Annotated in this window: 398 protein-coding genes and 8 pseudogenes; 204 read left to right on the top strand and 202 right to left on the bottom strand. The window is 60.1% G+C overall.

Annotation, left to right across the window (positions count from 1 at the left end; translation table 11 throughout):
• The first annotated feature begins 11 nt into the window (after positions 1 to 11).
• The 6 genes from AC3I65_RS14240 (at position 12) to AC3I65_RS14215 (ending at position 7737) form a co-directional block, all read left to right on the top strand.
• Entirely contained in the window at positions 12 to 656 is a 645-nt protein-coding gene (locus tag AC3I65_RS14240; RefSeq protein WP_487777020.1) for a cytochrome b/b6 domain-containing protein, read from the top strand.
• Complete coding sequence (locus AC3I65_RS14235; RefSeq protein WP_419417082.1) at positions 649 to 1419, top strand: molybdopterin-dependent oxidoreductase; 771 nt, start codon at positions 649 to 651, stop codon at positions 1417 to 1419. The genes AC3I65_RS14240 and AC3I65_RS14235 overlap by 8 nt, the downstream gene beginning before the upstream one ends.
• Before the next feature lie 1188 nt (positions 1420 to 2607).
• Positions 2608 to 3090, top strand: a complete 483-nt coding sequence (locus AC3I65_RS14230; RefSeq protein ID WP_047225711.1) for a formate dehydrogenase subunit gamma — start codon at positions 2608 to 2610, stop codon at positions 3088 to 3090.
• The gene (locus AC3I65_RS14225; RefSeq protein ID WP_173406895.1) at positions 3084 to 4643 is read left to right on the top strand and encodes a formate dehydrogenase beta subunit; all 1560 of its coding nucleotides are present in this window, start codon (positions 3084 to 3086) and stop codon (positions 4641 to 4643) included. The genes AC3I65_RS14230 and AC3I65_RS14225 overlap by 7 nt, the downstream gene beginning before the upstream one ends.
• The gene (gene fdhF / locus AC3I65_RS14220) at positions 4640 to 7516 is read left to right on the top strand and encodes a formate dehydrogenase subunit alpha (protein WP_488523899.1); all 2877 of its coding nucleotides are present in this window, start codon (positions 4640 to 4642) and stop codon (positions 7514 to 7516) included. Before AC3I65_RS14225 ends, fdhF begins: the two co-directional genes overlap by 4 nt.
• Positions 7513 to 7737: a formate dehydrogenase subunit delta gene (locus AC3I65_RS14215; protein ID WP_274090131.1), complete on the top strand. Its 225-nt coding sequence runs from the start codon at positions 7513 to 7515 to the stop codon at positions 7735 to 7737. Before fdhF ends, AC3I65_RS14215 begins: the two co-directional genes overlap by 4 nt.
• A 98-nt stretch (positions 7738 to 7835) precedes the next feature.
• On the opposite strand, the gene AC3I65_RS14210 is transcribed toward AC3I65_RS14215, so the two are convergent.
• From AC3I65_RS14210 to AC3I65_RS14175, 8 genes are all read right to left on the bottom strand, one after another.
• A complete protein-coding gene (locus AC3I65_RS14210) occupies positions 7836 to 8354 on the bottom strand; it encodes an AidA/PixA family protein (RefSeq protein WP_047225715.1) in 519 nt (172 codons plus the stop codon).
• Between the two features lie 303 nt (positions 8355 to 8657).
• Entirely contained in the window at positions 8658 to 9020 is a 363-nt protein-coding gene (locus AC3I65_RS14205) for a Na+/H+ antiporter subunit G (protein WP_047225716.1), read from the bottom strand.
• Entirely contained in the window at positions 9017 to 9295 is a 279-nt protein-coding gene (locus AC3I65_RS14200) for a K+/H+ antiporter subunit F (RefSeq protein WP_047225717.1), read from the bottom strand. Before AC3I65_RS14200 ends, AC3I65_RS14205 begins: the two co-directional genes overlap by 4 nt.
• Positions 9292 to 9780 carry a Na+/H+ antiporter subunit E gene (locus tag AC3I65_RS14195; protein ID WP_139049914.1) on the bottom strand — a complete coding sequence of 163 codons (489 nt, stop codon included), beginning with the start codon at positions 9778 to 9780 and terminating at the stop codon, positions 9292 to 9294. The genes AC3I65_RS14200 and AC3I65_RS14195 overlap by 4 nt, the downstream gene beginning before the upstream one ends.
• Positions 9777 to 11459, bottom strand: coding sequence for a monovalent cation/H+ antiporter subunit D (locus AC3I65_RS14190; RefSeq protein ID WP_488523898.1), 1683 nt, complete (start codon positions 11457 to 11459; stop codon positions 9777 to 9779). The genes AC3I65_RS14195 and AC3I65_RS14190 overlap by 4 nt, the downstream gene beginning before the upstream one ends.
• Entirely contained in the window at positions 11456 to 11800 is a 345-nt protein-coding gene (locus AC3I65_RS14185) for a Na+/H+ antiporter subunit C (protein ID WP_047225720.1), read from the bottom strand. Before AC3I65_RS14185 ends, AC3I65_RS14190 begins: the two co-directional genes overlap by 4 nt.
• Entirely contained in the window at positions 11800 to 14727 is a 2928-nt protein-coding gene (locus tag AC3I65_RS14180) for a monovalent cation/H+ antiporter subunit A (protein WP_322833942.1), read from the bottom strand. Before AC3I65_RS14180 ends, AC3I65_RS14185 begins: the two co-directional genes overlap by 1 nt.
• 181 nt (positions 14728 to 14908) lie before the next feature.
• Entirely contained in the window at positions 14909 to 15934 is a 1026-nt protein-coding gene (locus AC3I65_RS14175; RefSeq protein WP_488523897.1) for a DMT family transporter, read from the bottom strand.
• On the opposite strand from AC3I65_RS14175, the gene AC3I65_RS14170 reads away from it, so the two are divergent.
• Both AC3I65_RS14170 and AC3I65_RS14165 read left to right on the top strand, forming a co-directional pair.
• A complete protein-coding gene (locus AC3I65_RS14170; RefSeq protein WP_419417079.1) occupies positions 15929 to 16492 on the top strand; it encodes a helix-turn-helix domain-containing protein in 564 nt (187 codons plus the stop codon). The two genes, AC3I65_RS14175 and AC3I65_RS14170, sit on opposite strands and share 6 nt — an antisense overlap.
• A 15-nt stretch (positions 16493 to 16507) precedes the next feature.
• A complete protein-coding gene (locus tag AC3I65_RS14165; RefSeq protein WP_487777018.1) occupies positions 16508 to 17947 on the top strand; it encodes an FAD/NAD(P)-binding protein in 1440 nt (479 codons plus the stop codon).
• A 157-nt stretch (positions 17948 to 18104) separates the two neighbouring features.
• Here AC3I65_RS14165 and AC3I65_RS14160 read toward each other — a convergent pair whose 3' ends face one another.
• The 3 genes from AC3I65_RS14160 to AC3I65_RS14150 form a co-directional block, all read right to left on the bottom strand.
• On the bottom strand, positions 18105 to 19217 hold the full coding sequence (locus AC3I65_RS14160; RefSeq protein ID WP_188250792.1) for a Gfo/Idh/MocA family protein: 1113 nt from the start codon (positions 19215 to 19217) through the stop codon (positions 18105 to 18107).
• A 216-nt stretch (positions 19218 to 19433) separates the two neighbouring features.
• The gene (locus AC3I65_RS14155; protein ID WP_047225726.1) at positions 19434 to 20201 is read right to left on the bottom strand and encodes an SDR family oxidoreductase; all 768 of its coding nucleotides are present in this window, start codon (positions 20199 to 20201) and stop codon (positions 19434 to 19436) included.
• 24 nt (positions 20202 to 20225) lie between these two features.
• Complete coding sequence (locus tag AC3I65_RS14150; protein WP_488523896.1) at positions 20226 to 21293, bottom strand: phosphotransferase family protein; 1068 nt, start codon at positions 21291 to 21293, stop codon at positions 20226 to 20228.
• 180 nt (positions 21294 to 21473) lie between these two features.
• Between AC3I65_RS14150 and AC3I65_RS14145 the strand changes: the two genes are divergently transcribed.
• On the top strand, positions 21474 to 21869 hold the full coding sequence (locus tag AC3I65_RS14145; RefSeq protein WP_047225728.1) for a DUF4280 domain-containing protein: 396 nt from the start codon (positions 21474 to 21476) through the stop codon (positions 21867 to 21869).
• A 150-nt stretch (positions 21870 to 22019) separates the two neighbouring features.
• Here the strand turns inward: AC3I65_RS14145 and AC3I65_RS14140 are convergent, their stop codons facing one another.
• The 10 genes from AC3I65_RS14140 to tssB form a co-directional block, all read right to left on the bottom strand.
• The gene (locus AC3I65_RS14140) at positions 22020 to 22556 is read right to left on the bottom strand and encodes a toxin-antitoxin system YwqK family antitoxin (protein ID WP_488523895.1); all 537 of its coding nucleotides are present in this window, start codon (positions 22554 to 22556) and stop codon (positions 22020 to 22022) included.
• A 13-nt stretch (positions 22557 to 22569) separates the two neighbouring features.
• Positions 22570 to 24579, bottom strand: coding sequence for a type VI secretion system tip protein TssI/VgrG (gene tssI / locus AC3I65_RS14135; protein WP_488523894.1), 2010 nt, complete (start codon positions 24577 to 24579; stop codon positions 22570 to 22572).
• Positions 24580 to 24597: 18 nt separating this feature from the next.
• On the bottom strand, positions 24598 to 25041 hold the full coding sequence (locus AC3I65_RS14130; protein WP_047225731.1) for a hypothetical protein: 444 nt from the start codon (positions 25039 to 25041) through the stop codon (positions 24598 to 24600).
• A gap of 55 nt (positions 25042 to 25096) precedes the next feature.
• Positions 25097 to 27640, bottom strand: a complete 2544-nt coding sequence (gene tssH / locus AC3I65_RS14125) for a type VI secretion system ATPase TssH (RefSeq protein ID WP_454864674.1) — start codon at positions 27638 to 27640, stop codon at positions 25097 to 25099.
• Position 27641: 1 nt separating this feature from the next.
• A complete protein-coding gene (gene tssG, locus AC3I65_RS14120; protein ID WP_188250795.1) occupies positions 27642 to 28667 on the bottom strand; it encodes a type VI secretion system baseplate subunit TssG in 1026 nt (341 codons plus the stop codon).
• Entirely contained in the window at positions 28631 to 30421 is a 1791-nt protein-coding gene (gene tssF / locus AC3I65_RS14115; protein WP_488523893.1) for a type VI secretion system baseplate subunit TssF, read from the bottom strand. The genes tssG and tssF overlap by 37 nt, the downstream gene beginning before the upstream one ends.
• Positions 30405 to 30848, bottom strand: coding sequence for a type VI secretion system baseplate subunit TssE (gene tssE, locus AC3I65_RS14110; protein ID WP_047225735.1), 444 nt, complete (start codon positions 30846 to 30848; stop codon positions 30405 to 30407). The genes tssF and tssE overlap by 17 nt, the downstream gene beginning before the upstream one ends.
• A 13-nt stretch (positions 30849 to 30861) precedes the next feature.
• A complete protein-coding gene (locus AC3I65_RS14105; RefSeq protein WP_047225736.1) occupies positions 30862 to 31359 on the bottom strand; it encodes an Hcp family type VI secretion system effector in 498 nt (165 codons plus the stop codon).
• Between the two features lie 207 nt (positions 31360 to 31566).
• Positions 31567 to 33048, bottom strand: a complete 1482-nt coding sequence (gene tssC, locus AC3I65_RS14100) for a type VI secretion system contractile sheath large subunit (RefSeq protein ID WP_047225737.1) — start codon at positions 33046 to 33048, stop codon at positions 31567 to 31569.
• 30 nt (positions 33049 to 33078) lie between these two features.
• Positions 33079 to 33636 (bottom strand): type VI secretion system contractile sheath small subunit, encoded by a 558-nt coding sequence (tssB, locus tag AC3I65_RS14095; protein ID WP_047225738.1) that lies wholly within the window; start codon positions 33634 to 33636, stop codon positions 33079 to 33081.
• Between the two features lie 223 nt (positions 33637 to 33859).
• On the opposite strand from tssB, the gene AC3I65_RS14090 reads away from it, so the two are divergent.
• From AC3I65_RS14090 to tssA, 5 genes are read left to right on the top strand one after another with little or no spacing between them, the layout of a single operon-like run.
• Positions 33860 to 34321 carry a hypothetical protein gene (locus AC3I65_RS14090; protein ID WP_047225739.1) on the top strand — a complete coding sequence of 154 codons (462 nt, stop codon included), beginning with the start codon at positions 33860 to 33862 and terminating at the stop codon, positions 34319 to 34321.
• Positions 34322 to 34373: 52 nt separating this feature from the next.
• Positions 34374 to 35705, top strand: a complete 1332-nt coding sequence (gene tssK, locus AC3I65_RS14085) for a type VI secretion system baseplate subunit TssK (RefSeq protein WP_454864676.1) — start codon at positions 34374 to 34376, stop codon at positions 35703 to 35705.
• A gap of 18 nt (positions 35706 to 35723) precedes the next feature.
• Positions 35724 to 36485 carry a DotU family type IV/VI secretion system protein gene (locus AC3I65_RS14080; RefSeq protein ID WP_107322346.1) on the top strand — a complete coding sequence of 254 codons (762 nt, stop codon included), beginning with the start codon at positions 35724 to 35726 and terminating at the stop codon, positions 36483 to 36485.
• Entirely contained in the window at positions 36482 to 40303 is a 3822-nt protein-coding gene (locus tag AC3I65_RS14075; RefSeq protein WP_454864677.1) for a type VI secretion system protein, read from the top strand. The genes AC3I65_RS14080 and AC3I65_RS14075 overlap by 4 nt, the downstream gene beginning before the upstream one ends.
• A complete protein-coding gene (gene tssA / locus AC3I65_RS14070) occupies positions 40300 to 41388 on the top strand; it encodes a type VI secretion system protein TssA (RefSeq protein ID WP_160892242.1) in 1089 nt (362 codons plus the stop codon). Before AC3I65_RS14075 ends, tssA begins: the two co-directional genes overlap by 4 nt.
• Here tssA and AC3I65_RS14065 read toward each other — a convergent pair.
• Positions 41385 to 42338 (bottom strand): 2-hydroxyacid dehydrogenase, encoded by a 954-nt coding sequence (locus AC3I65_RS14065; protein WP_107322349.1) that lies wholly within the window; start codon positions 42336 to 42338, stop codon positions 41385 to 41387. The genes tssA and AC3I65_RS14065 overlap by 4 nt on opposite strands.
• A 402-nt stretch (positions 42339 to 42740) precedes the next feature.
• Between AC3I65_RS14065 and AC3I65_RS14060 the strand changes: the two genes are divergently transcribed.
• A complete protein-coding gene (locus tag AC3I65_RS14060) occupies positions 42741 to 44021 on the top strand; it encodes a serine/threonine transporter (protein WP_139049956.1) in 1281 nt (426 codons plus the stop codon).
• Between the two features lie 262 nt (positions 44022 to 44283).
• Here the strand turns inward: AC3I65_RS14060 and acnB are convergent, their stop codons facing one another.
• A complete protein-coding gene (acnB, locus tag AC3I65_RS14055; RefSeq protein ID WP_092396851.1) occupies positions 44284 to 46884 on the bottom strand; it encodes a bifunctional aconitate hydratase 2/2-methylisocitrate dehydratase in 2601 nt (866 codons plus the stop codon).
• Positions 46885 to 47292: 408 nt separating this feature from the next.
• Between acnB and AC3I65_RS14050 the strand changes: the two genes are divergently transcribed.
• Entirely contained in the window at positions 47293 to 47763 is a 471-nt protein-coding gene (locus AC3I65_RS14050; protein ID WP_281459163.1) for a DUF1289 domain-containing protein, read from the top strand.
• Positions 47764 to 47790: 27 nt separating this feature from the next.
• On the opposite strand, the gene AC3I65_RS14045 is transcribed toward AC3I65_RS14050, so the two are convergent.
• Complete coding sequence (locus AC3I65_RS14045; RefSeq protein ID WP_274090122.1) at positions 47791 to 48654, bottom strand: universal stress protein; 864 nt, start codon at positions 48652 to 48654, stop codon at positions 47791 to 47793.
• A 159-nt stretch (positions 48655 to 48813) separates the two neighbouring features.
• Here AC3I65_RS14045 and AC3I65_RS14040 point away from each other — a divergent pair, with 159 nt between their 5' ends.
• Positions 48814 to 49419 carry a MiaE family protein gene (locus AC3I65_RS14040; protein WP_076384407.1) on the top strand — a complete coding sequence of 202 codons (606 nt, stop codon included), beginning with the start codon at positions 48814 to 48816 and terminating at the stop codon, positions 49417 to 49419.
• Positions 49420 to 49554: 135 nt separating this feature from the next.
• On the opposite strand, the gene AC3I65_RS14035 is transcribed toward AC3I65_RS14040, so the two are convergent.
• From AC3I65_RS14035 to AC3I65_RS14025, 3 genes are all read right to left on the bottom strand, one after another.
• A complete protein-coding gene (locus tag AC3I65_RS14035) occupies positions 49555 to 50043 on the bottom strand; it encodes a GFA family protein (protein WP_488523892.1) in 489 nt (162 codons plus the stop codon).
• A 191-nt stretch (positions 50044 to 50234) separates the two neighbouring features.
• A complete protein-coding gene (locus tag AC3I65_RS14030; RefSeq protein WP_488523891.1) occupies positions 50235 to 50852 on the bottom strand; it encodes a DNA-3-methyladenine glycosylase family protein in 618 nt (205 codons plus the stop codon).
• A gap of 23 nt (positions 50853 to 50875) precedes the next feature.
• Complete coding sequence (locus tag AC3I65_RS14025; RefSeq protein ID WP_419417072.1) at positions 50876 to 51958, bottom strand: methylated-DNA--[protein]-cysteine S-methyltransferase; 1083 nt, start codon at positions 51956 to 51958, stop codon at positions 50876 to 50878.
• Positions 51959 to 52102: 144 nt separating this feature from the next.
• Between AC3I65_RS14025 and AC3I65_RS14020 the strand changes: the two genes are divergently transcribed.
• Positions 52103 to 52567: a hypothetical protein gene (locus AC3I65_RS14020; RefSeq protein WP_047225753.1), complete on the top strand. Its 465-nt coding sequence runs from the start codon at positions 52103 to 52105 to the stop codon at positions 52565 to 52567.
• Between the two features lie 79 nt (positions 52568 to 52646).
• Here the strand turns inward: AC3I65_RS14020 and AC3I65_RS14015 are convergent, their stop codons facing one another.
• Complete coding sequence (locus tag AC3I65_RS14015; RefSeq protein WP_107322352.1) at positions 52647 to 54101, bottom strand: TrkH family potassium uptake protein; 1455 nt, start codon at positions 54099 to 54101, stop codon at positions 52647 to 52649.
• A gap of 202 nt (positions 54102 to 54303) precedes the next feature.
• On the opposite strand from AC3I65_RS14015, the gene AC3I65_RS14010 reads away from it, so the two are divergent.
• Positions 54304 to 54891: a LysE family transporter gene (locus AC3I65_RS14010; RefSeq protein ID WP_419417071.1), complete on the top strand. Its 588-nt coding sequence runs from the start codon at positions 54304 to 54306 to the stop codon at positions 54889 to 54891.
• Positions 54892 to 54919: 28 nt separating this feature from the next.
• Here AC3I65_RS14010 and AC3I65_RS14005 read toward each other — a convergent pair whose 3' ends face one another.
• Complete coding sequence (locus AC3I65_RS14005; RefSeq protein WP_419417070.1) at positions 54920 to 55744, bottom strand: helix-turn-helix domain-containing protein; 825 nt, start codon at positions 55742 to 55744, stop codon at positions 54920 to 54922.
• 137 nt (positions 55745 to 55881) lie between these two features.
• On the opposite strand from AC3I65_RS14005, the gene AC3I65_RS14000 reads away from it, so the two are divergent.
• Positions 55882 to 56844 carry a sensor domain-containing diguanylate cyclase gene (locus tag AC3I65_RS14000; protein WP_047225757.1) on the top strand — a complete coding sequence of 321 codons (963 nt, stop codon included), beginning with the start codon at positions 55882 to 55884 and terminating at the stop codon, positions 56842 to 56844.
• 254 nt (positions 56845 to 57098) lie between these two features.
• On the opposite strand, the gene fabI is transcribed toward AC3I65_RS14000, so the two are convergent.
• From fabI to gloB, 8 genes are all read right to left on the bottom strand, one after another.
• The gene (fabI, locus tag AC3I65_RS13995) at positions 57099 to 57893 is read right to left on the bottom strand and encodes an enoyl-ACP reductase FabI (RefSeq protein ID WP_003202751.1); all 795 of its coding nucleotides are present in this window, start codon (positions 57891 to 57893) and stop codon (positions 57099 to 57101) included.
• 19 nt (positions 57894 to 57912) lie between these two features.
• Complete coding sequence (locus tag AC3I65_RS13990; protein ID WP_076384417.1) at positions 57913 to 59523, bottom strand: ABC transporter ATP-binding protein; 1611 nt, start codon at positions 59521 to 59523, stop codon at positions 57913 to 57915.
• Position 59524: 1 nt separating this feature from the next.
• Positions 59525 to 60544 carry an ABC transporter permease gene (locus tag AC3I65_RS13985; protein ID WP_047225759.1) on the bottom strand — a complete coding sequence of 340 codons (1020 nt, stop codon included), beginning with the start codon at positions 60542 to 60544 and terminating at the stop codon, positions 59525 to 59527.
• A gap of 1 nt (position 60545) precedes the next feature.
• Positions 60546 to 61619 carry a microcin C ABC transporter permease YejB gene (locus AC3I65_RS13980; protein WP_047225760.1) on the bottom strand — a complete coding sequence of 358 codons (1074 nt, stop codon included), beginning with the start codon at positions 61617 to 61619 and terminating at the stop codon, positions 60546 to 60548.
• A 3-nt stretch (positions 61620 to 61622) separates the two neighbouring features.
• Complete coding sequence (locus tag AC3I65_RS13975) at positions 61623 to 63476, bottom strand: extracellular solute-binding protein (RefSeq protein ID WP_107322355.1); 1854 nt, start codon at positions 63474 to 63476, stop codon at positions 61623 to 61625.
• Positions 63473 to 65305, bottom strand: a complete 1833-nt coding sequence (locus AC3I65_RS13970; RefSeq protein WP_047225762.1) for an extracellular solute-binding protein — start codon at positions 65303 to 65305, stop codon at positions 63473 to 63475. The genes AC3I65_RS13975 and AC3I65_RS13970 overlap by 4 nt, the downstream gene beginning before the upstream one ends.
• A gap of 162 nt (positions 65306 to 65467) precedes the next feature.
• The gene (locus AC3I65_RS13965; RefSeq protein WP_076384421.1) at positions 65468 to 66898 is read right to left on the bottom strand and encodes a transglycosylase SLT domain-containing protein; all 1431 of its coding nucleotides are present in this window, start codon (positions 66896 to 66898) and stop codon (positions 65468 to 65470) included.
• Between the two features lie 99 nt (positions 66899 to 66997).
• Positions 66998 to 67765 (bottom strand): hydroxyacylglutathione hydrolase, encoded by a 768-nt coding sequence (gene gloB, locus AC3I65_RS13960; protein WP_139049963.1) that lies wholly within the window; start codon positions 67763 to 67765, stop codon positions 66998 to 67000.
• Positions 67766 to 67830: 65 nt separating this feature from the next.
• Between gloB and AC3I65_RS13955 the strand changes: the two genes are divergently transcribed.
• From AC3I65_RS13955 to AC3I65_RS13940, 4 genes are all read left to right on the top strand, one after another.
• Entirely contained in the window at positions 67831 to 68589 is a 759-nt protein-coding gene (locus tag AC3I65_RS13955; RefSeq protein ID WP_047225765.1) for a class I SAM-dependent methyltransferase, read from the top strand.
• 89 nt (positions 68590 to 68678) lie between these two features.
• Complete coding sequence (rnhA, locus tag AC3I65_RS13950) at positions 68679 to 69131, top strand: ribonuclease HI (RefSeq protein ID WP_047225766.1); 453 nt, start codon at positions 68679 to 68681, stop codon at positions 69129 to 69131.
• Positions 69132 to 69370: 239 nt separating this feature from the next.
• Positions 69371 to 70132: a DNA polymerase III subunit epsilon gene (gene dnaQ, locus AC3I65_RS13945; RefSeq protein ID WP_047225767.1), complete on the top strand. Its 762-nt coding sequence runs from the start codon at positions 69371 to 69373 to the stop codon at positions 70130 to 70132.
• 272 nt (positions 70133 to 70404) lie between these two features.
• Positions 70405 to 71019: a GNAT family N-acetyltransferase gene (locus AC3I65_RS13940; RefSeq protein WP_047225768.1), complete on the top strand. Its 615-nt coding sequence runs from the start codon at positions 70405 to 70407 to the stop codon at positions 71017 to 71019.
• Here AC3I65_RS13940 and AC3I65_RS13935 read toward each other — a convergent pair.
• Both AC3I65_RS13935 and AC3I65_RS13930 read right to left on the bottom strand, forming a co-directional pair.
• The gene (locus AC3I65_RS13935) at positions 70985 to 71878 is read right to left on the bottom strand and encodes a LysR substrate-binding domain-containing protein (RefSeq protein ID WP_047225769.1); all 894 of its coding nucleotides are present in this window, start codon (positions 71876 to 71878) and stop codon (positions 70985 to 70987) included. The two genes, AC3I65_RS13940 and AC3I65_RS13935, sit on opposite strands and share 35 nt — an antisense overlap.
• Positions 71879 to 71964: 86 nt before the next feature.
• A complete protein-coding gene (locus AC3I65_RS13930; protein WP_047225770.1) occupies positions 71965 to 72228 on the bottom strand; it encodes a hypothetical protein in 264 nt (87 codons plus the stop codon).
• A gap of 184 nt (positions 72229 to 72412) precedes the next feature.
• Here AC3I65_RS13930 and AC3I65_RS13925 point away from each other — a divergent pair, with 184 nt between their 5' ends.
• Positions 72413 to 72970 carry an NADPH-dependent FMN reductase gene (locus tag AC3I65_RS13925; RefSeq protein WP_139049964.1) on the top strand — a complete coding sequence of 186 codons (558 nt, stop codon included), beginning with the start codon at positions 72413 to 72415 and terminating at the stop codon, positions 72968 to 72970.
• A gap of 105 nt (positions 72971 to 73075) precedes the next feature.
• Positions 73076 to 74359 carry an arsenic transporter gene (locus AC3I65_RS13920; RefSeq protein WP_107322357.1) on the top strand — a complete coding sequence of 428 codons (1284 nt, stop codon included), beginning with the start codon at positions 73076 to 73078 and terminating at the stop codon, positions 74357 to 74359.
• A gap of 134 nt (positions 74360 to 74493) precedes the next feature.
• Here the strand turns inward: AC3I65_RS13920 and AC3I65_RS13915 are convergent, their stop codons facing one another.
• Complete coding sequence (locus AC3I65_RS13915; RefSeq protein WP_047225773.1) at positions 74494 to 75459, bottom strand: DUF1853 family protein; 966 nt, start codon at positions 75457 to 75459, stop codon at positions 74494 to 74496.
• Between the two features lie 103 nt (positions 75460 to 75562).
• On the opposite strand from AC3I65_RS13915, the gene AC3I65_RS13910 reads away from it, so the two are divergent.
• The 8 genes from AC3I65_RS13910 to AC3I65_RS13875 all read left to right on the top strand — a co-directional run bounded on the left by AC3I65_RS13910 (position 75563) and on the right by AC3I65_RS13875 (position 85980).
• Positions 75563 to 76453, top strand: coding sequence for an NAD(+) kinase (locus tag AC3I65_RS13910; protein ID WP_003202709.1), 891 nt, complete (start codon positions 75563 to 75565; stop codon positions 76451 to 76453).
• On the top strand, positions 76450 to 77424 hold the full coding sequence (locus tag AC3I65_RS13905; RefSeq protein WP_171061363.1) for a metallophosphoesterase: 975 nt from the start codon (positions 76450 to 76452) through the stop codon (positions 77422 to 77424). The genes AC3I65_RS13910 and AC3I65_RS13905 overlap by 4 nt, the downstream gene beginning before the upstream one ends.
• Positions 77421 to 78293 carry a rhomboid family intramembrane serine protease gene (locus tag AC3I65_RS13900; RefSeq protein ID WP_047225775.1) on the top strand — a complete coding sequence of 291 codons (873 nt, stop codon included), beginning with the start codon at positions 77421 to 77423 and terminating at the stop codon, positions 78291 to 78293. Before AC3I65_RS13905 ends, AC3I65_RS13900 begins: the two co-directional genes overlap by 4 nt.
• Before the next feature lie 44 nt (positions 78294 to 78337).
• The gene (locus tag AC3I65_RS13895) at positions 78338 to 78598 is read left to right on the top strand and encodes a YeaC family protein (RefSeq protein WP_047225776.1); all 261 of its coding nucleotides are present in this window, start codon (positions 78338 to 78340) and stop codon (positions 78596 to 78598) included.
• The gene (locus AC3I65_RS13890) at positions 78595 to 79425 is read left to right on the top strand and encodes a DUF2797 domain-containing protein (protein WP_076384435.1); all 831 of its coding nucleotides are present in this window, start codon (positions 78595 to 78597) and stop codon (positions 79423 to 79425) included. Before AC3I65_RS13895 ends, AC3I65_RS13890 begins: the two co-directional genes overlap by 4 nt.
• A 13-nt stretch (positions 79426 to 79438) precedes the next feature.
• Entirely contained in the window at positions 79439 to 82096 is a 2658-nt protein-coding gene (pepN, locus tag AC3I65_RS13885) for an aminopeptidase N (protein ID WP_488523890.1), read from the top strand.
• 412 nt (positions 82097 to 82508) lie between these two features.
• Positions 82509 to 83561: a WD40/YVTN/BNR-like repeat-containing protein gene (locus AC3I65_RS13880; RefSeq protein ID WP_047225779.1), complete on the top strand. Its 1053-nt coding sequence runs from the start codon at positions 82509 to 82511 to the stop codon at positions 83559 to 83561.
• Between the two features lie 43 nt (positions 83562 to 83604).
• Positions 83605 to 85980, top strand: coding sequence for an efflux RND transporter permease subunit (locus AC3I65_RS13875; RefSeq protein WP_047225780.1), 2376 nt, complete (start codon positions 83605 to 83607; stop codon positions 85978 to 85980).
• A 61-nt stretch (positions 85981 to 86041) separates the two neighbouring features.
• Here the strand turns inward: AC3I65_RS13875 and AC3I65_RS13870 are convergent, their stop codons facing one another.
• The 3 genes from AC3I65_RS13870 to AC3I65_RS13860 form a co-directional block, all read right to left on the bottom strand.
• Positions 86042 to 90739, bottom strand: coding sequence for a dermonecrotic toxin domain-containing protein (locus AC3I65_RS13870; protein ID WP_488523889.1), 4698 nt, complete (start codon positions 90737 to 90739; stop codon positions 86042 to 86044).
• 136 nt (positions 90740 to 90875) lie between these two features.
• Entirely contained in the window at positions 90876 to 91595 is a 720-nt protein-coding gene (locus tag AC3I65_RS13865; RefSeq protein ID WP_047225782.1) for a FadR/GntR family transcriptional regulator, read from the bottom strand.
• A 239-nt stretch (positions 91596 to 91834) separates the two neighbouring features.
• The gene (locus AC3I65_RS13860) at positions 91835 to 93571 is read right to left on the bottom strand and encodes an IlvD/Edd family dehydratase (RefSeq protein ID WP_310662638.1); all 1737 of its coding nucleotides are present in this window, start codon (positions 93569 to 93571) and stop codon (positions 91835 to 91837) included.
• A 193-nt stretch (positions 93572 to 93764) separates the two neighbouring features.
• Here AC3I65_RS13860 and AC3I65_RS13855 point away from each other — a divergent pair, with 193 nt between their 5' ends.
• From AC3I65_RS13855 to AC3I65_RS13815, 9 genes are all read left to right on the top strand, one after another.
• Positions 93765 to 95087 carry an MFS transporter gene (locus AC3I65_RS13855; RefSeq protein WP_488523888.1) on the top strand — a complete coding sequence of 441 codons (1323 nt, stop codon included), beginning with the start codon at positions 93765 to 93767 and terminating at the stop codon, positions 95085 to 95087.
• Positions 95088 to 95234: 147 nt separating this feature from the next.
• Positions 95235 to 96227: an AraD1 family protein gene (gene araD1, locus AC3I65_RS13850; protein ID WP_076384445.1), complete on the top strand. Its 993-nt coding sequence runs from the start codon at positions 95235 to 95237 to the stop codon at positions 96225 to 96227.
• 12 nt (positions 96228 to 96239) lie between these two features.
• On the top strand, positions 96240 to 97820 hold the full coding sequence (locus AC3I65_RS13845; protein ID WP_305465974.1) for an aldehyde dehydrogenase (NADP(+)): 1581 nt from the start codon (positions 96240 to 96242) through the stop codon (positions 97818 to 97820).
• A 235-nt stretch (positions 97821 to 98055) separates the two neighbouring features.
• A complete protein-coding gene (locus AC3I65_RS13840) occupies positions 98056 to 98352 on the top strand; it encodes a DUF5629 family protein (protein WP_173406906.1) in 297 nt (98 codons plus the stop codon).
• Complete coding sequence (locus AC3I65_RS13835) at positions 98339 to 99514, top strand: lactonase family protein (protein WP_487777005.1); 1176 nt, start codon at positions 98339 to 98341, stop codon at positions 99512 to 99514. The genes AC3I65_RS13840 and AC3I65_RS13835 overlap by 14 nt, the downstream gene beginning before the upstream one ends.
• 155 nt (positions 99515 to 99669) lie before the next feature.
• Complete coding sequence (locus AC3I65_RS13830; protein ID WP_047225788.1) at positions 99670 to 99849, top strand: hypothetical protein; 180 nt, start codon at positions 99670 to 99672, stop codon at positions 99847 to 99849.
• Positions 99850 to 100011: 162 nt separating this feature from the next.
• Positions 100012 to 100137 carry a hypothetical protein gene (locus AC3I65_RS13825; protein WP_256676792.1) on the top strand — a complete coding sequence of 42 codons (126 nt, stop codon included), beginning with the start codon at positions 100012 to 100014 and terminating at the stop codon, positions 100135 to 100137.
• Positions 100138 to 100251: 114 nt separating this feature from the next.
• Positions 100252 to 100464, top strand: a complete 213-nt coding sequence (locus AC3I65_RS13820; protein ID WP_487777004.1) for a hypothetical protein — start codon at positions 100252 to 100254, stop codon at positions 100462 to 100464.
• Complete coding sequence (locus tag AC3I65_RS13815; protein WP_160892259.1) at positions 100461 to 100718, top strand: hypothetical protein; 258 nt, start codon at positions 100461 to 100463, stop codon at positions 100716 to 100718. The genes AC3I65_RS13820 and AC3I65_RS13815 overlap by 4 nt, the downstream gene beginning before the upstream one ends.
• 19 nt (positions 100719 to 100737) lie before the next feature.
• Here AC3I65_RS13815 and AC3I65_RS13810 read toward each other — a convergent pair whose 3' ends face one another.
• The 10 genes from AC3I65_RS13810 to AC3I65_RS13765 form a co-directional block, all read right to left on the bottom strand.
• On the bottom strand, positions 100738 to 101355 hold the full coding sequence (locus AC3I65_RS13810; protein ID WP_160892261.1) for a glutathione S-transferase: 618 nt from the start codon (positions 101353 to 101355) through the stop codon (positions 100738 to 100740).
• Positions 101352 to 104993, bottom strand: a complete 3642-nt coding sequence (locus AC3I65_RS13805) for an AAA family ATPase (RefSeq protein ID WP_488523887.1) — start codon at positions 104991 to 104993, stop codon at positions 101352 to 101354. Before AC3I65_RS13805 ends, AC3I65_RS13810 begins: the two co-directional genes overlap by 4 nt.
• Entirely contained in the window at positions 104990 to 106234 is a 1245-nt protein-coding gene (locus tag AC3I65_RS13800) for an exonuclease SbcCD subunit D C-terminal domain-containing protein (RefSeq protein WP_047225793.1), read from the bottom strand. The genes AC3I65_RS13805 and AC3I65_RS13800 overlap by 4 nt, the downstream gene beginning before the upstream one ends.
• A 157-nt stretch (positions 106235 to 106391) precedes the next feature.
• Positions 106392 to 108029, bottom strand: coding sequence for a BatD family protein (locus AC3I65_RS13795; RefSeq protein WP_076384457.1), 1638 nt, complete (start codon positions 108027 to 108029; stop codon positions 106392 to 106394).
• Positions 108026 to 109762, bottom strand: coding sequence for a vWA domain-containing protein (locus tag AC3I65_RS13790; RefSeq protein WP_322833957.1), 1737 nt, complete (start codon positions 109760 to 109762; stop codon positions 108026 to 108028). Before AC3I65_RS13790 ends, AC3I65_RS13795 begins: the two co-directional genes overlap by 4 nt.
• Positions 109759 to 110838 carry a vWA domain-containing protein gene (locus tag AC3I65_RS13785; protein ID WP_173406910.1) on the bottom strand — a complete coding sequence of 360 codons (1080 nt, stop codon included), beginning with the start codon at positions 110836 to 110838 and terminating at the stop codon, positions 109759 to 109761. The genes AC3I65_RS13790 and AC3I65_RS13785 overlap by 4 nt, the downstream gene beginning before the upstream one ends.
• A complete protein-coding gene (locus tag AC3I65_RS13780; RefSeq protein WP_173406911.1) occupies positions 110831 to 111325 on the bottom strand; it encodes a DUF4381 domain-containing protein in 495 nt (164 codons plus the stop codon). The genes AC3I65_RS13785 and AC3I65_RS13780 overlap by 8 nt, the downstream gene beginning before the upstream one ends.
• On the bottom strand, positions 111322 to 112266 hold the full coding sequence (locus AC3I65_RS13775) for a DUF58 domain-containing protein (RefSeq protein WP_047225798.1): 945 nt from the start codon (positions 112264 to 112266) through the stop codon (positions 111322 to 111324). Before AC3I65_RS13775 ends, AC3I65_RS13780 begins: the two co-directional genes overlap by 4 nt.
• 10 nt (positions 112267 to 112276) lie before the next feature.
• Positions 112277 to 113236: an AAA family ATPase gene (locus tag AC3I65_RS13770; protein WP_047225799.1), complete on the bottom strand. Its 960-nt coding sequence runs from the start codon at positions 113234 to 113236 to the stop codon at positions 112277 to 112279.
• 384 nt (positions 113237 to 113620) lie between these two features.
• The gene (locus AC3I65_RS13765; RefSeq protein WP_305465965.1) at positions 113621 to 113974 is read right to left on the bottom strand and encodes a hypothetical protein; all 354 of its coding nucleotides are present in this window, start codon (positions 113972 to 113974) and stop codon (positions 113621 to 113623) included.
• A 467-nt stretch (positions 113975 to 114441) separates the two neighbouring features.
• On the opposite strand from AC3I65_RS13765, the gene AC3I65_RS13760 reads away from it, so the two are divergent.
• A complete protein-coding gene (locus AC3I65_RS13760; protein WP_488523886.1) occupies positions 114442 to 119310 on the top strand; it encodes an NAD-glutamate dehydrogenase in 4869 nt (1622 codons plus the stop codon).
• Between the two features lie 191 nt (positions 119311 to 119501).
• Here the strand turns inward: AC3I65_RS13760 and AC3I65_RS13755 are convergent, their stop codons facing one another.
• The 3 genes from AC3I65_RS13755 to pdxR all read right to left on the bottom strand — a co-directional run bounded on the left by AC3I65_RS13755 (position 119502) and on the right by pdxR (position 121884).
• On the bottom strand, positions 119502 to 119906 hold the full coding sequence (locus tag AC3I65_RS13755; protein ID WP_047225808.1) for a cupin domain-containing protein: 405 nt from the start codon (positions 119904 to 119906) through the stop codon (positions 119502 to 119504).
• Between the two features lie 139 nt (positions 119907 to 120045).
• Positions 120046 to 120327 (bottom strand): antibiotic biosynthesis monooxygenase family protein, encoded by a 282-nt coding sequence (locus tag AC3I65_RS13750; protein ID WP_047225809.1) that lies wholly within the window; start codon positions 120325 to 120327, stop codon positions 120046 to 120048.
• Between the two features lie 123 nt (positions 120328 to 120450).
• On the bottom strand, positions 120451 to 121884 hold the full coding sequence (gene pdxR, locus AC3I65_RS13745) for a MocR-like pyridoxine biosynthesis transcription factor PdxR (protein WP_107322374.1): 1434 nt from the start codon (positions 121882 to 121884) through the stop codon (positions 120451 to 120453).
• Positions 121885 to 122089: 205 nt separating this feature from the next.
• Here pdxR and AC3I65_RS13740 point away from each other — a divergent pair, with 205 nt between their 5' ends.
• Positions 122090 to 122530, top strand: a complete 441-nt coding sequence (locus tag AC3I65_RS13740; RefSeq protein ID WP_076384471.1) for a carboxymuconolactone decarboxylase family protein — start codon at positions 122090 to 122092, stop codon at positions 122528 to 122530.
• Positions 122531 to 122555: 25 nt separating this feature from the next.
• On the opposite strand, the gene AC3I65_RS13735 is transcribed toward AC3I65_RS13740, so the two are convergent.
• Positions 122556 to 128168 (bottom strand): putative Ig domain-containing protein, encoded by a 5613-nt coding sequence (locus tag AC3I65_RS13735; protein ID WP_488523885.1) that lies wholly within the window; start codon positions 128166 to 128168, stop codon positions 122556 to 122558.
• Positions 128169 to 128561: 393 nt separating this feature from the next.
• Here AC3I65_RS13735 and AC3I65_RS13730 point away from each other — a divergent pair, with 393 nt between their 5' ends.
• From AC3I65_RS13730 to hemN, 3 genes are all read left to right on the top strand, one after another.
• On the top strand, positions 128562 to 129005 hold the full coding sequence (locus AC3I65_RS13730) for a CopD family copper resistance protein (protein WP_047225813.1): 444 nt from the start codon (positions 128562 to 128564) through the stop codon (positions 129003 to 129005).
• Between the two features lie 96 nt (positions 129006 to 129101).
• On the top strand, positions 129102 to 130481 hold the full coding sequence (locus AC3I65_RS13725; protein ID WP_488523884.1) for an oxygen-independent coproporphyrinogen III oxidase: 1380 nt from the start codon (positions 129102 to 129104) through the stop codon (positions 130479 to 130481).
• Complete coding sequence (gene hemN / locus AC3I65_RS13720) at positions 130478 to 131866, top strand: oxygen-independent coproporphyrinogen III oxidase (protein WP_488523883.1); 1389 nt, start codon at positions 130478 to 130480, stop codon at positions 131864 to 131866. Before AC3I65_RS13725 ends, hemN begins: the two co-directional genes overlap by 4 nt.
• Positions 131867 to 131956: 90 nt before the next feature.
• Here the strand turns inward: hemN and AC3I65_RS13715 are convergent.
• The 7 genes and pseudogenes from AC3I65_RS13715 to AC3I65_RS13685 all read right to left on the bottom strand — a co-directional run.
• Positions 131957 to 134599, bottom strand: a pseudogene (locus AC3I65_RS13715) (excinuclease ABC subunit UvrA); the annotation flags it as partial.
• Positions 134600 to 134894: 295 nt separating this feature from the next.
• On the bottom strand, positions 134895 to 135860 hold the full coding sequence (locus AC3I65_RS13710) for a phosphoribosyltransferase (protein WP_160892423.1): 966 nt from the start codon (positions 135858 to 135860) through the stop codon (positions 134895 to 134897).
• Between the two features lie 88 nt (positions 135861 to 135948).
• A complete protein-coding gene (locus AC3I65_RS13705) occupies positions 135949 to 137202 on the bottom strand; it encodes a hypothetical protein (protein WP_488523882.1) in 1254 nt (417 codons plus the stop codon).
• Positions 137203 to 137345: 143 nt separating this feature from the next.
• Positions 137346 to 138722 (bottom strand): anthrax toxin-like adenylyl cyclase domain-containing protein, encoded by a 1377-nt coding sequence (locus AC3I65_RS13700; RefSeq protein WP_488523881.1) that lies wholly within the window; start codon positions 138720 to 138722, stop codon positions 137346 to 137348.
• A 338-nt stretch (positions 138723 to 139060) separates the two neighbouring features.
• On the bottom strand, positions 139061 to 139474 hold the full coding sequence (locus AC3I65_RS13695; RefSeq protein WP_107322379.1) for a DoxX family protein: 414 nt from the start codon (positions 139472 to 139474) through the stop codon (positions 139061 to 139063).
• A 150-nt stretch (positions 139475 to 139624) separates the two neighbouring features.
• On the bottom strand, positions 139625 to 141184 hold the full coding sequence (locus AC3I65_RS13690; RefSeq protein ID WP_281459182.1) for a GMC family oxidoreductase: 1560 nt from the start codon (positions 141182 to 141184) through the stop codon (positions 139625 to 139627).
• 369 nt (positions 141185 to 141553) lie between these two features.
• Positions 141554 to 142315 carry an alpha/beta hydrolase gene (locus tag AC3I65_RS13685; protein ID WP_047225817.1) on the bottom strand — a complete coding sequence of 254 codons (762 nt, stop codon included), beginning with the start codon at positions 142313 to 142315 and terminating at the stop codon, positions 141554 to 141556.
• Between the two features lie 810 nt (positions 142316 to 143125).
• Between AC3I65_RS13685 and AC3I65_RS13680 the strand changes: the two are divergent.
• Positions 143126 to 143329, top strand: a pseudogene (locus tag AC3I65_RS13680) (response regulator transcription factor); the annotation flags it as partial.
• A 39-nt stretch (positions 143330 to 143368) separates the two neighbouring features.
• Here the strand turns inward: AC3I65_RS13680 and AC3I65_RS13675 are convergent.
• Positions 143369 to 143563, bottom strand: a pseudogene (locus AC3I65_RS13675) (Lrp/AsnC family transcriptional regulator); the annotation flags it as partial.
• A gap of 132 nt (positions 143564 to 143695) precedes the next feature.
• Between AC3I65_RS13675 and AC3I65_RS13670 the strand changes: the two are divergent.
• From AC3I65_RS13670 to mdeB, 3 genes and pseudogenes are all read left to right on the top strand, one after another.
• A pseudogene (locus tag AC3I65_RS13670) lies at positions 143696 to 143834 on the top strand (1-aminocyclopropane-1-carboxylate deaminase); the annotation flags it as partial.
• 101 nt (positions 143835 to 143935) lie between these two features.
• Positions 143936 to 144400, top strand: a complete 465-nt coding sequence (locus AC3I65_RS13665) for a transketolase (protein ID WP_107322381.1) — start codon at positions 143936 to 143938, stop codon at positions 144398 to 144400.
• A 57-nt stretch (positions 144401 to 144457) separates the two neighbouring features.
• A complete protein-coding gene (mdeB, locus tag AC3I65_RS13660) occupies positions 144458 to 147163 on the top strand; it encodes an alpha-ketoglutarate dehydrogenase (protein WP_488523880.1) in 2706 nt (901 codons plus the stop codon).
• 89 nt (positions 147164 to 147252) lie between these two features.
• Here mdeB and AC3I65_RS13655 read toward each other — a convergent pair whose 3' ends face one another.
• On the bottom strand, positions 147253 to 149121 hold the full coding sequence (locus AC3I65_RS13655) for a hypothetical protein (RefSeq protein WP_488523879.1): 1869 nt from the start codon (positions 149119 to 149121) through the stop codon (positions 147253 to 147255).
• Positions 149122 to 149303: 182 nt separating this feature from the next.
• Entirely contained in the window at positions 149304 to 149747 is a 444-nt protein-coding gene (locus AC3I65_RS13650; RefSeq protein ID WP_305465946.1) for a CesT family type III secretion system chaperone, read from the bottom strand.
• 600 nt (positions 149748 to 150347) lie between these two features.
• Here AC3I65_RS13650 and AC3I65_RS13645 point away from each other — a divergent pair.
• From AC3I65_RS13645 to AC3I65_RS13590, 12 genes are all read left to right on the top strand, one after another.
• Positions 150348 to 151325, top strand: a complete 978-nt coding sequence (locus tag AC3I65_RS13645) for a sigma 54-interacting transcriptional regulator (RefSeq protein ID WP_107322385.1) — start codon at positions 150348 to 150350, stop codon at positions 151323 to 151325.
• Between the two features lie 29 nt (positions 151326 to 151354).
• Positions 151355 to 151711, top strand: a complete 357-nt coding sequence (locus AC3I65_RS13640; protein ID WP_107322386.1) for a type III secretion system major pilin HrpA — start codon at positions 151355 to 151357, stop codon at positions 151709 to 151711.
• A 104-nt stretch (positions 151712 to 151815) separates the two neighbouring features.
• On the top strand, positions 151816 to 152682 hold the full coding sequence (locus tag AC3I65_RS13635; protein WP_160892289.1) for a hypothetical protein: 867 nt from the start codon (positions 151816 to 151818) through the stop codon (positions 152680 to 152682).
• Positions 152683 to 152728: 46 nt separating this feature from the next.
• Complete coding sequence (gene sctI, locus AC3I65_RS13630) at positions 152729 to 153085, top strand: type III secretion system inner rod subunit SctI (RefSeq protein ID WP_107322388.1); 357 nt, start codon at positions 152729 to 152731, stop codon at positions 153083 to 153085.
• 7 nt (positions 153086 to 153092) lie between these two features.
• Positions 153093 to 153896: a type III secretion system inner membrane ring lipoprotein SctJ gene (gene sctJ / locus AC3I65_RS13625; RefSeq protein WP_488523878.1), complete on the top strand. Its 804-nt coding sequence runs from the start codon at positions 153093 to 153095 to the stop codon at positions 153894 to 153896.
• Positions 153893 to 154414, top strand: coding sequence for a type III secretion protein (locus AC3I65_RS13620; RefSeq protein ID WP_488523877.1), 522 nt, complete (start codon positions 153893 to 153895; stop codon positions 154412 to 154414). The genes sctJ and AC3I65_RS13620 overlap by 4 nt, the downstream gene beginning before the upstream one ends.
• Positions 154415 to 154439: 25 nt before the next feature.
• The gene (sctL, locus tag AC3I65_RS13615; protein ID WP_107322390.1) at positions 154440 to 155018 is read left to right on the top strand and encodes a type III secretion system stator protein SctL; all 579 of its coding nucleotides are present in this window, start codon (positions 154440 to 154442) and stop codon (positions 155016 to 155018) included.
• Positions 155019 to 155119: 101 nt separating this feature from the next.
• The gene (locus tag AC3I65_RS13610) at positions 155120 to 155344 is read left to right on the top strand and encodes a type III secretion protein (RefSeq protein ID WP_107322391.1); all 225 of its coding nucleotides are present in this window, start codon (positions 155120 to 155122) and stop codon (positions 155342 to 155344) included.
• On the top strand, positions 155331 to 155759 hold the full coding sequence (locus AC3I65_RS13605; protein ID WP_107322392.1) for a type III secretion protein: 429 nt from the start codon (positions 155331 to 155333) through the stop codon (positions 155757 to 155759). Before AC3I65_RS13610 ends, AC3I65_RS13605 begins: the two co-directional genes overlap by 14 nt.
• Before the next feature lies 1 nt (position 155760).
• A complete protein-coding gene (sctC, locus tag AC3I65_RS13600; RefSeq protein ID WP_488523876.1) occupies positions 155761 to 157836 on the top strand; it encodes a type III secretion system outer membrane ring subunit SctC in 2076 nt (691 codons plus the stop codon).
• Positions 157833 to 158042, top strand: a complete 210-nt coding sequence (hrpT, locus tag AC3I65_RS13595) for an HrpT family type III secretion system protein (RefSeq protein ID WP_488523875.1) — start codon at positions 157833 to 157835, stop codon at positions 158040 to 158042. The genes sctC and hrpT overlap by 4 nt, the downstream gene beginning before the upstream one ends.
• 5 nt (positions 158043 to 158047) lie before the next feature.
• On the top strand, positions 158048 to 158395 hold the full coding sequence (locus AC3I65_RS13590) for a type III secretion protein HrpV (RefSeq protein WP_488523874.1): 348 nt from the start codon (positions 158048 to 158050) through the stop codon (positions 158393 to 158395).
• A gap of 93 nt (positions 158396 to 158488) precedes the next feature.
• On the opposite strand, the gene AC3I65_RS13585 is transcribed toward AC3I65_RS13590, so the two are convergent.
• The 14 genes from AC3I65_RS13585 to sctW form a co-directional block, all read right to left on the bottom strand.
• Positions 158489 to 159976, bottom strand: a complete 1488-nt coding sequence (locus AC3I65_RS13585) for a hypothetical protein (RefSeq protein WP_488523873.1) — start codon at positions 159974 to 159976, stop codon at positions 158489 to 158491.
• Positions 159889 to 160767 (bottom strand): hypothetical protein, encoded by an 879-nt coding sequence (locus AC3I65_RS13580; RefSeq protein ID WP_488523872.1) that lies wholly within the window; start codon positions 160765 to 160767, stop codon positions 159889 to 159891. The genes AC3I65_RS13585 and AC3I65_RS13580 overlap by 88 nt, the downstream gene beginning before the upstream one ends.
• Positions 160768 to 160909: 142 nt before the next feature.
• Positions 160910 to 161986 carry a type III secretion system export apparatus subunit SctU gene (gene sctU / locus AC3I65_RS13575; RefSeq protein WP_488523871.1) on the bottom strand — a complete coding sequence of 359 codons (1077 nt, stop codon included), beginning with the start codon at positions 161984 to 161986 and terminating at the stop codon, positions 160910 to 160912.
• Positions 161983 to 162777 carry a type III secretion system export apparatus subunit SctT gene (gene sctT / locus AC3I65_RS13570; protein ID WP_488523870.1) on the bottom strand — a complete coding sequence of 265 codons (795 nt, stop codon included), beginning with the start codon at positions 162775 to 162777 and terminating at the stop codon, positions 161983 to 161985. The genes sctU and sctT overlap by 4 nt, the downstream gene beginning before the upstream one ends.
• On the bottom strand, positions 162777 to 163043 hold the full coding sequence (gene sctS / locus AC3I65_RS13565; protein WP_107322398.1) for a type III secretion system export apparatus subunit SctS: 267 nt from the start codon (positions 163041 to 163043) through the stop codon (positions 162777 to 162779). Before sctS ends, sctT begins: the two co-directional genes overlap by 1 nt.
• A gap of 7 nt (positions 163044 to 163050) precedes the next feature.
• Positions 163051 to 163704 carry a type III secretion system export apparatus subunit SctR gene (sctR, locus tag AC3I65_RS13560; protein ID WP_107322399.1) on the bottom strand — a complete coding sequence of 218 codons (654 nt, stop codon included), beginning with the start codon at positions 163702 to 163704 and terminating at the stop codon, positions 163051 to 163053.
• Complete coding sequence (locus AC3I65_RS13555) at positions 163701 to 164081, bottom strand: FliM/FliN family flagellar motor switch protein (RefSeq protein ID WP_107322400.1); 381 nt, start codon at positions 164079 to 164081, stop codon at positions 163701 to 163703. Before AC3I65_RS13555 ends, sctR begins: the two co-directional genes overlap by 4 nt.
• Positions 164071 to 164793: a type III secretion system protein gene (locus AC3I65_RS13550; protein ID WP_160892295.1), complete on the bottom strand. Its 723-nt coding sequence runs from the start codon at positions 164791 to 164793 to the stop codon at positions 164071 to 164073. Before AC3I65_RS13550 ends, AC3I65_RS13555 begins: the two co-directional genes overlap by 11 nt.
• On the bottom strand, positions 164790 to 165350 hold the full coding sequence (locus tag AC3I65_RS13545) for a type III secretion system HrpP C-terminal domain-containing protein (protein ID WP_160892297.1): 561 nt from the start codon (positions 165348 to 165350) through the stop codon (positions 164790 to 164792). Before AC3I65_RS13545 ends, AC3I65_RS13550 begins: the two co-directional genes overlap by 4 nt.
• A 7-nt stretch (positions 165351 to 165357) precedes the next feature.
• On the bottom strand, positions 165358 to 165801 hold the full coding sequence (locus AC3I65_RS13540; protein WP_107322403.1) for a type III secretion protein: 444 nt from the start codon (positions 165799 to 165801) through the stop codon (positions 165358 to 165360).
• Positions 165802 to 165803: 2 nt separating this feature from the next.
• Positions 165804 to 167153 carry a FliI/YscN family ATPase gene (locus AC3I65_RS13535; protein ID WP_305465935.1) on the bottom strand — a complete coding sequence of 450 codons (1350 nt, stop codon included), beginning with the start codon at positions 167151 to 167153 and terminating at the stop codon, positions 165804 to 165806.
• A complete protein-coding gene (locus AC3I65_RS13530) occupies positions 167150 to 168109 on the bottom strand; it encodes an FHA domain-containing protein (protein WP_488523869.1) in 960 nt (319 codons plus the stop codon). Before AC3I65_RS13530 ends, AC3I65_RS13535 begins: the two co-directional genes overlap by 4 nt.
• A 17-nt stretch (positions 168110 to 168126) precedes the next feature.
• Positions 168127 to 170226, bottom strand: a complete 2100-nt coding sequence (gene sctV / locus AC3I65_RS13525; RefSeq protein ID WP_488523868.1) for a type III secretion system export apparatus subunit SctV — start codon at positions 170224 to 170226, stop codon at positions 168127 to 168129.
• Complete coding sequence (sctW, locus tag AC3I65_RS13520; RefSeq protein WP_488523867.1) at positions 170226 to 171338, bottom strand: type III secretion system gatekeeper subunit SctW; 1113 nt, start codon at positions 171336 to 171338, stop codon at positions 170226 to 170228. Before sctW ends, sctV begins: the two co-directional genes overlap by 1 nt.
• 246 nt (positions 171339 to 171584) lie before the next feature.
• Between sctW and AC3I65_RS13515 the strand changes: the two genes are divergently transcribed.
• The 4 genes from AC3I65_RS13515 (at position 171585) to AC3I65_RS13500 (ending at position 174884) form a co-directional block, all read left to right on the top strand.
• Complete coding sequence (locus AC3I65_RS13515; protein WP_025213859.1) at positions 171585 to 172121, top strand: RNA polymerase sigma factor; 537 nt, start codon at positions 171585 to 171587, stop codon at positions 172119 to 172121.
• A 97-nt stretch (positions 172122 to 172218) separates the two neighbouring features.
• A complete protein-coding gene (locus tag AC3I65_RS13510) occupies positions 172219 to 172578 on the top strand; it encodes a hypothetical protein (RefSeq protein WP_107322407.1) in 360 nt (119 codons plus the stop codon).
• 119 nt (positions 172579 to 172697) lie between these two features.
• Positions 172698 to 173492 carry a lytic transglycosylase domain-containing protein gene (locus tag AC3I65_RS13505; protein ID WP_107322408.1) on the top strand — a complete coding sequence of 265 codons (795 nt, stop codon included), beginning with the start codon at positions 172698 to 172700 and terminating at the stop codon, positions 173490 to 173492.
• Positions 173493 to 173546: 54 nt separating this feature from the next.
• Positions 173547 to 174884, top strand: coding sequence for a hypothetical protein (locus AC3I65_RS13500; RefSeq protein WP_160892305.1), 1338 nt, complete (start codon positions 173547 to 173549; stop codon positions 174882 to 174884).
• 544 nt (positions 174885 to 175428) lie between these two features.
• On the opposite strand, the gene AC3I65_RS13495 is transcribed toward AC3I65_RS13500, so the two are convergent.
• Positions 175429 to 176427, bottom strand: a complete 999-nt coding sequence (locus AC3I65_RS13495) for an F-box protein (RefSeq protein ID WP_488523866.1) — start codon at positions 176425 to 176427, stop codon at positions 175429 to 175431.
• A 1388-nt stretch (positions 176428 to 177815) separates the two neighbouring features.
• Positions 177816 to 178928: an FAD-dependent monooxygenase gene (locus tag AC3I65_RS13490; RefSeq protein ID WP_488523865.1), complete on the bottom strand. Its 1113-nt coding sequence runs from the start codon at positions 178926 to 178928 to the stop codon at positions 177816 to 177818.
• A gap of 400 nt (positions 178929 to 179328) precedes the next feature.
• Between AC3I65_RS13490 and nosR the strand changes: the two genes are divergently transcribed.
• Genes nosR through AC3I65_RS13460 form a run of 6 tightly spaced genes read left to right on the top strand, consistent with a single transcriptional unit; the run spans position 179329 to position 187116 of the window.
• A complete protein-coding gene (nosR, locus tag AC3I65_RS13485) occupies positions 179329 to 181497 on the top strand; it encodes a transcriptional regulator NosR (RefSeq protein ID WP_240539541.1) in 2169 nt (722 codons plus the stop codon).
• 53 nt (positions 181498 to 181550) lie between these two features.
• Positions 181551 to 183470, top strand: coding sequence for a TAT-dependent nitrous-oxide reductase (gene nosZ, locus AC3I65_RS13480; RefSeq protein ID WP_488523864.1), 1920 nt, complete (start codon positions 181551 to 181553; stop codon positions 183468 to 183470).
• Between the two features lie 26 nt (positions 183471 to 183496).
• Positions 183497 to 184816, top strand: a complete 1320-nt coding sequence (locus tag AC3I65_RS13475) for a nitrous oxide reductase family maturation protein NosD (protein ID WP_188250814.1) — start codon at positions 183497 to 183499, stop codon at positions 184814 to 184816.
• On the top strand, positions 184813 to 185730 hold the full coding sequence (locus tag AC3I65_RS13470) for an ABC transporter ATP-binding protein (protein WP_322833964.1): 918 nt from the start codon (positions 184813 to 184815) through the stop codon (positions 185728 to 185730). The genes AC3I65_RS13475 and AC3I65_RS13470 overlap by 4 nt, the downstream gene beginning before the upstream one ends.
• Positions 185727 to 186557: an ABC transporter permease gene (locus AC3I65_RS13465; protein WP_076384487.1), complete on the top strand. Its 831-nt coding sequence runs from the start codon at positions 185727 to 185729 to the stop codon at positions 186555 to 186557. Before AC3I65_RS13470 ends, AC3I65_RS13465 begins: the two co-directional genes overlap by 4 nt.
• A 31-nt stretch (positions 186558 to 186588) precedes the next feature.
• Positions 186589 to 187116, top strand: a complete 528-nt coding sequence (locus tag AC3I65_RS13460; protein WP_047225823.1) for a nitrous oxide reductase accessory protein NosL — start codon at positions 186589 to 186591, stop codon at positions 187114 to 187116.
• A 50-nt stretch (positions 187117 to 187166) separates the two neighbouring features.
• Here the strand turns inward: AC3I65_RS13460 and AC3I65_RS13455 are convergent, their stop codons facing one another.
• From AC3I65_RS13455 to AC3I65_RS13405, 11 genes are all read right to left on the bottom strand, one after another.
• Positions 187167 to 188660: a cytochrome D1 domain-containing protein gene (locus tag AC3I65_RS13455; protein ID WP_488523863.1), complete on the bottom strand. Its 1494-nt coding sequence runs from the start codon at positions 188658 to 188660 to the stop codon at positions 187167 to 187169.
• The gene (cobA, locus tag AC3I65_RS13450) at positions 188657 to 189487 is read right to left on the bottom strand and encodes a uroporphyrinogen-III C-methyltransferase (protein WP_107322417.1); all 831 of its coding nucleotides are present in this window, start codon (positions 189485 to 189487) and stop codon (positions 188657 to 188659) included. Before cobA ends, AC3I65_RS13455 begins: the two co-directional genes overlap by 4 nt.
• A gap of 37 nt (positions 189488 to 189524) precedes the next feature.
• The gene (gene nirJ / locus AC3I65_RS13445; RefSeq protein ID WP_488523862.1) at positions 189525 to 190721 is read right to left on the bottom strand and encodes a heme d1 biosynthesis radical SAM protein NirJ; all 1197 of its coding nucleotides are present in this window, start codon (positions 190719 to 190721) and stop codon (positions 189525 to 189527) included.
• A gap of 23 nt (positions 190722 to 190744) precedes the next feature.
• Positions 190745 to 191347 carry a siroheme decarboxylase subunit beta gene (gene ahbB / locus AC3I65_RS13440; protein WP_047225826.1) on the bottom strand — a complete coding sequence of 201 codons (603 nt, stop codon included), beginning with the start codon at positions 191345 to 191347 and terminating at the stop codon, positions 190745 to 190747.
• On the bottom strand, positions 191322 to 191765 hold the full coding sequence (locus tag AC3I65_RS13435) for an Lrp/AsnC family transcriptional regulator (protein WP_488523861.1): 444 nt from the start codon (positions 191763 to 191765) through the stop codon (positions 191322 to 191324). Before AC3I65_RS13435 ends, ahbB (AC3I65_RS13440) begins: the two co-directional genes overlap by 26 nt.
• Positions 191758 to 192270, bottom strand: a complete 513-nt coding sequence (ahbB, locus tag AC3I65_RS13430; RefSeq protein WP_488523860.1) for a siroheme decarboxylase subunit beta — start codon at positions 192268 to 192270, stop codon at positions 191758 to 191760. Before ahbB (AC3I65_RS13430) ends, AC3I65_RS13435 begins: the two co-directional genes overlap by 8 nt.
• On the bottom strand, positions 192267 to 192725 hold the full coding sequence (locus tag AC3I65_RS13425; protein ID WP_488523859.1) for an Lrp/AsnC family transcriptional regulator: 459 nt from the start codon (positions 192723 to 192725) through the stop codon (positions 192267 to 192269). Before AC3I65_RS13425 ends, ahbB (AC3I65_RS13430) begins: the two co-directional genes overlap by 4 nt.
• Positions 192726 to 192727: 2 nt before the next feature.
• Positions 192728 to 193906, bottom strand: coding sequence for a cytochrome D1 domain-containing protein (locus tag AC3I65_RS13420; protein WP_488523858.1), 1179 nt, complete (start codon positions 193904 to 193906; stop codon positions 192728 to 192730).
• Positions 193903 to 194232, bottom strand: a complete 330-nt coding sequence (locus AC3I65_RS13415) for a c-type cytochrome (RefSeq protein ID WP_488523857.1) — start codon at positions 194230 to 194232, stop codon at positions 193903 to 193905. The genes AC3I65_RS13420 and AC3I65_RS13415 overlap by 4 nt, the downstream gene beginning before the upstream one ends.
• A gap of 181 nt (positions 194233 to 194413) precedes the next feature.
• Positions 194414 to 194725 carry a c-type cytochrome gene (locus AC3I65_RS13410; RefSeq protein ID WP_047225832.1) on the bottom strand — a complete coding sequence of 104 codons (312 nt, stop codon included), beginning with the start codon at positions 194723 to 194725 and terminating at the stop codon, positions 194414 to 194416.
• Between the two features lie 24 nt (positions 194726 to 194749).
• On the bottom strand, positions 194750 to 196429 hold the full coding sequence (locus AC3I65_RS13405) for a cytochrome D1 domain-containing protein (RefSeq protein ID WP_047225833.1): 1680 nt from the start codon (positions 196427 to 196429) through the stop codon (positions 194750 to 194752).
• 199 nt (positions 196430 to 196628) lie between these two features.
• Between AC3I65_RS13405 and AC3I65_RS13400 the strand changes: the two genes are divergently transcribed.
• The 6 genes from AC3I65_RS13400 to AC3I65_RS13375 all read left to right on the top strand — a co-directional run bounded on the left by AC3I65_RS13400 (position 196629) and on the right by AC3I65_RS13375 (position 202486).
• Complete coding sequence (locus tag AC3I65_RS13400) at positions 196629 to 197432, top strand: CbbQ/NirQ/NorQ/GpvN family protein (protein ID WP_047225834.1); 804 nt, start codon at positions 196629 to 196631, stop codon at positions 197430 to 197432.
• Positions 197416 to 198003 (top strand): cytochrome c oxidase subunit 3 family protein, encoded by a 588-nt coding sequence (locus tag AC3I65_RS13395; protein WP_076384506.1) that lies wholly within the window; start codon positions 197416 to 197418, stop codon positions 198001 to 198003. The genes AC3I65_RS13400 and AC3I65_RS13395 overlap by 17 nt, the downstream gene beginning before the upstream one ends.
• A gap of 12 nt (positions 198004 to 198015) precedes the next feature.
• Entirely contained in the window at positions 198016 to 198273 is a 258-nt protein-coding gene (locus tag AC3I65_RS13390) for a cytochrome C oxidase subunit IV family protein (protein ID WP_107322423.1), read from the top strand.
• Between the two features lie 341 nt (positions 198274 to 198614).
• Positions 198615 to 199055 (top strand): c-type cytochrome, encoded by a 441-nt coding sequence (locus tag AC3I65_RS13385; RefSeq protein ID WP_047225837.1) that lies wholly within the window; start codon positions 198615 to 198617, stop codon positions 199053 to 199055.
• A gap of 3 nt (positions 199056 to 199058) precedes the next feature.
• Complete coding sequence (locus tag AC3I65_RS13380) at positions 199059 to 200486, top strand: cbb3-type cytochrome c oxidase subunit I (RefSeq protein WP_047225838.1); 1428 nt, start codon at positions 199059 to 199061, stop codon at positions 200484 to 200486.
• A gap of 161 nt (positions 200487 to 200647) precedes the next feature.
• Complete coding sequence (locus AC3I65_RS13375; protein WP_488523856.1) at positions 200648 to 202486, top strand: nitric oxide reductase activation protein NorD; 1839 nt, start codon at positions 200648 to 200650, stop codon at positions 202484 to 202486.
• A 4-nt stretch (positions 202487 to 202490) separates the two neighbouring features.
• Here the strand turns inward: AC3I65_RS13375 and AC3I65_RS13370 are convergent, their stop codons facing one another.
• Both AC3I65_RS13370 and AC3I65_RS13365 read right to left on the bottom strand, forming a co-directional pair.
• Positions 202491 to 202691 carry a protein DnrP gene (locus AC3I65_RS13370; RefSeq protein WP_107322424.1) on the bottom strand — a complete coding sequence of 67 codons (201 nt, stop codon included), beginning with the start codon at positions 202689 to 202691 and terminating at the stop codon, positions 202491 to 202493.
• On the bottom strand, positions 202688 to 203371 hold the full coding sequence (locus AC3I65_RS13365) for a Crp/Fnr family transcriptional regulator (RefSeq protein ID WP_047225841.1): 684 nt from the start codon (positions 203369 to 203371) through the stop codon (positions 202688 to 202690). Before AC3I65_RS13365 ends, AC3I65_RS13370 begins: the two co-directional genes overlap by 4 nt.
• Positions 203372 to 203948: 577 nt before the next feature.
• Between AC3I65_RS13365 and AC3I65_RS13360 the strand changes: the two genes are divergently transcribed.
• Positions 203949 to 205139 (top strand): NnrS family protein, encoded by a 1191-nt coding sequence (locus AC3I65_RS13360; RefSeq protein ID WP_488523855.1) that lies wholly within the window; start codon positions 203949 to 203951, stop codon positions 205137 to 205139.
• Between the two features lie 13 nt (positions 205140 to 205152).
• Positions 205153 to 205593: a hypothetical protein gene (locus tag AC3I65_RS13355; RefSeq protein ID WP_173406919.1), complete on the top strand. Its 441-nt coding sequence runs from the start codon at positions 205153 to 205155 to the stop codon at positions 205591 to 205593.
• Positions 205594 to 205732: 139 nt separating this feature from the next.
• On the opposite strand, the gene ytfE is transcribed toward AC3I65_RS13355, so the two are convergent.
• A complete protein-coding gene (ytfE, locus tag AC3I65_RS13350) occupies positions 205733 to 206407 on the bottom strand; it encodes an iron-sulfur cluster repair protein YtfE (protein ID WP_047225844.1) in 675 nt (224 codons plus the stop codon).
• 159 nt (positions 206408 to 206566) lie between these two features.
• Between ytfE and norR the strand changes: the two genes are divergently transcribed.
• The 10 genes from norR (at position 206567) to AC3I65_RS13300 (ending at position 214910) form a co-directional block, all read left to right on the top strand.
• On the top strand, positions 206567 to 208099 hold the full coding sequence (norR, locus tag AC3I65_RS13345; protein WP_160892323.1) for a nitric oxide reductase transcriptional regulator NorR: 1533 nt from the start codon (positions 206567 to 206569) through the stop codon (positions 208097 to 208099).
• A gap of 113 nt (positions 208100 to 208212) precedes the next feature.
• Entirely contained in the window at positions 208213 to 208515 is a 303-nt protein-coding gene (locus AC3I65_RS13340; RefSeq protein WP_047230570.1) for an IS3 family transposase, read from the top strand.
• Positions 208512 to 209348 (top strand): IS3 family transposase, encoded by an 837-nt coding sequence (locus AC3I65_RS13335; protein ID WP_047230569.1) that lies wholly within the window; start codon positions 208512 to 208514, stop codon positions 209346 to 209348. Before AC3I65_RS13340 ends, AC3I65_RS13335 begins: the two co-directional genes overlap by 4 nt.
• A 196-nt stretch (positions 209349 to 209544) precedes the next feature.
• Positions 209545 to 210192 (top strand): pyridoxamine 5'-phosphate oxidase, encoded by a 648-nt coding sequence (gene pdxH / locus AC3I65_RS13330; RefSeq protein WP_419417051.1) that lies wholly within the window; start codon positions 209545 to 209547, stop codon positions 210190 to 210192.
• A gap of 88 nt (positions 210193 to 210280) precedes the next feature.
• Positions 210281 to 210835, top strand: coding sequence for a molybdenum cofactor biosynthesis protein B (gene moaB, locus AC3I65_RS13325; protein WP_160892327.1), 555 nt, complete (start codon positions 210281 to 210283; stop codon positions 210833 to 210835).
• Positions 210832 to 212079, top strand: a complete 1248-nt coding sequence (locus AC3I65_RS13320; protein WP_281459194.1) for a molybdopterin molybdotransferase MoeA — start codon at positions 210832 to 210834, stop codon at positions 212077 to 212079. Before moaB ends, AC3I65_RS13320 begins: the two co-directional genes overlap by 4 nt.
• Positions 212080 to 212160: 81 nt before the next feature.
• Positions 212161 to 213156: a ubiquinone anaerobic biosynthesis protein UbiU gene (ubiU, locus tag AC3I65_RS13315; RefSeq protein WP_047225848.1), complete on the top strand. Its 996-nt coding sequence runs from the start codon at positions 212161 to 212163 to the stop codon at positions 213154 to 213156.
• 10 nt (positions 213157 to 213166) lie between these two features.
• A complete protein-coding gene (locus AC3I65_RS13310) occupies positions 213167 to 214057 on the top strand; it encodes a U32 family peptidase (RefSeq protein ID WP_310662613.1) in 891 nt (296 codons plus the stop codon).
• Positions 214051 to 214521, top strand: coding sequence for a ubiquinone anaerobic biosynthesis accessory factor UbiT (ubiT, locus tag AC3I65_RS13305; RefSeq protein ID WP_488523854.1), 471 nt, complete (start codon positions 214051 to 214053; stop codon positions 214519 to 214521). Before AC3I65_RS13310 ends, ubiT begins: the two co-directional genes overlap by 7 nt.
• A complete protein-coding gene (locus AC3I65_RS13300; protein WP_488523853.1) occupies positions 214521 to 214910 on the top strand; it encodes a putative zinc-binding protein in 390 nt (129 codons plus the stop codon). The genes ubiT and AC3I65_RS13300 overlap by 1 nt, the downstream gene beginning before the upstream one ends.
• A gap of 137 nt (positions 214911 to 215047) precedes the next feature.
• Here AC3I65_RS13300 and AC3I65_RS13295 read toward each other — a convergent pair whose 3' ends face one another.
• The 3 genes from AC3I65_RS13295 to AC3I65_RS13285 all read right to left on the bottom strand — a co-directional run bounded on the left by AC3I65_RS13295 (position 215048) and on the right by AC3I65_RS13285 (position 218386).
• The gene (locus AC3I65_RS13295) at positions 215048 to 215725 is read right to left on the bottom strand and encodes a Crp/Fnr family transcriptional regulator (protein ID WP_047225852.1); all 678 of its coding nucleotides are present in this window, start codon (positions 215723 to 215725) and stop codon (positions 215048 to 215050) included.
• A 217-nt stretch (positions 215726 to 215942) separates the two neighbouring features.
• The gene (gene narL / locus AC3I65_RS13290; protein ID WP_047229176.1) at positions 215943 to 216590 is read right to left on the bottom strand and encodes a two-component system response regulator NarL; all 648 of its coding nucleotides are present in this window, start codon (positions 216588 to 216590) and stop codon (positions 215943 to 215945) included.
• Positions 216587 to 218386, bottom strand: a complete 1800-nt coding sequence (locus AC3I65_RS13285; protein ID WP_076384511.1) for a HAMP domain-containing protein — start codon at positions 218384 to 218386, stop codon at positions 216587 to 216589. The genes narL and AC3I65_RS13285 overlap by 4 nt, the downstream gene beginning before the upstream one ends.
• 310 nt (positions 218387 to 218696) lie before the next feature.
• On the opposite strand from AC3I65_RS13285, the gene AC3I65_RS13280 reads away from it, so the two are divergent.
• From AC3I65_RS13280 to AC3I65_RS13225, 12 genes are all read left to right on the top strand, one after another.
• Entirely contained in the window at positions 218697 to 219998 is a 1302-nt protein-coding gene (locus tag AC3I65_RS13280) for an MFS transporter (protein ID WP_047229174.1), read from the top strand.
• On the top strand, positions 219976 to 221373 hold the full coding sequence (locus tag AC3I65_RS13275; protein ID WP_047229173.1) for a NarK family nitrate/nitrite MFS transporter: 1398 nt from the start codon (positions 219976 to 219978) through the stop codon (positions 221371 to 221373). Before AC3I65_RS13280 ends, AC3I65_RS13275 begins: the two co-directional genes overlap by 23 nt.
• A 64-nt stretch (positions 221374 to 221437) precedes the next feature.
• Positions 221438 to 225211 carry a nitrate reductase subunit alpha gene (locus AC3I65_RS13270; protein WP_488523852.1) on the top strand — a complete coding sequence of 1258 codons (3774 nt, stop codon included), beginning with the start codon at positions 221438 to 221440 and terminating at the stop codon, positions 225209 to 225211.
• 1 nt (position 225212) lies between these two features.
• Complete coding sequence (gene narH / locus AC3I65_RS13265) at positions 225213 to 226751, top strand: nitrate reductase subunit beta (protein ID WP_047229171.1); 1539 nt, start codon at positions 225213 to 225215, stop codon at positions 226749 to 226751.
• Positions 226752 to 226753: 2 nt separating this feature from the next.
• Positions 226754 to 227509, top strand: a complete 756-nt coding sequence (gene narJ / locus AC3I65_RS13260; RefSeq protein WP_047229170.1) for a nitrate reductase molybdenum cofactor assembly chaperone — start codon at positions 226754 to 226756, stop codon at positions 227507 to 227509.
• Positions 227502 to 228182 (top strand): respiratory nitrate reductase subunit gamma, encoded by a 681-nt coding sequence (narI, locus tag AC3I65_RS13255; protein ID WP_047229169.1) that lies wholly within the window; start codon positions 227502 to 227504, stop codon positions 228180 to 228182. Before narJ ends, narI begins: the two co-directional genes overlap by 8 nt.
• A gap of 10 nt (positions 228183 to 228192) precedes the next feature.
• Positions 228193 to 229164 carry a peptidylprolyl isomerase gene (locus tag AC3I65_RS13250; protein ID WP_488523851.1) on the top strand — a complete coding sequence of 324 codons (972 nt, stop codon included), beginning with the start codon at positions 228193 to 228195 and terminating at the stop codon, positions 229162 to 229164.
• A gap of 25 nt (positions 229165 to 229189) precedes the next feature.
• A complete protein-coding gene (gene moaA, locus AC3I65_RS13245; protein ID WP_107322430.1) occupies positions 229190 to 230182 on the top strand; it encodes a GTP 3',8-cyclase MoaA in 993 nt (330 codons plus the stop codon).
• 270 nt (positions 230183 to 230452) lie between these two features.
• Positions 230453 to 232468, top strand: a complete 2016-nt coding sequence (locus AC3I65_RS13240; RefSeq protein ID WP_047229166.1) for a ribonucleoside triphosphate reductase — start codon at positions 230453 to 230455, stop codon at positions 232466 to 232468.
• 31 nt (positions 232469 to 232499) lie between these two features.
• Complete coding sequence (gene nrdD, locus AC3I65_RS13235; protein ID WP_003182303.1) at positions 232500 to 232661, top strand: anaerobic ribonucleoside-triphosphate reductase; 162 nt, start codon at positions 232500 to 232502, stop codon at positions 232659 to 232661.
• Entirely contained in the window at positions 232658 to 233353 is a 696-nt protein-coding gene (locus tag AC3I65_RS13230; protein WP_047229165.1) for an anaerobic ribonucleoside-triphosphate reductase activating protein, read from the top strand. The genes nrdD and AC3I65_RS13230 overlap by 4 nt, the downstream gene beginning before the upstream one ends.
• Before the next feature lie 123 nt (positions 233354 to 233476).
• Positions 233477 to 235099 (top strand): methyl-accepting chemotaxis protein, encoded by a 1623-nt coding sequence (locus AC3I65_RS13225; protein ID WP_076384523.1) that lies wholly within the window; start codon positions 233477 to 233479, stop codon positions 235097 to 235099.
• A 201-nt stretch (positions 235100 to 235300) separates the two neighbouring features.
• Here AC3I65_RS13225 and AC3I65_RS13220 read toward each other — a convergent pair whose 3' ends face one another.
• Genes AC3I65_RS13220 through AC3I65_RS13205 form a run of 4 tightly spaced genes read right to left on the bottom strand, consistent with a single transcriptional unit; the run spans position 235301 to position 238404 of the window.
• The gene (locus AC3I65_RS13220; RefSeq protein WP_173406923.1) at positions 235301 to 236656 is read right to left on the bottom strand and encodes a 4Fe-4S binding protein; all 1356 of its coding nucleotides are present in this window, start codon (positions 236654 to 236656) and stop codon (positions 235301 to 235303) included.
• Complete coding sequence (locus tag AC3I65_RS13215; RefSeq protein ID WP_488523850.1) at positions 236644 to 237498, bottom strand: FTR1 family iron permease; 855 nt, start codon at positions 237496 to 237498, stop codon at positions 236644 to 236646. Before AC3I65_RS13215 ends, AC3I65_RS13220 begins: the two co-directional genes overlap by 13 nt.
• A gap of 22 nt (positions 237499 to 237520) precedes the next feature.
• Positions 237521 to 237871: a cupredoxin domain-containing protein gene (locus tag AC3I65_RS13210; protein ID WP_160892341.1), complete on the bottom strand. Its 351-nt coding sequence runs from the start codon at positions 237869 to 237871 to the stop codon at positions 237521 to 237523.
• Positions 237872 to 237873: 2 nt separating this feature from the next.
• Entirely contained in the window at positions 237874 to 238404 is a 531-nt protein-coding gene (locus AC3I65_RS13205; RefSeq protein WP_047229160.1) for an iron transporter, read from the bottom strand.
• Between the two features lie 201 nt (positions 238405 to 238605).
• Between AC3I65_RS13205 and AC3I65_RS13200 the strand changes: the two genes are divergently transcribed.
• On the top strand, positions 238606 to 238833 hold the full coding sequence (locus AC3I65_RS13200; RefSeq protein ID WP_047229159.1) for a DUF3079 domain-containing protein: 228 nt from the start codon (positions 238606 to 238608) through the stop codon (positions 238831 to 238833).
• A 128-nt stretch (positions 238834 to 238961) separates the two neighbouring features.
• Here the strand turns inward: AC3I65_RS13200 and AC3I65_RS13195 are convergent, their stop codons facing one another.
• The 3 genes from AC3I65_RS13195 to AC3I65_RS13185 all read right to left on the bottom strand — a co-directional run bounded on the left by AC3I65_RS13195 (position 238962) and on the right by AC3I65_RS13185 (position 244616).
• Complete coding sequence (locus AC3I65_RS13195; protein WP_488523849.1) at positions 238962 to 240701, bottom strand: dipeptidase; 1740 nt, start codon at positions 240699 to 240701, stop codon at positions 238962 to 238964.
• 228 nt (positions 240702 to 240929) lie between these two features.
• Positions 240930 to 242930 (bottom strand): peptidase U32 family protein, encoded by a 2001-nt coding sequence (locus AC3I65_RS13190; RefSeq protein WP_076384537.1) that lies wholly within the window; start codon positions 242928 to 242930, stop codon positions 240930 to 240932.
• Between the two features lie 117 nt (positions 242931 to 243047).
• A complete protein-coding gene (locus tag AC3I65_RS13185; RefSeq protein ID WP_139050017.1) occupies positions 243048 to 244616 on the bottom strand; it encodes a sensor domain-containing diguanylate cyclase in 1569 nt (522 codons plus the stop codon).
• Positions 244617 to 244879: 263 nt separating this feature from the next.
• Between AC3I65_RS13185 and AC3I65_RS13180 the strand changes: the two genes are divergently transcribed.
• Genes AC3I65_RS13180 through AC3I65_RS13170 form a run of 3 tightly spaced genes read left to right on the top strand, consistent with a single transcriptional unit; the run spans position 244880 to position 246242 of the window.
• Positions 244880 to 245404 carry a chalcone isomerase family protein gene (locus AC3I65_RS13180; protein ID WP_488523848.1) on the top strand — a complete coding sequence of 175 codons (525 nt, stop codon included), beginning with the start codon at positions 244880 to 244882 and terminating at the stop codon, positions 245402 to 245404.
• Entirely contained in the window at positions 245401 to 245940 is a 540-nt protein-coding gene (locus AC3I65_RS13175; protein ID WP_047229155.1) for a DUF3833 domain-containing protein, read from the top strand. The genes AC3I65_RS13180 and AC3I65_RS13175 overlap by 4 nt, the downstream gene beginning before the upstream one ends.
• Complete coding sequence (locus AC3I65_RS13170; protein WP_047229154.1) at positions 245937 to 246242, top strand: DUF6482 family protein; 306 nt, start codon at positions 245937 to 245939, stop codon at positions 246240 to 246242. Before AC3I65_RS13175 ends, AC3I65_RS13170 begins: the two co-directional genes overlap by 4 nt.
• 28 nt (positions 246243 to 246270) lie before the next feature.
• Here the strand turns inward: AC3I65_RS13170 and AC3I65_RS13165 are convergent, their stop codons facing one another.
• The 6 genes from AC3I65_RS13165 to AC3I65_RS13140 are packed head-to-tail and all read right to left on the bottom strand — an operon-like array spanning position 246271 to position 251236.
• A complete protein-coding gene (locus AC3I65_RS13165; protein ID WP_488523847.1) occupies positions 246271 to 246759 on the bottom strand; it encodes a DUF2878 domain-containing protein in 489 nt (162 codons plus the stop codon).
• Entirely contained in the window at positions 246759 to 248027 is a 1269-nt protein-coding gene (locus tag AC3I65_RS13160; protein WP_139050018.1) for an SAM-dependent methyltransferase, read from the bottom strand. The genes AC3I65_RS13165 and AC3I65_RS13160 overlap by 1 nt, the downstream gene beginning before the upstream one ends.
• On the bottom strand, positions 247999 to 248814 hold the full coding sequence (locus AC3I65_RS13155) for a DUF1365 domain-containing protein (protein WP_047229186.1): 816 nt from the start codon (positions 248812 to 248814) through the stop codon (positions 247999 to 248001). The genes AC3I65_RS13160 and AC3I65_RS13155 overlap by 29 nt, the downstream gene beginning before the upstream one ends.
• Positions 248811 to 250058 (bottom strand): NAD(P)/FAD-dependent oxidoreductase, encoded by a 1248-nt coding sequence (locus AC3I65_RS13150; RefSeq protein WP_488523846.1) that lies wholly within the window; start codon positions 250056 to 250058, stop codon positions 248811 to 248813. The genes AC3I65_RS13155 and AC3I65_RS13150 overlap by 4 nt, the downstream gene beginning before the upstream one ends.
• 3 nt (positions 250059 to 250061) lie before the next feature.
• Complete coding sequence (locus AC3I65_RS13145) at positions 250062 to 250817, bottom strand: SDR family NAD(P)-dependent oxidoreductase (RefSeq protein ID WP_047229150.1); 756 nt, start codon at positions 250815 to 250817, stop codon at positions 250062 to 250064.
• Positions 250814 to 251236, bottom strand: coding sequence for a nuclear transport factor 2 family protein (locus AC3I65_RS13140; RefSeq protein ID WP_047229149.1), 423 nt, complete (start codon positions 251234 to 251236; stop codon positions 250814 to 250816). Before AC3I65_RS13140 ends, AC3I65_RS13145 begins: the two co-directional genes overlap by 4 nt.
• A gap of 429 nt (positions 251237 to 251665) precedes the next feature.
• Between AC3I65_RS13140 and AC3I65_RS13135 the strand changes: the two genes are divergently transcribed.
• The 6 genes and pseudogenes from AC3I65_RS13135 (at position 251666) to AC3I65_RS13110 (ending at position 256581) form a co-directional block, all read left to right on the top strand.
• Positions 251666 to 253006, top strand: coding sequence for a flavin-containing monooxygenase (locus AC3I65_RS13135; RefSeq protein WP_107322439.1), 1341 nt, complete (start codon positions 251666 to 251668; stop codon positions 253004 to 253006).
• Positions 253006 to 253416, top strand: coding sequence for a RidA family protein (locus tag AC3I65_RS13130; RefSeq protein WP_003201555.1), 411 nt, complete (start codon positions 253006 to 253008; stop codon positions 253414 to 253416). The genes AC3I65_RS13135 and AC3I65_RS13130 overlap by 1 nt, the downstream gene beginning before the upstream one ends.
• A 12-nt stretch (positions 253417 to 253428) precedes the next feature.
• Positions 253429 to 254103: a DUF1028 domain-containing protein gene (locus tag AC3I65_RS13125; protein WP_310662601.1), complete on the top strand. Its 675-nt coding sequence runs from the start codon at positions 253429 to 253431 to the stop codon at positions 254101 to 254103.
• Complete coding sequence (gene argE / locus AC3I65_RS13120; protein ID WP_488523845.1) at positions 254096 to 255265, top strand: acetylornithine deacetylase; 1170 nt, start codon at positions 254096 to 254098, stop codon at positions 255263 to 255265. The genes AC3I65_RS13125 and argE overlap by 8 nt, the downstream gene beginning before the upstream one ends.
• Before the next feature lie 102 nt (positions 255266 to 255367).
• Positions 255368 to 255490 (top strand): annotated as a pseudogene (locus AC3I65_RS13115) (hypothetical protein); the annotation flags it as partial.
• Between the two features lie 50 nt (positions 255491 to 255540).
• Positions 255541 to 256581: an ABC transporter substrate-binding protein gene (locus tag AC3I65_RS13110; RefSeq protein ID WP_139050023.1), complete on the top strand. Its 1041-nt coding sequence runs from the start codon at positions 255541 to 255543 to the stop codon at positions 256579 to 256581.
• Between the two features lie 27 nt (positions 256582 to 256608).
• Here AC3I65_RS13110 and AC3I65_RS13105 read toward each other — a convergent pair whose 3' ends face one another.
• The 5 genes from AC3I65_RS13105 to AC3I65_RS13085 form a co-directional block, all read right to left on the bottom strand.
• Positions 256609 to 257520, bottom strand: coding sequence for a LysR substrate-binding domain-containing protein (locus tag AC3I65_RS13105; protein ID WP_076384559.1), 912 nt, complete (start codon positions 257518 to 257520; stop codon positions 256609 to 256611).
• Positions 257521 to 257731: 211 nt separating this feature from the next.
• The gene (locus AC3I65_RS13100; RefSeq protein WP_488523844.1) at positions 257732 to 258934 is read right to left on the bottom strand and encodes an NAD(P)/FAD-dependent oxidoreductase; all 1203 of its coding nucleotides are present in this window, start codon (positions 258932 to 258934) and stop codon (positions 257732 to 257734) included.
• 244 nt (positions 258935 to 259178) lie between these two features.
• A complete protein-coding gene (locus tag AC3I65_RS13095) occupies positions 259179 to 259553 on the bottom strand; it encodes a response regulator transcription factor (RefSeq protein ID WP_139050024.1) in 375 nt (124 codons plus the stop codon).
• 100 nt (positions 259554 to 259653) lie between these two features.
• Positions 259654 to 260304 (bottom strand): response regulator transcription factor, encoded by a 651-nt coding sequence (locus AC3I65_RS13090; RefSeq protein ID WP_107322445.1) that lies wholly within the window; start codon positions 260302 to 260304, stop codon positions 259654 to 259656.
• The gene (locus AC3I65_RS13085) at positions 260301 to 261752 is read right to left on the bottom strand and encodes a sensor histidine kinase (RefSeq protein WP_488524310.1); all 1452 of its coding nucleotides are present in this window, start codon (positions 261750 to 261752) and stop codon (positions 260301 to 260303) included. Before AC3I65_RS13085 ends, AC3I65_RS13090 begins: the two co-directional genes overlap by 4 nt.
• Before the next feature lie 562 nt (positions 261753 to 262314).
• On the opposite strand from AC3I65_RS13085, the gene AC3I65_RS13080 reads away from it, so the two are divergent.
• On the top strand, positions 262315 to 263256 hold the full coding sequence (locus tag AC3I65_RS13080; RefSeq protein WP_439124969.1) for a LysR substrate-binding domain-containing protein: 942 nt from the start codon (positions 262315 to 262317) through the stop codon (positions 263254 to 263256).
• A 25-nt stretch (positions 263257 to 263281) separates the two neighbouring features.
• Here AC3I65_RS13080 and AC3I65_RS13075 read toward each other — a convergent pair whose 3' ends face one another.
• Positions 263282 to 264292, bottom strand: a complete 1011-nt coding sequence (locus AC3I65_RS13075) for a GlxA family transcriptional regulator (protein ID WP_047229184.1) — start codon at positions 264290 to 264292, stop codon at positions 263282 to 263284.
• A gap of 151 nt (positions 264293 to 264443) precedes the next feature.
• On the opposite strand from AC3I65_RS13075, the gene AC3I65_RS13070 reads away from it, so the two are divergent.
• From AC3I65_RS13070 to AC3I65_RS13055, 4 genes are all read left to right on the top strand, one after another.
• Positions 264444 to 265436, top strand: a complete 993-nt coding sequence (locus tag AC3I65_RS13070) for a helix-turn-helix domain-containing protein (RefSeq protein ID WP_076384565.1) — start codon at positions 264444 to 264446, stop codon at positions 265434 to 265436.
• A gap of 69 nt (positions 265437 to 265505) precedes the next feature.
• Positions 265506 to 266438, top strand: coding sequence for a SphA family protein (locus AC3I65_RS13065; RefSeq protein ID WP_076384567.1), 933 nt, complete (start codon positions 265506 to 265508; stop codon positions 266436 to 266438).
• A 10-nt stretch (positions 266439 to 266448) separates the two neighbouring features.
• A complete protein-coding gene (locus AC3I65_RS13060) occupies positions 266449 to 267708 on the top strand; it encodes an MFS transporter (protein WP_305465860.1) in 1260 nt (419 codons plus the stop codon).
• 17 nt (positions 267709 to 267725) lie between these two features.
• Complete coding sequence (locus tag AC3I65_RS13055) at positions 267726 to 269183, top strand: amidase (protein WP_173406932.1); 1458 nt, start codon at positions 267726 to 267728, stop codon at positions 269181 to 269183.
• 106 nt (positions 269184 to 269289) lie between these two features.
• Here the strand turns inward: AC3I65_RS13055 and AC3I65_RS13050 are convergent, their stop codons facing one another.
• Complete coding sequence (locus AC3I65_RS13050) at positions 269290 to 269724, bottom strand: Rrf2 family transcriptional regulator (RefSeq protein ID WP_047229136.1); 435 nt, start codon at positions 269722 to 269724, stop codon at positions 269290 to 269292.
• Positions 269725 to 269871: 147 nt separating this feature from the next.
• Between AC3I65_RS13050 and AC3I65_RS13045 the strand changes: the two genes are divergently transcribed.
• On the top strand, positions 269872 to 270765 hold the full coding sequence (locus AC3I65_RS13045) for an NAD(P)/FAD-dependent oxidoreductase (protein WP_173406933.1): 894 nt from the start codon (positions 269872 to 269874) through the stop codon (positions 270763 to 270765).
• Between the two features lie 23 nt (positions 270766 to 270788).
• On the opposite strand, the gene AC3I65_RS13040 is transcribed toward AC3I65_RS13045, so the two are convergent.
• The 3 genes from AC3I65_RS13040 to AC3I65_RS13030 are packed head-to-tail and all read right to left on the bottom strand — an operon-like array spanning position 270789 to position 273816.
• Positions 270789 to 272096 carry a CitMHS family transporter gene (locus AC3I65_RS13040; protein WP_488523843.1) on the bottom strand — a complete coding sequence of 436 codons (1308 nt, stop codon included), beginning with the start codon at positions 272094 to 272096 and terminating at the stop codon, positions 270789 to 270791.
• Between the two features lie 50 nt (positions 272097 to 272146).
• A complete protein-coding gene (locus AC3I65_RS13035) occupies positions 272147 to 272470 on the bottom strand; it encodes an AtuA-related protein (protein ID WP_171061361.1) in 324 nt (107 codons plus the stop codon).
• On the bottom strand, positions 272470 to 273816 hold the full coding sequence (locus tag AC3I65_RS13030; RefSeq protein WP_160892355.1) for an acyclic terpene utilization AtuA family protein: 1347 nt from the start codon (positions 273814 to 273816) through the stop codon (positions 272470 to 272472). The genes AC3I65_RS13035 and AC3I65_RS13030 overlap by 1 nt, the downstream gene beginning before the upstream one ends.
• A gap of 101 nt (positions 273817 to 273917) precedes the next feature.
• Between AC3I65_RS13030 and AC3I65_RS13025 the strand changes: the two genes are divergently transcribed.
• A complete protein-coding gene (locus tag AC3I65_RS13025) occupies positions 273918 to 274796 on the top strand; it encodes a LysR family transcriptional regulator (protein WP_047229131.1) in 879 nt (292 codons plus the stop codon).
• A 114-nt stretch (positions 274797 to 274910) separates the two neighbouring features.
• Here AC3I65_RS13025 and AC3I65_RS13020 read toward each other — a convergent pair whose 3' ends face one another.
• Both AC3I65_RS13020 and AC3I65_RS13015 read right to left on the bottom strand, forming a co-directional pair.
• Positions 274911 to 275762 (bottom strand): CAP domain-containing protein, encoded by an 852-nt coding sequence (locus AC3I65_RS13020; protein WP_047229130.1) that lies wholly within the window; start codon positions 275760 to 275762, stop codon positions 274911 to 274913.
• A gap of 193 nt (positions 275763 to 275955) precedes the next feature.
• The gene (locus AC3I65_RS13015) at positions 275956 to 276729 is read right to left on the bottom strand and encodes an L-iditol 2-dehydrogenase (RefSeq protein ID WP_047229129.1); all 774 of its coding nucleotides are present in this window, start codon (positions 276727 to 276729) and stop codon (positions 275956 to 275958) included.
• 248 nt (positions 276730 to 276977) lie between these two features.
• Here AC3I65_RS13015 and AC3I65_RS13010 point away from each other — a divergent pair, with 248 nt between their 5' ends.
• Positions 276978 to 277871 carry an AraC family transcriptional regulator gene (locus AC3I65_RS13010; RefSeq protein WP_047229128.1) on the top strand — a complete coding sequence of 298 codons (894 nt, stop codon included), beginning with the start codon at positions 276978 to 276980 and terminating at the stop codon, positions 277869 to 277871.
• Here AC3I65_RS13010 and AC3I65_RS13005 read toward each other — a convergent pair.
• Positions 277861 to 279495, bottom strand: coding sequence for a methyl-accepting chemotaxis protein (locus AC3I65_RS13005; protein WP_047229127.1), 1635 nt, complete (start codon positions 279493 to 279495; stop codon positions 277861 to 277863). The two genes, AC3I65_RS13010 and AC3I65_RS13005, sit on opposite strands and share 11 nt — an antisense overlap.
• 270 nt (positions 279496 to 279765) lie before the next feature.
• Between AC3I65_RS13005 and AC3I65_RS13000 the strand changes: the two genes are divergently transcribed.
• Positions 279766 to 280596, top strand: coding sequence for an undecaprenyl-diphosphate phosphatase (locus AC3I65_RS13000; protein ID WP_047229126.1), 831 nt, complete (start codon positions 279766 to 279768; stop codon positions 280594 to 280596).
• The gene (locus tag AC3I65_RS12995; protein ID WP_076384581.1) at positions 280593 to 281003 is read left to right on the top strand and encodes a DUF1294 domain-containing protein; all 411 of its coding nucleotides are present in this window, start codon (positions 280593 to 280595) and stop codon (positions 281001 to 281003) included. Before AC3I65_RS13000 ends, AC3I65_RS12995 begins: the two co-directional genes overlap by 4 nt.
• A gap of 3 nt (positions 281004 to 281006) precedes the next feature.
• Here AC3I65_RS12995 and AC3I65_RS12990 read toward each other — a convergent pair whose 3' ends face one another.
• Both AC3I65_RS12990 and AC3I65_RS12985 read right to left on the bottom strand, forming a co-directional pair.
• Positions 281007 to 281360, bottom strand: a complete 354-nt coding sequence (locus tag AC3I65_RS12990) for an MmcQ/YjbR family DNA-binding protein (protein WP_047229124.1) — start codon at positions 281358 to 281360, stop codon at positions 281007 to 281009.
• On the bottom strand, positions 281357 to 282265 hold the full coding sequence (locus AC3I65_RS12985) for a LysR substrate-binding domain-containing protein (protein ID WP_047229123.1): 909 nt from the start codon (positions 282263 to 282265) through the stop codon (positions 281357 to 281359). Before AC3I65_RS12985 ends, AC3I65_RS12990 begins: the two co-directional genes overlap by 4 nt.
• Positions 282266 to 282394: 129 nt before the next feature.
• On the opposite strand from AC3I65_RS12985, the gene AC3I65_RS12980 reads away from it, so the two are divergent.
• Entirely contained in the window at positions 282395 to 283003 is a 609-nt protein-coding gene (locus tag AC3I65_RS12980) for an FMN-dependent NADH-azoreductase (RefSeq protein ID WP_139050035.1), read from the top strand.
• A 61-nt stretch (positions 283004 to 283064) separates the two neighbouring features.
• Here the strand turns inward: AC3I65_RS12980 and AC3I65_RS12975 are convergent, their stop codons facing one another.
• Both AC3I65_RS12975 and AC3I65_RS12970 read right to left on the bottom strand, forming a co-directional pair.
• Complete coding sequence (locus AC3I65_RS12975; RefSeq protein WP_047229121.1) at positions 283065 to 284258, bottom strand: MFS transporter; 1194 nt, start codon at positions 284256 to 284258, stop codon at positions 283065 to 283067.
• 338 nt (positions 284259 to 284596) lie between these two features.
• Entirely contained in the window at positions 284597 to 286186 is a 1590-nt protein-coding gene (locus AC3I65_RS12970) for an ABC-F family ATPase (protein WP_076384583.1), read from the bottom strand.
• Positions 286187 to 286589: 403 nt separating this feature from the next.
• Between AC3I65_RS12970 and lpxO the strand changes: the two genes are divergently transcribed.
• Complete coding sequence (gene lpxO / locus AC3I65_RS12965) at positions 286590 to 287489, top strand: lipid A hydroxylase LpxO (protein WP_076386642.1); 900 nt, start codon at positions 286590 to 286592, stop codon at positions 287487 to 287489.
• A gap of 23 nt (positions 287490 to 287512) precedes the next feature.
• Here the strand turns inward: lpxO and ligD (AC3I65_RS12960) are convergent, their stop codons facing one another.
• Both ligD (AC3I65_RS12960) and ku read right to left on the bottom strand, forming a co-directional pair.
• On the bottom strand, positions 287513 to 289498 hold the full coding sequence (ligD, locus tag AC3I65_RS12960) for a DNA ligase D (protein WP_488523842.1): 1986 nt from the start codon (positions 289496 to 289498) through the stop codon (positions 287513 to 287515).
• A 33-nt stretch (positions 289499 to 289531) separates the two neighbouring features.
• Positions 289532 to 290422 carry a non-homologous end joining protein Ku gene (gene ku, locus AC3I65_RS12955; RefSeq protein WP_076384587.1) on the bottom strand — a complete coding sequence of 297 codons (891 nt, stop codon included), beginning with the start codon at positions 290420 to 290422 and terminating at the stop codon, positions 289532 to 289534.
• 198 nt (positions 290423 to 290620) lie between these two features.
• On the opposite strand from ku, the gene AC3I65_RS12950 reads away from it, so the two are divergent.
• The 4 genes from AC3I65_RS12950 to AC3I65_RS12935 all read left to right on the top strand — a co-directional run bounded on the left by AC3I65_RS12950 (position 290621) and on the right by AC3I65_RS12935 (position 294024).
• The gene (locus AC3I65_RS12950) at positions 290621 to 290962 is read left to right on the top strand and encodes a hypothetical protein (protein ID WP_188250837.1); all 342 of its coding nucleotides are present in this window, start codon (positions 290621 to 290623) and stop codon (positions 290960 to 290962) included.
• Positions 290963 to 291009: 47 nt separating this feature from the next.
• Positions 291010 to 292158, top strand: coding sequence for a PQQ-dependent sugar dehydrogenase (locus AC3I65_RS12945; protein ID WP_488523841.1), 1149 nt, complete (start codon positions 291010 to 291012; stop codon positions 292156 to 292158).
• A gap of 198 nt (positions 292159 to 292356) precedes the next feature.
• A complete protein-coding gene (gene ilvA / locus AC3I65_RS12940; protein WP_339487871.1) occupies positions 292357 to 293364 on the top strand; it encodes a threonine ammonia-lyase, biosynthetic in 1008 nt (335 codons plus the stop codon).
• 381 nt (positions 293365 to 293745) lie between these two features.
• Positions 293746 to 294024, top strand: coding sequence for a DUF1652 domain-containing protein (locus AC3I65_RS12935; protein WP_188250840.1), 279 nt, complete (start codon positions 293746 to 293748; stop codon positions 294022 to 294024).
• A gap of 79 nt (positions 294025 to 294103) precedes the next feature.
• Here the strand turns inward: AC3I65_RS12935 and AC3I65_RS12930 are convergent, their stop codons facing one another.
• The 10 genes from AC3I65_RS12930 to AC3I65_RS12885 all read right to left on the bottom strand — a co-directional run bounded on the left by AC3I65_RS12930 (position 294104) and on the right by AC3I65_RS12885 (position 305672).
• Positions 294104 to 295042 carry a carbohydrate kinase family protein gene (locus AC3I65_RS12930; RefSeq protein WP_488523840.1) on the bottom strand — a complete coding sequence of 313 codons (939 nt, stop codon included), beginning with the start codon at positions 295040 to 295042 and terminating at the stop codon, positions 294104 to 294106.
• A 12-nt stretch (positions 295043 to 295054) separates the two neighbouring features.
• Complete coding sequence (xylB, locus tag AC3I65_RS12925) at positions 295055 to 296542, bottom strand: xylulokinase (protein WP_488523839.1); 1488 nt, start codon at positions 296540 to 296542, stop codon at positions 295055 to 295057.
• 210 nt (positions 296543 to 296752) lie between these two features.
• Positions 296753 to 298234 carry a mannitol dehydrogenase family protein gene (locus AC3I65_RS12920; protein WP_439124958.1) on the bottom strand — a complete coding sequence of 494 codons (1482 nt, stop codon included), beginning with the start codon at positions 298232 to 298234 and terminating at the stop codon, positions 296753 to 296755.
• 15 nt (positions 298235 to 298249) lie between these two features.
• The gene (locus AC3I65_RS12915; protein WP_047229112.1) at positions 298250 to 299353 is read right to left on the bottom strand and encodes an ABC transporter ATP-binding protein; all 1104 of its coding nucleotides are present in this window, start codon (positions 299351 to 299353) and stop codon (positions 298250 to 298252) included.
• A 39-nt stretch (positions 299354 to 299392) separates the two neighbouring features.
• Complete coding sequence (locus AC3I65_RS12910) at positions 299393 to 300223, bottom strand: carbohydrate ABC transporter permease (protein WP_047229111.1); 831 nt, start codon at positions 300221 to 300223, stop codon at positions 299393 to 299395.
• 10 nt (positions 300224 to 300233) lie between these two features.
• Positions 300234 to 301166, bottom strand: a complete 933-nt coding sequence (locus AC3I65_RS12905; protein WP_188250845.1) for a carbohydrate ABC transporter permease — start codon at positions 301164 to 301166, stop codon at positions 300234 to 300236.
• A 140-nt stretch (positions 301167 to 301306) separates the two neighbouring features.
• The gene (locus AC3I65_RS12900; RefSeq protein ID WP_160892369.1) at positions 301307 to 302617 is read right to left on the bottom strand and encodes an ABC transporter substrate-binding protein; all 1311 of its coding nucleotides are present in this window, start codon (positions 302615 to 302617) and stop codon (positions 301307 to 301309) included.
• Positions 302618 to 302943: 326 nt separating this feature from the next.
• The gene (locus tag AC3I65_RS12895) at positions 302944 to 303849 is read right to left on the bottom strand and encodes an AraC family transcriptional regulator (protein WP_047229108.1); all 906 of its coding nucleotides are present in this window, start codon (positions 303847 to 303849) and stop codon (positions 302944 to 302946) included.
• A 57-nt stretch (positions 303850 to 303906) separates the two neighbouring features.
• Positions 303907 to 305220: a glycosyltransferase gene (locus AC3I65_RS12890; RefSeq protein ID WP_047229107.1), complete on the bottom strand. Its 1314-nt coding sequence runs from the start codon at positions 305218 to 305220 to the stop codon at positions 303907 to 303909.
• Between the two features lie 80 nt (positions 305221 to 305300).
• Positions 305301 to 305672 (bottom strand): response regulator, encoded by a 372-nt coding sequence (locus AC3I65_RS12885; protein ID WP_047229106.1) that lies wholly within the window; start codon positions 305670 to 305672, stop codon positions 305301 to 305303.
• 247 nt (positions 305673 to 305919) lie between these two features.
• Here AC3I65_RS12885 and AC3I65_RS12880 point away from each other — a divergent pair, with 247 nt between their 5' ends.
• From AC3I65_RS12880 to AC3I65_RS12860, 5 genes are read left to right on the top strand one after another with little or no spacing between them, the layout of a single operon-like run.
• Entirely contained in the window at positions 305920 to 309405 is a 3486-nt protein-coding gene (locus AC3I65_RS12880; protein ID WP_047229179.1) for a response regulator, read from the top strand.
• The gene (locus AC3I65_RS12875; protein WP_047229105.1) at positions 309405 to 310220 is read left to right on the top strand and encodes a CheR family methyltransferase; all 816 of its coding nucleotides are present in this window, start codon (positions 309405 to 309407) and stop codon (positions 310218 to 310220) included. The genes AC3I65_RS12880 and AC3I65_RS12875 overlap by 1 nt, the downstream gene beginning before the upstream one ends.
• Positions 310217 to 310804 carry a chemotaxis protein CheB gene (locus AC3I65_RS12870; protein WP_047229104.1) on the top strand — a complete coding sequence of 196 codons (588 nt, stop codon included), beginning with the start codon at positions 310217 to 310219 and terminating at the stop codon, positions 310802 to 310804. Before AC3I65_RS12875 ends, AC3I65_RS12870 begins: the two co-directional genes overlap by 4 nt.
• Before the next feature lie 5 nt (positions 310805 to 310809).
• On the top strand, positions 310810 to 312090 hold the full coding sequence (locus AC3I65_RS12865) for a hybrid sensor histidine kinase/response regulator (protein ID WP_047229103.1): 1281 nt from the start codon (positions 310810 to 310812) through the stop codon (positions 312088 to 312090).
• The gene (locus AC3I65_RS12860; RefSeq protein ID WP_047229102.1) at positions 312083 to 312460 is read left to right on the top strand and encodes a response regulator; all 378 of its coding nucleotides are present in this window, start codon (positions 312083 to 312085) and stop codon (positions 312458 to 312460) included. The genes AC3I65_RS12865 and AC3I65_RS12860 overlap by 8 nt, the downstream gene beginning before the upstream one ends.
• 103 nt (positions 312461 to 312563) lie before the next feature.
• Here the strand turns inward: AC3I65_RS12860 and AC3I65_RS12855 are convergent, their stop codons facing one another.
• The 8 genes from AC3I65_RS12855 to AC3I65_RS12820 all read right to left on the bottom strand — a co-directional run bounded on the left by AC3I65_RS12855 (position 312564) and on the right by AC3I65_RS12820 (position 325108).
• Positions 312564 to 314234 carry an ATP-binding protein gene (locus tag AC3I65_RS12855; protein WP_047229101.1) on the bottom strand — a complete coding sequence of 557 codons (1671 nt, stop codon included), beginning with the start codon at positions 314232 to 314234 and terminating at the stop codon, positions 312564 to 312566.
• Entirely contained in the window at positions 314231 to 315733 is a 1503-nt protein-coding gene (locus AC3I65_RS12850; RefSeq protein ID WP_160892396.1) for an ATPase domain-containing protein, read from the bottom strand. The genes AC3I65_RS12855 and AC3I65_RS12850 overlap by 4 nt, the downstream gene beginning before the upstream one ends.
• A gap of 153 nt (positions 315734 to 315886) precedes the next feature.
• Positions 315887 to 316942, bottom strand: coding sequence for a HEAT repeat domain-containing protein (locus AC3I65_RS12845; protein ID WP_076384605.1), 1056 nt, complete (start codon positions 316940 to 316942; stop codon positions 315887 to 315889).
• A 286-nt stretch (positions 316943 to 317228) separates the two neighbouring features.
• Positions 317229 to 318650: an efflux transporter outer membrane subunit gene (locus tag AC3I65_RS12840; RefSeq protein ID WP_488523838.1), complete on the bottom strand. Its 1422-nt coding sequence runs from the start codon at positions 318648 to 318650 to the stop codon at positions 317229 to 317231.
• Complete coding sequence (locus AC3I65_RS12835; RefSeq protein ID WP_047229097.1) at positions 318647 to 321826, bottom strand: efflux RND transporter permease subunit; 3180 nt, start codon at positions 321824 to 321826, stop codon at positions 318647 to 318649. Before AC3I65_RS12835 ends, AC3I65_RS12840 begins: the two co-directional genes overlap by 4 nt.
• A gap of 15 nt (positions 321827 to 321841) precedes the next feature.
• On the bottom strand, positions 321842 to 323095 hold the full coding sequence (gene mexE, locus AC3I65_RS12830) for a multidrug efflux RND transporter periplasmic adaptor subunit MexE (RefSeq protein WP_047229096.1): 1254 nt from the start codon (positions 323093 to 323095) through the stop codon (positions 321842 to 321844).
• A gap of 208 nt (positions 323096 to 323303) precedes the next feature.
• Positions 323304 to 324068, bottom strand: coding sequence for a substrate-binding periplasmic protein (locus tag AC3I65_RS12825; RefSeq protein WP_488523837.1), 765 nt, complete (start codon positions 324066 to 324068; stop codon positions 323304 to 323306).
• Between the two features lie 164 nt (positions 324069 to 324232).
• Entirely contained in the window at positions 324233 to 325108 is an 876-nt protein-coding gene (locus AC3I65_RS12820) for a LysR family transcriptional regulator (RefSeq protein ID WP_047229095.1), read from the bottom strand.
• A 102-nt stretch (positions 325109 to 325210) separates the two neighbouring features.
• Here AC3I65_RS12820 and AC3I65_RS12815 point away from each other — a divergent pair, with 102 nt between their 5' ends.
• The 5 genes from AC3I65_RS12815 (at position 325211) to AC3I65_RS12795 (ending at position 333838) form a co-directional block, all read left to right on the top strand.
• On the top strand, positions 325211 to 325636 hold the full coding sequence (locus AC3I65_RS12815) for a VOC family protein (RefSeq protein WP_076384613.1): 426 nt from the start codon (positions 325211 to 325213) through the stop codon (positions 325634 to 325636).
• Between the two features lie 232 nt (positions 325637 to 325868).
• On the top strand, positions 325869 to 327584 hold the full coding sequence (locus tag AC3I65_RS12810; RefSeq protein WP_047229093.1) for a type I secretion system permease/ATPase: 1716 nt from the start codon (positions 325869 to 325871) through the stop codon (positions 327582 to 327584).
• An 18-nt stretch (positions 327585 to 327602) separates the two neighbouring features.
• The gene (locus AC3I65_RS12805) at positions 327603 to 328922 is read left to right on the top strand and encodes an HlyD family type I secretion periplasmic adaptor subunit (RefSeq protein ID WP_305468454.1); all 1320 of its coding nucleotides are present in this window, start codon (positions 327603 to 327605) and stop codon (positions 328920 to 328922) included.
• 1 nt (position 328923) lies between these two features.
• On the top strand, positions 328924 to 330252 hold the full coding sequence (locus AC3I65_RS12800; protein ID WP_047229091.1) for a TolC family outer membrane protein: 1329 nt from the start codon (positions 328924 to 328926) through the stop codon (positions 330250 to 330252).
• Between the two features lie 109 nt (positions 330253 to 330361).
• Positions 330362 to 333838 (top strand): M10 family metallopeptidase C-terminal domain-containing protein, encoded by a 3477-nt coding sequence (locus AC3I65_RS12795; RefSeq protein WP_488523836.1) that lies wholly within the window; start codon positions 330362 to 330364, stop codon positions 333836 to 333838.
• A 57-nt stretch (positions 333839 to 333895) separates the two neighbouring features.
• On the opposite strand, the gene AC3I65_RS12790 is transcribed toward AC3I65_RS12795, so the two are convergent.
• The 6 genes from AC3I65_RS12790 to AC3I65_RS12765 form a co-directional block, all read right to left on the bottom strand.
• The gene (locus AC3I65_RS12790; RefSeq protein WP_305468451.1) at positions 333896 to 334888 is read right to left on the bottom strand and encodes a LacI family DNA-binding transcriptional regulator; all 993 of its coding nucleotides are present in this window, start codon (positions 334886 to 334888) and stop codon (positions 333896 to 333898) included.
• A 75-nt stretch (positions 334889 to 334963) separates the two neighbouring features.
• Complete coding sequence (locus AC3I65_RS12785; protein WP_419417031.1) at positions 334964 to 336466, bottom strand: sucrose-6-phosphate hydrolase; 1503 nt, start codon at positions 336464 to 336466, stop codon at positions 334964 to 334966.
• The gene (locus tag AC3I65_RS12780) at positions 336463 to 337608 is read right to left on the bottom strand and encodes an ABC transporter ATP-binding protein (protein ID WP_173406945.1); all 1146 of its coding nucleotides are present in this window, start codon (positions 337606 to 337608) and stop codon (positions 336463 to 336465) included. The genes AC3I65_RS12785 and AC3I65_RS12780 overlap by 4 nt, the downstream gene beginning before the upstream one ends.
• A 27-nt stretch (positions 337609 to 337635) precedes the next feature.
• Complete coding sequence (locus tag AC3I65_RS12775; RefSeq protein ID WP_488523835.1) at positions 337636 to 338478, bottom strand: carbohydrate ABC transporter permease; 843 nt, start codon at positions 338476 to 338478, stop codon at positions 337636 to 337638.
• The gene (locus AC3I65_RS12770; protein WP_139050078.1) at positions 338475 to 339437 is read right to left on the bottom strand and encodes a carbohydrate ABC transporter permease; all 963 of its coding nucleotides are present in this window, start codon (positions 339435 to 339437) and stop codon (positions 338475 to 338477) included. The genes AC3I65_RS12775 and AC3I65_RS12770 overlap by 4 nt, the downstream gene beginning before the upstream one ends.
• A gap of 22 nt (positions 339438 to 339459) precedes the next feature.
• Positions 339460 to 340734, bottom strand: a complete 1275-nt coding sequence (locus AC3I65_RS12765; protein WP_047226427.1) for an ABC transporter substrate-binding protein — start codon at positions 340732 to 340734, stop codon at positions 339460 to 339462.
• Between the two features lie 168 nt (positions 340735 to 340902).
• Between AC3I65_RS12765 and AC3I65_RS12760 the strand changes: the two genes are divergently transcribed.
• Both AC3I65_RS12760 and acuI read left to right on the top strand, forming a co-directional pair.
• A complete protein-coding gene (locus tag AC3I65_RS12760; protein ID WP_160892798.1) occupies positions 340903 to 342465 on the top strand; it encodes a carbohydrate porin in 1563 nt (520 codons plus the stop codon).
• A 217-nt stretch (positions 342466 to 342682) separates the two neighbouring features.
• Positions 342683 to 343669: an acrylyl-CoA reductase (NADPH) gene (gene acuI, locus AC3I65_RS12755; RefSeq protein ID WP_160892796.1), complete on the top strand. Its 987-nt coding sequence runs from the start codon at positions 342683 to 342685 to the stop codon at positions 343667 to 343669.
• 110 nt (positions 343670 to 343779) lie between these two features.
• On the opposite strand, the gene AC3I65_RS12750 is transcribed toward acuI, so the two are convergent.
• From AC3I65_RS12750 to AC3I65_RS12740, 3 genes are read right to left on the bottom strand one after another with little or no spacing between them, the layout of a single operon-like run.
• Positions 343780 to 344490: a hypothetical protein gene (locus AC3I65_RS12750; protein ID WP_196304593.1), complete on the bottom strand. Its 711-nt coding sequence runs from the start codon at positions 344488 to 344490 to the stop codon at positions 343780 to 343782.
• 58 nt (positions 344491 to 344548) lie between these two features.
• The gene (locus AC3I65_RS12745) at positions 344549 to 345511 is read right to left on the bottom strand and encodes an aldo/keto reductase (RefSeq protein WP_488523834.1); all 963 of its coding nucleotides are present in this window, start codon (positions 345509 to 345511) and stop codon (positions 344549 to 344551) included.
• Positions 345512 to 345520: 9 nt separating this feature from the next.
• The gene (locus AC3I65_RS12740; protein WP_488523833.1) at positions 345521 to 345733 is read right to left on the bottom strand and encodes a twin-arginine translocation signal domain-containing protein; all 213 of its coding nucleotides are present in this window, start codon (positions 345731 to 345733) and stop codon (positions 345521 to 345523) included.
• Between the two features lie 188 nt (positions 345734 to 345921).
• Between AC3I65_RS12740 and AC3I65_RS12735 the strand changes: the two genes are divergently transcribed.
• Positions 345922 to 346902: an AraC family transcriptional regulator gene (locus tag AC3I65_RS12735; RefSeq protein ID WP_160892792.1), complete on the top strand. Its 981-nt coding sequence runs from the start codon at positions 345922 to 345924 to the stop codon at positions 346900 to 346902.
• Positions 346903 to 346965: 63 nt separating this feature from the next.
• Here AC3I65_RS12735 and AC3I65_RS12730 read toward each other — a convergent pair whose 3' ends face one another.
• A complete protein-coding gene (locus AC3I65_RS12730) occupies positions 346966 to 347355 on the bottom strand; it encodes a winged helix-turn-helix transcriptional regulator (protein ID WP_445577876.1) in 390 nt (129 codons plus the stop codon).
• Positions 347356 to 347457: 102 nt separating this feature from the next.
• Here AC3I65_RS12730 and AC3I65_RS12725 point away from each other — a divergent pair, with 102 nt between their 5' ends.
• From AC3I65_RS12725 to AC3I65_RS12680, 10 genes are all read left to right on the top strand, one after another.
• Positions 347458 to 348576 (top strand): NADH:flavin oxidoreductase, encoded by a 1119-nt coding sequence (locus tag AC3I65_RS12725; RefSeq protein ID WP_281459218.1) that lies wholly within the window; start codon positions 347458 to 347460, stop codon positions 348574 to 348576.
• 760 nt (positions 348577 to 349336) lie between these two features.
• Entirely contained in the window at positions 349337 to 350137 is an 801-nt protein-coding gene (locus tag AC3I65_RS12720; RefSeq protein WP_488523832.1) for a Hachiman antiphage defense system protein HamA, read from the top strand.
• A 1-nt stretch (position 350138) separates the two neighbouring features.
• Positions 350139 to 352604 carry a DEAD/DEAH box helicase gene (locus AC3I65_RS12715; protein WP_488523831.1) on the top strand — a complete coding sequence of 822 codons (2466 nt, stop codon included), beginning with the start codon at positions 350139 to 350141 and terminating at the stop codon, positions 352602 to 352604.
• A 56-nt stretch (positions 352605 to 352660) separates the two neighbouring features.
• On the top strand, positions 352661 to 353275 hold the full coding sequence (locus AC3I65_RS12710) for a hypothetical protein (protein ID WP_488523830.1): 615 nt from the start codon (positions 352661 to 352663) through the stop codon (positions 353273 to 353275).
• Between the two features lie 1024 nt (positions 353276 to 354299).
• Entirely contained in the window at positions 354300 to 355436 is a 1137-nt protein-coding gene (locus tag AC3I65_RS12705; RefSeq protein ID WP_488523829.1) for a radical SAM protein, read from the top strand.
• On the top strand, positions 355436 to 356050 hold the full coding sequence (locus AC3I65_RS12700; RefSeq protein WP_488523828.1) for a 3'-5' exonuclease: 615 nt from the start codon (positions 355436 to 355438) through the stop codon (positions 356048 to 356050). Before AC3I65_RS12705 ends, AC3I65_RS12700 begins: the two co-directional genes overlap by 1 nt.
• On the top strand, positions 356047 to 356628 hold the full coding sequence (locus AC3I65_RS12695; protein WP_488523827.1) for an AAA family ATPase: 582 nt from the start codon (positions 356047 to 356049) through the stop codon (positions 356626 to 356628). Before AC3I65_RS12700 ends, AC3I65_RS12695 begins: the two co-directional genes overlap by 4 nt.
• Complete coding sequence (locus AC3I65_RS12690) at positions 356625 to 357410, top strand: aldo/keto reductase (protein ID WP_488523826.1); 786 nt, start codon at positions 356625 to 356627, stop codon at positions 357408 to 357410. The genes AC3I65_RS12695 and AC3I65_RS12690 overlap by 4 nt, the downstream gene beginning before the upstream one ends.
• 95 nt (positions 357411 to 357505) lie before the next feature.
• Positions 357506 to 358315, top strand: coding sequence for a TIGR02391 family protein (locus AC3I65_RS12685; RefSeq protein WP_310362514.1), 810 nt, complete (start codon positions 357506 to 357508; stop codon positions 358313 to 358315).
• A gap of 84 nt (positions 358316 to 358399) precedes the next feature.
• The gene (locus AC3I65_RS12680) at positions 358400 to 358882 is read left to right on the top strand and encodes a GIY-YIG nuclease family protein (RefSeq protein WP_488524309.1); all 483 of its coding nucleotides are present in this window, start codon (positions 358400 to 358402) and stop codon (positions 358880 to 358882) included.
• A 543-nt stretch (positions 358883 to 359425) separates the two neighbouring features.
• Here the strand turns inward: AC3I65_RS12680 and AC3I65_RS12675 are convergent.
• Positions 359426 to 360340, bottom strand: a complete 915-nt coding sequence (locus AC3I65_RS12675) for a LysR family transcriptional regulator (protein ID WP_160892762.1) — start codon at positions 360338 to 360340, stop codon at positions 359426 to 359428.
• A 258-nt stretch (positions 360341 to 360598) separates the two neighbouring features.
• Between AC3I65_RS12675 and AC3I65_RS12670 the strand changes: the two genes are divergently transcribed.
• The 5 genes from AC3I65_RS12670 (at position 360599) to AC3I65_RS12650 (ending at position 369674) form a co-directional block, all read left to right on the top strand.
• The gene (locus AC3I65_RS12670) at positions 360599 to 361624 is read left to right on the top strand and encodes a zinc-dependent alcohol dehydrogenase family protein (protein ID WP_047226435.1); all 1026 of its coding nucleotides are present in this window, start codon (positions 360599 to 360601) and stop codon (positions 361622 to 361624) included.
• Between the two features lie 684 nt (positions 361625 to 362308).
• Complete coding sequence (locus tag AC3I65_RS12665; RefSeq protein WP_107322468.1) at positions 362309 to 363796, top strand: hypothetical protein; 1488 nt, start codon at positions 362309 to 362311, stop codon at positions 363794 to 363796.
• Between the two features lie 48 nt (positions 363797 to 363844).
• Entirely contained in the window at positions 363845 to 365242 is a 1398-nt protein-coding gene (locus AC3I65_RS12660) for an aminotransferase-like domain-containing protein (protein WP_047226437.1), read from the top strand.
• A gap of 91 nt (positions 365243 to 365333) precedes the next feature.
• On the top strand, positions 365334 to 366980 hold the full coding sequence (gene pgm, locus AC3I65_RS12655) for a phosphoglucomutase (alpha-D-glucose-1,6-bisphosphate-dependent) (protein WP_107322469.1): 1647 nt from the start codon (positions 365334 to 365336) through the stop codon (positions 366978 to 366980).
• 225 nt (positions 366981 to 367205) lie between these two features.
• On the top strand, positions 367206 to 369674 hold the full coding sequence (locus tag AC3I65_RS12650; protein ID WP_488523825.1) for a UvrD-helicase domain-containing protein: 2469 nt from the start codon (positions 367206 to 367208) through the stop codon (positions 369672 to 369674).
• Positions 369675 to 369737: 63 nt separating this feature from the next.
• Here AC3I65_RS12650 and AC3I65_RS12645 read toward each other — a convergent pair whose 3' ends face one another.
• Both AC3I65_RS12645 and AC3I65_RS12640 read right to left on the bottom strand, forming a co-directional pair.
• Positions 369738 to 370016 (bottom strand): DUF1652 domain-containing protein, encoded by a 279-nt coding sequence (locus tag AC3I65_RS12645; protein ID WP_047226440.1) that lies wholly within the window; start codon positions 370014 to 370016, stop codon positions 369738 to 369740.
• 190 nt (positions 370017 to 370206) lie between these two features.
• Positions 370207 to 371673, bottom strand: coding sequence for an MFS transporter (locus AC3I65_RS12640; RefSeq protein WP_488524308.1), 1467 nt, complete (start codon positions 371671 to 371673; stop codon positions 370207 to 370209).
• Positions 371674 to 371805: 132 nt separating this feature from the next.
• Between AC3I65_RS12640 and AC3I65_RS12635 the strand changes: the two genes are divergently transcribed.
• From AC3I65_RS12635 to AC3I65_RS12600, 8 genes are all read left to right on the top strand, one after another.
• A complete protein-coding gene (locus AC3I65_RS12635; RefSeq protein WP_310662577.1) occupies positions 371806 to 372711 on the top strand; it encodes a LysR family transcriptional regulator in 906 nt (301 codons plus the stop codon).
• Between the two features lie 334 nt (positions 372712 to 373045).
• Entirely contained in the window at positions 373046 to 374503 is a 1458-nt protein-coding gene (locus AC3I65_RS12630; protein ID WP_488523824.1) for a serralysin family metalloprotease, read from the top strand.
• Between the two features lie 112 nt (positions 374504 to 374615).
• Complete coding sequence (locus AC3I65_RS12625; protein WP_231990575.1) at positions 374616 to 374984, top strand: AprI/Inh family metalloprotease inhibitor; 369 nt, start codon at positions 374616 to 374618, stop codon at positions 374982 to 374984.
• Positions 374985 to 375117: 133 nt separating this feature from the next.
• Positions 375118 to 376893, top strand: a complete 1776-nt coding sequence (locus AC3I65_RS12620; RefSeq protein ID WP_488523823.1) for a type I secretion system permease/ATPase — start codon at positions 375118 to 375120, stop codon at positions 376891 to 376893.
• Entirely contained in the window at positions 376890 to 378224 is a 1335-nt protein-coding gene (locus AC3I65_RS12615) for an HlyD family type I secretion periplasmic adaptor subunit (RefSeq protein WP_488523822.1), read from the top strand. The genes AC3I65_RS12620 and AC3I65_RS12615 overlap by 4 nt, the downstream gene beginning before the upstream one ends.
• Positions 378225 to 378238: 14 nt before the next feature.
• A complete protein-coding gene (locus AC3I65_RS12610) occupies positions 378239 to 379588 on the top strand; it encodes a TolC family outer membrane protein (protein ID WP_047226629.1) in 1350 nt (449 codons plus the stop codon).
• Positions 379589 to 379655: 67 nt separating this feature from the next.
• Positions 379656 to 381506 (top strand): polyurethane esterase, encoded by a 1851-nt coding sequence (locus AC3I65_RS12605; protein ID WP_488523821.1) that lies wholly within the window; start codon positions 379656 to 379658, stop codon positions 381504 to 381506.
• A gap of 71 nt (positions 381507 to 381577) precedes the next feature.
• Complete coding sequence (locus tag AC3I65_RS12600) at positions 381578 to 381964, top strand: hypothetical protein (protein WP_313959874.1); 387 nt, start codon at positions 381578 to 381580, stop codon at positions 381962 to 381964.
• A 42-nt stretch (positions 381965 to 382006) separates the two neighbouring features.
• Here the strand turns inward: AC3I65_RS12600 and AC3I65_RS12595 are convergent, their stop codons facing one another.
• Positions 382007 to 382231 (bottom strand): YgdI/YgdR family lipoprotein, encoded by a 225-nt coding sequence (locus AC3I65_RS12595; protein ID WP_173406954.1) that lies wholly within the window; start codon positions 382229 to 382231, stop codon positions 382007 to 382009.
• Between the two features lie 208 nt (positions 382232 to 382439).
• Between AC3I65_RS12595 and AC3I65_RS12590 the strand changes: the two genes are divergently transcribed.
• The 3 genes from AC3I65_RS12590 to AC3I65_RS12580 all read left to right on the top strand — a co-directional run bounded on the left by AC3I65_RS12590 (position 382440) and on the right by AC3I65_RS12580 (position 388467).
• Positions 382440 to 384107, top strand: a complete 1668-nt coding sequence (locus AC3I65_RS12590; protein WP_281459226.1) for a VRR-NUC domain-containing protein — start codon at positions 382440 to 382442, stop codon at positions 384105 to 384107.
• Positions 384104 to 386425 carry an ATP-dependent DNA helicase gene (locus AC3I65_RS12585; RefSeq protein WP_322834002.1) on the top strand — a complete coding sequence of 774 codons (2322 nt, stop codon included), beginning with the start codon at positions 384104 to 384106 and terminating at the stop codon, positions 386423 to 386425. Before AC3I65_RS12590 ends, AC3I65_RS12585 begins: the two co-directional genes overlap by 4 nt.
• Positions 386426 to 386535: 110 nt before the next feature.
• Positions 386536 to 388467, top strand: a complete 1932-nt coding sequence (locus tag AC3I65_RS12580; RefSeq protein WP_047226631.1) for a hybrid sensor histidine kinase/response regulator — start codon at positions 386536 to 386538, stop codon at positions 388465 to 388467.
• A gap of 25 nt (positions 388468 to 388492) precedes the next feature.
• Here the strand turns inward: AC3I65_RS12580 and AC3I65_RS12575 are convergent, their stop codons facing one another.
• Entirely contained in the window at positions 388493 to 388723 is a 231-nt protein-coding gene (locus AC3I65_RS12575) for a hypothetical protein (protein WP_047226450.1), read from the bottom strand.
• 156 nt (positions 388724 to 388879) lie between these two features.
• On the opposite strand from AC3I65_RS12575, the gene AC3I65_RS12570 reads away from it, so the two are divergent.
• A complete protein-coding gene (locus AC3I65_RS12570) occupies positions 388880 to 389416 on the top strand; it encodes a hypothetical protein (RefSeq protein WP_047226451.1) in 537 nt (178 codons plus the stop codon).
• A gap of 4 nt (positions 389417 to 389420) precedes the next feature.
• Here AC3I65_RS12570 and AC3I65_RS12565 read toward each other — a convergent pair whose 3' ends face one another.
• Positions 389421 to 390758: a cation:proton antiporter gene (locus AC3I65_RS12565; RefSeq protein ID WP_173406956.1), complete on the bottom strand. Its 1338-nt coding sequence runs from the start codon at positions 390756 to 390758 to the stop codon at positions 389421 to 389423.
• A gap of 249 nt (positions 390759 to 391007) precedes the next feature.
• Here AC3I65_RS12565 and AC3I65_RS12560 point away from each other — a divergent pair, with 249 nt between their 5' ends.
• The 4 genes from AC3I65_RS12560 to ligD (AC3I65_RS12545) are packed head-to-tail and all read left to right on the top strand — an operon-like array spanning position 391008 to position 397117.
• Positions 391008 to 392393 carry an iron-containing redox enzyme family protein gene (locus AC3I65_RS12560; protein ID WP_488523820.1) on the top strand — a complete coding sequence of 462 codons (1386 nt, stop codon included), beginning with the start codon at positions 391008 to 391010 and terminating at the stop codon, positions 392391 to 392393.
• 8 nt (positions 392394 to 392401) lie between these two features.
• On the top strand, positions 392402 to 393403 hold the full coding sequence (locus AC3I65_RS12555) for a methyltransferase (protein WP_288910828.1): 1002 nt from the start codon (positions 392402 to 392404) through the stop codon (positions 393401 to 393403).
• Positions 393375 to 394538 carry a carboxylate-amine ligase gene (locus tag AC3I65_RS12550; protein ID WP_047226455.1) on the top strand — a complete coding sequence of 388 codons (1164 nt, stop codon included), beginning with the start codon at positions 393375 to 393377 and terminating at the stop codon, positions 394536 to 394538. Before AC3I65_RS12555 ends, AC3I65_RS12550 begins: the two co-directional genes overlap by 29 nt.
• On the top strand, positions 394535 to 397117 hold the full coding sequence (gene ligD / locus AC3I65_RS12545; protein WP_488523819.1) for a DNA ligase D: 2583 nt from the start codon (positions 394535 to 394537) through the stop codon (positions 397115 to 397117). Before AC3I65_RS12550 ends, ligD (AC3I65_RS12545) begins: the two co-directional genes overlap by 4 nt.
• Before the next feature lie 22 nt (positions 397118 to 397139).
• On the opposite strand, the gene AC3I65_RS12540 is transcribed toward ligD (AC3I65_RS12545), so the two are convergent.
• On the bottom strand, positions 397140 to 397754 hold the full coding sequence (locus AC3I65_RS12540; protein ID WP_160892738.1) for a Yip1 family protein: 615 nt from the start codon (positions 397752 to 397754) through the stop codon (positions 397140 to 397142).
• Between the two features lie 166 nt (positions 397755 to 397920).
• Here AC3I65_RS12540 and AC3I65_RS12535 point away from each other — a divergent pair, with 166 nt between their 5' ends.
• From AC3I65_RS12535 to AC3I65_RS12525, 3 genes are read left to right on the top strand one after another with little or no spacing between them, the layout of a single operon-like run.
• Complete coding sequence (locus tag AC3I65_RS12535; protein ID WP_274090452.1) at positions 397921 to 398421, top strand: CinA family protein; 501 nt, start codon at positions 397921 to 397923, stop codon at positions 398419 to 398421.
• A 9-nt stretch (positions 398422 to 398430) separates the two neighbouring features.
• Positions 398431 to 398949, top strand: a complete 519-nt coding sequence (locus AC3I65_RS12530) for a hypothetical protein (RefSeq protein ID WP_047226458.1) — start codon at positions 398431 to 398433, stop codon at positions 398947 to 398949.
• 7 nt (positions 398950 to 398956) lie between these two features.
• Positions 398957 to 399403, top strand: coding sequence for a DUF421 domain-containing protein (locus tag AC3I65_RS12525; protein WP_047226459.1), 447 nt, complete (start codon positions 398957 to 398959; stop codon positions 399401 to 399403).
• Positions 399404 to 399471: 68 nt separating this feature from the next.
• Here the strand turns inward: AC3I65_RS12525 and AC3I65_RS12520 are convergent, their stop codons facing one another.
• Positions 399472 to 400329, bottom strand: a complete 858-nt coding sequence (locus AC3I65_RS12520) for an SDR family oxidoreductase (RefSeq protein WP_160892734.1) — start codon at positions 400327 to 400329, stop codon at positions 399472 to 399474.
• Between the two features lie 165 nt (positions 400330 to 400494).
• Between AC3I65_RS12520 and AC3I65_RS12515 the strand changes: the two genes are divergently transcribed.
• Positions 400495 to 400899, top strand: coding sequence for a VOC family protein (locus AC3I65_RS12515; protein ID WP_139050310.1), 405 nt, complete (start codon positions 400495 to 400497; stop codon positions 400897 to 400899).
• 188 nt (positions 400900 to 401087) lie between these two features.
• On the opposite strand, the gene AC3I65_RS12510 is transcribed toward AC3I65_RS12515, so the two are convergent.
• Entirely contained in the window at positions 401088 to 402236 is a 1149-nt protein-coding gene (locus AC3I65_RS12510; RefSeq protein WP_488523818.1) for a MalY/PatB family protein, read from the bottom strand.
• A gap of 185 nt (positions 402237 to 402421) precedes the next feature.
• Here AC3I65_RS12510 and AC3I65_RS12505 point away from each other — a divergent pair, with 185 nt between their 5' ends.
• The 4 genes from AC3I65_RS12505 (at position 402422) to AC3I65_RS12490 (ending at position 407159) form a co-directional block, all read left to right on the top strand.
• Positions 402422 to 403933: a methyl-accepting chemotaxis protein gene (locus tag AC3I65_RS12505; RefSeq protein ID WP_310662568.1), complete on the top strand. Its 1512-nt coding sequence runs from the start codon at positions 402422 to 402424 to the stop codon at positions 403931 to 403933.
• Positions 403934 to 404194: 261 nt separating this feature from the next.
• On the top strand, positions 404195 to 405028 hold the full coding sequence (locus AC3I65_RS12500; RefSeq protein ID WP_488523817.1) for a hypothetical protein: 834 nt from the start codon (positions 404195 to 404197) through the stop codon (positions 405026 to 405028).
• Between the two features lie 224 nt (positions 405029 to 405252).
• Positions 405253 to 405999, top strand: a complete 747-nt coding sequence (locus AC3I65_RS12495; RefSeq protein ID WP_160892728.1) for a YkgJ family cysteine cluster protein — start codon at positions 405253 to 405255, stop codon at positions 405997 to 405999.
• A gap of 251 nt (positions 406000 to 406250) precedes the next feature.
• On the top strand, positions 406251 to 407159 hold the full coding sequence (locus tag AC3I65_RS12490) for an AraC family transcriptional regulator (protein ID WP_488523816.1): 909 nt from the start codon (positions 406251 to 406253) through the stop codon (positions 407157 to 407159).
• Positions 407160 to 407209: 50 nt separating this feature from the next.
• On the opposite strand, the gene AC3I65_RS12485 is transcribed toward AC3I65_RS12490, so the two are convergent.
• From AC3I65_RS12485 to AC3I65_RS12440, 10 genes are all read right to left on the bottom strand, one after another.
• Positions 407210 to 409450, bottom strand: a complete 2241-nt coding sequence (locus AC3I65_RS12485) for a molybdopterin cofactor-binding domain-containing protein (protein WP_419417017.1) — start codon at positions 409448 to 409450, stop codon at positions 407210 to 407212.
• Between the two features lie 12 nt (positions 409451 to 409462).
• A complete protein-coding gene (locus AC3I65_RS12480) occupies positions 409463 to 409936 on the bottom strand; it encodes a (2Fe-2S)-binding protein (protein WP_047226466.1) in 474 nt (157 codons plus the stop codon).
• A gap of 185 nt (positions 409937 to 410121) precedes the next feature.
• Positions 410122 to 411441, bottom strand: coding sequence for an OprD family porin (locus AC3I65_RS12475; protein WP_076384677.1), 1320 nt, complete (start codon positions 411439 to 411441; stop codon positions 410122 to 410124).
• Between the two features lie 178 nt (positions 411442 to 411619).
• On the bottom strand, positions 411620 to 412450 hold the full coding sequence (locus AC3I65_RS12470; protein WP_047226468.1) for a phosphodiesterase: 831 nt from the start codon (positions 412448 to 412450) through the stop codon (positions 411620 to 411622).
• A 25-nt stretch (positions 412451 to 412475) separates the two neighbouring features.
• Positions 412476 to 413507 (bottom strand): ABC transporter ATP-binding protein, encoded by a 1032-nt coding sequence (locus AC3I65_RS12465; RefSeq protein WP_274090447.1) that lies wholly within the window; start codon positions 413505 to 413507, stop codon positions 412476 to 412478.
• Positions 413504 to 414298 carry an ABC transporter permease gene (locus AC3I65_RS12460; protein WP_047226470.1) on the bottom strand — a complete coding sequence of 265 codons (795 nt, stop codon included), beginning with the start codon at positions 414296 to 414298 and terminating at the stop codon, positions 413504 to 413506. The genes AC3I65_RS12465 and AC3I65_RS12460 overlap by 4 nt, the downstream gene beginning before the upstream one ends.
• Positions 414295 to 415116: an ABC transporter permease gene (locus tag AC3I65_RS12455; protein ID WP_047226471.1), complete on the bottom strand. Its 822-nt coding sequence runs from the start codon at positions 415114 to 415116 to the stop codon at positions 414295 to 414297. The genes AC3I65_RS12460 and AC3I65_RS12455 overlap by 4 nt, the downstream gene beginning before the upstream one ends.
• A gap of 48 nt (positions 415117 to 415164) precedes the next feature.
• Entirely contained in the window at positions 415165 to 416169 is a 1005-nt protein-coding gene (locus AC3I65_RS12450; protein WP_047226472.1) for an ABC transporter substrate-binding protein, read from the bottom strand.
• The gene (locus AC3I65_RS12445; protein WP_047226473.1) at positions 416153 to 417172 is read right to left on the bottom strand and encodes a LacI family DNA-binding transcriptional regulator; all 1020 of its coding nucleotides are present in this window, start codon (positions 417170 to 417172) and stop codon (positions 416153 to 416155) included. Before AC3I65_RS12445 ends, AC3I65_RS12450 begins: the two co-directional genes overlap by 17 nt.
• A 100-nt stretch (positions 417173 to 417272) precedes the next feature.
• The gene (locus tag AC3I65_RS12440) at positions 417273 to 418484 is read right to left on the bottom strand and encodes an MFS transporter (RefSeq protein ID WP_160892716.1); all 1212 of its coding nucleotides are present in this window, start codon (positions 418482 to 418484) and stop codon (positions 417273 to 417275) included.
• Between the two features lie 152 nt (positions 418485 to 418636).
• Here AC3I65_RS12440 and AC3I65_RS12435 point away from each other — a divergent pair, with 152 nt between their 5' ends.
• Positions 418637 to 419518, top strand: a complete 882-nt coding sequence (locus tag AC3I65_RS12435; RefSeq protein ID WP_173406961.1) for a LysR family transcriptional regulator — start codon at positions 418637 to 418639, stop codon at positions 419516 to 419518.
• A 41-nt stretch (positions 419519 to 419559) separates the two neighbouring features.
• Here the strand turns inward: AC3I65_RS12435 and AC3I65_RS12430 are convergent, their stop codons facing one another.
• From AC3I65_RS12430 to AC3I65_RS12385, 10 genes and pseudogenes are all read right to left on the bottom strand, one after another.
• Complete coding sequence (locus AC3I65_RS12430) at positions 419560 to 420339, bottom strand: SDR family NAD(P)-dependent oxidoreductase (protein WP_322834008.1); 780 nt, start codon at positions 420337 to 420339, stop codon at positions 419560 to 419562.
• Between the two features lie 75 nt (positions 420340 to 420414).
• Complete coding sequence (locus AC3I65_RS12425) at positions 420415 to 421674, bottom strand: TIGR02270 family protein (RefSeq protein WP_488523815.1); 1260 nt, start codon at positions 421672 to 421674, stop codon at positions 420415 to 420417.
• Between the two features lie 15 nt (positions 421675 to 421689).
• Positions 421690 to 422556, bottom strand: coding sequence for a hypothetical protein (locus AC3I65_RS12420; RefSeq protein ID WP_419417014.1), 867 nt, complete (start codon positions 422554 to 422556; stop codon positions 421690 to 421692).
• On the bottom strand, positions 422556 to 423473 hold the full coding sequence (locus tag AC3I65_RS12415) for a DUF4150 domain-containing protein (protein ID WP_047226479.1): 918 nt from the start codon (positions 423471 to 423473) through the stop codon (positions 422556 to 422558). Before AC3I65_RS12415 ends, AC3I65_RS12420 begins: the two co-directional genes overlap by 1 nt.
• Positions 423470 to 424522, bottom strand: a complete 1053-nt coding sequence (locus AC3I65_RS12410; protein ID WP_047226480.1) for a beta-ketoacyl synthase N-terminal-like domain-containing protein — start codon at positions 424520 to 424522, stop codon at positions 423470 to 423472. Before AC3I65_RS12410 ends, AC3I65_RS12415 begins: the two co-directional genes overlap by 4 nt.
• The gene (locus AC3I65_RS12405) at positions 424519 to 425661 is read right to left on the bottom strand and encodes a DUF2169 family type VI secretion system accessory protein (protein ID WP_487776924.1); all 1143 of its coding nucleotides are present in this window, start codon (positions 425659 to 425661) and stop codon (positions 424519 to 424521) included. The genes AC3I65_RS12410 and AC3I65_RS12405 overlap by 4 nt, the downstream gene beginning before the upstream one ends.
• A 12-nt stretch (positions 425662 to 425673) precedes the next feature.
• Positions 425674 to 426126 carry a DUF6484 domain-containing protein gene (locus AC3I65_RS12400; protein WP_047226482.1) on the bottom strand — a complete coding sequence of 151 codons (453 nt, stop codon included), beginning with the start codon at positions 426124 to 426126 and terminating at the stop codon, positions 425674 to 425676.
• 16 nt (positions 426127 to 426142) lie between these two features.
• The gene (locus tag AC3I65_RS12395) at positions 426143 to 428368 is read right to left on the bottom strand and encodes a type VI secretion system Vgr family protein (protein ID WP_488523814.1); all 2226 of its coding nucleotides are present in this window, start codon (positions 428366 to 428368) and stop codon (positions 426143 to 426145) included.
• A 228-nt stretch (positions 428369 to 428596) separates the two neighbouring features.
• Positions 428597 to 429745 (bottom strand): alpha/beta hydrolase, encoded by a 1149-nt coding sequence (locus AC3I65_RS12390; protein ID WP_488524307.1) that lies wholly within the window; start codon positions 429743 to 429745, stop codon positions 428597 to 428599.
• A 223-nt stretch (positions 429746 to 429968) separates the two neighbouring features.
• A pseudogene (locus tag AC3I65_RS12385) lies at positions 429969 to 430182 on the bottom strand (response regulator); the annotation flags it as partial.
• Between the two features lie 207 nt (positions 430183 to 430389).
• Between AC3I65_RS12385 and AC3I65_RS12380 the strand changes: the two are divergent.
• The 6 genes from AC3I65_RS12380 to AC3I65_RS12355 all read left to right on the top strand — a co-directional run bounded on the left by AC3I65_RS12380 (position 430390) and on the right by AC3I65_RS12355 (position 436531).
• A complete protein-coding gene (locus AC3I65_RS12380) occupies positions 430390 to 430749 on the top strand; it encodes a co-regulatory protein PtrA N-terminal domain-containing protein (protein ID WP_274090442.1) in 360 nt (119 codons plus the stop codon).
• Positions 430750 to 430917: 168 nt separating this feature from the next.
• Positions 430918 to 431121, top strand: a complete 204-nt coding sequence (locus AC3I65_RS12375) for a hypothetical protein (protein WP_274090441.1) — start codon at positions 430918 to 430920, stop codon at positions 431119 to 431121.
• Positions 431122 to 431286: 165 nt separating this feature from the next.
• A complete protein-coding gene (locus tag AC3I65_RS12370) occupies positions 431287 to 431535 on the top strand; it encodes a DUF2933 domain-containing protein (protein WP_076384697.1) in 249 nt (82 codons plus the stop codon).
• Positions 431536 to 431540: 5 nt separating this feature from the next.
• Complete coding sequence (locus AC3I65_RS12365; RefSeq protein ID WP_274090439.1) at positions 431541 to 433898, top strand: heavy metal translocating P-type ATPase; 2358 nt, start codon at positions 431541 to 431543, stop codon at positions 433896 to 433898.
• 33 nt (positions 433899 to 433931) lie between these two features.
• Positions 433932 to 434099 carry a heavy-metal-associated domain-containing protein gene (locus AC3I65_RS12360; protein WP_076384701.1) on the top strand — a complete coding sequence of 56 codons (168 nt, stop codon included), beginning with the start codon at positions 433932 to 433934 and terminating at the stop codon, positions 434097 to 434099.
• Between the two features lie 1376 nt (positions 434100 to 435475).
• Positions 435476 to 436531, top strand: coding sequence for a hypothetical protein (locus tag AC3I65_RS12355; RefSeq protein WP_488523813.1), 1056 nt, complete (start codon positions 435476 to 435478; stop codon positions 436529 to 436531).
• 131 nt (positions 436532 to 436662) lie between these two features.
• Here AC3I65_RS12355 and AC3I65_RS12350 read toward each other — a convergent pair whose 3' ends face one another.
• Complete coding sequence (locus AC3I65_RS12350) at positions 436663 to 438297, bottom strand: RNA repair transcriptional activator RtcR family protein (protein WP_488523812.1); 1635 nt, start codon at positions 438295 to 438297, stop codon at positions 436663 to 436665.
• A 184-nt stretch (positions 438298 to 438481) separates the two neighbouring features.
• Between AC3I65_RS12350 and AC3I65_RS12345 the strand changes: the two genes are divergently transcribed.
• A complete protein-coding gene (locus AC3I65_RS12345; RefSeq protein WP_488523811.1) occupies positions 438482 to 438703 on the top strand; it encodes a hypothetical protein in 222 nt (73 codons plus the stop codon).
• A gap of 168 nt (positions 438704 to 438871) precedes the next feature.
• On the opposite strand, the gene AC3I65_RS12340 is transcribed toward AC3I65_RS12345, so the two are convergent.
• A complete protein-coding gene (locus AC3I65_RS12340) occupies positions 438872 to 440875 on the bottom strand; it encodes a UvrD-helicase domain-containing protein (RefSeq protein ID WP_488523810.1) in 2004 nt (667 codons plus the stop codon).
• Entirely contained in the window at positions 440872 to 442938 is a 2067-nt protein-coding gene (locus AC3I65_RS12335; RefSeq protein ID WP_488523809.1) for an ATP-dependent nuclease, read from the bottom strand. Before AC3I65_RS12335 ends, AC3I65_RS12340 begins: the two co-directional genes overlap by 4 nt.
• 310 nt (positions 442939 to 443248) lie before the next feature.
• Here AC3I65_RS12335 and AC3I65_RS12330 point away from each other — a divergent pair, with 310 nt between their 5' ends.
• Complete coding sequence (locus tag AC3I65_RS12330; RefSeq protein WP_488523808.1) at positions 443249 to 443563, top strand: DUF7693 family protein; 315 nt, start codon at positions 443249 to 443251, stop codon at positions 443561 to 443563.
• A gap of 184 nt (positions 443564 to 443747) precedes the next feature.
• On the opposite strand, the gene AC3I65_RS12325 is transcribed toward AC3I65_RS12330, so the two are convergent.
• Complete coding sequence (locus tag AC3I65_RS12325; protein ID WP_488523807.1) at positions 443748 to 443966, bottom strand: antitoxin Xre/MbcA/ParS toxin-binding domain-containing protein; 219 nt, start codon at positions 443964 to 443966, stop codon at positions 443748 to 443750.
• Between the two features lie 332 nt (positions 443967 to 444298).
• Positions 444299 to 445006 (bottom strand): hypothetical protein, encoded by a 708-nt coding sequence (locus AC3I65_RS12320; protein ID WP_488523806.1) that lies wholly within the window; start codon positions 445004 to 445006, stop codon positions 444299 to 444301.
• Between the two features lie 926 nt (positions 445007 to 445932).
• Between AC3I65_RS12320 and AC3I65_RS12315 the strand changes: the two genes are divergently transcribed.
• Positions 445933 to 446151 carry a hypothetical protein gene (locus tag AC3I65_RS12315; protein ID WP_163858604.1) on the top strand — a complete coding sequence of 73 codons (219 nt, stop codon included), beginning with the start codon at positions 445933 to 445935 and terminating at the stop codon, positions 446149 to 446151.
• Between the two features lie 36 nt (positions 446152 to 446187).
• Here AC3I65_RS12315 and AC3I65_RS12310 read toward each other — a convergent pair whose 3' ends face one another.
• Positions 446188 to 446505 (bottom strand): hypothetical protein, encoded by a 318-nt coding sequence (locus AC3I65_RS12310; protein WP_488523805.1) that lies wholly within the window; start codon positions 446503 to 446505, stop codon positions 446188 to 446190.
• Positions 446506 to 447011: 506 nt separating this feature from the next.
• On the opposite strand from AC3I65_RS12310, the gene AC3I65_RS12305 reads away from it, so the two are divergent.
• The 8 genes from AC3I65_RS12305 (at position 447012) to AC3I65_RS12270 (ending at position 451593) form a co-directional block, all read left to right on the top strand.
• On the top strand, positions 447012 to 447431 hold the full coding sequence (locus AC3I65_RS12305) for a hypothetical protein (protein ID WP_488523804.1): 420 nt from the start codon (positions 447012 to 447014) through the stop codon (positions 447429 to 447431).
• Positions 447432 to 447923: 492 nt separating this feature from the next.
• The gene (locus tag AC3I65_RS12300; RefSeq protein WP_488523803.1) at positions 447924 to 448193 is read left to right on the top strand and encodes a hypothetical protein; all 270 of its coding nucleotides are present in this window, start codon (positions 447924 to 447926) and stop codon (positions 448191 to 448193) included.
• A gap of 98 nt (positions 448194 to 448291) precedes the next feature.
• Positions 448292 to 448417: a hypothetical protein gene (locus AC3I65_RS12295; protein ID WP_488523802.1), complete on the top strand. Its 126-nt coding sequence runs from the start codon at positions 448292 to 448294 to the stop codon at positions 448415 to 448417.
• Between the two features lie 475 nt (positions 448418 to 448892).
• Positions 448893 to 449714 carry a DUF5677 domain-containing protein gene (locus AC3I65_RS12290; RefSeq protein ID WP_488523801.1) on the top strand — a complete coding sequence of 274 codons (822 nt, stop codon included), beginning with the start codon at positions 448893 to 448895 and terminating at the stop codon, positions 449712 to 449714.
• A 134-nt stretch (positions 449715 to 449848) separates the two neighbouring features.
• Entirely contained in the window at positions 449849 to 450175 is a 327-nt protein-coding gene (tnpA, locus tag AC3I65_RS12285; RefSeq protein WP_488523800.1) for an IS66-like element accessory protein TnpA, read from the top strand.
• Positions 450172 to 450354, top strand: a complete 183-nt coding sequence (tnpB, locus tag AC3I65_RS12280) for an IS66 family insertion sequence element accessory protein TnpB (RefSeq protein ID WP_488523799.1) — start codon at positions 450172 to 450174, stop codon at positions 450352 to 450354. The genes tnpA (AC3I65_RS12285) and tnpB (AC3I65_RS12280) overlap by 4 nt, the downstream gene beginning before the upstream one ends.
• Positions 450355 to 450475: 121 nt before the next feature.
• A complete protein-coding gene (locus AC3I65_RS12275; RefSeq protein WP_488523798.1) occupies positions 450476 to 451213 on the top strand; it encodes a hypothetical protein in 738 nt (245 codons plus the stop codon).
• A 20-nt stretch (positions 451214 to 451233) separates the two neighbouring features.
• The gene (locus tag AC3I65_RS12270) at positions 451234 to 451593 is read left to right on the top strand and encodes a hypothetical protein (protein ID WP_488523797.1); all 360 of its coding nucleotides are present in this window, start codon (positions 451234 to 451236) and stop codon (positions 451591 to 451593) included.
• Positions 451594 to 452050: 457 nt separating this feature from the next.
• Here AC3I65_RS12270 and AC3I65_RS12265 read toward each other — a convergent pair whose 3' ends face one another.
• The 3 genes and pseudogenes from AC3I65_RS12265 to AC3I65_RS12255 all read right to left on the bottom strand — a co-directional run bounded on the left by AC3I65_RS12265 (position 452051) and on the right by AC3I65_RS12255 (position 453142).
• Positions 452051 to 452479: a GFA family protein gene (locus tag AC3I65_RS12265; protein WP_165887427.1), complete on the bottom strand. Its 429-nt coding sequence runs from the start codon at positions 452477 to 452479 to the stop codon at positions 452051 to 452053.
• A gap of 85 nt (positions 452480 to 452564) precedes the next feature.
• A pseudogene (locus AC3I65_RS12260) lies at positions 452565 to 452673 on the bottom strand (DUF1289 domain-containing protein); the annotation flags it as partial.
• Between the two features lie 124 nt (positions 452674 to 452797).
• Entirely contained in the window at positions 452798 to 453142 is a 345-nt protein-coding gene (locus AC3I65_RS12255; protein ID WP_488523796.1) for a hypothetical protein, read from the bottom strand.
• Positions 453143 to 453254: 112 nt separating this feature from the next.
• Here AC3I65_RS12255 and AC3I65_RS12250 point away from each other — a divergent pair, with 112 nt between their 5' ends.
• The 3 genes and pseudogenes from AC3I65_RS12250 (at position 453255) to AC3I65_RS12240 (ending at position 456633) form a co-directional block, all read left to right on the top strand.
• A complete protein-coding gene (locus AC3I65_RS12250; protein ID WP_488523795.1) occupies positions 453255 to 454820 on the top strand; it encodes a recombinase family protein in 1566 nt (521 codons plus the stop codon).
• Positions 454817 to 455728: pseudogene (locus AC3I65_RS12245) on the top strand (ParB/RepB/Spo0J family partition protein). The gene AC3I65_RS12250 and the pseudogene AC3I65_RS12245 overlap by 4 nt, the downstream one beginning before the upstream one ends.
• On the top strand, positions 455728 to 456633 hold the full coding sequence (locus AC3I65_RS12240) for a plasmid partitioning protein RepB C-terminal domain-containing protein (protein WP_488523794.1): 906 nt from the start codon (positions 455728 to 455730) through the stop codon (positions 456631 to 456633). The pseudogene AC3I65_RS12245 and the gene AC3I65_RS12240 overlap by 1 nt, the downstream one beginning before the upstream one ends.
• Before the next feature lie 475 nt (positions 456634 to 457108).
• Here AC3I65_RS12240 and AC3I65_RS12235 read toward each other — a convergent pair whose 3' ends face one another.
• Positions 457109 to 458056: an aromatic alcohol reductase gene (locus tag AC3I65_RS12235; RefSeq protein ID WP_488523793.1), complete on the bottom strand. Its 948-nt coding sequence runs from the start codon at positions 458054 to 458056 to the stop codon at positions 457109 to 457111.
• 96 nt (positions 458057 to 458152) lie between these two features.
• Here AC3I65_RS12235 and AC3I65_RS12230 point away from each other — a divergent pair, with 96 nt between their 5' ends.
• Positions 458153 to 458611: a winged helix-turn-helix transcriptional regulator gene (locus AC3I65_RS12230; RefSeq protein WP_488523792.1), complete on the top strand. Its 459-nt coding sequence runs from the start codon at positions 458153 to 458155 to the stop codon at positions 458609 to 458611.
• 17 nt (positions 458612 to 458628) lie between these two features.
• On the opposite strand, the gene tnpC is transcribed toward AC3I65_RS12230, so the two are convergent.
• From tnpC to tnpA (AC3I65_RS12215), 3 genes are all read right to left on the bottom strand, one after another.
• Positions 458629 to 460158: an IS66 family transposase gene (gene tnpC / locus AC3I65_RS12225; RefSeq protein ID WP_488523791.1), complete on the bottom strand. Its 1530-nt coding sequence runs from the start codon at positions 460156 to 460158 to the stop codon at positions 458629 to 458631.
• Positions 460159 to 460365: 207 nt separating this feature from the next.
• Positions 460366 to 460575, bottom strand: a complete 210-nt coding sequence (tnpB, locus tag AC3I65_RS12220; RefSeq protein ID WP_488523790.1) for an IS66 family insertion sequence element accessory protein TnpB — start codon at positions 460573 to 460575, stop codon at positions 460366 to 460368.
• Positions 460572 to 460904 (bottom strand): IS66-like element accessory protein TnpA, encoded by a 333-nt coding sequence (tnpA, locus tag AC3I65_RS12215; protein WP_488523789.1) that lies wholly within the window; start codon positions 460902 to 460904, stop codon positions 460572 to 460574. The genes tnpB (AC3I65_RS12220) and tnpA (AC3I65_RS12215) overlap by 4 nt, the downstream gene beginning before the upstream one ends.
• Between the last annotated feature and the right edge of the window lie 469 nt (positions 460905 to 461373).

The following is a 461373-nucleotide window of genomic DNA, read 5'->3' as shown; positions in this document are numbered from 1 at the left end:
CCTCTACATGGATGGTTCGCAAGGGGAAACACGTGAGACAGAAAAAGCTTCATCCCTGGCCGGTTCGCCTCACCCACTGGCTCAACGCCGCCTGCATGGTCTGCATGTTCATGAGCGGTTGGGCCATTTACAACGCCTCGCCACTGTTCGACTTCAGGTTTCCGGTGGCGGTGACCGTGGGTGGATGGCTGGGTGGGGCGCTGGCCTGGCATTTCGCATTCATGTGGCTGCTACTGATCAACGGCTCAATTTATATGCTGTATGGGTTCGCCAGTCGGCATTTCCAACGCCAGTTGCTGCCCATCGGGCTTGCCGCGTTGAAGCATGATTTGACGGATGCATTGTGCTTTCGGCTGGTGCATGAAAAGGGTGTCTATAACGCAGTACAGCGCCTGATGTACTGGATGGTACTGGCGGCAGGCGTGCTCGTCGTCATCTCGGGCGTGGCGATCTGGAAACCCATTCAACTGCAAGAGTTGGTCGCGCTGCTGGGCGGCTATGACGTTGCTCGTTATGTACATTTCGGGGCGATGGCGATGATTGCTGCATTCGTCGTGATTCATCTGGCCTTGGTGATTTTGGTACCGAAAACCCTGCTGCCAATGATTACGGGTGGAGTGCGGTCTCTTGATACCGGGAAAAATGGCCATGACTGAATCCAGAAAAAGAACTGTTCAGCGCGTCAGGCTTGAGCCTGCGCAACAACTTGAACTGGAGAACATTCAACGCCGCCATTTCCTTCGTGCCGGTTTGACCGTGGGCGCGATGTCGATGCTGACCGGTTGCAACCTGCAGGACGGCGATCAGGTCGACAAAGTTCTTTGGGCCATGTCGCGCTGGAACGATCGAGTCCAGGCCTGGCTGTTCAGCGGACAGAAACTGGCGCCGACCTTCACCGGCGCGCAGATCACTACGCCATTTCCGTTCAACGCATTCTATAGCCAGGACGATATCCCTGAAGTCGACTTGGCAAGTTACTCGCTCGCCGTCTCCGGCCGGGTCAGGGACAAGGCGCCATGGACACTCGAAAGCTTGCGCAGACTGCCGCAACGTAGCGACATCACCCGGCTGATCTGTGTTGAGGGATGGAGCGCGATCGGGCAATGGGGAGGCGTACCGCTCAAAACCTTCCTGGAACACATCGGGGCCGACACCACAGCGAAATTTGTCGGTTTCAAATGTGCTGATCGTTATTACTCCAGTCTGGACATGCCAACGGCCTTGCACCCGCAGACACTACTGGCACTGGATTACGCTGACGTCGCGTTGCCGCCCGAGTACGGCTATCCCCTCAGGGTTCGAGTACCCACCAAGTTGGGCTTCAAAAACCCCAAGCATGTTGTCGAGATTTTCGTGAGCAACGACAACCCGGGCGGATATTGGGAAGACCAGGGATACAACTGGTTCAGCGGGATCTGATGACGAACAAACCGGAACACTAAACATCAGGCTTACATAAGGCGTTCCTATGACCGGTATATCTGCTGTACCACCAGCTACATCAATCCTGCCGACTTCAGAAAACAAGACGCAGGCAACGACCAACGGAGCGGACTTCCACTCCCAATTGCAGGCTCAGTCCAAGTCAGTCGTGCAACAACCGGACATGACCAGCGCCCAACAGTTATCGGATTCGGCCACCAACGGGTCACTCCGGCCGGAGATGGAAGCAATTCGTCAATTATTAGCATGGCGCAAGAACACCGACAGCGCCCCGAGCAGACCAGGCCGATCAGTGCCAGGTACGCGAGCCAGTGGCTTGGATAGTGTGGACTTGAACTTTCCCGATCGAGACGTTTTGGCTAGCAGTGAGGTTATCAAACAGGCCTGCGCAAATGTGGAGGGTAGACGGCTCTACTTGAAGTCCTTTGATGAGCGGAGCGTGTGTACTTTCAATGGCGAACAAAGCGAACTCTCCTCTGATGAAATCTGCGAAGGGGGGGTGAATGCGTTCGCCACTGCGGTGGCTCTTTCCCCGATAACCCTCACCTGGTTACCGATTGAGATTGTTAGAGCACCACTACGGTCGCCTGGTATAGGGATTTTTCGCCGTCGCAAGCCCTCTTCAGTCGAGAGCCACGTTGTCGCCCCGTCAATTTCAGAGGAAAGGGGAAGGGGGTTCGAAACAGACGAATCTCGATAACTCTTTCGCCGTGGGCAAGTATCTCTATGGAGAAAGCAGCTACGCCAATCAAACCAATGCAGGTACCGGAAACCAGGTAGCGATCAATTCCGTCTTTCGACATACATCAGCGTTGCAAGACTTCGCGAACGACAGCGTTTTTACTGGCAGAGACGTGTAGAGCCCCAACCACCACCGGTAGCATCGGCTGGCCAATACCCAATAGTGAATTAAGCTATGAGGGCTGACCGCCTCCCGGCTCAAGTCGCTTTCAGGACACGTTAAGTCGTCTGTGTGCAATCGCCGCCCCCCGGGAGTGGCAAGCTGTAACGATGCCCCGGACCTGGTGCGCCTAGACACTTGGCCGGAGAGCGAGAATGGTGACTGGATCAGCCACGCGTCCGTGACGTGGCCCGGCACCGCAGCCAAGACTCCGGACGGTCGTCGCGTTGCGGCGGTATCGTTCGAGATGCCGAGGTACGTTTATGCCTGATGAGACGCTTCACCTGCCTCTGATTCATAGCGTGTTGCAGCGCGAAAAGGACACTCCCGGTGCCTTGCTGCCGATTCTCCACGCCATCCAGGAAGGCTGCGGGTACGTTCCCGACGCCGCCGTCCCGGAGATTGCCCATGCCTTGAACCTCAGCCAGGCTGAAGTGCGCGGCGTAATCAGCTTCTACCACGACTTCCGTACCTCGCCGCCGGCGCGCCACACGCTACGTCTGTGCCGGGCCGAGTCCTGCCAGAGCATGGGGGCCGAAGGTCTGGCTGCGCAGTTGCGTGAGCAATTGGCGCTGGATGACCATGGCACCAGTGCCGATGGCAGCATCAGCCTGCGTCCCGTCTATTGCCTGGGTGCCTGCGTCTGTTCACCTGCTCTGGAACTGGACGGCGAGCTGCATGCACGGTTAACCCCCGAGCGCTTGCGCGAGCTGGTGAAGGGTTGTCTGGAGGAGGGCGCATGCTGAAGCTCTGTATCCCCCGTGATTCAGTGGCCCGCGCCGTGGGGGCGGACAAGGTCGCCGTGGCGCTGGTGAGTGAGGCCGAGCGTCGACAACTGCCGCTTGAACTGCGCCGCACCAGCTCCCGTGGGCTCTATTGGTTGGAGCCGATGCTGGAGCTTGAAACCGCCGAGGGCCGACTGGGCTTTGGCCCGATCACGCCGCAAGACGTGCCGAGCCTGCTTGATGCCCTGGCGGGAGATCCCGCCAGTCATCCGTTGGCCTTGGGGCTGGTCGAGGAAATTCCGTACCTCAAAAGCCAGCAGCGTCTGCTGTTTGCGCGTGCCGGCATCACTCAACCGCTGTCCCTGGACGATTACCGTGCCCAAGGTGGCTTTCTCGGGCTTGCGCGGGCGATCCAGATGGACGGCGCCGACGTGGTCGCCAGCGTGCTCGATTCCGGCCTGCGTGGCCGCGGTGGCGCGGCGTTCCCGGCGGGCATCAAGTGGCGCACCGTTCGCGACGCGGTAGGCGCACAGAAGTATGTGGTGTGTAACGCCGATGAGGGCGACTCCGGCACGTTTGCCGACCGCATGCTGATGGAAGGCGATCCGTTCCTTTTGATCGAAGGCATGATTATCGCGGGCATCGCCGTCGGCGCGACCATGGGCTACATCTACGTGCGTTCGGAATACCCGGACGCGGTAGCCACCCTCAATGCCGCCCTGGGCATCGCTCGCCAGGCAGGTTATCTGGGGACGAACGTGGGCGGCAGCGGTCGCGCGTTCGAGCTGGAAGTCCGGGTGGGCGCGGGGGCCTACATCTGTGGTGAGGAAACCGCCTTGCTGGAATCGCTGGAGGGCAAGCGCGGCACCGTTCGCGCCAAACCGCCATTGCCGGCGCTGCAAGGTTTGTTCGGGCTACCGACACTGGTCCACAACGTGCTGACCCTGGCCTCGGTGCCCGTGATCCTGGAGAAGGGCGCACAGTTTTACCGTGATTTCGGCATGGGCCGTTCCTTGGGCACGATGCCTTTTCAACTGGCGGGCAACATCCGTCACGGCGGCCTGGTAGAGCGCGCCTTCGGTTTGAGCCTGCGTGAGCTGGTGGAAGGTTATGGGGGCGGTACCGCCAGTGGGCGGCCGCTCAAGGCCGCGCAAGTGGGCGGGCCGTTGGGTGCCTGGGTGCCGCCTTCGCAGTTCGACACGCCGCTGGACTACGAGGCATTCGCCGCCATGGGCGCCATGCTCGGCCACGGTGGTGTGGTGGTTGCCGACGACAGCCTGGACATGGCCCGGATGGCCCGTTTTGCCTTGCAGTTCTGCGCCGAGGAATCCTGCGGCAAGTGCACGCCGTGCCGGATCGGTTCCACCCGTGGCGTGGAAGTGGTGGACCGCTTGATCGCCAGCACCGATGCCGCTGCGCGCCAGGAGCAGGCACGGCTGCTGCAAGACCTTTGCGACACCATGCAGTACGGCTCGCTCTGCGCCCTGGGTGGGATGACTTCCTTTCCCGTCGGCAGCGCCCTCAAGCATTTTCCCGCCGACTTCGGTCTGGCGACCACGGAGGCCGACCAATGATCAATATCTTCGACCCAAGCAGCGATATCGACCTCGGCACCCCGGCGCGTGAAAGCGACGTGCAGGTCAGCCTGACCATTGATGGCCGCGAAATCAGCGTCGCCTCTGGCACCTCGGTGATGCGCGCGGCGGCCATGCTCGGCACCACCATTCCAAAACTCTGCGCCACCGACAGCCTGGAAGCCTTCGGCTCCTGCCGCATGTGCCTGGTGGAGATCGACGGTATGCGTGGCTACCCGGCCTCCTGCACCACGCCGGTGACACAAGGCATGGTGGTGCGCACCCAAACGTCCAGACTGGCCGATCTGCGGCGCAACGTGATGGAAATGTACATTTCCGATCACCCGCTGGACTGCCTGACGTGCGCCGCCAACGGCAACTGTGAATTGCAGACGGTGGCGGGGCAGGTGGGCCTGCGCGAGGTGCGCTACGGCTACGAGGGTGCCAATCACCTGGCCGAAGCCAAGGACGTCTCCAACCCTTATTTCGAGTATGACCCGAGCAAATGCATCGTCTGTAACCGTTGTGTGCGCGCCTGTGAGGAAATCCAGGGCACGTTTGCCCTGACCATCACCGGACGCGGCTTCGATTCCCGCGTGGCGGCGGCCGGCGGTGACAACTTCCTCGACTCCGAATGCGTCTCCTGCGGCGCCTGTGTCCAGGCCTGTCCGACGGCGACCCTGATCGACAAGAGCGTTGTGGAGGTCGGCCAGCCGGAGCGCAGCGTCATCACCACCTGTGCCTATTGCGGTGTAGGCTGCTCCTTCCGCGCCGAAATGAAAGGCGAGCAACTGGTGCGCATGGTCCCGGACAAGAACGGCCAGGCCAACCATGGGCACTCCTGCGTCAAGGGCCGTTTCGCCTGGGGTTACGCCACCCACCCAGACCGCATCACCAAACCGATGATCCGCAAGCACATCAGCGACCCGTGGCAGGAAGTCAGCTGGGAAGAGGCGGTCAACTACGCGGCCAGCGAATTACGGCGTATCCAGCTCAAATACGGGCGCGACTCCATCGGTGGCATCACCTCCAGCCGCTGCACCAACGAAGAAACCTACCTGGTGCAGAAACTGGTGCGCACCGCTTTCGGCAACAACAACGTCGACACGTGCGCCAGGGTCTGCCATTCGCCCACCGGTTATGGCCTCAAGCAGACCTTGGGCGAATCCGCCGGCACCCAGAATTTCGACTCGGTGATGAAGGCCGACGTGATCCTGGTGATGGGCGCCAACCCCACCGACGCACACCCGGTGTTCGGCTCCCAGCTCAAGCGTCGCTTGCGCCAGGGCGCGCGGCTGATCGTCATCGACCCGCGTCGTATCGATCTGGTGGACTCACCCCATGCCCGTGCCGAACTGCACTTGCAACTGCGTCCGGGGACCAACGTGGCCATGCTCAATGCGCTGGCCCATGTGATTGTCACTGAGGGGCTGGTCAACCAGCCTTTTGTCGAGGAGCGCTGCGAGGCGGCGGACTTCGCCCGGTGGCGCGACTTCGTCAGCCAGCCGGAAAACTCGCCCGAAGTCCTCGGACCGGTGTGTGGCGTGCCCGCCGAGCAGATCCGCGCCGCCGCGCGGCTTTACGCCAGCGTTGACAATGCCGCTATCTACTACGGCCTCGGTGTCACCGAACACAGTCAGGGCAGCACCTCGGTGATGGGTATCGCCAACCTAGCCATGGTCACCGGCAATATTGGCCGCGAAGGGGTCGGGGTGAATCCGCTGCGCGGGCAGAACAACGTCCAGGGTTCCTGCGACATGGGTTCTTTCCCCCACGAGCTGCCGGGCTATCGGCACATTTCCAACGAGACGGTACGTGCCCAGTTCGAACAGGCCTGGAACGTGACCCTGCAACCTGATCCAGGGCTGCGCATTCCCAATATGTTCGAAGCGGCCCTGGACGGGACCTTCAAGGCGCTTTACTGCCAGGGCGAGGATATCGCCCAGAGTGACCCGAACACCCAGCACGTGACCGCGGCCCTGTCGGCCATGGAATGCGTGGTGGTGCAGGATATCTTCCTCAACGAGACGGCCAAGTTCGCCCATGTGTTCCTGCCGGGCAGCTCGTTCCTTGAGAAGGACGGCACCTTCACCAACGCCGAGCGCCGCATTTCCCGGGTGCGCAAGGTGATGGAACCGCTGGCCGGTAAGGCCGACTGGGAAGCCACCGTGGCCCTGGCCGATGCCTTGGGCTACAAGATGCACTACAACCATCCTTCGCAGATCATGGACGAGATCGCTCGCCTGACCCCTACCTTCAGCCGCGTCAGCTACGCCGAACTGGATCGTCACGGCAGCCTGCAATGGCCGTGCAACGACGCCGCGCCCGACGGCACGCCGACCATGCACATCGAGCAGTTCGTGCGTGGCAAGGGACGCTTCATGCTCACCGGCTATGTACCCACCGAGGAGAAGGTCAACAGCCGTTATCCGTTGCTACTGACCACCGGGCGGATCCTTAGCCAGTACAACGTCGGCGCCCAGACCCGACGCACCGACAACGTGGCCTGGCACGAGGAAGACCGGCTGGAAATTCATCCGACTGACGCCGAAAACCGCGGCATCGTCGAGGGTGACTGGGTCGGTATCGGCAGTCGCGCCGGGCAGACCGTGCTGCGTGCGAAAGTCACCGAGCGGGTGGCGCCAGGGGTGGTCTACACCACCTTCCACTTCCCCGAATCGGGCGCCAACGTCATCACCACCGACAACTCCGACTGGGCCACCAACTGCCCGGAATACAAAGTGACGGCGGTCGAGATCGTGCGGGTCAGCCAGCCTTCCGAATGGCAGAAGCGCTACCAGGCCTTCAGTGATGAACAGGGACGTCTGCTCAGAGAGCGTCGCCATGCCGAGAAAGCCGAGGTACGGCGATGAGTTCCGAAAGCCTGATCAAGATGGCCAACCAGATCGCGCAGTACTTCGCCAGTGAACCGGATCACGAGCAGGCGGTGAACGGTGTGCGCCAACACATGAAGAACTTCTGGACGCCGGCCATGCGTCGCCAGTTGAGTGCTTGGCAAACCGAGCATCCGGGCGCAGTACTGCATCCTTTGGTGCTGGCGGCACTGACGGAAACGACCGAGGGGGCGGTCTAGCAGGGCCTGCGATGGCGGGAACGGGCAAAGCCCTGGCCGGTTCATCGTCGAAGACGTATGACAAAACCGGTCAGGGCTGTGGTCAACTCAGGGATCTGTCAGTTGACAGTGATGTAGGGGTCCCAGCTGTAGTTCGGACCAATCTGGTTCAGGTTTCGGTCCAGCAGCACGAAGGTAACGGTGTACCAGAGTTTTCCTGCGTTCAGGGCCGTGGACTGCCAGAAGGTGTAGGTCACGTCAGTTTTGGCGATGCCGTGGGGGGCGCCCTTGTCCAGGTACGGCACCGGGATATTCGGGATGTTGTAGGAGATCGGGGTCGACATGGAACCTGGGTAATCACCGCCCTGGTGAGGGTTGCCTTGCTGGACGTTGGTGATCAGTGCGACGCGGTCGAAGTTGCGCGACAGGGTCGTTGCGCGCCAGCGGATGTTGTCGCCGGGGTTCACGTCGATCCACAACTCGTCGCCACCTTCGCCGGTGTTGCCGCTGGCTTGCTTGTCGACCGCATCGCGGCTCACCAGCATGGCCACTGCGCCACCGACATCGCCAGGATGGGCGATCAGGTAATCGGCATCAATCGTGACAAGCACATCAATTGTTTGGGTCGCTCCAGACATTTTGTTGCTCCTTGATCGTAGTGACATCGACGACCGCGCCCTCAAAGGGCGTCCGGGCCACCCGGTCCCTGGGTGCGGTCTCGGGGGGAACGATAGAAGACGGCTTTATGGAGTCAAATTTCGATTTCTTGACGCTGAAAAAGCGCAGCGAAGCGCGACGGCGGCATGTCCTTGATTCGGTTCCGAACCGGACATTTTCGTAAGATGCATCGGGTGAAATTCTGGCGGCATGCGTAGGTGAAGGCGCACAGCGCATGTCTGTCTTTGCCTTCAATGCCGCCACGGACACGCCGCAGGAATTGGTCAGCCGCCGTGCTCGGTCCTGCGGCTGCTGACTTCCGCCGGTACGTCATCCCCGGCCATGCGTTTGCGAAACAACGCGGCGCGGGCCAGCAACAGGGTGGTCACCGGTACCGTGATGGACAGCAGGATCGGTATCAGCCAGGCATGCAGAACCGGCGCGGACTTGAGCGCTGAAAAATAGATGATCGAGGCCAGCGCCACGCACCAGGCGCCCAATGTCGAAGCCAGGGCCGGCGGGTGCATGCGCTGGAAATAATCCTTCAAACGCACCAGGCCGATCGCTCCGGCCAGGGCGAACAGGCTGCTGAGCACCAGCAGGATCGCCACGGGAATTTCGACCCACATCGACAGTTCGCCGCTCATTCAATCACCTCGCCGCGCAACAGGAACTTGGCCAGGGCGAACGAGCCGACAAAGCCGAACAGGGCGATCATCAGCGCCGCCTCGAAATAGGTGTCACTGGCGTAACGAATGCCCAGCACCAGCATCATCAGCATCGCCACGATGTACAGATAGTCCAGGGCCAGTACCCGGTCTTGCGCTGACGGTCCCTTGAACAGACGCAGCAAGGTCAGCACCATCGTCAGGGAGAACAGGAACAGGCTCAACAGGATCGCGTTGGACAGCAATGGGCTCATTCGAAAATCTCCATCAGCGGCCGCTCGAAGGTGGTCTTGAAGTGCGTAATGAATGCCGCTTCGTCTTCCAGATCGAACACGTGCAGCAGCAGGACGCTGCGATCCAGGGCCAGTTCCGACCAGACCGTGCCGGGAATCACTGTGGTGATCATCGACAGCGCCGCCAGGCCATTGGCATCGTGCAGGTCCAGCGGCACCTTGATGAACCGCGAGCGAGGTGGGCGGTGTCCAGCGTTGATCACACTCCAGGCCACGGCCAGATTGGACACCAGCACTTCGCGACCCACCAGCAGGAACAACCGCAGCACTGCCCAGGGCCGCCGAATATGGATGGGCCTGGGGCGCAACGGGCGCATCATTAAAGGTGCCAGCACGCCCAGTGCCGCTCCCAGCAGCAGATGCCCTGCGCTGAGGGACAGGTTCAACAGCAGCCAGAGCAACCAGAGTGCCAGGGACAACCACGGAGCAGGAAACAGACGTTTCATGGTTGCACCTCCGTCAGCGCGCTGTCCGCTTTCGGGCCGGGGACGGGGCGGGTAGCGAGCACCGACATCACGTAATGGTCGGGGGTGTTCAGCCCGGCGGCCGCCTCCTGGGTGTAGCGCAGCAGTGGCTCGGCCTTGAAGGTCAGCGCGATGCCCAACCCCAGCAGCACGATGATCGGCAGGCACTCGGAAGGTCGCAACAAGGGTGACGGTCGTTCTTGCGGCGTCCAGAAGCGCTGGATACCCAGGCGCGAGAAAGCGATCAACGACGCCAGCCCCGACAGGATCAACAGCGCCAACAAGCCCCACGCCTGGTTCGACACCGGTTCCACACTGTCCCCAAGCCCCTGAGGATTGAGCAATGCGCTCATGAGCCCCAGCTTGCCGATGAACCCCGAAAGTGGCGGCATGCCCACCACCAACAGCGTGCAGGCGATGAAACTCAAGCCGAGGAAGGCCATGGTCCAGGGAATGACTTGCCCGATGACGGCTTTCTGTTCGTCATCGAGGTTGATGCCCTTGGGCGGTTGCAAGGATTCCAGTGGCCGAGGCAGAACATCGAGATCGTCCTCCAGCGACGGCTCATTGGCCGAGCGCGAGCGTTCGATCAGCTCGGCCAGCAAGAACAACGCACAGAGTGCCAGGGTCGAACTCACCAGATAAAACAGCGCCGCACCTACCAGGTTTGGCTGGGCAAAGCCGATGGCCGACAACAGGATTCCGGCGGACACCAGGATACTCAGGCTGGCCATGCGCTCCAGGCGCTGGGCCGCAAGAATGGCGATGGCGGCACAGATGATCGTCGCCATGCCGCCGTAGATCAGCCAGTCGCCGCCGAAATATGCCGAGGCACCGGCCTGGCCGGAGAACAGCAACGTCCACAGGCGCAGGATCGTGTAGACGCCCACCTTGGTCATGATCGCGAACAGGGCCGCCACCGGCGCACTGGCGGCGCTGTAGGCCGGCACCAGCCAGAAGTTCAGCGGCCACATGCCGGCCTTGGCCAGGAACGCCACCGCCAGGATGCCCGCCCCGGCGTGCAGCAAGCCCCGGTCGGCTTCCGGCACCAGGGGCACCTTCAACGCCAGGTCAGCCATGTTCAATGTGCCGGTGACGCCATAGATCAGCGCCGCGCCGATCAGGAACAGCGAGGAGGCCAGCAGGTTGATGGAAATGTAGTGCAACCCCGACGACACCCGCGCCCGGCCCGAGCCGTGCAGCATCAAACCGTACGAAGCTGCCAGCAGCACCTCGAAGAACACAAACAGATTGAACAGATCCGCGGTCAAGAAGGCCCCATAGAGGCCCATCAACTGGATCTGGAACAGCGCATGGAAACTCGCGCCGGCGCGATCCCAACGGGCTGTGGCGAACAGCAAGGCACTGACGCCGATGATGCCGGTCAACACCAGCATCAACGCCGACAGACGATCGACCACCAATACGATGCCGAACGGCGCCTGCCAGTTGCCCGGCAGGTACACGCCGATGGAGGCGGGCAGGGCCTGGTCCTGGGTCCAATGTAACAACAGCATGGCGATGCCCAGGCCCAGCAGGCTGGAAAACAGATTGATCCGCGCTTTGAGCGGGCGATGCTTCTCGCCCAGCATGAGCATCAGCGCAGCGGTCAGCAGCGGCAGCAGGATCGGCGCGGCGATCAAATGAGGCGTCAACATCATTCCTTGGGCTCCCGACCGTCCACATGGTCCGTGCCGGTCAAGCCCCGGGAAGCCAGCAGGACCACCAGGAACAGCGCGGTCATGGCGAAGCTGATCACAATCGCAGTGAGGACCAGCGCTTGGGGCAGTGGGTCGGTGTAATGCAGCAGGTCCTGGGGTATGCCGTCCTTGATGATCGGCTCCTTGCCGATGAACAGGCTGCCCATGCTGAAGATAAACAGATTGACGCCATAGGACAGCAGGCACAGGCCCATGACCACTTGGAACGTCCGTGGCCGCAGCACCAGCCAGACCCCGGAGGCGGCCAGCACGCCGATTGCTATTGCGATGACTTCTTCCATCAGGCCGCGCCTCCCGCTACCGGTTGTGCAATGGGTTTTGGATGCAGGCCAGGCTTGTGGGCCCGCACCGACTGGTGAGCCAGAGCGGTGAGAATCAACAGGGTCGAACCGACCACCACGGCGTAGACGCCGATGTCGAAGAACAGCGCGCTAGCCAAATGAATATCACCCAGCACCGGCAACTCGAAATGCCAGGTGTGGGTGGTCAGGAATGGATAACCCACGGCCATAGCTCCAAGCCCCGTGACCGTGGCGAACAACAGCCCCGTGCCCATCCAGCGCAGCGGACGCAGGCTCATTTGCGCTTCGACCCATTGGGTGCCGGCGACCATGTATTGCAGGATGAACGCCACCGACATCACCAGCCCGGCCACGAAACCGCCACCGGGTTGGTTGTGTCCGCGCATGAACAGGTAGAACGACACCACCAGGGAGATCGGCAGCAGCAAACGCACCAGCACCGACGGCACCATCATGAACCCCAGCGCGGTATCACTGGCGTGGCGCGGGTTGACCAGATCGGTGACCACGTCGGGCGCCAGCAGACGCTGTTGGGCCGGTAGCTGCATGCTTTCCTTGGGTGGCCGGAAACGTCGCAGCAGGGCGAAGACCGCCAGGGCCACCGCCACCAGCACCGTGACCTCGCCAAGGGTGTCGAAGCCACGGAAATCCACCAGCATCACGTTCACCACGTTGCTGCCGCCGCCCTCGGGCAAGGCCCGGCTCAGGTAAAACGATGAAATATCGTTGGGTGTCTGACGGGTCAGCATTGCGTAGGACAGCAGCGCCATGCCGCCACCCACGGCGATGGACAGCAGTAAGTCCCGCAGGCGGCGGATGCGCGCGCGTCGTTCGCTGTTAGGTCGCGGCGCTGCATCCTCGATCCGCCGGGGCAACCAGCGCAGGCCCAGCAGGATCAGCACGGTGGTGACCACTTCCACGGCCAGTTGCGTCAGGGCCAGATCGGGCGCCGAGAACCAGACGAAGGTCACGCAGGTCATCAGGCCGCAGACGCTGACCATGGTCAGGGCCGCGAGCCGGTGATACTTGGCTTGCCAGGCCGCGCCCAGGGCACAGGCAATTGCCAGCAGCCACAGGGTCACGAATACGATGGAGCCAGGGATCTTCGGCCGGTCACCCCACACCAGCGTGCTGTTGAGCATCGGGATCAGCCCGGCCAGTACGGCGGCCAGCACCAGCCAGAACAGCTGCGCTTGCAGGCGCCGGGTGCTGATCTTGCGCTCCAGCCGTCGGCCCTGGCGCATCATCAGCACCAAGCAGCGCTCGAACAGCCGCTTGCCGCTGAATCGGCCGATGAACGGTGGATGCTTGATGTGGCCCAGTTTGAACTGATTGCGCAGCAGCAGATAAAGCACGATGCCGCCGGACATCGCCACCAGGCTCATGATCATCGGCGCGTTCAGGCCATGCCAGATCGCCAGGCTGTACTCGGGCAACGGGCCGCCCACCACCGGCAATGCGGCGGCGGCCAGCAACGAGCCGACCACCTGGGCCGGGAAAATGCCCACCAGCAGACAGGCGAACACCAGCAACTCCACCGGTGCTCGCATCCAGCGTGGCGGTTCATGGGGGGTATGGGGCAGGTCGGTGGCCGGGGGGCCGAAGAACACGTCCACGGTAAAGCGCAGGGAGTAGGCGACGCTGAAAGTCCCGGCAATGGTGGCGATGATGGGTAGCGCCAGCTCGACCCAGGCCGTGGCGGAGATAAACACGGTTTCGGCGAAGAACATTTCCTTGGACAGGAACCCGTTGAGCAGCGGCACCCCGGCCATCGCCGCGCTGGCGACCATGGCCAGGGTGGCGGTGAACGGAATCAGCCGCACCAGGCCGCTGAGCCTTCGAATATCGCGGGTGCCGCTTTCGTGGTCGATGATCCCGGCGGCCATGAACAGCGAGGCTTTGAAGGTGGCGTGGTTAAGAATATGAAACACCGCCGCCACCGCAGCCAGCGGACTGTTGAGGCCCAGCAGCAGGGTGATCAACCCCAGATGGCTGATGGTGGAGTAGGCCAGCAGGCCCTTGAGATCGTTCTGAAACATCGCGCAGTAGGCGCCCAGCAACAACGTACAGGCCCCGGCGCCGCCGACGATGTAGAACCATTGTTCACTGCCCGACAGCGACGGCCACAACCGCGCCAGCAGGAATACGCCGGCCTTGACCATGGTGGCCGAATGCAGATACGCCGATACCGGAGTGGGCGCGGCCATGGCATGGGGAAGCCAGAAGTGGAAAGGGAACTGCGCGCTTTTGCTCAGCGCGCCGATCAGGATCAGCGGCAGCAGGATGGGGTAGAGAGCGTGGTCACGGATCAGGTTGCCGGCAGCCAGGACCTTGTCCAGGTCATAGCTGCCCACCACATGGCCGAGGATCATCACGCCGGCCAACAGGCACAGCCCGCCGGCCCCGGTCACCATCAAGGCCATGTAGGCACCGCGTCGGGCATCGGCGCGGTGATGCCAATAGCCGATCAGCAGGAATGAGAACAGGCTGGTCAGTTCCCAGAAAAACACCATCTGGATCAGGTTGCCGGAAATCACCAGGCCAAGCATGGCGCCCATGAAGGCCAGGAAAAACGCAAAGAAACGCGGCACCGGATCGTCCGGCGACATGTAGTAGCGGGCATACAGCGACACCAGCGTGCCGATGCCCAGCACCAGCATCGCGAACAGCCAGGCGAAACCGTCCAGGCGCAGCACGACATTCAGGCCCAGGCTCGGTAGCCAGAAATACTCCTCACGAATCACACCGCCGTCGGCGATCTGCGGGTACAGCAAAGCCACCTGAACGGTGCCGACCAAGGCCACGAGGCCTGCCAGCAAGGATTCGGCGTTACGGGCGTTATGCGGCAGCAGCGCCGCGACACAGCTGCCGATGAAGGGCAAAAGCAATAGAACTATCAGTGACATAGGCTTCTATTCGGCGGGAGTTTGTCAGGGATCATACGTGGCGAGCGTCCGATCACCAACCGCCAGCCTGTCGCAGAATCCTACAAGGCCGGTGGAGTTTTCCTATTTTGCGTGGGGTAGGAGCCGCCGAAGACGGCGATCTTCCTAGAGACAAAACTTCTCGAAAGGTTTTTCGATTGCCTCAGCGTTCGCGCTCGAGCACCTCATCCGCCTCGTTGACAATTTTGCCGCGGGTTTTCAGTTCACTGACGATCACCGCCGCCACGATCAACACCGCACCTACCAGCGCAATCGCCGGCAACCGCTCGCCGGCCAGGCGCCCGGCAATACCGGCCCACACCGGCTCGCCGGCATAGATCAGCGTGGCGCGGGTGGGCGAGACGCTTTTCTGCGCCCAGTTCATCGCCACCTGGATCGCCGCGCTGGCCGCCCCCAGGCCCACGGCGCTGATCAGCAACAGCCAGGAAAAGTCCGGAATTCTTTCCTGGGTGGGCACCACCATCAAAAATGCCAGCACCGCCGTGCTTGCCAGTTGCACCACGGTTACCCGGCGCACATCGACCTGACCGGCGTAGGCACTGATCAGGATGATTTCGGCGGCAATGGCGATGGCGCTGATCAGCGTGGCGATTTCACCGGGGCTGAAATTCAACGATGCCCCGGCCGGGCCCGACACCAGCATCAACCCGGTGAAGGCCAGCATGATGCCCAGGCTCGGCATCAAGCCGGGCCGACGGCCCAGCACCAGCCACTGCAACAGCGGCACGAACGGCACGTAAAGTGCGGTGATGAACGCCGATTGACTGCTGGGAATGGTCTGCAGGCCGACGGTCTGCAAGCCATAGCCGAGCATGATCGCCACGCCGATGAAGCTCCCAGCCTTGAGTTCGAACAAGGTCAGGTCCCGCAGATGCCGCCACGAAAACAGCGCGACAAAGGCAGCAGCGGCGGCAAACCGCAGGCCCACGAAAAACATCGGCCCGCTGAGCGTCATAGCGTGTTGCACCAGCAAGAAAGTCCCGCCCCAGATCATGGTGATCAGCACCAGCACGCATTCGGCCTTGCTGAACCTTGAGAAACGGGAGGAAGCTTGAGGGGAGTTCACCGATGCCATGACCTTGCGCGCCACTTGAGGCGGACGCACAATGCGCCCGAAGAAGGTGGGCAGTATAATGCGCAACCCCAGCAGATGAGCAATATAGTGCACAAAGAAAACGGCCAGCGGGCATCCGTCCTGCAACACGTCAGCCAGAACGTCCGCCGCCTGCGGCACGCCGCGCAGCTCAGTCAGACAACCCTGGCCGAACTGTCAGGGGTCAGCCGGCGCATGTTGGTGGCCATCGAGGCCGGCGAAAAGAACGTCAGCCTGACCACCCTTGACCGTGTCGCCGAAGCCCTCGACGTGGCCTTTAGCGACTTGATTCAGGCCCCCGATGCCCGCGACCCGAGTCGCATCAACGAACTGGCCTGGGCCGGTACCATCCCCGGCAGCAAAGCCGTGCTGCTGGCCAAGGCCACCGCCAGTCGCGAAGTCGAACTTTGGGAATGGCGCCTGGAGCCCGGTGAGCATTACCCATCCGAACCTGATGCCGATGGCTGGAGCGAGCAGCTCTATGTGTTCGAAGGCTGCCTGACCCTGACGCTGGGCAGCGCAGAGCACCAGATAGGCACCGGTGAGTTTTTCATGTTTGCCAGCAACCAGCCCCATGCCTATCGCAATGAGGGTCCGGTGGCGACAAGATTCGTACGCAACGTGGTGATTTGATTCCTGGAGAGCGACATGCATACAGCGCTGGATCGACCTGGCAGCAGCATCACCCGCGAGGCCGATGTCCTGATCATCGGCGGTGGTCTGAGCGGAGCCATGCTGGCGGCGCAGCTACTGCGCCTGCCTGGCCGGCGCAACGTGCTGATCGTTGAGCCGCGCAGCGAGTTGGGCCGGGGCGAGGCCTACAGCGCCGTGGAGCTGGGCCACACCTTGAACGGCAACGCCGCGCGGATGAGCGTCGATCCAGACAACGCCGATGACTTGACTCAATGGCTCGCCGAATTCATCGAAGCCGGTGGTTGGCCCGAGTCGGATCAACAGCATGTGCCGGTCAGCGAGCTGTTCCCGCCCCGGGGAATCTTTGGTTTATATGTGCAGCAGCGCCTGGCGGAAGCCCGGGCGCTGGGGGCCCGTAATGGCTCTGTGGCGGAGCATGTGCGCGGGGAGGCCGTGGATCTGCAGGTCGCCGGTGATGCCGTGCTGCTTACGCTTGACGATGGCCAGACGTTGCGCGGACGTTTCGCGGTGCTCGCCACCGGCATGTTCCCGGCGGCGCGGACCCCGCAGACCGAATCCAGCGGCTTGAATGCCGCCGCGCTGGACCCTTGGGATGTAGCGGCGATGCGTCGGCTCGATCCGCAATCCATGGTGTTGATCATTGGCTCAGGGCTGACGATGGTGGATGCCGTGGTGTCCCTCGAGCAGGCCGGGCATCGCGGACCTATCGAAGTGTTTTCCCGCCATGGCCTGCTGCCCCATGTGCGTCGACAACCGCCTGAGTGGGTGGACTTTCTCGCCGCCGATCACAGCCTCCGCTCGCCACGCCAATTAATGCGCGCTCTGCGTGAGCAATGCCGTCAGGCCCAGGCCGAAGGCATCGACTGGCAGGCCCCTCTGGACACGGTGCGTGCGCACATCGGGCGCTTGTGGAGCCAGGCCAGCGATGTGCAGCGCCGGCAATTCGTGCGGCATGTACGACCCTGGTGGGAGAGCCATCATCATCGTTCGCCGCCTTTGAGCGCTGAGCTGGTGGCGCGGTTGCACGAGGAAGGGCGGTTGCGGATCCAGGCAGCGTCGTTCAAGGGGCTGGCGCCGTCTGCCGAGGGAGCGGTGAACATCCGCATTCGCCGAAGGGGCGAGGCAGACCTGACGGTGGTGCAGGGGGCTGCGCTGATCAACTCCAGTGGCATTGAATACGATTGGCGCCGGGTTGCGCGACCGTTGCCCCAACAACTGCTGGCTCGCGGATTGGTCCAGCCCGGCCCGCTGACCCTGGGCATCGCCGCCCGTCCCGATGGCGCGGTGCTGGATGCCCAGGGCGAGCCTGCCAGTCGTCTGTTCGCCATGGGGCCACCGTTGCGCGGGATGTGGTGGGAAAGCACCGCCGTGACCGATGTGGCGAGCCAGGCCAAGGCGCTGGCGGCGCGGTTGGTTCAGTTGCAATCAACCTGAATATTGTCCCCCGTGGCGAGGGGATTTATCCCCGCTGGGGTGCGAAGCGCCCCTAAAGCTGACGCCTCGGTGTATCAGGCAGATTTTTTGGGGCCGCTGCGCGACCCAGCGGGGATAAATCCCCTCGCCACAAAGGGCGGCACAAATCGGCAGTGTGTCAGCCAGTCACGGTCACCCAGCGCTGTTCCCTCGCCGCCAGGCGAATCGCCGCCGCCAGCCGCTCCACTTCCCAGGCTTCTGCAAAATCGGTCCCGTCGCCGCCTTGGCCGGCGAGGGCCATGATCAGTTCCTGGACTTCCAGGGTCTTCAATTCGTTGTACCCCAACTGATGCCCGGCCGCTGGGCTGAACGCGGCATAGCCCGGCAGATCCGGGCCGGCCAGCAGACATTGGAAGCCCCCTTGGCCGACGCGGCACAGGCGCAGTTCATTCAGCCGTTCCTGATCGAACACCAGGGTGCCGAGCGTACCGCTGATCTCGAAGCTCAAGTGGTTTTTGTAGCCGTGCTTGAGCCAACTGCTGCTGACCGTGCCTCGGGCGCCGCTGGTGAAGCGCAGCAGGGCGTGGACTTGGTCATCCACGGCGATGGTGCGCTGCTCAGTGTTGCCGGCACTGGCGGGGCGTTGGCTGTGTACGGTCTGGCTGTCGGCACACACGGCCTCGACATCGCCCAATAAATGACGGGCCATGGCCAGCAAGTGACTGCCCAGGTCCGCCAATGCGCCGCCAGCGTGGGCGGCTTCGCAGCGCCATGACCATGGTGAGGTCGGATCGGCCATGAAGTCTTCGCTGAACTCGCCCTGGAAACTGATGATCTGCCCCAGTTCCCCGCGCCGGATCATGTCACGCGCCCGTTGAATGACTGGATTGTGCTGGTAGTTGTAGCCGACCCGCGTGACCACGCCGGCCGCCTTGGCTGCCCGTTGCATCTGGTCGGCCTGTTCCAGGGACACGGCCAGGGGCTTTTCACAATAAACCGGCTTGCCCGCTGCCAGCGCAGCCATGGCCATCGGGAAGTGCAAATGGTTGGGCGTGGTGATGGCGATCAGGCCGACCTTCGGGTCGTCGATCAGTTGTTGCCAGTCGCTGTGGGCCGTCTCGAACCCCCAGCTCTGGGCGCACTGCCGGGCACGCTGGGGATCGGCATCGGCCAGCGCCGCCAGTTTCAGGTTCAGGGGGAGGTCGAACACCGCTTTGGCATTGTGAAACGCCAAGGCATGGGCACGGCCCATGAAGCCAGTGCCAATCAGACCGATGCCGAGTTCGCGCATGAGAAAGAGCCCTTTGAATTTTTATTTTCAGAAGGGCTCTTTATGGAATAAATATTCGCACATTGCAAATGTTGGAATAAATATTCTCTTGTTGGCGCTCACTGCACCAACCCCCTGTGGGAGCGAGCCTGCTCGCGATAGCGGTGGAACAGTGACATCAATGCTGGCTGATCCAACGTCATCGCGAGCAGGCTCGCTCCCACAGGGGAAGCATCATCAGGAGAGGAAACCCCCATCCACATTCAACGCCACACCCGTGGTATAGCTGGACGCATCACTGGCCAGGTACAGCACCGCGCCGGCCATCTCGCTTGGATCGGCCACGCGCTTGAGCGGGATCTGCGCCAGGGCGGTTTTCAGAATCGCGTCGTTCTTGACCAGTGCCGAGGCGAACTTGGTGTCGGTCAGGCCCGGCAGCAAGGCATTGCAGCGGATGCCGAATTGCGCGCATTCCTTGGCGAACACCTTGGTCATGTTGATGACCGCGGCCTTGGTCACCGAGTAGATGCCCTGGAAGATCCCCGGCGAGATGCCATTGATCGACGCCACGTTGATGATGCTGCCGCCACCGTTTTCGCGCATCAGCTTGCCGGCTTCGACCGACATGAAGAAATAGCCGCGAATGTTCACGTCGACGGTTTTCTGGAATGCCCCCAGGTCAGTGTCCAGCACGTTGCAGAACTGCGGGTTGGTGGCGGCGTTGTTCACCAGGATGTCCAGGCGCCCGAACTGCTCCCGGATACCGGCAAATACCTGGCTGATCTGTTCCATTTCACCGATGTGGCAGGCGATGGCGGTCGCTTTGCCGCCAGCGGCGATGATGGCATCGGCCACGTGCTGGCAACCCTCGAGTTTGCGGCTCGAGACGATCACATGGGCGCCTTGCTGGGCCAGCAGTTTGGCGATGGCCTCGCCGATGCCGCGGCTGGCGCCGGAAACGAAAGCGATTTTACCGTCGAGGTCGAACAACTGAGTCTTGGACATGCTGTTTCCTTGTTATAGATGCGCTCAGAGCGTGGATTTGCTGATGACCTGCAGGCTCATCTGCTCCAGCAGTTTGTTCATCTGAACGAACTGCGCGAAGCGTTTGTCCTGGGTCTGGCCATGGAAGAAGCGGTAGTAGATCTGTTGGACGATGCCGGCCAGACGGAACAGGCCGTAGGTGTAATAGAAGTCGAAATTGTCGATGCGGATCCCGGAGCGTTCGGCGTAGTAATCGACGAACTCGCGACGGGTCAGCATGCCCGGTGCATGACTGGGCTGGCGGCGCATCAGTTGTACCGGGGCCGGGTCGCCGGCTTCGATCCAGTAGGCGAGGCTGTTGCCCAGGTCCATCAGCGGGTCGCCAATGGTGGTCAGTTCCCAATCCAGCACGCCGATGATCTGCATCGGGTTCTCTGGGTCGAGGATCACGTTGTCGAAGCGGTAGTCGTTGTGCACGATGCTGGAGGTGGGGTGGTCGGCAGGCATCTTCTCGTTGAGCCAAGCCTTGACCGCCTCCCATTTCGGCGCGTCCGGGGTCAGGGCTTTTTCGTAACGGTCGCTCCAGCCACGGATCTGCCGGGCCACGTAGCCTTCGGGCTTGCCCAGGTCGGCCAGGCCGCAGGCCTTGTAGTCAACCTGATGCAGTTCGACGAGGCGGTCGATGAAGCTCTTGCACAGGGCTTCGGTACGGGCAGCGTCAAAACCCAGTTCCGGCGGCAGGTCGGAGCGCAGGATGATGCCCTTGACCCGCTCCATCACGTAGAACTCGGCGCCCATCACCGACTCGTCGGTGCAGTGCACGTAGGCTTTCGGGCAATAGGGGAAACCTTCGCGCAACTGATTGAGGATGCGGAACTCACGGCGCATGTCGTGGGCGGACTTGGCTTTATGGCCGAACGGCGGGCGCCGCAGGACGAATTCCTGTTCAGGGTATTCCAGCAGGTAAGTCAGGTTCGAAGCGCCACCGGGAAACTGGCTGATCTGCGGCGTACCGGTCAGGCCTGGAATGTGGGCCTTGAGGTACGGGTCGATCAGACTGGCATCGAGTTCTTCACCGTCGCGGACACGGGTGGACTGATCAGTAAACGCCATGCTTATCCCTTCTGCTTATTTTGGAGGCCATCGATCATTGGCTAATCTAATGGCAGGTGAGAGGCGTCACAAGCACGCCAGGGTCTTATAGGTTAGCGTGTTGCAGGATAATCAGCGGGCCTGATGCCGGGTGGATGAGCTATGGTTTCAGCGTCTGTCGCTTTTCAGGGAGCCATCGCGATGGGATGCCCGCAAGTCTGTGGCACCGCAACCTTGCAATGCAGTTTCGGCGCCGCCCCGGCGGTGCTCAATGTGCTGCCGGTCAATCGGTTGCTGACCGGCGGGATGCCGGCGGCGAATATCATGGATCACATTCCTCTGGTGAACATCACCACCTTCGGCATGTGTCAAAGCCTGGCTAACCCGACCGTCGCCGCTGCGACTGCCGCGGCATTGGGCGTGCTGACACCCATGCCGTGCATTCCTGCCACCGCAACGCCCTGGATCCCCGGCGGCCCACCGACCTTGCTGCTGGGCAACATGCCGGCCATCGATGCCAACAGCACCTTGATGTGTACCTGGGCCGGGGTGATCAAGATCGTCGTGCCGGGGCAGGTGCAGATGCTCATTCCCTGATTGGTGCGGACCTACAGGTAGGGATGATTTCCTGTGGGAGCGAGCCTGCTCGCGATAGCGGCGGTTCAGTTGGTGGAGATGTTGGCTGTGCCACCGTCATCGCGAGCAGGCTCGCTCCCACAAGGGTAAGGGGAAAGATAATAATTATGCTTATGCCGGATCACTCCAGCGCCTGAACCACCAGCGCACCCTGGAAATCGGCTTGCCCTCGGCGTCCAGTGGTCGGCCGTCTTCGGCATAAGCGTGTGCCGGTTCCAGCAGTTGGCCGTTGAGGTAGCGGGCGTCGACGGCGGGGTTGCCATTGGGGTGCATGCGTCGATAACGACCGTCACGCACACCGTCACGATAGAACTCGGACTCGGCCAGTTGCCCATCGGGGAAATAGTTGTTCGCTTCACCGTGCAGCAACCCCCGCCGATAAGTGGCCTGGCGCTGCAGCCCGCCTTCGGCGGCGTAGAAGCTTGCCACGCCCTGCAGTTTGCCTTTGACGAAGGGCAACACCGCCGAGACTTTACCGTTGGGGTGATACAGCGTGCTGGTGCCTTGCAGCTCACCGTGCTGATAGTTGAGTTTCGCTTGCGGGCGCTGGGCCTCCTCAATCTGCAGCGGGCCGTCGAGGTGGCCGTCGACCAGTTGCCCGCTCAGGTGACTGTCGCCACGCTCCACGTCGAGTTTTTTCGAGGTCATCGGCGCGCTCCCGTCAGTTGATCTTCACCAGGCCGCCCTTGATGGTCAGCATGCCGCCGCCGTCCACGGTCTGTTCGGCGGCGGCCTTGTTCACCAGGCTGATGCCGGCGTCGTTGGTCAGGGTGGTGCCGGCCTTGTTTTCCAATGACGTACCGGCCTGGTTGCTCAGGGCGGTTCCAGCCTTTTGGCTGATGGACGTGCTGGCCTGGGCCGCCAGGTCGGCACCGCTCTTGATCGCGAAACTGCCGCCGCTTTGCAGGGTCAGGGTGCCACTGACCTTGATGGTCAGGTTGCCGTCCACCGTCAGTTCATAGTTACCGGTGACCTTGTGCGCGTAGTTGCCCCCGGTGCTGTGGTTCTGGTCCGAACCCACGGTCACGGTGCGAGTGTCCTTCACATCGAGGCTGTCGCTGCCGGTCTGGATGGTCACGCTGCGTTTGCCCTTTTCCAGGGTGACGGTTTCGTCGCCTTCCTTGACCGTGCGGGTGCGCGCGTTCTGCACCGTGAGGGTTTCATCGTGACCGACCGTGGCGGTGGTGTCGTTGAGCACGTTGATGTTGAAGTCTTTCTGGGCCTGGAGAAAAACCTCCTCGGCGTCCTTCTTGTCCTCGAAGCGCAATTCGTTGAAACCGCCGCCGCCCTTGGACGAGTTGGTCTTGATCCCGGACTGGGTCTGGTTGGCCGGCAGCGCGTAGGGCAGGGCGTTGTCGCCGTTGTAGACACAACCGGTCACCAGCGGCCGGTCGGGGTCGCCGTCGATGAAGGTGACGATGACCTCCTGGCCGATGCGCGGCACGAACTGCATGCCAAACCCCTTGCCGCTCCAGGGCAAAACCACACGAACCCAGCAGGATGAACTCTCGTCGTTCTTGCCGGTGCGGTCCCAAGGGAACTGCAACTTGATCCGCCCGTATTCGTCGGTCCAGATTTCTTCACCGGCCTTGCCCACCACCAGTGCCGTCTGGGTGTGCATGCGTGGTTTTTGCGTGGTGCGGGGCGGTCGATAAGTCGTGGCCTTGGGAATCGCCTCGAAGCGGTTTCGGTAGCTATCGTGGCTGGCTTCGTGGCTGACCGAGGTCACCACCCAATCGATATTCAGCGTCGAGTCTTCATGGCCGGCGAGGGTGAACCAATACCCCGGCACCAGCCAACGGCAGTCGCTTTCGCCGACAAACCGCTTCTCCTGACTGCGCAGGCCATCCACCCGTTGTTTGGTCAACGCATCGCCCTGGCCCTTGGCGTCATAGCCGCCCGGATGCTCGTATATCGAACTCGGCCCGGCGACGGCTTCGGCCTGGCTGTAGAGCGAAGTCGTTGGCGTGGTGAATTGGTAGTCGGTTGCCTGGTAGACCCCGGCCACCGCTTGCAGGCACACCTGGCCTGAGCGGATGCCATGCAGTTCCCGATCACCTATTTTCTGCCCGAGATAATTCACCGTCGGGCCATTGGGGATCGGCAAGAACGCATCATTGTTGTCAGCCAGCACCAGCGTGTGCGTGCCTTGTTCGTGGCTGAAAAACCAGAAAATCCCGTCTTCTTCCATCAAGCGCGAAACAAAGGCCAGATCGGTTTCGCCGTATTGCACACAGTATTCGCGTGGTGTGTAGCTGCCGGTGAGTTTGAGCTGGAAATCGGTGAAACCATGGGCCTTGAAAATCGTGGTGACGATGTCCGAGGTGGCGAGGTTCTGAAACACCCGATTGTTGCTCGCCAGGGTCAGCCACCAAAGCCACGGGCGCAATAAAAGTTGATAGCGTTCGGCGGTGGCGTCGGCGGGGAGCTGGCGGATCTCCGCGACCAGAAAATCCAGCGGGCGCAACAAGGCGTCCTTGTGCAGCGTCATGGTGACATGGCTGGCGACAGCGCTGGTGAGGGGCAGCGAAGGGCCGTCGTTGATGCCGTTGAGGATGTGCGAGCCCAACGCATTGAGGCTCTCTTCGCCGGACAGCGATTCCGGATACAGCGCCGACAGCGTGGCCGCGGTGAGGGAGAGGGTGGTGTTGCTGTCGGTGGAGCGGGGCATTGATTGTCCTCAGCGCCTTTAAATATCGTCAGGAAATCCTTCGACCGGGCCTGCCCATAAACACGACTCAACCGGGAAAGGAACATTGTCCAGTTGATTGGTATTGACCCCAATGCGTTGAGCGCAAATTTTGTCAGGCTCGCCAACTTTTTTAATCTTGATGAATCCGCTATTTACGTAATCATCCACTTTCTTCATCTGTTTTGGTTTTATCCATGCGAGGTTGAAATACAAAACATAGACTTCTGACAGTTTGCTAATGCCGAGTTTCTCTTTTTTCTCTCGTATTTCAGACGGTGGTATGGTCGTTAAATAGAAACCTTCTTCATGCTGCTTTTTGAACCAGGCCCACTTTTGAGGTTGATTCATCGTGCATTTCCACTCCCGGACGGCGGGGGTGCCGATTTGATTATCAGTGATGGATTTGGCCGCTGACTGGGTGGTGTAGTGATAGAACTTCATAAGGGCTCCGGTCCAACTCAGAAAGTCTTAACAGGCGATGAACCACGACGGTTTGTCACTCCAACACCCACTCCGCCAACTTCCCCGTCACCTGGGTCATCAACACATTCTCCACATCCCTTGCTCCTGCCGCGCTGCACTTGGCCAACACGGCCTTGACGATCCCTGCGTCGAACTCGAACTGCTTGCCGGTCGCGGCCTTATACCGCCCACGCAGTTTCTCCAGCTTGGCCAGGACAATGGCTTCCAGCGTCGCCTCATCCAGCGGCCGATACGCCACCACCGTCATGCGCGCCAGGAATGCGGGGCGAAACGCTTGCAGCAAGACTTTATGCAAGGCTTCGTTGAACGCGTCGCTGCCCAGTTGCGCGGCTGGCGTGTCCAGTAGCAGTTCGGCGCCGACGTTGCTGGTGGCGAGCATCACCGTGTTCTTGAAGTCCACCACCAGGCCGGTGCCGTCTTCCATCAGGCCTTTGTCGAAGACGTTGTAGAAGGCCTCGAGCACATCCGGGTGGGCCTTTTCGATTTCATCCAGCAACACCACCGAGTAGGGTTTGCGCCGCACCGCTTCGGTGAGCACACCGCCGCTGCCGTAGCCGATATAGCCGGGCGGGGCGCCCTTGAGCTGGCTGACGGTGTGGGCTTCCTGGTATTCCGAAAGGTTGATGCTGATCAGGTTACGTTCGCCGCCATAAAGGGCATCGGCCAGGGCGTAGGCGGTTTCGGTCTTGCCCACGCCGGTGGGGCCCACCAGCAGGAATACGCCGACCGGTTTCTGTGGATCGGTCAGGCCGGCGCGGTAGGCTTGCAGGCGCTGGGCGATGGTGTTCAACGCGGTGTCCTGGCCCATCACCCGCAGGCCCATGCGCTGACCGAGGGTGCGCACGGCGTGGGCTTCGTCGGCGAGCATCTTGCCTACCGGGATGCCGGTCCAGCCGGCGATCACGGCGGCGACGGTCTTGCTGTCCACCTGTTCGGGTACCAGCGGATCGTCCTGGCGAATGGCATCCAGGCCGGCCTCCAGACGCAGCAGTTCGGCAGCCAGGTGGTCGATGCGGTTATCGATCTCGGTGTCGGGCTTTTCACCGTCGGCGCGCTCGCTCAAGGCCAGCAGTTCGCGGCGGGTGTCGAGCAGTTCGCGCACCGCTTCACGCTCTTCGCCCCAGCGGGTCTCCAGCTCGCGGATGGCTTGCACGTTGCCGCTCGACTCGGTTTCCAGCAGGGTGATGCGCTCGCGGTGATCCAGCCCGGTGGCCTGCTCACGGCGCAAGCGTTCGACTTCGTCCTTGAGGCTGTTCTGGCGATGGCGCAGGCTTTCCAGGGGCGGTGGCACATCGTGTTGGCCGAGGGCGACCCGTGCGCAGGCGGTGTCGAGCACGCTGATGGCTTTGTCCGGCAACTGTCGCCCGGAAATGTAGCGGTGGGACAGTTTCACCGCCTCCTGAATGGCCGCATCCAGCACGTGTACGCCGTGATGTTGTTCCAGTTTGGTCGCTACGCCACGGAGCATTTCCACGGCGGTGAGTTCGTCCGGTTCTTCGACCTGCACCAGTTGGAAGCGACGGGCGAGGGCCGGGTCTTTCTCGAAGTATTTTTTGTATTCCAGCCAGGTGGTGGCGGCCAGGGTGCGCAGTTCACCCCGGGCCAGGGCCGGTTTGAGCAGGTTGGCCGCGTCGCTGCCACCTTCAGCGCCGCCGGCACCGATCAGGGTATGGGCTTCGTCGATAAACAGAATGATCGGTTTTTCAGCGCTGCGTACAGCGTCAATCACGCCTTTGAGACGCTGTTCGAACTCGCCCTTGACGCCCGCGCCGGCCTGCAACAGGCCCAGATCCAGCACGCGCAACGTGACCTCCTGCAACGACGGTGGCACGTCGCCTGCGGCAATGCGCAGGGCCAGCCCTTCCACCACGGCGGTTTTGCCGACGCCCGGCGCGCCCACCAGGATCGGGTTGTTCTGCCGACGTCTGAGCAGGATATCGATGCACTGACGAATCTCACCGTCGCGTCCGACGATGGGATCGATGCGTCCGTCCCGAGCGTCGGCGGTCAGGTCCTGGGTATATTGGTCGAGCACCGGGTCCTGTTTCGGTGGTGCCTCACCGGGTTTTACCGGGCGTACGCCGCCGACATGTTCCCGCGAGCTTTCGGTCCATTCCAACAGATGGGCGCGCAAGGCCTCCCGGGGAATGCGCAGCAGCGACGAGGCACTGTTGAGCAACAGGCTGCGACGCTCATCACGGTCCAGCAGTGCCAGCAACAACAAGCCGGAACGAATGCTGTCCAGGCCCAGCACGCTGGCCTGCACCACGGCGTCTTCCAGCAGGCCGATGGTTTGCGTCGACAGGGCCGGCGTGCGGGTACTGCCGGATTTGAACAGCTCCAGGGCCTTGTTGATTTCTGCCGCCACCGCGTCGCGCTCCAGGCCAAAGCGCGGCAACAGACAGGCAAAGTCACCGCCTTCGATGTCCAGCAGTTCCAGCAGCAGGTGCTCGATTTCCACATAGTGATGGCTGCGTTGCAGGCAGCGTTGCGCGGCGCGTTCCAGGGCGCGACGGTTGTCCGGGTTGAGGCGTCCGATCAGGCTGGCCAGTTCCATTTCAGGCGATCTCCGGCTGACGAAGGCGAGTTTCGATCCGTTGTACGGCAAGGTTCGGCTGGCGTTGCAGGCCACCGTTCCAGCTCAATCGCGGCGGCGCCTGGCGAACCAGTTGCAGTGGCCCGGCGCCACGGATCAGCAGCACCAGACTGCAATCCAGATCGGGACCGAAGTACAAGGCGTAAAGGCTGGCGAGTAACGGATGGGTCTCGCCGGTGGGCAGCAATGCACTGGCCTGAACCGCGGTCAGCGGGCCGAGGGTCAGGCGCACGCCGGCATGTTCGTCCCAGACCCGAGTGCCGGCGACCGCGCTGTGGCCCAAGCGCAAGTTGCGCCCGCCGGGCTGCAAGCGGCTGCGGCTGGCGGGAGGGATTTCGCGCCAGCCACCTTTGTAGGCGGTCAGTTCCACCGGCAGCCCGAACTGTTCGCGCACGATGGCCGCAAACCCGGCCAGGGAGCGCCGGCCATCGGCGTACAGTGCGGTACACGCCAGCACGCCCGCATCGGGTGCGGCCTGGCGTTCTTGCAACGCCTTGGGCAGCAGGCCGGTCAATGCACGCAATTGCGCCTGCACGGCAGACGCCGCCGGTGCGGTAAAACCCAGGGCGATGCGGTGTTTGCGCATCACTTTGTAGAGCAGGCTGAGCAGACGATGCTGGAACAGGTCGAGAAACTCCGCCGGCGCATGATCGCGCGCCCGTGCCCGTTGTTGCAGCCATTCCTGATAGGCGTAGGGCAAGGGGCCGTCGGGGCCGCCGAGGCCAAAGATCGGCGTGGTCAGGATGGGGGCCGTGCCGGGCTCTTGCTTCAGGCTTTCGACTTCACTGGCGGCGAACAGCGGTGTCAGCGGTCCCCGCAGGCGCAGGGCTTCGGCGTGGGGCGCGGTGCCGCTGCCCAGGGTTTCGGCCTGGGGCTGTTCGCGCTCCAGCACCAGCAATGCCTGAAGCCATTCGAAACGATGCGGGTCGCGCCGCAAACGTTCGCTCAGGTTCAGAGCGTCAGGGGTTTGCCGGCTTGGGGTTGCCATGTTTTCACCTCCCTGTCCGACTGAACGAGTACGGTGCGCACGAAACGATTGGCGGTGGCATAGAGGGAAAAGAACTGCGCCAGCACCCCGGAGAACAGCACGGCACTGCTGCCGACGAAGTGTTGCGGGTCCAGTTGCAGGCTTACTTGCAACCCGTTGCGCCACCCGCGCCAGGCGTCTTCGCCGACATGGGCGATGACCCGGTCACAAGCCAGTTCCAGCACCCCGGCGATCTGTCGCCGGGCGCTGGCCTCGTCCCGCAGATTGTGCAATTCGAGAATTTCCCGCAGCGCGTCGAGAGCCTGGGGACCTTCCACCAGCGACAGGTGGTTGAGGGTCAATTGCGACACCAGTCTCCAGCGCGATTCGCCATCCAGGCGTGGCAGGCTCTGCGGGCTGGGCGGGTTGCGCAGGCGAGCCCAGGCCACCGGCCCGGGACGCTCAAAACCCAGCGCGGTGCCGGACGGCAGGCTCTGGGCCAGATGGCGGTTGGTGCACAGCAACTCGGCGGTGAGGCTGTAGTCCCGCGTGTCAGCCAGCGGGTCGAACTGAGTGTCCACCAGGCTGACCATCAAATCGGTGCCCAGGCGATTGGGGCTCATGCCGCTGACTCGCCGCGCATGCCAGTAACAGGCCTGGTCGTTGCCGTGCTGGCTGCCATAATAGGCCGGTACTTTGCGCACCCCCTGGCTCGACGTCGCGCGCATGCCGCGGATGCTGTGGATCTCGACGCTGTTTTCTCGATGACTGTCAGCCACCAGGCGGTATTCGCTGCGGGTGCCGTCCGGGCGCAGCGGTTCGGACGTCCTGGGGAACAGGTTGATCACTGGCGCGCAGCCCAGGGCGATGTCGCTGGCCTGGAGCGGCAGGCGGCTGACGGGCGCGCGGTCGAACACGATGTACAGGTACAAGGCCTGGCTGTCGCTGGTCGCCCCGGCCAGTGGCAGGTCGAAAAAGCCGAATTTGTCGGGGAAGGCAAAGTACTCCGCCAGCAGACGCATGCCGGGATGCACCCCGTCTTCGTCCGGCAGCAAGGCTTGGTCACTGGCGAAACCGACGATCTCAGGCAGGCCGGTCAGGGGTTCCGGTACGCTGCCCGGTGGGCCGGCCAGGACCTTCACGGCATGGGCGCCGAGCAGGTCATACAGCCAGGCGTTGATCATTGGTGAGGCTGCCAGGTGTACCCGCAGAGAATCGATCCCCAGCGTCGACCATTGGCTTTCCCCCAGGCAACGCAGGTTCAGGCGCAAGGCGGAACGCGCCTGCACCACCCCCGTCAGCGCCTGAGCCTCATCGCTGCCCAGCAGCAACGCTTCACTGACTTCGACCGGCCACAGGCGCACGGCGGCCGTGGTGCGAAAATGAATGCTCTGCCCCTTGTCGGTGGTGACGAACAAGGGCGTGTCCCGGGGCAGGGGGTAGCCTTCATTGAGGTTGCCTTTGCTCGGGTCGGGCTCGAACTGCACGATGGCGCAGGACGGCAGAGGACGTAGGGCCAGAGGGTAAAGCTGTTCGAGCAAGGCATCGCTGAACTCGGCGTAGTCGTCGTCCAGTCTTCGCTGCAAGCGGGCGGCCAGCAGTGCGAAGCCCTCCAGCAGTCGCTCGACATGCGGGTCCGGGCATTCGCCGGGAGACAGCTCCAGACGCCTGGCGACCTTAGGGTAACGTTCGGCGAACAGGCTTCCGGCATGCCGCAGCCAGGTCAGTTCACGCTGGTAATAATCCAGCAGTTGCGGGTCAATCGAGTCGCTCATGTCGTACCTCAAGGCCGTCGCCGGCGGGCTCGATGACAAATGCCACGGGCCATGAGTGCTGGTCGCCGCGCAACTCGCCCAATAGCCGTATGTTCAGTTGCTGGGGATGACCCGGCACAGGGTTGACCTGGACCTCGCCCAATCGCAGGCGTGGTTCGAAGTGGTTGATGGCTTGACGGATCTCGCGGGTCAGTTGGCGACGGTCATCGCTGCGCTGCTGTTGTAGCGCCGTCCAGTCAGCGATGCCGTAATCCAGGATGCTCGGCGGTTCGGTCAGCGCCTTCGGGCCGCGTCGGGTGTTGAACAGGCGCAGCAGTTCGGCATGAACCGAGTCCTGCAGCGCCTGCCGGTCGAACGCCCGCTCAGGGTCTTGCGCCGGGCTGGCCAGGCGTTCGAACAGAGGAGGGCGAAGCCCGAAACCAGCCATGGGCGCGGCTTCCTTACTTGGTCATCTTGTTGGCCGCCAGGTCCCACGTTGTGCCCGCCGTGCCTTCCTTGGTGCCGTCGTCTTTCTGCGCGGTGAGTTCCCATTTGATCTTGGTGAAGTTCAGCGACAGGGTTTCCACCGGTTTGCCGCCCGTACCGCCACTGACGCTGACGTTGGACAGCACGACGTTGGTCAGGGTGTAGACGATGAACGGCATGATCTGGCCGCTGCCTTCGGCGGCGTTGCGACCGATGGTGATGATGGCTTCGGGGATCGGTTTACCGGCGCAGCAATATTCGTTGAGGGTGGGGGTAGAACTGTCGACGAATTTGGTCAGGGTGAATTCGCCGATGTGGGGCCTGCCGGACGTACGTTCCGAGTTGCTGACGTCATTGGTGACTTGCATCGCCACGTTGTGGCTGTAGGACATGACTTCGATTTTGTCCGTGAAACCCTCAAGCAGGCTGTCGCCCTTGATGTCGCCGCCGAGGTCGAGAATGATCGCATCCATTGTGTGGAACTCCTGAATAAGACGAGATTGGGGGTGCCCAATACCGTTAAAAACGAACGCCGAACCTGTGGCGAGGGGATTTATCCCCGCTGGAGCGCGAAGCGGCCCTAAATCTGACCACCCTAAGTGAACCGCTTAGGGGGCTGCTGCGCAGCCCAGCGGGGATAAATCCCCTCGCCACAAGCTCCTCGCCAGAGGTTTCGGCCGTCAGGCCGCTACCGGCGGCGGCAGGGTCGCCACCAGGCGGATCGAAGCAGTCAGCTCCTCCAACTGGAAGTGCGGCCGCAGGAACACCGTGGCCTTGTAGGCCCCTGGCTTGCCCGCCACTTCCGTGACGTCCACCCGCGCTTCGCGCAACGGGTACTGCGCCTTGATCTCTTGCGGCGCGTTGTCGTTGATCAGCACGTAATCGGCGATCCAGTTATTGAGGTAGGTCTGCACGTTGTCGCGGGTCATGAAGCTGCCGACCTTGTCGCGCATGATGACCTTCAGGTAATGGGCGAAACGCGAGGCAGCGAGCACATACGGCAACATCGCCGAGATTCGCGCGTTGGCGTTGGCCTCGTTGGTGTTGTAGAGCTTGGCCTTGTTGGTGGTCTGGCCGCCGAAGAACACTGCCACGTCACTGTTTTTCTTGTGGCACAGGGAAATGAAGCCCAGGTCGTTGAGTTCTTTTTCGCGCCGGTCGGTGATCGCCACTTCGGTCGGGCATTTGAGTGACAGGTCCCCGGAGCTGGTGCGGAAGGTATGGGCCGGCAGGCCTGCTACCGCGCCACCGCCTTCGGCCCCGCGAATCGCTGCGCACCAGCCATATTTGGCGAAGGCTTCGGTGATGCGTTGCGACAGCGCCCAGGCGGCGTTGCCCCACAGGTATTTACTGTGGTCGGTGCCGTTGACGTCCTCGACGTAGTTGATGCCTTCCACCGGCAGTGTGTCCGGGCCGTAGGGCAGGCGCAGCAGAAAGTGCGGCAGCACCAGGGACACGTAGCGCGAATCTTCGCTTTCGCGGAACGAGCGCCACTTGATCAGCTCCTGGCTTTCGAAAATCTTCGACAGGTCACGGGGCACGGCCAGCTCGGTGAAGCTGGTCATGTCGAACAACCGGGGGCTGGCGGCGGCAATGAACGGCGCGTGCGCGGCGGCGGCGACGTTCGACAGTTTTTCCAGCAGGCCGATGTCCTGGGGGTGGCGTCCAAACGTGTAGTCGCCCACCAGCAGGCTGAACGGATGCCCGCCGAAGGTGCCGTATTCTTCCTCGTAGATCTTCTTGAACAGCGCGCTCTGGTCGAACTCGACGGCTTTTTCCAGATCGTTCTGCAGTTCTTTCTGGGTCACGTTGAGCAAGCGCAGTTTAAGCCGCGTGCTGGTTTCAGTGTTTTGCACCAGCAGATGCAGGCCGCGCCAGGAGGCTTCGAGTTTTTGCAGTTCGGGGTGGTGCAGCACTTCGTTGAGCTGGGCGCTGATCAACTGATCGATCTGGCTGATGCGGTCGTTGATCATGGCCACGGTGTCCTTGTCGATGGCCATGCCTTCGTCGAGGACCTGGGTGGCGAATTCGGCCAGCATGTCGCGGGCGTAGTCCTGCTGGCTGTCGTCGTGGGCCATGCGGCCTTCGGCGATGATCTTGTCCAGCAGGGACAGGGTCTGGGTCGTGCTCTCGCTGGTTTGAGCGCTGGATGAAGCAGGCATGGCTTTATCTCCCTTGAGTAATGAGCGCGATCAGGCCTGTGGTTCGGCCGGGGCTGGGTCATCGTTGGCGGCTTCGGTCGGCAGGTCTTGCGCATCCTGAGGGCGGGCTGACTTGATCTCTTGCAGGCCTTCGGTGTTGGCGATCACGTCGCGCAGCAGCTTGTCCAGGTCGTCGTTGCCATCAAGCTTGGTCAGCAGGTCCCGCAGCCGCTGGCGGGCTTCGAACAGCCGGCGCAGGGGCGTGACCTGCTCCACAACCTTGACCGGGTCGAAGTCGTCGATGTGGCGGAAGTTGAGTTCGATGTTGAGCTTGCTGTCGTCACCGCTGAGGGTGTTATTCACCTGGAGCGTGGCGCGAGGGGAGATGGAGGCCAGTACCTCGTTGAAATTGTCGCGATCGATTTCGGTGAAGCGCCGCTCGTTGAGCTTGGGCAGCGGGTCCAGTGGTTTGCCCGAGAGGTCGGCCAGAATGCCGACCACCAGTGGCAATTCTTTCTTTTCGATGGCATTGCCGATTTCCACGTCATAGGTGATCTGGACGCGGGGAGGACGAACTCTGTCGAGCTTGTGCTGGGTACTTTCTGCCATGGCGGCCGACTCCGATGCATGTAGGGAGCAATGCATCGGGGGGCCCGCTCATCGCATTCCCTTGCTGATCCGCAGGTTGCAAATGGAGGGCAGTAGACCTGTCATTCCCTTGACGAACCTGGTGCATTCGACTGTGTGGGTCGAACTACCCAAGACGCTAGAACAGGTCTATAAAAATGCAAGCAAAAACAATTTTTGACCGCTGAGAAAAGGAAGATTCATTTTGCGTGTTCTTTTTTCCGGATTTTTTTTGAGCGTCGCGCTCACCGGTTGTTCGCTGTTTGCTCCCAGTGTCGACCTCGACAGCCTGACCCTGGACGTCGCGCCCCGAGCCAATGACGACACACCCATCGCAGTGGATTTTGTCGCCGTGAACGACCCGGATCTGCTCAAGCAGCTTTCGGGAATCAGCGCACGCCAGTGGTTTGCCGAGCGCGAACAGTTCCAGCGCGACTATCGTCAACTCATGTCGGTGTGGGGGCTGGAGCTGGTGCCGGGGCAATTCATCGACCGCCAACCCTTCCCTCTGGAGGGCAGGCGCGCCGCTGGACTTTTGGTCTTCGCCAGCTATAACACTCCCGGAGCCCACCGGCTTCGGCTGGACGATCAGCGCCAGGCTTGGCTGAAGTTCGAAAGTCGTGAGATGACCCTGGTGAACGATGGCCAGCTTGCCAGTCAGCCTTGAGTGACCGCGGGCCGCCCAGGGGCGGCGTCATTGGGATGTAGAAGGGAGTCGTATGAGTCTGTTACCTGACGCGGTTTGCTGGCACGAGGGCATGCAGTTGCTGCCCCAGCACTTCCAATTGCAAGGCCTGCGCGCCGAAGCCCTGGCCGCGCATTTTGCCGGCGCCTGCAACCCCTGGTTCTGGGGTGTCAGCCAGTTGGAGGTCGACCCTTCGGCCCTCAGCGCCGGCCAGGTCCGGCTGTTGCAGCTGCAGGGCACCTTGCCGGACGGGTTGCCGGTCAACGTGCAGGCCGGGGTCGGGCCGACCCTGGAGCTGGACATCACCGAAGCGGTGAACAAGACCGACGACGCGACGGTGACCGTGTACCTGGCCATCAGTCCGCTCTGGCGCGCCGGGCAATTGCTGCCGCTCAAGGGTCGGCTGCAATCGGTAGTGGGTGACGCCTTGCCGGACCTCACCAGCGGTGAGTTTCCCGAGTCCATCACGGTGTGGCGGCCGAACCCTCGGCTGTGCACACAACTGAGCAAGGCCGACTCGATCTGCCTGCCGCTGTTGCGCATCCGCAAGGAGGGCGGCGGCTTCCTGCGGGTGGCCTACACACCGCCGACGCCGATCCTGCTGCCGGAATCGATTCTTGGTCGGCGAGTGGCCGGGTTGTGTGCCAGGGCCCGGGAAAAATGCCTGTTCCTGGCCGGGCGCCTGCGTCAGGCCCAGGCGGCCGGTAACCAGGACGATGCCATGGAGATTCGCCGTCAATTGACTGCGTTGTGGGCGCGTTTGCCGGAAGTCGAAGGCGCGCTGAACACTCGGGTGGCGACGCCCCTGGCCTTGCATGGTCTGCTGTTGGGGCTGGCCGGTAGCTGGTCGGCGCTCGATCCGCTGGCCGGTGTCCCGGCCTTTGCGCCATTGGATTTTCTTGAGTTGCAACACGGCTATGAACCGCTGCTGGACTGGCTGGAAAATACCCTGGAGCTGGTCCGCGCCGGTTATCGCAGCCTGGCCTTCGAGCGCGATGATCAGGTGTTCTCGATCCAGTTGCCCGACGACCAGCCGAACCAGCGCCTGGTGATCGGCCTGCGTATGCCCAACGGCGCCAGTGAGCAAGCCGCGGCCGAGTGGTTGCGCGGGGCGATCATCGCGTCGGCGCCGCACATCCCGTTGTTGAGTCGCCAACGCATGAGCGGTCTGCCCCATCAGGCCATGAGCCGCAACGAACAGGTGGCCTACAGCGTGGGTGACGACACCCGGTTGTTCGTGGTGGCCGCCAGCGGGCAATGGTTCGATGGGCAATTGCCGTTGCACATCGTAGCGCCGGCCTCGCATCAGGCCAGCAGTCCGTGGCAAGTGGTGTTGTTTGTGGCGCAAGCCGGTGAAAGCGCCTGATCGTAAAAGGGGAGTCGTATGCCTGACGGAAGTGGCGGGGCGGTTCGGAGTCTGCATGAGGCACCGCTGAGCAGTGCGTTTCGTCAGGCTTGGCTGAAGTGGTCCCAGGACTGGCAGGACTTGCCCAAGGACAGCGACCCCGCGGTATTGGTCAGCCGGGTGGTGGAGTTTTCCGGTCGAAGCGCCCAGCGGTTGTGGCGGGTTGCCTTTGCCACCGTGGGCGATGCGGCCACCGAGCAGGTCAAGGCATTGGTCTACGCCTTCGTGGCGCTGGTGGACGAGACCTTGCTGTTCACCCCATGGCCGGGACAACTGGCCTGGCAGCAGCATCCCCTCGAATCGCGCATGTACTCCAGCCGTCAGGCTGGCGAACGGTTGCCGGCTGCCATCAAGAAACTGCTCGATGAGCAGATGCCCGGCACCCGGGACCTGGCCAACGTGTACCTGCAGTGTCTGATTCTCGGTTTTCAGGGCCGATTGCGGGGCGAGCCCGGTCAGGTCCAGCACGAAAAATGGCGGGTGGCGCTGTTCACGTTCGCCTGGCAGCACGAGCCCGATTATGTCGATGTCAGCCAGCGCCTGGCGATGTCTGCGGCGGCCACACCTATACGTGTCCCCGTTCAACAGTCGTTGCCGGACGGTTTGCGCCTGGGCCTGGTGATCCTGGCGATGGTGTTGCTGCTGACCGGGTTGGGGCAGGTGTTCTGGCGTGACATCCAATCAGAGCTTGAACCGGTGCTGCAACTGAACGAGTCGGTGGTTCAGGAGCAGGACTCATGAGCCTCTTGAGCATCGTCGCCCTGGTGTTGCTCGCCATTGTCGCGGTGCTGCTGATTGCGGCCGCGATCTGGTGGCTGCGCACCCAGGGCGGCGCGGCCATTCGCAGCTTCTATGGCGCGGTGCGCCACATGGAGCAGGAGCAAGGCACTCGGGACCGCTATCAGATGCCCTGGTTGTTGATGCTGGGCAACGAGGCCGATGGCGCGCAGTTGTGCGCCCAGTGGCGTTTGCAGCCGACAGACAAGGCGGCGTGGTTCGGCCGCTGGTGGTCGGATGCCGAAGGCGCGGTGCTGGTGGTGCCCCAGGCGCTGTTTTTGCCCGATGAGGGCATGAACATGCAGCGGGGCAACTGGTGGCGCCTGTTGGGATTGATTCTGCGCCTGCGCAGCAGACGGCCGCTGGATGCGGTGATCTGGACTGTGCCGTTCGGCAAGCTCGATGACATCGAGCAGACGACCGAGCTGAGTCTCAAGGTCCGGCGCTGTTTCATCGACCTCTTGCAACGGTTCGGTCTGAGCTTGCCGGTGTACGTGGTGATCACCGGGATGGAAGAACTGCCGGGGTTCCAGGAACTGGTCAGCGCCTTGCCCGCCCAGGCGCGGGAATCGACGCTGGGCTGGTCGTCGCCATATTCGCCCGAGGCGGCGTGGCAATCGCAATGGAGCGATCAGGCGCTGGATCAGGTCAACGCCGCATTGTCCCAGTCGATCATCGAAATCGGCGCGCTGTCGGGGCAGTTGAGCAGCGATCTGTATGGGTTGCCGGAGCGTTTCGAAGGGTTGCGGCGCGCCATGCAGCTGCTGCTGGAACCGGTTTTCCAGGGCAACGCGCAAGGCGAGGCACCGCGCTTTCGTGGCGTGTATTTCACCGCCAGCCAGGCGCCGGCCGTCACCGGCGATGGGTTGACCGCCAGCGACAGCGTTTTGCGCCAGACGGTGTTCGCTCGACAATTGTGGTCGCGCCGGCTGGTGGCCGAGCGGGGCCTGGCCCAGCCGGTGCCACGCCTGCTGCGCTTGCGCCAGCGTTGGCATCGGCTGGGCGGTGGGGTGGCGCTGGTGGTCGGCGTGGTCTGGCTGGGGAGCATGGTCTGGGTCTGGCACGATTCGGTCGAGCAAGCCGAGGGCTTGTCGCGGTTGGTCCTCAGCGCGCACAAAAACCATGTCGTGGTCGACCCCGACAAGCCGCAACTGGAGCCGACTCGGCACAACGTGCAGAACTACTGGAACGTGCTGGAAAAAGCCCCGCGCTGGCGTTTCGTCTCGGTGGTGTTTCCGACTTCCTGGTTCTCCGCCGTGGACGTTCAACTGGACAACGGCTTGCGCATGACCGCCCGCCATCATTGGATATTGCCGCTGCGTGACCTGCTGGTCTCGGACCTCGAACAACTCAAGGGCATCCGCAATACCGAGCGGCGCGGCAACGTGGAAAGCGAAGATCCGGCGCAATGGCAAAGTTACGTGAAAGCCAAGGACCTGGTTGAGCGTGCGGTGCGCCTGGAACAGCACAACCAGATGTTCAGCCAGGCGGTGAACAACCCCAAGGCACCGTTGGACGAGCTGGTGCAACTGAGCAACAGCGCCCTGTCGTTGAACCTCAACACCGGGACCTTGAGCCGGGCGCGTTTTTACAATCGGGTGCTGTTCGATGCCCAGAATAGCGATTTGAAAGGCCTGGACCTGAACGCCGCGCGCCCGGTGATTGCCGATAACTTCATGGGCCTGATGCAGCGCTGGCTGGATCATTACTTTCTGGCGGACAACTTCGTGCGTCAGGCCGGTTACCTGAAGCTGCATCTACAACGGCTTGAGGCCGGCGGCGGCAACTCCTTGAGCGAACTCGAAGAGCTGATGGCGTTGGTCGATGACCTGCAAAGGCTCGTCAGCCTGACCAACTCGGCCTGGGGCCGCGGTAAGGGGCAGGACCTGGTGCCCGGTTACACCCAGTTGATGGACAAGGTGGGCCACAGCACGCTGCTGGGGCCGGATCTTGAGCAGGATCTGCAGAGCCAGGCGGCAAAATTGCAGCAGAGCTTTCGCGACCAGTGGATCGTCCAGACCGGTTCCAGGGACAATCTGTTGGTCCAGCAGGGCAGCGGTTTGCTGGTGTTGCAGGAGCATGTCACGGCGCTGGACGGCGCGGTACAAGCGCTGTTCAAGCGTGACTTCGTGGCATTGGCCATGCAGAAGGCGCCGTCGGACAGTAACGCCGACTCGATGGGCCGGGGTGACAGCGACGATTTCAGCGTTGCCTTGAACTACTTCGCCAGCTACCAGAGCTACGCCAATGAAGAACTGCCGCGCATCCCGCCGGATTATCGTGGGGCGCTGATGGAGGCTGCTGAAAGCGCGGCGGCGCGGGCCATGTGGCTGAGTCTGGATGACAGCGAGCAACCGCTACCGGGCATGAGTTTCAATGTGCAGACCTCCCAGGCCGTTGCCCTGCAAAAAGCTTTCATGGATGTGAAGCGCAGCGATCTGGCGATTCGTTTTCAGCGCCTGCTCAACCGCCGCGCGTTGGCGCAGATCCAGAGCGGCCTGAACGAAATCGACGCCCAGCCACTGTTCACTCAACGTGCCGATGTCCAACGCTGGGACGGCTCGAAGAACTTCGGCTTGCAGTTGTACGGCGCCACTGATCCTCAGGACTTGAAGCTGAACCTCAACCAGCAGTTCGGCGCCATGCTACAGATCGCCGAGCAACGCATGCCCGCGCTGGAATGGCTGATTGTCCAGCAGGACAACCTGTCGGCCCTGGAGCACGATCAGGTCGCCCGGTTCATGGCGCTCAACGACGAACTGCTCAAATACAAAAACCAGAACCCGGCCAGTGCGGCTGCCCAACTGGAGCAATTGGTAAGTCGCGATTTCATCGAAATGGACACCACGTCCTGCGCGCAGATTCTGCAAACGTCCAGCCTGCCCGGCGGACGTGGCGACCTGGCCGTGCGCACCGTTACGCTGCAACAGAGTGCCTTGCAGCGCTGCCTGTATCTGCAACAGAACCAGGCGGCGACCGCCTGGAATGACCTGGCCAATTATTTCAATCAGTACCTGGCCGGGCGCTTTCCGTTTTCCCAGGATGTGCGGGCCAGCGATGCCGACCCGGCGCGGGTCCAGCGCCTGCTGGAGCTGATCGACACGCGGCTGCCTCAGGCACAGGCCGGACTGGCGTTGAGCCGGACGCCGGAGCGATTGGCGGCGGAGGATTTTCTCAACCGTTTGAAACAGGCCGGTGCCTGGCTCGGGCCGCTGTTCGTGCGGGACAAGAGTGGCTTGCTCGGCGTGGAAATGGACGTGCGCTGGCGAACCGATCGCGAGCAGGAACGCGGCGCGGATCAGGTGATCGCCTGGGGGCTGAACGCCGGCAACCAACAAATCAGTTACCCAGGTGAAACCGGGCAGAACCTGCGCTGGATGGTCGGCCAGCCGGTGAGTTTGACCCTGCGCTGGGCCCGTAACGGTTACCAGCGTCCGGCCAACGACCCCTTGCAACCCGACCTGGTGGTGCGCGATCTGGAAGCCGGCTGGGAGTACCAGGGGCCGTGGGCGTTGCTGCGTCTGATGCGCTCACTGGTGTCGAGCCAGCGCCAGCCGAATGCCGACTACACCGACTTCCCGCTGACCCTGCAACTGCCCGTGACGGCCCAGACCCAGGCGACCACGGCGCAACAGACCCAGATGTTCCTGCGTTTGTCGTTGATGAGCCAGGGTTCGAAGCTGCCGCTGTCGATTGCTCCGCTGCCGACCCAGGCCCCCCGTTCACCTTTCATGGCGACCTCATCGAACACCGCCATCGCAACCCGCGAGGAGGGCTTGTGAGCTTGCCGATATCCCCTTTGCCCGAACTCATCCCCCGGTTGCTTGAGCCGATCAGCGCCGAATCGCCCTGTGGCCAGGATCTGCGCTACGAGCCGGAGTTCGACCAGTTGCGCGAGTTGCGCCGGGAGGACGACACCAGCCTGCCCACGGGTGTGTGGCAATCGTCGATCAAGCGCGCCCAATGGCCGGAACTGGAAAGACTCGCCACTGCGTTGCTGCTCGAGCGCAGCAAGGATTTGATGATCAGCGCCTGGCTGGGGGAGGCCTGGTTACACCTGACCGGGCTGGAAGGACTGCCGGGCAGCCTGGCGTTGGTGGCGGGTCTGTGTGAGCGCTACCCCGAGCAGCTGTATCCCCGGGCCGATGACGGTGACCCGTCGTGGCGGGTCATTCCGCTGGAGTGGCTGGCCCGTCGCTACAGCGAAGTGTTACTGACACGGGTGCCCTTGTTCGATGGCCGGGACCCTGATTTCGACGGTTTCTGCCTGGCCGACTGGCAACGCTTGCAGCGCCAGCAGGTGTTGGTCAACGACAGTAAAAACGCCAAGGCCTCGGCGGAAGCGGCGCGCAACGACCAGAAAAAACTCAGCGAACTGATTCGCACCACGCCATTGTCGTTCTGGTTGCATCGCCAGGGCAGCCTGATGCTGAGCCTGCAGCACCTGCAACGGCTCGAAGCCTGGAGTGATGCCTACCTGGGCGATCAGGCCCCAGGCTATTCCTCCCTGCAGGACGTGATACAGGCCTTGCTGACATTGATAGAGGAGTTCATTGCGATGAACCCACAGCAACCCACCGTCGTGCCGGCGCAAGCACCACCGCCGGTGACGCCGCAAACCGCCCCAGCGCAGGTGGGCGCCGCGGCAACCCTGGCTTTTCAGGAGCCGGCCAGCCGCGAGGAAGCCTATCGCCAGTTGCTGGTCATCGCCGGCTACCTGGCTCGCACCGAACCCCACAGTCCGGTGCCCTATTTGATCCGGCGCGGCGTGGAGTGGGGCAACAAACCGTTGAACGAGCTGCTGGGCGAACTGATCAGTGCCGATGCCGAATCCCGGCGCGTGTGGACGCTATTGGGCGTTCTCTAACGCTCCTCGTCGGGCAAGCGCACCGGCGTCAGTACCGGTTTGCCGGAAAAAAACGCGGTCAGGTTCTGGCCCACCAACTCCACCATAGCGCGGGTGGCTTCCGGCGACAGGCCTGCCACGTGGGGTGTGAGGACGACGTTGGGCAGGTTCTTCAGCGCCTGCGGCACCTCGGGCTCGTGATCGAACACATCCAGGGCCGCTCCGGCAATTCGCCGTTGTTCCAGGGCGCTGATCAGGTCGGCGGTGGCAACCACGCTGGCCCTGGCGACGTTCACCAGAAATCCTTTTGGACCGAGCGCATCCAGGCTCTGCTTGTTTATCAACTGCCGGGTATCCAGGCCGCCTGGTGTGGCGACGATCAGGAAGTCCGAGACCCGCGCCAGTTCCGTGGGCGTGGCACAGAAGGTGTAGGGCACGTCGTTGCGTACCCGGCGATTGTGATAGCTGACACTCATGTCAAAGCCCAGGGCGGCCCGTTTGGCGATCGCCATGCCCACCGCGCCAAGGCCCAACACGCCCAGCCGCTTACCGGCCAGGGAAGGGCGCGCGCTCCTCGGCCATTCGCCCCGTCGCAGGGCGGCATCGCAATGGGGGATGTCGCGCACCAGCGCCAGCAACAGCGCCATGGCATGGTCGGCAACCGACGACGCGTTGACCCCGGCGCCATTGGTCACGACGATGCCGCGCTGATGGGCGGCCTGCAGGTCCACCTGCTCGTAGCCGGCGCCGATCACGCAGATGATTTTCAGGTTGGGCAGGGCGGCAATTTCCTCGGCCGTCAAACCCAGGGGACCGCGGGTCAGTACCGCGCTGAACCGTTCTCCATGTTCGTGAATCGCCGTCTTGCGCTCGGCAGGCGTTGGCGCCAACTCCAAGTGATAGCCCTGACGCTCAAGAATCGGCAGGTATTCGTTGACGGTTTCAACCAGTACAAGAACGGTTGCGGTCATGCTGTGCTCCTGTGGGCAATAGGACTGACGAAAAACCTGTGGGAGCGAGCCTGCTCGCGATAGCGGTGTCTCAGGAAATACCATGGCTGGCTGTTCCATCGCTATCGCGAGCAGGCTCGCTCCCACAGGGTTTTGTGCATTGTGGCTTATCCTGCGCTGGCAATTGTTTCATCTGTTCTGAGTGTAGGAGTTGGCGCAAAAAGGCGATAGGTCGGCGGCTTCATTCCCCGGCGTTATTTGCCGCAGATGCACCGTCCTCACAACCGCTCCTCAGCTAAGTCTTTGCTTCTGCTCGTTAATCCCGGACAATCGCGCCCCTGTTTCGGCCAGGGCGCTGCCTGTCGGGGTTTTCCGACTCGTCCTGGTCGGGTGCATGTGACCGGAATGCGGAGATCCGACCGGATGAATGATCAGGCCACTAGCGTCGAAGAACGCTTTGAAACGACAGCCCCAGCTACGCTCAGCCAGTGGGGGCGGCATGACACTACTTGGATGTTGGGCCTGTTTGGCACCGCCATCGGTGCAGGTACTTTGTTTTTGCCCATCAACGCCGGCCTCGGCGGTTTCTGGCCGTTGTTGATCCTGGCGTTGCTAGCCTTTCCCATGACGTTCTACGCCCACCGGGGGCTGACCCGTTTCGTGTTGTCCGGCCGTGAAGGCGCGGACATCACTGACGTGGTGGAGGAGCATTTCGGTATCAAGGCCGGTGCACTGATCACGTTGCTGTACTTCTTTGCAATTTTCCCGATTCTGCTGATCTACAGCGTGGCGCTGACCAATACGGTGGGCAGCTTCCTGGAGCATCAACTGCATATCCAGCCGCCACCTCGGGTGGTGCTGTCGCTGGTGTTGATCCTGGGTTTGCTGGCAGTGGTGCGATGCGGGGAGCAGGCGATCGTCAAGGCCATGAGCCTGATGGTCTATCCGTTTATCGTAGCGTTGCTGTTCCTGGCGGTGTTTCTGATCCCGCACTGGAACGGTGGCATCCTGACCACAGCGTCCACGCTGCCTGAACCTTCGGCGCTGCTGCATACCTTGTGGCTGGCGATTCCGGTGATGGTGTTCTCGTTCAACCACTCGCCGATCATCTCGGCGTTTGCGGTGGATCAGAAGCGTCGCCATGGCGATAACGCCGAAGTGCGCAGCTCGCAGATCCTCTCGCGCGCCCATGTGCTGATGGTGGTGATGGTGCTGTTCTTTGTGTTCAGTTGTGTTTTGACGCTTTCCCCGTCGCAACTGGCCGAGGCCAAGGCGCAGAATCTGTCGATCCTGTCGTACCTGGCCAACCACTTCAGCAATCCGACCATCGCTTTTGCCGCGCCATTGATTGCGTTCGTGGCGATCTCCAAGTCCTTCCTGGGGCATTACATTGGCGCCAGCGAAGGCCTCAAGGGCCTGATCGTCAAGAGCGGTCGACGTCCGGCGGCAAAGACCCTGGACCGTCTGACCGCAGCGTTCATGTTGGTGGTGTGCTGGATCGTCGCCACCCTTAACCCGAGCATCCTGGGCATGATCGAAACCCTGGGCGGCCCGGTAATCGCGGCGATCCTGTTCCTGATGCCGATGTACGCCATCCAAAAGGTCCCAGCCATGGCCCGTTACCGCGGCCAGGCGTCCAATGTATTTGTCGCGCTGGTGGGGTTGGTGGCGATTACTGCGTTGGTCTACTCCCTAATGGCCTGATAACACAGCCCCCTTGTGGAAGCGGGCTTGCTCGCGAAAGCGGTGGTTCAGTTGGCATGGATGCTGGCTATACGGTCGCCATCGCGAGCAAGCTCGCTCCCACAGTGTGTCCGAGGTGTTCATAGGCATCGCATCCACCGAAAGTCCCCTGTGGGAGCGAGCTTGCTCGCGATAGCGGCCTGCCAGCTTGCATCGAAATCCCAGGCATAAAAAAACGCCGCCCCTCGCAAGAAGGGCGGCGTTTTAGTCGAGCGTTGAAGCCTTAGGCTTGAACGACCGGGATGTTGGCATTGGCAGCCGCTTCACGGAACTCGGCGATCTGGTCGAAGCTCAGGTAGCGGTACACGTCCGCTGCCATGCTGTCGATCTTGCCGGCGTATTCCATGTACTCCTCGACGGTCGGCAGGCGACCCAGGATAGACGCCACGGATGCCAGTTCGGCCGAAGCCAGGTAGACATTCGCGCCGTCGCCCAGACGGTTCGGGAAGTTACGGGTCGAAGTCGACACCACGGTGGAGTTCGGTTCCACGCGTGCCTGGTTACCCATGCACAGCGAGCAGCCTGGCATTTCCATCCGTGCACCGGCCTTGCCGTAGATGCCGTAGTAGCCTTCTTCGGTGAGCTGGTGAGCGTCCATCTTGGTCGGCGGCGAGAGCCACAGACGGGTTGGCAACTGACCCTTGACCTGTTCCAGCAACTTACCGGCAGCGCGGAAGTGGCCGATGTTGGTCATGCACGAACCGATGAACACTTCGTCGATCTTCTGCCCAGCGACGCTGGAGAGCAGGCGGGCATCGTCCGGGTCGTTCGGCGCGCAGAGCACAGGCTCCTTGACGTCGGCCAGGTCGATCTCGATGACTTCGGCGTATTCGGCGTCCTTGTCGGCTTCCAGCAGTTCCGGGTTGGCCAGCCAGGCTTCCATCGCCTGGGCACGACGCTCCAGGGTGCGGGCATCGCCGTAGCCTTCGCCGATCATCCAGCGCAGCAGGGTGATGTTCGATTGCAGGTATTCGGCAATCGATTCCTTGGACAGCTTGATGGTGCAACCGGCAGCCGAACGTTCGGCCGAGGCGTCGGACAGTTCGAACGCTTGCTCGACGGTCAGGGTTTCAAGGCCTTCGATTTCCAGGATGCGGCCGGAGAAGGCGTTCTTCTTGCCTTTCTTCTCGACGGTCAACAGACCTTTCTGGATCGCGTAGTAAGGGATGGCGTGTACCAGGTCACGCAGGGTGACGCCTGGTTGCAGTTTGCCCTTGAAGCGAACCAGGATCGATTCCGGCATGTCCAGCGGCATGACGCCAGTGGCGGCGGCGAACGCCACCAGGCCAGAACCGGCCGGGAACGAGATACCGATCGGGAAGCGGGTGTGGGAGTCACCACCGGTGCCGACGGTGTCCGGCAGCAGCATGCGGTTCAGCCAGCTGTGGATGATGCCGTCGCCCGGACGCAGGGATACGCCGCCACGGGTCATGATGAAGTCAGGCAGGGTGTGGTGGGTGGTCACGTCGATCGGCTTTGGATAGGCCGCGGTGTGGCAGAAGGACTGCATCACCAGATCGGTCGAGAAGCCCAGGCACGCCAGGTCTTTCAATTCGTCACGGGTCATCGGGCCAGTGGTGTCCTGGGAACCGACGGTGGTCATCTTCGGCTCGCAGTAGGTGCCCGGACGAACGCCGGTCACGCCGCAGGCCTTGCCGACCATTTTCTGCGCCAGGGTGAAACCCTTGGTGCTTTCGGCCGGGGCTTCCGGCTTCTTGAACAGGTCCGAAGCGGGCAGGCCCAGCTCGGCACGTGCCTTCTCGGTCAGGCCGCGACCGATGATCAGCGGGATACGGCCGCCGGCACGCACTTCGTCCAACAGGACCGGGGTCTTCATTTCGAAGGTGGTCAGGACTTCATCAGTGCCGTGCTTGCAGACTTTGCCAGCATGCGGGTACAGGTCGATCACGTCGCCCATGTGCATGTTGGACACATCGAATTCGATCGGCAGGGCGCCGGCGTCTTCCATGGTGTTGTAGAAGATCGGGGCGATCTTGCTGCCGAAGCAGAAACCACCGGCGCGCTTGTTCGGCACGTAAGGCACGTCGTCACCGAAGAACCACAGCACCGAGTTGGTGGCTGATTTACGCGACGAACCGGTACCGACCACGTCACCGACGTAGGCGATCGGGAAGCCCTGGCCGCGCATCTCTTCGATCTGCTTCATCGGGCCGGTCTTGCCTTGTTCATCCGGCACGATACCGTCACGGGCCATTTTCAGCATGGCCAGGGCGTGCAGTGGGATGTCCGGGCGGGACCAGGCGTCAGGAGCCGGGGAGAGGTCGTCGGTGTTGGTTTCGCCGGTAACCTTGAACACCCGAAGGCTGATCTTGTCGGCCAGCACGGGGCGGTTCTTGAACCACTCGCCGTCGGCCCAGGATTGCAGCACGCCCTTGGCGTGAACGTTGCCATTGCGGGCTTTTTCAGCCACGTCGTGGAAGGCATCGAACATCAGCAGTGTGTGCTTGAGTTCTTCGGCGGCTACGGGCGCCAGTTCGGCGTCGTCCAGCAGGTCCACCAGGGTCACGATGTTGTAGCCGCCCTGCATGGTGCCGAGCAGTTCAACGGCGCGCTTCTTGTCCAGCAGAGGGGATTGGGCTTCGCCTTTGGCCAGGGCGGACAGGAAACCGGCCTTCACGTAGGCGGCTTCGTCGACTCCAGGCGGAACGCGATTGGTGATCAGGTCAACGAGGAAAGCTTCTTCGCCAGCCGGAGGATTCTTCAGCAGCTCGATCAGGCCTGCGGTTTGTTCGGCGTTAAGCGGCTGGGGAACGATACCCAGTGCTGCACGCTCTTCGATATGTTTGCGGTAGGCTTCAAGCACAGTTATTACCCTCATCAGTGGTCCCAAATGGGTGTCCGGGACGCTCATCCAGAAACCCACGGTACTCATGCGCGTCGGAGGCTTTTTGAGCCACCACGCCAGAGTTTCCGCGAGTTCCTCACAGAAGCTGCTTTCAAAGTTTTACGCCTGCAGAACGGGGAGCTGATGAGGGTTGGCGTTGGGCTTTCCCCGCTGGAAAGACCCTCGGCCAACACCGCTCTGAAGGAACGACTGTGCTCGTGACGCTTTGAAAACAGCTTCTAACGGACATTGGCGCCTTAAAAGGCTGGCTGATTCTACGGCAAAAAAAAAATAAACGTAAGTTGGCCCCTGAAGTTTGAGGGGTGATCAATCTTAGACAAAGGGCTAACATGCCGGCCTGTCCTGCTTTTGCGTGTGTTTTTCCTTATGCCCAACCAGCTCATCAAGACCCCCTGCGTCGGCCTTTGCTCCACTGTCTATGGTGACCTGGTGTGCCGTGGCTGCAAGCGGTTCCACCATGAAGTGATTCATTGGAACGGCTATGGCGAGGACGAAAAACGCGCGGTGTGGATGCGGCTTGAGCAGTTGCTGGTCCAGGTGATGGTGGCCAAGCTGGAGGTTTTTGATCCTGCGCTCCTGCGCCAGCAACTGGAAACACGCAAGATTCGTTTTGTGCCGCACCAGTCGGAATATTGCTGGGCTTATCAATTGATCGCCCGTGGCGCGCGGGTGATCAACAACCTGGAAGCCTACGGCATGGTGCTGATGCCCGAATTTCGCGACTGGGACCTGCCGGACCTGCGCGACGCCATTGATCGGGAATTCTTCCTGCTGTCCGAAGCCCATTACCAGCGCTACATCGCGCCGGGGTTCCTGAAGGATGCCATTGGCGGCTGAAGGAGATGGCTTTTGTGGCGAGGGGTGTCAGTCCTTGACCGCCAGCTCCACCAGATGATCCTCGACCTCCTGCGGTTTGAGCACCAGCACGTCGCTTTCCAGCGTGTCGAGCACCGCTTCGGCGGTATTGCCGATCAAGACCCCTGACAACCCGGAACGCGCCACGGTGCCGATCACTGTCACCGCTGCCTGCAGCTTGCGCGCCATGTATGGAATCAGGACGTCCGCCGGACCTTCTTCGATATGCAGGTGTTGGTCGTCGATGTCGAACTCAGCCTGGAACGCCCGGCATTGTTCGCGGTATTTGGCCTCGATGGTTTCCTTGAGCTGGAACGTCGGATCGGCGGAGGACAGCATCGGTGTGGGATGGGCGCTGATCACGTGCAGGTGCGCCTTGGCCAGGATGGCAATGTCGTAGCCGTGATCGATGATGGTGGAGTGCAGGTGGCGGTGCTCGCCGTCGGCATTGCCCACGTCGACGGCGGCCAAGATCACTTTGTCTTTCCAGGAACCGGCGGTTTTCACCAGCAGCACTGGAGACGGGCAATGGCGCAGCAATTTCCAGTCCGCCGGGGTGAGCAGGGCTTTTTTCAGCGGGCTGTCGGGAAAATGTTGCTTGATCACCAGGCCGCAACCTTCGGCCTGCTGTACGTCGATGATGGTTTCGTACAGGCTTTCGTTCCAGGCCTGTTCGGTGGTGACACTGTAGCCGTCGGCCAGCAACGCGGCCTTCAGCACGCTGAGCATGCCGGCATGGTCATGCTTCTTGTCACACACCAGCAGATGCAGGTGGGCCTGGGTGACACCGGCAATCAGCTTGGCGCGCTTGAGCGCGAGGCTTTCCGAATGTTCGGGGTCGATGACCACCAGAATGCTGCGAATGGCTTGCATGATCGGCGTCTCCAGCAATAAAAAGGCATGGCGTTGCTCAACTATAGTTGTTGTATGGCAGTCGTCGACTTGATGCATATCAACGGCGGTGGCTGGTGGTCTGGAGGCAGGCCGGTATAATCGGCGCCCTTCGCTCGACTCTCTTTTTCCGTGAGCCCCATGATCCTTCCCGAAATTCATGAATTCCTTGGTTGCCGCACTCCCGATGCCTGGGTCCAGGCGGCGCTGGCCGACCAGGAGACGCTGCTGATCGACCACAAGAACTGCGAATTCAAGGCCGCCAGCACCGCCCTGAGCCTGATCGCCAAGTACCACTCCCACGTTGACCTGATCAACCTGATGTCACGTCTGGCCCGGGAAGAACTGGTGCATCACGAACAGGTGATGCGCCTGATGAAAAAACGCAAGGTCGGCTTACGCCAGCTCTCTGCCGGGCGTTACGCCTCGGGGCTGCGCAAAGTGGTCCGCAGCCACGAACCGGTCAAACTGGTGGACACTTTGGTGGTCGGCGCTTTCATCGAGGCCCGCAGTTGCGAGCGTTTCGAGGCCCTGGTGCCGCACCTGGACGAAGAATTGGGCAAGTTCTATTTCGGCTTGCTCAAAAGCGAAGCGCGGCATTTCCAGGGCTACCTGAAACTGGCCTACCAGTATGGCGACGCCAAGGACATCGCCCAGGTGATCGACAAGGTTCGTGACGCCGAGCAGGCGCTGATTGAATCGCCGGATGTGGAGTTTCGCTTCCACAGTGGTGTGCCTGCGGTATAGGGCTGTTTGCCCTGACGCCATCGCGAGCAGGCTCGCTCCCACATTTGATCTTCAGTGAACACAAGTAATGAGTACACCGAAAATCCCTGTGGGAGCGAGCCCGCTCGCGATGAGGCCTCACGCAGCTCTGCATCCTTAATCGCTCAAACCCAGGCGTTCATGCCATTGGGCAATGGACTCCTGGGGATAGACCTCGAACTGCTGATCGCCGGCGTGCGCCTCGACTTCCACCCACGGCGCCTTGGAGCCCAGCATCAGATGGGTGTGCTCAGGCGGTACCGGCAACGGCGTGTCGATGGCAGAGGCGAACGGGTGGATCAGCTCAGGCCATTCGGGGCTGAACAGCCACAAGCCTGAACCGCAAAGGGAACAGAAATGCCGTTCGGCGCTGCTGCGGTGGGCGCGTTTATCCCCGTCATTCTTGAGCCGCGCATGATAGATCGAGATGTGCTTGCGACCGCGTACCTTCAAGCTCCGGGCATTGCCCCCAAGGTTTATCGCAAAGCCGCCTCCACCCTGGGTCTTGCGACAGATCGAGCAGTAGCAGCGCTGATAAGGGTAGGGGTGGGCGCTGTCGAGGCTGAACGACACCGCGCCGCAATGGCAGGATCCTTCGAGCTGCATGAGAACCTCCGGTTGGCAATTGGGAAGTGGCTCAGGACAGCCTAGACGGTCGGCATTTTTTGACAGCTGAATTCAGGCCGGCCATGCGGCAGCCATCGCGAGCAGGCTCGCTCCCACATTTGATCTTCAGTGAACACAAACACCGAAATCCCTGTGGGAGCGAGCCTGCTCGCGATGAACGATGACGCGCTCTAGCGACCGGGCACCCGCCACAAATACCACGCCGCCACCGTCCGATGCGGGCTCCACGCCTGTCCAATCCCAACCATCTGTTTGCGCGTCGGTTGGACGTCCAAGCCCTTGAGCCGCCGATACCCCTCACGCACCCCAAAGTCATCCGCCGGCAGGATGTCGGGTCGCTCCAGGCTGTAGATCAGCAGCATCTCCACGGTCCAGCGTCCGACGCCGCGCAGGGTGATCAAGCGTTCGATCAAGGACTCATCATCCATGGCCAGCGCCGCGGGGTAGTCCGGCACCACCTCGTCCCGCGTCGCTTGAGCGATGCCCTGTATGGTCGCGATCTTGCTGGCGGAAAATCCGCAGTCGCGCATCTGTTGGAAGTCAGTCGCCAGGATCTGCTCAGGCCTGGGGAATATCGCCCCCGGAAACAGCCGCAGAAAACGACCGAGAATCGCATCGCCGGCTTTAGCATGCAGTTGTTGATAGGCAATCGCCCGGACGAGTGCTTCATACGGGTCGCGGGCCGGTTTGGGTTGCAGCAGACAAGGGCCGATCATCTCGACATGACGGCACCAGTCTTCGTCGAGGCTTGCCAGAAAGGTGCTGGCATCGTGGTACGGGACAGGCATCAGGTGTTCACTCGGCAGGCTGGTCAGAATGCCAGTGGCAGGGACACCTGCACCGCGGCCTTTTCCAGCCGCAACAGAAAAGCCTTGCGTGGCTGCCCGCCACCATAACCGGTCAACGAGCCATCCGCACCGATCACCCGGTGGCAGGGGATGACGATGGCCAGGCGATTCTGGCCGTTGGCCAGTCCCACCGCACGGCTGGCTCCAGGGCTGCCGAGGGCAGTAGCGATGTTGCCGTAGCTACGGGTTTCGCCATAGGGGATTTTTTCCAGTTCAGCCCAGACCCGGACGGCGAAGGCGCTGCCGGGCATGTGCAGCGGCACGCTGAACGAGGTGAGCTTCCCAGCGAAATAGTCGGCCAGTTCGGTTTCGATCTGTTGCAAGTGGGGATTGTGCCCCGGGACGACGGTATAGCCGTAGCGTTGTTGCAACTCTTCGATTTCCCGGGTCAGGGCCGGGCGGTCGAGGAACTCCAGCAACACCAGGCCGCGCCGTTCGGCCATGGCCAGCATCGGCCCCAGTGGCGTTGTCAGGCGGGTGAACAGCAGGGGTTCGCTGTGGGAGGCGCGGCCCGGTGTGATGTGGAAAGACTTCACGAAGGCGTCACGAAATCCGCTCAGGGACTCGTAGCCTGAGTCAAAGGCCGCATTGTCGATGGAAATCCCTTCTTTGATGCCCCCCAGGGCGATGCCCAGCCGTCGGGTGCGCAGGTAGGCATGGAAAGTCATGCCGAAATGCTGCTTGAACCAGCGCCGCAGCTTCAGCGGTTCAATGCCTTGTTCCAGCAACAAAGCATCGGTCCAGCGCAGGTCGGGTTCGGCGTCCACGGCCTTGAGCAGCGCCTGGATCCAGGCGGGCGCGATGGCGGCGGCATCCAGCGGCTTGCAACGCAGACAGGCTCGATAGCCGGCCGACATGGCTTCGTCAGCGTGGGCGAAGAATTCGACGTTTTCCGGCTTCGGCTTGCGCGCCGTACAGCTGGGGCGACAGAAGATGCCGGTGGTCTTGACCGCCGTGAAGAACACCCCCTCGTAGGCGGTGTCTCGTTCGAGCATGGCGCGGACCATCTCGGCATGGGGTGGGAGCAGCGAGTCGTGTAGGTTCATGGGAGGAGCATAGAGCCAGGCCCGGGATGGCTCCACCGGAAAATCGACAGTGAATTTCCATTCACTTGGTCGGCTGCTTACGAACAAAAGTTGAACCCCTGAGTCTTAAAGGTTCAACCGTTGTTTTTGTCTTTCGGAGACATCATGTCCAAACATAAGAAATCCCTGATCGCCGTCGCTGTGTGTGCCTTGATGCTGAGTGCCTCAGCCTTGTTGCCCGCCGACCTGTCGCCTATTGGCGCGAGCTACGCTGCCGGTGGTGGGAATGGCGGGGGTGGCGGTAAGGGCGGTGGAAACGGCGGCGGCCACGGTGGTGGTGTCGGCGGTGGCCAGGGCAGTGGCAAGTCCAGCGCTTCCAGCGGCCTTGGTAAAGGATTGACCAGCGACCACACCGGCACCCGGACTCGCGATCATGGCCTGAGCGGCAAACACACCGGTACCACCCGCACCGACCGGACCAGCAAGGCTTCGCTCACGTCGAACATCGCCAAGGACCGTGACACGCGCGGCTTGACCAAGGCGTCGGCCATTTCCACCACTACGCCAGGCACCCACAACACCAAGGGACTGACCAACGCGACCAGCTCTTCGATCAAGAACGACCGCTGATCGCTTGAAAAAAAGCCGCGACGTTATGGATTGGCGTCGCGGCTTTTTTCGTTTATCGGCTTCGCATTACCCGAAGTGTTCAATACTTCCAGAACACCGGCGTGAACAACACCAGCACGGTCAGAATCTCCAGACGACCCAGCAGCATGCCAATGGTCAGCAGCCATTTGGCCGCATCCGGCAAGGTGGAGAAGTTGCCGGCCGGTCCGATGATTGAGCCCAGTCCTGGCCCGACGTTGCACACGGCCGTGGCGGCACCGGTGAGGGCCGTCGTCCAGTCCAGGCCGATCAGCGCAAGCCCAAGGGCGATAGCGCCGATGGTAATGGTGAAGAAAAAAGAAAACGTCAGCAGCGAACGGACGATCTCTTCGTCGATGGGGTGCTTGTTGTATTTTTTCTGAATCACCGCCCGCGGATGGATCAGTTGTTTCAAACTGCCCATCAGTAAGGCGCCGGCCACCTGAAAACGAAAAATCTTTAGCCCGCCGGAGGTGGATCCCGAACAACCGCCGACAAACGTCAGGTAGAAAAATAGCAGCAGGGCAAAGCTGCCCCATAGCGAGTAGTCACCCAGCGCCACACCGGTGGTGGTGACCACCGAAGTCACGTTGACGGCTACGATGCGCACCGCGTCCAGCCAGGCGTAGTCGCTGTTCAGGCTCAGCCAGGTGCCCACCACGAGCCAGGTAATGACCAGGAATCCGAGGAATCCACGGACCTGATGATCCCTGAGCAACGCTCGTTTGTTCCCGCGCAACGTGGCGACATACAAGGTGAAGGGCAGTGCACCGGCGATCATGATAATCACCGAGATCCAGTGGATGGCCGGTTGAGACCAGTTGGCCAGGGACGAATCCGAAGTGGAGAACCCTCCGGTGGAAATCATGGTCATCGCATGGTTGATCGCTTCGAAAGGTGTCATGCCCGCCAGCCACAAGGCCAGGGCGGCCAGGGCACTCAAGCCTAAGTAGAGCCACAGGATGTAGGTCGCCGCCACATGGGAGCGCGGTGTGACTTTCTCCGACCAGTCCGATGATTCGGTCTGGAACAGTCGCATGCCGCCGACCCGCAGCAGCGGCAGGATGGCCACTGCCATGCCGATGAAGCCGATCCCTCCGAGCCACTGCAACATCGAGCGCCAGATCAGCAGGCCCGGGGAGGCATTGTCCAAGCCGGTGAGGATGGTCGAGCCGGTGGTGGTGATGCCGGACATCGTCTCGAAGAATGCGTCGGTGTAGCTGATGTGCTGGATAAACACCATCGGCAAGGCGGCGAAGGTGCAGACAACCACCCAACTGGCAGTGGTCAGCAGGTACATGTCCCGCGGACGCAGTTGTATGTGCTCTGGCCGACCACGTGCTACCAGCAAGATGCCGCAGACAAAGGTGATCAGGCTCGACCACAAGAACGCCGAGAGGTCATCGTTTCGCTCGTACACCATCAGCGTGAGAAGCGGGATTGCCATGCTCGCGGCCAGGGTGATCAGGAAAATGCCGAGGATGAATCCGATAAACCGCACAGCCGCAAGGGACATAAAACACGCCTGAAAGAATGAGCCGCCCAGTATCGATTTCGTTGACCGGACGCTGCGTAAAGTTTGCGTAAAAAAAAGCCCGAAACAGCACCTGTTCGCACGGCGCGCGGTGAGTCGTCGTCATTGGGCAGTTTTGTTCAATACCGCCAGTGGCGTGCAATTTACCTTGAACGCCACCTCACGGACATGAAGAAGGTATGCAATGAGTCTGATTATTTCCATGGCGGCGTTTGCACTGGTGGCGTCCATCACTCCCGGGCCGGTGAATATTGTAGCCCTCAGTTCCGGGGCGCGATTCGGCTTTCGTGCCACCTTGCGTCACGTGGCCGGGGCCACCCTGGGGTTTGTCTTGCTGCTGGTGTTGATGGGGCTGGGGTTGCACGAAGTGCTGCAGCGCTGGCCCGGCCTCACGCGAGTGGTGCAACTGGGGGGCGTGGGTTTTCTGTTGTTCATGGCCTGGAAACTGGCGATGGACAACGGGCAGTTGGGCGCCGGAGACGAGGAGCGGGCGCCGTCGATGTTTTACGGCGCGTTGATGCAGTGGCTCAACCCCAAGGCGTGGCTGGCCTGTGTGGCCGGGATGGGAGCGTTCGTGGCCGATGGTGAGGCGCGGTTGGTGTGGCAGTTTGCAGCTATCTACCTGGTGATCTGTTATCTCTCGGTGGGCTGCTGGGCCTATGCCGGCAGTTTTCTGCGGGTCTGGCTGGGCAACCCGGCGACCATGCGCCTGTTCAATCGGACGATGGCGACGTTGCTGGTGATCAGTGCGGTGTATTTGTTGTTGCCTTGAGCCATCCCCGCAAAAGCAGGGTCGGGTATCAACCGCGATATTGGCCCGGGGTGGCGGCCAGGTGTTGTTTGAAGGCACGCTGGAAATGCGCCTGGTCGGCAAACCCGCTGTTCAGTGCGACATCGGCGATCAGCTTGCCTTCGCGTAACTGTCGACGGGCGAACTGGATCCGACGATTGACCAGGAACGCATGGGGCGTCATGCCGTAATGGCGCTTGAAGGCCCGACTCAGGTACGACGGCGAAAGTTGTGCGGCGGCGCAGATGTCTTCGAGTTTCAAGGCCTCGCTGCAATGGTCATGGATAAACTGTGCCGCTCGCATCAACCCCGGGTGGCTGCCGCGGTCCGGGCGTCCGGCTGGGTTGAGCCGGTGTTGCAGGTCGATGAAAAACGCTTCGGCGGCGGCGTGTTTGTGGGCGATGTCGATCCGCTCATCCACCAGTTGGCCGTACAAACCCTGTAGGGCGGCAAACAGCTCGATGTCGCGACTGTGGGTGGTGGCGAAGCCCTGAAAACCCAGGGTCTCGTCAAAGCCGATTCGGCGCTGCAAGTCCGTCAGCCACTGGGTGTCGACGTACAGCATTACATACGACCATGGCTGATCATTGATCGGGTTGCACGCATGGACATCGCCGGGGTTCATCAATACGACCGTACCGCTCTCTACCTGGAAATTCGATTGCTCATGCAGGTAGGTGCTGCGCCCGGCCGTGATCGCCCCGATGGAAAAGTGGTCATGGGAATGACGCGAATAGCAGACCTTGCGTCCATCGGCGATGCCCCGGGCTTCGATGAAGGGCAGCGCTGCATCACGCCAGAAACGTGGGGCGGCATCATGGGGGGCGGGCTTCATCGGTCGGCGTCCTCGTCTTGAACCTGTGTCGCAGTGTATTCGGCCCCGTCGAGAAATGCCTGTCTGGTTTGGCCGTTCGGTTTGAAGAGGAGAGGGCCTGGGCTAGACTTCAACAAGCCCTCTCTATGGAGTTTCCGATGCTTGCGCCTGGTAAACCGGATAACGAAGCCGTTCGCCTCAAGAATTTGCACTCGCTCAAATTGCTCGACACTGCGCCCGAGGAGCGCTTCGACCGCCTGACTCGCCTTGCCCGGCGTTTGTTCGATGTGCCCATTGCGCTGGTGTCGCTGGTGGATGCCAACCGTCAGTGGTTCAAGTCCAACGCGGGCCTGGACGCCAGTGAGTCCGGACGCGACGTTTCATTTTGTGCACACGCCATTTTGCAGGATCAGATTCTGGAGGTTTGCGACGCGGAGCAGGACGAGCGGTTTCGCGACAACCCGTTTGTCACCGATAAACCCGGCATTCGTTTCTACGCCGGGCAGCCGTTGGCACTGGATGACGGCAGCAAGCTTGGAACCCTGTGCTTGCTGGACACCAAGCCGCGCAAGCTCAATGACGAAGAGCGCGAACTGCTGCGCGACTTGGCCAGCATGGCCGAGCAGGAAATGATTGCTGTGCAGATGGCGAGCATGGACGAACTGACCTTGCTGTCCAATCGACGTGGTTTCAAGACGTTGGCCCAGCATGCGCTGAGCGTTTGCGAGCGCCTGTCGCGTCCGGCAACACTGCTGTTCTTCGACCTCAACGACTTCAAGCTCATCAACGACCGCTTCGGACACGCCGAGGGCGATACGGCACTAAAAACGTTTGCCGACGTGCTACGCATCGCCTTTCGCGAAAGTGATGTGATCGGTCGTTTGGGTGGCGATGAGTTCGTGGCGCTGCTCACCGGCTCTGCCCATGTCGAAACCTCGGCGATCATGGCGCGACTCAGGGAAATCCTTGATGAGCGCAATGCGATGTTGCAGCGTGGCTATGACATCCGTTTCAGCGTGGGCCAGATCGACTATGACCCGAAGCGTCATCAGTCCATCGACAGCCTTTTGGCGGATGCTGATGAGGCGATGTACATTCAAAAACAGGCTGGCTCGCGCTGACGGCGTCACATCAAGCCCTTATGTGTGCAGGTCCATCGTCATCGCGAGCAGGCTCGCTCCCACAGGGGATTTGTGGTTTGCCCGAAGTTTATGAGCAACTCGGAAAATGTGGGAGCGAGCCTGCTCGCGATAGCGGTGGCCCATTCAACACGAATGCAAGCTGACCCGCCGCCATGACCAGAGCGGAATAAAAAACGCCGCTTGTCCCTTTTCAGGACAAGCGGCGTTTTTACGCAGCGGATGTGACGTGAAGATTACTCTTCGATGTTACCCATGGCGGTGGTGTTGAAGCCGCCGTCCACGTACATGATTTCACCGCTGATGCCCGAGGCCAGGTCCGAGCACAGGAAGGCGCCGGCGTTGCCGACTTCCTCGATGGTGACGTTGCGACGCAGCGGAGTCTGCGCTTCGTTGGCGGCCAGCATTTTGCGGAAGTTCTTGATGCCGGAAGCGGCGAGGGTACGGATTGGACCGGCCGATACGCAGTTGACGCGGGTGCCATCCGGGCCCAGGGAGCCGGCCAGGTAACGCACGCCTGCTTCCAGGGAAGCCTTTGCCATGCCCATCACGTTGTAGTTCGGCATGGTGCGCTCGGCGCCCAGGTACGACAGGGTCAGCAAGCTGCCGTTGCGGCCTTTCATCATTTCACGACCGGCTTTGGCCAGGGCCACGAAGCTGTAGGCGCTGATGTCGTGGGCAATGCGGAAGCCTTCGCGGGTGGTGGCTTCGGTGAAGTCGCCGTCCAGTTGATCGCCCGGGGCGAAGCCCACGGAGTGCACGATGCAGTCCAGGCCGTCCCACTTCTTGCTCAGTTCTTCGAAAACCTTGGCGATTTCTTCATCGCTGGCCACGTCGCACGGGAAGCACAGCTCAGGGCTCGAACCCCAGCCTTGTGCGAACTCTTCGACGCGACCCTTGAGTTTGTCGTTCTGATAAGTGAAGGCAAGCTCAGCGCCCTCGCGATGCATGGCGGCGGCGATGCCGGATGCGATGGACAGCTTGCTGGCGACACCGACGATCAGTACGCGCTTACCGGCGAGAAAACCCATGTGTTGCTCCTCTTTCAGGTTATTCGGCAGTTGTTGGGGCCAGGAAAGCGGCCTCCAGCAACTGCTGTGTATAGGGGTGTTGCGGCGCGGCAAATATGCTGCGGGCATCACCTTGTTCGACCACTTGGCCATGCTTGACCACCATCAACTGGTGGCTTAGCGCTTTGACGACAGCCAGGTCATGGCTGATAAACAGGTACGTCAGGTTGTACTTGGTTTGCAGCGACCGCAACAGCTCCACCACCTGGCGTTGCACGGTACGGTCCAGGGCCGACGTCGGTTCATCCAGCAGAATCAACGCCGGCTTGAGCACCAGGGCCCGGGCAATGGCGATACGCTGCCGCTGCCCTCCGGAAAATTCATGGGGGTAGCGGTTCCGGGTCTCCGGATCCAGGCCTACCTCCTTCAATGCCGCGATTATCGCTTGTTCCTGCTCGGCTGCGGTGCCGATCTTGTGGATCCGCAGGCCTTCGCCGACGATCTGGCTTACACACATCCGTGGGCTCAGGCTGCCGAACGGGTCCTGAAACACCACTTGCATCTCCCGGCGCAGTGGCCGGACCTGTTGCTGCGACAGGCAGTCCAGCTGCTTGCCTTCAAAGCGGATCCCCCCCTGGCTGCCGATCAACCGCAAGATCGCCAGCCCCAGGGTGGACTTGCCGGAGCCGCTTTCGCCAACGATACCCAGGGTCTGGCCCTGGGGCAGGCTGAAGCGGATACCGTCCACGGCCTTGATGTAGTCCACCGTGCGTTTGAACAGGCCTTTCTTGATCGGGAACCAGACTTTCAGGTCCTCGACCTGCAACAGCGGCGGGCCGACCACGTTGGTCGCCGGGTTGCCGCTGGGCTCGGCGGCCAGCAGTTCCCGAGTGTACGGATGCTGCGGCGCGCGGAACAGCTCTTCGCACGATGCCTGTTCGACGATGCAACCGCGCTGCATGACACATACGCGATGAGCAATTCTTCGCACCAGGTTCAAATCGTGGCTGATCAACAGCAGCGACATGCCCAGCCGCGCCTGCAAATCCTTGAGTAATTCGAGGATTTTCAGCTGGACGGTGACGTCCAGTGCCGTGGTCGGTTCGTCGGCAATCAGCAGCTCTGGTTCGTTGGCCAGGGCCATGGCGATCATCACTCGCTGGCGCTGGCCACCGGACAGTTCGTGGGGCAGGGCCTTGAGGCGCTTGTGCGGCTCGGGGATGCCCACCAGTTCCAGCAACTCCAAGGTGCGACGGGTAGCGACCTTACCGGACAGCCCCTTGTGAATGCCCAGCACTTCATTGATCTGCTTCTCGATGCAATGCAGCGGATTGAGGGACGTCATCGGCTCCTGAAAGATCATCGCGATCCGGTTACCCCGGATGTGGCGGATAGTCTTTTCTTTCAACCCGAGCAAATCCTGGCCGGCGTACTGGATGGTCCCGCTTGGATGGTGGGCCAGCGGGTAGGGCAGCAACCGCAGGATCGAGTGGGCGGTCACCGACTTGCCTGAGCCGCTTTCGCCGACCAGGGCCATGGTTTCGCCACGCTTGATGTCAAAACTGACGCCTTCGACCACCCGTTGGCGACGTTCGCCGACGATGAACTCCACGGCCAAGTCGCGCACTTCGATCAGATTGTCCTGATTCATTTCACTTCCTCGGATCGAAGGCATCGCGAGCGGACTCGCCGATGAACACCAGCAGGCTCAGCATGATCGCCAGCACGGCGAACGCGCTGATGCCCAGCCAAGGCGCCTGCAGGTTGGATTTGCCTTGGGCCACCAGTTCACCCAGGGACGGAGCGCCCGGAGGCAAGCCAAACCCGAGGAAATCCAGGGCCGTGAGGGTGCCGATGGCCCCGGTGAGAATGAACGGCATGAACGTCATGGTCGAGACCATGGCGTTGGGCAGGATGTGGCGGAACATGATCGCGCCGTTCTGCATGCCTAATGCCCGCGCGGCACGCACGTATTCCAGGTTGCGCCCGCGCAGGAACTCGGCGCGGACCACGTCCACCAGGCTCATCCAGGAGAACAGCAGCATGATGCCCAGCAACCACCAGAAGTTCGGCTGCACGAAGCTGGCCAGGATGATCAACAGGTAAAGCACCGGTAGCCCCGACCAGATCTCCAGGAAACGCTGTCCGGCCAGGTCGACCCATCCGCCGTAAAAGCCCTGCAAGGCGCCGGCGATCACGCCGATGATCGAGCTGAGGAGGGTCAGTGTCAGAGCGAACAGCACCGAAACACGGAAACCATAGATCACCCGGGCCAGCACATCACGGCCCTGGTCGTCGGTGCCCAGCCAGTTGACCGAGGAGGGCGGTGCCGGGGCGGGGACCTTCAGGTCGTAATTGATGCTCTGGTAGCTGAACGGGATCGGTGCCCACAGCACCCACGCGTCCTTGGCGGCCAGCAGTTCGCGGATGTACGGGCTCTTGTAGTTGGCTTCCAGCGGAAATTCGCCGCCGAACGTGGTTTCCGGGTAGCGCTTGAGTGCCGGGAAGTACCAGCCGTCGTCGTAGTGCACCACCAGCGGCTTGTCATTGGCGATCAACTCGGCGCCCAGGCTGAGCCCGAACAGGATCAGGAACAGCCACAGCGACCACCAGCCACGCTTGTTGGCCTTGAACAGTTCGAAACGGCGGCGATTGAGGGGGGACAGGTTCATCTCAATGCTCCCGGCTTTCGAAGTCGATGCGTGGATCGACAAAGGTGTAGGTCAGGTCACCGATCAGTTTCACCACCAGCCCCAGCAGGGTGAAGATGAACAGGGTGCCGAAGACCACCGGGTAGTCACGGTTGATTGCCGCCTCGAAACTCATCAAGCCGAGGCCATCAAGGGAAAAAATAACCTCTACCAGCAACGAGCCGGTGAAGAAGATTCCGATGAACGCCGAAGGGAAGCCGGCAATCACCAGCAGCATGGCGTTGCGGAACACATGACCATAGAGCACCCGATTGCGGGTCAGGCCCTTGGCCTTGGCGGTGACCACGTACTGCTTGTTGATTTCATCGAGGAAGCTGTTCTTGGTCAGCAGGGTCATGGTGGCAAAGTTGCCGATCACCAGGGCCGTCACGGGCAAGGCCAGGTGCCAGAAATAGTCGAGGATCTTGCCGCCCATGCTCAGTTCATCGAAATCGTTGGACGTCAGCCCCCGTAGCGGGAACCAGTTGAAATAGCTGCCGCCGGCAAACACCACGATCAGCAGGATGGCGAACAGGAACGCCGGGATGGCATAGCCGACGATGATCGCCGAACTCGTCCAGACGTCGAAATGACTGCCATGCCGCGTCGCCTTGGCGATCCCCAGCGGGATCGACACCAGGTACATGATCAGCGTACTCCACAGCCCTAGCGAGATGGAGACCGGCATTTTTTCCTTGATCAGGTCGATGACCTTGGCGTCTCGGAAAAAACTGTCACCGAAATCCAGGCGAGCGTAATTCTTGATCATGATCCACAGGCGTTCCGGCGCCGACTTGTCGAAGCCGTACATGCGCTCGATTTCCTTGACCAGCGCCGGGTCCAGCCCCTGGGCGCCGCGATAGGCGGAGCCGGCCACCGACACTTCGGCACCGCCACCGGCAATGCGGCTGGTGGCGCCTTCGAAACCTTCGAGTTTGGCGATCATCTGCTCCACCGGCCCGCCGGGCGCGGCCTGGATGATCACGAAGTTGATCAGCAGGATGCCAAACAGGGTCGGGATGATGAGCAATAGACGCCGAAAGATATAAGCCAGCATCGGTTACTCCACACTCGCCGGGGCGACGATTTTTTGCTCGATGACCTGTTTTTCCACCTCGATGGAAGGCTTGACGTCTGGCTTGACCCACCATGTGGTGGTGCCGATGTCGTAGGTCGGGGTGATTTTTGGATGGCCGATGTGGTTCCAGTAGGCTACGCGCCAGGTCTTGATGTGCCAGTTGGGGATCACGTAGTAGCCCCATTGCAACACCCGGTCCAGCGCCCGGGCGTGGGCCACCAGGCTCTTGCGTGAGTCGGCGTTGATCAGTTGCTCCACCAGTTGGTCGACGGCGGGGTCCTTCAGGCCCATGGTGTTGCGGCTGCCGGGATTATCGGCGGCGGCCGACATCCAGAACTCGCGCTGTTCGTTACCCGGCGAGCTGGACTGCGGGAAACTGCCCACGATCAGGTCGAAATCCCGCGAGCGCACGCGATTGATGTATTGGGACACGTCGACCCGGCGGATCACCAGTTCGATGCCCAGGTCACTGAGGTTACGCTTGAACGGCAGCAGCACCCGCTCGAATTCGGTCTGGGCCAGCAGGAACTCCAGCACCACGGGTTTGCCCTGGGCATCGACCATCTTGTCGTCGACGATGCGCCAGCCGGCCTCTTGCAGCAATTGATAGGCCTTGCGCTGCTGGTCACGAATCATGCCGCTGCCGTCGCATACCGAAGGCTGGAAGGCCTGGGTGAACACCTGCTCGGGGATCTTGCCACGCAACGGCTCGAGGATCTTCAGCTCGTCTTCGCCGGGCAGGCCGGTGGCGGCCATCTCCGAGTTTTCGAAATAACTGCGGGTGCGGGCGTAGGCACCGTGGAACAGTTGTTTGTTGGTCCATTCGAAGTCCAGCAGCAGGCTCAAGGCCTTGCGCACCCGCACGTCCTGGAAGACCGGGCGGCGCAAGTTGTAGACAAAGCCCTGCATGCCGGTGGGGTTGCCGTTGGGGATCTGTTCCTTGATCAGCCGGCCTTCGGTCACGGCCGGGATGTTGTAGGCGTTGGCCCAGTTCTTGGCAGCCATTTCCAGCCAGAAATCGAACTGCCCGGCCTTCAGTGCCTCGACCGCCACGGTGTTGTCGCGATAGTAGTCGGTGGTCAGCACGTCAAAGTTGTAGAAGCCGCGGTTGACCGGCAGGTCCTTGCCCCAATAGTCCTTCACGCGTTCATAGCGAATCGAACGGCCAGCCTTCACTTCGGCGACCTTATACGGACCGCTGCCGAGGGGGATCTCCAGGTTGCCCTTGTTGAATTCGCGCCCGGCCCACCAATGCTTGGGCAATACCGGCAGTTGGCCGAGGATCAGCGGCAATTCGCGGTTATTGGTGTGCTTGAACTTGAACAGCACCTTGAGCGGTTCTTCGGCGATGACTTCAGCCACGTCGTTGTAATAACCGCGGAACATCGGAGCGCCGTCCTTGGTCAAGGTCTGGAAGCTGAACACCACGTCCTCGGCGCGTACGGGATGGCCGTCGTTGAAGCGGGCTTCGGGCCGCAGGTAGAAGCGCACCCAGGCATTGTCCGGGGCCTTCTCGATTTTTTCGGCGATCAGGCCATATTCGGTGAACGGTTCGTCCAGGCCTTGTTTGGCCAGGGTGTCGTAGATCAGGCCGATGTCATCGGCGGGGACGCCCTTGCTGATAAAAGGGTTGAGGCTGTCGAAGCCACCAAACCCGCCCTGACGAAAAATCCCGCCCTTGGGGGCGTCAGGGTTCACATAATCGAAATGCTTGAAGTCGGCCGGGTATTTCGGCGGCTCGTTGTACAAGGTCAAGGCGTGCTGCGGTGCGGCACAGGCCAGTCCGGCGAACAACAGGCCGCTGGCCTGCAGGAGCAGGGCGCGTAAAGGCTTCATTGATCTTTCTCCGAAGATTTCAGCCACCATGCGCTCAAACCCAGGGTGTAGGGCGGCGTAGTGACAAAGGCAAACCGGTTACGGTAGGCCAGGCGATGATAATTGAGATACCAGTTAGGGATGCAGTAGTGCTGCCACAGCAGCACACGGTCCAGGGCTTTGCCGGCGGCGACCTGTTCGTCACGGGTGCGGGCAGACAGGAGCTTTTCCAGCAGGTGATCGACCACCGGGTTGTTGATGCCGGCGTAGTTCTTGCTGCCCTTGACCCCCGCCTGGCTGGAATGGAAGTACTGCCATTGCTCAAGACCCGGGCTGAGGGTTTGCCCCAGGGTCAGCAGGATCATGTCGAAGTCGAACTGGTCCAGACGCTGCTTGTATTGAGCGCGATCCACCGTACGCAGGCGGGCCTGGATGCCGATGCTGGCGAGGTTTTCCACGTAGGGCTGCAGGATGCGCTCCAGGTTCGGGTTCACCAGCAGGATCTCGAAGCGCAGGGGCTGGCTGTCGGCGTTGAGCAGGCGCTGGCCGTGGATGGTCCACCCGGCTTCCTTCAGCAATCCCAGGGCTTTGCGCAGGGTTTCCCGGGGGATGCCCCGCCCGTCGGTCTGGGGCAGGCTGAAGGGTTGGGTGAACAATGCGGGCGGTAGTTGTTCCCGATACGGCTTGAGCAGCAGCCATTCGTGGCCCACCGGAAGACCGCTGGCGGAGAATTCACTGTTGGGGTAGTAGCTGAGGGTGCGCTTGTAGGCGCCGCTGAAGAGCGTGCGGTTGGTCCACTCGAAGTCGAACATCAGCCCCAGGGCTTCACGAACCTTGACCTGGGCGAACGTGCTGCGCCGGGTATTCATGAACAGACCCTGGGTCTGGGTCGGGATCTGGTGAGCAATCTGCGCCTTGATCACCTCGCCGCGATTGACCGCCGGGAACCGGTAGCCGTTGGCCCAGTTTTTGGCCTGGTGTTCAATGTAGATGTCGAATTCCCCGGCCTTGAAGGCTTCGAAAGCCACTTCACTGTCGCGGTAGAACTCCACGTCCATCCGGTCATAGTTGTATTTGCCGCGATTGACCGGCAGGTCCTTGCCCCAGTAATTCTTGACCCGCTCAAACACCAACTGGCGACCAGGCTGCACTTTGGTAATCCGGTAAGGGCCGCTGCCCAAGGGCGGTTCGAAGGTGGTGGCCTTGAAGTCGCGGTCTTTCCAGTAATGCTGGGGCAGCACCGGCAACTCACCCAGGCGCAGGATCAGCAGCGGGTTGCCCGTACGCTTGAACACAAAGCGGATTTTCAGCGGGTTGAGGATGTCGACCCGTAGCACTTCCTGAAGGTTGGTGCGGTACTGCGGATGACCTTCCTTGAGCAGCGTTCTGTAGGAGAACGCCACGTCATAGGCGGTAATCGGCACGCCGTCGTGAAAACGGGCTTCGGGTCTGAGGTTGAACACCACCCAACTGCGGTCTTCGCTGTATTCCACCGAACGGGCGATCAGGCCATAGCTCGACGTCGGCTCGTCGCCGGACGGCGCATACTGACCGGTGCCAACCATCAGCGGTTCGTTCAGCTCGTTGATGCCGTATTGCAAGAAGTTGGGCGTCGAAACTGGGCTGCTGCCCTTGAAAGTGTAGGGATTGAGCGTATCGAAGGTGCCAAATGCCATGACCCGCAAGATACCGCCCTTGGGCGCTTGCGGGTTGACCCAGTCGAAGTGGGTGAATCTGGCCGGGTACTTGAGCGTGCCGAACTGCGCATAACCATGGCTTTCGCTAATGGTTGCGCCGGCGGGAGAGCTCAAGGCCAGGCTGATCAGGAGCAGGAGGAGGGGACGTATCAAGTCTGAGATCCGATCCAGGCGGCTTGGGCTTTATGGCCCGTACAGTAACAGCTTGTATCGGCAGGAAAAAGGCGGGAGCCGAAAGCTTCAGGGATTACCCGAAACCGTGGCGAGGGAGCTTGCTCCCGCTGGGCTGCGAAGCAGCCCTCTCTTCAGTCAGGCTTAGTGCGGAGAGTAAACCGTCAGCATCTGCCCAGGCTTCAGTGCCTTGCCTACCCGTGGATTCCAGCGCTTGAGGTGCTGCATTTCCACGTTGAAGCGTTTGGCGACCACGTACAGCGAGTCGCCTTGCTTGACCTTGTACTGGGTTTGTTTCTTTTTATTCTTGCTGCTGGCAGCGACTACCGTGTTGACGCGTTTGCGGGTGTCTTGCATGACCAGGGTCTGGCCGATCTTGAGTTTGTTGCCGCTCAATCTGTTCCAGCGTTGCAAGTCTTTGATCTGAACGTTGTTGGCCTTGGCGATCAGCCCCAGGTTATCGCCACGCTTGACGCGATAGGTGCGCTTGGCGCCCGCCACCGTGCTTTCTTCGGCTGAGTCAAAAACCGGTTGGAGCGATCGTTTGCTGATCAGTTCTTCCGGACGCATGGTGGACAGGCTGGCGGTCAACAACTGGGCCTTGGACGTGGGTACCAGCAGGTGCTGCGGGCCATCGATGGTGGTGCGCTGCTTGAAAGCCGGGTTGAGCTGGAACAGCTCGTCTTCGTCGATGTCAGCCACCGCCGCGACTTTGGACAGGTCCATGCGCTGGTTGATCTCGACGACCTGGAAGTACGGTTCGTTGGCGATCGGGTTGAGGTTGACGCCGTAGGCCTCGGGAGAAAGTACGACCTGGGACAATGCCAGCAACTTCGGCACATAGGCCTGGGTTTCGCTGGGCAGCGGCAGGTTCCAGTAATCGGTGGGCAGGCCAAGTTTTTCGTTGCGCTCGATGGCGCGGCTGACCGTTCCCTCGCCTGCGTTGTAGGCAGCCAGCGCCAACAGCCAGTCGCCGTTGAACATGTCGTGCAGGCGCGTCAGGTAATCCATCGCGGCCGTGGTAGAGGCCGTGATGTCGCGACGCCCATCATAGAAGCGGGTCTGGCGCAGGTTGAAGTAGCGCCCCGTGGACGGGATGAACTGCCACAGGCCCACCGCATGGGCCCGGGAATAAGCCATGGGGTTGTAGGCGCTTTCGATCACCGGCAGCAGCGCCAGCTCCAGGGGCATGTTGCGTTCTTCAAGGCGTTCGACGATGTAATGAATGTACAGGCTGCCGCGTTCGCCGGCGTTTTCCAGAAAGGATGGATTGCTGGCGAACCACAGGCGTTGCTGCTCGATACGCGGGTTGACGCCGGCGGTTTCCTGCAGCTGGAAGCCCTGGCGCATACGCTCCCAGACGTCCTGAGGCACTTGAGGGACGGGTTTTTCAGTGAGCCAGATGGGCTTCTGTTTGGCGCGAGCGGCGATGTTCGGCGTGTGCGCCACATCGCTCTGCGGCACCTGGCTCGTGCTCTGGCAGCCCGCCAGGGTGGCGGACACAGCCACTGCGACAGCTTGAGCCAAGCGGGTCAATGTGTCTGACTGGACGGACTTACGTATAGATGACGACATTGGCTGGAAGTAAGTTCCGGGCAAAAATGTCGGCCGATTCTAGGAAGCGCACCCCAACAGGTCAACCTTTCAGAATTTTTGTATCAAACGCCAGCGGCCTTAGAACTTATCTTTCCACGCCCTCAAGGCCGCAAAAACCTCACTCGGCGTCTGGTTACGCTGGCCGTTCCGTTCGTCTGCTTTTTGTTTAACGGATGTTTCAGCGGTACGCAGGAACGGATTGGTGAGCTTTTCAAGTGCCAGGGTCGAGGGCAGGGTCATGACGCCGGCGTTGCGTTGCTGGCTGACTTTTTCCAGGCGGGCGGCAATGTCCGGGTTGCCCGGCTCTACCGCAGCGGCGAATCTAAGATTGCTGAGGGTGTATTCATGGGTACAGTAGACCAGCGTATCCTCAGGCAGAGAGGCCAGGCGGCTGAGGGACTGATGCATTTGTGCAGGCGTGCCTTCGAAGAGTCGCCCACAACCGGCGGCAAACAGGGTGTCGCCACAGAACAGCAAGCCATGATGGTAATACGCGATATGCCCCAGGGTGTGGCCGGGTACGGCGTAGACATCGAAGTCCCAGTCGAGGACGCTGAGCCGGTCGTTGTCCTGCAGCGCCACGTCCCGCGCCGGGATGTTTTCACTGGCCGGGCCGTAGACGGTGGCGTGTGTCGCGTTTTTCAGTGCCTGGACGCCGCCGACATGGTCGTGATGATGGTGGGTGATCAGGATGTCGCTCAGGACCCAGCCAGGATGGGCGTCGAGCCAGGCCTGCACCGGCGTGGCGTCGCCGGGGTCGACGACGGCGCAGCGTTGAGTGGCGTGGTCCTGTAACAACCAGATGTAGTTATCGGTGAACGCGGGCAGGGCACTGATCTGTATCATCGCGGAATTCGCCAAGCAGAAAACAAAGGCGCATCTTAGAACTTCCTGACGCGTTGGAGAATGCAATGACCGATGAAGCGTTCGCTCAGGCTGATCCCGACTGGCTTGCGTTGATCAGCGCCGCTCGTGAGTGGCTGTCCGGCCCTGTCGGGCAATTTTTGCTGGAAGAGGAGCGGCGCATGCTCGAAGACGAGCTGGGCCGGTTCTTTGGTGGCTATCTGGTGCACTACGGGCCTTCGGCGCAGACCCCGCCGTCGGCGCCGCAGGTTCAGCGTAATGTACGCCTGGGGGCACCATTGCCTGGCGTGGAGATCGTTTGCGAAGAGCAGGCCTGGCCGTTGAGCGAGCATGCCGCCGATGTGGTGGTGATGCAGCACGGGCTGGATTTCTGTCTCTCCCCGCACGGGCTGCTGCGCGAAGCCGCCAGCAGCGTCCGTCCTGGCGGGCATCTGTTGATCATTGGCATCAATCCCTGGAGCAGTTGGGGGTTGCGTCACGTGTTCGCTCACGATGCTTTGCGTCAGGCTCGCTGCATCTCGGCGTCAAGGGTCGGTGACTGGCTCAACCTGCTGGGCTTCGCGCTGGAGAAACGTCGCTTCGGATGCTATCGTCCGCCGCTTGCGTCGCCCAAGTGGCAGGCCCGTCTGGCCGGCTGGGAGCGCAAGGCCGGTGAGTGGCAACTGTCCGGCGGCGGCTTCTATTTATTGGTGGCGCGCAAGATTGCGGTCGGGCTGCGCCCGGTTCGTCAGGCGCGACGCGAGCCGATGGGCAAGCTGATTCCCTTGCCGATGGCCAAGGTCAATCGTCGCCACATCGAGCCTTAACCCTTTTCTGATGGTCTGGCGGCATTTCGGTTGCGGGCATTGTCGTTCCCGTCCGGCAGGCCTTTGCATTTTTTTCTGGATGGATTGGCATGAGCGATAGCGTAGAACTCTTCACTGACGGCGCCTGCAAGGGCAATCCCGGCCCGGGTGGCTGGGGGGCGCTGCTGGTATGCAAGGGTGTCGAGAAGGAACTCTGGGGCGGTGAAACCAATACCACCAACAACCGTATGGAGCTGATGGGCGCTATTCGGGGGCTGGAAGAGCTTAAGCGGCCTTGCGACGTATTGCTGGTGACCGACTCGCAATATGTGATGAAAGGCATCAATGAGTGGATGGCCAACTGGAAGAAGCGTGGCTGGAAAACCGCTGCGAAAGAGCCGGTGAAGAACGCCGATCTGTGGAAACTGCTCGACGAGCAGGTCAACCGTCACAACGTTACCTGGAAATGGGTGCGCGGCCATATCGGCCATCACGGTAACGAACGGGCCGACCAGTTGGCCAACCGTGGGGTGGATGAGGTGCGGGGTTTCAAGCAGGCCTGATACGAGTGGTGTCGGGGCCTGAACAGGATGATCTGTGGCGAGTGGGCTTGTGTGGGAGCAAAGCTTGCTCGCGACACAGGCGCCCTGGTTTTCCTGAAAGACCGCATTATCTTCATCGCGAGCAAGCTTTGCTCCCACAGCTTCGCTCCCATAAGCCAGGTTTCAGGTAAGTCCCCTCGTTACCGGAGCGTGTTAACATCGCCGCTTTTGCAAGCATGCCCGTTGAGAGCTGAACACTGATGGCCAACAGATCTGTTGTACTGGATACCGAAACCACCGGCATGCCGGTGACCGATGGTCACCGGATTATCGAAATCGGCTGTGTCGAGCTGATCGGCCGACGCCTGACCGGTCGCCATTTCCATGTTTACCTGCAACCGGACCGCGAAAGTGATGAAGGCGCCATCGGCGTCCACGGCATCACCAACGAGTTCCTGGTGGGCAAGCCGCGCTTCGCTGAAGTGGCCGATGAGTTCTTCGAGTTCATCCAGGGTGCGCAGCTGATCATCCATAACGCGGCGTTCGACGTTGGCTTCATCAACAACGAATTTGCCCTGATGGGGCAGCACGACCGGGCCGATATCACCCGGCACTGCACCATCCTCGATACCTTGATGATGGCTCGGGAACGGCACCCGGGGCAGCGCAACAGCCTCGATGCCTTGTGCAAGCGCTACGGCGTCGACAACTCCGGTCGTGAACTGCACGGCGCCTTGCTCGACTCGGAGATTCTCGCCGACGTCTACCTGACCATGACGGGTGGCCAGACCAGCCTGTCCCTGGCCGGCAACGCCTCCGATGGCAATGGCACGGGTGAGGGTTCAGGTAACCAGGCAACGGAAATCCGTCGTTTGCCCGCTGACCGCACGCCAGGCCGGATCCTTCGCGCCAGCGAAAACGACCTGGCCGAACATGCCGCGCGTCTGGAAGCTATCGCCAAATCTGCCGGTGCTCCGGCACTGTGGACGCAACTGGTCGAATCCCAGGCCGCGGCGAACTGATCTTGCGCCACGGTCGTACCCTTTGTGGGAGCGAGCCTGCTCGCGATGCAGGCGGCTCGGTCTGTCTGTTGGACCATGGAGATCCCATCGCGAGCAGGCTCGCTCCCACAAGGGCAGTCTTCATTCATTTCTCGCCACAATCGCCAGTACCTTCTAACCTGAGGTAACGGGCAGGCTACGGATACCCGCTTGATGTATGAAGTTTCGAGAGGCAAGGGCAATGGATGGCAGAGCGCCGTTGGTTGTCTCAAGGAATGAGGACTTTTCCCAGTATGCAGCCGGTCATGAATCCCAAGCACCCCGGCCTGTCGGTGCGTGTCGTCGATGACGGCTTTGCCGCCTACATCTGGGGCAGCGACTTCAGTTTCGAGGTCAGCGCCTATGGGACGGCGCAGGTGGGTCGGCCGGTGAGCCAATGGCCAGTGACGCCCATTGCCCCTTATCGTAAATGCTATGGCATCGATCCTGAGGAATTCAGCAGTTTCCGGGACGCTCCGGACAGCGAGATCTTCATGGCTTACCTCGATGACCAACCGGTAGGGCATCTGGTGGTAAGTACCAACTGGAACGGTTTTGCCCACATCGATGAGCTTGCCGTGCATGCCCCGGCCCGTCGCCACGGTGTGGCCAGGGCATTGCTGGACGTCGCTCATTTCTGGAGCCGCAAGAAAAAACTGCCGGGCATCATGCTCGAAACCCAGAACAACAATCTGGGCGCGTGCCGGCTCTATGAGCGTTGCGGTTACGTGCTGGGCGGGATCGATCACCTGCGCTATCGCGGCATTGACCGTCATACCGCCGAGGTGGCGTTGTTCTGGTACCGGTTGTTCGACGATCCACTGGGCATGGCGATCAGTGGCCCAACAGCGCCTCGGCTTGTTCCGTAATCAGTTCCAGCAGCGACTGGAGGGTGGGAGAGGTCGCCGTGCCATTCAGACTCAGCGCATACAGGCAGATGGGAATGGCGGGCGATACCGGGCATACGTCCAGCCCGCCGTCCTTGGCACCTGAAGCGGTGAAGGGGTCGACGATGGCAAGCCCTTCACCAGCCTCGACCATGGCGCGCATCATCTGATGGGTCTGTACGCGGATCTGGATGACCGGCGCGGGGCGTAGCGCCGCCAGCTTATGGTCGAACGCAGGGCTCAGCGGGTCGTGGCCATCCAGGCCCACCAGCGACTGGCCGGCCAGATCCTGAACCGAAATGTATTTTTGCCGCGGTTGCAGCCAGCCGTGGGGCGCCAGCAATTGCAGTTTGCCCTGGGCGATCATCTGGCACTGGATGTCGGAGTGTTCGGGGTCGTGCAGACTAAGGCCCAAGTCACTGTCGCGCAGCAGAAGGCTCTGAACAATGTCTCGGGTCGGTTGGCTGAGTAGGGTGCAAGGGGCGTCCGGATGGCGTCGACGCAGGGCAGCGATACTTTGAGGCAGTAACTGCTGGGCCAGCGGTGGGGTGCAAATGATGCGCAGGGGCGGCGCCTGATAGTGTTTCAGGCTGCTGGCCAGGCGTTGCACCGGTTCGAGGGTGTCATACACGCGGGTGATGCCGTCGCGCAACTCAAGGGCTTCGCGAGTCGCCTGCAATCGCCCGCGCACACTGGCAAACAGCATGAAACCCAACTGCAGCTCGGCATCGCGCAGCGTCGCCTCCACCTCTGCCACCGGTAATTGCAGCCATTCAGCCGCCGTGCCGAGGTGGCCGGTCTGCAACAGCGCCTGGATCACTTCGATGTGGCGTAAACGCATGCAAGCAGTCCATGTTGGGCGGGAGAGCCATTGAGTGGCTGAATCCTAACCCAAGTCCGGGCATGACTTCTGCTCATAACAACAGGTTATGAGGCAATTAGCGTTTCAGCGGGCGTTTGAGCGGGCGGTAGCGTTTCCGGTTCGCGGGTTAATTCAATCTGGGACTGCACCAGCATGAATTTGCCGTCTTCGAGTTGGTTGACGCGATCTCCGATCGCCAGCTTGAAAGTCGTCACAGGCTCCTTGCCGTTACCGTCGGGCGACGGGGTCGATTCTTGGTATTCATGCACTGAATAGACGCGACCTTCGGCGTCCCGCGCATGAAATTGTCCGACAAGTACTGCTGCCATTGCTTAGAACCTCTGGAAATAAATCACTCGATTTGCGGTTCTGTAGACCTTGGTCAAGCGCGGTAAGTTTTCCTACATGAAAAAAATAGTCCAGTCGGAAGGTTTTCGGTTCTCCGCTGGTCCAATTGTTCGCCCGATCATCTATAAATGGGGCTCCCTTGAACCCATCGTCGAGAAGTGTCCAATGAGTAATGTCTACACCGTGGCCGTTTTAGTGGGGAGCCTGCGCAAGGCTTCGATCAATCGCAAGCTGGCTCTGGCCCTGGCGGATCTGGCGCCGAGCAACCTGAAGCTGGAAATCATCGAGATAGGCGACCTGCCGCTCTACAACGAAGATATTGACGTCACACCCCCACAAGCCTACAGCACTTTCCGTGAGCAGGTTGGCGCGGCCGACGCATTGCTGTTTGTCACGCCTGAATACAACCGCTCGGTTCCGGCCCCGATGAAAAATGCCATTGACGTCGGCTCGCGGCCTTACGGCAAGAGCTGCCTGAGCGGTAAACCGGGTGCGGTGATCAGTGCCTCGCCGGGAGCCATGGGTGGTTTCGGTGCCAATCATCATTTGCGCCAGTCCCTGGTTTTCCTCGATGTGCCTTGCATGCAACAGCCGGAGGCTTATCTGGCCGGTGCGGGGAGCGCGTTCGATGAGCAGGGCGAGCTGTCTGAGTCGGTGAGGCCGTTTCTGCAGAAATTCATTGATGCCTATGGCAAGTGGGTTGAACAGCACAAAAAGGCCTGATGCCCGGCATTTTCAGGCATGCATAGCGGGTGAGGGGGTTATCCCCTCGCCACAAGGCGACCCTTCTTTTCCCCTACTAAATCCCTTCTTTCAAGGCTGTTGCGCATGCTCCTCGCGTCGTTGATTTTTCTGCTGACCATTACACTGGTGATCTGGCAACCCAAGGGCCTCGGTGTTGGCTGGAGTGCAACGCTCGGCGCGCTGCTGGCGTTGTTGAGCGGGGTGGTGCAGGTCGGTGACATTGCTCTGGTGTGGCAGATCATCTGGAACGCCACCGGTACGTTTATCGCGCTGATCATCATCAGCCTGTTGCTGGACGAGGCTGGGTTCTTCGCCTGGGCCGCCTTGCATGTGGCCCGCTGGGGTCGAGGCAGCGGGCGCAAGCTGTTTGCGTTCATGGTGCTGCTGGGCGCACTGGTGTCGGCTTTGTTCGCCAATGACGGCGCGGCGTTGATCCTGACGCCCATCGTAATTTCGATGCTGCTGGCCTTGCGTTTTTCTCCGGCGGCAACCCTGGCATTCGTGATGGGCGCCGGCTTCATTGCCGATAGCGCGAGCCTGCCGCTGGTGGTGTCGAACCTGGTGAACATCGTCTCAGCCGACTTCTTCGGCATTGGCTTCAACCGTTACGCGGCGGTCATGGTGCCGGTGAACCTGGTCAGCGTCGCGGCCAGCCTGGCGATATTGCTGTGGTTCTTTCGCCGCGACATCCCGCGCGACTATGACCCGCATCAACTGGATGCCCCGGCGAGTGCCATCCACGACAGGGCCACCTTCTTCGCGGGCTGGGCGGTGTTGGCGATTCTGCTGCTTGGTTGCTTCGCCCTCGAGCCGTTGGGCATTCCCATCAGCGCGATTTCGGCGGTCTGCGCCGCGTTATTGCTGGCCGTCGCGGCCCGCGGTCACAAAATCTCCACTCGCAGGGTCATGAAGGAGGCGCCGTGGCAGATCGTGATCTTCTCCCTGGGCATGTATCTGGTGGTCTATGGCCTGCGCAATGCGGGGCTGACTGGCTACCTGGCGCAATGGCTCGATGGTTTCGCCGCCTATGGTGTGTGGGGGGCGGCGATGGGCACCGGGCTGTTGACGGCTTTGCTCTCGTCGATCATGAACAACCTGCCGACGGTGCTGATCGGTGCCTTGTCCATCGATGCCAGTCAGGCCACCGGGGTGGTGAAGGAGGCGATGATCTACGCCAACGTCATCGGCAGCGACCTGGGCCCGAAAATCACTCCGATCGGCAGCCTGGCGACTTTGCTTTGGCTGCACGTGCTGGCGCGCAAGGACATCCGGATTGGCTGGGGGTACTACTTCAAGGTTGGGATTGTGCTGACCGTGCCGGTGTTGTTGGTGACGTTGGCGGCGTTGGCGTTGCGGTTGTCCATTTAGACTAGACCGCGTTGGCTTTATCGCGAGCAGGCTCGCTCCCACATCGATGCATTGTTGCCATTGAGACTGCAAACGCCGCGGTCACTGTGGGAGCGAGCCTGCTCGCGATGAGGTCCGTACAGACGCCGTCCATCTCACCCATTCCCCGGCACATCCGGCCAAAGATCCGCCACCAGGAACGCTCGCTCGGTTTCTTCCCACTCACCCTCGGCATTTTCACTCAGGCGCACCATCAATTGTGCGGGGGCCATGGGGTCGAGGGCCATTCGCCAGGCATCCAGTTGCCCGGCGCTCCAGGTCTGGTCCGCCGGATAATGGGCCGGGGCCAGCCAGCCAGCGCGGGGCAGGGGTTGCCAGCGCCCCGGCGGACGCTGGGCAACGAACGCCGGCCAATCCCGCTGATGCAGCCACCTTCCGCGCAGATGCCTGGGATGGGCGCCGGTTGGGGGTTCGGCATGGCCGGGCCACGGGTAAAGCAGATAGCCGCCTAGCCAGAGTTCCGAGCGAAACAGCTCGATGCCCGAGGGTTCGATGCCCAGCGTTGCCAGGGCCTCTCGGCTTTCCGGGCGAGCGGAGATTGGTAGCTGGTGTTCGCGCAAATGCGCCAGTTTAAGGTCGAGCCGGTCATGACAGCCCGGGCCGAGCCATTGTGCGGTGTCCTGCCCGTGGCCGTTTTGCGGCCCGAGGTACAACTTGATCGCCAGTTCCAGGTGGTGGATGCCGTCGCCATCGCGCAGCAGCAGGTCCAGTTCACCCAGGGTCTGGCCCTGGTGGCGGATCGGCAGGTTGGCGGCGATCAGCTCAATGCCCGGCGCGTGCTGCACCGCAAACTGCCACAACCGTTCGTAATACAGACCCAGGCGCCGGGTTCTGCCCTGGGACAGGCAATGCAGTAACGGATAGCTGTCGCGGTCCAGTTGTCGCAGCCAGTGTTCCAGTTGATGAGGCTGTTGCACCCAGTCGCTGCCGGTCAGGGGATGGCGTTGGGGCCAGGGCGTGTCGATCAGCATCGGCGGGGCAAGGATCGCCCACGCCAGGTCGCGCACTTCGGGATGGCGCAGGCGGCGGGGCAAGTCGAGCAGTTCGGGGAACAGGATCATTTTGCGAGCATAGCCTGCGTCGAAGGCTTAAAGAATTTTGTCTATGGGCGGCTTTCGCCCATAATCGTGTTTTTCGCCCGACGCAGACCCTCGCAGGAGCCCCATGGAGCAATTTCGCAATATCGGCATCATCGGTCGCCTGGGCAGTTCGCAGGTGCTGGACACTGTTCGCCGACTCAAACGTTTCCTCCTGGAGCGGCACCTGCATGTGATCCTCGAAGATACCATCGCCGAAGTCTTGCCCGGTCACGGCCTGCAGACCTCGTCGCGCAAGATGCTCGGCGAAGTCTGTGACATGGTGATCGTGGTCGGCGGCGATGGCAGTCTGCTGGGGGCCGCCCGAGCCCTGGCGCGGCACAACATTCCGGTACTGGGCATCAACCGGGGCAGCCTGGGGTTTCTGACCGATATCCGCCCCGACGAGCTGGAAACCAAAGTGGCCGAGGTATTGGACGGTCACTATCTGGTGGAGAATCGCTTCCTGCTGCAAGCCGAGGTGCGCCGTCACGCCGAAGCCATCGGCCAGGGCGATGCCCTCAACGATGTGGTGCTGCACCCCGGCAAATCCACGCGGATGATCGAATTCGAGCTGTATATCGACGGTCAGTTCGTCTGCAGCCAGAAGGCCGACGGCCTGATCGTCGCCACGCCCACCGGCTCCACGGCCTATGCGCTTTCCGCCGGTGGCCCGATCATGCATCCCAAGCTCGACGCTATTGTGATTGTGCCCATGTACCCCCATACCTTGTCTGGGCGACCCATTGTGGTCGATGGCAACAGTGAGCTGAAAATCGTCGTGTCCAAGGATATGCAGATCTACCCGCAAGTGTCCTGTGACGGCCAGAACCATTTCACCTGCGCGCCGGGTGACACCATCACCGTCAGCAAAAAAGCGCAGAAGCTGCGCCTGATCCACCCGCTGGATCACAATTACTACGAAGTCTGCCGGACCAAGCTCGGCTGGGGCAGTCGGTTGGGGGGTGGAGGCGACTGATGCTCGATCCTGCGCGCAGTTACGACCTGATCGGCGACGTGCACGGATGCGCCCTGACCCTGGAACGCCTGCTGGACCGCCTCGGTTATCACAAGCAGGGCGGCGTCTGGCGGCACCCGTCGCGCATGGCCGTGTTCCTGGGGGACATCATCGACCGTGGTCCGCGGATCCGCGAAGCCCTGCACATCGTCCACGACATGGTGGTGGCCGGTCAGGCGCTGTGCATCATGGGCAACCACGAGTTCAACGCCCTGGGTTGGAGCACGCCGGCGTTGCCGGGCAGCGGCCAGCGCTACGTGCGCGAACACACCCCGCGCCATGCCCGTCTGCTCAACGAAACCCTGACCCAGTTCGAGCAGCATCCGGGCGACTGGCATGACTTTCTCAAGTGGTTTTACGAGTTGCCGCTGTTTGTCGATGCCCAGCGCTTCCGGGTGGTCCACGCCTGCTGGGACAACGGTCTGATCGAGCCGCTGCGAGGCTTGTTCCCGGACGGCTGTATCGACGAGCATTTCCTCCAGGCCTCGGCGGAGCCGGGCAGTTTCGCCTGCACGGTGTTTGATCGCCTGCTGCGCGGTACCGACATGCGCTTGCCCCATGGCCTGACCCTCACCGGCGGCGACGGCCTGACCCGTTCGTTCTTTCGCACCAAGTTCTGGGAAGACGATCCTCAGACCTATGGAGACATCGTGTTCCAACCCGACGCCTTGCCCGAACCGGTGGCTCGCACGCCGCTGTCGCCCGACGAAAAGAATAATCTGCTGCGCTATGGCGTGCATGAACCCATGCTGTTCGTCGGTCATTACTGGCGCAGCGGCAAACCCGCGCCGATCCGCTCGAACCTGGCCTGCCTGGATTACAGCGCGGTGCTTTACGGAAAACTGGTGGCCTATCGTCTCGACGCAGAAACCCGACTGGACCCGCATAAATTTGTCTGGGTCGATGTCGAACGGCCGGAGGAACTGCGATGAGCGTCGTGGCGGTCTTGCGCTTGCCCTTGGCCGAGGATCTGAGCGGCTTCGTCAAATTGCTGCAACGCATGCAGGTGCCCCATCGGGTCAGCGAGGAGGCGGGCGAGCAGGTGCTCTGGGTGCCCGATGAAATCAGCGAAGACGTGCGCTCGTTGTATGCACGCTTCCCGAGCGGCGATCCCGAGCACCAGTTGGAGTTGCCGGGCACCGGCAGCACGTCGCGACGGCCTGGTTTCGTCCAGCAACTGACCCGCAGCCCGGTTACAGCACTGGTGTTGCTGCTGAGCCTGATCGTCGGCGCCGTGACGTTGCTGGGGGAAAATCTCGAGACCTTGCGCTGGCTGACATTCCTGGAGTTTCGCGTCGTCGGCGACTATATCCATTTCACGCCCCTGGCCGACAGCCTGGCGGCAGGGCAGTGGTGGCGCCTGGTGACGCCGATGCTGATCCATTTCGGTTTCCTGCACATCGCCATGAATGGCATGTGGTACTGGGAACTGGGACGGCGGATCGAAGCGCGCCAGGGCGGCATCAACCTGCTGGGGCTGACACTGCTGTTCAGCCTCGTGTCCAACTTCGCTCAATATTTCTTCAGCGGCCCGACCTTGTTCGGCGGCTTGTCCGGCGTGCTCTATGGTCTGTTGGGGCACTGCTGGATCTTTCAACTGCTGGCGCCGAACCCGGCCTATCACTTGCCCCGTGGGGTGCTGGTGATGATGCTGGTGTGGCTGGTGCTGTGCCTGTCCGGGCTGATCTCGCTGATCGGTTTCGGCGAAATCGCCAACGCGGCCCACGTCGGCGGGCTGCTCATCGGTTGCTTCACGGGTTTGTTGGGCGGGCTGTTCGCTCGTCGTAAAATGGCCCTCTGACGGCGCCTGTAATATTTGAATATGCGCGATTGCGCGGAGAACCCATGTCCTCGTTCAACGAAATGATCAAAAACATCACCCCCGAGATCTATCAGAGCCTGAAGCTGGCGGTGGAAATCGGTAAATGGGCCGATGGCAACAAGCTCACCGCCGAACAGCGCGAATTGTCGCTGCAGGCGATGATCGCCTGGGAGATGCAGAATCTGCCCGAAGAGGAACGCACCGGCTACATGGGCCCGCAGGAGTGCCAGTCGAAGGCCACAGAAGTGCCGAACATCCTGTTCAAGTCGGATGCCATCCATTGATCGAGATTGGCCGCGGTGCAATCAGCAAGATGTCGGCACGCCTTGACGGGCCGACCGTTCAATACGCCTTTCGCCTGGGCGATACCGAGGTGCCAGTCAACCCGTTGATTGGCAGCACGGTGCGCCTGGAGTTTCTCGGTGCGATCCACTGCAGCCATTGCGGACGCAGGACCAAGACCAGCTTCAGCCAGGGTTATTGCTACCCCTGCATGACTAAACTGGCCCAGTGCGACCTGTGCATCATGAGCCCTGAGCGCTGCCACTTCGATGCGGGCACCTGCCGCGAGCCGGCCTGGGGCGAACAGTTCTGCATGACCGATCATGTGGTGTACCTGGCCAATTCCTCGGGCGTGAAAGTCGGCATCACCCGCGCCACGCAGCTGCCGACCCGCTGGCTGGACCAGGGCGCCAGCCAGGCGCTGCCGATCCTGCGGGTCGCCACTCGCCAGCAATCGGGCTTTGTCGAAGACCTGTTCCGCAGCCAGGTGGCGGACAAGACCAACTGGCGCGCATTGCTCAAGGGCGACGCCGTGGCGGTGGACCTGCCGCAGATCCGCGATTCGCTGTTCGAGAGCTGCGCCGAAGGTCTGCAAGGCTTGCAGGAACGATTCGGCCTGCAAGCGATCCAGACCATAGCGGACGTCGAGCCGATCGAGATCCGTTATCCGGTGGAGCAATACCCGGCCAAGATCGTCAGTTTCAACCTGGACAAGAACCCGATTGCCGAAGGCACGCTGCTGGGGATCAAGGGCCAATACCTGATTTTCGACACTGGCGTGATCAATATTCGTAAATACACGGCTTATCAGCTCGCCGTGCATCAGTAGAAGGATTTGCCCCATGCGCACCGAACAACCGAAGATGATTTACCTGAAGGACTATCAGGCGCCCGAGTACCTGATCGACGAGACGCACCTGACCTTCGAGTTGTTCGAGGACCACAGCCTGGTCCATGCGCAACTGGTGATGCGCCGTAACCCCGAGCGCGGTGCCGGCCTGCCGCCCCTGGTGCTCGATGGCCAGCAGCTGGAACTGCTCTCGATCAAGCTCGATGACACCGACCTCAATCCGCTGGACTATCAGCTGGACGCCAGCCACCTGACCCTGCAACCCAAGGCCCCGGCCTTCACGGTGGACACCACTGTCAGGATCCACCCGGAAACCAACACCGCCCTGGAAGGCTTGTACAAGTCCGGCAGCATGTTCTGCACCCAGTGCGAGGCCGAAGGTTTCCGCAAGATCACCTATTACCTCGACCGCCCGGATGTGATGAGTACGTTCACCACCACGGTGGTGGCCGAGCAGCACAGCTATCCGGTGTTGCTGTCCAACGGCAACCCGATCGCCAGCGGTCCCGGCGAAGATGGCCGGCACTGGGCGACCTGGGAAGACCCGTTCAAGAAACCCGCCTACCTGTTTGCCCTGGTGGCCGGCGACCTGTGGTGCGTCGAAGACACCTTCACCACCATGACCGAGCGCACCGTGGCGCTGCGCATCTATGTCGAGCCGGAAAACATCGACAAGTGCCAGCACGCCATGACCAGCCTCAAGAAGTCGATGCGCTGGGATGAAGAGGTCTATGGCCGTGAGTATGACCTGGACATCTTCATGATCGTCGCGGTCAACGACTTCAACATGGGCGCCATGGAAAACAAGGGCCTGAACATCTTCAACTCCAGCGCAGTGCTGGCCCGCGCTGAAACCGCCACCGATGCCGCGCACCAGCGGGTCGAAGCGATCGTTGCCCACGAGTATTTCCATAACTGGTCGGGTAACCGCGTGACGTGCCGTGACTGGTTCCAGTTGTCCCTCAAGGAAGGCTTCACTGTGTTCCGCGACGCCGGTTTTTCGGCCGACATGAACTCGGCCACGGTCAAGCGTATCCAGGACGTGGCGTACCTGCGCACTCACCAGTTTGCCGAAGACGCTGGTCCCATGGCCCACCCGGTGCGCCCGGACAGCTTCATCGAGATTTCCAACTTCTACACCCTGACCGTGTACGAAAAGGGGTCGGAAGTGGTCGGCATGATCCACACCCTGCTGGGGGCCGAGGGCTTTCGCAAGGGTAGCGACCTGTACTTCGAGCGCCACGACGGCCAGGCCGTGACCTGCGATGACTTCATCAAGGCCATGGAGGATGCCAACGGCGTCGACCTGAGTCAGTTCAAGCGCTGGTACAGCCAGGCGGGTACGCCACGGCTGGCGGTCAGCGAGTCCTACGACGCTGCTGCCCGAACCTACAGCCTGACCTTCAGCCAGAGCTGCCCACCGACCCCGGACAAAATGGAAAAACTGCCATTTGTGATTCCCGTGGAGCTGGGTTTGCTGGACAGCAAGGGCAATGAAATCCCTCTGCGCCTGGCCGGCGAAGCGGCGGCAACTGGCACGTCCCGGGTGATCTCGGTGACCGAAGCCGAGCAGACCTTCACCTTTGTCGACATCGCCGAAAAGCCGTTGCCTTCGTTGTTGCGCGGCTTCTCGGCCCCGGTGAAGCTTAGCTTCCCGTACGATCGGGACCACTTGATGTTCCTGATGCAGCACGACAGCGACGGCTTCAACCGCTGGGATGCCGGCCAGCAGTTGTCGGTGCAGGTGCTGCAGGAACTGATCGCCCAGCATCAGAAAGGCGAAAATCTGGTGCTGGACCCGCGTCTGGTCAGCGCGTTGCGTAGCGTGCTGTCGGACGAATCCCTGGATCAGGCCATGGTCGCGGAAATGCTCTCGCTGCCAAGCGAGGCTTATCTGACGGAAATCAGCGAAGTGGCCGACGTGGAGGCGATCCATGCCGCGCGGGAATTCGCCCGTCAGCAACTGGCGGACAATCTGTTCGAAGCCCTGTGGCTGCGCTATGAGGCCAACCGTGACCTGTCCAAGCGCACGCCGTACGTGGCCGAGGCCGAGCATTTCGCCCGCCGTGCCTTGCAGAACATCGCGCTGTCGTACCTGATGCTGACCGACAAGCCGGAAGTGCTCAGTGCCACCCTGGAGCAGTTCGACACCGCCGACAATATGACCGAGCGTCTCACGGCCCTGGCGGTGCTGGTCAATTCCCCGTTCAAAGCCGAGAAGGCCAAGGCGCTGGAAGTGTTCGCGGAGAACTTCAAAGGCAATCCGCTGGTCATGGACCAATGGTTCAGCGTCCAGGCCGGCAGCCCGTTGCCGGGCGGCCTGGCGCGGGTCAAGGCCTTGATGGAACATCCGGCGTTCAATATCAAGAACCCGAACAAGGTACGCGCTTTGGTGGGGGCGTTTGCCGGGCAGAACCTGATCAACTTCCACGCGGCTGACGGTTCAGGTTATCGCTTCCTGGCGGATCTGGTGATCCAGCTCAATGGCTTCAACCCGCAGATCGCCGCACGGCAACTGGCGCCACTGACCCGCTGGCGCAAATACGACAGTGCCCGCCAGGCGCTGATGAAAGCCGAGCTGGAGCGCATCCTGGCGTCCGGCGGGCTGTCGGCCGATGTGTTCGAAGTGGTAAGCAAGAGCCTGGCGTGACCTTGGCACCGCGGTCTGCCTGGCAGGCCGCGGTGTTCCCATCGCGAGCAGGCTCGCTCCCACAGGTGATCTTCAGTGAGCATATATCTTGTGTTCAACATTGATCCCTTGTGGGAGCGAGCCTGCTCGCGATGGCGTCAGACCTGTCTACACAACAACCGCCTCGATAGCCTGCCATAACCTCCCCGAATACCCCTTCATTCACCCCCGACCGCACTGCGCCACGGTTAACAAAAGATAACGCGGCGTCGATTGTCAGACCTTTCCAAAGCCCGATAGGATAGGTCAGCTTCCGAAGTGGCTCTAGATTGCAGGTTTCAGGACTATGCTCCAGAACAGTCAATCACGATGAGCCCGCTTACGGCGCCCTGAAGGGTTGAATGACCTAACAATAATAATGGGGGAAAGGTCTATGAATGAGCCTGTCATGGCTGTGGGCCGCTGCCGGCCGCCGGTACTGCGCAGAGTCGCGTTGCTGGTCTCGGCGCTCTCGCTGCTGGGCTCTGCCGTGTTGTCTGCACCGGTGATGGCCGTAGCGGCTTCGACATCCGATGTCATCTATTCCGTCGAGTCGGCCAAGGCCAGCAAAACCCTGATGCTCGATGTGGTCCATGCCGGCAAACGCCTGGTGGCGGTCGGTGATCGCGGGCACATTGTCTATTCGGACGATCAGGGCGGTTCCTGGACTCAGGCCAAGGTGCCGACCCGCCAGTTGCTCACCGCAGTATTTTTCGTCGATGACAAACACGGCTGGGCCGTGGGGCACGACGCGCAGATACTGGCCAGCGAAGACGGTGGCAGCACCTGGACCAAGCAATTCGAAGACCTGACCCGTGAATCGCCGCTGCTGGACGTCTGGTTCAAGGACGCGAGCAACGGTTTTGCCGTGGGCGCTTACGGGGCGCTGTTCGAAACCACCGACGGCGGCAAGCACTGGGAAGAGGTCGGGGATCGTCTCGACAACGAAGACCAGTTCCACCTCAACGCGATAGCTGCGGTGAAAGACGCCGGGCTGTTCATCGTTGGTGAGGCCGGCAGCATGTTCCGCTCCAGCGATTGGGGCCAGACCTGGGAAAAGATCGAAGGCCCATACGAAGGTTCGCTGTTCGGCGTCATCGGCACCGCTCAGCCTTCAACGCTGTTGGCCTACGGCCTGCGCGGCAACCTCTATCGCTCCACCGATTTTGGTAGCACCTGGGAGCAGGTCGAACTCAAGGCCACCCGCGGTGCCCTGGAATTCGGCCTGTCCGGGGCCACGCTCTTGCCAGATGGCTCCATCGTAATTGTCGGCAACGGCGGCAGTGTGGTGCGCAGCAGTGATGACGGCGTGACCTTCAGCGTGTTCAACCGCCCGGATCGGATTTCCGTGGCGGCTGTCACGGCGGCGGGCAACGGCAATCTGATCCTGGCAGGACAGGGTGGCGTTCATGCCACCACCCCCACCGGCGCTGAATTGAGCAAATGAGCCGCAAACATCCGGCGGGCACAATAACAAGAAGGCGGACCCCATGAGCAGTCATCACCAAGACAAGGCGACGTTCCTCGAACGCCTGATTTTCAACAACCGCCCGGCAGTGATCGTCATTTGCCTGTTGGTCAGTATTTTCCTGTTCTGGCAGGCCACGCTGATCCGGCCGTCCACCAGTTTCGAAAAGATGATCCCCCTCGAGCACCCCTTCATCGAGAAGATGCTCGAACACCGCAATGACTTGGCGAACCTGGGCAACACGGTGCGGATTTCCGTGGAGGCCACCAACGGTGACATTTTCTCCAAGGATTACATGGAGACCTTGCGCCAGATTCATGACGAGGTGTTCTACATTTCCGGCGTCGACCGCTCCGGCCTCAAGTCGTTGTGGAGCCCGAGCGTGCGCTGGACCGAAGTGACGGAGGAGGGCTTTGCCGGTGGTGAGGTGATTCCCCAGAGCTATGACGGCTCGGCAGACAGCCTCGACCTGTTACGCAACAACGTGCTCAAGTCCGGCCAGGTCGGACGCCTGGTAGCCAACGATTTCAAATCGAGCATCATCGATATCCCGCTGTTGGAGTCCTATCCGGACCCGCAGGACCAGGGCAAGCTGCTGGCCCTGGATTATCAGAAGTTCTCCCACGAACTCGAAGACAAGATCCGCAACAAGTTTGAAGCCCAGAACCCCAACGTAAAGATCCATATCGTGGGCTTCGCCAAGAAGGTCGGTGACTTGATCGACGGCCTGACCATGGTGGTGATGTTCTTCGGCGTGGCCTTCATCATTACCCTGGTGCTGCTGTACTGGTTCACGAACTGCATGCGCAGCACCATTGCAGTGCTGAGCACGACCCTGGTGGCCGTGGTCTGGCAGTTGGGGCTGATGCACGCCGTCGGTTTCGGGCTCGATCCTTATTCGATGCTGGTGCCGTTTCTGATCTTCGCCATTGGTATCTCCCACGGCGTGCAGAAAATCAACGGTATCGCTTTGCAATCCAGTGAAGCGGACAACGCCCTGACCGCGGCGCGGCGCACATTCCGCCAGTTGTTCCTGCCGGGGATGATCGCAATCCTGGCGGATGCCGTCGGCTTCATCACCTTGCTGATCATCGATATCGGCGTGATCCGGGAACTGGCCTTCGGTGCGTCCATCGGCGTGGCGGTGATTGTGTTCACCAACCTGATCCTGTTGCCGGTGGCGATTTCCTATGTTGGCATCAGCAAGCGTGCCATCGAGCGCAGCAAAAAGGATGCGACGCGGGAGCATCCGTTCTGGCGCCTGCTGTCGAAGTTTGCCAGCGCCAAAGTCGCGCCGGTGTCGATCATCCTGGCCTTGATCGCCTTTGGTGGCGGCCTCTGGTACAGCCAGAACCTGAAGATCGGTGACCTGGACCAGGGCGCGCCGGAGTTGCGTCCAGACTCGCGCTACAACCAGGACAACAACTTCATCATCAGCAACTATTCCACCAGCTCCGATGTCCTGGTGGTGATGGTCAAGACCAAGGCTGAAGGCTGCTCACGCTATGAAGCCATGGCTCCCATCGACGAGCTGATGTGGAAAATGCAGAACACCGAGGGGGTGCAGTCGGCGATCTCCCTGGTCACCGTGTCCAAGCAAATGATCAAGGGCATGAACGAGGGCAACCTGAAATGGGAAACCCTGTCGCGTAACCCAGACGTGTTGAACAACTCCATTGCCCGGGCCGATGGCCTGTACAACAACAACTGTTCCGTGGCCCCGGTGTTGGTTTTCCTCAACGACCACAAGGCCGAGACCCTGGACCGCGCCGTGAAGGTGGTGCAGGAGTTTGCCAAGGAAAATAATCGCGACGGCCTGGAGTTCATCCTCGCCGCCGGCAACGCTGGCATTGAGGCTGCAACCAACGAAGTGATCAAGGAATCGGAACTGACCATCCTGGTCCTGGTGTACATCTGTGTGGCAACCATGTGCATGATCACTTTCCGTTCCTGGGCGGCGACGCTGTGCATCGTGCTGCCGCTGGTGCTGACCTCGGTGTTGGGGAACGCCCTGATGGCCTTCATGGGTATCGGTGTGAAGGTCGCGACGCTGCCAGTGGTGGCGCTTGGCGTGGGGATAGGCGTGGACTACGGCATCTATATCTACAGTCGCCTGGAAAGCTTCCTGCGGGCCGGCTTGCCGTTGCAAGAGGCGTACTACCAGACGCTGAAGTCCACCGGTAAGGCCGTGTTGTTCACAGGCCTGTGCCTGGCTATCGGTGTGTGCACCTGGATCTTCTCGGCCATCAAGTTCCAGGCCGACATGGGGCTGATGCTGACGTTCATGTTGTTGTGGAACATGTTCGGGGCACTGTGGCTGCTGCCGGCGCTGGCGCGGTTCCTGATCAAACCTGAGAAAATGGCAGGGCAGAAGAGTAAGTCGTTGTTTGCCCATTAATACATGTGGCGAGGGAGCTTGCTCCCTCGCCACATGTATTACGCCAGCCTTTGAACAGAGATCAAGGCGCCAACGGCAAGAACTTGCTCTGCGCCAACGGCCTGCCGATCTGTCCTCGATGCACATTCACCACCGCATAAGGGCTTTTCGCCTTGGCCAGCATCGAGTGATAGTGCTCCCGGCGTTGCTCCTTGGTTTTCAGATGCGCGACGCTGAAATCCGCTTTCGGCGTATCGGCCGCTTCGTAGTGAAAATGCGCATACCACAGCGGCCAACCGTCGCGGTCATTGATGGCGTATTCCTGAAGGAAATCCTTGCGCTCGCTTTTCAAGGCTTTGCGTTCGCCGAGCCGGGCAACCTGTATCAGATTCTTTTCGAACAGGTAGCGCAGGTTGCTGTCGGTGGGCGGCAATTTGAAACTCAGTTCGGTGCGCAGGGCGCTGCCCCGAGTGGCCAGGCGGGAAGCTGCGTTTGACAGTTCATCGATCAATGTTTGATCTGCTGGTGTGCGCGGTTTTGTCGAGGCGGTGAAGGCCCTTTCCAGTTCTTCGCAGCGTTTGCGGTAGCGACTCGCCTCATTGTTCATGATCTCCTCGATTTCCTGAGGAAAGCGGCACTGGGTTTTATACCGCTCTGCGCTCAGTAAACTGTTTTCCAATTGATCCAGCAGCTTGCGCGCTTCGCTCTTGATCGTTTTGATCGCTCTGGTGCGCGGTGGTGGCGGAACCGGTCGTTGTACTTCGACGATGTCCCAGACGTCATCGTGCTGTGAATACGTGGCGAGTAACTCGTCATCGACTTCGGAGCGTAACTCGACGACTTCAATCGGCAGGGAGGTGCCGGCGGGTTTCAGATCACCAATCAACACGCCGCCCTTACGGGTTTTGATCACCTTTTTTTGCGGACGCCCGCTCGCCGTTTTGGTGCGTTTTTGCGGACGCTTGCGCGGTTGCGGCGCCGGTTTTAGCTCGGCGGACAATGTCTTGGAGGCGTCGTCATAGAGCTGTTCGATCAGCTTGAACAGCCTGTCGAAATAGGATGGGTCAATGTCGCTGGCATTGAGTGCCTTGATGCCCTGCATGGCATCAAGGGACGCACCATAGTTTTCGGTCAGACTTTCCAGCACTTCAAGCCGCTCCGAAGGGGGCAGGTCATATGTTCCCAGGTCGGAGTGGGAGCGCACCTGTTCCAGCAAGAACTTGATGAGGTTATGCAGACTGGCGGGAAGGTCGGAGTCGGGGTTTTTGACCAGCAGGGCCCCGAGTATGGGTAACTGCACGGCCTTGGTGGCCAGCGCCGTTCTTTCTTCCTCGGGACGGTCCTTGGTCAGCCGCTCGAATATCTGCGCGCCTTCGGCATCCAGGTTCAATAGCGCGTCCAGGTGTCGATCTTTGAGTTCCAGCCAATAGATGGAACGATCGTTGATGACGCTCATTGCGTCGAGGTACGCAAAGTAGCCTGCGGGGTTGTCGGCGACAGCCTCCTTCAACGCCGGTCCGTTTTTTATGAATTGGATATTGGCGGCATCCAGGGCCAATAAATCCAACTCGACGACAAGAAAGGCTTTACGGGCATTGTTGACCACGTTTTCCATCAGGGCGCGAAGCATTTCCGGGGGCAATGTCATGTCAAGGCCGGCATATTCGGTTGCTTTGTTCAGCAGCCGCAGATAGTCGTCAGTCTGGTCCTGGAGCAATTCATAAAACTGCGTACGTTTTGCCGCACGTTGCTCCTCGGTAAAGGCGCCTTCCTGAGTTCTGCTCATGACTTCCTGGGCAACTTGCACGGCCTTTAGCTTATCGGCTTCCTGTGCATGATAATTCGCCAGCTCCCGGCTCAGTTCCATCCCCCGCTGGGCCCTGAGCTTGCGCAGTTCGGCCACCCGCTTTGGGGGCATACCCCCGCGCAGACGCAGGCGTAGATCCATGGACCAGTTGCCTTGGGTATCCGATTTCAACACCGGACCATTTTTTGCCGAGTCTCGTGGAGCCTGCGGGTCGACGATCACCGTATTGCCGTCCGGCTCCGGACTGATCCGATAGAGTAGGTCTTCCACCAGTGCGTGCCATTTGTTCTGGATGACGTACAAGCCTGTGTAGGGGCCATATTTGATCGGTTCAGGCATTGAAGTGGGACGTGGCACCTGTAGCCGCTGCAGCCGGTTACGTTGTTCCGCTGTCAGGCGCTGGCGGGCACTGGCGAAACTGAGGTCCAGGTGCCTGCTGGCGCCCTGCAAGTGTTCGCCGGGCAAGCCCACCGGCCCTTCGAGAATGCGAGGCGACGCAGGCGCAGGCCATTGCTCAGGGATGACGCGCGGTGCTGGGGGACGCATCGCCTGTTCCTTCAGCGCATCGGGCAACGGTGCATGGGACAAGGCGCTGATGGCGGGAAACTGGTGCACCAGCATGCCGAGGTTGAGCAGCAGATCGACAGCGGCGAGCTCCCGGGTCACCGGGTCTTCGCTGCTCAGTGCCGGGATATCCTGGCTGGCGCTAGCCATCAGGCTCCACAGCCAGAAGGTGGCCATGACCGGGCCACGCAGCAAGGGCATCAGCAACGTATTGAACAGCAGGCTGCCGCCCTTGAGGAGCATGGCCCAGCGGCTCTCGCTGTTGGAGACTGAATCACGGTCGGCCTGGGAGATCAGGGCGCGGGCATTGCTGCCGTAAAGATACAGCATCAGCTCGCCGTTGCGCAGGAACTGCCGCAGTTCGTCGTTCGCACCGTCGATGGCCAGCGTCGCAGGGGCGGGCTTTTGTGGAAGATTGAATTCGTCGCCTTGGAAAAACCGCACGATGTGCGGCTCCTGGAAGCCGCCATTGGCATAGATCGGCCGTGCGGCATCAGTCATCCAGGTCAGGATGCTTTTTTGCAGGTCCCCTGGGGTGACGACGGCCTTCAGCAGTGCCTCGCGCGTCGGGAACTCTTGCAACGAGGGCGCGTAAAGTGGGCGATACAGCAGGTGCGGTCCGGTTTGGACATCCTCCGGCTCGATAATGAACATATTGTTCACGATGTCGGGGTGGGCCTCGGGTTTGCGCAGGAAGGCCAGGTGGCGGATGACCACCGACTGGCCGCTGACCTGTTGGCTATCTGCGTCGGGATTGAGGAGCGCTTCAACCAGGCCCAGTCCTTGGCGGGTCACACCGTTTTCGTTGTTGAGCATTTGCTGGAAGGCTTCAAGCGGCAACTGTGCCGCGATCTGTTCGGCAAACATCCGCTGGCGTTCCTGGGCTTGAGGTACATCGTCCAACAGCCGTTGTTGCAGGTAGCGGGGATAGGCCGAACCAATGTCGACCTGTTCGATCAGCCCGTTCTTGCGGGTAATGAAGTCCGGCGTCAGCCACCGGGGCAGCGTCAGGCCCAAGCGATGGCTGAGGATCAGGTTTGCACTCGGTCGGGCGATGAGGTTGTTGATGGCCAGCTCGGTCAGGCTCATCGTTCTTTTTTCGATGATCCCGCTAGTTCCGGGATAACCTGCGGCGACGGTGAAGGTCAGTTCTATATCATCAGGCTGGTATTGGATGGGTTGAGCCTTGTCCGGGTGGCTGTCGTTGGTTAGCCGCATCTGCTTGAACAGGGCGTCGGCGGTAAAGGCCTTGATGTCTTCAATGTCGCTGAGAAAGGTGCAGCCCTGGCGGCGTTTTTTCGCGCTGGCCAATGTCAGGCTGTAGTGCTGGAATTTCGTTTGATCGACGATGGAAGCTTTTTTCAACCAGTCGGGCAACAGCGGCTCGATCCGTGCCGACGTTTCCGGCGTCAGGCGCGGCGCGTCAAGCAGATAACGGGCAGGGTCGCTCAGCTCCTGGTAAAGCGTCGACAGGTCTTGCAGGCCAATCCGCGAGGGCAACTGCACTGCGTTCAGGTCGGCCAGTTGCTGCTCCAGCACCATAGCCGCCTGGGTGTCGAAGACATTGCCACTGATCTCGTTGCGTTGACAGGTGAGCGTGTCGACCACGTACCGGCTGGCGATCAGTGCGCCCCAATGGTGATTGAAGGCTTCCAGGGATGCAAACGACTGCACGGCGCCGCCAGGGCTGCATAGCAGGAAGGTGGTCGCGCCTTTTGTGGCGTGAGTAAGGAGGATTTCGTTGCCGATCAGCACGCTGCTGGAGCCGTCTCGGATGAGCTTGGTTTCCAGGCTGTAGGCGTAGACGGGGGACGGGTTGTTGCGGCGAAAGCGCTGCTCGCGCTCCGGCCAGCGGACGATCTGGTCAAGGGCTTCGCGCGCCTGGTCAGTGAGGCCGGGTTGTCGCAGCCTGCGGATAGACAGCGTGTTCTTCAGTGCATCGCTGAGCCAGCGCCAGCGGCTGAGGTTATTGCTTGTGTCGATTCCGGCGTTCCAATAGCGGGTCAGCGCATCCTCCAGCCCGATCGGTACGGTCCAAGGCAGTTCAAGCAGCAGTTTTTCGATGACCTTGATGTCCAGCTTCCCGTCGTCTGGTGAGAGCTCGCGGGGCGGGGTGTCGGTAAGAAAACATCGACGCCCACCGCGCTCCGTGAAATCCACGGGCGTGCCGAGGGCCAGGTATTCGAGGACGCGGGGCATGAACGGTTGGAGCGTAAAGCCGCGAGAGGCTGGGTCCGGTGTGGCCAATCGGGTCTTGGACAGGTCGAAGGTCAGCGAGGGGTATTTTTCCTTGATGGCTTGCTCGAGCATGCGTTGCGCGATTTCTTCGAAGGTCGGGCGGCCGGCAAATAGCAGGCTGACCCTTTGTGCCAACGCGGGGAGCGTATTGGCCGGAGCGGGTGCGGTCATATGAAATCCTTTTCATAAATTCATGGCCGCCGGGAGTGACGACGAGGGAAGTATCGACATCCCGCTCCTGCGAGGGCGGTAAATAAATACCACCCTGGCGAATGCGGGTTATGCCTGGCCTCGTCGGGAGGGAAGATCAGGAAGGATCTGCGCCCAGCACCACATTCAGTGCGCTGCGGGCATCGTCAAGCTGCACCAGCGTGGCATGGCGGGCGCCGAGGGCGTCGCGGTTCTCGATGGCGGTGAGGATCGCCTTGTGGCGCGGCATCGCCAGTTCATGCAGGTTGGGCCGCTGGTTGGAGTGCTTGAGGGCTTCGGCGATGGCCACCGACAACATGTTGCACAGGTTGGCGAGCAGGTCGTTGTGGGTGGCATCGGCGATGCGGCTGTGGAAGTCTAGGTCCGGTTGCAGCACCGCTTCGGGGGTCGGTGCCGCCTCCATGCGCTGGTAGGCCTCGCGGATGGCAGCGATGTCGGTATCGTTGGCGAACTGTGCGGCGAGGGCCGCGGCGGCCGGCTCGATGATGCTGCGCACGCTGGTCAGCAGATTGAAGAACTCATTCTGCGGGCTGCTTTGCATCAACCAGTGCAGAACATCGGGGTCGAGCATGTGCCATTCCCGACGCGCCTTGACCACCGTGCCAACCCGTGGCCGCGAATACACCAGACCCTTGGCTACCAGCACGCGCGTGGCCTCGCGCAACACCGGACGGCTGACGGCATACTCCTCGCACAACAAAGCTTCGGCGGGCAGTTTATCGTCGGGTTTGAACCGCCCGGAAACGATCTGCATGCCCAGTTCCTGGACGATGCGCGCGTGCATGCTTTTGCGGTCGGAGGGTTTACGGTAGTCCATGGGGGGTGGCGCGATCCTGTGCGAAGGGGATGCTGCGCATGATAGCAGGCGCGGCGAAGGCGGGTCGCTAGTGCGATTTTGATGTACACCCGAACCCATTGTGGGAGCGAGCCTTTGTGGGAGCTGAGCTTGCTCGCGATGAGGCCCTGCCAGTCAATATCTCTGTTGTCTGTTACACCGCTATCGCGAGCAAGCTCAGCTCCCACAAAAAGCTTGCTCGCGCAAGGGGATGAGTGGGGTCAGTGGGAGTGACGCGGCACCTCGGCGCCGCGGCAACCGACCAGGAAGTCGAAGTCACAACCCTGGTCCGCTTGCAGCACATGGTCGATGTACAGCTGGCGGTAGCCGCCCACCAACAGGTTCTGCGCTGGCGGGAGGTCGGCCAGGCGGGCGGCCAGTTCGGCGTCGGAAATGTCCAGGTGCAGACGCCCGCCGGCGCAGTCCAGTTCGATCCAGTCACCTTCCTTCACGGCCGCCAGTGGTCCGCCGGCTGCGGCTTCCGGAGCCACATGCAGCACCACGGTGCCGTAGGCGGTGCCGCTCATGCGCGCATCGGAAATCCGCACCATGTCGGTCACTCCCTGGGCCAGCAACTTGGCCGGCAAGCCCATGTTGCCCACTTCGGCCATGCCTGGATAACCCTTGGGCCCGCAGTTCTTCATCACCAGAATCGAGCTGGCATCGACATCCAGCTCCGGATCATTGATCCGCGCCTTGTACTCGTCGAAGTTCTCGAACACCACCGCGCGACCACGATGTTGCATCAGCTCGGGCGTGGCGGCGGAGGGTTTGAGTACCGCGCCCAGGGGCGCGAGGTTACCGCGCAGCACGCAGATACCGCCGTCGGCCCGGATCGGGTTGTCCAGGGTACGAATGACTTCGTCCTGGCCATAGATCGGTGCGTCCTTGGTGTTCTCGCCAAGGCTCTTGCCGTTGACGGTCAGCGCGTCGGGGTTAGGGATCAGGTTGGCTTCGCCGAGACGGCGCAGCACGGCGGGCAAACCACCGGCGTAATAGAACTCCTCCATCAGGAAGCGCCCGGACGGCTGCAGGTCGACGATGGTCGGCATGCCTCGACCGATGCGGGTCCAGTCGTCCAGGTCCAGTTGCACGCCGATGCGTCCGGCAATGGCCTTGAGGTGGATCACCGCGTTGGTCGAGCCGCCGATGGCTGCGTTGACCCGGATGGCGTTCTCGAAAGCCTCCTTGGTCAGGATCTTCGACAGCTTCAAGTCTTCACGGACCATTTCCACCGCACGCATGCCGGACATGTGGGCCAGCACATAACGGCGCGCGTCCACCGCCGGAATCGCGGCGTTGTGCGGCAGCGACGTGCCGAGGGCTTCGGCCATGCAGGCCATGGTCGAGGCGGTGCCCATGGTGTTGCAGGTCCCGGCCGAGCGGGACATGCCGCCCTCGGCCGCAAGGAAATCATCGATCGTGATGGTGCCGGCCTTGACCTGTTCGCTCAACTGCCAGACCACTGTGCCCGACCCGATGTCCTGGCCCTTGTGCTTGCCGTTGAGCATCGGTCCGCCGGTAACGACAATGGCCGGCAGGTCGCAACTGGCTGCCCCCATCAGCAAGGCTGGGGTGGTCTTGTCGCAACCGGTGAGCAGCACCACGCCGTCAATCGGATTGCCGCGAATGGCTTCCTCCACGTCCATGCTCGCCAGGTTGCGCGTCAGCATGGCGGTGGGGCGCAGGTTCGATTCGCCGTTGGAGAACACCGGAAACTCCACCGGGAAGCCCCCGGCCTCGATCACGCCGCGCTTGACGTGTTCGGCGATCTGCCGGAAGTGCGCGTTGCATGGCGTCAGCTCCGACCAGGTGTTGCAGATGCCGATGATTGGCTTGCCATGAAACTGATGGTCGGCGATGCCCTGATTTTTCATCCAACTGCGGTACATGAAGCCGTTTTTGTCGGCGGTGCCAAACCATTGGGCCGAGCGCAGGGAGGGTTTCTTATCAGACATGATCGATTCTCTTATTGTATGACTATATGGTTTTAGCTTGCGCCTAACATAAGCGCAATTTGCTCCGTTTGGAAGTGTTGTTGGGTAAATAGTATTACTATATAGTCCGATTCAACGGAGGGATTGTCCTGGCGCTCATTGGTCAGAGAAATCCCCCAGGGTTCTATAACAACAACAATCGGAGACCGGTCCCATGAGCCAGGAATTGCGGCTTATTCGCCGCATCACGCTGAAACTGATTCCTTTCCTGATCCTGCTATACCTGATCGCCTACGTGGATCGCTCCGCCGTGGGTTTCGCCAAGCTGCACATGGGCGCCGACATCGGCATCGGCGACGCCGCCTACGGCCTGGGCGCGGGGTTGTTTTTCATTGGCTACTTCCTGCTTGAGATCCCCAGCAACCTGATGCTGGAGCGCTTCGGTGCCAGGCGCTGGTTCGCGCGGATCATGATCACCTGGGGCGCCATCACCATCGGCATGGCGTTCGTGCAAGGGCCTTACAGCTTCTATGTGATGCGCTTTCTGCTCGGCGCGGCGGAAGCCGGATTCTTCCCCGGCGTGCTGTACTACATCACCCAATGGTTCCCGGTCCGCCATCGCGGCAAGATCCTGGGCCTGTTCATTTTGTCTCAGCCCATCGCCATGATGATCACCGGCCCCGTCTCCGGCGGCTTGCTGGGCATGGACGGCATCCTGGGCTTGCACGGCTGGCAGTGGTTGTTCATTGTCATCGGCCTGCCGGCGGTCTTGCTGACCTGGCCGGTGCTGCGTTATCTGCCGGATGGTCCGCAACAGGTGAAGTGGATGGACCAGACTGAAAAGGACTGGCTGACCGGTGAACTGAAAAAAGACCTTGAGGAATACGGCCAGACCCGGCACGGCAATCCGCTGCACGCCTTGAAGGACAAGCGTGTCCTGCTGCTGGCGCTGTTCTATCTGCCGGTGACCCTGAGCATCTACGGGCTGGGCCTGTGGCTGCCCACGTTGATCAAGCAATTTGGCGGCACTGACCTGGTGACCGGTTTCGTGTCCTCGGTGCCCTACATCTTCGGCATCATCGGTTTGCTGATCATTCCTCGCAGTTCCGACCGCTTGAACGATCGCTACGGTCATCTGGCGGTGCTCTATGTGCTGGGCGCCATCGGTCTGTTCCTCAGTGCCTGGCTGACGGTGCCGGTGTTGCAACTGGCGGCGCTGTGCCTGGTGGCGTTCGCGCTGTTTTCCTGCACCGCGGTGTTCTGGACCTTGCCGGGGCGTTTCTTTGCCGGCGCCAGTGCGGCGGCGGGTATCGCGCTGATCAACTCGGTGGGCAACCTGGGTGGCTACATCGGGCCGTTCGTGATCGGTGCGCTGAAGGAATACACCGGCAACCTGGCGTCGGGGCTGTACTTCCTGTCCTGCGTGATGGTGTTCGGCCTGGTGTTGACCGGCGTGGTGTATCGCCTGCTGGAGCGCAAGCATGTGCTGCCGGCGGAGCAGTTCGCGGCCAGCGCCCGGGGGGCGACGCGGACCTGAGGTGATTGAAATCCCCTGTGGGAGCGAGCTTGCTCGCGATTGCGATCTGTCAGTCGCATCAATGTTGCTGACCCAACGCTATCGCGAGCAGGCTCGCTCCCACAGGGATCAGCGTGTTATTCAAGCTTTGTTTGCAGGGAGAAAAATATGCGTTTAGTTCAGTTCGAATTGAATAACGGCGAACGCCGCGTCGGCGTGGTCGATGGCGAGAAAGTGCGCGAAGTGCAGGGCGCCCGGACTGTGCGCGACCTGGCTCTGGCGGCCATCGAGGCGGGTGTGAAGCTTGAGCAGCAGGTCAACAGCCTGGGCCTGGGAACCGCCCATGATTACCCGCAGTTACTCAGTGAACTGCGCATTCTGCCTCCGCTGGACCACCCGGACCCGGCGCACCTGCTGGTCAGCGGCACCGGCCTGACCCATCTGGGCAGTGCTTCGGCCCGGGACAAGATGCATCAGCAGGCCGGCGACGAAACAGCCATGACCGACACCATGCGCATCTTCAAGTGGGGCGTGGAGGGCGGTAAGCCTGAGAGCGGACAGGCCGGTGTGCAACCGGAGTGGTTCTACAAGGGCGACGGCAGCATCGTGGTCCGTCCGGGCCATCCGTTCCCGCTGCCGCCGTTTGCCGAAGATGCCGGCGAAGAGCCGGAAATCAGCGGACTGTATGTCATCGGCCACGACGCTAAGCCATACAGACTGGGCTTTGCGGTGGGTAACGAGTTTTCCGATCATGTGATGGAGCGCAAGAATTACCTGTACCTGGCCCATTCGAAATTGCGCAGCTGCAGCTTTGGCCCGGAACTTCGCCTGGGTGAACTGCCTCAACATCTTTCCGGGACCAGTCGTATCCTGCGCAATGGCCAGGTGCTGTGGCAGAACGAGTTTCTCAGTGGCGAGGCGAACATGTGTCACAGCCTCGAAAACCTTGAGTTCCACCATTTCAAGTACAGTCAGTTCCTGCGTCCGGGTGACGTGCACGTGCATTTTTTCGGCACCGCGACCCTGTCGTTCGCCGACGGCATCCGCACGCAACCGGGGGATGTGTTCGAAATCAGCCAGACCGAATTCGGCGCACCGCTGGTCAACGGCATTGCCCCGGTGGACGCGGTGTTCAACCCGGGTACTATCGGCACACTTTAAAGGAGACTTTCGATGAACCAGATCCTTGGCCACAACTACATTGGTGGCGCGCGCAGCGCGGCCGGCCAGACACGCTTGCAGAGCCTTGACGCCAGCAGCGGCGAAGCCTTGCCCCATGAGTTCGTCCAGGCGACGGCCGAAGAAGTTGACGCTGCCGCCAAGGCTGCGGCTGCCGCTTATCCGGCCTACCGCAGCTTGAGCGCAGTGCGCCGGGCCGAGTTCCTCGAAGCCATTGCCGATGAGCTGGATGGCTTGGGCGATGAGTTCGTGGCCGTGGTCTGCCGGGAAACCGCCTTGCCGGCGGCGCGGATCCAGGGTGAGCGCGGTCGCACCAGCGGCCAGATGCGTCTGTTCGCCAAGGTCCTGCGTCGCGGCGATTTCTACGGCGCGCGCATCGACCGGGCCTTACCGGAACGCACGCCGTTGCCGCGTCCGGACTTGCGTCAGTACCGCATCGGCCTGGGGCCGGTTGCGGTGTTTGGCGCCAGTAACTTTCCTCTGGCATTTTCTACAGCGGGTGGCGACACCGCGTCGGCCCTGGCCGCGGGTTGCCCGGTGGTGTTCAAGGCCCACAGCGGCCACATGGCAACGGCCGAATGGGTGGCTGATGCGATTATCCGCGCGGCTGAAAAAACCTCGATGCCCGCCGGCGTATTCAACATGATCTACGGCGGTGGTGTTGGCGAATGGCTGGTCAAGCATCCGGCGATCCAGGCGGTAGGCTTCACCGGTTCCCTCAAGGGCGGCCGCGCCCTGTGCGACATGGCCGCCGCGCGGCCCCAGCCGATCCCGGTATTCGCCGAGATGTCGAGCATCAACCCGGTGATCGTGTTGCCGCAAGCGTTGGAAAAGCGTGCCGACAGCGTCGCCCGCGATTTGACCGCCTCGGTGGTACAGGGCTGTGGTCAGTTCTGCACCAATCCCGGCCTGGTGATCGGCATCCGCTCGCCGCAATTCAGCGCCTTCACCCAACAAGTGGCCGCGCTGATCGGCGATCAGGCCCCGCAAACCATGCTCAACGCCGGCACGCTGCAAAGCTACGGCAAGGGCCTGCAGAAGTTGTTGGCTCACCCGGGCATCGAACATCTGGCCGGACGTGCGCAACAGGGCAACCAGGCCCAGCCGCAGTTGTTCAAGGCTGACGCCAGCTTGTTGATCAACGGTGACGAGGCGCTGCAAGAAGAGGTGTTCGGCCCGACCACGGTGTTTGTCGAAGTGGCGGACCCAGCCGAGCTCACTGCCGCGCTGAACGGCCTGCACGGTCAGTTGACTGCAACCATGATCGGGGAGCCAGCGGATTTCGAGCAGTTCAGAGAATTGACTCCGTTGCTGGAGCAAAAAGTCGGTCGCATCCTGCTCAACGGTTATCCAACCGGCGTCGAGGTTTGCGACTCGATGGTCCATGGCGGGCCTTACCCGGCGACGTCCGATGCCCGTGGGACTTCGGTGGGTACGCTGGCGATCGATCGTTTCCTGCGCCCGGTGTGCTTCCAGAACTACCCCGACAGCCTGTTGCCCGAGCCTTTGAAAAACGCCAATCCGCTGGGCATCCAGCGATTGGTCGATGGGGTGCCGGGGCGCGAGGCGCTCTGATCGCAGTCAGGCAGTTGCATTGAAGTTCAATGGGCTGCCGCTATCGCGAGCGGGCCCGCTCCCACAGTGGATGGATGGTGAATACAAGATGTGTGTTCGCTGCAAATCCAATTGTGGGAGCGAGCCTGCTCGCGATGGCGATCTGGCAGTTGACCGTGCTTTCGAACCTTTTGGCCCAAGGCCCACTCCCACATTGGGTTATCATGAGCACTTTCCCAACGACCGACTGATCGCCATGACTGCCTTGACCGACACCCTGCTGCACGCCCTCGAAACCTGCGACATGCTGATCATCGACGGGCTGCACGCATTCGATTTTTCCCTCGACGAACAAGACCAGTTGCACGTCGAGTGCATGAACGGTCGCACTCTCGAGCATTGGCGCTTCACGCCTGCGCAGATGGAGGCCGCGACGTTCGACGTGGTCAAGAAACACTGGATCATCACCAGCGATTCGGGCGACCACCACTTGGAGTGCGTGGAAGCGACCAGCGGCCACGACGATGAGGAAGACACACATGAGGATGCGTAGTTTCTGGCCCTTGTTGATGGCCGGTAGCGTGGGTGCCATGGGCGTCCAGGCAGAGACCGATGAGCGCCATCAACTGTTGGTGGGTTCCTATACCGCCGGCCAGAGCCAGGGCATCTACCGCCTGCAATTCGACAGCCGCAGCGGCCAGCTCGATGCCCAGCCGTTGCAAGTGATCAAGACCGACAACCCATCGTGGCTGACCCTTTCCAAGGACATGAGCCGGCTGTTCGTGGTGAATGAAAACGGACCGGGGCAAAAAGACCCGGTGGGCAAGGTCAGCAGCTACGCCATTGACCCGAAGACCCATGAGCTGAGCCTGATCAGTCAGGTGCAGTCATTGGGCAACGAACCGACTCATTCGAGCCTCAGTGGCGATGGTCGACATTTGCTGGTCAGCAACTATTCGGTGGTGGAAGACCCGGGAGGCACCCTGGCGGTGTTGCCGGTGGGAACCGACGGTAAGCTGTCGCCGGTGGTGCAAGTGAGCAGCCATCAGCCGAGTCGGATCAATCCCGAGCGGCAGATGTCCGCCCATGTGCACTCGGCCGTGTCTTCGCCCGATGGCAAGTACGTGTTCGCCAGCGACCTGGGGGCGGACAAGGTGTTCATCTACCGCTACGACCCCAAGGCCAACCCCGAACTGCCACTGACCGCCGCCGATCCGGCCTTCGTGCAGTTGCCGCCCGGCAGCGGCCCGCGTCATCTGCTGTTCAGCGCCGACGGCAAGCATGCGTGGCTGACCATGGAAATGAGCGCCCAGGTGGCGGTGTTCGATTATCAGGACGGGCGTTTGACCCAGCGGCAACTGGTCGACCTGGCAGCGGGCAAACCACAGCCCGGTAGGGCGGCGGCAGCGCTGCATGCCTCCAAGGATGGCAAGTTCCTGTACGTCAGCAATCGTGGCACCACCAACGAAGTGCTGGTGTTCGCCATCGACCCGACTGCCGGCACGCTGACAGAGCTTCAGCGCCGCTCTGTGGAGGGGGATCATCCGCGGGAATTCAGCCTCGATCCGAGCGGGAAATTCCTGCTGATCGCCAATCAGAAGAGCAACCAGATCGTGGTTCTCGAGCGTGACCCCAAGACCGGCCTGCTGGGTAAAACCGTGCAAAAGCTGGCGATGGATGCGCCGAGCGACTTGAAATTCATGCTCCCTCAGTAAAGCGCAGGCCCCGATTTTCGGGGCCTGCGTCGCTGTATCAACAAGACTGATATTCGCTAGTGTTGCAAAGCATTTCAAAGCGAGACGCCTCGGCGCGTAAGTTTGCTTCACGGCCCAACCGGGCAGGCAAGCCAACTCATCCGAGGACTATCGACATGAATCTGAATCTCTTCTCCGTGATCGCTGCTTCCGCTATCTCCGCCACCGTAGCGCTGCCAGCCAGTGCCAACATTGAAATCAGCGACAAGAAAAATCGCACCCAGAGCTATACCGAAAAATACCTGCAACAGAGCGCCAACTTCTACGCCGCCCTGGACCACAAGACCCAACACTGAACCGCGCTGAAGACTGAAGCCTGCGATCTTTTCATCTTTGAAAAAGAGAAAAAATCGCAGGCTTTGCCTGCTCCTACGAAAAACCCGCTGTAATATCACATGGCCATGTGTTTAAATTTGACGCTAGTAAATTGACTCCTTCTCCAACAAGAGATCGACACTATGGCGATGCGTCTGGCAATGATGCTGCTGTTCCTCTATTCCACCCCCATTGTTTCGGCCGCCCAGCCGACCCCCGGCGAGCCGGACGCTGCTCGTGAGCGATTATTGAGCCTGCTTAGGGACTGATCTGTTTGGATTAGTAATCAATAAAACTGATAGACACTATGCGTATTTGTCGCTATTAAAATCGGTTTAGTTGATTGATTCTGTGGGCACTGAAACATGCCCACGGAGAACCCCATGGCCAGCGCAATCCTATCTTCTGCCAGACACGGCGCGTACATCGCCATCGGCCTGTACGTGGCGATGGTGTTGGTGGTTAGCCTCGGTGCCCAATACCAAGGCTCTGCCGAAACCTCTCTCCAGGCTGCCCGGCCTTCTGTTCATTATGGTCCCCCGGTTGCCCGCGCGGCGCTCGAGCATGGCGCCGCAAAAGGGGCGGTCGGCGCATGAACAGAAGCAAGTTTTGGGTGATCGCATTCCTGGCGTTCATCACCAATGGTTTTTCATTGCTGGGTCTGGGGCAAGCCTCGGCGGGATCTCTGGCGCGGACCATCGAGTGCAACCACAACATCGCGCACAACATTCTGACCGCCAAGGCTTTGGGGGCGTTGGTGGGGAATCCGCCGGTCAAGCCCAGGGTTGCCGTCTTCGGGCCTTTTCAGGTCGATTGTGCAGTGGTGCGCATGTGCAGCGTGGCTGCCTGAAGCAAGCCACGAAAGCTGTTCACCGGGTGGGTGATTGCTTGGCCATGATCGCCACGAACAACTCGGAATCCAGCAAGCCTTGCAGCCAACGCTGTAGGCGAGGGTAGGGCGCTGCGGCAAACCATTCCCGGTCGACATGAGCAAACTGCCGTACGAACGGCATCACCGCCACGTCGGCCTGGCTCTGGTGAGCCGCTGCCAGAAATGCTCGGGTTTCAAGCAACGCTTCCAGCCTGCGCAAGAAGACCTCGCCCTCGGCCCGATAATGTTCCAATGGATACTCGGGATGGCGCTCGGGGTATTTGTAGCGGTTCAGATGAAGCTTGAAGACCTGGTCGTTTTCCTCGATCAACGCGGCCGTCAACGCCTGGCCTTCGAGGTCGCCAAGCAATCTCCAATTATCCGGATCATGCTGCGCCAGAGCCCAGTGCATGATCTCCAGGCTTTCATCAATCACCTTGCCATCGACCTGCAGCACCGGCACCGTACCCTTGCTGGAAAGCGCCAGCATTTCGGGCGGCTTGGCCTTGAGGCTGACTTCGACAATGTTCAAATCGACCGCGCTGTAGCGCAACGCCATGCGCGCTCGCATCGCGTAGGGACAACGCCGGAACGAGTAGAGCGTGGCGCGGCTCATTTCACCTCCACGGTACTCAAGCCATTCCCTTGACGACGAACCTGGATCTGCACCGGGATCCGCTCATGCATTTCCTGCACGTGGGAAATCACCGCAACCTTGCGTCCCTGGGCTTGCAAACCGTCGAGAGCATCCATGGCCAGTTGCAGCGATTCGGGGTCCAGGCTGCCAAAGCCTTCGTCAATGAACAGCGATTCGATTTTCAGCGTGCTGGACGCCATCGAGGCCAGGCCCAGCGCCAAGGCCAGGGAAACCAGGAAGGTTTCACCGCCGGACAACGAATGCACCGAGCGCAGCTCATCGCCCATCTCTGTGTCCATCACCAGAAGCCCCAACATGCTGCCACCGCGTTTGAGCCGGTAGCGGCGCACCAATTGTCGTAGCTGCACGTTGGCGTGATGCACCAGCAAATCGAGGTTGTACGCCTGCGCCAGCTTGCGGAAGCGGTCGCCGGTGGCCGAACCGATCAGCGCATCGAGCCGTGCCCAGCGCTGGTACTCGGTATAAGCCTGTTCGATCTGCTGGGCCAGGGCCTGGTTGGCGTTCTGCCTGCGCTGGTCCTCGGCCTGTTCGGCGCGTAGTTCGGCGCAGCGCTGCTCGCTGGCGGTAAATTGGCTTTGAAGTTCGGTGAGGGCCTGGGCCAGTTGTTCAGATTCCAGATTGCCGTTGTGCTGGGCCTGATGCTGTTGCAGGCGCTGCTCGCGTTCAGTAAGCAACACGCGGGCTTGCTCAATGGCTTTTTCGCTGTTGAGCAGTTGTTGGCGCAGTTGGCCGACGCTTTGCTCGTCCAGGTCAAGCAAGGCGGCCAGAGAGGCATCATCCAGTTCCGGGTGGCTGGCGCGCCATTGTGCGATGCCGGCGGCCAGGGCTGTGTGTTCAGTGTCCAGCGCTTGGGCCTGTTCCTGGCGGGCCTTGAGTTCGGCGGCCAGTTCCACCCGGTTGTGGCGTAGCGCTTGCAGTTGTTGATTGGCCGCTGTTTCGGCACTGTGGGCCTGTTCCAGGGCTTGGTCGAGTTGCTGCTGCCACTGTTCGGCGCTGGTGTGTTCGCCCAGCAATTGCTTGAGCCGCTGCTGGCAGGCCTGCTGTTGTTCCGTCAGGGCGCTCAGTTGCCGTTGCGCCAACTCCAACTGCTGGAGGCGGGTTTGCTGGCGATCCTGCTCTTTCTCCAGGGCCTGCTGACGCTGAAGCTGCTCGCTGAGTTCGTCGCGTTGCTGTTCCAGGTGCGCCAGGCGTTGAGCAATCTGCTGGTCAAGCTGCATGAAGGTCGCGGCCGGCTCGGTGCGCAGGGCCTGTAGTGTGTCTGCCGGCAACAACGTACTGAAGTGGCTCAGTTCCTCGTCCAGGCGCTGGCGATCCCGGGCCAGCTCCTGCTGTTGGTTGTTCAGGTGCAGTGATGCCTGCTGATGCGCAGTTTCAGCCTCGCGCAAGTGCTGCGCCAGGCGCGCGGCGTCCTGTTGCAGCGTCAGCAGGGCGGCCTGGCGTTGTTCGTCCTGACTGATACGCAGGTTGAGCTGACTGCTTTGCTGGTCCAGCCAGGCGTCGCGTTTGGCCGCATCCTGGGCCAGCAGTTGCGCCGAGAGCGGATGGCCTTCAAGGCTGGGCGCCAGACTTTGATGCTGGCTGGCGAGCTGTTCCTGTTGCTGCTTGAGTTCTTTGAGCTGGGCGATGACGCCGCTGTATTGCGCGCGCAGGTCGATGACTTTTTCATGGAGCGACTCGACGGCTTTGCGTGCATTGGCCTCTTCGGTTTCATCAAAACGCCCCAGGCTTTGCAGCAAGGCTTCGGGCTGATGGTAAGGATGCTCGACGCTGCCACACACCGGGCATGGCTGGTCATCCTTGAGCTGTTCACGCAGTTGTTCGACGCTTTCGCTGCGGGCCAGGCGCTGACGCTCCAGCAGTTGGCGGGTGACGCTCAGGGTCTGTTCGGCAATCGCCAGTTCGGCCTTGGCTTCGCTGCCTTCGCGTACCAATCGGTCGCGTTCCTGCAACGCCTGTTGCTGGCGCTGTTCAAGCTCGGCACCTCGCTTGTCCAGCTCTTGCTGGCTGGCCCAGAGCCGCGTCAGATCCTCGAATGCACGCAGTTGCTTGCGATTGTCTTGCAGCAGATTAGCGAGCAACTGGATCTGCTCGGCCACCGCTTGCGGTTCGGCGTCGGCTTCCTTGTAGAGCACTTCGAGGTTTTGCCGGTGGGTTGCCAGGTGCTCGGCGGCGTGAGCGGCATTTTGCTCCAGGGTGGCGAGTTCAACCTGACCCTGGTTCAGGCGATTGCCAATCAGCATCAGCTGTTGGAGGCGATCACGATAGGCCTGCCAGGCGTCGCTCAACGGCGCCAGGTGAGTGCTTTGTTCTAGCTCCCCGGCGATTCGCTGCAAGCGCTCGGCCACCTGTTTTTGCTGCTCAAGCAGCGTGTCGATGGTGCGCTGGCCTTCGCTACAGGCGTGTTGTGCCTGCTCCTGGCGTTCGGCGCTTTGGCGATCCTCCTTATCGAGGCGGGCGAGGGTGCCTTGTTCTTCAAAGGCCTGGCGCAGCAAGGGGGCGCTGTCGGTGCTTTGTTGTCGGGCTGCGGTCAGGGCCAGTTGCGTAACGCCCAGGCCTTTCTCCAGCTCGGCCTGGCGTTCATGCAGATCGATCTGTTGCTGGGTGAGCTGCTGAACCTGTACCGCCAGGGGTTCGAGCTGCCGGGTCAGTTCCGTCTGGCGGATGAACTGATGCCGTTGCGGCGCGAGTTGTTCCAGGCGGGTCAGCTTCAGGCGTTCGTCGGCCTGGGCGTCCCAGTCGGCCTGGGCCTGTTGCAGTTGCTCGGCGGCGCTGGCCCGTTGCTCTTGCAACTGGCGCAGTTCCTTGAGCCAGGTGTGTTGCTGCTCCAGTTGCTTGAGTTGCGCCTGTTGGGTCTTGAGCTGTTGCTGGGCTTCGTTGAAGCGCTGGTCCAGTTCGGCGCGGGCCTCTGGGGCCAGTGGTGTGACGCCGGTGGCCTGGTCCTGCAATTGCTTGTGGGACTCTTTGGCTTGCTTGGCCTTGTCGAAGGCGCGCCGGCCCAATTGGGTATACAGGGCCGTATCAGTGAGCTTTTCCAGCAGCTCGCTGCGGTCGTTGTCGTCGGCCTTGAGGAATGCACTGAACTCGCTCTGGGCCAGCAACACGGCACGGGTGAACTGTTCAAAGTTCAAGCCCAGGGCGGCTTCGAGCTGGGCCTTGTATTCGCCTTTCTGACTCGCCAGCAACTGATCGTTGTCTAGATCCCGCAGGCTCTGGCGGCTGGCTTGCAGCTTGCCAGCGGCCTTTTCCCGGGCGCGATTGGCTTCCCAGCGCGCCCGGTAGCGACGACCGTCGATGCCGCGAAAATCCACTTCGGCGTAACCATCGCCAGTACCACGGCGCAACAGCGTACGCGGATCGCCCGTAGCGATTTCGCCGTCGGCGTCCGGCACCTTGGCGTCGCGCCCGGTGTTGTTGAGGCGCGGCACGGCGCCGAACAGCGCCAGGCACAACGCGTCGAGCAGGGTGCTTTTACCGGCGCCTGTGGGGCCGGTGATGGCGAACAGGCCTGCACTGGCAAGCGGTTCGGCGGTGAAGTCTATTTCGAAGGGCCCGGCCAGGGACGCGAGGTTCTTGAGACGGATCGCGAGAATTTTCATGGCTGCTCGCCCTCCATCTGCACGTCTTGCAACAGCACGGCAAAATCCTTGAGAGTCTGTTCGTCCACTTCGTTGCCGTAGGTGTCCTGCCAGGCGCGGCTGAACAATTCCTGCGGGCTCAACTGATCCAGTTCCACCAACGCGGCGCCGTCATCGACGTTTGTGCTGCCGCCGTTGCCGGCGTATTCGGCGGCGATCCGCACCAGGCGCACGGCTTTGCCTTGCAGGGCGGTTTCCACTTGATGGCGCAGGTCAGGCTGCGGCTCATCGAGGCGCACCCGCACCTCCAGCCAGGGCTGGCGCTGGACATCGGCCAACAGGTCGATGTCCGGCAGGTCCTTGAGTTGCACCAGAATATCGGCCAGGGGTGCCGGGCCCAGGCGCTGCAGATTGACGGCCCGGGGAATCAGCCGTGGCTCGACTTTGACCAGGGTTTCGCCTTCCAGGGTGATATCGAGAATCTGATGCTGATAACCGATTTCCGAAAATGACAATGGAATCGGCGAGCCGCTGTAGCGGATGCGCTCTTCGCCGTTGACCTTTTGTGGTTTGTGCAAATGGCCGAGGGCGACGTAGCTGATGCTCGGGCCGAACAGGCTGGCGGGCAGGGCCTCGGCGTTGCCAATGATCAGGCTGCGCTCGGAATCCTCGGACACCGAGCCGCCGGCCATGTGAGCGTGGCTGATGGCGATCAGCGCCTGGCCCTTCTTGCGTTTGTCGTTGGCGGCGGCGATCAGCCATTCATGGACCTGACCGATGCCCCGCAGGTAATCGTCACCCAGTTGTGCGCCGGTCACCTCGGCAGGCCGCAGGAATGGCAGGGCCAGGCACCAGGCCTTGACCTTGCCCTTGGCGTCGGGCAGCGGCAGCAGCAAGCGCTCGACGTCCAATTGCCCGTCGTCCAGCCACAACACCCGGCCCAGGGCATGGGTGCGCAACCGACGCATCAGCGGCGCCGGTAGTTCGATACGCGAACCGGAGTCGTGGTTGCCGGCGATCATCACAATGGTCAGATTGGCGTTTTGTTCATGGGCACTGACGATGAAGTCGTACAGCCGCTCCTGGGCTTTGACCGGCGGGTTCACCGTGTCGAAGATATCCCCGGCAATCAGCAGCACGTCGGGCTTTTCACTGGTCAACTGACGCAGCAGCCAGTCAAGGAAACAGGCGTGTTCGAAGTCGCGTTCCTGACCGTGCAGGTTTTGCCCAAGGTGCCAGTCGGAGGTGTGGAACAGACGCAAGATGAACTCCAGAAAACAGATGATGGCCGCGGGAAGAGAGGCGGCTAAAAGATGGAGAGTTTACTGGGAAACAGAGGAGAGAAACCGGGCAACTTCTCCAAATGAGTTGGCACCACTCCTGTGGCGAGCCACAGAAGCGCTATGTCCCGCAAAGGGATCACTTGGGGTAGAGCGGTGGCAAGCCACTGTCGCCGGCCGGGTCCTGGAAGCCTTCCGCAGCGGGAATGGTACGAATGGCTCGCCACAGATCTTCGCCCTGCCAATATTGACCCGTTTCGCTGTAGAGCGCGCCGTTGAGGCCGTCCAGGGCGTCGGACAGTGGCACGAAGCGCGCAGCCATGTCGGCCAGGGTTTCCGGTTGCTGGCGAGCCCAGGCGTCCAGCGCCTGGCGTGTAGCGTGGGAGTCGTTGGCCAGGCAGGCACGCTTGAGGTCGTCCAGCAAGGTCCGCGGGCTCGGCCCGGCCTGGGTCGCGCGCAGGATCGCCGGCTGCGAACGGGCGCGCCACCACAGGCCCAAGCCCAGCAGCGTGGTGCAGGCCAGGATGAAAGTGCTCAATTGCCAATACCGCAAGGTGTCGCTGTCGACGATCGTCACAATCTGAGGTGTGCTTGTTGGCGTGTCCACCATCAGGCTCGGGTTGTTCGCCACTTGCAGGGTCCGCGCTGGAAGGCTGGTGCGGTCCAGGTGGTCTTCCCGGGTGTTCCACCAAACCACTTCCACCGGCGGCAATTCAATGGTGCCGCTGCGGTTGGGCACCAGGGCCTCGCGGTCTTCACGGCTGCCCACCAAACCGCGCTCGCTGCTGCGACTGCTGAGTACCGGTTGGTCGGGGTAGCGCCGCAGGCCGCTGATTTCAGTGGCTGGCAGGGGCGGTAACTGGGCGCTGGCCAGGCCCTCGGCTTCCAGGGTCAGGCTGCGGGTCAGGGAGTCACCCACCTGGCTGTGGGTTGGTTCCGGGCTCCAGCTCTCGCTCAAGGAAAGGCTGCGCGCCGGCAGCCAGGGCACATCTGCCGGGTAGCTGGCGGGCTTGGGGTTGACGGTCAGGCGCAGTTGCTCGGAACTGACCCGCATCAACTGACCGGGCTTGGGTCCCGACGGCGTGGCCCCCTGGGCCACCGGCTCGACCAGGGTGGCGCTGAAGGTCTGGGCCGGGATCATCAGTTCGCCGCTGCGTTGGGGGTAGATGCCGTAGCGCAGCTCGATCACGCCGTGGCGTACGTTGTTGATGACCTTTTCGTAGGTGCGCGATTCGCCCAGTTGTTCGGTACGGGCATCGGGAATGTGCAGCGGTGTCAGGCTGCTGTCGTCGTACAGCGACACCGAATGGTAGATGCGCAAGGTCAGGATCGCCTGTGCTTGCACATAGACGTCGGTCTGGTCGAGGCTGGCCTCGATGAACACCGGGGCCAGTTTGCCCGGCTCATTGCGCGTTTCGCTTTCGATCACTTGCAGGGTGATCGGCTGGCTGGTCACTTCGCCCAATTGCAGGGGCGGAATGACCACGGTGCCACTTTGGCGCGGCAGCAGGGTGACAATCCAGCGGGTGGTTGCGCGATTCTCGCCATCAAGAGTTGTGAGTTGGTTGACCTGGCGGGTGCCGCGCACTTCGAACAGCGCCTGGAGCGGGCTCAGGTCGGGTTTGCCGAACAGTGTGGCGTCATTGGACTCCAGGGTCAGTTCCACGGTCTCCCCGGAATTCAGGCGCCCGCGATCCACACTGGCAGTCAACTGTACGGCCTGGGTTCCAGATGCCCAGAGCAGCAACACGAGGAGGTAGGCGGTGAAGCGGGTCATGGGGTTTTTCCCTGGGCCTGATGGCTTTGCTGTTCATACCAGAATTTACGTCTGAGCAGTTCGCCCGGATTATCCGGGATCTGGCGCAGCCATTGTTCCAGTGCCTGGCGCTGTTCTTCGTCGTTGCGCTGGCCGGCCGCGGGGCGCAGTGGTGGGGTCGTGGTCCGCTCATCAGGCAACTCGCTGCCCGGCACATCCTGGGCACCAGGCGGTTGCGCTGCCTGGGGGCCCTGGGATTGTTCCGGTGTCGCGGTCGCTTCGGAGGAGGGCTGTCCCGGCGCAGAACTTTGTGCCTGGGCATTGGCGTTCGGTGCTTGCTCGGCGGGCCCTGGCTGCTCACTTTCACTGGGCTCAGGTTCGGCAGGTTTTGCCGTCTGCTCTTTGAGCAGGCTCTGCACCAGCGCTTTGTTGGTTTGGGCCGGACGCAGGTCCGGTTGCAATTCCAGGGCTTGCTCGTACGCATCCAGCGCGGCGTCCAGTTCGCCGCTTTTGGCCAGGGCGTTGCCGCGATTGTAGTGGGCGCGGGCGTCGTTGCCCTCGGCAAAGCGGCGAGCGGCTTCGCTGTAGGCACCGGCTTCATACAGGGCCACACCTTGCCATTGGTGGTCCTCGAAGTGGGCGGCGGCCTCGGCCGGACGCTTCTGCTTGAGCAGGTGCTGGCCCTGTTGATCGGGGCGCAGCCACAGGTCCTGGAGTTCGAAGGCATGACCGGTTTGCGGCACCATGAACACCCACGGCAGGCAGAACAGCCAGCCGCGCCGTCCGGCGCAGGCGGCCAGCAACAACAGCGGCAGGAGCAGCCAGTAGCCATGGTCCGCCCAGGTATCCAGGCGCAACGTCTGACCGTCGCTGCGCAAATGGCGAGGGCCGTCCAGCAGCCCCAGGCCACGCAGGTCGCTATCGTCCAGGCGCGCCGGACGATAGCGGCCGTCCAGCTCATTGAGGAAGGACTTGAGGCTCGGGCTGTCCAGGCGCGGTACCAGAATCGCGCCCTGGGCATCCTTGAGGTAACTGCCATCTTCCTGGGTTACCGGGGCGCCTTCGCGTGTTCCGATGCCCAGCATCAGCAATTGCGTGGCAGATCCATCGAGGATCTGGCGGATATGCTCGCGTTCCTGTTCGTTCAACGATGAACCTATCAGCAGGATCCGACCGTGACCAAGTCCGCTCTGATCCAGCAGGGCCATGGCCTTGTTGACCGCCAGGTCGGCGCGATGGCCGTTCTGGGGCATGATCGAGGGGGTGAGTGCTTCCAGGAGGTTGGCGCTGGTGGACAGGTCGTCGGACAGCGGCACCAGCGTATGGGCACTGCCGGAATAGACGATGATTGCGGTCTGGGCGTCGCTGCGGCTATGAAGCAAGTCCAGCACCTTGCGCCGGGCTTGCTCCAGACGCGTGGGCGGGACGTCGGCGGCGAGCATTTGCGGCGTCAATTCCAGCACCACCACCAGCGGATCGGCAGGTTTTTGGCTGGTCTGTTCGACCCGTGCCCAACTGGGGCCCAGCAGCGCAAGCACCACCAACAGCCAGCCCAGGCCAAGGGCAACCCACGGGAGTTTGCTTTCGCGGCCGTTGCCGCCACTGAGCAGCACGGCATGAAACGCCGGCGGCAGGATCATTTGCCAGCGGCCCACGCGTTTCTGCCGGTGCCACAGGTGCCACAGCAGCCACCCCAACAAAGGCAGCAGCAATAGGAACCAGGGACGCAACCAGTGTGGCCAGAGAGCGATCATCGGCGTTTCCCCAGGCGCATGCGCTTGAGTCGACGGCGCCACTCGGAATGCTCTGCCGGTTGGAACAATGGCTGGGTGAACAGCCGCTGCAGAGGGTTGTCCGGCCAGCGTTCCCGGGCTACCAGCAAAACGCTCAGCAGCAGCGCAACGGCCAGGGGCCATTGGTAAAGTGCCTGGGCGGGGCGCGCCTGGGTCGGTTGTTGGGTCACCGGTTCGAGCTGGTCGAGGGTGGTCTTGATCGCCAGCAGCTGTTGGCCGTCCTGGGCGCGGAAATACTGGCCGCCCGTGGCTTGGGCAATTTCCCTGAGTGTCGCTTCGTCGAGGTCCAGGCTCGGGTTGACCCCGACAAACCCTGCTGTGCCACTTTCTTCCGGATCGGCGCCAATGCCGATCGGGTAGATCTTCACGCCTTCTTCAGCGGCCAGCCGGGCGGCGGTCAGCGGGTCGATTTCCCCGCCGTTGTTGGCGCCATCGGTCACCAGGATCAGCACGCGGCTGTTTGCCGGACGTTGACGCAGGCGCTTGAGCGCCAGGCCGATGGCGTCGCCGATAGCGGTGTTCTTGCCGGCGATGCCGATGCGCGCTTCATCCAGCCACAGCCGCACGGTGCGACGATCGAAGGTCAGCGGTGCCTGGAGGTAGGCCTGGCTGCCGAACAGGATCAGGCCGACCCGATCACCTTCGCGGCTTTCGAGAAAGTCTCCCAGTAGGTGCTGGACCAGCGCGAGGCGACTGATTTCCTCGTCTTGCCAGCGCATATCGGGAAAGTCCATGGACCCCGAGACATCCACCGCCACCAACAGGTCCCGGCCGCTGGCAGCGATGGGCAACGGCTCACCCAACCATTGCGGGCGGGCAGCGGCAATCAGCAACAGCAGCCAGAGCAGGATGAAGGGTGCCTGCTGACGCCAGGTCGGCAGATTGCTTCGGGCCCGGCGCCCCACGAGACCTTCGAGGTCGCCCAGGAAACTGACCCTGAGGGCCGGCTCGCCACTGTCGGCCGCCGGCAGCACCAGGCGCATCAGCCAGGGCAGCGGCAACAGCGCGAAAATCCACGGCCAGGCGAACTCAAACATGTTTGCGAATCCAGATCTCGACGGCTTGGGTCAGGCCGGCAATGGCTTTGTCATCGAGCTTGCATTCGGGCTTGTAGGCGCCTTCCACCAGCACCATCCAGCGGGTCAGGCCTGCCGCCGGGCAGCGGTTATCCAGGAAAGCCAGCCATTTACGTCCGTTGAGGGTGTGGCTCTGGCTGTACGGGTAGTGGTTGCGACACAGGCGCTTGAGCAGCCCGTTGAGCTGTTGCAGCCAGGCGCCGGCAGGGGCGCCATCGTAGGGTTTGGGCAGTTGGGCGAGTTCCGCCAGCGCGGCCAGGCGCGCCGGGTCCAGGGGTTGCTCGGCGCGCACAGTGGAGCGCTTGGCGGGAAGGAACCGGCGCAATTGCCACAGTCCAAACCCCAGCAACGGCAACACCACCAGCAGCAGCCACCAGCCCGGCGCGGGAGGCCAGAAGCCGATGGGTGGCGGCGTGATCAGTGGCTGCAGTTGATCGAGACTGCTCATCGGCTTTTCCCCGACCGCTTGGGGTTCAGGTATTCGCGTAGCTGTTCGACCATGTCGCCCTGGGTGCTCAGGGGCATGAGCAGAATCCGCAGCTTCTGGGCCAGCAATTCCCAGCGCTCCTGGCGCGCCTCGGCCTGGGCGCGATAGGTCTGGCGCAGTTCGAAATTCAGGGTGTCGAGTTCCAACTGCGCGCCGCGCTGGGCGAAACGCAGCAATCCGGCGGCGGGCAGGGCGTGATCCAGCGGATCCGAAAGCGGCAACAGCAACAGGTCGCAATGGCGTGACAGCAGGCTCAACTGTTGCTCGGCGCTGTCGGACAGCGCGCGCTCATCGCAAATCACGATCACCAGGCTGCCAGGGCGCAATACTTCCCGGGCCCGGCGCAAGGCGTTGCCGAACGAATCGCGGTCCGCTTCGCCCTCGGTATGCAGCGATTGATTGACCCGCACCAGGCGGTTCAGCAGTTGCAGAAGGCTCTGTTTGCTGCGCCGGGGCTTGACCTCGTAATGGGTGTTATCTCCGAACACCAGCCCGCCGACCCGGTCGTTGTGCCCCAGGGCGGCCCAGCCGATCAGGCTGGCGGCCTGGGCCGCGAGCACCGACTTGAACATCAGCCCCGAGCCGAAGAACAGCCGATGGCTTTGCTCGATCATGATGAAGATCGGCCGCTCCCGCTCCTCATGAAACAGCTTGGTGTGAGGCTCCTGAGTACGAGCGGTCACGCGCCAGTCAATGGTGCGTACGTCGTCGCCGGCCTGATAGACCCGCACCTGATCGAAATCCACGCCGCGCCCGCGCAGTTTGGAGTGGTGCAGGCCGATCAGTGGGCTACGCTGGCCTGGCGTCGAGAACAACTGCACTTCACGCACGCGATGGCGCATCTCGATCAGCTCCGAAAGGCTGACGCGGATGCCCGGTACGGGCGCCAGTGGGTTGTTCATGGCTGGCTACTCAAGCGACGGCGACGACGTCGAGAATCCGCTGCACGACGCGGTCCTGGTCAATACCGGCAGCTTCGGCTTCGAACGACAGGATGATGCGATGGCGCAGCACGTCGAACAGCACGGCCTGGATGTCTTCGGGGCTGACGAAGTCGCGGCCGGCGAGCCAGGCGTGGGCACGGGCGCAGCGGTCCAGGGCAATGGAGCCTCGCGGGCTGGCGCCGTAGGCGATCCATTCGGCCATTTCCGGGTCGAACTTGGCCGGCGTACGGGTGGCCATGACCAGTTGCACCAGGTATTCCTCCACGGCGTCGGCCATGTACAACCCGAGGATCTCCTTGCGAGCGGAGAAAATAGCCTGCTGGCTCACGCGGCGCTCGGGCTTGGTTTCGCCGTGCAGCGCTTCACCTCGGGCCTGCTGCAGAATACGACGCTCCACCGCAGCATCCGGGAAGCCGATCTTGACGTGCATCAGGAAGCGGTCGAGCTGGGCCTCGGGCAGCGGGTAGGTGCCTTCCTGCTCGATCGGGTTTTGCGTGGCCATCACCAAAAACAGGGGCGACAGCTCGTACGTGCTGCGCCCGACGCTGACCTGGCGCTCGGCCATTGCTTCGAGCAAGGCCGACTGGACCTTGGCCGGGGCACGGTTGATTTCGTCCGCCAGCACCAGGTTGTGGAAGATCGGCCCCTGCTGGAACACGAAACTGCCGGTTTCCGGGCGGTAGATTTCCGTGCCGGTAATGTCGGCGGGCAGCAGATCGGGGGTGAACTGAATACGATGGAACTGCGCTTCAATGCCCTCGGCCAGCTCTTTGATGGCCTTGGTCTTGGCCAGCCCCGGCGCGCCTTCCACCAGCATGTGGCCGTCAGCGAGCAGGGCGATGAGCAGACGCTCGATGAGTTTTTCCTGGCCGAGGATCTGCGTTGAAAGAAAGGTTCGCAGCGCCAGCAGCGCTTCACGATGTTCCATCGGTGACTGTTCCTGGAAAGGGTGGCCCAGGCGTTCGGATAACGTCGGGGCTGGGGGCGTTACTTTAATGCATGGCGGGGGGTGGCGACTAACGGGATTTTGTTTGGTGTGCGGATTTGTGATCGGTTTTGAGTCTGTGTGGGAACTGAGCTTGTTCGCGATGACAGCGGTACATTCAACTTTCAATGCGGCCTGATCCACCGCCATCGCGAGCAAGCTTGCTCCCACAGGGAATTGGCGGTGGACGCAGGAACAAGGAACACCACGGATCCATTGTGGGAGCGAGCCTGCTCGCGAAGAGACCGGCACATCCAGCATTTTCGTTTCAGACATGCCGCCATCGCGAGCAGGCTCGCTCCCACAGGGGGGCGGTCGCCTTTGGAATCAGAGCTGGCTTATATAGGTGCCCGTCCCCTTGAGGATGTTCTGCAACGTCAATTCCACTTCCGCCAGGTCCGCTGCATCGGTGTCGTGGCTGATCTCCAGCACATCATCGCCGTTCAGCACATCGGCGTCCGATGCGGCAATTTCGATTTTCAGCAGGGTCGGGCTGAGGGTCACTTTGACGCCTTCCAGTGTCGAAGGCTCACCCTCCAGGGCGATTTCCAGTTCGTCTTCGTCGGGGTAGCGGGTCATCAGGAACATTTCGCCCTGGGTGCTGTGGCAGCACAGCATGGCCATGTTGTCTTCTTCCTCGTCGCATGGATTGGCGATCAGAAGGGCGGTGGTCATTTGCATGGTGATGGCTCCTGGCTCGATGAGCCTTGCTGGGCGCAAATAAAGTGGATTTTGCCAGCCCGAACGACTTTCTGCTGGATTACTGCAGTCACACGCAGAATATGCGCGCAATTTCACAGCGCAAGGTGCCGTTTTGCTCGCTGGGCTGCTACGGTTGTTCGATGCAAACCGGCTGTTTAGCTTGCCGTTGACCGAATATGTCGCAGCGCTGCAAGCAGGCACATTGTCGCACTCGTTAAGCTGCACGGCGGATGTACACCTGCAAAGGGCACCACGAGGGCTTTTTGCAGGTGTCCATTACATGGAAATTACATGGAAAAGGATGTGACCTGCCGGTCTTGTCCAGCTTCACCCACCTGTCGTCCTGTTTCCTCTGCCCGAGAATCAGGAACAGGATGGCCGACAGCCCTGAAAAAGGGCTGCACGCGACGCTTCCATCAATAACAAGCCCAAGCGGAGTACCACAGATGGCGTTCTTCACCGCAGCCAGCAAAGCCGACTTCCAGCACCAACTGCAAGCGGCACTGGCGCAGCACATCAGTGAACAGGCACTGCCACAAGTGGCGCTGTTCGCTGAACAATTCTTCGGCATCATTTCCCTCGATGAACTTACCCAGCGCCGGTTGTCCGACCTCGCCGGCTGCACCCTGTCTGCCTGGCGCCTGCTTGAGCGCTTCGATCATGCGCAGCCGCTGGTCCGCGTCTACAACCCGGATTACGAACGCCACGGTTGGCAGTCGACCCATACGGCAGTGGAAGTGTTGCACCACGACCTGCCATTTCTGGTGGATTCGGTCCGCACCGAACTGAACCGTCGCGGTTACAGCATCCATACTCTGCAAACCACTGTGTTGAGCGTGCGTCGCGGCAACAAGGGCGAGTTGCTGGAGATCCTGCCCAAAGGCACCCAGGGCGATGGCATTCTCCAAGAATCCCTGATGTATCTTGAAATCGACCGCTGCGCCAACGCCGCCGAACTCAACGTCCTGAGCAAGGAACTTGAGCAGGTGCTGGGCGAAGTGCGCGTGGCGGTGGCTGATTTCGAGCCGATGAAAGCCAAGGTCCAGGATATTCTGTCCAGCCTGGACAACAGCGCCTATGCCATCGATGCCGACGAAAAAGGTGAAATCAAGAGTTTCCTGGAATGGCTGGTGGGTAACCACTTCACCTTCCTTGGCTACGAAGAGTTCGTGGTTCGTGATGACGCCGATGGCGGCCATATCGAATACGACGCCGATTCGTTCCTCGGCCTGACCAAACTGTTGCGTGCCGGCCTCACGGTCGATGACCTGCGCATTGAAGACTACGCCGTCAATTACCTGCGTGAACCGACCCCGCTGTCGTTCGCCAAGGCCGCACACCCGAGCCGTGTACACCGTCCGGCTTACCCGGACTACGTATCGATCCGTGAGATCGACGCCGATGGCAAGGTCATCAAGGAATGCCGCTTCATGGGCCTGTACACCTCGTCGGTGTATGGCGAAAGCGTGCGCGTCATCCCGTATATCCGTCGCAAGGTCGAGGAAATAGAACGTCGCTCGGGCTTCCAGGCCAAGGCGCACCTGGGCAAGGAACTGGCCCAGGTGGTCGAAGTGCTGCCTCGTGACGATCTGTTCCAGACCCCGGTGGACGAGCTGTTCAGCACCGTGATGTCCATCGTGCAGATCCAGGAACGCAACAAGATCCGCGTATTCCTGCGCAAAGACCCGTATGGCCGTTTCTGCTACTGCCTGGCCTACGTGCCGCGCGACATCTATTCCACCGAAGTGCGCCAGAAGATCCAGCAAGTGTTGATGGAGCGTCTGAAGGCCTCGGACTGCGAGTTCTGGACCTTCTTCTCCGAATCCGTGCTGGCCCGTGTACAGCTGATCCTGCGGGTAGACCCGAAGAACCGTCTCGACATCGACCCGGTCTTGCTGGAAAAGGAAGTGGTGCAGGCCTGCCGCAGCTGGAAGGACGACTACGCCAGCCTGGTGATCGAAAGCTTCGGCGAAGCCCATGGCACCAACGTGCTGTCCGATTTCCCGAAAGGCTTCCCGGCCGGCTACCGCGAGCGTTTTGCCGCGCACTCGGCCGTGGTCGACATGCAGCACCTGCTGAGCCTGAACGAAAAAAATCCGCTGGTCATGAGCTTCTACCAGCCGCTGGGCCAGGTGTCCGGCCAGCGCGAGCTGCACTGCAAGCTGTATCACGCCGACACGCCGCTGGCGCTGTCCGACGTGCTGCCGATCCTGGAAAACCTCGGCCTGCGCGTGCTGGGCGAATTCCCGTACCGCCTACGCCATACCAATGGCCGCGAATTCTGGATTCATGACTTCGCGTTCACCGCCGCCGAAGGCCTGGACCTGGACATCCAACAGCTCAACGACACCTTGCAGGACGCCTTCGTCCACATCGTGCGTGGCGATGCCGAGAACGATGCATTCAACCGCCTGGTGCTGACCGCCGGCCTGCCATGGCGCGACGTGGCGCTGCTGCGTGCCTACGCCCGTTACCTGAAGCAGATCCGCCTGGGCTTCGACCTGGGTTACATCGCCAGTACCCTGAACAACCACACCGACATCGCTCGTGAACTGACCCGGTTGTTCAAGACCCGCTTCTACCTGGCGCGCAAGCTCAGCGGCGACGATCTGGAAGACAAGCAGTTGCGTCTGGAACAGGCGATCCTCACGGCACTGGACGACGTTCAGGTGCTCAACGAAGACCGCATCCTGCGTCGCTACCTGGACCTGATCAAGGCCACCCTGCGGACCAACTTCTACCAGACCGACGCCAACGGCCAGAACAAGTCCTACTTCAGCTTCAAGTTCAACCCGCACCTGATCCCGGAACTGCCGAAACCGGTGCCCAAGTTCGAGATCTTCGTGTATTCGCCTCGGGTCGAGGGCGTGCACCTGCGCTTCGGTAACGTTGCTCGCGGTGGTTTGCGCTGGTCCGACCGTGAAGAAGACTACCGCACCGAAGTGCTGGGTCTGGTCAAGGCCCAGCAAGTGAAGAACTCGGTGATCGTGCCAGTCGGCGCCAAAGGTGGTTTCCTGCCGCGACGTCTGCCGCTGGGCGGTGGCCGGGACGAGATCGCCGCCGAAGGCGTGGCGTGCTATCGCATCTTCATTTCCGGCCTGTTGGACATCACCGACAACCTCAAGGAAGGCGCACTGGTTCCGCCGACCAATGTTGTGCGTCATGACGACGATGACCCGTACCTGGTAGTGGCTGCGGACAAAGGCACTGCAACCTTCTCCGACATCGCCAACGGCATCGCCATCGACTACGGCTTCTGGCTCGGCGATGCGTTCGCTTCCGGCGGTTCTGCCGGCTACGACCACAAGAAAATGGGCATTACCGCCAAGGGCGCGTGGGTCGGCGTACAGCGTCACTTCCGTGAGCGCGGTATCAATGTCCAGGAAGACAGCATCACCGTGGTGGGCGTTGGCGACATGGCCGGCGACGTGTTCGGTAACGGTCTGTTGATGTCTGACAAGTTGCAACTGGTGGCAGCCTTCAACCACCTGCACATCTTCATCGACCCGAACCCGGAGCCTGCCAGCAGCTTCGCCGAGCGCAAGCGTCTGTTCGACCTGCCGCGTTCGGCCTGGACCGACTACGACACCAGCATCATGTCCGAAGGCGGCGGTATCTTCTCGCGTAGCGCCAAGAGCATCGCCATCTCGCCACAGATGAAAGAACGCTTCGACATCAAGGCCGACAAACTGACCCCGACCGAGCTGCTCAACGCCTTGCTCAAGGCGCCGGTGGATCTGTTGTGGAACGGCGGTATCGGCACTTACGTCAAGGCCAGCAGCGAAAGCCACGCCGATGTGGGCGACAAGGCCAACGATGCGCTGCGCGTGAACGGCAACGAACTGCGCTGCAAAGTGGTGGGCGAGGGTGGCAACCTGGGCATGACTCAACTGGGTCGTGTCGAGTTCGGCCTGCATGGCGGTGCCACCAACACCGACTTCATCGACAACGCCGGTGGTGTGGACTGCTCCGACCACGAAGTGAACATCAAGATCCTGCTCAACGAAGTGGTGCAGGCCGGCGACATGACCGAGAAGCAACGTAACCAGTTGCTTGGCAGCATGACCGACGAAGTCGGTGGCCTGGTGTTGGGCAACAACTACAAGCAGACCCAGGCCCTGTCCCTGGCGGCACGCCGGGCATTCGTGCGCATTGCCGAATACAAGCGCCTGATGAACGATCTGGAGGCACGAGGCAAGCTGGATCGCGCCATCGAGTTCCTGCCGGCCGAAGAGCAACTGGCTGAACGCGTCGCGGCGGGCCAAGGCCTGACCCGTGCCGAACTGTCGGTGCTGATCTCCTACAGCAAGATCGACCTCAAGGAAGCGCTGCTCAACTCCCAGGTGCCGGATGACGACTACCTGACCCGTGACATGGAGACCGCGTTCCCGCCGACACTGGTGAGCAAGTTCTCCGAAGCCATGCGTCGCCATCGCCTCAAGCGCGAGATCGTCAGCACCCAGATCGCCAACGACCTGGTCAACCACATGGGCATCACCTTCGTTCAACGGCTCAAAGAGTCCACCGGCATGAGCCCGGCGAACGTGGCTGGCGCTTACGTGATCGTGCGGGACATCTTCCATCTCCCGCACTGGTTCCGTCAGATTGAAGCCCTGGATCACCAGGTGTCGGCTGACGTGCAACTGGAGCTGATGGACGAGCTGATGCGCCTGGGTCGTCGTGCGACGCGCTGGTTCCTGCGCAGCCGCCGCAACGAGCAGAACGCTGCCCGTGATGTTGCTCACTTCGGTCCGCACCTGGCGGCGCTGGGCCTCAAGCTCGACGAACTGCTGGAAGGCCCGACCCGCGAAGGCTGGCAGACCCGCTACCAGGCCTACGTAGCAGCCGGCGTGCCGGAACTGCTGGCGCGCATGGTTGCAGGCACTACGCACCTGTACACCTTGCTGCCGATCATCGAGGCATCTGATGTCACCGGCCAGAACGCCGCCGATGTGGCCAAGGCCTACTTCGCGGTAGGCAGTGCCCTGGACATCACCTGGTACTTGCAACAGATCAGCGCGCTGCCGGTGGAAAACAACTGGCAAGCCCTGGCCCGTGAAGCGTTCCGCGATGATGTCGACTGGCAGCAACGGGCGATCACCATTTCGGTCCTGCAGCAGGGCGACGGCACCCAGGAGGTGGAAACACGCCTGGCGCTGTGGCTGGAGCAGCATCACGACATGGTCGAGCGCTGGCGCGCCATGCTGGTGGACATCCGTGCCGCCAGTGGCACGGACTACGCCATGTACGCGGTCGCCAACCGCGAACTGCTGGACCTGGCGTTGAGTGGTCAACCGGTCCTGCCGGCCAACTGATCCGGCGTTGAATGAAAAAGCCCCGCATTGAGAGATGCGGGGCTTTTTTGCGTTTGTAATACGCGATTGGTTGGAGCGCAGAGCCCCTGTGGGAGCGAGCCTGCTCGCGATGGCGTTTGACCCGCGACATTGATGTTGACTGACACCCAGCTATCGCGAGCAGGCTCGCTCCCACAGGGGGCTCAAAGGTGTTAGTTCTTCAGCGGAATCAACACCGCCTCATCCTTGCCCATCACCATGAACACCAACAGTTTCGCCGGCTCGGTCGAGCTGGCGTTTTTCGAAACCAGATGCTCGGAACCCGCGGCTTCGTACCAGAACTCCCCGGCCTTGTAGGTGGTCGCCGGCTCGCCTTTGACCTGGGAGGTGATGGCGCCTTCCAGCACATAGGCCATGGCCGTTCCTTCATGTTTGTGGGCGACGGACGACTGGCCGGGGGCGTAGTCGACGGTCAGCATCATGGCTTTTTTACCAGGCAGGTTCTTCAGCATCTTCTCCTGCAGCACGTTGACCTTTTCCGAGGGTGCGGTTTCGTGGGCATAGACCGGGGCCAGAGGCAGTAGGCTGAGGGTGGCGATCAGGCAGAGGGTTTTCATGGCAATGACCTTCGTGGGTTTGAGTGAGTTCGCGCTGTGGCAGCGATGGATTCACCCTAAGCCCCACGGAGGGGCATACAAACGTCCAATCTTTCGGAAGGCGGGTAGACCAATGCCGCGATCCACTCCAAGACAAAGGTCAGCGGTTGAAGTCCACGCTTCGAGCCAGACGGTTGTCGATCAGGCCGATGAACCCTTGCACTTCAGGGCAGTTGAAATGGGCTTGCATCGCCGCTTCCGATTGCCAGCGGGCGCTGACGGTCCAGCGGTCACCGTCGTCCGGGCAACGGTCGACCATGTAGGCATCGCACCCCGGTTGTGCACGCAGGGTTTCGACGATTTGCTGCAACTGGCGGCCCAGTTCTTCCGAGCGCCCGGCGGCGGCTTGGACCTGTACGGTATTGATCACCTGGCGAGTCATGGTTCTGGCTCCTGAATCAAGTCGGACGGGATTGGCTCGACAATCAACGAGACCCCTGCAGGATAGGCCTGTATTTACGAGGCTAAAACAGCCAATGGGCGGATAAATGTCCAGTCCAATGGCTCAGGCGACCTGCTGCAAAATGTCCCGCAAGCGGTCCAGGGCGGTGTCGATGTCGAGGGTTTCGATGGCGCCAAAACCGAAAAACAGACCCGGTCGCACCGGGGCGTCGTTGAAAAAGCCATCGAGACGGTACAGCCCGACTTCGGCTTTTTTCGCCAGTTCGATCACCAGTGCCAGATCGATGGGCACCTTGCACAGCACGGCCAGGTGGAAGCCTGCGGTGGTAGGAACCGCCTCGAACCAGGGCGACAGGTCCCCGGCCATGCGCGCCAGGATTCGCTCGCGGCGGCCGGCATACAGCGTGTGGCAGCGGCGGATGTGCTTCAGCAGGCAGCCCTCGGCGATGAACTTGGCCAGTGCCCACTGGGGCAGGGTGGAGGTGTGTTGATCGGTGAGGCGCTTGGCCAGGATCACCGCTTCGAGGATCGCCGGTGGCAGGATCGCGTAACCGAGGCGCAGCTCCGGCAACAGCGTTTTCGAGAAGGTGCCGACGTAGGCCACGATCCCGCGGTCGTCCATGCTTTGCAGTGAGTCGGCCGGCCGGCCTTCGTAACGAAATTCGCTGTCGTAATCATCCTCGATGATGATTGCCCCCAACTCGTAGGCCCGCGCCAGCAAGGCCTCGCGGCGGGCCTGGCTCATGGGCATACCCAAAGGAAACTGGTGGGACGGCGTCACATAAATCAGGCTTGTGCCGTCGGGAATGAGGTCTACCCGCATGCCCTGGTCATCTACCGGTATCCCGACCACCGTGGCGCCGTGGGAGCCAAACAGCAGGCGTGCCGGCGGATAGCCCGGGTCCTCCATAGCCACCAGGCTGCCCGACCGGGTCAAGACCCGCGAGATCAGATCCAGGGCCTGTTGTGCACCGTTGCACACCACTACGTCATCGTCCTGACAATTGACCCCGCGGGAAAAAGCAATATGCCGGGCAATGGCATTGCGCAGCGCCGGCAAACCCTCGGGCTGGCTGTAGAAGCCCTTGGCGCTGGCGATCTGGCGCAAGGCGTGGGCGGTACAACGTCGCCAGTCGTCCAGGGGAAACTGCCCTTTGCCGGTGGCGCCGCCGATGAAGTCATAACGCAGCGCACCTTCAAGGGGGGGATGGCGCATCAGGTCCGGCATGTTGCGCCAGGTCTCGACGACATCGGCGCCGGCCAGCTCGCGGTGGCTTTGTTTGCGCACGATTGGGGCCGGGCGCGCATTGACATAGGTGCCCTTGCCAATGATGCCGGTGAGAAAGTTTTCGTAGGTCAGTTGGGCGTAGGTGTCGGACACGGTCTTGCGTGAGACGCCCAGTTGTTCAGCGAGCAAGCGGCTGGGCGGCAGTTGCGTGCCGGCGGCCAGGCGACCACTTTCGATGGCACTGCGCAGTTGTTGATACAACTGGCCCGCCAGGTCTTTGCGGCCGTTGATGACAACATGAAGTTCCATACCCGCGCGCTCCTGGGCGATTGTGTGGCGCTAGCCCGCAAAGGCGCAAGATTAACCGCATTGTGCGTATGCATAGAAGTTGCGTGGAGAAAATCGCGCTGATTGGTCTGCTATGAACTGGTCCGGTTTTTTTCGACACATTGGATCTGTCGCGCAGCGTGCTCACGGCCTACCGTGGAGATACCGATCAGCACGGAATTGCGCCATGAGCCAGCGTCTGGATTACTACAGTGCGTCCCCAGGGGCGATGAAAGCCATGATTGGCCTTGAGGCGCTAAGCAGTCGCCTGAGTATAGAGCCGGGATTGCTGCATCTGATCAAGATCCGTGCCTCGCAGCTTAACGGCTGTGCGTTTTGCACCGACATGCATTCGGTGGATGCGCGTCGCCTGGGTGAGAGCGAGCGGCGCCTGTTCGCCGTGGCGGTGTGGCGCGACAGTGGCTTTTTCACCCCCCGCGAACGCGCCGCCCTGGCTTGGACCGAGGCGGTAACGCTGTTGGCCGAAAGCCAGGTGCCGGATGAGGTCTTTGCCCAGGCCCGCGCCGTGTTCAGCGAGGAGGAACTGGTCGACCTCACGCTGGCGATCAGCACCATCAACAGCTGGAACCGGCTGGCGGTGAGTTTCCGCCAGAGCCCCGGTTCCTGATGGTTGATCGATCTGCCTGCTCCCGTCAGGCCGTGAAGTCGCTGGCATGCAGCTCCTTGACCCCCACCAGTTCGAATTCGAACTCGGCGCTGGCGTCGGCATTTACACTGCCGTAGAGGATGCCATCGGCAAAGCGCAGTTGACCGGTGGCATCGGCGCTAAAGGCATTGCTGCCAATGAACGTGAAGGTGTCGATCTCGGCGGTCAGCGGATTGGCGTCCAACCCGGTGAAGTCCAGTTGGTCGAACTCGGTGCTCTTGAAGCCGCTGATGACATCGCGTAGCGCCCCGATGCCCATGTCCGACAGTGCTTCGAATGCATATGTGTCTGCACCCGTACCGCCGCTCAGGCTGTCAGTGCCTGCGCCGCCGATCAACCGGTCATCGCCCGAGCCACCCACCAGCGTATCGTTGCCCGCCCCACCGTTGAGCACGTTGGCGCCGCTGTTACCCGTCAGGTTGTCGGCGTAGGCACTGCCGGTCAGGTTCTCGACATACTTGAAGGTGTCGAGGCCCGAACCCACGGTGTTCTGTTGCGCGGAGGTGGACAGGGTGGCCGTGACACCGGCCATGGCCCGTTCGAACGAGACCGTGTCATTGCCATCACGGCCGTCCAGCACGTTGTTGCCGGCCCCGGCAAACAGTATGTTGTCCAACGCATTACCGGTGCCATTGGCGGCGTCGGGGGTATCGATGTACAGGTTTTCGACGTTGTTGTTGAGGGTATAGGCCGTCAAGCTGCTGTGCACGCTGTCGATCCCGCCAGACACCGGGTTGCTGTTGGTCTCGATCACGGTATCGCCGGTGTTGTCGACATAGTAAGTGTCGTTGCCATCGCCCCCGCTCATGCTGTCGGCCCCGGCGGCGCCATCAAGCACGTTGTTGGCGGCGTTCCCGGTGATGAAATTGCGCCGTTCATTGCCGGTGCCGTTGATGTCCGATACGCCGGTGAGCACCAGATTCTCCAGGTTATCGCCCAACGTCCAACTGACCGAGGCCTGCACCGTGTCGATCTGTGCGGTCGAGGTGTTGCTTTCCACCACGCTGTCGAACGCGTTGTCGACCACATAGATGTCGTTGCCGTCGCCGCCGGTCAAGCTGTCGGCGCCCAGGTCTCCGTCCAGGGTGTCGTTGCCCGAGCTGCCCACCAGCGTATCTGCCTGGTCGGTACCGGAAATCATCCCGCCTTCGTTCTGGGCATCATCGAATATGTCCTGCACGCTGTTGTTGTCATCAGGATTGCCCTGGAAACCCAGGTCATCGGCGATGTAATCGGCCAGGCGCTGGCCGACGATTTCCGCCGATTCCTCGTGCAAGTGCCAGACGTCGTCGGGATACACCAGTGGGTCGACTTCGTAGCGCAAGGGCAGATCGGTGTAGTCCACGGCCAGTTTCACGTCCGCGCGCTCGGCGGCGATGGCCTCCTGGGTGGCGCGGACATAACCGACACCTTCGACAATATCGGCGATCTTCTCTTCCGAATAGCCACGGGCACGCGCCGCGTCCTGTTGGTAGTGCCCGGTCTCCATCAGGTACACGTTGAAACTGCCGAACTGGGCGTGCAGGTAATCAAACACGGCCAGCGTTGCGGTCTTGTAGGCCGCCGCTGCAGCTTCCTTGTCGGAGGCACGGGCGATCTCCTGGGCCGCTTCCTCGCCTTGGCCCCAAACGATGCCCATGGTGACGTTGTCGATGGCCCTGAGCTCGGCAAGCTGATCCTGCAACAACGCCACGGCGCGCAACAGCGCAGGCCCCGGTTGGTTGGTGTCGGTCAGCCACCAGCACAACTTGAGCTCCTCGGCGCCCAGGGTCGACAGGCCATTGACCGTACTGCCACCCACCGCGATGTCGATGCCATTGCCGTCGGCATCCTCGAACTGACTGCGTACGTCATAAGGGGTGTACTTGCTCAGGTCATTGACCAGCATCGACGTACCGGACTGATCGTCGTCCTCGGTCATGCGCAGCAGGCGCGCATTGGACTGGCCGAGGGTCGGCAGGTAGAGGATGTCCTGCTGGGCGCGCTCGCCGAACACGAAGTCATCGGCGGTCAGGGTGTTGAGGTAGTTACCGCTGAGGGCGATTTCGAAGCGATTGCCGTCGGCGTCCGCTTCGCTGGATTTGATGTAGGTCTTGTCGCCGGCCGAGTTGAGGGTCATGTACAGCGTGCCGTTGCTGCCATTGCCGAGGCCGAGATAGCCCAGGCCGGAGACATCGATCTTGTCGACGCCCACGGTGAAGTCATAGATCGTGTCCGTGGCCGTGACCCCGCCGGTGTCGTAGTCGCGGTAGCTGTCGAGCACGTTGGTGTAGCGGAAGGTGTCGGCACCGTCGCCACCGTACAACGAGTCGCGACCGGCGCCACCATCGACAATGTCCGCGCCAGTGCCGGCCCTGATCGTGTCGTTGCCGCCCAGGCCGAGGATCAAGTCCGCGCCCGCGGTGCCAGTGAGGGATTCGGCGTTGTTGGTTCCGGTGATGGTATTGTCCGGCGCATCGGCCACTGCCAGGGCGAAGCTGTCGCTCACCGAGGCACCTGACGGATCGGTGGCCTTGACCAGTACGTTGTAGTTGCCTGCCGCCGTGCTGGTGGGTGTGCCAGCGAAAGTCAGATTGCTGGCATTGAAGCTCAGCCAGGCGGGCAGGGCGCTGCCATCGGCCAAGGTGGCGGTGTAGGTCAGCACATCCTGATTGGCGTCGCTGAAGCTGTCGGAGGTCACGGTGTAGGTGAACGGCGTACTTTCGGTGGCGTTCTGGTCGAGCAGGGGGATAACCACCACGGGCGCCACATTGCTGGGGGTGTTCTCGTCGGCGAAGACGAAATGACTGGCGGTCAGGCTGCTGACCAGGTTACCCGCCAACGACACTTCGAAACGGTTGCCGTTGGCATCGACCGTGAGGTCTTTGAGGTAGGTGCGGTTGGTCGAGCTGCTGTAGGTCACCTGCAGTGTGCCGCCCTGGCCATTGCCCAGTCCGGTGTAGCCGAGGGCCGATACATCGATCTTGTCGGCGGCCACGTCGAAATCGAGGATCTGGTCACTGGCGCTGGTGGAACTGGTGCGGTAGCTGTCGAGTTTGGAGGTATAGCGAAACACGTCGGCACCCGCGCCGCCGGTGAGTTTGTCCACGCCAGTGCCGCCCACCAGAATGTCGTTGCCAGCCCCGCCATTGAGGGTGTCGTTACCGGCGCCGCCATACAGTTGTTCGTTGGCCGCGGTACCGGTCAACGTGTCGTTGTTCGGCGTGCCATTGATCACGATGGGCGCGGCGGGCACGTCCTGCACCGCCAGGGTGAAGCTGTCGCTGACAGTGGCGTTGCTGCCGTCGGTCGCCGTGACCTGTATGGAATACGTGCCTGATGCTGTATCGCTTGGCGTGCCGCTGAATGTGCGGCTGGCGGCATCGAACACCAGCCAGCCGGGCAGGGCGCTGCCGTTGGCGAGGGTGGCGGTATAGCTGAGGCTGTCGTTGTCCGGGTCGGTAAAACTGGTGGCTGGCACCACGTAGCTGAACGGCGTGTTTTCGGTCGCATTCTGATCCAGCAACGGCGTGGCCAACACCGGTGCCTGATTGGTGGGCGAGGCGGTGGCGAAGACAAAATTGGCGCTGGTCAATGTGTCGAGGTAGTTACCCTCCAGCGCCACTTCGAAGCGGTTGCCATTGGCGTCGGCGCTCAGGGATTTGATGTAGGTCTTGGTCCCGGCGCTGTTGAGTACCACGTACACGGTGTCGTTCTTGCCGTCACCAAGGCCGGTGAAGCCCATGGCCGACAGATCGATCTTGTCGGCGCTGACATCGAAATCGGTGATCACATCCCCCAGGTTGACGCCGCCGGTGTTGTAGTTGCGGTAGCTGTCCAGACGGTTGGAAAACACAAAGGTATCGGCCCCGGTACCACCGGTGAGGGTGTCCATGCCGGCCCCGCCGTCGAGCTTGTCGTCGCCCGCGCCACCACTGAGGCTGTCGTTGCCCGCCAGACCCAGCAGGGTGTCGGCCGAGTCACTGCCGATCAGCGAGTCACTGCCACTGGTGCCGGTGACCACCCGATTGAAGATGAAGTTGCTGGCGGTCAGGGTACTGGTCAGGTTGCCCGACAGAATCAGCTCGAAGCGATTGCCGCTGGCGTCGGCATCGTAATCCTTGATGTAGGTGCGGTCGCTGCTGGCGCTGTAGCTGATCTGCAATGTGCCGCCACGGCCATTGCCCAGGCCGGTGAAGCCCAGGCCCGCGAGGTCGATCTTGTCCTGGGTAACGTCGAAATCAGTGATGGTGTCGTCGAAGCTGGTGGTGGCGTTGCGGTAACTGTCGGACTGGCTGGCGAAGCGAAACGTATCGGCGCCGGTGCCGCCAGTCAGTCTGTCGATGCCCGCGCCACCCACCAGGATGTCGTCACCCGCGCCGCCATTGATGGTGTCATTGCCGGCACCGCCGTAGAAAATCTCGTTGGCGGCGCTGCCCAGCAAGGTGTCGTTGCCGGCGGTACCTTGCACGGTGGTCACCGGTACCGTGGCGCTGACATAGCTGCCGTCGCCATAGACCAGCGTCGCGCCCTTACTGGTGTGACTGATGGTGTTGGCGATGATCGCATTGCGGTCGGTGCCGTCTTCGTTGCGTTCGGCAACGCCGTAGGTCGACAGGTCGCTGCCGCTGATGATGTTGCCCTGGATCAGGTTGTCGCTGCCGTTGAAGTAGCGACCGGACACGCCCAGGGTGTCGTCGTAGGACTGGATGATGATTTCCGGTACCGGATTGCCCAGGGAGTTGTTGTTGAGGGTGTTGTCGATGACTTCAACGTGGTTGCTGCCGTAGATGCGGATCCCGGCGCTGGCGTTGTCGTGGATGTCGACGCCGCTGACGGTGACGTCGCTGGACAGCTTGATCAGCACGCCTTCGCCGCCGTTGCCATACACCTCGCCGCCGGTGATGGTGATGTTGCTGGGGGAGGGGATGTCCTCGCTGCCGCGCTGCACCACGATACCGTTGCCGCCGTTGTTGTAGGCAACGTTATTGGTGAGGGTGAAGTCGTGGGTGCTGGTGACGACGTTGAAACCGTGGCGGTCATTGTCGTAGGCGACGTTGTTTTCAAAGGTGCTGTCACTGAGGAAGTCAGCAACAAAACCGTCCAGGCCGTTGCCGTGGGACACGCTGTTCTTGATGACCATGTTGACGGTCTGCTCGTGGGGGTCGAAGCCGTACCCGGAGCAATCCTTGATCTCGACGCTGTCGAGGGTGACGTTGGAGTCGTAGCCTTCTTCGCCGGGAATGTAGCCGTTGAACCAGCCGTCGATCTTGCCTGTGGTGTTGTCGCGATTGCCGTCGATGGTGAGATGGCTGACGCCGAAATCGTGGGTTTCTTCACCGTAGGCCGAGCGGATGATGCCGGTGATCTTGGTGTCGGAGCCGTCGGCCACCTTGACGGTGGTTTCGCCCATGCCGTCGCCGTACAAATAGACGTTGCTCTTGAGCATCAGGCAACCGTCGGAGGGTTCCTCGCCGGCCGAAACGATGTAAGTCCCGGTCGGCATGTACACCTGCCCGCCGCCTGCGGCAGCCGCCGCATCAATGGCACTTTGTATTGCCGCCGTGTCGTCGGTGATGCCATCTCCTTTGGCGCCAAAATTTTGTACGTTGAAAATCATGAGCTTATCTCCGTATCGGGATGGAACCACGGTAGAAGCCAATATTCCATCGGCGGCCACCGTGTTATGACCCGCAGGAGCGCAAAAGTTGTGACCGCATATCGGCAAAGCGTCAAAAAAACGAACGGGCTGATCAACGGTCGGAACGACTTCAACAACAGGTAACGTTCTGTTGACGCTTTTGGGTTCACACAACCCTTGTGGAAGCGAGCCTGCTCGCGATAGCGGTGTGTCAGTCGATGGGATGCAAGCCGAACCGACGCTATCGCGAGCAGGCTCGCCCCCACAGGTGCTGTATCGGGTTTCCTTGATTGGCATCAACCCCCAATCCGAAGCCGCGGGATAACCTCGACTAAACCATCGCCCGATGATTCAGGGGCGACCGAGGAGCCCATGAGCTATCCGCTATTCCTGACATTGCACCTGTTTGCCGCGCTGGTTTTCATTGGCACGGTGTTCTTCGAGGTGCTGTTCCTGGAGAGCATCCGCAAACAGCTGCCCGCCAAAGTCATGGTGCTGCTGGAACAGGGCATCAGCCGGCGTGCCCGGCAGTTGATGCCCTGGGTGTTGCTGACGCTGTTCGGTGCCGGCGCTGCCATGGTCTGGCTGCGGTACTGGCCGACGCTTTCCGCGCCATGGGAGTCTTCTTTCGGGTTGCTGCTGGGCCTGAAAATAGCCTTGGCGGGCAGCGTACTCGGGCATTTCCTCTGGGCCATGTGGCTGTTCAGAAGCGCCCGCATGAACGCCCGTTACGTGCAGATCATCCATACCAGCGTGTTCATTCATCTGCTGGCAATCGTGCTGTTGGCCAAGGGGATGTTTTACCTGACCTGGTGAGCGGTTGCGGGACGTATGCAAGGCGCTTGATACAGGTCAAGGCGACCCATCGGGACAAGTCCGACACTGTGCCTGCGCAGCCATTCGGAGATTGTCATGTTCGACCTGTTCCACACCCCCGGTGATCGAGCCCCGCGCCGTACCCCGGCGGTGGCTGATGTCGATTGCCCGGTCGGTACGCGCAAATTCCATACGGGGGTTGGCTCGCTCGATCTGCTTCGGGAGTTGCGCGACAGCCGCCATAAACGGCGGCCGCTGTCCCTGGCGGTGCATCTGCCTTCGCGCTTGCGTTTGTCATCGTGTTCGCCCCTGGCGAGCGTGTGCCGGTGTGGCGAGATCGAGGGCTATCTGCAACACCTGACCTATGAAATCGGATTGGTCAGTTGTCACTTGGGCGCAGGGCGTCGGGTCGAGGCGTTCTGCCTGACTGGCGGTACGCCGGTGATCGCCCATTTGCAGCGGCTGATGGATGACCTGCGCAAACGTTTCGAGTTCTGTGAATACGACAGCGCCGAACACAGCATCGAGGTCGACCTGCATCACACCGACTGGTCCACCATGGGGCTGATTCGCGACCAAGGGTTCACCCACGTCAGCATCGGCGTGCCAGACATTGGCCTGGACAGCGATTTGTCCGTGGATTGCTATCAGAACCCGGCACCGATTCATTCGCTGATCGATGCCGCGCGAACCTTCGGTTTCCGTTCCATCAACATCGATCTCGGTTATGGCCATGCCTGGCAAACGCCCCACAGCTTCGCGCGCAAACTGGCCACGCTGATCGAACTGGAGCCCGACCGGCTGCATGTGTTCGACTACGCCCATGCGCCGTATCGTTATCGTTCGAAAAAACACCAAGCGGCGGATGCCTTCAGCAGCCAGGCCGATACAGACACCATGCGCCAAATCTGCTGCGAGCAACTGACCGGGGCGGGGTATCACTACATCGGGTTGGGGCAGTTCGTCAGGGCGGACGATGACCTGGCCGTCGCCCAAGAGCACGGGCGCCTGCACCGCAATTGCCAGGGTTTCACTCGGCGCGGTTGCTGTGACCACTTGGGTTTCGGCCTGTCGGCCATCACCCAGATCGAACACTTGTACGTGCAGAACACCGATGACCTGCTGGAGTACTGCCAGCAGCTGGACGCCGGGCAGTTGCCTGTGTGTCGCGGCTGGCGCTGTGAAGCGCAGGACCTGCTCAGGGCCGCAGTGACCGAGCAACTTGCCTGCGACCTGGAGCTGGATATCCCGGCCATGGAAGCGCGTTTCGGCGTGGTGTTGCGCGATTATTTCGCGTCCATCTGGCCGCAGCTGGAGGTATTGCGCAGCCAGGGTTTGATCGAATTGACCAGCCGTTTTATTGGCATCTTGCCCGCCGGGCGCCTGAGTGTGGATGCGATCTGCAATCTGTTCGATCCAGTTCCCGACGACGCAGGCACTTTGACCGGCCCCTTTGACAGGTTGACCCCATCATGAATGCTGTATCCGCTTTCAATCGCGCCCTGGTCGAGAAGTACGACCGTCCGGGGCCGCGCTACACCTCCTATCCGACGGCCCCGCAGTTCCATCAGGCCTTTGCCATGGATGAGTACCGCCAGGCCGCCGAGCTGAGCAACCAGGCCCCGGTGCCCAAACCCTTGTCGGTCTACATCCATATTCCGTTCTGCCAGAGCCTTTGCTACTACTGCGCGTGCAACAAAATCATTACTCGCAAGACTCATCGCGCCGCTGAATACCTGACTTACCTCAAGCGTGAGATCGGCCTGCAGGCGGCGTTGTTCGACCGTTCGCGCAAACTGACGCAACTGCACCTGGGCGGTGGCACGCCGACCTATCTGACCCATGAGCAACTGGCCGATCTGATGGAGTGCCTGCACCAGGCGTTCGACATGGACGACAGTGACGCCCATGAGTTTTCCATCGAGGTTGATCCGCGGACCATCGATGCGCAACAGATCCAGGGGTTGCGCCAGCTGGGGTTCAATCGCCTGAGCTTCGGCGTCCAGGATTTCGATGCCCAGGTGCAAGCCGCGGTCAATCGGGTGCAGAGCGAGGCCCAGGTCGTCGAGTTGGTGGAGGCGGCCCGGCTGGCGCGTTTCAAGTCCGTCAGTGTCGATCTGATCTACGGCTTGCCGCTGCAAACCATCGCCAGTTTCGATGTGACCCTGAGCAAGATCATCGCCCTGCGTCCTGACCGGATCGCCGCCTACAGCTATGCGCATCTGCCGCAACGGGTGCGGGCGCAACGGATGATCCGACCCGAAGACATGCCGCCGCCGGAGCGCAAGCTGGAGTTGCTGGAACTGACCATCAATCGTCTGACCGAAGCCGGTTATGTCTACATCGGCATGGACCATTTCGCCTTGCCGGACGACGAGTTGGTGCGCGCTCGGGGCCAGGGCACGCTGCAACGCAACTTCCAGGGGTATTCCACCCATGCCGATTGCGATTTGATCGGCCTGGGTGTGTCTTCGATCGGTAAGGTCGGTGACAGCTATGGTCAGAACGTCAAGGAGCTTTCCCAGTACTACGCTCGCCTGGATCAAGGCCTGCTGCCAGTGCAGCGTGGCTATCGCCTGAGCGACGATGACCGGTTGCGCCGCGAGGTCATCAGCGAATTGATGTGCCATGGACGGATCGATTTCACCCGGGTCCAGATCAGTCACGGTGTGGGTTTCAACGAGTACTTTGCCGATGCCCTGGTCCGGCTTCAGGAACTGGTGCGCGACGGACTGCTGGAGATCCACCCCGACTCGCTGGTGCTGCTGCCCCAGGGCCAATTGATGATGCGCAACGTGGCCATGGCTTTCGACGCGTACCTGGGCGTGGACCAGACGGTCCAGTATTCGCGTACGGTTTGACGAGCGATCCCGCTGGCTGCGCAGCCAGCGGGGATAACCCCCTCGCCACAGGCCGTGCACCAGGCAGGTTGCCCTTCAACCTCCAGGCTGCAGCACCCTGCCCAGAAAGGCCGCCGTTCGACTTTCCTGGCATTTCGCGACCTTCGCCGGAGCCCCGCATACCACGACTTTCCCGCCCTGGCTCCCAGCGCCCGGGCCGATGTCGATGACCCAATCACTCTGCGCCACCACGCGCATATCATGCTCCACCACAACCACGCTGTGGCCTTCATCCACCAGGCGATTTAATTGCACCAGCAAGCGATCCACGTCCTGGGGATGTAAGCCGTTGGTTGGCTCATCCAGCACGTACAAAGTGGCGCCCCGGGCTTTGCGTTGCAGCTCGGTGGCCAGTTTGATGCGCTGGGCCTCGCCGCCGGACAGTTCCGTGGCCGGTTGACCCAGGCGCAGATAACCCAGCCCGATATCCTGCAGCACTTGCAGTGAGCGCTTCGCCGACGCCTGCTCGGCAAACACCTCAAGCGCCTGGTTCACGGTCAGTTGCAACACCTGAGCGATATTCAGCCCCTGCCAGTTCACTTCAAGGGTCTGGGGGTTGTAGCGATCCCCGTGGCACGTGGGGCAGGGTGCATACACGCTGGGCATGAACAACAGCTCGACGCTGACGAAGCCCTCGCCCTCGCAGGTTTCGCAACGGCCTTTGGCGACATTGAAGGAGAATTGTCCGGCATCAAAACCCAGTTCCTGCGCCTGAGGCGTGGCGGCGAACAATTTACGTACGTGATCGAACAGCCCGGTGTAGGTAGCGAGGTTGGAGCGCGGGGTGCGGCCGATGGGTTTCTGGTCCACCTGGACCAGCCGCTTGACCGACTCGAGTCCGGCGGTGACGTGGCCACCGCTGGTTTGCAGCGGTTCATCTTCCAGGCTTTGTTCGTCGGCTTCGGCGTTGTGGCTGGCCTGGCCCAGATGGCCACCCACCAGGTCCAGCAGGGCCTGGCTGACGAGGCTGGATTTACCCGAGCCGGAAATGCCGGTCACGGCGCTGAAGCAACCCAAGGGAAAGGCGGCGCTGAGGTTATCCAGATTGTTGCGGGTGATGCCTTCCAGGCGTAGCCAATCCTTGGGTGTTCGAGGCGTGCGCCCCGCAGCGCTGTCCTGGGCAAACAGGTAGGCGCGGGTGCGTGACTCCGGCACCTGCCGCAGGCCCGCGGGCGGGCCGCTGTATAGGATTTTTCCGCCTTGTTCCCCCGCGTCGGGGCCGACGTCGATGAGCCAGTCGGCGCGGCGCATGGTGTCCAGGTCGTGTTCGACCACAAACACCGAATTACCCGAGGCCTTGAGGCGTTGCAGGGCCTGGAACAGCGCTTCGCTGTCGGCCGGGTGCAGGCCAGCGGAGGGTTCGTCCAACACGTAGATCACGCCGAACAACTGGGAGTTGAGCTGGGTTGCCAGGCGCAGGCGTTGCAGCTCGCCGGAAGACAGCGTCGGTGTGCTGCGCTCCAGCGCCAGGTAGCCGAGACCCAGGTCGATCAAGGTGACGATGCGCTCCAGCAATTCGGTGGCGATGCGTTGGGCGGCCAGGCGTTTTTCCAGGGACAGATTGTGGGTGTGGCGTGCATCAGGCCCACCGGCGTGGGGATTCTCACCCCGGGCGGCGCGTTGCTCGCGGGCCTCGCGGGTTTGCTGGTGGGTGAGGGTTGTTCCCGGTTCCTCGGCTTGTGCCAGATAATCGGGGGCGGCAACGCCCTTGAGCACATCGGCCAGTTCCAGCAACGGCAGGTGGGACAGTTCGGCAATGTCCAGGCCGGCAAAGGTCACCGTCAGTGCCTGGCGCTTGAGGCGTTTACCTTCGCACACCGGGCAAGGGCTGGCGCGCATGTATTGCGCCACGCGTTTGCGCATCTGGGCGCTTTGGGAGTGCATGAACGTGTGCAGCAGGTAGCGTCGGGCGCCGCTGAACGTGCCTTGATAGCTGGGCTCGAGTTTGCGCTTGAGGGCTGCGCGGGTCTGGGCCGGGGTGAGCCCGGCGTACACCGGGACAGTGGGGGTTTCTTCGGTGAAGAGAATCCAGTCACGCTGCTTTTTGGGCAGGTCGCGCCAAGGAACGTCGACGTCATAACCCAGGGTTACCAGGATGTCTCGCAGGTTCTGGCCCTGCCAGGCCATGGGCCAGGCCGCCACGGCGCGCTCGCGGATGGTCAACGAAGGGTCCGGCACCATGGACGCTTCGGTCACTTCATAGACCCGGCCCAGGCCGTGGCACTGCTGGCAGGCCCCCTGAGGCGTGTTGGGCGAGAAATCCTCGGCGTACAGCATCGGTTGGTCGGCCGGGTAGCTACCCGCTCGGGAGTAGAGCATGCGGATCAGGCTCGACAAGGTGGTGACGCTGCCCACCGAGGATCGCGCGCTGGGCGTGCCGCGCTGCTGTTGCAAGGCCACCGCTGGCGGCAGACCTTCGATACTGTCCACGTCCGGCACGCCCACCTGGTCGATCAGGCGCCGGGCATAAGGCGCGACTGACTCGAAATAACGGCGCTGGGCTTCGGCATAAAGCGTGGAAAAGGCCAGCGACGACTTGCCCGACCCCGACACGCCAGTGAATACCACCAGGGCATCGCGAGGGATGTCGACGTCGACATTCTTGAGGTTGTGTTCGCGGGCGCCACGCACCCGGACGAAACCGGTGTCTTCAGGCAATGGCGAAGTGGAGGCGGGACCGGAGCGTGGGGGCATGGAGCGTTCCTTGTTTGCGTCTGTTCAACGCGTGGAGGCTTTCTGGCGAAACGGCGTCACTCGGAGAGTGGAACCTGAGTCACAGCACTGATATTTATGCGACCGGGTTCGTCGATTCTCGTGCAATAAAAATTTTCTCCGAAGCGAAGAGATGAGAAAAGCTTCGCAATTGTCATGGAAACGGACCCCGGATGCCTCGATCAAAGCTGTTCACTGCTCTGTTTGTTGCGCTGCTGTGGATGATAACCAGCGTGGCCCGCAGTGATAACCAGCGGCGTGTTCGCCATTTTCGCGTTCAGGATGGCGCCCCAGGCGTACCGTGTTTCCAATCTGCCGCGCCGATCAATCTTCCCCGGCCGCACCCGGCATCCCACCAGATGACCCGCAGCAAAGGCGCTTGCTGCGCGATCAGGATCGCTTGTGTCGGGTCGCTTTCAACGAAGTGCGTGCACCCCAACTGTACGCATGCCCGGGCTTTGTAGAGGGCAACCTGTTCTGGGCTGTCGTTGCACGAGCGGGTATCTCTCATGATCAGCGGTGTCCCGCCATGGCCGTGCTGGCTTAGCCAGGCTTGAGTACGAACGCGATCCATCTCCGGGCGCCCGGTGATAATCGCCTTCACCCGCCCCAGAGGTGGCAGCTGCTTGAAGGGCTCGAGGCGGTCGCGTTCGCCAAGCGCCGCACTCAAGTCCGCCGCATAACGTTGGAGCGGGATATCTGGAAGCAGTATTCCGTCGAGGTCGATGGCGTACACGTCGTAATCATGGTCATGGGCCATCCTGCCGGTACGCCCGCCACCGGTGTCGATCCAGCGATCGCGATAGGCGCAGGTAAGGGCTTGGCGCTCCCAAGGGAACTGCAAGAAATACCCTCGCCCGTCCAGCCCGTAATCGGGGCGTATACCGCTTAGGTCGTCAAAGCCGACAGTGAAAACCCTCACGATCAATCCCCTGCGCTGCAAGAATGCCAGGCAGTCCTTCAGGGTGTGCCCGGTGCCAGCGATGTCTTCACAGAGCAACACCTTGCTGCCTGGAGGAGGAAGGGGGATCGACGAGTCCCAAATCACGCTCCGATCGACCCGGTAATAGCGCAAAAAGGCCGGTTCAACGCCCGTGGCATGCGAGACCATCAGCGCTAAGGGGCCTCCACCTCGCAATATACCGATGATGCTACTGAACGCTTCTTCGAGAAGCGTAGGCTGTATCGACGCGACCAAGCGATCCATCTGCTCATACGAGATAGGCAGCACGGGTTTGAGCACGTGCGATTTCTGGACAGACACTGTTTTATCCGGTGATGAAAGCGAGTGTTCGGTGGGTGCTTGATGGCCCTACGGAGCCGTCACAGGGCTATGGGGTTGGCACAGGGTTCGATGTCCAGTCGTTTGACTCACCACCGTCGGCGTCTATTAAGGAAAGTCTGAAGGACAGATCGCGATACTCGCCCAGGGAGTGTCGCGCTTCTTCGGAGAGATCCGAGAACGCCGCTTCGCCGTGCTTGTCGACCAGCTCCAAAATCGCGTCGAGCGCCGCACGGGTCTTTGGGCTGAGCGCTTGATAAGCCTCGGCACCGGCCTTGATCGCTGGATCATCGGGTTCGCCGGGTTCGACGCGACTCAGTCTGGTATCGGAAGCCCGGTTGACTGTTTCCAATGAAATGTCGGTCAGCGCCAACGAATCCAGGCTACTTCGCTTAGGACGCGGAGCGCCGATTCCAGCGGTCCGCTGCGGCGGTAATGCGTCGAGTTTGCGCCGGGTATCTTGTTCCTGCTGATCGACTTTTTCTTGTTTGGACTTAAGGGCTTTACGTGCCATGCCGATAGGGGTGTAAAGCGCACTCAGGGCGGCCATTGCTTTCGCCTCCAGTGGACCTTTGCCCTGACGAAGGGCCATCTGATGGCGCGCGGATAGGGCAGAACGTTCTAAAAATTTGGCATCATTTATCGCGCTTCTCCATAGCTCAGGTTCTGATTTTTTTCCCGCGGCAGGCAGTTGCTGGTTTTCCTGCACGAGACGTTGGTATTGCTTGCGAACGTCTTGTTTATCCAGTTTTCGACCAACGAACTGTTCATCGATTTTCTCAATCTGCTCTCGAGCATATTCGCTCAGCCTGGGCAGGTCCTGTTTACGGGATTCAACACCCGGCTTCGAGAAAAGAAGGTTGAGTTTTTTTGATTTTTCCTTTGCCGCATGATGAGGTTCAGTCGAACGGTTGGCTTCTTTCGACCGTTCCATGAGCACGACAGTTTCGGTGGGACCCGATGCGTAGGATTTATGTTTGAGTTCGAAAATGTCGTAGCGCTGTTGCTCATTCTTTCTTGCATGCACGAGCAATTCACCCGGACTGGTATTGCCTTGACGTAGCAATAGCTTGAATGTTGCCTCGTTGTGCTCAGTTGAGTAGAGGTTCAGCGTCCCATCGGCAATGGCGTTGGCAGCCATATGGGTAATGGCCGACTGAATCATGTCCGGGGAGGTCTCCTTAAAAGCATCAAGGGTCTTTTTACTCAAATGTGCGGGTGAAAGTTTATCGACGTGCTCGGTTTGAGCCGAAGTTTTGGCAGACTCGATGGCTTGCCCATGCCGCAAGCGACCAAGGAACACGGGAGAGCTGCTTGCACCCGGTATCATTTGCTTTCTCTCCTCATGCGCTTATGCAAATTGGTTCGGTCAAATGAGTGGCCAATAGTGTTGTGCCGGTTCCCACGTCAGCTGGATAAATTTGCACCGTATAAGTCGGCGAGGATTTACCCGGTCAATCCACCGGACTGAATTCGCCGCTGCTCGGCAACCACTTTCAATAAATCCAGATCAGACTGGGAAATATGACTGCCACGCCGGCTGCCTTGGCCGGACGCTATACTCCCGCGACGAGTCTCAGGGGGCGAAAGAGTCGACGACTGACTACTGAGCTTGCGCTCGATTTCTTGACTGCGGTTGGCGACGTTAGTCTTTAATTCGTCATCAAACCAACGCCTGTTTCCGACCAGCACATAGCCTGTATGACCGCTTGCGTGAGCATCACGCGCCTCCTCCAGGAAATCGTTTAACTTGACCTTGTCCGGTATGATTGCAATGGCGCCAAATTCGCCCAGTGCTTGCGGAGCAATGACGGTAGCTGGAAGGTTACTGTGCATGTTTGTACTTGGGTTGCCTTCGTCCGAGCCATGATGAACCAGGTTCCAGTCTGATGGATCATCAACATTCAGATGTGTTTTCAACTTGCCGCGTAATGAGTGGTTGATGTCGTCAATGACTCGTTCCTCGAGGCGGGTGACATAATCAACAGTCGGGGCGGCACCCGCCGTCTCTTTGACGGCGACATTTTCATATTTCGATCGAATGTAGGCGATACAAAGATCGGTGGGCTGCTCGTTTGGCGCAGCTGGTTTTGCCGAGCCTCGTCGTTGACTCTGTTGCGGGACGTCATCCCACTGCGGCATCAAAAACAGCAAGTCGTAGTCGGCGGTGAAGGGAAGAGCAGGCTTGCCGTGAGGTTTAACGTTCGGTGCCAGCACTTCAACAGCCTGACCGTCTATGGCTATTCGATAGGTGCCGTTTGCGGTTTTATCAGCAGTGAAGTTAAACGTGGTCCCATCCTCCCTGGTACTTGCGAACGCAGGCGGAACAAGCGGTCTTATCAAATTGTGTTGCTTCAGGTAGTCCATGCGTGCTGCTGGCAGTTCCAAAGGCACCTTAACCGCGTGGCCGCTCTCCACGCACCGCTCGATTTGCAGATTCGCTTTTTCCATATCGGCCGGTGTCGTGCTGCCTTTTCCACTGAGCTGCTGATTTGCCGGAATAAAACCGAACAGCGGGCCGACCATGGAACTCTTCCCTTTTATATTAAGCCCCTTGGTTGGATAGCCCATCCCTATCAGCTGTGCGTTGTGTGGATCAACAGGGCGGAAAGCGATAATGCATCGATGCTTCCGAGCGATGTCATGGAGCTGGTGCAAGTGCTGCGCACAGATGCCTGTTTGCTGGCTGACTTTATCGATATCGTCGCGGACGACCTCAGTCAACGGGCGGGCAGAAACTGCTGTGGTATGCCCGGCCTCAGGTGCTTTATCGGCGTTAAAGCTGAACGTTTGGTTCCATTGCACCGGGCCTAAGCTACTCATTCCATCCGCTTCCAGAATTTAGTTCTCGAGTAGGTGGCGATTTCAGGCATGTCGGTTCCGCACGCCTCGGGCATTTGCTCCTGGAGGTTAGGGCCGGCCGAGTGGAATACCGCCTAACGCATTCATGATCATCTGCTTGCCGCCTTCATAGTTATGCGGCGTCATGCTTCTGGTCCCGGAAACCGTGGGTGATGGCACCGAAAAAAACGCGCCCCGAAGGCGCGCGTTAAAAATTGGCTGGATGCGGCCAACCAAAGGAGCTGATGACTGGACTTGCGCTGCTGCTTGATCGGCGAATCAAATCAACCGCATGCGGTGTGCCCATAAACGCCTGGCGCTCAGAAACGTGATATTCGCCCTTTGCTTTCAACCAACGGCAGCAGGGAACGGACGGCATCGCTGCGCAGGTAAAGCGAAGCCCAGGCCGCAATGCCCAATAGCCCACTGATGATCTGCGAGGCGGAGCCCAATTCACCCAGGCGCAAATGGGTGCAAATGGCGCCACCCAGGAATCCTGTCACCAGTATTGCGCCCAACACGGCGGTTCTCGGAATCACATAGAGCACGGTGCAAACCAGGATGATGCTGCCAATGACAGAGGAGAGGTGATCGGGGAATCCGGTCAGCTCCATGTTTTTTGCGAGGACTTGGGGCGCGAAAATATTCACACCGGCGTCGGCAAGTAATGCCAACACCACCAGAGCGCCCAGGACTCTGCCCGTCCAGTGCGCGACGCCGGTTTTTTTCTGCATATCTGAAATCATGATTAGGACCGTGGTAAAACTCATTGGGTGGGTTGACGCACAGGCGTTAATTCAAGCAAGGCCCGGTTCTCCCGCAGGGTTCGGCGCAGCCCTCGGCGAGTGGCCGGCTCGAACACAGTCACCGGCGCCTGCTGACGCTCAAAGCTCGTAAGCGGACCGTATAGCCTCAACGGCCCGCTCGCCGATCACGACGCACGGGGCCATCGTATTGCCGCTCGTGATATGCGGCATGATCGAGGCATCGGCAATGCGCAGGCCCTGGACGCCGTAGACGCGCAGTTGACTATCGACCACGGACATCGCGTCCTGGCCCATTTTTGCCGTACCGCATTGGTGCCAGTAAGTAACGGCAGCGTTGCGAGCGTAATGTTCGAGCGATTGGATGTTGAGTTTTCCAGGCAGGCTTTCACGTTTGACCAAGCCCTTGAAGGGCGCCTGCGCGCCCAGTTCCTGGACAAATCGGATGTTTTCCAGCGCGTTGCGCCGGTCGGTGGGATGCGACAGGGTGTTGGGCTGGATGATCGGCGCATCGGTCACATTCGGGCCGCTGAGCTTGACCCGGCCGCGACTTTCCGGATGGGCAAGGCCTGCGAACATTGTCCAGCCATGTGCGGGAACGCCGAGTGAGGCGTTCTCTGCGCTGGGCACTGGAAATTCAACTTGGCAGTGGAACATATCGGGGAGATGCAAAGCGCTTTCGCTGCTCCAGTAGAGCGTCGCCTCCGAGCCGCCGTAACCCACCGGTTGTGGAGCCGCGTATTCGAAAATAACGGCAAAGGACACGTGGTCCTGATGATTGGCGCCAACGCCGGGGAGATGCTGGACGAACGGAATACCATGGCGCTGCAGTTCCTCCTCTGGCCCCACGCCTGATTGCATCAGGACCTTGGGCGTGTTGACCGCCCCCAACGAAAGAATGACTTCGTGATCGGCGTAAAAGCACTCGATCTGCCCATCTTTTATGGTTTCTACGCCGATGGCGCGTTGGTCCCTGAAGAGTACGCGACTGACAAGCGTATCAGTCAGGACCGTGAGGTTGGGCTGACCACAGCGTGGAGCGACGTAGGCGCGGTAAATGGAATTACGCCGGCCGTCCTTGACGATGAGGTCGTTCAAGGCTGCACCTCCGCGGCCTTCCATCATGGCGCCGTTCGGGTTCTCGAAAACCGGTATACCCATGCCGGCAGCCGCACTGATCATGGCGTTGGCAATCGGTTGGGCGTCTCGCACAGGCGCGACATGAACCGGTCCGCCCTTGCCGCGACGCACCGGATCGCAGGTGCCCTGATAGTCTTCCACGCGTTGATAAATTTTCAGGACCGACGCGTAGTTCCACGCCGGGTTGCCACTGAGTGCGGCGAAGTCTTCCCAGTCGTTTTTATGGCCGCGGGCCCACAGCATGACATTGACGCTGGACCCGCCCCCCAAGCCGCGGCCCATATTCAATGGGATTTTCCGGTCGTTGAGATGAGGGTTCGCGGCGCCCACGAAGTTCCAGTCGCGCTCGGTGCCCAGGTTAAGCGGCCAGTTCCCCGGTTCCAGCACGTGGGGGTGGTCATCGCTGCCTCCCGCCTCGATGAGCAACACTTCCACCTCGGGATTCTCGGCCAGTCGTCCGGCCACGACGGAGCCGGCGGTTCCCGCGCCACAGACGATGAAATCGAAATGGTGTTTATTCCGCGCGCAATTCATAGGCATGAGCGAGGTTCCTTGGTCGGGGTGGTATCGCTCGCCAGGTTCAAGCGTAGATCGAGGTGCAAAATCATTGCTGGGGAGAACATGCGGTGAATCTCGCTAGGGTATTGATAGGGGAAGCCGGGCACGATGACGGGTCCATCGACTGCCGTTTTGTTTGCTGGGCAATGAGTGACGGCAGGGGGGCAAAAGGTTCCAACGGATGTTTGCCGTCGGCTGGGTAGCAGGAGGCGAAGCTCAATCTCGCCAGATGTGACGACCGTTGCGAGGGAAGTGCGTTGCGTCCGAGCTTCCGCCACCCTGTCCTGAGACCGGTGGCAATCCATCCCGACGCAGCACTTCCCTCGATCCCGGCGCAGAAGAGGCCCGAAATTATTGGCTCTTCTGAACAGCCTGGATGATGACTTTTGCAACATCTGCCGGGCGTGACTGTTGCGGCACGTGGCTGGCGTCGATTTCGGTGACCTTGGCACCGATCTTCTTGGCGAAAGCTCGCTGCAGATCAGGCTGGATCATCCGGTCTTCCTTGGCCACGACGTACCAGGATGGCTTGCCTTTCCAGGCGGCGGCGCTGGTTTTGTCATCGAATGCCGAGGCGCGGATCGGCCCTTGCGTCGCGGCCATTACCGCGGTTTGCTCTGCGGAAAGATCCTGGGCAAAACCGGTGGCCATGCCCTCGGCGGTCATGTACAAGAAACCGTTTTTGTCGGCGGCGATGTCTTTCACGCCGGACGGAGCAGGGTAGTCCTTGCCCAGGTCTTTACTGGCTTGACCGGCATCCGGAGCGAACGCGGCGACGTACACCAGGCTGCGTACTTTCTTGTCGGTGCCAGCCTCGCTGATGACGGTACCGCCCCAGGAGTGGCCGACCAATACGACATCGTTCTCCTGGTTGTTCAGGACACGCTGCGTGGCGGCGACATCGTCAGCCAGCGAGGTCAGCGGGTTTTGTACCACGGTGACCTTGATGCCTTCCGCCTGCAGCAGCGGGACGACCTTGCCCCAATCGGATCCGTCGGCGAAAGCGCCATGGACGATGACGACAGAAGGTTGCTGCGCCGCGGCATGGACCGCGCCGCCGAACAATGAACAGGTCATGGCGAGTGTGAGGGCAAGGGCCTTGGGTTTGAACATGATGCGATCTCCTGTGTGGGGTGAGCGCAGTTTCAGCAATACTCGGCGGCTGAGGTATCGGTCATTTATCCGAGGCGGTGAATAATGTTCAATCGAATGCCCGGAGGAAACGACATGTCGGCAGGTGGCGCGGCTGCGACCCTCAAAGCCCTGACGCTGGGGTGGATTGGAGGCTAAGTCGAATAAGTCTTTTGTTTCAATCGCTTGGCAGCATCGTTGGTTTCGGCAGGTTCACGTGCGCGCGGGTGGGAAAAAGCCTGGGTAGGCGCCAAGTTATTTTTATTGCGTGACTTCTAATTTATTTGCAATAAAAATCGTTTTTATGATCATTGGCAAAATATTGTTTCGTATTTTATTGAAAAGATGCAACACGCTTTTTATTGAATCTACCTAAGATTAAGCAGCGGACCTGTCGAACAAGCTGAATAAAATAACCAGGAGCTGAGCATGATGGACCTGAACGGTTTTAGTTGCCTGTCAAGCAATGCCGAGAGCCACGTCATGGCGGCTCATCATGTCTGGCTCATTCCTGGAGCACTTCCAGACGACGGTTTTGAAAAGAACGCGGGGGTGCCTCATTGGACATCGCGCGCCTGTGGCCAGGCTGTTGGGTGCTCGTTGGCAGCTCAGGGGGCGGTGCAGTCTTATGAGCGGCTCGATGGACGCGGCTACGTCCGCGGCTTCGAAGGTGATGCAGTGCAGGTCCGCTATCGGCTGCGGGTTGCAACACTGACCTTGCAAGCATTGCGCAGCCAGCCACCGCGGCAACCCGGGTTGAGCGAGAAGGGCAGGCGCGCCATGGCCGTCTCCAGAGCAATCAGCAGCCCACTCTCCGAACGTGAAACACAAATCTTGCGCTGCATCAGTGAGGGCGGCAGCAACAAGGAAGTGGCGCGTCAGCTTGGCATCAGCCCGAGTACGGTGCGCACTCACGTCGAAAGCATGTTCCGCAAACTGCAATGCACCACTCGTGCAGCGGCCACACTCAAGGCGCTGAGCCTGGGGTTGATCTGATTCAGAGCGAAGACGGCACCTGGCGCATCCCCATGCATTGTCCAACCGCGCGACGATGCCCCTGATCAGCCCTGCCTGCTTGAGCCGTTCGACACGTCTCAGGCACGCCGGGGCGCTCAATTTCACTGTGTCGGTCAGTGCAACGTTGGAGATGGGTGCATCGCGCTGCAAGGGTTTGAGAATCGCGCAGTCGGTGCGATCAAGCTGCACGGGGCAGGGCACGGGAGGTATCAGGTTTTCGTTGTTTTTTTATTGTGCTGGTGATGACTGGAGAGCAATAACACAACGAAAATACTGGTCAGATCGAAATAATGTTTTTTAATCGGCGATCAACTTGCAACACATGTTTTAGATTTTTTTCTTACTATTTATTCATCGAAGTCGCTGCACGCACTTGGATATCCAACTCGTAGCGAGTTCCCTGAGGGGGGCAAAAGTGCTTTACGCGCATTTGGGTGGAGTGTCTGCCCTCAATGCCTATAGTTTCCTGTTCCGTAACGGTTGAGATGTATCGGCGCACGACAATCGAGGAGCGAGCCTGGCGACAGGTTCGCTCTCCAGGATCAGGTCGTGCAAATGGGTGCAGATTATCGGGGAGTGAGTGCAATGGATGCGATGTCGCAAGCAGCAGCCTGGATCAAGGAGCCTTCGGCGGATGTCGGGGTGGTTATTGTCATCAGCGCGTCGTTACCCAAATACATCATTGATCAGGTGCATGTCGCAATAGACGACTGGGACCAGGTTGCCTATCTGGCGGTCCAGCGTCCGGCAGAGTTGATGCTCGACTGGCTGCAGTCAGGGGCGAAGCCGATGCAGTCGGTAACAACTTCTCGCTGTCAGGCCAAGCAGCTACTCAGTCCAGTGTGTCCAAATTGCTTTTTGTTGGATGTCGAAGTCGAAGCAGTCCCAGGCCTCGCCTGGCTGGGGTCGGTCTGTGGTCACAAGCTGCGAGTCCTTGAGTTGAGCATCGACGGACCGTCCAGCACGGACATGGACCAACACGTCGAGCGGATTCTGTCGGCAGCTCAAACCCTGGCCCGGTGCCTGCTGCAAGAGCGATGCGTGCTCTAGCGTAGGGCGTCATCGGTACGCCTTCGAAACACTCCCTGAACCACGCAGGAGTAGTTCATGAACTCGTTCGTCCTTAAAAACACCTTGCCAGCCCAGGCCGAGGAAGATGCACAGGAACTTGCCGAGTGGCACGATGCCTTGCTTTCGGTCATCGCCCACCGCGGGGAAGCCCACGCGGGGCGGGTGCTCGACCTGCTCGTCGCTGTCGCTGGTCGCGCTGATTTAGGCTGGCGGCCCCGCTTGGGTACACCCTACATCAACAGCATAAGCGTCGAGCAACAACCCGCGTTTCCAGGAGACCTGGCCACCGAAGAGCGCCTGGCGTCGATCATTCGCTGGAATGCTTTGGCAATGGTGGCTCGGGCCAATCAGGTGTATGGAGAACTGGGCGGACACATTGCCAGTTATGCCAGTGCAGCGGATCTATTCGAGGTCGGCTTCAATCATTTCTTCAAGGCGCGCAACGAAAACTCCGCTGGCGATCTGGTGTTCTATCAGGCGCACTCGGCGCCCGGTGTATATGCCCGGGCCTACCTTGAGGGGCGCCTTGATGAAACAGACTTGCAGCATTATCGGCAGGAGATCGGTGCTCGCGCAAAAGGCGCCAGGGGCTTGTCCAGCTATCCGCATCCCTGGCTGATGCCGGACTTCTGGCAGTTCCCGACCGGTTCCATGGGGATCGGCCCGATCAGTTCGATCTACCAGGCTCGTTTCATGCGCTATCTGGACCATCGCGGCCTGAAGAACACCCGCGGCCGGACGGTCTGGGGCGTATTCGGCGACGGTGAAATGGATGAGCCAGAAAGCATGTCGGCGCTCACACTCGCCGCGCGTGAAAGGCTCGACAACCTGGTCTGGGTGGTCAATTGCAATCTGCAGCGCCTCGATGGTCCAGTGCGAGGCAACGGCCGAATCATCGACGAGCTGGAGGCGTTATTTGCAGGCGCCGGCTGGAACGTCATTAAGTTGGTCTGGGGCTCGGATTGGGATTCGCTATTTGCGCGCGACCACGACGGCGCCCTGGTTGAGGCATTGTCGAATACTGTCGATGGTCAGTTTCAAACGTTTGCCGCCAAGGACGGGCGTTTTAATCGCGAGCATTTTTTCGGACAGAGCGAAGCGCTGGCGCAATTGGCTCGAGGCCTGACCGACGAGGATATTGATCGCCTCAAGCGCGGCGGCCACGACATGGTGAAAATTTTTGCCGCTTATCACCGGGCCGCGCTCGAAGACACAAAGCCGACGGTGATTCTCGCGCAGACGAAAAAGGGTTTTGGCATGGGGGAGGCCGGGCAGGGCAAGATGACCGGGCACCAGCAGAAGAAGCTCGACAGTGAAGCGCTCCTCGCTTTCCGCAATCGCTTCAATCTGCCACTGACCGACGACCAGGCGACCTCCCTGGCGTTCTTCAAGCCCGACGCCGACAGCGCGGAGATGCGCTACCTCCATGAGCGCCGTCGGGCGCTGGGCGGCTACCTGCCGACACGGCACTCGTCGTGTGACGACGATAAGGTTGCCGTGCCCGAGATCGATCGTTACGCCAGTTTCGCCATCAATGCCGGAAATAAGGAAATGTCCACGACCATGGCCTTCGTGCGCATGCTCAACGGGCTGCTGCGAGACACCACGCTGGGTCCACGCATTGTGCCGATCGTGGCGGATGAGGCGCGCACATTCGGCATGGCCAGCCTGTTCAAGCAGATCGGTATCTACTCCAGCGTAGGACAACGCTACGAGCCAGAAGACATCGGGTCTATCCTCAGCTATCGCGAAGCGCAGAATGGCCAGATCCTCGAAGAAGGCATCAGCGAGGCCGGGGCAATCAGCTCCTGGGTGGCCGCCGCCACGAGCTATTCGGTGCATGGGTTGCCGATGTTGCCGTTTTATATCTATTACTCGATGTTCGGCTTCCAGCGCATTGGCGATCTGATTTGGGCGGCGGCCGATCAACGTGCTCGCGGCTTTCTTCTCGGCGCAACCGCCGGTCGCACGACGCTGGGCGGCGAAGGCCTGCAGCATCAGGACGGCAGCAGCCATTTGATGGCCGCGACTGTACCCAACTGCCGCGCCTATGATCCGGCGTTCGCCGGTGAGTTTGCGGTGATCCTGGATCACGGCATGCGCCAGATGCTGGAGCGCCAGGTCGACGAGTTCTACTACGTCACCCTGATGAATGAAAACTACCCGCAGCCCGACCTTCCAGGTGGTGTTGAGCAAGACATTCTCAAAGGCATGTATCTGTTTGCCCGGAACGAATTGCAAGACCCTCGTGGCAGCGTCCAATTGCTCGGATCTGGCACTATCCTGCGCGAAGTGATCGCGGCCGCCGAACTGCTCGCCAACGACTGGAACGTTGACAGTCAGGTCTGGAGCGTCACCAGTTTCACCGAACTGGCACGGGACGCGCGCGAGGTCGAGCGCCACAATCGACTGCATCCTCAACAGCCCGGGCGCAGGAGCCATCTACAGGCGTCGCTCAATAACGCGACGCCCGTCGTCGCCTGTAGCGATTACGTCCGGGCCGTGCCAGCGCTGATAGCCAGCTACATTGAGCCTCGCTACACGGTGCTCGGCACCGATGGTTTCGGCCGAAGCGATACCCGCGCTCAACTGCGTCGATTCTTCGAAGTGGATCGTCATCAGATCGTTCTGAGCGCCCTGACCGCGCTGGTTCAAGCACAGACACTGGCGCCGCAGGTGTGCGTCGAAGCGATTGCCCTGTACGCCATCGATGTGGATTGCCTGGCGCCGTGGGAGGCGTGAACAGGGTGCGTCGATAACACTTCAACCTGCAGCACTGATGATATGTCTGCAGGCTGGAGTGTTCAGCTATCCGGATGCTATCGAGCCGCTCACTTCTGCGGCACAGCCTCAGGTGGTTGTGGGTCCGCCACGTCATTAGCGTTGTTCCCCACGCGAGCGGTAGCCTGCTTGATTGCAAGCTCGGTGAGTTCGGTCGGCGCCTGGGATGCTATTTGCAACCCTCCTCGGATACGGTGAAAAGTGTTTTCCGCGGTTCTGCCCCAGGTTCCCGGCATGGAACCGTGCGGTAGATCGGCCCGATCGGGCGACCGGATGTTCTGCATTGCCGTTTGTGTGCGTGGGAAGTTGGACGTGGGTACTTGAGCGGGGGCGCCCGGTCCGGGAAGCTCTTGCGTTTTTCGCTCCTTTTCAAGCGCCGCCAGACGAGCCTCGGTTTCAGCGCCCGCCTGAAAGCTCGCATAGGCCGGAATAAGGAGAGCAGGCGAGCCCAATGCGGCCAAAAGCACCTGGCCAAACTGCTGCGCCGGCGTGTCTGAGCCAAAGGCCCGTGCCGCTGAGCTGACGCCCATGGCGCTGCCCAACCCGGCAAGTGAGCCGTAGGTTTTACTGAACAGGCTTTGACGGACCTCAGGATTGCTCGGGTCGCTGGCCAACACCGCGTCCGAAGCCGCTTTTGCCAGGCGATTGGCCAAAGGTTTGTCGACTTCCTTGAAGGTGTGGGTCGGCAATTCACGTCCGCGTCGATCAGCAACGGTGCTGCGCAGTTGCGCGCCCGATTGCACGCCGCCCATGATCAAGCCACCCGCCATGGAGGCCAGCGTGCGGGGACCAAACTGCTCCACTGGGATATGCGGCTGGGCTAGCCCTATCCCTTGCCGGATGCCTTGTGCCAGGCCAAACGCGCCGAAGGCTTCAGCCTCGCCAATGCCGGTTCCGTTCTTGTTGGCTTGCTGGGCGTTGAGATGGCGACCGCGCAGTTCATCAACCTCCTGCATGGCGGCGTCTTTTTGCTCTGCGGTCAGGGGCTTGAGCTCGCCATCGACAATAGCCCGGGGATTCGGGTTTGGAATGACCTCTGACGCTTTCACCGGTTTAAGCGCCCACCCCCCCATCATCTCCTGACTCATGGGCTTGAGCAGGTTGGTGCCTACTTCATGTGCCGCCGCCATCACGGGCGCGGTAGCGAATGCCTGGGCCTTCAGGTCCGGGACCGCAGACTCTACGACCGCGCGCGCAAAGCCGAACGCCAGGCCCGATGCGAGCATTTGTGGCACGGCGCCCGCGACGACCGCCTTGGCAGTCGCTCCCCAGCCGTCGTTGTGCTGATGGAGCTGCTGAAGCTTGGCGGGAAGTTTGGCGTTATCCAGCGCATCTTTGAATTCGCCATCGACTGAGGTGTGCTCGACCAAGTCACTGAGCATCGTGCTGATACGTTCCCAGTCCTCTAGCGGTTGCCTCAATTGCTTCAGCGCGCTGACCGTTGCGTCCGCTTTGGTCAAGGCCGTTTTCAACGCGTCGGGTATCAGGTTCACGGTCTGTTGGGCATGAAGCGCGAAGGCGTTTTCGCTACGTTCTATGTGCTGTCGGTCGGCAGCCGACAGCTGTGGATCGGTCAATGCCTGTTCGTAGAGAGCGACGTGTGCGCCAAGCAAATCAGTTTGTGCGCGCACTGCCTGTGTCAGCACCGTTTGGTAAGCCTCCAGATCCGGTGGTTGTTGTGGATCCTCAGTCAGCTTTTCCAACTCATGGATCAGCGTCTGTTGCGCTTGCTTGGCATCGGCCAGTAAGCGTCCGGTCATGGATTCGGGCGCTTTCCCATTGGCTTTCGCAAATAGCTTGTCATTTATGTCAGCGTAGGCAGTACCGGGGTGCTCCTGCAGATATCTACCTTCCAGAACCATGCGCTGCTTGGCTACCGCGGCGTCAAAGCCGGACCGCCCCAATTGGGGAGCCAACAACGCGGCCTCCCTGGCTAGCGCGGGGGAGGGCTGTCCTGGTTGTGGCGACTGATGAGCTTGGGGGGCTGGGTTGTTGACGGGCGCGCGAGGGCGCATGGGCGTCAATGCGATATCTGTCCGCGGTGTGGACTGTGATCGTGTTGGGGTGAAGGGAAAAAAATTTCCTGCCGGTAGCGTCGGACCTAGCATAAACCCCCCAGACTCGTGCGCGCTGAAGGTGCGCGTTTTGCGCCTGCATCGAGAAAGTAGCTGTGCTGCCATGATTGCGCATACTCAGCGATATGCCCCAGCAACTGCACGAACTGTGGTGCGCCGATCTGGGTCAGCTCAACTGTGCAACTGAACTGTACTTGGCCCGTGTCGTCGTTGTGTGAAAAGCAACAGGGACGGTCTGCGCTGAATAAATGAAAATTGACATTCATAAGCTGAAGCAGGACGGCATCTCTGCGTCGATCCGGTAACGGGCCGAAGTCTGCGTGAATCATGACGGTATCGGCTAAGTTGGCAAAACTGAAGGCAATGCCTTTCACGTTTAGCTGAACCCGATCTAAATCAATCGCAGCCACAGGGATCTGAGAAAGCTGACAGATATCTGTAACAAATCGATGGTAGCGCTCATTACTCATTTTTTTATTCTCTGAGCTGTTTGAAGGTGAAACAGTTGTTCTTTTTATTGCGTCGAACTGTCTCAAGTACTGAGTGGCGCATGCCGTCGACCAGGTTCCATGTTTTTTTAAAAAATGACGTCAAACGTAAAATGTTTATCGAACTTTCTCTAGGACTCCGGTCAAACCCCGTTGTATCCAAACTGTGAAGTAATACCATTAAAATGAGCGTCGGCGATTGACAGGGTTTGGGCGAGCGGTATTCTCTGCCGCCCTAAAGCACCAGTTGTTTAATGGCTTTCAAGAAGAAGCACTGACAACGACCAGAGAAAACGGGTCGGTACGATAGTGCCAAGTGGCCATTCAAATTGTTTCAAAAAATATCACTTACGCTCGATGGAATAACTGATCGCAGCGCGCGTCACACACGCACTTTTGGATCTGCCGTGGCATTTGATCAATAAATAGACTGTAGGCGCTATGCGCGTGCAGTCGTCAGGCTTGGTGTAACGGGTCTGTCCGACCTGCGATCATCACTAATGATCGCGCAGCTTATGGCCATGCTTCGCCTCGTGCTTGCAGCGGGAGGGCGTATGAAGTAGTGCCGATCACGGGGTTTATATGGGTGTGTGCGATTACTTTTACTGCGGACCTGACAACATTGCCGAAGCGCCTGATATCAAGGTCATCGCCCAAAGTACTTCACTGCTTGGCGTCGACCTGTTGCTTTCTGGAGAGACGGGGACCGGCAAGGACACCCTGGCTCAGCGCATTCATTCAATGTCTGGGCGCAAGGGTGCGTTTGTCGCGATGAACTGTGCGGCAATCCCGGAATCATTGGCTGAAAGTGAATTGTTTGGTGTGGTCAACGGTGCGTTCACCGGGGCTAATCGCTCGCGAAAGGGCTACATCGAGGCTGCGCAGGGCGGGACTTTATACCTCGACGAAATCGATAGCATGCCGCTCAGTTTGCAGGCCAAGTTGCTGCGGGTCCTTGAGGTGCGAGCGATTGAGCGCTTGGGCTCTACCACGGTCATTCCGTTGGATATTTGTGTGATTGCATCGGCTCAGCGGCCCTTGGCCGAGTTGGTGGAGCGGGGCGAGTTCAGGCGCGATCTGTATTTTCGGCTCAACGTGCTGACGATCCAGTTGCCAGCGCTACGTGACCGTCGCGAAGACATCGTTCCGCTGTTTTCCCAGTTCGTGACCGCAGCTGCGCAAGATCTGGGGTGCGAGCCTCAGGCTATATCGCCCGAACTCATGCAAGCGCTCTTGGGTCATCCCTGGCCGGGCAATATCCGCGAGTTGAAATCAGCGGCCAAGCGATTTGTTCTTGGCTTGCCGTCGATAACCCTGAACTCAAGCACGGAGATCGAGGGGCGCACGCTCAAGGCACAAATGCGGGCTATCGAACGGATCCTTATTCAGGAAGCCCTCAAGCGTCACGGGCACTCGATTGATGCTGTGAGTGTGGAATTGGGCATACCCCGTAGAACGCTCTATCACCGGATCAAGTCGCTGGACGTATTTGGCAAGGCGTCTTCGCTTGAAAAAAATCTGGAACCTGATTTAAAGAACTTTCCACCCACTATTACCTAGCGAGCCCGCTAGAGTATGAGGAGTTTATTATGCCAGGTATCTCGAGCAACCCTTTTAGCACCATCACCAATACGCTGGGTAGTGCGGCAAACATGGGTGTCAACGCATTTGCCGGTGCCAAGCAAGAAGCTAATAGCGTTAAAGCCAACGCTGCTACGCAAGGTCAGTTGAGTCAAGCAGCTTCAGGGGGTGAATCAATGAGCGCCCAGCTGGACGTTATGAAGCGCAACGATAAGGAACAGGCCGGATTGATTAAGTTGCAAGGTGATGCGGCTTTGCAAACGATGAGGCTAAATACAGCGAGCGCTATCGATTCCGCTCGCTCCGACGCAGCGAGCAAGTCTATTTCCAATATGGCTGGGCAGGCTAAGGCCATCAGTTACTAAAGATCCATCCTCCCTCCTTCCTCCCCCCCCCTTTTTTATTGTTGTGGTGATCAAAGGGGGGGTAACATTCAGCGAGAACCTTAAAGTTTATGAGTAATATAAGCATGGCAGTACCGCTTGTCGGCGGGTTAGGTATCACTAGTATTTCTCAACCTAAACATGCCGACTCATCAAAAGTCTCACCTTCTTTATCGGGTGTCGTGACGGAGCTTGCTAACTCCCTGATGCCCGGTGGAAAAGTTGATCTTAGTAGTCCATTGGGAAAGATGGTGCATGACAAACTTTCCGAAAATAAGGGGATGGGGCTTATGGGGTTGGCAGCAAACCCTCAAGAGACCCTGAAAAATGCCATGATGGACATTGTTAAAGATAAGATGGGGAGCAACTTTATCGCCAATGCTGGAAGCAGGGACAGTCAGGACCTTATGGGGCAAGTTGTGAGTGGGTTGGGGCAATCTGCGCTGAATAACGCTCTACAGCCCAAAGGTGACGGCACTACCTTTTCCAAGGAAGACAAACCGTTGCTTCAGCAAGTGGCTGATTATATGGATAAGAACAAAGCCGCCTTCGGAGCGCCAGATTCTGGGTCATGGAGCAAAGAACTGGATGAAGACAATTATCTGTCTAAGGGCGAAACCGCCAAATTCAAACAGGCACTCGAGCAAGTCTCTCAACATATGACAGGCGGGTCCAATAGAACCGATTATCCGGGTAGTGAAAGGATGATGGGAGGCGGACAAGGTGGTTTCGGCAGCAGCCCTGCGCTATCGACTGGTGGCGCGAGTGAAATAGACCAATTGCGCCAGATGTTAAATAGCAACGAAGGCATGGAGGCTTTTCAACAAGGGTTGCAGTTGGGGTTGGGAATCGCTTCCGGCACGCCACCTGGCCTTGCGATGAATCAAGGCGAGCATACGGCTTCCCAGGCTGCTCGGAACGTCCTTGACGTGATGCGCGCCAGCGTAACGTAGTCCTCAGTTCAATAGTCCATCGTCCACGTCCTACAGGAGAAATCAGGTGACCATTTCCAACGTGAATTCATTCAGGAGCGCTGCACCTGAGCATGAGCTGGAGATGGTTTCCGCTCCTGCTCAAGCTGATGTCGACTTATTCGATAGTGCGATGCGCAGCAATCGAGAACCTGGCGGTATGGCGAGTAACCTGATGAGCGCAGTATCGGATCGTCTCACTGGTCAAGCCGAGCTGGCGCATCAGGCTGAACGCGCGATCAAGTCCGCCTCGGAGTCAACGGATCCGATGGATATGCTCAAAATGAATGGCGCCCTTTCCGAGTATGCATTGCAAACGGCGCTCACCACCAAGGTCGTCAGTAAAGGCGCACAAGTGCTGGATAAACTGACTAATCTGCAATAGGTTCTTCGTGAAAGTATCCGACTTATTAACGGTTCTGGCTTTTCTGGCGCTCGCCGGATGCAGCGACGACACCGTCTTGTTCAGCGGCATGACTGAGCAGCATTCCAACTCAGTAATCGCCAAGTTGGCTCAGGAACATATAGCGGCCCGTAAGCAGATGGAAAAAGCCGGCGTTACCGTAATCGTCGCCAATAGTGATGTGAACCGTGCGGTGAGGGTGCTTGATGCTGCCGGTCTACCTAATCAGACACGGACCAGTCTTGGCGAGATATTCAAAAAGGAAGGGGTCATCTCCACACCGCTGGAAGAGCGGGCTCGCTACATTTATGCGCTGTCGCAAGAATTGGAGTCGACGCTGTCCCAGATTGACGGGGTCATCGTGGCTCGTGTGCATGTCGTCTTGCCGGAGCGCATCGCACCGGGCGAGCCGGTTCAGCCGGCTTCCGCCTCGGTGTTCATCAAGTATGCGGCGTCGACGCTGGATCCGGACAGTGTGCGCGGGCGTATTCAACAGATGGTTGCCAGCAGCATTCCAGGGATGAGTCAGGACAGCAGCTCCGCAAAGAAATTTTCGATTGTATTCGTGCCATCGGTGGAGTTTCAGGACCCGGAGCATCTTGTGCCTTTCGGACCGTTTCTGATTGACAGCGAGGATGCCGGCTTCTGGTGGGTGATGGTCATTGCCTTGCTGCTGTGCCTGGTGTCCATGGCGGGGGGCGCAGTCCTGATGTTGCGTCCAGACTGGCGCCAGGCTTTGTTTGCACGCTTGCGCGCCAGGCGTAGGCCAACCGGCTTGCCCGCACAGCTATGACCGATGAGCAATGGGTCGGGTGGTGGTGCTGCACGTGGCGCTGGATGCACCCAAAGTGGAAGTCCAGCGTGTGGGAGCAATGGGGGATTGATTTTGATGTTGGCATGGGCGTCTGGCGCAGCCGACACGACGCGTTGCTGGCCTTGCTGGGCATCGCTCCTTCGGCTCCGCCCGAGCCGGACCCCAACGTTATCGAATGGCTGTCTTTGACAGATGCACAAAGGTTGCAGGCTTTGGCTCTGGTGCGCGCAATCTGTTTTGCCACGCCAAATGATCAGTTGTCCGACGCGCAGTGGTTCTGGTGTCGGGGTATCGCCAAGGCGCTACGCCCTGGGCTGTGGTTGACTGATGAGGTCACGGACCCACGCGCAATGCTGGCCGGCTGGCTGGGCGAGCGATATTGGTCGCGCTTGCGCCTGTTGTGGGCGCCCGACGAGACACTCGAGCCCGCTTTTAACCTTCCCACGCGCAAACTCGATGCGCTGTGGCGTTCTGTGTTGTGGAGGGTTTGGGCATGACGGGTACACAGGTTAAAGGTCGGAAATGCTGATTCGCCGAAATTTGTCCTTGGGCGATCGCGAGGTGAAGCGCGAGTTGGTCGTCCGTCGAGAGCAGTTTGCTGACTACCGGACAGCCGTCGATGTGATGTCGCGAGCACGGGCCGAAGCGGATGCGATATTGCTGGAGGCCGGACGCCGGCAGCAGGAATACCTGGATCGAGCGTTAGCTGAATTCTGGGGGCAGGCCAGTTTTTTCTTGGAGGCGCTGGAGGCTGAGCGCCAACAATGCAGGAACAGTGTGATAGAGGTTTGCCGGGAGCTATTGAACGTCATCATAGGCCGGCTGTTTGATGAGTGCCCGCCCGAGGTGCGTGCCAGCATTCTGCTGGAACATCTGGCGGCCAGCCAGGTATACCCGGCGGTTAGCGCCACTTTGAAGTGCCATCCCGAGCGTTATGGCGAGGTGCAGGCTTGGCTTGCAGCTAACAACGCTTCCGTTCTGTGGCAACTAAGAGACGACATTACGATGCCGATCCAGTCCATTCGCCTGAGCACCGAGACCGGCGAGTACGACATTGATTGGACCGGCTTGCGGCGTTCGTTTCAGGTCGCAGATGCATGACATTCGACATATCACCGCATGTTTGACGTCGACCATTTTCTTGGAACCTCAAAGATAATTGTCGCCACTCATATTGCGTAAATTCCCTGGGAGATGCACGCATGATCAATTCCAAGTCCCTTCTAAATCAATTGGAAAACAACTTCTCCAATGCAATTGGAAACTATGATGACGCCGCGATGAACGCTGCTGAAAGTGCCGATGTGGAAGACATGAGGGCGTTCGTTCAAGCGACCCAGTCGCTGTCCACCGCGGCCACTGTCATGAGCGAAGGTATGCGCGCTCATCACGGCATGAACAAAGCGATCATCGATGGAATTCAGTGAGTTCAGCGCGCGACTGAATCTGTGGCTCGATGAACCTTCGGCCGCGCATCTGGACTGCTGGGTTGACGATGCAAATGTGCAGCTTGCCCGGGTAGAAGGTGGGATCCGCTGTAGCATCGACGTGCTGGATCCGTTTGACGCCAGCGCTCCTGATCGATTGATGGGCATCCTGGGGCAGGGCGGTGCGAGTGTCGCGTGCCGTTGCCCGGGGGCGTTGGGTACCGACCCGCAAAGCCAGTGTCTGGTGCTGTTGCACTGGATGCCCCCGCCCAGCTCGGTCGAGGCCTTACTGGGGGTGCTACAGACTCTGGCAAACCAGCGCGCCGCCATGCTTAGCCTGATGCACAAAACCTTATTTGATTCGTCTACGGCCGAGTCCCGTCTAGCAACTACTAATTGGCGCACTGGAGTGTGATATGCGTAAGGCCTACCGGTGGATACCGTGGCTGTTATTGGGACTGAGCGCCCCGGCGTTCGCGGCGATACCGCCAGCGTGGAAACAAACGGCCTATGCGTTCGACGCGCAACAGACCGAGCTTTCAAGCGTTCTTGAAGCATTTGCCCGAGAGTTTGGCGTTAACCTTGAGATGGACCCCGTTGAAGGCATCGTTGAGGGGCGTATCCGCGCGGATAGCCCGCAGGCGTTTCTTGATCGATTGGGCCAGCAGCATCAGTTCCAGTGGTTCGTCTACAACAACACCCTCTACGTCAGCGCCGCCCGTGACCAGATAACCGAGCGAATCGAGGTGTCCCCGGACGCCGTTGATGACCTCAAGGGCGCATTGACTGAACTCGGTTTGCTCGATTCACGATTTGGCTGGGGAGTCCTGCCGGACGAGGGCGTGGTGTTGGTCAGCGGACCTGCGCGGTATGTTCAGTTCATTCGCGACTACAGCAGCAATGTCGACAAACCTGAGGAAAGGCAGGACGTCGTGGTGTTGCCGTTGCGTTATGCGAACGCCGCCGATCGCACCATCAGTTACCGGGACGAACAGCTGACCGTTTCAGGGGTAGCCACGATTCTCAAGGAGTTGCTGGACAGTGGCCCGCGGGGCGGGTCAGGGAGTGTTTTCAACGGGCTGCAAGGCGCGGCGCTGGGAACTGGTACAAGCGGCGGAAGCAGTTTTGCAGGTACTCCGAGCTTGCTGAGCGGTTTGGCCGACGATCAGTTGCAGCAAACGTTGGATAGTGTGGCTACCGGCTTCGGGGCACAAAGCAAGGGGCGCTCCGCTGGCAGGTCGCGGATACGGGTCGCAGCCGACGTACGCAACAATGCGGTGCTGATCTATGACTCGCCCAAGCGCAGGGCCTTGTACGAGAACCTGGTCAAGCAGCTTGATGTACCGCGCAACCTGATCGAAATCGACGCGGTGATCTACGATATCGACCGCGACGAGTTGAACGAGTTGTCCAGCAACTGGAATGTCTGGGCCGGAGGGACCAACGTCAGAGGGTCCTTGCTTGAATCAGGCAGCTCCACGCTGTCGGCCGAAAACGCCGGACGGTTCGCCCTGGCGGTCCGTACGCTGGAAGCCAAGGGGGCGGCGACAGTGATCAGCAATCCTTCGATCCTCACCTTGGAGAACCAGCCCGCTGTCATCGATTTCAGCCGGACCGAGTTCCTCACCGCGACGGGGGAGCGTGTTGCCGATATCCAGCCGATTACTGCCGGTACCAGCCTGCAAGTGGTTCCGCGCTCGATGCAACACAATGGCAAGACGCAGGTGCAGTTGATCCTCGATATCGAAGACGGACAAGTCGAAGCATCGCTGCTTGATGACACCAAACCCAGCGTGCGTAACGGCAGTGTCAGCACTCAGGCGGTCATCGCCGAGCGGGGATCGTTGGTCGTTGGTGGTTTTCATTCTCTGCAATCGAGCGACAAGGTAAGCAAAATCCCTTGGCTCAGTGACATTCCGCTCATTGGCAAATTGCTGTTCACGTCCAGTAGCCGCAGCACCAACAAGATAGAACGCTTGTTCATTCTTACGCCTCGGTTGGTGGGTAACCAGGTTGACCCGGCCCGGTATGTAGAAACCGGTAACCCGGAAGACATCGACTCCGCCGCCCGGCGAATCGACGGTCGCCATGGTGATGGGCAACCCACTCGCGTTGATATTCAGCGCGCGTTCACTCAGTTGTTGAGTGATGTGCAACCGACTGGTTTTACCCCGAGTAACGAGCCTTTATTCACGCCGGCCACTTTATGCGCGACGCAACAGGGCCTGGTCATCGACGCCGATCGCAGCCAGTGGTATGGGCGCAACGCCTGGAGTATTGGCGTGGTGGTCGCGCGCAATACTGGTGATAAACCGCTGCGTATTGATGAAAGCAGTTGTGGCGGGCGCTGGGTGCTGGGTGTCAGTGCATGGCCTCGCGCTTGGTTGCAGCCTGGGGAACAAAGCGAAGTCTATGTCGCGGTGCGTAATCCCCAGTCGCTCAAGAGCAACGTGACCCTTCGCGACTCATTACTCAAGGAGGCAACCCGATGACCAAGATGAACTGGGCTGTGTTCGGCCTTCTGTGTGTGATGCTCTCCGGTTGCTCGACGACCTCGGGCGGCTGTTCTGGACAGTCCTGCGACCGTCCCGACTCCAATAATCGGGAGCTGGTGATCTGGTGGCCAGCGGACATGCGTACTGGCCTGGAAAATCCGCAGGACACCGCGGACTATACTGTCGTGCCACTGCGGGATTGAGCACCATGATACAAGTCTCGGGGAAAGCGGAGTTCTACGAACGGGTGGCTGCTGGGCAAACAGCGGTATGGCCGGTAGCAGCGGGTGTTTCTTTCGTGAGTCGGCATGAGCACCATGATTGGGGTATAGCGTTGCACATCGACAGTCGCGCGCTGCAGCCCCAACAATTGCGTGAGGCGCTGGTGCGGCGCTTCACGCAATCCTACCTGTTCCCTGACTATTTTCTGTTTCTCGATGCCCACCGCGATTTCGTCGTCTGGCATGCGGTGCCGTCATCCTCCCATGGTCGCGCGGTGCTCGATAATATCTGCCAACATCAGTTGCTGTTGGCAGGTTTGAGCCCCTTGGACTGACCTGCGATCAAATGCGCCAGTAATGTTTATTGGCGCATTTCCCCTTCCTTTTGCAATCCCTGAACTGTTGGCCGCGCTGCGTTACGTTGCGGCTCAAGCTGGTTGTTGCCCGGCAGCAGCCGTCGCCGCTTGTTTGTCGACAGCCTTGCGCACACTCGCGTGGGATTGGAACGTTTGATTGACGGTGCGATAGGCCAAGCCCATCGCCGCTGCGGTCCCCATATTCCCGAGAAAGCCGGAGAGGGCGGGCGGAACCTTGTCGCGCAGTGCTTCGCCGGTGGCCATATTGATTGCGCCAGCCAGGCTGGCCCAGGCGACTCGGGCGGGGGATTGGTCCAAGACCCGGCCATAATCCTTGAGCGGCAGGTTCGGCTTCAACTCTTGGTTGGTGCCCACCTGACGCGTGTCGAAATGCCGCTGCAGATGGTTGTCGAGGGTCGCGACAACGGTGTTGAATGCCGCGCGCGTGCCGGCGAGGGACTGAATTGAAGAGGCCAGTGCTTCGCCCAATAGCGGTTGCTGATCCGGCCCGAGCAGTGCCGGACTCGTCAACGTCTGGCCCGGTGGCAAGACTTGTTCACTGATGGAGTCGAGCATGAAACCCATGCTCAAGGTCATGGCGCCGTAGGCCCAGCCGAGCGTCGGCATATTATCCTCGTCGACCCCGTAGGTCTTGGTGTTGTCCTGGGGGGCGGTCATGCTGAAGGTGGCCTGCATGGTTTCGCGAGAAAGGGCATAAATCACGTCGCGTAGCTGAGTGGCCAAAACCCTCGCACTCAGCGCACCGTCACCACGCGCGGCGCCCATGCCCAGATAAAGCGCTTCAGCGACGATCTGGTTGCGTGTGATGTTGCGCGAATCGCGCTTCATCTGCAGGCGCAGCGTGTCTTGCTTATCGGGCGTCAGAGCGTTCCATTTCGCTTCGCTAAGGGCGAAGTGTCCACGTACCGCATCGCTGGAGTCGGCGGCGAGACGATCCAGGCGCGGTTGGCGTACGTAGAGCTGGGTGGCAATGGTCGTCAGTGAGACAGCGGCCTGCAAAGTCAGCATTGCCCCCGGGCTTTTTTTCGCCAGCCCCTCGTTGAGCGCACTGTAGGCATGCATGAACGCCAACTCGCGAAGATAGGTAGGCGCTCCGCAGTTGACCATCTGTTGAACCGTATGGCCCGCAGCGGCAAGCGTTGTGCGGCAGGAAGGCAAATTAGCCGCGCTGTCGCTCAACGCGAGCTTTGCTCCGCGCTCGACCTTGTTGCCCAGGGCCACGCCGTGTTCCTTGGCGCTTTCCCAGAGCGCGCCCGTGGCTCTGCCGGCCGGCGCCAGATAGTCGCGATGGAAGGCCTGGCTCAGTCCTGTCACATGTGCGCGGGCGCGCGAAGTGAAGCCAGGCAAGTGAGCGGGTGCCTCGCCGCGCTCCACAGCATTAATATCAGCGGTGGGATGTCGATGCCGCAGCTCGATTTGCGGTTCTGGCAGGATACGTCCCAGGTTAGGTGTTATCGGGTCCATGCAATATTCCTTGCTGGGCGAATGGCCGAGGTGTGCATGAAGCTCTCGGCCAGTTGACCGAAATCCAGCAGCCATTCGGCAAATGCCTGACCGTCCAGCCCCGTGCTGTTCCAGCGCGCCTGTAAGGCGCTGCCGTGTGGCGCGAGGACCACGGCAGATTGGGTCAGCATCATCAGGTGCAGGTTGGCCAGTAGCGCGCGTTCGCGTTGCGTCGCCGTGTTCAGCGAAGTCGGCAGCAGCGTACTGATCAGCAGATGTTGGCGATCACTGTCAGCGATCACTTCATAGACACGCCCGTTGGCCTGAATCACGCCGACGGTCAATATCTGCTCGAAGGGCGGGGCGGCGATGTCCAAGTGCTGCAGCGCAGCGATCAGTAATGGACGATGCCATTCCCGATTCATCGCTGCCTGCGCCTGTTGCTCCGCGTGCTCACCTTGCCTCGGTGCCGTGGTGACCGGTCGAGGTGCGCCGCTTTGGTTGCCTTGAAGTGCGGTGGCGCCCGCCACGAGGCTCTCGGCGACGGACAAGAGATGGCTCAGTTCATCGGCAAGCATTTCACGCTGATGTTGCGGCTGCGAGATAAGGCGCAGTACGAGCACGGCGTCACCGCTGTCGTTCAGGCTCACGCTGCTACTGCTCATTGCCGATATGGCGCAATTGGACCGCAGCAGCAGCTCGCTCCAAACCTCAACCGGCAAACCGTTGGGGCGTGGCAGAAGACCCAGCACCACCCACTGCTGCACAGGCGACGTCTGCCAGAGCGACAATTGCAAGGTCAGCCCCGGCAATGGCAGTTGGGCGCTACGGGAGAACGCTCGCGCCTGCACAGAGGGAATGCCGAGCCGCTCAGCGGCCTCCAACAACCATGTGTTCGTTTGCTCTGAGAGCGGGATTGATCCCGGAGATTGGGAGCGCGAGCTCGACGAATGCATGGGGAAAACTTCCAGAAGTTTTGACTGCCATTAAAGCGCGCAGGTATTAAACTTTTATGACTGGGATGATGGGTCAGTGGGTTTCCAGCTGGATGATTTCTTCTGTGACTTCATCAAGCTGGCGAATGACTTGGTAGATATGGGCGACCTCCAGCAAGGTTTCGCGCGGTATATGGCGACCTGTGCGAACGATGTACAACGCGCGCGCCAGCCAGACACATTGGACCACCGGGATCTTGGCGTTCTGGGCGCGCTTGATCAGCGCCAGAGCATCATCGTCTTGTCCTTTGCAATGAATCAGCGGCAAAGGCGTCTGGCCTGGTCGGTAGTACAGTGCCACGGCGTAGTGGGTCGGGTTGACCAACAACAAGTCGGCGTCCTCCACCGGTCGGGGGGCGGTGCTGGGTTCGGAGTTGAGCAGTTCGTGCGCCAGCTGACGACGATGGCCTTTGACGTGCGGATCGCCTTCGGACTGCTTGTATTCCTGCTTGATGTCTTCGTGGCTCATGCGCAGTTTCTTGGCGTGAAAGTATTTTTGCAGGGCAAAGTCGACCATGCCGATCACCAGCAGCAGGCCCAAAGTGTTGCGCAAGATGCTCTGAAACACCTCCAGCAACGAGCGCCAGTAGGTGACGAGATCGGTGTCGGCCAACAGCACCAGCTTGCCCAGGATGGGCATGATCGAGACATACAGAATGACCGCAATGGCCAGCGCTTTGAGGACGCTCAGCAGCAGGTTCATCAGATTCTGTTTAGAGAACATCTGCTTGATCTGGCCGATTGGATTGAGCTTGCCGAGATCGACCTTCAGGGCCTTGGGCGCAAAGAGGAAGCCAATCTGCATCCAGGTGCCGGCCAGACGTATCAGAATCGCCACGCCGACGCTGGCGACGATGAAGGAAACAAGTGTCCACAGCGCTGTGCCGCTGAGCTCAATGGCAGTGCTGGCGAAGGGTTCGTTCAGTCGTCGCAAGGGTAATTCGGTGAGGTGCTGCAGGCGTGTCATGCTTTCCTCGGCCATGCCCAGACAGACTTCGCTGACCACCATCAGCACCAGCAGTTTGGCCAGGTCCTGGCTCTGCCCAACCTGGCCTTTTTCCCTCGCGTCGCGTTCTTTCTTCGGCGTCGCCTTTTCGGTTTTTTCGCTCACGGGACTTTTACCAACAGGTTCAGCAGAAATTTCAAATCGAACCAGCGATCGAGTTCGGCGTTGCCCAGATCCAGGAGTGTGGGCAGATACACCAGCAGAAACAGCAATCCGATGACGCTCTTGGCCGGCATCGCCAGAATCGAAACATTCAGTTGCTGGGCATAAAGACCGACGATGGCGAAAGCGGCCTCAATCAGCAGCAACAGGCCTATGAACGGCGCCGCGTAAAGCAATGCGTGCTGCATGGTCCTGTTCAGCTCGCCAAGCAGTATGTCCAGCCCCTCTACCGTCATGTTCGGCATCCAAGCGGTGGGCGGCCAAATGATGTAGCTGTCCCAGATGACCTGGGTAATCAGCGAGAGGCCGCCGGACAGGATGACCAGCATGATCAGCACTTCCTGCAGCAACTCGCCCAGTGGCGTCGCGTCGGGCCCCAGGGAAGGGTTGATCTGGCCGCCGCTGAGAGCGCCGCGCTGGCTGTCGAGCAAGGCGCCTATCGTTGCGAACATCCAGAACGGCATATACAGCAGTAACCCCAACAGCACGCCCAGGACCATTTCCTTGAGCAACAAGCCGCCGATCATCAGCCAGTTCTCATGTTGCCCAGACAACACCCGACCGATGCTCGGCGCTGGAACCATCGCAACCGCGCAGGTCACGGCGTAACGCAGCGGCCCCTTGAGGTATTTGAAGCAAAACGCTGGCACCAGCATCATGCACGGCAGAATCCTGGCCATGGCTAAAGCGATACCGAGCATCAGTTCGAACAAATACTCGGCATTGAATGGCATCAAACGGCGCCTCCGGTGCGCGCGATCAGGTCGAACGCCATGTTGATGAACAGGATCAATTCAACGCCGATCCAGCGGCCGGTCGCCGCCAGGGTCACGCCCACGGCGACCAGTTTGATACCAAAGGGCAGGGTCTGGTCCTGGATCTGCATCAAGGCTTGCACGAGAGACGTCAACACGCCCACCAGCACCGCGACCAGCAGCGGTGGTGCGGTAAGAATCACCACCAGGTACATGCCCTGCTTGAACAACTCCAGCGCTTCCACGGCAGCCTCACAGATAGGAATAGAACAGACTGTCGAGTAACCGCGTCCAGCCCTGGACAAGGACGAACAGCAGCAATTTGAGCGGCAGCGAAATGGTCATGGGCGAGACCATTTGCATGCCAAGCGCAAGCAGCAGGTTGGACACGATCAGATCAATGACGATGAACGGAATGTAAATCAGAAAACCAATCTCGAACCCGGCCTGCAGCTCCGACAATACGAAGGCTGGAATCGCCAGCAGCAGATCCTTGCTGCTGGCTTTTTCGGCCAGTTCCGCAGGCCACATACGGTGGGTGTTGTCGACCAGATGCGCCAGGACGTCCGGATCGGTGTTACGGCTCATGAAGTTTTGCAGCGGGGCGATGACCGTGTTCACGCTGGCTTGAAGTTGTTCGGTAGTGCCTATCTGCAAAGGATTTTCAGCCACCCGTTGCTGGATTTCATAAGCCACCGGAGCCATCACGAACATCGTCGCCGCCAGGGCAATGCCATACAACGCCATATTGGGCGGAACCTGTTGCACGCCGATGGCATTGCGCGTTATCAGCAACACCATGGAGATTTTCAGAAATGCGGTGCAGACAATCAAAAACAACGGGATCAGCGAGAGCGCCCCCAGAAACAGCGCGAGCATGATCGGGTTCATGCCATCCAGAATCATTGATCAAATACCAAGCGAGTGATTTGCATGCCCAAGCGTCCATCCACGTCTACCAGCTCACCGTAGGCGACCACCCGCTCTTCATGGCACAACGTCGCTGCGCCCGGCGCCATGCCCGTGACATCCACCACGGAACCGGCCGCCAGGCGGCCGAGCGCTTCGAGGCTCAGCTTCACTTCGCCGCACCGTACGGTCAACGCCAGGGTCACACCGGCCAAGGGCGATGGCGGCTGCGGCGCAGCGTCTTGCGGGAGGGCGTCGTCTGGCTGCGCCGGATCGAGCCGTTCCTGCTGGTCGTCGTTCGCTTCCCGGGCCGCCAAGTCATCGTTACTGTCGAACTCGTACAACGGTTCTTCATCCTGCAGTTCATTGCTCATGAATGGAGCCTTCTTCGTGAATCAGCCTGAGCTGTAAGTGATCATTCCGGTCTTCGCTACAAACCGCCCACCGCTGGTTGCCCAGTTGCAGGTTTCCCCGACCTTGAACGTCGAAGACCGCCTCGGCAGGCAACAACACATCACCTGGACGTAATGAGCGCAGCTGATTGACCAGCAAATCCATGCGCCCAACGATGACCGGATGAGCCAGGACCCAACGCTCAGGCACGGTTTGCTCGATAAATCGCCACGGTGCGTCATTCAGTATCTGCAGCAGCGATTCGGCGCCGAGGCTTAGCGTTCCGTAGGTTTTCTCGCCATTGCGCTCAATGAGCACGCGACAATCCCAGCGGTCATCCAGTACCGGTTCCTCGGCGAGTGGCGCCAACGGTGCGAGCAGGTCGGACAGCACCGGCGCCAGCTGTTGATTGATCAACTGCCAATACCACGCTTGTGGCAGCTCGACGGTGAGAACGGGTACTTCACCGCACAGACTCAGCAGGGCATCGGCGTTCGATAACAGCAGGGGGCCGTGTCGGCTGGACAAGCCTATCCAGCGCTCATCGGCAATGGCGCCACAGGGTGTCAGCGGACCGAGCGTCATGCGTATCTTTTCAGCTCCGCTGGTGAACTCCAGGAAACGGCCGCGCCCCAAGGTCAGGGAGGCCATTGCGGCCGTGCTCGACAGGCGTCGCAGGCTGAGTTTTTTCATGCAGGCCCCGTCGGCTGTAATCTCAGCTCGACGTCATGGTCCAGCGCCTCGGCGAAAGCTTGCTGGCAGGCGCCATGGTGCTTGGTCAATCGCTCCAGGACGTCTGCGCGTTCCAGACCAAGCTCGATGTCCCAATGGCTGTCTCGTTTCTGGGCACGAATCTGGACCTTGCCCAGATTGGGCATGAGCAGGGTGGCGCTGAAAGGACGATTGCCCTGTTGCGGCAACTGCAGCGCCAGTTCATCAATCAACTGTGTCGGTATGCCGTCGAGCGGCGCGAACATCGAGAACGGGCTCGCACCATTGCCCGAGCTGCCCTGGTCGTCCGAGTAGGCGGGCGGCGGTGGCACAAGCATCTGCATGAACAACATCGCGTCGGCGTCCAGCGGCCTGGCGCCGTCGTTGGCAGACCTGACCTCGACCGGACGGTTGCGCTGGACCTCGGTGCCTTTGCTCGACGGCGCCGAGGATGCCGCAGCAGTGGGTTTTGCTGTAGGCGCGGCAGGTGCCTGTGGAGTAGGGCGTTGGGGTGGCGTGTGCTTGATGGGGCTAGTCATGTCTCACTTATTCCTCACTGAGTGTCTCGCTCATGCAGGCAAGTTTTTCCACCGCGCGTTGCCGTGCCTTGACGTCCAGCTGTGCTTGTTGCAACGACTGCTCCTGCGCTTCGATGTGCAAGCGCAACTGGCTGACGTCCTGGCGGATCTGGGCGAGGCGATCAAGCATGCGTCGCTCCTTTTCGTGCCAGCGGTCGATATCAGCCAGTTCCAGAGTGGTTTGCAGGTGGGTATCGGCTAACGATCGCCGCTGGCGCTTCTGATTGGTACGCTCCTGGTTCATTGAGCTTTCGCTGACCAGCAGTTGCTCGCGCAACCTCGCCACCTCTCGTGCAAGGCGCGCACGGGCACGTTCGGCACTGGCCTGGCGGTGCTGACGCAAAGGGCCGAGCAGGCCGATGACGCGCTCCAGCGCCTGGCGCTCCGGGTCCGTATCGAGATCTTCGTCCAAGGTCAGTCCACCAGTTGCGAGGTAATGTGATTGAGTTGGGCGAGTGTTTCTTCAAGCGCTACCGGCCCGCGCAGGTCCTGGCGAAGGAAGCGGTTAATGCTGTCGTTCAGTTGTACCGCCAGATCAGTGACCGGGTCGGCGCCGGCCTGGTATTCACCCAGGCGCAGGAGCATTTCCACCTGCTTGTAGGCCGCCATCAACTGGCGCAGACGATTATTGGCCTGGACATGCTCGCGGCTGGTGACGTTGCCCAGGATCCGGCTGATGCTCGCGGACACGTCAATGGCCGGATAGTGTCCACGCTCGGCCAACTTGCGCGACAGCACAATGTGCCCGTCCAGCAGCGACCTGACTTCGTCGGCGACGGGGTCGTTCATCGAGTCGGCCTCGATCAGCACGGTGTAGATGGCGGTGATAGAGCCGTTCTCGCTCATGCCGGCGCGCTCGACCAGTTGCGGCAGCAGGGTGTAGACCGAGGGGGGCAGGCCGCCGCGTCCGATCGGTTCCCCGGCGGCGATGCCGATTTCGCGTTGAGCACGGGCAAAACGGGTGAGCGAGTCAATCAGCAAGAGCACTTTCATGCCGCGCTGACGGTAGGCTTCGGCGATAGCGGTAGCGGTGAAAGCGGCGCGCGCACGCTCCATGCTGGAGCGATCCGAGGTGGCACAGATCAGGACCGAACGTTGGCGTAGTTCATCATCCAGTTCATGGTCGAGGAACTCGCGCAGTTCGCGTCCCCGTTCGCCGATCAAGCCGAAAACGATGACGTCGCAGTCCATGTTCCTGGCCATCTCCGCCAGCAGCGTGGTCTTGCCACAGCCCGCTCCGGCGAACAATCCGACACGCTGCCCTTCGCCCAATAGGATGGCGCTGTCGATGGCGCGAATACCGGTGGGCAGCGGGTTGCTGATGCGTGGTTTTTGCATCGGCGGGAGGGCATCGGCAATCACCGCCGTGGTGCTGCGACAGTCATGGACATCGGCAAAAGCGCCGAGGCCGTCGCCCAGCAACGGTCGACCAAAACCATCGAGCACGCTCCCGAGCAACTGATCATCCACCCCTATGCGATGAGCCATTCCAAGTGGTTGGATACGGGCCCCGACTTGAATGCCGGCAGGGGTGCCCAGGGCGCTGAGCAGCGTGCATTGGTCGGTAAAGCCGACGATCTCCGCCAGCATTGAGCTGCCGTCCGCCTTGCTGACCTCGCAAAGATCGCCAATCTTGGCCGCAGGCACCTGGCACTCGAGCAGGATCCCGCTCACCGCCGAGACCTTGCCGCTGATCCGCACCGCCGAACAACTGGTCAGCCGCGCGCGCTGTTGTCGAGCCCATTGTTCAAGCGCATCGGTCACCAGCTCACCTCGATATGCTGGTCACCATCGAAGATGATTTTGTGCTCTTCTATCCGCGTCAGACGCAGACCCTGCACCACATCGCCAACATAAATTTGCAGGCCGTCGGCGGTCACCAGGTGAGCGTTGTTGCCAGCGATAATTTGCACCAGGGTGAACGGCAAGCTGGTCCCGACGATGCCGACTTGATCGACTATCGGGACCGTGGTGGGGTAGCGCTCTTTGAAACTCTTGAGCATTCGCTGATAGACCTCCAGCGCTTCCTCCTTGAGGTTGCCTTTGAGCACCAACCCTTCGTCAAGCTCCTCGACGGTGACCTCCGTGAGCAGGCGTTCTGCCAATTGAGTGGTCAGGAGCCGGCGGACCTGTTCGCGATTTTTCAGATGTGTGCTGCCGGAGGATGAGGAAGGCCCGGTAGCAGGGGAGGGTTGCGCCGGGCTTTGAAGCGCCTTGGCGGCGGTAACCTTGACGGCGCTCGGCGGGGCTTCGGACTGGCTAAGGCCCCAGGCGCCACCGACCAGGCCTACGACCACGCCAGCGATCACCGCCGATACCAGCTTCAAGGATGGCACGCCTGGCATCGATTTACGCGTGGAAGACGCTGACGACTGAGGCGGCTGGCCGTTGGCATCCGCAGGCGTGACCAGAGCCGGTACGTCAGGCCAGGGCTCTTCGGCGGATGCCAGGCACAGCCAGACGTTTGCGACGGCGAACGGTTGGTTCGGCGTCAATGTCATAGCGTTTGACGCACGCCCTTCGTCGTCGTTGATCGGCATCTGTTCGGCAGCCAGGTTCCAGCCTTCCTCGGTTCTGCTCAACCGACAGTGGAGCGAGGCGATGCCCGGGTCGTACAGCGCCAGATCATGGTCGTCGTTGGCGCCGATCACCCATTGGTCACCGACCAACGGCAATGCCGCGCCCTGGTGCAGCCCATTCAATACACGTAGTTCAAACATCGCGAAGGCACTCGACATCAAGCCGCATAGTCGTCTTCCAAGGGCAGGAATTCATTTTCCAGGTCGAAACGGCCGAGGACCTTCACCTCGGAGGCATTGGTGATCTCGGCAAAGGAGAGCACCGGCACGTGATGGAACTCGTCCTGCAATAACGTCCGTAGCGGAGCGCGCAGATCCTGGGCGACCAACATCACCGCGCGTTCTGACGAGCGCTGCGGGAAAGCCATGCGCAATTGTTGAACCAGCATCAGGCTGGATTCGCTGTTCAGGGCAAAGAACGTCTCGGTTTGCGTCTGACGCAGGCTGTCACGCAGGATGCCTTCGCTCTCAGGGGTGAATAGCCAGACGAGTAACCCCTCCTGGCTGCAATACTGGTTGTAGATCAGCGACTTGAGGGCGATACGTACATAATCGGTGAGGGCCAGGACATCGCGCTCATGTTGCCCATGTTCGATCAAGGTTTCGGCGATCACCCGGATACCGCGCAGCGGCACGCATTCGGAAGCCAACCGCTGCAGCACCTGAGAAAAACGCGCGAGAGGCATGACGCGCTGCAGCTCCTGCGCCAGTTCCGGTTGTTCTGTTTCCAGCCAACCGAGGATCGCTTTGGTTTCCTGCAGCCCGATGAATTGCGGCCCGCAAATCTGTAGCGCGCGCTCCATGCGTTCGATAATCAGCGTACTGGGGCTGATGGGCTGCGTATTACTGTTGTTCAACAGCTCCGCATCGGTGGGTACCCAGATCCATTGGCTTTCCTGCCGTTCCGAACTGCCTTTGCTGTATTGCTGGTCGTTCTCAATGGCCTGTGAGGAGCCATCGATAGCCACCAAGGTCTCGCTGAACGTGGCCCTGAGTACGGGGACCTCATACACCGTAAAGCGGAATTCATCCGGCTCCAGATGCGCCTGGTATTCGATGATGAACGAGGGCAGCGTCAGCCCGAAGTTCACCACCAGGCGATTGCGCCGTTGACGAATTTCGCTGACCAGGGCTTCGATCCGCTCAAGACTCTGGCTGGGATGAAATTGCAGGACAAACTGGCGGCTGGGCAGGAACATTCGCAGGTCTTCCTGTCCGTTATTTTCCGGGGTTGTCGGGGCAGCTTGATCTTGATTGCTCTTGGGCTTGGCGCGATTGATCTGCAACAGGCCGCCGCCACAACAGATGATGGCGATCGTGACGAACACCATGGTCGGCATCCCGGGCATGGCGGCGAAGCCGAGCATCGCCGCCGAGGCGATGATCCAGGCCTTGGGCTGGCTGGTGATCTGTTCGGCAATTTCACGGCCGATATTGGCCGGCCCGGCGGCATCTTCGTTCGGCACGCGAGTGATGATCATGCCGGCCGTCACGGAGATCAGCAGCGCGGGGATCTGTGCAATGAGGCCGTCGCCGATGGTCAGTACCGAATACAGCTGCACTGCATCGCCGGCAGTCATGCCGTGTTGTATGACTCCAATGGTGATACCGCCAATCATGTTGATCGCGACGATGATCAGGCTGGCGATTGCGTCGCCGTTGACGAACTTCATTGCTCCGTCCATTGCGCCAAACAGCTGGCTCTCCTTGCCAAGCTCCGAGCGCCTGCGCTTGGCCTCGTGGACGCTGATGAGGTTGGCACGTAAGTCGCTGTCGATCGACATCTGTTTGCCGGGCATGGCGTCAAGCGTGAAGCGTGCGCCTACTTCGGCCACCCGTTCCGACCCCTTGGTGATGACCATGAAATTGACCACCGTCAAAATCATGAAAATCACCATGCCGACCGCCAGGTTGCCGCCCACCACGAATTGTCCGAACGCTTCCACGATGTGGCCGGCGTCCTGGTCCAGCAGAATCAGGCGGGTCGTGGCAATCGACAGCGCCAGGCGAAACATGGTTGTGATCAGCAGCACCGAAGGGAACGTCGAGAAGGCGAGTGGGCGGGGCAACTGCATGGCCAACATGATCAGCAGACAGGAGATGCAGATGTTCACCGCGATCAGAATGTCCACCAGCCAGGTGGGTATCGGGGTAATCATCATGAACACAATGGCCAGCACGATAAACGCGCCGACGACTTCTGAGCGGCGCATCGCCGCGAGTGCCAAACGGTTTAGCAGGTCGATAATCAGATTCATCAGGCCGGGTTCCCCTTGAGCTGGTTTTGCTCTTGCTGAGTGAGTTCGGCCATCAGCAACAACAGGTTCCCCAAAGCATTCTGCCGGGACTTGAGGTCTTGCCACAGCAAGATAGGCAGCTGTTGGAGCATCGGGCGCAGGCCGTTGAGAAACGACAACTGATGCTTGAGTTGCGCGCCGCCGATAAATTGCGTGAGTTGCAAGGTTTCCTGCAGGTTCATGCCCTTGCCCGAGAGTACGAGCAGGTGTTTGAGAAACGTCGGTGCGCTGACCTGCAGTTGCGGGTTCTTGTCACGCATGCGCCCGAGCAGGTGTTCGCAGCTTTTAAGCAGCGTCGATACATGCTTGGCGGTATTCACGCCATGCATCAAAGTGCGTAATTGCTGGCGAGGGCTCGATGGATTGACTGAGGCAAGGTCGTCGGCAATGGCACGACGCAGGTCGCGCAAGGTCGGCTCGAACTGCGCTTCGCCATCCTCCTGACCCAGTAGCGTGTCGATGAGGCTGGATATGGTGGGCTGGCCTACGACGCCGTTGTAATACAATTCCCGCAGATTCTTGCGTCGCTGCGAGTCCAGCCCCGATCTGGAAAAGGCCCGGGCAGTATTGATACCCGCACGGGCTCTGTTGCCATGGCGCTGCCGGAGTGCGCTGGCGTGATCCGACAGCGCCTGGTGCTCATCCCGGGCACCTTCGTGATGCGCTTGTTTCATGGCTGCTTGCAGCATGACGTGCGCTTTGGCCGGGTCCCCGCCAGCGAAGGCGAGCACCCGGCCAAGCAGCGACTCATCAGAGCGTTGACGTTTCAGGGTCTGGCGCAGGGTACGCACTGCTTCATCCAGCCTTTTGTCATTACTGCCCATCAGCATCTGATAAAGCTCACCGAGCTTCATCGCCTTTGATTGCAAGACGGTACCGCCGATGACCAGCTCACGCTGGCTGAGCTCTTTGCTTTGTTGGATCAATGCCGAGGTGAATCGCGCCACCTGGTGCGGCGTGGTGCCCTGATCTTTTGCGATGTGCGACGCCGTCTGCGTAGCGGATAACGCTGGGCGGGCGCTTGCCGGATTGACCGAATGAATCGCGACTGGGGTGAAACCGGGGATTTTCATGGGACGGCATCGATGCAAAGAGTCATGCGCAATGAGTGGCGCAAACCCACCATCGGGTTCCTGAACTCAGAGCTTTCGCGCGGGCGTGCATAAATGCGCGACGACTTCGATCGGTTTATGCAAAAGATTGCACGAACAGAAAAAAACTTAAAAAAATCTTCATGAATAACAGTGCCTTAGATCGCGCAAACGGTTGGCACGCATATCGCTCTTACAGCCGGACTTACCGCCAAATGGTTATTGTCCATGTGTGTAATCAACTCGATCACTTATCCGGCTCCGGCTTCTCTCCTTCGTCAGCTCGACCGCAGGATGGTGCAGAAGGTGCGGTTGTTTATCAGGGCAAAGGTCGCGAACCCTGATGATGCGGAGGATCTGCTCCAGGCAACCTTCCTCGAAGCGCTACGTAACGAGCACAAGTTTCGGCACGACTCGCTGCTGCTGACCTGGCTCTGCGGCATTGCCTTCAACCTCATTCGCAGTCATTTCAGGCGCCTCTACAACCAGCCGTTTCATGACGACCTGCAAGAGTGCGGTGTATTGGAAATGGCCGACAGTCGCGATGTTGTGTCCGAGGTCAGTGGCTTGCGTCAGCTGGTGCGAGTCTTTCGTGCGATGGAAACCTTGCCGCCGAATATGGAGGAGGTGATTCGGGTCGCGATGGAAATGGAAGGTAATTACCTGGAGACCGCCGCTCGGCTGGATATACCGGTTGGCACGGTGCGTTCGCGTTTGTCGCGGGCCCGCGAGCAACTCAAGCGGCGAGTCTCCAGCGAGTACTGAGCCCAAGCGAATCTGCGCCACGGCGACAAGAACAGGGAACCTCTTTCGCCTCTGGCTCCACGCATTATTTAGATCCCATCTTCAAGGAGTGCCCGGTATGCGAATTTGCATCGCTTACAGCCAAGGGCCTGATGACAATTCGAAGGCCGGACAAGTTATTGCACGGATTGCGAACTGGACATTCGAGACATCATCGGTAAGCGCCGGGAATGTGCAGGCGAACCTGGCTTCCAGCCGAACATTACTGGTATTCAGGCCAACCAGCATTGAGCTGGTATTGCAGGAAACGACCAGAGCGCTCGTCGAAAAATCACCTTCAGCCAAACGTCAGTTTGATCGACTGATGAGGCGATTATTCGATACCGGCGCTGTTTCGCAGCCCACACATCAAACCGCTTTGCCTGAGCACTACGCCTTCGAACCGATCGCCACCATGTCAGCGAACCTGGAGCATTGATTTTGAGCCTGTCTATCTCTCCCATTCGTAGCTCCACCCCCGACACGCTCCTTGCGCCTGAAAACCACAATGAGCGGTTTAGACGGCACGCCGGTTCAAATCCCGAAGTGGCTGGCGATATGTTCGCGGCTCGCCCCGAGCGGCCGATCAATTTCGGCCCGCCGCCGGAGGTGCCTAACGGGCCTGTGCCTGCACAGAAGAGTGATACCGAGCAAACTGAGCTGATGATGCAACTGATGGAAGTCATCATGAAGGCCATCATGCAGTGGCTCCACGCCTTGATGAATCAACAGGAAGGGGGCGGGGGAGGTGGGATTGCCCAACCGGGGCATCACCCCCACAACACGTTGATGGCGCAACCGGGCGGTTCTGCTGCGCCTGGCGGTGGAGTCAACAATGCCCAGGCCGGTGGCGTGGCAGGCAGTCCGGCCTTGAGCGGTCAGGGTGGGTTGCACTTGCCCGCGCAATTGGAGCCGTATCGCCAGGATATCGTGGATGCCTCCAATGCTACGGGTGTTCCAGGCAACGTGATAGCAGGGCAGATCTGGGCGGAGTCCAGAGGCAACCTGAATTCCAGCAGCACCAATGTCAACGGCAAGACCGACGCTGGCTTGATGCAAGTCAACGCCGACACGTTCGCTCAATTGAAGAGGGACAATCCGGCGCTGCTTGGCAATGCCGACGTCAACAACCCCCGGGACAACATCATGGCGGGTGCCCTCTATTTGCGCGATCAGACCAATGCTTTCGGTGGCGACATCAGCGCAGGACTGCGCGCCTATAACTCCGGCCCCGACAAGGTGAATCGCAACGATTTGGCGGATACCGGAGGGGTAGGGGATCCCGGTTATCCGGCCAACGTATTGAAGTTCGCCGAGATCATTGGAAGCGGCAGAGGTCAACTGCCTGGCTGATAGACACGTCGCGTTTGCGCAGAACATAAACCCGCATGTAAGGAGTAGCACCTCATGGGTATCAATAGAGCCGAATCGCCCGTGTCACTGCGCACACTAGAGAGCCGTCATGTTGACGATGCGCGATCAACGCACCTGGAGCGAACAGGGGACGTATCGTCTGTTGATGGAGACAACTCTCCAGAGCTGATCGCGCTGAAGGACAAACTTGACGGCCTGTTCGAACCCCATCGGACGGCTGAGAACCATGAGGCCATCAATGCCTTGATTCATGATCGGGCCGTTGAATTGAAGGAAATGGGAGAGACGCCGGAGACGGTCGAAGCGTTGCTCGACAAAGCGGCGCGCATGGATCGCGTAACGGCTCCGGTGCAAGGTGGGGTGGCTTCCGTACCCTTTGCGGCGGCCTCGGTTGTTTTGGACAAGGCGCCCAAGGTGACGGCTCATGTTGCCGATAATCCAGCCTTGACCGGCTTTGTGGCGGGCGCTTTTTCCGGTGCGGTGGATGCAGTAGGCGGTGGTCTGCTGGCGAGAGCCACGCACGACACTTATTGGCTAAAGCCGCCGCCGGAAACCCTGGAGCCGGTGATGCAACAAGCGCTGACCAGCAAAAAGGAGGAAACCAGGGTGAGTAACGCTGGGGAATGTGCGCTGTCCTGGCAGACTTTCAGTGCTCGCAATGCTGTGCGCTTGGTGGTAGCGGGTGCCATGAATGCCACAGTCGGACCGAAGGCTGCCTCGGCGGTTGATACGGCTATCACCTCAGCGGGAAGTTTGGCTGCCGGCGCAGGTTATGCCCATCTTATGAATAAAAACGACTTGCAGGCCCATCGTGCCGGGCCCGCCTATCTTTTAGGTCGTACCGACTGGAAGACTCAATATCAAGCGCTGAAAGAAAGTACACCACTGAGCCCGTTGGCAAACGGCGCCAAACGTATGGCCAAGCTTCCCCTGAGCTTGTTGACCGATGTGACACCGGCTTTGAGTGGCGCGGTATCCTTTTCAAGTCTGGTCTCCAACGCAGGCGTACTGGGTGGCGGTTTCGCTTTGACATCGCTGGCTCGCGATGCGGCCAAAGACCTGGCAACCCAGAAAGGTCTGGGGCCAGGAGAGGTCGCTGTGGTAGACCACACGGTTAACCTCGCCATGTCGGCACTTACTTTTGGTTCTTATGGGGTGGCCAGTGTTGCAACCGAGCCCCTCAGCGATGCGGCCGTAAAAGTATTGCAAGAGGATGTTCCCGCCAAAGCGCAGGAAGTTGCTGATGCAACTCTCGAGACCGGCAAGGCGCTGGCGCGAGACGCTGTCACTACGGCGAGAGAAATAACGGACCGCGTGCTGGAGCATCGCAGACTCAGAGAGGGGGGCGGTGCGACGGAGAATCCCGTCTGATTCACGCGTCTCGGATGATGTCGGTAGGCGTAGTCAGGTGCTGCTGATTGGATAAACACTGAGGCTACCAACTATAAAAATACAAAAAACGGGAAGAGCAAATGGCATCATGCGTCTTATTCAAGGGCGGCAGAGAAATCGAATTGAATGAGGAACCTTTCAACTAATAGGCACCACTCATTTAGTGCGATGTCATCGCGAAGACTACGTTTCATCACTCATTAATAAAGGGGGTGGCATATGAAAAAAGCAACTTTTAAAGCTGTTGGTTCGGTTAAAACCTACCTGGTATTGGCTATCTCGGCTGCTGGGTTCGCTTCTCAAACCGTAATGGCAGGTGGTATTAGTCCAGGCTGGTAAATATCCAGTTTCTAGTGCTATGAGTATGCGCTTGGCATTCATGCCAAGCGCTTTTTTTTGCCGCAGCAAAATGGCGGGGCATTTTTAAAGCTGTAAATATCTGGCTAAATGCAAGGCGTCAGGGTGATAGGCACCATCCTGTATTTTTAGCCTCAGATGCCCATTATGCGATCCTATCTACCTATCAAGCCCAGCGTTGAAGCTTATTCAGTCTGGTCATAAGCTCATCCTGCTCTGAGGCACGCAGCGAGGCAACTGCTCGGGTCGCGGAAGATAACGGGTTGATCATAGGAATTGAAGGTGTGTAGTTCGTTGCATATAAGTTTTCCATTGCGCTTATATGTTGCTCGAGCGCGGCGCCTCGATCTTCCTCGGGTAGATGTTGCAACCCATGCAGGTTCATATTTCTCAAGGTCCAGGCCATCTGGTCTTTTGTTGTTCTCATTCCCATGGGCTGGGCCGATGTGACGACTTCACGCAACTTGCTTGATGCAGCCAAGCCTGTAGTGGCCAAGACCGGCGCGCGTGTGAAGTTCAACAACGACGCCATTGCGCCCGCGAGTTTCATGCTTTGCCGGGGTGAGGTATCAATTAATGATAGAGTCTGCTCGATCGTTTTTTTCAAATGCTCAACGTCTCGAGTACCCTCGGTTAACTCTGAAAGTTGGCGTTGCAAATAGGTTGCCAGGTGGCGACTCAGTTCTTGATGATCTGCAGAGTGGAGGGATGAGGCTAATAACCTTAAGGCATCGTCTATTGCCTGGGGGGCAGCGCGTCCATGACCAGCATTGAACTGGCGGAACAATTTCTGCAATTGGTCATGCTCCCGGCCGGCGTTGGGTAAGGTCTGGTGATAAGCACGCGCTGTCCTGGCGAGCGCAGCCTTGTCTTTTGCAGGCAAATGACTGGCCACCTCCAAAAGCATATCTTGCGGAATATTGCTCCAAGGGCTGGACCCGAGTGAGTGGCCTGTAGATGAATGATTAAACTGAATACCCGTCAAGAGTGACTCGCGTGGATGGTTTGCAGGGGCATCCGATCGTGCCGGCGCTGTTTGCCTTCCGGTAGGTTGCACATCGTGTGGACGGGCGGCTGGGCCGGCGGCAGGAGCCTCTGGCGGTAATGGATCGATCGAGGTGGCGTCGCTATGATACTTGCGCACGCCGGAAATACAGTTGCCCATTGTGATTACTCCCTGTGTATCAAATCCAATGAGTGGTTCCAGATTCTCTGCGAGTTCCCAAACCGATCACAGCTACAGCAACTGTTATGTAAGGACAGGGACCGCGGGAATTTCGCAGAATGTAACGATGAAGGGAACTCACCGCAAACAAGTAGCCACTCACAGCCACGTGATTCGCCTGAACCCAGGCGTTATCTTTAATGTTGTTACTTTTACCGTTGGTTACATTGCGCCTCTGCCACCGGGAAAAATCTCAACCTGATTCATATTTGATTTTTAATAGGTTCAATGAGAGGAAAGCAAATGTCAGCTCGAATTCCAGGCGGGGTATATTTCCCACCGGTGAGGCATATCGACGCTCATACTGAAACCCATGTGAATCAGCAGGAAGCTAGTTCGAGGGAGCCTCACGACGCTGCCTCACCGCCGTCCAGGCGCTTTGAGCGCGGCCGTATCAGTCCTTTTCCTGTGGGAGAGTCCAGCGTTCCAGCCTCCCGATCGCACGGGCCCTTTGAGCAGGGGCGTATTGAGCCTTTTCTCGTAGGAGAGTCCAGCGTTCCAGCCTCCCGGTCGCACGGGCCCTTTGAGCGTGGCCGTATCGATCCTTTTCCTGTAGGAGAACCCAGCGTTCCAGCCACACGGCCGCTCAGTCGCTTTGTGCCAGGCCGCATCAATCCTTTTCATGTGGGAGAGTCCCAAAGTCTAGCCTCAAGTTCGGCAAATACTCCGCAGGGGGAACACATCATTCGGCCGCCACTTCGACATGAGCAACACCAGGCTCTTCCTTTATCGGCTCTTGAACTGTCTGCAAATTTCGCCAGAGAAGGAGGGCGCGGTCATGACAGTGAAGAGACACAGCCTTACACCTCGCTACCCGTAGCACTTCAGCAATCCGCTGATGCAGCGCGCGCGAGGCGTCATCGACCGAATTTTTCTGAGATAAGAGATTCTGGCCAAGGCACACCCACTCAGCCCTCTTTACAGGGCCATGGAACCGTACCTCCACCACGTTATTCCACGTTATTCGTCGGGAATCCGGACGAACTCCCCCCTTACACCATCACCGAGGAATAGACGTCTAAACAGTAAGCGGCATGCCCGTGGTGATGTGATTGTTGTGCGCTACACGGACGACAGCGGGTTGGGTTTCAGGGAAAAAGCTGAGCACTGATAACTCTGCCAACACGTGGCCCAGCCTTGCCGCTCGGTAGGACTCCTATACCTCTTCTGATGCCTAAGATGAGACCCGCTTGGGCGTTGGACTGTGGTGGGGGTAGTCCGCGGTCTAGGTAGCGACGCGCATAACCATGGGCTCGGTGACGAGCCAGATGGCGTCGATGCGGATCACTCGGACAGCTCACGGACAAAGCAGGGCCCCGTATCTTCAGTCAAAGGGGGGCCGCCAAAGGCGAGTAACTCCGTGCATACAATCTGTTACCGAGCACTTTGAGGACGGCGTTGCGCATCGGAGTCGGCCACGCCCGCATTTTATCCCGGGCTGCACATTGCTTTTGCGTCCATTCCACGCGATGTCTGCGTTTGGCGGTGTAAGTCGCGAGTGCGTCATCTGGGCTCCCTGCTGCGGCTATAGACTCTGCCAATACCAGCGCATCCTCAAGAGCCATGCCCGCGTTCTGCGCCATACTCGGTGAGGCTGCGTGAGCCGCATCGCCAATGAGCACAACACGTCCCTTTACCCAATCGTCCATGACGACTTGTTCTATTTTGCTGAAATGCACCAGCGTGCCTTTCGGTATCTGCGTAATGAGCGGCAAAATAGGACCGGAAAAATCTTTGAACAGTGCTGGCAGCGATGCTTGCGCAGTTGTGCTCTGAATGTCCTGGAAGGCGAGCGCGGTATCGGCGTATACATAGATGTCATTGGCGTTTACCGGAATTGCGAGCAGAGCTTTGCGATGACCCAGCATCGCCGTCCAGCTATCAATGGCTGTGGTGTTACGCGTTATGAAGCGCCAGCTGACATTACCGACGTAGGTCGGATTGATCGCCGGGAACAGCATGCCGCGTACCGATGAACCAATACCATCAGCACCGATGACAATGTCATAAGTGGAGGATGAACCATCGGAAAAGCTCACCTGGCATGTCGTGGCTGATAGCTTGATCGTTTCTACCGCCAATCCAAAACGTAGCTGAGTCCGAGACAAGGATTGACGCAGAATGCCGTGCAACCCAGCGCGAGGAAGTGAGAGGCAGGGCCCGCATGATCCCCACACGTCTTGGGTCTGTGTCACAGATAGCTGCCTGCCGTTTTTGTCGAGGATGCTTTGGGTGCGGATGACGGCGGCGGCACTTTGAACACGGTCGAGCAGGCCCAGTTGTTTGAGCGCGCGGCCAGCGTTTCCCGGCAGAAACAGTCCTGAGTCACCAGAGGCCTCGTCAGGGCGGCGTTCCACCAAATCTGCCTGGTAGCCTTTGAGTTCAAGCGCTCTGGCCATGGAAAAACCGGCGATTCCGCCACCGACAATCAAAATTCTCATCCACAAGCCCTCAGTCATATCAAGTCTTTGTAACAACAGCCAAAGTTGGCAATTTATTCCGGCGGTGTAATGCAACTATCAGGCAGGGCTGCTTCTCCAGCTTGCCTATGGATGGAACTGCGCCCATTTCGAAGGGCTGCACACATTAGTCGAATCGATGAGTGGCTCCACCGCTACGAAGAGTTCCCTGCGTTGTGTGAACGCAAGCGCTTTCTCGGCAGTGCCCGCTAAAAATAAAGCAGTGCGCGGGGACCGGTGGCTCACTTGGACCAGCCGCCTGATTGCGTCGAGCCCGGCACTCGTAGGAGTTCATGTCCTCAACTTGATTTCAATCAAGGGCCGCGCAGGGGAGTGGGTCCTACCATGATCGCCAAGATCCTGTCCTTAAGCCCTGGCGTCCATGACCCCTCCCTTTGTGATGCTGCACCCATCCCGCTTCTGGCTCCATGGGCTGTTCGTTCTCCTGCTGTTGATCGCAAGCCTCGCCCAGGCCAAGGACTACGGTGATATCCAGCAACAGCGCATCCACCAGGTCCTGAGCCCGGTCGATTCGATCTCCGAGCCCGACGGCCCCTTCAAGGTTCGCAAACTGTCCGCTGCCGGCAAGGTCGTCGGCTATGTGTTCCAGAGCTTGGATGTGGTGGACATTCCCGCTTATTCAGGCAAGCCCATCAACGTCCAGGTGATCCTCGATCCGGCCGGTGTGATCCTCGATGCTTTTGTGCTTGAGCACCACGAACCGATCCTGCTGATCGGCATTGCTGAAGAAAAACTCCACGCTTTCAGCGCCCGCTATAGCGGCATCAAGGTCAATCAACGGGTGGTGGTGGGGCATTCCAGCGACCCCAACGCGGTGACGGTGGATGCAATTGCCGGCGCCACCGTGACGGCGATGGTGGTCAATGAAGTCATCATGCGCGCCGCTCACGATGTCGCGGTTTCCCTGGAGCTGGTCAAGGGGGACGCGGGGTTGGCGGTGGCGCCGGCACGCGTGCGCGATGACCTCTACGAACCCGCCGACTGGAAAACCTTGACCGGCAACGGCGCGGTGCGTCGCCTGCACCTGACGCGCGGCCAGGCCGATGCTTCCTTCAAGGGGACCGAGGCCGAGGGTGTTGAAGCCGCCAGCGCCGAGCAAGCAGACGACACCTTCATCGACCTGTATGTCACCCACCTGAACCCGCCCACCATCGGTCGCAACCTGCTGGGCGAGGCGCAATACCGCACGTTGATGGCCGAACTCAAACCCGGCGAGCAGGCCATCGCCGTGATGGGCAGCGGTCGCTATTCCTTCAAGGGCTCGGGGTATGTGCGCGGCGGCATTTTCGATCGGGTACAGGTGCGTCAGTTCGGCGACGCCATCAGCTTTCGCGACCTGGACTTCCAGCGTCTGGACGACGTGGCGCCGACGGACATGCCGGAGTTCGACGAAATGGCGATTTTCATCGTCCGCGCCTCCCACCGTTTCGACCCGGGTTCGCCCTGGAGCCTGGAGCTGCTGGTGCGTCGTCAGACCGGACCTGTCAGTGGCATCTTCAGCAGCTTTGAACTGGCTTATCAATTGCCCGAGCCCTATCTGGAAAGGCCATTGCCAACGGCTGAACAACTGGCAGCTGCCGAAGAAGCCAGCCGACCGATGTGGTTGACCCTCTGGTACCAGAAAAGCCTCGAGATCAGCGTACTGGGCGTGGCCCTGCTGGTGCTCACGGCGATCCTGTTCCTGCAGGATGCGCTGGCCCGGCGCCCGAAGCTGTTGCACTGGGTCCGCCGTGGCTACCTGATGTTCACCGTGGTGTTTCTCGGTGGTTATGCATTGGCCCAGCTGTCGGTGGTCAATGTGCTGACCTTCGTTCATGCCCTGTTCGAAGGCTTTCGCTGGGAACTGTTCCTCACCGATCCGCTGATTTTCATCCTTTGGGTGTTCACCGCCGCCAGCATTCTGTTGTGGGGGCGCGGGGTGTTCTGCGGGTGGCTGTGTCCGTTCGGTGCGTTGCAAGAGTTGCTCAACGAGCTGGCGCGCAAGTTGAAAGTGCCGCAGTACGAGCTGCCGTTCGCCGTCCACGAGCGACTCTGGGCAATCAAATACATCATTTTGCTGGTGCTGTTCGGCGTCTCGCTGGAGTCGATGTCCAGCGCCGAACGGTTGGCCGAAGTGGAGCCCTTCAAGACCGCCATCACCCTCAGGTTCGACCGTCAGTGGTGGTTCGTGGCGTATGCGCTGGGTCTGCTGGTGGTCAACCTGTTCACCCGCAAAGTCTATTGCCGCTACATCTGCCCGTTGGGGGCCGCCCTGGCGATGCCGACCCGGCTGCGATTGTTCGACTGGCTCAAGCGCCGCAAGGAATGTGGCAACCCCTGCCAGCTGTGCGCCAAGGAATGCGAGATCCAGGCGATTCACCCCGATGGCCGGATCAACGCCAACGAATGTCACTACTGCCTCGATTGCCAGATGACCTGGCACAACGAAAACAAATGCCCGCCACTGATCAACAAGCGCAAAAAGCGCAGCAAGGCGAGCGCGACCGAGACGCAACTGATTCCCGTGGTGCAGGTGACCCCGGCGCCTTAAGACACCCGAATGTCCTGTCCCTTGACCCTTTCATTCTTCATGGAGCACACAGCATGAGCGATAAAAAAACCGACACCAGCGGCGCGGTCGAAGAACCCAGGGGCGTCAGCCGTCGAGGATTTCTAGGGACCAGTGCGGTGACCGGCGCCGTACTGGCCGGCGCCACGGCGCTGGGCGGCGCGGTGTTCACCCGTGAGTCCTGGGCTGCGGCGGCCAAGGAAGCCAAGTCCAAAGTCCACGTCGGCCCCGGCGAGCTGGACGACTATTACGGTTTCTGGAGCGGTGGCCATCAGGGCGAGGTGAGGGTGTTGGGCGTACCGTCCATGCGCGAGCTGATGCGTATTCCGGTGTTCAACGTCGACTCGGCCACCGGTTGGGGGCTGACCAACGAAAGCAAGCGCATCCTGGGTGACAGCGCCAAGTACCAGAACGGCGACTGCCATCACCCACACATCTCCATGACCGATGGCAAATACGACGGCAAATACCTGTTCATCAACGATAAGGCCAATTCCCGGGTCGCGCGCATTCGCCTGGATATCATGAAGTGCGACAAGATTCTCACCGTGCCCAACGTCCAGGCGATCCATGGCCTGCGCCTGCAAAAGGTGCCGTACACCAAGTACGTGTTCGCCAACGCCGAATTCGTCATCCCGCACCCCAATGACGGTCGCACGTTCGACCTGCAAGACAAGAACAGCTACACGATGTTCAACGCCATCGACGCCGAAAAAATGGAAATGGCCTTCCAGGTGATCGTCGACGGCAACCTGGACAACTCCGACGCCGACTACACCGGCAAGTACGCCGCTAGCACCTGCTACAACTCCGAGAAGGCCTACGACCTGGGCGGCATGATGCGCAACGAGCGTGACTGGGTGGTGGTATTCAACATCCCGCGCATCGAAGCGGCGATCAAGGCCGGCAAGTTCATCACTCTGGACGGCTCCAAGGTGCCGGTGGTCGATGGTCGTAAAACCGATGGCAAGGACAGCGCGTTCACCCGCTACATCCCGGTGCCGAAGAATCCCCACGGGCTCAATACCTCGTCCGACGGCAAATACTTCATCGCCAACGGCAAGCTGTCGCCCACCGTCTCGATGATCGCCATCGACCGGCTGGATGATCTATTCGACGACCGCTACAAAGACCCGCGCGAGGTGATCGTCGCTGAGCCGGAACTGGGCCTGGGGCCGTTGCATACCACCTTCGACGGGCGCGGCAATGCCTACACCACCTTGTTCATCGACAGTCAGGTGGTGAAGTGGAACATGGACGAGGCCATCCGTGCCTACAAGGGCGAGAAGGTCAACTACATCAAGCAAAAGCTCGATGTGCAGTACCAACCCGGCCACAACCACGCGTCCCTGACCGAAACCAGCGAGGCGGACGGCAAATGGCTGGTGGTCTTGTGCAAGTTCTCCAAGGACCGCTTCCTGCCCACCGGTCCGCTGCACCCGGAAAACGACCAGTTGATCGACATTTCCGGCGAAGAGATGAAGCTGGTACACGATGGCCCGGCCTTTGCCGAACCCCATGACTGCATCCTTGCCCGGCGTGACCAGATCAAGACCCAGAAGATCTGGAGCCGCACCGATCCGTTCTTCGCTGAAACCGTGGCCTTGGCCAAGAAGGATGGCATCAACTTAGAGACCGACAACAAGGTCATCCGTGACGGTAACAAGGTGCGGGTCTACATGACTTCGATGGCGCCGGCCTATGGCCTGACGGAGTTCACCGTCAAGCAAGGCAACGAGGTGACGGTGACGATCACCAACATCGACCAGATCGAAGACGTCTCCCACGGCTTTGTCATGACCAACCACGGCGTGAGCATGGAGATCAGCCCGCAACAGACCTCGTCCATCACCTTCATCGCCGACAAGGCCGGTTTGCATTGGTACTACTGCAGCTGGTTCTGCCACGCCCTGCACATGGAAATGGTCGGGCGCATGCTGGTTGAAAAGGCCTGAGCAGGTTCAACGAGGAGACGGGTTCAATGACCGGTAACCAGCAACAGCCTGCGGGCTACGCTCGCGCACCGGTCATTGCCCTGGTGCTCCTGCTACTGTCGGGCGGCGCGCTTGCCGCGCCGCAGCCGATCACCGACTTGCCATTGCAGGCCGACGGTGAACGGCAATGGCGCCTGCCTGCGGGGCAATACCGCGGCTCGTTCAGCATCGACCAACCCATGACCCTCACGTGCGCGCCGGATGCGGTATTCCAGGGGCAGGGTGAGGGCAATGGGTTGATCATTCGCGCCCCGAACGTCCAGGTCCAGGGCTGTACCTTCCTGGACTGGGGCCACGACCTCACGGCCATGAATGCCGCGGTGTTCATCCAGCCTGTCGCCCAGGGGGCGATGGTCCGTGCCAACCGCATGCAGGGCCAGGGTTTCGGTATCTGGGTCGATGGCGCGCGGGATGTCAGCCTGATCGACAACCGCATCCAGGGCGATCCCGGGCTGCGCTCCCAGGACCGGGGGAACGGCATTCACTTGTACGCGGTACACGGTGCCCGGGTCATCGGCAACCACGTACGCGAAACTCGCGACGGCATCTATATCGACACCTCCAACGGCAACCTGCTCGAGGGCAACATCCTCGAGGACCTGCGCTACGGCGTGCATTACATGTTCGCCAACGATAACCGTCTGTTGGGCAACGTCACCCGGCGCACCCGCACCGGTTATGCCTTGATGCAAAGCCGTCAACTGATGGTCATCGGCAACCGCTCCGAACAGGACCAGAACTACGGGATCCTGATGAACTACATCACCTATTCCACCCTGCGCGACAACGTGGTCACCGATGTTCGCGACGGGTCCACCGGCGACACCATGATCACCGGTGCCGAGGGCAAGGCCCTGTTCATTTACAACTCATTGTTCAACCGCATCGAAGGCAATCATTTCGAGCGCAGCGCGGTGGGCATCCACCTGACCGCCGGTTCGGAGGACAACCGCATCGCCGGCAACGTGTTCGCCGGCAACCAGCGCCAGGTCAAATACGTGGCCACGCGGTTGCAGGAGTGGTCGGTGGACGGGCGCGGCAATTACTGGAGTGATTACCTGGGTTGGGATCGCAACGGCGACGGACTGGGGGACGTGGCCTATGAACCCAACGACAACGTCGATCGCCTGCTGTGGCTGTACCCCCAGGTACGGCTGTTGATGAACAGTCCGGGTATCGAGCTGCTGCGCTGGGTACAGCGGGCGTTCCCGGTCATGAAATCCCCCGGGGTGATGGACAGCCATCCATTGATGCACGCGCCGCTCCAGCCCCCGCCACGCAACAGTGCTCAGGAGGACGCGTCTTGAACGTCGTCGAGATCGAAGGCGTCAGTCAGCGCTACGGCAATGCCACTGTGCTGCGCGGGCTGAACCTGAACCTGGCCCAGGGCGAAGTGCTCGGGCTGTTCGGGCACAACGGTGCGGGCAAGACCACGACCATGAAGCTGATACTCGGTCTGCTGCGCGCCAGTGAGGGTCAGGTGCGGGTATTTGGCCGCGAGCCGAGTGATCCGGGCGTGCGCAGAATGCTCGGTTACCTGCCGGAGAACGTGATGTTCTATCCGCAGTTGAGCGGGCTGGAAACCCTGCGCCATTTCGCCCGGCTCAAGGGCGCGGCGCCAGAACAGGTCGAGCGCTTGCTGGAGGAGGTCGGGCTGGCGCAAGCGGCCTGGCGGCGTGTGCGCACGTACTCCAAGGGCATGCGCCAACGCCTCGGGCTGGCCCAGGCCTTGCTCGGCCAGCCGCGGCTGCTGTTGCTGGACGAACCCACCGTCGGCCTGGACCCCATCGCCACCCAGGACCTCTATCAACTGCTCGATCGGCTGCGCTGGCAGGGCACCAGCATCATTCTTTGTTCGCACGTCTTGCCTGGCGTGGAAGCTCACATCAACCGCGCCGCGATTCTCACCCAAGGTCGCCTGTTGGCCCTGGGCAGCCTGGACCGGTTGCGCGAAGACGCGGGGCTGCCGACGCTGATCCGCGCCTCGGGCCTGTCGCGGGCCGACTGGCTTCGCCAGCATTGGCGCAGCGAAGGGCACCTCACCCAAGGGTGGGGCGCGCAAGGGCTGCAGGTGTCCGCGCCGGATGGCAGCAAACTCAAGTTGCTGCGCCAGTTACTGGCCCAGGATGACCCGACGGATGTCGAGATCAAACCGCCGTCCCTGGAAGATTTGTACCGCCATTACATGGTTCGCGCGGCGACCGAGGAGGCCGGCTCATGAACCCGATCTGGAACATGGCCCGCAAGGAGTTCAGTGACGGCTTGCGCAACCGCTGGTTGTTGGCGATCAGTCTGTTGTTCGCCGTGCTGGCCATCGGCATCGCCTGGCTTGGCGCGGCGGCGTCCGGCCAGTTGGGGTTTACCTCGGTGCCGGCAACGGTGGCGAGCCTGGCCAGCCTGGCAACGTTCCTGATGCCGTTGATCGCCTTGTTGCTGGCCTATGACGCGATCGTCGGCGAGGACGAGAGCGGCACCTTGCTGCTGTTGCTGACGTATCCGTTGGGGCGCGGGCAGTTGCTGCTGGGCAAGTTTGTCGGTCACGGCCTGATCCTGGCGCTGGCGACCCTGATCGGCTTTGGTTGCGCGATGTTCGCCATAGCCCTGCTGGTGGACGATATCGAGCTGAGCCTGCTGCTCTGGGCCTTTGGCCGCTTCATCGTCTCCAGCACGCTGTTGGGTTGGGTTTTTTTGGGGCTGGCCTATGTGCTGAGCAGCCTGTCGGCGGAGAAATCCACCGCCGCCGGGCTGGCGCTGGGGGTGTGGTTTTTCTTCGTGCTGGTGTTTGACCTGGCGTTGCTGGCACTGCTGGTGCTGAGCGAGGGCCGGTTCAGTCCGGACCTGCTGCCGTGGCTGTTGCTGTTCAACCCCACCGATGTGTATCGGCTGATCAACCTGTCGGGGTTCGACGCCGGTTCCAGCGGCGCGGCAGTGCTGACCTTGGGCAGCGACCTGCCGGTGCCCGGGCCTTGGCTCTGGCTGTGCCTGTGGTTGTGGATGGCTGTGCCGTTGTGGCTGGCCTATCGATTGTTCAACCGCCGGTGTCCGTGATTTCTGATCTTGATAGAGGGAGCATGTAACGATGAACAGGGTGTATTCGAGGACAGGCCGAGTTCTCGCAGGAGTGTTGGTGTGCCTGGTGCTGGTGGCATGCGGCAAGCCTGAGTCGACACCGGCCTCAAAGGCGGCGCTGGCGTTCCATCCCAGTGACGAGTGCCATGTCTGCGGCATGGTCATCACGGATTTTCCCGGACCCAAGGGCGCAGCAGCGACCGCCAGCGGCGTGAAAAAATTCTGCTCGCCGGCCGAGATGCTCAGCTGGTGGCTGCAGCCGGAGAACCATCGGGCCGACGTCCAGTTGTACGTCCACGACATGGGGCGCAGCCACTGGAACACCCCGGATGATGAGCACCTGATCGATGCCCGGACCGCCTATTTCGTCGTCGGCTCCAAGCTCAAGGGCGCCATGGGCGTCGTCCTGGCCACGTTCGCCGACGCCCAGGCGGCGGAAAAACTCGCCCGCGAGACCGGCGGCCAGGTGCTGCGTCTGCAAGACATCGACCAGAAGCTGCTGGGACAGGCCACCGCTATGTCGCCGATGAATCATTGAACGAGCAACCTGCTCCCGCTGAGGTGAGCAGGTTTGCCCTGATCGCCCGTTCAGTGAGACGTACCTTCGGCAAATTCGATCTTGTTGCCCACGTTGTATTTGCCTGAAGGTTTGTTCATGGGCAGGCGCTTGATTTCCTTGAGGGTGTGGCTGTCGTAGACGATCAGCGCGCCGTCGGTGTCCCAGATGCTCAACAGCAGGTAGCGGCCGTCGTGGGTAAATTCGACGTGGGCGGCGGTTTTGCCGGGCATGGGGCGCAAGGTGTGGGCGATTTCCAGGGTCTGTTTGTCGATCAGGTGGATGGCATCGTTGCCGGCGGCGAAGAACACGTCGGTCCAGGCATAGCGGGAGTTGGCATGGCTGCGCAGGAAGAAACCCGGCCCGAGGGTAGGGATCTGCCTGATGACTTTCCAGGTGTTGATGTCGATCACCGACACCAGTCCTTTGCTGATGTTGGGGGTCGCGAACACCCAGCGGCCATCGCGCTTCCAATAGGTGCCCGAGCCCAGGTGCGGCATGCCCGGCAGGCTGATGTCGCTGACCACCTGGCCACTGTCGAGGTCGATCACCTGTCCACCCTGGGCCTTGCGCGAGGTGGCGAGCAACTGGCGATAGTCGGGGGAGAAGGAAAAGTCATCCAGATGATCCTGGACCTCGATGCGCCTGGGCACGAAGTCCGGGTTCGGGTCGGTGGACAGTTCCCAAACCTCGTTCACATCCTTCAGTGCGACGATGAAGCTGTTGCGCGGCGCAGCGGTATAGACCGCGCTGACCCGCGAAGCCTGGCCATCCCTGCCCAGCGTCGCGATCGTCTTGACCAGGGACAAGTCCCGGGCATCCAGCACCGCCAGGTTGCCGGGCAGCGAGTTGCCCACCAGCACCCAGCGACCGTCCTTGCTCACCGCCAGGTTGCGAGTATTGAGCCCGGCCCGCACTTCGGCGATCAGCTTGAGGTTGTGCAGGTCATACAGGCTGATCCAGCCATCGCGCGACGCCAGGTAGACAAAACGCCCGTCCGGGGAAAACTTCGGTCCGCCATGCACTGCAAAGTGCGAGGCAAAGCGCGCGAGCACCTCGAACCGATCCCCGTCGACCACCGCGACGTGATGATTGCCGGCTTCCACCACTACGAACAGGTTCAGCGGGTCGGCCCGGTGTTGCGGCTGGTCGGGCAATGTGGCGACGTCCACCAACACCCGATGACTTTGGCGAATATCCTCTTCATTCCAATTGGGCGCGACGCTGGGCGGACGCTGGAGATAAAGCGCCAGGGCGTCGATTTGTGCAGGCTCCAGCAGCGTACCGAAGGCCGCCATCTGACTGGCGGGGCGGCCATTTTCGATCACCTGGCGAATTTCGCCGGGCTTGATCCGGCCCAGGCTCTGGGGCAGTAACGCCGGCCCGGCGCCGCCGATGCGGTTCACGCCGTGGCATTGTTGGCAGAGCTGCTGGTAATTGCGCTCGGCCTGTTCCAGGTCGGCACCGGTGGTAACGGCGCCATGGCTCGTACCGATCCACAGCATCGCAAGCCCGATGCGTTTCATAGCGCCACCTTCAAAGGCTGGGGTTTGGGATGAACGCGCGCCGGATGCTGCATCGGCTGCTGGGCAAACAAGCCGACCACCTTACCGATCACCGTCAATGTCGGCAGCCCTTCAACGCAATCTCGTGCCATGGCCGGCAGTTGTTGCAGGGTGCCACGTAGCACCTGCTGGTCGGGACGAGTGCCGTTGCTGATCAATGCCGCCGGAGTCTCGGCGGCCAGGCCTGCGGCCATCAACCGTGCGGCAATGCTGCCCAGGTTCGACAAGCCCATGTAGAACACCAGGGTCTGGCTATCATCCGCCAGGCTTTGCCAAGGCAGGTTCAGATCACCTTCGCGCTGCAAGTGGCCGGTGATGAAACGGCAGGAATTGACCAGGTCGCGATGGGTCAGCGGAATGCCGGCGTAGGCGCTGCAACCGGATGCGGCAGTGATACCGGGCACCACCTGACAATCGATACCACGGGCCAGCAAGTATTCCAGCTCTTCGGCACCGCGACCGAAGATGAACGGGTCGCCGCCCTTGAGCCGGACCACCCGCTGGCCCTGATCCGCGAGGTCGGCCAGCAATTGGTTGATCTGGGCCTGGGGCAGGCTGTGGCAGCCGGCGGCCTTGCCGACGTAATGCCGGGCACACGTCAGCGGGATCAGGCCCAGCAATTGCGCACTGATCAGGCGGTCATAGACCACTGCGTCGGCCTGCATCAACAGGCTCCAGGCGCGTAACGTCAGCAAACCAGGGTCACCGGGACCGGCGCCGACCAACGCGACTTCCCCCGGTCTGAAGGACGATTGCAGGGCAGCGGGCAGAACGATAGAGGCAGACATGGGACTTCCTTGGTTCATCATCAGGTTCGCCGTCGGGTTATCGGGCGCAGGGCAGTGCAACGCTGGGAATCAAAGTGCTGGGGAGCGCGTGCAAGCCGATTTCGTCATCGCTGAGGTGGCAGCCGGGGTCCTGGCCCCACAGGTCGCCGTCGGCCCAGGCGCGTGTGCGGGTGTTGCCGTTGCAGATGGCCAGCCAACGACACTGTCCGCAGCGGCCACCCACGGTGCGCGGATGCTCGCGCAGTTTTTGCAGCAGAGCGTCGGGACGTTCCAGCCAGAGTGTGCGAAAGGGCGTCCGGCGCACGTTACCCACCGAGTGCTGCCACCAGTAAGTGTCGGGGTGTACCTCACCGGTGTTGTCGATATTGGCAATGCCGCTGCCCGAGGCGTTACCGCCCCAAGCCTTGAGCATGCGTTCCAGTTCGGCGTAGTGATGGGGCAGGCGTGAGGCTACCCATTGCAGCAACAGCACCGCATCGGCGTCGTTGTTGCCGCTGACGAAGTCCGTGTCGCGTCCGTGCAGGATGTCGCTCCAGGCCCGCTCGAAGATCAGGAGCATGGCCTCGCGGCTCATCTGTTGCCGGGCGTCGAGCTGACGACTGCGCTTGCCGCGACCGCTGTAGTTGAGGTGCGACAGATAGAATTTCTGCACGTCGTATTCGCTCATCAGATCCAGCAGTCGCGGTAGCTGGGTGTGGTTCTGCTGGGTCAGGGTGGTGCGCAACCCGACCCGAATCCCGCGTTCGCGACACAACCTGATGGCCGCCATGGAACTGGCGAAACTGCCTTTGAGCTGGCGGAAGGCGTCGTGCGTCGCTTCCAGGCCATCGATGCTGATGCCCACATAATCGAAGTTCGCCGCCTCGATCTGCTCGATGTTGCTCGGGTCGATCAGCGTACCGTTGGTGGAAAGCGCCAGGAAGAATCCCTTGCGCCGGGCATAGGCACTGAGCTGGAACAGATCCTCGCGCAGCAGCGGCTCGCCGCCGGACAGGATCAATACCCGTACGCCCGCGTCATGCAGGTCGTCGATGACCTTGAGCGCCGCGGCCGTGTCGAGCTCATCACGAAACACGCTGTCGGCCGAGGTGGCGTAGCAGTGTTTGCAGGTCAGGTTACAGCGCCTGAGCAGATTCCAGATCACCACCGGCGCTCGTGTACTGCCCGGTGGTGCAACACGCGGCGCGGGACATTGACCGGCTAGGGCACGCAGGTAATGGCTGATCCTCAACATAAGTCACTCCTTCCTTGTGGGGGCTAGGTTTGCCCGCCCTGAAGCCGATGCGGTCCCTCAGAAACCGAGGCGGCTGTTTCGCGAGCAAGCTTTGCTCCCACCGGCGACAGGCGCAGGCCGGTTTTTTTCAGGATGCGGCTGCTCACCAGCATGTCGTCGGCGCTACAGGCCTCACCCAGCAGATAGCGCAGGTGCTCGCGGTAGCTGTCGATTTCCTCGCGGCTGCGGCCATGGACCATGGCAAACAGGTTGTAGCGCCAACCGGCCCGGCGCGGGCGGCGGTAGCAGTGGCTGACAAAAGGCTGTGCACCCAGCAGCGCGCCCAGGCGCGGCACATCTGCGTCGGCGACATCCCAGACAGTCATGCCGTTGTGGCGATAACCCAGGCGATAGTGATTGGGCACCGCGGCGATGCGGCGGATCGCGCCTTCGGCCTGCAAACGCTTGAGCAGGTCGAGGGTCGATTCCACGCTCAGCCCCAGTTGCTCGGCCAGCCAGGCCCAGGGATCTTCGAGCAAGGGCAGGCCGTCCTGGGTCAGTTCCACCAGCCGCAGGGCCAGTGGCGTTTCATCCAGGCGAGGCAGCGTCTGCGGCAACGGCTCAGACCGGGAAATACAGGCCGACATGGTAGGTCTCCTCCTTGGGCAGGTTCAGCGGCTCCAGACCGGTCAGGCGTTCGATACGCAACAAGGTGTCGCTGATCGCCTGTTCACTGGGGCAGGCAAGCACGAACCACATGTTCCAGGCGTGCTCGCGACTGTAGTTGTGGGCCACTTCTGGCATGGCCGCGAGCAGCTCGGCGATGGTGTCGAAACGCGGTTCGGGCACCGCCAGCGCCGCCAGGGTGAACGCGCCGCCCAGGCGGTCGATGTCGAACATCGGGCCGAAGCGGGTAAGCACGCCGTCGTTGAGCAACTCGTGCAGCCGGTCGAGCAGTTCGGTACTGCTGCTGTCCAGTTCATCAGCCAAGGCTTGCCAGGGCTGGCGTACCAGCGGCAAACCCAGTTGCAGACGATTGATCAGGCGTCGGTCCAGGTCATCCATCGATCGCCACTCCGGCCGGTATTGCGTAGCGTCCGCCACACTGCTTGAACAGGTGGGTGCTGAACAGCAACTGGTGCGGCAGATCACTCAACCAGTGCTCCTCCAACAGTACCTGGACCTGGGCCTCGACACGGTCGCGCTGGCGACCGTGGATCATGCAGAACAGGTTGTATTGCCACTGGGGCAAGCGTCGTGGTCGTTGATAGCAAAGGCTGATGCCCGGCGCCTGGCCAAGGCGGCGACCGACTTCATCGACCAATGCATCTGGCACGTCCAGCACCAGCATGGCGTTGGCGGCAAAGCCCAATGCGCGGTGATTGACCACCAGGCCGACGCGGCGGAACAAGCCCTGTTCCTGCCAGTGCCGCACCTGGTCGAGAACCTGTTGTTCGCTGGCGTCGATCTGCTCGGCCAGGGCCTGGAAGGGCCGTGATGTCAGGGGCAGGCCGGTCTCCAGCAGACGGCGCAGTTGCAGTGACTGGTGGTCACTCAGGGTCGTGTTCATGGGGTAGCCTCCAGGGCAAAGCCCAGGTCGATGCGGTAAGCGGTCAGCATGGGTAGGTCCAGCGGCGTGAGGCCGGTGTCGTTTTCCAGTTCCCGGAGAATGTTGTCCAGGTGGGCACGATCAGGCCCGGTCAGCACGAACCACAGGTTGTAGCGATGCTCCCGTGCGTAGTTGTGATTGACTTCCGGGTACTGACTGACGCGCGCTGCGACCTGGTGCAATCGGTCCACGGGCACCGCCAGGGCGGCAAGGGTGCTGGCCCCGGCTCGGCTGTGTTCGAACACCGGGCCGACCCGTGACAGGGTGCCCGCCAGTTGCAGGTGCTGCAGACAATCGAGCACCTGGGCTTCGCTGCAACCCAGGGCATCGGCCATTGCCCGATAGGGTTCGGCGCACAACGGCAGACCATGCTGGAACTGATCGATCAGGCGGTGGGCGAGTGGGCTTGGTGTCATGGTCAGTACCCCGGTTTGTGCGCACGGCTGCTGAAGAAGATGCCGCTGGGGCTCAGGGCAGGCAGGCTGCTCAGGCGTTCGAGCCGATACGGATCCCAGACCTGCACCTCACCGCCATCGCGAGCGGACAGCCACAACTGGTCGCCCCGAGCGGTGAATTCCATGTGCAGCACCCCAGGCCCTGGTCGCAGGTCGGCGATGATGGCGTGAGTCTGGGTATCGATGATCTGCACCCGGTCATTGTCCGGGTAGGCGAAGTTGACCCACAGCTGCCGGCCATCGGGACGGGCGGTGACAAACACCGGTTGGCCGGCCACGGCGACGGCGTCGACCGGTTGCCAGGTGCGGGCGTCCAGCACCAGCACCTGATGATGGCCAACGGCGGGCACAAAGGCCTGTTGATCGGCCAGGGCCCAGCCTTCCAGGTGGGGCATCTTGTATACCGGGAGCCGCGCCTCGCCGCGCCCGTACTGTTCCAGCACCCGTTTCACGCCGCGCTCCGGGTGCCAGAGGTCAAGTTGCGCCATGCCGTCCTCACCAAACAGTCCGGCCATGTAATAACGCCCGTCCGGCGTAATCAGTGCGTCATAGGGTTGCCGACCGATGGCGGTGAAGCGTTCGATGCGTGGTGTCTGGCCCTGGCTGAAGTCGGCGGTCCAGATTTCGCCGGTGTCGAACAGGCTGAATACGAAGCGCTGCCCCGGCGCGTCCACCAGGCCGACCACCCGCGAACGTTTTTGGCCGTCGGGCAATGGTGTGGCTGGAATGTCCGCGACCGGTTCCAGTGTCTGCGCGTCGAATACCTTGACGCCGCCGGGCTCGTAGTTGGAGACGGCGATCAGCTTGCCGTCCTGGCTGATCGCGCCGCCGATGCTGTTGCCGCCCTGAATGATGCGACGGTCGATGCGTGCGCTCAGCAAGTCGACCTTGCTTAAGCCGCCATCGCGGCCAAATACATAGGCATAACGCTGGTCGCGGGAAAACACCACCGAGGCGTGCGACAGATCCCCCAACCCTTCGACGCGGGCGAGGGCGGTGCGGGTGGCACTTTCGATGATTTGCAGGCTGCCGGTGGCGCGCTCCACCACCACGCCCAAGTCGCCGGTGCCGCGCAGCAGTGGCTGGGCACAAGCCGAGAGCAACAGCACGCAGGCGGTGAGAGACAGCAGAGATCGGATCATGGGGCGGGAGTTCCTTGAAGGAGCCGGTCCACCAACCAGCGAATATCGTCGGGACCGAGCAATGGCTCCCAACCGGGCATGGCGCTGCCGGGCCGTCCCTGGGTGACGGTGGCGATGAGGCTGTCGCGAGTTTTTCCGGCCAGGGCATCACGGGTCAGAGGTGGGCCGAGGCCTCCGGTCAGGTGCAGGCCGTGACAGGCGCCGCAGTCCTGGACCAGCAGGTGTTGCAGTTGGGCCTGGCGCTGGTGGTCGGGAGCGGCCAGCACCGGGGTACAGAAGACGAAGAGGAGGGTGGTCATCCGGGTTGCATAGCGGGGTCGGTCCATGACGTACTCCTGTTTGAGAAATAAAGCCGAGCGCGGCCCCTGTGGTGGGAGATTTATGTGGGAGCAAAGCTTGCTCGCGAAACAGCCGCCTTGATCTCGGAAAGACCGCACCGCCCCCATCGCGGGCAAACCTTGCTCCCCCATAAATCCCCTCGCCACAGGGAGATGCTCTTAATCAACGTTACTTAAGGGTCAAGACCCACGCCGCGAGGATCTTGGCTTCTTCATCGGTCACCGGATTGGCCGGCATCGGCATTGGTCCCCAGTTTCCTTGCGTGCCTTCCTTAATGTGCTTGGCCAACAGCTCTTGTGCTCCGGCGACGCCGGCATTCTTTGCCGCCACCTCCTTGAGCGCCGGCCCTACCAACTTGGTGTCAATGGAGTGGCAGGCGCCACAGGGTTTGCTCTTGAACAGTGTCGGGCCGTCCTGGGCCAGTGCCGGTTGCAGGCTGAATGCGGCACTCAAGGTCAGGGCAAGCAGAATAGGCTTCATGGTTTTTCCTCTTATTGATGGGGCTCAATAGATGTCGTGTTGGGTGTTGTAAACGTTGAATTTTCCGGTAGGGGTGATCAGGCGTTTGTCCTTGATCACGCTCTTGAGCTTGAGGGTCTTGTCATCGATCACCACCAGCGCCGACTCGTCTTCCTGGCCGCTCCAGACCGAGAACCAGACTTCATCGCCGGCCTTGTTGTATTCCGGTTGCACCACGCGCATCGCACCTTTCTTGATACCGGCGTACTCGGCAATCGGCAGCACGGTGTAGCCGGCGTCGAGCTTGTCGATGTCGAACACCGCCACTGATTGGCTGAGCTTGGTGTCGGGGCTCAGGGTGGTGTCGACGTACAGGTGACGGGACTTGGGATGGGTCTTGATGAACAGCGAACCGCCACCCTGGCCCTGAAGCGAGCCCACCTGTTTCCAGGCATATTGCGGATGCTTGACCGGGTCGGTGCCGATCAGTGAGACGCCGGCATCACCCAGATGACTGGTAGCCCAGACCGGGCCGTAGAGCGGATGGTTGAAGTTGGCACCGCGTCCCGGGTGCGGGGTTTTACCGACATCCACCAGGGCGGTGAGCTTGCGCTCCTTGGAGTCGATGACTGCCACCTGGTTGGAGTTGTTCGCCGCCGTCATGAAATAGCGATGGCTGCTGTCCCAGCCACCGTCATGCAGGAACGGTGCGGCGTCGATGCTGGTGATGGTGAGGTTCTTGATGTCCTGGTAGTTGACCAGCATCACCTTGCCGGTTTCCTTGACGTTGACGATGAACTCCGGCCACTCATGTGACGCGATGATCGCCGCCACCCGCGGCTCGGGGTGATATTGCTGGGTATCGACGGTCATGCCGCGCGTCGAGACGATCTGCCTGGGCTCCAGGGTCTCGCCGTCCATGATGGTGAACTGCGGCGGCCAATACGAGCCGGCAATGGTGTACTTGTCTTCGTAGCCCTTGAACTTGGAGGTTTCCACCGAGCGGGCCTCGATCCCGACTTTGATCTCGGCCACCTTGGTCGGCTCTTGCGGCCACAGGTCGATCATGTCGATCTTGGCGTCCCGGCCGATCACCAGCAGGTAACGCCCGGACGCCGAGATACGCGAAATGTGCACCGCGTAACCGGTGTCGATCAGCTTGACGATCTTTTTGCTGTCGCCGTCGACCAGGGCAATCTTGCCGTCATCGCGCAGGGTGACTGAAAACAGGTTCTGCAGGTTGAGTGAGTTGAGTTGCCGGGTGGGCCGGTCTTCGGGTTTGACCAGCACCTTCCAGGTCTTGAGGGTTTCGGCCATGCCCCATTCCGGTGGGGTAGGCGGGGTGTGTTGGATGAACTTGGCCATTACCGTGATCTGGTCTTTGGTCAGGGCGTTGGAGGTGCCCCAGTTGGGCATGCCGGCGGCTGAACCGTAGGTAATCAGCGCCTCCAGGTAGGCTTGGCCGCGGCCCTGGGTGATGTCGGGTGTCAGCGGTTTACCGGTGGCGCCCTTGCGCAGCACACCGTGGCAGCCGGCGCAGCGCTGGAAGTAGATTTGCTTGGCCGCGTCGAAGTCGGCCTGGCTCAGGTCCGGCGCGCCTTCGGTCTTGACCATGCGGGCGTCTTGCGGCGCAGCGGGTGGGTTGGCGAAGGCATTGAGTGCAGCCAGCGCCGTACACAGCGCCCCGACCCCCATGACCCACGATTTTTTGTGGCTGATCAGCATTCCATTTCTCCTCAGGCATGACCCCGCGCGGCCCTGCAATTGACGTTCGGCGCGCAGATTCTTGGTGCGCTGCAAGGCTATGCCCAGGCCGGTGGTTACCCGCTTGACGGCGATCAAGTTTGCCGGCCACAGCCCTTGCCAGGTTGTCGCAGGGGCCCGTAGCGTGGCTGGCAATCGTGTTATCTGATCAGGTCATGCCATGAACGCTATCCACACCCTTGAACACCCGGCCGAACCTTTCTACCAACCCCAGGACAACGAGCTGGCGTTGTTCGAACAGGCCTGGCGGCACGGCATGCCGGTGCTGGTCAAAGGCCCCACCGGTTGCGGCAAGACCCGTTTTGTCCAGCACATGGCTCACCGTCTGAAATTGCCGCTGTACACCGTGGCCTGCCACGATGATTTGAGCGCGGCCGACCTGGTGGGTCGTCACTTGATCGGCGCCCAGGGCACCTGGTGGCAAGACGGGCCTCTGACCCGAGCGGTGCGCGAGGGGGGCATCTGTTATCTGGACGAGGTGGTGGAAGCACGCCAGGACACCGCAGTGGTGTTGCACCCCTTGGCCGATGATCGCCGGCAGCTGTATCTGGAACGCACCGGTGAGGTTCTCCAGGCACCGCCGGCGTTCATGCTGGTGGTGTCGTACAACCCCGGTTACCAGAACTTGCTCAAGGGCATGAAACCCAGCACCCGCCAGCGTTTCGTGGCGATGCGCTTTGGCTATCCCACGGTTGCCGATGAAGAGCGCATCGTTGCCCGCGAGGCCGGGGTGGATATGGCTCTGGCGGCCCAGGTGGTGCAGTTGGGGCAGGCGCTGCGTCGGCTCGATCAGCATGATCTGGAGGAGGTGGCCTCCACGCGTCTGCTGATTTTCGCCGCGCGCATGATCGGAGCCGGCATGGACCCGCGCCAAGCCTGTCTGGCCTGTCTGGCCGAGCCGTTGAGCGACGATCCGCAAACCGTTGCCGCATTGATGGATGTGGTCGATGTCCACTTCGGCTGAAGCCGCTGCGCTGTCCACCCGGCGATTGCCAGGGGATCTGGCAATGTGGTTTTTCATCCTCGCCGAACTGACGGTGTTTGCCTTGCTGATCCTGGCATTCGCCGTCGCCCAGGCATTGAACCCGCCGTTGTTCAGCGAAGGCCGGCAGTTGCTGGATCGCTCCACCGGCCTGGCGATGACCCTCAGCCTGCTGAGCGCCGGGTTGTTCGCAGCCTTGGCCCAGGAGCAAGTCCGACAGGACCGGCCACGCCAGGCGGCGCTGCTGTTGTGGCTGGCCTTGTTGGTTGCCGGCGGCTACGTGGCGCTCAAGCTCATCGAGTACGCCCACTTGTTGGCCAACGGTCTCGGCCTGGAGCACAACACCTTCTTCACCTTGTACTGGATCCTCACGGCGTTTCACTTTCTCCATGTGTTGCTGGGCATGGTGATCCTTGCCTGGCTGGCCGAGGGTTGCCGGCGGCGGCGTTACGGGGCGCAGCAGTGCAGCGGGCTGGAATCCGGCGTGCTGTATTGGCACATGGTGGACCTGGTCTGGGTGTTGCTGTTTCCGGTTGTCTACATTCTCGGTTGAGCGGAGGTGCTCATGTCGGTTTCCCGTGTCTTGATCGTCTGCTGGATGACACTGGCCGTGCTGAGCATCGGCACCGTTGCCCTGGGCCAGGTCGCTGCCACCGGACTGGTGTCCATCGCCATCCTCGCGGTGGCGGTGACCAAGGCCTGGTTGATCGCCGACGGCTTCATGGAGCTGCGCCATGCGCCGCGATTGTGGCGCTGGCTGGTGTTGAGCTGGGCGGCGCTGCTCGCGATTGTGATTGGGGTCGTGATTTCATTCGCGATCTGAGCCTGAATCACAAAACACCTGTGGCGAGGGGATTTATCCCCGCTGGGCTGCGAAGCAGTCCCTATGGCCGGCGCTTCGGTGTGTCAGATGTATAGGGTGAGCCGTCTTGGGGCTGCTTCGCAGCCCAGCGGGGATAAATCCCCTCGCCACAGGACCGGGTTCACTGCGCGACAGCGCAGCGTCGCAGACGCGGCGGCCACTCCCTCGCCACAACAGCTCATCTGCCTTCCTGGCTGTGCTGGAACAACCCACTAAAACCATCGGAGATTCTTGATCGCCATCAAGCGGGTTCTGGACCCTCGCTTCCTAGAATGGACACGCCAAGCAATGAGGAAGTGACCATGTCAGATACCTTTACCAAAGGCATGGCCAGGAATATTTATTTCGGGGGAAGCGTGTTCTTTTTCCTGATATTCCTGGCCCTGACCTACCACTCGGAACAGACCTTTCCAGAACGCAGCAACCAGGCGCAATTGAGCGAATCGGTGATACGCGGCAAGGGCGTCTGGGAGCGCAACAACTGCATCGGCTGCCATACGCTGCTGGGCGAGGGCGCGTATTTCGCGCCGGAGCTGGGCAATGTGGTCAACCGGCGTGGTGGCGAGGAAGCCTTCACGCCGTTCCTGCAGGCCTGGATGAAAATGCAGCCGCTGAACGTTCCCGGCCGTCGCGCCATGCCGCAGTTCAACCTCAGCGAACAGGAAGTCGACGACATCGCCGAGTTCCTCAAGTGGAGTTCGAAAATCAATACCAATGGCTGGCCGCCAAACAAGGAGGGCTGAGAGATGAGCATGGCTAATCCGCATCTGAAATTCGCCTCGCAGGCCGTCGCCAAACCTTACTTCGTGTTTGCCCTGATGCTGTTCCTGGGGCAGGTGCTGTTCGGTTTGATCATGGGGCTGCAATACGTGGTCGGCGACTTCCTGTTCCCGCTGATTCCCTTCAACGTGGCCCGCATGGTCCACACCAACCTGCTGATCGTCTGGCTGCTGTTTGGCTTCATGGGCGCGGCGTACTACCTGATACCCGAGGAAGCCGACCGGGAGCTGCACAGTCCGAAGCTGGCGATCGTGCTGTTCTGGGTGTTCGCCGCCGCCGGGGTACTGACGATCCTGGGCTACCTCTCGGTGCCCTATGCCACGCTGGCGAAAGTTACCGGCAACGATTTGCTGCCGACCATGGGCCGTGAGTTCCTGGAGCAACCGACGATCACCAAGATGGGCATCGTGGTGGTCTGCCTGGGTTTCCTCTACAACATCGGCATGACCATGCTCAAGGGCCGCAAGACCACGGTCAGCATGGTGATGATGACCGGCCTGATCGGCCTGGCGGTGTTCTTCCTGTTCTCCTTCTACAACCCGGAAAACCTCGTCCGCGACAAGTATTACTGGTGGTGGGTGGTGCATCTTTGGGTTGAAGGCGTCTGGGAACTGATCATGGGTTCGATGCTCGCCTTTGTGCTGATCAAGGTCACTGGCGTGGACCGCGAAGTGGTCGAGAAGTGGCTCTACGTGATCATCGCCATGGCCCTGATTACCGGGATCATCGGCACCGGTCACCACTTCTTCTGGATCGGCGCACCCGAAGTCTGGTTGTGGGTCGGATCGATCTTCTCCGCGCTGGAACCGCTGCCGTTCCTGGCGATGGTGATCTTCGCCTTCAGCATGGTGAAGAACCGTCGCCGGCAACACCCCAACCGCGCCGCCACCTTGTGGGCCAAAGGCACCACGGTCACCGCGTTCTTCGGCGCCGGCGTCTGGGGGTTCCTGCACACCTTGGCACCGGTGAACTTCTACACCCACGGTTCGCAACTGACTGCGGCCCATGGTCACCTGGCTTTCTACGGTGCCTACGCGATGATCGTCATGACGCTGATCAGCTACGCCATGCCGCGTCTGCGCGGGTTGGGTGAAGCGGCGGATGAGCGCTCGCAGCGCCTGGAGATCTGGGGCTTCTGGCTGATGACGCTGTCGATGGTGATGATCACCTTGTTCCTCACCGCCGCCGGTGTCGTCCAGGTGTGGCTGCAACGCTGGATGGCGGACGGCAGTGCCTTGCCGTTCATGGCGACGATGGACCATTTGAAGCCGCTGTTCTGGGCGCGTCTGGTCAGCGGCGTCGGGTTCCTGGCTGGTTTGCTCTGCTACCTGTTCAGCTTCCGCCAACGTGGCCGCGCCGCTTTGCGCGCACCGGCGGCGGTGGTGCCGTCTTGAAAGGCCACCACTGAGGCCGTGGCGAGGGAGCTTGCTCCCGCTGGGCTGCGCAGCAGACCCTTTTTGATGGGCGCTTCGCACCCAAGCGGGAGCAAGCTCCCTCGCCACAAAAGCGATGCGAGCCAGTCCCTCCACCGCAACGCGTCGATAGGAGAATAACCATGGCATTCACCCTTGAACTGGAAGAGTGGGTCGGCAGCGTCTGGCACCGTTTCATCACCCGACGAGCCAGTGTGGATTTTCCCGAAGCGCGGGTGGAGTTGATCCCCCGGCAACGCGCTCTGCATGTACTGTTGCGCGCCACCGGTGGTGCTTCTCACCTGGGTGTGGAGGCCGTCAGCGACCGCGACCTGTTGCTGCGCCGCAACCTGTTGCAGCAGATCGCCGGCACCTGCAAGCAAGTGCCATTGGCCTGGTGCGATGGCGACAACCTGCGTTTGCCGGCGAGCCTGGCGGCGTTTCCCGATGCCGGGTTGAACGAAGAACTGTACCGCTGGCTGGCGTTGCTGGCTGCGCAAGCGGGGCCGATGAAACATTGGGGACGTGACAACCAACGCTGGACCCTGGCACTGCTGGGGCGTTACCCGGCGCTGCGTGGCCGATATCGGCGGCTGGTGGATGCGCATCTGTCGTTGCGTCCCGACCCACAATCATTGCCCCCGGCCGAGGCGGCCCTGGAGCGCGCGCTGTGTCAGGCCTTGCGCGAACCGGGCAGCGTCGAGCATTTTCCGCGCAGTGAGCGGGCCGCCTGGCCGCTGCCGCTGTGGCTGTATCCGCCCCAGCATCTGGGCAATCCCCAGGCGGCCAACCTCGAGGAGTCCGAGCAATACCTGGCGACGCTGCCGGGTGAGCAGCAGGGCGGTCGCAAGCGCGCCGAGCGCATCGACGACACCACCCGGGACGGTGGGTTGCTGATCGTGCGCCTGGAGAACCTGTTCAGTTGGACCGAACACGTGGACCTGGATCGCTGGGCGGACGACAGCGAAGACCCGGACGCGGCGCGCGTCGCCGAGGACCTGGACCAATTGACCCTGTCGCGCACCCGCTTGCGCAAGGGCGGCGGTTTGAAGTTGCACCTGGACTTGCCGCCGGCCGATGTGGATGACATTCCCCTGGGCGTGGGCATCCTGTTGCCGGAATGGGACTACCGCAAACAACGCCTCCAGGACAATTTCGTCAGTGTGCAGACTTTCATTCCCCGGGACTGCGAACCTCAGCCGCTGCCGAACCGCCTGCGCGCGTCGGCCCAGCGTTTGCGGCGCCAGTTCGAGCACCTGCGCAACGATCGACAATGGCTGCGCCAGCAAACCCAGGGTTCGGAGCTGGACCTGCAAGCTTGGCTGGACTTCCACGTCGAGCGTCAGCACGGCCAATGCAGCGAACGCGGCTTGTTCATGGAACAACGCCAGACCCGCCGCGACCTGGCTTGCCTGCTGTTGGCCGATCTGTCGATGTCCACCGATGCCCACCTCAACGACGAACACCGGGTGATCGACGTGATCCGCGACAGCCTGCTGCTGTTCGGTGAAACCCTGTCGGTGCTGGGGGATGATTTTGCCTTGTACGGGTTCTCTTCACTGCGCCGACAACAGGTGCGGATGCACGAGATCAAGGCGTTCAACCAAGGCTATGACGACCACACCCGCGGTCGGATCCAGGGCCTCAGGCCCGGTTACTACACGCGCATGGGCGCCGCCATTCGCCAGGCCACCCAACGGCTGGAAGGGTGCAAGCGGCGACGCAAGTTGTTGTTGCTGGTGAGCGATGGCAAACCTAACGACCTGGATCTCTATGAAGGACGCTATGGCGTGGAGGACACCCGCCAGGCGGTGCTGGAGGCCCGGCGCCAGGGGCTGACGCCGTTTTGCATCACCATCGATCGTGAAGCCGGGGATTACCTGCCGTATATGTTCGGCGCCAATGGCTACACCTTGATCCGTCAGCCGGAACAACTGCCGCTGCGTTTGCCGCAGTTGTACCGGCAGTTGACTCAGGATTGAGGGTTCAGGCGATGTCGCGGGGTAACCAGAAAAACATGACGACGCAGAATATCGTCAGGCCGACACAGAACCAGGTGAAGCGTCGCAGGCGGCGCTCGCCAGCCAGCCCTGCCTCGGCCGGTAGCGGCATGCCGCACTGGCGACATTCGCTTTGATTGGCGGGGTTGGCGTGTTGGCAATACAGGCAGGTGGGTTGCGCGCTCATTCGAAATGTTCCAGGCGCAGGCGGTCGAGAATGGCGATCTGGCGACCGTCCTGGGTGATGATTTTTTCATCGATCAGCCGGCGGATGATCCGCGAGAAGGTTTCTGGCTGGATCGACAGGTGTCCGGCGATCAGTTGCTTGGCCATGGGCAGCTCGAACTGGCTGTCCACGGTTTGCAAGCGTACCAGTTGTGTCAGCAGGTAGCGCACCACGCGGTGGGTGGCGTTTTTCAGCGACAGGGTTTCAATCTCGTTGACCCGTTGGTGCAGGCGCACACAGAGCTTGCCGAGCAGGGCGAAGGTCAACCGGCTGTTACTTTGCAAAAGACGCATGTACGTGGCATTGGACAGGCGATACAGCTGGGTTGGCCCAACGGCCTCTGCGCAAGCGACGTAGTTCGGCGTGTCCATCAGCATCATGGCTTCAGCGAAGGTCTGGCGCTCGCCGATCACCTCGAAGACTTTTTCCTGGCCGTCCGGCGTCAACCGGTAGATTTTCACCGCGCCGGAGATCACGAAGTAAAACGCCTGCGCCGGTTCGCCCTGGCGGAACAGCGGTTCGCCCCTGTCGACATTCAGCAATTGGCTGGTACTCATCAGTTCGTCGAGCTGTTCTTCGTTCAACGGTTCGAACAGGTGATGACTGCGCAGAATCTGGTGATGAACACGGTGAAGCACCATGGCATGAGTCCTTGTATGGCAGGGAAATGAATCGGATTCAGACGAGGCTCAGGGACAGGCCGCTGGCCAGCCCCACGACGCAAGAGAGCAGGACGAACCAGGCGAGCGGCAGCGCGACGTATTTCATGGGTAACCCCGGCAAAAAAAGTCTGTGCCCTGCCAGAGCAAGAGACGGGCCATGCCCGCAACCGTTGATTTGCGGGGCCGTACGGTGAGATGGGTATAAATGACCCTGTACTGTTAGGGTGATAATCACCATGACAGGGTTATATTTACCCGGTTGACGGCCATTTGTGGGAGAGAGCCTGCTCACGATGGCGGCTTGACAGTCAGCGGAGATATCGAGCTGACCGGCCTTATCGCCAGCAGGCTCGCCCCTTCAGGGGATAAGCAGACGGTTTATTGAGTGGGGCGGTGCACCCTCGACCGGTTTCGGCAAGCCCCTTGCAAGTACCTGGGTGAGGCAGGCTGGCTTGATCTGAGACAAGGCCCGCCGGTGCCGATAGCTGATCATTCGAACCCTGATTGTTGACCCCTCACCGCTGGCCCGTCCCGCGCTGAGGTAAAGGAGTGGTGTATGCAAGTGCTTGACCGTCGCAAGGCCATGGCCATCCTGCCGTTGTGGCGGCTGGCGTTTCGGCCGTTCTTCCTGGCCGGGTGTGTGCTTGCATTGTTGGCCATACCGTTGTGGCTGGCGGCGTTTACTGGAAGGCTGTCGGCCTGGCAACCGGCCGGCGGCTGGTTGGCCTGGCACCGTCATGAACTGCTGTTCGGCTTCGGCCTGGCAATCATCGCCGGGTTCTTGTTGACGGCGGTGCAGACCTGGACAGGTACTCCGGGGCTGAGCGGCAAACGTCTGGCGGCGCTGGCGCTGTTATGGCTGGGCGCGCGACTGGCCTGGCTGGTGGATGCACCCTGGCCATTGCTGACGTTGCTGGAGCTGGGTTTCGCCCTGGCGGTTGCGGCGTTGATGGGCATTACGTTGTGGCGCGTACGGCAGAAGCGCAATTACCCGATTGTGCTGGTCTTGCTGCTGTTAGCCGCCTCTGATGGGTTATCCGTATACGCTCTGGTGCAACATGACGAGGGCTTGCAGCGCCAAAGCGTGCTCACCGGCCTATGGCTGGTGGCGGCGATGATGGGGCTGATCGGCGGGCGGGTGATTCCTTTCTTTACCCAGCGCGGTCTGGGCCGGGTAGAAGGCGTTGCCCCCTGGCCGTGGCTCGATCGTCTGTTACTGGCGGGGTCGGCACTGGTGGCGCTGCTGTATGCCTTCGGCCCGGCGCTGTCGACCAGCCTCTGGGTCGGCCTGTTGTTCGCCGCGCTGGCGGTGGGGCACGGGGTGCGACTGGTGCGCTGGCATGATCGGGATTTGTGGCGGGTGCCGCTGCTGTGGTCGCTGCACCTGGCCTACGCCTGGCTGGCGCTGGCTTGCCTGGGCATGGCGCTGTGGCATTTCGGCGTCGCGCTGAACCCGAGCCTGGCGGTGCACAGCTTGTCCATCGGCGCCATGGCCGGGTTGATCCTGGCGATGATCGCCCGCGTCAGCCTGGGCCATACCGGGCGAGCCTTGGAACCGCCGGCCGGCATGACCCTGGCGTTCGTCCTGCTGAACCTGGCATGCCTGAGCCGAGTGCTGCTGGTGCTGCTGTTCCCGTTGGCCGCGCTGTGGCTGGCGGGGCTGTGCTGGACCCTGGCATTCGGACTCTACGCCTGGCGTTATGGGCCGATGCTGTTGCAGGCCCGCGTGGATGGGCATCCAGGATGAGCCGAGGGGATCGATGATGTATGGGGTTTTGCTAGTCATTCATCTATTGGCGGCTATCGCTTTTATCGGCACGTTGTTTTTCGAGGTTTTTATCTGGCATGCCGCCCGCAGGCCTTTGGCCGAAGGCGTCAAGGACGCCGCCGACCCGGCTATCGCCAAGCGTTCGCGGCAGGTGTTGCACGGGGTGGTGCTGGTGCTTTACAGCGCCGGCATCGCGCTGGCCTGGCAGCATCGCGGTGCATTGAGCCAACCTTTGAGCAACAGCTTCGGCCTGTTGCTGAGCCTGAAGATCCTCCTGGCCTTGAGCATCATCGGCCATTATTTGTGGCTGGCGTACTGGCTCAAGAGCGGGCGGCTGACCCCGGACCGCGCCTGCTGGCTGCGTCGCAGTATCCTGGGACACATGGTGCTGATTGTGGTGTTGGCCAAGGCGATGTTCTATTGGCAGTTTTGAGCAGGAATGAGAGCCACAAACGGCTGTGGGAGCAAAGCTTGCTCGTGATGGCGCAATGTCAGTCGGTATCAATGTTGACTGATCCAGCGCTATCGCGAGCAAGCTTTGCTCCCACAGGGGTAATGGCAATGTTTGAGAGTCAGCGAACGGGTTTCATCGCATTGACGAACAACACATTGTTTTCCAGATGGATGTGCTGCATCAGGTCATCACGAAACTCCACCAGCCCGCGATACAGGGCGCGCCAGGTGTTGCAGGCATCGGAGGGCGGGGTGATCTGGTCGGTCAGGGCAAGCATGGTTTCCAGCGCTTCACCGTGCTGGTCGTGTTCGTAGCGCAGTACCTGGATGGGGGCCGAGGCCCGATCACCCAGGCCCTGTTGCAGCATCGGGAACAGCACCTGCTCCTCCTTGAGCATGTGGCCTTCGAGTTCCTGATACATGTCCTGCAAGTGATCGGCCAGGCCGACGGGGCAACTGGCCCGGGCGCCATGGACCATCTCGACGCGGCGGGCCAGACGGATCAATTCCGGCAGCTGTTCGCGGTGACGGGCGTGGTAGCGTTCCAGGATGTGGGCGATCAACAGCGCCTGGGGTTCGTCGCGCCAGTCATGGCCCAGTTCCCCAGCGGCCTGCAGGGTGCGCAGGGCATCGGCGATCAGCAGTGGGTTCAGGCCCTTGCCCAGCGCTGCTTCGCGCAAGGATTTTTGCCCGCCACAACAGAAGTCGAGGTTGTAGTGATGGAAGGTACGGGTGGCACCGGGAATGTCGCAGGCCAATTGGCCGAGGCTTTGTTCCAGCAGATCGAGGCTCATCATGTTTCCTTGGGTTGAATCCCGGGAGGGACAGATGAGCGAACTTTGCAGCCGACGTGCCAGAATTAACTGTCTGAAAATTAACGGATAAATATTTACCAGGGTGATTCTCACCCTGGCTGCAAGGGGTCAAACGAACCCTGGAGGGTAATCACTACCATGCTGCGTGAAAGCCTGGCCGCCGACCTGATCGTCGAGTTGCCCAATGCCGTTCGATTGCAACGCCTGGTACAGACCCTGCGCGAATACTTCAACAGTGGCGCCGTAGGCTTGTTGCGCCTGGACGATGACAGCCTCAGGCCCGTCGCCACTGTAGGCCTGGTGCATGAAGCGCTCGGCCGTCGGTTCGTGATCGCCCAGCATCCGCGTCTGGCGGCGATCATGGCGTCGCGCGAACCTACCTGGTTCGAGCCCGACAGCCGCTTGCCCGACCCTTATGACGGCTTGCTCGATAACCACGTCGGCGAGCCGCTGCCGGTGCACGACTGCATGGGCGTGAGCCTGTACGTGGAAGGGCGGCTCTGGGGCGCGATCACCCTGGATGCCTTGCACGCCGGCACCTTCGACAGCCGCGCAAGGGAAGAACTCAAACGGTGCACCTTGCAGATCGAAGCGGCGGTGCGGGTGACCCGGCTCGAGCAGGAAAACCGCAGCCTGCGCGCCTCGCGCAGTGATCTGCCGGATGTCCGTCGGCCGGCCGAGGAGGGCGAGATCCTTGGGCGCAGCGAGGTGCTGGATCAACTGCTCAACGAGCTGGACGTATTGGCCGACTCCGAACTGCCGGTGCTGTTGCTGGGAGAAACCGGTGTCGGCAAGGAGTTGTTTGCGCGTCGTTTGCATCGCTTGTCCCGGCGCAGTCACAAGCCGCTGGTGCAGGTCAATTGCGCAGCCTTGCCCGAGTCCCTGGCCGAAAGCGAACTGTTCGGCCACGTCAAAGGGGCATTCTCCGGCGCTACGACTGACCGCGCGGGGCGTTTCGACGCGGCCAATGGCGGCACGCTGTTTCTCGACGAGGTGGGTGAATTGCCGTTGAGTGTGCAGGCCAAGTTGCTGCGCACCCTGCAAAACGGCGAGATCCAGCGCCTGGGTGCTGACAAGCCGCTGCACGTCGATGTGCGGATCATCGCCGCCACCAACCGCCACCTGCCGGACAGCATTCGCGATGGGCTATTTCGCGCCGACCTGTATCACCGGCTCTCGGTCTACCCGGTGCCGATCCCGCCGTTGCGCGAACGCGGTAGCGATGTGCTGATGCTCGCCGGGCATTTCCTCGAGTTGAACCGCACGCGCCTGGGCTTGCGCGGCTTGCGCCTGTCACCGGCCGCTGAACAGGCGCTGCTGGCGTACTCCTGGCCGGGCAATGTGCGGGAGCTGGAGCACGTGATCAGTCGCGCGGCGTTGAAGCAACTCAGCCGCGGGGCCAGTCGCAGCCTGATCATGACCCTGGAGCCGCAGGTGCTGGACCTGGACGTCAGTGCCAGCGGATCCACGACCCACGCGACACTTGAACAGTCTCTAGAGGTCGCCGATGTACCATTCCAGCCGCTGAATGAAGCTGTCGACACTTGCCAGCGCCAGGCGATCCTCAAGGCCCTGGAGCATTGCGGGCAGAACTGGGCCGGTGCGGCGCGGCTGCTGGAGGTCGACCCGAGCAACCTGCATAAACTGGCGCGGCGGTTGGGGCTCAAGTAGCCGGCGACCTATTAGACCGAGTCGTCTTCATCGCGAGCAGGCTGAACTGGCCTAATGATTTTGGACACTTCAATCGGGCGCTATGATGGCGCCCAAATCTGAGGTGTTTGGATATGCGCAAATCTTATTCCAGTGAGTTCAAGCTCAAGGCTGCCAGCATGGTGCTGGACGAGGGCCAGTCCGTTCCCGAAGTCTGTGCCAGCCTGGATATTGGCCCTACCGCCTTGCGCCGTTGGGTCGACCAGGTTCGCAAAGAGCGCTTGGGTTCGACCCCCGAGGGGGCTAAGGCGATTACCGCCGATCAGCGAGAGATTCAGCAGCTCAAAGCGTTGCTCAGGCAAAAAGACCTGGACATTGAAATCCTAAAAAAGGCCAGTGCTCTCCTGCTTTTGGACTCCAAAGATCATTCTCGTTGATCAACGAGCTGGACGAGCAGTACGGCGTTAACAATTGCTGTCGGGCGTTTGGGGTCAACCGCAGCAGCTTTTACGCCTGGCGTCAGCGCCAAGGCAAGGTGAAGCCTGAGCGGGAGAAACTCAAAGCCGTGCTGGTCGAGCATCACAAGGAATCCAGAGCATCCGCCGGGTCTCGCACCCTTTCCAAGGAACTGCAAGCAAAGGGGCATCGTGTCGGGCGACATCTGGCTCGCAGTTTGATGCGCGAAGCCGGTGTTGCCAGTCATCAGCGGCGGCGGCACAAGTACAAATCTTCCGGCGTGGAAGCGCTGGTAGCGCCGCATGTGCTCAAGCGCAAGTTTGATGTCACGGCGATCAACCAGGTGTGGTGTGGAGATGTGACGTACATCAAGGTGGGTAAGCGCTGGATGTATTTCGCGGCAGTGTTGGATTTGTTTGCTCGCCGGATCGTGGGGTGGTCGTTTTCAATGATTTCCGATGCCACGCTGACCTGCGAAGCGTTGCGAATGGCGGTTCAATTGCGAGGCTGTCCAAAAGAGGTGCTGTTTCATTCTGACCAAGGTTGCCAATACACCAGCCACAAATTCAGGAATGAGATGCGCAAGCATGGACTCCTGCACAGCATGAGTCGTAAAGGTGAGTGCTGGGACAACGCCCCGATGGAGCGTTTCTTTGGGAGCCTGAAATCAGAGTGGGTGCCAGACGATGGCTACAGCTCGGAGCATGAAGCCCGCGTGGATGTGCAACGTTATGTGATGCGATACAACAACGTCAGGCTCCATAGCTACAACGACTACCGGTCGCCGGTAGCCATGGAGAAACTGGCGGCGTGAAACCTTAACTGGTGTCCAGAATTACTTGACCAGTTCAGGCTCGCTCCCACAGGGAACTCCATAGGCCCAATGTGGGAGCGAGCCTGCTCGCGATGGCATCGGCACGTTCAACACAAGATCCGCCATTGACAACGATCAAGGCCTGCCCGCGCGACAGAACCCACACTGGAGCAAATCCATCGTGGAGATCATCGTCATGCCCCTTTCCCTGGCCAAAATGCGTCGTCAGTACACCCTGGACGGGTTGGATGAAGCCCAGGCACCGGACGATCCGATGGTTCTGTTCGGGTTATGGATGCAACAAGCCCGCGACACCGAAAGCCCTCCGGTGGAAGCCAACAGCATGACCCTGGCGACCGTGGACGAGCAGGGCCGGCCGCACTGTCGGGTGCTGCTGCTCAAGGGGTTCAGCGATGAAGGTTTCACATTTTTCGGCAACTACGACAGTGGCAAGGGACGGGACCTGGCGATCAATCCGTGGGCGGCCATGACGTTTTTCTGGCCGGGGCTGGAACGGCAAGTGCGGGTTGAAGGGCAGGTCCACAAGCTCGATTCCGGGCTATCGGATGCCTATTTCATTTCCCGCCCCCTGGCCAGTCGTCTTGGTGCCTGGGCCTCGCCGCAAAGCCGTGAGCTGGAGGATCGGGCCGCCCTTGAGGCGTTGCTGACGCAGACCGAACGACGGTTTATCAATCAGCCAGTGCCGCGTCCCGAACACTGGGGCGGCTACTGCCTGAGGCCTGAACGGCTGGAGTTCTGGCAAGGCCGCGCCGACCGTCTGCACGATCGCCTCGACTACCGCCTGCAAGAAGGCGTCTGGCAGCGTATCCGCCTGGCACCGTAAACGCCGAGGGAGGTACCTCTATCGGGGAATAGGCCCGGCCCCGATTGCGGTTCAGGCTGGGCCATCTTTTTTTAAAGGACGGCTGACCATGGCCCATCTGACGCAACGCCACTTTCAACCGCTGAATATTGCGGTGCTGACCATCAGCGATACCCGTAGCTCCGAAACCGATACCTCCGGGAAAACCCTCGCCGATCTGCTGCAAACCGCCGGGCATGTGCTGATCGACCGTGGGCTGGTGAAGGACGATATCTACCAGATCCGCGCCCAGGTCTCGCAGTGGATCGCCGACCCTGAAGTGCAAGTGGTGCTGATGACCGGCGGCACCGGTTTTACCCCCCGCGATAACACTCCCCAGGCGGTGCTGCCGCTGCTGGACAAGCAGGTGGACGGGTTCGGCGAACTGTTCCGGCAGGTGTCACTGGCAGAGATCGGCATGTCCAGCCTGCAATCAAGGGCATTGGCGGGTATGAGCAACGGCGTATTGGTGTGCTGCCTGCCGGGTTCGCCGGGCGCGTGTCGCACCGGTTGGGAACAGATCCTGGTCGGTCAACTGGACAGCCGCACCGGCCCGTGCAACTTCACTCCCCACCTCAAGCCGCAGCCCGGCGTTGTCGTTGAGCCTTGCGGGACGCGCTCATGAGCAGCGGCGCGTGTGGCAGCGTCTGTGAGAGCGGCGCGCTGATGCCGGTGGATGAAGCCATCCGCTACCTGCTGGATCAGGCACCGCTGCCGCCTCCGGTGCAACGGGTGGCGCTGGACCAGGCCCTGGGCCGGGTGCTGGCGACAGACATCCGCAGCCCCATGAACTTGCCTGCGTGGGACAACAGCGCCATGGACGGTTATGCCCTGCGGGCCGCTGACCTGCCAGCCGGCGGAGGTTATCTGACCCTGGCCGGGCGCATTGCCGCCGGACAGGCATCCAATAATCCGCTGCAGCCCGGGCAGGCCGTACGGATTTTCACGGGCGCGCCGCTGCCGCCGGGGGCAGACACCGTGGTGCCCCAGGAAAGCTGTCGGGTAGCAGGTGAGCGGGTCTGGTTGCCACCGGTCAATGACGGCGACCATGTGCGCAAGGAAGGCGAGGAAGTGCGCCGAGGAGACCTGTTGCTTCGTGCCGGCAAGCGCTTGCGGGCCCAGGAGCTGGGGTTGCTGGCCGGTGCCGGGATTGCGCGAATGGAGGTCTATCGGCCGTTGCAGGTCGGTCTGCTCAGCAGCGGCGATGAACTGCGCGAACCGGGCGAAGCATTGGCGCCGGGGCAGATCTACAACAGCAATCGCCATAGCCTCGCGGCACTGCTGCGCGGCTGGGGCATGGAGGTGCATGACTACGGCGCCATGCCCGACAAGCTGCTCGCCAGTCGCCAGGCCTTGAGCCTGGCGGCGGCCGAGTGTGATGTGCTGCTGACCTCCGGCGGCGTTTCGGTGGGCGAGGAGGATCACCTCAAACAAGCCATCGAAGCGCTGGGCAGCGTTGACCTGTGGCGCCTGGCAATCCAGCCGGGCAAACCGCTGGCCTTTGGCGAAGTCGCCGGCAAACCCTGGATCGGTTTGCCAGGTAACCCATCGGCGGCGCTGATTACCGCATTGATTGTCGTGCGCCCGTTCCTGTTCCGGGCCCAAGGCATGGACGAAGTATTGCCTATCTCGTTGCAGTTGCCGGCCGGGTTTGACTGGCCAAAGCCCAACCGGCGGCGGCAGTACCTGCGGGCGAAACTGGTCCCCGGTGCCGATGGTTCGCTGTGTGTCGAGCTGCATCCCCAGCAAAGTTCGGCCATGTTGGCTGCCGCATGCTGGGCCGACGGTCTGGCCGTGGTCGAGTGCCAGGCGCACGTGCGCATGCTCGACAAGGTGATGTACTTGCCGTTCGCGAGCCTGATGCATTAACGGCAATTGATTGTCGTCAAGGTCGCCGCCGATGAGCTGACTAGACTGGCGGCGCTCCGAGTTTTCTCATGAGGATGCCCCATGCAACTGGTTTGCCCGGCAGGGAATCTGCCTGCCCTCAAAGCGGCGGTGCGCCAAGGCGCCGATGCCGTCTATGTCGGCTTTCGCGATGACACCAACGCCCGGCATTTCGCCGGGCTGAACATGGACGACAAACAGTTCGACGCGGCGGTCGCGCACATCCGCCAGCACCAACGCAAACTCTATGTGGCGGTCAACACCTACCCACAACCCAAGGGCTGGGAGCGTTGGCAGCGCGCGGTGGATCGCGCCGCCGATCTGGGCGTCGACGCCCTGATCGCCGCCGACCCCGGGGTGCTCGGCTACGCCAGCCAGCGCCACCCACAACTGGCCCTGCATCTTTCGGTACAAGGTTCGGCGACCCATGCCGCGGCGCTGGCTTTTTACGCCGAGCGCTACGGCATTCGGCGTGCGGTGCTGCCACGGGTGCTGTCCCTGGCCCAGGTGCGGCAGGTAGCAGCAGCGAGCCCAGTGCCGATCGAAGTCTTCGGTTTCGGCAGCCTGTGCATCATGGCCGAGGGCCGTTGTCACTTGTCCTCTTACATCACCGGTGAGTCGCCGAACCTGTGCGGCGTGTGCTCACCGGCCAAGGCAGTGCGCTGGAGCGAAGACGCCGACGGCCTGAGCGCACGCTTGAGCGAGGTGCTGATCGACCGCTACACCCCTGACGAGCCGGCCGGTTACCCGACCCTGTGCAAGGGCCGCTTCCTGGTCGGCGGCAAGCGCTTCCATGCCCTGGAAGAACCCACCAGCCTCGACACCCTGGACCTGCTGCCGGAGCTGGCGGCCATCGGCGTCGAGGCAGTGAAGATCGAGGGCCGCCAGCGCAGCCCGGCCTACGTTGAACAAGTGACCCGGGTCTGGCGCGCCGCACTGGATGCCCACCGGGCTGCGCCGCAACGATTCCGGGTGCGGGAAGAATGGCGCCAGGTGTTGGCCGGTTTGTCGGAAGGCAGCCAGACCACCCTGGGCGCTTACCATCGATCATGGCAATGAGGGAGGCCAGATGAAACTCAGCCTGGGACCGGTCCTGTTTTACTGGGACAAAGCGCAACTGGGGAATTTCTACGCCGAGATGTCGGCCTTGCCGCTGGATGTGATTTACCTGGGGGAAACCGTGTGCTCAAAGCGCCGGGCATTCTCCCTGGATCAATGGCTGGGCCTGGGGCGCGAACTGCAAGCGTGCAGCCAGGCACAGATTGTGTTGTCGAGCCTGACGCTGATCGAAGCGGCCTCGGAGCTGTCATCCTTGCGTCGGCTGTGTGACAACGGCCAATTGTTGGTGGAAGCCAATGACATGGGGGCGGTGCAGTTTCTCGCTGAACGCAAGTTGCCTTTCGTGGGCGGCCCGGCGTTGAACCTGTACAACGGCCATGCCCTGGGGCAATTGCTCGACAGCGGCATGATTCGCTGGGTACCGCCTGTGGAGTGCTCGGCGGCGCTGATCGGCGATGTACTGGAGCAGGTGCGGGAAATGGACCGCGAGGTCCCCGAGGTGGAGATTTTTGCCTACGGCCACTTGCCCCTGGCTTATTCGGCACGCTGCTTCACCGCCCGGGCCGAAAACCGGCCCAAGGACGACTGTCAGTTCTGTTGCATCAACTATCCCGACGGCCTGGCGCTGAGCAGTCAGGAGGGCCAGCAACTGTTCACCCTCAATGGCATTCAGACGATGTCCGGTGAGGTGACCAATCTGTTGGCCGATTACCCCGCGCTGATGGCCAGTGGCGCCGACGTGCTGCGTCTGAGCCCGCGCGCCCAGGGCATGGCCGAGGTGGTCAGGGCCTTCGACAACGTTCGCCAGGGCGAGGCACCACCGCTGTTTGTGGCCGGTTGCAACGGCTATTGGCACGGTCATGCCGGTATGTTGAAAGTTGAGGAGGCGGGCCTGTGCTGAGTCGAAAAAAATGGTTGCTCAAAGGCGCTGACCGGGTGCTCCCGCTGGTGGGCAAGGTGCCCTTTGTCGTACAGCGCCTGGCGTTGCAGCAGGCGCTCAACCGTTGCCTGGCCGAGCCGCTGCGCGATGGCGGGTTCGAGGTGTTGCGCGAGCGTTGGCTATGCCTGCGGGTACCGGACCTGAAGTTGTGCTGGTACCTGACGCTGTCGCGGGACGGACTGCGCATTGCCGAACAAGCCGAAGCCCAGGTCAGCATCAGCGGTAACTGGCGTGAATTCCTCTTGCTCGCCAGCCGTCAGGAAGATCCAGACACGCTGTTCTTCCGGCGACGCCTGGTGATCGAGGGCGACACCGAACTGGGGCTGGCGCTGAAGAACCTGATCGACAGCCTCGACCCGGAGGTCTTGCCGCCCTGGTTATGGCGCAATCTGGAACGGGCGGGCAAGGGATTGGCGGCGGCCTGATGAAAGCTCCAGGCTCACTGCCCCTGGTGTACTCCTGTTCCGGTTGCTCCAACGTGGCGCAACTGGCCAACACCGTCGCCCTGCGCCTGGACCGCGCCGGCCTGGCCGAGATGTCCTGCATCGTCGGGGTCGGCGGGCATGTGCCGGCACTGGTCAACAAAGCGCGCTCGGGGCGGCGGATCATCGCGCTGGACGGTTGTCCGTTGCAGTGCGTTCAGGCGTGTTTGCAGCAGCATGATCTGGAAGCGGACGTGCATGTGATTTTGAGCCAGTTGGGCTGGCGCAAGCGTTTCGGCGTCGATTGCACGCAAGAGGAGGGGGACGCGTTGTTTGAGCGGTTGATACCGATGATCGTTGGAAATGACACCGCAGATAGTGAGTCTGGCTGAACCTATGGCGAGGGGATTTATCCCCGCTGGACTGCGAAGCAGTCCCAATGCGCTGTGTCAGATAGTTTGAATAGGGGCCGCTTCGCGCCCCAGCGGGGATAAATCCCCTCGCCACAAGGGAATTGGGGCTGCGCGGGTTATTGCTGGTAAGCGTCCAGCTCATCTTCGGCCAGGATGCGAATGTTGCGCCGCTCCATGGCAATCAGTCCACCGTCTACCAGGCGATGGAGAATGCGCGAAAAAGTCTCTGGCTGGATTCCCAGCTTGGAGGCCACCAGGCGTTTGGACACCTGTAGCACCACCTGGCCGTCGCGCGGGTCGCGTTCCTGAAGCAGAAAGTTGATGACCCGCCGACTGGCGCTGGCCAGGGTCAGGTTGTCGATGTCCTTGAGGCGCTGGTGCAAATGGATACTCATGCTCGCCAGGATCGCCAGGCAGACCTTCGGCTGGTCTTCCAGAGCCTTGCGGTAATGAGTGCCTTCGATACTCACCAGTACGCTGTCCTTGAGCGCCGACGCACTGACCGGGTAGCACCGGGCCTGGCTGAACAGCAGAGCCTCGGCGAAGGTCTGCCCGGGCTGGATGATTTCCACCAGGTTTTCCTGACCTTCACCGGTGACCCGGAACAGCTTGATCTGACCGCTGACCAGCAGGAAAAACCGCTTGGCCGGGTCGCCCTGGTGCATGAGCGTGCTGTTGCACTCCAGGCGTTTGAGCACGGCCAGGTTGCACACGTCTTCGAAGACCCGCTCCGGTAACTGGCTGAACAGGTGATGACGACGCAACAGTAAAACGATGGAAGGATGAGTCAGCATGGCGTACCTCCGCGTGCCGTCATGGTAGAACCCCACGCGCCCCCGGCCTATGCCTCCGCAGGCCTACCTCGGAAGAGGGAGGTGCGTCCCCGCTCAAACACAAACCCTGTGGGAGCGAGCCTGCTCGCGATAGCGGAGGGTCAGCCTGCAGGGATGTTGAATGTGCCGCCGTCATCGCGAGCAAGCTTTGCTCCCACAGGAGGTTTGGTTTGCCGGGCTAGCCCACTCCGCGCAGATGCTCCATGGCCCACACGGCGGCTTCGACCCGTGAGCGCAACCCCAGTTTGTGCAGCAGGTTTTTCACATGGACCTTGACCGTGCCTTCGGTGATGCCCAGCTTGTGGCCGATGACTTTGTTGCTGCAGCCGCCGGCGATGGTCTTGAGTACCTGGCGTTCGCGTTCGGTCAGTTCCACGTCGGCCTGGCGGGGAGGGGAGCGCAAGGCCTGGGCCATGACGCGGGTCAGGCCGGGGCTGATCACCAGCGCGCCGTTGAGGGCATCGCGGATGTACTGCACCAGCAACTCCGGCTCCATGTCCTTGAGCAGGTAACCGTTGGCATCCAGGCGCAGGGCATCGCGAATGTCGTCCTCGGCGTCGGATACGGTGAACAGCAATACCTTGCCGGTGTAATGCATGGCCCGCAGCCGGCGCAGGGTTTCGATGCCGTTCATTTGCGGCATGTTGTTGTCCAGCAGGACCAGGTCAGGTTTGAGCGGTTCGATCAGGGTCAGGGCTTCTTCGCCGTGGCTGGCTTCGCCGACGATGTGCAAGTCGTCTTCGAGTTCGAGCATTTGGCGGATCCCTCGACGCATCATTGGATGGTCGTCGACCAGCAGGAGGGTGTGACGCAGGGGGGCGTTCATGTTGCGAGACCTTCGCTGTGTTGGCCCAGGAATTCCGGTTGGAAATGCACCTGGATACGGGTGCCCTGGGGCGTTCGGGAGATAATTTGCAGTTGGCCGCGCAAGCTGCGGGCCCGTTCGTTCATGATGTTCAGGCCGTGGTGTTCGCGCTGGTCCACTTCGCCACTGAAGCCCCGGCCATCGTCTTCGACCGACAGTCGCACGGTTTCGCCTTCCTGGCGCAGTTCGAGCCAGGCGTTCTCTGCGTGGGCATGGCGCAGGCAGTTGGAGAGCGCCTCGCGGGTGATCTGCAGGATATGAATCTGCTCACTGGCCGACAGCTCGAAGGCCAGGGTGTCGACGAACAGATGCACCCGGAAATCGCCCCGGCGGGAGAATTCTTCAGCGGTGTCCTTGAGTTCCTGGACCAGCCCGTCGTCGTGGATCTGCAAGCGGAACGTGGTGAGCAGTTCGCGCAACTGCCGGTAGGCATTGTTCAGGCCTTCGCGCAGTTCGGCGGTGACAGTTTCCAGGGTTTGCACCGGCTCGCCGCGACGCATCAGGGTTTGCATGCGGCTGACTTGCAGCTTCATGTACGACAAGGCCTGGGCCAGGGAGTCATGCAGTTCGCGGGCGATGATCGTGCGCTCATCGAGCAACAGCAGGCGATGGTCCTGTTCGCGCTGGCGCTTGAGAGACAGCGAGGTGCCGATCAGGTTTGCCAGGGCCTGGATCAGTGCGGTTTCCCAGGGTTGCGCCGCGTGACCGTCGACAAAATGCGCCTTGAGTTCACCCAGTTCCGTGCCCTGGTTACTGATGCTGAACGTCTGCGGCCGGGCGCTGTGGTGTTTCTGGCAGGTGGCGCAATCGCTGCTGGCGCAGACCTCGCGGCTGTTGGCGCCATGCAGCGACAGCAGTTGCCGGGCGGGCGCCTGCAACTGGCCTTGCAGACACAGCGACAGGCGCAGGCCCGGCAGTCGCTGTTGGAACCGGCTGATCAGTTCATCCAGCCCTTCGGCATTGGCCTGCCGCGTGGCCAGGCTGCGGCTGCTCTGGTACAGCAGCTCCAGGGCGGCATTGGCCTGTTGCAGGTTCAGGGTCTTTTGCTGGACCTGATTCTCCAGGGTGCGATGGGATTGCTCGATGGTCTCGGCCATGGTGTTGAAGCTGGTCGCCAGTTGGCCCAGTTCATCCTCTGACTGATGGTTGACCCGCACCTGGAATTCGCCACGGCGAAAGCGCTGGGTGGCGTCCACCAGTTCCTGCAAGGGCGTGACCACGCCGTACTGCAATTCATACAGACCGATCAGCAGGATGATCATGGTGGTGAACAGCGCCATGCCCTGGATCGTCTGTTGCCAGGCTTGCTTGTGCTCGCTCTGGCGTTGCAACAGGGTGACGAACTGGTCCAGTTGCGCAACGAAGGAAGCGGCACTGGCCTGGAAGAACGCCGAATCGCCGCGTTCGATCGCCGGGCGCAAGGTCTGGTTCCAACGCTGCATGAGGCTCTGATAACTCTGATGCAGGGAGGTCGCCGGTCCGTCTTCCAGCACGGCGCGCAAGGACGGGCTTTCGAGACGTCGTTGCAGGCTGTCGATGATCGCCGGGACATCGTCGCTGGCCCCGGCTGCCAGTTTCCAGCTCAGGTGATAGGTCTCCATACGCACGGAACCGGCGGTGTTGATGGCGGCCGCGTCGCCCTGGCTGAACCAGGCAATCAGACCTGCGCTCAAGGAACTGGCCAGGGCGAGGATGGCGATCAGGATCACCGCCAGCCCGGCGCGAGCGGGCAGGGAACTGCGCAGCCACCGCATCATCGAGACTGGCCCTGGAGGAAATTCTGCAAACCGAACATGGGGACGCCCTGGCGTTGGGGGGGATAGCAGCCGATCCCGGGCGCACTACCTCTAAAGAGTTGTCGGCCGCTACGTTTCGATAAAAGCCACGGCCGAAATGTTCAAAGCCTTGATAAATAAAGGTTCTTATCAACTTCAGGCTCTACCCCCTAAGAGGTAGACGGGCCCAGCATAGGCCAGTACCGCCGGGACGCACGTTGACCCAGGTCAAGTTTTTACGGGGTAGGCATCACTAGGCTGCGCTCATCGAACTGACGGGGAGTGCATCGAGATGCGAGCGCAAGTGCAACAAGGGCTGGTACTGGGGATGAGTACCCTGGCCTTCACCGTGTGCTTCATGGTCTGGATGATGTTTGCCGTGCTCGGTGTTCCGATCAAGGAAATGCTGGCGCTCAACGAAACCCAATTCGGTCTGCTGGCCGCCACGCCGGTGCTGACCGGTTCCCTGGTGCGCTTGCCCCTGGGCCTGCTGACCGACCGCTTCGGCGGGCGCATCGTGTTCTTCCTGCTGATGCTCTCCTGTGTGCTGCCGTTGTACCTGATCACCCTGGCCACGGCTTTCTGGCAGTTTTTGGTGCTGGGCCTGTTTGTCGGGCTGGCCGGTGGATCGTTCTCGGTGGGCATCGCTTATGTGGCCAAGTGGTTCGACAAGCAGAATCAAGGCTTCGCCATGGGTGTGTTCGGCGCGGGCAACGCCGGCGCCGCGCTGACCAAATTCCTCGCTCCGGCCTTGATCGCCTTCGGTTCCTGGCACCTGGTGCCGAAGGTGTTCAGCGCCATTCTGTTCATCACCGCGCTGCTGTTCTGGTTTCTCACAACCGAGAAGAAGGAGCACAGCGGCACCGGCGGCGCCACGTTGCGCGAGCAACTGAAAACCCTGAAAGAACCAGCGGTGTGGCGCTACTGCCAGTACTACTCGATCGTGTTCGGCGGCTATGTAGCCCTGGCCCTGTGGATGACCAAGTACTACGTGCAGGAATACGGCTTCAGCCTGCAAAGCGCGGCGCTGCTGGCGGCCTGCTTCTCCCTGCCCGGTGGCGTATTGCGGGCCGTCGGTGGCTGGATGTCCGACCGCTGGGGCGCCCAGAGCGTGACCTGGTGGGTGTTGTGGGTCAGCTGGATCTGCCTGTTCCTGCTCTCGTACCCACAGACCCAACTGCAAGTGCAGACCGTCAACGGCACGGTGGATTTTCACATCGGCCTCAACGCCACGCTGTTCACCGTGCTGCTGTTCGTGATGGGCATCGCCTTCGCGTTCGGCAAGGCCTCGGTCTTCAAGTACATCGCCAACGACTACCCGAAAAACATGGGCGCGGTGTCCGGCATCGTCGGCCTGGCCGGCGGCCTGGGCGGGTTCGTGTTGCCGATCATGTTCGGCGCCCTGGTGGACCTCACCGGCGTGCGCTCGTCCTGCTTCATGTTGATGTACGGCGTGGTCTGGGTCTCCCTGACCTGGATGTACTTCAGCGAAGTTCGCAAGCGCCCGCTGCTGGGTAAACAGCCGCCGGCCAGCCAATCCCCGTTTTCCAGCATTGCCCAAGGAGAAGAACATGTCCGTTCTGCAAACGCCTGAAAAGGGCCCGGTCATTCATGACTGGCGTCCGGAAGACCCCGCGTTCTGGGGCAAGAGTGGCAAACAGACTGCCCGGCGTAACCTGTGGATTTCCATCCCGGCGCTGCTGTTGGCCTTCGCGGTGTGGATGGTCTGGAGCACGGTGATCGTGCGCCTGAACGCCATCGGTTTCAGTTTCAGCACCGACCAGTTGTTCTGGCTCGCGGCGTTGCCGGGCCTGTCCGGCGCGACCCTGCGCATCTTCTATTCGTTCATGGTGCCGATCTTCGGCGGTCGTCGCTGGACGGCCCTGAGCACTGCGTCGCTGCTGTTGCCGGCACTGTGGATGGGCTTTGCCGTGCAGGATCCGGCCACGCCTTACAGCGTGTTCGTGCTGATTGCGCTGCTCTGCGGCTTTGGCGGCGGTAACTTCGCCTCGAGCATGTCCAACATCAGCTTCTTTTACCCCAAGTCCCAGCAGGGCACGGCCCTGGGCCTGAACGCCGGGCTGGGCAACCTGGGCGTGTCGGTGATGCAGTTCAGCGTGCCGCTGGTGATTTCCTTCGGCGTGTTCGGCTTCATGGGCGGCCAGCCGCAGGTACTGGCTGACGGCAGCTCGCTGTGGCTGCAAAACGCCGGTTTTATCTGGGTGCCGTTCATCCTCGCCGTGACCGTGATTGCCTGGTTCGGCATGAACGACCTGTCCAGCGCCCGCGCTTCGTTCAGTGAGCAGGCAGTGATTTTCAAGCGCAAGCACAACTGGCTGATGTGCTGGTTGTACCTGGCGACCTTCGGCTCGTTCATCGGCTTCTCCGCCGCGTTTCCGCTGCTGATCAAAACCTCGTTCCCGGAAGTCATCGCCCTCAAATTCGCTTTCCTCGGTCCGCTGGTCGGTGCCCTGGTGCGGCCACTGGGTGGCTGGCTGGCGGACAAGCTCGGCGGCGCGAAGGTTACGTTGTGGAACTTCGTGCTGATGATCGCGATGGTGTTCGGGGTCCTTCATTTCCTGCCCCAAGGCGGCCAGGGAGGCAGCTTCTACGGCTTCCTGGGGATGTTCATGTTGCTGTTCGTCACCACTGGCGTGGGCAACGGTTCGACCTTCCGCATGATCCCGGTGATCTTCCGCACCCTGCATGAAAAAGCCAGCCGTGGCCAAAAGCCCGAGCTACGCGAACAAGCGCTCAAGAACGCCGGCAAGGAATCGGCCGCAGTGCTGGGTTTCAGCTCGGCCATGGGCGCCTTCGGCGCGTTCTTCATCCCCAAATCATTCGGCACTTCGATGGCCCTGACCGGCGGCCCGGAGATGGCCTTCTACATGTTCGTCGGCTTTTACCTGAGCTGCATCGTGGTGACCTGGTGGTGGTATGCCCGCAAGGGCGCCGCGACACCGTGCTAAGCCGAACCTAAACCTGCGTGGGCGGGGCGCAGACCCCGCGGAGCAAGCCTGAGAGGAACACACTGTGAGTCATTTACTGGATCAACTGCGGTTTTTCAACCGCAAGCAAGGCGAGTTTTCCGAGAGGCACGGCGAGACCCGCAAGGAGTCCCGCGACTGGGAGAACGTCTACCGCTCCCGCTGGCAGTACGACAAGATCGTGCGCTCCACCCATGGGGTGAACTGCACCGGCTCGTGCTCGTGGAAAATCTACGTCAAGAACGGCCTGATCACCTGGGAAACCCAGCAGACCGACTACCCGCGCAGCCGTAACGACCTGCCCAACCACGAGCCGCGTGGCTGCCCTCGTGGCGCCAGCTACAGCTGGTACATCTACAGCGCCAACCGGCTCAAGTATCCGAAGATCCGCAAGCCATTGCTCAAGCTGTGGCGCGAAGCCCGGCAGACCCTGGCGCCAGTGGAAGCGTGGGCCAGCATCGTCGAAAACAAGGCCAAGGCCGACTCGTATAAAAGCAAGCGCGGCATGGGTGGTTTCATCCGTTCCAACTGGGAAGAAGTCAACGAGATCATCGCCGCCGCCAACGTCTACACCGTCAAGCAATACGGCCCGGATCGGGTGGTTGGCTTCTCGCCGATCCCAGCGATGTCGATGGTCAGCTACGCCGCGGGTTCGCGTTACCTGTCGCTGATCGGTGGCGTGTGCCTGAGCTTCTACGACTGGTACTGCGACCTGCCGCCAGCCTCGCCGATGGTCTGGGGCGAGCAGACCGACGTGCCGGAATCGGCCGACTGGTACAACTCCAACTACATCATTGCCTGGGGCTCCAACGTCCCGCAGACCCGTACCCCCGACGCGCACTTTTTCACCGAGGTGCGTTACAAGGGCACCAAGACCGTGGCGATCACCCCGGACTATTCGGAAGTCGCCAAGCTCACCGACCTGTGGCTCAACCCCAAGCAGGGCACTGACGCGGCACTGGCCCAGGCTTTCAACCATGTGATCTTCAAAGAGTTTCACCTGGACAAGCCCAGCGCCTACTTCACCGAGTACGCCAAGCGCTACACCGACCTGCCGGTGCTGGTGATGCTCAAGCCGATGCTCGGCGTGGCGCCGGGCTCCGGCTACCAGCCTGATCGCTTCCTGCGCGCCAGCGACCTGACCAACAACCTCGGCCAGGACAATAACCCGGAGTGGAAAACCATCGCCCTGGATGCCAGCGGTGAACTGGTTTCTCCCCAAGGCTCCATCGGCTATCGCTGGGGCGAAGAGGGCAAATGGAACATCCTGGCCCGTGAAGGCGGCGAGGGCCGTGAGATCGACCTCAAGCTCAGCCTGATTGGCGATGACGTGGCTGAAGTGGCCTTCCCGTATTTTGCCGGTGAAGCCCAGGAGTACTTCCAGCATGTGGCCGGTGACGCGGTGCAGTACCGCCGGGTGCCGGTGCACAACGTGGTGCTGGCCGACGGCAGCGTGGTGAAAGTCGCCACGGTGTTTGACCTGTCGGCGGCCAACCTGGCCATCGACCGTGGCCTGGGCGGCGCCAACGTCGCCAAGGACTACGACGACGCCTCGGTGCCCGGCACCCCGGCCTGGCAGGAGCAGATCACCGGTGTGAGCCGCGAGAAAGCGATCCAGATCGCCCGCGAATTCGCCGACAACGCCGACAAGACCCGTGGCCGTTCGATGATCATCGTCGGCGCGGCGATGAACCACTGGTACCACATGGACATGAACTACCGTGGGCTGATCAACATGCTCATGCTGTGTGGTTGTGTCGGCCAGACCGGCGGCGGTTGGGCCCACTATGTCGGCCAGGAAAAACTCCGTCCGCAATGTGGCTGGCTGCCCCTGGCCTTCGGCCTGGACTGGAACCGTCCGCCACGGCAGATGAACGGCACCAGCTTCTTCTACGGCCACAGCTCGCAATGGCGCCACGAGAAGATGAGCATGCACGACGTGCTGTCGCCTCTGGCGGATAAATCGCAGTTCCCTGAGCATGCCCTGGACTACAACATCCGCGCCGAACGCGCCGGCTGGTTGCCCAGCGCGCCACAATTGAACACCAACCCGCTGAACATTTGCCGCGATGCTGCTGCCGCCGGCATGGACCCGAAAGACTACGTGGTCAAGTCCTGGCAGGACGGCAGCCTGCGGTTTGCCTGCGAACAACCCGACAGCCCGGAAAACTTCCCGCGCAACATGTTCATCTGGCGCTCCAACCTGCTGGGCTCCTCGGGCAAAGGCCACGAGTACATGCTCAAGTACCTGCTGGGCACCAAGAACGGCGTGATGAACGAAGACATCGGCTTTGGTGGCGAATCCAAGCCGACCGAGGCTGAATGGGTCGACAACGGTGCCATCGGCAAACTGGACCTGGTGACCACCCTGGACTTCCGCATGTCCTCGACCTGCGTGTATTCCGACATCGTCTTGCCGACCGCGACCTGGTACGAAAAAGACGACATGAACACCTCGGACATGCACCCGTTCATTCACCCGCTGTCAGCGGCTATCGACCCGGCCTGGGAATCGCGTTCGGACTGGGAAATCTACAAGGGCATCGCCAAGGCGTTCTCCGCCATGTCGGTCGGGCACCTGGGTGTCGAGAAAGACCTGGTCACCGTGCCGTTGATGCATGACAGCGTCGGTGAACTGGCCCAGCCGTTTGGCGGCACTGACTGGAAAAGCGCCGGCGTGGCGCCGCAACCGGGCAAGAACGCACCGAACCTGCAAGTGGTGGAGCGCGATTACCCCAACATCTACAAGCAGTTCACCTCCCTGGGCCCGATGCTGGAGAAACTCGGCAATGGCGGCAAGGGCATCAACTGGAACACCGATGATGAAGTGAAATTCCTCGGTGAGCTCAATCACCATGAGGTCGACGCCGGTATCAGCCAGGGTCGGCCGAAGATCGACAGCGCCATTGACGCGGCCGAAGTGATTCTGTCCCTGGCCCCGGAAACCAACGGCCAGGTGGCCGTCAAGGCCTGGGCGGCCCTGTCGAAATTCACCGGCATCGATCACAGCCACCTGGCGCTGTCCAAGGCCCACGAGGCGATTCGCTTCCGCGACATCCAGGCGCAGCCGCGCAAGATCATTTCCAGCCCGACCTGGTCTGGCCTGGAAGACGATCACGTCAGCTACAACGCCGGTTACACCAACGTTCACGAAGCGATTCCATGGCGCACCATCACCGGCCGCCAGCAGTTCTACCAGGATCACCCGTGGATGCAGGCGTTCGGCGAGCAACTGATGAGTTATCGGCCGCCGGTCAACACCCGCACCATCGAAGGCGTCAAGGGCAAGCGCAGCAATGGCGAGACCGAAATCGTCCTGAACTGGATCACCCCGCACCAGAAGTGGGGCATCCACAGCACCTACAGCGACAACTTGCTGATGCTCACCTTGAGCCGCGGCGGGCCGATCGTCTGGCTCTCGGAAATCGACGCCAAGCGCGCCGGTATCGAGGACAACGACTGGATTGAATGCTTCAACGTCAACGGTGCGCTGACCGCCCGTGCGGTGGTCAGCCAGCGGGTCAAGGAAGGCATGGTGATGATGTACCACGCCCAGGAACGGATCGTGAACGTGCCCGGCTCGGAAACCACCAAGACCCGTGGCGGCCACCACAACTCGGTGACCCGCGTGGTGCTCAAGCCCACTCATATGATCGGTGGCTACGCGCAACAGGCCTACGGTTTCAACTATTACGGCACGGTCGGTTGCAACCGCGACGAGTTCGTCGTGGTGCGCAAGATGTCCAAGGTCGATTGGCTCGACGGTTCCAGTGGCGATGATCTGCCGCGTCCACTGCCAACCGATATCGAGGAGAACTGAGATGAAAATTCGCTCACAAATCGGCATGGTCCTGAACCTGGACAAATGCATCGGCTGTCACACCTGCTCGATTACCTGCAAGAACGTCTGGACCAGCCGCGAAGGCATGGAATACGCCTGGTTCAACAACGTCGAATCCAAGCCTGGCATCGGCTACCCCAAAGAGTGGGAAAACCAGGACAAGTGGAAGGGCGGCTGGATCCGTAACGCCGACGGTTCGATCAACCCACGCATCGGCGGCAAGTTCCGCGTGCTGGCGAACATCTTCGCCAACCCGGACTTGCCGAGCCTGGACGATTACTACGAACCGTTCGACTTCGACTACCAGCACCTGCACACCGCGCCTTTGGGCGAGCATCAGCCCACCGCACGGCCGCGCTCGCTGGTGTCCGGCAAGCGCATGGAGAAAATCGAGTGGGGCCCGAACTGGGAGGAGATCCTGGGCACCGAGTTTGCCAAGCGGCGCAAGGACAAGAACTTCGACCAGATCCAGGCGGACATTTACGGCGAGTACGAAAACACCTTCATGATGTACCTGCCGCGCCTGTGCGAGCACTGCCTGAACCCGGCGTGCGCGGCGTCCTGCCCGAGCGGGGCGATCTACAAGCGCGAGGAGGACGGCATCGTCCTGATTGACCAGGAGAAATGCCGCGGCTGGCGCATGTGCATCAGCGGCTGCCCGTACAAGAAAATCTATTTCAACTGGAAGAGCGGCAAATCGGAGAAATGCATTTTCTGCTACCCGCGCATCGAAGCCGGGATGCCGACGGTTTGCGCTGAAACCTGCGTCGGCCGCATCCGCTACCTCGGGGTGTTGCTGTACGACGCCGACCGCATCAGCGAAGTGGCGAGCACCGCCAACGAGCACGATCTGTATGAGAAGCAACTGGAGATCTTCCTCGACCCGAACGACCCGGCGGTGATTCGCCAGGCCCTGGCCGACGGCGTGCCGCAGTCGGTGATCGACTCGGCGCAACGCTCGCCGGTCTACAAAATGGCCGTGGACTGGAAACTCGCGCTGCCGTTGCACCCGGAATACCGCACCTTGCCAATGGTCTGGTACGTGCCGCCACTGTCGCCGATCCAGAACGCTGCGGCGGCCGGCACCGTGGGCATGAACGGGGTGATCCCGGACGTCGACAGCCTGCGCATTCCGCTGCGCTACCTGGCCAACATGCTCACCGCCGGCGATGAAAAACCGGTCAAGCGCGCCCTCAAGCGCCTGCTGGCGATGCGTGCCTACAAGCGTTCCGAACAGGTGGACGGCGTGCAGGACCTGCAAGTGCTGGCCGATGTCGGCCTGAGCGTGAACCAGGTGGAAGAGATGTACCGCTATCTGGCCATCGCCAACTACGAAGACCGTTTTGTCGTACCAAGCGCCCACCGCGAAGACGCCATGAGCGATGCGTTCGCCGAACGCTCCGGTTGTGGTTTCAGTTTCGGCAGCGGTTGCAGCGGCAGTACCGACACCAACATGTTCGGCGCCAAGAAGGCCAACCGCCGCGACGTCATCAAAACCGTGCAGTTGTGGGAGGAATGAACATGCGCATTCTCAAGGTGATTTCGTTGCTGCTCGATTATCCGACCGAAACCCTGGTGGCCGGTCGCGACGAGCTGGAGCAAGCGATTGTGCAGGCACGGGAAATCAGCCCGAAGCAGCGCGCTGCGCTGTTCGAGTTGCTGGAACTGATCTGTGGCCAGGACCTGATGGACGGCCAGGAGCACTACGGCGCGCTGTTCGGCCGTGGGCGCTCGTTGTCGCTGCTGCTGTTCGAACACGTCCATGGCGAGTCCCGCGACCGGGGCCAGGCCATGGTGGACATGATGGCCCAGTACGAAGAGGCCGGTTTTGCCATCGGCGTGAAGGAACTGCCCGATTACATCCCGCTGTACCTGGAGTTTCTCTCCACCCGCGAAGACATCGAGGCCCGCGAAGGACTGGCCGATGTGGCGCATCTGCTGGCCTTGCTGGCGGCGCGCCTGGAAGAGCGCGAGAGCGCCTACGCCAGTTGTTTCCGGGCCTTGCTGCAAATCGCCGGGGCCGAGCCCCAGGTGGCGGTGGCCGAGTTGCGTGAGCAGGTCAAGGCCGAGCCACGCGACGACTCCCTCGAAGCCCTGGACAGGATCTGGGAAGAGGAAGCGGTGGATTTCATGAAGGCCGAGCAGCAGGACCGTTGCAGTTCGCTGCCGAGTGCGCCGGGCAAGGCCCGGGACGAAAGCGCGGTGCCGTTGCATTGGGTGGATTTTCAGCATGAAGGACGGGCCGCTGCGCCCGCCGGGGAGGTGGGCAATGTCTAAATGGGATCTGTTGATGTTCGGGGTCTACCCCTATGTCGCCTTGGCGATTTGCCTGATCGGCAGTTGGGCGCGGTTTGACCTGTCCCAGTACACCTGGAAGGCCGGCTCCAGCCAGATGCTGAGCAACCGTGGCATGCGCGTGGCGAGCAATCTGTTCCATGTCGGTGTGTTGTTCGTCCTGGCCGGCCACTTTGTCGGCCTGCTGACGCCGGCGGCGATCTATCACCATGTGTTGAGCACTGAGAACAAACAGTTGCTGGCGATGGTGTCCGGCGGGTTCTTTGGGGTGCTGGGTCTGATCGGTCTGGTGATGCTGCTCAACCGGCGGCTGAGCGACCCGCGAGTGCGCGCCACGTCCAGCACGTCGGACATCCTGGTGTTGGTGGTGCTGCTGGTGCAACTGGTGCTGGGGCTGATGACCATTGTGGCGTCCACCGCCCATATGGACGGTTCGGTGATGGTGATGCTGGCCGACTGGGCACAGAACACTGTGCTGTTGCGTCCGGTGGAGGCGGCCGCGGCCATTGCGCCGGTGGGCTTGGTCTACAAGCTGCATGTGGTACTGGGCCTGACCCTGTTCGTGCTGTTCCCGTTTACCCGTCTCGTCCATATCGTCAGTGCGCCGGTCTGGTACCTGGGGCGTCGTTATCAAATCGTGCGGCAGAAGTTCTAAGGAGACGATCATGGCTAGTGGATGCGGATGTGGCGGCGGTAACGGGGGCAGCGGCGGCTGCGGTTCTTCAGCGAAAGCAGCGCCAGTGACCCCGCCGCTCAGCGATATCGAGCCGGCGGGCGCGGTGCAGTTCGAACCGGCCCAGGCCGGGCCGGTGCCAGGTGAGGAAGCCCCGGCACAATTGATTGCCAGCAGTGAGCAGGAGTGGCCGATCATCAGCGTCAACGGGGTGTCGATCACACCCCAGGCGATGGCCCAGGAGCTGCAGTATCACCCGGCTGAGAGCCGCGAGGATGCGGTCTACCAGGCGGCCCGGGCGTTGGTGATCCGGGAGTTGCTTCAGCAACGCATCGCCGAGCTGGGGCTGGCGTTGCAGGTGGGCGCCGGTGAAAACGAAGAGGAGGCGGCCACGCGGCTGTTGCTCGAGCGTGAGGTGCAGGTGCCGCAATGTGATGAGGCGACCTGCCTGCGCTACTACGAAAGCAATCGGGCGCGCTTTCACAGCGCCCCCTTGCTGGCGGTGCGGCACATTCTGCTCGAATGCGCACCGGACGACGCCGAAGCGCGCGACCAGGCTCACGGCCAGGCCGAAACCCTGCTGCAACGCCTGGACGAGTTCCCCGGTAGCTTTGCCGAACTGGCGTTGAACCACTCAGCCTGCCCGTCCAAGGCTCAGGGCGGCTCGCTGGGGCAGATCAGTAAGGGCCAGACCGTGCCCGAACTGGAGCGCCAGTTGTTTGCCTTGCCGGCGGGCCTGGTGGGCAAACCGCTGGAAAGCCGCTACGGCTGGCATGTGATCAGCATCGATCAGCGTGTCGAAGGCCAACCGTTGCCTTATGAGGCGGTGGCGACGGCGATTCGCACCCAGCTGCAACAAGGCGTGTGGCAGAAGGCGCTGGTGCAGTACCTGCAAACCCTGATCGGTGCGGCGGACATTCGCGGCATTCATCTTCAGGGCGCCGACTCGCCGCTGGTGCAGTGAGCACCGGCTCAATCAGGGGACAGACATGAACGCCGTGTTGCAGGACGGATTTGGGCGCCAGATCGACTATCTGCGGATGTCGGTGACCGATCGTTGTGATTTTCGCTGCGTGTATTGCATGGCGAAAAACATGACCTTCCTGCCGCGCCAGCAGGTGTTGACCCTGGAGGAACTGCACCGATTGGCGCGGTTGTTCGTGGGGCTGGGGGTCAAGAAAATCCGCCTGACCGGTGGCGAACCGCTGATCCGTCCGGGCATCGTCGGGTTGTGTCGCGACATCGCGGCATTGCCCGGCCTGCGGGAACTGGTGATGACCAGCAACGGTTCGCAGCTGGGGCGACTGGCCCGGCCGCTGGTCGATGCCGGGGTCAAGCGCATGAACATCAGCCTGGACAGCCTGGATGGCGAGCGTTTTCGGGCGATCACCCGCAACGGCGATCTGGATCAGGTGCTGGCGGGCATTGAAGCGGCGAAGGGCGCAGGGTTCGAGCGGATCAAGCTCAACTGCGTGGTGATGAAAGGGCGCAACTTCGATGAAGTCCCGGCGCTGGTGCAGTACGCCATCGAGCAACGCATCGACATCAGCTTCATCGAGGAAATGCCCTTGGGTGAGGTCGGGCGTGCCCGGGGCGAGTCGTTCTGTTCCAGCGATGAGGTGCGGGCGGTCATTGCCAATCATCACCGCTTGCTCGACAGCACCGAAAACAGCGGCGGCCCGGCGCGTTATGTGCGCCTGGAGCAGCACGCGCAGACCCGGATCGGTTTCATTTCCCCCAATACCCACAACTTTTGCGCCAGTTGCAACCGGGTGCGCATGACCGTTGAAGGGCGGTTGCTGCTGTGCCTGGGACAGGAAGATTCTCTGGACCTGCGCAGTTTGTTGCGGCGCTATCCGCTGGACGATCAACCGCTGATCCAGGCGGTACAACAGGCGCTGCGCGGCAAACCCCTGCGTCACGACTTCAACCCTGGCGGGGAAGTGCAGATTGTGCGGTTCATGAACATGAGTGGTGGGTGAGCCTCAGCGCAGATGTTGAATGGACCGCCGTTATCGCGAGCAGGCTCGCTCCCACAGGGATTTGTGGTGTACGCAGAAAGAGCAGACACCTGAAAACCCATGTGGGAGCGAGCCTGCTCGCGATGGGTTATACCGGTCGACATCTCAAGCGGCTGATCCACCCTCGATTCTTGATATCGATCAATTGCAACCCTGACTTTTGGCCGTACTCTCCACTGCATATTGTGTTTTAAGCCTGTTAATTATCTATATGTAGTGTCTGGAGCCAAAATGCAGAGCACGTTGATCTCAGTAGGCTGTAACCGCTTGCACAAGCGCGATGGCAGTGTGGTTGCCTTCGACGCGGACAAGATCCGCCAGGCGCTGATCGCCGCCGGCAAGGCCACCGGCGAATACGCTGAGGGGGAGGCTGAAGGGTTGCTGGAAGCGGTGCTGACGCGATTGGAAGGACAGACGCGCTTGAGCGTCGAGCAGATCCAGGACCGTGTCGAGCGAGTGCTGATGGACGCCGGTTTCTTTCTGGCCATGCGTGCCTATATCGTCTACCGCGAGCAACATGGACGCCTGCGCCGGGATCGTCGCACCCTGGTGGAAGTCGCCACCTCGATGAACGAATACCTGGACCGCGAAGACTGGCGCGTACAGGCCAATGCCAACCAGGGTTACTCCCTCGGTGGGCTGATCCTCAACGTATCGGGCAAGGTCACCGCCAACTATTGGCTCGACGAGGTCTACAGCCAGGCCATCGGCCAGGCGCACCGCGAGGCCGACCTGCATATCCACGACCTCGACATGCTCGCCGGTTACTGCGCCGGCTGGTCGCTGCGCACGCTGCTGCACGAAGGCCTCAATGGGGTGCCGGGACGGGTTGAGGCCGGGCCGCCCAAACATTTGAGCAGCGCCTTGGGGCAGATGGTGAATTTCCTCGGCACGCTGCAAAACGAATGGGCCGGTGCCCAGGCGTTCAGCTCGTTCGACACCTACCTGGCGCCGTATGTGCGCAAGGACAGACTCAGCTATGACGAGGTCCGCCAGTCGTTGCAGGAGTTCATCTACAACCTCAACGTCCCGTCACGCTGGGGTACGCAAACACCTTTTACCAACCTTACGTTCGACTGGGTCTGCCCGGAGGATCTGCGCGAACAGATTCCGGTGATCGGTGGCGAGGAGATGCCGTTCGCCTACGGTGATCTGCAAGTGGAAATGGAATTGATCAATCGCGCCTACATCGAGGTGATGCAGGCCGGTGATGCAAAGGGCCGGGTGTTCACTTTCCCGATCCCGACCTACAACATCACCCATGACTTCCCGTGGGACAGCGAGAACGCCGACCGCTTGTTCGAGATGACCGCCCGCTACGGTCTGCCGTATTTCCAGAACTTCCTCAACTCGGACATGCAACCCAACCAGGTGCGCTCGATGTGCTGCCGCCTGCAACTGGATGTGCGCGAGTTGCTCAAGCGCGGAGGAGGCCTGTTCGGCTCGGCGGAACAGACCGGCTCACTAGGTGTGGTGACGATCAACTGCGCACGCCTGGGCTACCTGTACAAAGGCGATACCAGCGCATTGCTGCAACGCATCGATACGCTGATGGAACTGGCGAAGGAGAGCCTGGAGGTCAAGCGCAAGGTCATCCAGCACCACATGGACGCCGGGCTGTACCCGTACACCAAGCGCTACCTGGGCACCCTGCGTAATCACTTCTCCACCATCGGCGTGAACGGCCTGCACGAAATGCTGCGCAATTTCACCGATGACCAGCAAGGCCTGCATACCGAGCAAGGCCGGGCATTCGCCCTGAAACTGCTGGATCACGTGCGCGCCACGCTGCTGCGCTTTCAGGAAGAAACCGGCCACCTCTACAACCTGGAAGCCACCCCTGCCGAGGGCACCACCTACCGTTTCGCCAAGGAAGACCTCAAGCGTTACCCCGATATCTTGCAGGCCGGCAGCCCGATCGCCCCGTATTACACCAACTCGTCGCAGTTACCGGTGGGCTTCACCGACGATCCGTTCGAAGCCTTGGAGCTGCAAGACGAACTGCAATGCAAATACACCGGCGGCACCGTGCTGCACCTGTACATGGCCGAGCAGATTTCCTCCACACAGGCCTGCAAGCAGCTGGTGCGCAAGGCCCTGGGACGCTTCCGGCTGCCGTACCTGACCATCACGCCGACGTTTTCCATCTGCCCGGTTCACGGCTACCTGGCCGGGGAACATGAGTTTTGCCCCAAATGCGACGAGGCCTTGCTGTTGCAACAGCAGTTGGCAGGCAGCGTTCACTGATCCGATCCATCGACCGCAAGGAGCTTCATCCATGAACGCATCACAATCTCTTCCGCAGGCACAGCGTCAACGTTGCGAAGTCTGGACCCGCGTGATGGGTTATCACCGTCCGGTGGCGGCCTTCAACCCAGGCAAACAGTCCGAGCATCGCGAACGGGTTCACTTCACTGAAAGCGCGGCCGGGCGTCCATGAGTCGAGCGCTACGGGTTGGGGGCATGGTGCCCCTGACCACCCTCGATTATCCGGGCCAACTGGCTTGCGTACTGTTTTGCCAGGGCTGCGCCTGGCGTTGTCGTTATTGCCACAACCCGCAACTGATCCCGCCGCGCGGCAGCGAAGAGGTGGATTGGTGTCGGGTGTTGGCATTTTTGCAACGTCGCCAGGATCTGCTTGACGCCGTGGTGTTCAGCGGTGGTGAGCCGACCCTGCAGGACGGCCTGGCGCCAGCCATGGAGCAAGTGCGGCAGATGGGTTTTCGCATCGGCCTGCACAGCGCCGGCATCAAACCGGCGGCCTTCGCCAAAGTGGTCGGGCAAGCCGACTGGGTTGGCTTCGACATCAAGGCCTTGCCCGAAGACGCCCTGGACGTGACTCGGGTTCATGGCAGCGGTGCCGCCAACTGGCGCAGCCTCGACTATCTGCTGGCCAGCGGCGTGGATTATGAATGCCGGACCACCGTGCATTGGCATTTGTTCGATCCCGAACGGTTGTTGACCCTGGCTCGCCGCCTGAGCGAGCAGGGCGTCACGCGTTTCGCTGTGCAACTGGTGCGCACGGCCCGGATGCTCGACCCCCATCTTTCCAGTGTTTCGGCACAGGCCTTGCAGCCGGAGTTGTGGGCCGCCATGCGCGAGTTGTTTCCCTCGTTCGTTTTACGCAGTTGACCGTCCCCGGGGATGAACGACCGACAGCGGTTCGGGATCGCCGGGCCGCTCTTTTTTATGGCTTTTTTTATGGTTTTCAAATGCGCTGCCAATCGGCAGGTAGTTGAACAGGGAGCATTTGATATGACCAGACTCACCACTGCCCACCGTATCGTGATCGGTTTTGCCATCGCTCCACTGGCGTTGATCGCCCTGGCGTTATACGCCTTGAACGACCTGGCCACGCTGCGCGACCAGGCGGTGCAAATCGTCAGACAGGATTGGCCGAAGATCGACCCGATCATGGTGATCGCCACGGGTGTGCGCGATAACGCCAGGAACACCCGGGACCTGTTGATCGACAAGAACAACGCGCAGGTCCAGCAATCGATCGACATGACCCGGCAACGTATTACCCAGGCCTTTACCACGCTGGAGCCGCTGTTCGATCAGCCGGAAGGCAAAGCGGCGTATGCGGCACTGAAGAAGCACCGTGAGGCGTATGTGGCCGCGTTCGTTCAGGTGCAGGCGTTGATTCGCCAGGGAGCCACGGACGACGCGATGACGCAACTCAAGCAGGGCGTGATGCCGGCCGAGCTTGAGGTCTACAAAAGCCTGGAAGGGCTGATGGCGATGCAGGGCCGGTTGTTTGTCGAGCGTGAACAGCTGGCCCAGGCGCGCTACAGCGACGCGCGGCGCAACATGCTGACACTGGTGCTGGCCTGCCTGGCCCTGGTCAGTACCGTTGCGGTCCTGGTGACCCGCAGCGTGACCCGTCCGCTGGGTGGCGAGCCCGATGATGCGGCGCGGGTGCTGAGCCAGATTGCCCAAGGCGACTTGACGATCCGCGTGCCGCTGGACGCCGGGAGTGCAAACGACAGCGTAATGAGCAACATGCATGACATGCAGCAGAGCCTCAACAGCATGGTCCGGCACATTGCGGCTTCGGTGGATCGGGTGGCCAGTTCCTCCGAAGAGCTGAGTGCGGTGAGCAGTCAGACCAACAGCACCCTGGAACTGCAAGGCCAGGAAATCGAACAGGCCGCGGCGGCCGTGAACCAGATGACGGCGGCGGTGGACGAAGTGGCGCGCAATGCGGTGAGTACCAGCGAAGCCTCGCGGATATCCGAGCAAACCGCCCAGCGCGGTCGTGAGCAGGTTCAGGAGACCGTTGCTTCGATCAGCGCATTGGCGCTGGGGGTGACGGACTCCTCGGGACGCATCCAGCAGTTGGCAGGCAGGGTCGAGCACATCAGTTCGGTGCTGGACGTGATCCGCGGCATTGCCGATCAAACCAATCTGCTGGCCTTGAACGCCGCCATTGAAGCAGCCCGCGCTGGCGATGCCGGGCGTGGTTTTGCCGTGGTGGCCGACGAAGTCCGGGCACTGGCCCATCGCACCCAGGATTCGACTCGGGAAATCGAGGAGATGATCGGCAACATCCGCCAGGACAGCGAGCACGCCGTGACCGCCATGCAAAGCAACAGCGAACTGGTGCAGACCACTTTGCAAGTGGCCCGCCGCTCCGGCGATGCCCTGGATGAAATCGCCCGTTCGATCTCGCAGATCAACGAGCGCAATCTGATGATCGCCAGCGCCACCGAAGAACAGGCGCTGGTAGCCCGAGAAGTGGACCGTAACCTGGTGGGTATTCGCAACCTGTCCGAACAGGTATTGCTCGGGGCCCGGCATACTGATACCGCCGGTCAGGACCTGGCGCAGATGGCCGGCTCACTGCATGAGACCGTTGCGCGGTTCAAGGTCTAGGCCAGCCCCGCGTCAGCTGTTGTGAACCACACAAATCCACCGTGGGAGCAAAGCTTGCTCGCGAGGCGTCTGCACAGCCAACACCGCTCAAACTGACCCACCGCGATCGCGAGCAAGCTTTGCTCCCACAGGGTTTTGCGTCGTTCCAAGGTATCGTGAACGTTAGCGATCCGCTGTGGGAGCAACGCTTGCACTGCGTGTTCACCATCCCCAGAACTGCAACCACCAGCCATAACCCACCAGGCCATTGGCCAATACCAGGCAGGCCATTGCGAGGGGCCGGCGGGTTGCATGTTCCAGGCGCTTGTAGCCCAGCCACAGACTCCAGGCGATTGCCGCGACCAGCAGCGCGGCCCGAGCCGGTTGTACCCAGTCGAGCAACAACCCTTCATAGCGCAGCAGTTTGACGGTGGTGGCCGACAAGCCGAGGAACAACCCTGCACCGCCGAGGGGCGTCAGGGTGATGGCCAAGGGCCAATACTGTGCAGGATCGCCCGAGAGTCTTGCCGCCAGGCGCATCAACAGCAGCAGCGACGTGCCCAACAGCAAGGCACTCATGCCCAGATAAGCGACGATGCAAAAGCCATCTAGCCAACTGAAGCTGTCATTAAGCTGCGGATAGTGGGTCAGCAACCACCAAGGGGCGTTGTCTTGCAACGGCCAGAACAGCTCATGGGCGACCAGCCATTGGGCCAGGCTCTGCTTCATGGCAATGAACCAGGGGCTGACGGTCCACTGAAAAGCCCCCATGGCCAGGCCAATGACGCCGAACAACAACAAGCGCGCGTCCCAAGGCGAAAGGGTGGTTGCGCTCGAGTGAAGGATTTCCTCGTTACTGGAACGGGCTATCAGGCGTACCGCATCGCGCTGGCCGCTGCAGCGACCACAGGCGTGGCAATCGGCGGCACCGCGCATCCGGCGAATGTCCAGCAATGGCGCGCAGTTGGGAGGCGGTCGGCGCGGCGCGGGGTTTTCCAGCCAGCGTTGCTCGTTCACCTGGAAGTGCACCGGCGCCAGGCGAGCAAGCAGGGCAAAGACGCCACTGACTGGACACAGGTAGCGGCACCACACGCGCTTGCCTCGGGCGAACAGCAGGCCAACGATCACCGCTGCGACCGTCGAGCCCCCCAGGATCAACAGCGCCGCCTGGGCATAGTCATAGACGCTGATCAACTGCCCATAGATCGTGGTCAGGCAGAACGCCAGGGTCGGCCAGCCGGCCCAACGCACCCCGCGTGGCACGCCCAGGCCTTTGCCATACTGGCTGGCCCATTCACTCAAGGCACCTTCAGGACACAGCACGCCACACCAGAGTCGACCGAACAGCACAATCGACAGCAACACGAAAGGCCACCAGATGCCCCAGAACAGAAACTGCGCCAGCAGCGTGAGGTTGTCCAACAGCCGAGCCTGGCTGCTGGGCAATGGCAACAGCGCCGGCACCACCAGCAGTACCGCATAGACCAGCACCACCGCCCATTGCACGGCGCGAATGGTTGCGCCGTGGCGCCGCATGCCGTCGCCCAGACGTTGCAGCCAGAGGTTCAAGTCGGACATGGCAGCGTTTGCGCTTTGCGTGGCCGCAGCCAGCCGGCAACCCCCAGCCAGTAGCCGAGCCACACCAACAAGGTCATGGCACTGGGACTGGCTCGATAGCCGGTGAAGTCCGCCAGGAAACCGCCCAAGCCGTGGCCGTCATCCAATATCGCGCTGCTGTCCCAGAGCGCGTCGCCGATGCCTTGGTAGACCACTTCGGGCCAGTCCATCGCCAGCAACTGACCGCTGATCCGCTCAATGCCGCTGACCAGCAGCGCTGCCCCCAATAACAACAGAATGGTTTCGCTGATGGCAAAGAAACGCGGCCATGAGATGAACCGTCGACTGCCGTGCAGCAAGACGATGGTCAGCAGCGCCAGCAGCAGGCCGGCCACCGCGCCCACGGCGAACAAGCCCAGTGGCGCCCCTTGCAGACGCGCCCCGGCGCCATACAGGAAGACCACGGTTTCACTGCCTTCGCGGCTGACGGCCAGCAGCGCCAACACCATCAGCCCCCATCCACCCTGGCGGCTGAAACGATGGTCGGCGTGACGCGTCAGATCCTGTTTCAACGTCCCGGCGTTTCGGTGCATCCAACCGACCATTTGCACGATCAGCAGACTGGCGACCAGCGCCAACGCCGCCTGGAACCATTCATTGGCCGCGCCGCTCATGGCTTCGCCGGCCAACAGAATCAGACAGGCCAAGATGCCCGACAACAGCAAACCCAGCGCCACGCCAGCCCACACGAACTGCAACAAGCGACCGGCCTGTTGCTGCCGGCTGACCCAGGCCTGGAGTATGCCGATTACCAACAGCGCCTCGACGCTTTCGCGCCAGACAATAAACATGGATTGAGTCATGCAAACACCTCCTGTTCGCCGACTACTGGGCGAGGATGCCGCCCTCGGGCAGTTGCGGGTTGAATTCATCGAAAAACGGATAGTGCCCGGGGCGCAGCGGGTGAATGACGACAAACGTGGTAACGCCGGGCGACAGGACCTTTTCCACCCGCAGGGGCGTGCTCTCGAATTCCGCCGGACCCTGGCCGACGTTTTTCAGCACGATCTTGAAGCGCTGCCCGGCCGGTACTTCCAGCTGCGGCGGGGTGAAATGGCCGTCGCGCATGCTCAACTCGTAAGTAAGCAGTTGGGCATGGGCGATTGAAGGCAACAGCAAGCCGGCCAGCACCCACCCGGCCAGCTGTCGCGCTGTTCGGCTCGTTGAACGACGCATCTTCAATACCCGCCTTTTTTGCCAATCCCGGCGTAGACGAATTCGTAATGCAGTTCACAGCGCTCGAACCACGGTGCCACGCCGGTTTCCTTGTCGGTATGACGGCCGAGGGAGCCATGGCCGCCGGGCGGCAGGACAGTGAAGGTCAATTGGTATTTGCCGGGGCCCAGCAGCTTGACGTTGTCGCCATAGTGCGGCCCGTCATTGGCCACCATGGCGTGGAAGTCGCCCTTGAGCGGGGTGTCGTTGCCTTGTTTTTTCAGTTGGAACGACACGTTGAGGTAGGGCACGAAGCTGCCCTCCTGGAAACCTTGCTGGTTGTCGGCCGTGGCCCTGATATCGGCCTCCAGGTGAACGTCAGACTCGGCGGTTGGGCGCATCATGCCGGCCGGGGCCATTTCGATCGGTTGCAGGTACACCGCGCCGACCTCCAGGCCCGGGCACATTTGCGGTTCGCCAATGGGGTATTCCTTGGCCTGGGACAGAGGGGCGAGAAACAGCAGGGCGAGAGACAGCGGAGCGAGGGTACGCATGGGAAGACTTCCTGAGGACTAAGGGATGGCCGAGTCTAGGAAGCTTTGCTGCGAATAATAATGATTCTTGTCAATTTTCGAGGCATTTAACCCGCCAGGAACGCCGATACCGTCATGCCGGTGGTTCTTGATCGATATCAAGGGCACTTTGGCCCTGACACGCTAGGGTACAGGCACACCCATCGGCTATACGGGGGCGTCATGGCAAAGCCTTTTCCAATCAGTCCGAAACATCCCGAGCGCATTTGCTGGGGCTGCGACCGTTATTGCCCGGCCAGTGCCCTGGCGTGTGGCAACGGTGCGGATCGAACCATGCACCCGGCCGAAATGATCGGGGAGGATTGGTACCTGCATGGTGATTGGGGGGTGGAGTTGGTGGACATTAGCGCCAAGGTCATCGATCCAAGCACCACTCACCCGAAGGAATGAAGTGAACCTGTGGCGAGGGGATTTATCCCCGCTGGGCTGCGCAGCGGCCTTAAGATTTGCGGTCGCTGCGCAACCGAGCGGGGATAAATCCCCTCGCCACATTAACGCCCATTTTCCCGGACAGGGGATCACAACTTCGGCAACTGCCCGATCCGCCCCATCATCTCGGTCACGATCTGCAGGTCCAGAAGAAACTGCTCGACCGTCTTGAACTCGTTGTCGTTATGCCCGGTGTACTTGACGTCGGGCATGGCCAGGCCGAACTGCACGCCGTTGGGCAAGTCATGAACCGAGGTGGCGCCAGCGGAGGTGCCGTACTTGTGCTCCATGCCGAGGTTTTCGCTGGCCACGGCCAACAGTGCCTTGACCCATTCACCGTCCGGGTTGCGATACATCGGCTCATCGATTGAATAATCGAACGCCACGGCGACCTCCGTCTTCTTGCTCCAGGCGGCCAGTTTGTCGGTGATTTCAGCCTTGATCGCTTCCGTCGGCTTGCCCACCGGCACGCGCAGATTGACGGCCAGCTTGAAGGCTTTGTCATCCATGCCGACATACGTCAGGGAAGCGGTCAGCGGCCCCATGAAGGCGTCGGAAAAGCCAATCCCCAGTTTGCTTCCCAGGTAGTCCAGGCCCCAGTTGTCGGCGGCATAGCGGGCGGCATCGGTGATGTGGTTGTGCTTGAGCGCAACCTTGCCCTCGAGGCTGTTGATGAAGTCCAGCATCCTCGCCACCGGGTTGACCCCGGACTCTGGTTCTGAGGAATGGGCGGAGACGCCGGTGAAGGTCAGTTTGACGTCCTTACCGACGACCGCGGTGGTCACCTGGAAGTCGCCGCCATTGCCCTTGGCATATTCGGAAGCGGCTTTTTGCAGCGTCGCGGCCAGTTCAGCAGGCTGATCGCCCACGAAGGTAGCGACCGATGTGGACGGAATCTGATTGGTGGCCAGGCCACCGGTCATCGCCGTGATCTCAGCGCCTTTGCCCTGGGCCGCACGCCGGGCGAAGTTGGCCATGACGGTGCCATAGCCTTTTTCGGCAATCACCACCGGGTAGCCGCCATCCAGTGCCAGGTTGTAGTTGGGGGTTGGGTTGCGCTCGAAGTAATAGGGGATGGCGTCGCCGGTGGTTTCCTCGGTGGTGTCTACCAGCAGTTTGAAATTCCTCGCCAGCGGCAGGTTTTCTTCCTTGATGATCTTCATGGCGTACAGCGCCACGACAATGCCGTTCTTATCATCTTCGGTGCCCCGCCCGTACATGCGGTCGCCCACCAGGGTGACCTTGAACGGATCCAGACGAGTGCCGTCTTTCAATACCCAGTTTTCCGGGGTCACCGGCACGACGTCGGCATGGGCGTGAATGCCCACGACTTCGTCGCCACTGCCATGCAGTGAAATCTCGTAGACGCGGTTGTCGATGTTGCGAAAGTCCAGGTTGAAGGCTAGGGCAAGGCGCTTGATCTTGTCCGCGATCTTGAGGAACTCGGGGTTCTCGTGCTGGGCAACACCGTCCTTGCGAAAGGTCGGGATCGCCACCAGTTCGCGCAGGGTTTCGGTAGCGGCGTTGCCGTATTTCACCCGTGCATAGAGGCCGAGCAGACGATGAATTTCGTTCTGCTGCTCAGCCGTAAGGGGTTTGTTGTCGAGGAACGTGCTGATGGCCGGGCCGAGCTTGGCGGTTTCGGCCAACTCACTCCTGGCCACATTTCCCAGGAACTGCCTGAAGTCGGTGACGGAGGTGTCAGCGAGGGTTTTGACGAGGGACGAACTCTGTTGCGCAGTGATGTTGGCCAAGGCGGGTGGGGTGATCGACGCCAGGCTGGACAGCAGCAGGGTGCTCACGGCCAGGTGCTTGAGGGATAAGTTCATTGGTAGAGGCATTCCTTTGCAGACGGTGGGAAAGAAGTGACTGATTGATGGAACACTCACTTACAACCTAGCACCGAGAAGGACCTGCCGGGAGTTTTGTAATCAACATTAATGCATGCCGATCCATTGCTATCGCGAGCAGGCTCGCTCCCACAAGGGATTAGGGGTGGTCACACGATCTTGTGTCCACTTTGCAATCCCTGTGGGAGCGAGCCTGCTCGCGATAGCTTAATGCGGCGCGCGAGGGATCGTCTTGAGCAGGTCTTCCGGGCTGATGTGACCGACGATGGGCTCCGCGCTGCTGCCCGGCAGCGGCAGGTCGAGGATGTGCCCCTTGATCTTGCCGACCACATGCATCTCGCAGGGTTTGCAGTCGAACTTCAGCGTCAGCACCTCGTCACCATGGATCAACTGCATCGGCGCAACCTTGGTGCGCACGCCGGTGACGCCCTTGGCCTGCTTGGGACAGAGGTTGAACGAGAAACGCAGACAGTGCTTGGTGATCATCACCGGCACTTCACCGGTTTCTTCGTGGGCTTCGAACGCCGCATCGATCAGTTTCACACCGTGGCGATGATAAAAATCCCGGGCCTTCTGGTTGTAGACGTTGGCCAGGAACGACAGGTGCGACTCCGGGTACACCGGCGGAGGATTGGTCTCGGCCTTGCGCCCCCCTCGGGGATGGGCCTCGACACGGGCGGTGGTCAGGGCTTCGATGACTTCGCGGCGCACTGCCTTGAGCTGCGAGTTGGGAATGAAATACGCCTGGGGCGCATCCAGCTCGATGGCGGTGGCGTGGTACTCGGTGGTGCCCAGTTGGCCGAGCAGGTCGTGCAGTTGCTCCAGCGCCTGCTCCGGCTTGTTCGCCAGGCCGAATGGCCCGTCCAGGCTGACGCTGGCGCTGACGCCTTCCTCGCTGGTAGCAGTCAGCTCCAGGCGCTCTTCACGCAGGCGTGCGACCCAGGCAACGCCCACCCGGCGCTCGGCGGAGGTCTTGAGCAGCGCTTGCTGCCAGTTGTGGTCCAGGTTACGACTCAGCGGGTGGTTGGGGCGTAATGTGTGCAACCCTGCCGGCATTTCATTGGGCTCGACGCGGTAGCGGTAACGCTTCTGGCCGTCTTCCTCGAATTCGCCCTTGGGCTCGGCGATGTTGGCGCGAAAACCCACCACTTCACGCTTGACCAGCACGTTGAGGCCATCGCCGTTGGACAGCGGATCAAAGGTCACGACTTGCAGGTCGCGCTTGCCGACTTTCTCCACCACGCCCACCGGCACGCCGGTAAAGGTCGGGGAATCGAAGGCGCCGATGTCGATCTTGCGCTCGCTGACGAAGTAGTCGGTGCTGCCGCGGTGGAACGTCTTCTCCGGGTCGGGCAGGAAGAAGTGCGCGGTGCGACCGCTGGAGGCGCGGGCCAGGTCCGGACGGTCTTCGAGGACATCGTCCAGGCGCTGGCGGTAGTAGGCGGTGATGTTCTTCACATAGCCCATGTCCTTGTAGCGTCCTTCGATCTTGAACGAACGCACACCGGCTTCGACCAGGGCGCGGATGTTGGCGCTCTGGTTGTTGTCCTTCATCGACAGCAGGTGCTTCTCATAGGCAACCACCCGGCCCTGATCATCCTTGAGGGTGTAGGGCAGGCGACAGGCCTGGGAGCAATCACCACGGTTGGCGCTGCGGCCGTTCTGGGCGTGGGAGATATTGCATTGGCCGGAAAACGCCACGCACAACGCGCCGTGGATAAAGAACTCGATGGCCGCGTCGGTTTCGTCGGCGATGGCGCGGATTTCCTGCAGGTTCAACTCCCGCGCCAGTACCAGTTGGGAGAAACCGGCCTGATCAAGGAACTTTGCCCGTGCCAGGGTACGGATGTCGGTCTGGGTGCTGGCGTGCAGTTCGATCGGCGGGATGTCCAGTTCCATCACCCCTAGATCCTGGACGATCAACGCATCGACACCCGCATCGTACAACTGGTGGATCAACTGGCGGGCCGGCTCCAGTTCGTTGTCATGCAGGATGGTGTTGATCGTGGTGAACACCCGGGCGTGGTAGCGATGGGCGAACTCCACCAACCGGGCGATATCACTCACCTCATTACAGGCGTTGTGACGCGCGCCGAAACTCGGGCCACCGATGTACACGGCGTCAGCGCCATGCAGGATGGCCTCGCGGGCGATGGTCACGTCGCGGGCGGGGCTGAGCAATTCCAGATGATGTTTGGGCAAGGACATTTGTTTTTAGTCAGGCTGATCACGGTCGAAGCGCGCATTGTAGCCGCCAGGCGCCCGGCCGGCACCTGTGGACTTGGATTTGCGCGGTATGACCGATATGCGGCTTCGCCCCGTGGGTCATCCCGGCGAAGCATCAGGGCTGCACCAGCGGTTTCTCCCGGTGTTTTTTGCCAGATACAAGAACGCATCAGCGGCCTTGATCAGCATGGCCGGGGTCACGTCCTCGGTGCTTGGCCGGCAGGTGGTGATGCCCGCGCTGGCGGTGACCAGGCCCAAGGGATGGTCGCCGTGTTCGATGTTCAGCGCCCTGATGGACTCCAGAATCTCTTGTGCGATCGTGGCGGCCCCCGCGCTGTGGGTGTCGGGCAGCAAAATGGTGAATTCTTCACCCCCGTAGCGCACCGCCAGGTCGCCGGGCCGTTTGATCGCTTGCTGGATCGCCCCCGCGATCGCGCGCAGACAGTCGTCCCCGGCAGCATGGCCGTATTTGTCGTTGTAGCGTTTGAAGTAATCGACATCAAGCATGATCAAGGCCAAGGAGGCGTGCTGACGCCTGGCCCGGCGAATCTCATCGGCCAATGCAATGTCCAGCCGTCTGCGGTTGCCCAAGCCGGTCAGGCTGTCGGTCAGTGCCATGTCCCGCATGGTTTGGTGGGCGCTGCGAATCTGTTTCTCCATGGTCATTCTGTAGCGCAACTGGCTCAACACGATCAGCCCGAAGCCGACGAGTATCACGATCAGGAATATCAGTACGAAGCCGGTCTTGAGCAGATCGTGACGCCAGGGGGTGATGATCGATTCGCGAGACAATCCGGCCTCGACCACCAGCGGATAAGTGGTCAAGGCTCGGTAGCCATAAATGCGTTCAGTGCCGTCGACGACGGCCCTGGCCTCGGCGACGCCCTGATTGGAGTTGGGCAAGTGGTCACGGAAGATCACGCTATTGACCAGGCTCTTGCCGACCACCGAGGCGACGAAGGGCCGCCGGACCAGAATCGTGCCATCTCGAAGGGCCAGGACCAGGGCTCCCTTGTCGTCGATCTTGAAGTCGCCGTAGTAGTCCACGAAATAGCTGACCTTGACCGTTCCCAGCAACACACCGGCGAACGAGCCGTCAGGATTGTTCAAGCGGCGGGAGATGGGGATGATCAGGTCATTGGTGGATCGGCTCCTGATCACTTCGCCGATCCGCACGCTTCGGTCCTCGTGGGTGCGGTGATACTGGAAGTAGTCGCGGTCGGCATTGTTTGCCGAGTCTGGCGTTGTTTGCTTGTCTGTCACTATCCACTGCCCGTCGGGGCCGTAGATAAACAAACCGTGCAACTGCGGCATGATGGCCGACTGTTGCACCAGCAGTTTATGGATGCGCGGGATGTCGATGTTCTGCAGGCCATCGCCTTCAACTCGCTCGCTGAGTGCTGCGGTCACCACGTCCACTTGCCGGATGGTGTCTTCGGCGTGCTGGGCCGTCGCTCGCGCCAGGTTTGTCACCGAATCGCGGGCCGAGGCAAAGGCAGAGCGATAGTCACGCCATGTTCTCCAGCCTTCAACGGCCAGGAACACCATCACCACCACCAGCATGAAAGTGATGGTGAGCCGCAGGGCAGCTCCGGCCCGCGCTACTTGAGGGGGAAAGGATTCGTCAGCACTTTCTTTCTTTAGCTGCGGCCGTTCACGTCCGAGCATTAACATTTCCTTCTACAGCAGCGCGACTGCGCATTATTAGGGCGCAGGCTACCTTATCCGATAACAGCACGTTAGCTGAAGGATTCGAGGCAGGCACAGATCGCCAAAGCACGGGTGGATATAAAAGGCCATAACTCGCGAACCCACTCAAAAAAGCTGTACAAATCATACTTCATGTACAACTATTGAGCGACCTTCGGCAATCCAGTGATGTTTTTTCAATGGCAAGGTCGTTTGCGTTCAAGAAAAGCCTGAGCCGGTTCATGGCCTGCGTTTTGGTGCTTTACGCCAGCCAAGCTCTATGCGACTGGCGCACGGTACTGCCTAACGCCCGTCTGGTGGGGCAAGCCGATTATTCCTGGTACGGGTTCGATCTCTACCAGGCCAGGTTATGGAGTGCGACCTTGCAACCCAGCCTGGAAACGCCGCTGGCACTTGAGCTGAATTACCGCCGCACGATCAGCAAGCAAACCTTGGTGCAAGCGAGCATCGAGGAGATGCGTCGAATCGCGGGTAAATCCCTGGACCCAGTACAGCTCGACAGCTGGAGCGATGACATGCGGCGGTCCTTCGTCGACGTCAGGCCAGGCAGTCAAATCACCGGGCTTTACCTGCCCGGCAAGGGTTGCCGCTTTTATGTCGACGGGCGCTTGACCCATGAAGTCGCCGACTCATCGTTCGCTCGAAGTTTCTTCGCCATCTGGCTCGATCCCCGCACCCGGCATCCGGAGTTGCGGCAACAGCTGCTGGGGCTCAATAACGCGCGCGTAGGGGGGCAAACACCATGACTCGGCTAATGGTTGGACTGCTTTTAATGATGAGTTTGACCAGTTGCGGGAACGTGAATGTCGATCGTTATGCCGACCAGCAACCGCAGCTGGATCTGGTGCGCTTCTTCAGTCAGCCAATCAAGGCCTGGGGCATCTATCAAAAACGTTCCGGCGAGGTCATCAAGCGTTTCGAGGTTGAGATATTGAGTCACCGTGAAGGTGAACAGCTGATTCTCGATGAGCGCTTTCTCTACAGTGATGGCAGCCGACAACGGCGCGTATGGACGCTGACCCCCGATGGCCCGGGGCTCTGGCGCGGTCGCGCCGACGATGTGATCGGCGAGGCGCGGGGAGAGGTGGCCGGCAACGCGCTGCGCTGGCGCTATCGATTGAACCTGCCAGTAGACGGATCGACTTACGAAGTGACTTTTGACGACTGGATGTACTTGATGGACGAAGACACGATGATCAACCGCTCGAGCATGAGCAAGTTTGGCGTCGAGTTGGGCCAGGTCACGCTGTTTTTCCGTCGTCAGGGCGGGGGCGCGCCATGAACCTGCAAACCCTGATCGAGCTGGCCATCGAAGGCCGGGTACACGAGCTGGAGTTATGGTCGCTGGAGGGCGGTATCTACGTGTTGCGTGCGCGACTGGACCGCGGGTTTCGTACGTTGCTCGACGACTCCGGACGAACATTGCATTTGCGATCCACTACCCATTTGCGTGAGTTGCTGCGTGACGCGCCGCGGTTACCCTGCATGTTGGTACAGCATGTCGTTCACGACGAAATGTGTGGCCAGCGCGAGGGGCCGATAGAGCCTTTGCGTGTGCCACTTTTTCTGGATGAACCTTGGTAATAATGTTCGCCTGGCGCGGGTTCTGACCTCAGTGGGGATCAGCCAGGCGCAACGCCAACGGCAGCCAGAGAGCCCACAAGGGCGCCAACACCAGAGCGGTTGCCACGATGCCAAGCGGCAGCGCAACACCGGCCAGTGGAGCGCCTGCGCAATAGGCTAGCGGACCGCCGACCATGCCCACCAACGCACCGCGCCAAACAGGCTGTACGGCCCAGGCCAGGCTGTGCCGCAAGCTTGTGGCAAACACCAGCCAGAGCAGCGCAAGCCAGAGGGGCAGGGCGGTCTGAGCGAATCCGAACAGACCCAGCACACCCAGGCTCCAGTCCAGCACCATGCCGCACAGCCCCACGCGCATCACTGCACGCAACTCGGCCCGGGGCTGTGGGCAGAAGCTCAGGTGAGCCAGCAATCCTGCCGCCACAGCCAGGAGCCACCAGGCATTCTGTGCGCCCAGTACACAACCCCACCAGCCCAACTGGACCCAGAGTGCGTTGACGATCAGGCCCGCGCGACTCATCAAGCCTCCCGCCGCTCCAGCAAAGAGAGCTGACGCGCCCCGGGAGCGGCAAAGAGCAGTTGCGCGACGCCGATGGCACGCTCCTGGAATCCGCCTTCGCAGTAACACAGGTAGAACTCCCACAGGCGTTGGAAGGTTTCGTCGTAACCCAGCTCCAGCAGCGCTTGGCGTGATTGCCGGAAGTTCTCGTGCCAGTGCTTCAGCGTGCGGGCGTAGTGCGCGCCGAAGTCTTCCAGGTGCAGCAGGTTGAGCGGTGTTTGACGGCTGGCGGTGTTTAGCAGAACGGACAACGATGGCAGCGCGCCGCCGGGAAAAATATGCCGCTGGATGAAGTCCACCGAGCGGCGTGCCTGCTCATAACGCTGGTCGCGAATGGTGATGGCTTGCAGCAACATCAGGCCGTCATCCTTGAGCAGAGCGCAGCAGCGCCGGAAGTATTCGGGTAAATAGCGATGACCGACAGCTTCGATCATTTCGATCGAGACCAGCTTGTCGTAGCGCCCCTCCAGATCGCGATAGTCCTTGCACAGCACCTCAATGCGCTGCTGCAGACCCAGTGCCTCGACGCGCCGGCAGGTATGGGCGTACTGCTCGTGCGACAACGTTGTGGTGGTCACCTTGCAGCCATATTGGCTGGCAGCATAAATCGCCAGGCTGCCCCAGCCGGTGCCGATTTCCAGTAGGTGGTCGCCGGGGCGCAGGTCGAGCTTGCGACAGATGCGTTCGAGCTTGTTGAGCTGGGCTTCTTCCAGGCTTTGTTCGGGGCTTTCGAACATGGCGGCCGAGTACATCATGGTGGGATCGAGCAAACGCTCGAACAAGTCATTGCCCAAGTCGTAATGGGCAATGATGTTGCGCCGAGAGCCGCGCCGGCTGTTACGGTTGAGCCAGTGCAGCCAACGCAGCACCGGGCGGCCGAGGCGAGCCAGACCACTGTCCATCGCATCGAGCACGTCCAGGTTGGCGACGAACACGCGGGTCACCGCCGTCAGGTCGTTGCTGCGCCAGTACCCCTGGATATAGGCCTCACCGGCGCCGATCGAACCGTTACTGGCGAGCATGCCCCAGACGGCGTCGTCAAGAATTTCGACTTCGGCCTGCAGAGCACTGGCCGGATCGCCGAAGTTTAGCGATTCCCCATCGAGCAGCAGGCGCAAGTGGCCTTGGCGCAGGTGTCGTAATTGGCCGAGGACGACTTGCTTGAAGACGCCGCCGTTGAACAGGCGAAAGCTGCCGGCCTTAGTAACGCTCAGGGTGGGTTCGGGCATGGTCGGGGTCCTTGTGGGCGGTTTCGCCGACGCTCAGGCCGTTTTGGCTGGCCTGATGGTCGTGCAGGGGCGTGCGTTTGAAGAGCAGGCGCAGGGCCTGCCAGTAAATGGCGCTCAAGGTGCGCAGGCTCATCCACGGGAAGGCCAGGAAGTGACGACGCACAGCCGCGGCATCGAGAGGTTGGCGCTTGAGCGCAAGGTCGGCCTCGAACACCTTGCTGCCATCGCGCCAGTTCTCCATATGCACCCGGATATGTGAGTCCGCGATCAGAAAGCGCATGCGGTAGTCCATGTCCCGAGGCAGGAACGGTGATACATGGAACGCCTTGGCCACCCGGAACGCATGGGGTTCACCGGGGCTTACCGGCAACACATAGTGATAGCGCTCGCGCCATGGGGTGTTGCGGACCTCACAGAGAATGGCCGCCAGACGCCCATCGGTTTCGTGGCAGAAATAGAAACTCACCGGATTGAAAGACAGCCCCCAACTGCGCGGTTGGGTCAGCAGCTGGATTGCGCCTTGGGGCGCGGTGCCCAGGGCCTGGGCAAGCAATTCGCGCACCGCGTCGACCAAGGGGACGCCCAGACGTGTGCGAGCGGGCAGGTAATCGCGCTCGCGCCAGCACAGCGGTGCCAAGGGCCACCCTCGCAGCAGGCGGGACAGGCCCAGCACCTGGCTTTGTTCGGCGAGGTCCAGATAAAGCATGCCGATGGGGTATCGGAATCCATGGGCGCGGGGTGAATAGCGGCGATGGTCGATCCAGCCGCGGCACAGGCTGCTATTCAAAGGTATTCTCCAAAATGCCCGGCCACATCCAGCCCACTGACCACACCGTCTTCGTGGAAACCATTGGCCCAATAGGCGCCGCAGAAATAACTGTGCTGACGCCCTTGCAGATCACCCTGGCGAGCCTGGGCGGCGACGCCGGCGAGGCTGTATTGCGGATGCGCATACTCGAAGCGAGCCAGGACCTTGGCCGGATCCACCACGTCACTCTGATTGAGGCTCACGCAGAAGGTCACCGGGGCGTCCAGACCCTGGAGGATGTTCATGTTGTAGGTCAGCGCAGCAGGCGCTCGCACCGAACCACCCAGTCGGTAATTCCAACTCGCCCAGGCCTGGCGGCGCTGCGGCAAGACACCGGTGTCGGTATGCAGCAGTACTTCGTTGCTGGCGTAGGCCAGGGCACCGAGCACCTCACGCTCTGCTTTGCTTGGCGTTTCAAGCAGCGCCAGGGCCTGGTCGCTGTGGCAGGCAAACACCACTTTGTCGAAACGCTCAAGTCCCGCCGCGCTGAGTATGTTCACGCCTGTCGCGTCGCGGCTCACGCGCTGCACCGGGCAGTTGAGCCGGATATGCTGGCGAAAGTGCGCGCATAACGGGTCGATATAACCCCGCGAGCCGCCCTCGATCACTCGCCATCGTGGGCGTCGGTTGACCGATAGCAGGCCGTGGTTATGGCAGAAGCGCACGAAGAACTGCAGCGGAAACTCCAGCATTCCGGCAGGCGACATCGACCAGATCGCCGAGCCCATGGGCACGATGTAGTGGTCGATGAACCGTTGTCCATAATTGTGGACATGCAGGTAATCGCCCAGCCGGGTGGTGCTGTCGATGCGCTGCGCCTTCAAGTCGGCCGTGGCCTGCCGGTTGAATCTGAGGATGTCCTGCAACATGCCCCAGAAGCTCGGCGACAGCAGGTTGCGTCGTCGGGCGAAAAGGCTGCGCAGGGTATGCCCCTTGTACTCTTGGCCAGTGGCCGGGTCATGCACCGAAAAGCTCATTTCAGTGGCACGGGAAGTCACGCCCAACTGGTCCAGCAAGCGGATGAAGTTCGGATAGGTCCAGTCGTTGTAGACAATGAAACCGGTGTCCACCCCATAACGCTGGCCTTGCCATTCCACGTCCACGGTGTGGGTGTGGCCGCCGATCCGCTCGTCGGCTTCGAACAGGGTGATCTGGTGCTGGCGAGCCAGCAGGTACGCGCATGTCAGCCCCGATATGCCGCTGCCGATGATTGCGATGCGCATGTTTCAAGACTCCTGGGAAGAGCGTGCCAGACGCCGGCCAAGGGCCAGGCGCCAACGGGCGGGCAAGCGTCCGAGCGAACGCAGGACGAAGGTGAAAAACCATGGAAAAGCGATGTCCAGCGGTCGCGCGGGCAGGCGCTGGGTGATATGCCGCGCTGCGCGCTGGGCCGACCAGCGCATGGGCATCGGAAAGTCATTGCGGCGGGTCAGCGGGGTGTCGACGAAACCGGGGCTTACCAAGGTGACATCGATACCCTCGGCGGCCAGATCGATGCGCAACGACTCAAACAAATAGCGCAGCGCCGCCTTGGACGCGCCATACGCGCCGGCACGCGGCAAAGCCAGCCAGGTCACTGCGCTGCACACCCCCACCAAATGCGGACGTTGGCCTCTGCGCAGCAAGGGTAGGGCGGCTTCCAGGCAGTGGCTGGTGCCCAGCAGGTTGGTGGTCAATACCCGTTCGACCAGTCGCGTGTCGAAGTGCCCAGGCTCCAGGTATTCGCAGGTTCCGGCATTGAGAATCACCAGGTCCAGCGCCCCCCATCGAGCGTCGATGGTCCGGCAGATATCGGCCACTTGCGCTGGATCGGTCAGGTCTCCCGGCAGCACCAGGACCTGATCCTCATAGCGAGTCGCTAACGCTTGAAGGGGTGCGACCTGGCGCGCACTCAGCGCCAGACGGTGTCCTTGCTCAAGAAGCTGCGAGGCCAATGCTGCACCGATACCGCTACTGGCGCCGGTCAACCAGATGCGACTCATGCCAGCCTCCGCTTCAGCCAGCCGATCACCGAGCCAAACAGTGGAAGGTGCTCGTAGAGCAGGGCACCCGCGTCGAAGAAGTCCTGGTGCAGGTAGACCCGTTCGTTCCAGCGCAAATAACTGCAGCCTTGCAGGGAGATAAGTGCGCCGCCGGCCAGACGTGGGTGGCTGTAATGCAGCGTCCAGCGTAGATAGCCCTCGCCGGGGCCGACCTCATCAAAGCCATGAAAGTCGTAGCGCACCTGATCGACGTTGGCATACATCTGCGCGAAGTAGTTGCGCAGGGCAGGCAGGCCTTCGATCCGATGCAATGGGTCCTGGAACTTAATGTCAGCGCTGTAGAGGGTATCGAGCTCGGCCAGGTGACTGGCGTCCAGCTCGGCGAAGGCGCGGGCAAAACGCTGGAGGTAGGCAGACATGTCAGGCTCCGAATTATTGTACAGGTAGTTATTCCTGTACAAGTTTTCGAAGCCTACTGCACGACCTGTACATTTTAAAGTGTTTTGTATAGGTATTTGTAAATTTGTATAACTTTGCTGCTGAACGAGCCCGGTCATGATCGGGCTAGGCTGGTTCAGTGCAACGGCTGAATGTCAGTCAAGTGCGTTGCAGAAACCACGAATCGCTTCGCAGGCCTGGCGCAAAGACGCATCGTCCAGGGCGTAGGCGATACAGCAGTTTTTTCCTTGCCTGCAACGATAAAAACCCTCGTTTCGCAAATTCCCGCCTGCCGACAGAATCGCTTCGACACCTCTTGTCGATCGTCGCAAACGCAGAACTACAAAAAATCCAAACCCGAGGCGGCGTCATGCCGGCCTGAACCATCCCACTGCCGGAAGTGCACAGACATGCCCGTTGAGACCCTACAGATAGATACGCTTGTTATAGGCGCCGGCCAGGCCGGCGTGGCCATGAGTGAACATTTGAGTCGCCAGGGAGTGCCTCATCTTGTGGTGGAGCGCAACCGCATTGCCGAGGCCTGGCGCACCGCGCGTTGGGATTCGCTGGTGGCTAACGGCCCGGCCTGGCATGACCGCTTTCCGGGGCTGCAATTCCAGGGGCTCGACCCTGATGCCTTCGCCACCAAGGATCAAGTGGCCGATTACTTCCAAACCTATGCCAATACAATCAACGCACCGATCCGCACCGGTGTGGAAGTCAGGGAGGTACAGCGTAATGTCGGCCGCCCAGGCTTCAGCATTGAAACCAGCGAGGGCCCGATCGAGGCCATCCACGTGGTGGTCGCCACCGGGCCCTTTCAACGGCCGGTGATTCCACCTATCGCCGCGGATATGGCGCAAGTCACCCAGATGCACTCCGCCCAATACCGCAATCCCCGGCAGCTGGCCGAGGGCGCTGTACTGGTGGTCGGGGCGGGCTCGTCGGGGGTACAGATCGCCGATGAGTTACAGCGCGCTGGCAAGCAGGTCTACCTCTCGGTGGGCGCCCATGATCGCCCGCCTCGGGCCTATCGCAACCGGGATTTCTGCTGGTGGCTGGGTGTGCTCGGCGAGTGGGATGCGGAGGCCGTCCAGCCGGGCAGGGAGCATGTGACCATCGCCGTGAGCGGTGCCCGCGGCGGCTATACAGTGGACTTTCGCAGGCTGGCCCATGAGGGCATCACCCTGGTGGGCCTGACGAAGTCGTTCAACGGTAGCGTCGTGACGTTTGAACCCAACCTTGCCGAAAACATTGCCCGTGGCGATGAAAACTACCTGGCGCTGCTGGATGCCGCCGATGCCTACATTGCCCGCAACGGCCTGGACCTGCCGCCGGAGCCAGAAGCCCGCCGGCTGTTGCCTGACCCGCACTGCCTGACCCATCCGATCCTGGAACTGGATCTGGTGAACGCTGGGGTGACCACCGTGATCTGGGCCACCGGCTACTCGGTGGATTACAGCTGGCTGAAGGTCGACGCGCTGGACGCCAACGGCAAGCCACGGCACCAGCGGGGTGTTTCCAGCGAACCGGGTGTGTATTTCGTGGGTCTGCCCTGGCTGTCACGGCGCGGGTCGGCGTTCATCTGGGGCGTGTGGCACGACGCCCGGCATATCGCTGACCACATCGTGAAACAGCATACCTATCTCAACTATCGAGACGCTTCGCAGCGCCAGAACGACGACGTTCAAGCCCCGGCGCTCGATAGCGATTCGAACAGTTCGAAAACCAGCCTCATGGGAGTCCGTTGATGCCTACCCACACTCGCATCCGCATGTTCAACACCAAAGACACCTATCCCAACCAGACGCTGGACAACGACTTGTGCCAGGCCGTGCGCGCCGGCAATACCGTCTACGTGCGCGGTCAGGTTGGCACTGATTTCAACGGCCAGTTGGTAGGTCTGGGCGATCCGCGTGCCCAGGCTGAACAGGCCATGCGCAACGTCAAGCAATTGCTGGAAGAGGCCGGCAGCGACCTGAGCCACATCGTCAAGACCACCACTTACCTGATCGACCCGCGCTATCGCGAGCCGGTGTACCAGGAGGTGGGCAAATGGCTCAAAGGGGTGTTCCCGATTTCCACCGGGCTGGTGGTCAGCGCCCTCGGCCAGCCGCAATGGCTGATGGAAATCGACGTGATCGCAGTGATCCCCGAATAAGGAGAGTGGAGCATGACTTTTTCCATTGTCGGGCGCTGCGCCGAGACGGGCCAGTTGGGCATCGCCATCAGTTCCTCGAGTATTGCCGTCGGCGCCCGTTGCCCCTGGTTGCGGGCCGGTGTCGGCGCGGTGTCGAGCCAGAACATCACGCTGCCGGCCCTGGGTCCGCAGATCCTCGACGAACTGGCCGGCGGCCTGGCCGCCCAAGAGGCTGTCGACCGCGCCCTGGCGCGCAATGGCTACAGCCAGTACCGCCAAGTGGCGGTGGTGGATGCCCACGGGCGCACGGCGATTTTCAGCGGCAGCCACGCCTTGGGCACCCATCGCGCGCTGGCCGGTGAGCAATGCGTGGCGGCCGGCAATCTGCTGGCCAGTGTGGACGTGATCGACGCCATGGTTGCCGCATTCGAACACAGCGAAGGTTGCCTTGCCGCGCGCCTGCTGAGTGCGTTGCAGGCCGGGCAGAGCGCAGGTGGTGAAGCCGGAGCGGTGCATTCTGCGGCTCTGTCGGTGGTGGATGAACTCACCTGGCCGATCGTCGATTTGCGTGTCGACTGGGCCGAGGAAAACCCCATTGGTGAGCTGGAAAAACTGTGGCTGGCCTATCAACCGCAACTGCAGGACTACCTGACCCGCGCCCTCGATCCGACCCTGGCCCCCAGCTACGGAGTGCCGGGTGATGAGTGAGCTGCGCAGCCGCGCACTGCTCGCCAGCCTCGTGGGCTTTGCCACGGTCAGTCGCGAGTCGAACCTGGCGCTGATCGAGTTCGTGCGTGGCTACCTCCACGATCTGGGCGTGAGTTGCGAACTGATCTACAACCCCGAGCGGACCAAGGCCAACCTGCTGGCGAGCATCGGCCCAGCGGTGCCCGGTGGGGTCGTGCTGTCCGGTCATACCGATGTAGTGCCGGTGGACGGACAGCACTGGACGGTCGATCCGTTTTGTCTGAGCGAGGTCGGCGGCAAGCTGTACGGCCGTGGCACCGCCGACATGAAAGGCTATTTGGCTTCAGTGCTGGCGGCGGTGCCGATGTTCCTCGCCAGCCCGCTTCGCCGGCCCGTGCATCTGGCGTTCTCCTATGACGAAGAGGTCGGTTGCCTGGGCGTGCGCAGTCTGCTGCAAGTGCTGGCGCAACGCATTCCCCAGCCTGCGTTGTGCCTGATCGGCGAGCCCACCCAACTCCAACCGGTGTTGGGCCACAAGGGCAAGTTGGCGATGCGTTGCCATGTCAAAGGGGCGGCCTGTCATTCGGCTTATGCGCCCTACGGGGTGAACGCCATCGAGCAGGCAGCGCGCCTGATCGGTCGGTTGGGGGAGATCGGCGCGAATCTGGCCGAACCTTCACAGCACGATGCGCGCTTCGATCCGGCGTACTCCACGGTGCAGGTGGGCGTGATCCAGGGCGGTACCGCGTTGAACATCGTCCCGGCCGATTGCCGCTTCGATTTCGAAGTGCGCGCCTTGCCGGATTTCGCCCCACAAGTCGTCGTCGAGCAATTGCGCGATTACGCCGAGCAGGCGTTGCTGCCGGCGATGCGGGCCGTGCAGGGCGACACCGCGATCCGGTTTGAACCACTGTCCGCCTACCCGGGCCTGGCAACCCGACCTGACAGCGCCGCTGCGCGTCTGGTGGCCGAGCTGTGCGGCAGTGATGCCTTCAGCACCGTGGCATTCGGCACCGAAGGCGGCCTGTTTGATCAGGCCGGAATCCCGGCGGTGGTCTGCGGCCCCGGCAGCATGGATCAGGGGCACAAAGCCGATGAATACGTGAGCGTTGAACAGATGGCGGCCTGCGACCGATTGATGGATCGCCTGGCGAGCCATCTCAGCGAACCCAACGACTTCTGAGACAAGGAATTTGCGGTGAACGATTTCAATGTTTGGAAAACCCGGGCCGCGCAACTGCGCCTGAAGGATAACGCCCTGATTGACGGCCTGCCTCGTGAGGCCGGCACTCTGGGCCGGATGATCATGGCCCCGGCGCTGGTAGCCAGCCATGCCGACATCAACGAACTGGTCGACAAGACCCGTATTGCTGTAGATCGCACCGCCCGCGCTTACGGTCGCCTCTGAGTCCCGTCGCCGGCTCGTGCGGGCGAGCCGGCCTTTCGAGGAACCGCTTCATGTCCAGATCCTTGCGTTGCAATATCGCGTGTGCCCTGGTGCTGCTGAGTAGCAGCGTCCTGGCCGCGCCACAGAGCCTCACCGTGATTTCCTTTGGTGGCGCCACCAAGCAGGCCCAGGACAAGGCCTACTTCCAACCCTTCAACGCCAGCGGTGCAGGAAGCATTGTCGCTGGCGAATACAATGGCGAGTTATCGAAGATCAAGGCCATGGTCGCGGCCGGCCACACCAGTTGGGATGTGGTCGAAGTCGAAAGCCCCGAGCTGTTGCGCGGTTGTGAGGAGGGCCTGTTCGAAAGGCTCGATCTGAGCGCCTTGGGTGATCCGGCGAATTTTGTGCCGGGAACACTCACCGAATGTGGCGTGGCCACGTATGTCTGGTCGATGGTCCTGGCCTATGACCAGAGCAAGTTGGCCAAGGCCCCCAAGTCCTGGGCGGATTTCTGGAACGTCACCGAATACCCGGGCAAACGCGGGTTGCGCAAGGGAGCCAAGTACACCCTGGAAATTGCCTTGCTGGCCGACGGGGTCGAGGCGCAGGAGTTGTACAAGGTGCTCAACACCCCCGAAGGCGTGTCGCGGGCGTTCGCCAAGCTGGATCAGATCAAGCCGAACATCCAGTGGTGGGAGGCCGGTGCGCAACCGGCACAGTGGCTAGTGGCGGGGGACGTGGCGATGAGCGCTGCCTACAACGGTCGCATCGCTTCGGCGCAAAAGGAAGGCATGAAGCTGAGTATCGTCTGGCCGCAAAGCCTGTATGACCCGGAGTACTGGGCGGTGGTCAAGGGCACGCCGAACAAGGTCCTGGCCGAGCAATTCATTGCCTTTGCCAGCCAGCCGCAGGCGCAGAAGGTGTTCTCGGAAAACATCCCTTATGGGCCGGTGCATCGCAAGGCGCTGGCGTTGTTGCCTGGAGCGGTCCAGGAGCAGTTGCCTACCGCCGAGGCCAACCTGGCCGAAGCCCGGGCCGTGGATGCCGAGTTCTGGGTTGACCATGGTGAGGAACTGGAGCAGCGCTTCAACGCCTGGGCCGCTCGCTAGTCACAACGTTCCATATCAATGGCTGGCTCAGGCCAGCCATTGTTTGAACTGCTCTTTGCAGTAATCCACGAACAACTGCGCAGGTTTGGTCAGGTGCGCGCGCTTGAGCCATCCTGCCACCAGGGCCGAACCGGTGACGTCCTCGGCGATGTTGACGCACACCACTTGCTGCCCATCGTAGGTGCAGGTGGAATGTGGCCGGGTTACCAGCAGCGCAAAGCCGAACGATTGCCCGACCATGCCGCGCACCATTTCGATCGAGGGTGAGCTGAATACAATGTTCGGTGTCAGGCCCAACTCCTCGAATATGCTCACAAAATAGGTCCGGCTGGGTTGCACGTCCAACAGAATCATCGGCTCCAGCGCCAGATCGCGCAGGGACACCTGAGCCTGGCTGGCAAAGCGGTGCTCCGCCGGCAGCAGCGCGTAAGGTTGTTGCGGCGCCATCAGCGCCTCGGTCTCGATGGTGCCGTCGAGGTCGTGCTCATAAAAAATCGCCAGATCGAAACGCCCCCCCGTCAAACCTTGCACCAGTTCCTGTTGCTCGCCGTCCTGTAGACGGATCTCCACACCTGGGTAACGCTGGCGAAAACCGGCGATCAATCGTGGCAAGTACAGGGGCGCGACAGTCTCGAAGCAACCGATGTCGATCTGACCGCTGACCACGTCGTTGTCGGCCAGCGCGTTCTGCTCGAACTCTCGCGCCATGCGCAGCAGTTCCTGGGCTTTGCGATAGAAGCGAGCGCCGCTGGGGGTTAGCGACACACCCTGGGCGTGGTGACGGATGAGCAACTGCACGCCGAAACTGTCTTCCAGCCCTTTGACGGCGGTCGCAATCGAGGGCTGGGCGATGTACAGCTTGCGGGAGGCTTCGGCGACGCTGCCACATTCGACGGTGGTGACGAAGTACTTCAGCTGACGCAAGGAATAGGACGCCACGGCACACCTCGATCCGGATGATTTTTGCCTACCTTACCTTGTGCACAGAGGGCAGTGGGCGGGCATTGCGACGGATTTTACTGGGCAGTGACGATATTCAGGCTGGCTTGGGGACGAGCGCCTGAAAAAAAACGCCTGCCCAAGCATCATCGGCAGGCGTCTGGGAAAGACCGGCGCAGAAAGGAGGGACTGGCCGGGGTCGGAAACGGACTCAGGCCACCGGGATCAACGGGTCGGCGGCGGCCAGGGCGGTCGCGCGATCAGCCGCGGGCGGATAGATCCACACGGTGTTGATCTGGGTCTTGAGCTCCTTGGCTTCCTGCCCGACCAACTTGAGCTGGCGATCCCAACCCTCGGTATACACCGCGCCCCAGGCACCCAGGTCCAGACAGGTCACGTACTTGGGTTGGCTGTAGGCCATCGGCGCGACGCCCAACAAGTCGGCCGCGACGTTGTTGCCGGCATAGCGGCCCAGGGCGATGGCGTGCTGGCAGGACATGGCCGCGTAGTTACCCAGGGTATCGGTGGCGGCATAGGCCACGTCGCCGGTGGCAAACATGTCGGTCTGGCCCAGGACTTTCAGGTTGGCATCGACGTGCAGGCGACCCTGGCGATCGCGAATGCCGGGTATCTGTTGGGTCAACGGATTGGCGCGGAACCCCACGGTCCAGATCACAGTATGGGACTCGATACGCTGGCCGCTCGACAGGGTGACGCCACCGGCATCCACCGATTCGACCGAGTCGTTGACGATCCACTCGATACCCAGATGCTCGGACGCTTGGACAATGGACGGACGAATGCCGTCGCCCAACGCTGCGCCGATCTGCGACCCGCGATCCACCACGATGACCCGGATGTTAGCGTCTTCACCCAGGACCGCGCGCAGGCGTGCCGGCATTTCGGTGGCGGTTTCGATCCCGGTAAAGCCTCCGCCGGCCACCACCACGGTGTTGCGGGCCGGGCTGTCCGGAAGATTTTTCAGGGACTTGATATGGGCTTCGAGGCGGGTTGCCTGTTCGATTTCATCAACGTCGAAGGCATGCTCGATCATGCCTTCAAGGTCTGGGCGGACCAGTTGGCTGCCCGCCGCGAGCACCAGGCGGTCGTAGCCCAGGCTGCCCTCGGTGCCGAACACATCCACGTAGCCAACCTGTTTGTTGTCGACATCGATACGGCTCGCCGAACCTTGTACGAATTTCACGCCCACCGCGTCGAACAGGCCACCCAGCGGGGCGGCCATGGTGTGGACGTCCGGCTCATAGAAACGAGGACGGATGCGCAGCTCAGCCTGGGGGGCCAGGACGCTGATCTGCACGTCATTACGATCGTGTTGGTCCAGCAGCCGGGCGGCGCTCAATGCACTCCAGACCCCGCCGAAACCTGCGCCAACAACCAGAATATGTTGTTTCATGATGAGCTCCCGAAGACAAAATCGATACGTTGAATTGTTTAACTGTTTCAGCGTGACCGTGTCGCGAACTACTCCAAAAGCGCCTGGCTGCAATGAGTTGCCATCGAGCACATTCAATTTCAGTTCGCTGTAGGGAAGCTTATTGGCAGGGCCTGTGTTTAACACTTCTACATAAGGTCATCCGGCCTATGCCTGGGTAGGGGGGATCTATACAAAGGTATGAGGTCGCGACGATGGCGCGGCATCAGGAAGGCCGGCCAACTACCGATTCGATGCAGGCGATCAATTGAGCGCAGTCGAAGGGCTTCGGGAAAAACGCCACCGGCTCGGGCGCCCCGGCGCTGACACGGGGTGGCACGCCAGGGTATCCGCTAATGAAAATGATCGGGATATGAATGCCCAGGGTCGACAGTCGATCGTACATCTGAATACCGGTCATGCCAGGCATTTGAATATCCGATATCAGGCACGCTGTGTTTTCAAGTTCACAAGAAGATAAAAAGTCCAAGGCGCCCGCGTATGTTGTAACCCGATATCCGTGGGAACGTAACAAGCCATCCAGTGCAATTCGAACTGACTCGTCATCATCAACAATTGAAATAGTTGCGGTATTGGACATGTCGATACCTGGGGTGATATCAGGTAGCCATAAAGGCGCCTGTATCACTGCAAGATACGCCGTCCAATAGTCCCGCCAAGTATACGTGTGTATGAACTTTCTACTGCTCGCCGCGCCATTCCAGCACTTGGGCCATGCGGACCAGATCGGCAAACGAGCCTGCGCACATTTTGCGCATGGCTTGGCCGCGGTGAATCTTGACCGTGATTTCGCTCAAGCCCAGTTCCCCGGCGATCTGCTTGTTCATCAGGCCTGACGCCGCCAGCGCCATGACCTGTTGCTCGCGCGGGGTCAATGTGGTGTAACGGTCAAGCACTTGCTGATGGCTGCGTTCGGCGTCGCGCCGCCGGCAGTCCTGTTGATGGGCGGCGGTCACGGCGTCGATCAGGTCTTGTTCGCGAAACGGCTTGGCGAGGAAATCCACGGCACCGGCCTTCATCGCCCGCACGGTCATGGCGATGTCACCGTGGCCGGTCATGAACACGATGGGCAGATGGACGTTGGCCGCGACCAGCGCCCGTTGGCACTCCAGGCCGCTGGTGCCTTGCAGCCGTACATCCAGAACCAGGCAACTGGGCAGGTCGGGCCTGGAATGGTTCATGAACTGTGCGACCGAATCGAACAGATGCACCTGCAGGCCGATGGAGCGCAGGAGGCTGCCGAGGGCTTGGCGCAGCGGTGCGTCGTCGTCAACGATATAAACGATCGGCTCGTTGCCGAGGACCGGTTTCGAGGGCTGCATGGCGTTCATTGCTCGATCCCCGACACAGCGGTGCAAGTGAGCCGCGGCAGCGCGAACCTGAATGAGGTGCCTTGGCCGGCCTCGCTGGTCGCCCAGATCCTGCCGTCATGGAAGTCGATGATGGACCGGCAGATGGAAAGGCCCATGCCCAGGCCGTTTTCCTTGGTGGTAAAAAACGCATTGAACAAGGACGGCAGGACCTCGGGGGCAATGCCGGTTCCGTGGTCAGTCACCTCCAGCAGCACTTCGTCATCCTCCATCCAGGTGCGTATGTGCAGGGTTCGTTCGTGTGCCTTGACTGCGTCCATGGCGTGACAGGCATTGATGATCAGGTTGATGATCACTTGCTGCAGTTGCACCCGGTCTGCGCTGACTTGGCTGTCGGTCGCTGCCAGCTCCACCTTCGCCCGGACTTTATGATGAGCCAGTTGCTGCTGGACTAGGTTCAGGGTCTCGCGGACGATGTCGTCCAGCCGCTCGGGCTGGCGCACCGGGTCGCATTTGCGCGACAGCGCTCTGATACCGCTGATGACCTCGCTGGCGCGACAGCCGTTGGCGACGATTCGGTCGAGGCAATCCAGGGCTTCCCCGAGATCGGGCTCCGGCCGTTTGAGCCAGCGGCGGCAGGCCTCGCCACTGCTGGTGATGGCCGTCAGTGGCTGATTGACCTCGTGGGCGATGGACGCGGCCATTTCCCCCAGGGAGGTCAAGCGCGTGACGTGGGCCAATTGGCTCTGGGCGCGGAACAATGCGTCTTCGGCCTGCTTGCTGGCGGTGACGTCCATGAGCGCGCCCAAGTACTGGAAACGGCCATGCTGGACGAGCAGGGGGCTGGCGATCATGTGGATGTGCTTGATGCGCCCATCAGGCATCAGCAGGCGCAGCTTGACCTCGATCTGCGGTTCACCAGCGGCGGCCTGTTGGAAAACCCCGCGTGCCAACTCCAGGTCTTCAGGGTGAGTGCGCGCCAGCATCATCGACACCGTCGGTGTCTTGTTGGGCGAGTACTCGAAAATCCGTGCCGACTCCTGCGACCAGGTCAACGCTTGGCGATCGCCGCGAAAGCCCACGCTGCCGGTCTGGCTCAGGCGCTGGGCGCCGATCAGGTAAGCCTCGTTGTGCCGCAGGCTGTCGGAAGCCTGCTTGCTGCGCAGCGCCAGGAACGCAATGGCGGACAATGCGGTCAGGCAGCGAAAGAAACCGGTGGTCGATTCCCAGCGGTGATAGCCGCCGTTGTACAAGAACATCGCGGTGAGCAAGCCCATGCACATCAGCGCGACGGTGATCACCAGATTGATGGAGAACAGGTTGGCCGCCATCAACAACAAGGTGATGTACAGCAGGGTCGGCGCCAGGTCGGAATGGGTCTCGGAGTTGATGATGACAATCCCGCAAGCCACCACCAGGCCTACCAACCAGCCGAGGGCGTTGACCAGCGGATGGGTACTGATTCCCATCGACAGTCGCGGCCCCTTCTGGCATGGGGCGTATCGCAGGCTGTCATAGACGTTCTTGAGCATCGCGGAGGGTAGGGGCACGCTGGCAGACCTTTTGTTTTTACGTGGTCTCGCTCTGGGATGTCGGGGGACAGAGCATCGGTTCGTATCTTAGAAGCGCCGCTTGGGCTGAGGTAGGACATAAAACCCTGAAATTCCGCCAGGCCGTGCCAATACTTTATTTGTGGCGAGGAGATTTATCCCCGCTGGGCTGCGCAGCGGCCCCCAAACCAGGCAACTCGGTGTGCCAGGAAGATTGAGTTCACTGCTTTAGGGCTGCTGCGCAGCCCAACGGGGATAAATCCCCTCGCCACAAAGGCAGTGTTCGCCACAGGGCTTGGTATATACCGAAGTATCGATGAAGCCGCCCAAAGGGTGGGTGGAGTGTCCCCACGTACAACAGACACTGGCTTGCCTCGGGGATTACGCTTTCAACACCTCGTCGCCGTAGGCCTTGATGGAGGGCGCAGGCGATGATCTTGTCCACTCCTGACTCAATGGCCTGGCGCCTGGGGCGACAACGATGATGAACAGAAATGACCTGCGTCGTGCTGACATCAATTTGCTGGTGGTCTTCGAAACCATGATGCACGAGCGAAACGTGACCCGCGTCAGCGAAAAGCTGTTCCTCGGCCAGCCAACGATCAGCAGTGCCTTGGCACGCCTGCGGTTGATGTTCGATGATCCCTTGTTCATCCGTTCGGGGCGGTTGATGGAACCGACCTCCCGGGCGCGGGAAATCTTCTCCAATCTGTCACCGGCGCTGGACGGCATCGCCGCGGCCTTGAGCCGCTGCCAGGCGTTCGAGCCAGCCACCAGCGAGGCGACCTTCCATATCGGCCTTTGCGATGACGTCGAGTACGCACTGCTGCCGGAGTTGTTGCGGCGCCTGCGGGTCGAGGCACCGGGCACCACCTTGGTGGTGCGCCGGGCCGATCAATGGCAGGTGTCCCAGCTGTTGGCCAGCGGCGAGATATCCCTGGGCATCAGCCCGACCCTGGAGCTGCCGGCCAATGCCCGGCGCAAGACGCTGCGGCCGATTCGACCGATGCTGCTGCGCGCCGATTCGCAGCCCGGCGAACTGACCCTGGATGAATTCTGCAGTCGGCCCCATGCCGTCGTGTCGTCCATGGGCAATGTCATCGATGATTCGGACCGTGCGTTATGCCTGATGGGCCGACAGCGCCGGGTGGTGTTGACCGTGCCGCAGTTCAGCGCCTTGCCCGTGCTGTTGGCCGGGAGCGACATGATTGCTATCGTGCCGGATTACGTTGCCCTGGCGATGGCCGTGCTGGCTGGCATGCGGGCTCAAGCGGCCCCGATCTGCTTGCCCCAGCACGAGCTTTCCATGGTCTGGCGCGGTGCTTCGCACAATGATCCGGGGGAGCGTTGGCTGCGCTCCCGTTGCAGCGCACTCCTGGCTGAGCAGGGCGACTCGCAGGCGCGATCCTGGAAAGTGGCCTGACAGGCCAGTAGCGCAAGTTTCGCGCTTAACGGGAAAACCGGCTGCGATACTCGCGGGGGGAAATCGACAGGTGACGCTGAAATGTGTGACGCATTCGTTCCTCGTCACCGAAACCGCAGGCGCGGGCGATCTGGTCGATGTTGCGCTGAGAGTCTTCCAGCATTCGCCGCGCCGCCTCAAGGCGGAACATCTCGATGGCTTTGGCCGGGGTGCGGCCGGTCTGGCGTTTGTAGACCCGGGCAAAATTGCGCGGGCTCATCCTGGCCTCGCGGGCCAGTCGCTCGACGGTGAGGTTGTTGTCGTCCAGATGTGCGCAAATCCACACGTGCAGTTCATCGAAGCCGGCGCTCTCCTGCATCTGCAATTGCAACAGTTGGCTGAACTGCGCCTGCCCGCCGGGGCGCTTGAGAAACACCACCAGCTCACGGGCCACCTGCAGGGCCACGTCGCGACCGCAATCGGCTTCGACCAATGCCAGGGCCATGTCGATGCCCGCGCTGACACCGGCCGAGGTCCAGACGTTGTCCTGCTGGATGAAGATCGCATCAAGATCCACCTCAACCGACGGGAAACCACTCTTGAGCATCTCGCACATGGCCCAATGGGTGGCGGCCCGGCGTCCGTCCAGCAAGCCGGCCTGGGCCATGAGGAAAGTGCCGCTGCACACCGATGCGGTGCGCCTGGCCTGGACCGAGGCAATGCGCAGCCATTGCACCAGATCGACACAGTCGATCATCGCCTGGCGAATGTCCGGCGCGCCGGGGACAATCAGCGTATCGATGAGCGTCCCGTCGAGCTCCCGCAGGGCACGGGTATCCACGACCAGGCCTTCGGCGCTTTGCATCAATCCGCCTGCCAGACTGGCGGTGTGCATGGCGTAGCCGGGCAGGCCGCGTTCGGTCATGGCCTTGGTGGCGGCCCAGAACACTGTTTGGGCGCCGGTCAGGTCCAGCAAGCCCATCTGCGGATAGGCCAGGAATACCAGGGTGCGCGGTTGGGAAATGGACTCGGCGGCGAGGCCGACATCCAGGGTCATCTCGTTCATGATCGTTTCGCGCTGGGTGTTTGTCAGGGCCGGTGAATGAGTCTATCCGTTTTCGGCACAATTGAACGAATGGCCTACCCAGCGGAATGGAACTTGCCTGAGCTTTGATCCATAAGCCCTGGAATCATCAAAGGTCGGGTCAATGAACAATGACAACATGGCGCAGCCAGCGGTCTCGTCGGAGGGACTGCCGATGCTGCCGATCAATCGGTTCCGCACCACAGACATCGACGAGCACGCCCGGAACATGGGCGGTTGGCAGGTTTGCTACGACCAGTTGACCCCCGGGCGCTTCGACGGCGAGTTGATCGAGTTCCGCTCGGAGTGGATGCAACTGGTGCGCGACCGCTCTAATCAGGCCCTGACCAAGCAAGGCACGGCCTGGGAGGGCGCCATCACCTTCAGCGTGCCGCTGAGTGCGGACGGGCCGGTCTTTTGCTCCGGGCACCCGATTGTCGAGCCCAGCCTGTTGGTCGCCCGTGGGCATAACCTGCCCGAGCTGCGCACGCCCCAACATCTGGATCTGCTCGGTGTCGCCATCGACGAGCAGGCGTTGGAGCATGTGCTGGAACGTCAAGGCAGCCGCTTTCGAATTACCGATCTTCCCAAGTGTTACCGTCTCGGCAACTCGACGCTGCCCGCCGAGCTTGCGGCGTTATTCGATGAGCTTGAAGGGGGCGAGCAGGGGCGTGACTCGTTGCTGGGTTACGAGTCGATTCGTCGTGGCCTGCGTGACACGGTGATGCTGCACATACTGGAACTGGTGGCACCGGACGAGGCACCGCCGCTCAATCCCACGGCGCGCAAGCGCATGGTCGACCGCGCCCGGGAGTACGCCTTGGCCCATGTCGATGAGCCGCTGTCGATCCTCGACCTGTGCAACCACATCGGGGCCAGCCGACGCAAACTGCAGTATTGCTTCCAGGAAACCCTGGGTATCAATCCGGTGGCCTATTTACGGGCGTTGCGCCTCAATGCCGTGCGTCGTGAACTGCGCAACGGGGATCAGGCCCTGGGCGTCCAGGAGGTGGCGGCACGCTGGGGCTTCTGGCACTTGAGCCGCTTTTCCAGCGATTATCGGGTGCTGTTCGGCGAGACACCTTCCCAAACCCTGCGTCGCACGCATCTGTGCTGAAAACGGATAACGGCTGACCGGCCGGCTCCCTAGGATGACCCCAACACCACAGGGTTGGAGGGGCATTCGATGAATCAAAATAAAAAAGCAAACGCCTGGCGCTGTACTTGGTTGACCTTGGGGCTGATCGGTATGGGGGGCGCTGCCCATGGCACCGAAAACGGCGCGCCGACCACGGCGGTCGGGGTCTATGATTTCGGCGCGGGCATGATGCCGCCGGCCACGCCCTTTGGCACCGTCGGCCTGCGCACCGCGTTCTATTCGGCCAACGTGCAGAAGGACCGCCACGGCAAGTCCGTGGACAACAATTTCTCTCTGGATGTGCTGTCCATCGGCGTCGCCTATATGCGCATGACCGATTACACCGTGCTGGGCGCCAAATATGGCTTCGGCGCCGTGGTGCCGTTCTTCCAGATGGACGCTTCGGTACAGGTGCAGACGCCTATCGGTCCGCTGGACCTTGCGGCCGATCCGTTTCGCATGGCCGACATCCAGTTGTTGCCGCTGATCCTGCAGTGGACCCTATCGCCCAACCTGTTCGTCAACACCCAGTTCCAGATCCAGGCACCGACTGGCGACTATGACAAGAACCGGCTGATTTCACCGGGGCTCAACCACTGGACCTTTTCGCCGATCCTCAACGCCACTTACATCTCCGACAGCGGCTTCGAAGTGTCTTCCAGTTTCGAAGTCGACATCAACACACGCAACCCGGCCACTGACTACAAGAGCGGCGTCGAGTACCGCCACGAATTCGCGGTGGGCCAACACGTCGGGCCCTGGACCGTGGGCGTGGGCGGGTATTACTACCGCCAGTTCAGCGATGACGATGCGCCAGGGCTGCAATCGGGCAATCGCGCCCGGGTGATGGCCGTCGGGCCGGCGGTGAGCTACTTCAAGCCCGGGATGCCGCCGGTATGGCTGCACGTCTACAAGGAGTTCGACGCGCGTAACCGTGCCGAGGGCTACACCACGGCACTGCGCATTTCTCACAGTTTCTAAAGGGGCTCCCATGAACCAATCAAGTTCCATTTCAACGGCCGCAGCCCCGTCACGCCAGGCCACGGGTCGGCGTGAAGGGCTGGTGCTGATGCTCGGCAGCAGCCTGACCATCATGGGCTCGGTGATGGTCGCACCCATCTTGCCCCGTTTGGGCGCCGAATTCGGTCCCATGGAGCCGCGAGCCGATCTGCTGGTGCCGCTGGCGATCACCGGGCCGGCCCTGACCATTGCCCTGTGCGCGCCGTTGGCCGGTTGGCTGGCGGACCGGGTCGGGCGCAAGGCGCTGCTGGTGATTGCCACGTTGCTCTACGCAGTGCTCGGCGCGCTGCCGGCGATGCTCGATAACCTGCCGGCGATTGTCGGCACCCGGCTGCTGTTCGGCTGCGCCGAAGCGGCGGTGATGACCTGTTGCGCGGCCCTCATTGCTGACTACTGGCACGGCGAAGAGCGCTTGCGCTACGTCAACCGGCAAGTGGTGACCATCGGCCTGGTGGGGGCGCTGTTTTTTGTGGTGGGTGGGGCGCTCGGGGAGCATTCGTGGCGCTCGCCGTTCCTTTTGTACCTGCTGCCATTGTTGCTGGTGCCCGCCATGATGAAGGTGCTGTGGGAGCCGTCGATGGCCAAGCGGCCAAGGGCCGAGCAGCAAGCGGACGAATCGGGTCCGGCCAAGGTCGCGGTACGGTCGCTGGTGATCGGTTACCTGATGATTCTGGGCGGCATGGTGCTGACCTTCATCGTGCCGATCCAGGCGCCGACGCTGTTGGTCAGCCTGGGCATCACCTCCAGCACGCTGATCGGCATGGCGGCAGGCTTGAGCCTGCTGGCGACCCTGGGCGGTTCGTTGATGTGGCCCTTGCTGCGCCGTCGCTTCGGCATTGCCGGTTGCAACGCGCTGTTGCTGAGTCTGATAGGGCTTGGGCTCTGGCTGCTGATGCGCGCCCAGAGCTACAACGCCGTGCTGGTGGCGGTCTTCATTCAGGGCCTGGGTTCCGGATTGCTGGTGCCCAACGTGATGGCTCCCGTGATGAATGCCTTGACCGCCAGCACCCGCGGCCGTGGCCTGGGTGGGTTCACCTCGTTTCTGTATATCGGCCAGTTCGTCAGTCCGCTGGTGGTGGCCTCTGTGGGCGCCTTCGCCAGCGATCTGCGCCAGTCGATCCAATGGCTGGCAGTCGCCAGTTTTGCCGCCGCGCTGCTGTGGATCGCTGTCGGTCTGCGTACTCGAGGCCATGGTCAGGCGACCACTCTCGGCCCCCGTCAATCGTCATGAAACAAGGAATCTGAAGCATGGGCATGCAAGACATCCACCACTTGATGGACAACGAAGACGCCAGCGCACTGGCCGAGTGGGTCAGGCGCGGCGAGATCCGCCCCGGCGAACTGCTGGAGGCGGCCATCGAACGTCTTGAACGGGTCGAACCGCAGCTCAACGCGGTGGCCGAGCGGTTATACGATTCGGCGCGGGAAGCGGCCGACACGCCTGAGGTCGGGCAAGGTCTGTTGGCGGGCGTGCCGACGTTGATCAAGGACCTGTTTTCGCCCGTTGCGGGGGCGGCAATGACCAACGGTTCACGCTCATTGGGCGATTTTCGCGCGGATTTCGAATCCGAAGTCGTCACCCGCTTGCGCCGTGCGGGCTGTCAGGTAATGGGCACCAGCACTTCACCGGAGTTTGGCACGTCGTACTCCACCGAATCTTCACGGTTTGGCGCCACCCGAAACCCTTGGAGCACCCGTCACAGCGCCGGTGGTTCCAGCGGTGGCGCAGCAGCGCTGGTGGCGGCCCGGGTCGTGCCGTTCGCCCACGGCAACGATGGCGGCGGATCGTTGCGCGTGCCGGCCTCTTGCTGTGGCGTCTTCGGGTTCAAGCCAAGCCGCGGCCTGCTGCCGTCCGGGCCGATGATCGGCGAGGGGTGGGCGGGGATGGGCACGCCCCATGCGATCACCTTGTCGGTGCGCGACAGCGCCGCACTGTTGGACGCCACCGCCGGAATGGACCTGGGAGCGCCCTATGCCGCGCCGGTCCAGACGTTGCCCTATGTGACGGCGTTGCAGCGCGATCCGCAACCGTTGCGCATTGCCCTGGTGGAGCAACTCGGTCCCTGGCCAACATCGCCACAGAGCCTGCAGGCCGTAGGCGAGGCGGCGCGGTTGTGTGAGTCCCTCGGCCACCGTGTCGAACCGGTAAACCTGCCGGTGGTATTACCGGAGTTTCTCGATCAGGTCTTCACCATCATCGGCGCAAGCACTCGCCACTACGTTGACCTGCTGGGCCAGATGCGCGGGTTCGCGGTACAGGCCGAGGAGCTGGAGGTGCGCACCCGGATCATCCTGCGGGACAAGGGCAACGTCAGCGGCGCCCAGTACGCGGCTGCAGTGGAGTGGATTCATACCCTGGGCCGGCAACTGGCGACGTTCATGCACGATTACGACCTGATCCTCACCCCGGTCCTGACCCGTGAACCGGTACCGATTGGCGAGCTGGACGTTGAGGACGTGTGCATGAGCCTCGATCAACTGCTGGAGCGTTACCACAGCTACTCGCCATTCACCGCGCTGTTCAATGCCAGCGGTCAGCCGGCGATGTCCGTGCCGTTGTCCTGGAGCAGCAACGGCCTGCCGATGGGCGCGCACTTCGCCGGTCGCTTTGGCGAAGAAAGCACCCTGCTGGCCCTGGCCGCGCAATTGGAACGCGCCCAGCCGTGGCGTGGCCGGGTGCCTGCGGTGAACGCCTGTCGTCGTTGAAGGCGGCGATGTCTCAATAAAGTGAAGCGGGCCGGTTCCAAGCACGGAACATCCAGCGTCGATGGAATGCCGATCTCGATGCCTGATCAGGCCCGCTTCCCACCACTCAGCCGTGCCCCTCCCGAAAACGCTGATCAAAATCCTCCGCCAACTGCGCCAGGGTGATGCTGCCCAAACGCTTGAGCAGCAACGCCTGAGCCTCATCGAACGCATCCGTCAGCGCCGCATTCACCGCTTGTTCCACCAGGCACTGCGGGTGATCGGTGGACAGGCCGATGGCAAAAATCGACGTGCTACCCAAGGCCTGATGGATGTCGAGCAGGGTCATCTCTGCCAGGGATTTGCTCAACGTCCAGCCGCCGCGATGGCCTTTCTCTGACGTGACATAGCCCTGTTCCTTGAGCAGCGCCATGGTCCGGCGCACCACCACTGGGTTGGTGCCGAGCATCTGCGCGATGGTGTCGGAGGTGGCGGATTGCTGGTGACGGTCCATGTGGATGAGTACATGAAGCATGCGGGACAGGCGCGTGTCGTTTCTCATGGTAACGGCGTTGTTCTGTGGTTGAGACGGGGTGGAGTATCGCCTGTAATTGCAAAAGTTACGAGATCGTTGACAGGCGCTTTTCAAGGAACTTACGATGTGTCGAGACTTTAGCGGTCCTTCGAAAACCACCCTTGGAGAAAGATCATGGGCTACGACGTCATCATTACAGGCGGCAGCTACGCGGGTATGTCGGCAGGACTTCAACTGGCACGGGCTCGGCGAAAGGTGCTGGTGATCGATGGGGGGCAACGCCGTAACCGGTTCGCCGCGACTTCCCATGGGTTTCTTGGCCAGGATGGCCGCGCACCCGCTGACATCGCCGAGGATGCCCGCGCCCAGCTCATGGCTTATCCGACGGTGGAGTGGGTGTCGGACACCGTGGTCCAGGCGCGCAAGGAGGAGGGCGGCTTCACCCTGGAAACTGCCCGTGGGCAACATTTCCAAGCCCAACGCCTGCTGCTGGCCACCGGAGTGGTCGATGATTTGCCGGCGGTGCAAGGCCTGGCTGAGCGCTGGGGCAAAAGCGTTTTCCACTGTCCTTACTGCCACGGCTATGAGTTGGACCAAGGGCCGATAGGCGTGCTGGCGACGTCGCCAATGTCGCTGCACCACGCCTTGATGCTTCCCGACTGGGGGCCGACGACGTTCTTCACCAATGGCGTATTCGAGCCCGACCCGGAGCAGCGGGCCAGCCTGGAACTACGTGGGGTGACGCTGGTAGCCGAACCGGTCGAACGCATTGAAGGCGAGCGGGCCAATGTGGTCCTGGAAGGGGGGCGCGTGGTTGCCATCGATGGTCTGTTCGTCTTGCCCCGTACCCGCGTGGGCAGCTCGTTGGCCGCATCTCTGGGGTGTGAGTTCGAGGACGGCCCGCTCGGTGCCTTCATCCAGACTGACATGACCCGCGAAACCAGCGTGCCGGGAGTGTTTGCCTGTGGTGATGCGGCCATGCCGTTCGGCTCGGTGGCACTGTCGGTGGGCGATGGTGTGCGGGCGGGATCGGGCGTGCACCGATCGTTGATCTTCGGCGCACACTGAAAACCCGCTTCCCGCGCTGAACCCTAAACCTGTACCGCCCCGGCCGCCACGGCGAAGGCGAGCATCACCAGGCTGACGCCCCAGGCCCAGAAAAAGGTGTAGGCCATGTGTTTGCGCAACTCGACGCCGGACAACGCCAGGGCCAGGTACACGCTGGGCACCACCGGGCTGATGGAGAAACCGGTGTTTTCACCGATCAGCATGGCCCGGGCCACCGCTTCCAGGGGTACGCCCGCGGCGGCGGCCACGTCCCTGATCACCGGCAACAAGGCAAAGTAGTAGGCGTCCGGCGAAAAGATCATCCCCAGGGGAACGCCAAAGAATCCGACGATCACATGCAGGTACTGAGCGGATCCGCCAGGCAGAAAGTCGATCAGCGCCAAGGCCATGCCGTCGGACATTTTTGCTCCGGACAGCACACCCAGCAACACGGCGGCGGCCATCATCACCAGCACCATTTGCAGGGCGTCGGATGCGTGGGCCTTGAGACGTTCGGCCTGGGCATCCAGGGAAGGGAAGTTCAGCGGCAGGGCAATGCCCAATCCCACCATGAAACAGGCATAGAGCGGAAAGATACCGGTGAACAGGCAAGCCAGGATCGCGCCGGTCAGGGCCACGTTCAGCCAGTACCGCAGGTTGCGGGGCGAGAGGCCGAACTCGCGACCTTCGGTGGACAGACTGTCCAGATCGACGCTGGCGGCCGCTCCCAGTGACATTGGCCGGCGACGCTGGGCTCGCGAGCCCAGCACGGTGGCCACCAGCAACATGCAGACCAGCCCCACCAACTGCACCGGCAGCAAACCTAGCCAAAGCTCCGTGGCGTCCAGCCCGGAAACTGCGGCAGCCCGAGCGGTGGTGCCACCCCAAGGCACCATGTTGATGACCCCGGCGGTGGTGCCCACCAGGCACAACAGCATGGCCGGGCTCATGTTCAGGCGCTTGTACAACGGCAACAGCGCCGGAATGGTCAGTAAAAATGTCGCGGCGCCCACCCCGTCCAGATGCACCACTGACGTCACCAGCACCGTGACCAGCGCCACAGCCAGCGGCTTGCCACCGGTACTGCGGATCAGCAGGTTGACCAGCGGGTCGAACAGCCCGCGATCACGCATGATCCCGAAGAACAGAATGGCAAACAGAAACAGCGCGGCGGTGGGCGCCACGGTGATCAGCCCGGCCTTGATGAACTCGCCGATCTGTCCGGGGTTGAAACCGGCCAGCAGGCAAGCGGCGACGGGGAGGGTGGTGAAGGCGACGACGGGGCTGATCCTGCGCAGCAATATCAGCCCGATGATGACCAGCATCATCAAAAAACCCAACGTTGTAATCATGGTGCAGCCTCTCTTTTTATTGTTGTCGACGGTACGGGCGCGTGAGTCCTTCAGCCCTGTGGTTGGGGCAGGCGCAGGGACAGCAGCAGATAACTCAAACTCTTGCCGTGGCGATCAAGGCCGCAACTGAGGTTTACGCCGCCTTCCAGGGCGTCTTCGAGGACGAAATTCAGCGCATGCAGGTTCGGCAGTTCATAGCGATGCACCTTGGCAGGCCGGCGCGTGGCGAATTGTTCGGCGACTCGTTCGCAGGTCAGTTCGCGCAGCAACCATGGGTAGTGCGCCGGATCGAGGGGGAATACCGCAATGCTGAGGATATTGCCTTTGTCTCCGGCACGAGCGTGGGCGAAGTCGGCGAGGGTGACCAGGTTCATCAGTACCACTCCAGGGTCGTGTGGATTTCGCTGCGCGGCAGCAGGAAGCTGCGGGTGGTGACGGCTTCAGCGAGGTGCCGGCGCACGCCGCCACCGCCGGCCGGACCGTTGGTGTATAGCGATTCCACCTCGGCCAACAGCGTCTGAACCATTGCCTGGTCGGTATGGGTCAGGCCGACGCGCACACGCACATCATCAAGGGCCGGCGCCAGGGCCAGTCGTTGTTGCAGATAGCGGCCACCGTGATCATTGAACAGACTGGCGACACCCGACAAATCGATCCAGGGCTGTACGCCTGGCGCCAATCGGTCAAAACGTTGCAGCAGAATTTCCCGGGCCAGGGCGGCACGGGCCACGGCACCGGGGCCGGCATAGGAAATTTCCGCCTCGCCGAACCAGAGCCCCCGCACACCGGCCAGGCCCTTGAGCGTATCGGGGCGCGGATGGCCCAGCAGGCCGCTGATCTCAACGCGGTCTTCACCCAGGTCCCGGACGCGGGCCTGCCCCAGGTCCAGCACCACGTCCGGGGTCAGGTAGCGGCGCGGATCATGCACCTCGTAAAGCAATTGTTCCTTGACCGTTTGCTCGCTGACGCGGCCCCCGCAGCCCTGGGTTTTGCCGATGATCAAACGTCCATCCTCATGGATTTCGGCAATGGGGCAACCGAGGTTCGCCGGGTCCGGGATCTCTTTGATCCCAGGGTGGGCAAAGTACCCGCCGGTGACCTGGGTGCAGCACTCCAGCAAATGCCCGGTCGCGGTGGCGATGGCCATTTTCTGCCAATCGTCGGCGGCCCAACCCAGCCCGTGGCGAATCGCGCCCACCGCCAGCGAAGGGTCGGCCACTCGCCCGCACAGCACGATACCGGCACCTTCTTGCAGCGCCGTATGAATGCCGTCGGCACCGGTGTAGACGTTGACCGAAACCACGTCTGCCGGGTCCACGGGCAGCCATTGCTTGAAGCGCGGTGTGGTTTCTTCCAGCAGGTCATCGCCCAGTACGCAGGCAATTTTCAAACTCGGATAGCGTCCTGCCAGTGTTGCTCGCAGGCGCTGCGCGGCGGCTCTGGGATTGGCTGCCCCCCCATTGGTAATGATGGGGATGCCGGCGTCGATACACACATCCAGCATCGGCTCGAGGAAATCGAACAGGCGAGAGGCGTATCCGGCTTGAGGATCGAGGCCCCTGCGCAGTTGCGCTTCGGCCAGCGTCCGTTCGGCCAGCAACTCCAGCATGATGTAGCGCTGGCCGTTTCGTTGCGCCAGGTCCTGGGCCAGGCGCAAGGCGGCGTCCGGGCGATCATTGGCAAAACCGGCGCCGCATCCGACGAGAATTGTTTTTGTCATGTCCGTTTCCACTGATGGGATGGCCCATAGTGGCGGCCATGGATTGTTCTGTGAATTTTAAAGGTAGAATCAATTGATCCATTATCTTTATAAGTACGGCCATGAACGTTTCTTTCCGACAGCTTCGTGCCTTTATCCTGATCGCTGAAACCTCAAGCTTCACGCGCACCGCTGAACAGCTTCACCTGTCCCAGCCAGCGCTGAGCTACAGCATCCGCAAACTGGAGGAGACCATGGGTCTGCAGTTGCTGGCGCGTAACACCCGCAGTGTCGAGCTGACGCTGGCCGGCGAACACTTTCTGCCCCAGGCCAGGCGCATGCTCAGGGACATGGACGATGCCGTACGGGACGCCCGCGACACCCTCAGCCTGAGTCGTGGCTCCCTTCGCCTGGCGGCACTGCCCACTGCCGCCGCTTCGTTCCTGCCTGTGGTCATCGCTTCGTTCCAGCGCAAACACCCGGGTGTAAGGGTGAGCGTACTGGATGGTCGGGCCGGGGAGATCATGGGGTGGGTGCAGCGCGGTGAGGTGGACGCGGGTATTACCTCGTTACCCGACGACCTGTCCGGGCTGAGCTTCGTGCGCCTGTTGGATGACAATCTGGTGTTGCTGACCCACAAGGATCATCAGCGCGACAGTCTGGACGACTGGAAACGCAGGCCCTACATTGCCCTGACTCCCGACACGAGCATCCGGCCCTTGGCCGACGCAGCGTTGCGCTACCTGAATGTCGAGCCTGAGCCGGCTTGGGAGGTGGCGCACATGAGTACCGCCACTGCGCTTGTACGCGAAGGGTTGGGGTTTTCCCTGCTGCCGGCCAGTTGCACGGCGGTGTTCAATATTGGCGAGCAATGCGCGGTGATTGCCATCGACCAGCCCGGAAAGCGTTCGATCGGCCTGTTGCAACGCAAGCCAGTGGCTCAGTCGCCGTCGTTGAGCCAGTTCATGCAGCATTTGCGGCAGACGCTGCGTCAGCAATGACAGTTCCATGCTCATCGCGAGCAGGCTCGCTCCCACAGTGTGTAGAACCCTTGTGGGAGCGAGCCTGCTCGCGATAGCGGGATTGCCGCCAGTGCCAAGCGATCTGATCAAACGCTATTGGGTGCCAAACATCGCTGTCCAATAAATCCCCGCATCGCTTTTCGGGTCCACCGCATAGCCGGCGCCCAGTTCCTTGAACTGCGGGTTCATCAGATTGGCGCAATGACCGGGGCTTGCCAGCCAGCCGTCCACCACTTTGAGGGCCGTATCCTGTCCGGCGGCGATGTTCTCACCGATCAATTGGCCGAGGTAACCGGCCAACTCGGCGCGGTCGCCCGGCATGCGGCTGTCGCGATCCTTGTGGTCAAAGAAGTTGTTGTTGGCCATGGCCCGAGTGTGGTTCACGGCGGCCAGGGCCAACGTAGCGTTCCAGGCCAGCGGCGTCGTCGCCGTGAAGGCTTCGGTGCCGCAGCGGCGCGGTTGGGCACGGGCACTGTTGATCAGCTTCAGTAGCTTCTGACCTTCGGCTTGCCAGTCTCCCAGACGCGCCGACAATAGCGGGCGCGCCAACACGATGCGCCATTCGCGATCCAGGCGACTGACGCCGATGTCGACGAACTGTGGATCCAGCACCACCTGGCAGAAGCTTTCCTGCACGGCCTTCATCGCGGCTTGCGCGTCCCGTGGCCCGGACAGGCTGATGGCCTGTACGTTGACCATCGGGTAGGCCGTGCGGGCCAACGCCTGCTGCAGGTCACCAATGCCGTTGGCCGACAGGATCAGCCGCGAATCCATGGCCAGCGGCGGTAGCTCCAGAGAGGCCTGATCCGCACAACTTTGCGACTGACTGCGGTAAAGGTTGATGGACTCGACCAGTTGCGTCTCTTCGGTGGCCAGGACACTGGTGGCGAAGGCCAGCCCCAGCGACAGCCCGATAAGACGCATGACGGATGAAATGGCACGCATGTAAATCTCCCTTGAGCGGACGGCGCCTATGATGCGCAATTTTTGCCCGGCTGGGGCAACGGTATTCACGCTCTCTTGAAATCCCTTGCAACGGCACCGTTGGGTACCGTTTGGGACAATCCTCAAGTAGTGGGATCAATTTTCAGGCAAATAAGTCCATCTCCGTCGATTCAAGGGCAAAACTTGCGAATTATCAGCTCATCCAGTTCCCGCCATCGACGTTATAAGTCTGTGCTACCACATATTCGCTCTCCGCAGAGGCCAGGAATATCGCCATCCCCACCAGATCCTGCGCGGTGCCCATCCGGCCATAGGGCACTTGCGCGCCGACCTGACGCTTTTTCTCTCCCAGGGGCAGGTTTTCATGATGGGCGAACAGCGCATCCACACCATCCCAGTGCTCACCCTCCACCACACCAGGGGCAATGGCGTTGACGTTGATTCGATGCTTGATCAAATCAAGGCCGGCCGACTGGGTCAGACTGATCACCGCAGCCTTGGTGGCGCAATACACCGCCACCAGGGCTTCTCCACGCCGGCCGGCCTGGCTGGCCATGTTGATGATTTTGCCGCCATGCCCCTGGCGGATCATCTGCCGGGCGGCGGCCTGCAGCGTGAACAGTGTGCCGGCGACATTGATGCAAAACAGCCGTTCGTAGCTTTGGCGCGTAATCTCCACGATAGGCGCCAGGTCGAACAGCGCTGCGTTATTGACGAGGATATCGAGCTTGCCCGTCCGGGCCACGACCGCCTCGATGGCCTGGTCAATCGAAGCTTGTTCAGTGACGTCCATTTTGACCGCGTAGGCGCTGTCGCCCAGTTCGGCGGCGGTGGCTTGGGCGCTTCCAAGATCGATATCGGCAATCGCCACAGTAGCCCCTTCGTTGATATAGGCCTGGGCGAACGTTCTGCCAATACCACGGGCAGCACCGGTGACCAGCGCGCTTTTTCCTTCCAGTCGTTTCATGGGTTGTCCTGTCTCGAATGACAAAATAAACAGCAGGGGAGCGCGGCTCACCATCAATGACGTGCCGATTACAGCAGCGCCATTGGCGCCGGACAAACGCGGGAGGGATCATCGGCTGGTACTTTTTTTAACGCCGTGACGTGTCCCTTGGCCGGGTTAAAAAAGTATCGGTGGACGATCAGGTCAGGGCTGGTGAACCGACGCGCGCCGAGCGTAAGGTGCTGCCTACAGCGATAGAGACGCGCGACATGCCTGATCACCCAACGCCCCTGTTCGAGCAGCCACCCGCCGAACTTGAAGTCATCCTGCCTGAGCCCGAGCACAGTTTTCGCTGGTATGAGCACGACTATCCGTATCCGCTGGCGCGCTGGAACCACCATCCCGAATTCGAGATCCATCTCATTCGTCGGGGCAGCGGTAAATTGCTGGCGGGCGATTATATTGGTCCATTCGGCCCCGGCCACGTGGCGATGATCGGCCCGGGCTTGCCCCACGATTGGATGGGCGACCTGGCCCCGGGCGAGTACTTGGCTGGAAGGGACGTGGTGCTGCAATTCGATGGCGCAACGCTGTTGAGCCTGCGCCGGACGCTACCTGAACTCGGGGATTTACAGCCGCTGTTCGAAAGGGCACGACGAGGTCTGGTCTTCAGCGACGACACCGCGGTGAACGCCGCAAGGCTGTTGGAGAGCATCGGCCCGGCCCAGGGACTCGGGCGGCTGGCATTGTTTCTCCAACTGCTCAACACACTCAATCTCGCCCCGCAGGAGCAGGCCCAGTGCCTGGCCAGCCCTTGTTATGCACCCAGTCTGGATGCCCGCAGTTCCGAACGCATCCACAAGGCCTTCGAGTACCTGCAGACTGAACTCACGGGTGACCTGCGCCTGTCGGTGATTGCTCGGCAACTGGGCATGAGCGAGCCCGGTTTTTCGCGTTTCTTCAAACGCATCACCGGACACGGTTTCATTGACCTGATGCGCAAGCTCCGAGTCCAGCGAGCCTGCCGGTTGCTGTTGCACAGTGAAATGCCGGTGACCGATATCTGTTTTGAGGTGGGTTACAACAACCTGTCCAACTTCAATCGGCACTTTCGCATTGAGATGCACCAGACGCCCAGCGAGTATCGATCAGCTAGACCCTGAACTGCTTCAGCAACCCGTTCAATTGCTCACTCAGCGACTTGAGACGGGTACTCGCCAGGCTCGATTGTTCAGCCGCCAGGGCGGTGCTGTGGGAGAGGCCGGCGGCCTGGGTCACGTTCTGATTGATGTCTTCCACCACATGGGCCTGTTGCAGTGTGGCGCTGGCGATGGAGGCGTTCAGGCTGTTGAGATTGCGCAGGGCCTGACCGATGGCGTTGAGGCTGGCGCCGGCCAGCCCGGCTTGTTCAATGGTCAATTGCGAAGCACGGCTGCTGTCGCTGATGACTTTCACCGCCGCTTCGGAGTGGTTCTGCAAGCGTTCGATCATCGCCTGGATCTCGGCGGTGGACTTCTGCGTGCGCTGGGCCAGCAGCCGCACTTCATCGGCCACCACGGCAAAGCCCCGACCTTGTTCACCGGCGCGGGCCGCTTCGATCGCGGCGTTGAGGGCCAGCAGGTTGGTCTGCTCGGCAATGGAGCGGATCACCTCCAGCACACTGCCGATCTGGGTGCTTTCGCTGGCCAGGGTACGAATCACCTCGACCGCCTGATCAATGGTCTGGGACAGTCGGTCAATCTGCTGCAAGCTGCCATCGATATTCACCTGGCCCTGCTGGGCCTGGGATTCGGCGTCGCGCATTTCGCTGGCGGCGTGTTCGGCATTCTTGGCGACGTCTTGCACGCCGTAGGTCACTTCGTTGATCGCAGTCGCCACCAGTTCCATCTGTTGCGATTGTTGCTGGCTGCGCTCCTGGGCTTGGGCGGCGTCGTTACCCAGGTCGTTGGACGATTGCCCCAGGGCCCTGGCCGAGTCCTGCAACTGGCTGACTACTTCGCGCAGTTTGGCGGTAAAGGCATTGAAATGCCGGGCCAGTTGCGTCACTTCATCCTGGCCGTGGGTGTCGAGGGTGCGGGTCAGGTCGCTTTCACCGCTGGCAATGTTGGCCATGGCATTGACCGTTTCCTGCAGCGGCCGAACGATGCTGCGCACGATCAGGGTCAGGAGCAGGCCCATGAGCAGGGTGATCGCCAGGCCGATCAGCGAAGCCTTGATCACTTGAGAGCGGAATTCGGCCTCCACGTCATCGACATACACGCCTGAACCGATGATCCAGCCCCACGGCTCGAACAGTTTGACGTAAGAGGTTTTCGCCACCGGCGCCTCGGCGCCCGGTTTCGGCCAGAGGTAATCCACCATCCCGGCGCCCTTGGCCTTGGCAATGGCGACCATCTCGTTGAACAGCGCAAAACCATTCGGGTCGCGAATCGCCGAGAGGTTCTGACCTTCGAGTTTCGGGTTGGTCGGGTGCATGACCATCACAGGGGTCAGGTCATTGATCCAGAAGTAATCACTCTGGTCGTAGCGCAAGCCGCGCACCGCGCTAAGGGCCTGCTTCTGCGCAACCTCGCGAGTCAGGGTGCCAGCCGTTTCCAGACCATGGTAGTAGCTCAGCACGCCGCTGGCAGTCTGGACCACATGCTGGGTTTTCTGCACCTTGGCCTGATACAGGTCGGTGTGGATCTGCTTAAGCATGAACGCGCCTAACGTGAACAACATCACGATGGACACGACCAAGATGAGCCACAAGCGTCGGCTGATCGACACACTGCGCAAGCTATTCATACGCTGTCACTCCGGTTTCTTATTCTTGTCATCTGCGACCGCCTGAGTCTGGCGTCAGGCGGGTATGCCTTTGTGTCCTGAGTCATAACGCGGCAGCGTTATCAGGGCTTGTCTGATAGGATTTCGGCCCCGCGGCGCAAAACCTGAGCCTGTTCCGGTTTTTTCATTGGTTTTTTTGAGAAATCGCAGTCACCGTGCGCCTGCTGTTTACACCTGCATAACGCTTAAATTTTGATGAGACGTGCGCAAGCATAGTCTTTTGGGGGATGAATGGATTTGTGGACCGCCTTTCAGGCACTGATTCTTGGCGTGGTAGAAGGCTTGACGGAGTTCCTGCCGATCTCCAGTACGGGGCACCAGATCATTGTCGCGGACTTGCTCGAGTTCGGCGGCGAGCGCGCGATGGCGTTCAACATCATCATCCAGCTCGGGGCGATCCTGGCGGTGGTGTGGGAGTTTCGGCGCAAGATCTTCGACGTGGTACTGGGTTTGCGCACCCAGCCCAGCGCTCGTCGGTTTACGGCCAACCTGCTGATTGCCTTCATGCCCGCTGTGGTATTGGGCGTGTTGTTTGCAGACCTGATCCATGAATACCTGTTCAACCCGATCACGGTGGCCATGGCGTTGGTGCTGGGCGGTTTCGTGATGCTCTGGGCCGAGAAGCGCCAGCACACAGTGCACGCCGAAACGGTAGACGACATCACCTGGAAGGATGCACTGAAAGTCGGCTTCGCCCAGTGCCTTGCGATGATTCCCGGCACCTCCCGCTCAGGTTCGACCATCATCGGTGGCTTGCTGTTCGGGCTGTCGCGCAAGACCGCGACCGAGTTTTCATTCTTCCTGGCGATGCCAACCATGGTCGGCGCGGCGGTCTACTCCGGCTATAAATATCGCGAGCTGTTTGTGCCGGCGGATTTTCCGGTGTTCGCCATCGGCTTCGTCACGGCGTTCATTTTCGCCATGATCGCGGTCAGGGGCTTGTTGCTGTTCATCGCCAGCCACAGTTACGCCGTATTTGCCTGGTACCGGATCGCTTTCGGCCTGTTGATCCTGGCCACCTGGCAATTCGGTTGGGTGGACTGGACGGCGGCCCAGCCATGAGCCGTCCAGGCCGTGAGCCGGGCCCAGCCGTGCAGAGTTTGCGGCTCAAGCTCGTGGTATTTGCGCTGGTGTGCGCCTTGCCGCTGCTCGGATCACTTTTGCTCGGGTTGCGTGCGGAGTCCTGGGTGCCGCTGACGGCCTACGGGCTCGTCAGCGTGGTGGCGTTTCTGTTGTACTGGAGCGACAAGCGCAAGGCCCGCGCTGACGCCTGGCGCACCCCGGAAAACGTATTGCACGCCGTGGAGCTGGCCGGGGGCTGGCCCGGGGCGTTGTTGGCTCAGCAAGTGTTTCGCCACAAGACCCGCAAGGTGTCGTTTCAGGTGGTGTTCTGGTTCATCGTGTTGCTGCACCAGGTGTTCTGGATCGACCAGTTATTCCTGGGCAGTCATCTGCTGATGCTTTTCTGAGCTTCACGACAGCAGCAAACCCACCTGGGTGCGCTTGGGCAGCTTGCTCACCACCAGTTGGTGGGAGCGCTGCAGCAGGCCACGCAGTTCATCGGCGCCCAGCGGGTAGGGCGTCTGCATGATGACCCACTGAGCCCGCGCCAGATAGGGCGCCGGGTGAATCCCCGGGCGGTCGCAATGCCCCAGGAACAGATCCTTGTCCACCTTGAACGCCAGTGATTCGCCCCGCAGGTTCTGCAGGGCGAACATCTTGTTGCCGGCAATGGAAAATACCCGCACGCCGCCCCATTTGTAGTCCTCCCTGGCGCCCGGCAAACCCAGGCAGAACTGCGCGACATCCTCTTCGCTCAAGCTCATATTTTTCTATCTCCACAGCCATCGAATGCTTCTACCAAGTGGTCGATCCACGCGCGCACCGCTGGCAACATGCCGCGTCGATGCGGATAGACTGCCTGCAGCCAGCCGTCCGGCAGCGACCACTCGGGCAACAATTCCACCAGTGTGCCGTCCTGCAGTTCCTCCTCGCAATACATGCTCGGCAACAAGGTGAAACCCAGGCCGGCGAGGGCGCAGGCGCGGCGCACAATGAAGTCGTCGATGCCCAGCCGGGCTTCCAGGGCCAGTTCGACGGGCTCTGCGTTGGCCTTGAGCAGGCGCAGATGGACCAGGCGATCGGCGTCCAGCGCCCCGAGTATCGGCAGTTTCTTGAGATCCTCCGGGGTATTGATCTGCCGTCCTGCGACGAACGCCGGGCTGGCGACCATGATCAGCCGCGCCTGACGCAGCCGTCGCGTCATCAGCAGCGGGTCTTCGTCCCCCAGATCGCGCACGCGCAATGCCACGTCGATGCCTTCGCTTACTAGGTCAACCCGCCGATTGACCAGCATCATTTCCAGCTGCACTTGAGGGAATTTTTCCAGGAAGCTGGCGATCACCCCGCCCAGCATCTGATGAGCCAAACCCACCGGACTGGAAACCCGCAGGCGCCCGCGCGGCTCAGTGGACATGCTCGCCACGGCTTCATCGGCCATCTCGGCTTCCAGCAGCATGGCTTGGCAATGGCGCAGATAACGCTCGCCAACGGCGGTGAGCTTCAACTGGCGGGTGGTACGTTGCAGCAGTCGGGCGCCAAGGCGCTCTTCCAGTTCAGCGATACGTCGTGACAGCCGCGACTTGGGAATACCCAACAGGCGTCCGGCCGCGGCGAAACCACCGGCTTCAACCACTTTGGCAAAGTAGTACAGATCATTGAGGTCTTGCATATCGAGTTCTATTGTCCTGTCAGTGGAACGAACTATCGCATTAATACTGACTTATCGGCTATTGGCTTCATCGATAGGATTGTTCTCAATTGATCGCTTGGTCGCGATCCTCACTTGGAGAGCACTCATATGAAACTGTTGCACATTGACTCGAGCATCCTGGGCGACAATTCCGCGTCCCGCCAACTGAGCCGTGACGTGGTTGAGGCCTGGAAAGCTGCCGAAGCGGACGTCGTCGTGACCTACCGCGACCTGGCGGCCGATGCCATCAGCCACTTTTCCGCCCAGACCCTGATCGCCGCCGGCACCAGCGCTGAACTGCGCGACGCTGCCCAGAAGCACGAGACTGATCTCAGTGCCTCGACCATGGCCGAATTCCTGGCGGCGGACGCGGTGGTCATCGCAGCGCCGATGTATAACTTCACCATTCCGACTCAACTCAAGGCCTGGATCGACCGTATCGCCGTGGCCGGCCAAACCTTCCGCTACACCGAAGCCGGCCCCGAAGGCCTGTGTGGTGGCAAGAAACTGGTGATCGTCTCCACTTCTGGCGGCCTGCATGCCGGCCAGCCAAGCGGCGTAGCGCATGAGGATTATCTGAAGGTCATGTTCGGTTTCCTCGGCATTACCGACATCGAGTTCGTTCGCGCCGAGGGCCTGGCTTACGGTGACGAAATGCGCAGCAAAGCCATGAACGAAGCCAAGCTGCAGATCAGCGAGCAATTCGCCGCAGCTTAAAGACCGCGCAAAAAAACACCAGGCCTGGGCGAACCGGCCTGGTGAGTTTGCACAAGGTCGATCAATAAGCGGCTGTTTCGGTACGGCGCCGCAGCAGTAAAGTCAGCCCCAGTCCGATGATCGACAGCAGTGCCGCACTGAAAAAGATCGAGGAATACCCCAGATTCAACGCCACCGCGCCCATCAAGGGGCCGGCAATCGCCAGCGCCAGGTCGAAGAACACCGCATAGGCGCTCAGTCCTGCGCCACGGCTGGTATTCGGGACTTGCTTGATGGCCTCCACACCCAACGCCGGATACACCAGCGACAGCCCGAAACCGGCCAGCCCCGCGCCGATCAGCGCGAACGCGGTAGAAGGTGCCAGCCACAGCAACACCAGCCCCAAGGTTTCTATACACATGCAGGCAATGGCCGTCCTGAAGCCTCCGAAGCGGGCGATGCTGGAAATGAACAACAAGCGCGACAGAATGAAACAGACGCCAAACACTGTCAGGCACCAGGCCGCCCCTGTCCAGCCGCGACTGACATAAAACAACGTGATGAAGGTGGTGAGCGTACCGTAGCCGATCGACGCCAGGCACAGGCTCGTCCCGTACGGTGCTATACGCCCGAACACCGCCCAAAAGGGCAAGCGCTCGCCTCGAATGACCGGCACCGATGGCTTGTTTCGTATCAACAGCAGCGCCGCGCCGGCCAGCAGCGACAAGGCGATCCCCAGGCTGACAAAGCCCAGCTCACTGACCATTACCACTCCCAGCGGCGCGCCGATGGCAATGGCCCCATAAGACGCGATGCCGTTCCATGAGATCGAGCGGGCCGTGTGTTCGACCCCCACCTGGCCCATGCACCAACTGATGGTGCCCACGCCAATCAGGCCCTGAGCCACCCCGAGCAGCAAACGCCCGGCGATCAGGATCAACAGGCTCAGCAGTGGAAAGCTTTGCAGCAGCGTCGAAAGCAACGTCAGCAAACCACTGAGGACGATCCCGTACAGCCCATAAACGATCGCCCGCTTGGTGCCGATACTGTCCGACAGCCGCCCGGCCATGGGCCGACTGAGCAGCGTCGCCAGATACTGGGAGCCGATGGTCAGCCCGGCCACCACGGCACTGAAGCCCAACTGTTCGTGGACATAGCCCGGCAACACGGCAATCGGCAGGCCGATGCAGAGAAAGGCGATGAAGGTATAGAAGACGATGGAGATGATCTGCCAGGTGATCGACAGGGAACTGGGGGTGGATGGGTGTGTTGGCATGAGGCTCGTTCGCGGGCAGCGGTAAGAGGGGCTCATCATGGCGCGCGGCGGGAATAAAAGAAAGCAGGCTAACGGTTTGCCCGGGTGGTGATGGTGCCGACGCTATCGCGAGCAGGCTCGCTCCCACACTGGCCGCAGGGCTTGGAAGAACATCGGTTCCTTGTGGGAGCGAGCCTGCTCGCGATGACGGTAGGTCGGCCAATACCAAGTCGACTGAAACGGCCAAATCGCAAGCAAGCTGTGCTCCCACAAGCTGTTCTACCTTGAAAACAAAAAGCCCCGTCACAACGGACAGGGCTTTTCACTTGCAGCTTGAAGCTTACAACTCAGCGCTGCTCTTAAATCAGCACACCCTGGCTGCGCAGGTAATCGTCATAGGTGCCGCTAAAGTCGATCACGCCATCGGCGCTCAACTCGATGATGCGGGTGGCCAGGGACGATACGAACTCACGGTCGTGGCTGACGAAGATCAGCGTGCCCGGGTAGTTTTCCAGCGCCAGGTTCAGCGCCTCGATGGATTCCATGTCCAAGTGGTTGGTCGGTTCGTCCATCACCAGCACGTTCGGCTTTTGCAGGATCAGCTTGCCGAACAGCATGCGACCCTGTTCACCACCGGAAATGACCTTGACCGACTTGAGGATCTCGTCGTTGGAAAACAGCATGCGGCCCAAGGTGCCACGAACCAGTTGTTCGCCGCCCTGGGTCCACTGGCCCATCCAGTCGAACAGGTTGACGTCGTCTTCGAAGTCGTGGGCGTGGTCCTGGGCGTAGTAACCCAGTTCCGCGGCGTCGGTCCATTTCACAGTACCGGCGTCCGGCTCCAGTTCATTGACCAGGGTGCGCAGCAACGTGGTCTTGCCGATGCCGTTCGGGCCAATGATCGCCACGCGCTCGCCGGCTTCGACGGTGAAGCTGAAGTCCTTGAACAACGGCTTGCCGTCAAACCCTTTGGCCATGCCTTCGACAATGACCGCCTGACGGTGCAGCTTCTTGGTCTGTTCGAAGCGAATGAACGGGCTGACACGGCTCGATGGCTTGACCTCGGCCAATTGGATCTTGTCGATCTGCTTGGCACGGGAGGTGGCTTGCTTGGCCTTCGAGGCGTTGGCCGAGAAGCGGCTGACGAACGATTGCAGTTCGGAAATCTGCGCTTTCTTCTTGGCGTTGTCCGACAGCAGTTGCTCGCGGGACTGGGTCGCCACGGTCATGTACTCGTCGTAGTTGCCCGGGAACAGGCGCAGCTCGCCGTAGTCCAGGTCCGCCATGTGGGTGCAGACACTGTTCAGGAAGTGACGGTCGTGGGAGATGATGATCATCAGGCTCGAACGCTGGGTCAGCACGTTTTCCAGCCAGCGGATGGTGTTGATATCCAGGTGGTTGGTCGGCTCGTCCAGCAGCAGCACTTCCGGGTCGGAGAACAACGCCTGGGCCAGCAGTACCCGCAGTTTCCAGCCGGGCGACACTTCGCTCATCGGGCCGAAATGCTGCTCGATGCCAATTCCCAGGCCCAGCAGCAGTTCACCGGCACGGGACTCGGCGGTGTAGCCGTCCATCTCGGCGAATTCGGTTTCCAGCTCGGCCACGGCCATGCCGTCTTCTTCGGTCATTTCCGGCAGCGAATAGATGCGGTCGCGCTCGGCCTTGACCTTCCACAGCTCTTCGTGGCCCATGATCACGGTGTCGATCACGGTGAATTCTTCGTAGGCGAACTGGTCCTGGCGCAGTTTACCCAGGCGCACGTTCGGCTCAAGCATGACCTGGCCGCCGGACGGCTCGAGGTCGCCGCCGAGGATCTTCATGAAGGTCGACTTGCCGCAACCGTTGGCGCCAATCAGACCGTAGCGGTTACCCGCGCCGAACTTGACAGAGACGTTTTCGAACAGTGGCTTGGCGCCGAACTGCATCGTGATGTTAGCTGTAGAGATCAAAGGTTTATCCTGCGGAACATTCAGAGTAGCTAAGGGTGCGGCAGTACCTGTTCAGTACCTGTTTGCGCAGGTCCCGACCGCGCGAAAGCTTCGCGGTCGCAAGCGCAAGGGTCCATCCGGCATAAGAGGACAGCAGCATACGGAGCGCCTGACCCAAATAGACGTACGCCGAAGCCGGAATCCGGTATCGGCCAAAAAGGGGGCGCGTAATGTTTGGCGGCAATTGTACTGATCTGGCCGCGTTAACGATAGGGTGTAACCCAGGCAAGACAGTTTTTCACAACGCAGGGATAACCTTTGGTTACGAGTTGTGGCTAAATTGCCATCTCACTTACGCCATTCCCCACGCTGTTCGGCTGTGCGGGAAGTGGCAGCCTGTCCACTTTTGATGTGTGCGGATACTGTGAAACTCATCATTGCCGCGATCTATCTTCTCTCTATCGGTTATGTGCACCTGCGCGGGCGCGTTCGGCACAAGCTCGGACGCCAGTTGAGCGACCATTCGTCCTTCCTCGCGCCGATCAACTGCCTGCTTTACCTGTGCTCGAAACTGCCCAACAAGCCTTTCCTGAACCCGGCGCAGTTTCCCGACCTGAGCCCGTTGCAGGCCCATTGGCAGGAGATTCGTGCCGAAGGCCTGAATTTGCTGCGAGCGGGGGAGATCAAGCGTTCCAACCAGTACGACGATGTGGGCTTCAATTCGTTCTTCAAGACCGGCTGGAAGCGTTTCTACCTGAAGTGGTACGCCGACAGTCATCCCTCGGCGATGAAACTGTGTCCGCGCACCACTGAACTGGTGCAGAGCATCGGTTCAATCAAGGCGGCGATGTTCGCCGAACTGCCACCGGGCTCCAAGCTGGTTCGTCATCGCGACCCGTATGCCGGGTCCTATCGGTATCACCTGGGCCTGGAAACGCCCAACGATGCCGGCTGCTACATCAATGTCGACGGTGAGCATTACCACTGGCGTGATGGCGAGGCGGTGATATTCGACGAGACGTTCATTCATTACGCCCAGAACACCACGCCTCACAATCGCATCATTCTCTTTTGCGACGTGGAACGCCCCATGAGATTTCGCTGGGCCAGTGCCTTCAACCGCTGGTTCAGCCGCACCGTGATGGCGGCCGCCGGAGCGCCCAATGACGCCGGAGACAAAACCGGCGGCCTGAACCGGGCGTTTTCCAGGCTTTACAGGATTCGCCTGCAAGGCAAGGCTCTGAAGAAGCGCAACCGCAAGCTGTATTACTTGCAGAAGTGGGCGTTCTTCGGCGGTCTGCTGGCGGTCTTCATCTGGATATGAGCGGGTGACTCTCCGTACCTGCGTCATTCCCCAGGTTTTTGCGCATCCAGTTGCTCCCACATCCTGGCCGTGATTCGCTGGCGATGGTTGTACCCCTCCCAAGGATCGGCGCCCAGGTTTCTGGCCCGTTCTAGGGCCGTATAGATGTCCCACTGCTGGGCGTTACGCAGACCGTCAAGCTCGGCCCGGGCAATCGGCACGGATACCGGCAGACCTGGCCGAGCGCGCACGGAATAGGCGCTGACGGTGCTGGCGCCCCGGGCGTTACGCAGGTAGTCGACAAATATCTTCCCGACACGATTCTTCGGCCCCATGGTCGCGGTGATCCGCTGCGGCATCTGCCGGGTCATGAACAGGGAGATGGCCTTGGCGAAAGCCTTGGTAATGTCCCAGCCTTCACTGCGCGCCAGCGGCACGATGACATGCATGCCTTTGCCTCCGCTGGTTTTGAGGAAGGCCTGCAAACCCAGTTCGTCGAGCACCGAGAGGGTCAGGCGAGTCGCCTCGATCATCGCGCTCCAGGGCAGCGACGGGTCGGGGTCCAGATCAAGAACGAACAGGTCCGGCGTCTCGATCCGATCATGCGTGGCGGCCCATGTGTGCAACTCCACCGTGCCCATTTGGGCCGCGCTGACCAGCGACTGCACACTGTCGATTTCCATCAGCGCGGCATGCCCGGGATCCAGTCGCGGATCCAGCTGTTTGATGTGGGGAATGTCCAGGCGATCGGCGTGTTTCTGAAAGAACTGCTCTTCGCCGATTCCCTCTGGCGCCCTGAGCAGGGCAACCGGGCGCTGCTTCAGGTGCGGCAGAATCCAGGGAGCGATGTCCTCGTAGTACTGCGCCAGTTCGACTTTCTGCACGCCGCTGACACTGTCGATGACGCGCTCAGGGTGGGAAATCTCCAGCCCTGAGACCTGTACGCTACGGGCTTTGCCGCGAGGCGTGGTTTTGGCGGGCAGGGGTTTTATCGGAACTGGCTGCTGACGCACAACCTTGCTTGCCGGTATGTCGTTCTGTAGATCCAGGAACACCGCCTGGCGCACCAGGCCGTCGCGGGTCCAATCAGCGAACTCGACTTCACAGACCTCGGTTGGCTCTACCCAATGCACGCCGCGGCTTTGCGCGCTGCTGACCGGTGCGACCAGTGGCGAATCGTCCCGCTCCAGGCTACAGAGTTGCTCGTGCAGTTGTTTGAGCCGGGCTTGTGCGAACCCTGTGCCGACACGGCCGGCATACATCAATCCCTCGGGCCCGTTGACCGCCAGCAACAGTGCACCGAAACCATTGCGCCGACCTTTGGGGCGGGTGAAGCCGACGATCACGAACGGCTGGCGCAGACGGCACTTGAGTTTGATCCAGTCGGCGCTGCGGCGCGACACATAGGGGCTGCCCAGGCGTTTGCCGATCACGCCATCGAGTGCGAGGGCGTTGGCACTTTCAAAAATGTCGTGCTGGTTGGCGGAAAACGACTCAGAGAAGCGCAGGCGCTTGCTGGCATTGTTCTTCAGCGCCTTCTTGAGGGCTGCCCGGCGTTTTTCAACCGGCGCCTGGCGCAGATCGACGCCATTTAAAAAAGGCGCATCAAACAGGACGAACACCAGGTCTACCGTGCGGCCAATCTCGAACGACTGTCGCAGGGCCACAAAGTCAGAGTGGCCGTCGTTATCGAGCGAAACGAGGCCGCCGTCGAGCCAGCTGTCACCCAGATTCAGCTCAGACAACGCATCGGCGTGCAATTGCAGTCGGTCGGTCCAGTCCTGTTGATTGCGGCTGAGCAATCGCACTTGACCCGCTTCAATGCGGGCCATCAGGCGATAGCCATCGAACTGGACTTCATAACGCCATTCACCGGCCGGGGGCTGCTCAACGGGGGTGGCGCGTTGCGGCAACAAGCGCTCGGGAAGGGCACTGCTACCGGTCTGGCTCTGCCGGGTGCGCTTGCGGCTGTGCTTGTGCTCCGGCTCGGCACCGGACAAACGGGCGTATTCACTCTCGGCCTTGGCCATGACGGATTCCCTTGTATTGCTGGCGCCCGGGGATTAGCCCCGGGAGGCCTTGGTGGCTTTTTTCGCGGGAGCGGACTTGCTGGTCTTTGCGGGCTTTGCAGCGGTTTTTCCGGCAGGCTTTTCTGGCGCCTTGCCCTTGCCGCCCAGGCTGCGTTTGAGCAGTTCGGTAAGGTCGATGACATCGGCGCTCTTGCGTTGCTCTTCACCCGGATCGGTTTCCACCGCCTCCAGGCGGCCTTCTTTGGCCTTTTTCTCCACCAGTTCCATGATCTTGTCTTCGAAGCTGTCCCGGTACTCTTGCGGTTCCCAATCGGCGCTCATGTCCTGCACCAGCCGCTTGGCCATTTCCAGCTCCCCCTTGGCCAGGGTTGGCTTGATGACTTCATCGCCCAGTTCCAGGATGTCGAGTTCGCGCACTTCGGCGGGCCAGCGCAGCATCACCAGCACCAGCGCAGACTCCAGCGGCATCAGCGCTGCCAGATGCTGGCGGGTATGCAGCACGACATGGGCCAGCGCCACCTTGTTGGTCTTGATCAGGGTTTCGCGCAGCAGGGCGTAGACCTTGCCGCCGCGTTTGTCTGGCGCCAGGAAGTAGGGCGTGTCGATGTTTTGCAGGGGAATTTTGTCGCTGTCGACGAAAGAAAAAATATCGATGGTCTGGGTGGACTTGGGGTGGGCAGAGCGAATCTCCTCTTCGCTCAGCAGGACGTATTGGCCCTTCTGGTATTGCACACCCTTGACGATATTTTCCTTGGTCACCTCCTTGCCGGTGACCTTGTTCACTCGCTTATAGCCAACCGGGTCCATGCTGCGCTTGTCCAGCCAGTCGAAATCCACCCCCTGGGAGGACGTGGCCGACACCAGCGCCACAGGAATGTGGACCAGTCCGAAGCTGATTGCGCCTTTCCAGATTGCCCGTGCCATGGAGGGGTTTCCTTGCCGATGAATGAGTCATTCAGGTGACCTTGCGGCGTTCGCAAAAGTTTCCATGGAGCGCCGGTTGACCCGCCCCGCATTGCCTTCGAGACGCTTGGTTACATCTTCGGACGGACATTTCCCTTAACAACGGCGAACCGGCGGCGTAGCGTGCTTTCGATATGCCTGAATCCAAGAGGTGCTCCGATGAACAGGCTGCTACTCGCTCTCATGACGCTGTTGCTGACCACCGCCGCCCACTCGGCAACGCCCGACTGCGGGGCCATGGTCCTGGCCCAGAACCTGCCAGGTAACAACAATCCCTATAACAGCCCGATCCGCCGGGCCAATCCCAACAGCATGCAGGGCACCCGGCCCAACGTGCCGATGATCCATAACAACCCGACCGTTCCCGTTCCCCGGCCACCCACGCTGGAAAATGGCGGTATCGGCAACGGGTATCCCCGTTCCGGTCAGCCTGCCGGCTCGCCACGGCCTACCATCAAGCCCAATCCACCGCCGAGGGACACCTCAAACGACATTCGCTGAGTGCCGAGCCCTGGCAGTCTTTATTCACACCACAGAAGGAAGTGTGCATGTTGCGTAAAACACTCCTGGCCGCATTCTGCGCCAGCGCTGTACTGACTCTCGCCACCCCGGCGTCTGCCGCGCAAAGCCGGCAACTCAAGAGCGAGGAGGGCACGGTGGAGGTGACCACCGTGGTCAAGGGGCTCGAACATCCCTGGTCCGTGGCTTTCCTGCCTGATCAACAGGGCATGTTGGTGACAGAGCGAGCGGGCAACCTGCGTCGGGTCAGCCCTGACGGCCAGCTCTCGGCACCATTGAACGGCGTACCTGAGGTCTGGGCCAGAGGCCAGGGCGGTTTGCTGGACGTCGTGCTGTCGCCGGACTTCAAGCAGGACCGCACGGTCTACCTGTCTTACGCCGAGGCCGGCGATGACGGCAAGGCAGGCACCGCCGTGGGCCGTGGGCAATTGTCCGAAGACCTGCAGAGCCTGAAGAATTTCAATGTGATTTTCCGCCAGCAGCCCAAGCTTTCCACCGGGAACCACTTTGGGTCGCGCCTGGTGTTCGACCGGGACGGCTATCTGTTCATCACCCTGGGGGAAAACAACGAGCGGCCCACGGCCCAGGACCTGGACAAGCTCCAGGGCAAGATCGTGCGCATCTACCCCGACGGCAAGGTGCCGGACGATAACCCGTTTGTCGGTCAGGCAAACGTACGCCCCGAGATCTGGTCCTACGGCGTTCGCAACCCCCAAGGGGCGGCGCTCAATCCCTGGAACGGTACGTTGTGGGAGAACGAGCACGGCCCCAGGGGCGGCGATGAGCTGAATATCATCGAACGCAGTAAGAATTACGGCTGGCCGCTGGCGACTCACGGCATCAACTACTCTGGGGCGCCGATCCCGGAAGCCGGCGGCAAGACCGCCGAAGGCACGCTTGGCCCTTTTCATGTATGGGAAGTGTCACCCGGGCTGAGCGGCATGGCGTTCTATGACGGTGACCGCTTCAAGGCCTGGCAACACAGCGTGTTCATCGGTGCGCTGGTGTCCCGGAATCTGATCCGCCTGGAACTGGAGGGTGACAAGGTCGTGCACGAAGAACGCCTGCTGGGTGAGCTTGGCGAGCGCATCCGCGACGTGCGCCAGGGGCCGGATGGTTTCCTGTACGTACTGACAGATGATGACGATGGGACGCTCTATAAAGTCGGGCTCAAGTGATTCGCAACAGTGCCCATTGACTTGCTAGCCAGCGGCAGGCTAATTTCCAGGCATGACCAGCACCGTATTGCGTAGCCAGCCAAGCATTATTACCGCCATTCCTTATTTGGCGGGCTAGCTGACGACTGCACCCAACCCGCCTCCGAGGCGGGTTTTTTCTTTCTGTCTCCGGAGTTTTGTCCAAACCAGGAGACCGCCATGCCTACCACCCGTCCTGAGCAAGCCCTGCTAGAACATTACGTCAAAAAGATCCTGGCCGCGCCGGTGTACGAACTGGCCGTGCGCACGCCGTTGCAAGCGGCCACCGGACTGTCCGAAGCCTTGGGCAACCGGATCCTGCTCAAGCGTGAAGACCTGCAGCCGACTTTTTCTTTCAAGATCCGTGGCGCCTACAACAAACTGGTGCAACTGACCGCCGAGCAACGGGCTCGCGGTGTCATCACCGCTTCGGCGGGCAATCATGCCCAGGGCGTGGCGCTGGCCGCGCGGGAGCTGGGCATATCGGCCAGCATCGTCATGCCGCTCACCACGCCGCAACTCAAGGTGCTGGGCGTGCGCAACCGGGGCGCCGAAGCAGTGCTGCACGGGGAGAGCTTTCCCTTTGCCTTGGAATACGCACTGGAGCTGGCCCGACAGACTGGACGAGAGTTCGTTTCGCCCTTCGATGATCCGGACGTGATCGCTGGGCAGGGCACCGTCGCCATGGAAATCCTGCGTCAGCACCCAGGCAGCCTGGACGCGATTTTTGTCCCGGTCGGTGGCGGGGGGCTGATTGCCGGGGTCGCGGCCTACGTCAAGTACCTGCGCCCGGAGGTTCGCATCGTCGGGGTGGAGTCACAACATTCCGCCTGTCTCCAGGCGGCGCTGGCAGTCGGTGAACGGGTCAGTCTGGCAAGCGTGGGAACCTTTGCCGATGGCGTGGCTGTCGCGCAAATAGGGGCCTACGGCTTCGACATCTGCCGTTTCTGCGTTGATGACGTGATCACCGTCACTGACGACCAATTGTGCGCAGCCATCCGAGACATCTATGACGATACCCGGTCGATAACCGAGCCCTCGGGCGCCTTGGCGGTCGCCGGCATCAAGCAGTACGTCGCCCAAACCGGCGCGCGAGGCCAAACACTGGTGGCAATCGATTCCGGCGCGAATATCAACTTCGATAGCCTGCGCCATGTGGCAGAGCGGGCTGGCGCCGAAGCCATTTGACGTTTTTTACGCGACGTCACACTTTTTTCGAAGCAGCCGACGGGTGCCCACTCACCCCTGCGCAATAGGGTCTAATCTAGCTTGCGACAGGATCACTGGCGATTGCAGTTTGCATGAGGAAAATCCCGCTTCCTTGCAATCTGCACGCACGCTCTCACAGTCCTGGACGCTAAGTAGTTGATTTGGATCAATCGGGATTTTCTTTAAAGCAGGCATATTTTTTGCGGGATGATTAGGGAGTCGCTGCACGGGCTCATTAATTAGAAAACGCCAAGAACGAACGAACGGCACGGCATTCGTAGTCCCAGTCCGCAGGGAAGAACGGACGAAAATACCGCCGTCGTGAACATAAATTGGCCGCCTCAACAGGAGAGAGTCGCCATGTTTTTATCTGCCCTCGAAATGCGAAACATCATTGAAAGCAGCTTGCTGCCCAAGCGCTCGCAATGCACGTTGTCACCCGATTTGTCGATGACAATCAAGATCTATGACGATCATGAAACCGATCGTGTGGCCTTGGTCAAAACCGATATCGATGCCAATAAACTCAATGGCTGCCGGGCAATCAACGACCTGATCGCCGAGTTGCGCTCCGAACTCGACCAAAATCACCACGCCGGTAATCACTTCCATCAGCAGCACCGCATGACCGGGCGCTGATCACGGCCTTGTCTTCCCAGGAATCACCTCCGGGTTCGGTCATTGTCCGAACCCGGTGCCGTGCTTTTTCCCAAACAGCTCAATCCAATTGTTGCCGGTAAGGCAGATCCGGTCCGGTCCGGCCGCACGTCAGCGCAGCAGCGCGCATGGCAAAAGCAAGCATCTCGCTCACCTGCTCCCGGGTCAGGGCATGCAGGCCTTCCACCGAATCCAGTTGGTGCTCGGTCAGCCAGGTAATCAACGCTGCCTGGAAGGTGTCCCCTGCGCCCACGGTATCGGCGATCTGCACCGAACATGCCGGCATTGACCAGGAACCGTGCTGGCGGCTGAAGACCGTCGCGCCTTGACTGCCACGGGTAAGGAACACCAATTGGCAACGGTGCTCCATCCAACGCTCGATAATGGTCTCTGGCGGTTGGTCGGGATAAAGAAGACTCAGGTCTTCGTCGCTGACTTTGATCAAATCGGCATATTCGACCAGCGTTGCGATTCGCGAGCGCCACAGTTCGATGTCCGGTTGCGGGTTGAGTCGCACGTTCGGATCCAGGCTGACCAGACGTTTACCGCTCTCGCGTCGCACCAAGGCCAGTAGGGTGTCGGCAATCGGCTGCACCACAAGAGAGAAGGAGCCGACATGCAGCCCCCGTACGTGCTCACCGAGCACCGGTAGATGGTCCAGGCTCAATTGCCGGTCCGCGCATCCTTCACCGCGGAAGCTATAGTGGGGCGAACCGTTGGCACCGACCGCCACCATTGCCAGGGTCGTCGGCGCGTCGAAGTCCAGTGCGTATTCGGTGCTGACACCTTCGGCAGCCAGGACCTGATGCAAGCGCCGGCCCAGGTAGTCCGTGGACAGCCCGCCAAACAGTGCCGATTCCACGCCCAGGCGTCGCAACCCGACTGCCACGTTGAACGGCGAGCCGCCGGCGATGGCTTTGAAGTTGACGTGCGAGGCCGGACCGCCCATCTCGTTTTCGCTGAAAAAATCAAACAGTGCTTCACCACATACCAAATACATAGTTCTTTTATCTCAAAGGGTTGCGATACATTCTTGATAGTGGACATAAGCTTTTTGCGATGCGGCGACCTGCTCGGTAATGGGCCGGGTTTCGCTGGCTGGGTCGAGCTTGACACAGCGCTCGCACAGATCGGCCAGGCTTTGCTGCGAGCCTGAATGGCACCACGCCGCCTGAATCGCCGCACCCAGGGCGGCCGCCTCGCTCTGTTCAGTGCAAATGACCGTGGTATCCATGATATCGGCGACGATCTGCCGCCAAACCGGGCTTTTCGAGCCCCCACCGATCAAGCGGATGCTCTGGGCCTCGAGCCCGTTGGCGCGCAGCAGGTCCAGGCCATAGCGCAAACCGAAGGTGGTGCCTTCGACCACCGCCCGGCACAGATTGGCCCGGGTCAGGTTGGTGGTGGTCAGACCGAAAAGGCTGCCGGTGGCATGGGGCAGGGCGGGAACCCGCTCGCCGTTGAGAAACGGCAGCATGCACACGCCTTCGGCGCCTATCGGGGCCCTTGCCACCAAGGCGTTGAAGGCGTCGATGTCCAGCTCCAGCAGCTCGCGCATGGCCCCGGTGGCGTTGGTCAGGTTCATGGTGCAGATCAGCGGCAGCCAGCCGCCGCTGGATGAGCAGAAGGTTGCCACCGACGGCTGCGGACTGACCGCAGGTTCGGCGGCATAGGCGTAGACCGTGCCGGAGGAGCCCAGGCTCATGGTGATCACGCCGGGCTGGATGTTGCCGGTGCCGATAGCGCCCATCATGTTGTCGCCACCTCCGCTGGCCACCAGCGCGTCGGGATTGATGCCCAGGTGCGCGGCAACGGCCGGCAGGATCCGCCCGACCGGCTGATGGGCCTCGATCAGCTCCGGTAATGCCGATTGCAGCCGACCGCTGGGATCGATGTGCTGCAGCAACCGCGCGTCCCATTGACGGGTGCGTACGTTGAAATAGCCGGTGCCCGAGGCGTCGCCGTATTCGCTGCAATGGCGGCCGGTGAGCCAGTGATTGAGAAAGTCGTGGGGCAGCAGGATGCTGGCGATGCGTTCGAAAACCTGGGGATGCTGCTCCCGCGTCCAGAGCAGTTTGGAAACCGTGTAGCCCGGCGCGATCACCACGCCGAGGCGTGCGAGACTGCCGTCTTCACCCCCCAGGTAGGCCAAAAGCCGATCGTTTTCCGGCGTCGTCTCGGTGTCGCACCACAGCTTGGCCGGGCGCAAGACCTGGCCCTGGTCGTCAAGCAGCACCAAGCCGTGTTGCTGGCCGGACACGCCGATGCCGAGGATCGCCTGGCCATCGACCCCGGCAGCGGCCAGGGCTTGGTGAGTCGCCTGGGTGAATGCATCGAGCCATTGCTGGGTGTCTTGTTCACGGCGACCGTTGGCCCCGCTGATCATGCTGTGGGCAGCGGCACCCTGGCCGAGCACCTGGCCGCTGAGCGTATCCAGGATCAGTGCCTTGGTGCCTTGGGTGCCGCAGTCGATGCCCAGGAACAGTTGTTGGTTTGCCATAAAAACCCTCGGATCAAAGAACAAAACACAGAACTTGTGGCCAGGGAATACCTGTGGCGAGGGGATTTATCCCCGCTGGGCTGCGAAGCGGGCCCAATGTATCTGCGGCTTCGGTGTAGGCAGCACGTCTGGGGGCCGCTTCGCGACCCAACGGGGCGGTGCGACGTTTCGCTAAATCCCCTCGCCACAGAAGCGGATTGCGTGCGCAGTTTAGTCCGCGTCAGCCAACACTCGCTCAAGCGTCCGCGTGACCCCGTGTTCGCGCAAGCTGTTGCAGCACCACTCGAAGGCTGCCACGAACTCGGGCGAGTGGGGAATGGCCGTACCGAAAATCTCTTCGACCTCCAGCAGGCGCTGGGTCACCAACGCATCGTCGGCCACCAGCGCCTGGCAGAACGCCGCCCGCGGGTCCGGGATCGAATACGTCACGCCGTTCTCATCCACGCCCTTCAGGTACACGGCCCAGGCCGCCACCACCAGCGCCGCGCGACGGGTTTGGCCGCCGTCGGCAATCAAGCGGTTGATCGTCGGCACGGTGAATTTGGGAAACTTCGACGAGCCGTCCGAACACACCCGCTCCAACTGGTCGGCAATTGCCTGGTTGGAAAAACGCTCCACCAGCGTGTTCTTGTAGTCGGTCAGGTCGATCCCTGGCACGGGTGCCAGTTGCGGGGTCACGTCCAGGTCCATGTAGGCACGCATGTAACGCACGAACAGCGGGTCGTTCATGGTTTCGTGGACGAAGCGATAACCCTTGAGAAAACCCAGGTAGGTCAGCGCCAGGTGACTGCCGTTGAGCAACTTGATTTTCATTTCTTCATAGGGCGAGACGTCATCGGTGAACTGCACGCCGACCTTTTCCCAGGCCGGGCGACCGTTGACGAATTTGTCTTCCAGGACCCACTGCACGAAAGGCTCGCAGACCACCGGCCAGGCATCGTCGACCCCATGCTCGTCATGCAGTTGCAGCCGGTGGGCGACGCTGGTCATGGGCGTGATGCGGTCAACCATGGCGTTGGGGAAGCTCACGTGGCGATCGATCCATTGGCCCAGCTCGGCGTCGCGCAACGCGGCGAATGCCAGCAGCGCCTTGCGGGTCACGGCACCATTGTGCGGCAGGTTATCGCAGGACATCAGGGTGAACGCCGGGGTGCCGGCGTCCCGGCGCCTGGCCAAGGCTGCGCAAAGGAAACCGAAGACGGTTTTCGGCTCGTCAGGATGGGCCAGATCGTGCTGGATCTGCGGCAGGTGGGCCATGAACTCGCCGTTACTGTCGTCGATGCAATAGCCGCCCTCGGTAATGGTCAGCGAGACGATGCGGATTTGCGGGTCGGCCAGTTTGTCGATCAGGGCCTGGGCGCCGTCTTCGGCCAGCAGCATGTCATTGATGGCTCCGATCACCCGGATTTCGGTGTCGTCGGTGTCCCCCAGCTCGTACAGGGTAAACAGGTAGTCCTGGCTGGCCAGGTCATCCCGGGCGCGGCGATCTTCGGCCCGCAAGCCCACGCCGCAGATGGCCCAGTCCAGGTCGGTGCCGGTGTTCATCAGCGCATCAGTGTAGTAAGCCTGGTGCGCGCGGTGGAAGCCGCCGACGCCGATGTGGGCGATGCCCTGGCTGATCTCGCTCAAGGAATAAGCGGGCAGGGCGACCTCAGGGCTGAGGTTGTGCAGGTTCTGTCGATTGAGTTTCATCACAAGTCTCGGTAATCAGGCGGCGATGCGCAGCGCACGGGTGACCGCCACGCCCTCGGCATCGAATAAGTGGCAGTGTTCAGCGTCCAGATGCAGGTTCAGTTGCTCACCGAAACGGCTCGCCAGGTCGCCGCGCACGCGCATGGTCAAGGCTTCACCGGAGGCGGTGACGACGTGACAGAAGGTGTCGCTGCCCAGACGTTCGCTGACATCGGCGGTGACTTGCAGCGTGCAATCGCCCGGTTGTGCCAGGTTCAAATGCTCCGGGCGAATCCCCAGGGTCACCGCGCCGCCGACGCTCAGGCTGGCCCCACTCAGGGGCAGGCTGATCCGGGTGCCGGCGTCCAGCAGGACCTCACAACCCTGGTTCTCCAGCCGTGTGACTTTGCCTTTGAGAAAGCCCATTTTTGGCGTACCGAGGAACCCGGCGACAAACAGGTTGGCCGGCTGGTGATACAGCTCCAGCGGCGAGCCGATCTGTTCGACGCGCCCGCTGTTGAGCACCACCACCTTGTCGGCCAGGGTCATGGCTTCGACCTGATCGTGGGTGACGTAGATCATCGTTGCCTGCAGCTCCTTGTGCAGGCGCGCCAGCTCCAGGCGCATCTGCACGCGCAGGGCGGCGTCGAGGTTGGACAGCGGCTCGTCGAACAGGAAAATCTTCGGGTTGCGCACGATGGCCCGGCCAATCGCCACACGCTGGCGCTGGCCGCCGGACAACTGCTTGGGCTTGCGTTCAAGCATCGGCCCCAATTCGAGGATGCGCGCCGCTTCGTTGACCTTTTTCTCGACCTCGGCCTTGGGCACGCCGGCCAGGTCCAGGGCGAAGGACATGTTCTTGCGCACACTCATGTGCGGGTAAAGCGCGTAGGTCTGGAACACCATCGCCAGGTCGCGCTTGGCCGGACTGACTTCGGTGATGTCCCGGCCGTCCAGTTCGATGGTGCCGTCGCTGACTTCTTCCAGGCCGGCGATCAACCGCAGCAGCGTGGACTTGCCACAACCCGACGGGCCGACAAAGACCACGAACTCACGGTCGTTCACTTCAAGGTCGATGCCCTTGATGATGGAGAAACCTTCGAAGCCTTTTTGCAGATTCTTGATTTTCAGGTTGGCCATGATGATGGGCCTCCACTTCTGATAATGGTGTAAGGCGCGTTATTTCACGGCGCCGAAGGACAAACCGCGTACCAGCTGTTTCTGGCTGATCCAGCCGAAAATCAGGATCGGTGCGCAGGCCAGGGTCGAGACGGCCGACAACTTGGCCCAGAACAAGCCTTCGGGGCTGGAGTAGGACGCGATCAGGGCCGTCAGCGGCGCGGCTTTGGACGAGGTGAGGTTCAGCGACCAGAACGCCTCGTTCCAGCACAGGATCAGCGACAGCAGTACGGTGGAGGCCAGGCCACCCTTGGCGATGGGTAACAGGACACGAACCATTTCCTGCCACAGCGTGGCGCCATCTAGACGCGCGGCTTCAAGGATGTCGCGGGGAATGTCCTTGAAGTAGGTGTAAATCATCCAGACCACGATCGGCAGGTTGATCAGCGTGTAGATGATGATCAACGCAGTCCGCGTGTCCAGCAGGCCAAAGCTCTTGGCCAGCAGGTAGATCGGCATCAGCACGCCCACCGGTGGCAACATTTTGGTGGAGAGCATCCACAGCAACGTGCCCTTGGTGCGCTGGGTTTCATAGAACGCCATGGAGTAGGCCGCCGGCACCGCAATCAGCAGGCAAAGGGCGGTGGCGCTGAAGGAAATCACCACCGAGTTCCAGGCGAAGCTGAAGTAGTTGCTGCGCTCGTTGATGTGCAGGTAGTTCTCCAGCGTCGGCGTGAAGATGAACTGCGGCGGCGTGGCGAACGCGTCGATTTCGGTCTTGAAGCTGGTCAGCACCATCCAGAAGATCGGGAAGAAGATCAGGATCGCGATGGCCCAGGCCAGCGTACCCAGCAGCAGGCTTTGCAGGCGACGGGATTGTTGAAGTGTCATGGCTGCGGCCTCAGTTCTTGTCGGTGAGGTTTTTGCCGATCATCCGGACCAGGATGATGGCGGCGATATTGGCAATCACCACGGCAATCAAGCCGCCGGCCGAAGCCATGCCGACGTCGAACTGCACCAGCGCCTGGTTGTAGATCAGGTAGGCGAGGTTGGTCGAGGCATAGCCGGGGCCGCCGTTGGTGGTGGTGAAAATCTCGGCGAACACCGACAGCAGGAAAATGGTTTCAATCATCAGCACCACCGCAATCGGGCGCGCCAGATGGGGCAGGGTCAGATGCCAGAAAATCGCGATGGGCCCCGCGCCATCCAGGCGGGCGGCTTCTTTCTGTTCCTGATCGAGGGACTGCATGGCCGTCATCAGGATCAGGATCGCGAAGGGCAACCATTGCCAGGACACAATGATGATGATCGACAGCAGCGGATAATGGGCCAGCCAGTCCACCGGCTGCGCACCGAACAGTTTCCACACCGAGGCGAGAATTCCCGAGACCGGGTGGAAAATCAGGTTCTTCCAGATCAGCGCGCCCACCGTGGGCATGATGAAGAACGGCGAGATCAGCAATACCCGCACGATGCCCCGGCCGAAAAACTCGCTGGCCTCCAGCAGCGCACTGATCAACACCCCGAACACGATGCTGATCAGCAACACGCTGCCCACCAGCAGCAGGGTATTGGTGGCCCCGGGGACGAAGCCCGAATCGGTCAGGAAGTAAGTGAAATTCTCCAGCCCGACAAATTCGTTCTCGCCGGGGTAAAGCAGGTTGTAGCGGATCAGCGAGAAGTAGACGGTCATGCCCAGTGGCACGATCATCCACAGCAGCAGCAACCCCACCGAGGGGCTGACCAGAAACCAGCCTGGATTGGCCAAGCGGCTTTTGCGAACCGGTGGGGCAATCTCACTGGGTGCTTTGGCGGTTGTCGTTGAACTATTCATGGCATTGAACCGATTTGTGCGGGCCTACAAAAATCCATTGTGGGAGCGAGCCTGCTCGCGATAGCGCAGGGTCAGGCAACATAGATGTTGAATGTGCCGGCCTCATCGCGAGCAGGCTCGCTCCCACATTGACGTCGGGGTTACTTGGGATAACCTGCGCGTTTCATCTCGCGTTCCGTGGTGGACTGCGCTGCGGTCAACGCCTGGTCCACGGTCTGCTGGCCGGTCAACGCGCCCGAAAAGAACTTGCCGACCTGGGTGCCGATGGCCTGGAACTCAGGAATGGTCACCAACTGGATACCGATATAGGGCACAGGCTTGAGAGTGGGGGCTTTCGGGTCAGCGACTTTCAACGACTCCAGGGTCACCTTGGCAAACGGCGCGGCCTTCATGTAGTCGTCGCTATAGGTCGAGGTACGTGTGCCTGGCGGTACGTTGGCAACGCCATCGGTCTTGGCGACCAATTGGCTGTATTCCTTGGACGTCGCCCACATGGTAAAGACCTTGGCCGCTTCCTTGGCTTTGGAACTGGCGGGGATGGCCAGCGACCAGGAGTACATCCACGAGGTGCCTTTGTCAGTCGTTTCATGGGGGGCGAAGGTGAATCCGACGTGATCGGCCACCTTGCTTTGGGTCTTATCGGTGACGAACGAACCGGCGACGCTGGCATCGACCCAGATTGCACATTTGCCGCTGTTGAACAGCGCCAGGTTCTCGTTGAAACCGTTGCTGGAAGCGCCCGGCGGGCCGGATTTCTTCATGTTGTCGACGTAGAAGTTCAGGGCATTCTTCCACTCGGGGCCATTGAACTGCGGCTGCCACTTCTCATCGAACCAGCGCGCGCCAAAACCGTTGGCCAGGGTCGTGATCAGCGCCATGTTTTCGCCCCAACCAGCCTTGCCTCGCAGACACAGGCCATATTGCTCCTTGGTCTTGTCAGTGAGTTTTTCCGCGAACTCACCGATCTGGGTCCAGGTCGGGTGTTCGGGCATGGTCAGCCCGGCGTCCTTGAACAGGTCGGTGCGGTAGTAGGTGATCGAGCTTTCGGCATAGAACGGCAGGGCGTAGAGCGTGCCCTTGACCGATAGGCCTTCACGCACGGACGGAAAAATATCATCCAGGGCATAACTGGCCGGCAAATCCTTCATCGGCTCCAGCCAACCCTTGCCCCCCCAGAGTGCGGCTTCGTACATGCCGATGGTCAGCACGTCGAACTGCCCGCCCTGGGTGGCGATGTCGGTGGTCAAGCGCTGGCGCAGGACGTTTTCTTCGAGCACCACCCAATTGAGCTTGATGTCCGGGTGCTCAGCCTCGAAGGTCTTCGAGAGCTTTTGCATGCGGATCATGTCGCTGTTGTTGACGGTGGCAATGGTGAGGGTCTGTGCGCCGAAACTGACGCTGCTGAGGGTCATGCAGGTGGAGACAAGCAGAGCTTTTACCGAAGGTTTCATCGCGCACTCCTTTTCCGCGCCCAAGGGCTGCGGAAGGACAGTTATTGTTTTTGTGTCTTCCGGATGAAGGGAAGAATGTGCGCTGATTACAGCCCTCAATCGCCGGCGAGACAAATCATCCGTCGCACTTGCGCTGATACTTTTTTGCACTGGATGGGATTTGGTCTGAGAAGGGGTTAGCTGTGGCGAGGGGATTTATCCCCGCTGTGTGGGAGCAAGGCTTGCCCGCGATGAGGATGACGCGGTCTTCCGGAGAACCGAGGCGCCTGCATCGCGAGCAAGCTTTGCTCCCACATAAATCCCGCCACAGAGATAATCCGGGATTGTCAGCCCTGGTTCTGTTCGGTCAACCGCTGCACCGCCAGCCGCCGGTAATGGGAAGGGGTCATGCCCTTGAGCTGCTGAAAGCGCCGGTTGAAGTTGGATATGTTGTTGAAGCCCGATTCAAAACACACGTCCGTCACCGGTTTGTCGCCGTCGGCCAACAACTCGCAGGACTTGCTGATACGCAGGCGATTGACGAACTCGATGAAACAGCGGCCGGTGGCTTGTTTGAAGACGCGGCTGAAGTACGTCGGTTTCATGCCCAGATGGTCGGCCACTTCTTCCAGGGACAGTTCCCGTGCGTAATGGGCAAAGATGTAATCCACCGCGCGGTTGGTACGGTCAACGCTGTGCTCATCCGCCGGTTGCGCAGCGGTGGCCCCGGAAAGCAACTGATAGTCATCGGTTGCGGCCAGCAGCTCCATCAGGATGAAAAAATGCCCCAGGCGACTCATGCCTTGGGAATCGGCGATGCGCTGCATCAGGATCATGGCCTGGCGGATAGTGCGCTTGCAGCGAAATTCGATGCCGTACTGGGCGCGCTCCAGCAACGGCGCGACGGTCTTGAGCTCGGCAAACACCTGATGGCCGCTCTCGAACAGCTCGTCGGTAAAATTCACCAGCATGTCACGCTTGGGCACCACTTCGTCCTCGGCGACCTGGCTGATCCAGTTGTGGGGCAGGTTGGGGCCGGTGAGAAACAGCGATTGCGGGTAAAAGTTGCCGATATAGTCACCGATGAATACCTTGCCGGAGCTGGCGACGATCAGGTGCAACTCGTATTCCTTATGGAAATGCCAGCGCACCAGCGGGCACGGGAAACCGTGCTGGCGATAGATGATGGACAGCCCGTTATGGTCGTCCATCAGCTCATAGGAAGGGTCGGTGACTCTTGCAGTTCGGGTCATGGCCTGGCGCTTTTATTGTTATTGCCGCTGGATAATGCCCCCTTCGCCGCACGGGTGCTACCCCGTAACGCTTCCGGCCTGACTGTTGCGGTTCTTCTCCTCAATCCACTGGGACATGTATTGAGTGCTCTTGTGCTGGTGATGACGCAACATGCTGCCGGTGAAGTTATCCCGGCGCCGTTGCTCAAGGTCGGCGCGACAGGCTTCGAGGCAATCGATCAGCGCCTGGGCGTGGACCTGTCGGCGGTAACGGTCCGCCAGCAGCGCCAGGCCGTTATCCCGGGCGCGGGTCCAAAGGCTCTGCTCGCGGTACAACTGCACAGCGGCGTGGGCGATATCTTCGGCGCTTTGGGCAATCGCTCCGGGCCAGGGCATTTCACCGTGCATGGCTTCTGCGCCGATGGGTGTGGTGACATTGGGTGTGCCGCACAGCATGGCATCGATCAGCTTGCCCTTGATGCCGGCACCGAAACGCAACGGCGCCAGACAGACACGTGCCGCCGACATGACCTGCAGCGCATCCTCGGCCCAATTCATGATGTGAAACCCTTGGGCCGCGTTGTGCAGCGCCGCAGCCTTAGGCGGGGTGTAGGCGCCATACAGGTGCAGTTGCGCATCAGGCAGCTGTTGGCGGATCAATGGCCAAATGGCGTTTTTCATCCAGAGCACGGCGTCCCAGTTCGGCGCGTGGCGGAAATTGCCGATGCTGAGGAAATGCGCCCGGTCTGCGAACGGCACGCGTGCTTCGCTCGGCAGGTCCAGCATCAGTGGGCACCAATGCAAGAGGTTGCGGGGCAGTTTGAAGTGCTCTACCAGCAACTCGATCTCGACTTCCGACACCATCAGGCTCAGGTCGCACCGGTACAGGGCGGCGATTTCCCGCTTGGCCAGGTCGGTGCCGGCCATCAACTCGAACGCTTGAGGCAGGTCCTGCGCAAACAGATCGCTGAAATCCTGGGAAACGTCATCCTTCTTCAACCGATCCTTGAGCCGCTGATGCCGGGCGTGGCGCAGGCTTTGCAAATCGGACGTCTCCAGCACCCGAAGGGCGCCGGGGCAGTGTTTCTCGACCCGCCAGCCGAACTGTTCTTCCATCATGAACTGGTCGAACAACACGATATCCGGGGCCAGTTCAGCGATGAATGTATCGAAACTGCTGCTGTTGAGCTCGATCGGCACTTCGCCGATCCCCAGCGCGATCAGGTCGGCACGGTTCTCGCCAGGGCCCGCGGGACTGCTGAAGGTGATGTCCCAGCCTTGCCCAAGGAAGGCTTCGAGGATCTGCATGACGTGCCCGCTGGCAGCCGATGAACGCGGCTCGGGCCAGACATAGCCGATAACCAGGACCTTGGTGGCGGTGGGTTGACGCATGAGCGGGTGCTTCCTTGGAACGAATCGACGTGGGCGCTATCAGCGCGGGGCGCCGATAGTGACCAACAATTGCGTCAGGCTCAAGAAAGAATGCCGTTGACCTTGTCGCGCAACTGATCGATGGAAAAAGGCTTGCCAATCACCGCCATGCCTTCAGGCACATCGATGCTTTCGGCGTAACCGCTGGCAAACAGAATGGGTAACTGAGGCCGAGCCGATCGGGCCTGCTTGGCCAGCTCGCGACCGTCCATCACCGGCAGGCCGACATCGGTCATCATCAGGGCGATGGGCTGCGCATCGTTACGCAGATACGCCAAGGCCTGTTCGCAGCCGTCCGCTTCCAGTACCTGGTATTCCAGCTCTTCCAGCACGTCGACAATCAACATACGTACGATGTCGTCGTCTTCGACTACCAGAATGGTTGGCTGGGTATCAGGAGCGGGGTTGTGCATGGTAGACATTCTCAGGGGATTGGGTTGGGGAGGTGTGCCAAAAAACGGCCTTATGCATGAGTAAGTAGCGAGGGGGCACAAGTTCCCTGGGTTGTACAAGAAAGGATCTATAGTACAAGAGCTGACAAGGATCGTCGCTTCCTCAGGCTTTTCGTGGAGTTTGCGCCTTTGCCCCGTCAGAATGTGGATCCAACCGGTATTTTTCGGCAAACTCCACGGTTTTCAACTGTCCACCAAGGCTTATTCCATGACTCCTTCGTCTTCGGTTGACGAGCAAAGTTTTCGCAAGCTCCTGAGCCGCAATATCAGCCTGCCACTGGGCATGGGCGCCCTCAGCGCGGTGTTTTTCATTGTGCTGATCACCTATCTGCTGTCGGTGATCCAATGGGTCGGGCATACCGATCGGGTGATCAATAATGCCAATGAAGCGCTCAAGCTGAGCGTGGATCTGGAAACCGGCATGCGCGGCTACCTCCTGACGGGCGACGAGCATTTCCTCGACCCCTATGAAGTGGCCAAACCGCGTATCGCCGTCGCCCTGGAGACATTGTTGGAATTGACAGCCGACAACCCGATCCAGACCGACCGCCTGCATAAAGTGCAAGCGCTCCAGGTGGAGTGGGCCAACTACGCGCAAAGCATGATCGACCTGCAACGCAGCAGTGGCGATTACCGGGGAGCGGTGAAGGCCGGGCGTGGCAAGCGCTTGACCGATGAAATACGCAAGACCTACGAGGATATCGTCGAATCCGAGCAGCAGCTGCGTGCCGAACGCAACGACCAGGTGCGCACCACCACCCTCTGGAGCATCGCTCTGTACCTGTTGTTCGTGGCCGCTGTCAGCGGCTTGCTGGCCTATGTCGGGCGCCGGGATCTGTTGGGGCTGTCCAACAATTACAGCGCCAGCCTGAAGGTCCAGCAGCAGAGTGCTTTGCATCTGGAAAAACAGGCCTGGCTGCGCAATGGCCAGACGCTACTGGCCGAGCAGGTTCTGGGGCAACTGACGTTGAACCTGCTGGGACGCAACATCCTGCAGTTCTGTGCCCAATACATGGGCGCTGTAGTGGCCGCACTGTATGCGCGGGAAGAAAGCGGCCTGCTCAGGCGCGTCGCCACCTACGGCATGTCCCGAGAGGATGAAGAGCAACAGCAACAGGTGATCGTTGTCGGCGAAGGCATCGCTGGCCAGGCGGTCCAACAGGCGCGACTCATCCGCCTGGATGACGTGCCCGACGACTACCTGAAAGTCAGTTCGGGGTTGGGCCAGGGTTTGCCCAACAGCGTACTGGTCATGCCCACCAGTGACGATGACCGGATCAACGGCGTTGTCGAACTGGGCTTCCTGCGACCTGTGACCGATCGCGATATCGAACTGCTGGAACTGGTGGCCGGCAATATTGGCACCTCCATCGAAGCGGCCCGTTACCGGCAGCGTTTGCAGGAAGTCCTCGCCGAAACCCAGCAACTGAACGAAGAGCTGCAAGTTCAGCAGGAAGAACTCCGGACCGCCAACGAAGAGCTGGAAGAGCAGTCACGCATCCTCAAGGAGTCCCAGGCGCATCTGGAAGCCCAACAACAGGAACTGGAGCAGACCAACGAGCAACTGGCTGAACAACGCGATGCCATGGACCAGAAGAACAGCGAGCTGAACCTGGCGCAGATCCAGTTGCAGGAACGCGCCGAAGAGTTGCAGCGTTCGAGCAAATACAAGTCCGAGTTCCTGGCGAACATGTCCCATGAACTGCGTACACCGCTCAACAGCTCACTGATCCTGTCCAAGCTGCTGGCGGAGAATCCGCAGCAGAACCTCAACGAAGAACAGGTGAAATTTGCCGAGTCGATCTATTCCGCCGGTAACGATCTGCTGAACCTGATCAATGACATTCTCGACATTTCCAAGGTCGAGGCCGGGAAACTGGAAGTGCGTCCGGAGAACACCGGCGTGACGCGCCTGGTGGAAGGCTTGCGTGACATGTTCATGCCCCTGGCGACCGAAAAAGGCCTGAGCTTCGAGGTGCAACTGCTGCCCGACGCCCCGGCCATGCTGTATACCGACCGTCAGCGCCTGGAGCAGGTACTCAAGAACCTGCTGTCCAATGCCATCAAGTTCACCGAGAAAGGCACGGTATGCCTGACGGTGGCCGGCCAGGCCGGGGCGGGCATCGCGTTCATGGTGCGGGACTCAGGAATCGGCATCGCCGCCGATCAGCAACAAAGCATCTTTGAAGCCTTCCGCCAGGCCGATGGCACTACGAATCGCCGGTACGGTGGGACCGGTTTGGGCCTGTCGATTTCCCGCGACCTGGCCACCTTGCTCGGCGGCTCGATCTCTGTCTCCAGCGAGCCGGGGCAGGGCAGTGTGTTTACGCTGGTATTGCCAGAACGCTATGTCGAGTCGGGTGAGCCGCTGGTAGAACCGGGGATGTTCACTGCGACCACCACAATGGCGCCACCCGCGCCCCCTGAACCCGTCAGCGCACCGCTGATCGCCCAGGTCGATGTGCCCGTCGCCCCCTTCGCCGATGACCGCGACAAGGCACCGTTCAACACCCGCTGCATTCTGGTGATCGAAGACGAGCCCAGCTTTGCCCGGATCCTGTTCGACCTGGCCCACGAACTCGGTTACCAATGCCTGGTGGCCCAAGGTGCCGATGAAGGCTTCGACCTGGCTTCGCAATTGAGCCCCGATGCAATCCTGCTGGACATGCGCCTGCCGGATCACTCCGGGCTGACGGTATTGCAGCGGCTCAAGGAGCAACCTGGAACCCGGCACATCCCGGTACATGTGATTTCCGTCGAGGATCGCGTAGAAGCCGCGATGCACATGGGTGCCGTCGGCTATGCGGTCAAACCGACTTCTCGCGAAGAACTCAAGGAGGTATTCGCCCGCCTGGAAGCCAAGCTGACCCAGAAGGTCAAGCGGGTGCTGCTGGTGGAGGACGATGATTTGCAACGCGACAGCATCACCCGGCTGATCGGTGACGATGACATCGAGATCACCGCTGTCGGCCTGGCGCAGCAAGCCCTGGACCTGCTGCGAAGCAACGTCTACGACTGCATGATCATCGACCTGAAGCTGCCTGACATGCTGGGCAATGACCTGCTCAAGCGCATGTCCACTGAGGATATCTGCTCATTCCCGCCCGTGATCGTCTACACCGGACGCAACCTGACCCGCGATGAAGAAGCCGAACTGCGCAAGTATTCACGCTCGATCATCATCAAGGGCGCCCGTTCGCCGGAGCGGTTGCTGGACGAAGTGACACTTTTTCTGCACAAAGTCGAATCCCGGTTGTCCCATGAACGGCAGCGGATGCTCAGGACCGCCCGCAGCCGCGACAAGGTTTTCGAGGGCCGTAAAGTGCTGCTGGTGGACGATGATGTGCGCAACATTTTCGCCCTGACCAGTGCCCTGGAGGCCAAGGGGGCGATCGTCGTCATCGGCCGTAACGGCTATGAAGCGATCGAGCGTCTGAACGAAGTCGACGACATCGACCTGGTGCTGATGGATGTGATGATGCCGGAGATGGACGGTTTCGAGGCCACCGCGCTGATCCGCAAGGACCCGCGCTGGCGCAAGCTGCCCATCATTGCCGTGACGGCCAAGGCCATGAAGGATGATCAGGAGCGCTGCCTGGCGGCCGGTTCCAACGATTACCTGGCCAAGCCGATCGATCTGGATCGTCTGTTCTCGCTGATTCGCGTGTGGTTGCCGAATATGGAAAGAATTTAGTGGAACGTAACACTGACATTGAAATCCGTTTGTTGATCGACGCGATCTACCTCAAGTACAGCTACGATTTTCGGGACTATTCCGGCGCCTCCATCAAGCGTCGGGTCCAGCACGCGCTGAGCCAGTTCGAGTGCAAGACCATCTCGGCACTGCAGGAGCGCGTGTTGCACGACCCGGGCATGTTCATGCAACTGCTGCAACTGTTGACGATCCCTGTCAGTGAGATGTTTCGCGACCCGTCGCATTTCCTGGCGATCCGCGAAGAAGTGGTGCCGCTGCTCAAGACCTATCCTTCGATCAAGATCTGGATCGCTGGTTGCAGCACCGGGGAGGAGGTCTATTCCATGGCGATCCTGCTGCGCGAGGAAGGGCTGCTGGACCGCACGCTGATTTATGCCACCGACATCAATCCGCGGTCCCTGGAAAAAGCCAAGCAGGGCATTTTTTCGCTCGAGAACGTACGGGCCTACACCCAGAATTATCAGCGCGCGGGAGGGCGGCGATCATTTGCCGATTACTACACCGCCGCCTACGATTACGCGATGTTTGACAAAACCCTGCGCGAGAACGTGACCTTTGCCGATCACAGCCTGGCGACTGATAGCGTATTCTCAGAAACTCAGTTAATTTCATGCCGTAACGTCTTGATATATTTTAACAAAAAGCTGCAAGATCGCGCGTTCGGATTGTTCCATGAGTCCCTCTGTCACCGTGGTTTCCTGGTACTGGGCAGTAAAGAGACACTGGATTTTTCGTCTTTCGGCAAGCAATTCGAGCCGTTGGTCAAACAGGAACGGATCTATCGCAAGTTATGAATCAGACGATGCACAGATCCAGATCGCCCATTCAAGCCATTGTCGTCGGTGCATCCGCCGGCGGCGTCGAAGCGCTGCTCAAAGTCTTCGGGCAACTGCCAAAGGGCTTCGGCGTACCCATTCTGGTCGTGTTGCATCTGCCCGATGAGCGTGACAGCCAGATGGCCCAGGTCTTCGGCCATCGTCTGGCGATACCGGTGCAGGAAGCTCAGGACAAGCAGAACATTCAACCGGGCACTTTGTATGTAGCCACACCCGGCTATCACCTGTCGGTCGAGGCCGACCGCAGTCTTTCGTTGAGCCTGGAGGAACCGGTGCACCATTCGCGGCCGTCGATAGATGTGCTGTTCGAATCCGCCGCCGACGCCTTCGGTCCGAACCTGCTGGCGGTCGTGCTGACCGGCGCCAACAACGACGGTGCCCAGGGCCTGGCCAAGGTCCGGGAGCTGGGTGGAATCACGGTGGTCCAGGACCCCGGCGAAGCCCAGGTTTCGACCATGCCCGAAGCAGCACTTGCCCTGCAAGAGCCCGACCATATCCTCACTTTGCAAGGCATCGGCCAATTGTTGGCCGCTCTGGAATGAACCACATGCCAAGAGATATTCAAGCAAAACTGCTGATCGTCGACGATCTGCCAGAAAATCTGTTGGCCCTGGAAGCGCTGATCAAACTCGACGGCCGCCAGGTTTTCAAAGCGCTGTCGGCCGATGAGGCGCTGTCCTTGCTGCTGCAACACGACTTTGCCCTGGCCATCATCGATGTACAGATGCCGGGAATGAACGGCTTTGAACTGGCCGAGCTGATGCGCGGCACGGAGAAGACCCGTAGCATTCCTATCATCTTTGTCAGCGCCGCCGGCCGTGAGCGCAACTATGCCTTCACCGGCTATGAAAGTGGCGCGGTGGACTTCCTGCACAAGCCGCTGGACAACCACGCCGTCAAAAGCAAGGTCAATGTGTTCGTCGAGCTGTATCGCCAGAGAAAGGCGATGAAGGAGCAGGTCATTGCATTGCAGGAGAGCCGCCGCGAGCAGGAGGCCTTGTTGCAGCAGTTGCAGGCTACTCGCAGCGAGCTGGAACAGGCGGTTCGCATGCGTGATGACTTCATGTCGATCGTTGCCCACGAGGTCCGTACGCCTCTCAACGGCCTGATTCTCGAGACGCAACTGCGCAAGATGCACCTGGCCCGGGACAACGCCGCCGCCTTCAGCCTGGATAAGGTGCAGGCGATGGTCGAGCGCGACGAGCGCCAGATCAAGAGCCTGATCCGGCTGATCGAGGACATGCTCGACGTGTCGCGGATTCGTACTGGCAAATTGTCCATTCGGCCAAGCCGCTTCAACCTGACGACACTGGTTGAAAACCTGCTGCGCAACTTCCAGCCGCAGATCGCGGCGGCCGAATGCACATTGACGTGCTCGACCGAGCCGTCGGTGGAGGGACAATGGGATGAGTTTCGTATCGAACAAGTGGTGTCGAACCTGCTGACCAACGCATTGCGCTACGGCGGGAAAAGCCCGATCGAGGTGCGCGTCTACAAAACGCCTGACCATGCTTGCGTCGAAGTCCAGGATCACGGTATCGGCATCAGCGAGGAAAACCAGCAGCGCATCTTTCAGCAGTTCGAGCGGGTGTCGTCCAAAGCCGTCGCATCCGGCCTGGGCCTGGGGCTATTCATCTCCGAGCAGATTGTGACCGCCCATGGCGGTACTATTACGGTCAATAGCCGCCTCAATGAAGGGGCGTTGTTTCGCGTCTGCCTGCCTTTGCAGAAAACGGTCCTGGCCAAAACCGTCGAACAGACGCAACCTCTGAGTGACCCTACGGTCGTATCAGCAGCTATTGATCGAACAAAGGCTTCTCATGAGTGAAGATGCGCAAGACGTTGTACTGATCGTCGAGGATGACCCGTCGATCCTGATGGTATTGTCGGCCTACCTGTCGGGCGAGGGGTATCGAGTGCTGCAGGCCGAAAACGGTGAGCAGGCGTTCGAGATCCTCGCCAGCAAGCCCCACCTGGATATGATGATCACCGACTTCCGCCTGCCCGGGGGTATCACCGGCGTGCAGATCGCTGAACCGGCGGTCCGGTTGCGACCCGACCTGAAAGTCATCTTTATCAGCGGTTATGCCCAGGAAGTGCGCGACACCGACAGCCCCATCACCCGCAAGGCGCCGATCCTGGGCAAACCGTTCGACCTGGATGTGTTGCAGGACATGATGCGGACGATGTTGTCCTAGGCCTGTAAAAGCAGGGTGCAGGGCGGGATTTTGTGGGAGCAGGCTTTGCTGCCACAAAATCCTTGATCACGGGCGCACGGTCGGCTGATATCCGGGCATTGCCTCAAACCTTGATCATCTCCCGCACCTTGGCCGTCAACAGGTCAAAAGTGAACGGTTTGGTGATCATCTGCATGCCCGGGTCCAGGAAGCCGCCGCGCACCGCTGCATGCTCAGCATAACCGGTGATGAACAGTACCCGCAGGTCCGGGCGGATCTGCCGGCCGATTTCCGCCAGTTGCCTGCCGTTCATGCCTGGCAGGCCCACGTCACTGATCAGCAGATCGATGCGCTGGCTTGACTGAAGGATCGGCACCGCGCCGTCAGCATCGGCTGCCTCGACGAAGGCATAACCCAGCTCGCTCAGTACGGCGCTGACCAGCACCCGCACCGCCGGGTCGTCCTCGACGATCAGCACGGTCTCACCGTCTTGTGCGTACGGGGCGTGTTGTGTATCGACCCGTGGTTCGTGAACCTCTTCACCGACGAAACGCGGCAGATAGAGGCTCACGGTTGTGCCTTTGCCGACTTCACTGTCAATCGTCACGTGACCACGCGACTGCTTGCTGAACCCATAGATCATCGACAAGCCCAGCCCGGTGCCCTGGCCGATCGGCTTGGTGGTGAAAAACGGGTCGAACGCACGATTGATGACCGCTTCGGGCATTCCGCAACCGGAATCCTGCACACTCAGCACGACGTAATCGCCCGGCTCCAGGTTGGTATAAGCCTGGGTGAAGTCGGCATCCAGGTGTTGATTGAGCGTCTTGACCACCAGTTGCCCACCGTCGGGCATTGCGTCCCGAGCATTGAGTACCAGGTTGAGTAGGGCGCTTTCCAGTTGGTTTGGGTCGGCTTCGGCGATCCAGAGCTGGTCGTCCAGTTCCATGTCCAGCCGGATACTCTCGTTGAGGCTGCGCTGCAGCAGCTCGCCCATGGACAGCACCAGGGTATTCATCTGCACCGCTTTTGAGTCCAGCGATTGGCGGCGGGAGAAGGCCAGCAAACGATGCGTCAGGCCGGCTGCGCGATTGGCCGATGTCACCCCCAGGTCGATCAGGCTGTCCAGATCCTCGGTGCGGCCTCGGGCCAGGCGCCGGCGCAACAGTTCGAGGCTGCCGATGATCCCGGTGAGCATGTTGTTGAAGTCATGGGCGATCCCCCCCGTGAGTTGCCCGACCGCTTCCATTTTTTGCGACTGGCGCAAGGCCTCTTCGTTGTGGCGCAGTTGGGCCGTGCGTTCTTCCACTTGTTGCTCAAGGGTCTCCAGGGTGGTTTGCAGGCGCAGCTCGCTGTTGCTCAGGTCGATCAGCCGGTCTCGGGCTTCATATTGCCTGCGCCGGCCCCGCAGGGCGGTGGTGACCACGCTGACCAGGGTTATTGGGTGAAAAGGGCGCTCGAGGAACGTTACGTTGCCCAACTGAGTGCCGATACGCGCCGCCGGGTTCTGTTCCGGCCCGCCGTGGTGGGTCAACAATACGATTGGCAAGTCTGACCAGGCCGGTTGCTCTTCGATATGCAACAACAGCGTTTCCAGCTCCGGCCCGACCAGGGCTTCGGAGGAAATCACCAACAGGCCGGCGCCGTGCTCCAGCTCTTCGCACAAGTGGCCCAGATGCTGGCAGATAAGGCCGCCGAAGCCGGCTTCGCGCAGGATCATCAGGGCGATCTGGCTGTCGCGCCCCAGCGGTGCGAGGATCAACGCCCGCTCCGACAGGGGCTCGACCAGCGTCACTGTTGATCATCCTTGAGCAACGGATTATCCGCTCCCATATAGTTCGGCACCCCACGCAATACCCCCTGGAATGCTTCCAGCGGCTCGCCGATGGTCATGCCCTCGCTGCTGATGCGGTATTCGCGAATAGTGGATTCATGGCTACCGGTGCGTTTCTTGATGATGGAGATCGCTCGACGAACTTTGCCCAGCGCTTCGAAATACCGCAACAGAATCACCGTGTCGGCCAGGTAGGTAATGTCCACCGGGGCCTGCATATCGCCCACCAGACCGTGTTGCGCAACGGTCATGAAGGTCGCAGCGCCCCTGCGGTTCAGGTAGAGCAGCAGTTCATGTACGTGCAGCACCAAGGCGTTTTCTTCCGGCATGGCGGCCTGGTAGCCATTGATACTGTCGATCACGACCGTCTTGATGTTACCTTCATCGACGCAACGGCGTACCCGATGGGAGAACTCACCGGGAGACAGCTCAGCGGCGTCCACCTGTTCGATCACCAGGTTGCCGGTTCGTCTCAGCGCTTCCAGGTCGATACCGACGTTCCTCATGCGCTCGAACAGCAAGCCCAACTCTTCATCGAAGATGAACAGTGCGGCTTTTTCGCCACGCTGCACGGCAGCCGCAGCGAAAATCATCGAAATCAGCGACTTGCCGGTGCCGGCCGGGCCCAGGATCAAAGTGCTGGAGCCTGTCTCGATGCCGCCGCCCAGCAAGGCGTCCACGCCATCGAGGCCGCTGGACAGTTGTTGGCGCAGGTATTGCCCGCGGTGTTCGGCGGCTACCAAGCGTGGGAAGACATGAATGCCGTCGCCCATGATGGTGAAGTCGTGAAAGCCGCCACGGTATTTCTGCCCGCGATACTTGACCACCCGAATGCGTCGCCGCTCGGCGCCGTAATTGGGTGTCAGTTCTTCCAGGCGAATCACCCCATGGGCGACGCTGTGCACGGTCTTGTCCAGGGACTCGGTGGTCAGGTCATCGAGCAGCAGTACCGTGGCGTCGTAGCGCACAAAGTAATGCTTGATCGCCAGGATCTGCCGGCGATAGCGCAGTGAGCTTTGCGCCAGCAGGCGGATCTCCGACAGGCTGTCGAGCACCACCCGGGTCGGCTTGACCCGCTCGACCACCTCGAAAATCTGCCGGGTCGCTTCCCCCAGCTCCAGATCCGAGGAGTACAGCAGGCTTTGCTGATGCTCGGCGTTGAGCAGGCTTTCGGGAGGGGTCAGCTCGAAGATATGCACGTTTTCGTCGATCGTCCAACCGTGGGACGCCGCGCCCTGGCGCAACTCACGCTCGGTTTCCGACAGGGTGATGTACAAGGAACGCTCGCCGGCCTGGGCACCGGCCAAGAGGAATTGCAACGCGACCGTGGTCTTGCCGGTCCCGGGTTCCCCTTCCAGCAGGAACACATGGCCGCGGGACAAGCCACCGGAAAGGATGTCATCCAGCCCTTCGATACCGGTGGCGGCTTTAGCGCTGATCAACTCGTTAGATGTAGACAAAAAAAGCCCTCTCATGACTAGGGAAGTGGGCAGCAGGCTGGAGTACGCCTGAAAATGAACTGCCTGAACACTTGACCTTTTGCCGTGATCACGGTTCCGCTTTCGTTGATAAAACGAGGTGTACTGCTCAATTTTCTGGCAGCGGGGAAACGCCTACAGGCCTTGCTGCAGCGCCGGATCATCGGGGTTGAGTTGCTCCAGTTGCGCCAACAGGATCTGCACATTCTGCAACTGCCCGGACTCCTTCCAGTAGTTGATCAGCAGCACCCGCGCCCTGCGATCAGCCGGGTAGCGCTGGACGATTTCCTGTAACTGTTTCTGCGCCGCTTCCAGTTCCTGTTCGGCATACAAGGTGGTTGCCAGGTCATAACGGTAATGTCGGTTTTCGGGCTCAAGCTCCACGGCTTTTGCCAAACCAAGCAGCGCGTACTCCGCCTGGCCATGGTGCAGCAGCCACAGACCCAATGCATGTTGCAGATAAGCCGACTCCGGCTGGTTTTTCAACTGTTGGGCAAGCAACTGACGTGCAGCGTCGGCCTGGCCCTGTTTGTCCAGCACGTCGATCTGCATGACCAGCGCTGGCAGGTTGTCCGGTTGCAGGCGCAGGACTTGTTCCAGCGCCAACTGAGCCTTTTTCAGTTCAGCGTTATGCAGATGCAGCCGGGCCAGCTGATAGTGGGACTCGGCGGTTGGTGGACCGTCTTCAAGCATCTGCTCCCACATACCGATGACAAGCTGCATAGGCCCGAAGTACAAACCAAGCTCATCCGGCGATAGGCCCAGCAACGCGTTCACTGCGGCGAAGCGGACGCTTGGGTCTTGATCTTCGAGCAACGGCCCCAGCAACAGGCTGCGTTGGCCGGTTGGCACCAGCCCGCTGATGCTGCCGATGGCCGCTCGACGCACATCCGGCGACTCGCTGTGCAGGTCCGCGTCCGCCAGTTTCAGGGCTTGGGGGCTTGGGTAGTTCGGTAGCTCGGCGTGCAGCCATACCCGGCGCTTGGGCGACAGGTCCGGGCGACCCAATTGCTGATAGAGCATCCGCGCCGCCCCTGGCTGCCCATTGCGTGCGTGCTCAAGGGCTTCACTGTAGCCACGCTTGATTGCCTCGGGAATTTGCGGCGTGGTGCTGCGTAGCCACATTGCGACTAGACCGATTACCAACAGGACAGACAGGCTGAGCAACAGATAGCGGCGAGGCGAGGGCATGCAGGTAGTCCATAACCAGGAAGCGTGAAATGCCGCAAGCTTCGGTCAGGTGCGGGCTTGAGTCAAACCTTGAAAGAATCTGCAGATAACCCGGTGGGAGCGAGCCTGCTCGCGATAGCGGTATATCAGTTGGCATTTGAGTTGACTGACCCAGCGCCATCGCGAGCAGGCTCGCTCCCACCAGGCGTTTGCAGCAGGCAAAAAAAGCCCCGCGTCCAACATGGGAGGCGGGGCGAAAATTTGGTTGGTTGCGGCCAACCAAAGGAGCTCGGTTGAATGAGGTCGGTCAGTTGCTGGCTACGGCTTCCGGTTGCCAGCCGCCGCCCAGGGCCTTGTAGATCGCGACAATGCCGCGATACAGGTCCACTTCGGCCTGGGCCTGAGTGTCCTCGGCGGCCAGGCGCTCACGTTGGGCATCCAACAGGACGAGGAAATCCTCGGTGCCTTCGCGATAGCGGACTTCAGCCAGATCAGCGGCGGCTCGACTCGATTCGCTCTGCCGGATCAGCGAAATCAGGCGTTGCTGGCGCTTGCCGTAGTCGCTGAAGGCATTTTCCGATTCCTCCAGGGCCAGCAGCACTTGCTGTTCGTAGGTCGCCAAGGCGCCGTCCGCCTCAGCGTCGGCACCGCGCAGACGCGCCCGCACACTGCCCAAATCGAAGGCAGCCCAGGTGATGCTTGGCCCCAGCGCCCAGGCATTGGCCGCCGATGAGCCGATCTGCGAACCGCGTCCGGCGGTAAAGCCCAGGAAACCGCTGAGGCTGACCCGTGGGAACAGATCGGCCTTGGCCACGCCAATGCGCGCAGTGGCGGCAGCGAGTTGGCGCTCGGCGCTGAGAATGTCCGGGCGACGTTGCAACAGTTCACCCGGATCGCCAATCGGCAGGGCCTTGGCGATGGCCGGAAGCTGTTTGGGACTCAGGTCCACACTCAGTTTGTCCGGGCGCTCACCCAGCAAGGTAGCGATGCGGTTGCGCTGGCGTACCTGTTCGGCCTGCAACTGCGGCACGCTGGCTTCGACCGAGGCCAGGCGCGCATCGGCACGGACCACGTCGAGCTGATCGCCGACGCCGGCATCACGCAGGCTTTCGGTGATCTTGCGCGACGCCTGCTGGTTCTCGAGGTTTGCCAGGGCGATTTTTTCCCGCAGTTGGGCGCCGCGCAGTTGACCGTAGGCGTCCACCAGTTCGGCGATCATTGTCACCTGCAACTGGTAGAGATCGGCTTCGACCGCCTGCTGATCGGCATCGGTGGCTTCCAGGTTGCGCTGGATGCGTCCGAACAGATCCAGCTCCCAGGCCATGTCCAGGCCAAGGTCATAGCGTTCGGTGCTGACCCGGTCGGTGGTCTGCCCCGGAATCTGGCCTTTGCCCAGGTTGCTGCTGGCGCGGCTGGTGATGGTCGGCATGACGTCATTGCTGGCGTCGTCGCGTATCGCTCGGGCTGCTCGCAAACGGGCGAACGCCACCCGTAACTCGCGGTTGCCCTCCAGGGAACGGGTGACCAGCGCGTTGAGCGTCGGGTCTTCGAACTGCTGCCACCAGATCCCTTCGAAACGGGCACGGTCGAAATTCTTCTGGCCGGCGGCACCGTCGGTGGCGGTGGTGATGCTCGCCGCCTCCGTTTGCGGTGCCTTGTAGTCCGGGCCTACGGCGCAAGCACTCAAGGCCAGTACCAGCAGGCTCGGCACAAACACTTTCAAACTCATTGTTGCGCCTCCAGTTTCAACGCCCGGGCCGCTTTGCGGGCCTCGCTGCGCTCGACGAAGTTGCGGATCAGTACATAGAACACTGGCGTGAGCAGCAGACCGAAGAAGGTCACCCCGAGCATGCCCGAGAACACCGCGACACCCATGGCATGGCGCATTTCAGCACCTGCACCGCTGGAGAAGACCAACGGCACCACGCCCATGATGAACGCGAAGGAGGTCATCAGGATCGGCCGCAGACGCAGGCGGCAGGCCTCCAGCACCGCAGCCAGGGGGTTCATGCCCTCGAGCTGTTTATCCTTGGCGAACTCAACGATCAGAATGGCGTTCTTACAGGCAAGCCCCACCAGTACGATCAATCCGATCTGGGTAAAGATGTTGTTGTCGCCGCCGGAAAGAATTACCCCGGTAATGGCCGACAGCAGGGTCATCGGTACGATCAGGATCACCGCCAGCGGCAAGCTCCAGCTTTCGTACTGTGCCGCCAGCACCAGGAACGCCAGCAGGACACAGAGCGGGAACACGAACAGCGCGGTGTTGCCCGAGAGAATCTGCTGGTACGTCAGGTCGGTCCACTCGTAAGTCATGCCGTTGGGCAATTCGTCCTTGAGCAGTTTCTCGATGGCTTTTTCAGCCTGGCCGGAACTGTAGCCCGGGGCAGCGGCACCGTTGATTTCCGCAGTGATGAAGCCGTTGTAGTGCATTACGCGGTCAGGTCCCGAGGTGTCGCTGACCTTGATGAAGGTCGCCAGCGGGATCATCTCACCACGGTTGTTGCGCACCTTGAGCTGGCCAATCTGGTCCGACTCCAGGCGGAACTGTTGCTCGGCCTGAACGTTGACCTGATAGGTGCGGCCAAAGCGGTTGAAGTCGTTGGCATACAGCGAGCCCAGGTAGATCTGCAGGGTGTCGAAGATGTCACTGACGGCCACGCCGTGGGTCTTGGCTTTTTCACGATCGATGGCGGCATCGACCTGCGGCACGTTCACCGTGTAGCTGGTGAACAGCCCGGCCAGTTCCGGCACGTTGTGGCTCTTGGTGATGATGTTCATGGTTTCTTTGTACAGCTCGTCGTAGCCCAGGTTGCCCCGGTCTTCGATTTGCAGACGGAAACCACCGATCGTGCCCAGGCCCTGTACCGGCGGCGGCGGGAAGATCGCCATGTAGGCTTCCTGGATTTCCGAGTACTGGCCGTTCAAGGCCCCGGCAATGGCCCCGGCAGACATGCTGGGGTCCTTGCGCTCGTCGAAGGGCTTGAGGGTGACGAACACGATGCCGGCGTTCGGACTATTGGTGAAGCCGTTGATCGACAGGCCAGGGAAGGCCACGGCGCTTTCGACGCCCGGCTGCTTGAGGGCCATGTCCGACATACGCTTGATCACGTCTTCGGTGCGGTCCAGGCTCGCGGCATCCGGCAGTTGGGCAAAGGCCACCAGGTATTGCTTGTCCTGGCCGGGTACGAAACCGGTCGGGGTGTTGGAGAACCCGAAGAACGTCAGCACCATCAGGCCTGCGTACACCAGCAGGGCGATGCCGCTGCTGCGGATCACGCGGCCAACTGTGCCCACGTAGCTGTGACTGGCACGGTCGAAGAAGCGGTTGAACGGACGGAACAGCCAGCCACCGAATATCTTGTCCAGGAACCTGGAAAAACGGTCCTTGGGCGCGTCATGACTCTTGAGCAGCACTGCGGCCAGGGCTGGCGACAGGGTCAGGGAGTTGAATGCCGAGATCACCGTGGAAATGGCAATGGTCAAAGCAAACTGCTTATAGAACTGCCCGGTCAAGCCACTGATGAACGCCGCCGGTACGAATACCGCGCACAACACCAGGGCGGTAGCGATGATCGGGCCGGTCACTTCGCCCATGGCGCGTTTGGTGGCTTCCACCGGAGTCAGTCCCAAGCCGATGTTGCGTTCGACGTTCTCCACCACCACGATGGCGTCGTCCACCACGATACCGATCGCCAGTACCAGCCCGAACAGCGAGAGCGCGTTCAGCGAGAAGCCGAACAGATGCATCACGGCAAACGTACCGATCAGCGACACCGGCACGGCCACCAGCGGAATGATCGAGGCGCGCCAGGTCTGCAGGAACAGGATCACCACCAGTACCACGAGAATCAGCGCTTCGAAGAGGGTGTGAACCACCGCCTCGATGGAGCCGCGCACGAAGATCGTCGGGTCATAGACGATGCTGTAGTCCATTCCCGCCGGGAAGTTCTGCTTGAGTTCGTCCATCTTGGCGCGAACATCGTTGGAAATCTGGATGGCGTTGGAGCCGGGGCGCTGGAAGATCGGGATCGCCACCGCCGGCTGGTTGTCGAGCAATGAGCGCAGGGCGTATTGACTGGAGCCCAACTCCACTCGTGCGATGTCTTTGAGGCGGGTAATTTCACCGTCCTCGCCGGAACGGATAATGATGTTTTCGAACTCTTCCTCATTCACCAGGCGTCCCTGGGTGTTGATCGAGAGCTGGAATGCCTGGGCATTGGGTGCCGGAGGCGCGCCCAGGGCACCTGCGGCGACCTGACGGTTCTGTTCGCGGATGGCGGTGACCACGTCGGTGGCGGTCAGGTTACGCGAAGCAGTTTTGTTCGGGTCAAGCCAGACCCGCAGGGAATAGTCCCCCATGCCGAATAGCTGCACATCACCCACGCCGCCCAGACGCGCCAGCTCATCCTTGATGTTGAGCAGGGCATAGTTGGACAGGTAAAGCATGTCGTAGCGCTGGTCCGGCGAGGTCAAGTGCACAACCATGGTCAGGTCGGGCGATGCCTTGTCCACCGTGATGCCGATCCGGGTGACTTCTTCCGGCAACTTGGGTTCAGTCCGCGTGACGCGGTTCTGCACCTGCACCTGGGCGTTGTCCAGGTCGGTACCCAGCGCGAAGGTGATGGTCAGGGTGATCTTGCCATCGGCGGTGGATTGCGAGGACATGTACAGCATGTTCTCGACGCCGGTGATGGCTTGCTCCAGGGGCGCGGCTACGGTTTCGCCGATGACCTTGGGGTTGGCACCCGGGAAGTTGGCGCGCACGACCACAGTCGGCGGCACGACTTCCGGGTACTCGCTGATCGGCAACTGGAACAGTGAGATGGCGCCGGCGATCAGGATCAGCAACGAAAGCACCGCTGCGAAGATCGGCCGCGAAATGAAGAACTGGGAAAATTTCATCTTGAGTTCAGTCCCTTAACCGCGTGGGGTCGCTGCGGCCAGTTTGCCTGCCGATCCGGAAGCAGCCTTGGCAGGCGCGACTTGGGGCAGGTTGCTGGCTTCGAGCGCTTTTCGTTGTTGTGCCAGGGCGGCAATGGTTTCTTCGCTGGCCATCGGCACGGTTTCAGGCGTGACCGGTGTACCGGGGCGAGCGCGTTGCAGGCCCTTGACGATGATGGTGTCGTCCTTGCTCAAGCCGTTGCGCACGATGCGCAGGCCTTCGATCTTCGGTCCCAGCTCGACAGCGCGGTAGGCCGGCTTATTGTCGGCGTCCATCACCAGCACGAATTTCTTGCCAAGGTCGGTGCCGACGGCTTCGTCGTTGATCAGCACGGCCGAGTAAGTGCCGCTGCCCACCAGTTTCAGCCGGGCATACAGCCCAGGGGTGTAGGCGCCATCCTTGTTGTCGAACACCGCGCGACCACGAATGGTACCGGTCTGTGGATTGACCTGGTTGTCGATGAAATTCATATGGCCCAGGTGCGGATTACCTTCCTCGTTGGACAGGCCCATGTAGACCGGAGTGGCCTGACCACGCTGGCCTTCGCGGGCGAGGCGGGTGTACTTGAGGAAGACGCGCTCGTCGGCATCGAAGTAGGCGTAGACCTTGTCGGTGGACACCACGCTGGTGAGCGGCGTGACATCGGCGGTCACCAGGTTGCCGGCGGTGATGTCCGCCCGGCTGACGCGACCGCTGATAGGCGAAGTGACCCGGGTGAAGCTCAGGTTCAGTTTGGCCAGGTCCAGTTGTGCCTGGATCGCCGCAGCGGCAGCGCGGGCTTCCTGGGCAGCACTGGTACGCGAATCTGCCAGCTCGGCGGAAATGGCATTGCTCAAGCGCAGGCGCTCGCCACGCTTGGCTTCGTTCTCGCTACGGGTAGCCGTCGCTCGGGCCTGGGACAACTGGGCTTCGAGGCGACGCACTTCAGCCTGGAAGGGACGCGGATCGATCTGGAACAACAGGTCGCCTTTCTTGACCAGAGCGCCTTCGGTGAACGCTACGCTATCGATCTGTCCTGAAACGCGGGGTCGGATCTCAACGGTTTCAGGTGCCTCGAGGCGCCCGGTGAATTCGTCCCACTCGTTGACCGGCTGCTCCAGCACCTTGGCCACACTGACTTTGGCCGCCGGCATGGAAGCCGCCGTATCTGGGGTCTTGCCGCATGCACTCATCACCAGCACCGCCATCAGTGCCAGGGGAAAGCGCAATTTTGAAAGTGAATATTCCATGGATAGCATCCGCCAAGAGTATTGAGATGGGCGGATGATGCGTGGGGAGGCGGTGAGGCACGAATCGAATGAAGCAAAGGTAACTATCATTCGGAATGATATAAGACATCGCCCAGCGCTCTAGCTTAGGGCTTTCGTTAGGCGGCTATCAATTGCGTTGATGTCCCTTCAGGTTGCCAGATGCACCGAATTACCTGCGTGAAGAACGCTACTGCGGCAGATAGCGGTCATGGATGCGCTGGATTTCGCCGCTGGCGCGAAGGCTTTCAACGGCCGCCCGCAGCTTCTTGACCATTTTTGGGGAACACTGTCTGGAGCAGGCCAGATAGAGATCGGCACTGCTATTGACCGGGCTCATGAGCAGTTCGCGCTTGGACACCTTGGGCCAGATATACCGACTCTCAGGGACGCCGTTGAACCAAGCGTCGATACGTCCCATCAAGAGCATCTGGGCGGGGTTGTCGCCAATGACCAGCGGGTAGATCTGCTCATCGCTGAACCCTTCGGTGCGCAGGATCTCCTGCTGCGCACTTCCCAGGCCGACGCCGATCTTGCGGTAGGTTTGCCGGGCTTCGGCGAAACTGCTCACTTGCCGGTCGAGGGTGAAGAAGGCGCGTTCCATGGGCATGACCGAAGCGATCCAGGTAAAGCGATCCTCGCGTTCCGGCGTGCGCGACAGGGGCGCGATCAGGTGATTGCGCTGTTCGCTGACGTGCTTCTGTGAGCGGGCCCAAGGAAGGATATGGAACTGCACGGTATACCCGGCCTTGGTCATGGCCGCTACGGCAACATCGCCGACAATTCCGTGCCCCTTGGGGTCATCGACAAACGTCAGCGGCGGCGCGTCCAGAATGTGCAGTTCAATCGTCAAAGGTGCGGCGTAGGCGCTACAGACAATCAGCGTCGGCAGCACCAGGCATAGGCGCGAGAGTGCTTTGGTACGGCCTTCCAATACGCGTTTGATCCGGCTCATGATCGATACTTCAGGCATTGAAAGTGATGCGCCATTCCAAACCCACGGCGCCAGAAACATCATCCTGCGATGTTCACCACGGCTTTTTTATTATTGCCTATCAACGCTGTCGGCCTGACTGCGTGTATCTGAAGGTATAGATCATTCGGTCGACAAAAGCTTTTTTACTCAGAACCGGTACTGGCTTGTTCGGCAATCAGTTGAGCCAAAGTCCGCACCGGTTCGGTGAGGCTTTGTCCCGACCGATGCACCAGTCCGATATCCCGATGGAAGGTGTGCTGACCAAGGTCCAGGGCTCTAACACCCGCCGGCCAGTCATGGGCCGATGTTTGCGGGACCAATGCCACTCCCACACCGTTTTCAACCAGCTTGATGATGGCCTCCAGTTCATCCAGTTCACACACCTCGCGCACGGTGAAATGCATTTGCCGCAGGAAACGATCCACCTGCCGGCCACCGAATGAAGCACGGTCATATCGAATGAATGGAAGGCTGGAAAGGAGTGTCGCCCAATCTTCCCCCGGCACTTCGCGGGCAACGATCAATCGATACGGCTCAAGTGTCAGGGTCGTCCAGCGCAGGTCGCTCTGAAGCGAGAAGGGCGGACGGATGATGGCCGCCATGTCGATTTCGCCAGCGTCCACCAGATTGACCAGCTCCATCGACAGCCCCGGCAGCACCCGAGTACGGCACTGAGGGCATTGCTGATGGAACCTGGCCAAAGCGTCCGGCAAATAGGAACGCTGAACGGACGCAATGGCGCCGATGTTCACCAGGACATTGGTCGCAAGTTCGGCGGTGCCACAGCCCAGGTTGTCGTAGAGGCGCAGCAACTCTTGTGCCTGCAAGAGCACTTGGTGCCCCTTGCGGTTGAGGTGCGCCGAGCGCCCTTTCCTGTCGAATATTTCGAAGCCAAGCTGCGCCTCCAGACGCTGGATTTGCGCGCTCACGGCGGCCTGTGTGAGGCCGATCCTGTTCCCGGCCGCAGCGAAAGTGCCTTCCCGTGCGACGGCGAGGAGCGTCTTGAGTTCTTTAATCATTCACAAATATTAATTGTGTTTCTAAGCAATATATATTGATTTTTCCGCCTGTAGCGCCGCTCTACGATGGCCTCACCCAAAAAGCACAAAAAAGGAGTCCTGATGAACCTCTCTCCCTTCCACTTGGCAATCCCGGTTTACGACCTCGCTGGCGCACGCACCTTTTATGGTGAAGTGTTTGGACTGCAAGAGGGGCGCTCCAGCGCCCACTGGGTCGATTTCAACTTTTACGGCCACCAGTTGGTGATCCATGAGCAGCCAAAAACCGCGGCTCAGGAAAGCGTTCACAGCAACCCGGTGGACGGCCATGACGTACCTGTTCCTCATTTCGGCATTATTTTGGGCTGGGAGGAATGGGAAGCACTGGCCGAACGCTTGAAATCCTTCGGTACCCAGTTTGTGATTGAACCCTACATTCGCTTCAAGGGGCAGGTGGGTGAGCAGGCGACGATGTTCCTGTTCGACCCTTGCGGGAACGCGCTTGAATTCAAGGCGTTCAAGGATATGAGCCAGTTGTTCGCAAAGTAGTCCAGCCAGAGGTGGGCAGGCGCAGAGGTGGGGCGACAAAGATGTAAGAACAGGCGATGGCGATCCTTTGAGGGTACCCTTCAGAACCGCACACACATGCCGATACAGCGCGCGTAGATCCTGATTGCGCAAGCGCTTCAGAGGGGGTCGCCCCCAATACTCAAGGCGTATGTGCGCCTGTACCCACTAGGTTTTCGCAGGTCTGCCCATCAGCGGGCCTCAGGTAAGAATCATGTCAGCCCACCCCAGGACCGAGCTGGAAGGTGCCCTTGCCCTATGCAAAGGCAGTTTTCTTTGCGTCGGTTTTTTCAGTTTTTTCGTCAATTTGCTGATGCTGGTTCCATCGTTCTACATGTTGCAGGTGTATGACCGTGCAGTAGGAAGCGCCAGCCAGTCGACTTTATTGATGCTCACGCTGATCATGTTGCTGTTGATGATCACGATGGGCGGCCTGGAGTGGGTTCGTTCGCGGATTATGGTACGAATCAGTACTCGCCTGGACACGCTGCTGGGCCAGCGTCTGTTCGACGCCAGTTTCAAGCGGGCACTCAACACCAACGGCATGAATGCCACCGCCCAGCCGTTGAGCGACCTGAACGCCTTGCGCCAGTTTCTGACCGGTAACGGCTTGTTTGCCTTTTTCGATGCTCCGTGGATTCCGATCTACCTGGCGGTGATGTTCATTTTTCATCCCTGGTACGGGTGGATGGGGGTCGTGAGTGCGGTGATGCTAGGGGCGTTGGCTTTCATCAACGAGAAGCTCACTCATGCACCGTTGCAGGCGGCCAACCGCGAGCAGATCGCGGCTACCACCTTCACTAACAAGAGCCTGCGCAATGCCGAAGTGGTCGAATCCATGGGCATGCTTGCAAGTCTGCGTCAGCACTGGAACGGGCAAATCCATAAGGTCCTGACCTTGCAAAGCCTGGCCAGCGACCGCGCCGCGACCATGATGGCGATGTCCAGGACGTTCCGCCAGATTGTTCAGTCGCTGATGTTGGGCCTGGGCGCCTACTTGACGATCAATCATGAGATTTCGCCCGGACTGATGATAGCCGGCTCCATTTTACTGGGGCGCGCCCTGGCGCCTATCGATCAGTTGATCGGCGTCTGGAAAGGCTTTCTTGGCGCACGCTCGCAATATGCCCGATTACACGAGTTGCTGGTCAAGATCGCCGCCGAGCCTGAGCGCATGTCGTTGCCCGCACCTGAAGGGGCGATTCGCGTCGAGGGGCTTTCAGTGGGATCCCCGGACAATCGCAAGCCGATTATTCGCGGCGTGGACTTCCAGGTGGCCGCTGGTGAAGTGGTGGGGATCATCGGTCCCAGCGGCGCAGGAAAGTCGACCCTGGCCAGGGCGTTGCTGGGGATCTGGCCAAACCTGGCCGGAACCGTGCGCCTGGACGGTGCAGACATCAGCCAATGGCGCCGGGACGAACTGGGCCAGTACATCGGCTATTTGCCCCAGGACATAGAACTGTTCGAGGGCAGCATCAGCCAGAATATCTCACGCTTCGGCCCGGTGAATGCGCCTGCCGTGGTCGCCGCCGCGCGCATGGCCGGTGTACATGACCTGGTGCTGCAACTGCCCGATGGCTACGACACCTTGATTGGCGCCAATGGCGGTGGACTCTCTGGCGGCCAGCGGCAACGCATCGGGCTGGCCCGCGCCTTGTACGGCGAGCCGCGTCTGGTGGTACTTGACGAACCGAACTCCAATCTGGATGACGCTGGAGAAAAAATGCTCGCCGAAGCGCTGCAGAAACTGCGGCAGAATCGGGCCACGGTGTTTGTCATTACCCATCGTTCCGGGGTGTTGGCGCAGGTGGACAAACTGCTGGTTCTCAATCACGGCGAGCTGAGTCTGTTCGGGCCGCGCGACAAGGTCCTGGCACGGCTACAGGGCGCGACGCCGACGGCCCACCAGGCTGCCGCGGTTGAATCGTAGGGACGGATGAACAACGTTATGCAAGACACTAAGCACTCATCCGTCGATATGTCCGGGCTGCCAATCGATGACAAACCAGTACGGCGCATCGGCTACTTGATGCTGCTGGTCACCTTTGGCCTGTTTGGCGGCTGGGCTACCCTGGCTCCGCTCGACAGTGCTGCGCTCGCGCCGGGAGTGGTCACCGTCAAGAGCTATCGCAAGACCGTACAACATCTTGAGGGCGGCATTGTGCGCGAACTGCGCGTGCATGACGGTGACCTGGTGAAAGCCGGCGATGTGTTGTTGGTACTCGACAACACCCAGGCGCGTTCGGAAATGGAAGCCATGCGTAGCCAGTTGATCGCCGCGCTCGAACTCCAGGCCCGATTGGTGGCTGAACGTGATGCGCTGCCCGAGCCACCGCTCGTGCCTACGCTGGATCCCAATGATCCCCGAGTGCGCGAGGCTCGCGACAGTGAAGGGCGGATCTTCCAGACCCGACGGACCTCGTTGCTGGGCGAAATCGGCTTGCTGGAGAAGTCCATCGGACAAATCGAAGAACAGATCCGCGGATTCAAGGCCGTCATCGCCAGCAAACAGATGCTCGCCGCTTCCTATGAAGAAGAGATTGTCGACTTGCGTGCATTGCTCGCCGAAGGCTACGTGGACAAGCAGCGTCTGCGCGAGCAAGAGCGAAGTCTTTCTCGGCTGCAGGCCGAAATTGCTGAAAGCCGCTCCGAAAGCGCGCGAGCGCGGGTTCATATCGACGAGGCGCGGTTGAAGATACTGCAACTGAAAAAGACTTTTGCCACCGAGGTCGCAGGTCTGCTGGGCGATGCGCAGACCAAGGTCTATGAATTGCGCGAGCGGCTGGCCACCCTGCAGGACCGCGACCAACGCACCGATATCCTCGCGCCCGAGTCGGGAATGGTCATGGGTATGACCGTACACACGCTGGGCGCAGTGGTCAGTCCAGGCACTGCGCTGTTGGACATCGTCCCGGCCAACGAAGAACTGATTGTTGAAGCACAGCTGTCACCGATGGACATCGACCGTGTCGCACTGGGCAAACTGGCGGACATTCGCTTCAGTGCGTTCAAGAGCAGCACCACGCCAGTCATCGAAGGGCAACTGGTGCAGATATCAGCTGATCGCCTGATCAACAAGGACACCGGTGCCGCTTATTACCTGGCACGCGTGGCCCTGACCGACAAGGGGCGTCAGGCCCTGGGCGATCTCACTCTGGTACCGGGAATGCCGGTCGAAGTGCTGATTAATACGGGCGCGCGGACGCTGTTGCAGTATTTGATGCAGCCGGCCAGCAATGCGTTTGCCCGTTCGTTGATCGAGGATTGACATGAAGCTTCTGATCGCGATGAGTCTGGCCCTCGTGCCACTTGGCGCTCTCGCTGACGACAGCTCGGCGCTCCCTTACACAGATCTGTTGCAACTGCATCAGGAAGCCCAAGTGGCTGACCCGCGTATTTTACGGGCACAAGCGATGGTCCGTAGTGGTGAGGGCAGCGAGCGGGCGGCCTTTGGTCAACTGCTGCCACAGCTCAATGCCAGCGGCAGTGTTAACCGCAGTCGGCGCGACGACGATTTGAATCGTATCCAATACAACGGCAAACGCCTGGCGATGATGCTCAATCAGGTTATTTACGATCCGCAGGTCTGGCGCAGCTACCAAAAGTACATAGAGCTGGCCCGCCAGAGCGAGTACGAGTCCGATGACACTCAAGTGCAGGCCAGCATTGATTTGTCCGAGCGCTACTTCGCGGTTCTCGCGGCGGAGGACGAATTGGCCCTGGTACGCAGCGAGCTGGACGCGACCGAGCGCAACCTCAAACGGACCCACGCGCTGTATGCACGCAAAATGGCGATGGTGACTGATGTACTTGACCTTGAGGCGCGCGTGGATGCGCTCAGGGCGGATGAGATCGAAGCCAGCAATGAGGTCGAGGTGAGTCGTCAAGCCATGTCCGAACTGGTGGGGCGTGATATCCGTGAGCCGCTCAAACGCATGGCTGGCAATCCAGCCTTCAGTTTACCTGCGCAAGCGCAGGACCATTGGGTGCAGACGGCACTCGACAGTAACCCGGCACTGCTTGCCCGCGAGCACAGTATCCGCGCCGCCGAGGCCGCTATCGGTGAAGCCAGGGCGGGACATCTGCCACGGTTGGGGCTGAACTTGACCGCGCAACGCAGTGATATCGGCTATGAAGGCGCGTTGGCGCCTCGTTCGGACAATCTCGTCGCCTCTCTGGACTTGCAGGTGCCGCTCTATAGCGGCGGCTCCACCCGTGCCCGAGTATCAAGCTCCGAAAACGATAAGGAAGTCGCCGAGCAAGAGCTGGAAGCCTTGCGGCGTCAGGTCATCACGCAAACCCGAACGGCCTATCTTGGCGTGACAACCGGGCTCAGCCGAATCAAGGCAACACAACGCGCCTTGGAATCCGCCGAAAAATCACGGATAGGCACCGAGAAGGCCTTCGGATACGGCGTCAAGAATGCCGTCGATGTGCTGGACAGTATCAAGGAAGAGTTTCGCGCACGGCGCGACTTCAATCAGTCCCAATACAAGTTCGTGACCAGTTTGCTGGTGCTGCATCGCTGGAGCGGCAGATTGGGGGAGGAGGATATCCGCAGGGTCAACGAATGGCTCGTTGCACCGTCATCTCACTGAAGACAAAAATAGTGGCAAGATGATGTTAAATCCACTCATTCTAATGCAAAATATCCCTCTGTAATGGCCGCACCCAGGAAAGGCCACAGACTGCCCAAGGAAGCTTCACATGCCCCATCCCGTTGGTTACTCGTTTGTTTCGTCCGCAAAGCTGACCGGCAATGCGCAGGTCAATAGCTTGCTTTATGGCACCTATTGGATGGGCAACTCGTGGAGCACCGGCACGTTTACCACGCCCCTGACGTATAGCTTCGTCACGGCGGACTCACGTTTCGCCATCAATTACAGCAGTGATAGTGAATATGAGTCCATCTATCTCCTGACGTCAGCGCAGCAAAACGCCATCGTCAGCGCGCTCGGCACCTGGAGTTCGGTCGCCAACCTCAAATTCACACGGGTCAGCGAGTCCTCCACCAACGTCGGTGATCTGCGCTTCGGCGGCTATCTGGATATGGACGAAGACACCGCTGCCTGGGGCTATTTTCCCGCTCACACACCCAGTGCCGGTGATGTCTGGATCGGGCCAGTGACGAACGACCCGACTCCGGTCAAAGGTACGTACGACTATCTGGCTTTTATGCATGAGATCGGCCATGCTCTGGGCCTCAAGCACCCGTTCTCGCAAAGCCTGTCAAACCCCACGGTACTGGCGCCTCAGTTCGATGATGTCCGCTATACCATCATGAGTTACGACAGTGCTTATTCCTATGAGCCAACCACGCCCATGCTGCTGGACATTGCCGCCATCCAGAGCCTCTATGGGGCCAACACTCAGTGGCAGACCGGCAACAACACATACAGTTGGGCGGCAGACCAATCGGTTTTCGAAACGATTTGGGACGCAGGCGGCAATGACACTATCGATGCCACCAATCAGCTCGCAGCGGTGCGCATCAATCTGAATGAAGGCCAGTTCAGCAAAATCGGGCAAGCGTTCATCGACCTAGACACCCAGGCGGCGTTCAACGACGGGCTGGCGATCGCCTATGGCGCAAAAATTGAAAACGCAGTCGGCTCGGCCAATGACGACACGCTCATTGGTAACGCACTAAACAACCTGCTGAATGGCCGTGCCGGCAAGGACTTGATGGTCGGCGGGGCGGGTAACGATACTTACGTCGTCGACAACAGCGGTGACGTGGTTCAGGAAAGCAGTGCCCTCAATAGCGGAATCGACAGCGTTGTTTCATCAATCAACTACATTCTTGGCAGCAACCTTGAGAACCTGACACTGAGCGGCACCGGCAACCTCGACGGTACCGGCAACGCGCTGAACAACCGCATCACCGGTAACGCTGGCGCCAACACCCTTTCAGGAGGGGCGGGCAGCGACACCCTGGATGGTGGCAGTGGTATCGACACGCTGATCGGTGGCACTGGCAACGACACCTACGTGGTCGATAACATCAGTGACTTGATCAGCGAAACCAGCACCCTGGTCAGCGAAGTGGATACGGTGCGTTCCTCGGTGAACTGGACCCTGGGCAGCAATCTGGAAAACCTCACGCTGATCGGGTCAGCCTCACTCAATGGCACCGGCAACGCGCTGGGGAACATGCTGACCGGTAACGCCGGCAGCAACCTGCTGAACGGCGGCGGCGGGATCGACACGCTGATCGGTGGCGCCGGCAACGACACCTACGTGGTCGACAACCTCAGGGACATTGTTCGTGAGACCAGCACCCTGGCCAGTGAAATCGATACGGTGCGCTCCTCGGTGAGCTGGACCCTGGGCGCTAATCTGGAAAACCTTGCCCTGACCGGCGCTGCTCACCTCAGCGGCACCGGTAATGCCCTGCGTAACGTCCTGACGGGTAATGCGGGCAATAACGTGCTCAACGCAGGAGCAGGCAACGACACACTGGACGGTGGCAGTGGTATCGACACGCTGATCGGCGGAACCGGCAATGACACCTACGTGGTCGACAACCTCAGGGACATCGTTCGTGAGACCAGCACCCTGGCCCGTGAAATCGATACGGTGCGCTCCTCGGTGAGCTGGTCTCTGGGGGCCAATCTGGAAAACCTCGCCCTGATAGGCACTGCCCACCTCAGTGGCTCCGGCAACGCCCTGAACAACGTGCTGATGGGCAACGTCGGCAACAATCTGCTGAACGGTGGCACTGGTATCGACACGCTGATCGGCGGCACCGGCAACGACACCTACGTGGTCGACAACCTCAGGGATGTCGTCCGCGAAACCAGCACGCTAGCCAGTGAAATCGATACCGTGCGCTCCTCGGTGAGCTGGACCCTGGGCGCCAATCTGGAAAACCTCATCCTGACCGGCGCTGCTCACCTCAGTGGCACCGGCAATGCCCTGCGCAATGTGCTGATCGGCAATGCAGGCAACAATGTGCTGAACGGTGGCGCAGGAAACGACACACTGGACGGTGGCAGGGGCATCGACACGCTGATCGGTGGCACCGGCAACGACACCTACGTGGTCGACAACCTCAGGGATGTCGTCCGCGAAACCAGCACCCTGGCCAGCGAAATCGATACCGTACGCTCCTCGGTGAGCTGGTCCCTGGGTGCCAACCTGGAAAACCTCACCCTGATCGGCAGTACCCACCTCAATGGCACCGGCAACACATTGGGTAACGTGCTGATTGGCAACGTCGGCAACAATGTGCTGAACGGTGGAGCAGGTAACGACACCCTGGACGGTGGCAGTGGTATCGACACGCTGATCGGTGGCACGGGCAAGGACACTTACGTGGTCGACAACCTCAGGGACATCGTCCGCGAAACCAGCACCACGGTTAGCGAGATTGATACCGTGCGCTCCTCGGTGAGCTGGTCCCTGGGTGCCAACCTGGAAAACCTCACCCTGATCGGCAGCACCCACCTCAATGGCAACGGCAACACATTGGGTAACGTGCTGATTGGCAACGTTGGCAACAATGTGCTGAACGGCGGAGCAGGTAACGACACCCTGGACGGTGGCAGCGGTATCGACACGCTGATCGGCGGCACCGGCAATGACACTTATGTGGTCGACAACCTCAGGGACATCGTCATCGAAACCAGCACCACGGTTAGCGAGATCGATACCGTGCGCTCCTCGGTGAGTTGGAGCCTGGGTGCTAACCTGGAAAACCTCACCCTGGTCGGCAGCACCCACCTCAATGGTACCGGCAACGCCCTGGGCAACGTGCTGAACGGCAACACCGGCAACAACGTGCTGAACGGTGGAGCAGGCAACGATAAACTCAACGGCGGCGCAGGCGATGACACGCTGATCGGCGGCATTGGCAGTGACACGCTCACTGGCGGCACTGGAGCCGATCGATTTGTTTTCAGTGCGTTGGATGAACTGGGTAAGGGAAGCGCTCGCGACGTCATTACCGACTTCAGCAGCATTCTGGGCGATAAGATTGACCTATCGAAACTGGCTGCCGATTTCCTGACCACGCCAATCAACGGGTTCAGCTTCATCGACTCGAACGACTTCACGAGCGCGGGGCAATTGCGCTTCGTCGATCAGGTGCTTTACGGCAACATCAACGACAATCTGGATGCGGATTTCGAAATCCAGCTACTGGGCGTCAATACCTTCAGTGCCAACGATCTGATTGCTTGATAAAGCAGTGTCCGCACGCTTTGAGACAGCTCAGAGCGTGCCCACTACAGACTCGGCTTACAGCGACGCCCTGACTACCAATGGGCAATCTACTGGCTGGGCGCCCGACACCTCGAGGTTCTCGATCAGGTGCCGGGCAGCCCTGCGACCGATCTCGTAGTATGGCAGTTGGACCGTGGTCAGTGGCGGAATGAACAGCTCGGCGATGCCGATCATGTTGTCATAGCCGAGCACCGCAACATCGCTGGGAATCTTCAGGCCACGGCCCAACAACAACTGATAGGCACAGAAGGCGATACGGTCATTGCCGCAGATCAGAATGTCGAACTGCGGTCGCCCCTCGATGATGTGCCGGTCGAGAATGGCTGCGGTTTCATCGTAGGCATCGTGATCGGAAAGGTCGTATTGCAGAAGTGCTTCAGGCGCCAGCCCAAAGGCCTGGCAGGCACGTTGCAAACCTTCTTGTCGCAGGCTCCAGGCAAGGCTCTGTTTTGGCAGATTGATACACAGAGGGCGCCGATAGCCTTGGCTCAAGGCGTGATGCACCGCTCGATGCTGCCCCGTTTCATCGTCGGGCACATAGCTGACCAGGCAAGTGTCATCGGCCAGGCAATTGGCGAGTACCAGTGGTTTGCTTTTCAGGCGCTCGGGGATGCTCACCTGGCGCAATCCCATGGCACTGAAGATCAACCCGTCGGGACGGTGCGACATCATCAGGTCGATGTTCTGGTCGGTGGGCGGGTTGCTCAACAGGTTGAGGATAAACACATTCCAACCGGCTTGCTGCGCGGTCTGCTCGATGGACAGCAACAGCTCGACTGCGAAAGGTGTGGTCGCGGTATCCAGTGCGAACACACCGATGGTTCGCGCCTGGAGATTGTCCCCGCGCATCCTGCGCGCCGAAAGGCTCGGTACGAATTGCAGTTCGTCAATGGCGCGACGCACCCGCTGAAGGGTTTCGGGGCTCAGTTTTTCCGGATTGTTGAGCGCTCGAGAAACCGTCATCAGGGACACGCCGGCCAGCTGTGCAACGTCTTTCACTGAAGTCATGCGAGGTGCGGCCAGTCAGGTTGACGCCGAATCATGACACAGGCTCCGGGCTTGTCGCGACTCGAATGACATTGCTCATAGCCATGCGGAAGCCAGCGGCCATGCATTACCAATGGAGACGCGTCCGCCAGCCCCGCTTGCCAATAGTTTTACCCCCAGGCTGTCGGGCCGCGGATAGACGCGGCTGCTGAGGCTGAAGCGGCCGTCTTGCTCAAACACCTCGATGGACGAACGATCCAGAAACACCCGCAGGTGCAAGGACTTCTGGGCGTGGTCTATCGCCACGCTACGCTGACCGCTCACCTGCGCGCCCGAACGACTGCGGTCCAGTACCAGGCGCTGCAGCGAAGCGTCGTAATAGAGCAGGGTTTGTTCGTCGCCCTCGGCACTGCAACGCAAGGCGATACCCAGGTGACCTTCGGCACAGCCGAGCAAATCCAGATGCACATGGAGCTCGAGCCTGTCGCCATTGACCTGTGACACCCATTCGTAGCCCGGTCCATCCCACGCAGAGGTGTGCGGCAGCGGTGCCTTGCGTAAAGCGGTCAGTTCCCGGGCCGGAAACACCCTGAGGCGGTCGGCATGCAACTGCAGTTCCCGGGGTAGGCCGAGCATGCCGCACCAGTGATGGGCCTGGCTCGGCATCGGACTTTCCCACATGTCGAGCCACGCCCACACCAGGCGCCGACCGTCAGCAGCCACCAGCGTTTGCGCAGCATAGAAGTCATGGCCGTTATCCAGCTCGATAAACGGGTCGCCGCTGAAGTGCCATTGGCTGTCGAGTTGCCCCACGCGATAACCGGTCTGGTACTTGTTGAGCCGCTCGTAACCCTCGGGGCGCATGCCCTGGGGGGAGTACAGCAGCACGTCGCGCCCATCGAGGCGAAACAGGTCCGGGCACTCCCACATATAGCCATCGCCCTCGTTGCCGCGGGCTACATAGTCAAGGAACTCCCAGGCGCGCAGATCGATGGAGCGGTACAAGGGGAGTAAAGGCGTATCGCCCAGGCGTGCGCCGGCAATCAGGTACCAATAGTCGTTGTCCTTCCAGACCTTGGGATCACGAAAATGCATGATCGTGTCTTGCGGTGCGGTCTCGATGACGACACCCTGCTTGACGAACCGGACGCCGTCGACGCTGGTGGCAAGACACTGGACCTGGCGAATCTGGCGTTCGTCACCCACTTCCCCCAGCCAGGTGTGCCCGGTGTAGATCAACGCCAACGTGTCGCCACACACCACCGCACTGCCGGAAAAACACCCGTCGCGGTCAAAGTCATCGCCTGGCGCCAGTGCGATGGGCAGGTGCTGCCAATGGACCAGGTCAGCACTCTTGGCATGCCCCCAATACATCGGGCCCCATTTCGCGTCGAAGGGGTGATGTTGATAAAACACGTGATACTCGCCGCGAAAGTACACCACTCCGTTAGGGTCGTTCATCCAGCCTGCGGGCGGGGCAAGATGATAGTCGGGGCGATAGTCATCGGTGACGCGAGACAGGCCGGCGCTCAGCGCCTGTTGTGCAAGCTCAAGGGTCGCGGACATTGGAGCGTTCATGGGATTCACACACACGGTCATAGGGCGCCTGCTCGTACCGAGCGCTGGGCAATGTCATCCAACGGGGTTTCGAGGGATTGTGGGTGGCGCCTCAAGGCCGTGCCGTCGGCATCGAACAGGTGCAGATTGTCGATCTCTACCTGCAGTTCGACCCGATCACCCACTCGCCACCCGGCGTGGACCTCACAGCGACAGATCATCGGCTCATCCTGACCGGTATCGAGGTGCACATAGGTTTCGCTGCCCAGATATTCGACCCCGATCACGGCGATGCCGGCTGTGCCCTGTGCCGCCTTGAGTGCTACATGTTCCGGTCGAATCCCCAGGCTCAGTTGGCTGTTCGCCGCCAGGCTTGAGCTGTCAAAGGGCAGGGTGGTCCTGCCCAATACCAGGCTTTCCACCAGGCTGCTTGCGCCTGGCGTATGCAGGAACGCTGCAAGAAAGTTCATCCTTGGCGAGCCGAGGAAACCGGCGACAAAACGAGTCGCCGGGCGTTCGTAGAGTTCTCGCGGCGAGCCAACCTGCTCGATACGTCCGCCATTGAGCACGACAATCTTGTCGGCCAGGGTCATCGCTTCAACCTGATCGTGGGTCACGTAGATCATGGTCGTGCCCAGTCGGGCATGCAGCCTGGCGATTTCATTGCGCATTTGCACGCGCAAAGAGGCGTCCAGATTGGACAGCGGCTCATCGAACAACAAGATGTCCGGTTCCCGTGCCATAGCCCTGCCCATGGCCACCCGCTGACGTTGGCCACCCGATAATTCCTTGGGTTTGCGTTGCAGCAGTTTGTCCAACTGCAGGATTTGCGCGGTTTTCAGCACGCGCTCGCGCAGGCTGGTTTTTTCGGTCTTGGCCAACTTGAGACCAAAACTGATGTTGTCGTAGACGTTCATGTGCGGGTAGAGGGCATAGGACTGAAACACCATGCCGACGCCACGCTCGCGCGGCTCCAGGTCATTGACCCGGCGCCCGTCGATCAACAGGTCGCCGGCGCAGATGGAATCCAGCCCGGCGATCAGTCGCAACAGGGTGGATTTTCCGCAGCCCGAGGGGCCGACGAACACCACGAATTCACCGGCGGCGATTTCCAGGCTGACGTCGCGAAGAATGCGCATGCCGCCCAATTGTTTGTTCACGTTGTCTAGCTTCAACTTGATCACGATGCTGTTCCTTGTCTTTGTTGGGCATCAACCCTTTAACGCACCGGTAGTGAGACCGGAAACGATTCGGCGCTGGAAGATCAGCACCAGAATCACCAGTGGGACGGTGACCAGCACCGAAGCGGCCATCAACAACCCCCAAGGCAACTCATGGGAGCTGCCGCCGGAAATCAGGGCGATGGCTACCGGCACCGTGCGCTGCGTGTCGGTGAGGGTGAAGGTCAGGGCAAACAGGAACTCGTTCCACGCAGCAATGAAAGCCAGCAGGCCGGTGGTGACTAGCGCAGGCCAGAGCAGCGGCAACAACACGCGGGTCAGGGTGACCCAGGGCGAAGCGCCGTCCATGATCGCCGCCTCTTCCAGCTCATGGGGCAGTTGGCCCATGAACGTGGTCAGCACCCAGACGGTGAAGGGCAGGGTGAAGATCGTGTAGCTCAGGATCAGCGCCCAGGGCGTGTTGTACAGGCCCAGGGCACGGATCACCTCGAACAGCCCTGACAGCACCGCGACCTGGGGAAACATCGACACGCCCAGAACCATTATCAACACCGCGCCGCGTCCACGAAACTTCACCCGGCCCAAGGCATAGGCGGCGGTCAGGCTGAGGAACAGCGCCAGCGCGACCACACTCAGGGCAACCACCAGCGAGTTACCGATTGCCCGCAGGAACGAGGCCTGGTGGAGCACGGCGGCATAGTTGGAGAAGTCGGGGTTGTCGACCCAGTAGCTCACCTGGAACAAGGCACTGGACGGCTTCAGCGACGTCACGATGGCGTAGTAGAAAGGGAACACCGCATACAGCAGCAAAATCCCGATCAGGCACCAGAATCCGACGCGCAACAGCGCTTTTTTAAGTAGGCGCGGGCTCATGAGCGAACCTCCATTTGACGGCGTCCGAGGTACAAATAAATCATGGCGATGACTGCGACGACCAGAAACAGCAAGGTCGAGGCTGCGCTGCCGTAGCCTACGTCCTGGAACTCCATCAGATGCTGGCGGGCGTACACCGACATGCTCATGGTGCTCGACGAGTTGGAGGTCAGCACATAGATGACGTCAAACACCCGCAACGAATCGAGGATGCGGAAAATCGCCGCCACCAGCAGCGCAGGCATCAGCAGCGGCAGGGTGACTCGCCAGAACACCTTCAGCGGGTGAATGCCATCGACGCGGGCGGCTTCGTAGCAATCGCCCGGCAACATCTGCAAGGCCGCCAGCATCAGCAGCGTGACGAACGGGACGGTCTTCCAGACGTCGACGATGATCACGGCCCACATCGACAAGTCGGCGTCTGCCGTCCAGGCCAGGGGCGCGTCAATCAGGCCGGCGCCCAGCATCAGATGATTGATGATGCCGAACTGGTCGTTGAGCATCCAAGACCAGATTTTCGCCGAGACAATGGTGGGGATCGCCCAGGGAATCAGAATCAATGCCCGCACCAAGGCGCGCCCGGTGAACTTGACGTTCAGCAGCAGCGCCACCAACAGCCCCAGCACCATTTCCAACCCCACTGAGACCACAGTGAAATGCAGGGTGTTGCGCACCGCGTTCCACCATTGTGGATCGACCAGGATGCCCGACCAACCGGTGCTGCTGTGCAGCAGATAATTGCTCAGGCCGATAAAACTTGCGTCACCGGTGTCCGCCAGGCTGGCGTCGGTCAGGCTGAACCAGAATGTACGCAGCAGCGGCCAGGCCGCCACCAGGGCCAGACACAGCAGCATCGGAGTCAGGAACAGCCAGGCGGCGCGAACCCGGCGGCGTTGTACCGGCGTTTCCAGGGCGGGCAGCAGCTCGTCACCGGACGCCAGGGTAGTGGAGACAGACATGGTGAATTTCCTTCCTTGTGGCTTACCAGTTCCGGCGCTTGATGCGTGTCAGTTCGCTTTCCAGCTCCGCCAGCGCCTGATCGACCGGCACCTCGCCGGCCAGCACGCCATGCACTTGATCGAAGAAGGCATTGGAGACACGTGGATAGCGATCGGCGGTAATCGAGGCGGGGCGCATGACCCCATCCTTGAGAATGCTGCGCAGTTGACTGTAATAAGGCATCGCCGCGAGCAGCTCGGGGTCTTGATAAAGTGACTCGATCACCGGGTTATAAGCGCCGACCAGGGCACGATGTTTCTGCTGCTGAGCACTGCTCAGGTAGCTCACCAGCTGCGCGGCAAGCTTTGGATTGGCGCTGTAACGCGACACCGCCAGGCCCCAGCCACCCAGGGTGGAGGCGTGGGTGCCGGTCTCGCCACCGCGGGGCAGGGGCGCCACGCCGACCTTGTCTTTTACGACACTGTCCGGGCTTTGTACCAGGGCCCAGACATACGGCCAGTTACGCATGAACAGCGCATTGCCCGACTGGAATACACCTCGTCCTTCTTCCTCGGTGTAGTTGAGTACGCCACGTGGGGAAATGTCTCCTACCCAGCTCTTGGCCAGCGTCAACGCGGTTCTTGCGGCCGGGCTATTGACCACGATATCGCCCTGTGGATTGACCAGCCCACCTTGCGGCTGGCTGCTGATCCACTCCAGTGCATTACACGTCAGACCTTCGTAGGCGCGGCCCTGAAAGACGTACCCCCAGGCATTGGCGTTCCCGGCGCTACGCTCAGCCTGTTGGACTTCCCGCGCGATTGCAGTCATTTGCTCCCAGGTCTGCGGCACCTGTTTGTGGTACTTCTCAAGCAAGTCCTTGCGGTAATAGAGCAGGCCCGAATCGGTGAACCAGGGCATCGTCACCAGCCGGCCGTTCACCGTGGCGTTATCCACCTGGGCCTGGAAGTAGCCCTCGGTCGCGTTGGCAGGGAGCACCTCGCGCAGGTCCATCAGATGGTTGGCCAGCATCCCCGGCCACACCATATCGATTTGAATGATGTCGATGTCGCTGGATCGGGCGCTCAGGATTTGTTGGTAGAACGACAACCTTTCGGTGGCCGAGTTAGGCGTGGAAACCACTTCGACGCTGTTGCCGGTCTGCTTCGACCACGCTTCGACAGCCTCCTTGCACAGCTGCAATTCAGCACCCACCGCACCGCAGGAGATCGTCAGATTGGCGGCAGTCGAGAGGGATGGAAGCCCGACACAAAGGCCGAGCAGCGCAGCAGGAAGGAGCGATTTGAGCTGTTTCATAAAGCCCTCTTTATTTTTGTTTTTAGAAAAGTTAACGTTAACATCGCCAAATGTAGCAGCGTATTAGCGATGAGGCATCCTTTTTTTCACGGTTTTTGACAATTCAAAAGCCGAAGAAAAAAGACCATTGCGGGAACACAAAAATAAAAACAAAACAGGGAAATCCACATGCAGAAAGCATCAAGCTGGCTTCTCGCAGGCGTGCTCGGCACCGCGGCGGCCACCTCTCACGCTGCGACGCTGGAAGAACGCATGGCTGCGTTCGAGGCCCGTGCCAGCGCCGCGGAAAAACGCGCCGCGGCTGCCGAACAGCAAACCCAGGCCCTGGCCAGGGAACTGCAACAACTCAAACTCGCCGCTCCCGCGCTCCAACCGGTGGCATCCACTGCAAACGTTGCCACGCCGACGCTGGACACGCGGCTGGCAAAACTTGAAGCCCGGCAACAAAGCCTGGAAAAACAAGACAGTGGCGCATCCCTCACGGACGGATTCAGCTTCAAGGGCTACGCCCGCTCGGGGTTGCTGGTCAATGACGGTCTGGGTGGCGGTCGTGGCGGCCCTTATACAACCCCGGCCGGTTCCGTCGGCGGTGCCGTGGGGCGACTCGGGAACGAGGACGACACCTATATGCGGATCGACCTGTCGAAAGAACAATACGCGCAGAACGGCACCCGCTCAAAATTCACCGTGTCCATTGCCGATGGCGTAGAAAGCTCCAACGACTGGACGGCCGACGAAAGCAACCTGAACGTGCGCCAGGTGTTTACCGAACTGGATCACATCGCGGCGTTCAAGGGGAACTCGGTGTTTGAGAATTCCACTCTCTGGGCAGGCAAGCGGTTTGACCGGGACAATTTCGATATCCACTGGCTGGACTCGGACGTCATCTACCTGGCTGGCACCGGCGGTGGCATCTACGACGTGCAGATGAACAAGAACTGGCGCTCGAATTACTCATTGATCGGGCGAAATTACGGGGAGTTCAGTGACGGCGGCGTCAATGCCGATGTTGAAAGCTACATCCTGACCTCCAACCAGTTCTTCGACAATGGGCAGTGGCAGTGGATGTTCAACGCCATTGGCGCTAAAGAGAACGACATCGGCCCCCGCAACAATGAGGCGGGCCTGACACCTGCGGACTCCGGCCTGCACAGCATGGTGGCCAATCACCAGAAGAACTTTTTCGGCAGGGAAGGCTTCTTCAAAACGGCGTTGCTCTATGGGCAAGGCCTGGGGGCAGAGGTCAAGAACATCGGCTCGGACGGCGAACTGATCGACGACGCCCGTGCTTTGCGTCTGGCGCTCTATGGTGAGACGCCCATCGCCCCCGGCTGGCGCATCGGTCCCAGTTTACTGGCCGAACAGAGCAAGGACCGGTACGTCAAGGGCGACGACTACCGCTGGATGACACTGAACGTGCGCCTGGCCAATGAAATCAATAGCAATTTCGAGATGGCCTACGAGATGAGCTGGCAAACCATGGACCTCGATCCCAAGGGCTACCTGCAACGCAATGCAGTCGACGGCAACTTCTGGAAGTTCACGGTCGCCCCGACCTTCAAACCTGATTTTGGAGACCTTCTCACACGCCCCGAGCTGCGCGTGTTCGCCAGCGTCATGAACTGGTCCTCGGATCTGGACAGATACAGCACCTCCGATTCCTTCGGCAAGTCTGACTTCAACGCAGGCGGCGTGTGGCAATACGGCATACAGATGGAAACCTGGTTCTAGATGGGAGGGCATCTTCTTCACAAGCAGAGGATGCCGCTCAACCCTCCATCAGCGCCAACCGGATGCAATTCATGCGATGCTTTGCTCCGGAGCGAATGCTGGATGCAGACATCCGTATGTCGCTGCAGCTCGATGTTCAAAAGGCACACTGACCAGTTTGCCTGATGCATCTACAAGCGGGTTCGGATAACCCGCTCATCCGAACCGGAGAAAAACAATGACATTCAAGGCTTTGCTCACCACCAAACCCGGCGATGCCATCGCGACACACCTGGTCGACTTCAAGGACGAGGACCTGATGCCAGGCGACGTGACCGTAGTGATCGAGTACTCGACCGTCAACTACAAGGATGCCTTGGCCCTGAGCGGCCGTTCGCCGGTCATTCGTCAGTTTCCGTTGATCCCAGGCATTGATTTCGCCGGTATCGTCGAGACCTCCAGCAATCCCGGTTTCGCGGCCGGCGACCGAGTGCTGGTCAACGGTTGGGGGCTGAGCCAGACCCACCATGGTGGCTTCGCGCAGAAAGCACGGGTGAGTGGCGACTGGCTGGTGAAGGTCCCAAAGGCATTTTCAACCCAGCAAGCCATGGCCATCGGCACTGCGGGCTACACGGCAATGCTCAGCGTGCTGGCGTTGGAGCATGGCGGCCTGAGCCCCGAGCGCGGCGATATCCTGGTGACTGGCGCCAGTGGCGGTGCCGGCTCGGTGGCGATCGCGCTGTTGTCGGGCCTGGGGTATCGCGTGATCGCCTCGACCGGGCGGCAAGAGGAAGCCGACTACCTGCACGAGCTCGGTGCGGCACAGGTCATCGATCGTCGGACCCTGTCCGAGGCAGGCGCCCCGATCGGCAAGGAACGCTGGGCGGGCGTTATCGATTCTGTCGGTAGTCATACCCTGGTCAATGCGTTGGCACAGACCCAATACCGAGGGGTTGTCGCCGCCTTCGGTTTGGCCCAGGGGGCAGATCTGCCGGGGTCGGTGCTGCCGTTCATCCTGCGTAACGTAACCCTGGCCGGTATCGACTCTGTCAATGCGCCCCAGAGTGCCCGCGTGCAAGCATGGTCACGACTGGCGCGTGACCTTGACGTGGACAAGCTTGCCCGCACCACCCAAGTCGTGGGCCTGGCTGAAGTTCCGGCAATCGCCGGTCGGGTGCTGGAAGGGAAGGTTCGCGGGCGCACCGTCGTGGATGTGAACGCCTGATTCTTTCGGCGAGCCGATTCCCATGAAGGCATGTCGCGGCCAGGCTCGTGCTGGCCCCGACGACAAAATCGAATACGAACTTGGAGAACATGCACAGAGACTCTTTATTTTTAAGTCGGAGGGCTGAGCGAAGGAAGTTTTCTTGCGCCTGCTGCAGAGTTTAACCAGAGCAGAATTGCGGCGAGAGAGGCGGCTAGTACCAGCGTAAGCCACATGATGACCAGCAGGGTGAATGTGACGGTATTGTTTAACTCACGGAAAATGCCGAAGGCAAAAGCGGTGTACCAAGACACACCCGAAACTGCACCGGATGCGAGAAATAAGGCGGCTCTGCTGCGGGAGACTCCAAAGAGCAGGGGGCGACTCAAGTCGCGTAGGGCTGCTGGCAACACAAATGCGTGGATGATTATTCCATTGATGGTCAGGACGATCACCACAATGACCTTCGCCCAGAGTTTGGGGTTTTCCAACTTTTCCGGCGACTCCATCGCGTAAAGGGCCAGGAAACCAAGGCCTGAAAGCCACAGGAGGCATAACCCAGCAGTGACCGCGTCGCTGATGAAGTGAAAGGTGCGGCCGATTTCAACGGGGAGGCTGCCCCTGCGCATCCACCGCAAGATCCAGAGGTCCAGCATCGTCGCCCCGCCAAGACCGAAGCACATACCGAGCAGGTGTATACCTACCAGAAGTGTCAGAACGTTCAGCTGTGGGAGTGGATCAGGCAACGGAACGCTAAGCGCAAGTGTGTCCGCGAGTAAATGACCACTGCTGGAGAGCGCAAGCAGGCCGCCGAAAAACATAAGAGACGTTCGCATCTTCATTTATTACGACCTTAGGCTAATGTTCTTATTCAGCAGGTAGCACGGGCGTGGCCACTCCTCAGGAAGGAACCGGTGCTTGAGCATCGATCAAGCTCTGGCTCTTGAGCTCCTCCCAGAAGGCTGCCGGTATACCGACCTTCATCGCTTGTACATTGGAAACTACCTGCCCCGGCGAACGCGCCCCCGGGATGATCGCGGACACTTGCGGATGTGCCGCCGCGAATTGCAGGGCGGCAGTATGAATGTCGATACCATGTCGGCTGGCAATCGCCATGATCCGCGCGCGTTTTTCTACCGCTCCGGCAGGTAGATCCAGGCTGAAGTTATATCGGCTGCGCCCTCCCAGAAATCCATCATTCAGAGGTGTTCCCACCACGACACTGGTGCCCTTACTTCTCAATGCCGGAAAGGTGTTGCGCAACGCATCGCTGTGGTCGAGGAGGGAGTACTGGCAGGCAAGCAACACGATGTCGGGCGTCGGGTCATTACTGGTCAGGGCCTGAACCACGGCGTTTGGTGTATTGACGCCGAAGCCCCATGCCTTGATGAGCCCTTCATTACGCATCTTTTCAAGCTCAACCATCGCCCCAGTGCGGGCAATTTGATACGCCGCTTCCCATCCGCTCTCCAGCTCAGTGTTATCTGGCGAGAGGTCATGGATAAAGACGATATCGATACGGGGTAACCCCAGACGCTGCAGGCTGTCTTCCACGGAGCGGCGCGTGCCTGCTGCGGTGTAGTCATATCGATAGTTGAAGGGCGCCGGCGACTTCCAGATAGCATGGTCCGCACGTAGGCCACCAGCGGCCGTCAATACGCGTCCGACCTTGGTAGAGACCACATAATCGTCTGGATTTTTGTCGTGCAGGAAGCGGCCTAGACGATATTCACTCAAGCCAAACCCGTAGAACGGCGACGTGTCGTAAAGCCTTACACCCGCCTCCCAAGCAGCCTGCAGAACCAAACCCGCCTGCTCGTCGCTGATCGGCGCAAAGATATTGCCAATCTGCGTCCCGCCCATACCAAAGCGTTAAGGCGTCATGTATCTCATGGCAAGCGAGGGCAAATTGAGGGGCAGGTCTGTGCGCACGAGCCGCCCTTGCGTAGGCATCACGCTTCCGCGTTCTGTCAGCGAAGAGGGCGCTGGGGCTGTAGCCAGTGAACTTGCGACACTCGATGCTGGCAGCAAAGCGGCTGCAACAGCACCCGCCGCCGAATAGGTAAGAAAATCTCGTCTGTCCATCCAGCATTCCTTTCACGACTGAGGGTTCACGGGCTCATCGAAGCCAGCATTCGTAATAGAAATTAGAACAACGAGGGTTGGCCGGGTGACCCTAATGCGCCGTATCTTTTGCACAATCCTGCCGATGCACTTGTGCTGGTCACGCACTCTCAGCAAACTCGAGCATTCCGTATATAGGGGCGCATGTGATGACGAGCGGTTCCTTCTCGCAGTTCCGTTTCAGCCATGTGCATTCGCCAAGCGTGCACGAACCCGCTCAGCCCAACGAACGCCTCCAGGCACTCAGGCGGCTTATCGAAAAAGTCACTCTGCAGATTGGGTTGAACGAGGTTTGCACAACGTCGATTCCAGGCTTGGCCTTTTATCGAGTGGCCGAACTAGGTACGCCCAAGTACTGCATTTATGAGCCTTGCGTGGCCATCATTCTGCAGGGCGCAAAGGAGATCGCGTTCGGCGAGCAAGCCTGTGAGTTTGAGCAAGGGGCGTTTTTTGTCACTTCGGTCGATATACCCACACTGGCTCGCGTTACCGCGGCTACCGAGCAAATCCCTTATTTATCAATTGTGTTGAAGCTCGATTTTGCCATGCTCAACGAGGTGATCCTGACCCTGGAACCGCCAAAGCAGGAAATGACTACTGAGGCGCGGGGCTTCGTATCCGGTGTGGCGACGAGTGAGATGCTCGATGCGTTCGCTCGACTCTCCACGCTGATCGACCGGCCGCTTGAAGCAGGCTTGATGTCCGGCCTTATCAAGCGGGAAATATACGGTAGGCTGCTGCTCAGTGAGGCGGGGAATTTGTTGCGCAGCGTCACTCGCGAGGGTTACCGAGACAAGGGCATCGTGAGAGCCATTGAATGGCTAAAATATCACTACGACAAGCCGCTGCACGTAGCCGACCTCGCCGAACGATCAGGAATGGCCAGCTCTACCCTGCATCACCGGTTTCGCAAGCTGACAGGCACCAGCCCCATCCAGTATCAAAAATCGTTACGACTGCAAGCCGCGCGCAGCCTGATGTTGACCGATAGGCTCGATGTGAACACGGCCGCCTTGCGGGTCGGCTATGAAAGTGTCGCTCAATTCAGTCGCGAATATGCCCGGCGTTTCGGAGCTCCACCCTCGAGAGACATCAAGCACGCACGGGAGAATGGTGGGCGGCTCGACTAATTAAGCGACCCAATCACCAACTTGATCAGGCGGTTGCAGATAAACCTAGAGTCAATTAGGCACTTAATGTGGCGTTGGTAGGCTTACCTGCGCAGCCTCGTCAAACTTCAACCGGGCCGCTTCAACTTCAGGCAATTTGTCGAGCGTCCATTTATGCAATTCGCGAAATGGCTGCTGCAGTGTTCGACCCAGTTGGGTGATCTCATACTGGACTGCCACGGGCGAGAACGAAATGACCTTGCGCGAGACGAGACCATTTCGCTCCAGCCGCCGCAGGCACTGTGTCAGTGCCTTCTGAGTGACGCCCTCCAGGCGACGCTTGATGGCATTAAAACGGTGCGGGCCATCATCCAGCACCGCCAGAACCATCATTGACCACTTATCTGCGATCTGGTCGAACAGCGCCCGGCTTGGGCACTCCGACGAAAAACATTGCGGCTTTAATTCCAGCATCGAAGTTTCCTCATGTATACCTAGGCGACTCTAAGTGCCTAATTGACATCTGGTTTACAAAATATACTTATATGGCTTCCAAAAGCAAACGGAGTCCATCCAATGTCAAACCCTGATACCAGCATCTTATTTCGTCCTTTTTCCATCCGATCGCTTGAACTGAAAAACCGGATTGTCATGTCGCCGATGACCAGACAATTTTCGCCGGAGGGCATCCCCGGTGACGGGAGCGCCGCCTACTACCGGCGGCGGGCCGAGGGGCGGGTCGGGTTGATCTTGTCAGAAGGGACCGTCGTTGATCGTCCCGCTTCACGTAACGGTTCCGGCATTCCTTTTTTCCACGGTGAAGCAGCGTTAGCTGGATGGAAGAACGTGATTGATTCTGTTCACAACGCGGGTGGCCGTATGGGGCCGCAACTCTGGCACACCGGTGCTGTGCGTGACGTCAGCGGCTGGGAGCCTGATGCGCCGGTTGAAAGCCCATCAGGCCTCGATTCGCCAAACGACCCGCGCGGTGTGGCAATGAGCGAAGAGGATATTGCGGACACGGTTGCTGCTTTTGCCAAGGCAGCGGCGGATGCCAAACGCCTGGGTTTCGACACAGTCGAGATCCATGGGGCTCATGGTTATTTGATCGATCAGTTCTTCTGGGCCGGCACCAATCAGCGCACCGATCGTTATGGCGGACTGACGATCAAAGAGCGCTCGCGCTTTGCCGCTGAGATAGTGTCTGCCGTTCGTCATGCCGTTGGGCCCGAATTCCCTATCATCATGCGCGTCAGCCAGTGGAAACAGCAGGACTTTGGAGTGCGCCTCGCCGAGACCCCAGCATTAATGGAAGCGTGGCTGCTACCGTTGGTTGAGGCAGGTGTTGATGTTCTGCACTGTTCGCAGCGACGTTTCTGGGATCCTGAGTTTCCCGAAATTGATGGTGAGAACGGGCTGAACTGCGCGGGCTGGGCGAAGAAAGTCACTGGAGCGACAACCATTAGCGTTGGCTCGGTCGGGCTGGACAATGACGTTACTCACGCATTCGCCGGCCAGGGCTCAACCCCTGCGAGCCTGGATCGGCTCGTCGAGCGTATGGAGCGCGAAGAGTTTGATCTGATCGCCGTAGGACGTGTTCTGCTGAGTGACAAGGATTGGGTCGCCAAAGTGGAAAATGGCGATTACGCGGAGCTGAAAGGCTTCAATCCGGCGTCTTTAGCCGAATTGGTTTGAGCCTTACAGCGGAGTGGAGAGTGTGATGCCACACAGGTTTTAGTCTGAACAAATCAGAGCTCTAGCCTAGGATTTTGCGAGGTCGAGAGCGTAATCCGTTGTTGAGTGCGCCATGACTGTTTCAACGACTGAAGCTGTTAAGGCCACTCAACACCTGTGTAAATAGGACCGCGTTGCGGTGCAGTCGTATTAAACGTTTTTCGAAACTCGGTGGAGTTCTGTTACAGGCTTTCCGGATCCCCGAAGAACATTTTGACTTGGCTCTAGGACGGTGTTTTCAGGCGGAAAAAATTCAAATGTGCCCCCAATTTTGCTCCCAGTGCATCAGGTTCGCGAGTGGCGATTTCCGGCAGAGCCAGATGGATTCAGATGGCTTTCAGTAGTTCATAAGTGGGGAAGGGGGCTCACATTGCCTACCTCTCAGTCGGGAATGACCAGTGGCGTCGAATGGAGCTGTCTACAGTGCTGCGTATCTTTTAGTCCGACGCTGATTGTCCTACGAACAATTGGATATTTATACAGCCATTACGCAACCTCCGACGATTTGCACCAAAAATTGTCTACGATCATGTTTACCACTCCCGTCAATCACGCTAACTTGCGGTAACGCTGGCATAGTGCCGCTATCGGTCGTCCCCGACTAGATTTGACTCGCGCGCACGACTGCTCAGCTGGTGCCTACCCTTAATCAGGGTGGGATCATTGATCGTGCGCAGCAACCGCAAGAGGATTCTGCGGTTTAGTGTTTGTAGGAAGTGTTATGGATGGCGTGAGCTTCAAGCAGGTAGACCAGTATGCCCTGTGTTGTGTCGAGAATTTTTCTGATGGGCTCAAGCTCGCGCTGAGGGAAAACCTCACCCGTATCTGTCATGGTGCTGATCAGGCCAGCAAGGACAGGGCGATCTACAAATACCCTGCGACGATTAAGCACTTCTGGAACGAGCGCTATTCCAAGAAGCCTTGGGAAACCCGGATTGGCATGCTGGGTGAGCTCCTGTCTCACGTCATCATTCTGAAGCTCTTCCCCGACTTCGATGTGGTCTCCCCGTTTTTCAATATGGAAGAGAAGAGTATCCGGAAGGGCTTCGATCTCCTCCTATACGAGACCTCAACCAACAACGTCTGGATCACCGAGGTCAAGTCGGGCGGCAGAGGGGCGGACAAGACGTCTTGCTCGGCCACAAGTGCGCTATTGCGTTTGGCTCGGGATGACCTCAAGAGGCGTTTGGCTGAGCCGGAGCTCAATCACTGGCTCAACGCGATCAATGCCGCGAAAAATGCGATCCACAACAAAGCCAATTATCGGGACTCGGTGATTGAGATCTTGGAGATGGAAGGTGATTTGGCTGAAGAAGACGGGGCGAGTGCTTCGGACAACAATGTATTTCTGGTCTCTGCCCTGTTCAGCGAAGTGTCCCAGGCTATCGCCGAAAATACCGTTTCGAATTTCACCACCCAGCTGGTAGCTGAAGCTGTGTTCAAAACGGTGTGGGTGCTGTCCCTCCACAAAGGCACCATGGAAAAGCTGGAAGAGTTCTTGAGGCAGGAGGCGGAGCAGTAGCATGGAAGAGCTGACCATCAGGAAGCTGGGCAACACCAAGTTCAAGGATCTGTATTTCCAACTCCTCAAGGGAGACGAACTGGGTAACACAGAGACCGTGAAACTTTTGGCTATCGCCGTGCTGCTCCTTAACCACAAGACCCTCGAAATTCGGCGTCTCGGCTACCGCATTATCCTGTTTTACGGTAACGCTTCGGGTCAGTACCAGGCGCTGTACGATGTAGCACTCAACAGTGGCCTGCACCCTGTCTCAGCAGTGATCAGTAGCTACTTTTCCGAGGATGACCACCGCAGCGAGTCGTTCATCCGAAACATCGTGGGCAGCTACATCGATACCTTCCGTGATAAAGGCATCGTGCTGACTGAGCAACAAGATGCCCTGCGGACATTTGTTCAGTCGGAGTACCGTAAGTCGTCAGTCGTGGTTGCTCCGACCAGTTACGGTAAATCTGAGCTCATCATCCAATCGGTGAGAGAAAATCCAGGGCAGCGGATCCTGATCCTCGTGCCCTCTAAGGCTCTGCTGGCCCAGACGAAAAAGCGGTTGATCTACGCGGACATTGAGGGGCTGGGCAAGGTGGTGACCCACCCCGAGATGTATTCGGTTGAGCGGAAGAACAGGGCATTTGTCCTGACCCAGGAGCGGCTCAACAGGCTCTTGAACGAGAACGCCGGGCTGAGCTTCGATATGGTCTTCGTCGACGAGGCCCACAACCTGCTGCAGAGCGACCGCAGAAGTGAGTTACTGGCTGCCATGCTGTGCATCCTGGGGGCTCGTAATCCGGAAACATCATTCAAGTTCCTGACTCCCTTCCTATGCGATGAACTCAATGTCCGTGTGCGCTTCTTGGACATGATCCCGAGCGGATTCAAGATCGACGAGTACATCAAGTCTGAGCGCTTCTACATCAAGGATTTTAGGGCAGGGAGGGGCCAGACGAAGCTCAAGCTCTATGACCATTTCCTGAATGACTGGATGGAATTCGATCGGAGGTATGCCAACTGCTTCGAGCTCATCAAAGGCGAAGCACTGTCCAAAAACATCGTTTACGGCAACAGGAAAAAAAGCATTGAGTCATTTGCGGTTGAACTGGCAGCCGTGCTGCCGCTCGTAGATTGTCCGCTGATCCAGACCGCCTGTGCCGAGCTAGAAGAGCTTTTTGACCGACGCTACAAACTGATCGGCTGCCTGCGCAAAGGGGTTATGTACCACCATGGTTCGATCCCTGACACCATCCGTCTTTACTTGGAGAACCTGTTCAGCAGCTCCAAGCAGATGAGGTTTTTGGTCTGCAACTCCACGCTTCTGGAAGGGGTGAACCTGCCGATCGAACGACTCTTCGTCTTTGATTTTTTCAAAGGGAAGCAAAAGCTGACGCCATCTCAATTCAAGAACCTGGTCGGACGCGTCAACCGGTTCAGTGAGGTCTTCGCGCCTGGAGCTAAGGCTGCGTTGAGAAAGCTGGAGTCCAGCATCTACCTGTTGGGCGTAAATGGCTACACCCGCGACAATGCAGCGCTTGAGACTTTCTACGATAAATCCGTCAACGTCTCAAAGGTGGTCAAGGACACTGTCAGCAACGTTCTGCTTGAAGCCACCAAGATCATCGATGGGAAGGTGTCGGTTCTCTACGACGACGCCGTGGCTCGTCTTGAAAATCTGCATCCTGGCGTGGTTAAAGATCGAGAGTGTCGGTACGTTACCACTCAGGTGGGCAAGCTCCTCATCGCGAACAGTGTCAGTGAAATTGACGTGTTCTCAGAGGAGGAGGCTATTGAACGGAAGATCAGGCGAGGCATCGAGGCGAACGGCGTCATCAATACCGTTGACAGGCTGATGCTTGCGATCTCCAAATCGTTCGTCGATCACTTCGACGACAGCCGAGAGTACAGCGACCTGGTGCGTCTCAAGCAAGAGCCTGCCCGGAATTTCTACGCCATGATCCTGGATTGGAAGCTGAAGAAACTCAGCATCAAGCAGACGATCCGACAGACGCTCGCGTACTGGAAAAAGCTGGTCGAGACTAGCCATAGCGATCACGTATTCGTGGGTAAATGGGGTGATACCAAATATCGCGACAGCAAGTACGAGAACTGGGTAAGAATCTCCCAAAAGGATGACGGCGAGCGTATTAACCTGGCAATCGTCCGTCTCAAGGACGAGGACGATTTCTTCGATAACAAGATTTTCAAGTTCGTCGAGGTGCTGAATGGGGTAGGTGCCCTGGATCCAGGCTTCTACAAACTCATCAAATACGGTACTGCGGATGACACGAAGATTAAGCTCATCCGCGATGGCTACAGCCATGGCCTAGCGGATCTGATGCTCGAACGGTACCCCGAAACTGTGCATGCGACGCTTGGCGGCGAGATCGAAGTGAGCCCTCGCCTAGTCAACATGATGATCAACAACGAGGAAAGCGATCTGCTGATTTTTGAAGCCAAGATGAACCTCAAACCCATCTGATTGAGGATCTTGGAAGCGGCTGCGAGTTTGATCAGGATAAGCGACAAAATCTCCGTATGTCGGAACCGCTACTAAAGCTGTTTTTATTCGTGAATGAGCTGGGTGGTATTTTGAGAAAAGACAAGTTTCCTTGGGATGAATCGATTTCGTTTGATGACTATAAGCTTGATCATGCTTATACGCAGACAATGATGAACTTTACGTCAGTGGATAGATGGCTATATCTAGGGGCCGACGCAGGTAATGACCGCTTCGCCAAGATAGGTATAACTATGGGGGATCTGGGCTCTCGGTCATACAGCTCAGCAAACCCTAATTACTATTTGTTCTGTGCTTTCAAATGCAATCATGATGTGTCTAGAGATGAGTTGGTACATATGGAGAATGTTTTACTTGAAAGATTGGACGGTTTATTTCAGTACAGCTACGGTGAATCTAAAAGGATGTATCATTATGAGTCGGGCATCCTGTCTGAGTGTTATCAAGATGTAAATTTTCAAGAATTTTTTGTGACTCTACATCAGGAGATTTATGATGGATTTAGGCACAAATTTGTTATCAGTGAAATGGTGAACGAAATTGGGATAGGGTCTGGAGAGTTCGTGGATTGCCTGTTCAGTCACAAGATAACGAATCATCAATATTTTAGGGACATGATTATCCAGTACTAACGAATTGTTAAGAAATTTTGGTGGCAATGCATTGGAGAGCACCGAGGCAACGACACGATTCTGACATCGTTTAAGCGTAATGATGGCATCGCCAACCCTTAGGGGGCTTGTTGAAAGTTCAAATGAAAAGACTGCCGGGCATGGTGCCTGGCACTCTGCACGAAATCCTAAGAAACCCAATCGATGACCTTCGGGGGCTTCGTTTTGAGAAAAGCCAGATCACTTCGGTCCGTGGTCAGCGGCGTGCCAACGTTTTCGAGGCTGGCGAAACCCAGGGACGTCCGGTCAGATCTTCAACCGCTTGCATCTCAGAATGAATGAACGGGTCTGATCGATCTGCAAGCTTGGACGGACGACGCAACCGCTGTGCGAGCATCCTGAGCCTCGTGATGCTCTGCGACGCTAACTATACACTGTTGTGTTTCCTCTTCTCAGTATGACGCGCTGCCCGCGATGCTCGACCAGTCCCTCTTCGGCCAGAAAGTGAGCGCGCTGACTTGGCGGGTCAGCAGTCACCAAACATCAAATGTTGGAGGCGAAGCGCGGGGACAATGGATCGAGAGAGTTCTGCGGTCAAAGCCCCGGCGGCATTTAGAGGGACGTCGATCCTTGATGTCTCGGTGACCGGGCCGAGCATCTAGTCCACTTCAAGTCGTCCGCAGTGCAAATGATGACCTCAAAGCAGCAAATAAGCGAACGAAGCACCATTTCCAGCATCGTGCAATTGGTCAAGCGCGTGCTGCAGTGCTCTATCTGATCTGCGAGGCTTTCTACTAGTGGCCTTTGTTCCAGTGCGTTTCGCTGGGTTCGCAATTTATTTGGATCACATTATGAGGGCGCTTAAGCGTGGGATGCTGCGGACAGCGAAACTACTGGCTCAGCCATATGAGCTGGGCTTGCCCGTGAGTTCAGAAATCAAGCTATCATCTAGCCATTACTGTTACCTACCAAGGATGGGCGGGTAGGCACCCTAAATGGGCGCTCACTCCATCTGATGACCCGATGGCAAGCAAGGAGAATCGCAGTGAGATCCCAAGTCAGAATCATCGACTCGACGCAGTTACAAAATGCTAACCCGAATCTTGTAGATCCAGTCGGGTACCGCAAAAGCGGGCTCAGCTTGAATCACATCATTGGCTGTCCACTCGATTGCAGCTACTGCGTTCGTCACCTCTATGGAAATTTCGATCAGCGCACGCCGCAGGCGCTGATGAGCGATGAAGAAGCCTTCCAGCGATTTATCACTCATAGGTTTTTCCAGCCTCATATCACACCTATTCAGCTGTTCAACCGGGCTACTGACCCGATGCTCCCCGAGGTCAAGAGTCATACTCACAATCTGCTGCGTATGCTTGATGAGGCTGGGCTAACCAACAATGTGCTTGTGATCACTCGATGGCGCGTATCTCAGGACGATTGCGAGCGCTTCAATACTCTCAGAAATATCAAGCTGACAGTGCTGGTTACGTACTCAGGAATTGATGATCCGAAGATCGAGCCCATCAAGTCTTCGATCGCTGCCAACAGTCTGAAGATGCTGTTCCGCCAAGCGAGGCACTACAAAGTGGTGTTGTATTGGCGCCCAATCGTTCCAGGGCTAAACGACTCGTTAGAACACATTGCAAAGGCCGCGGCGCTGGCCAACCATGCCCATGCGACCGTATTTAGCGGGCTGTTCTATCGAAAGGAAATAGCTGAGTTTTACCAGAGCCAAGGAATCCCTGAACCTTACAAAATGACGGCAAGACGAAAACTACTCCCGCTGGAAGATGAGCATAGGTTGCTCAGATTGTATGGGGAACAGAATCAGGTGACACCGATCTTCCACAAAACCTCTTGCGGAGTCGCCTTTGCGCATGCACAACCCGATTACAACGGACACTTCGGCATCACCGAACTATGCGATACCTGCCCTAGCGCCCAATTCTCCATCTGCAAGGCGGCATGGAAGAAGCCAGATCAGCAGATTCTCAATCGAATGTGCCACGAGCTGGGTGCTGTGGAAGCCCCGCAGGTGAACGACCGTGCGATTGTCGTTCGTGGCCTGGATGAACAGCGTCGTTACTATTTACAGCACTCAATAGGCTATCAGGTGCACGACGCTGACAAACCCCATCACTACGCGCGCCATGGCCGCGCCGAGGCGACAAGGAATCTCTGATGCTAAAAACAGACTTCGCCTGGCCCCCTGAACCAATCATCATCGTAGACGTTGAGGGCAATGGGCATACGCCACCTGACTTGGTCGAGGTGGGAATCGCCTCATTTCCACCGACGGAAAACCGCGAGATTCTGTCTTGGTTAATCAAGCCCGTCCACCGGATCACTTGGCAGGCCCAGCGAATCCACGGTATTAAAAATGCGGAGCTGGAAAATTGCCCATCCTGGGCTGAGATCATGGATAACGTCGAGCAGCACCTGCAGAGCCGATGGTTCGTCGCGCACAATGCGTCGGTCGACTATGGCGTGATGAAGCGTCACCTACCCGAATGGTCGCCAGTGGGGGTCATCGACACTTTGAAACTTGCTCGTCACGTCTACCCTCACGCCAAGAGCCATCGGCTTGAGTCATTGCTCATTGATACAGGGCTGCGCGACAAGGTCGCCGACCAGCTCCACCGGGCAGCAGATGATGCTTATGCGACGGCCTTATTGCTTGATCATCTCATCGAAAATTCAGCTGCCAGCACTTGGCAGGATATCTGCAAAATCGCGCAGCTCAAAACGCAACCTTACGAGCAATCGCCTCCCCCGGAACAAGGAAGCCTATGGTGAAGCCTGTTCTTTTAGGTGTCACTGGAACCCACTCCACGGGGAAGTCCACCTTCTGTGAAGCGCTCAAAGTTTCACTTGAGTGCAAAGGCATCTGCGTTGCTACCATCCCATCGTTCGGGAAGCTTGCGGTACAGCAAGGTATCCCGCTGCTCACTCAGCATACCTACGACTCCACGATGTGGTTTATCGACCGTACGCTTGAGGCGCAACGAGCAGCGGCTGACACTGCCGAGGTGATATTGGTCGATCGACCGATCATGGATGCCGTGGCGTATTGGAATGCCGCAATCGAGCATCGGGGTACATCTGCACCGATGCACCAGGTAGAAGCGGTCAAATCATTAATCACGAGCCAGCTTCCTGGCTACACGATAATCGTTGCGACCAGGCTTGATAGCTCCATTGCTCTCGGCCCAGGACGCGATACCAACTTGCCTTTCAGGGCGTCCGTCGACAGCCATTTGCATCAGATCTTGAGCGACTTCGGGATCCAGCATCAGATGCTTTTTCCTGACGTACGAGATGTTCTTCTCGATAGCTTACACATCGAAATCCTTCAAAAGTTGGAGCACTTATGACCGGCCCCCGTACGGGACTCTTGGCAGGAAAGCAGGTGAGGCGCCTCGGATTTGGCACCATGAGGCTCACGGGGCTGGGCATCTGGGGCCCGCCTGCTTCTGAAGCTGAAGCCGTCCAGCTCCTGCGTAAAGTGGTGGAGTTGGGCGTGCAACACATCGATACCGCTGACGCCTATGGGCCAAATGTGGCCGAGGGGCTAATTCGTAAAGCGTTGTTTCCCTATGCCGACGACCTGATCATTGCAACTAAAGGTGGCTTCACCCGTCAAGGTCCCTGCAAGTGGACGCCATGCGGCGTTCCAGCGTATTTGCGCCAGTGCGTTGAGATGAGCCTCAGGCAGCTCAACGTCGAAGCGATAGATCTGTATTACTTGCACCGTGTCGATCCAAATGTCCCCTTGGCTGACCAGGTCGGGGAGCTTGAGCAGATGCGACAAGAAGGGAAGATCAAATGCCTGGGCTTGTCGAAAGTCGATATTCCTCAAATCACGCAGGCGATTGCGATTGCACCCATCGCCGCGGTTCAGAATCAATTTAGCATCCTGGATAACCAGTCCGAGGATGTGATCCGCTGGTGTGAGCAGAACGAAATAGCGTTCATTCCCTACGCGCCTCTGAGCGCCGGAAGGTATTTTTCAACCGGTGAGGTTCGAGGCCAGTCCGCCTCGGCAACCCATGCCTTGAAATGGCTTCTGAACTACTCGCCGGTCACGTTCCCAATTCCGGGCACATCCAGAGTTGAGCATCTGGAGGAAAACCTCAGATCGGATATTGAGGGCTAGCACCTCGTGCGCTCTCTCATTCGACACATTGGCCTATGGGCTATTTTTCCCAGCTGCTCGAGTGGCACTCTAGTGTTTACCGATGGAGATTGGCTTTGAGTACCCGCATCCCACCTTTTAGTTCGCAACACCTAGAAGCTGCATGTCGTGTTCTGGCTGATACTGAACGTGGCTTGAGCGGCACTCAAATTGGATATCTCCTCCAAGACATTCGCGTTCCGGACGCCGACGCCAACAACACCAAGTGGAAGCGCTTGTTCAACGCTTTGGCACAAATGCAAAACCAGCATCAGGTCGGGAACCATCTCATTCTTTTCATCAACAGCGCTATGAATCCTGTGAGCTACGCCCGGGATCGTGAGGCCTTTATTTGGCGCAGGGATGAGCTCAACGTTGTCCTAGCATTCTCGGGATTCTATGTGCGCGATGATGGAAAGGTCGGGCGTGCGGACAAGGCAACCACTCTGGATGTGGCCCGTGCCCGTGTAGGCCGGCTCAAAGCTGCGCTAGAAGCCCGAGCAGTACATGAGGAGGTTTTGAAATATTGTAGGGCAGAACTGTTGAGCGAAAATTACTTCCACGCCGTATTTGAGGCTACAAAGGGGATTGCGGCACGAATCCGAAATCTTTCGGGCTTGAATGGCGATGGGGCCGATTTGGTGACAAAGGCTTTCCTTGGGCAAAGCCCAATGCTTGCCTTGGGCCCCCTGGCCACCGAATCTGAGAAAAGTGAGCAGAAGGGATTTGCGAATCTGCTAATCGGACTGTTCGGCGCCGTCCGCAATCCTTTGGCGCATGCGACGAAGATAGATTGGCCTATGTCCGAGCAAGACGCCCTCGACATTCTCACGATGGTATCGCTGATGCATCGTAAGCTTGATGTCACCCGAAAGATAAACCCTTAGGTTCAGTAGGGTGAGCCAGCGGATTTCTTCAGCCCCTTCGTCCCGACTCACCTCTATCGAGAAAAATGCGATGCCGGTCTATTCATTGGTCAGGTACAGGCCAACAATTGCATCCACATCAAAGTTGGGCGCGCTAGCGACATCACGCGTCGGCCTGGTCAGCTACAGACCGGTAGCCCCTTTCCTTTGGAGGTGATGGACTGGATTCATTCAGAAAATGATGCAGCTCTTGAAAGGAAGCTCCACATCCATTTCGCGCCACAGAGGCAGATAGGAGAATGGTTCCGGATCGAACCTGCTGACGTCTTGCCCATCCTGATGGATGAAGGTGAAGATGGATTCATAGCGAAAAATGCTAATGCATTCGAAATCACGGGGTATGGGCGAGACGCGTTACCGGAATACGTGGGCGTCTGGGCGTGGGGTGATTTGGAGATTCAAGAGTGCTGCCCGTTTTGTGGATGCTTTTGCGGTATGCATTACCTAGACGCTTCCGGCATGTACCACTGCATCAATTGCGATGTGCTCACAGACTTTTCGGATATCTCGCGGGAAGATTGTGATTGATCCTCGCGCTTCGAACTTTCTCGGTCATGGGCGTGAAATTTGAAGGCGCTGCCGCGGATCGGTAGCCCAGTGAAGAAACGCGAGATTGGGTATTCGTGGCGGGGGTTGGAGGTGATCAACGTCTAAGCCGTCCGGCAATTCACCTACCCGACCCCGGCCATAAGAGCGAGAGGGTAATTCACCATACGCTTACACCGGTTCCTCATTGATCGTGTTGGTCTCCGTCACGTTTGGTCATGCCGCTATGTTCGGGGGGAGAATCGTATCGTGTCTCTGCACCGGGCCGGCAGTATTTCATAGGGGCCAGAAGATAGTAATCGACACGCTGATGTAATCGGATAGCGCTCGACGGCGGTTTGCGACCAGTAGCGTATGACTTTTCCGAGAAGGGGCTGCCGGACCTTAGGTTGGGGCATCCTTTTCAAACGATCCAATGCATGCCCTCAGATGTGCCCCCAATGTAGCAATCCACTGGAAGTGAATGGATCTCCATGGCCTATGAAAAGCCAGAAATGATCAGCTAAACAGCCTGCCCGACGACGCCTAAAGACTCTCAGGGTCCCCAAAAAACATCTGAATCCGCGAACGCAACCAGCGCTCACCCGGGTCGTTGTCCTGGGAGCCGCGCCAGGCCATGTGCAGTTCGAAGCTGCGCACCGGAATCGGTGGGTCTTCGGCGCGAACGCCGCCAGCGGCGGTCAGTGCGTCGGCGGTGTAGTCGGGCACGATGGCGATAATGTCAGTGCCCGCCAGCAACGTGCTCAGGCCATTGAACTGCGGTACGGCCAATACCACGTGACGCTTGCGGTCCAGTTTCTCCAGCTCTTCATCGATGAAACCGCTCAGGTCCCCGGCGAAGGACACCAACGCATGGGGCCGGGCACAGAATTCGTCCAGGGTCAGCCGACCCGGCGCAGTGTCGGCCCGCAGCACTTTGGGCATGCTGCGCCGCAAAACTTTACGCTTGGCGTTGGCCGGCAGATCCTCGGTGTAGCTGACGCCGATGGAGATTTCACCGGACGCCAGCAAGCCCGGCATCAGAATGTAGTTGACCCGGCGTACCACCAGGACAATGCCCGGGGCTTCGGCCCGCAGACGCTTGAGCAGCATCGGCAACAGCGCGAACTCGGCGTCGTCCGACAGGCCGATGCGGAACACCGAGGTGCTGGTGGCCGGGTCGAACTCCGCCGCGCGGCTGACCGCCGTGGAGATCGAATCCAAGGCTGGGGAGAGCAGGGCGAAGATTTCGACCGCCCGGGCCGACGGTTCCATGCTGCGACCGGTGCGCACGAACAGCGGGTCATCGAACAGGTTGCGCAGCCGTGACAGCGCGGCACTGATGGCTGGCTGGCCGAGGAACAGCTTCTCGGCGGCTCGGGTCACACTGCGTTCATGCATCAATGTTTCGAACACGATCAACAGGTTCAGGTCGACACGACGCAGGTCATTACGATTCATCTGGGGTCCTGGCAGATTCAGCAAGCTTGACGTGAGCGGCCATATGAGAACAATGACCGGCATGAATCTTACGGGGAAAGACTGGTACTCTGCACCGGCTAATTGCTTTTTCTTAGGGATAGGCCCTACAAGACTGGGTTCATTTTCTTGCTGCGGAATCAATGACAGGCATGTCGACTATTAATAGCCACTGATGGTCTTGGGTACAAAGCCCGGATAGAGTTCATGGCATTAGAGGTTACTTTGACGAGGTTTGCGATGTCCCGCACGATCCGTTTTCACAAGTTTGGTGGTGCCGAGGTGCTCAAATGCGAAGAGCATGCGGCGGCTCTTCCTGCGCCAGGAGAAGTGCAGGTCCGTGTCGAAGCGATCGGCATCAGCTGGTATGACACCCTCTGGCGCCAGAATCTGGCGTCGTCCCAGGCGCGCCTGCCGTCGGGCCTTGGTCATGAAATGGCTGGGGTGGTGACGGCTGTCGGAGACGGTGTCGACGACCTGGCTGTAGGCGACAAAGTTGCCAGTTTCCCTGCCGAGAGCCCTAACGATTACCCGGTGTACGGTGAGATCATCGTGTTGCCGCGTACCGCGCTGACCCGTTATCCCGACGTGCTCACCCCGATCGAAGCCGCTGTGCACTACACGCCACTGCTGATCGCCTATTTCGCCTACGTGGACCTGGCACGGGTCAAGCCGGGGCAGTTTGCCCTGGTCACTGATGCCAGTCATTGCGCCGGACCATCCTTCGTGCAACTGGGCAAGGCCTTGGGTGTACGGGTGATCGCGGCCACCAAGACCGCTGATGAGCGTGAGTACCTGCTGTCGCTCGGCGCCGAGAAAGTCATCGTCACCGAAGAGCAGGACTTGCTGATGCAAATCAACAAGCTCACTGATAACCGTGGCGTCGATGTGGTGTTCGATGGCCTCGGCGGGCCGCAAATGTCGCTGCTCGGTGATGTGCTGGCGCCGCGGGGCAGCCTGGTGCTGTATGGCTTGCAAGGCGGCAACCAGACGCCGTTCCCGGCCTGTGCGGCGTTCCAGAAGAACATTCAGTTCTTTGTGCACTGCATCGGCAATTTTACCGGCAAGCCGGAACTGGGCATCATCCAGGATCAGGTTGCATTGCAGCGGGCGCTGCGTGATATCAATCAACTGACCGCCGATCGCGTGCTGTTGCCGCTCAAGACCCGGGTGTTTCCATTCTCCGAGTTTGTCGAAGCCCACCGTTACATGGGCGAATGCCCCTGCCGTGAACGCGTTGCCCTTCAGGTAGTCGACCCCGCCTGATTCCTCCTCCGCGCAAGAGTCAGCATGGCGACTCTTGCGCTGCCTTCGGCCTGAACCTGCTTTCCTTCCTTTCTTCTGCCATTGCCGCTCCGTTCGGCAATGACGCCCTGGTGCGCGGCAACCACGCCTTCGCTTGGGCGGTCCAGTTCACTCAACACCCAAAAAGCGTTTAATCCCCAGAGAACTGAACTGGTTTTTGCCCTCAATCTGTATCTTCTAATCGTTATTTAAGTCCTGATAATTGAACGCTGATTTCCATCTCAAGGAAGAAGTCGTGGCGCAGTACAAGTTTCTAGAGAATCGTCATCCTTCGGGCAAAGGTGCATCAAGCGTTAATTATTTTAACGCCATCAATCGACTGTGGAAAAAACTGACTGGGGCAGGGGGACAATTGAAGTTAGGCATGTTCTTTGTTTTTCGTACTCGTTGTCTGAAGGATGCTGTCGGAATCTTCCTAGGACGCAGGGCGGAATCGCTGAAACCCAATGCCTCATGGGCTTGCAGGCACGTACCGAGGCGAAGCGGGCGAACTCCACAGCTTATGTATCAAATAATTACGACAAGCAAAGCTTGAGCGTATTACCAATACTCTTTGCAGTACTAGAACAACCTTCCAGATCAACCCGTCGCCCGGTCACGCTATGCCGGTGCGACGCCGATATTTGAATTTCCAGGTATATGGCTATGAGTTCAATTCATGAGCAGGCAATGAATCACGTGTATCAACAGATATTGCAGCGACTGTCAGGTTTTTATTCCCGCGCGGAACGGACGGCGTTGCAGCTTTTGATCCAGCGTTTAATTGTCGCCGCTGGCGGCATCGACCGGATCGGCGACTATCGTGTGTTGACGGTCCAGAACGGCAGCCGGGACAGTTTTTATGTCCTGACCGCCTTGCGGGCCGCACAGTTGAGCATCGCCGGCAGGCATCCGGTGACCTTCGACTTGCGTGTCGCCACGCCACGCCTGAGCGAAACCACCCAGGCGACCCTGGAAAACATCCACCGCTGTTACAGCGCGCTGTTCGTCTACGACGACCCCCGGGTGGAACTGCTGATGGCGGATAACCGCGAGGTAGTGCCGTTCAATCACAAGCAGCCATTGTCGGCGGCCGGGCATGAGGCCAATCGCATGGACACGCTGGTTCTGGGCCACCTTCGCTCGATCGACAGCCCCTTGGAAGTAGGCGATCACGGCTACCTGGCGATGGCGGAGTTCTATCGGCATATGGCTCGCTGGGAGCGCGGCGTGGACTCGTTAGTCAGCAGTGATACGCCTCGCGAGCAAAAACAGTTCATGTCGGGCCTTCGACGTGCCGCCCGCAAGGTCGGCCTGGCGACTGACCCGTCCAGCGGTTTCGACAGTCTCTTCGCGCAACTCGATACCTTGGGCGCTAATCCCTACCTGGGCTTCTATGGTCAGGACCACGAGGGCGCGTGGAAACCCGAGGGGCATTTCGAGGCGTGTCGGCGCGTGAGTCACATCGGTATCGACGACCTGATCGTCGACAGTTCGCAAGAAACCAACTGGCCGCTGTTCAGTGAATTCCTTCGGGTGCGGACCGATGAACTCGTCGCATCGGCGCCGGAAAACGAATACCTGAGCCCACTGCTGTCAGCTCACCTGCATGGCCTGCAGGCCTGTTATCTGCAGGGGCGCAGCTATGAGGCAGGTTATGGCGACTATGTACAACGAGCGATCATGATCATGCATCGCAAGCAGTTGCCCGAGCACGTCTGCGAGCAGGCACGCATGCTGTTCGGCCCACCCACGGCCATCCCCGAGCGGCGCGCCCAGGCCGCCAGCGACGCGCACAAGACCCTGGGGCTCAACGAAACGCAACTGGTGTGCATGTTGTTCGCGCCCTTCGTGGAGCAAGGCGCTGGCCTGGAGCACTTCCTGCGCTGCTGTCATCCCGGCATGCTGGTGGCGATGCCCGATCTGCACAAGGCCATGCAGGGCGCGGCCATTGCCGATCAGGTGGCGCAATGGATGGTCGACGTCAGTGGCCTGTCCATCGATATGCTCGGCAAGCTGTATCGGGCGAGTATCACGCCGCCGGAGCAGGAGCAGGCATCGGGGATGGATGCGCAGCAACCTGTCGATGACATTGACATTGAAGAAGCCGGGCAGGGCGACGATGCCATGCGCGAACGTGCGGCACGGCATTGAGGGGCAGGATTTGACGGATTCATTCGCCACGTCGCCTGGCCCAACCCCATGAAAGGTTGCCGGGAAACAGACTTCGCGTATCAGGCGGTTTATCGTTACCTCACCACCCTGATCAACGAACTGGGCGCCGACGCCCGAGTGCGTTTGCCGTCGTTACGGCAACTGGCCGAGCGCCTGAACGTGTCGATCTCTACCATCCAGTACGCTTATTCGTTGCTGGAGAAGGAAGGGCGGGTCTATTCGGTCGCCAAATCCGGTTATTACGCGTTGCCAGTACCCTGCGTTGCGACGCTGGGCGGCGGTGATGATTTGCTCGAGACCCTGTATGTCAATGCACGACGACCGGGAATGCTGGTACTCAGCGCTGACGAGCCTGCGTCGATGCAACCGCTGGACAGCCCGCTGTTGTTACTGGAGCGTGAGCTGCTGCGTCAGTATCCGCGCTCTTCACAAATGCCCTCGCAGCCTTGGGGCGAGCTGGAACTGCGCACCGCGCTGGCGGCTCGCTACACGTCTTCGCCGGCCCGGTGCTGGAACGCCGACGATGTTTATATCGGCGCTGATCTGCGCGGTGTATTGGAGATTCTGATCGCCGTGCTGGCGCTCAAGGGCGCCACGGTGCTGATCGAATCACCCTGCGACTGGACCGTCCTGCGCTTGCTGCAGGCGGCCGATATCGACGTAATCGAACTGCCACTGCTGGCGGATGGGGAGATCAATGTCGAGCAACTGGAACAATTACTGACGAGTAAAGCGGTCCGCCTGGTCATCCTGTCCTCGGTCCTGAACATGCCCAGGGGCACGCTCGCTCCTGAAAACAACCGTCGCGCCGTCGCGCGCTTACTGGATCTGCACGGCACATGGGTGCTGGAGAACGACAGCTATACAGACCTGGCGTTCGAAGCCGGGGTGACGCCTTTTCGAGACTTGCTCGACCCCGACCGGCTGATCGTCTATTCCACTTTCGAAAAAACCATCGGCCCCGAGGCCCCCTACGGCTATGTGTTGTCGCGACAGCTGACGCTGGAGTTGCAGCGACATTTCCTGCTACGCGCGTTTCGTCTGTCACCGATTCGCCAGAAGGCCATCGCCCGTTTGTACAGCAACGGACGGATCGATCAGCACTTGCTGGTGCTGCGACGATTGTTGCGTGAAGGTGCGCTCTCGACAACGCAAATGCTGCGCGAGCGGCTGGGGGACAGCCTGCAATGGCTGGAGCCCCAAGGGGGCGCAACGATCTGGACCCGATCTTCGCGGCGCGTCGATCTGCGACGGGTGTTCCAGCGGCTGCTTGCGCAACGAATCGTCATTGCGCCGGGGGAACTGTTCAGTTTGCAAGGGCTGTACGCACAACATCTGCGCCTGACCCACGCCTTGAGCGGTTCACACGATCTGGATACTGCACTCTGTGCGCTGGCCGATGCCTTGAGACTTGAGCAATCGTAATGGAGGGCGATGGATCGAACCCATCGCGCCACGGTCGAACTGTCAGTAAACTGCATCCATTTTATCGAGCCACTCCATTCAGAGGTTTTGCATGACAGTCAGTCCATTTGCGGGCAAGCCGGCACCGGCAGAGTTGTTGATCGATATCCCGCGACTGGTGACGGCCTATTACACCGGCCGACCCGACGCCTCGGTTTCGACCCAACGGGTGGCTTTCGGCACCTCCGGTCACCGTGGCAGTTCCTTCGACCTGGGGTTCAACGAATGGCATGTGCTGGCTATCAGCCAAGCGATCTGCTTGTACCGTGAAGCCCAGGGCATCAACGGCCCCTTGTTCCTGGGGATCGATACCCACGCGCTGTCTACTCCGGCAGGCGCCAGCGCGCTGGAGGTATTCGCTGCCAACGGGGTCACCGTGATGATCGCCGAGGCAGATGAATACACGCCCACGCCGGCGATCTCCCACGCCATTCTTTGCTACAACCGTGGGCGCACCACCGGTCTGGCGGACGGCATCGTCATCACCCCGTCCCACAATCCGCCGCAGAGTGGTGGCTACAAGTACAACCCCACCAACGGCGGCCCGGCCGATACCCATATCACCAAATGGATCGAAGCCAAGGCCAACGAGCTGCTGGCAAGCCAGTTGGCCGGCGTTAAGCGCATCAGCTATGAGCAGGCCCTGAAGGCCGACACCACTCACCGTCACGACTACGTCAACACCTACGTGGCGGACCTGATCAATGTCATCGACTTCGATGCCATTCGCGCTGCCGGCTTGCGCCTGGGCGTGGACCCGCTGGGCGGAGCGGGGGTGCGCTACTGGCCCGCCATTGCCGAGCATTACCGCCTGGATCTGGACGTGGTCAACACCCAGGTGGATTCCACCTTCCGCTTCATGACCGTCGACTGGGACGGACAGATCCGCATGGACCCATCCTCCAGCCATGCCATGCAGGGGTTGATTGGCCTCAAAGAGCGTTTCGATGTGGCCTTCGCCTGCGACCCGGACCATGATCGCCACGGCATCGTGACGCCGTCCGGCGGCTTGCTGGCGCCGAACAACTATCTGGCGGTGTCCATCGACTACTTGTTCCAGAACCGGCCGCAGTGGCGTGCCGATGCCGCCGTGGGCAAGACGGTGGTCAGCAGCGGTCTGATCGATCGCGTGGCCCAGCGTCTGGGTCGGCGTCTGTATGAAGTGCCGGTAGGCTTCAAGTGGTTTGCCGACGGCTTGTTCGACGGTTCCTTGGGCTTTGGTGGCGAAGAAAGCGCCGGCGCCTCGTTCCTGCGCAAGGACGGCGGTGTGTGGAGTACAGACAAGGACGGCCTGATCCCGGCGTTGCTGGCGGCCGAAATGACCGCGCGCACCGGTCGCGACCCAAGCCAGGCCTACCGTGCCCTGACGGATGAACTGGGTGAGCCGTTCTCCGTGCGCGTCGATGCCAAGGCCAGCCCGCAACAGAAGGCGCTGCTGAGCAAGCTGGCACCGGAGCAGGTTGCATCCACTGAGTTGGCCGGGGAGACCATCCAGAGCATCCTCAGCCATGCACCGGGCAATGACCAGGCCATTGGCGGCCTGAAGGTCATGACTGAAAACGGCTGGTTCGCCGCGCGGCCATCAGGCACTGAAGACATCTACAAGATCTACGCCGAAAGCTTCATCGGTGATGAGCACCTCAAGCAATTGGTGGTCGAGGCGCAGGCATTGGTCGATGGAGCCATTTCCAGTCAGTGACTCAAAACCCATCGCGAGCAGGCTCGCCCCACATTGGCGCTACGGTGCACGCCGGCCTCTGCGGGAGCGAGCCTGCTTAAGGTGGGTCGGGCGACACTGATGGCCATGTGCGACAGCACTTTCACTTCATCGCCTAAATCCATGACTTAAAAGCTTTTGGGTGGAATCCGCTGGCAAATACAGACACCATAGCCGCCATGGTTCTGAACACCGGAGTCCCCCAGCGTGTCGCAACACACTCCCGATCTTCCCCCCGAACTTCTGCCCCTGGCCCAGATGCCTTTGCTCAAGCGCCTGGCCGCGCGTTTTCTGGGTCATGGCCTGACGCGACTTCGAGCCCAGCATCGGGCTTCCTGGCTACACGGCCAGGCCGATGGCTTTCGCAGCGGGCATAGCGCCGGTTTTGACTACGGCTATAAGGAAGGCAAGGCCGATGGACTGCAAGAGGGCCGGCAGGTCCTGCTGATCCGAGATTTCCGAAGCACTGAACACCCGGCACCGAAAGTCGATGAGCTGTTGTTCGATGACTGGCGCCTGCCGTTGACCGCCGAACTCAAGAAACGCATCAAGGCCGATGTTGCCCGATTGCTTCCCGCTCACGCCCAGCCGAGCGCCGCGCAGTGGAAAATGATCCTGAGCGATACGCCGTCTACCTCGGTCGTCGCGGGCGCAGGCGCCGGGAAATCCACGACCCTGGTGCTACGCCTTGTGCTGCTGTCCCACTACCTGGGTTTTGAGTTGGATTCGATGACCGTGGTGACCTTCACGCGGGAATCGCGCAAGGACTTCATTCACAAGCTCATTGAAGTTTTTGCCCTGTGGGGGCGGACAATCAGCCTCAAGGAAGCTCGCGATCTGGTGCGGACCTTCCATTCACGCATCTTGCCCATGGTGCGCAGTCTGCCCGGGTTTGAGCGGCTCCAGGCGTTTGAAACCCTGAGCCATCGTAACGAAACGGCTGATGATGACGCCCAGGACAATCCCTTTGAGCTGCGCATCAACGATGCTCAGCGCCAACAGCTCAATGCCTGCTATCACGGTCTTTATCAACGCGATGAGCGTTTTCGCGAACTGATCAAACCGATGTCCCGGCACGCCTTGCAGCTCAGGGAGCTGGAACGCGACCATCCCGATGTGCAGAAACGGGTGGCCGTGACCGAACTGGCCGCCCAGCGCGATGAAGAGTTGTGCGATACGATCGAAGACCTGTGGTTTCGCGCCGGTGCCTGGCCGATCAAGGGCATCGAGCCAAAGCGTCAGGCCTTCCAGATCAACGGTGCGACGTTTCATTGCCACGGCTACGTTCCAACTCTGGACGCCTGGGTGATGCTGGGTTTCGACCCGCGGGAAGATGCCCGGATCAGCCGGCCCGGCGCCAAGCTGAGTATCCGCGCAGAGTGGGCAGTAAAGCGCACCCTGTTTCAAGCTTTCTGCTCTAAGCCATTGATATGGCTAGATAGTTATGAGGCGTCAAAGCGTGTACTGAGCGTGTTGGCCGGGGATGCCAGCGCAGGCCCGGGGTTCGACTACAAGGTAAAAGGCGAACTGGGTTCGGCACCGTTGCTGGATTGTTTCGTTGCGGCTGCCGGCTTTATCGAGAACCTGGGTCTGGACGTCCCGGACGCCGTGGGCCGGATGTGTTTTGCCCAGGATGACCCGGATCGTTATTTCTTTGAGGCCCTGAGTCGCTACTGGCGAGCATTTGAAGACCACCTGCTGGACCAGTCGCCGCCCGTCATGACCTATAACCGAATGTTCGCGTTGTTCAGTGAGCACTCCCCAGAGAACTTCAAGCTGCTGAGCGATGCGACATTGCGTCCTCTGTCACACCTGATGATCGACGAGTTTCAGGATGTCTCGCCGCAGATTGTTTCCTGGCTTCGCGCCAGCCTGCGGGAAGTGCGCAGCCGCGGCCCTGCCATGCATGTCGGCCGGGGCGCCCAGCGTTCCTCCTTGCTGTGCGTGGGTGATGACTGGCAATCGATCTACGGCTGGCGCGGCAGTTCACCCAGTTATTTCATGGCGTTCAACAAACAGTTTCCTTCACCGGCAAACACCCGGGTCATGCTCACCGATAACTACCGCAGCCACCAGCACATCATTGACGCCGCCGAACACGTGGTGCGTGCGGCTGCGGCGATTCCCGGCAAAAAGGCCAAGGCCAGCGGCACGCCTCGAACCTTGAGCCCGGTCAATGTGTTGGACAGAGACGACGAAGGCTTGGCCAAGCGCCTGGACGAGCACTACCGCAAGGGCGATTCAATCTTGATGCTCTATCGAAAAAGCAGCGATAAGTTATTGATTGAACAGCATATCCAACCAACAGTTAATGTGGATTCTAGCTTGCCGTACCCGGCAAGACGCCTCCGGCAGATGACCTACCATAGCGCCAAGGGGCTTCAGGCCGACGCGGTGTTTTTGCTCGGTGACTGCCAGCACTCCACCAGTTCCCCCTACAAGAATCAGGTCTACCGAATGGCCGGGCTTGGCCAGGAGGGCGATGCCGAGCCGTACGACACGGCACAGAAAGACGAGATTCTGCGCCTGGCCTATGTCGGCATTACCCGGGCGGTGCAGCATTGCTATTGGTATGTCGATGGGCAGGACACCCAGGTCAACAAGGCGCCCAAGGCGTCGGATCGGATAGGGACCGGCAAACCGTTCTTTATCGATCATCGCCGCGCCCGCAGTTGAGAACTTCGGGGCACGAACAACACCGTCAGCCAAAAAGAAGCCCACTGCTGTGGGCTTCATTTTTCAGGAGGCAAATCGTCGCAAGCCAACCGGTGGCACGAAAGCTTCCAGCTCGGCTTCCACCGCTTCGATTATTCGCTCCACGTCAGGGGCGTTCATCACTGTCGCGCAGGGGATGCCCGCAATCGCGATCATAGTCTCGCCGCTGGCACGGTCAAACAGCCGGGCGACCATACTGCCCGGTGCGTCCATGCTGGCCTCGAATCCCATGGGATGAAAATGCCAGCGCATCAACTGGCAGGCGTTGGGAAACGTAACCTTGCTGAAAGATCCTCTATTCATCTGTTGCCCACCTTCTTCATCAAGCGCTTCCGTTTGCTCATAGTCAGGAAGGAAGAGCCATCATGGCTCTACCAGTGAGAACTAAAAATAGCACCTGAAAATGAATGTCATGTGGCTTTTTTCAGGTCGTTTGGCGATTGGTTCACTTTTTTTGATCTGCATCACGACTTATGCCGTTTTGATCCTGGCCTCACTTTCTTTGGGCAAAGATGTCATCACGCCCATCCAGAGGCTCTGGTTCACGGCATTTCAAGACAACGACCCAAGCCAGCAACATCAAAGACGTGGCAACGATGAAGGTGAGATGCAAGCCATTTACCACCGCTTCGGGAGCTGCCTGGGCGATACCATTCGTCGGTACAGAGAGCGCAAACACCGCACCGAGCGCCGATGCTCCGGTAAAGAAACCCAGATTACGCGACAGATTGAGCAGCCCTGAGATGACGCCGCGCTTGCCCGCGGGCACGTCCGCCATCACCGTTGTGTTGTTGGCCGTCTGAAACAGCGCATAGCCAAGGGTCGTTACCGCGATAGCGGCGACATAGCCGCCCACACCGAGGGTCGGTGACATCAACGACAGCATCAGGCAGCCGAGAATCATGATCAGCAGCCCGACGAGTCGCACGGGGCGCACGCCAAAGCGGTCCACCAAGCGCCCGGCAGGCACCCCCGTCAGTGCAGCGACCGACGGTCCTGCCGCCAACACCAACCCCACCAGCGCGGCAGGCAGCCCAAGGGCGACGGATAGATAAAAAGGCCCCACCAGCAGCGTCGCCATCATGACCGTTGCCACCAGAGCACTGGTCACCAGCCCGGCAACCAGCGACCGGTCCCCAAGCACCCCCAAGGGAATCAACGGCGACGCGACCCACCGTTGGGCCATGACAAACAGACCGCCGCCCAGGATCGCCATCAGCAACAGCGCAATGTTCGGCCAGCCGAAGTCGCCTCGGCCCAACGTCGTGGCCAATGCATAGGCAGCAAGCGTCGCCGCCAATAACAGCGTACCCAGGGTGTCGAAGCGGGGGCGCGCGACCGATCCCTCCGGTTGCCGAGCCGGCAGTGAACGCCAGGCCAGTCCGAACGCCAGCAGTCCAAGCGGAACGTTAATCAAAAATAGCGCCTGCCAACCGAAACCGCTGATAAGTGCACCACCCAGAGAGGGGCCAAGGGCGGTGCCCACCGCAGATAGGGTGCCCAACAGCCCCATCGCGCTACCGGTCTTTTCCTTGCTAACGGTTTCACCCACCAGGGCCAAAGTCAGCGTCATCATGATCGCCGCTCCAAGGCCCTGTAACGCCCGACCAGCGACCAACAGCCAAAGCGAGGGCGCCATGCCGCAAAGCGCCGACGCGAGGGTGAACAGCACGATCCCGGTCAATAGCAACCTGCCACGCCCGAGCAAATCGCCCAATTTTCCGAGACTGACAATCAGCGTGGTAATCGCCAGTAAATAGGCGAGAACCACCCACTGAACCTGCTGGAAGGAGGCCTCGAACGCATGGGCCAGCGTCGGCAAACCGACCGTCACCACGCTGGCGCCCAAGGAGGCCAGCAAGGTCGACAGTGACAGGCTGGCCAAGGCCCAGCGCGGTGAAAAGACCCGTTGGGTGCCCGTCGCGCTCGACAGGCTGGGTTGGGTATTGGCTGGTTTCATCATGTCCTCTGGCTCTGGCGCTCTGAAATGGAGCTGTCAGAACGTTACGCCTGGGCATAACATGGCGGAAGACGCACGGATTGCACTTTATAACTGCATGCAGCGCCACCTATTCCAACCCAGGACTGCGCCATGTCCACACCCGACCTCAATCTGCTGATTACCCTTGATGTCTTGCTGGCGGAAGGCAGCGTGGCCCGAGCCGCTCGGCGACTGCGACTCAGCCCCTCGGCCATGAGCCGGGCGCTGGCGCGGTTGCGCGAAACCACGGGTGATCCACTGCTGGTGCGGGCTGGGCGCGGCCTGGTGCCCACACCCCGCGCCTTGGCGTTACGCGAGCAGGTCAGCCAACTGGTGCAGGATGCCCAAGCGGCGCTGCGGCCGTCCCAGGTGCCGGATCTGCGCCGGCTGAGCCGCACCTTCACGCTGCGTACGCGGGAAGGGTTCGTTGAAAACTTCGCCATCGACTTGATTGCCCGTATCAGCGAACAGGCACCCGGTGTACGCCTGCATTTCCTGGACAAGGCCGACAAGGACAGTACGGCGCTGCGAGAGGGCACCGTGGACTTGGAAACGGCGGTCGTGGACAAGGACACCAGCCCGGAGCTACGAACCCAGGCGTTATTCACTGATCGCCTCATTGGCGTAGTGCGCGCGGGTCACCCGCTAAGCCAGGCCGAGGTGTGTGCCGTCGGTTATGCAGCGGGCGAGCACATCGGCGTTTCCTTGCGGGGCCTGGACCACAGTGCCCTCGATCAGGCCTTGCAGTCCTTGAACCTGACACGGCAGATCGCGATCACCGTCCCGGGCTTCTCCACTGCGCTGGGCCTTGCCCGGTCCAGCGACCTGATCGCCAGCGTGCCTGAGCGCTATACCACCCGCCTGCGTGCCGGCATGCACAGCTTTGCGCTGCCGTTTGCGGTGCCCACATTCACGATTTCCATGCTTTGGCACCCCCGAATGGATGCTGATCCTGTGCACCGCTGGTTTCGTGGTTGTCTGCGGGAAGTGTGTTCAGGCAAAACCATAGATATCTAGCCGCCATTAATTAGTAGCGTTTCGCTGGCACTTAGTTGCTAGAAGTGCGACGTGATTGGCAAATAGGTGATTAACCTCATTTAATATTTAAATAGAGTTTTGTCCTACAATCTTTAATGTCGCCCGCGAAATACCTGTACTAACGGGGCGCCGTGTATCTTTTGCCGTTGTTGAACGCGTGAGTGTGAAAAGGGGGCGAAAAAATTCGCTGGACGTTTGATTTCCAATTGTGTCAGTTTTCTTGCGTCCTCAATTGGGCGAGTGATAGGACGCTCTCGCCAGAGATTGTTCTATCTGACAAAAACTGTTCCATTGCAAACAAGGAAGTGTGTTTATGTCGAAAGTCAAAACCAGCGCTATTGATTCTGCCGAACAAATGCTCTGGGCGCCGCAGTCACTGGCGGCGGCCAGCAGTGCATTCAATCAGATCAATAGTTTCAGCCACCAATACGATCGGGGTGGCAACCTGACCGTCAACGGCAAACCGTCGTACTCGGTGGACGAAGCTGCCACCCAGTTGCTGCGCGACGGTGCGGCTTACCAGGACCGGGACGCCAGCGGCAAGATCGAGCTGACCTACACGTTCCTGACCTCCGCCTCCTCGAGCACCATGAACAAGCACGGCATCAGCGGTTTCAGCCAGTTCAGCGCGCAACAGAAAGGCCAAGCGGTCCTGGCCATGCAGTCCTGGGCGGACGTGGCCAATGTCACGTTCACTGAAAGGGCCAGCGGTGGCGACGGCCACATGACCTTCGGCAACTACAGCAGCGGCCAGGACGGCGCCGCGGCATTTGCCTATCTGCCGGGCACGGGCGCCGGTTATGACGGAACCTCCTGGTACCTGATCAACAGCCGCTACACCCAGAACAAGAATCCGGAACTGAACAATTATGGCCGCCAGACCCTGACCCATGAAATCGGTCACAGCCTGGGCCTGGCGCATCCTGGCGACTATAACGCCGGTGAAGGCAGCCCGACCTACGATGACGCCACCTACGGTCAGGACACCCGCGGCTACAGCCTCATGAGTTACTGGAGTGAAACCAACACCAGCCAGGACTTCAGCAAGGGCGGCGTCGAAGCCTATGCCTCGGGTCCGCTGATGGATGACATTGCGGCCATTCAGAAGCTCTACGGTGCCAACACCAACACCCGGACCGGCGACTCGACCTACGGCTTCAACTCCAACACCGGTCGCGACTTCTACAGCGCATCCTCGTCTTCGGACAAAGTGGTGTTCTCGGTATGGGACGCCGGCGGCCGCGATACCCTGGATTTTTCAGGCTTCACGCAGAACCAGAAGATCAACCTCAATGGCGCCTCGTTTTCCGACGTTGGCGGCATGGTGGGTAACGTTTCCATCGCTCAGGGGGTGACCATCGAGAATGCCATTGGCGGCTCGGGCAGTGACTTGCTCATCGGCAACGCCGTGGCCAACGAACTCAAGGGCGGCGCCGGCAACGACATCCTCTGGGGCGCGGGCGGTGCCGACAAACTGTGGGGCGGTTCGGGCTCGGACACTTTCGTGTTCGCGGCCAGTTCTGACTCACGGCCAGGTGCGGTCGATCAGATCCTCGATTTTGTCAGCGGCCTGGACAAGATCGACCTGACCGGCATCACCCAGGGCGCGGGCCTGCACTTCGTGAATGCGTTCACCGGTGCGGCGGGTGATGCGGTGCTGTCGACATCGGGTGGCAACAGCCTGCTGTCGGTGGACTTCTCCGGGCACGGCGTGGCTGACTTCCTGGTCAGTACCGTCGGCCAGGCGGCTGTCTCGGATATCGTGGCCTGATGTCCCCGATCCCGTGGGAGCGGCCAGCGCTCTTGCGGGATCCTTCAGGATTGAACAGATGTGCAGAAATCCCAAGCCCCAAGGCGTCCAGGCAAGTGCCTGGTTACTCGCTATGCTGATGATCTTTACCGGAGAAGCCGCCATGGCGCGCAGCCTGTTGTTAGCAGAACCTTCCCAGTTGGCCGGTCAGTGGCAGGCTGTTCTGTCGGGGCCGCAGGAGCCTGCGCAAACCCCGCCGTCCAGCATCTGCCTTGTCGAGCTCAGGGCAGATCAAACCCTGGTCGGGCAAACCGCCTGCCTGGGACAGTGGCTGGGCGATGAGCCGGTCCATTGGTTCACCGAACCAGACGGTCTTTCACTGATTGGCAAACAGAACAGCCGGATTCACTTGCAACTGCGTCAAGAACAACACTATCAAGTCACCTTGAAATCAGGTCAGGTAGTGACACTCGAACGGAGTCCGCCCCAAACCACTCCTTAACACGTGAGTACAGTTTGCGAATGCCCCAGGCACGCTTGTTTAAACAGGCGTGCAGCGCACCGCGGCCGGATGTAAATCATTTAAAGATTGGCAAGTTGAATAACCTGGCAAAGCCAACAGCAAGGATATCTTCATGAACATGACAAGGCGCGCTGCGACGGTGCCGCTGTTTAGAGCGCTGGGCGACTATAAAAATATTCTGATCAGCGTCGGTTGTTTTACCGCACTGATTAATGTCCTGATGTTGGCGCCTTCGATTTATATGCTCCAAGTGTATGACCGGGGCCTGTCATCACAAAACGAAACCACGCTGTGGATGTTGTCGTTGATGGTGGTGGGCTTCTTCATATTTATCGGGCTGCTGGAAATGGTGCGCAGCTTCATTGTCATCCGCATCGGCAGCCAACTGGAAAGGCGCTTGAACCTTCAGGTGTACAAGGCCGCGTTCGAGCGCAACCTGCGCCAGGGCGAGGGCAACGCCGGGCAGTCGCTGGGTGACCTTACCCACATCCGCCAGTTCGTCACCGGACCTGCGCTGTTCGCATTCTTCGACGCCCCGTGGTTTCCCGTGTATTTGCTGGTGATCTACCTGTTCAACGTGTGGCTCGGCGTGTTCGCCAGCGTTGGCACCTTGCTACTCATTGGCTTGGCCTGTCTGAACGAAGCCATGACCAAAAAGCCGTTGGGGCAGGCCAGTGTCTACTCGCAACAGTCCAGCCAACTGGCGACCAGCCACTTGCACAACGCCGAGACCATCCAGGCCATGGGCATGCTCGGCGCGTTGCGCGGGCGCTGGTTTGCCGTGCATTCGCGCTTTCTCGGCCTGCAAAACCAGGCCAGTGATACCGGCGCGGTGCTCAGTTCCCTGAGCAAAACCCTGCGCCTGTGTCTGCAATCGCTGGTGCTGGGGTTGGGCGCGTTGCTGGTGATCAAGGGCGACATGACCGCCGGAATGATGATTGCCGGCTCGATCCTGATGGGTCGGGTGTTGAGCCCCATCGACCAGTTGATCGCCGTGTGGAAGCAGTGGAGCGGGGCCAAACTGGCTTATCGCCGTCTCGATGCGCTGTTGCAGGCTTACCCAGCCCAGGACGAAGCGATGACATTGCCGTCGCCCAAGGGCCAGGTGAGCTTCGAACAGGTCAGCGCCGGCCCGCCGGGGCAGCGCAACGCGACGCTGCATCAGCTCGGTTTCAGCCTGAGCGCCGGGGAAGTGCTCGGGGTGCTGGGGGCGTCGGGGTCCGGCAAATCCACCCTGGCCCGTGTGCTGGTGGGGGTGTGGCCTACGCTCGGAGGCACAGTGCGGCTCGACGGGGCCGACATCCATCGCTGGAATCGCGACCAGCTCGGTCCGCACATCGGTTATCTGCCCCAGGACATTGAGTTGTTCAGCGGCAGCGTTGCCGAGAACATTGCCCGTTTCCGCCAGGCCGATCCACAAAAGGTCGTCGCCGCCGCGCAACAGGCCGGTGTGCATGAACTGATCCTGCGCATGCCGCAAGGCTACGACACCGTGCTGGGAGAGGATGGCAGCGGTTTGTCCGGCGGCCAGAAACAGCGCGTCGCCCTGGCCCGGGCCATGTACGACCAACCGAGCCTGGTGGTGCTCGATGAACCCAATTCCAATCTCGACACGGTCGGTGAAGCGGCACTGGCCGGCGCCATCGCACAGATGAAAGCCCAGGGCACCACGGTCGTGCTGGTGACCCATCGCTCCTCGGCGCTGGCTCAGGCCGACAAGCTGCTGGTGCTCAATGAAGGCCACCTACAAGCGTTCGGTCCAAGTCAGGAGGTGCTGCGGGCATTGTCCGGCCAGCCGCCATCGCAACGCGACAAACCCCAGGCAGCCCCCAACGGACTGAGCATGAGTCGCCAGTATTCGGCTGCCAGCAAACCCAGCGGCGCATGAGCAAGGATCGCGACATGAATCTGCAACACTCTCAAGACCTCGAACATCCCGAGCGCGATGCCCGTTTCTTCACCCGCCTGGGGTGGACACTGGCGCTCATTGGCGCTGGCAGTTTTTTCACCTGGGCCAGCCTGGCGCCGCTGGACCAAGGTATTGCGGTGCAAGGCACCGTGGTGGTGTCCGGCAAGCGCAAGGCCGTGCAATCGATGAGCAGCGGGGTGATCAGCCGGATCCTGGTGCGTGAAGGCGAGGCAGTGAAACAGGGCCAGCCGCTGTTCCGCCTGGACCAGACTCAGACAGCCGCCGATGTGCAAGCACTGCAGGCCCAGTACCGCATGGCCTGGGCTAGCCTGGCACGTTGGCAAAGCGAGCGGGACAACCTCCCACAGGTCAGCTTTCCGGCCGAACTGAGCCACGACCCCGACCCGCGCCTGGCGCTGGTGCTCGAAGGCCAGCGGCAGTTGTTCAGCAGCCGCCGCGAAGCGGTGGCCCGGGAGCAGGCCGCGTTGCGCGCCAATATCGAAGGTGCCACGGCGCAACTGGCGGGCATGCACCGGGCTCGCAATGACCTCAATGCCCAGGCCCAGTCCCTGCGCCAGCAGCTAAGCAACCTGCAACCGTTGGCAAACAACGGCTACATCCCGCGCAATCGTCTGCTCGATTATCAACGGCAACTGTCGCAAGTGCAGCAGGAACTGGCGCAGAACACTGGCGAAAGCGGCCGGGTGGAGCAGGGCATCGTCGAGTCCCGCCTCACGCTTGAGCAACACAACGAGGAATACCAGAAGGAGGTGCGCAGTCAGTTGGCCGAAGCGCAGCTCAAGAGCGAAACCCTGCAACAGCAACTCAAGTCTGCCGCGTTCGAGCTGCAACACAGCGAGATCCTCGCCACCGCCGACGGCATCGCCGTGAACCTGGGCGTACACACCGAAGGCGCCGTGGTCCGTCAAGGCGATACCTTGCTGGAAATCGTGCCCCAAGGCACGCGACTGGAAGTGGAAGGGCGCCTGCCAGTCAACCTGATCGACAAGGTGGGCACCCATTTGCCAGTGGACATCCTCTTCACCGCCTTCAACCAGAACCGCACGCCGAGGGTGCCGGGGGAGGTCAGCCTGATTTCCGCCGACCAGATGATCGATGACAAGACCGCCGAACCGTATTACGTCCTGCGCAGCAGCGTCAGCGAAGTGGCGATGGAAAAACTCAACGGACTGGTGATCAAGCCCGGAATGCCGGCGCAAATGTTCGTGCGCACCGGCGAGCGCTCGCTCATGAACTACCTGTTCAAACCGCTGCTCGACCGAGCCGGCTCCGCGTTGACCGAAGAATGAGGATGTTCGGGGGTATGAAGGGACGTTACTGGGTCGCCGCGCTGGCGGCGGTTATCTGCAACAGTGCCTGGGCCATGGGCCCATTCGAGTTCTATGAACAAGCCCTGCGCAATGACCCGGCCTACCTGGGCGCGATCAAGGAGCGCGATGCCGGCCTGGAGAACCGCGCCATTGGCCGCGCCGGGCTGCTGCCGCACCTGGGCTACAGCTACAACAAGGGCCGCAACCAGTCCAAGGTCACCTACCTCAACGACCGCGGCGCCAGCCAGCATGACGACCGCAACTACAGCAGCTATGGCTCCAGCCTGACCCTGCAACAACCGCTGTTGGACTACGAGGCCTACGCCGCCTATCGCAAAGGCGTGGCCCAGGCGCTGTTTGCCGACGAAAACTTTCGTGGCAAGAGCCAGGAATTGCTGGTGCGGGTGTTGAGCGCCTACACCCAGGCGTTGTTCGCCCAGGATCAGATCGACATTGCCCAGGCCAGGAAAAAGGCTTTCGAACAGCAGTTTCATCAGAACGAGCATCTGTTTGCCCAAGGCGAAGGTACGCGCACCGACATCCTTGAAGCCGAGTCGCGCTATGAGTTGGCGATTGCCGAAGAGATCGAGGCCCGCAACGAGCAGGACGCATCCTTGCGCGAACTTGGCTCGTTGATTGGCGTCCCGACCCTGAACATCGGCGACCTGGCGCCCCTGAGCGAAACGTTCCAGACCTTCACCCTGCAACCGGCCAGTTTCCAGACATGGCACGAACTGGCCGTGAGCAACAACCCGACCCTGGCATCCCAGCGCCAGGCCGTGGACGTAGCGCGCTACGAAGTCGAACGCAACCGTGCCGGACACCTGCCCAAGGTCAGCGCCTACGCGACCATGCGCCAGAACGAGTCGGAAAGCGGCAACACCTACAACCAGCGCTACGACACCAACACCATTGGACTTGAGATCAGCGTGCCGTTGTACGCCGGTGGCGGGGTCTCGGCGTCGACCCGTCAGGCCAGCCGCAACATGGAGCGGGCCGAATATGAACTGGACGCCAAAACCCGGGAAACCCTGATCGAGCTGCGCCGCCAGTTCAGCGCCTGCCTATCGGGGGTGAACAAATTGCGGGCATACCGCAAAGCCCTCAGCGCTGCCGAGGCACTGGTGGTGTCGACCCGGCAAAGCATCCTCGGCGGCGAACGGGTCAACCTCGATGCCCTGAACGCCGAAGAACAGCTCTACACCACCCGACGCGACTTGGCCCAGGCCCGTTATGACTACCTCATGGCCTGGACAAAGTTGCACTACTACGCCGGCACCTTGGGCGCGCAAGACCTGGCCCAGGTGGATGAGGCATTTGTGGCCCCGGCGCTGACCCAATGACGGGCAGTGCCCAAGAACTTCGCCTGTATCGACAACCTTTCCAACAACAAAAAAAGAGGTCATCACGATGGGTATCTACGACTATAAAAACCTCGGCACCACCGAGTCCAAGGCGCTGGTCAGCGATGCAATGGCGATCATGCTGTATTCCTACCACAATCTGGACCACGGCTTTGCCGCCGGCTACCAGCAGAACGGCTTCGGCGCGGGACTGCCCGCCACGCTGGTGACGGCGCTGCTGGGCAGCACCGATTCGCAAGGGGTGATCCCCGGTGTGCCGTGGAATCCCGACTCGGAGCAGCTCGCCCTGGAGGCGGTGCAAAAGGCCGGCTGGACCCCGATCAGCGCATCGCAACTGGGCTACACCGGCAAGGTGGATGAGCGTGGAACGTTTTTTGGTGAGAAGGCCGGCTACACCACCGCGCAGGTGGAAATTCTCGGCAAGTACGACGCCGATGGGCAGCTGACGCAAATCGGGGTGTCGTTTCGTGGCACCAGCGGCCCACGGGAGACGCTGATCAGCGACTCCATTGGCGACGTCATCAGCGATCTGATGGCGGCTTTCGGCCCCCAGGACTACGCGAAAAACTACGTCGGCCAAGCTTTTGGCAACTTGCTCGGGGACGTCGCGGCGTTCGCCCAGGCCCACGGTCTGACAGGCCAGGACGTGCTGGTCAGTGGCCACAGCCTCGGTGGGCTGGCGGTCAACAGCCTGGCGGACTTGAGCACCAGCCAATGGTCGGGGTTCTACAGCAGCGCCAATTACATCGCCTACGCCTCGCCAACCCAAAGCAGCACCGACAAAGTGCTGAACATCGGTTATGAAAACGACCCGGTGTTCCGGGCCCTGGACGGCTCCACGTTCACCTCCGCGTCGGTGGGCGTGCATGATGCTCCGCAGGAGTCAGCCACCAACAACATCGTCAGCTTCAACGACCACTATGCCTCGGCGGCCTGGAACGTGTTGCCGTTTTCCATCCTCAACATTCCCACCTGGATATCCCACCTGCCCACCGGTTACGGCGATGGCATGGACAGGATCCTCGATTCGGCGTTCTACGACCTCACCGAGAAAGACTCCACCATCATCGTCGCCAACCTGTCGGATCCCGCACGCAGCAATACGTGGGTCCAGGACCTCAATCGCAACGCTGAAACCCACACCGGCAGCACGTTCATCATCGGCAGCGAGCGTGATGACCTGATCCAGGGCGGGCAGGGCAATGACTATCTGGAGGGGCGCGCCGGCAACGACACCTTTCGCGACGAGGGTGGGTACAACGTGATATTGGGCGGGCAGGGCAGCAACACCCTGCTGCTGCAGTCCTCGGTGAAAGATACAAGCTTCGTCCAGGACGGCGCCGGGACCTTGTACGTGCGCGATGCCCAGGGTGCAATCAGCATGACCCGAGACATCGACACGCTCGTCAGCAAAGAGCCCGGTTTGTTCTGGGGCCTGCTCAAAGACGAGGTGAGCCACAGTGTCACGGCCAACGGCTTGGTGGCGGGGGGCAAGCTGACGGCGTATGCATCGTCGACCGCAGGCACCTCGGCAGACGACACCTTGACCGCGCGATCATCGGGGGACTGGCTGTTCGGCCATGACGGCAACGACGTGCTGTTGGGCGGTACGGGTAACGACACCTTTGTCGGCGGTTCGGGCAATGACTGGCTGCAATCGGGCGGCGGATCTGACACGTTCGTTTTCAATGGCGCGTTCGGCCATGACCAGATCAGCGGTTATGATGCCGGCGACACACTGGTGTTCCTTGGCGTGCAGGGCGCCGGGGAAGGTTTCGACTACCGCCAGCACCTGTCTCAGGTCGGCAGTGACACGCTGCTTGAGGTCGGTGACAGTTCCGTGACCCTGGTGGGGGTCAATCCGGGCCAGGTAGGAGGCGAATTTGTGTTCGCCTGATCCAAGGTTGTTTTGAGTACGTGGTGCCGAGGGGATGCGTGTGTCCCCTCGGCACAAGAGGGAGTGAAGCAGTGAGCAGTAAACAAGCCTCAATCATCGGCCTGATGTGGGGACTGGCCTCGGCTGGCGCCTTGGCCGAATTGCCGGATCAATCGATTCTGACCCGCTACGGCGTCACCTCGGAGCAATTGCCCGCCGCCCAGGCAGGCGCCCCTGTCGAGGCGACGTCGCCCCGACCGCGCTTCGACGTGCAGGCAGAAAAGCCCTGGGTATCGGTGAGTCTCGGGGAAGTGAACAAACCGGCCACGACCGGAAACATCAGCATCGATCACGCCATTGAACAGGAATACAACCGCTGCCTGCGATTGAGGGAGCAGATGATGCGGCGAAAAGGTGGGCTGATCAGTTGCCAAGAGGGTAGTCCGACACCCGGGATGGACATCGGATTCAGCCGATGACATGAGATCAGGCCCTCTCCGGGGGAGAGGGCCTCAATAAACTCAGTCTTCCTTGCGTACTGTCGCCACTTCATCGGCGCGAACCCGCACTTTCTTGCCGGAAATGTCTTCGAACTCGTAGAAGCCGTCGGCGGTACGGGTGTTAGGGGCATCCTTGGTCAAATACTGGGTACCGTTCTGCAGGGTCACCACCGTGGGTGACGAGCAGCCGGCCAGAGCCAGGAGCGCAGCGGCGACCAGGGGCAGACCCAGAATCCTGATGTTCATATCCGTAACCTCTCAATCAAAAAGACGCCGTTCAGTTGATTAGACCGCGCCATCACTGTAGTTAACCGCCATTGGTCTCGCTTGCCGTAGGAAAGTTCATCGCCGACTGCAGGATTTCCCTCCTGAATGCGGGCGACCGCTCATCTTTTGCAGTTGCCTGGGCCCGCCGCAGCTGATATCTGTACGCATAACCAGTATTCCAGCAGGCATGGCACCTCTTTCCGTGACAAATAACCCCCTCGACGACCCTTTCTACTACCTGAACAACTTTCAGCAGGTGCTCGCCTGGTTGGCAACGCGCTATGCCGATGTGCTCAGCCCTGAGGAGCAACGCTTCATCGACGAGTTCGCCAGCTTGCCCCGTGCATCCCAGGGATTGCTGGTGCGCATGGTGATGCGCAAGGGGCTGCATTTTCGCCAGAGCAAGCTGCATTACCCTGAGATCGGTGATACCGGCAGCGCCATCGAGCCGTTGCTGGCGCGGGGCTGGGTCGAGGATCAAGCGCCTCTTGGCCTTGGCGAGCTGTTCGAGGTGCTGCTCAAACAGGAAATCATCCTGTGCCTGGGTCACCTGATCGAACACCCCAAGGCGACAAAGGGCCAGTGGCTGGAGTCCTTGCAGGATCATTTCAATCAACCACAGCCTTTTCGCAGCTGGTGCCCGTTGCTGGAAGACCGACTCTTCAGCCTGACGATCATGAACCTCTGCGATCGGTTGCGGTTGCTGTTTTTCGGCAATCTCTATCAGGACTGGTCGGAGTTCGTGCTGGCGGACCTGGGCATCTTCACCTATGAAACCGTCGAGTTCAGTGCCCAATCCCGTGGCCTGCGCAGCCGCCAGGATGTGGATGCCTGCCTCTTCCTGCACGAATGTCAGCAGCGTTTCGAAGCCGGCGAGCCTCTTGAAGAGATCGTTGCCCAAGCCCATGCCCTGAGCCTGGACAATCCGTGGCTGGAGCGACGCCGAGGCAAGCTGCTGTTCCAGATCGGCCAGCACGCTGAGCGTATCAGCGATTTCACCCTGGCCTTGCGCATTTATCAGGATTGCAACTACCCCGGCGCACGGCTGCGGATGATTCGGGTGCTGGAGCGCATCGGCGAGTACGCCCAAGCCCTTGAATGGGGTGAAGCGGCCGCACAATCACCGCAAAGCGCCGCCGAAACCCAGGCACTGCTCAGGATCCTGCCCCGGCTGCGCCGCAAGTTGGGCGGCCCCCCGGTGCCGCGGCACCTGGCGCGCAAGGTAGAGCGGCTGGACCTGCACCTGCCTCGTGTCGATCCGGCCTTGTCGGTGGAGTATCACGTGCAGGCCCATCTGCACGATGAAACCGCGCCGGTGCACTACGTGGAGAACAGCCTGATCAATTCGCTGTTTGGCCTGCTGTGCTGGCCGGTGATTTTTGCGCCGTTGCCGGGGGCGTTTTTCCACCCGTTCCAGCGCGGGCCGGTGGACCTTCTCAACGAAGACTTTCACGACCGACGCGCGGAGCTGTTCGCGGCCTGTTTCGCGCAGCTCGACGATGGCCGCTACCGGGACACCATTGTCCGTCGTTACACCGAAAAATGGGGCGTGCAGTCGCCTTTCGTGTTCTGGGGCGCGCTGTCCGAAGAGTTGCTCCATCAGGCCCTCGACTGCCTGCCTGCCGAACACCTCAAGCACTGGTTCAGCCGCCTGCTGCTGGATATCAAGGCCAACCGCGCCGGCATGCCGGACCTGATCCAGTTCTGGCCGCAGCACAAGACCTACCGCATGATCGAAGTCAAAGGCCCCGGCGACCGCCTGCAAGACAATCAACTGCGCTGGCTGGAGTTCTGTCACGAACACCAGATGCCCGTTGCCGTCTGCTATGTGCAGTGGGTGGAGCAGGGCGCATGACCCAGGAACCTGGCTACAGCATCGCCGTTCGGGCACTGTGCGAGTTCACCGCCAAGACCGGCGACCTGGACCTGCGCTTCACGCCGTCACCCACGGCCATGGAAGGGATCGTCGGCCATCGCACCGTGGCCTCGCGGCGTAGCGAGGGTTACCAGGCCGAAGTGAGCCTGGAGGGCCGCTACCAGACGCTGAAGATCAAAGGCCGGGCGGATGGCTACGACCCGGCCTGCAACCGCATCGAAGAAGTGAAGACCTACCGGGGCGACCTGGACAAGCAACCGGCCAATCATCGCCAGTTGCATTGGGCCCAGGCGAAAATCTACGGCTGGTTGATGTGCCAGAAGTTGCAACTGCCGCGGATCGACGTGGCGCTGGTCTACTTCGACATCGTCAGCGAAAAGGAAACCTGCCTCACGCAAAGCTTTGAAGCGGCGCAGCTTGAGGTTTTCTTTGAACAACAGTGCGCGCTGTTCCTCGCCTGGGCCGAACAGGAGATGGCTCACCGACAGGCGCGCAACCTCGGCGCTCAGACGCTGGCATTTCCTCACGCCGGCTTTAGGACCGGGCAACGCCACCTGGCTGAGTCGGTGTTCAAGGCCATCAGCACCGGCCGCTGCCTGATGGCCCAGGCGCCCACCGGCATTGGCAAAACCGTTGGCACCTTGTTTCCGATGCTCAAGGCACTGGCGCCACAGCGACTGGATAAGGTGTTCTTCCTCACGGCCAAGACCCCAGGGCGCAAACTGGCGCTGGATGCGGCCCGAGTGATTACCCAAAGCGCGCCCTCGATGCCGTTGCGGGTGCTGGAGATGATCGCTCGGGACAAAGCCTGCGAGCACCCGGACAAGGCCTGCCATGGCGAAGCCTGCCCGTTGGCCCGCGGGTTCTACGATCGGCTGCCGCACGCCCGTGCGGCGGCGAGCCAGATCACGCTGCTCGATCAGGCGGCGTTGCGCGATATTGCTCTGGCCCATGATATCTGCCCGTACTACCTGAGCCAGGAAATGGCCCGCTGGGCAGACGTGGTGGTCGCTGACTACAACTATTACTTTGACTTCAGCGCCTTGCTCTTTGGTCTGGCCCAGGCCAATGGCTGGACCGTCGCGACCCTGGTGGACGAAGCCCACAATCTGGTGGAGCGAGGGCGGCAGATGTACAGCGCGACCCTCGATCAGTCCGCTTTGGCGGCAGTGCGCAAAACCGCGCCCGAGACGTTGAAGAAGGCCTTGCAGCGGGTCAATCGCCAGTGGAACGCGCTGCATGAGCCCCAGGTTGCGGTCTATCAGGCGTATGAAAAACCACCGGAGAAACTGCTCCAGGCCCTGTCGCTGTGCACCACGGCTATCAGCGATTACCTCAATGACCATCCCCAGGGCCTGGACAGCGCTTTACAGGCGTTCTACTTCGATGCCTTGCAGTTTGCCCGGGTGGCGGAGTCCTTTGACGAGCACTTTTTGTTCGACATACACAAGCGTGAATACGGCCGCCAGCGAAGCGCATCGACCCTGTGCCTGCGCAATGTAGTGCCGGCCGCCTTCCTGCGACCCAGGCTGACGGCGGCCCGCAGCAGCGTGCTGTTTTCCGCCACCCTGAACCCCCGGCATTATTATGCTGACCTGTTGGGCGTCCCGGCGGACACTGTCTGGATCGACGTGGAGTCGCCATTCCAGGCGCAACAGCTTGATGTACAGGTTGTCAGCCGGATCTCCACCCGCTTTGCCCACCGCCAGGCGTCCCTGGAACCTATCGTCGCGTTGATGGCCCGCCAGTTCAGCGAGCGCCCGGGCAATTACCTGGCCTTCTTCAGCAGTTTTGACTACTTGCAGCAAGTGGCCGGACTGTTTGCCGAGCGCCATCCGCAGATTGCCACATGGTCGCAATCACGCGGCATGGGCGAAGCACCCCGGCAGGCGTTCCTTGAACGATTCATGGAACACAGCCAGGGGATTGGGTTTGCGGTGTTGGGCGGTGCATTCGGGGAGGGCATCGATTTACCGGGTTCGCGCCTGATCGGGGCGTTCATCGCGACCCTGGGGCTGGCGCAGTTCAACCCGGTCAACGAGCAGATGAAGCTGCGCATGGCGGCTATTTTCGGCGATGGCTACGACTACACTTACCTGTATCCCGGCCTGCAAAAAGTGGTGCAGGCTGCGGGTCGTGTCATTCGTACACAGCAGGATCGTGGGATGGTGATGTTGATCGACGATCGATTTGCTGAGGCAAGGGTGCAGCACTTGTTGCCGCGTTGGTGGTCAGTTAGTCAAGAGCAGCACAACTGCTGTGGGAGTGAGCTTGCTCCCACAAAGGATCTGTGGTGAATCTCATATCGCGACCAAGCTGCTGATTCCCACGGATTTAATCACTATTTCCGATGCCGCACTTGCTCCATACTTCGCAAAAAATCCTTCTGGATGCCTTGGCCAAAAAAATGCTCGAAGACGCCCCCAAGACCGCACTCATCAATCAGGAACAGCGTTTTCGCCTGCTCATCGACGCCGTGGTCGACTATGCCATCTACATGACCGACCCCTCCGGCATCATCACCAGTTGGAACTCCGGTGCCAGGCGTTTCAAAGGCTATGAAGAATCCGAGATCCTAGGCCAGCACTTCTCACGCTTCTACACTGACCAGGATCGCGCCGACGGTCTTCCGCAACGGGCGCTGGACACGGCCCTGCGCGAGGGGCGTTTCGAAGGCGAGGGCTGGCGGGTGCGCAAGGACGGAACGTTGTTCTGGTCCCATGTCGTCATTGATCCGATCATCGATAGCCAGAGCGGCGACTTGCTTGGCTTTGCCAAGATCACCCGGGACCTGACCGATCGCAAGATGGCCGAGGAAACCCTCAAGCAAAGCGAACAGCAGTTTCGCCTGTTGGTGCAAAGCGTCACCGATTACGCCATCTACATGCTCGATCCAGACGGCCAGGTGACCAACTGGAACCTGGGCGCGCAACGGATCAAGGGCTATCTTCCGGCGGAAGCCATCGGCCGGCATTTTTCGATGTTCTATACCCCTGAGGACCGTGACGCCGGTGAGCCTCAACGGGCCTTGAGCATCGCCGCCAGTGAAGGGCGCTTTGAAAAAAGGGGCTGGCGGTTACGCAAGGATGGCACCCGGTTCATGGCTCATGTGGTCATTGACGCGATCCGCAACGACACGGGGACGCTACTGGGTTTTGCCAAGATCACCCGCGACATCACCGATGCCACCCGTGCGCAGCAAGCCTTGGAACAGGCTCGCGAGGCGCTGTTCCAGTCACAGAAACTGCAAGCCATCGGCCAGCTCACCGGAGGCATCGCCCATGACTTCAATAACCTGCTGACGGTGATCCTCGGCAACCTGGAAATTGTGCGCAAGCGCATGCCCAGCGATCCGAAACTCATCCAACTGCTGGATAACGCCACCCAGGGCGCGCTGCGCGGTGTCTCGCTGACGCAACGGATGCTCGCGTTCGCCCGCAGACAGAAACTGTCCTCCGAATCGGTCGAGCTGTCGGCACTGGTGCAGGGCATCAGTGGTTTGTTGCAAAGCTCCATCGGCCCTTCGATACACATTCAGACCGACTTTGCCCAGGCGCTTTCGCCGGTGTTGGCCGATGTCAACCAACTGGAACTGGCCATCCTGAACCTGGCGACCAACGCTCGGGATGCCATGCCGCAGGGGGGGCGGATCCTGATCTCGGCCCAGGAACGCTCCGACACCGAGGCCGGCAAGGACGCGCCGATGGCACCAGGGCGATACATTTGCCTGTCCATCACCGACGAGGGCGAGGGCATGGACGAGGCGACGCTGGCTTCGGCCGTGGACCCGTTTTTCACCACCAAAGGGGTAGGCAAGGGCACTGGCCTGGGCCTGTCCATGGTGCATGGCTTGGCCGAGCAATTGGGTGGCCGCCTGATACTCAAGAGCCGCAAAGGCGAGGGCACTACCGCTGAGCTGTGGTTGCCGATAGCCGACAACTCGGCGCCAGACAAAGTGCCGGCCCAGGCCACGACGACACCCTCGGTGAACGAGCTACGGGTGTTGGTCGTGGACGATGACAGCCTGGTACTGACCAGCACCCGGCTGCTGATCGAAGACCTGGGCCACCGCGTGCTGTGCGCCCCATCGGCGGCTCAGGCGCTACAGATGTATGAGCTCAATCCGGACATCGACCTGGTGATCACCGACATGGCCATGCCGCAGATGGATGGTGCGCAATTGGCGAAACTGCTGCGTGATCGTCATCCGACCTTGCCCATTATCCTGGCCACCGGCTACGCCGAACGCCTGGAAGGGTTCGCCACGCAACTGCCGCGCCTGACCAAGCCGTTCAAGCAGATTGACCTGGTGCAGGTCATTGGGCAGGCGATGAAGTAACTCCAGGCATGGCGCTGCCAGAGGTTCATTCAGTATTTTTCCTGAACCCTCGCAAGTTCATCGCACACAGGCAGAACTGCAGCACGATCAACGCATAGGCGTCTGAATGCAGCCCCCAGATGACCCATAGAATATTGCTCGCGATAAAACAACTGAACCCGGCCACCCGCCGTCGGGGCTGACGTGAGCCGATCAGCCAGGCGGCCAGCACCGTCACCACCATCGCCGGCCATTGCACCCATCCAAGATAATCCACAGAGCCCTCCTCAAGCTTTCGGTGATCTAGAGACCGTGACGATCACTGAGCGTTTCGTTGAGCCCGGGTCGCACCTCTGGTCCGGTGGCCGGAACTTGCCTGTCCCTCATTTCTTCTAACAAGTCCCAAACCCACACCCGAGGCGCAGCCTGCGCAATGCCCAGAATACTCACCAGCCATACCCCGGATGAAGAACTGACGGAACACAATGCCAAGCTGTTCGGCTCGCCCAAGGAACGCCTGGATTTTTATCGCCGGGAGATCCAGTACGAAACCAGCATCCTGGCCAATCGAACCGATGCGTACCTGGCCGCCCAATCCTTCCTGGTGATCGCCTTTGCCTCATGCATGGCCAACCTGAACCCGGAGTGGGGCAAGTTGTTCACATTGATCGTCCCGCCGTTCCTGGCTCTGCTGGGCTTCCTGAGCTCGCTCAACGCCTGGCCAGGAATTCGCGCGGCTTACGAGATCATCGACCATTGGCATTTCAAGCAAAGCGAGTTGCTGCGCGCAGAGCCGTTGATGGGACTGGCCTACGACGAATCCCCGCTGTTCAGCAAACAGGAATCGACTCACAAGGGCTATCGCAAGTCGTTGCTGTTTTCGGTGCGTACGCCATGGATCTTTGCCGCGTTCTGGGTCTTGCTGGGGGCATACTCGGTTTATATCCAGGTGAGTGATCCAGGGGGCTGAAGCCTTAGCTCGATTTTTTGTGGCGCTCATACCAGGCCAGTATGGGTTGGGTACTCAAGCCATGGACCAAAATGCTCAGGGCCACCACCGACAGCGTGATATTGATGCACAACTGGACCATCTCTGGCTGTAAATCATGGTTCACCGCATAGAACAGATAAAACAGACTGCCGATGCCACGTATGCCGAACCAGCCAATCAGCAACCGTTGTGGCGTGTCCAGCAGCCGTCCCCAAGGCATCACCAGCAAGCTCAACGGGCGAATCACGGCAAACAGCAGACCACCGATGACCAAGGCCCGCCAGTCCCAATGAGTGGCAAGCGCCACCCCCAACAGCGTCACCAGAAACACTTCCATGGAACGCTCCACCAGACTGCCGAAGGCGAGCATGTCGCTCATCATGACCCCCGCAGCCACCTGACCCTCTTCCAGAGTCTCGGCGTCACCCCGGACCGCATCGCGGGGGGTGGTCGCTTCGTGTCCCACCACCGGTTGCACCAGGTGTTCTGCCGGGAGTGAGTGTTCATCCGTCGATTGCACCTCGGCCTGGCGCAGGCCCAGGCCAGCGGCAAACACCGAAAGAAAGCCATAACCCTGGAGGGCTTCGGCCACGACGTAGGCCAGGGCAATCAGCGCCAGGGCCAGGTAATCGTTGGGCGAGAGGGTGCTGTCGGCGTTCTTGATGCGCATCGACAGGGTCAACCAGCCGATACCGCGGCCCATCCAGTAACCGGTGAGCAAACCGACCGGCACTGCCCACAGCACATCCTGCAGCATCCAGTCACCGAGAAAGCCAAGGTCGTCCTCGCGCAGCAACAACAAGCCCAGAATCACAAAGGGGAAGGCCGTGCCGTCGTTCAAGCCGGCTTCCCCCGACAGGCCAAACCGTACCTGGTCATCATCCCGGGCATCGTTGACCTGCACCAACGCCGCGAGCACCGGATCGGTTGGCGCGAGGATTGCGCCAATCAACAACGACACGCCCCAACCGAGACCAAACAGGTAATGCAGGGTCAAGGTCAGGCCCGCGATGGTCAGGATCATCACCGGGCCGGCCAGTGTGTAGGCCACGCGCCAACTTCGGTCCTTGAGGGGCAAACGTAACTTGAGGCCGCTGACGAACAGCGAAAACACTACCGCGACTTCAGTGAGGTGCTCCATCCAGGCTGAGGCGTCGGCAATGTCCAGCCTCAACAACTCCAAGCCCGCCGGCCCGATGGCAACGCCCAAACCCAGGCATATCGCCGAGGTGGTTACCGGCATCCAGCGCAGGTAGGAGGACGTCAGGGCCAAGGTCAGCAATACGGCGCCGAGCACCGCTACCCATACTGTGAAAATCATTGCTGCTCCTTGGATAGCTCGTAGGCATAGCTCGCAGGCACAGCCCCGAGTGAAACAGACACCGTCAAGCCAGTATCCGGCTCCTGTCGTTCATTCGAGGGTCTGAGCCAAGCGCCGGTTCCGTCAAAGCGATACGGCTCCGTTTATCCGGAGGACTTTCATCTGAAGGGAATTTTTCGTCATTCCCGGCGCTCTGCCAAAGTAGAGACGTGTTGATTCAGCGTCCTGCCGAGAACCCAAGAGGCCCTTATGACTGCGCTGACACCCCTCCAATCCCGGCCTGCCACCGTGCATTCATTCATGGATGCCGGGAGCGTGCGCCAATGCTATGAACGGCTGCTCCATGGCCCTGACGATGCTGACAAGCAAACCGTCGCCCAGGCCTTCCTTCAGCAATGCGTGGGGCAGGCCGCGGCACTGCCCCTGGAGCTGCCCGACACGCCCACGGCTCTGCAAGACTGGGTCGAGCAACACAGTGCCGGTGTAGCCCGCCAGTACGCCGAGTATCTGGAGCGGCGCAAAAACGCCGGTCCACGAGAGTTTTTCACTTGCAAGGCCCACGCCTTGTATTTCCTGCAGGCGGTGGCGCCCACCAAACTGGTGGACGGCGCGTGGCTGTATGGCGTGCTCAAGCATTGGCACGACCACCGTTTCGAAGGGCTGCTGAGCACTTATCTGGAAGAGTTGGGCGACGGCAATCCCTCGCAAAACCATGTGGTGATATACCGCAAGCTGCTCGCCGAACACGACCTGTCGGACGCGCCAGACATTGAAGACGAGCGCTACCTGCAAGGTGCTGTGCAATTGGCCCTGGGCTATGGCGGCGATGAATACCTGCCTGAAGTGATCGGCTACAACCTGGGTTACGAACAACTGCCCCTGCACCTGTTGATCAGCGCTTATGAGCTGACTGAGCTGGACATCGACCCTTACTACTTCACCCTCCACGTGACGATTGACAACGCGAGCACCGGTCATGCCCACAAGGCCATCCAGTCGCTGCTGCAACTGATGCCGATGGAGGCGGATCGCGAAGCGTTCTGGCACCGGGTCACCCTGGGTTATCGCCTCAATGATCTAGGCCAAGGCAGCCGAACCATCATCGAGTCATTCGACCTGTATCGCGAAGTGCTGGACATGCTCGAACGCAAACGTCCGTTCGGCCAACACATGCATTCCGATTACTGCAAGTTCGAAGGCAAGACCGTCAATCAATGGCTGGCAGCGCCTGGACAACTGGAAGGCTTCCTGACGGCGCTGCAAAACAAGGGCTGGATCAAACGTCATGAAGATCCGCAGAACAGCCGGTTCTGGACGCTGATCGAAGGGGCGGGCGCGGCCATGTTCGGGGTGTTCAGCCCCTATGAAAAACAGTTGCTGCACGACTGGATCGCCGGTGACTGGACGCAGGAGGGTACTAAGAAAACCCCGCGCCGCGCCCACGGTGCAGCGTGCGAGCCGCAGATGCCGATCGAGGACCCCGATGTACAGAGCCTGCAACAGACCCTGCGAGGCCAGACGCCCGATGCGCAGATGCAGACCCTGATGCCGTGGCTCTCGGCGCGCTGCCACAGCCATCCGGCCGGACTGCTGGCGACTCGTCGCTTCATCGAACTCAAATCCGCGCTGCGCTAGGAGCCCGCATGAATCAGGAAGAACGCCTATCCGAAACTGACCTGGCGCTATTGCAATTGGGCCGACGCCTGCAAGCCGACGGCTATCGCTTCATTACCCCGACACCCCTGACCCACGAACGCGTCAACCAACGACCTGGCAATGAACGCTCCAGGACCCTGAGGGATGTGTTCGGCTGGTCGCGCCCGTTTGCCCCGGGGCTGATCAGCGCCGATGAGCAGCGCCAGCTGCAGGAAGCCGAGGTGCTGCAAGCGCGCGACGGCCTGCTGCATAGCCGCGTGCGTTGGTCAAGCCTGGACGGCCTGCTGTTCGCTCATTCGCAATTTCCCACCCAAGCCAACGACGCGGTGTTTTTCGGCCCCGACAGCTATCGTTTCGCCCAACTGATCCATACTTATCTGCAGCAGAACTTCACGGCAATACATCGGGCCGTGGACATCGGCTGTGGCGCCGGTGTCGGGGCGCTGGTCATTGCCCGCGCCCGGCGCGAGGCACAGGTGCTGGCCGTGGATATCAATCCGATGGCCCTGCGCCTGAGCGCGGTCAACGCGGCGCTGGCCGAGGTGTCCAACGTCGAGATCGCCCGCAGCGATGTACTCCAGGATGTGGAGGGCGACTTCGACCTGATCGTCGCCAATCCGCCGTACATGGCCGACCCCGACGAACGGGCCTATCGCCATGGCGGTGGCGCACTGGGCGCCGGGCTGTCGCTGCGCATTGTCGAACAGGCCCTGCCACGGCTTACGCCCGGTGGCTCGCTGGTGCTCTACACCGGCGTGGCGATGGTCGATGGGCGTGATCCGTTTCTCGAGGCGCTTGAGCCTTGGCGCGACTCGCCGGACTTCGGCTGGACTTACAAGGAATTGGACCCGGACGTGTTTGGTGAAGAACTGCTCACCCCGGGTTACCAGGACGTAGAAAGGATCGCCGTGGTGGCGTTGGTTGTAACCCGCATCGGCGCGGGTATCGGAGGGACTATCGATGAACAGGCGACTGAAGTTCGGCATTGAAGAGGAGTATTTCATCACCGATCTGCAAACCCGTTGTATGCCGGATCAACCCTCAGCAGAGGTTGTCACGGCGTGCCAGGCGCTACTGGGCAAGCATTTCGCCCATGAAATGTTCCAGTGTCAGATCGAGATGGCGTCGCCTATTTTCCGCAACTTGCCCGAGGCGGCCGATTACCTGGCCCAGGTCCGCACAGGCCTGACCCAGCGCCTGGCCGCCCATGGCCTGGGCCTGCTCAGCGCCGGCTCGCATCCCATGGCGACCCAGGGTCTGCAGCCCACCGACGAACTGCACTTTCAGCAGCTGTTCGACGATTACCAGCGGGTGGCCCGACGGAGCGTGCTTTCGGGCCTGCATGTGCACGTGGAGGTGCCGGCCCATAAGGACCGTGTCCGGGTCATGAACGAGGTGCTGCCCTGGCTGCCGATGTTCCTGGCGCTGAGTGCTTCGTCGCCGTTCTGGAACGGTGCCTACAGCGGGTTCAGCAGCTACCGTCAGGTCGCTTGCGATGAATGGCCGCGCATGGGCGTGCCGGAGTTCTTCGAGGATGAGTCGGCGTTTGCCGGCTACGTGGACATGCTCATGCGCACCGGATCCATTCGCCAGCCCAGCGATTGTTGGTGGGTGATGCGGCCTTCGTCGCGTTATCCCACGCTGGAGCTGCGAATCTGCGATGCCTGTCCGCGTGTTGAAGATGTCCTGTGCCTGGTCTCGCTGTTTCGGTTGATGGTGGCCCATGCCATTGCACTACCCAAGCCCGGCGCGCACTTCAGCCTGACCTCCCACTGGATCCTCAAGGAAAATCGCTGGCGGGCCAAGCGTCATGGAATCCTGGCCGAGTTCATCCTGGAGGGGCAGGAGCAGCCGATGATGATCGGGGAGTGGATCACGCTGGCGGAGCAGACCTTTGGCGAAACGGCCGCCGCGCTGGGCGTTGAGGATGTGTTCAAGCAGGCACGTCGTATCGTTCAGGAAGGCACCAGTTCCGATCGACAAATCGTGCTCTACGAACAAGGGCTGCTGCTGGGCGACTCCACCGAGCATGCCTTGAGCAGGGTAGTCGATCAATTGTTGGCGGAAACTGCCGGGATGCCCGTGGCCGACCCGTCGCTGTTGCAAGTGGCAGGTGGTCCATGAGCAGCAAGACCCTGGAGGATTACAACCGGATGCGTGACTTCGACGCCACCCCGGAACCGGCGGCCAAGCGTTCACGCAAATCGGCGAAAACCGCCCATGCCTTGCAGTTCTGCATTCAGAAGCACGACGCTTCACGGCTGCATTATGACTTCCGGCTGGAGCTGGACGGAGCGCTCAAGAGCTGGGCGGTGCCCAAAGGGCCGTCCCTGGACCCCAAGGTCAAGCGCCTGGCGGTGCATGTCGAAGACCATCCGCTGGATTACGCGACCTTCGAAGGCAGCATTCCCGAAGGCCATTATGGCGCTGGCGACGTCATTGTCTGGGATCGAGGCGTGTGGATTCCCCAGGGCGATGCCCATGAGGCCTATGAAAAAGGCCGGCTCAAGTTCGAGCTGCAAGGGGAAAAACTCAGTGGCCTGTGGAACCTGGTACGCACCCACATGCCCGGCAAGCAGGAGCAGTGGTTCCTGATCAAGCACCAGGACGCAGCGGCACGTCCCGAAAGCGAGTACGACGTGGTCCAGGCCGAGCCGGACAGCGTGCTCAGCGAGCGCACCCTTGTACCCAAGCGCCGTGGCAAGGCTGCCGCCCAGGTCAAGGCAGTGCAGCAACCGAAAAAAGCCACCACGCCCAAACCATCCAGAAAAACCTCGACCACGACCCTCAGCGGCGCGGTGGCCGGGGCGATTCCCAAGACGCTCAAACCGGAATTGGCCACGTTGGTAGAGCACGCGCCTGAAGGCGAATGGCTCTATGAAATCAAGTTCGACGGTTACCGCGTCATGGCCCGCATTGAAAACGACGATGTCAGGCTGATCACCCGCAATGGCCATGACTGGACCCACAAGCTGCCCAAGCAGGCCGAAGCGCTGGCCGGATTAGGGCTGGAGTCCGCCTGGCTGGACGGTGAGATGGTGGTGGCCAACGAGCACGGCGTACCGGATTTCCAGGCCCTGCAGAACGCTTTCGACGCCGGCAGCAGCAACAAGATTGCCTACTACTTGTTCGATCTGCCTTACCTCAATGGCATGGACCTGCGCGAAGTGCCCGTGCAAGAGCGGCGGGCCGCGTTGGCGGCCGTGCTTGCGAGCAACAAGAATCCGCTGTTGCGCTTCTCCGATGCCTTCGAAGAAACCCCTGAAGCCTTGCTCAACAGTGCATGCCAAATGCAGATGGAAGGACTGATCGGCAAACGCATGGGCAGTGCCTACGTTTCCCGGCGCAGCAACGACTGGATCAAGCTCAAGTGCAAGAATCGCCAGGAGTTCGTCGTAGTCGGTTTCAGCGAGCCCAAGGGCGCTCGCACCGGCTTCGGCGCCTTGTTGCTGGGGCTGCACGATGCCGACAGCGGGCAACTGCGCTATGCCGGCAAGGTCGGCACAGGGTTCAACGAGCAAACCCTCACAAGCATTCACCAGCAATTGTTGCCCCTGGAAAGAAAAAAAGCCGCGGTGGTCAACCCACCCACCGGATACGAGGCCAAAGGAGTGCATTGGCTGGAACCGACGCTGCTGGCTGAAGTGGCGTTTGCCGAGATGACCAAGGAAGGCTCGGTGCGCCATGCCGTGTTTCATGGTTTGCGCAACGATAAACCAGCCGAGGCGATCACCCAGGAGCTGGCCAAACCCGTGAAAAAGACTGCGGAAAAAACCAAAACCAAAGCCAAAACCACTCAGGCGCCAGCCATGGACGGCAAGGTGCGCATCACCCACCCTGAGCGAGTCATTGATCCCAGCAGCGGCACGACCAAGCTGCAACTGGCCGAGTACTACGCCAGCGTCGCCGAGTTCATCCTGCCGGAACTGGCCGACCGCCCGGTGGCACTGGTCAGGGCGCCGGATGGCATTGCCGGTGAGTTGTTTTTCCAGAAAAACGCCGAGCGCCTGGCGATTCCTGGTATCACTACCCTGGACAAATCATTGACCGGGCAGCCGGTAATGATCATCAACAATCCCGAAGCGTTGATCGGCGCGGTACAAATGAGCACGGTGGAGTTACACACCTGGAATGCCACGTCGGTGAACCTGGACAAGCCTGATCGCTTTGTTCTCGATCTTGACCCGGATCCGGCCCTGCCTTGGAAAAGCATGGTGGAAGCGACGCATCTGACCTTGTCGGTACTCGATGAACTAGGGCTCAAGGCGTTTCTCAAGACCAGCGGCGGCAAAGGCATCCACATTGTCGTGCCCTTGACCCGCAAGTTGGGTTGGGACGAGGTCAAGGGCTTCAGCCATGCGATTGTCAGCCACATGGCCAAGCTGTTGCCGGATCGATTCTCGGCGGTCTCCGGGCCAAAGAACCGGGTAGGGCGGATCTTCATCGACTACCTGCGTAACGGCCTGGGCGCCACCACCATCTGCGCCTATGCCGCCCGTACCCGTGAAGGGTTGCCGGTGTCGGTGCCGATCTTTCGCGAGGAAGTGGCCGAACTCAAAGGCGCAAACCTGTGGACCGTGCACAACGTCCATGAGCGTTTGGCGCAAGTGGGTCACGAGCCTTGGGCGGGCCTGAAGAAGACCCGCCAAAGCATCACCGCCGACATGCGTCGACGCATTGGTATGAAAAAGACCGATAAATAGCTTGGTTCGATGCCTCCCGGACTCATCCACTTATCGGAACGCGCAGATATTCCGGCTGCAGGACGTTGAACCATAGCAGAATCATTTCCACCAGAATGGTCACCAGCACCAAGAGTCCTACGCCCCATACGCTGGCCGAGTACAACAGACCTTGTTCCTTCTTGAGATTCATGAACTTGGGCAGGCCCACAAACAGCAAAAAGGTCGAGTAGGCCGACGCCATTGCCAGCGCGATCACCGCCAGCCAGCGGTTGGGGTAGAGCCCGAAAATCCCGGCCAGGAAGTAGGGCGTGGCGGTGTAGGCGGCAAAACCAATGCACTGGTTGACCGTAGGGCGGGCATCGAAGGTGCGCGACATCCAGCGGATGAACAGCCCCATGAGCATCACGCCGGCCACGATGGTCAGGTACAGCAGCACACTCAGTTGAAGTGCGCTGGCAGTGCTGAGCCGTACCGTTTCGTTTTCAGCCAGGCTCCAGCCGGTCCAGGTGGTCCCAATGAACAGGCACACCACGGGAATCAGGGCGAGCAACAACAGGTGAGCCAGATAGTGGCGCGGATGAGCTTGTTCCTGTTCGCGGATGTCTTTCCAGGCAAACTCGGGGTGGGTGAACAGTTTGACGAAAGGGGCGGACATGACGACCTCCTGATCAGTACAGCCTCTGGTGAGGCCCATACGGATTTGAGATACAGGATCGGTCGGGGGTTCATTTATTTGGAGTGCCCGAGGAGGGGCGTGATCAGAGGGAATGAATCCATACGGCCGGGGTCAATCCATCAGCATCCCTGAAGGACTGTATGCCATGACCATTGCTTGCTCCCTGGTTGATTACTTGCGTGAACACGAGCTGCGCCTGACGACGGCCGAGTCCTGTACCGCCGGCAAGATCGTCACCTTGCTGGCCGAAGTACCCGGCAGTGGTTCGCTGATTGAAAGCGGTTACGTGGTGTATTCCCCGGAGGCTAAACAACGATTGCTGGGGGTCAACCCATGCACCATCGACACCTTCAATCTCACCAGCCGTGAGGTGGCCGAGGAAATGGCCCTCGGTGCCCTGCGCGACGCCAATGCCAACGTCGCCGTGGCCACCACCGGCATTCTCGGGCCGGATGACATGGACGGCATTCCGGCCGGCACCGTCTGTTTTGCCTGGGCGTTCGATATGGCCGGCGAGCGAGCGCTGTTCAGTCGCCTGGAAAGGTTTTTCGGGACTCGCAACCAGGTCCAAAGGTGGGCCGCCGAACATGCGCTCGTGCAGTTGCGGCACTTTCATCAACGCGCGCTGGCGGGTGAGCGCAGATAGGGGATCACCATGACCCACCCCACTGATCCCGAGGAATTGCGCAGCCGCCAGTTCCCGGTCCGCGAAGACATGGCCTACCAGCTCAAGGTCTGGCGTTTCGAGCGGGTGGGTTGGTACGTGTTGGTATTGCTGGTGATCCTGACGTTGCTTGGATTGTTCTCTCGTGGCCCGTTGAGCACCCGAAATGTACACAGCGCAGATGGCCGACTCGGCGTCGAGTACGAAATGTTCCACCGCAACGGTTCTACCAACCCCATGGTCATCCATCTGATGGGGCAGCCCAATGCCGTGCTGGAGGTGGAACTGGTCGGCCAGTGGCTGGAGGGTTTCGAGGTGCAAACCCTCCAGCCCCAGCCCGTGCGCTCGGCGAGTGCGGAGCGGGGCCTGAAGCTGTGGGTCCAGGCGGATGCCAAGGGAGAGGCCAGCCTTTATCTGTCACTGCTGGGCGATGGGCTGGGGCTCTATCACAGCCGTATCGACACGCCCGATGGCGCCACGGTCAGGTTCAATCAATTCATTTTTCCCTAGGTGACGTATGGACTCTGTGCTGCGGGCTGCCGCGATCTATGTGGCGTTGCTGGTACTGTTCAAGATCGCCGGGCGACGCTCCCTGGCGGAAATCACCACGTTTGATTTTGTCCTGCTGATGATCATCGGCGAGGCCACCCAGCAGGCGTTGCTGGGGGATGATTTCTCGTTGACCAATTCGTTGATGGTGATCGTGACGCTGATTGCCATCGATGTGGGCTTGTCGCTGCTCAAGCAACGCTCCCAATGGGTCTCGCAACTGATTGACGGCGGCCCGACCATTATTGTGGAGGATGGGCGAATACTGAAGGCGCGCCTGCGCCATGCCCGCTTGATAGAAGAAGACATCATGGAAGCGGCACGGTCGAGCCAGGGAATCGAGACACTGGAACAGATCAAGTTCGCGATTATCGAACGTAACGGCAAGATTTCGGTGATTGCCAAGGAGCCGTGAGGCCCTTCACATGATTCATGGCGAGGGCTACATCCCCTCGCCACAACAGCTGCCCACCATTGCTTGACTCACAGGATCGGCTTGCCGCCCGTAATCCCATACCGGGAACCGGAAATGTAGCTCGCCTCATCCGAAGCCAGCAGTACATAGATCGGCGCCACTTCCACCGGCTGGCCAGGACGGCCAAGGGGCGTCTGGGAGCCGAAGTTCTGTACTTCTTCCTCAGGCATGGTGGCGACAATCAGCGGTGTCCAGATCGGCCCTGGCGCCACGCTGTTCACCCGGATGCCCTTGGGGCCGAGCATCTGCGCCAGCCCGCCGGTGAAGTTGGCGATGGCGCCTTTGGTGGTGGCGTAGGCCAGCAGAGTCGGCTTGGGCATGTCGGAGTTGACCGAACTGGTGTTGATGATCGAGCCACCCGCCTTCATATGCGGGACGGCGGCCTGGCAGATCCTGAACATCGAGGTGATGTTGATATCAAACGTGCGCACCCACTCTTCGTCGGGGATGTCTTCCAGGTTTTCGTGGGTCATCTGGAACGCGGCGTTGTTGACCAGAATGTCGATATGCCCGAAACGGGCGACGGTATCGTCGACGATCTTGCGGCATTGGGCCTTGTCCGCCAGATCACCGGGCAGCAACAGGCATTGGCGGCCGGCCTGTTCTACCCAGCGGGCAGTCTCCCTGGCGTCTTCATGCTCGTCCAGGTAGGAAATGGCCACGTCGGCGCCCTCACGGGCGAAGGCAATCGCCACGGCACGACCGATGCCGCTGTCGGCGCCGGTGATCAAGGCGATCTTGCTTTCCAGGCGTCCGGAACCGGTGTAGCTCTGTTCTCCGCAGTCTGGATACGGGTCCATCTTGCGTTGAGTGCCGGGCACCGGTTGGCTTTGTTTTGGGAACGGCGGGGTAGGGTAGTCAGTCATGACATTCTCCATGCTGGATGTGTAGTCGATGGAGGGTGGACTGTGGGCCTTCAGGCAGAGTTCGCTCGGATTTCGGGCCGAGCGATGAGCGAGGTCCGAGCCCTTTTGCCAATCGCGAATCAACATCGGCTAATGTTGGACGAATGCAGATAAGGAGCCGGACAGATGTTCAGTCACATACAGATTGGCGCGCGGGACCTGCCAGCAATGGTCGCGTTTTATGATGCTGTGCTGGGCTGCCTGGGGTTGGTGCGCCTGCCCAGCGAAAACGACTCGGGCCCGCCGGGAGAAGGCTGGCATCAACCCGGCAAGCGTTGGCCCCAGGTATTCGTGCAATTACCGTTCAATGGTTTGCCCGCGACCTGGGGCAATGGCATGCAAGTGAGTTTCGCCGCCGATTCGCCGCACACCGTACAGGCCGCCTGGGCGCAGGCCATCGCCCTGGGCGGCACCGACGAAGGCCCGCCGGGCCCGCGGCCCCAGTATTCAGAAGGGTATTTCGGGGCCTATTGCCGCGATCCGGAGGGGAACAAGTTGTGCTTTGTTTATGCGCCGGATATGGATGAGTAACTGAGCACTCTGTTTCTGGAGTGGACCTATTTGTGGCGAGGGGATTTATCCCCGCTGGGCTGCGCAGCAGCCCTAAAACAGTTCACTCGGTGTGTCAGGCTCATCTCATGGCTTTTCATTGGGGCTGCTGCGCAGCCCAGCGGGGATTTATCCCCTCGCCACAGATGAGCTCCGGTCACCTGGAGAAATCAGCCCCTGGCCTTCAAGCTTCGCTCCATCCGCGCAATTCCTTCCTCCAGCAGCTTGCGTGGGCAGCCGAAGTTCAAGCGCACGAACTGTCCGGCATCGTCACCGAAATCCAGTCCGGCACTCAGGCCTACCTTGGCTTGCTTCAGGAAAAAGCCCTGCGGGTCGTCCAGCCCCAATCCCGAGCAATCCAGCCAGGCCAGGTAAGTGCCCTGGGGCACGGTCATGGTGATGCCCGGCAGGCGGGTCTTTACGGCGTCGACCAGATAGTCGCGGTTGGCTTGCAGGTAAGCCTTCAATTCTTCCAGCCACGGGCCAGCTTCGCTGTAGGCCGCGCGGGTCGCTTCAAGGCCCAGGGCGTTGACGCTGTCGACCATGCCGGCCCGGGCACTGTTAACCCGCTCGCGGACCTTGGCGTTCTGGATGATGGCGAATGAAGTTTTCAGCCCGGCAATGTTGTAGGCCTTGCTGGCCGACATCAGGGTGATGGTGCGCTCGGCAATCTCCGGGCTGAGGGTGGCGGTGGGGATGTGCACACGACCGTCGAAGCACAGCTCGGCATGGATTTCGTCAGAGATGATCCAGGCATTCTGCTCCAGGCAGATATCCGCCACGGCCTTGAGTTCTCCCCGGGCAAACACCTTGCCCAACGGGTTGTGAGGGTTGCTCAGCAACAGCGCACCGCCACCCTGCAACGCGTCACGCAGCGCGGCCAGGGGCGTGTGGAATTCGCCGTTGAGCGGGTTGAACGGCAGTTCAACCTTGTTCAGTTGCCAGTGAGCAGGGGCATTGCGCAGCGGCGGGTAATTGGGCACCTGTACCACAACGTTCTGCGCAGGCTCCACCAAGGCGTGCAGCGCCATGTTGAAGCCTGGTTCGACACCCGGCAGGAAGACGATCTGCTGAGGCTCGACGCGCCAGGCGTACTTGTTCCAGAGGTCCGCAACGATGGCGGCGCGCAGCGAGTCCTGGGCCACGCTGTAGCCGAGCATGGGGTGTTCGAGGCGTTTGTGCAGTGCGTCGATGACCACCGGCGGAGCAGGGAAGTCCATATCAGCCACCCACATGGGCAACACGTCAGCGGGGTAGCGACTCCACTTGGTGCTACCGGTACCGTGGCGCTCCAATACCGTGTCGAAATCGAAAGTCATGGGGGTTCCATCAGGTCTGGGAATGAGATGGCGAACATCATAAAGCAAAGATCAGTGAAAAAAGGAAGATGGCGTAGTGCCACTAACCAGGAGGAATCGGCTACAGTTCGATTCCGACACGCCGATAAGGCTTGAAGCCAGCATTGGTAACGGACCCTCCAAGCCCCCCGAAAAGGACAGCCCCCATGACATCGCCCGTGCGCTTTAACGATCACTACCGTAAAGCTGATCGCATCATGCTGGGGTTACTCTGGCTCACTTTTGTCTACTCCCTGTGCCTGGCCTTCCTGCACTCCACCTTCAGCCAGGCGCTGCTGATAGGGGCGACGACCTGTCTGCTGACCACCGTGCTTTATCGCGGCCTGGGCGGCACCCGGGCCATGCGCTGTGTCATCGCCGTGGCGCTGATGGTCATGGCCGCCTTGCACATCAACCAGACCCATGGCGTGATCGAGTTCCACTTCGGGATTTTCGTACTGTTGGCGGTGCTGACGTTCTACCGTGACTGGCTGCCGATCATCGTGGCCGCCGCCACTATCGCTATTCACCACGTCGGTTTTCACTGGCTTCAGCACCAGGGTTATCCGGTGTTCGTCATGGCCAACCATGGCGGCTGGACCATGATTTTCATCCACGCCTTCTACGTGGTGGTGGAAAGCGTGATCCTGATTTACCTGGCGAACCAGAGCCTGGCCGATGCCACGGAAAACCAGGATGTGCTCGACAAAGTGCTGGCCGCCGCCATGCAGTTGAGCAGTGACACCCAGACCCAGCGCAACCGGGGGGACAAAGTCTCTTCGTCCGAGCGTTTCGATCATTTCCTGCAGCAGATCACCAACCTGGTAGACGGCGTGGTTCGCGATACCCGCAACCTTTCGGACTTGGGTCAGGACCTTTCTCAAGTCGGTCAGACACTGGAACACGGCGCCAGGCATCAGCTCAATGAGGTGGCACAGATGAGCGGCGCGATTGGCCATCTGGTCCAGGCCATGGACAGCATTGCCGGGCATGTCGGCCAGACGGTACAACGGGCCGGCCAAGCCAGTGAACAGGTCAGCCGCGGGCGCAGCACCGTTGACCAGAGCCGCGAGGAGATTGTCGAGTTGGCCGGTCGCCTCAACTTGACCAACGAAACCGTGCAAGGCCTGGCCGAGCAGGCGCAACAGATCGGCCAGGTGCTGGACGTCATTAACAGCATCGCCGAACAAACCAACCTGCTGGCCCTCAACGCCGCCATCGAGGCCGCCCGGGCCGGGGAGCAGGGACGCGGTTTTGCGGTAGTGGCGGACGAAGTCCGGACCCTGTCGCAAAAGACCTCGACGTCCACCACGGAAATCCAGCAGATCATCGCCAAGCTGCAACAGGGCAGCCGTCAGGCAGCCCTCGCCATGCAAGACAGCCAGGAAGGGGTACAACGCTGCGTATCGGCCAGCCAACTCGCCTCGCAACTGCTGCATGCAGTGGTAGAGGACATCGCGGCGATCAACCACTTCAACGACCTGATCGCCAGCACCACCCAGGAACAGTCCGAGGCCTCGAAGGGCATCAATGAGCGCTTGCAAAGTGTCCAGGCCGTCGCTGAGCGCAACGCCGATAACATTGGCATTCTGACTCGGAGCAGCCAGTGCCTGCCACCGTTGGCCGAACGCTTGGCGGTGTTGGGGCAGGCGTTTCATCGTAAAGGTGAGGCGGTTTGACTGGCTTGCTTCGCGCCGGCGTTGTCCAACCTAAATCCATTTACAGTGCCCAATCAGCGCGAGCCCTGATACGACGTTCTGTCCTCCATGCAGCTTTGGGCACGATACGCTCCGCTGGCGTCGGACACTGGCTCGGCGCAACGTGAAGCAGGGCGATGGCGTATAGCCATCTAGCCGTTGTAGGATCCATGCTTTGCCAACAGACATGGATAGCTGTCCCTGGAGCTTTTGGCGTTAGAAGTTGACAAGGAGGCAAACGGAATGAGCAAAAACCAAGCCGGTCAGTTGCACTGCTATCACTGCGAGGGGGATTTTACGGGGTGGGAGCATGTGCCTCCGCAAAGCTTCTTTTTCAAGGGTAAACGAGGCGGGTTGATCACTGTTCCATCCTGCGATCTGCATAACCAAAAAAAGTCCAAGGATGATGAGTATATTCGCGCGATTTTACTCTCTTCTGCCAAGCTCAACGATAAGCCGCATCTCGCCCCTCTGAGAGATGTTCACGAGAGGGCATTGGGGCATGCAGGTACCCGTTTGGGTGATTGTATTGAGGACAAGCAACAGGCCAAAAAAATTTTAGATATCATCGAAAAGCATACGGGTGATCCTGTCGCCGGGATGAAGAGCTTTTCAGATATGGCGCAGGCAGGAATGGGCACCGGTTTGTTGGGCTTGTTAAGTGTCGATTTGAAAGATGAAACCATTGTGGATGCAAGCGGTGAAGAACAACAAACGGCCTCCTTTGTTTATGATCGACAAAGATTTGATAGCTTCTTCGAGTGTGTTGCAAAAGGGCTGTTTTACCATGAGGCAAAGTGGACGTGGTTGGGCAAGGTCATTTTACTGCCACACACCTTCCTTAGAGACGATGCATCTGACGCAGAAAAAAAGATCAGCGAGCATTTTCGTAAGATGTTGAATCGGCAGTCAGCCAAAGGAGAGCATAAAGAAGTATTTTTTTATGATGTGGTTACCGTCGTTGATCCTGGCACTAATGATCCAGAAAAATACATTATAAATTTTTGCTTTTTTGACACCTTTGAGTTTACTGCGATACTTTCAAAAGAGAATTTCATTCCCTATACATTTGTTTAGCTGCTAAGTGAAGGTTTGCAGTATCCGATGCAGAGGCTGTCTGGAGCATTGGAATATGGCTCAGTGTGGCTACTGTAAATCACCTTGAATCGGGCAAATATTCCGGCGGATCCGGCAAGCGGATCTGTTCTTCACTCCACATACTTTCACGGCCTGAGGCCCTGCCACGGATGTCTGCGCGTGGCAGGCCTGTCTGGTCGAAAATATGCGTGTGAGTGCTTGATATGAAAAACAACGCTATCCGGTTTGCCTGCAACGGCTGCGGGATCTGCTGCAAAGGTCGTCTCATTCCGCTGACCCTGGCCGAAACAAGGCAGTGGCTACAACGTGGGCATGAGGTGGCGGTGATACTGGAGGCGTTTGATGAGTCGACGTGGGCTTCGCAACCTCATCAATTCACTCACAGTGCCCAGCGAGCCGTGGAAGTGACCAGCGGCGATGCCAGGATCCGAGTCGTTGCGGTGTTGGCGGGCAACGCGCTGGCGCAATGCCGCAATCTCGGCGACGACGGTCGTTGCGGTATTTATGAGGAGCGGCCGCTGGTCTGTCGAATCTACCCGATGGAAATCAATCCTTTCATCGCGCTGAGTCCGGAAAACAAGATTTGCCCCCCTGAAGTCTGGGAGCAGGGCCAGATCCTGTTCACCGACCGGGTCGTTGATCCGATCCTTGCTGATCAGATCGAACGCTCGCGTCAGGCCGACAGGGACGATGCACAAACCAAAATCGCGCTGTGCGAGGCCATGGGGCTGAACGTTGCGGCGTGGAAGGGTAATGCGATGGCCGTGTATCTGCCTGACCGAGCGCAGTTGATCGAGGCTATCAACCGCTACGATGCAGGGGGCACCGCACCGACTCGTCCGGATTGGAAGGTGAGGGTCGATGCCCCGGCGTTACGCCACCAACTGCATCAAATAGGGATAGCGTTGGATGATCACCCCTCAACCGACTACATCTTCCACAGTCTCTAGGCTCAACGCTGAACCCATCACTTTGGGCATGCTGAGTCTCTGAAACATCTTGTTATATCTAGCTGTACGCGACTAGCGTCACTGACAGCTCGTTGAATCGTGCAAGAAATTGCGCCGATCAGGCAAGCGACTCGAACCGCCGGCCCACCATACTGCGGCCATGCTGACCTACGACAATGTGCGGTAACGGCGAACGTCATTCGCGGTTACCCCGAGGGCAGCGATGGGGCTGATGGTTTAAGGAGTCGAAGGTGCAACCCAATACTGAACACGACCAGCTCGCTGGCGATATCAACCGCCTGGCCGGTGCAGTCAGCCAGATTCTACCCAGCGAGGGCGATCAGGTTACCGACATTCCTGGCTTGAGCCTGCATCGACGCAAAACGGTCACTGCCCCCATGCACTGTATCTATGGTTTGGGCATTGGTGTCACCTTGCAAGGCCGCAAGCAAGCCATGATAGGGGGCGAAATCCTGACCTATGCGCCTGGCCAGTCCATGGTGACCAGCGTAGATCTACCGGTCATTTCACATATCTCCCAGGCCAGCGTCGCCAAGCCATTTCTAGGCATGATGCTGAGATTTGAAAGCGCCACGGTGATGCATATGGCCGAACGTATGCACTTGTCGCAGCGCATGAGAGACGATGCGTTTCGTCCGATTACCGTGCAACCCCTGGATGCCGGGGTGCTTGATGCCCTGATACGTTTGGTGAATCTGCTGAAAGAGCCCCAACTGTTGCAGGCTGTGGCTCCGCTGATCAAGGAGGAGATCATCGCTCGCCTGCTAAGCGGTTCCCACGGCCCGCAGTTGCTTCATGTGGTCACCGCCGGCTCACCCAGCCAACACATCGCCAAGACCGTCGCCTGGTTGAAACTCAATTTCCGCCAGGCGTTGCGCATGGACGATTTGGCGGCACAAGCGCACATGAGCCCTTCTACCTTTCGTCAACACTTTCGCGCCGTGACGGGAATGAGCCCGCTGCAATACCAGAAGCAGCTGCGGCTCCAGGCGGCCCGGCAGTTGATGCTGAGTCAGAACGTCGACGCCAGCAGTGCAGGGGGGCAGGTGGGGTACGAAAGCGCTTCGCAGTTCAGCCGCGAGTACAGCCGCCTGTTTGGCGAGCCACCACAACGGGATATCAAGCGGATTCGTTTGTAACAGGGAGGCACGTCTGGCGGAGCAACGACCAGACGTGCCTCAGGTTACTGTTACGTCATCTTGAACGGCAACTCACGCATTGGCTTGCCTGTCAGGCTGGCAATGGCATTGGCAAAAGCCGGAGCCAACGCCGGCAGGCCGGGCTCGCCCATCCCGGTGGGTGGTTCGGCGCTTGGCACGATGTGCACGGCAAACTCCGGCATGTCGGTAATGCGTGGAACGCTGAAGTCAGCAAAGTTGCTCTGCTGCACGACGCCGTCTTTCAAGGTGATGGCGCCGCCCGGCAGGCACATCGACAATCCCATCAGCGCGGCGCCTTGCACCTGAGCTTCAACACTGCGCGGGTTGACCACCAGGTTGCAGTGCACACCCGCAGTCACTTGGTGCAGCACCGGACGGCCACTCTGCACCGACGCCTCAACGACGTAAGCCACCACCGAACTGAACGACTCGTGCACCGCCACGCCCCAGGCATGGCCCGCCGGTAGCGGGCGTTTGCCATATTCGCTCTTGTCCACCGCCAATTGCAGCGCAGCGCGATGGCGCGGGCTTTGATCGGCGAACAGCTTCATCCGGTAGGCCACCGGATCCTGCTTGGTTGTACGGGCGATCTCATCGATCAAGGTTTCCATCACAAAAGCCGTATGGGTGGAGCCTACGCTGCGCCACCACAGGATGGGGACGTTGACTTTCGGGTGATGGACCGTCAGGCGCATCGGCAGCGGATAAGGATCACGCATACCTTCCGTGGCGGTGGGGTCGATGCCGTTCTTCACTTGGCCACCAAACACGGTGCCGGTAAGAATGGATTGCCCGACCAGGGCGTGATCCCAGGCCAGTACCTTGCCGGCGTCGTCAAAACCGATGCGCGCGCGATGCAGGTGCATGGGGCGATAGTAGCCGCCCTTGATGTCGTCTTCCCGGCTCCAGAGCGTGCGCACAGGCGCGTCAAGCCCCTCAGCGCGGGCGGCTTTGGCCACTTCGCAAGCCAGCACGACAAAGTCGCCGGTGGGCACGCCGCGCCGGCCGAAACCACCGCCGGCCGTCTGCACGTTCAGCTGGATTTGCTCGGGCTTGAGATTCAGTACCTTGGCGGCCGCCGCACTGTCGCCGCCGGGAAACTGCGTGCCGACCCACAGTTCGGCGCGTTCTTCGCCGAGCTGGACAGTACAGTTCAACGGCTCCATGGGGGCGTGGGCGAGGTAGGGGAATACGAACTCAGCTTCCAGTTGATGCGGCGCGGTTGCCAGCGGCGTCATGTCGGCATCGAAGCGCAGTGGGCCGGGCTGGCCGGCCAGCTCCCGGTACTGGAGCAATTGTTTTTCGCTGTCCACCTTTTCGACGGACGCCAGGTCCCACTCCAGCTTCAAGGCATCGCGCGCGAGCTTCGCCTGCCAGTAGCTATCGGCGACTACCGCGACACCTTCAGCACCGCCGTCCAACGGCACGCGCAATACCGCTTTCACGCCCCGGGTGGCGCGTGCCGCGCTGTCATCCAACGAAGCGATTCTGGCACCGAACACCGGCGGGTGGGCGACCACGGCAGTGAGTTGCCCTGGCAGATGCATATCGATGCCGAAGTCCTGCTGGCCGCTGCTCTTGGCCTTGGCATCGATGCGCGTGGTGGCATGGCCAATGATGCGAAAGTCCTTGGGGTCCTTGAGTGTCACCTTTTCCGGCACAGGCAGCGCCATAGCGGCCTCGGCCAATTCGCCGTAGCTTGCCTTACGGCCCGCCGGGCCGAGCACCATGCCGGCTTGGGTGCTCAGGCTGGCCACGTCCACGTTCCAGCGTGCTGCCGCCGCCGAGAGCAGCATGGCACGAGCACGGGCGCCAAGTTCGCGGTACTGGGTATAGCTGTTCTTGATCGAATTGGAGCCGCCAGTGAGGTGTATACCAAAGATCGGATCCTGATAAGCAGCATCACCGCTGCCGTTGCGGGCTCGCACCAGACTCCAGTCGGCATCGAGCTCTTCGGCAAGAATCATCGGCAGGCTGGTTTGCACGCCCTGGCCGAATTCCAACCGGTTGATCGTCACGGTGACTTCGCCGTTGGGCGCGATCTGTACGAATGCCGAAGGTTGCTGATTCGGCTTGAGTGGTACTGCGGCGTCGCCGTTGGCCTCTTGCGCCAAGGCAAGATGAGGAAAAGCGCCCAAGGCCAGACCGCCGATGCCGACAATCTTGAGGAAACTGCGGCGGGGAAGGGTGGTAGGGCCGTCAGCCTGATCGCGCTCAAGCATGTGCTGTAAAGTGCGGGGAATCTCGTCTGGAAAAATCTCGTTCAACATGGCGAACTCCGGTCAGGCAAGGGTTTTGGCGGCATCTGCCACGGCAGCGCGGATGCGCGCGTAAGTGCCACAGCGGCAAATGTTGCCGGCCATCGCCGAGTCGATTTCGGCCGCCGTAGGCTGCTTGCCCTTGGGCTGGGCTTTGAGAAACGCTGTCGCGCTCATGATCTGGCCGCTCTGACAGTAGCCGCACTGCGCCACGTCGTGTTTGACCCAAGCCTCATGCACGGCGGTGCCGACCGGGTCACTGCCATCTGTGGCCGCCTCGATGGTGGTGATCTTCTTGCCTTGGGCGGCGGCGATTGGCGTCACGCAGGAACGAATGGCCTGACCATCCAGGTGAACGGTGCAGGCGCCACACAGGGCTGCACCACAACCAAATTTGGTGCCGGTCATGCCCAGCGCATCGCGCAGGGTCCAGAGAATCGGGGTGCCTGGGTCTACGTCGACCGTATACTCACGGCCATTGATGTTGAGGGCGCTCATAGCGATTCCAGCTCCAGAAGGTTTGACTCTGGATAACTATAGGAAGCAATTCTGGGGGCTGGTTGCATAATCCGCGCGGATGATTGCCCAATCGTGCGAATCTGCCGACGTTGGGCAAGCGCTGATAAAGAGCCAGGAGCGTTTCACGCGAGTTCGACGCCCTGGCCCTGAATTGCGCTGGATGCTTACATCAAGGGAATGCTGTAACTCACGATCAGGCGATTCTGGTCCTGGTCGCGAGCCACTTCGCTTCGGGACATCGCGTTGCGCCAGCCAAAACCCAGGTTCTTCAGCGTACCGCTCTGGATCACATAGTCCAGGGAGATATCGCGCTCCCACTCACTGGCGTCCTGACCGCTGGCGGTCTGGATATTGTCGCCCTTGAGGTACATCACCGACGCCTTCAATCCCGGCACGCCAAGCGCGGCGAAGTCGTAGGCATACTGGGCGAACGCCGTGCGCTCACCCGCCTGGATGAACGTCTGAATAGTGCGGTCGGTGTAGAGATAAAGGCTGGCGCCGGCTTCGCCTTTACCCACCAAGCCACCCTGGTTGAGTTGGGCAAAGTTGCTGTCTTCGGAAACGCTTTGATAACCCGCGGTAATGGCATGGCCGCCCAGCGAGTAAATGAACGCCGCACTCCAGGTATCGTTGTCGATTTCCCCGCTGCCGTCCTTGGTGTAGCCGCCCAGTTTGTAACCACTGGCGCGACCGGCGGCGCTGCTGTTCTTGCCATCGGACGTGGTCTTGAAGTAGCGCAAGTCGGTTTTCAGCGAGCCGTATTCGCCCAGCGGCAATACATGCAACAAACCGGCGAAGTGCTGTTGGTAATAGTCTTCGAGATTGGCGTAGTAATACTGTGCGGTCAGGTCCTTGGTCAGTTTGTAGTCGCCACCGGCAAAGGTGAATTTGTTGCTTTCCTGGCTGCCGCCCGCAACGGCCAGCCCGGCGCGGTCACTCGATGCACGCCCGGTGGCGTGTTCCAGTTGGCCGGCGGTGAACGTCAGGTTGTCGATTTCATTGCTGGTGACTTGGCCACCTTCGAAAGTTTGCGGCAACAGACGGCCATCGTTGGACACCAGGATCGGCAGTTTCGGTTGCAAGGTGCCGTAACGCAGTTCGGTCTTGGAGACGCGCATCTTCGCCGTTGCGCCGAGACGAGCCCATTGGTCGGCAGCCTTGTCACCGTCGTTGGGAAACATCGAGCTGCCAACATGGCGACCCGCGCCGCTGTCGAGTTTCAAACCCAGCAGGCCGATGGCATCCAGACCAAACCCCACAGTGCCGTCGGTAAACCCGGACTGATAATTGAGCATGAAGGCCTGTCCCCATTCCTCAGTCTTCGAGGGCGCGGCGGTACCGTCACGGTTATCGTTGTTGAAGTAGAAATTGCGCAAGTTCAAGTTGGCTTTACTGTCGCTGACAAAATCAGCAGACGCCAACGGGCTCAAGACAATACACACGCCGCCGGTTAATAAACTCAGTACGTTGAATAGAGCTTTCATCAGGACGAACTCCAGCGCGGAACCTTTGTTCCGGGCACAGTGAAAAGGCAGCAGGAAGCCCTCGGCCGATCACATGATTGGCCGATGCGTTCAATAACTCGTTAGAAAATCTTCAATGAATAGAGTGGGGTAGGGATTAAATCTCCAAAGCAGGTCATCAGTGAAAGTCCCTGGGTTATCAGTCGATCAATCCATGAGCGTCATAAAACGGATACGGTCCGGGATACTCGCCAAACACGCCGTTATGGGTCACCAGTGCCTGCCCATGCCAGTGATGCAGCAGATACCCCGGCGGTTCCAGATTGAAATGCGCGGGAGCGGTTGGCTGTAGATCCAGGACGATCTGATGTGAGGTACCGGGGCACACGCAACTCAGGCTGCCGCCGAAACGCCGTTGCATCGACCGATGCAAATGCCCGCACAGCAAGCGCTCCACCTGCGGGTGTCGGGCAATGACCTGCTCCAGTGCCGCCGCGTTGATGAAGGGTTCACGGTCCATATGGCCAATCCCGCTTACAAACGGCGGGTGATGCAGCACCAATAGCGTCGGCGCATCGGGACGACAGGCCAGTTGTTCATCGAGCCAGCGCAACTGGCTGTCCAGGAGCTGACCGCCATGGGCACCGGGAATGGTGGTGTCCAGGCCAATAAGGCGTAGCGGATGCTCCTCCACCACCCAGTCCAGGGGGGCGTCAGCCCGTATCGGTAGGTAGCTGTGGTCGGCAAATGCCGCCCGCAAATGCTCGCGATTGTCATGGTTACCAGGCACCAGGTAGCAAGGCATGTGCAGGCGCGCCAGCTCAGGGTGCAGCGCGGCATATTCATCAGGGCGACCGAAGTCCACCAGGTCGCCACTGACCACCACGATGTCGGGACGCGGCACCTGGGTGTTCAAATGATCCACCGCACGACGCAATGCAGCGAGGGTATCGACAACGCCGTAAGTCAGTTTTTGTCCGGCTTTAAGGTGCAGATCGCTGATCTGCGCGATGAGAAACGGATGATTCAAAATAAGCCCTCTGCAAACACAAAGATCACGATGACAGGGTGAACAGCACTTGTGGCTCGACGGCCAGGGCAATCAGGGCACCGGGGGCATGGATAGCGCTATCGGTGCTGTCCACCAGCAAAGGCTGAGTCGCACCCACATCCACCAGCAGACGGCTTTGAGCCCCCTGGAAAAACTGGCCCACCAGACGCCCGTGCAGATGGCCCTCACTGTCCATCACCCGCAAATGCTCGGGGCGGCAATAGACAGTGGCGGGTAGGTCGGCGCCATTCCATGGCAACTCACCGCCACTGACCTTCAAGCCATGGGGCGTGTGCTCGATCACCGAAAAAGCATTGAGATTGCCGACAAAACGGGCGACGAACGCGTTGGCAGGTTGCTGATAGATGTCCCGCGGGCTAGCCAGTTGCGCGACGCGGCCATGCTCCATGACCAGGATGCGATCCCCCAGCGCCATGGCTTCACCCTGATCGTGGGTGACGAACACGGCGGTAATGCCCAAACCGCGTAGCAACTGGGCCAATTCGCTGCGCAGGCGTTCACGTAATTGCGCATCCAGTGCCGCCAACGGTTCGTCGAGCAGCAATACCCGGGGCCTGGGTGCCAGGGCGCGGGCGAGGGCGACTCGTTGGCGCTGACCGCCGGACAACTCGTGGATACTGCGCTTGCCGTGATCCTGCAAGCCGACAAGTTCCAGCAACTCCAAACAGCGCTTGTTACGCTCGGCGGGTGACACACCGCGAACTTTCAGGCCGTAAACAATGTTGCCGGCCACATCCAGATTGGGAAACAGCGCATAGTTCTGGAACACCATGCCCACGTCGCGACGTTCGATGGGGAGGCGGGTGACGTCGCTGTCGCCAAAAAATACCTGGCCCACGTCCGGACGCTCCAGACCCGCGATCAGGCGCAGGGTGGTGGTTTTACCGCAACCGGACGGGCCGAGGATCGCCAGGGTTTCTCCAGCCTCAATGGTCAGGTCCAGGTCATGTACGGCAACGGTGCCGTCAGAGAACGCCTTGCGACAACCCTTCAGGCGAATAGTGGTTCCGCTCATCGATTTGCTCCACGGGAAAGGCGCGCGCTGATGGCCTGCAATGCAACAAGCAGCGGCACAATCATCAACAGGAATATAAGGGTGTAGGCGCTGGCGACTTCCAGCCTGGCCGAGGCATAGCTGTCGGCCAGGCCCACCGGCAAGGTTTTGGTCATCGGGGTATGGAGCATCCAGGTCAGGTTGAACTCACCCAACGACAGGGTGACGACCATCAAGACCCCGGCGAGAATCCCCGCCCGACAGTTGGGCACCACCACGCTGAAGAAGCGCCGGACCGGCCCGGCACCCAGGCTCGCGGCGGCTTCTTCCAGGATCGGCAGGTGCTGGCGTTGCATCACCGCCATCACCGGGCGCACCAGAAATGGCAGAGTGAACAGCACGTGGCCGACGAGAATGAATAACCAACTGCTGCGAAACCCGCCGAACTGACCATAGGTGAGCAGCAATGCCAAGGCACTGGCCAGACCGGGCATCGCCACCGGCAACACCATCAGTTCCTCGAACGCGCGGCTAAAGCGGTTGTTCATCCGTACCAGGGCGTAAGCCGCCGGCACACCCACCACACAGACACACAGCGCACAGGCGGCGGCCAGTTGCAGGGACAGCCAGACCGTCGGCGAATACGCCTGCCAGACCTGCAGCAGCCAGTCGAACGTCAGGCCGCTGGACAGCCCTTGGAAGTAATTGCGCGTCAGCCCGGCGAGCAGTGACATCACCACAGGCACCAACATGAAAGCGCACACCAGCAAGGTAAACACCAGTTGCCCGACAAACAGCGTTGAGCGTTTCACAAGACTGTCCTCGAATCTTTGGCCAGCCGCCGGGCCAGCAACAGAACCGCCCAGGTCACCAGCCCCAACACCACCGACAGCGCAGCGGCCACGGCGAAATTGGCGTAATTGGTAAACACGTTGTAGATCGCCACCGGCGTCACGTTGAGCCGGGTACCCAGGGTGAAGGCGGTACCGAACGCGCCCATGGAGGTGGCAAAGCAAATCGCCCCGCAGGAGACCAATGCCGGCGCCAGGCCAGGAACAATGACATCACAGAGCACACGCCAATGACTGGCCCCCAGTGAACGAGCGGCCTCTTCCAGGCTGCGATCCAGGCTTTCACAGGCAGCCATCACCGTAAGAATCACCCGCGGAATCGAGAAGTACAGGTAGCCGATGCACAACCCCATCAACGAGTAGGCAAAAATCCAGCGCTCACCCACCAGGCCGAGACCCAGGGTGGCGAACAAGCCTTGGCGGCCGGCCAGCAGGATCACCAGAAAACCAACGACCACGCCGGGAAATGCCAGCGGGAAGGTCAACAAGGCGACAAGTACCGAACGGCCGAAGAAACGTTGGCGACTGAGAAAAAACCCACTGAAGCCGCCCACCAACAGCGCCGCGAGGGTCGTTGCCAGTGCCAGCAGGCAGGTCTGCGCCAGACTGCCCAGGTATTGCGCACTGCTCAGCACCTGCCAATAGCCGCTGTCGCTACCATCGCGACTTTGCCCACCGAGCAAGACCAGGTGCGCCAGCGGCAACAACCAGAAGGCGAACAGCACCGCCGCCGCGGGCGCAAGCGCCCAGGCAGCGGTCGGCCGCAAGCGCGGCACCATGGCCCAGCCCGACCGTACGTCTCGGGCTTTTACTGCCGAGACGGTCACTTACTTGACCTCGCTCAGATAACGTGCGGAAAAGGCTTCCTGCGCCGCGGCCATCTGCTCGTAGTTGACCACACCGGCCCGGGCGTAATCGCTGTCGGGCAGGAACTGCGCGGCGACATCGGCAGGCATTTTCATTGCCCGCACCGGTCGCAGGTACGCCTTGGCCCAGAGCGCCTGGCCTTGCTCGGACAAAACGAAATCCAGGACCTTCTCGGCGTTGGCCCGATGGGGGGCGTTGTCGACGATGCTCATCACGTAAGGCACGCTGATGCTGCCTTCCTTGGGAATCACAAAGGCAACGTTGGCCTTGTCTTTGTAACGAGCCCGATAGGCGTTGAAGTCGTAGTCCACCAGAATCGGCAACTCCCCGGACAGCACCCGCGCATAAGCCGTCTGCTTGGGCACGATCGGTGAGTTTTTCGCCAGCTTTTTGAAGTAGTCGATGGCTGGGGCGAAGTTATCCAGATTGCCGCCCATGGCCTGGTTGATCGCTACCGCCGAGACGTACCCAACGAAAGCACTGGACGGGTCAAGGTAGCCGACCATGCCTTTGTACTCAGGCTTGAGCAGGTCGGCCCAGCTTTGCGGCACGGGCAGACCGCCCAGCGCATCGACGTTGACCATGATGCCCAGGGTGCCGGAGTGAATGGCAAACCAGTGTCCCTCGGGGTCCTTCAAACCCGCCGGGATCTGCTCCCAACCCTTGGGTTTATACGTGCCGACCACCTCGGCTTTTTGCGCCTGCAAACCGAACGTCACGCCGTAATACACCACGTCCGCCACCGGCGCGGCCTTCTCGGCGACCAGTTGCGCCAATGCCTGTCCAGAGTTCTTGTTGTCCAGCGGAACCTGCACGCCAGTGGTATCGGCAATCGCCTTGAGCTGCGTGCCCCAGTCGGCCCATTCTGGTGGACAGTTGTAGCAAATCGCCGTTTCGCCGGCATGAGCCAAGGTGGCCGCGCCGCATAACAGCAGTGTCGCCAGGGTTTTACGCAAGTGGAACATCAAGCGTCTCCTCGTAGGGTTGAGTACTTTCGCCCGGCCGGATATGACAAGGCAGGCAATGGGAAACCGGGGTGGCGCCAGCGATCTGCGCCAACAATTGATCAATCACGGTGCAGGCCAGTGCCTCGATGGGCTGAACAACACTGCACAGTGTCGGATGCATCTGGGTGCCGAGGGCGATGCCGTCAAAACCGATGACCGAGAGTTGCCGAGGCACTTGCCAGCCGTTGCGGCGCAGTTCGGCGATCAAGCTGATGGCCAGCAAATCGTTGGAACAGACCAGCGCACTGAGCGCCTGGGGGCCATGCAATAACGGCTCGATGGCGGCGAAGTCAGCCTGGGTATGGGCGGGCATTTCAATCACCGGCAGGCTGGCGAGACCGGCTCCATGCATTGCCTCGCAATAACCGGCATAACGCAGGCGAGCACGGTCCGATTGCAGGGCAGGGCCGGCGACCATGCCAATCCGAGTGTGCCCGGCGTCCAGCAGATAACGGGTGGCGAGCGCCATGCCGGCGCGGTTGTCCACCGACACCGCGCTGTAATCCGGATTACCCGGCTGGTGATAAGCCAGCACAAAAGGCGTGTCCTCGCTGTCCAGGCTTTGCAGCACCCGGTTGCTCTCGGCGTCGGTTACCGTGAGGACCAGCCCATCGACACGCTGTCGCAGCAACTCCTCGACGACCGCGCTTTCGCGCTCGCTGCTGTAATCGGTGGTTGCCAACAACAGGTTGTAACCATGCACGCGTGCAGCACGCTCCATCGCCTGAAACTGTTCGGCGAACACCGGATTGAGCAGGTTGGGCACCACGACACCGATCAGCTTGGTCACTTGCAGGCGCAGTTGGCGACCAAGACGGTTGGGCCGAAACCCCAGTTGGCGCGCTGCGGCGAAGACCTGTTCACGGGTAGCCGGACGGACCACTTCAGGGGAGGCAAAGGCTCGCGCCGCGGTTGCCCGCGAAACCCCTGCCAGCCGTGCAACTTCTTTCAAATCAGTCATTGTCACTCGCTTGAGATCGATCTCATTGGCGAGGACAGTACTCAGGATGTATGGCGTTTCGACGACGCAGTGATGACGATTTGATGTCAGTTGCTGCTATCTATCGTTGAGGGTCTGCTGCAAACCCATACTGCCGGGCGGACCACACCACCGCCAACGTCAGCAGCAAGAGCGCGACCAGCACAGGCGCAAACGCAACGACACCCAGATGATCGAGCAGGATGCCCCCCACGATCCCGCCGCCGGCAATGGCGACGTTCCAGGCCGTGACCAGCATCGACTGGGCGAGATCCGCCGCGTCTCCGGCCGTCTTGGCAATTGCCGTTTGGAACAACGTCCCGGCCCCGCCAAAAGCGACTCCCCAGGCCGCCACGGCGGTGTAGATCGCAGCAAGGCTGTCGCTCATGGCGCCCAGTGTCAGGGCCGAGATGGCGAAAAGTGCCGTGCTGGCAAGGGTCAATGCCCGTAGATGGCGATCGATCAGCACGCCGACGACCCAGATGCCCAGCAACGAGGCGCCCCCGAAGACCAGCAGCACCAGGTCGATCCGCTCGCCCAGGCCTGCCGCCATCAGGAACGGGGCGATATAGGTAAAGAGAATGTTGTGCGCCAGAACAAAGGCCAGCACCACACACAGCACCGAGCGAACGCCTGGCAGGATGAAGACCTGGCGCAAGGCAAGGCGTTTGTCGGTGGTTTGCCCGGGAAAGTCAGGCACTTTGAGTCGCACCCAGACCATCAAGGCGACGGCGAACAAACTCATGATGGCGAAGCTCATCCGCCAGCCGATCAAATTACCGAGCAAAGTGCCGGCCGGTACGCCCAAGGATAACGCCAAGGGTGCGCCGACCATGGCAATTGCAATCGCCCGACCTTTCTGGCTCTCGGGCACCATGCGGGCGGCATAACCGGCCAACAAGGCCCAGAGCAGCCCGGCCGATACGCCACCCAGCAAGCGGGCAACGATCGTCAAGCCGTAATGGGACGAAAACGTTGTGACCGTATTGGCCACGGCAAAACCGGCAATCGCCAGCAGCAAGAGCGACCGGCGCCGCATGCCTTGGGTCGCGGCCGTCAAGGGAATGGCCGCCAGCAAGGAACCTATCGCATAGACCGTGACCAACTGGCCGGCGAGGGCTTCGGAGATCGCCAGCCCTTCGCTGATCTGGGAGAGAAGGCCGGCGGGCAAGGCTTCGGTGAGAATGGTCACGAACGCCGCCAACGCGAGGGCGAACAGTGAACCGATGGGGAGCGGCGCAGCGTCTTGAACGACCTCGGCATCGGCGTCGATATGGGTATTGGCAATCGTCATGTGTCACCTGCTTGGCGCGCTTCTGACCCACCGGATGGCGGCGTCAATCGCAGATTGATAAGTGTCGACTACGGTAAGTGCCGCTCTTGGGCGAGACAAGAATGCTAGAGTGCGCAACACATCGGAAAAAATGTCCGCAATGGGAGCCTGGCGTGGAATCACTGAGCGGGATTGATTTTTTTGTTCGCGCGGCCGAAACCCGCAGCTTTTCAGAGGCGGGCAGGGCGCTTGGCATTTCGTCTTCGGCGGTGGGTAAAAGCGTGGCCCGGCTCGAGGAAAGGCTGGGGGTGCGGCTGTTTCATCGCAGCACGCGCAGTATCACGCTGACGGCAGAAGGGACGCTTTTCCTCGAGCGTTGCCGACGCATTCTCTGCGAAGTCGAAGCGGCCGAACTGGAACTGTCGGAAACCCGCAAAGCGCCGCGGGGCAAATTGCGCGTGAGCTTGCCTCTGGTTGCAGATTTGGTCATGCCGACGCTGATGGCCTTCATGCGCCGCTACCCCAGTATCGAATTGGACCTGGATTTCTCCGATAGGCTGGTGGACATCATTGAGGAAGGTTTTGATGCCGTCATTCGGACCGGAGAGCCAAACGACTCCCGGCTGATGTCCCGCCCGTTAGGCGCGTTCAAGCTCGTCGTGGTCGGTTCGCCCCGGTACTTCGCCGAACACGGCACACCGCAGGTGCCGGCGGATCTGCTGCGCCATGCCTGCCTGCTATACAAATTCCCCAGCACTGGCAGGCTGCAGGTCTGGCCGGTGAACGGGCAAGGGCAGTCCGATCTCAACCTGCCGGCCACCCTGGTCTGCAACACCACCGAGGCGTTGCTGTACGTCGTGCGCGATGCATTGGGGATTGCCTGCGTACCGGATTTCACCGTGCGCGATGCCATCGTCGCCGGTGAGCTGGTTACCGTCCTTGACGAGTTCAATCGGCATCAGAGCACCTTCCGCATGCTCTGGCCCTCAAGCAAGCACCTGGCGCCGAAACTGCGGGTGTTCATTGATTTCATGAGCAGCGAATTGTTCAAGTGACTCACGGGGATATGTCCCAACCCTGTGGGGGCCTGTTCAGATCAAGGGGCCTTGTTCTCGACCAAACAGTTTCCACCATCCACCACGATGACTTCGCCAGTGAGGTAGCTCGCCTCTGAAGACGCCAGGAAAGCAACCACTGCAGCCACCTCTTCGGGACGTCCGGGCCGGCCCATCGGCGTGTAACCTGCCGCCTTGGCTTCCTCGGCTGTGGTCGACCCTGTGGTGATCCAGCCGGGAGCGACGCTGTTTACAGTGATCCCTTGCTGGGCGACTTCAAGCGCCAGGCTCATGCTCATTCCTACCATCGCGGCCTTTGCGGCGCTGTAAGCCGCTTCACCGGGGTTACTGCAGCGGGTGCCGGTAGTGGAACTGATGTTGACGATGCGCCCGTAACGGCGCGCCCGCATGCCGGGCAGAACGGCCTGTGTAAGCAGAAAAGCCGTGGTCAGATTTCGCGCCAGGGTAAGGTTCCAGGTGTGCAGATCCATGGTTTCCAAGTCGGAAAAAAACTCCGGGCTTCCTTGCATGGCCATGCCCGCGTTGTTGACCAGAATATCGATCTGCCCCCAGAGGGACTCTGCCCATGGGATAAACTCACGCACCTGATGCTCATCGGTAAGATCGATGGCCCGCCCTTGGACTTCGAATCCTTCGGCACGCAGTTCTGCGACCCGATCATTGATTCGCGCACTGCTGGCGGTGACGATCAGTCTGGCACCTGCAGTCCCCAGTCTGCGCGCGATGGCCATGCCAATCCCAATCTCACTTCCAACCCCGCTGACAAGGGCCACAGGGTTCTGTCCGGTTGCGTTTGGCATGGTGTCTCCAGAGGGGTGTAAGTAATGATCAGGGGTCGCAGCCTGAGTTGCTTTCGAGCTATATAACCACCCTGATCAACGCCCGAACACCCCCGTCCTCCCCAACAACTGCTGTTGCCGCCAGGCCGGTGCGCTGGTGGGAAAAAGCACTTCGTTTGGTCGAAAACGGGCGATACCGCAGGCGGCAGCGATGCGCTGGCGTTGCTGGCCGTGGGCAAGGGCCTGCCGAAAACTGGCTTCGCTCTGCATTTGTCCCAGCACATAACCGACGCCTGCCTGGAAATCACCGCCATGGGCCTGCCACCAAGCGGTGATGAGCTGCGGGTCGGGCCAGGGTAGATTTTCGTCGGGGTCCATTGCCACGTTGGTGTCTTGCGGGTCATCGTTCGGGCCGGCGTCGAAATCGGGCAGGTCCCGCAACTCCAGATCAAGCAACGCCAGGTCAGCGCCGGTGATCAGGCTGAAAGCTTCACCGGCGACCCGGGCATAGGGCAGGTCGCTCATTTGCTGGATCAACCACGGTACACAGACCGGATCGCCCAGCAGCCCAAGGGCCTGGATGCCGATGCGCCGGACCCTGGGATCCTGTACCAACTGGCGTATCCAGGCGATGCTGGGCTCGCGTTCCTGCCAGGCCAGCAATACGCAGAGCGCGCGATACTGGAACTGGTCCGGTTGCCCGGCAAATTGTCGCAATGGCTCCAGGGCTTGCGCGTCGCCCATCTGTGCGGTGGCCCAGTTGGTCCAGAAGCGCGTGGCGGCATCTTCATGCTGGCGGTGGGTACGAATCGCCGGGAGCAGGTCACGCCGGCGCAGCTCGCCCGCCGTGCGGGCGGCACGTGCCAGCACGCTGGGGTCGGCGTGGGACAGTTCGGCCAGCAGGGTAGGGCCGGGATCATGGCGATGCATCCCGCAGGCCGCCAGGCCGAGGCGGTGAAACAACGGCTCAGGGGAGGCGAACATGCGCTCGATCCAGGGCGATATACGCTCCCAGTCGAGCCACCCCAGGGCCATCAGATAACCGCGCTCCGTTTCTGACGCGCTTCGCAAATGATCGCTGAGTCGCGACAACATCTTCGCATCGGCCGCCTCGAAGGCCAGCAACACACTGGCGAACGTCTCGCCGACGGCGTGCGGACCGAGCTGGGCCAGCAGGATTTCCAGGCCCGTTGAGCCGGCGATGCGCAGGCCATCGAGATGGGCATCGATGCGCTCGTCCAGTTTGCTGAGATCATCAAGGTCGTAGTGGGGGGCGCGCACGGCGTGATCGTGCAGGAGGATGAGGAAGCAAGCTTCTTCGGCATGTTGCTCGATCATTGAGGAGATGGGGAGCATGACGTCTCTGTCTTGTTACGGCACCAGGTTTCCGAAGAAGTAACGTTTACCGACTTCGAACTGCAGGGGAGAGGCCATGTATCGGTCCAGGACAGCGGCCGCATTCAGCGGTTGAAAGTCGCCATTTTTCCCATAGAAACTGGAGCAGTCGACGCCGGAATACACCTCGAATTTACGCCTCCAGATGAGAAAGTTGCTCCAGTCGATCCATTCATCAGTGCCTGAAGGAACCAGGGACTTTCTCATGATCCAGACTTGTTTGTTCATGTCGACGGGCATGCCACCGGAGATCGAGCAGCGATCGCTGCCATAAGCGTTCTGCAGTTCGCTCAGTCGTGAATCGACAGCCGCTTTGTATTCGATTTCGTTCAAGCCACTGTCAAAGAACTCGGGTTCGTTTTCGATGGGGTCAAGAAGATTGCTTAAATTGGCTTCCACGGCGGCTCGGTCGGCCCGACGGGCAAACGTGCGCCATGCCTCAACCATGAAAGGTATCAGCCACAGCACACCAGACCACTGCGCTGCCAGGCACGCCTCGATACGCAGGTAGGTGGGGCCTTCGAGTATGAGCTCGGCAAGGAAATCCAGGTCGGTGTCGAGTCCTGCATCAGCGGTCAGACCGAGGCAAGCCGATACCAGCGTTGGATCGCAATCAGGGTCCACTATCCATTTGCGCAGTTGGGATACATGGCTGTAATCGCCATGCTTGGCTTGCTCCAGAATCGCAGCAAGTGCCATCCACGGGTCGTCTTTCTTCCAGCCGTCAGGCGACATTACTTCTGCCGGAGCGCAGCCGCAGTAGTGATAGCCACGCCCCTTCCAATAGAAGCTGTCTTGAAGAAAACCGGGTCTTTGAGTGTGCTTGTAATTAGAGGTTTTCATCATTCAGGCCTTGGAAAACTATTGATGCGTGTCTCTTGAAGTGAACTGAGCTCTCCTTCGAGCTTCTCACACTTCTTGCCAGTCGGGGCGAGATTCCCTTGCCCGGCCGGACAACCTCCGGCCGCCTTGGGGACTCTATGCGCCACCGGTTCTCCCTGACCCACTTCGGTTTTCCAACGCATATAGCCTGGCCTGTTAATCGCCCAATCATTTTCAATGTTGGCTTTCTCTCGTTTGCTCGTTACGTAGTACTTATTGCATCCGCTCGGTTGCTTTCCGGCAGGTGGCAACAAGTGCCTGCACTTGGGGTTTGCCCGGACTTTGGCGAGGACGGCGGCGTTCTGAGGATTTTGTGCGGTGCCGTAGAATTCGTCTTCCGTCATGTACTCCCCGTTCGCTTGAGCCTTGGAGTGCGCCGCGCCGCCACAACATTCACATTTGTGTTTGCCTGGCACCTTGGCGTCTTGTTGCACCGGACTGTATTTGGCGGTGTTGACCATGGGGACGGCCGCATTCGCTGCGGGACTGGCATGATTCGATGTGGTGAGGTCGGTATGTCGGTCTACGTTCTGGCCTTCGAAAAGAACATCCATTGACCATGAAACAAAATAGGTCTTACCGGTGATGACGTGAGTGATGACACCGGCACCCTGGCTTCTTGTGGCGGCTTCATCGCCCAGTGGGGAGGTTTTATAGAAGGAGCGATTTTTTAACATGATCTCCTTGTTTTCGATCTTGACGGTCTTGCTGCCTTTCTTCATGTCCTTGGAAAACGAGGTGTCCGGATAGGGCACCGGGATGGGTCCTGCGGGAGGCGGTGGTGGCGTCAGGCAGACATCCGGGAATGCCGCGATGACCTTGCCGCCACCCGCTTTGCATGCAATCTCATCGCCATTTGCATAAACGTCGCAGCTCATAGGGGCCCCTGGGGTCGACTGAGGTCGCGCACGACGGCGGCGGCGCGTGCACCGGCCAGGGCACTGCTCAGACAGATCGCGGTGGTTCCCGGTGCATAGCCTTTGCGAAACGCCTGGTCGGCGAGTATCAACTGGACGATTCCAGCAATGGCCCCGGTGTCACCCATGGCCTCTGCCCAATGCCACAGTGGCTGATCCTCTTTTCGGACGGTCCGAAAAAGCCGGGCTTCCATCAGCGGAAGTTCCTTGAAGCCGTATTGCTCGCCCGTGACATCGGACAGGCGCAGATCAATTTCATGCAAACCCAGTCTGGCCTGTGCGAGCGCCGTGCGGGCGGCGTCGGTCAGCCCGCCTGCTCGCAGGGGTTTGTTCGACAAAAGCGGTGCCTCTTCTTGCCCGAATCCCAGGCCTGAGATTTCCAAGCAGGTGCCAGGTTGCCGATAGGCCTGAATCAAGATGGCCGCGGCCCCTTCGCCAGGAAACAAGCCGTCATTGTGAGTGGCCGTTTTCAGCCGGCGATGCTGGTCCAGCCATTGCAGCGTCAAGGCGCTGAGCAGCGAGTCGACACCCGCCACCACGCAGGCAGGCGCACGGGTTTCTTGCATCAATCGACTGGCTTCATGAAGGGCATGCATGCCGGCAACCTGGCCGGAGGGGATGACCCTGGAGTGGGTTGGGTGGAACTGTATGCCCAACTTGGAAGATGCGTCGTGTATGACGGTCTGGGCTATTCCCCTGATATCGATTCCGGGGCGCTCCGGTTCAGCCAGGCACAGGAGAAAGGGCACTTCTGTCCAATCCAGCTTCGGCGCACCCTGTATCAACTCCACCAGTGCATGCAGCATGAGCCCGGACATACGCGATGCTGCCGGCAGCGCCAGGTCGAGACTGGACACCGTCGCGCCGATGATGGGTTCGCAAGCGTTGTCAAAAAACGGCAGCTCCTGGAGCGCTGACAGTCCGGCGCGCTTGGCAGCACAGGCACTGGCGACGCATAGGCCCACAGGGCAAGCCATGCCCATGCTGGTGATGAAAAGGGCCGGCGTCATAACGCCTCTTCTGCGGGAGGATAAGCTTCCTTAGTCCACGCGATGAGTTGAGCCAATGACTTGAAGTGTTGCTTTCCTCGCATGCGTTCTTCGTTGGCCTTGGCCTGTTCGAACTGATCGGCGCTTTGCCCGACGACGACCTTGGCCACTTCCTTGATGTTGCGCCCGAGCGGCGCAGAAGCTCGCCATGTCAGGAGCAGCCGATTCGCGTCCGGCTCCAGAATCACGGTGTCGACAACGGCTGCCGTTTCCCGCGTGCTGTCATCGTGAAAAACCAGGAGCACCGGCAGTTTCAAGTTTGTCGGAAGCCTGAATGCCGTCCGGCCTTTATCGTTGAGATTGAGCAGCGCAACTTCTTCGCCACCTTGCGGGTAGTCAATTTGCTGATCCTCTGGTGCGCACTGGAAATAACGCAGGTCAAAATCTTCCGGCAGAAATGGAAACTGATGATCAAGCCACGCCTGATCATAAGTGCCGGCCCATCGGATCCGCTGTTGCCAGGCTCGACCGATCGGGCCGAATGCCATCGGTTTGTAATTCCCATCGGGCGTGGTGACGGGCCTGTCCAGTTCTTCGGTATTGGGCAGCGGCAGACCATTTATCCGGGCAGTGTTTGCACTTGGGTAAAATCCGACCCCTACAGGGTTCCAGGGGTACCACTGATGTTGAGTGGCGTCGGCATGCGTGCGGTCCACCCCGCCAAAAGCCTGGGCATAGGAAACAGGCATTCTTGTGAAGGGAACAGGCCTGGTTGTCGAGTGTGAGAGGGCGCCCTCCACATAGACTCGTGCCCCCACGACTTTGAATGCTTTTACCAGCGTCCCGACTTTCAGGGCTACGTTCAGCTCTGTTACCGGCTCTCCATTGGGTGCGTAGCAGTGTCCATTGAGCAGGACATCGCAGCGTGGCTTGTGCAGTGCAAAATCGTTTTCGTATAACGCAGCTGATTCGCCCGGTTCCCCTGGGAACACATCAGCCATGATCAGCGGAGCCTGTTGTTCCAGCAGGCGAGGTTCATGTCCAGGATGATCAGCAATGCCGTAGGTTCCTTTCGCCACCACGACCAGCCATTCACGGCCGGTTTTATCGGTTGAGGTGGTAAAGCCGCCGACGAGGCGGGTCTTGTTTATCAATTCCATGGCGTCACTGCCTCAGTTGATCTGTACCGAGCCGCCCTTGATCCGGTTCACTCCAGATGATCGGCTCGAGAGGTAGGCGCCTCGGATCAGTACCTTGCCTTCACGGGTAAGAGTGATGCTGGCCTTGCCGCAACGCAGGACGATTTCCCGTTCTGCGGTGAACTCCAAACGCTCGCCGTCCAGGTTCGCGACGGCGCGGGGCGTGGTTTGCGGCAGGCGCTGGATGCGACCGATCACCAGCGGCCGGGCCGGGTCGCCGGCCTCGAACATCAGCGCGACCTGGGCGCCGATGTCTTCGCGACTGAGCGGTGTGGTGGTGCGCGCGGCGAGCCCCGCGTCATCGGGGCAACCGGGAAAAGCCACCACTGGAGCGTCGGCCAGGGGCACATCCAGCAGCACACCAATCACGACGCCCTCCACGCGCACGGGCGTGGAGGAGGGGGCGAGGTGGTATTCGACGGTCATAGCGCACACTCCATGGCTAGTTCTGCAGAATCTTCTGGCCTTTGACGACAACGTTCCTGTTGGCCTTGATGTTGATGGCGCCGGAGCCGTCGATGGTGATGTTCTTGCCGCTGATCACGATGGTGCCGTCCTTCTTCATGGTGATGCTGGCCGCGCCCGTCGTCAGGCTGATGGAGTCGCCGGCGTTGAGGACAAAGTTCTTGCCAACGTCCAGGCTGTCGTTCTGCTTGATGTCGGTGGTGCGGTTGCGTGCGACGTCGCGGGATTCGTTCTGGCCGATCTGGGTACTCTGGTTGCCATTGATCTCGATACCTTCGTTGCCTTTGACCGTTTCGTTGCGGTTGCCGCTGATGCCGATGGTCTCGTTACCGCCCACGTCCTCGGTGCGGTTGCTGACGATGGTGATGCTTTCGTTGGCACCGACCTTTTCCGTGCGGTCCGCACCTATGGTGATGGTCTCGTTGCTGCCCACCTTTTCGGTGCGGTTGGCGCCGATGGTTATTTTCTCGTCGCTGCCCACATCTTCGGTGCGGTTCACGCCGATGGAGATGGTTTCGTTGTTGCCGACGGTTTCCTTGCGGTCGACGCCGATCTTGATGGTTTCGTTGTTGTCCACGGTCTCAGTGCGGTCGTGTTTGACGTGCACGGTTTCGTCGTTGTCGATGGTCTTGCTGCGGTCGTGGCCGACCCAATGGGTCTCGTCGTTCTCGACCTCGATGTCCTGATTCTTCTCGGCGTGGATAAACAGTTGTTCCGCGCCTTTCTTGTCCTCCATGCGGATCTCATTGAAGTTGGCCTGTGAGCCGTCCTTGCTTGAACGACTTTTCACGCCACTCTGAGTGGCATTGGCTGGCAGCTTGTAGGGCACGGTCTGTTCGGCGTTGTAGACGCGACCGGTGATGATCGGCCGGTCGGGGTCGCCTTCGAGGAAGCTGACGATCACTTCCTGACCGATCCGCGGGATCTGCACCGCCCCCCAGTTTTTGCCAGCCCAGGCTTGGGACACGCGAATCCAGCAGGAGCTGTTTTCGTTGGATTGGTCATGGCGATCCCAGTGGAAATGCACCTTGACCCGGCCATACTGGTCGGTCCAGATCTCCTCGCCACTGGGGCCGACCACCACGGCGGTCTGTGGCCCGCGGACAATGGGCATGGGCGTCAGAGGGAGAGGGCGGAAGGCTTGGCTGGCATCCATGCAGTCCAGTTCGCTGACGAACTGTTCGGCTAAATCTGACTGTCCGCTTTCATAGACTTCCTGACGGATCTGATAGCGCGCGACCACCACCAGGTATTCGCGATTCTGGTCCGCACGGTCGTAACCCGTCAGCGTGAACAAATGACCGGAGCCCAACCCGCGGGCCCGGCCGCGCAACTGCACGCGCTCGAACTGGCTGTGAATGGCTTCGATGCGGGTGCGTGCGTAGTGATCGCCATCGTTGCTCTGCAGGTATTCACCGGGGTAGTCATACAGCGGATGGTCACCGTTGCTGTGGTTGCGTACCACGCTGGAGCGCACCTCAAGGCTGGCGCGCGGGCGCAGGAAGTCATAGTCGTTCAGCGCCAGCGAACCCGGCTGGACTTCCCGTGCCAGTTGCCAGTCGTAGAAATGATCGCGCTCGCGCATTTGCCGATCGGGCGGATAGAAGGGCACCGAGTCGTAGTCCGCTGGCGTGGAGTGAGCACCATAAGCGTCGGCCAGCACCAGAACATGACGCTCCTTTTCATGGCGGAAGTAGTAATAGATGCCTTCCTGTTCCATCAGCCGGCTGACGAAATCGAAGCTGCTTTCGCGGTACTGAACGCAATATTCCCACTCACGGTAGCTGGCGCTGAGGCTGTCTTCAAAATCAGAGAAACCGAGGTCGCGAAACACCTGCTTGATGATGTCCGGCACGGTCTTGTTCTGGAAAATCCGACAGTCCGAGGTCCGCGTGAGCAGCCAGAACCATGGCCGCAAACTGACGCGGTAACCCGCGAACTGGCCGTGACCGGTCAGTTGCCGGCAGCTGCTGATAATGCCGTGGAAATAGCGTTTGCCGCCGTTGTACAACTCCAGGGTCAAACCCATCGGTTTGCCCAGCAACTGATCGAACTTGATCGCCCGGTCTTCGGAGGTAAGGTCCAATTCGTAGTGAAACAACCGCCCCAACTCTTCGCTGCCATCCATGCTCTGCAACAACAGGACATCGCCACCGAGAGGACTGTCGACCTGTACCAGACGGTTGTTTTGGGTGATTGCCATCTACGGCTTCCTTGGCTCGTGTTCGGGCATCCGTTCGCCGTAAGGAAGGCAGCGGCGTATCAGCAATACCGGCCAATGACGGCCCCTCAGATGTTCAAGATAGGTGACCGGTGGTCGCTGACTTAGGTTATTTGGTTATAGTTTCATTCTAGAACCGCACCAACAGTGATGAGCACCAGCAACTAGGCTCCAGACAGGAGGAGGGGCCCGACGGCAAGGGGCGGGCGATTATCGTGTGTTTGCCACAGTCGAATGTTCTTGAGCCCCGGCCTCCAGCACCTGCACCATCACCTCGGATTGCCAGGCGAAGTACGGGTTGTAGGTCAACCGTGCATGGACTTTGCCGGGCTCACGATAACCCCAGTCCGAATACCAGACAGGGCCACCTGCCTGGCATTGTTGGTAAGCCGTGTCGCTCTGGCCGTTCCAGCACAGACGCTGGTTACCCTGGCGACCATATTGCGGATTATCGGGGGAGAACAGCACGCCCATATGGGAAAACTGACTGATCTGCTCGGCCGGCAACTGGTCGCTGCGCACCAACAGGCGCGGACTTTGCAATTCGTTGGCGAGGTTGCCATACCAGATCATCCGCGACCCCGGATTGGGGAAACGCCGATTGAAGGCGTCCCGTACAAACTCCACATCCACCACCGAGTCATGGGCCGCACTGACCACCAGCACCGGGCGGTCGAACGCCTGCGATGCCAGCTTGCTGCGCACGGCCGTACTGCTCAGGTAAAACTGGGCGAAGCCATTGGTTGGCACGTTCTGGTAGCGCAGCGACGTCTGCTGCGGGGCCGCGCTGGTCGGCTGCCGTAGCCATGGTTTGACCTTCGCCAGCCACGGCAACACCCAATCAAACCCAACATTGGACTTGAATGCCGGGGAAAACAGCACCAGCCCAGCGATCGACTGATCGTCCATGGCGTACGCCACAACCAGGTTGGCACCGGTGGAGAAACCACCCAGGTAAACGTGGCCGACATCCTTGCGTAGCAGCGTCACCTGTTGCTCCACGGTTCGACGCCAATCATTGATGTCAACGTCGAGCATATCGGCCGGCCGAGTGCCGTGTCCGGGCAGCAGCACGGTGCGTACCCGATATCCCTGGCTGGCCAGTTGTGTCGCGACATCTACGAATGAGCCGGGCGAATCGCCAAGGCCGTGAACCAGAAGAACGCCTCTACCATTGGGCTGCGCGGGTACCCATTCACGGGGAGCGTTCCACGCCAGCTCCAAGGTGTGGTCGGGATTCTGAAACTGCCGATTACGCTCAATCTGCGCCAGGGTTTGCAGGCGGTAGTCGCCAAAGCTGACCGGCGCCGGCTGGGCGACCTCAACCGGAGCGCGCGCGCAGCCGGCAAGGCCGATCATCAAGAGCGCGTAGAGTGCTTTCATTGGGGTTTCCATATGTCCATTTGATGTCCTATCGAGAGCGATAGATGTACCACGCGGGTCGCAGTGCACAAAACCCGGAAGAGTTACTTTAGGTGGGGGAGCTGACGTCAGGGTGACGGGTGGCTGACAGGGGTGCGAGTAAACGCGCTCTATACACATGCTGTTTAACAAGTGGTAGCTTTCGAGCATGCTCTGTGTGGTCTTTTCCTGTGGCGCGTACCATGCGCAGCACTTCCCACCCGTCCAGCGCAGGCATCATCACATCTAGGATCAAGAGGTCATAGGACTCACTCAGCGCGTGCTGTAGAGCATCTGTACCGGTCATAACCCGGTCCATTGAAGCCCGCTTCACTGAGGCCTTGCTGCAGGTATGCACCGGTTTTGGGTTCATCTTCAGCTACCAGTAGTTTCATGCGAGCAGACTCCAAATATCGGGTGGCCTGAATTTGCAGGCAAACCGCGCCCCCAACCAGAAGCTTACGAAAATGTAATTCTGACTTCAGGTCACTGACAGGGTGACTTGTCTAGGGTGCAAGCACGAGCACTAGGTTGTGCTCTCGGCCCTCGACAGACCAAAAGCAGAGGTGCCGACCATAGTTTGCACTGTTGGAGACTGCCCCATGAAATCGCTGAAACCTTTGCTTCTGGTTGGTTCGCTACTGCTGTCTTCTATGACTTGGGCCGAAGGGGGCAGCGACCGTGTATTCGAGCGCATCCAGCAGATGCGTGACAAAGCAGAAGCCGTACTGATCCAGGCGGAGAAGGCCCCGGTCGGCGAGCGGCATGTGCACATGAAGGAGCATATGAACATGCTCGAAGACATCATGAGCCAGCTGCACAACGAACATCCCGCGCCAGACATGTCTGCCGAAGAGCACCTGGCCTGGATGGAAAAGCATGACAAGCTGGTAGACGACGTGCTGGGTCAAATGATTCGAGAGCACAAGCTGATGATGGCCGACAAGGAATGCCATCAGTAAAGGATTTCCCCCATCTTCCAGGCCTTTCGTGATTGCTCCTTTGGCCTAGCAGCGCCTCTATGGCGCGTTGCCTTTTCCCAGCTGACGCAATTGTAGTTTTGGGGTCAGCGGCCTGGCAGCAAGCGGGGAATAGCATGAGATTTCCAGCACCCATCGCGAGGTCTCACCATGAAAGGCTTATCCTTTAAGCTGCTGATCAGCACTCTGTTCATTAGCACCACTTTTCCGGCATTTGCCGAGGCCGGCGGCAATAGCAATGGCATCGGGCAGCAGACCCAGGCGACTCCGGGAACTCGTACCATCTTGGTAAAGATGGACGACATCAACTACAGCCAGAAAACGATCGATGTGAAACCGTGCGCTTCGTTCTGAAGAACGAGGGCGCGTTGATGCACGAGTTCAACATCGGGCAGACAGCTTCCCAACTGGAACACCAGCGTAAGGTGATCGTACGCTGACGTCTATTGATACTCGTCAACTCCGCCCAGTCTGAGACACCTATGCTGATCCAGCTGCCATTGAAACGAGGCTATTGTCATGGACCATACCCATCACACCAGTACCACTGAACCGCCTTTTTGGAAGAGCAAGATTGGCATTGCGCTGATCATGCTGGCCGTAATCGGCATCTTCTATGTGGCACGCGAGCATTACAGTCACATCTCGCAGGCCCTGCCATACCTCATCCTGCTGCTATGCCCGCTTATGCACCTGTTTGGCCACAATCATGGCGGGCACTCCCACGCTAGCGGTGCCACGGTCTCCAAGGATGAAGATAGGAAATAAATCGCATGCGAAATTCCTCCTGCCACGATCACGGACATGCACACAACTCGCACGGTCAACCGGAAAGTCAACGCGACCCCGTGTGTGGCATGGAGGTGAAATCTGATAGCCCATACCGCGAGAGCGTTGAAGGGAGGACCTATCGCTTCTGCAGTGCCAAATGCCTGCAGAAGTTTCAAGTTGATCCCCACTCGTACATGGGCCACTCGTCTCATGAAGCACATCAGCATACGAGTCAGTCCCCGATATCGGCACCAGAAGGAGCCGCATATACCTGTCCGATGCATCCTGAGATTCGCCAACCGACCCCTGGCAACTGCCCGATCTGTGGCATGACGCTGGAGCCTGTCATCCCGGAATTGGAAGAGGAGGAGAACCCGGAGCTGAAGGACTTCTCACGGCGGTTCTGGTGGACCCTACCGCTGACCGTCATCGTGACCGTGCTGGCGATGGCTGGCCATTCCTTGCAACTGTTTCATGGCACGACCCAGAACTGGGTTGAGCTTGCTCTGGCGACGCCCGTGACGCTATGGGGTGGCTGGGTGTTCTTCGCCCGCGGCATTGACTCCATCCGGCACCGCAGCCCCAACATGTGGACGCTGATCGGTTTGGGAACGGCTGCTGCCTACTTATACAGTTTGGCCGCTACCTTGGTTCCGCGGTGGTTTCCGGCGGCCTTTGTCCAGGACGGACGTATCGGCGTCTATTTTGAAGCAGCCGCGGTGATTATCTCACTCACGCTGTTGGGCCAAATGCTCGAACTAAAGGCCCGCTCGCAGACGTCCGCAGCTATCAAATCGCTGCTGGGACTGGCGCCAAAGACAGCGCGGCGCATCAGGCCCGATGGAGTAGAAGAGGACATTCCTCTGACTCATGTCCATCAGGGCGATCATCTGCGTGTCCGGCCAGGCGAGAAGGTTCCTGTAGATGGCACTGTGCTGGAGGGTGAGAGCGCAGTCGACGAATCGATGCTCACCGGCGAGCCAGTACCGGTTACCAAGCGGATAGGCGATGCCCTTATCGGTGCCACCCTGAACACCCACGGCAGCCTAGTGATGGAGGCGCAGAAAGTGGGTGCCGAAACTATGCTGTCGCAGATCGTGCAGATGGTGGCCAAGGCCCAGCGCTCCAAGGCCCCCATGCAGCGTATGGCTGATGCGGTGGCAGGGTATTTCGTGGTCGGGGTGATCCTGATCGCGGTCCTTACGTTCTTCGGCTGGGGGCTATTCGGGCCGGAATCAGGCTGGGTATTTGGCCTGATTAATGCGGTGGCGGTGCTAATCATTGCGTGTCCCTGCGCTCTTGGTCTGGCAACCCCGATGTCCGTCATGGTTGCGACTGGCAAGGCCGCTAGCTGCGGTGTGTTGTTCCGCGATGCCAGCGCCATCGAAAATCTATGCAAGATCGACACGCTCATCGTCGACAAGACTGGAACCCTGACCGAGGGGCGTCCCGTATTCCATAGTGCGGAAGGGACAGGCGGTTACGACTCCAATGAGGTGCTGCGCCTGGCTGCTAGTCTCGACCAGGGTAGTGAGCACCCGCTGGCTCATGCCATCGTCGATCATGCGCGTGGTCAAGGCATTGCACTGGTCAAGCCGGCTATTTTCGAGTCTGGCTCGGGCATTGGTGTGCGCGGGCAGGTCGATGCTCATCAACTGCAGCTCGGCAACACCGCGCTGATGGACGAGGCGGGTGTCGATATTACCCCGCTGCGTAATCGCGCCGAACAACTGCGTCTGGAAGGCATCAGCATCATCTATTTGGCCGTTGATGGTCGCCTGGCGGGACTCCTGGCCGTTTCCGATCCGATCAAGCCTACTTCTCAACAGGCTGTCTCCAAGCTTCAAAGCGAAGACGTGAAGGTCATCATGGCCACTGGTGATGGCCTCACCACAGCAAGAGCCGTGGCGAAGCAGCTCGGAATCGAGGAAGTGCATGGTGAGGTCAAACCGCAGGATAAGGAGAATCTAGTCGCCGATTTGCAGGGCTATGGCCGTCGTGTCGCCATGGCGGGTGATGGCATCAACGATGCGCCCGCCCTGGCCAGGTCTGACGTAGGTATCGCCATGGGCACCGGTACCGATGTGGCGATGAACAGTGCCCAAGTGACGCTGGTCAAAGGAGATCTGATGGGCATCCTGCGAGCGCGCACCCTGTCAGTGGCGACCGTGAAGAACATGAGGCAGAACCTCGCCTTTGCGTTCCTCTACAACGCGATGGGAATCCCGCTAGCGGCGGGGCTGCTTTACCCGCTAACGGGGCATCTTCTGTCGCCCTTGATTGCTGCGCTGGCGATGAGCGTCAGTTCGGCGTCGGTGGTCTTCAATGCTCTGAGGTTGAAATCAACGGACATCGGCTAGTCTCCCAGACCACCGGCCAACGGCTGGGCCTTATTGGGCTGGGGCAGTTGCGTGAATAAAATCACGAAGGTCATCCAGGCGCTGGATCAGAACGCACGGGTAGAAGTGGATCGAGCAGCCGGCAAGGTCACCGTTGAGAGCATAGAAAGTGCCGAATCGATCCGCATTACCGACGGCCTGGAGAAGGACAGCACGCAATGAATAAACACTTCCCACACATGTCGTTTAACATAATATACATTACACGTAACAAAGTATGTCGCTACCAGCCGGACTATCCAGCAGATTTTCCACCAGACGCTTCCCCTCACCATAGTACTCGGAACTGAAGATTCATATAAAACGGAAACTAAACGGTCGAAATCCCGCTACCTAAGCCATTTCTGATTTTTACTGACATGACCTGAAGCTTCTTCCTCCATTTCAAATCTTCGCTGGCCTAATCACAAAAATCCTGTAGAGCGTGATGTTATCGCTCAATGCTGATGCGGTTCGGCAGATCATTCTCCATTTCAAGTCTTTACTGGTGCAAATCGAAGCACCGCATCCATTTCTAATCTTCACTGACCTGATTGACGTTCAAAGTGCGGCCAATCATTTCTAGCCTAGGGGCCCGTCAGCTTGTTGTTCAACATGCTGCTTGCCAGCCCCAGCCGTTGATACGACGTTTCAACGTGCTTGTCCCGTCGATGGGCACCACGCCTCAATTTGGCCTACAGATTGAGCATCCTCATACCAGTTGTCGCCAGGGAAAGCTCAATGCGATCCGAATGCCTACTGCATCAAAAGTTGCGTCCGCTCAGGACTGCGTTCGCAAAACCACAGCTTATTGAAACGCTCGCCCAAAAAGAATCCGTTTCCCGACAAACAGGTATTGCCCGCTTGAGCCAGCCGGAGCGGTTTTTCGGCCTGATGTGGCGGCATCGCTGTGGCAGCGTCCTCGCACGCCCTGTGCCTGAGCGACACTACGGCGCAAGCCGACGCTGTCAAGCCCATTACATCTGGCTTGGGTGTCTGGATCGTCAAGTTGTCTAGGTATGCTGCATGGTATTTGGCTTTTAGAATTAAAAGCTGCTTGAGCAAAACTTACGAAAAGGCTATAAGGGCAGGACGCGGCGAACTAACATCATAAAGATCAATATAATTCTTGCTGGCAAGCCAGTTCTGTCTTCTAGCGTTAGAGAGCTCGCTATTTGCTATATTCCGCCCCGCTTCGCTATGTTTGAGTTGTTGCTTCGAAGCCTAACTCAACTAAATAGTCATTTAGTTGAGTTAAGTTTGTTTTTTCAGTGGCATGCTCCACGCCAGATACCCCGCCCTTCGTCGTTCTAACTCCATCAGGCTTCGGCTAATTCTTCAGGGGTGAAGCAACCAGTCGTATCGCGACCGACTATACCGCTCCTCTTTTCAAAAAGAGCCTTTCAGGAGGCCTCGCCAACGTTTGAGCTATCAACCATTTCAAGGAGGAGTCTGTGCAGCCACGCGACAAGGGTACGTCCATCAGGCCCTCTCGGCTTGTGTCCGTCATGCAGTGATGATGCATACTCATCTGTATTACGTATCCAGCGGTCGACGCTATGAAAAGAACTCTCGCCGTACTTGAGCTCTTCGCCTTTGGTATGGACTCCATGCTGGCTGAGGCCCTTCAGGCCGATGGCTGGACACCTCACAAACTGCGCCAACGAAGCGATTGGGAACTGATGCACCTCGGCCTCAGCCCCGAAATCAGGCAGTCCTTGCAGGACATCCAGTCCCCATCGATCCCTATTAAGGAGCTGATTGAGGTATTGGATGTCAACCACAGCATGTGCTGCATTTGCAGGGTGCCAGATCAACCCATCGTCGCTCACAGCATCAACCCGTTGGCTGCCGGCGAGCTTCCTTCTGCAAAAAACCTTGCGATTCTCTGCATATATCATCAGATCGAGGCGCAGAGCACGCGACTTACCACACACGCCAGTAGAAGCCTACCGGCACCTGAGTGGCTAGTTGCTGCAAAAAAAGCCTGGGAGGTGTACTACGACGAACCGGATTTGATCTCAATCAAGCAGGCTGAGAGAAAGCCTGGCGAGGTCAACTGGTGGTACTTCAACCTGACGGGCCTTTGTGAAGTCGTGAAACCTAGTGTTGATCTACAGCAACTGCCAAGCTTCCACTCTGTCTTCTCGAAAGACCTTTGTGACAACGAGGGGTTTCCAGTCTGGGCCTGTGGCGCCCCCTCCCCCTACCAAGGCCTTGGTGGCTTGGCTCTGCACTCATACATGTTCGAAATTCTATTCGAGCTCTTGGGGTTGCGTTCTTTGAGGATTATCTATCCAACCGATCGGCAAGCCTCAGTGATTGGAACTGTGCATTCGGGAGATCTGATCTGCTTTCATGGTGACCATGTGTTCGATGACGTCCTACCCAGAAAAACCGACCAAAACCTCATGCAGAGCACATGCAAGTTTAGGGCAATCGGAATCAGTTTCGTATTTGACTTAAGGGAGGCGACATCCAAGTTGGCACGATCCACTTTGCTTTGTGATCAAAGTAGATTGGCTAGCATTCTATTGGTTAGCAAGGTCGGCTGGGTTGAAGATAAGTACTGTATTCTTGGAACTGTGATGGCGATACGGAGTGCTAATGTTTAGGGCAGGTTTTGGGCGGAATCATGAAACCGAAGACGCCGCTCCTCGATATCAGCGTTGCTCCATTCAACAGCCCTCCTTTCACGCATGGACTTGAACTCTGTTTTTCCGTGTTACCAGACGTTGCCGGTGTTTCAGCTTGCTGAACCGAGTTTTTCCTTGATCATATCGAGGCTCAGTCCATAGCCCAGCAGGTAGGAGCGCGATTTCTGGGCCGGGTTGATACCGAGATCGTCCCCGTAGAGCCGCCTGGAGAGCTCTGCGTAGCTTGGGCATTTCATAGCTACACGGATCACGAAGTCCAGCTGATTTTGCTCGAACAAGTTAAGGTTATGGTCAGGTAGAAGTATGGCAACGTAATTATCCGTAGCGCCAGTGACCGGGCTCGGTGATCCCTTCCGTCCGAGGCGTACGTGATCATTGAAGCCCAGCGAAGACCATTTGGCTCGAAGCGTTGTGATCTCTGCGCCAACAACCTCTTCTGAGATGATTTCGCTAACGGAGCGCGTAATCATTCGCTCTACGGAGGCGGAAAGGTCTCGAAAATTCGCCAGCCAAGGAGCCTCGTTTGACAATGCGAATGCAAGGTACTGCCTTAGGGCCTTTGCTGAAAACCGCTGTATATGAGGAAGTGTGTTTGTCGATCTCTTTAGCTCGTATACGAGGTTTGGCTCTATATCTTCCGGTCGCTCCTGCAGAGACGGAAGCCTGAATTCCCAGGTTGAGAGCCGAGCCAGAAGGTCGGCTCGGAACTGACCGTTCCTGACCATCCCCTCAAGATCCTTATTGGTCGCAGCAATCAGCTGGAAGTCGCACTTTACAGGTTTACCGGAGCCCAGCGGGGTATAGACCCGATCCTCCATTGCTTGCAACAGCATCGCCTGCTCAGGCAGTCCAAGCTCATCAATGTTGTCGAGGAACAACATGTCGTTGTTTGAAAGTTGGAGCTCACTTTTCGGGGCGCCGGTGACGCCAAGGAGTGCCTTGCCTTTATGGCCAAAGAGCGCGGACATCGCAGGCATCGCGGACATACCCTTCAAGGCCATGCAGTTCACCTCGACAAATCGGTCGGTGAGCAACGCGGTGCGTGCTTTGAGCTCATGCAGCCGACGCGCCATGGCAGTTTTTCCGGCACCTTCAGCGCCCCTCAATAAAATTGGGTGGCGCGACCTCAGTACAGTCCCCTGGATGTCTTCGATCATCTCGTTGTAGGCAATATTTCGCGTTGCTATGTTGTCCTTGAGCAGGTTGATCCCCTCAGCGTTCCCCATTGGATACTGGTTGAGGATGACGTCGTAACGCGAGAGATCCAAATCGATGACTTGCACCATGGAAGCCAGGTCTTCGGTCTTTGCATTCAGGCACTGCACGAGTTTCACTGGCCATCGGCGGGACTGGGCAATCGTGCAGAAGCAAATCTGCTGGATTGGCGTGCAGGTGGTTATGTTCAGGTAGTACTGCACTGCAGGGTCAAACTGGAGAACATCACCGAGGCGAAGCACCCTCATATAGGTCGCGCTTATGTTTGACGAACTTGGGGCGGTCTCCATCAACTGAACATCAAAGCCGTCGCGCATGCTCTTAGCGTCCTCGGCAACGAGGGTCGCCAAGGCTTCATCTCCTTTTTCGTATAGAAGAACCAGTCGGTCGATCTTTGGCTCGCTTGCCAGTGCTATCCCGGCGTTTGGACGCCACGCGGTGCGGCGCCGGTCGGTGCTGCCACCGTCCAGCGAGGTGCTGAGAAACGAAATCATGATCGAAGTGGACATATACCGCCCTGATTATCCCTGAGGCTGGTGCGGTTGAAGTTAAGCATGCCGAGAAGCGAGCTTCGTAGCGTTTTCTCGCGATTGGCAGGCTAAGCAAGTCTCGGCGTCGGCCAAGCTGACAGGCACCTCTACGCTTCACCCATGCGACCGCAGGCCGCTGGCAAATGGGCCATGAATTTACTGAATGTTGATTCTCTGTTTATTGGCAGAAACCACCTTAGCCGCCCCCTACCCTCATCAACGCTTATCCTTGCTGCTGCAGGTCATTATTAGCAGGCCTGGCTCCAGTCAGGCCGCGGAGAAAGCCCGCCAGGCCATGGCTCAGCTTAAACTGCAGAAACAGTGGCGATCCGAAAGGGATCTTGACGTCGTAGCCACCACCCGGTTTTCCTTCTTTCTGCAGTGAAGGAACCTCGGGGGCAGCCACGAGCGCCAGGCACCGTGATGAGCTCGTTGGTGAAGGCGAAGCCGTAGGAAAACTCTGACATCTCGGGTTTCATTGTTGCTGCGTCCTTGCTGTTGGGCATTCATGACAATGCATCTGGTTTTAATGTCCGCGAGTGGCAGTCGGCGACTACGGGACAGGCGCTGGCGCCGGAAGCTCCAGAATCGACCAGCCAGCTTTCTCAAGCGCAGCCTTGCGTTTTTCACCAGTAGCGCCCTCCCCCAATGAGCTCTGGCGTATGGCCAAGCACAGCATGTGCGACGGACGGGTCATCCCGACATACATTAGCATCATGTCTTTCTTCGCTGTGTCCTGAGGCCTCTTAGCAGCTGCTTTTTTGCCCTCAAGACATGGCATGAGTTTCTGGATGAAGTGGCTGCCCCTGAAGGTCTCCAAAATTATCGTCGCTGCGTGTGTCTTGCCCTTTTCCGAGTGAATGGATGACATCCGGATATCCACGCCGGCGGAGACATCCTGGAATCGATAGGTGTTTACAAGGGATCCCCCTGTCTCTCCGGTTTCGGTGGCAACCGGAGCAGTCTCGAAGGCAAGGTACTGGCGGCCTAAAGGTTCAGCTGCAACACCCTCAGAATCATAGAGCGCGGCAGCAAGAGTCAAGAGTTTCGGTGCGATGACCTTAACCCAGTCCTGCTGCGTGATTTCGGACGGCACAAACAGCATCTGCTGGAGACACTCGCGGTACCGAGCGAAGGCTTCGGGCTTGGTCGTAAATTTCTCACGCACAGCGGCTTGGTGCCGACCTCGCATCTGAACCAGGCTACGAGGGAAAGCCAGCTCACCGAGGTTGATCAGGCACAAAGCCAGCAGCTCAACGGCCGAATTGGCTGTGGGCTCCTTCATCGCATAGCGGCGTGCCACATGCGCGCCCTCCGCGAACGTGCGGGGGTTGAACGATGTTTTGGTCGTATCAGACCGATAGGATGACCAATAATGCTCCAAGGCCTTCGGGTATTGATTTGGTTTGAAGTTTTCAAGCCGATGCACGGCGCCGACGGCGAACACTCCCTTCTCGCGGATATCTTCCGGAAGGTGCTTCAGCACCAGCTTGCCGAATTCGTCCAGCACTCTGGTTGCATCCTTGTCCGGAAAAACGATGATCGTGTTCGGGATGGTGCTGGGTTCCCCTTCCGCCCGCAGCCCTTTCAAGCCATCTGTGATCGGGGCATAGGCAAACGGGTTGGCAATCGACGCAATTGCCTGATCAAAGCGGAAGCTGCTAGCGATCTCCAACTGACGCTTTGGGTCAGGGAACGGATCTGACAGTGGTGTCTTCCTGTCGAAGATTTCCTGGTTTGGGTCGCCGACGCGGATGACCCGAACATCTGGATCATCGTGAGGAAAGACGCGTTGCAGTATGCCCGCCTGGTCAGGTTGGGTGTCCTGCATCTCATCGATCAATACGCACGGGAAGCGCAGACGCAATGCGCCGCCCACAGCTGGTTCTTGGTCGAGTAAGGCGTGGCCCAGCACGAACACTTCATCGAAGCAGAAATAACCTGCCTTGGCAGCGCCACTCAGCGATTTCACCACACTTTTGTAGGTGGCGGTGTGTGGCGCAAAACCGATATCTTCATCCCCGAGTGGATGATCAAAATCGGCAGACCGGACTCGCAAGCTGTGGAGGCTTTTATGCTTCATCTCAAAGGCCGTCTTTGCACCGAAGTGCTCGCTATCCGTCAGCTTTCTTCGGCGTGCCTTGTGCGTGAGGTCATCGTCAATGGCCAGCAGCCCAATCCCTTTCGAGCGCAGCCATGGCGAAGCCAAGAATCGTCCGGTGAAACCATGGATGGTGTCGATATAGTGAGGGAAGCGCAGCAGCCGTTGACCTACTTCCGTACCGCCGAGGCGTTTCTCGATCTCTTCCCTGGCCGCGTTGGTGTGTGAAAGCACACAGATACCCTGCATACGGCTCTTCCAGTGACGAGCCAGGATGGCCAATTTCGCCACGACCAGCGTCGTCTTGCCGCTTCCCGGGCAAGCCGCTAAATCGATGGTATCCATGGACTTCAAGAAATCACGACGAGGCTCGTCCAGCGTTTCCAGCCCCATAAGCTTGATGACCCAATCCACATCGGCATCAGTGATGGGGGCAACCAGTTGGCTAAGCGTCATTCGGCGACCTCTTCCAGCGGATCAGCTGAGCCTGCCGGTGCTGCCGGCACCACGAGATTGTGAGCTGGGCTAGAGGTTGTGGTCAGTGCGGCACCTCCGGTTGCGTACTCGATCGCGTGGACAACATAAGTGGGCAGCAGCCCACGCAGCATCGTGGCGTCCAGGGTTTTGTTTTCAAAACGCTGGTCGATCAAATCGATGAGGTGCTGGGCTGCGATCGCTTTAGAAGCTCTTTTAAACAATTTGTAGATCGCGGAACACCTAGCATCCTCGGTGGTATAGGTGGTCTGGATCTTGTCGAAAGCTGTCTGCGCCTTCTTCAGCAGCGTGATCTTGGTCTCCTTGCCTTCGTCGATCTTTTCCTCATTGATGGCAAGGTATGCGGCATGGTGGACTTCCAGCGAAAGCCCCTTGAACGCTAGGTCGTACTCAAGCGTCCAGTGATCTGCAACGTATGTGCGCACGCATTGCCCGTCACTTTCTGCTCGCTTGTCGCGGTGCTCCTTGAGGCCTTTTTCAAGGTCAGGCGCAGTGGCACCGAAGTCTTTCATCGCGCGCCAGCGTCGATCGGCTTTGTCTGGCCATACAGCCCCTTTTACTCCCTTCAGGCTCAAAATCTCGGGTGCACAGTCCGGCATCACGTCCATGTCTGTAATGCAGGCGGTAGGCACTGATATCTCCCCCTTAGAGGTGTCTTTCCGCTGCAGGATTTTCGAATACCGGCGCAGGCCGACGCCGCCCACGTTGATAATCGATACACCATGCTTGGTGAGATCTTTGCCAAGTCGCCGAGCGAGTGACGGCAGCAGAATGGCCTCGGCATCACCTTCTACGACCAGTAGCCCCTTCGCAAAGAACAGACCCGCTTTGGTAACGTCCAGGAAGCGGCTGAGGAAGCGATAGTCGTCAGGAGCAAGGCAGGTTTGTTCTTCCGCAAGGGAGAACGCTTGGTGCCGCTGCATCAGAACCAAGTTCTGCAACGGAATTTTGGAGCTTAGGTTGGGGCTGTGCGTGGTCAATATGACTTGAACCGGCCTCAAGCCTGTAGCTGGCTGAGCCGCAGCCTCAAGAAACTCCATCAATTGGAGTTGGCGCTGAGGATGTAGGTGCGCTTCTGGCTCTTCGATGAGGAGCAACGGAAGTCCGTCGGGCTCTTTACCGAGCAACAGTAGCTCACAGGCCATGAACAGCACGTTGTTCGAGCCCAGCCCATAAACGCCGCGGGCTTCACCTGTGGCGTGATCCAACAGCCCCAGCTCCAAACGCTCTAGGATCTGTTTGAGTTTGGCGGGATCCGTTCCCGCCTCCCCGAAACCAATGCGACTTGTCAGTGGCTGACCAGCAAGGGAGAGCGGACGCAGGTAGGTGTCGTTGATTTCCTTCTGCGCGGAGACGATGGCGCCGTGGCTATTCACCAGGTGGCGAAGATAGTCGCCCATGCCTGCAATGCTGAGGGCCTCAGCGTCAGCAAGGTCAGCTGGAAGCGCTGCAGGATCAAAGACGCTGCCGGCGTCAATGTTCGGGAAACTACTGAGTACCTGAGACAGGCGGGAGTTTCTACCCGGCGACATCTCTCGTTCTGCGTCGCGCAGCGGTTTCAGATACGCGGTGGCCAGTAGTTGCCGTACCCCCACGTCCAACGTCGGGCCTTCTCCGTTTTCACCCGAGCGAACCGAGATGTCGACCCATTTACGGGTGGAGGCGGAGGCAACGATACGGCGAGCCGACCAGTGAACGTATAGCCTCCCAACGCCACCCTTGTAGGTCACATACTCAGCGAACGCGCCGAGTTCCGCGGGGCTCAGTCCTTCCAGCGTACACCTGAGGGTGATGGCTTCCGCCTGGGTGCCATCGTTGGCGATGTGAAAGTCCTCGATCTGTAGCCTGAGATACTCAGCATCACGTGTCTGCAGAACGTAGCGAATCGCATCGATGACTGCGGTTTTGCCCGCGTCGTTTTCACCTACGAGGGCTGTCACGCCTTCGTTGAACTGGATGTTCAACGCATGACCGCCTTGGCCGAACTGGCGGAAGTTTTCGATTTTCAAAGCCGAAAGGTACACAGCGCTACCCTCACCTGATTCAGTGGCAGGGAGAGGGTCGCTGAGCGTCAACCTGACCGATGCTATCTCTCCCTGGATGCGCTAGCTATATGCCATGAAAAAGCCATTGTTGCTAGACGATTCATCCGGTTGCAGCCGGATCGTGATAATTCGGCATACTCGCGTGGGCGTATAGCCGCTGCGAGTATCAGTGCGGCACAAATTGATGGCGGCGTAGCCCGCGCAAGACGTCAAGGTTCATTTACGATGCTGTCGGCCCAGGCCGGTCGCGAACAGGCCGAAAGCATCAATACGCACAGGAGCTTTTCGTTTGGCAGCAAAAACACTAACAGCCCGCGAGGCCTATCAAACCCTGCGAGACATTGTCCAAGGGGTACGCACCATGCGCCGCATTGGCCAGCAGTCGTGGGCTGAGATCTACTGTGGCTTGATGACTGTCGAGGCCGACGGCTGGGTGTTCACGTTCTACAACGATTGCGACACACTCGATTACTGCGACAGCTGCTACAGCCCCGAGGGACGTGCTTACGTTTTCGAGTCGCTGCAGTCGTACAGTACCGACCCTGTGGAGCTGTTGAGCACTAGGGAGCAGGCCACGTTAGAAAAATTGCTGAGAGACGCCTAGACGCCCCGAACTCAGCATAGGTCGATAAGGAACTAACCTCACCCAGGGCGACTCAGGAGGCGCACGGCCAATTTGCCCGGTGGGCATATGGAGGTTTACATCATCAGGGTGTGGCTGGCTTGGCAGCCCTGAGCCGAATCAGGCTCGACATCTGACACGCCTCTAGAGCGCTGTTCCCTGACAATCAGGCGACAAACCCATGCTCCAAGCGCCTGATAAACTCGATAACCGTGTCCGTCTCCAGCCTGGTCGTGACCATAGCGTCAGGAGCTTTGCCGCCAAATGCTTTTAACGGACGCGACATCCAGTGCATCGCTGCGTCGATATCACCGCCATACAAGCGCTTCACGGCGTCGAGCACTTCCAAATAACGGGCTTGTTGATCGGGGGGCAAAGTGCTCATGAGTACGCTCCTTCTGCGGTCTGATCCTAGACTACACCATCGCCATCCGCTCACTGCCTCCCCCTTATAGGCGAGCCTGGTGCCAGTTTCAGGCGTGCCTATTACTACGATCCCTGCAGGTGGTTACGTTGGCCTGAGGCCGGCGTCTCAGGAAATGTGTAAATCAGTTTTTTGACGTGTAAAGTGGGGTGGTTTACACATCAAAAAATTGGTTTACACACCGAGTCGAGGGCGGTTTCAAGCTAGATCTTCATTTCTCTCCCGGATTCCCTCCCCGTCTCCCACTGCGTATCAGCACGCTTTGACTCAAGTCCACAACACCATGGTTTCCGTCATTCGCATACGCGCTGCAATCGCTCAGCAAACAGAGGCAGATAAAGCTCAGACTCGGCTATTTGCCACCAAACCTTGTTCTCATCCTGGTCGATGAAGGCCAGCAGATCGTGCGCCAGAAAGACCTCAAAGCCCGCCCTCGCGACCTTATCTTCGGCGGTGAACTCGTAAAAACCGGCTTGGGCAAGTAGCTTTTTGACGATCAGCGGCAGCAACCAAGCGGAGAAAATGAGGTGGTTATGGCGAGGCCAGATGCTTCCCTTCTCACCATTTGCGGGGCCATGAGCTGCGGCGTTACGAGCGGCACAGAAATCGTGAACCCAGGCGTCGAGCGGGCGATCTACGTGCTTGTCCCAGTGCTTGCCCCACCACTGTTCGTCCAGATTACCCTTATGCCAGATGGGCGGGTTCGGTAGCTCGTCGAAGTGTTCGTTGATGGCTCTCCGGAAGGCAGCTTTGTCATGCGGAACGTCAAGCAGCGTGTCTATGGCGACCCGCATCAGGATCAGTTCGGATCGTTCATCTATGGATGACGCATCGGTATTGGCTCTGAGGAAGGAAACGACCGCTTCGTCGATGCGTTCCTTAAGTTCTCCAACAGGTAGCTTGAGTAGTGCTTCAAACAGTGGGATGTCGAGCGTAATCCGCGAGCTGCTGTCGACGTGGTACGGCCGAATGAACTTGAGCCCTCCACTGCCCGCCAGCATGTTTTGTGTCCCACCGTCACGCCGACGCGTGGTCACACAGGAATGAGCCGGTGACGCGACATCAAACCGCTGCGCAACGACTTGGAGTGTGTCGGCGTTGCAATAGTCGGAAGTTGAGCACAACGACCGACCTACCAGGGCAGAGAATGCGAGATACGAACACTGAACCAGTCGCTGCTGGATCTGGACGTCCGAGGCCTCAAGGCCCGGTGTGTCTTCGTCCCAAATGATGACCGCGGCTTGCTGGATCGTCTGTGAAGGCTGAGAGCCGACCCCTCGGTCGCCGTAGAGTTGCCTAGTACGCCGTCGAAAGCTTCCTGCGGTATACCCAGGAGTTCACCCGGGAGTCGACCTCGTTCGTAAGGGATCAAGCGTAGGTCTGCGATCCGCAGCTCTTTGGCAGCAGATACCCACGGTAGAAAGAACACAACTGCCATAGCCCCTCGCTTCACTTGGTCATAAGATTGAAGAATCTTAGCTTAGTGGTGAGTGATCAAATGGGACTGATTTCTTCCGCAGGGCTGAATGACTAATACCATGTCGAAGCCGAAGAATTCTAAACTGAAAAAAGCCCCGAAAGGGGCTTTTGTGTGCGTGCAAAAATCATCCTGATAGTTACACGAGTCCGAGAAGGCAGGTCAGAGAGTCAGTACCACACCTATTAGATTGGAGCACTCCCCGGACTTTTATACTGCATATAAATACAGTATAAAAGTCAACCTCCGTTACAAGCCACGACCGAACCTACTGACGATGCGGATCAATACACGTGGCAGCCCCTACTGCACACTCTCCAGCTTTCGCGTGAGCGTAATGAGGGGAGCGGAACACAACCAGGGCGGCATCTTGAAATACCAAGACGCCAGCTTTATCGCGGGAAACCGTGATACAAGGTCTGCTGCCAACCTTACTAGGATTCGCTAATCATGAAAGAGCTACGGACAGCCGCTGAAGTCCTTGAGCGCCTCAGCCATAACCAGGATGCATTACGCGCCGCCGTCGAAGAGCTAGCCAAATGGGTTGGTGATCGAGGAGCAAGCAGTGTGGTGGGAAATGTGAATGGAGCTCTGTCGACTCTCGACGACAACATCGATGCCGTACGGCAAGGCATCGCGGAACTAGTAGCGGCGAGCGTCAAGCAATAGGCGGGCTCAAAATCTGTGTCTCTGCGCGCATGATCGCTACGGCTCGGGCAGTGAGCGGTACCACTCAGCATAGGGCGTGTTAACAGCCTTGTGGCGGTCGTAGTCCGGGCTGCCGTCGCTCCACCATACCGGGCCCCTCTCCCCTAGTGCCCTTTTCGCCTGATCTACTTCTGCTCGAGCTGTGCGCAACTGATCTGCATGATTTGTTGCCTTCGCTACTTTGACGGCTCTCCGCGCCTCCATCAGCATCTGCACCAGCTGCTGGCGCCGGTCATCAGATAGCGCGGGATTGCTGCAGCGCCATAACTGACCTTTGACTACGAAGTAGCGACCGTCTGGTGTCGTATGGCGCATCAAGCAGATCTCGTGAGCTGATTCTTCAAAGACATTACATACGACTCGCAAGCTGCACCGGAGAGATACACGGATCGCTACATGGCGTTAATCGTCAATCGATAAAGTGCTTGAAGCCACGCTGACTCAATGAGCGAGATGGGTGTAATGAGTCTTCATAAGTTCTCTGGAGTACATTTGTACTCAATTACTATTCCGGTCACTAAGTCCCTAACAACCTCCACTCGTGACTATGGCAAGCAGGCACGTGGGGCGCTTTGTTCGCCGGTGAAGCCAGACCCGGGAACATCTGAGGGCTGGACACGGCCTGCAGCGCGGCTGTTGTGAACCATGCCCTGACTGCGTCTGGGTCTTGGCCCTCCGGGCTTACATCCTCATGCTGGCGCACTCCGCGTGGCTCATGGCTTCGATTCATGAGTGCCCGGGCAGACATCATGCGACGTATTGCGGCGACGCTTGCTCCATGGGCATCATGAAATAAAACAACAACAATAAAGGCAGCACCTATGACCTCCCATATCGCCACCGTATTCGCCTTCATCCCGCAGCAGACTCGTGCCTCGAAAGCTCCCCAATGTAGCGACAAGCTGGACAGCCAAGTGGTATCGATCTTCCAGGCGATTGGTATTTCCTATTCGATCCTGGACAGGATGATTGCCCACGACGCCGGCTGTGCAAATGCGGCTGCGGAATTCTTCGTTACAACGCTTATGAAGGACGGCTGGTCATCGAACACATCGCACCGGTTGGTGACAGAGACCGACTGGCAGCACCGGATGTATCGAACATGGAGCGTTTTGAACGCCGAGAACCGCGGGATCGCAACGGCGCTTGACTATGAGGTGTACCAGAACTATTGGCCAAATCTGGAGTTTTGCGCGGATGGGTTTGAAGGGAAGATGGAGCGTTGGATCGCCTGGGCTTGAAGGCGACGCACTGTAGATCGCTTGCTCGGTCACCTGTCACTGACAAGGCACTTTGAAAAATACGAGCCCCCTACTCTCCTGAGCGCTCAAGCCTCGGTCGAGCAAGCTCACGACCGGGGAAGTGCTCGATCCAGGTGATCCCCCCGGCTCGAAATGATCGGATACCAGTCACGCAAAGCCTGCACGCACGATCACATTCAACACTAGGCAGGCCACCTGGGAATTGCACCTGACTTGACCAAGCGTTTTCATCCCATTTGACCATCTGGTTGCATTCGACTTTACCAGCCATTTGCATCGGGCTTGACCAGCGCACGGGTAAGCCTTGACCGGCAGGTATCGACCCAGAGCGGACTGTCACTCAGCCCTTCATGCTTGTCGTCTGGGCGCTTAAAGCTACATCTGCTGTTCAATGTGCAGACGAAGTTGCAGATCGGCGCCGCTCCACCGTCTAGTGTTCTCAGAACATTCGAAAAAATGGATGAGATGCTAATGAATTTGTACCTGGACGCAGCAAAAGCGTTTCTTGACGGTGGCATCGACGCCACTTCGGCGCTCAACAGTGCCTTGAAGGGCGTCTTGCTGCATTCATCAGAAGATGGCTATGCCGGGCATAAGAAATCGTTCGGCCATGCCATGGCGAGCGTTCTGGCAGCGACTGTGGATATCGCACTTCAAGCATACCCTGAGCTGAAACCCGATAGAGATGCGAGGGGAGAAATCGCTAGGGAGTGCTGCAAGAAGGGCTTGCACCAGGACTGAATGACCGCGTCGGCACTCCCAACTGCTATGGGTCGTTAGCAGCCAATAGTGGATGGCTGCTTTCGCCCCTCACCTATACCTGCGACTGGTCAGACCGAATGCAAGTGACTAGTGACGTCGAATGCAAACGTGTGGGTGTGGTCACGTGGGTGCAATTGCGCATCCACGAGGCTATCGGCGGCTTGAGCGGGGACATGCCTGGGTTGTCGGGGCCGACGGCCTGAAGACGCTACGCGAAGCGCTACAGCGGCATGCGCTGTTTGATGCTAACACAGCGCGTCGGCGCTCCTCGGCATCTGGCCACCCTTCGCTCACCAGCGATACACCAAAGCCCCATCTTTCCCCGGCTCAAACCATTGCCATCAAGCTTTACAAACGCCAGAAACGAAAAAGCCCTGCATTGATCAGGGCCTTGCGGCCCGAATAGTGCAACATTTTCTCGCCATCCCTTGCAGTGATTTAGACGCTTTTTCGACACAGTGGCTAGAAATGTCTAGCTACTAAGGATCGCTTCTGGCCATCAGTCTCTCGGTGTGTCATTTTTAACCTAGAGATACCGTTTCTTATCAATTTTTTGCATTGTAAATCAAAGACTCGGTCCAGCTAGCTACAGGTTGTTTGGCGTTATTGAGGGTGTTGTACGACAGCTATGTCGTCTGATGTGTAATTATATTTGTATCCAGAAGAAAGGGGGAGTTAATGGAGTTGAACTTGGAGCATCTTCCAAAGGAGCATGACTTAAGGAAGTTGGTGTGCATTGAGGCGAAAGCTGCCGAGCTAATGAGATCTATTTTTTGTGCATACAAACTTCAAAAAGAGGAGCTCGGCAATTTAAGCTCAGAGATGTTAATGGCTTATCTTTTTGCCGAGAGGCAAATTCGTCATGCTGAAAGCTTTAGCTTATTAAAGGATCAACCAGACAAGCTACTGGTTTCTAGGACTATGTTTGAAGGCGCTTTATTCTTAGCATTTGCAATTAAAAGGAAAGGGAATGAAATTGCAGATAAGTGGAAGCTTCACTTTTTTGTTCAGTGGATTGAAAGCGCCAACGATAAGGGTTTTCCTCCAGAGATGAGGAATCAGATTGAAAGTAATAGAGATGATATAGATAGATTTTTCAGGAGGGAAACTAAAGGGCAAGTGGTATACTCAAGCAAATGGATAAGCACGAATATTCACGATATTGCCCTTTGTTTGGATGACGTATGTAAGTCTATGTATGATAATTACTATAGGCCTATGGCTGAATATCATCACTGGTCGAGCCTCTCTTTGTTCGAGCACTCACATATCAATGATGGTGATGAAGGTTCAATGATCAAGAGAGTGATTGGCGTCATAAATGCCTATTTAATATCTATCTTTAGTACATTGCTTGTTGCTAAGATTTTTCTCACGCTTTTCGATCGTGAAAGTTTTGATGGTATTAAGAGGCTTAAGGAAATAGAGGAAGTTGAGGGGATGCTAAGTGAGCTAGGATTTATAAAGACAAAGAAGGTGATGATGACCAGTAACACATAACGCCGCATTGCACCGGATAATTCGGTGAGTGCAGCGTAAGGGGCCGGTGAACACACCTTCCGAGCCTGCCCGATAAGGTCGATTGTATCTGCGTTTTTTAAGCGGACGCAATTACCCTTAACGCCAGGATCGCCATGAGCCAACGGAAGTCTTACCCGAAATCCTTCAAAGCCCAAGTCGTCCAGGAATGCGAGCCCCCCGGCATTTCCGTGGCCGCTATCGCGATGAGTCACGGGATCAACGCCAACGTCGTTCGACGGTGGATACCGCTGTTCCGCGATCAGCAGACGGTCGCGCTGCCAGAGTTTGTTCCTGTGAAGGTTGCGCTCGCGACCCCCAAACCAAAGCCTCAAGCTTCAGCGATCATCGAGTTGCCATTGGGCGGGCAAACGATCACGGTGACGTGGCCAACCTCAGACCCTGAGGGATGTGCCCGTTTTGTCCGAGGGCTTGCTTTGTGATCCGCATCGATTCCATCTGGCTCGCTACGGCGCCGATGTACATGCGCGCCGGCACCGACACCGCCATGGCGCGGGTGGTCGAAGTGTTCGGTGCGGCGCAGCCGCACTGTGCATATCTGTTCGCCAACCGCCGCGCAACGCGGATGAAAGCATTGGTGCATGATGGCTTCGGTATCTGACTGGCAGCGCGCCGACTGAACCAGGGTTCGACGCTTGAAGGTCGGTTTGCTGGACTTATCCGGAGATATCCAACCTGATATCCTCACGGCCCTATCGCAAAGGTAAGGCTGGGAGCCTGAGATGAGTTTTATCCCGAGCTGTGACAACAGACACGACGCCATTAGCTCTCTTGCTGAGATCTACGCGGTTTCTACCGATGAGATCGAACGAGTGCTTCTAGCCCCGGCAGTGCTGGAAATCGCACAGGTGTACTCTGAAATTAAGCAACCGGAGTTCCATGGGGTTGTTTGGCACCTGCTAAAAGCCTACCCGCGCGATGACATCACCCACGCGTATTACTACCACTCGACGAGTTATGCGGGGTGCGACTCGTGGTTTGCCGAGGGGTTGTTGGGTTCTTCCCAAGGCGTGGGGCGCTTCTTGGATAAGATCATGGAGTGGGTACCCCCCGAAAAACGACCAACTGCAAAACAGCGGGCTGAGGCTATTGTGAAGCTTCGCAGCGAGTATGAAGGGTCTACAGCTGAGGGCACGGGCCCTTACGCGTGGAACACCTTCACTGCTGCAAGCACCAGTGAAAGCGGCATCCGATACCGCGTACCAGAGGCAGCCCAAGATCTATGGTCAAGCAGCTTTTGCGGAAGTGGCGGATTTGTCGACCTGCGCAGTGTTATCGAAGAGCGACTGAAGCCTGTCGTAGTCAAGTTCAAAGGGAAAACGACTGACATCGAGGACTACTGTGCGTCACTTTGGGCCTACCTGCTTTCGGATGACGGAGAATGTCACCTCACCCACACCTTCAAGGGCACCGGACAAACCATTCCCCGCGAGGACATCGCCGCGGTAATTGACGTGTAACGACTTGAAGGTTGAGCCGTATGAATGGCGAAATGATTGATTCGCCGTTCGAATCAATTGTAGGAAGCACGAGCCCCCTGTCCCCCAAGATAAGCGCAAGTGTCTGGCTAAAGAAGGAGCTGGGCGGAGGCTTCAATGTCGCAGGTGGAGGACGGTATGAGGGTGAGCGCTTTACCTCACCGAACAACAAGGTGTCGCTTGATTCGTATACTACGGCTGAATTGACTGGCGTATATCGAAACGAGCACTACGACGTGACGCTGAATGTCAATAGCCTATTTAACCGTGAGTATTTAGTTTCTTCCAAGGCGGGTAGTGATAACTCCAACTACCCCGGGGCGCATCGCAGCGCCAGCCTGCGTGTAGATTATCGCCTCTAACGAATTAGCATCCCGGCCCATGGGGCTTAGCAGTTGTTCGCGATTTACCGTTTTCGACCCGAATCGGTTCTAATGCAGCGTCCAAATCAGGGTTTCAATGGATCGATCCAGCCAGGCCTAAGTCCTGCCACGTATTCTTTGCGTACGTAGGTGAGCGACTCTGCGTATCTCAATTCCCCCTCGATGGCGCCTATGCATCCCCAGCAATCTCCGCCGCAATTACCTGATAGCGTATCAGATGGGTTGGCGAGTAAGCATTTGCAGATCGTGCAGTATTCCGGCTCGTTGCTGTTTGTCATGATCCCGCTCCCCAAACGTCCGGTCTTGGCCGAACTGTGCCATTCGTGGAGGGCAGAAAACGGGCACATCGCGCCCCGGCCCCATTTCGCATTGATTGGATCTCGAGGCAGGCTGGTATCCTAGACTTGGAGCAAACCGGGGCATATAACGGAGATGGTTACCTCACTTGGAGCTCATTCAGAAGGAATAAAAGTGAGTCTGGCGCTCCGGCGTGCGCTTTAACTGAGCGATGCTGATCCCAAGACATTGCATCGTCGGTGCAAAAGTCCCCCACACAATCCATGTTCACTTCGTCATCAAGCAGCCCAATCGGAATCCAGAAGTAAGGCGCATCTCGAAGGGCATTAGGGACAGTAGAGCCACATCGCATACAGAAATCGCTTCTGTACCCACTTGGTTTACGCCAGCTGCTTACTTCGCCTTCTCCTGCCTCCCACCGAAAGTCACTGTCTTTGACAATGGTTGCTAGATTATGGCCAACCCCGGTTTGTTTACGGCAAAGAGAACAATGGCAACGATAAAAAAATCTTGGTTGGACGTTAAGGGAAAATCGAACAGTTCCACAAAGGCATTGCCCTGACAACATACCTATTTCCTTAAAAGAAAAAATCCCAAGTCGTCCATCATCGCCCTAAACGTTGTGCTCGGGAAGGCGTGAAGAACCGCTGCCATTTGTCAGGCCGCTTCATACGCTTCCATTTACGCATGTCATCCCTGCTGCGCCAGCAGCTCACGCGCATGTCACCACTGAACTGGCACGTGGATGCAAGGATTCTCGATGTCTTTACCCCTTACCTATCGCGAGCGGTAGCTGTGTAAGCGTTCTCTAGCGAAGGGCAGCAATCGGCCAAAAGCAGCCACTCCAACAAATGAAAATTTTTTCTTTTTCGTCAGGTTGCAACGATCAATCTTTGGGCGTTAGGCACGAATCAATCCTCTCTAACGCCATCTGAAGTTTCTGCCTGAGCAATGGGAGCTCCGATGCGGTCAATGCATGCGGTCTTCCTGCCATTCCGAGAAACGCGGCTAGGGCGTGGTCAGAGTGCTTCACCAGTGCCACCAAATGCTCGCCTCTCGGGCCATTACTACCGGCCAGCCAATTCTTAACTGTCCGCTCGTTCGCGCTCGTCCAGCGCATCAATGTTTTCGTCGCCTGATGCGTTTCACCAAGCTCCGCATGAAGAGCTTTAGCGATCTCCGCTGCATACTTCTCTGGAGTCAGAAAAGAATTGCCCGTTTTCGTGAACATTTTTCTCTCCCCGGTCTTCTACTTTCAATAGAACTATTTCGAAAAAACGTGGCGACTAATCACGGCTTTGATATCGCCCTAGTAGCCGTGGGTTAGATTGAGGATGTTGTCGATGCACACGCTCATTGGCGCGGGTGATGCTCACAATGGATCAAGCACGACCTTGGCAGCCGCGTATGTCCGCATGTCCACCGAGCACCAGCAGTACTCGACCGAAAATCAGCTCGATGTCATTCGCATTTATGCAGCTTCCCACGCCCTTGAGATCGTTAAGGTCTACACGGATATGGGTAAAAGTGGCCTTCGCCTAGAGGGTCGAGATGCGCTGAAGCAACTGTTCTTCGACGTGGAAAGTGGTCGTGCCAACTATTCAACAATTCTTGTCTACGACGTCAGCCGCTGGGGCCGCTTCCAAGACCCAGATGTCAGCGCCAGCTATGAAGTGCGATGCAGACAAGCAGGTGTCTCGATTCAATACTGTGCGGAGCAGTTCACCAACGATGGTTCGCCGGTATCCAACATCGTCAAAAGCGTGAAGCGGATGATGGCGGGTGAATACAGCCGAGAGCTCTCGGTGAAGGTTTTCGCAGGACAGTCTCGGCTCATTGAGCTTGGTTATCGCCAGGGTGGGCCAGCGGGATTTGGACTCAGGCGGCAATTAATAGACAGCACCGGTTCACCCAAAAGCGAACTGAGCTTAGGTGAACATAAAAGCATTCAAACAGACCGCGTAATTTTAGTACCTGGCCCACCGGGCGAAGTCGAAATGGTGTTGCACATCTACCGACTGTTCGTGGAGGAAGGCAGAAGCGAGCGTGAGATCGCCGATTGGTTAAATGCTCAAGGCGTGCTCAATGACCGTTCTAGAAAATGGTCTAGGGGCACCGTGCACCAAGTACTGATCAACGAGAAGTACGTCGGCAATAACGTGTGGAACCATAGCTCGTTCAAACTTAAACAGACGCGAACGCAAAACCCGCCTGAAGAGTGGGTTCGGGCGAATGGTGCCTTCAGCCCTATCGTCAATTCGATCCTATTTCAAGCCGCCCAGTCGATCATACAAACGCGCTCGTATCGAATGCCCGATGAGGAGATGCTGCACGTATTGAAGGCCATCTATGAAAGTCACGGTTTTTTGTCGGGTCTTGTCATTGATGAGGCAGAGGGGTGTCCTTCAAGCAGTGCCTACCAGCATCGATTTGGAAGCTTGCTTCGCTGTTATTCCCTAATCGGTTACACACCTGCGCGCGACTACCAATACATCGAAGCTAACAAAAGACTTCGCGAGATGCATCCTCTGCTGCTCCAGCAAACCATTTTGAAAATAGCAGAGGTAGGTGGCGATGTTACGGTTGATCCGAACACCGACCTCATGCTGGTTAACCAGGAGTTGTCCATTTCTCTCGTGCTTTGTCGCTGCCAGGTTTCAATCGCTGGCTATAAGCGCTGGAACATTCGTTTCGACTTAGGTCTGAACCCTGACCTGACCATCGCCGTACGAATGAAAGAGCTCGAAGAAGCAGTTCAGGACTACTACGTCCTACCTGCCATCGACATGGCGTCCCCTCACTTACGTCTGACGGAAAGCAATCAGGCCTGCCTCGAGATTTACCGGTTCGAGACATTGGACATCCTCTCGGAACTGACGCGCCGCGCTGATTACAGGAGAGTAGCATGACAGTAATTCAAACGCCTCGCAGAGCCCGGATGCATGTCGCGGAGGAGTCGACGATTCGTCTCATTCCACTGGAAGACATCCGTGTACTCAATCCCCGGGCGCGCAATAAACAAGTCTTCGCCAAATTGGTCGAAAACATCTCAGCCTTAGGCCTTAAGCGTCCGATAACAGTCGCCCCCACAACCAATGGCAACGAAGCGTTTGAGATAGTTTGTGGCCAAGGTCGCTTTGAGGCATTTCAAGCACTAGGTGAGCAAAAAATACCGTGCATCGTTGTGAGTGCTAGCGAGGCGGATCGATACCTGATCGGACTGGTGGAGAACTTGGCGCGCAGGAAACATTCCAATCGCGAGCTTTTGACTGCGATCCAAATTCTTTCGGAACGCGGCTACACCTGCCAGCAGATAGCCGGAAAAACCTGCCTCGATAGTGGCTACATCCAAGGAATTCTAGTGTTGTTACGCCAAGGGGAAGAGCGACTCATTGCTGCCGTCTAGAAAGGATGGCTGTCCATAAAACTAGCCATTGATATCGCCCGCTCTAAGGACAGTGAAGTCCAACAAGCGATGATTGACGCCTACGAAAGCGGTCTACTGAAAGGCGAGCAGCTGATGAAGGTACGCCGTTTGATTGATAGACGGAAAATCTTCGGCAAGCAGTATGGACAAATACCGGCGAGCACGGAGAAGACGACACCTCAAAAGCTCCTTAACACCTATCAAAAGGAAGTACGGCGCCAGAAAGTCATGATCAAAAAATCGGACATCAGCGAGCAACGGCTGCTGATCATCGTTACGGCCATGCGTAAACTGATGGCCGACGACTACTTCAGCACGCTGCTTTGCAACGAAGAAATCCCTGATTTACCCAAGCCGCTCGCAGACCGGATATTTGGGGAGAAGCAGTAATGTCAGAGATCAAGCAGGCTTTCGAGCAACGTGTCATTGCAATTCCAGTGGAACAGATTCTTCCATCACGTAAGGTCGAACACCTGATGCCAGGCAGTAAAAAATACGCCAGCATTTTGAGCTCGATAAAAGAACTAGGCGTGATTGAACCATTGGTGGTTCATCCCAAGCAGGTCATCGCTGATGGGATATCTTCGTTCATGCTGTTGGATGGACACCTTCGGCTAGAAGCCCTCAAGTCACTCGGTGCGACTGAGGCCCTTTGCCTGATTTCTACGGATGACGAAGGCTTTACCTACAATCGGCAAATCAACCGGCTAACGCCGATACAAGAACATAAAATGATCGTCTCTGCGTTGAGAAAGGGTATCGAAGCCTCTCGTATTGCAACAGTGCTAGGGATCAATGTGGATCGAGTCCACGCACGAGAAAATCTACTGCGAGGCATCGCACCAGAGGCAGCGGAAATGCTTAAGGTACGCATGGTGTCGCAGGATGTATTTCGCTGCCTTCGTCAGATGAAACCAATTCGGCAGATCGAAACGGTTGAAATGATGATCTCGGCCAATTGCTTCACCAGAAATTACGCTCAAATGGTGTTGGCAGCGTCTCGTCCTGAGATGCTGATTGAACAAAAGAAAAAGCCAACCAGTGAAGTCAGTGCAGTGGACATTGCACGCATGGAGCGGGAAATGGAAAACCTGCAACATGACTATAAACAAGTCGAAGATACCTTGGGTGAAACGATGCTGGTCTTGGTTGTGGCCAAAGGGTACCTCATGCGTCTTCTTCGAAATCAAGCCATTGCTCTTTACCTGACGCACCATTACGCAGAACTGCTTGAGGAACTGGTCTCAATAATGGAGGCGGTGACATCAGATGCCCGCCAGCTAGAGCGGGAATAACAATACGGCATTAAAGGACTAAGCTGATCTTTTCCACGGAGGAATCGAGATGTCCAACGCAGACCTGCTCCCTTCCCTGCTGTTCAAACTCAACGAAAATCAGCTCGCTTTGGAAGCTGCCATATTGGAGCTTTCAAACTGGGTCGAGCAACGCGGGTCGTAAGCGTCCGGCAGACACACCTTGACCACACCATTCTCCCCCGTGCTCCTCAAAACCACGCTCATTTGCAAGGCTTTAGTAAGCGCTTGGTTAAGTCACCGTGGTTCGGAATTCGCGCTTAGAAAACTCAATAGATAGTGAAGTGGGACGCCTCAGACCTCGGCAGATGGTGCGGATAAGATAAAGATTCGGTCGTCTTGGATTACCAGACCCATTCTCCGCGCCTTAGCTTCGGTTATCAGCGCCCATTATCAGACTGAGGAGCTTTTTAGCAGGTCAACTCCGAGCGCGAGAACGTTCGTTCAGCTACTGCCCTTATGCTGATGAGGTTGCCAGATTTGCACGGGCCCACTCCTCAGCGGTCGTGACTTGAGCCGACTGCTGCGCGTTGAAAGTGCCTGCTTTAGGCCAGGCCACGCCTCTGCCCTGAGCGAACACAGCGCGGTACTTCTTGATGTGATGCGTTGGGTCTTTCTCCAATTCTTGGAGCAAGTACGGAACAGTCCATACGTTACGTTTGAACGGGCGGCCCACTAAACGTTCGAGGAGGCTCGCAACCTCTCCGTACGTCACGGTGTCTCCCGAGAGGTACACAATCTGATTGCGGAAGCGAGGTTCGAAGAAAACGATTTCCGCTGTCAACGCACCAATGTCGTCTGGAGTCGTAAGCGTCACGCTGGTCTCAAGACTGCCCAGCGCGTTCACGGTATCGTTTTCGAAGTCAACCACCTCGAATACAGGCTCGAAAAGGAAACTGGTGAACATACCCGTCGAGATGATTACCCATTCAGTTTTATCCTGGGCTCGAAGCAATTCGCGAACATCAAGCTGAGCATCGAACAGATCCTGAGGACTGCCCCGACCGATTACCTCGAAGTCGACACCAAACTGCCACGGGAAGTAGCGCTTCACACCGGACTTCAGAGCAGCGGTAGCCAGTTTCATCGGGGTTTCCCGGCCTGCAACCATGCCTGCACAGCCGATTACGGTATCGAAACGTGCGAAAACTTCAGCCAACTGATCGATTGAGTCATTCACGAGGTCTGCGACTACCATTTGGATGCCGAGCCCCCGAAGCTCATCGATTTGGACCTTTTTCTCGGGTACCTCAGTGTTGATGGTCGAATCCCTGAGCAGCACGCTGATTGTGGAACCGGGCGCGCACTTTGCTACTCGCGCAAGATTGCGCAGAACCGGCAGCCCAAGCTCACCGGCGCCTAGAACGAGAATGGATTGGGGGGAAAGCTGGGTCACTTCGGTCATGATTTCTCCTGAGACCTGTTGCCTGTAAGATGAACAAATGCTTGCACGATTAGGCAACGTTCGTAAGAAGGCACACCTGTGATACCAGAGAATGAAATGACCGATCAGGAGGCTCTCAGCCAGGCAGAAACAATTTGCCGAACGCTTAAAGAAGACGATGATGGCGTCAGACGAGAAGTGCTTGCTCACGCAGGTAGCCGCTGGTCGTTAGGTATTCTGCATGCCCTGGGGGTGTACGGCACGATGCGCCATGCCGAAATAAAAAGGCAGATGACTGGGGTGACTCAGCGGATGTTAACCAAGACGCTACGCTCCATGGAGCGGGATGGCCTAGTGGTTCGGCGGGAGTTCGGTGAGATTCCGCCACGTGTCGAGTATGAGCTGACGCCGCTGGGTATGGGACTGTTGATCCGCATGTCACCTATCTGGACTTGGGTTGTCGAGAACGTTGAGGGTTTCCGCAAGGCGCGGCGTATTTTCGACAGTCAAGATGACAAAAAACCCGCATGGCAAATACCTGCATCGACACCATTAGATTCAGACGCGTCGGACTGAATGTAGCTCATAGCGTGTTAGGAGCCCTGTGCCCATTGATGCGGTAGTAATTGGTCAATTGCACTGGCCCTCTGTGTCGGCAACCGCGTCAGTACATCCTTGAGATACGCGAACGGATCATGCCCATTCATGCGTGCCGATTGAATCAAGCTCATAATTGCCGCCGCTCGTTTACCGCTGCGCAGTGATCCGGCGAAGAGCCAATTCGAACGGCCAAGGGCCCAAGGCCGGATCGTATTTTCGACCCGGTTGTTGTCGATGGGCACAGCACCATCATTGAGGTAGCGCGTCAGCGCTACCCAGCGTTTCAGGCTGTAATCCAGAGCCTTGGCCGTGGCCGAGCCCTCGGGCACAAGTTCGCGCTGAGCCAGCATCCACTCATGCAACTTCTCCGCGATAGGAATCGCCATTTCTTGACGTAATCGCCAGCGATCTTCATCGCTCATCTCTTTGGCCTTTCGTTCAACCTCGTATAGGCCGCCGATTGAGTGCAGCGCCTGTTCGGCCAGTTGGCTTTTGTTCGCCACATGCAGGTCGAAGAACTTGCGGCGAGCATGGGCCATGCAGCCGATTTCGGTGATGCCCCCTTCGAAGCCGGCCTTGTAGCCTGCGAAGTCATCGCAGACCAGCTTGCCGTTCCAAGTGCCCAGGAAGTTGCGCGCATGTTCGCCAGCACGGCTCGGGCTGAAGTCATAGACCACCGCCTTCAGTGCCGAGAATGGTGTCGTGCAGTAGGCCCAGACATACGCTCGGTGCGTTTTCTTTTCACCCGGTGCCAGCATCTGCACGGGTGTTTCATCGGCATGGACGACTCGCTGGGCCAGCACTGCCTCGCGCAGTGCTTCCACGAGCGGTTGCAGTTGTACGCCGGTTTGACCCACCCACTGCGCCAATGTCGAACGGGCGATGGGCAGCCCGGCGCGGCCGAAGATTGTCTCTTGGCGATACAGCGGCAGATGGTCGGCGAACTTGGCCACCATGATGTGGGCCAGCAGGCCTGCGGTCGGGACGCCTTTGTCGATGACGTGCGCCGGTACCGGCGCCTGGATTAGCGTTTCGCACTGCTCGCAGGCCCACTTTCCACGGATGTGACGCTCGACGGTGAATACGCCGGGCGTGTAGTCGAGCTTTTCGCTGGCGTCTTCGCCGATGCGCTTGAGGGCGCAGCCGCACTGGCAGTGGCTGTTGTCCGGTTCGTGATGGATCAGTGTGCGAGGAAACTGCGGTGGCAGCGGTGCGCGCTTGGGTTGCTGGCGCACTTTGGCTTCGACAGGTGCCGGTTGCAGCGCCTCAAGTTCGGCTTCGATAGCGGCGATATCCGTATCGATCAAGTCGTCGAGCAGGCTGGCTTGACCCGGGCTCAACTGCTCGCTGCGCTTGGCAAACTTGAAGCGTTTGAGCAGCGCGATCTCGTGGGCCAGTTTCTCGTTGACCGACTTGTGATGAGTGATTTGCTTGTCCATTGTCTCGACGCGCTGGATCAACTGCGCCGCCAGGGCACGCAGTTGTTCAGGGTTTAATTGATCGAGATTTGGATGCAAAGTCATGCCGCCGATTTTGCCAGAGAGGGCTGATGGCGACGATAGACTGATGGGCCAATTGCGCTGGCAAGCACGCCATGGCAGATGTTAAAGCATCGAGATGATTCCGCCTGCACCGACGCGCTGCCAAGGTAAACCGAGCACCAGGGCCTGAAGTTGCTCGGCATCCAACTCAACTTCGGAGCCGTGTCGCACACCCGGCCAGAAGAAGCGTCATTGATTCAAACGCCGGGCGGCAAGCCAAATCCCCACGCCGTCATGCACCAGCACTTTCATTCGATTGGCGCGGCGGTTGGCGAACAGATAGGCACAGTGCGGCTTCGCCGCACCGAACACCGCCACGACTCGTGCGAGCGCGGTTTCAGTGCCGGCGCGCATGTCCATGGGCTCGGTGGCGAGCCAGATGGAATCGACGCGGATCATCGCAGCAGGTCTCGTAGGAAAGCAGAACACGCCGCTGCATTTTCTGCTGGCCAACTCACCACGACTACACCTTTTGGATGCGGCACTTCGATTCGGATCGTGGCAGGAAGGGCCTGATGCATCGGCACCGGCGGCGAAGTCTTGACCGGGATGAAGGCAGTTTGCAGTGCCAGGTTTTTCTGCGCATGCACCCGAATCCATTTATGGACGAGGTTTGCATTGAGGTTGTGGGTCAAGGCGACATTGGCAATTGAAGTGTCAGGATGGGCGCACTCAGCAATGACCTGGGCCTTGAAGGACTTGGAATAGGAACGGCGTTCTTGTGGCATGGGCGTCCGCTTAAAAAGGCTAAAAATGGTGTCCACTTAAATTTAGGTGGACACCATCGCCTTAACCGATGGCATCAGGAAGATGTGTTGCCCGGACGGTTACCGCGGGTCAGCCGATGTCGCTGACAACGTGCGCGGAGCCCTGGAAGCCATCGACAAAAACGAAGAGTGCATCAAGGTGACGCTCTCAGTCATGATGGCGCCTGAATGACGACTATCAGCTATTTGCAGTCGTTAGCGAATGTCTGCAATGGGTCGATTTCTGCCGGTCAAGACGTACCCTTGTGCTGGTCAATGCACCAGCCCACACAAATAACCAGCTTTGTACAGCTGGTAATCGATGGCAGCTGATAGAAATGGCCGGCCTTAAGACGAAGGCGTTAGATTTCTGTCGCCGATCGCTTGTGAGCTTCTGCTTCGTTAGCCCCACACGACCGTAGCTGGAACTCAGGGTCTAAAGGCATAAGCC

Source organism: Pseudomonas sp. N-1-13 (assembly GCF_057787095.1).
Note: the sequence above shows the minus strand (reverse complement) of the source record. Positions and strands in the feature narration are given on the sequence as shown.

Excerpts from the sequence above, each read along its gene's own strand:
- AC3I65_RS14240 (WP_487777020.1), top strand. The coding sequence starts at position 12 with ATGGTTCGCAAGGGGAAACACGTGAGACAGAAAAAGCTTCATCCCTGG.
- AC3I65_RS14235 (WP_419417082.1), top strand. The coding sequence starts at position 649 with ATGACTGAATCCAGAAAAAGAACTGTTCAGCGCGTCAGGCTTGAGCCT.
- AC3I65_RS14230 (WP_047225711.1), top strand. The coding sequence starts at position 2,608 with ATGCCTGATGAGACGCTTCACCTGCCTCTGATTCATAGCGTGTTGCAG.
- AC3I65_RS14225 (WP_173406895.1), top strand. The coding sequence starts at position 3,084 with ATGCTGAAGCTCTGTATCCCCCGTGATTCAGTGGCCCGCGCCGTGGGG.
- fdhF (WP_488523899.1), top strand. The coding sequence starts at position 4,640 with ATGATCAATATCTTCGACCCAAGCAGCGATATCGACCTCGGCACCCCG.
- AC3I65_RS14215 (WP_274090131.1), top strand. The coding sequence starts at position 7,513 with ATGAGTTCCGAAAGCCTGATCAAGATGGCCAACCAGATCGCGCAGTAC.
- AC3I65_RS14210 (WP_047225715.1), bottom strand. The coding sequence starts at position 8,354 with ATGTCTGGAGCGACCCAAACAATTGATGTGCTTGTCACGATTGATGCC.
- AC3I65_RS14205 (WP_047225716.1), bottom strand. The coding sequence starts at position 9,020 with ATGAGCGGCGAACTGTCGATGTGGGTCGAAATTCCCGTGGCGATCCTG.
- AC3I65_RS14200 (WP_047225717.1), bottom strand. The coding sequence starts at position 9,295 with ATGAGCCCATTGCTGTCCAACGCGATCCTGTTGAGCCTGTTCCTGTTC.
- AC3I65_RS14195 (WP_139049914.1), bottom strand. The coding sequence starts at position 9,780 with ATGAAACGTCTGTTTCCTGCTCCGTGGTTGTCCCTGGCACTCTGGTTG.
- AC3I65_RS14190 (WP_488523898.1), bottom strand. The coding sequence starts at position 11,459 with ATGATGTTGACGCCTCATTTGATCGCCGCGCCGATCCTGCTGCCGCTG.
- AC3I65_RS14185 (WP_047225720.1), bottom strand. The coding sequence starts at position 11,800 with ATGGAAGAAGTCATCGCAATAGCAATCGGCGTGCTGGCCGCCTCCGGG.
- AC3I65_RS14180 (WP_322833942.1), bottom strand. The coding sequence starts at position 14,727 with ATGTCACTGATAGTTCTATTGCTTTTGCCCTTCATCGGCAGCTGTGTC.
- AC3I65_RS14165 (WP_487777018.1), top strand. The coding sequence starts at position 16,508 with ATGCATACAGCGCTGGATCGACCTGGCAGCAGCATCACCCGCGAGGCC.
- AC3I65_RS14160 (WP_188250792.1), bottom strand. The coding sequence starts at position 19,217 with ATGCGCGAACTCGGCATCGGTCTGATTGGCACTGGCTTCATGGGCCGT.
- AC3I65_RS14155 (WP_047225726.1), bottom strand. The coding sequence starts at position 20,201 with ATGTCCAAGACTCAGTTGTTCGACCTCGACGGTAAAATCGCTTTCGTT.
- AC3I65_RS14150 (WP_488523896.1), bottom strand. The coding sequence starts at position 21,293 with ATGGCGTTTACTGATCAGTCCACCCGTGTCCGCGACGGTGAAGAACTC.
- AC3I65_RS14145 (WP_047225728.1), top strand. The coding sequence starts at position 21,474 with ATGGGATGCCCGCAAGTCTGTGGCACCGCAACCTTGCAATGCAGTTTC.
- AC3I65_RS14140 (WP_488523895.1), bottom strand. The coding sequence starts at position 22,556 with ATGACCTCGAAAAAACTCGACGTGGAGCGTGGCGACAGTCACCTGAGC.
- tssI (WP_488523894.1), bottom strand. The coding sequence starts at position 24,579 with ATGCCCCGCTCCACCGACAGCAACACCACCCTCTCCCTCACCGCGGCC.
- AC3I65_RS14130 (WP_047225731.1), bottom strand. The coding sequence starts at position 25,041 with ATGAAGTTCTATCACTACACCACCCAGTCAGCGGCCAAATCCATCACT.
- tssH (WP_454864674.1), bottom strand. The coding sequence starts at position 27,640 with ATGGAACTGGCCAGCCTGATCGGACGCCTCAACCCGGACAACCGTCGC.
- tssG (WP_188250795.1), bottom strand. The coding sequence starts at position 28,667 with ATGGCAACCCCAAGCCGGCAAACCCCTGACGCTCTGAACCTGAGCGAA.
- tssF (WP_488523893.1), bottom strand. The coding sequence starts at position 30,421 with ATGAGCGACTCGATTGACCCGCAACTGCTGGATTATTACCAGCGTGAA.
- tssE (WP_047225735.1), bottom strand. The coding sequence starts at position 30,848 with ATGGCTGGTTTCGGGCTTCGCCCTCCTCTGTTCGAACGCCTGGCCAGC.
- AC3I65_RS14105 (WP_047225736.1), bottom strand. The coding sequence starts at position 31,359 with ATGGATGCGATCATTCTCGACCTCGGCGGCGACATCAAGGGCGACAGC.
- tssC (WP_047225737.1), bottom strand. The coding sequence starts at position 33,048 with ATGCCTGCTTCATCCAGCGCTCAAACCAGCGAGAGCACGACCCAGACC.
- tssB (WP_047225738.1), bottom strand. The coding sequence starts at position 33,636 with ATGGCAGAAAGTACCCAGCACAAGCTCGACAGAGTTCGTCCTCCCCGC.
- tssK (WP_454864676.1), top strand. The coding sequence starts at position 34,374 with ATGAGTCTGTTACCTGACGCGGTTTGCTGGCACGAGGGCATGCAGTTG.
- AC3I65_RS14080 (WP_107322346.1), top strand. The coding sequence starts at position 35,724 with ATGCCTGACGGAAGTGGCGGGGCGGTTCGGAGTCTGCATGAGGCACCG.
- AC3I65_RS14075 (WP_454864677.1), top strand. The coding sequence starts at position 36,482 with ATGAGCCTCTTGAGCATCGTCGCCCTGGTGTTGCTCGCCATTGTCGCG.
- AC3I65_RS14065 (WP_107322349.1), bottom strand. The coding sequence starts at position 42,338 with ATGACCGCAACCGTTCTTGTACTGGTTGAAACCGTCAACGAATACCTG.
- AC3I65_RS14060 (WP_139049956.1), top strand. The coding sequence starts at position 42,741 with ATGAATGATCAGGCCACTAGCGTCGAAGAACGCTTTGAAACGACAGCC.
- AC3I65_RS14050 (WP_281459163.1), top strand. The coding sequence starts at position 47,293 with ATGCCCAACCAGCTCATCAAGACCCCCTGCGTCGGCCTTTGCTCCACT.
- AC3I65_RS14045 (WP_274090122.1), bottom strand. The coding sequence starts at position 48,654 with ATGCAAGCCATTCGCAGCATTCTGGTGGTCATCGACCCCGAACATTCG.
- AC3I65_RS14040 (WP_076384407.1), top strand. The coding sequence starts at position 48,814 with ATGATCCTTCCCGAAATTCATGAATTCCTTGGTTGCCGCACTCCCGAT.
- AC3I65_RS14035 (WP_488523892.1), bottom strand. The coding sequence starts at position 50,043 with ATGCAGCTCGAAGGATCCTGCCATTGCGGCGCGGTGTCGTTCAGCCTC.
- AC3I65_RS14030 (WP_488523891.1), bottom strand. The coding sequence starts at position 50,852 with ATGCCTGTCCCGTACCACGATGCCAGCACCTTTCTGGCAAGCCTCGAC.
- AC3I65_RS14025 (WP_419417072.1), bottom strand. The coding sequence starts at position 51,958 with ATGAACCTACACGACTCGCTGCTCCCACCCCATGCCGAGATGGTCCGC.
- AC3I65_RS14020 (WP_047225753.1), top strand. The coding sequence starts at position 52,103 with ATGTCCAAACATAAGAAATCCCTGATCGCCGTCGCTGTGTGTGCCTTG.
- AC3I65_RS14015 (WP_107322352.1), bottom strand. The coding sequence starts at position 54,101 with ATGTCCCTTGCGGCTGTGCGGTTTATCGGATTCATCCTCGGCATTTTC.
- AC3I65_RS14010 (WP_419417071.1), top strand. The coding sequence starts at position 54,304 with ATGAGTCTGATTATTTCCATGGCGGCGTTTGCACTGGTGGCGTCCATC.
- AC3I65_RS14005 (WP_419417070.1), bottom strand. The coding sequence starts at position 55,744 with ATGAAGCCCGCCCCCCATGATGCCGCCCCACGTTTCTGGCGTGATGCA.
- AC3I65_RS14000 (WP_047225757.1), top strand. The coding sequence starts at position 55,882 with ATGCTTGCGCCTGGTAAACCGGATAACGAAGCCGTTCGCCTCAAGAAT.
- fabI (WP_003202751.1), bottom strand. The coding sequence starts at position 57,893 with ATGGGTTTTCTCGCCGGTAAGCGCGTACTGATCGTCGGTGTCGCCAGC.
- AC3I65_RS13990 (WP_076384417.1), bottom strand. The coding sequence starts at position 59,523 with ATGAATCAGGACAATCTGATCGAAGTGCGCGACTTGGCCGTGGAGTTC.
- AC3I65_RS13985 (WP_047225759.1), bottom strand. The coding sequence starts at position 60,544 with ATGAACCTGTCCCCCCTCAATCGCCGCCGTTTCGAACTGTTCAAGGCC.
- AC3I65_RS13980 (WP_047225760.1), bottom strand. The coding sequence starts at position 61,619 with ATGCTGGCTTATATCTTTCGGCGTCTATTGCTCATCATCCCGACCCTG.
- AC3I65_RS13975 (WP_107322355.1), bottom strand. The coding sequence starts at position 63,476 with ATGAAGCCTTTACGCGCCCTGCTCCTGCAGGCCAGCGGCCTGTTGTTC.
- AC3I65_RS13965 (WP_076384421.1), bottom strand. The coding sequence starts at position 66,898 with ATGTCGTCATCTATACGTAAGTCCGTCCAGTCAGACACATTGACCCGC.
- gloB (WP_139049963.1), bottom strand. The coding sequence starts at position 67,765 with ATGATACAGATCAGTGCCCTGCCCGCGTTCACCGATAACTACATCTGG.
- AC3I65_RS13955 (WP_047225765.1), top strand. The coding sequence starts at position 67,831 with ATGACCGATGAAGCGTTCGCTCAGGCTGATCCCGACTGGCTTGCGTTG.
- rnhA (WP_047225766.1), top strand. The coding sequence starts at position 68,679 with ATGAGCGATAGCGTAGAACTCTTCACTGACGGCGCCTGCAAGGGCAAT.
- dnaQ (WP_047225767.1), top strand. The coding sequence starts at position 69,371 with ATGGCCAACAGATCTGTTGTACTGGATACCGAAACCACCGGCATGCCG.
- AC3I65_RS13940 (WP_047225768.1), top strand. The coding sequence starts at position 70,405 with ATGCAGCCGGTCATGAATCCCAAGCACCCCGGCCTGTCGGTGCGTGTC.
- AC3I65_RS13935 (WP_047225769.1), bottom strand. The coding sequence starts at position 71,878 with ATGCGTTTACGCCACATCGAAGTGATCCAGGCGCTGTTGCAGACCGGC.
- AC3I65_RS13930 (WP_047225770.1), bottom strand. The coding sequence starts at position 72,228 with ATGGCAGCAGTACTTGTCGGACAATTTCATGCGCGGGACGCCGAAGGT.
- AC3I65_RS13925 (WP_139049964.1), top strand. The coding sequence starts at position 72,413 with ATGAGTAATGTCTACACCGTGGCCGTTTTAGTGGGGAGCCTGCGCAAG.
- AC3I65_RS13920 (WP_107322357.1), top strand. The coding sequence starts at position 73,076 with ATGCTCCTCGCGTCGTTGATTTTTCTGCTGACCATTACACTGGTGATC.
- AC3I65_RS13915 (WP_047225773.1), bottom strand. The coding sequence starts at position 75,459 with ATGATCCTGTTCCCCGAACTGCTCGACTTGCCCCGCCGCCTGCGCCAT.
- AC3I65_RS13910 (WP_003202709.1), top strand. The coding sequence starts at position 75,563 with ATGGAGCAATTTCGCAATATCGGCATCATCGGTCGCCTGGGCAGTTCG.
- AC3I65_RS13900 (WP_047225775.1), top strand. The coding sequence starts at position 77,421 with ATGAGCGTCGTGGCGGTCTTGCGCTTGCCCTTGGCCGAGGATCTGAGC.
- AC3I65_RS13895 (WP_047225776.1), top strand. The coding sequence starts at position 78,338 with ATGTCCTCGTTCAACGAAATGATCAAAAACATCACCCCCGAGATCTAT.
- pepN (WP_488523890.1), top strand. The coding sequence starts at position 79,439 with ATGCGCACCGAACAACCGAAGATGATTTACCTGAAGGACTATCAGGCG.
- AC3I65_RS13880 (WP_047225779.1), top strand. The coding sequence starts at position 82,509 with ATGAATGAGCCTGTCATGGCTGTGGGCCGCTGCCGGCCGCCGGTACTG.
- AC3I65_RS13875 (WP_047225780.1), top strand. The coding sequence starts at position 83,605 with ATGAGCAGTCATCACCAAGACAAGGCGACGTTCCTCGAACGCCTGATT.
- AC3I65_RS13870 (WP_488523889.1), bottom strand. The coding sequence starts at position 90,739 with ATGACCGCACCCGCTCCGGCCAATACGCTCCCCGCGTTGGCACAAAGG.
- AC3I65_RS13865 (WP_047225782.1), bottom strand. The coding sequence starts at position 91,595 with ATGGACTACCGTAAACCCTCCGACCGCAAAAGCATGCACGCGCGCATC.
- AC3I65_RS13860 (WP_310662638.1), bottom strand. The coding sequence starts at position 93,571 with ATGTCTGATAAGAAACCCTCCCTGCGCTCGGCCCAATGGTTTGGCACC.
- AC3I65_RS13855 (WP_488523888.1), top strand. The coding sequence starts at position 93,765 with ATGAGCCAGGAATTGCGGCTTATTCGCCGCATCACGCTGAAACTGATT.
- araD1 (WP_076384445.1), top strand. The coding sequence starts at position 95,235 with ATGCGTTTAGTTCAGTTCGAATTGAATAACGGCGAACGCCGCGTCGGC.
- AC3I65_RS13845 (WP_305465974.1), top strand. The coding sequence starts at position 96,240 with ATGAACCAGATCCTTGGCCACAACTACATTGGTGGCGCGCGCAGCGCG.
- AC3I65_RS13840 (WP_173406906.1), top strand. The coding sequence starts at position 98,056 with ATGACTGCCTTGACCGACACCCTGCTGCACGCCCTCGAAACCTGCGAC.
- AC3I65_RS13835 (WP_487777005.1), top strand. The coding sequence starts at position 98,339 with ATGAGGATGCGTAGTTTCTGGCCCTTGTTGATGGCCGGTAGCGTGGGT.
- AC3I65_RS13830 (WP_047225788.1), top strand. The coding sequence starts at position 99,670 with ATGAATCTGAATCTCTTCTCCGTGATCGCTGCTTCCGCTATCTCCGCC.
- AC3I65_RS13825 (WP_256676792.1), top strand. The coding sequence starts at position 100,012 with ATGGCGATGCGTCTGGCAATGATGCTGCTGTTCCTCTATTCCACCCCC.
- AC3I65_RS13820 (WP_487777004.1), top strand. The coding sequence starts at position 100,252 with ATGGCCAGCGCAATCCTATCTTCTGCCAGACACGGCGCGTACATCGCC.
- AC3I65_RS13815 (WP_160892259.1), top strand. The coding sequence starts at position 100,461 with ATGAACAGAAGCAAGTTTTGGGTGATCGCATTCCTGGCGTTCATCACC.
- AC3I65_RS13810 (WP_160892261.1), bottom strand. The coding sequence starts at position 101,355 with ATGAGCCGCGCCACGCTCTACTCGTTCCGGCGTTGTCCCTACGCGATG.
- AC3I65_RS13805 (WP_488523887.1), bottom strand. The coding sequence starts at position 104,993 with ATGAAAATTCTCGCGATCCGTCTCAAGAACCTCGCGTCCCTGGCCGGG.
- AC3I65_RS13795 (WP_076384457.1), bottom strand. The coding sequence starts at position 108,029 with ATGACCCGCTTCACCGCCTACCTCCTCGTGTTGCTGCTCTGGGCATCT.
- AC3I65_RS13790 (WP_322833957.1), bottom strand. The coding sequence starts at position 109,762 with ATGATCGCTCTCTGGCCACACTGGTTGCGTCCCTGGTTCCTATTGCTG.
- AC3I65_RS13785 (WP_173406910.1), bottom strand. The coding sequence starts at position 110,838 with ATGTTTGAGTTCGCCTGGCCGTGGATTTTCGCGCTGTTGCCGCTGCCC.
- AC3I65_RS13780 (WP_173406911.1), bottom strand. The coding sequence starts at position 111,325 with ATGAGCAGTCTCGATCAACTGCAGCCACTGATCACGCCGCCACCCATC.
- AC3I65_RS13775 (WP_047225798.1), bottom strand. The coding sequence starts at position 112,266 with ATGAACAACCCACTGGCGCCCGTACCGGGCATCCGCGTCAGCCTTTCG.
- AC3I65_RS13770 (WP_047225799.1), bottom strand. The coding sequence starts at position 113,236 with ATGGAACATCGTGAAGCGCTGCTGGCGCTGCGAACCTTTCTTTCAACG.
- AC3I65_RS13765 (WP_305465965.1), bottom strand. The coding sequence starts at position 113,974 with ATGCAAATGACCACCGCCCTTCTGATCGCCAATCCATGCGACGAGGAA.
- AC3I65_RS13760 (WP_488523886.1), top strand. The coding sequence starts at position 114,442 with ATGGCGTTCTTCACCGCAGCCAGCAAAGCCGACTTCCAGCACCAACTG.
- AC3I65_RS13755 (WP_047225808.1), bottom strand. The coding sequence starts at position 119,906 with ATGAAAACCCTCTGCCTGATCGCCACCCTCAGCCTACTGCCTCTGGCC.
- AC3I65_RS13750 (WP_047225809.1), bottom strand. The coding sequence starts at position 120,327 with ATGACTCGCCAGGTGATCAATACCGTACAGGTCCAAGCCGCCGCCGGG.
- pdxR (WP_107322374.1), bottom strand. The coding sequence starts at position 121,884 with ATGGAACTTCATGTTGTCATCAACGGCCGCAAAGACCTGGCGGGCCAG.
- AC3I65_RS13740 (WP_076384471.1), top strand. The coding sequence starts at position 122,090 with ATGAGCCAGCGTCTGGATTACTACAGTGCGTCCCCAGGGGCGATGAAA.
- AC3I65_RS13735 (WP_488523885.1), bottom strand. The coding sequence starts at position 128,168 with ATGATTTTCAACGTACAAAATTTTGGCGCCAAAGGAGATGGCATCACC.
- AC3I65_RS13730 (WP_047225813.1), top strand. The coding sequence starts at position 128,562 with ATGAGCTATCCGCTATTCCTGACATTGCACCTGTTTGCCGCGCTGGTT.
- AC3I65_RS13725 (WP_488523884.1), top strand. The coding sequence starts at position 129,102 with ATGTTCGACCTGTTCCACACCCCCGGTGATCGAGCCCCGCGCCGTACC.
- hemN (WP_488523883.1), top strand. The coding sequence starts at position 130,478 with ATGAATGCTGTATCCGCTTTCAATCGCGCCCTGGTCGAGAAGTACGAC.
- AC3I65_RS13700 (WP_488523881.1), bottom strand. The coding sequence starts at position 138,722 with ATGAGTAGCTTAGGCCCGGTGCAATGGAACCAAACGTTCAGCTTTAAC.
- AC3I65_RS13695 (WP_107322379.1), bottom strand. The coding sequence starts at position 139,474 with ATGCAGAAAAAAACCGGCGTCGCGCACTGGACGGGCAGAGTCCTGGGC.
- AC3I65_RS13690 (WP_281459182.1), bottom strand. The coding sequence starts at position 141,184 with ATGCCTATGAATTGCGCGCGGAATAAACACCATTTCGATTTCATCGTC.
- AC3I65_RS13685 (WP_047225817.1), bottom strand. The coding sequence starts at position 142,315 with ATGTTCAAACCCAAGGCCCTTGCCCTCACACTCGCCATGACCTGTTCA.
- AC3I65_RS13665 (WP_107322381.1), top strand. The coding sequence starts at position 143,936 with ATGGATGCGATGTCGCAAGCAGCAGCCTGGATCAAGGAGCCTTCGGCG.
- mdeB (WP_488523880.1), top strand. The coding sequence starts at position 144,458 with ATGAACTCGTTCGTCCTTAAAAACACCTTGCCAGCCCAGGCCGAGGAA.
- AC3I65_RS13650 (WP_305465946.1), bottom strand. The coding sequence starts at position 149,747 with ATGAGTAATGAGCGCTACCATCGATTTGTTACAGATATCTGTCAGCTT.
- AC3I65_RS13645 (WP_107322385.1), top strand. The coding sequence starts at position 150,348 with ATGGGTGTGTGCGATTACTTTTACTGCGGACCTGACAACATTGCCGAA.
- AC3I65_RS13640 (WP_107322386.1), top strand. The coding sequence starts at position 151,355 with ATGCCAGGTATCTCGAGCAACCCTTTTAGCACCATCACCAATACGCTG.
- AC3I65_RS13635 (WP_160892289.1), top strand. The coding sequence starts at position 151,816 with ATGGCAGTACCGCTTGTCGGCGGGTTAGGTATCACTAGTATTTCTCAA.
- AC3I65_RS13620 (WP_488523877.1), top strand. The coding sequence starts at position 153,893 with ATGACCGATGAGCAATGGGTCGGGTGGTGGTGCTGCACGTGGCGCTGG.
- sctL (WP_107322390.1), top strand. The coding sequence starts at position 154,440 with ATGCTGATTCGCCGAAATTTGTCCTTGGGCGATCGCGAGGTGAAGCGC.
- AC3I65_RS13610 (WP_107322391.1), top strand. The coding sequence starts at position 155,120 with ATGATCAATTCCAAGTCCCTTCTAAATCAATTGGAAAACAACTTCTCC.
- AC3I65_RS13605 (WP_107322392.1), top strand. The coding sequence starts at position 155,331 with ATGGAATTCAGTGAGTTCAGCGCGCGACTGAATCTGTGGCTCGATGAA.
- sctC (WP_488523876.1), top strand. The coding sequence starts at position 155,761 with ATGCGTAAGGCCTACCGGTGGATACCGTGGCTGTTATTGGGACTGAGC.
- hrpT (WP_488523875.1), top strand. The coding sequence starts at position 157,833 with ATGACCAAGATGAACTGGGCTGTGTTCGGCCTTCTGTGTGTGATGCTC.
- AC3I65_RS13590 (WP_488523874.1), top strand. The coding sequence starts at position 158,048 with ATGATACAAGTCTCGGGGAAAGCGGAGTTCTACGAACGGGTGGCTGCT.
- AC3I65_RS13585 (WP_488523873.1), bottom strand. The coding sequence starts at position 159,976 with ATGGCTGCTGGATTTCGGTCAACTGGCCGAGAGCTTCATGCACACCTC.
- sctT (WP_488523870.1), bottom strand. The coding sequence starts at position 162,777 with ATGCCATTCAATGCCGAGTATTTGTTCGAACTGATGCTCGGTATCGCT.
- sctR (WP_107322399.1), bottom strand. The coding sequence starts at position 163,704 with ATGATTCTGGATGGCATGAACCCGATCATGCTCGCGCTGTTTCTGGGG.
- AC3I65_RS13555 (WP_107322400.1), bottom strand. The coding sequence starts at position 164,081 with ATGAGCAATGAACTGCAGGATGAAGAACCGTTGTACGAGTTCGACAGT.
- AC3I65_RS13550 (WP_160892295.1), bottom strand. The coding sequence starts at position 164,793 with ATGAAAAAACTCAGCCTGCGACGCCTGTCGAGCACGGCCGCAATGGCC.
- AC3I65_RS13545 (WP_160892297.1), bottom strand. The coding sequence starts at position 165,350 with ATGACTAGCCCCATCAAGCACACGCCACCCCAACGCCCTACTCCACAG.
- AC3I65_RS13530 (WP_488523869.1), bottom strand. The coding sequence starts at position 168,109 with ATGTTTGAACTACGTGTATTGAATGGGCTGCACCAGGGCGCGGCATTG.
- sctV (WP_488523868.1), bottom strand. The coding sequence starts at position 170,226 with ATGAATCTGATTATCGACCTGCTAAACCGTTTGGCACTCGCGGCGATG.
- sctW (WP_488523867.1), bottom strand. The coding sequence starts at position 171,338 with ATGAAAATCCCCGGTTTCACCCCAGTCGCGATTCATTCGGTCAATCCG.
- AC3I65_RS13515 (WP_025213859.1), top strand. The coding sequence starts at position 171,585 with ATGTGTGTAATCAACTCGATCACTTATCCGGCTCCGGCTTCTCTCCTT.
- AC3I65_RS13510 (WP_107322407.1), top strand. The coding sequence starts at position 172,219 with ATGCGAATTTGCATCGCTTACAGCCAAGGGCCTGATGACAATTCGAAG.
- AC3I65_RS13505 (WP_107322408.1), top strand. The coding sequence starts at position 172,698 with ATGTTCGCGGCTCGCCCCGAGCGGCCGATCAATTTCGGCCCGCCGCCG.
- AC3I65_RS13500 (WP_160892305.1), top strand. The coding sequence starts at position 173,547 with ATGGGTATCAATAGAGCCGAATCGCCCGTGTCACTGCGCACACTAGAG.
- AC3I65_RS13495 (WP_488523866.1), bottom strand. The coding sequence starts at position 176,427 with ATGGGCAACTGTATTTCCGGCGTGCGCAAGTATCATAGCGACGCCACC.
- AC3I65_RS13490 (WP_488523865.1), bottom strand. The coding sequence starts at position 178,928 with ATGAGAATTTTGATTGTCGGTGGCGGAATCGCCGGTTTTTCCATGGCC.
- nosR (WP_240539541.1), top strand. The coding sequence starts at position 179,329 with ATGACCCCTCCCTTTGTGATGCTGCACCCATCCCGCTTCTGGCTCCAT.
- nosZ (WP_488523864.1), top strand. The coding sequence starts at position 181,551 with ATGAGCGATAAAAAAACCGACACCAGCGGCGCGGTCGAAGAACCCAGG.
- AC3I65_RS13475 (WP_188250814.1), top strand. The coding sequence starts at position 183,497 with ATGACCGGTAACCAGCAACAGCCTGCGGGCTACGCTCGCGCACCGGTC.
- AC3I65_RS13465 (WP_076384487.1), top strand. The coding sequence starts at position 185,727 with ATGAACCCGATCTGGAACATGGCCCGCAAGGAGTTCAGTGACGGCTTG.
- AC3I65_RS13460 (WP_047225823.1), top strand. The coding sequence starts at position 186,589 with ATGAACAGGGTGTATTCGAGGACAGGCCGAGTTCTCGCAGGAGTGTTG.
- AC3I65_RS13455 (WP_488523863.1), bottom strand. The coding sequence starts at position 188,660 with ATGAAACGCATCGGGCTTGCGATGCTGTGGATCGGTACGAGCCATGGC.
- cobA (WP_107322417.1), bottom strand. The coding sequence starts at position 189,487 with ATGTCTGCCTCTATCGTTCTGCCCGCTGCCCTGCAATCGTCCTTCAGA.
- nirJ (WP_488523862.1), bottom strand. The coding sequence starts at position 190,721 with ATGTTGAGGATCAGCCATTACCTGCGTGCCCTAGCCGGTCAATGTCCC.
- ahbB (WP_047225826.1), bottom strand. The coding sequence starts at position 191,347 with ATGTCGGCCTGTATTTCCCGGTCTGAGCCGTTGCCGCAGACGCTGCCT.
- AC3I65_RS13435 (WP_488523861.1), bottom strand. The coding sequence starts at position 191,765 with ATGGATGACCTGGACCGACGCCTGATCAATCGTCTGCAACTGGGTTTG.
- ahbB (WP_488523860.1), bottom strand. The coding sequence starts at position 192,270 with ATGAACACGACCCTGAGTGACCACCAGTCACTGCAACTGCGCCGTCTG.
- AC3I65_RS13425 (WP_488523859.1), bottom strand. The coding sequence starts at position 192,725 with ATGACACCAAGCCCACTCGCCCACCGCCTGATCGATCAGTTCCAGCAT.
- AC3I65_RS13420 (WP_488523858.1), bottom strand. The coding sequence starts at position 193,906 with ATGATCCGATCTCTGCTGTCTCTCACCGCCTGCGTGCTGTTGCTCTCG.
- AC3I65_RS13415 (WP_488523857.1), bottom strand. The coding sequence starts at position 194,232 with ATGGACCGACCCCGCTATGCAACCCGGATGACCACCCTCCTCTTCGTC.
- AC3I65_RS13410 (WP_047225832.1), bottom strand. The coding sequence starts at position 194,725 with ATGAAGCCTATTCTGCTTGCCCTGACCTTGAGTGCCGCATTCAGCCTG.
- AC3I65_RS13405 (WP_047225833.1), bottom strand. The coding sequence starts at position 196,429 with ATGCTGATCAGCCACAAAAAATCGTGGGTCATGGGGGTCGGGGCGCTG.
- AC3I65_RS13400 (WP_047225834.1), top strand. The coding sequence starts at position 196,629 with ATGAACGCTATCCACACCCTTGAACACCCGGCCGAACCTTTCTACCAA.
- AC3I65_RS13395 (WP_076384506.1), top strand. The coding sequence starts at position 197,416 with ATGTCCACTTCGGCTGAAGCCGCTGCGCTGTCCACCCGGCGATTGCCA.
- AC3I65_RS13390 (WP_107322423.1), top strand. The coding sequence starts at position 198,016 with ATGTCGGTTTCCCGTGTCTTGATCGTCTGCTGGATGACACTGGCCGTG.
- AC3I65_RS13385 (WP_047225837.1), top strand. The coding sequence starts at position 198,615 with ATGTCAGATACCTTTACCAAAGGCATGGCCAGGAATATTTATTTCGGG.
- AC3I65_RS13380 (WP_047225838.1), top strand. The coding sequence starts at position 199,059 with ATGAGCATGGCTAATCCGCATCTGAAATTCGCCTCGCAGGCCGTCGCC.
- AC3I65_RS13375 (WP_488523856.1), top strand. The coding sequence starts at position 200,648 with ATGGCATTCACCCTTGAACTGGAAGAGTGGGTCGGCAGCGTCTGGCAC.
- AC3I65_RS13370 (WP_107322424.1), bottom strand. The coding sequence starts at position 202,691 with ATGAGCGCGCAACCCACCTGCCTGTATTGCCAACACGCCAACCCCGCC.
- AC3I65_RS13365 (WP_047225841.1), bottom strand. The coding sequence starts at position 203,371 with ATGGTGCTTCACCGTGTTCATCACCAGATTCTGCGCAGTCATCACCTG.
- AC3I65_RS13360 (WP_488523855.1), top strand. The coding sequence starts at position 203,949 with ATGCAAGTGCTTGACCGTCGCAAGGCCATGGCCATCCTGCCGTTGTGG.
- AC3I65_RS13355 (WP_173406919.1), top strand. The coding sequence starts at position 205,153 with ATGATGTATGGGGTTTTGCTAGTCATTCATCTATTGGCGGCTATCGCT.
- ytfE (WP_047225844.1), bottom strand. The coding sequence starts at position 206,407 with ATGAGCCTCGATCTGCTGGAACAAAGCCTCGGCCAATTGGCCTGCGAC.
- norR (WP_160892323.1), top strand. The coding sequence starts at position 206,567 with ATGCTGCGTGAAAGCCTGGCCGCCGACCTGATCGTCGAGTTGCCCAAT.
- AC3I65_RS13340 (WP_047230570.1), top strand. The coding sequence starts at position 208,213 with ATGCGCAAATCTTATTCCAGTGAGTTCAAGCTCAAGGCTGCCAGCATG.
- pdxH (WP_419417051.1), top strand. The coding sequence starts at position 209,545 with ATGCCCCTTTCCCTGGCCAAAATGCGTCGTCAGTACACCCTGGACGGG.
- moaB (WP_160892327.1), top strand. The coding sequence starts at position 210,281 with ATGGCCCATCTGACGCAACGCCACTTTCAACCGCTGAATATTGCGGTG.
- AC3I65_RS13320 (WP_281459194.1), top strand. The coding sequence starts at position 210,832 with ATGAGCAGCGGCGCGTGTGGCAGCGTCTGTGAGAGCGGCGCGCTGATG.
- ubiU (WP_047225848.1), top strand. The coding sequence starts at position 212,161 with ATGCAACTGGTTTGCCCGGCAGGGAATCTGCCTGCCCTCAAAGCGGCG.
- AC3I65_RS13310 (WP_310662613.1), top strand. The coding sequence starts at position 213,167 with ATGAAACTCAGCCTGGGACCGGTCCTGTTTTACTGGGACAAAGCGCAA.
- AC3I65_RS13300 (WP_488523853.1), top strand. The coding sequence starts at position 214,521 with ATGAAAGCTCCAGGCTCACTGCCCCTGGTGTACTCCTGTTCCGGTTGC.
- AC3I65_RS13295 (WP_047225852.1), bottom strand. The coding sequence starts at position 215,725 with ATGCTGACTCATCCTTCCATCGTTTTACTGTTGCGTCGTCATCACCTG.
- narL (WP_047229176.1), bottom strand. The coding sequence starts at position 216,590 with ATGAACGCCCCCCTGCGTCACACCCTCCTGCTGGTCGACGACCATCCA.
- AC3I65_RS13285 (WP_076384511.1), bottom strand. The coding sequence starts at position 218,386 with ATGATGCGGTGGCTGCGCAGTTCCCTGCCCGCTCGCGCCGGGCTGGCG.
- AC3I65_RS13280 (WP_047229174.1), top strand. The coding sequence starts at position 218,697 with ATGCGAGCGCAAGTGCAACAAGGGCTGGTACTGGGGATGAGTACCCTG.
- AC3I65_RS13275 (WP_047229173.1), top strand. The coding sequence starts at position 219,976 with ATGTCCGTTCTGCAAACGCCTGAAAAGGGCCCGGTCATTCATGACTGG.
- narH (WP_047229171.1), top strand. The coding sequence starts at position 225,213 with ATGAAAATTCGCTCACAAATCGGCATGGTCCTGAACCTGGACAAATGC.
- narJ (WP_047229170.1), top strand. The coding sequence starts at position 226,754 with ATGCGCATTCTCAAGGTGATTTCGTTGCTGCTCGATTATCCGACCGAA.
- narI (WP_047229169.1), top strand. The coding sequence starts at position 227,502 with ATGTCTAAATGGGATCTGTTGATGTTCGGGGTCTACCCCTATGTCGCC.
- AC3I65_RS13250 (WP_488523851.1), top strand. The coding sequence starts at position 228,193 with ATGGCTAGTGGATGCGGATGTGGCGGCGGTAACGGGGGCAGCGGCGGC.
- moaA (WP_107322430.1), top strand. The coding sequence starts at position 229,190 with ATGAACGCCGTGTTGCAGGACGGATTTGGGCGCCAGATCGACTATCTG.
- AC3I65_RS13240 (WP_047229166.1), top strand. The coding sequence starts at position 230,453 with ATGCAGAGCACGTTGATCTCAGTAGGCTGTAACCGCTTGCACAAGCGC.
- nrdD (WP_003182303.1), top strand. The coding sequence starts at position 232,500 with ATGAACGCATCACAATCTCTTCCGCAGGCACAGCGTCAACGTTGCGAA.
- AC3I65_RS13230 (WP_047229165.1), top strand. The coding sequence starts at position 232,658 with ATGAGTCGAGCGCTACGGGTTGGGGGCATGGTGCCCCTGACCACCCTC.
- AC3I65_RS13225 (WP_076384523.1), top strand. The coding sequence starts at position 233,477 with ATGACCAGACTCACCACTGCCCACCGTATCGTGATCGGTTTTGCCATC.
- AC3I65_RS13220 (WP_173406923.1), bottom strand. The coding sequence starts at position 236,656 with ATGTCCGACTTGAACCTCTGGCTGCAACGTCTGGGCGACGGCATGCGG.
- AC3I65_RS13215 (WP_488523850.1), bottom strand. The coding sequence starts at position 237,498 with ATGACTCAATCCATGTTTATTGTCTGGCGCGAAAGCGTCGAGGCGCTG.
- AC3I65_RS13210 (WP_160892341.1), bottom strand. The coding sequence starts at position 237,871 with ATGCGTCGTTCAACGAGCCGAACAGCGCGACAGCTGGCCGGGTGGGTG.
- AC3I65_RS13205 (WP_047229160.1), bottom strand. The coding sequence starts at position 238,404 with ATGCGTACCCTCGCTCCGCTGTCTCTCGCCCTGCTGTTTCTCGCCCCT.
- AC3I65_RS13200 (WP_047229159.1), top strand. The coding sequence starts at position 238,606 with ATGGCAAAGCCTTTTCCAATCAGTCCGAAACATCCCGAGCGCATTTGC.
- AC3I65_RS13195 (WP_488523849.1), bottom strand. The coding sequence starts at position 240,701 with ATGAACTTATCCCTCAAGCACCTGGCCGTGAGCACCCTGCTGCTGTCC.
- AC3I65_RS13190 (WP_076384537.1), bottom strand. The coding sequence starts at position 242,930 with ATGTCCTTGCCCAAACATCATCTGGAATTGCTCAGCCCCGCCCGCGAC.
- AC3I65_RS13185 (WP_139050017.1), bottom strand. The coding sequence starts at position 244,616 with ATGCTCGGACGTGAACGGCCGCAGCTAAAGAAAGAAAGTGCTGACGAA.
- AC3I65_RS13180 (WP_488523848.1), top strand. The coding sequence starts at position 244,880 with ATGGCCTGCGTTTTGGTGCTTTACGCCAGCCAAGCTCTATGCGACTGG.
- AC3I65_RS13175 (WP_047229155.1), top strand. The coding sequence starts at position 245,401 with ATGACTCGGCTAATGGTTGGACTGCTTTTAATGATGAGTTTGACCAGT.
- AC3I65_RS13170 (WP_047229154.1), top strand. The coding sequence starts at position 245,937 with ATGAACCTGCAAACCCTGATCGAGCTGGCCATCGAAGGCCGGGTACAC.
- AC3I65_RS13165 (WP_488523847.1), bottom strand. The coding sequence starts at position 246,759 with ATGAGTCGCGCGGGCCTGATCGTCAACGCACTCTGGGTCCAGTTGGGC.
- AC3I65_RS13160 (WP_139050018.1), bottom strand. The coding sequence starts at position 248,027 with ATGCCCGAACCCACCCTGAGCGTTACTAAGGCCGGCAGCTTTCGCCTG.
- AC3I65_RS13150 (WP_488523846.1), bottom strand. The coding sequence starts at position 250,058 with ATGCGCATCGCAATCATCGGCAGCGGCATATCGGGGCTGACATGCGCG.
- AC3I65_RS13145 (WP_047229150.1), bottom strand. The coding sequence starts at position 250,817 with ATGAGTCGCATCTGGTTGACCGGCGCCAGTAGCGGTATCGGTGCAGCA.
- AC3I65_RS13140 (WP_047229149.1), bottom strand. The coding sequence starts at position 251,236 with ATGTCTGCCTACCTCCAGCGTTTTGCCCGCGCCTTCGCCGAGCTGGAC.
- AC3I65_RS13135 (WP_107322439.1), top strand. The coding sequence starts at position 251,666 with ATGCCCGTTGAGACCCTACAGATAGATACGCTTGTTATAGGCGCCGGC.
- AC3I65_RS13130 (WP_003201555.1), top strand. The coding sequence starts at position 253,006 with ATGCCTACCCACACTCGCATCCGCATGTTCAACACCAAAGACACCTAT.
- AC3I65_RS13125 (WP_310662601.1), top strand. The coding sequence starts at position 253,429 with ATGACTTTTTCCATTGTCGGGCGCTGCGCCGAGACGGGCCAGTTGGGC.
- argE (WP_488523845.1), top strand. The coding sequence starts at position 254,096 with ATGAGTGAGCTGCGCAGCCGCGCACTGCTCGCCAGCCTCGTGGGCTTT.
- AC3I65_RS13110 (WP_139050023.1), top strand. The coding sequence starts at position 255,541 with ATGTCCAGATCCTTGCGTTGCAATATCGCGTGTGCCCTGGTGCTGCTG.
- AC3I65_RS13100 (WP_488523844.1), bottom strand. The coding sequence starts at position 258,934 with ATGAAACAACATATTCTGGTTGTTGGCGCAGGTTTCGGCGGGGTCTGG.
- AC3I65_RS13095 (WP_139050024.1), bottom strand. The coding sequence starts at position 259,553 with ATGTCCAATACCGCAACTATTTCAATTGTTGATGATGACGAGTCAGTT.
- AC3I65_RS13090 (WP_107322445.1), bottom strand. The coding sequence starts at position 260,304 with ATGAACGCCATGCAGCCCTCGAAACCGGTCCTCGGCAACGAGCCGATC.
- AC3I65_RS13085 (WP_488524310.1), bottom strand. The coding sequence starts at position 261,752 with ATGGGAATCAGTACCCATCCGCTGGTCAACGCCCTCGGCTGGTTGGTA.
- AC3I65_RS13080 (WP_439124969.1), top strand. The coding sequence starts at position 262,315 with ATGATGAACAGAAATGACCTGCGTCGTGCTGACATCAATTTGCTGGTG.
- AC3I65_RS13075 (WP_047229184.1), bottom strand. The coding sequence starts at position 264,292 with ATGACCCTGGATGTCGGCCTCGCCGCCGAGTCCATTTCCCAACCGCGC.
- AC3I65_RS13070 (WP_076384565.1), top strand. The coding sequence starts at position 264,444 with ATGAACAATGACAACATGGCGCAGCCAGCGGTCTCGTCGGAGGGACTG.
- AC3I65_RS13065 (WP_076384567.1), top strand. The coding sequence starts at position 265,506 with ATGAATCAAAATAAAAAAGCAAACGCCTGGCGCTGTACTTGGTTGACC.
- AC3I65_RS13060 (WP_305465860.1), top strand. The coding sequence starts at position 266,449 with ATGAACCAATCAAGTTCCATTTCAACGGCCGCAGCCCCGTCACGCCAG.
- AC3I65_RS13055 (WP_173406932.1), top strand. The coding sequence starts at position 267,726 with ATGGGCATGCAAGACATCCACCACTTGATGGACAACGAAGACGCCAGC.
- AC3I65_RS13050 (WP_047229136.1), bottom strand. The coding sequence starts at position 269,724 with ATGAGAAACGACACGCGCCTGTCCCGCATGCTTCATGTACTCATCCAC.
- AC3I65_RS13045 (WP_173406933.1), top strand. The coding sequence starts at position 269,872 with ATGGGCTACGACGTCATCATTACAGGCGGCAGCTACGCGGGTATGTCG.
- AC3I65_RS13040 (WP_488523843.1), bottom strand. The coding sequence starts at position 272,096 with ATGATTACAACGTTGGGTTTTTTGATGATGCTGGTCATCATCGGGCTG.
- AC3I65_RS13035 (WP_171061361.1), bottom strand. The coding sequence starts at position 272,470 with ATGAACCTGGTCACCCTCGCCGACTTCGCCCACGCTCGTGCCGGAGAC.
- AC3I65_RS13030 (WP_160892355.1), bottom strand. The coding sequence starts at position 273,816 with ATGACAAAAACAATTCTCGTCGGATGCGGCGCCGGTTTTGCCAATGAT.
- AC3I65_RS13025 (WP_047229131.1), top strand. The coding sequence starts at position 273,918 with ATGAACGTTTCTTTCCGACAGCTTCGTGCCTTTATCCTGATCGCTGAA.
- AC3I65_RS13020 (WP_047229130.1), bottom strand. The coding sequence starts at position 275,762 with ATGCGTGCCATTTCATCCGTCATGCGTCTTATCGGGCTGTCGCTGGGG.
- AC3I65_RS13015 (WP_047229129.1), bottom strand. The coding sequence starts at position 276,729 with ATGAAACGACTGGAAGGAAAAAGCGCGCTGGTCACCGGTGCTGCCCGT.
- AC3I65_RS13010 (WP_047229128.1), top strand. The coding sequence starts at position 276,978 with ATGCCTGATCACCCAACGCCCCTGTTCGAGCAGCCACCCGCCGAACTT.
- AC3I65_RS13005 (WP_047229127.1), bottom strand. The coding sequence starts at position 279,495 with ATGAATAGCTTGCGCAGTGTGTCGATCAGCCGACGCTTGTGGCTCATC.
- AC3I65_RS13000 (WP_047229126.1), top strand. The coding sequence starts at position 279,766 with ATGGATTTGTGGACCGCCTTTCAGGCACTGATTCTTGGCGTGGTAGAA.
- AC3I65_RS12995 (WP_076384581.1), top strand. The coding sequence starts at position 280,593 with ATGAGCCGTCCAGGCCGTGAGCCGGGCCCAGCCGTGCAGAGTTTGCGG.
- AC3I65_RS12990 (WP_047229124.1), bottom strand. The coding sequence starts at position 281,360 with ATGAGCTTGAGCGAAGAGGATGTCGCGCAGTTCTGCCTGGGTTTGCCG.
- AC3I65_RS12985 (WP_047229123.1), bottom strand. The coding sequence starts at position 282,265 with ATGCAAGACCTCAATGATCTGTACTACTTTGCCAAAGTGGTTGAAGCC.
- AC3I65_RS12980 (WP_139050035.1), top strand. The coding sequence starts at position 282,395 with ATGAAACTGTTGCACATTGACTCGAGCATCCTGGGCGACAATTCCGCG.
- AC3I65_RS12975 (WP_047229121.1), bottom strand. The coding sequence starts at position 284,258 with ATGCCAACACACCCATCCACCCCCAGTTCCCTGTCGATCACCTGGCAG.
- ligD (WP_488523842.1), bottom strand. The coding sequence starts at position 289,498 with ATGGCCAAGGCCGAGAGTGAATACGCCCGTTTGTCCGGTGCCGAGCCG.
- ku (WP_076384587.1), bottom strand. The coding sequence starts at position 290,422 with ATGGCACGGGCAATCTGGAAAGGCGCAATCAGCTTCGGACTGGTCCAC.
- AC3I65_RS12950 (WP_188250837.1), top strand. The coding sequence starts at position 290,621 with ATGAACAGGCTGCTACTCGCTCTCATGACGCTGTTGCTGACCACCGCC.
- AC3I65_RS12945 (WP_488523841.1), top strand. The coding sequence starts at position 291,010 with ATGTTGCGTAAAACACTCCTGGCCGCATTCTGCGCCAGCGCTGTACTG.
- ilvA (WP_339487871.1), top strand. The coding sequence starts at position 292,357 with ATGCCTACCACCCGTCCTGAGCAAGCCCTGCTAGAACATTACGTCAAA.
- AC3I65_RS12935 (WP_188250840.1), top strand. The coding sequence starts at position 293,746 with ATGTTTTTATCTGCCCTCGAAATGCGAAACATCATTGAAAGCAGCTTG.
- AC3I65_RS12930 (WP_488523840.1), bottom strand. The coding sequence starts at position 295,042 with ATGTATTTGGTATGTGGTGAAGCACTGTTTGATTTTTTCAGCGAAAAC.
- xylB (WP_488523839.1), bottom strand. The coding sequence starts at position 296,542 with ATGGCAAACCAACAACTGTTCCTGGGCATCGACTGCGGCACCCAAGGC.
- AC3I65_RS12920 (WP_439124958.1), bottom strand. The coding sequence starts at position 298,234 with ATGAAACTCAATCGACAGAACCTGCACAACCTCAGCCCTGAGGTCGCC.
- AC3I65_RS12915 (WP_047229112.1), bottom strand. The coding sequence starts at position 299,353 with ATGGCCAACCTGAAAATCAAGAATCTGCAAAAAGGCTTCGAAGGTTTC.
- AC3I65_RS12910 (WP_047229111.1), bottom strand. The coding sequence starts at position 300,223 with ATGACACTTCAACAATCCCGTCGCCTGCAAAGCCTGCTGCTGGGTACG.
- AC3I65_RS12905 (WP_188250845.1), bottom strand. The coding sequence starts at position 301,166 with ATGAATAGTTCAACGACAACCGCCAAAGCACCCAGTGAGATTGCCCCA.
- AC3I65_RS12900 (WP_160892369.1), bottom strand. The coding sequence starts at position 302,617 with ATGAAACCTTCGGTAAAAGCTCTGCTTGTCTCCACCTGCATGACCCTC.
- AC3I65_RS12895 (WP_047229108.1), bottom strand. The coding sequence starts at position 303,849 with ATGACCCGAACTGCAAGAGTCACCGACCCTTCCTATGAGCTGATGGAC.
- AC3I65_RS12890 (WP_047229107.1), bottom strand. The coding sequence starts at position 305,220 with ATGCGTCAACCCACCGCCACCAAGGTCCTGGTTATCGGCTATGTCTGG.
- AC3I65_RS12885 (WP_047229106.1), bottom strand. The coding sequence starts at position 305,672 with ATGCACAACCCCGCTCCTGATACCCAGCCAACCATTCTGGTAGTCGAA.
- AC3I65_RS12880 (WP_047229179.1), top strand. The coding sequence starts at position 305,920 with ATGACTCCTTCGTCTTCGGTTGACGAGCAAAGTTTTCGCAAGCTCCTG.
- AC3I65_RS12870 (WP_047229104.1), top strand. The coding sequence starts at position 310,217 with ATGAATCAGACGATGCACAGATCCAGATCGCCCATTCAAGCCATTGTC.
- AC3I65_RS12865 (WP_047229103.1), top strand. The coding sequence starts at position 310,810 with ATGCCAAGAGATATTCAAGCAAAACTGCTGATCGTCGACGATCTGCCA.
- AC3I65_RS12860 (WP_047229102.1), top strand. The coding sequence starts at position 312,083 with ATGAGTGAAGATGCGCAAGACGTTGTACTGATCGTCGAGGATGACCCG.
- AC3I65_RS12845 (WP_076384605.1), bottom strand. The coding sequence starts at position 316,942 with ATGCCCTCGCCTCGCCGCTATCTGTTGCTCAGCCTGTCTGTCCTGTTG.
- AC3I65_RS12840 (WP_488523838.1), bottom strand. The coding sequence starts at position 318,650 with ATGAGTTTGAAAGTGTTTGTGCCGAGCCTGCTGGTACTGGCCTTGAGT.
- AC3I65_RS12835 (WP_047229097.1), bottom strand. The coding sequence starts at position 321,826 with ATGAAATTTTCCCAGTTCTTCATTTCGCGGCCGATCTTCGCAGCGGTG.
- mexE (WP_047229096.1), bottom strand. The coding sequence starts at position 323,095 with ATGGAATATTCACTTTCAAAATTGCGCTTTCCCCTGGCACTGATGGCG.
- AC3I65_RS12825 (WP_488523837.1), bottom strand. The coding sequence starts at position 324,068 with ATGAGCCGGATCAAACGCGTATTGGAAGGCCGTACCAAAGCACTCTCG.
- AC3I65_RS12820 (WP_047229095.1), bottom strand. The coding sequence starts at position 325,108 with ATGATTAAAGAACTCAAGACGCTCCTCGCCGTCGCACGGGAAGGCACT.
- AC3I65_RS12815 (WP_076384613.1), top strand. The coding sequence starts at position 325,211 with ATGAACCTCTCTCCCTTCCACTTGGCAATCCCGGTTTACGACCTCGCT.
- AC3I65_RS12810 (WP_047229093.1), top strand. The coding sequence starts at position 325,869 with ATGTCAGCCCACCCCAGGACCGAGCTGGAAGGTGCCCTTGCCCTATGC.
- AC3I65_RS12805 (WP_305468454.1), top strand. The coding sequence starts at position 327,603 with ATGCAAGACACTAAGCACTCATCCGTCGATATGTCCGGGCTGCCAATC.
- AC3I65_RS12800 (WP_047229091.1), top strand. The coding sequence starts at position 328,924 with ATGAAGCTTCTGATCGCGATGAGTCTGGCCCTCGTGCCACTTGGCGCT.
- AC3I65_RS12795 (WP_488523836.1), top strand. The coding sequence starts at position 330,362 with ATGCCCCATCCCGTTGGTTACTCGTTTGTTTCGTCCGCAAAGCTGACC.
- AC3I65_RS12790 (WP_305468451.1), bottom strand. The coding sequence starts at position 334,888 with ATGACTTCAGTGAAAGACGTTGCACAGCTGGCCGGCGTGTCCCTGATG.
- AC3I65_RS12785 (WP_419417031.1), bottom strand. The coding sequence starts at position 336,466 with ATGACCGTGTGTGTGAATCCCATGAACGCTCCAATGTCCGCGACCCTT.
- AC3I65_RS12775 (WP_488523835.1), bottom strand. The coding sequence starts at position 338,478 with ATGAGCCCGCGCCTACTTAAAAAAGCGCTGTTGCGCGTCGGATTCTGG.
- AC3I65_RS12770 (WP_139050078.1), bottom strand. The coding sequence starts at position 339,437 with ATGTCTGTCTCCACTACCCTGGCGTCCGGTGACGAGCTGCTGCCCGCC.
- AC3I65_RS12765 (WP_047226427.1), bottom strand. The coding sequence starts at position 340,734 with ATGAAACAGCTCAAATCGCTCCTTCCTGCTGCGCTGCTCGGCCTTTGT.
- AC3I65_RS12760 (WP_160892798.1), top strand. The coding sequence starts at position 340,903 with ATGCAGAAAGCATCAAGCTGGCTTCTCGCAGGCGTGCTCGGCACCGCG.
- acuI (WP_160892796.1), top strand. The coding sequence starts at position 342,683 with ATGACATTCAAGGCTTTGCTCACCACCAAACCCGGCGATGCCATCGCG.
- AC3I65_RS12750 (WP_196304593.1), bottom strand. The coding sequence starts at position 344,490 with ATGAAGATGCGAACGTCTCTTATGTTTTTCGGCGGCCTGCTTGCGCTC.
- AC3I65_RS12745 (WP_488523834.1), bottom strand. The coding sequence starts at position 345,511 with ATGGGCGGGACGCAGATTGGCAATATCTTTGCGCCGATCAGCGACGAG.
- AC3I65_RS12740 (WP_488523833.1), bottom strand. The coding sequence starts at position 345,733 with ATGGACAGACGAGATTTTCTTACCTATTCGGCGGCGGGTGCTGTTGCA.
- AC3I65_RS12735 (WP_160892792.1), top strand. The coding sequence starts at position 345,922 with ATGACGAGCGGTTCCTTCTCGCAGTTCCGTTTCAGCCATGTGCATTCG.
- AC3I65_RS12730 (WP_445577876.1), bottom strand. The coding sequence starts at position 347,355 with ATGCTGGAATTAAAGCCGCAATGTTTTTCGTCGGAGTGCCCAAGCCGG.
- AC3I65_RS12725 (WP_281459218.1), top strand. The coding sequence starts at position 347,458 with ATGTCAAACCCTGATACCAGCATCTTATTTCGTCCTTTTTCCATCCGA.
- AC3I65_RS12720 (WP_488523832.1), top strand. The coding sequence starts at position 349,337 with ATGGATGGCGTGAGCTTCAAGCAGGTAGACCAGTATGCCCTGTGTTGT.
- AC3I65_RS12715 (WP_488523831.1), top strand. The coding sequence starts at position 350,139 with ATGGAAGAGCTGACCATCAGGAAGCTGGGCAACACCAAGTTCAAGGAT.
- AC3I65_RS12710 (WP_488523830.1), top strand. The coding sequence starts at position 352,661 with ATGTCGGAACCGCTACTAAAGCTGTTTTTATTCGTGAATGAGCTGGGT.
- AC3I65_RS12700 (WP_488523828.1), top strand. The coding sequence starts at position 355,436 with ATGCTAAAAACAGACTTCGCCTGGCCCCCTGAACCAATCATCATCGTA.
- AC3I65_RS12690 (WP_488523826.1), top strand. The coding sequence starts at position 356,625 with ATGACCGGCCCCCGTACGGGACTCTTGGCAGGAAAGCAGGTGAGGCGC.
- AC3I65_RS12675 (WP_160892762.1), bottom strand. The coding sequence starts at position 360,340 with ATGAATCGTAATGACCTGCGTCGTGTCGACCTGAACCTGTTGATCGTG.
- AC3I65_RS12670 (WP_047226435.1), top strand. The coding sequence starts at position 360,599 with ATGTCCCGCACGATCCGTTTTCACAAGTTTGGTGGTGCCGAGGTGCTC.
- AC3I65_RS12665 (WP_107322468.1), top strand. The coding sequence starts at position 362,309 with ATGAGTTCAATTCATGAGCAGGCAATGAATCACGTGTATCAACAGATA.
- AC3I65_RS12660 (WP_047226437.1), top strand. The coding sequence starts at position 363,845 with ATGAAAGGTTGCCGGGAAACAGACTTCGCGTATCAGGCGGTTTATCGT.
- pgm (WP_107322469.1), top strand. The coding sequence starts at position 365,334 with ATGACAGTCAGTCCATTTGCGGGCAAGCCGGCACCGGCAGAGTTGTTG.
- AC3I65_RS12645 (WP_047226440.1), bottom strand. The coding sequence starts at position 370,016 with ATGAATAGAGGATCTTTCAGCAAGGTTACGTTTCCCAACGCCTGCCAG.
- AC3I65_RS12640 (WP_488524308.1), bottom strand. The coding sequence starts at position 371,673 with ATGAAACCAGCCAATACCCAACCCAGCCTGTCGAGCGCGACGGGCACC.
- AC3I65_RS12635 (WP_310662577.1), top strand. The coding sequence starts at position 371,806 with ATGTCCACACCCGACCTCAATCTGCTGATTACCCTTGATGTCTTGCTG.
- AC3I65_RS12630 (WP_488523824.1), top strand. The coding sequence starts at position 373,046 with ATGTCGAAAGTCAAAACCAGCGCTATTGATTCTGCCGAACAAATGCTC.
- AC3I65_RS12625 (WP_231990575.1), top strand. The coding sequence starts at position 374,616 with ATGCTGATGATCTTTACCGGAGAAGCCGCCATGGCGCGCAGCCTGTTG.
- AC3I65_RS12620 (WP_488523823.1), top strand. The coding sequence starts at position 375,118 with ATGAACATGACAAGGCGCGCTGCGACGGTGCCGCTGTTTAGAGCGCTG.
- AC3I65_RS12615 (WP_488523822.1), top strand. The coding sequence starts at position 376,890 with ATGAGCAAGGATCGCGACATGAATCTGCAACACTCTCAAGACCTCGAA.
- AC3I65_RS12610 (WP_047226629.1), top strand. The coding sequence starts at position 378,239 with ATGAAGGGACGTTACTGGGTCGCCGCGCTGGCGGCGGTTATCTGCAAC.
- AC3I65_RS12605 (WP_488523821.1), top strand. The coding sequence starts at position 379,656 with ATGGGTATCTACGACTATAAAAACCTCGGCACCACCGAGTCCAAGGCG.
- AC3I65_RS12595 (WP_173406954.1), bottom strand. The coding sequence starts at position 382,231 with ATGAACATCAGGATTCTGGGTCTGCCCCTGGTCGCCGCTGCGCTCCTG.
- AC3I65_RS12590 (WP_281459226.1), top strand. The coding sequence starts at position 382,440 with ATGGCACCTCTTTCCGTGACAAATAACCCCCTCGACGACCCTTTCTAC.
- AC3I65_RS12585 (WP_322834002.1), top strand. The coding sequence starts at position 384,104 with ATGACCCAGGAACCTGGCTACAGCATCGCCGTTCGGGCACTGTGCGAG.
- AC3I65_RS12580 (WP_047226631.1), top strand. The coding sequence starts at position 386,536 with ATGCTCGAAGACGCCCCCAAGACCGCACTCATCAATCAGGAACAGCGT.
- AC3I65_RS12570 (WP_047226451.1), top strand. The coding sequence starts at position 388,880 with ATGCCCAGAATACTCACCAGCCATACCCCGGATGAAGAACTGACGGAA.
- AC3I65_RS12565 (WP_173406956.1), bottom strand. The coding sequence starts at position 390,758 with ATGATTTTCACAGTATGGGTAGCGGTGCTCGGCGCCGTATTGCTGACC.
- AC3I65_RS12560 (WP_488523820.1), top strand. The coding sequence starts at position 391,008 with ATGACTGCGCTGACACCCCTCCAATCCCGGCCTGCCACCGTGCATTCA.
- AC3I65_RS12555 (WP_288910828.1), top strand. The coding sequence starts at position 392,402 with ATGAATCAGGAAGAACGCCTATCCGAAACTGACCTGGCGCTATTGCAA.
- AC3I65_RS12550 (WP_047226455.1), top strand. The coding sequence starts at position 393,375 with ATGAACAGGCGACTGAAGTTCGGCATTGAAGAGGAGTATTTCATCACC.
- ligD (WP_488523819.1), top strand. The coding sequence starts at position 394,535 with ATGAGCAGCAAGACCCTGGAGGATTACAACCGGATGCGTGACTTCGAC.
- AC3I65_RS12540 (WP_160892738.1), bottom strand. The coding sequence starts at position 397,754 with ATGTCCGCCCCTTTCGTCAAACTGTTCACCCACCCCGAGTTTGCCTGG.
- AC3I65_RS12535 (WP_274090452.1), top strand. The coding sequence starts at position 397,921 with ATGACCATTGCTTGCTCCCTGGTTGATTACTTGCGTGAACACGAGCTG.
- AC3I65_RS12530 (WP_047226458.1), top strand. The coding sequence starts at position 398,431 with ATGACCCACCCCACTGATCCCGAGGAATTGCGCAGCCGCCAGTTCCCG.
- AC3I65_RS12525 (WP_047226459.1), top strand. The coding sequence starts at position 398,957 with ATGGACTCTGTGCTGCGGGCTGCCGCGATCTATGTGGCGTTGCTGGTA.
- AC3I65_RS12520 (WP_160892734.1), bottom strand. The coding sequence starts at position 400,329 with ATGACTGACTACCCTACCCCGCCGTTCCCAAAACAAAGCCAACCGGTG.
- AC3I65_RS12515 (WP_139050310.1), top strand. The coding sequence starts at position 400,495 with ATGTTCAGTCACATACAGATTGGCGCGCGGGACCTGCCAGCAATGGTC.
- AC3I65_RS12510 (WP_488523818.1), bottom strand. The coding sequence starts at position 402,236 with ATGACTTTCGATTTCGACACGGTATTGGAGCGCCACGGTACCGGTAGC.
- AC3I65_RS12505 (WP_310662568.1), top strand. The coding sequence starts at position 402,422 with ATGACATCGCCCGTGCGCTTTAACGATCACTACCGTAAAGCTGATCGC.
- AC3I65_RS12500 (WP_488523817.1), top strand. The coding sequence starts at position 404,195 with ATGAGCAAAAACCAAGCCGGTCAGTTGCACTGCTATCACTGCGAGGGG.
- AC3I65_RS12495 (WP_160892728.1), top strand. The coding sequence starts at position 405,253 with ATGAAAAACAACGCTATCCGGTTTGCCTGCAACGGCTGCGGGATCTGC.
- AC3I65_RS12485 (WP_419417017.1), bottom strand. The coding sequence starts at position 409,450 with ATGTTGAACGAGATTTTTCCAGACGAGATTCCCCGCACTTTACAGCAC.
- AC3I65_RS12480 (WP_047226466.1), bottom strand. The coding sequence starts at position 409,936 with ATGAGCGCCCTCAACATCAATGGCCGTGAGTATACGGTCGACGTAGAC.
- AC3I65_RS12475 (WP_076384677.1), bottom strand. The coding sequence starts at position 411,441 with ATGAAAGCTCTATTCAACGTACTGAGTTTATTAACCGGCGGCGTGTGT.
- AC3I65_RS12465 (WP_274090447.1), bottom strand. The coding sequence starts at position 413,507 with ATGAGCGGAACCACTATTCGCCTGAAGGGTTGTCGCAAGGCGTTCTCT.
- AC3I65_RS12455 (WP_047226471.1), bottom strand. The coding sequence starts at position 415,116 with ATGGTGCCGCGCTTGCGGCCGACCGCTGCCTGGGCGCTTGCGCCCGCG.
- AC3I65_RS12450 (WP_047226472.1), bottom strand. The coding sequence starts at position 416,169 with ATGTTCCACTTGCGTAAAACCCTGGCGACACTGCTGTTATGCGGCGCG.
- AC3I65_RS12445 (WP_047226473.1), bottom strand. The coding sequence starts at position 417,172 with ATGACTGATTTGAAAGAAGTTGCACGGCTGGCAGGGGTTTCGCGGGCA.
- AC3I65_RS12440 (WP_160892716.1), bottom strand. The coding sequence starts at position 418,484 with ATGACGATTGCCAATACCCATATCGACGCCGATGCCGAGGTCGTTCAA.
- AC3I65_RS12430 (WP_322834008.1), bottom strand. The coding sequence starts at position 420,339 with ATGCCAAACGCAACCGGACAGAACCCTGTGGCCCTTGTCAGCGGGGTT.
- AC3I65_RS12425 (WP_488523815.1), bottom strand. The coding sequence starts at position 421,674 with ATGCTCCCCATCTCCTCAATGATCGAGCAACATGCCGAAGAAGCTTGC.
- AC3I65_RS12420 (WP_419417014.1), bottom strand. The coding sequence starts at position 422,556 with ATGAAAACCTCTAATTACAAGCACACTCAAAGACCCGGTTTTCTTCAA.
- AC3I65_RS12415 (WP_047226479.1), bottom strand. The coding sequence starts at position 423,473 with ATGAGCTGCGACGTTTATGCAAATGGCGATGAGATTGCATGCAAAGCG.
- AC3I65_RS12410 (WP_047226480.1), bottom strand. The coding sequence starts at position 424,522 with ATGACGCCGGCCCTTTTCATCACCAGCATGGGCATGGCTTGCCCTGTG.
- AC3I65_RS12405 (WP_487776924.1), bottom strand. The coding sequence starts at position 425,661 with ATGGAATTGATAAACAAGACCCGCCTCGTCGGCGGCTTTACCACCTCA.
- AC3I65_RS12400 (WP_047226482.1), bottom strand. The coding sequence starts at position 426,126 with ATGACCGTCGAATACCACCTCGCCCCCTCCTCCACGCCCGTGCGCGTG.
- AC3I65_RS12395 (WP_488523814.1), bottom strand. The coding sequence starts at position 428,368 with ATGGCAATCACCCAAAACAACCGTCTGGTACAGGTCGACAGTCCTCTC.
- AC3I65_RS12390 (WP_488524307.1), bottom strand. The coding sequence starts at position 429,745 with ATGATCGGCCTTGCCGGCTGCGCGCGCGCTCCGGTTGAGGTCGCCCAG.
- AC3I65_RS12380 (WP_274090442.1), top strand. The coding sequence starts at position 430,390 with ATGAAATCGCTGAAACCTTTGCTTCTGGTTGGTTCGCTACTGCTGTCT.
- AC3I65_RS12375 (WP_274090441.1), top strand. The coding sequence starts at position 430,918 with ATGAAAGGCTTATCCTTTAAGCTGCTGATCAGCACTCTGTTCATTAGC.
- AC3I65_RS12370 (WP_076384697.1), top strand. The coding sequence starts at position 431,287 with ATGGACCATACCCATCACACCAGTACCACTGAACCGCCTTTTTGGAAG.
- AC3I65_RS12365 (WP_274090439.1), top strand. The coding sequence starts at position 431,541 with ATGCGAAATTCCTCCTGCCACGATCACGGACATGCACACAACTCGCAC.
- AC3I65_RS12355 (WP_488523813.1), top strand. The coding sequence starts at position 435,476 with ATGAAAAGAACTCTCGCCGTACTTGAGCTCTTCGCCTTTGGTATGGAC.
- AC3I65_RS12350 (WP_488523812.1), bottom strand. The coding sequence starts at position 438,297 with ATGTCCACTTCGATCATGATTTCGTTTCTCAGCACCTCGCTGGACGGT.
- AC3I65_RS12345 (WP_488523811.1), top strand. The coding sequence starts at position 438,482 with ATGTTGATTCTCTGTTTATTGGCAGAAACCACCTTAGCCGCCCCCTAC.
- AC3I65_RS12340 (WP_488523810.1), bottom strand. The coding sequence starts at position 440,875 with ATGACGCTTAGCCAACTGGTTGCCCCCATCACTGATGCCGATGTGGAT.
- AC3I65_RS12325 (WP_488523807.1), bottom strand. The coding sequence starts at position 443,966 with ATGAGCACTTTGCCCCCCGATCAACAAGCCCGTTATTTGGAAGTGCTC.
- AC3I65_RS12320 (WP_488523806.1), bottom strand. The coding sequence starts at position 445,006 with ATGCTGGCGGGCAGTGGAGGGCTCAAGTTCATTCGGCCGTACCACGTC.
- AC3I65_RS12315 (WP_163858604.1), top strand. The coding sequence starts at position 445,933 with ATGAAAGAGCTACGGACAGCCGCTGAAGTCCTTGAGCGCCTCAGCCAT.
- AC3I65_RS12310 (WP_488523805.1), bottom strand. The coding sequence starts at position 446,505 with ATGCGCCATACGACACCAGACGGTCGCTACTTCGTAGTCAAAGGTCAG.
- AC3I65_RS12305 (WP_488523804.1), top strand. The coding sequence starts at position 447,012 with ATGACCTCCCATATCGCCACCGTATTCGCCTTCATCCCGCAGCAGACT.
- AC3I65_RS12300 (WP_488523803.1), top strand. The coding sequence starts at position 447,924 with ATGAATTTGTACCTGGACGCAGCAAAAGCGTTTCTTGACGGTGGCATC.
- AC3I65_RS12295 (WP_488523802.1), top strand. The coding sequence starts at position 448,292 with ATGCAAGTGACTAGTGACGTCGAATGCAAACGTGTGGGTGTGGTCACG.
- AC3I65_RS12290 (WP_488523801.1), top strand. The coding sequence starts at position 448,893 with ATGGAGTTGAACTTGGAGCATCTTCCAAAGGAGCATGACTTAAGGAAG.
- tnpA (WP_488523800.1), top strand. The coding sequence starts at position 449,849 with ATGAGCCAACGGAAGTCTTACCCGAAATCCTTCAAAGCCCAAGTCGTC.
- AC3I65_RS12275 (WP_488523798.1), top strand. The coding sequence starts at position 450,476 with ATGAGTTTTATCCCGAGCTGTGACAACAGACACGACGCCATTAGCTCT.
- AC3I65_RS12270 (WP_488523797.1), top strand. The coding sequence starts at position 451,234 with ATGAATGGCGAAATGATTGATTCGCCGTTCGAATCAATTGTAGGAAGC.
- AC3I65_RS12265 (WP_165887427.1), bottom strand. The coding sequence starts at position 452,479 with ATGTTGTCAGGGCAATGCCTTTGTGGAACTGTTCGATTTTCCCTTAAC.
- AC3I65_RS12255 (WP_488523796.1), bottom strand. The coding sequence starts at position 453,142 with ATGTTCACGAAAACGGGCAATTCTTTTCTGACTCCAGAGAAGTATGCA.
- AC3I65_RS12250 (WP_488523795.1), top strand. The coding sequence starts at position 453,255 with ATGCACACGCTCATTGGCGCGGGTGATGCTCACAATGGATCAAGCACG.
- AC3I65_RS12240 (WP_488523794.1), top strand. The coding sequence starts at position 455,728 with ATGTCAGAGATCAAGCAGGCTTTCGAGCAACGTGTCATTGCAATTCCA.
- AC3I65_RS12235 (WP_488523793.1), bottom strand. The coding sequence starts at position 458,056 with ATGACCGAAGTGACCCAGCTTTCCCCCCAATCCATTCTCGTTCTAGGC.
- AC3I65_RS12230 (WP_488523792.1), top strand. The coding sequence starts at position 458,153 with ATGACCGATCAGGAGGCTCTCAGCCAGGCAGAAACAATTTGCCGAACG.
- tnpC (WP_488523791.1), bottom strand. The coding sequence starts at position 460,158 with ATGACTTTGCATCCAAATCTCGATCAATTAAACCCTGAACAACTGCGT.
- tnpB (WP_488523790.1), bottom strand. The coding sequence starts at position 460,575 with ATGATCCGCGTCGATTCCATCTGGCTCGCCACCGAGCCCATGGACATG.
- tnpA (WP_488523789.1), bottom strand. The coding sequence starts at position 460,904 with ATGCCACAAGAACGCCGTTCCTATTCCAAGTCCTTCAAGGCCCAGGTC.